Here is a 461,373-nt window from a genome sequence, read left to right on the forward strand (position 1 = left end):
ATTCAGCCTGTCGCGCATGACGGTCAACCGCGCCCTGCGCGAACTCACCGACAACCAGATGCTGGTGCGGATCCAGGGTTCGGGCACTTACGTCGCCCCTGGCAAATACCAGTCTACCCTGGTGGAGATACACAGTATCGACGATGAACTGGTGGCGCGCGGCCACCGCTACCGCAGCCAGGTGCTGACGCTGGAAGCCAGCAATGCGCCGGTCGCATTAAAAGCGCTGGGGCTGGAAAACGGGCCGGCCTTTCATTCCGTGATCGTGCATTTTGCCGACGACATCCCGATCCAGCTGGAAGACCGCTACACCAATCCGCAGCTGTTTCCCGATTACCTGCAGCAGGATTTCCACCGGATCACGCCAAATCACTACATGGTGCAGATCGCGCCCCTGGACAAAGCCGAATACGGTATCGAATCGAAGATGCCGGACGCCGCGGTGCGCAAGCTGCTGCAGATGGAAGCCGGCGAACCTTGCCTGCTGCTGTCGCGCCGCACCTGGGTGCGGCAGGCGCTGGCGACTTCGGTCACCTTGTGGCATCCCGGCTCGAGATATCAATTTACCGGCGGATTCTGATCGGCGGCCACAGTAAACTTTCAATCGCCGCGGTAAAATTTCAATCGGAACGCTGCAAACAGGACCATCCATGTCAGTCACCCCTACTGCGCCCGAAGCACCCTCCGCCAGCTGGGCGGACCTGCTGTCGGGGCGCAACGCCTTACGCTCCATCACGCTGGCCGGCGGCATCGGCATGCACGCCACCAACGTCTATATCGTCACTACTATCCTGCCGTCGGTAGTCAGGGATATCGGCGGCCTGGAATACTATGCCTGGGCCACCTCGCTGTTTGTGGTGGCCTCCATCATCGCCGCCGGCCTGGCTTCGCGGCTGGTCGAATGGATCGGCTATCGCCCCGCCTGCCTGCTGGCGTTGCTGGTGTTTTCGCTCGGTTCGGCCGGCTGCGCGCTGGCGCCGCACATGGTATGGCTGCTGCTGGCGCGCACCATCCAGGGTTTCGGCGGCGGCGTGCTGGTGGCGCTGTCCTACGCCATGATCCGGGTGGTGTTTGCGCCGCCTTTGTGGTCGCGCGCCATGGCCTTGATGTCGGGCATGTGGGGGATTTCAACGCTATCCGGCCCCGCCATCGGCGGCATGTTTGCACAGGCCGGCAGCTGGCGCGGTGCATTCTGGTCGCTGCTGCCGGCAGCCGTCATACTCGCGCTGCTGGTGCAGTTCACGTTGAAGGTTCCGGTAGAAACGCGTTCGGAAGAGAAAGCGAACAGCATTCCCATCACGAAAATACTGCTGCTGGCGGCGGCGGTGCTGTCGGTGTCGGCGGCCAGCCTGTTCAGCAGCGCCATCTTCAATATCGGCGGCATCCTGCTCGGCATCGCGCTGGTCGGCCTGATCGCCTGGCTGGAACAGCGTGGTGGCACGCGTTTGCTGCCGACCGGCGCGTTTTCCCTGCGCAGCCGCATCGGCGCCCTGTACGCCACCATGATCTTGATGATCCTGGGACTAACCACCGAAATCTATGTGCCGTATTTCCTGCAGGTGATCCAGGGCCACTCGCCGCTGCTGGCCGGCTACCTGACCGGCATCATGTCCTGCGGCTGGACTTTGGCGGCGCTGCTGTTCTCCAGTTATGGCGGGACCCGCGCGAAATTTGTCATGAAAGCCGGGCCGCTGGTGGTGATCGCGGCATTGCTGGCGCTGTCGTTCATGCTGCCTTCGGCAGCGGCGTTGAACGACTACGGCCTGCTGCCCTTGTGCATCGCGCTGATACTGGTCGGTTTCGGCATAGGCATGGGCATGCCGCACCTGATGGCGAAAATATTGAGCAGCGCGCCCCCGGATGAAGGCAATCTCGCCGCTTATTCGCTCACCACCGTACAATTGTTTGCCACCGCCATCGGCGCCGCCCTGGCCGGCATGGTGACCTCGCTGGCCGGGCTGGCTGACCCGGGCGGTTTGCCCGGCGCCGCAAATGCGGCACAATGGCTGTTCATCTGTTTCGCGGCGGCCCCGCTGCTGGCTTTCTTTACGGTGCGCCAAGCCTTGCGCCCGAACGCCCCGGCCGCCGGCACAGTCCGCGGCGAACAACTACAGGAACCCCTGTCATGAGCAGCTCGCCTCCAAAAACACCGGTTTCCCAGCTCAAGGCCAGTACGGAAACCGTCACTAGCGTGCATTACTGGACCGACAAGCTGCTGTCGTTCCGCACCACGCGGCCGGCCGGCTACCAGTTCACGCCAGGTCAGTTTGCCCGGCTGGGAGTAACGGCCGGCGAGGAAACCCTGTGGCGTGCCTATTCGGTCACCTCGGCGGCGACAGAAGACGAGTTGGAATATTTCCTGGTGCAGGTTCCCGGCGGCTTGTTCACTGAACAGTTGAAAGACCTGAAACCGGGTTACCCGATCCTGGTGGAAAAATTCAGCTACGGCTTCATGACCGTGGACCGGTTTGTAGATGGCGAGGATCTGTGGATGCTGGCCACCGGCACCGGTCTCGGCCCGTTCATCTCAATCCTGCAGGATCCGGCGGTATGGAAAAAATTCCGCAACCTGGTCCTGGTCCATTGTGTCAGGAACACCGAGGAGCTGGCGTACCAGGAGCTGCTGTCCGCGCTGCCGCTGCGCCCGGAACTGGCTGCCGGCGGCGCCAGGCTGCAATTGATACGCTCCACCACGCGCGATCGGCAGGCGGTCGCTCCCGGCAACCTGCAAGGCCGTATCACCACCCTGCTGAGCAGCGGAGAACTGGAAGCCGCGGCAGGCCTGGATATCACGGTGGAGAAATCACGCATCATGATGTGCGGCAATCCTGAAATGATTACCGCCACCCGCGATATCCTGTACCAGCGCGGCCTGCGCCCTTGCCGGCGCGCTGTGCCTGGACAGTTCGTGACGGAAGATTACTGGTAATCTAGATTTCCAGCCATTTCTGCCGTATCTCCGGATTGGCGCGCAATTCGGCCGGCGTCCCGGCAAACACGATCTGCCCGTGCCCCATCACCAGCAGGCGGTCGGAGATTTCCAGCGCGATGCCGAGTTTCTGCTCGACCAGCAATACACCCAGTCCTTGCACCCGCAATGCCAGCAAATGCCGCGCTACCGATTGCACCATATGCGGCGCCAGGCCTTCGGTCGGTTCGTCCACCATGATCAGCCGCGGCTTGCCCATCAGGCTGCGGCACAGGCTGAGCATCTGCTGTTCGCCGCCGGACAGCAAACCGGCAGCCACATGCTGGCGCGCCGCCAGCTGCGGCATCAGCTGCCACATCTCCTCGATCGCCACCCGTTCGCGCTGCTGGCCCAGGAGCAGATTCTGCTGCACCGTCAGCGTCGGAAATACTGCCCGCTCTTCCGGCACGTAAGCCAGGCCGCGCCGGGCAATCTGGAAAGTCTTCAAACCGTTCAGTTCGGCGCCGTTGAAACGCACCGAGCCGTGGCTGCGCAACATGCCCATGAGCGCTTTCAGGGTCGAGGAACGGCCGGCGCCGTTGCGCCCCAGCAGGCTGACGATTTCACCCGCCCTGACGTCAAGATCGACACCGTGCAAGACCTGGCTTTGGCCGTAGAAAGCGTGCAAACCACGCACTTCGAGCAAGGCCGTCATGCTGCCGGCTCCGCTTCGGCGCTGCCGAGATAAGCTGCTTGCACCGCGCGATTGCCGCGGATCGCCGCCGGCGTGTCGCAAGCGATAATCCGGCCCTCGACCAGCACCGCAATCCGGTCCACCAGCCCGAACACTACTTCCATATCGTGCTCGATCATCAGCAAGGTCTTGCCGATGCTGACGCTGCGGATCAGTTCTGCGGCCGCAGCCGATTCGTCCCGGCTCATGCCGGCGGTCGGTTCGTCCAGCAGGATCAGGCCGGCGTCGCCGGCGATCGTGATGCCGATTTCCAGCGCGCGCTGGGCAGCATAGCTGAGGTCTCCGCCCAGGATATCGCGCTGCGCATGCAAACCGCATGACTGCAATACTTCTTCGGTGCGCTGGCTGACGGTACGCAGGGTCGACAAACGGCGCCAGAAGACATTGCGGTAGCCATGCGACGCCAATACGGCGACGCGCAGGTTTTCCCGGACGCTCAATTGCGGGAATATATTGGTAATCTGGAAGCTGCGCGCCAGGCCGAGGCGGTTGACCTGGAATGGACTGAGGCCGCTGATATCGCGGCCATGCAGCAGGATCTCGCCGCGGCTGGCGGCGGTGCGGCCCGAGATGAGGTCGAACAAGGTCGATTTCCCGGCGCCGTTGGGGCCGATCAGAGCCAGCCGTTCACCTTGTTTCAATTGCAGGTCTGCGCCGCGGATGATAGCCGTGTCGCCGAACTGCTTGTGCAGCTTGCGCAGTTCCAGGATAACCAGATCGGTTGCGCTCATAGGCCCGCCGTCCGCCGGTACAGCATTTCAATCAAGAATACGGACCCGCCCGCCAACAGCAGCAGGCCGGCAGAACGCAGCAAAAACGGCAGCAGAAATGACAACGTCAGCCGTCGAACAGAGGCCAGCCGCACCAGAACGCCGGCGATGCCGCCGGGCGCAAACAGCACCACGATCACAAACAGCAAGCCAAGGTACAGCTGCCAGCCTCGCGTATAGGTCGAAAGCAAGGCAGAAAACAGCACGCCGACCAAGGCTCCTATCATCGGCCCGAAGAAATAGCCGGTGCCGCCGATAAAGGTAAACAGCAGGATTTGCGCCGAACGCAGCAAACCCAGGTTTTCGGCGCTGGCGATTTCAAAATTGATGGCGGTCAGCGCGCCGCCGATACCTGCGAAGAACGCCGACAGCATGAACATCAGGTAGCGTACGCGGCGCGGATCATGGCCAATGAAAGCCGCACGTTCCGGGTTGTCGCGCACGGCGTTGGCGATGCGGCCCAGCGGCGTGCGCGTCAGACCGTACATGACGGCGGCGCAGACGAACAGCCAGACGGCGATCAGGTAATACACCTGCAGCTGTGAAGCAAAGTCGATGCCGAACAACGGCGCACCAAGCACGCGATCGGTGCTGATCCCGCTCTCGCCGCCGAACCATGCCGGCAGCATCAAGGCGCCAGCCGCCGCCAGTTCAACCAGCGCCAGGCTGATCATGGACAAGGCAGTACCCGATTTGCGGGTAGTGATAAAACCGAGCACGGCGCCGCACAGCAAACCGGCGCAACCGCCGACCAGCGGCACCAGCGCCAGCGCGGCCGGACTGCCGCCGGCCCAGCGGTTCATCACGTGCACTGCCGCAAAGGCCGCCAGGCCCGCGCACACGGCGTGGCCGAAGGACAGCATGCCGGTCTGCCCGAGCAACATGTTGAAAGAAAGCGCCAGGATCATCATGCTGCCGCACTGCGACAGCAGCGACAGCGCCGCGCTTTGCGGAAACACCCAGGGCGCCGCCAGCAACGCCAGCCCGAACACCAGCCAGATCCACTTTCGCATCAAACGTTTCTCCATCAGCGTTTGCCCATCAGTCGCGCACCCCCGACAAACCGCGCGGACGCAGCAGCATGACTAGCACCAGCAGCAGGTAAGGCAGCACCGGCGCCAGTTGGGCCAGTGTCAGTTGCAGCAGCGGGTAGACCGCTGCATCTGGATCGAGGACTACCCCCCAATGCGCCAGGCCGCCGGCCAGAGATACATCCAGCGCCACCGCATAAGTCTGCAGGATAGCGATCAGCAGCGAGGCCAGGAATGCCCCGCGCAGCGAACCCAGGCCGCCGACCACCACCACCACAAAAATGATGCTGCCGACCCCTGCCGCCATGCCCGGTTCGGTGACAAAGGCATTGCCGCCCACCACTCCCGCCAATCCTGCCAGGCCGCAACCGGCCGCAAATACCAAGGTAAAAATGCGCGGCACGTTGTGCCCGAGCGCTTCGACCATCTGCGGATGGGTCAGAGCCGCCTGGATCAGCAAACCAGTGCGCGAACGCTTCAGCAGCCAGCTCGCGGCTAGCAGGACCAGCAAAGCCAGCAGCATCATGAAGCCGCGACAGATGGGAAATGTGGTCGAATAAAAGGTGAACAGCGGGCCGTCGAGCTGCTTTGGTATCGCATACGGCAGCGCCGATTTGCCCCAGGCCAGTTGCACCAGTTCGACGATGACGTAGGAAAGGCCAAAAGTGAACAACAGCTCCGCCACCTGCCCGTGGCGCCGCACATGGCGCAATCCGAAGCGCTCGACCAGCGCTCCCAGCAGAGCAACCAGCAACGGCGCCAGCAGCAGCGCCGGCCAGAAACCGAGCTTGACACTGATCGCATAGGCGAAATAAGCACCCAGCATGTAAAAACTCGCATGCGCAAAATTCAGCACACCCAGCATGCTGAAAATCAGCGTCAGTCCCGACGACAACAGGAACAGCAGCAAGCCGTAACTGAGGCCGTTCAGCAAAGTGATGAAAGTAAATTCCATTGCGTGGGATTATATGAAGCGGTAACGATAGGCGGTCCGGCATTCTACCGGTTTGCCGGCCACCGGTTTGCCGGCCACCGGTTCGCCGGCCGCCGACGAACCGGCAGGCTCGATATTTTTACCAAGGTAATATTGACATCAAAATTAAACCCGGGTAATATTTATCAATCTACACAATCCATGAGAAACAGATGAGCACAGTTACCCCACACCCGGTCATCGCTTTTGCCGGCGCCCAGCGCATCGCTTCCGGCCAGCTGGCGCTGGTGGCCTTGAAAGCAAAAGAACTGCTCGACAGGAACGACGCGGCAACCATCCTGATTTTCGACGACATCACCAGCGAACAGGTCGAGGTCGATTTCCGCGGCAGCGCCGAGCAGGTATTGCAGCGCCTGTCGGCGACCGAAGCCGTGGCTGCCGCGGCAGAACATCCCCCCTGCGCACCGGAAACGGCGCGCGGCCCGGGACGCCCTAAACTGGGCGTGGTCGGCCGCGAGGTCACCCTGCTGCCGCGTCATTGGGATTGGCTCAACCAGCAATCGGGTGGCGCTTCGGTAGCGCTGCGCAAATTGGTCGAGGAGGCAAAACGCCGCAGCGAAGAGCGCGACCAGGTACGCAAGGCGCAGGAATCGGCCTACCGCTTCATGTCGGCCATGGCCGGCAACCAGGTCAATTTTGAAGAAGCGACACGTGCCTTTTTTGCCGGGGACCAGCTGCGCTTCGAGGAATTGAGCGAGGCCTGGCAGATAGACATTCGCGACCATGCCAGGACCCTGGCCGCCCGGGCCTTCGTCTCGGCTGAATAAAACAGGCGTTGGGCAGCCGTGCGATACTTGAGCTTTCCCTTCTCGCCATCAGGATCAACGCTGTCATGAACAACCGCCTGGCTTTCCCCGAAGCGCCCGGAATCGAACATCTGCGCTTCGCCAACGCATTTGCCAACTCACTTGCCAGCGCATCTGCCGACTCGCCCGCCGCCTACACCAAGCTGGCGCCGACGCCGCTGCCTGCACCTTATCTGGTCGCCGCCAGCGAGCAGGCGGCGCAACTGATCGGGCTGGCGCCGGCGGCAAGCACCAGCGATGATTTCATCCAGATTTTTTCCGGCAACCGCGCCGCCGCCGATTCGCAGCCTTTAGCGGCAGTCTATTCCGGCCACCAGTTCGGCGTCTGGGCTGGACAACTGGGCGACGGCCGCGCCATCCTGCTGGGCGACGTTGCCGCCAGCGGCGGCGGACGGCTGGAATTGCAGCTCAAGGGTTCGGGGTCGACCCCTTATTCACGCATGGGCGACGGCCGCGCCGTGCTGCGCTCGTCGATCCGCGAATACCTGTGCTCGGAAGCCATGGCCGCGCTCGGCATTCCTACTTCGCGTGCGCTGTCGGTGATCGGTTCGGACCAGCTGGCGATGCGCGAGCGGCCGGAAACCACTGCGGTGGTGACGCGCATGGCGCCTAGCTTCGTGCGCTTCGGCTCGTTCGAGCACTGGTATTACAACAACCGCCCAGAACAACTGAAAACCCTGGCCGACTATGTAATCGCCACTTTTTACCCGGAATTGCAGGCGGCCGCCAATCCCTGCCAGGCGCTGCTAGCCGAAGTAACCCGCCGCACCGCCCATCTGATGGCGCAGTGGCAGGCGGTCGGTTTCATGCACGGCGTGATGAACACCGACAATATGTCGATCCTCGGCCTGACCCTGGATTACGGCCCGTTCGGTTTCATGGAAGCTTACGACCCGCGCCATATCTGCAACCATACCGACCAACAGGGCCGTTATGCTTACAACCAGCAGCCGCAGATCGGCCACTGGAACTGCTTCGCCCTAGGCCAGGCGCTGCTGCCGCTGATCGGCAGCGTCGAGGAAACCGAAGCTGCGCTGAGCAATTACCAGGCCTTGTACGGTGCAAAACTGGATGAATTGCTGCACGCCAAACTTGGCTTGTTGACCCGCCAGCCCGCCGACGACAAGCTGCTGGACGCCATGTTTGCCCTGATGCAGGGCAGCCACGTCGATTTCACCCTGTTTTTCCGCCGGCTCGGCAATCTGCGCCTGGACGGCAGCGGCAGCGAAGCCTTGCGTGATCTGTTCATCGACCGTGCAGCGTTCGACGCCTGGGCGTTACAATACCGGGCGCGCCTGAAACTGGAAAACAGCCAGGATCACAGCCGCAAGCTTGTCATGGATGCAAGCAACCCCAAATACGTATTGCGAAACTATTTGGCGCAGACAGCTATCGAACGAGCCCAGGAGAAAGACTTCTCGGAAGTCAGGAAACTGCAGCAGATTCTTGAAAAACCGTTTGACGAACAGCCGCAGCATGCACAGTACGCCGAATTGCCGCCGGACTGGGCACGCGGACTGGAAGTCAGTTGTTCGTCTTAGATTGGATCAAACGATATGAGCAGCAAAGTCATCAAAACCGACGCCGAATGGCGCAGCGAGCTGGAACCGATGGAATACGAGGTGACCCGCCACGCCGCCACCGAACGGGCGTTCACCGGCAAGTTCTGGGATCATCACGAACACGGCGTGTATACCTGCGTGTGCTGCAACACGCCCTTGTTCGAATCGGACGCCAAGTTCGATTCCGGCTGCGGCTGGCCGAGTTATTTCAAGGCCATCAATCCCGACAACGTCGAAGAGCGCGTTGACCGCAGCCATGGCATGATGCGCACTGAAATTTTATGCAAGGTGTGCGACGCCCATCTCGGCCATGTATTCCCGGACGGGCCGCCGCCCACCGGCCTGCGCTACTGCATCAATTCGGCATCGCTGCGTTTTGATCCGGCCGGCTGAAGCACCGGCCATCATTTATCCTGACTGAAAGCAAAAACACACATGAAGTTCCTGTTCGACCTGTTCCCGGTAATCCTTTTCTTCGGCATCTTCAAATGGAGCGAAGGCAACGCCGATGCCGCGCAAGCGCTGGCCAGCCAGTACCTGTCGGGTTTTGTCTCCGGCGGCGTGGTGACAGTGGCGCAAGCGCCGGTGCTGCTGGCGACCGCGGTGGCGATCGTCGCCACGGTGGCGCAAATCGGCTACCTGCTGCTGCGCCGGAAAAAAGTCGATGCGATGCTGTGGGTATCGCTGCTCATCATCTGCGTGTTCGGCGGCGCCACCATCTACTTCCATAACGATACCTTCATCAAATGGAAGCCGACCGTGCTCTACTGGGCGTTTGCGGTGGTGCTGCTGGTCAGCCAGCTGCTGCTCAAGAAAAACCTGATCCGCACCATGATGGAAAAGCAGCTGGCCCTGCCCGACCCGATCTGGCAACGCGTCGGTTTTGCCTGGATCGCCTTCTTCATCGCCATGGGCTGCCTGAACCTGTACATCGCCTTCAATTTCCCGACCGCGACCTGGGTCAACTTCAAGCTGTTCGGCGGCATGGGACTGATGTTCGCTTTCGTGATCGGCCAAAGCATCCTGCTCTCCAAATACATCAAGGACCCAGATGAACCCAAGGCTTGATACCATTCGTAACAAATTGACAGCAACACTTGCACCATTGGAATGTATAGTTGAGGACGAGTCGGCGCTGCATGTGGGACACGCCGGCGCGGCCTCAGGCGGCGGACACTATAAAGTACGGATAGTTTGCGCAGTTTTTGAAGGCCAAAACCGCTTAAATCGGCATAGGCTGGTGTATGATTGCTTGGCTGATATGATGCATACAGAAATCCATGCACTGGCTATCACTGCCTTGGCACCATCTGAAACTAAAGCTGCGGAACTTAAGCTGCATGTACATAGTGATCTTAAAGAATAATTGCCCTTCAAACATACTTCAGTTATTCTGCCTTTGCCTCGCATTGATTTATTAACAACCTCCCCCAAATTTAGGATTTGATAATGACATTTAAACCTTCACGTTTACTGGTGGTACTTTTTGCAGCTGCTACATTGCCTGTTATGGCACAAAACCTTGCAGTCGTGAATGGTAAGGCAATCCCTTCGTCGCGCGCCGACATGATGGTCAAGCAATTGTCCGCACAAGGCGGCCAGGCCGATACCCCGGAACTGCGCAACATGGTCAAGGACGAACTGATCAACCGTGAAGTGCTGATCCAGGAAGCCGACAAGCTGGGCCTGGGCAATAACGCCGACGTCAAGGCGCAAGCCGACATCGCCCGCCAGTCGATCCTGATCCGCGCCCTGGTTGCCGACTTCGTCAAGAAGAACCCGATCAAGGATGCCGACATCCAGGCTGAATACGACAAGTTCAAGGCACAGGCTGGCGACAAGGAATATCACGCACGCCACATCCTGGTCGAAAACGAAGCCGATGCAAAATCCATCATCACCAAGCTGAAAGCCGGCGGCAAGTTTGAAGACCTGGCCAAGCAATCGAAAGATCCAGGTTCGGCAGCCAACGGCGGCGACCTCGGCTGGGCGACTCCAGCTTCTTTCGTCAAGCCTTTCTCCGACGCGCTGGTGGCTTTGAAGCCAGGTCAACTGACCGAAACGCCGATCAAGACCCAGTTCGGCTACCACGTGATCAAGCTGGAAGAAGTACGCGCAGCCAAGATCCCTACCCTGGCTGAAGTCAAACCGCAAATCACCGAAGCGCTGCAACAGAAGAAGCTGCAAGCTTACCAGGCTGATCTGCGCGCCAAAGCCAAGGTGCAATAAGACCCCGGCAGCAGCAAAACCGCAGTCAATAAAAAAGCGCTCCTCGGAGCGCTTTTTTTATGTCATGTAGGGTGGGTACCTGTGCCCACGCAGAACGCCGATCGTCGAGGAGCGAATACAGCGTGGGCAAAAGAACCTGCCCACCCTGCTCCACCTGCTTCGACCAGGCAGGTTACAGAAAGATTACCCCACCCACTTGCGCGCATTGCGGAACATGCGCATCCATGGCGAATCCTCGCCCCACGACTCAGGGTGCCACGATTGCTGCACCGTGCGGAACACCCGTTCGGCGTGCGGCATGCAGACCGTGAAGCGGCCGTCCGGCGTGGTCACCGCAGTGATGCCTTGCGGCGAACCGTTCGGATTGTACGGATAAGCTTCGGTCACCTGCCCCTTGTTATCGGTAAAGCGCATGGCCACGAGCGCTTCCTGGATATCGCCGGTTTGCGAGAAATCGGCGAAACCTTCGCCATGGGCGATGGCGATGGCGCTTTGGGTGCCGGCCATGTCCTGGAAGAAGATCGATGGCGACGACTCGACCTGCACCATGGAGAAGCGCGCTTCGAATTTCTCCGACTTGTTGCGGGTGAACTTCGGCCACGCCTGGGCGCCTGGAATGATGGCTTTCAGGTTGCTCATCATCTGGCAACCGTTACAGACGCCGAGCGCAAAGGTGTCGCCGCGCTGGAAGAACAGCGAGAACTGCTCGGCCAGCTTGGTGTTGAACAGGATGGTCTTGGCCCAGCCCTCGCCAGCGCCCAGCACGTCGCCGTAGGAAAAACCGCCGACGGCGATGAAACCCTTGAAATCGTCCAGCCTGGCACGGCCGGCGATCAGGTCGCTCATGTGGACGTCGACCGCCGAGAAACCGGCCTGGTGCATCACGTAAGCAGTCTCGACATGCGAATTGACGCCCTGCTCGCGCAAGATCGCCACGCGCGGCTTGGCCGCCAGGTTGAGGAAAGGCGCGGCGATATTGTCTTGCTGGTCGAATGGTATCTTTGGCGTGATGCCAGGATCGGCCGCATCCAGGATGCGGTCGTATTCGGCATCGGCGCTGGCCGGATTGTCGCGCAGGCGGGCGATGCGCCAGCTGGTTTCGCTCCACAGGCGCTGCAGGGCGATGCGGGGCTGGCTGTAGATGGTCTTGGCGTCGCGGCTGAATTCGATGACGTCGCGCATGTTCGGTTTACCGATGATGTGGCTGCAGGCGCCCAGGTTGAAGCTGCGCAGCACGTTCATGACGTCGGACTTCTGCTCGGCGCGCACTTGCAGCACCGCACCCAGTTCTTCGCTGAACAATGCACGCAAGGTCAGTTCGTTGCGGCGCTCGGCTACCTGGCCGGTCCAGTTCTTGGAATCGCCCCAGTCGGCTGCATGCTCGCTTTCCATGGTCAGGATGTCGAGATTGATCGACAAGCCGCTGTGGCCGGCGAACGCCATCTCGCACAAGGAAGTAAACAAGCCGCCGTCGGAACGGTCATGGTAGGCCAGCAGTTTCTGTTCGCTGTTGAGTTGCTGGATGGCGGCGAAGAAAGCTTTCAGGTCTTGCGCGCTGTCGACATCCGGCGTTTCATTGCCGATCTGCTGCATCACCTGGGTCAGCGCCGAGGCGCCCATGCGGTTCTTGCCGCGGCCAAGGTCGACCAGGATGATGGCGGTGTCGCCGAGATCGGTGCGCAGCTGCGGCGTCAATGAGCGGCGCACATCGCTTACCGGCGCAAAGGCGGAAACGATCAGCGACACCGGTGAAGTCACGGCCTTGGCCTGGCCCTCATCTTTCCAGGTAGTGCGCATCGACAGCGAATCCTTGCCGACCGGGATGCTGATGCCCAGCGCCGGGCACAGCTCCATGCCGATCGCCTTGACGGTATCGAACAAGGCTGCGTCCTGGCCAGGCTGGCCGCAGGCGGCCATCCAGTTGGCGGACAGCTTGACGTCGGAAATATCGGCAATCGCTGCCGCGGCAATATTGGTCAAGGCTTCGCCCACCGCCATGCGACCCGATGCGGCGGCGTTGATGACCGCCAGCGGAGTGCGCTCGCCCATCGCCATTGCTTCGCCCAGGTAACCTTCGAAACTCATGCTGGTTACCGCGCAGTCGGCCACCGGGATCTGCCATGGGCCGACCATCTGGTCGCGCACCGAAGTCGCGCCCACGGTGCGGTCGCCGATGGTGATCAGGAAGGACTTGTCAGCCACTGCCGGCAGTTTCAGCACGCGCTGCGAAACTTCCAGCAGGTCCATGCCGGTCAGGTCGACCGCCGGCAGCACCGGATCGACGTGCTTGACGTCACGCAGCATTTTTGGCGGCTTGCCGAGCAAGACATCCATCGGCATGTCGACCGGGTTATTGTCGTGTTGTGGATCGATGACCTTCAACTGGCGCTCTTCGGTGGCGGTGCCGACCACGGCAAACAGGCAGCGCTCGCGCTGGCAGAAGTATTCGAACAGCGGCAGGCTTTCCGGTGCAATCGCCAGGACATAACGTTCCTGCGATTCATTGCTCCAGATTTCCTTGGGCGCCATGCCGCTTTCTTCCAGCGGCACCTTGCGCAAGTCGAAAATCGCACCGCGCTTGGCGTCGTTGGTGATTTCCGGGAAGGCGTTCGACAAGCCGCCGGCGCCGACATCGTGGATGGAGAGGATAGGATTCTTGTCATCCATGGCCCAGCAGGCATTGATGACTTCCTGCGCGCGCCGTTCCATTTCCGGATTGCCGCGCTGGACCGAATCGAAATCCAGGTCCGCCGTGTTGGAACCGGTCGCCATCGACGACGCCGCGCTGCCGCCCATGCCGATGCGCATGCCGGGACCGCCCAGCTGCACCAGCAGGCTGCCGACCGGCAGCTCGTTCTTCTTGGTGTGTTTGTCGGAAATGCTGCCGATGCCGCCGGCGATCATGATCGGCTTGTGGTAACCCTGCACATTGCCGCCAACATTCTGCTCATACGTGCGGAAATAACCGCCCAGGTTGGGACGGCCGAATTCGTTGTTGAAAGCGGCGCCGCCGAGCGGGCCGTCGATCATGATCTGCAAGGCCGAAGCGATGCGCTCCGGCTTGCTGTACGCTGCTGCGTCGCCTTGGCCGGCGACGGTGACGTCAGCCGAATTCTCCCAGGCTTGCTGCGCATCCGGCAACAACAGGTTGGATACGGTAAAGCCGGTCAGGCCAGCCTTCGGCTTGGCGCCGCGGCCGGTCGCGCCTTCGTCGCGGATCTCGCCGCCGGCGCCGGTGGAGGCGCCAGGAAACGGTGAAATCGCGGTCGGATGGTTGTGCGTCTCGACCTTCATCAAGATATGCGTCAGCTCATCCGAAGCACGGTACGTATTGCCTTCGGCGGCGCCGCGTGCATAGAAGCGCGACACAGTGGCGCCTTCGATGATGGACGAGTTGTCGCTATAGGCGACGATGGTGCCCTTGGGCGCCAGCTGGTGGGTGTTCTTGATCATCGCGAACAAGGACTTGTCCTGCGCTGCGCCGTCGATGATCCAGTCGGCGTTGAAAATCTTGTGGCGGCAATGTTCGCTGTTGGCTTGCGCGAACATCATCAGCTCGACGTCGGTCGGATTGCGCTTGGCGCTGGTGAAAGCGTTCAGCAGATAATCGATCTCGTCATCCGACAGCGCCAGGCCCAGTTCGCTGTTGGCGTGTTCCAGCGCTGCCTTGCCGCCTGCCAGCAGGTCGATGAAGGCCAGCGGCTTGGCGTCCAGCTCACGGAACAGACCGGCCGCCTGTTCGGCGCTGCGCAATACGGTTTCGGTCATGCGGTCGTGCAGCACGTCGGCGATGGCGCGCACGCTGTCGTCGTTGAGCTTCTTGGCGCCGCCCAGCAAACCGCTCTTCAGCTTGACCTGGTAGGCGATACCGCGTTCGATGCGCTTGATATGCGCCATGCCGCAGTTATGGGCGATGTCGGTGGCTTTGCTGGCCCACGGCGAAATGGTGCCGAAACGCGGGATCACTATGAACTCTTCGCCGCCGTCGCCCGCGGTGAACGGATCGCCGTAGGTCAGCAAGGCGTTCAGGCGGCCGATATCGTCCTCGCTGAGTGCAGTCGAAGCGTCGACAAAATGGTCGAAACGCCCTGTCACTTCGACGACATTGCTGTCGATCGCTTGTAACTGGGCTAGAAGACGTTGGGAACGGAAGGCAGGAAGGGCGTTGGAACCGGGCAAAATCAACATGGCGTGGGGGGAGTTGATGCAGCGTGGCTGCGGGTTAAATCAGAAGCCGTCATTATACAGTGCTGCCCCGCCTGCCGCCCCCTGAACTGATGACAAAATCACCTTGCCGCAACGCGTAAAAGGCGCAATGGGCCAAACACGCGCAAGCGTCCCCGGCTCATCGTTGCAATTAAGACAATTTTAGCCTTAGAAGTCCTTGAGGACGATCTTGCCAATCGCCCGCCCGCCTTCCAGCGTGGCGTGGGCTAACCGCAGGTTGGCGGCGTTAATCGGCGACAAGACCTGATTCACCGTGGTGACAATCACCTGCTTGTCGATCAGGCGCGCCACCTGGTCCAGCAGGTTGCCCTGCTGCTGCATGTCGGCAGTCTGGAACATCGAGCGGGTAAACATGAATTCCCAGATGAAGCCGGCGCTCTTGGCTTTCAGCAAGCTGACATCAAGCGGCGCATCGTTTTCGACGATGGTGCAGATCATGCCTTGCGGGGCTATTGCTGCGGCGGCGGCCGGGAAATGGCGGTCGGTGTCGTTCAGGATCAGCACATAGTCGACGTTGTCGAAGCCTTGCTGCTTGAGCTGCGCCGGCAGGTCGCCGAAATGGTTGATGACATGTTGCGCACCCAGTTCGCGCACCCATTTTTCCGACTCGGGCCGCGATGCCGTGGCGATCACCTTCAGGCCGGCGACCTTGACCGCCAGCTGGATCGCAATCGAGCCGACACCGCCGGCGCCGCCTATGATCAGGATGGATTTGGCCGACGCAGCCGCTGCGGGCGGCACATGCAGGCGCTCGAACAATGCTTCCCAGGCGGTGATCGTGGTCAGCGGCAAGGCGGCGGCCTGCTCGAAAGACAGCGATTGCGGCATGTTGCCGACGATGCGTTCGTCGACCAGCTGGAATTCGCTGTTGCTGCCGGGCCGGGTGATATCGCCCGCATAAAACACCCGGTCGCCGACCTTGAAACGGCTCACCTCAGGCCCGACCGCCTGCACTACGCCGGCGGCATCCCAGCCCAGCACGCGCGGCTTTTTTTCGATGGTGTCCTTGGGCGCCCGCACCTTGACGTCGACCGGATTGACGCCGATGGCCTTGATCTCGACCAGCAGGTCGCGGCCCTGCGGCGCCGGCTTGTCGAGCTGGACGTCGAGCAGCGATTCGGGGTTGTCGATAGGCAGGTATTGGGTTAAGGCGATGGCTTTCATTTACGGACTCCTGAGGATAACGACAGATTCACTATGAATCCGGTCTAATGACAATCATTATGATAATGTTGAATTATTTTATAAATAGCCTGATATTTGATTCACTTTCAATCAAAGTTTGATAATGTATTCAACCACCGACCTCCAGCTTTTCATTCACACCGCCGACCTCGGCAGCCTGTCGAATGCAGCGCGCCAGCTCGACCTGCTGCCGGCCACCGCCAGCGCCAGCCTGAAGCGGCTGGAGCAGCAGCTCAACGCCAGGCTGTTCGTGCGCTCGACCCGCAGCATGCGGCTGACGCCGGAGGGGACCTTGTTCCTGGAATACAGCCGGCAGGCGCTGGCCCTGCTGCAGGAAGGCCAGGCCCTGCTCACCGCCGGCGGCCCTGTGAGCGGCCACCTGCGGCTGTCGATGCCGTCCGATGTCGGCCGCAATGTGCTGCTGCCCTGGCTCGACGCCTTCCAGGAAAACCATCCGCAGGTCACCCTGTCGCTGCAGTTTTCCGACCGCGTGGTGGACCTGTTCCGCGATCCGGTCGATGTCGCTTTCCGCTACGGTCCGCTGGACGACTCGACCCTGGTCTCACAGATACTGGCCCCCAGCCGCCGGGTGGCGGTAGCGGCGCCCTCCTACCTGGCCCGGCACGGCAGGCCAGCCGTGCCAAAAGACCTGGCAAGCCATAACTGCCTGCTGTATTACCTGCAGCACGGCCTGTTCAACAACTGGCGCTTTTACTCCGGCAAGACTGCGGTCGACGTCAAGGTGCGCGGCGACCGCATGACCGACGACGCCGCCATTGCGCGCGCCTGGGCGATCGCCGGCATCGGCATCGCCTATAAATCGTGGCTGGATGTGCGGCAGGACGTGGCCGACGGCCGCCTGGAAATCATCCTGGAACAGTTCGTGGGCGAAGAAACCCCGCTCAGCATGGTGTATCCGCACCGCAGCAGCATGTCGCCCTCGCTGCGCGCCTTGCTGGCCTTCCTGCGCGCGCAGTTCGCCGCGCTAACGGGGCCTTAATCCGGCGCTTTGAATGATCCGGCGTCGCGGCCGAAATGCTCGACCACGAACTCGATGAACGATGTCAGCTTGGGCGTCATCTTGCGGTTGGAGGCCACCACGATGTGCATGGGGCGGTGCTCCAGTTCATAGCCACCCAGCAGGCGCCGCAGCCGTCCAGCCGCAATTTCGCCGCACAGCAGGGCTTCCGGCTGCATGATGATGCCGATGCCGTTGAGGGCGGCGGTGCGCAGGGCCAGGCCGTTGTTGGCGCGGAAGTTGCCGTGCACTTCTATCTCCTGTTCGACGCCGTCCCTGGAAAAGCGCCAGCGGTTGTAATGGTTGCCATGGACGAAACTCATGCAGTTGTGGCCGCGCAATTGCTGCGGCGTCTGCGGCGTACCGCAACGCGCCAGGTATTCCGGCGCCGCGCACACCAGCGCCCGGTATGGCTGCAAAGGCCGCGCCACCAGGGTCGAATCGGGCAGCGCGCCAATCCGGATCGCCACCTCGAAGCCCTCCTCCACCAGGTCGACCACGCGGTCATTCAGGGACAGGTCGAGTTCGACATCGGGATAACGCTCCAGGTAGGCGCGCACCACGGCAGCCAGCATCTGGCCACCGAAGGTGGCGGGCGCGGTCACCCGCAACACGCCACGCGGCAACAGCTGCATCTGCTTGACCGAAGCGTCAGCCGCCTCGATTTCCAGCAAGGCCTGCTTGCAGCGCTCAAAGTACAACTGGCCGATCTCGGTCAGGCTCTGGCGGCGCGTAGTACGGTTCAACAGCCGCACGCCGAGCTGTTCTTCCAGCTGGCGCACGTGCTTGCCCACCATGGTGGGTGAAATCCGGGCTTCTTCCGCCGCCGCGGAAAAACCGCCTTTTTCGACCACGCGGACGAAAATTTGCATGCTGGTCAGTCTGTCCATATGTCCAATTACGCACTATTGGTTTCAAGTAATAGGAATATTACGCTATTTATCCACCATAAAGAAGCAATCATAATGAAGGTCGGATCTATCTCCTTATTTACTCCTTACTTATCTTTTGCGGAGCACACCATGAAAATCGCAGTTATCGGCGCTACAGGCACTATCGGCAAGGCAGTCGTCAAACAATTGGCCGGCCGCCATGAAATCATCCAGGTCGGCAACAGCAGCGGCCAGTACCAGGTCGACATCACCGACATCCGCAGCGTCGAAGGCCTGTTTGCAAAAATCGGCAAGATCGACGCGATCGTCTCGACCGCCGGCAAGCTGCACTTCGGCCCGCTGCAGGAATTGACGCCGGAGAAATTCGAAATCGGCTTGCGCGACAAGCTGATGGGCCAGATCAACCTGGCGCTGGTGGCCCAGCATCACCTGAACGATGGCGGCTCGATCACGCTCACCAGCGGCATCCTCAGCGACGAACCTATCCTGCAAGGCGTCAACGCCAGCACCGTCAATGCGGCGCTGGACGGCTTTGTGCGCGCCGCCGCGATCGAACTCAAGCGCGGCATCCGCATCAATGTCGTCAATCCGACCGTGCTGGAAGAGTCGCTGGAGGTCTACGGCCCGTTCTTCTACGGTTTCGAGGCAGCACCCGCGAGCCGCGTCGCCCAGGCTTACAGCCGCAGCGTCGAAGGCGCACAGACCGGGCGTGTGTACCGGGTCTGGTAAACAAGGGCAGCCCCTGAGGAAGCCGCATCATCGTTGTCAGCATTTTGTCAAGATGATGCAGTAAGATTGGCACAGCTCCGAAGCAACCGATCCCATCCTCAAGAGGCGTGCCATGGTGAATGTAGTAAAGCGCATCCAGGAATACAATGCAGGCCGCGATCCGCAGCGGCTGCAGTTGAAATACAAGAATATCCGCAACGATCCCTTCACCTTCCTGCGCGGGACCTGCCACCTGTTCTATGAGCGCCTGCCGCAAAGCGGCGTGATGCGTTCTGCGCCGCTGGCCTGGATCTGCGGCGACCTGCACCTGGAAAATTTCGGCAGCTACAAGGGCGATAACCGCCTGGCTTATTTCGACCTCAACGATTTCGACGAGGCCGCGCTGGCGCCGGTCAGCTGGGAACTGGTGCGGCTGCTGACCAGCGTACTGATTGCGGCCGACGCTGCACCCGACGGACCCGCCGATAGCCGGCTCTTGTGCCGCAGCTTCATCGACGCCTACGGCGCCGCCTTGACGCTGGGTAAACCGCGCTGGGTCGAGCGCGATACTGCGCAAGGCATGGTCGGCGACTTGCTGAACAGCTTGCGCGGCCGGCAGCGCGCCGATTACCTGAATGCCCGCACGGTACGCAAAGGCAAGCTGCGCGTGCTGAACGCAGATGGCAAGAAAGCGCTGCCGGCTTCCGACAAGCAGCGCGCGAAAGTCACTGCATTCATGAAACGCTTCGCCGCCGAACAAGCTAATCCGGATTTCTACAAGGTGCTGGATGTGGCGCGCCGCATCGCCGGCACCGGCAGCCTGGGCGTCGACCGCTACACCATCCTGGTGCAGGGCAAGGGTTCGCCGGATGGCAATTACCTGCTTGACTTGAAGCAGACCTTGCCGTCGTCATTGGCGCCTTTTTTGAAGGTGCCCCAGCCCAAATGGTTGAACCAGGCGCAGCGCGTGGTGTCGCTGCAGCGGCGCTGCCAGGCGGTGTCGATGGCATTCCTGCAGCCGGTCATGCTGGGCAAGACCGCTTATGTGCTGCGCGGGCTGCAACCCAGCGAAGACCGGGTCGCGCTCAAGCAGCCGCGCCATACCCTGGCTGAAATCCAGCAAGTCATGACGGTCATGGGCAATATCGTCGCCTGGGCGCAATTGCGCAGCGCCGGCCGCCAGGGATCGGCGATTGCCGATGAACTGATCGCCTTCGGAGAAAGCAAGAAATGGAAAAAGCAATTGCTGGATGCGGCCCAGGATTGCGCGGCGCAAGTGCGCAAGGATTGGCAGACCTACAGCAAGGCATATGACGTCGGCGCATTTAAGTTGTAGCCGCCTTGGGCAGGCCCAGGCTCAAGTGCACATTCGCGCAGACACGAGGCGCGCATGCATGGCTCCGGCCTGCCTTGACTAAACCGCCGAGGACGAGGTAATTGTGCGTTCTGCTGTCCTCTTATCAAGTAATTCAAGGTATCATTCTGATCGCCTGCAACGCGTCGTGCCGCGCAGAACCCCTTGAGAACAATAGTGATACAGCAGCAGACACAGAAACAAATCGTGGTTATCGGCGGCGGCGTGATGGGAGTCTGCAGCGCTTATTTTCTGGCCGAAGCCGGGCATCAGGTTGCCGTAGTCGAACAACGCAGCAACGTCGCAGAGCAGTCTACGCTCGGCAATTCCGGCATCTTGTCGGCCGGCGCGGCGCTGCCGTGGGCCGTACCCGGCATGCGCCGCAAGATCCTGGCCGGCATGTTCAACCAGGAAGCGCCGAACGTGCTCAACGCGCGTTTCAATCCCGCGCTGTGGCGCTGGATGCGGCGCTGGATCGCCGAATCCGAGATCCAGCGGTTTCGCTCCCATACCCACCAGATGCAAAGGCTGGCCTCTTACAGCCAGGACCTGCTGGAGCGGATACAACAGCATTTCCAGCTCGACTTTGAACAGAGCCCCGGCTTGCTGCGCCTGTTTCGCAGCGAAGCGGAACTGGCGGCGCTGACTCCTACCCGTGAATTGCTGACCGAATGCGGCGTCGCGCACCAGCTGCTCGACGAGGCTGGCGCGCGGCTGCAGGAACCGGCCTTGGCCGGCGCCGGCAAACTGGCCGGCGGCTTGTATTTCCCCGACCTCGGTTCCGGCAATTGCACCCTGTTCACCAAACAGCTGAAAGCCATCCTGCAGGGACTGGGGGTGCAGTTTCATTTCGACAGCAAGGTCTCCGCCATCGTGCCGCAAGGTGCGCAAGTCGCCTTGCATATAGACGGCAACGTGCTGCTGGCCGACGCCGTGGTGTGCGCTACCGGCAGCGCCAGCGCCCAGCTGCTGAAACCGCTCGGCCTGCGCTTGCCGCTGCACGCGATCAAGACCTATACCGCCACCGCCGCCGTAAAAAATTACGAAGTCGCGCCGCAGACGGCGCTGCTGGATGGCAGTTACCAGGTCACCATGGCGCGTATCGGCGACCGCATCCGCCTGGCGGGAATTGCCGAGTTCGGCGCCCAGGACATGACGCTCGACGACAAGGCCATGCGTACGCTGCTGAAAGTGGCGCACGACTGGTTTCCCGACGCCGCCAATTTCAATAGCGCCAGTTTCTGGTGCGGCCACACGCCGATGCTGGCCGACGAAGTGCCGCTAGTCGGCCATACCGGCGCCAGCAACGTGTTTGTCAATATCGGCCACGGCGGTTCGGGCTGGAGCATGGCGCTGGGCGCCGCCAAAGTGCTGGCCGACCAAGTCTGCGGGCGGCTGCCCGAGATTGACCTGGACGGTTTGACAGTGGCGCGCTATCGCTGACACAGAAGTACACCGAGGCCGGCGTTTCTTTTGCGATATGCTGGAAGCTTCCGGGAGCCGTGGCTCCCGCTAACGGACAACACACCATGAGCGTGATCTATCCCGTTGCCGAAATCCGCAACATCGAACAGGCAGCCTTGCGCGCGCTGCCGCCTTACAGCCTGATGCAGCGCGCCGGCCAGGCGGCGGCGCAAGCTGCTTTACGCATACTCCCCGGCCCGCCCCACACCTCTGCCATCCTGGTGCTGGCAGGCCCCGGCAACAACGGCGGCGACGCCCTCGAAGCCGGCGCCGGCCTGGCCGAGGCCGGCGCCGAAGTGGTGGTGCTGCTCAAGGCCGTTCCCTCGCAACTGCCGGCTGACGCGGCCGTGGCGCTGGCCCGCGCCCAGCGCCACGGCGTGCACCTGATGCCGCCCGAGCAGTTTGCCGAGATCGACAGCAGCCAATGGTCCCTGGTGATAGACGGCTTGTTCGGCATCGGCCTGAGCCGGCCGCTGGACGGCGACTGGCGCAGCCTGGTGCAAGCCGTCAATGCGATGGCCTGCCCGGTGCTGGCGCTGGACCTGCCGAGCGGACTGAACGCCGACACCGGCACCGTAGTGGGCGGCGCTGCCGGCATTGCAGTCAAGGCCAGCCATACCATCACCTTCATCGCCGACAAGGCCGGCCTGCATACCGGCGACGGTCCCGATTACGCCGGCAAAGTTGAAGTCGCGACACTAGCCATCGCCGACAGCCATTTCCCCGCGCCGCACATGTGGCTAAGCCAGCCAGGACTGTTTAGCGAATACCTGCGGCCGCGCCGCCGCAATTCGCACAAAGGCAGTTTCGGCGACGTCGCCGTGATAGGCGGCGCTGCGGGAATGGCCGGGGCGCCGATCCTGGCGGCGCGCGCCGCCGCCAAGTGCGGCGCCGGACGGGTGTTTGTCGGTTTTCCGGAGAATCCGCCGGCCTACGACAGCGCACAGCCGGAACTCATGTGCCGCCACGCCGCCGACCTCGATTTTTCCTCGGCGGTGCTGGTGGTCGGCCCCGGCCTCGGCATGGCCGACGCCGCGCTGGCCTTGCTGACGCGCGCGCTGGATGCGCTCAGCTGGCTGGTGCTGGACGCCGATGCCCTGAACCTGCTGGCGCGTCAGCCGCAACTGCAAGCGCGAGCGGCGCAGCGCCAGCATGCCGTACTGATGACGCCGCATCCCCTGGAAGCCGCCCGCCTGCTAGGCGTCAGCACCAGCGATATCCAGGCCGACCGTGTCGCCGCCGCCCGCACCATGGCGCGCCGTTTCAATGCGGTAGTCGTGCTGAAAGGCGCCGGCACCATCATCGCCCGCGCCGATGGCTCAACGGTGGTCAATTCAACCGGCAACCCTGCCCTCGCCACCGCCGGCAGCGGCGACGTCTTGTCGGGCATTTGCGGCGCTTTGCTGGCGCAGGGCTGGCCGCAGTGGGAAGCGGCGCTGGCAGCGGCATGGCTGCACGGCCGCGCAGCCGACCAGCTGGTAGCGCAAGGGATCGGCCCGGTCGGCCTGACTGCCAGCGAACTGATCCCGGAAGTCAGGCTGGTGCTGAACCAGCTGCTGCAGGAACGTTGACAGGTCGGGCCGCGCACGCGTACCTGACTCGATGTCATGCGCCCCAGGGCACCACCGCCACCCCCATCAGCTGGCGATGGAATGTCATCACCAGCAAAGCCAGCAGCAGGCCCGAGACACACGCAATCACATCGAACTTCACAGCCGGGACAAATGGCTTGTAGCTCTTGCGCTGAATCACGGAAAACAAGTCGATCACGGCGAAAGCCAGGAAAGCGGCAAACAGCAGCGTCGCCTTGGCATGTCCGTTCGCCAGCAAATGCACCAGCGCCCAGATCGCCAGCCCCAGCAGCATCGGGTGTTTTACCCAGGCCCGGATATGGCTTTTCATATTGGCGGCGGCAAACAGGATGAAGCTGAGCACCATCGCCAGCGGCGCGGCATGGATGGCGCCCACCGAGGACGGGAACAAGCTGGCTCCGTGCGGCGCCCTGGCGTAGCCGGCCACGATCAGGATCAGCCCCAGCGCCGCCAGCAAGGCGAACAGCCCTTTGTACCGGTTTTCACCGAAGACGCGGACCAGCTGCGCTTTCAGGGGCGGTACAACGGGTATCAGATGGAGGCCGATAAAGAGCAGCAGCCCCAGGCTAAGCATTTCCAAAATCATTCTCCTTCCATGACAATCACTCGGCCGAAATCGCTGCCGGACAGATGCAATGAAAAATCCCTCCTGGCGGTAGCGCCAGGAGGGATTCATTATAGATACAAATTCACTGTCCCTGGCGCAGTTGCGCCAGGCCAGCGTGGTTTCAATGCGCCTGGATTTCCTTGACCAGGTCAGTGCCGCCATAGACCTTGCCCAGCGTTTCCAGGATAGCGCCGCTATGTACGGCGATCGAGCGGTTGTCACGCGGATCGAACCAGAATGCGCCGCCCAGCGAGTGGATGTTGCCATCGAAAATCAGGCCGACGATTTCACCGTTGCGATTGATCATCGGGCTGCCGGAATTACCGCCGATGATGTCGTTGGTGGTGGCAAGATTATAGCGCTGCGCCAGGTTCAGCTTGCTCTTGGCAGCGTGCCAGGAAGCAGGCAAGGCGAACGGATCGGCACCGGTGTCACGCTCGAAGGCGCCGCCGATCGTGGTGAACGGCGGGATCTTCTTGTCGCCTTCCTGCCATCCCTTGACTTCGCCATATGACAGGCGCAGGGTGAACGTAGCGTCCGGATAAGCGCTGGTGCCTTGCTGGGCAAAACGCGCCTGTGCGATCAGCTCGGAATTCTTCTGCTGCACGGAATCCACTTCTTTCTCGTAGCGTGCGCGGATGGCGCGCGCAGCCGGATCAAGCGCCAGTTCCTGTTTGATGAACGGATCGTCGGATTTCAGGATCGCTTCCTTGCCGCCCTGCCACAGCGCCTTGCGCACCGCCGGATCGCCCAGCTTGGTGTGATCGATCAAGGCCGCGCTGAGCTGGTCAGGCGACTGCTTGCCGAGCACCTGCTTGACAAATGGATCATCGGTGCCAAGCATCTCGCGCAGCTTGGTGAGTGAAAGCGACAGCATCACTTTTTCGTATTCCGGATATACCGGTGCGGTGGAAAACAACTCTTGTTCCAGTTCCGGCAGCTTGGCGTCGGCATATTCCGGCAAGCGTTCGCCGTTCGGCTTGGCGCGCTCTTCCGCACCGCGCACCAGGGCCCGTGCATAGCTGGAATACTTGCTGGAGAAACCGCGGCCGCCTTCGATCAGGCCGTAAGGCGCTTCGATCTGGCGATACGCTTGCTGCGCCGCCGCTATGGCGTCCCAGGCGCCGCCGACCTTGGCTTGCAGCGCCGGCTGCTTGGCCACGAACTGGCGCAAGGCAGTTTCCTCATCCTGCTTCTGTTTCATCAGCGCAGGATCCTGCAAGGCGCTCAGGCGTCCGCGAAACGCCTTGTAGGCATTCTCCACGCCGAACAAGGCGTGCTCGGCGTTACGCGCCGCTTCCGGACTGTTCTTGCTGTATTGCTCCAGCACGCCGCGCATTTCCGCCAGCCGGATCAGGTTGTTGACCAGCGTCAGGTCGCGCAAGGTAGTCAGCTGCGACACGGTCAGCTGGCGTTGCGTCGAACCCGGCTGGCCGGTCACGAATACCATTTCGCCCTCTTGCGCTCCGCTTTTGCTGAACGGGAAATAGTTTTCGATCTTGGCCGGCTTGCCGCCTTCATATGCGCGCAGCAAGGTAATGTCGAGGTCGTAGCGCGGGAAGTTGAAATTGTCCGGATCGCCGCCAAAGAAAGCCGCGGCTTTTTCCGGCGCCCACACCAGGCGCGTGTCCTGGAAGCGATGATATTTGTAAACCTGGTACTGGCCGCCGTGATACAGGTCGACGACGTCGCAGCGCACGGTTTCCTTGTCGTTGCCGACGCAGGCTGAAGTCAGCTTGGCCTTGACAGCGTTCTGCGCATTCTTGAATGCCGCACCGTCCAGGCCCGCGGTCGCATTCTTGACTTCGGTAGTGACGTCAGTGATCTGCTCCAGCCGGTTCAATTCGATTTCCGGACAGCTCAGTTCCTGTTCGCGGCCCTTGGCCAAATAGCCGTCCGTGATCAGGTTCTTTTTTGCGGTCGACAATTGGTCCAGGCACTCGGACGCGCAATGGTGATTGGTCATCACCAGCCCGTCTTTCGAAACAAACGATGCTGAGCAGCCGCCGGCAATCCGCGCCGAGCCCAGCATGGTGCGCTTGATCCAGCCTTCGCTCGGGGTGAACCCGTATTCGGCCTGCATCTTCGCCTTCGGCAAATTGTCCAAGGTCCACATCCCCTCCGCCGCCAGCGCCATGCCCGGCACCAGCAGTGCTGCAAAAAGCCAATGAATTCGCATCGTCTTCCCTATCAATAATAAATTTTTAGGAGTGAAACATTACCACATTGAAATGCGATGCGTCATCATCGGCCTGCGCTGCGCTATTGCAAGTGCTGCAGCAAGGACGGGCCGAACACTTCCTGCCGGATCTGATGCACGGCCACGCCGCGCGCCAGCAGGGTTTCGCGCTAAAACTGCATGCGCGCAATGACATCGGAGGTGGGTGGTGCGCCAAGCTCTGCCCGGCTGTGCCGGTTCATGCCGGCATAAAATTCCCGCTGGCCGAAATTGGTGAATTTGGTGAATGCATTTTCTGCTGGAGGCGGGCTGCGGATGCAACCATCTCATTATTAATGTATTTAAAAGACAACAATAAAATCCCGTCAAAAAATACATTTGTTGACAGCAATCTCAAGACACACAAGACCTCTACTTTTTTACAAAAAAACAAAATGTCTTGACGTGCCTTCCCTATGACGCCAATATGAACAAAAGAAAATATTTCCACAAGGAAAATATAATAGAGAGGATGCCGATCATTAACAAATGTCCAAGCGATCGCTTGGGTTTCCACAATACAAAAATGTCAATCGGGAGATTTGTCATGAAAAGGTTTGTTTGGAACAGCATTTTGCTTATCGCATCAGCAACAGTCTGTGGCGGCGCGGCGGCGGCCACCGCTACCGCCACCATGACCAACACGGTCACCATTTCCAATAATTGCAGTATTTCCACCCTTGGCTTCACGACGACCTACGATCCTATCGTCACCAATGCCACCACCAACCAGGACATCACCGCCAGCGTCACCACCACCTGCACCATCGGTGCTTCGCCGGTGATTACGCTGGGACAGGGAGCCAACGCCAATACCGGTTCGACCGATGCCGTGCCGCTGCGGCGCCTGAGCAGCGGCGGCGGCACTCCGGCCTTCCTCAACTATGGCCTGTTCTCCGACTCCGGCCGCACCGTCACCTGGGGCAATACGGTAGCCACTGCGCCTGTCGCCGTGACCGCCACCGGCAGCGCCACGCCAACCACGATTTATGCGCGGGTGCCATCCGGCCAGTCCGTCAAGGCAGCGACTTATATAGATACCGTAGTCGCTACCGTCACTTTTTAAGGCGGCCGACGATGCTCAAGCTGAAGCAATGGCCTGCTCTTTCTCTTGCTTTTGTCTTGTGCATGGTTTTTGCACAAGATGCAGACGCAGCCTCATTCAACGTCAATCCGATAGGTTTCGACCTGAGTGCTGAGCGCGCTTCCGGCGTGCTGCAGGTCAGGAACACCGGCGACGAACCGGTGCGCATACAGGTCGGCGCGGTCGACTGGAGCACCGATGGCCGCCAGGAAGTGCTGACGGATACCGACGCCCTGCTGCTGAATCCGCCGATCTTCTCGATAGAGCCGGGACAAACCCAGTTCCTGCGCTTCGGCGTGCGCCATCCGATGACGTCCACCACTGAAAAAAGCTACCGCCTGCTGATCGACGAAGTGCCGCCCAGCGGGCCGCAGGCGCCAGGCTTGAAGACCCTGCTGCGAATCAGCATCCCGGTCTTCATCGTGCCCAAGAACAAGCAGGAAAAGATTTCCTGGCAACTGAAGCGGGAAAGCGGCGGCCTGGTGCTGGTGGCAGCCAACGACGGCAACGTCCATAGCAAGATCATCCATATCCAGCTGAACAATACGCTGAGCAACGGCGACAGCGGAGACGGCCTGCAGATCAGCACGCCTGCCTACGTATTGCCTGGACAGCACAAGCAATGGTCCCTGGCGAATGGGAAGATCCGTGCCGGCGCGGTCCGGCTGCAAATTCAGACAGACAAGGGCGAGATTGAAGAACATCTCATGCTGGAGGCTGACCAAGTATCTAGCCGCTAGCCTGATCGCGTGTCACATCCCGGCTCTGGCAGCAGCTGACAAGTCAGTGACAGAACAGGAAATCATATTGGCGGTGACCGTCAACGACAGGAAATTGACGGATGCAGCGCTGATTGTGCGCACTGCAGCCGACGGCATTATCGTGCCGGCGCAGTTGTTAAACGAGGCGCGCTTGCGCTTGCCGGATGTCGCTGCCGTCAGCAGCCACCAGCAAAATTATTATCCGCTGGCGGCGCTACCTGGCGTGCGCGCCGAAATCGAGGCCAGCACGCAGACATTGAATATCCATGCGCCTCCAAGCGCTTTCACCGATTCGGCATTCAACCTTGGCTTGCATCAGCCTTTGCTGCTGCAAGCCGCGGAAACCGGCGCTTTCCTGAATTACGACATTAATTACGCCAAGGGCCAAGGCCAGGACCAGACCAATCTCTCCGGCCTGGCGGAACTGGGCGTGTTCAGCGGCGGCGGCATCTACACCAGCCGCTTCGTCGGCCAGGACCTGACCGGCCAGCGTTCGCTGTTCCGGCTCGACAGCCAGTACACGCGGGATTTTCCGCTACAGCAGGCGACCCTGGTGGTCGGCGACAGCATTACCGGCGGCAGCGCCCTGTCGCGCCAGGTATATTTCGGAGGCCTCCAGTGGCGCACCAAATTCTCGACCATCCCAGGCTACCAGGCGATCCCGCTGCCGGCGTTCAGCGGCACCGCGGCGGCGCCCTCCGTAGTCGACATCTACGTGGATAATATCCTGCGCCTCAAGCAGCCGGTCGATACCGGCCCGTTCACCATCAACAACCTGCCGGTGTATGCCGGCCAGGGCAATGTGCAGATGGTGGTGCACGATGTGCTCGGGCGCCAGCAGGTCTATACCCAGGGCTACATCACCAGCGCCCAGCTGCTGCGCCAAGGCAGCAAGGATGTCTCTTACGAAGTCGGCGCGCTGCGCGACAATTTCGGCAGCAAGGACAGCGACTACGGCCGGGTGTTCAGCTCCGGCACCGTACGTTACGGCGTCAGCAACAGCAGCACCGTCGAAGGCCATGGCGAAATCATGCGCGGCCGCGAGTCGCTGGCAGTCGGCGCGGCCGTCGCCGTCAGCGATATCGGCTTGCTGAGCGGCGGCCTGGCTGCCAGCAATTCGGAACGCGGCAACGACACCCAGCAATACCTGCAGTTCGACCGCCAGGGCAGCGTATATGCCTTGACCCTGCGCGCCCAGACTGCCGGCCCGCGCTTCTGGCAGCTGGGCCTGGCCGACGACATCCTGGCGCCGGCCCAGCAGATCCAGGCGCAGGCCAACGTCTCGCTGGGGGAGCGCACCAATGCGGCGATCGGCTACCTGAGCCAGGTCAACCGCGGCCAGGAAAACGTGCGCGCAATCAACGCCGGCCTGAATTTCAACTTGCGCCAGAACGGCAGCATCAGCATCGGCTTGCTGAAATCGCTGACACAGGATCGCCAGCTGTCCGCCAATCTGGTCTGGGTCATGCCGCTGGAGCATCAGAGTTTCCTGCAAGTGGTGGCCAGCGGCCAGCAAGGCAGCAAATACTTCAGCACCGAATACCAGCAAACCGCGCCGCAGGAAGGCGGCTGGGGCTACCGCGCACGCAAGGCCTTGTTTGACAACGGCGGCGAAGACATAGGCGCCAACTACATCGGCACCACCGGCGAATACATGCTCAACGCCAACCGCGTGGACGGGCAAAACAACCTGCAGCTGGAAGCGCGCGGCGGTATCGCCCTGCTCGGCGGCCATGTGCGCGCAACGCGCTGGCTGGACCAGAGTTTCGCCATGGTGGAGGTGCCGGTCGAGCAGCCTATCGATATCTATGCCAACAATATCAAGGTCGGCCAGACTGACAAATACGGTGTCGGCTTCGTGCCGCGCCTGGTTCCCTACGAATCCAACACGGTTGCGCTGGACGACGCCAGGCTGCCGCTGTCGATGACGCTCGACCTGGCACAGAAATCGGTGACGCCCGGCTATCGCACCGGCAGCCTGCTGAAATTCAGCGCGCAGCAGAACCGCAGCGCAACCCTGACCCTGGTCGACCAAAGCAACAAACCGCTGGCCACCGGCACCAGGGTGTATGTCAACCACGACACCACGGCGCAGGAAGTGGCTTTGCGCGGGCAGGTTTTCATACCCGAGATCGACTATCCGGCCGAAGTCGTGGTGCGCGACAACGGCTCCGGCATACGCTGCCGCTTCGAGATCGCAGCGCCGCCGCAGGCCGCCATCATGCCGGTGCTGGGACCCTATGTTTGCGCTCAGGAGATGAAATGAAACCTGCTCTGAAATGGCTGGCGGCTGCTGCTATCCTGGCGCTGCCGCCAAGCGCGCATGCGCTGCTTGCCACTTGCACGGTTGCCACCACCGGCATCGTGTTTCCCGCCTATGCATCGCCTGGCAGCACCAACTCGGACAGTACCGGCGACATTGCCGTCACCTGCTCCGCATTGGTGCTCGGACTCGGCAGCTATACCATTTCGGTCAGCACCGGAGCCGGCACCTATGCCAACCGCAAGCTGACTTCCGGCGCCAATTTCCTCAACTACAATATGTTCACCGACACGGCGCGGTCGATAGTCTGGGGCGACGGCACCGCAGGCACCCAGACGGTAAGCGACAGCTATGTGATCCTGGTGGCGCCGACCACCCGCCATTACACGTCCTATGGACGGGTGCCGGGGAGCCAGAACAAGCCGGCCGGAACCTATACCGATACAGTCACTGTCACGGTCACTTACTGAATACGCTGGCCGAAAAAAAACCGATCTCCCGATCGGCTTTTTTTCTCAGGCAGCGGCTCGGCGAACCGCGAACCTGGATTTAGATTTCTTCGTACAGCGGCAGTGTCAGGAATTCGGCAAACGAAGCCGAAGTCGACATTTCTTCGAAGATCCTGGCAGCGCGGTCATACGTTGCACCGTCGCCAACCAGCGCCTTGACCTTGACCAGCTCTTGCGGAATCATCGCCACCACCATCTCGGCGGTCACTTTCTTGCCGTCGTCGAGCACGCCCTTGGTCGAACGTATCCATTGCCACACCTGCGCACGGCTGATTTCTGCGGTGGCAGCATCTTCCATCAGGTTGTGGATAGGCACACAGCCGTTGCCGGCCAGCCAGGCGCCCAGGTAATGGATGCCGACGTTGATGTTGTAGCGCAGGCCGGCTTCGGTGATCGGCGCTTCCGGCTTGAAGTCGAGCAAGTCGGCGGCGCTGACGTTGACGTCTTCACGCTGCTTGCTGATCTGGTTCGGCTTGTCGCCCAATACCTTCTTGAACTCGGTCATGGCCAGCTCGACCAGTCCCGGATGGGCTACCCAGCCGCCGTCGTAGCCGTCGGTGGCGTCGCGCGCCTTGTCGACGCGCACGCCGCCCATGGCGATGTCGTTCTTCTCGGGATCGTTCTTGATCGGGATCAGCGCAGCCATGCCGCCGATCGCCGGTGCATTGCGCTTGTGGCAGGTTTTCAGCAGCAGCAAGGCATACGAACGCATGAACGGCGCCGTCATGGTGACCTTGGCGCGGTCAGCCAGGCAGAAGTCCTTGTCCAGCTTGAACTTCTTGATGCAGGAAAAAATGTAATCCCAGCGGCCGGCGTTCAGGCCGGAGCTGTGCTCGCGCAGTTCGTACAGGATCTCATCCATCTCAAAAGCGGCGAGGATGGTTTCGATCAGGACTGTGGCCTTGATCGTGCCTTGCGGCAGGCCGAGTTCATCCTGGGTCATCACGAAGATATCGTTCCACAGCCGCGCTTCCAGGTGCGATTCCAGCTTCGGCAGGTAAAAATACGGGCCGGCGCCGCGCGCCAGCTGTTCCTTGGCGTTGTGGAACATGAACAGGGCAAAATCGAAAATGCCGCCGGAAACGCGCTTGCCGTCGATCAGCACATGTTTTTCATCCAGGTGCCAGCCACGCGGACGGACCACCAGGGTCGCGACCTTGTCGTTGAGTTTGTAGGACTTGCCGTTCTGTTCCAGCGAAATCGTCTTGCGGATGGCGTCGCGCAGGTTGATCTGGCCGGTGATCTGGTTATCCCATACCGGCGAGTTCGAATCCTCGAAGTCGGTCATGTAGCTGTCGGCGCCGGAGTTGAAGGCGTTGATCACCATCTTGCGCTCGACCGGGCCGGTAATTTCGACGCGGCGGCATTCCAGCGCGGTCGGGATCGGCGCGATCTTCCAGTCGCCGCTGCGGATGTGCGCGGTTTCAGGCAGGAAGTCCGGACGCTCGCCGGCATCCAGGCGCTTGGCGCGCTCGACCCGTACTGCCAGCAATTCCTGACGGCGCGTTTCGAATGCGCGGCTCAGCTTGGCGACCAGCGCCAGCGCTTCGGGAGTCAGAATTTCTGCGTATCCGGCGCCGATTGCGCCGTTGATTTCCATACCGGCGGGCAGTGTCAGTTGAGTCATGCTTTACTCCTGTTGGTTCTATGAATTGATTGGTGTCTTGGGCCAGCTTGCCGCACGCACTAGCCATTGTGCAGCGCTACATTCCGTTTTTTACCATGCCGGATATGTTAAATCCTGAATGGCATTATCTAATTTTTACGCTATATAGTATATTTAAACCAAATCATCATAGGTGAAACGATTTATCATTTGATCTATGCGTTTTAGTCACAAGTGAGCGCGTATTATAGCTCCCGCTTCCCACAAACCCGGTTCGGCGACATGGATCAATTCAAGCAGATTTCCACTTTTGTCGAAGTAGCCGCCAAAGGCAGCCTGTCCGCTGCCGCACGCGCCGAAGGGATAGCCCCGGCCATGATCGGGCGGCGCCTGGATGCGTTAGAGGAACGCCTCGGTGTGAAGCTTTTGCAACGCACCACCCGCAAGATCGCCCTGACCAACGAAGGCGAAGCCTTCCTGGAAGACTGCCAGCGCATCCTGTCCGACCTGGAAAACGCCGAATCGGCAGTGTCCGAGCGCAGCGCCCATGCCAGCGGCCACCTGCTGATTTCAGCGCCGGCCGGTTTCGGCCGGCAGCACGTGGCGCCGCTGATGCCCTCCTTCCTCACCGAGCACCGCGACGTCACCCTTACGCTCAACCTGAACGACCGCGTGGTCGACCTGATCGGCGAAGGCATAGACGTCGCCATCCGCATCGCCTCGCTGTCGGATTCGTCGCTGGTCGGCGCCAAGCTGGCCGACAACAAACGTATCGTGGTGGCCTCCCCCGCCTATATCAAGCGCCACGGCAAGCCACAGACCGTCGACGACCTGCAAAAACACAATTGCCTGGCGATCAGCAGCGAAGGCAGCCAGCGCGGCTGGAGCTTCCGCCAGCACGGCAAGATCGTCACTGTCAGGGTCGCCGGCAACATGGTCTGCAACGACGGCCAGGTGCTGCACGACTGGGCGCTGGCCGGCAAAGGCCTGGCCTGGCGTTCGATGTGGGAAGTCGGCAGCGAGATCGAATCCGGCAAGCTGGTGACCGTGCTGGACGAGTTCGCCGCCCCCGGCAACGATATCTACGCCGTCTTCGCACAGCGGCGCCATTTGCCCCTGCGGATCCGGGTATTTGTGGATTTTTTGCGACGGGCCTACGCCCAGCCGGATTATTGGCGCCAGGGTTAACGCTAAATTCTCGCAGTTTGAAAATAGTGGTTTATAATTATCGCCAGCTGCACGATTTCTTTTGTGCAACACCCTCTCAAAGGGGAGTAGCTCCTGAATATTGTCCTGGCTGATGCGTATCTTTTACCTGTCGCCGCAATGTTCTGCAAGGTAGTCGTCATCACGGTACAGGCACAACGCCTGCGCCCGGTTACCTTGGCAGCAACGCTGTTGAGCAAGACCTTTGTCAGCATGGATTCCATGCAGGCATTGTGTCGCGTTTACTTCTCGTCACTCCTGCTGTTATCCATGTTTTGAGGTTATTCGTTAACCCTGTTGGAGACTTTATGGATTTTTCTGGTTTACTTTCAATGCTGGGCATGGCCGACTGGAATGCCGGCGCCTTCTTCACGGCGCTGGCGGCGATCATCGTGATCGACCTGGTGCTGGCCGGCGACAACGCCATCGTGATCGCCATGGCGGCGCGCAGCCTGCCCGACCACCTGCGCCGCAAGGCCATCCTGTGGGGCACCGCCGGCGCCGTGGTGATGCGCGTGCTGATGACCATCGGCGTGGTCTGGCTGCTCAAGATACCAGGCCTGCTGCTGGTCGGCGGCGTGGCGCTGCTGTGGATCGCCTACCGCCTGCTGACGCAGTCGGATAGCGGCGAAGCACACGGCATCAAGGCCACCACCATGGCCGCCGCATTGAAAACCATCATCATCGCCGATACCGTCATGGGCATCGACAACGTGCTGGGCGTGGCCGGCGCCGCCAAGGGCAGTATGGCGCTGGTGATCATCGGCTTGCTGATCTCGGTGCCGATCATGGTCTGGGGCTCGACCCTGGCGCTGAAACTGATCGAACGCTTCCCGCTGACGATCTTCATCGGCGCTGCGATCCTGGTCTACACCGCGATGCACATGATCGTTACCGAACCGGTGCTGCGGCCGTTCTGGGACAGCTTGCCAGGTCTTAACTATGCAGCTTACGTGCTAGGCTTTGTGGTAGTGCTGGGCGGCGGCTGGCTGGTGTCCAGGCGGCGCGATAGCGCCAAGGTCACTCAGTAAAATCGAAGTTTTGAGATGTACAATGTAAAAATCCCGCCTGGGCCCAGGCGGGATTTTTTGTTTCAGGAATTTGCCGACAATATCCGCTGGTGAAAAGCCAGATGATCCTCGATCAAGGTCGAGATGAAATAATAGCCGTGGTCATAGTCCGCATGGCGGCGCAGCGTCAGGCGCTGCCCTGCTTGCGCGCAGGCAGCTTCAAACTGCGCCGGCAGCAGCTGCTCGGCCAGGAATTTATCGCCCAGGCCCTGGTCGATCAGGATCTCCTGCGGGAACGGCTGCGGCAAGCCCAGCATCAGCTCCGTCGCATCGTAGTCGCGCCAGCCTGCTTGGTCCGCGCCCAGATAATTGCCGAACGCCTTTTGCCCCACGGACACTGGCTGGGCGCCGCAATCGGCGCAAACGCCGACACCGAACGGAACACATCCGGATTACGCAATGCCAGCACCAGCGCGCCATGGCCGCCCATCGAGTGGCCAAAGATGCCGATCTTGCCGGCTTGCGCCGGAAATTCCTGGATCACGGTCTGCCGCAACTCGTGCAAGATATAGGAATACATCTTGAAATGCTGCGCCCACGGCGCTTGCGTCGCATCCAGGTAGAAGCCGGCGCCGTTGCCGAAATCCCAGCTGTCGGCGGCGCCGGCAATGCCGGTATCGCGCGGGCTGGTGTCCGGCGCCACCAGCATGATGCCGTGCTGCGCCGCATAGCGCTGCGCGCCGGCCTTGATCATGAAGGTTTCTTCAGTACAGGTCAGCCCGGCCAGGAAAAACAGCACTGGCACCGGCCCCAGCCTGGCTTGCGGCGGCTGGAATACGGAAAAGCGCATCGGCAAGCCGATTTCCTTCGAAGCATGGCGGTAGAAGCCCTGCGTGCCGCCGAAACAGGCATGCTCGCTGATGACTTCCATCAGTAGATCACCACCGAACGAATCGACTCGCCGCTCTTCATCAGGTCGAAACCTTCATTGATGCGTTCCAGCGGCAGGCGATGGGTGATCAAGTCATCGATATTCAGCTTGCCTTCCATGTACCAGTCGACGATCTTGGGGACGTCGGTGCGGCCGCGCGCGCCACCGAACGCCGAACCCTTCCAGACACGGCCGGTCACCAGCTGGAACGGCCGGGTGCTGATTTCCTGGCCGGCGGCGGCGACGCCGATCACGATCGACTGGCCCCAGCCCTTGTGGCAGCACTCCAGCGCCTGGCGCATGGTGGTGGTGTTGCCTATGCATTCGAAGCTGTAATCGGCGCCGCCATCGGTCAGGCCGATGATGGCGTCGACCACGTTCTCGACTTCCTTGGCGTTGATGAAATGCGTCATGCCGAACTTGCGCGCCATCGCTTCGCGCGCCGGATTGATGTCGACGCCGATGATCTTGTCGGCGCCGACCATGCGCGCCGCCTGGATCACGTTCAGGCCGATGCCGCCGAGGCCGAACACCACCACATTGGCGCCGGCTTCCACCTTGGCGGTGAACAGCACCGCGCCGACGCCGGTAGTGACGCCGCAGCCGATATAACAAACCTTGTCGAACGGCGCATCTTCGCGGATCTTGGCCAGGGCAATTTCCGGCACCACGATGTAGTTGGAGAAAGTCGAGGTACCCATGTAATGGAAGATCGGCTTGCCGTCGATAGAAAAACGGCTGGTGGCGTCCGGCATCAGGCCGCGGCCCTGGGTCGAGCGGATCGACTGGCACAGGTTGGTTTTCTGCGACAGGCAGAATTTGCACTGGCGGCATTCCGGCGTGTAGAGCGGAATCACGTGGTCGTTCTTTTTAAGGCTCTTGACGTCCGGCCCGACATCGACCACCACGCCGGCGCCTTCATGGCCCAGGATGGACGGGAAAATACCTTCCGGATCGGCGCCCGACAGCGTGTAGTAGTCGGTATGGCAGATGCCGGTAGCCTTGATCTCGACCAGCACTTCGCCGGCGCGCGGACCGCCCAGTTCAACTTCTTCGATAGTCAGCGGCTGGCCGGCTTTCCATGCAATGGCTGCTTTGGTTTTCATGTGGGACCTTTTACCAGAATGTATTTGAGAAGACAGGATTATTAGATATTTGCAGCGATCCTGCCATTTACTCGGCGTCGCGTATCTTGCTCAAAGCGTCATCGATGCGCTCGACGCCAATCACTTTCAGACCTTCGATCTCTTGCTTCGGCATGTTCGCCTTGGGAATCATGGCAATCGAAAATCCCAGCTTGGCGGCTTCGCGCAAGCGCTCCTGGCCACGCGGCGCCGGCCGGATCTCGCCTGCCAGGCCAACCTCGCCGAACACCACCAGCCCGCGCGGCAGCGGCCGGTTGCGCATGGACGAATTGATCGCCAGCAGCACCGCCAGATCGGCCGCCGGTTCGGTGATCTTGACGCCGCCGACGGCGTTGATGAACACGTCCTGGTCGAAGGCGGCAATGCCGGCATGGCGATGCAGCACCGCCAGCAGCATCGCCAGGCGGTTCTGCTCCAGCCCGACCGACAGCCGGCGCGCATTCGGCACATGCGAAGCATCGACCAGGGCCTGGATCTCGACCAGCAGCGGCCGCGTGCCTTCCTGCGTCACCATCACGCAGGAACCGGGCACGTGGTTGTCGTGCTGCGACAGGAACAGCGCCGAAGGATTCGAGACGCCCTTCAATCCCTTTTCCGTCATGGCGAATACGCCCAGCTCGTTGACCGCACCGAAGCGGTTCTTGAATGCGCGCACCAGGCGGAAGCTGGAATGGGTATCTCCCTCGAAATACAAGACCGTATCGACGATGTGCTCCAGCACGCGCGGCCCTGCCAGCGCGCCTTCCTTGGTGACGTGGCCGACCATGATGATGGTGATGCCCGACTGCTTGGCGACTCGCGTCAGCTGCGCCGCGCATTCGCGCACCTGGGCCACCGAACCCGGCGCCGAACTGAGCGCATCCGAATAGACGGTCTGGATCGAGTCGATGACCGCCACTTCGGGTTTATGCTCAACCAGGGTGTTGAGGATTTTCTCCAGCTGGATTTCAGCCTGCAGCTTGAGATCCTTGGCGTCCACCGCCAGCCGTTTGGCGCGCAGGGCGATTTGCGCGCCGGATTCTTCACCGCTGACATACAGCACTTTTTTCAGCTTCGACAAGTTCGCCAACGCCTGCAGCAGCAAGGTCGATTTGCCGATGCCGGGATCGCCGCCGATAAGCACTACGCCGCCGGCCACCAGGCCGCCGCCCAGCACCCGGTCGAACTCCTCGATGCCGGTGCCGAAGCGCGGCACGTCGATTGCTTCGATATCGGCCAGGGTCATCACCGGCGCGGTCTGCGCCAGGCCCTGGTGCTGGTTTGAAAAACGGTTGCCGACCGCCTCCACGATGGTTTCCACCAGCGTGTTCCATTGCCCGCACGCCGGGCACTGGCCGGTCCATTTGTTGGCGACGCCGCCGCATTCGGTGCAGGTGTAATTGGTTTTAGCTTTGGCCATTCGGTTCTACCGCCATATGATTGATACTATCTAAAATCCTGACAAATCTTACTTTTCCATCGCTATCGTAGGGTCGGCACTCTGTGCCCACCCTACCGTCGATATCGGCGCACAGGCCACGGCGCCGTCACAACTCCACGACTTTAACCCGGGCAGCCAAAGCGCACATCAGTTCATATCCTATGGTGCCGGCCGCATGCGCTACCTCGTCGATAGGCAAGCCGTTGCCCCACAAAGTCACCGCGCTGCCTACCCCGGCGCCGGGCACATTCGTGAGGTCGACCGAGAACATGTCCATCGACACCCGGCCGACGGTGGCGGTGCGCACGCCGTCGACCAGCACCGGCGTGCCGTTCGGCGCATGGCGCGGATAACCGTCGGCATAACCGCAAGCGACCGCGCCTATGAGCATGGGTGCGGAAGCGACAAAACGGCTGCCGTAACCGATGGCGTCGCCGGCTCCTATGCGCTGCACGCCGATGATCTTGCTGCTGAGCGTCATCGCCGGCTTCAGGCCGAACTGTTCGGCGCTGGCGCCGCCGGGAGTTGCGCCATACAGCATGATGCCGGGCCGCACCCAGTCCGATTTCAGCTCCGGATGCATCAGGTCCGCGGCGGAGTTGGCGATGCTGCGTTCTCCGTTCAGTCCTGAGACGCCTTGTTCGAACTGCTGCACCTGCTGCTGCAGCGGCAAGCCCGGATTCAAGGGATCGTCGGCATTGGCGAAATGGGTCATGAGCGTGATATTGCGCACCGCGGGAATTGCCTGCAAGCGCTGGTAGGCGGCGCGATAGGCTTCCGGCTTGAAACCGAGCCGGTTCATGCCGCTGTTCATTTTCAGGTGAACATCCAGTGGCCCCTTCAGCGCGGCCTGCTCCAGCCAGGCGATCTGTTCGCTGCAATGCACGGCGAAGTCGAGCCTGGCACGCACCACGGTTTCCAGGTCCGCTGCATCAAAAATGCCTTCCAGCAGCAGGATCGGCTTGTGCCATCCCAGCTCGCGCAGGCGCAGCGCATTGTCCGGCTCGATCAGCGCCAGCCCGTCCGCCTCTGCAAAACCGCGTATGCCGCGCTCCAGGCCATGGCCATAGGCGTTGGCCTTGACCACCGCCCAGATTTTCGCGGCGGGCGCATGCGATTTGGCAATACGCAGGTTGTGATGCAGTGCGGAAATGTCTATGGTGGCGACTAGGGGTCTGGGCATGAATGTGCAGGGTTTGTGAAGATTCGTCGTGAAGATTCGTAGAGCTGCCTATTTTACCGGATGCACCGGCAAGGAAGGATTTGCAATCCCCGTAACTCAACTAAAATTCTGCTGAACGTTTTCTCTTTTGCATGTCTCATAATCACGAATCGGTCATATTTTCATGGTATAAAGCAGGCCGGGGACACATTGTTACATTCTGGGATGCGGATGAATCGCGGTTTTTACACCATCATGGCAGCGCAGTTTTTTTCTTCGCTGGCCGACAACGCCCTGCTCATAGCGGCAATCGCCTTACTGGCGGAAATGTCCTCGCCGGGCTGGATGACGCCGCTGCTGAAACTGTTTTTTGTCCTGTCTTACGTGCTGTTGGCAGCTTTTGTCGGCGCTTTCGCCGATTCTCTGCCCAAGGGCCGGGTCATGTTCATCACCAACATGATCAAGATCGCCGGCTGCCTGATGATGTTCGCCGACGTCCATCCGCTGATCGCCTATGGCGTGGTCGGCTTCGGCGCGGCGGCCTATTCGCCGGCCAAATACGGCATCCTCACCGAATTGTTGCCGGCGGAAAAACTGGTCGCCGCCAACGGCTGGATCGAAGGCCTGACCATGGCTTCCATCATCCTCGGCACAGTCCTCGGCGGCGCCCTGGTCAGTCCCCATGTCGTCTCCATCTTGCTGCAGTGGCACATACCCATTTTCGACTGGCACCTGAACACGCCCACCCATGCGGCGCTGATGGTAATCGGCTGTTTATACATCATTGCCACCATCTTCAACCTCAAGATCCCTGACACCGGCGTCCGCTATCCGCACCAGCAACGCAGGCCAAGCAAGCTGATCGTCGATTTCGCCAACTGCAACGCGATCCTGTGGAAAGACAAGCTGGGGCAGATTTCCCTGGCCGTCACCACCCTGTTCTGGGGCGCCGGCGCCACCTTGCAGTTCATCGTATTAAAATGGGCGGAAAAGTCGCTGGGCATGCCGCTCGACAAGGCCGCCATCCTGCAAGGCGTGGTGGCATTCGGCGTGGCCATCGGCGCCGGCGCCGCGGCGCGCATGATCCCGCTGAAAAAATCGCTGACGGTAATGCCCATGGGCATCGTGATGGGCCTGGTAGTGATGGCCATGACCGTGGTGCATTCGGTGTGGGTGGCCTACCCCTTGCTGATCATTATCGGCGCGCTGTCAGGTTATTTCGTGGTGCCGATGAACGCGCTGCTGCAGCATCGCGGTCACGTGCTGATGAGCGCCGGCCACTCGATCGCGGTGCAGAATTTCAATGAAAACCTGTCGGTGCTGACCATGCTGGTGCTGTATGCGCTGATGATCAAGATCAACCTGGACGTGAATATCGTTATCCTGCTGTTCGGCTCGTTTGTCGCCTGCATCATGTTTCTCATCATGCGCACACATGCGGCCAACCAGCGTGAGCATGATTCGCTGGCCTTGATTGGCGAAGCCAAGCATTAGCCGGATAACGCAAACCGAACAATAGAAAAGCGGGGAAACCCGCTTTTTTATTGTCCGGCCGGATTCGATCCAATGCCGGCAGGTTGCTTAAAACTCTTTTTGTACAGTCAACGAAGCGGCGATCGAATTCCAGGTACCGACATAGTTGCTGCGTTTGCCGAAATGGGTTCCGCTCAGGCCCGGAGTAATGTTCCAGCCTTTGATCGGCGTGTAGCGCAGCTGTGCCCCGCCGGCTATCGAGTTATAGCTGGAAAAACCCTGGTACTCCTCAAAACGGCTGGCGCGGACAAATGGAACGAACGTGATTTGCTGCGACGCCTGCCACATCAGGTAGGCGCCCAATCCGGCGCTGTCAGGGCCGCCCTGCACTTTTTCAACATCGAGTGAAAAAGCTGCCTTGATGGCCGGGGTGAATGCGTGCAGGTAGCTTGCTTCCGCATTGATAAATCCGGATGAACCGCTGTGATGCAGGACAGATGCCCGGAGCAGCACTTCATTGTTGCCGTCGACGCTTTTGAAAGCGCGATATTTCACGCCGAAAGTTGCATCGGTGAAGCCCTTGTCGCCGTCAAAGCCTTCGGAACCCTGCATGCCGCCATACGAATAATGCGATTCGGCATGGTCGCGCAGGACATATGGCAGGATCGTAAACAATTCGACACCGTAGCCCAGGCCGACATTTCCGGCAACGGCTGCGTGGCTTTCATAATTACGCTGTTCCCCCGAGAATCCCGGGGCATAGGGACTGCCATAGGACGAGTTGCTACGGCTCCCTGACAAGCTGCCATCCAGGGCAAACTGCCCTTGGTCCCGAACAGTGAAACGAGAGATGATGTCATCCGCCTGAACGGCAGGCGAAAAAAAAGCACCGATCAGTGCTGAGGTGATTACGGCTAATTTACGCATTTATTCCCTTGATATTGCTGTTATGTTTTTTAAATTACGCTATTACAAACATATTATGCGGGGAATAATATTGATTGAGAAGAAATTCTTAGCCGAAAGAAATTTACTCTTGGTGCATTGAATACGACAAATCCCCTAGCGGCTCAGGCCACGCCGGGCGGCGGCACGCTCTGGCCAGTCGTCAGGCACCACAAAGCCTCTATCGGTTTCCAGGCCGTAGCCGTTTTCTGGCCGCAGAGAGACCAGCAGCACCGGCGAAATATCGCCGGCAAAATGCTGCGACAACGCCAGGCGCATTTGCGCCGGGCTTAGCGCATCGGCAAGCGCCACCTTGGCCGGCGCCAGCCAGCGCTGGCGAGGCAAGAGATAGCATGCTGCCGTTTCATCCAGCGCCAAGTCGGACACGGCGCACCAGTAGCCGCGGCAAGCGTTTGCCGAAACGCCGGGCACGGAAGCCGGATGTTGCTGATCCTGATAAAACAGCCAGCCCTTCATCAGCACCTGCGCCGAAACCACCGCTTCGTTCAGGTGCGCCTGGGACGCCGGATGCCGCGACAAGGCCAGCTGATGCTGCAAAAGTTTTTGCATTTTCGAACCCAGAGAATCCGCCATGTCGCGGCCGATAAAATCATCCGCCTGCAAGCTGCCGCCGCTGGTTTCCAGCAAATAAAACTTGCTCGCGAATTCCCAGTGGACCAGGCCGCCGTTAAGCCGCAGCAGGAAATCGAATTCGCCTATCGTGTCGTTCTTGCTGGCCCGCACCTGCACACTGTGCGCCACCAGCATCTGGTGCTGTTCGAAATAGAACGCCAGCAGTTTCTCCGCATACAGGCCGAGGCGGGTCGACGGCAGGCTGTCGATATAGCGGTGCAAGGCTTGCAGTTTTTCCGGCGTCTGCGCCACTTCAGCCAGCCACGCCGCCAGGTCGGCATCGGCGTAGCTGGCAATCTTGCCCTGCCACTGCGCGGCCAGGGGATCGAGCAGGTCGGGCGCATCCAGCAGCCAGGCCAGGGCCCTGAGGTGGGGATCGGTCAGGTGATTCCAGCGCTGGTGAAACTGTTGCTGGCAGGTCTGCTCAGCAGCAGGGTCATTCGCCGGCGTTGGCATAGGTGCTCATGGCCAGGCACAGGTCGCTCCAGACCTTGCCTTTATCGCCCAGCTGGCGCAGCAGGTAAGCCGGATGATAGGTCACTACCAGCGGGCGGTCGGCGTAGCGATGCACGGTGCCGCGCAGCTTCGATACCGGCGCCGCCGGATCCAGCCCGAGCAGGGACAGGGCTGCGGTCTTGCCCAGCGCAACCAGGATGGTGGGCTGTATCAGCTCGATCTGGCGCTGCAGATACGGCAAACAAGCCGCCACTTCATCTGCCGCCGGCGGACGGTCGCGGCCGGTGCCGTCGGTGGGCCGGCATTTGACGATATTCGCGATGTAGGCGTTATCGCCGCGCTTCAAGCCCATCGCCAGCAGGATATTGTCGAGCAGCTTGCCGGCCGGGCCGACGAACGGTTCGCCCTGGATATCCTCGTTGCGTCCAGGGCCCTCGCCGATGAACAGCCATTTTGCCTTGCTGTCGCCGACGCCGAACACGGTATTCTTGCGGCCGTGGCAAAGCCCGCAAGCCGTGCAGCCGGCCACGGCCGCCTGCAATTGCGTCCAGTCCATGGCGGCGGGGGAATGCACTGCATGGATGGCTGCCAGCGGCGTGGATATGGGCTCGTCGCCGCCCCAGGCCGAGATCTCGACCTCGACCTCGACCTCGACCTCGACCTCGACCTCGACCTCGACCTCGACCTCGACCTCGACCTCGACCTCGACCTCGACCTCGTCCTGCACTGCATGCGCCGCCGGTTCGAGCTGTTGCCCGTGCAGCGCCGCTGCGGGAATTTCCGCTGCCGGCGCCATGTCGGCTTCGATCGGTTCTGCGCTGGCCAAGCCGCCATCGCGTCGCAGCCACAGCGGGCCGAGGCCAATCTCGTCGAGGAAAACGCTGCGCCTGGTGATCTCGCTCATAAAGGCAGCCTCATCACGATGGCTTCTTCGCGCTTGTCGCCTGCCGCCGGATAATAATCGCGGCGGCGGCCGATCTCGACGAAACCATAACGCTGGTAAATCGCAATCGCGCGCGTATTCGACGGCCGCACTTCCAGCAACACCGATTGCATCTGCAGCCGGCGCGCCAGGCTGCATACCTGATCGAGCAGCAGCTTGCCGATGCCTTGCCGCTGCACGTCGTCGCGCACGCTGATATTCAGCAGATGCGCTTCGTCCAGCGCCTGCATCATGAAAAAATAGCCGAGCAGGACCTGCTCGGCATCGCGCAATACCCAGCACTGATAACCACTCTGGATCGAATCGACAAAATTGCCATGGGTCCAGGGATGCGAGTACACGGCCTTTTCGATCGCCACCACTTCGTCCAGGTCTTCAATGCGCATGGCGGCAAACATAAACGGCCGCAGGCCGGGCCTCGATTGTGCGTTGGCGTTCATGGGTTCACCTTGGCGGCGCGTTCGGCGGTGGTGAGCGCCACCTTGTTACGCAAATACAAAGGCTGTGCTTCCACCGCGCTCAAGCCGCCGCCCTGGGCCAGCGCTATGCTGCCCAGTTGGGCGACCTGGCGCGCATTCGGCATCACCGCCGGCAAACCTTCGGCGGCGCACGGGGCCGCGGCAAACGCTTCTGGATATGCCGCCAGGCCATTGCCGCAGGCTTGCAGCACGCCGCTCTGCACCGGCAAAGGCGTCACCTGCGACGGCGCCGACAAGACCGGCTCGACCATCACCTGCCAGGCATTGCCGGCGAAGCGATATTGGGCCCAGTAGACCTCGCCCATGCGCGCGTCCAGCACCGCCAGCACTTCGCCGGCGCCGTTCAGGTCGCGGCAGGCCTGGGCCATGGCGGCCAGCGTCACCACCGGCAGCACCGGCAGGTCGGCGCCGAACGCCAGCCCCTGCACGATACCGCAGGCGGTACGCACGCCGGTGAAGGAGCCGGGGCCGACGCCGAAGGCCAGCGCGTCGCACTGGGCCAGGCTGATCCCGGCCTCGGCCAGCAAGTCTTGCACCATCGGCAGGATGGCAAGCGAATGGGTCTGGACGCCCGCCGATTCGCGGGTAATCACGCGGCCGTCGCGCAGCAATGCGGCGGAGGCCACTTCGGTAGATGTTTCAATGGCAAGAATGGTCTGCATGGGCAGTATTTTACCGCGCTCTGCGCGATTGAACGCGCCAATCCGACCGCAACCGCCCCGGGGAATTCCGAAACCACGGGTATTCAAGCGGAATCCGGCGCACTCACTGTAAAATATCGCGAATGCTGATCCTCACTCTCGATAACGACAACCACCAGGAACTTGCCGCCACCCTGTCCGACGACGGCTGGGTAGTTGCCTGCCTGTGCGCCGCCTGGTGCGGCAGCTGCCGGGAGTATTTCGCGAATTTCACGGCGCTGGCGCAACGTCATCCGCAGCTGCAATTCGTCTGGATCGACATCGAAGACCAGGCAGAGCTGATCGGCGACCTGGACGTCGACAATTTCCCCACCTTGCTGATACAGCGCGGCGACGTGGTGGCGTTCCTGGGCCCGGTTGAAATGGACTTGCGCCTGGCTGAAAGAATCCTGCTGGCGCAAATGGACAAGAGCCTGCCCGAACTGCAGGCCGAAGCCTTGAGCAGCGCGGAGCGCCGCCATTGGCAGCTGGAAGCCAATTTACTGCGGCGCCTGGCGGACACCTAATTGGCTCCGTTGCCTTTTTAATGTTTTTATCTGATCAGTTGGGGACAGAGTCGCACGGATAGTGTAATTCGCCGCGCTACGGCGGCTCCTAAACTCTGTCCCGCAATCATTAAGACGCCAGCCACGGGTCGCAATCCGGATGCGGAAACTGCGCCATCATGAAATCGACAAAACTGCGCACCTTGGCCGACAGCAGGCGCCGGCTCGGATAGACCAGGCGCACCGCCACCTTGTTGATCTGGTGGTCGGGCAGCACCCGCACTACACGCCCCGCGACCATGTCGTCGCCCAGTGTATACGAGGTGCGCATGGCGATGCCCATCCCCGCCAGCAAGCATTGGCGCAGCAAATCGGTATTGTTCGACATCACTTTGCTGGTGATCGGAATGATCGAGGCGCCCTCGGCCGACTGGAAAGTCCAGTGGTGGCGCAAATGCTCCATCGAAAAATTCAGGCAGGAATGCTGGGCCAGCTCCTCGGGCGTGCGCGGCACGCCATGCTCGGCGATATAGGCCGGCGAGGCGCACAGCAAAACTTCCGCGATGCCCAGCTGGCGCGCCACCATGCTGGCGTCGAATTTCTGGTTGACTGAAAAAATGCCGAGGTCGAAACCTTCTTCAATCAGGTCGACAGTGCGGTCCGACAGGGTCACGTCCAGCCGCACATCGGGATACTGTTTCGAATATAGCGGCAGCAGGCGCGCCAGCTGGGTCTGGCCGAAACCGATCTGCGAATAGATGTGCAAGGTGCCCGCAGGTTTGGTCGACAGTACAGAAGCCGCGGCTTCCGCCTCATCGATTTCATCCAGAATCTGGCGCACCCGCTCGAGGTAGGCCTGGCCCGGCTCGGTCAACGCCATGCGGCGCGTCGAACGATGCAGCAGGCGGATCCCAAGATGGTTTTCCAGGTCGGCCACCAGCCGCGTGACCACCGCATTCGACATGTCCAGCACCTGGGCCGCGGCGACAAAACTGCCCTGCTCCACTACCTTCGCAAATACCCGCATTGACTGCAAGCGATCCATATTATTCTTTCGTCCTATCTTATGCGCTGCCGCTTCACTGGCTTATTCATTTGTTCAACAAAGCCGCGAAAGCGATCACCAGGGCCAGCGCGCCGAGACCCAGCGCCAATCCGCACAACAGGCTGGCGCGCCGCAATCTTGCATCGGCTTGCTGGGCCGCCTGCCGCATCTCCTGTTCGAGCAAAGGCAGCGCCGCCTTGAGCTGCTCGGCGAGCGCCTTGATGTCGCCGAGATTCTGCAGCGACGCCGCCTGCAGCTCGCTCACCTGCTGCTGCAAGATCTGCAGCTGGCTCTCTTCCGTATTGCCTTTGCGCCGGGTGAACACCGGCGCCGCAACGGAAATGATATCGCTGATATACGGCAGCACTGCTTTTGTTACTGACAACCATGTCGACATGCACTACCCTCCGGATTCTTTTCTCGACTATTGAAATATCTGTGCATCCGCAGCCGTGGCATCGCCCGGGCGCAACAGGCGGCCGGCGGCGATCGTAATGGTCTGGCGGCACTGCATGGCGATCGAGGTATCGTGTGTCACCAGCACCAGGGTCGAGCCGCGCTCCTGGTTGAGGTCGAACATCAGCTGGATAACCGCATCGCCGGTAGCCGCATCGAGGCTGCCGGTAGGCTCGTCGGCGAACAATAGCGGCGGTTCGGTCACGAAAGCGCGCGCCAAGGCTACCCGCTGCTGCTCGCCGCCGGACAGGTATTTCGGATAATGCTGCAAACGCGTCGCCAGGCCGACCCGCTCCAGCTTGGCTTGCGCCTTCTCTTTCGCGTCTTTGTCGCCGCGCAGCTCGAGCGGCAGCATGACGTTTTCCAGTGCGCTCAAATGGCTCAGCAATTGGAAAGACTGGAATACGAAACCGAGCTTTTCCTTGCGCAAGCCGGCCCGGCCGTCTTCATCCAGGGCAAAGATATCGCTGCCGTCAATATGCACGGTGCCTGAAGACGGCGTGTCGAGGCCGGCCAGCAAGCCGAGCAAGGTCGACTTGCCGGAACCGGAAGCGCCGACAATCGCCAGCGTAGTGCCGCCCTGGACGTTAAAATTGATATCATCAAGAATTACCAGCTCGCCGCTGGCGTCGGCAACGCGCTTGGTCAAGCGCTGGACGTCTATGGCCGGGGCCGTTGCAGGATTAACAGAAGAGGACTGATGCATGCAGATTATCGACTCCGGGTTGGGGAATGGTTTTCAGAACGTGACCGAGGGCTGGCGCCGTAAAATCGCCCGCCTCTTGCGGCAGGCCATCCTGCTGCTTGGCCTGCTCGGCCTAGTATGGACGAACAATGCCTATTCTGCATCAAAATCGATACTGGTGTTAGGCGACAGCCTTTCCGCGGAATACGGGCTGGCGCGCGGCAGCGGCTGGGTTTCCTTGCTGCAGCAGCGCCTGAAGGCGGAAAACCTTGGCGGCAACGTCGTCAACGCCAGCATCAGCGGCGAAACCAGCAGCGGCGGCAAAACGCGCCTGCCGGCCTTGCTGCAGCAGCGGCCGGATATCGTCATCATCGAACTGGGCGCCAACGATGCCTTGCGCGGCCTGCAATTGAACGCCACCGAAAGCAACCTGCGGGCAATGATCAGCGCCGCCCAGCAAGCGAAAGCAAAGGTCCTGCTGGTGGGCATGCGGATCCCGCCCAACTATGGCCGCGATTACACCGAAAAATTCTTTGCCCTGTATGCGACGCTGGCCAAGCAGGCCAAGGTGCCGCTGGTTCCCTTCCTGCTGGAGGGCGTCGCCGACAAGCCGGAAATGTTCCAGGCGGACCGCATGCATCCAGTGGCGCAGGCGCATCCGATCATGCTGAACAATGTCTGGCCGGGATTGAAACCGCTGTTGGCCAAATAGCTTTTCCGGAAAAGCCGCCGCTTCACGCGGGATTTTTCCTACATATTTACGGGATGTCTTTTCTTAGAATGCGCTTGTCGCGATCCGGCCCGAACGCCGGCGCCAACTACTCTTTAGAGGCAGCCATGAAAAGACATCTTAAATCCGCACTGACCGGCGCCCTGCTGGCAAGCGCGGCAGCATCGGCATTTTCGTCGGAAACCACCGTGCACTGGTCTTACCAGGGAAAAACCGACCCTACCCATTGGGCCGAGGGCATGCCGGAAAATGCAGCTTGCCGCTCGGGCCGGCAGCAATCGCCGATCGCCCTGTCCGAAACCAGCGCCAAGCGCGTCGCCAGCAAGGACTTCACTATCGACTACGAGCCGGGAAGCGTGGCCCTGCTCAACAACGGCCATACCATCCAAGCCAACGTTGACGACGCCAACGATACCGTCAATTACAAAGGCGAGGCATACAAGCTCGACCAGTTTCATTTCCATACTCCCAGCGAACATACCCTCGATGGCAAGTCTTATCCGATGGAGCTGCATCTGGTGAACAAGGGCAGCAACGGAAAAATCACCGTGGTCGGCATTTTCATCAAGGAAGGCAAGGAAAATCCGGCACTGCAACCGGTTTTTGCCGACTTGCCTGCCACGCAGACTTCAAGCGGACGGCACGCGCAGGTCGACATCGCCGCGCTGCTTCCGAGCGACAAAAAAGCCCTGGTCTATTCCGGCTCCCTGACCACGCCGCCCTGTTCCGAGCTGGTCAACTGGATCGTGCTGGAACAGCCGGTTGAAATGTCCCGGCAACAAATCTCGGCATTCAAGGCGATCTTCCGCGACAATCACCGCCCCTTGCAGAAACTGAATCATCGCGAAGTCGGCGAGGAGTAGAAAAAAAGCCCACCCGGCTTGCGCTGGATGGGCTTTTTTTGAATCGACTAGCCTGGATCAGTTCTGCTTGCCGCCGTCGTCAACCGGCGCAGTCGTCACCGGCTTCAGGATCTTGACCTTGGCTTTCTCTTTCAGCACATCCACATAAGCCAGCATTTCCTGCTGTGCCAGGACACCGGTGATCTGCTGCTGTTCGGCAGTGCGCCGCGCCTGGTCCTGCGCCGCCGGCTGGCCGACCTTGGCGATCCGGTACAGGCCGTAGCCCTGCTGCGGCAACACCACGCCGACATAAGCAGGCAGCTTGTTGACATTGGCCTTCATCACCGCCTCGAACCCGGCAGGATTGATGCCCTGGTTCTTGACCCGCGACACGGTCTGGCTTGCGCCGAAACCGCTGGCGCTGTCTTGCGCGCGCAATGCCGCCAACTTTTCTTCGCCGGCTTTCTTGGCCAGCGCAGCTTCTTCCGTACGGGTGACCTTGTCGGTGATGATTGCCTTGACCTCTTCAAACGAACGCTTGGTCACCGGCTTGTATTCGGTGACATGGCCGGCGATAAACGTGTTCGGCGCGATCTCGACCGCTTCGGTGTTGTGCTTGTTCTTCAGCGATTCGTCCGAATACAGCGCGGCCAGGAATTTCTGGTTGTTGTATGGCGCGGCGGCTGCGGCAGGATTCGGCTGGCGGCCGAGGTTGGCGGCCGACTGGATCTGCAGGTGCATCTTGTCGGCAACCGGCTTCAGGCTGTCGGCCTGTTCATACACCGTGTTGCTGAAAGCTTCCGCCAGTTCCGTGAATTTGCGCGCTGCCAGCTGCTTCTTGATCTCGACGCCGATATCCGCCTTGACTTCGTCCAGCGGCTTGACCACCGCTGGCTTGATGCCGGTCAGTTCGATGATGTGATAACCGAAATCGGATTGCACCAGGTCGCTGATCTCGCCCTGTTTCAGCTTGTTGGCCGCATCTTCGAAAGGCTTGACCATGCTGCCTGCGCCGAAATAACCGAGATCCCCGCCCAGTTCACCGGAAGCGGTATCCTGCGAATTCGCCTTGGCGATTTTCGCAAAATCGGCCGGCGTCTTGCGCACTTGGGCCAGCAGGCCTTCCGCCTTGGCCTTGGCCGCAGCTTGCTCGGCAGCCGGCGCATCTTTTTTCACAGCGATCAGGATGTGGCTGGCGCGGCGTTCTTCCGGCACCGTATAGCGGGCGACATTCTGGTCGTAATAGGATTTGATGTCGGCGTCGCTGACCGTCACCTGGGCGGCAACCGCAGCGCTGTCGAGCAGCACATAGTCGGCCTTGATCTGTTCAGGGATTTCGAATTCCTTGGCGTTCTTGACGTAATATTCCTGCAGCATGGCGTCGGTGACCTTGACTTGCGCGGCATAGTCGGCAGTCTTGAACAGCAGTTCCTGCACGTCGCGTTCCTGGTCGTTGATGTCAGACAAGCGCATGGCCACTGTTTTAGGCGTAAACGCCGTGGTCTGCACCGCGCCGTTCAACTGCTGCATTGCCATATCCTGGCGCAGGCGCGCCTCGTACATGGTGGGCGTCATGCCCTGCGCCGCCAGCAAGGCCTTGTAGCGTTCGTTGTCGAACTTGCCGTCGGCGCCGTGCAATTCCGGCACGCCCATGATGGCTTGCTGCAAACTCTGGTCGGATACCGACAGATGTTCGGTGCCGACCGCGGCAACCAGCACGCGCTGCGCGATCAGGTTATCCAGCACGCCTTGCTTGGCTTGCGGCGTTTCGACCATCTTCGGGTCGAACCGGTCGCCGAACGCCTGGCGCATGCGGTCCATCTGCTGGCGCAAGGCGGCATCCCATTCCTGCTGGGTAATCGGCTGGCCGGCGACTTTCGCCACCGTGTTGGCGCCGTCGCCAAAGCTGCTATAGCTCTGCAGCCCGACCAGTGCAAACGAAGGGATGATCAAGAGCAGCAACAAGAACTGCATCAAGCGCTGATGGGTACGGACAAATTCAAACATGGTCGGCCAATCAAGATCAAAAAGGAAGGCTGCAAAAGAAGGCTGCACTACAACCGGACGTACATAAGAAAAAAGGCGAACTCTCGTTCGCCTTTTTTGTATTTTGGCGGAGTGGACGGGACTCGAACCCGCGACCCCCGGCGTGACAGGCCGGTATTCTAACCAGCTGAACTACCACTCCTAAAACTGCTTACAAATCTCAGTTGACCTCGAAAACCTACTGCGCGGCCCAATCTCGGTACTGCGATGCTCACCGTGCTTTCGCACGCCTCCGCTTCTCCTACCGACCTTGGGTCGCTCGCTACGGTTTTGCAAGGCCCACTTATTTGGCGTTTGTCACCACGCCAAAAGACGCTAGTTTACAGCATCTTTCAACGCTTTGCCAGGCTTAAATTTAGGAACTTTCGCTGCCTTGATCTTAATTGCCTCTCCGGTGCGCGGATTGCGGCCGGTGCGCGCTGCGCGTTTGCCTACCGAGAACGTGCCGAAGCCGACCAGGGTTACTGAGCCGTTCTTTTTCAAAGTGGTTTTAACTGCGGCAATCACTGCATCCAATGCGCGGGTCGACGCGGCTTTGGAAATGTCTGCTGACTTGGCGATGTGATCGATTAATTCGGTTTTGTTCACTGAAGCCCCCTCACATGAATTGAAATTCGAGATGATGCTTGTTCCGCATTTTGTGCGAAAAATCATCGCAGATGGACTGCAGAAAAAAATCTGCAGCTGGTATTAAACAAGCCACAAAGCCTTGTGTCAAGCGGTTTGCCGGGGATATGGGAAGGTTTAACCTGATTTTACAAACTTGATATATTCAACATTAAATATACCCGCGAATAAAAAAAAGCGCTCTTGCGAGCGCTTTTTTACGAACAGGAATCAGACCGGCGAATTCGATAGCTTATCCGAACCCGCCGCGGGCTTAGTGCTTGACCACGCTAGGATCAGTCTTCTCGCTGCTCTTGGCGACGCTTGCATCAAGCACTGCTTCCTCGTCGGTCAGAGGCACTGGCTGACGCTCCAGGGCAATCTCCAATACCTTGTCGATCCAGCGCACCGGCACGATTTCCAGCTTGTTCTTGACGTTGTCCGGAATCTCGGCCAGGTCCTTCACATTCTGCTCTGGAATCAACACCGTCTTGATGCCGCCGCGATGCGCCGCCAACAGTTTTTCCTTCAGGCCGCCGATAGGCAGGACTTCGCCGCGCAAGGTGATTTCACCCGTCATGGCGACATCTGCCCGCACCGGAATCCCGGTGAAGATCGAAACCAGGGCGGTCGTCATGCCGACGCCGGCCGACGGTCCGTCCTTCGGCGTTGCACCTTCCGGCACGTGGATATGGATATCGCTCTTTTCGAACGCCTCGCCCCGGATGCCCAGTTTCGCGGCGCGGCTGCGCATCACCGTACGCGCTGCCTCGATCGATTCCTTCATCACATCGCCCAAGGTGCCGGTACGGATGATCGCACCTTTGCCCGGCATCTTGACGGCTTCGATGGTCAGCAGTTCGCCGCCCACTTCAGTCCATGCCAGGCCGACCACCTGGCCGATCTGATTTTCTTTTTCGGCGACGCCGAAGTCGAAGCGCCGCACACCGAGGAATTTATCGATGTTCTTGGAGGTGACCGCGACCTTCTTCTCTTGCTTCTTCAACAGCAGCAGCTTCACTACCTTGCGGCAGATCTTGGAGATTTCCCGTTCCAACGAACGCACACCCGCTTCACGCGTGTAGTAACGGATGATGTCGCGGATCGCGCCTTCAGCCAGGCTGATTTCCTCGACCTTCAAACCATTGTTCTTGATTTGCTTAGGCAGCAGGTAACGCAGCGCGATGTTGGTCTTTTCGTCTTCGGTGTAGCCGGACAAACGGATTACTTCCATCCGGTCCAGCAGCGCCGGCGGGATGTTGAAGGAATTCGAAGTCGCCACGAACATCACGTCCGACAAATCGAAATCGACTTCGATGTAATGGTCCGAGAAGGTATGGTTCTGCTCGGGATCCAGCACCTCCAGCAGGGCCGAAGACGGATCGCCGCGGAAATCCATGCCGAGCTTGTCGATTTCGTCCAGCAGGAACAGCGGATTGCGCACCCCGACCTTGGCCAGGCTTTGCAATATCTTGCCTGGCATGGAGCCGATGTAGGTACGGCGATGGCCGCGGATCTCGGCTTCGTCGCGCACGCCGCCCAGGGCCATCCGCACGAATTTGCGGTTGGTGGCGCGGGCGATCGACTGCCCCAGCGAAGTTTTACCCACGCCCGGAGGACCGACGAAACACAGGATCGGCGCCTTCAGCTTGTCGACACGCTGTTGCACGGCAAGATATTCCAGGATGCGTTCTTTAACTTTATCAAGGCCGTAGTGGTCGCCTTCCAGCACTTTTTCAGCATTGCCCAGTTCGTTGTTGACCTTGGATTTTTTCTTCCAAGGCAAGCCGACCAGCGTATCGATGTAGTTGCGCACCACGGTCGCTTCGGCTGACATCGGCGACATCAGTTTCAGCTTCTTCAACTCGCTCTGCGCCTTTTCCAGCGCTTCCTTAGGCATCTTGGCAGACAGGATCTTCTTTTCCAGCTCTTCCAGGTCCGCGCCTTCTTCGCCTTCGCCCAACTCCTTCTGGATCGCCTTGACCTGCTCGTTCAAGTAGTATTCGCGCTGCGATTTTTCCATCTGGCGCTTGACGCGGCCGCGGATGCGTTTCTCGACTTGCAAGATATCCAGTTCGCCTTCGAGCTGGCCCAGCAGGTGCTCGTAACGCTTGGCGATATTGAAGATTTCCAGGATCACCTGCTTTTGCTCGAGCTTCAGCGGCAAGTGCGCGGCGATGGTGTCGGCCAGGCGGCCGGCGTCATCGATGCCGGACAGCGAAGTCAGGATCTCAGGCGGGATCTTCTTGTTCAGTTTGACGTACTGGTCGAATTGCTGAACGATGGCGCGACGCATCGCTTCCACCTCGGCTTCGTCGCCCAGTTCGGATTCGACCGGCGTCAGGTCCGCTACAAAATGCGTGTCGAGCTCGCTGATGTGATGGATGCGCGCACGTTGCGCCCCTTCCACCAGTACCTTGACGGTGCCGTCGGGCAGTTTCAGCATTTGCAAGATATTGGCGACGCAGCCGATTTCATAAATATCGTCCGGCGACGGTTCGTCCTTGGCGGCGGCCTTCTGGGCGGCAAGCATGATGCTCTTGCCCTGCTCCATGGCAGCTTCAAGCGCCTTGATCGACTTTGGGCGACCGACGAACAATGGAATCACCATATGCGGGAATACCACCACATCCCGTAAAGGCAACAGAGGCAACTGAGTTTGTTCAGTAAATGTAGAAGTCGTCATGGTGAGCCCTATCAAAAAATCTTATTAATGATGTTGGCACGAGTGGCCGAAACTCAAGCCCCGGTTTCAACAATAAATCACCACTTCTATTTGTAACTAGCAACTAGTTTGCGATGGCCAATAAAAAAGCCACACGCGAAGGTAACTTCGGGTGGCTTTGCGATTGAAGCCGAATCGTATGTTTTGGCAAATTGTACTACTTTTGGCCCAAAAACCTGCTTAAACCCCTGCTTTTTACATGGCTTTACAAATTTCAGGGGTTTATGCCGCCGCCGGCGGCCGGCCCTTTGCACGGCCGGCCCGGCCAGTCAAGCGCCACCGTCTTATTTGGCGCCCGACACCTTCGGCTGTTCATGGTAAATCAGCAACGGTTTGGCGCCGCTGTTGACAGTATTTTCATCCACCACGACCTTGGCGACATTCTGCTGGCTTGGCAAATCGTACATAACGTCCAGCAACACATGCTCCAGGATAGAACGCAGGCCGCGCGCACCGGTTTTGCGCGCCAGGGCGCGTTTGGCGATGGCTTGCAGCGCCGCCGGGCGGATTTCCAGCTCGGCGCCTTCCATCTGCAGCAGCTTGGAATACTGTTTGACCAGGGCGTTCTTGGGCGCGATCAGGATCTCGATCAGCGCTTCCTCGTTCAGCTCGGCCAGCGTGGCAATGACCGGCAGGCGGCCGACCAGTTCCGGGATCAGGCCGAAGCGCGTCAGATCTTCGGGTTCGGCGTCCAGCAGCACCTCGCTCGAAGTACGCTGGCTCTGGCTCTTCACATTTGCCGAAAAACCAATGCCGCTCTTTTCCGAGCGCTCGGAAATGATCTTGGCCAGGCCGTCGAAAGCGCCGCCGCAGATGAACAGGATGTTGGTGGTGTCGATCTGCACGAAGTCCTGGTTCGGATGCTTGCGTCCGCCTTGCGGCGGCACCGAAGCCATGGTGCCTTCGATCAGCTTCAGCAACGCTTGCTGCACGCCTTCGCCCGAGACATCGCGGGTAATCGAAGGGTTATCCGATTTGCGCGAAATCTTGTCGATTTCATCGATATAGACGATGCCCCGCTGCGCCTTCTCGACTTCGTAATTGCAGTTCTGCAGCAGCTTCTGGATGATGTTCTCGACGTCCTCGCCGACATAACCGGCTTCGGTCAGGGTAGTCGCATCGGCAATCACGAAAGGCACGTTCAGCATGCGCGCCAGGGTCTGCGCCAGCAAGGTCTTGCCGGAACCGGTCGGACCGACCAGCAGGATATTGCTCTTCGCCAGCTCGATATCGTCCTTCTTGCCGAGATGCTTGAGTCGCTTGTAATGGTTGTACACCGCCACCGACAAGATCCGTTTGGCAGGTTCCTGGCCGATCACGTACTGGTCGAGCAGTTCGCTGATTTCCTGCGGGATAGGCAGTTCCGATTTTTGACCATCCAGCGTTTCGACGTTCGATGCTTCATCGGTAATGATGTCATTACAGAGATCGATACATTCATCACAAATGAATACCGATGGCCCGGCGATGAGTTTTTTCACTTCATGCTGGCTTTTGCCGCAGAAGGAACAATAAAGCAGTTTTTCGCCGCTGGAAGATTTTTTATCAGACATAAAGGCAGAGTTTAAGTAAAACTATAGAGGGTGGACCACAGCATTGATTCGCGGTATTGATTTTATCTTACCCGCGAAATCCGGATTCGTCACGCCTGGGCGATTTTTGAAAAGCAAAACGCCCGTACCTTTGGGGCCGGCGTTTTATTCGTTACGCAGCAATCAAGCCCGTGTCGCCAGGACTTTATCAATCAAGCCATATTCCACAGCAGCATCCGCGGACATGAAATTGTCACGGTCCGTATCCTTGCTGATCTGGTCAATGCTTCTGCCCGTCTTGTCCGCCAGGATGCCGTTCAGGCGCTCGCGCAGGTACAGGATTTCACGCGCCTGGATTTCGATATCCGAGGCTTGGCCTTGGCGCCGCCCAGAGGCTGGTGAATCATGATGCGCGAGTTAGGCAGCGAGAAACGCTTGCCCTTGGCGCCTGCAGCCAGCAGGAAAGCGCCCATCGAGGCCGCCATGCCGGTGCACAAGGTGGAGACTTCCGGCTTGACGAACTGCATCGTATCGTAAATCGCCATGCCGGCAGACACCGAACCGCCAGGAGAATTGATATATAAAGAAATATCCTTATCAGGATTTTCGCTTTCCAGGAACAGCAGTTGCGCCACCACCAGGTTGGCAGTCTGGTCGTTGACCGGACCTACCAGGAAAATGATGCGCTCGCGCAGCAGGCGCGAATAGATGTCATAGGAACGCTCGCCGCGGCCACTCTGCTCAATCACGATAGGCACCATGCCAAGCATGTCAGTATCCAGTGCCGAATTACGATTAAAGCCTGTCATATTTTTCCTTATGGAGAGCGCTCAAAACTTAATCAAACCACCGAACCGGTCCAGGCTTGCGGCCTGGACCGTGGATATTGCCAGATTAAGCTTGTTGCCCGTTGTTGCTCATTAATTCATCGAATGCGACCGACTTTTCAGTCACTTTCGATTTGCCCATCACATAGTTAACGACGTTTTCTTCCAAAACAAGGGCTTCGACCTCTGCCAGGCGGCGGCGATCGCTGAAATAATATTTCAGGACTTGTTGCGGGTCTTCGTAGCTTTGCGCAAAGTCTTCGACTTGGGCTTTGACTTGCTCTGGCGTTGCCTGCAACTGGTTTTCCTTGACCACTTCGGCCAGGATCAGGCCCAGGCGTACGCGACGCTCGGCCTGGGCTGTGAACAGCTCCGGCGGGAACGGCATGTCGTTGACCTTCATGCCGCGCTGCGCCATGTCCTGGCGGGTCATTTCAACCAGGCGTTCGACGTCCTGGTCGACCAGCGCTTTCGGCACTTCCAGGTCGCTGACCTTGATCAGCGCATCCATCACGCTGTCTTTGTTCTTGGCCTTGACGCGGGAACCGACTTCACGCTCCAGGTTGAGCTTGATGTCAGCGCGCATCTTGGTCAGGTCGCCGTCTTCGATGCCCAGCGATTTTGCAAATTCGGCGTCGACTTCCGGCAGGTGCGCCCATTCCAGCTTCTTCAGCGTGATGGTGAATTCCGCAGTCTTGCCGGCCACGTCCTTGCCATGGTAATCGGCAGGGAAAGCCAGTTCAAAAGTCTTGGCTTCGCCGACTTTCAGGCCGACGGTCGCGGCTTCGAACTCAGGCAGCATGCGGCCTTCGCCCAGCACGTAAGCGTAGTCATCGGCTTTGCCGCCCTGGAATTCAACGCCGTCGATCTTGCCGACGAAATCGACCGTCACGCGGTCGCCGTTCTTGGCTGTGAGGTCGCTGCCGCCATCGCCGTGCGCGCCTTGCTCGCCCTTGACGTGGTAGTGCACGCGCTGCTTGCGCAGGATGTCGATGGTCTTGTCGATTTCGGCATCGCTGACTTCAGCCTTGGTCTTTTCGACTTCAACGCTGGTCAGGTCGCCGATCTTGACTTCAGGATAGATTTCGAAAGTGGCATCGAACGCCAGCGTGCCTTCAGCCACGCCTTCGCTGTTCTTTGGCTCGATCTTCGGGTAACCGGCAACGCGCAGGTTGTTTTCGTTGGCAGCGGTGTTGAAGGCATTGCCGACCTTGTCGTTCAGCACTTCGGTTTCGACCTGGTAGCCGTATTGTGCAGCGACCATCTTCATCGGCACTTTACCTGGGCGGAAGCCAGGCGCTTTTGCGGTGCGGGCGCGGACCTTCAGGCGCTTTTCGACTTCGGTTTGCACTTCGCTCACAGCGATTGTGAGGGTCAGGCGGCGTTCAAGTTTATCCAGAGTTTCGACTGCAGTTGCCATGTGGATCGTCCAAAAATTAAAAATTCCGTGGTGCGGCTAAGGTCAATGCGGGGTAAAACGATGAAATGTTGTCATTTCCACCCCAACCCTGCCGCGCTAAAGTCCGATATTCTATACGTAAAACAGGCCGTTGCGCCAAAACGCATCGCTCCGCACAGGCAATAAACCCGCTTATTTGAGCGGAATCGGGCTGCCGGGAGGCACCGGCACCGCGGTAACGCTGTTTTGCGGGCTGCCGTCGACCAGCTTATCCGAATAGGTCAGGTAAACCAGTGTATTCCGCTTCGGATCGACCAGCCGCACAATATGCAGGCGCTTGAACAGCACCGACATGCGCTCGGTAAATACGTCTTCCTGCAGCGGCAGCTTGGCGCTGAACTGCACTGCGCCGACCTGGCGGCAGGCGATCGAGGCTTCCGCCCTGTCCTCCGCCAGCCCGACCGTGCCTTTGACGCCGCCGGTGCGTGCGCGCGACACATAACAGGTCACGCCCTGCACCTTGGGATCGTCGTAAGCCTCGACCACCACCCGGTCATTGCGCCCGACCCAGCGGAACGCGGTGCTTACCTCGCCCACCTGTTCCGACGCCGCCTGCGCTTCAGATGCCGCACCGCCAACGATTGCCGCAAGACCAAGCAAGGCCAAGCTCTTCCATGCCAGGGATTTTGTACGCATATTTACTCCAGGAAAGAACACGATTGTATGTCGAACAACCCGCATGCCGCTTCAATGTAAACTTCGATGCAAATAAAACGGGCGTAAAAAAACCCTCGTCAGAGGGTTCTTAGATGCCCAGCCAGTCTTCAACATACCGACACAGCTGGTGCGACCGAGAGGACTCGAACCTCCACAAGATTGCTCTCGACAGGACCTAAACCTGTTGCGTCTACCAATTTCGCCACGGTCGCATTTCCAACAAATACAGTGCAACCCCGCTCGGCAGGATTGGACAGCCCGCTATTCTACTGCAAGCCATCCGATATGGCGAGGGGTTGCCTGGCTTACTTGTCAATTTTCTCGCCAAATTCCCGCAAGCTCAGCCGTGGTTATCCGCACCGCTCTCCGGCTGCGGTTTCTTGACCCTGAACCAGGCCGCATACAGCGCCGGCAGGAACAGCAGGGTCAAGCCGGTCGCCACGATCAGGCCGCCCATGATCGCCACCGCCATCGGCCCCCAGAATACCGAACGCGACAAGGGAATCATCGCCAGCACCGCCGCCGCCGCGGTCAGCATGATCGGCCGGCAGCGCCGCACCGCCGATTCGACAATTGCATTCCATGGCGCCACGCCGTTGGCGATATCGTGCTCGATCTGGTCGATCAGGATCACCGAATTGCGGATGATCATGCCGAACAGTGCGATCACTCCCAGCTGGGCGACAAAACCGAACGGCCGGTGCAGCAACAGTAGCGCCGCGGCCGCGCCCGCGACGCCGAGCGGCCCGGTCAGGAACACCAGCAAGGAGCGCGAAAAGCTATGCAGCTGCAGCATCAGCAAAGTGAAGATGATGAAAATCACCAGCGGCACATTGGCGGCGATCGAATCCTGCGCCTTGCCGCTGTCGTGGGCGGCGCCGGCGACGTCGATGATATAACCCGGCGGCAGCTGCGCCCTGATCTTGTCGAGCTGCGGATCGATCTGGGCCGTCACGGTCGGCCCTTGCACGCCGTCGATCACGTCCGCCTGCACCGTGATCGCCCAGTTGCGCCACTCGCGCCACACCACGCCCGGCTCCCACACCAGCTTGACGGTGGCGACCTGCGCCAGCGGCACCGACTTGCCGCTGGCGGTCGGCACATTGGCCTGGTTCAGGGCGTCGATGGTGGCCCGCTCATCCAGCGGCTGGCGCACCACGATATCGATCAGGCGATCGTGCTCGCGGTACTGGCCGATGGTGGTGCCGGTCAGCATGGTGTTGACCGTCTGCATCACGGTTTGCGAGCCGATGCCGAGGGTGCGCAACTTATCCTGGTCAAGGTCTATCCGCAGCACCTTGACCGATTCGTTCCAGTTATCGTTAAGGCCGATGATATTCGGATTGCCGTTCATGACGCTCTTGACCTGGTCGGCAATCGTCCTCACCTTGGCGGCATCGGTACCGCTGACCCGGAACTGCACCGCATACGGCACCGGCGGGCCGCTAGGCAACAGCTTGACGCGCCCGCGCACTTCCGGGAAACCATGCTTGAAGGCCTCGGTGATGCGCAGCCGCAATGCATCGCGCGACGCCAGGTCCTTGGTCAGCAGCACCAGCTGCGCCACATTGGTCTGCGGCAGGATCTGGTCGAGCGGCAGGTAAAAGCGCGGGCTGCCGCTGCCGACGTAAGTGGTCATGCTTTCCAGCTCGGGCGCGGCATGGATGTAGGCTTCGAATTTCTTGGCCTCGGCTTCGGTCGCGGCAAACGACGAACCCTCCGGCAGCCACAGCTCGATCATCAGCTCGGGCCGGCTGGAATCGGGGAAAAACTGCTCCTCGATAAACTTGAAGCCAAATACGCCTAGCGCAAACACCATCAAGGTCAAGGCGATGGTGGTCTTGCGCCACTCGACGCACCAGTTGACGGTGCGCCGCACGCGCGTATAGAACGGCGTATTGAACAATTCATGATGGCCGTCGGCGCCGGCCGCCGGCTTCACCTTCAGCAGCAGGAAGCCGATATAGGGTGTAAACAACACCGCCACCAGCCAGGAAATCAGCAAGGCCAGCGCATTCACCGAAAACATGGAAAAGGTGTATTCGCCGGCAGCCGACTTCGCCAGCCCAATGGGCAGGAAGCCGGCGGCAGTGATCAAGGTCCCGGTCAGCATCGGCATCGCGGTAGAGGTATAGGCAAAGGTTGCCGCCTCCAGCCGCGACAAGCCCTCTTCCATCTTGCGCACCATCATTTCCACCGCGATGATGGCGTCGTCCACCAGCAAACCCAGGGCAATGATCAGCGCCCCCAGCGAGATCTTGTGCAGGTCGATGCTGAAGATGCTCATGAACAGGAACGTCACCGCCAGCACCAGCGGAATCGTCAGGGCCACCACCAGGCCGGGCCGGACGTCGATGCGGAACGGCTTGGTGTGGAAACCGAGCGACAGGAAACTCACCGCCAGCACGATCAGCACCGCTTCCATCAAGGTCTTGAGGAATTCGTTGACCGATTCGGCGACGATTTTCGGCTGGTTCGAAACCCGCTCCAGGTCGATCCCGACCGGCAGCTTGGCCTTGATCTGGGCAGTCATCTTCTCCATGTCCTTGCCTAGCGAGATGATGTCGCCGCCCTTCGCCATCGAGACGCCGAGTCCGATCACTTCTTTGCCGTTGAAGCGCATCTTGGTCTGCGGCGGATCCTGGTATTCGCGTTTGACGACGGCGAAATCGCCTAGCCTGAAGGTGGTGTTGTTGGCCCGCAGCTGCAGGTTTTCCAGGTCCTTGGGCGACGCTAGCGCGCCGCTCACGCGGATCTGCAGGTTATCGGTAGCGGTCGCCAGCACGCCGGTCGACTGCAAGGCGTTTTGCGCACTCAGCTGGTTGACGATGTCTTGCACAGTAATGCCCAGCTGCGAGAATTTTTTCTGCGAAAACTCGATGAAAATCTTTTCATCCTGGACGCCGAACAGATCCACCTTGGCCACCGACGGCAAAGTCAGCAGCTGCTGGCGCACGAAATCGGCGTAGTCCTTGACGTCGGCATAATTGAAACCGTCGCCCGAGACCGCAAAAATCGAGCCGTAGGTTTCACCGAATTCATCGTTGAAGAACGGCCCCACCACGCCTTGCGGCAGGGTCAGCTTGATGTCGTTGATCTTTTTGCGCACCTGGTACCAGGCGTCCGCCGTTTCCTTGGGCGGGGCCGATTCCTGCAAGGTCAGGATGATCAGCGTTTCGCCAGGCTTGGAATAACTGCGGATAGTGTCGATATGCGGCGTTTCCTGCAGCTTCTTTTCCAGCTTGTCGGTGACCTGGTCAGCCATCTGCAGGGCGGTGGCGCCCGGCCACTGGGCCGACACCACCATCGCACGGAAGGTAAACGGCGGATCTTCATCCTGCCCCAGCCGGCCGTAGCTGAGGATGCCGCCGATCACCAGCACCACCATCAGGTAGCGTGTCAGCGGTATGTGTTCAAGCGCCCAACGCGAGAGATTAAAACCGCTCTTTTTGCCGTCGCTCATCGGGCCGCTCCGCCCGTCGTGGCTGCCAACGGCGGGCTTGCAGCCGCTTTACCGGCCGGCAGGCTGCCTTCCGGCCCATTCAGGATGGTGACTTTCTGTCCTGGCTTGAGCTGGTTGACGCCGGCGGTCACCACCTGCTGGCCAGCGCGCAAAGCGCCTTGTATCCATACTTCATTGCCGTGCTGGCCGTCGATCTGCACCGGCACCTGGCGCACCTGATGCACGGTGGCGCCCTCCACCACCCACACCGCGCTATGGTCCTGCACCCGCAGCAGCGCGGTAAGCGGCACCTTGATCGCATTGTCGCTGGTCTTGCTGGTGAAACTGGCGTAGGCGGTCATGCCCAGCTTGACGTTAGGCGTATCGTCCGGGATGGCGATCTTGATGGCGTAGGTGCGCGTCACCGGATCGGCGATCGGCGACACCTCGCGCACCGTGCCGTGGATCACCTGCCTGGGATCAGCCCACAGGCGTACTTGCACGTCACCGCTGCTGCGCAGCTTGTCGACCTGGTTCTCGGGTGCGCCGACCACCACTTCCTTGGCGCCCTGGCGGGCCACGCTGACCACCGGCGTGCCTGCCGCCACCACCTGGCCAGCTTCGGCATTGATGGCGGTAACCACGCCGTCCACATCCGACTCCAGGGTGGCGTAGGCAGTCTGGTTCAACTGCCCCTTGAATGCAGCCTCAGCCTGGTCGTATGTCGCCTGCGCGGACTTGTAGGCCGTATCTTTCGCATCCAGCACAGCCTGGCTGACAAAATTCTTGTCGCGCAGATCCTGGTAGCGTTTCAAGTCAGCCTTGGCGGTATCGCGATTGCTGGCGGCCGAACTGACGGCGGCCACCGCCTGCGCCTGAGCCAGCTGCAAATCCTTGGGATCGAGCCGCATCAGCACCTGGCCGCGCTTGACCACGCTGCCGACATCGACCTGGCGCGCGATGATCTTGCCCGCCACCCGGAAACCCAGCTGGGATTCATAGCGGGCCTGCACCGCGCCCGGCAATTCGGAGGTGACATCGGCATTGGCCGGATTCAGCACCACCACCCGCACCGGGCGGATATCTTCGACCTTTTCAGGGGGTTTGGAACAAGCTGCCAGCAGCAATGTGCAAACAAGCAACAAAGCGGGAGCGCGCATGTGCGCCGAAGCAGCAGCAGCCGGACGCGGATTTATCTGGGTCAACACGTTTTTTCCTTTACTATTCTGGGCTGTCGTTAGCTGTCGTTGCCGGTTTATGCGCCACCGTTCGGCGCGCCATAAAACAATCGATTGCCGAAGCTTCTCACAAATTAATAACTTTCAGGTCAGTTATTATAATTGCGCCGGATTAAGTTTGACCAAAGCTTTTTTCATGCCGGACAATCAGAGACAAATAATGCCTTTTTGATAAAAACATTCTGCCCGCCCTAATGCCCACCAACCATTACGAAAATTTCCCGGTCGCCTCCCTGCTGCTGCCAGCCCGGTTGCGTCCCGCAGTCAAGGCGATCTACGCCTTTGCTCGCAGCGCCGACGACCTCGCCGATGAAGGCGACGCCGCTCCCGAGCAGCGCTTGCGCGCTCTGCACGCCTATGAAACCGCCCTGGACAGGATAGAACATAAGCAGGCGGCGGAAAGCAGCCTGTTCCAGACGCTGGAACAGGTGATCGTGGAATACCGGCTGCCGCTGGCGCCGTTTCGCGACCTGCTGTCCGCCTTCAAGCAGGACGTGGTCACCACCCGCTACAGCCAGTTTCCGGACCTGCTCGACTATTGCCGGCGCTCCGCCAATCCGGTCGGCGCCTTGATGCTGCACCTATACGGCGCGGCGACCGAACAGAACCTGCGCGACTCGGACGCCATCTGCTCGGCATTGCAACTGATTAATTTCTGGCAAGATGTCGCCATCGACTGGGACAAGGCCCGGATCTATCTGCCGCTGGAAGACTTGCAGCGCTTCGGCGTGTCGCAGGCGCAACTGGCCGGCGGCGCGGTGGACCATGCCTGGCGCCGCCTGATGCAGTTCGAGGTACAGCGCGCGCGCAGCATGATGACCGGCTCCCAAGCGCTGGCGCTACGGCTGCCAGGCCGGGTCGGCTGGGAGCTGCGGCTAGTGGTGCAAGGCGGCCTGCGTATCCTGGAACTGCTGGAAGCGGCGGATTACGACATGTTCCGCCAGCGGCCGAAACTCGGCAAAACCGACTGGCTGTTGCTTGCCTGGCGGGCCTTGTGCATGAGATAAGCTAACAAAAATCAGCAAACCACAACGCCGCTCATTCGTATTCTTACGTATACTTCGGGCAAATCGTTTTTTAAGCCGCTTCCCACATTCATGTCCCCAGACGACTACTGCCAGCAAAAAGCCGCCCAGAGCGGCTCCAGTTTTTATTACAGCTTCCTGTTCCTGCCGGCGGAACGGCGGCGCGCCATCACTGCGCTGTACGCCTTCTGCCGCGAAGTGGACGATACGGTCGACGACTGCACCGATGAAAGCGTGGCGCGCACCAAGCTGATGTGGTGGCGCAAGGAAATCGCCGCCATGCTGGCCGGCAATCCATCCCATCCGGTGACCCAGGCGCTGCAGCCCCACTTGCAGACTTATGGACTGGACGGCAAGCACCTGCAAGCGATCATCGACGGCATGGAAATGGACCTTAACCAGACCCGTTACCTGGACTACCCCGGTTTGAAGCAATACTGCTGGCATGTGGCCGGCGTGGTCGGCATCCTGTCGGCCAGCATCTTCGGTGTCAGCCAGCCGCAGACCTTGCAGTTCGCCGAACAGCTCGGCCTTGCATTCCAGCTCACCAATATCATCCGCGATGTCGGCGAAGACGGCCGCAAGGGCCGCATCTACCTGCCGGTCAACGAACTGCAGCAGTTCAACGTCACCGCCGCCGATATCCTGAACGCGCGTTATAGCGAGAATTTTGTGAACCTGATGCGCTTCCAGGTAGCGCGCGCGCAACAGGCTTACGACGATGCGTTTGCCCTGCTGCCCAAAGAAGACCGGCGCGCCCAGCGTCCCGGCCTGATGATGGCTGCCATCTACCGCGCCCTGCTGGACGAGATCGAACGCGACGGCTTCCATGTGCTGAACCAGCGCATTTCGCTGACGCCGATCCGCAAGCTGTGGCTGGCATGGAAGACCTATGTGCGCGGCTGACTCCCTCGCTTCACGGCTCTTTGCCTCGCGCTGACATGGCTATGGAAGCGCAACAAGTCGCGGTAATCGGCGCCGGCTGGGCCGGCTGCAGCGCCGCCGTGGAACTGACCGAGGCCGGCCATCAGGTGACCTTGTTCGAAGCCAGCCGCCAGCTCGGCGGCCGGGCCCGGCGCGTCGACATCAACGAAACCATACTGGACAACGGCCAGCACATCCTGCTCGGCGCCTACAGCCAGACCTTGCAAATGATGCGCAAGGTCGGCATCGATCCGGCCAGCGCCATGCTGCGACTGCCTCTGCAGATGTGCTATCCGGCCGGCAGCGGCGGCATGACTTTTGTGGCGCCGCGCCTGCCGGCGCCTTTGCATCTGCTGGCGGCATTGCTGCGGACCGACGGCCTCGATCGCCAGGACAAGCTGGCGCTGGCGCGCTTTTCTTCGGCGGCGCGCTGGATGGGCTGGCAGCTGCATGACGATTGCAGCGTCAGCACGCTGCTGGAACGGTTCGACCAGACCGAGCGGCTGATCCGGCTGATGTGGCGTCCGCTCTGCATCGCTGCGCTGAATACGCCGCCGGCCCAGGCTTCGGCCCAGGTTTTCCTGGCGGTGCTGCGCGACAGCCTGGGCGCACGCAGGAGCGCCTCGGACATGCTGCTGCCGCGCACCGACCTCAGCAACCTGTTCCCGCAGCAGGCGGCTGCCTTCATTGAAGAACGCGGCGGCAACGTCGAGTCCGGCCACAGCGTCAGGCAATTGCAGCGCAGCAATGAACGAAACGGACGATGGCAGCTGCAAAGCGGCGAGGCCAGCATGGATTTCGACGCAGTCGTCATCGCTACGCCACCTGAAACCGCGGCTATGCTGCTGGACGGCAGCGCCGATGCTGCGCTGCTGACAACCTTGCGCAGCTTCGACTACGAACCGATCACCACCTGTTACCTGCAATACGCCGGCGATACGCGCCTGCCGCGGCCGTTCTTCGCCTTGCTGGACGACCCCGAAAATGCCGGCGGCAGCGCAGCCTGGGGCCAGTTCGTGTTCGACCGCGGCCAGCTCGATCCAGCCCAGGCCGGCCTGCTGGCGGTCGTCATCAGCACCTCCTCCGACGCCATACAAGCCGGCCATGAGGCGCTGGCGCAAGCGGTCGCCGCCCAGCTGGCCGCGGCCTTCAGGCAACCGCAGCTGGCGTCGCCGTCCTGGACCCAGGTCATTTCAGAGAAGCGCGCCACTTTCGCCTGCATCCCGGGGCTGGTGCGGCCGGCCAACGATACCGGCCTGGACAAGTTGCTGCTGGCAGGCGACTACACCGCCAGCGACTATCCGGCGACGCTGGAATCGGCAGTGCGCAGCGGCAGGCAGGCGGCGCGGGAATTGCTGGCGCAGGTACGACAGGCGCCGGCCAGGTGAAAAAGCTTCATGCCAGACGTCAATCGAATTGCACTGTGCATGCATTGTTTTCATCTAAGATAGTGGCAACAGCTACACATAAAAACATCTAGCGGAGAACCCCAATGTCTGTAATCACCTGCGTCGAAGACCTGCGCCTGCTGGCCAAGAAGCGCGTGCCAAAAGCGTTTTACGACTATGCCGACAGCGGTTCATACACCGAATCCACCTACCGCGCCAACAGCAGCGACCTGGCTGCCATCCACCTGCGCCAGCGGGTAGCCATCAATGTCGACCAGCGCTCCACCCGCAGCACCATGATCGGCCATGACGTGACAATGCCGGTGGCGATTGCCCCAACCGGCCTGACCGGCATGCAATGGGCCAACGGTGAAATGCTGGGCGCCATCGCCGCCGAAAAATTCGGCATCCCGTTTACCCTGTCGACCATGAGCATCTGTTCTATCGAAGATGTCGCCAGCGTCACCACCAAGCCGTTCTGGTTCCAGCTGTACGTCATGCGCGACCGCGGCTTCATCAAGTCGCTGATCGACCGCGCCAAGGCTGCCAGATGTTCGGCCCTGGTGCTGACGCTGGATCTGCAGATTCTCGGCCAGCGCCACAAGGACCTGAAAAACGGCATGTCGGTGCCGCCGAAAATGACCCTGGCCAACCTGCTTGATCTCGCCACCAAACCCGGCTGGGCCTTGCGCGCGCTAGGCGGCCGCAAGTCCTTCGGCAACCTTGCCGGCCACGTCTCCGGCGCCGACGGCATCATGACCCTGAGCAAATGGACCGCCAGCCAGTTCGACCCGACCCTGTGCTGGGACGACATTGCCTGGATCAAGGAACAATGGGGCGGCAAGCTGATCCTGAAAGGGATCCTGGATGTGGAAGACGCCAAGATCGCCGCCACCACCGGCGCCGACGCCATCGTCGTCAGCAACCATGGCGGCCGCCAGCTGGACGGCGCGGTATCGTCGATCTCGGCGCTGCCGGCGATTGTCGAGGCAGTGGGAGATCAGGTCGAAGTCTGGTTCGACGGCGGCATCCGCAGCGGCCAGGACGTGCTGAAAGCGGTGGCCCTGGGCGCCAAGGGCACCATGATCGGCCGCGCTTTCCTGTACAGCCTGGGTGCGATGGGAGAAGCCGGCGTCACCAGGATGCTGCAGATCCTGCAGCAGGAACTGGATGTCAACATGGCGCTGACCGGCACCAAAGATATCAAGGATGCGGGACCCCACATCCTGACTTGAAGACAGATACTTGAAGACTACAGTTTGCCGGCCTTCTTGAGGCGGCTGGTCAAGCCGTCGGCGATGTCGTTGTGATCGAATTTTTTGGCCAGGTCGATGGCCGTCATGCCGACATCGTTTTTCAGGGTGACATCGGCGCCGCTATCGAGCAGCAGCTTGACGGTCTCGATCTTGCCGCCGCGCGCGGCCATCATGATCGGCGTCGTATTGTTGGGCGAGCCGGCATCGATATAAGCCGACGCATCCAGCAGCATCTGCACGATTTCATTATTGCCGATCGCCGCCGCGTAATGCAGCGCAGTCCAGCCGGTATTGTTGGGCTCGGCTTCCTTGTCCAGCAAGGCCTTCACCGCCGCTACATCGCCCTTGTAGGAGGCGACCATCAAAGCAGTGTCGCCGTTGCGCGCACGCAGGTTGAGATCAGTGCCTTTGGCATTGAGCAAAACATTAAAGACCTTCTTGGAATCTTCGTGCAAGGCCAGGATCAGGCCGGTGTCGCCGCGCTGTTTCTCCTCCAGGTTCGGACTGACGCCGGCGGCCAGCAATTTTTTCATGCCGCGCTCGTCGTCCAGCTTGACTGCCTTGACATAGTCGTCGAGGTTGCTGGCCTGGCTCAACGACGGCAGGCATGCCAGCGCCAACAGCAACAGCATTGCCGAAAACCGCGAACGGCTGTCGCGGCGACCAGTTAAGTTGTTGAAAATGCGGTTGAAAACGCGGTTAAACATGCGCCTGATCCTTTGCCAGTTTAAACAGATTGAAAAAATTGTCGGTGGTCTGCTGCGCTACCTCGGCCGCCGGCACACCCTTGAGGTTGGCCAGGAATTCGCCGACATGCATGACCCAGCCCGGCTCGTTCATCTTGCCACGGTGCGGCACCGGCGCCAGATACGGCGAATCGGTTTCGATCAAGGTGCTGCTCAAGGGCACCGCCAGCGCCACCGCCTGCAATTCCTTGGCGCTCTTGAAAGTGACGATGCCGGAAAACGAAATATAAAAACCCATCGCCATGGCCGCTTCGGCCACTTCCAGCGATTCGGTAAAACAGTGCATCACGCCGCCGGCGCCGCCGGCATCGGTGCCGGCGCCCTCTTCTTGCATGATGCGGATGGTGTCGGCGGAAGCGGCGCGGGTGTGGATGATCAACGGCTTGCCGGTCGCGCGCGAAGCCCGGATGTGGCGGCGGAAACGCTCGCGCTGCCACTCCAGGTCGCCCTGCAGGCGGTAATAGTCGAGGCCGGTTTCGCCGATGGCTATGATTTTCGGATGGTCGGACAGGCGGACCAGGTCGTCGACACTGGGTTCCGGCGTGTCTTCATAATCAGGATGCACGCCCACCGAAGCGTAGATATGCGGATAGGTCTCGGCCAGTTCCAGCACTTGCGGGAAATCGGGCAAATCCACCGATACGCACAAGGCATGGGTCACCTGGTTTTGCGCCATCTTGGCGAGTACTTCCGGCATCCTGGCGGACAGCTCCGGAAAATTGATATGGCAGTGGGAATCGATATACATGGACAGGATTATATCGCTTGCGGACGCACATCATTGACGATGTGCGTCCGCAGCGGATATTCAATCTCTGGATTTTGCCGGCGGCGGGATGTCAGTCAGCCAGGCCCAAAGCCTGTTTCTGCAGCTGGATCAGTTCGCCGATCCCGCTTTGCGCCAGATCCAGCAAGCTGTTCAGCGTCGGACGATCGAAGGCGACGCCTTCCGCGGTGCCCTGCACTTCGATGAAATGGCCGGTATCGGTCATCACCACATTCATGTCGGTGTCGCAGCCGGAATCTTCGACATAATCCAGGTCCAGAACTGGCGTGCCCTGGTAGACGCCGACCGAAATCGCCGCGACAAAATGCTTGAGGGGAATCGCCGCAATCGCCTTGCTTTCCAGCAGCCGTGCAAACGCATCGTAAGCGGCGACCATGGCGCCGGTGATGGACGCCGTGCGGGTGCCGCCGTCGGCCTGGATCACGTCGCAGTCAAGGTGCAAGGTACGTTCGCCGAAAGCCTGCAGGTCGAACGCCGCGCGCAGCGAGCGGCCGATCAGGCGCTGGATTTCCTGGGTGCGGCCGGATTGTTTGCCGCGCGCCGCTTCGCGGTCCATGCGGGTATTGGTGGAACGCGGCAGCATGCCGTATTCGGCGGTCAGCCAGCCTTGCCCTTTGCCCTTCAGGAAACCGGGGACTTTTTCTTCCAGGCTGGCGGTACAGATGACTTTGGTATCGCCGAACTCAACCAGCACCGAACCTTCGGCGTGCTTGGTGTAGTTGCGGGTCAGGCGCACGGTGCGCAAGGCATCGGCGGCGCGTCCGCTAGGACGGGTAATGGTTGACATGTAGTTCCTTAAATATTCTTCTCTATAGCGCCGCGGATTTCCGCAATCGCCTGTTCAATGTCGGCGTCGCTGAAACCGTCTGGCGTGTCTGTCGCGCCAAGGCGCGGCGCCTGGATGGTGGTGGTCAGGCTGCCGATCGGCAAGGTATGGGTGACGATCGAGCTGGAAGGATCGTCGAGGTTCGGGTCGGCGCCCCAGGCCATTGCCAAAGCGGTAACATTATCGCTGGTTTTGCCGGCAATCCCAAGCGCATTGTTGACCAGCTCCGGCACCGCCCGCACGATCGTGCTGGTTTGCAGCCGTTGCGCCAGCACATGGTCGGGCAGCATCGACCACAGGCCGTCCGAGCACAGCAGCATGACGTCGCCCGCCTGCAGGCTGACGCGGCGCGACAGCTCGACGATCGGCATGTTGGTCGCGCCGAGACAGTTGAACAGCTTGTTGCGGTCGGGATGGGTGGCGCGTTCGGAGGGATCGGCCTTGCCTTGCGCAATCAGGCTTTCGATGCGCGAGTGGTCGCGGGTGCGCGCCAGGATCTGGCCATTGCGCATCCAGTACAGGCGCGAATCGCCGCAGTGCGCCCAGAATGCGCTGTTGTGCTGGATCAGGCAGGCTACCACCGTGGTGCGCGGAGTTTCCGACAGCTTGTGCACTTCCCGGTAACGGTGGATCTCCATGTGCGCGGCATAAAAAGCATCTTCCAGAAAACGCTCCGGCTTCTTGATGTAGGGCTGGGCATTCTTCTGGAACAGCGAGCCGATGGTCTGCATCGCGATGTTGGCGGCGATCTCGCCGTGCAGGTGGCCGCCCATGCCGTCGGTCAGCAACAGCAGCAAGGCGTCACGCGTGAAACTGTAACCCATCCGGTCCTGGTTGACTTTGCGGCCGCCGATATGGCTTTCTTGATAAACTGAAAATCGCATGACTATGTCTGATTCTTGCTAAAAGTACAGCTAAAGCTGGGGCGGTGAAGCGGCGCGTTTTTTTACTTGTTGGTTACCTGGTCACTGCGTATTTTCCTGGATGGTCGTATCCGGGTTGCTCTCGACCTTGCGGCGGAACTGGATATGCGTGAAAAAGACGTTGCGTATCTTGCGCGTGACCATGTCACGCACGCTGACCTCTTCCTCCTGCACCGGCTCCATCAGGGCGCGCTGCACCGCGAACACGCTTTGCGGCCGCTGCAGCGGATCGATCATCAGGCACCAGCGCACCACCTGGATCAGTTCCGGCGAATACAGGCCTTCCAGCTTGCGGAAATGCCCTTCCATCTTGTCGTTGACCTTGCGCTGGTCGACCGGCTGCGGCGGCGCGCCGACCATGCAGGCGAAGATCGAAGCGCCGATGCTGTAGATGTCGGTCCATGGCCCCAGGTTGCCATTACGCTCATACAATTCGGCCGGGGCGAAACCTGGCGTGTACATCGGGTACAGCTTGGGCGAGTCGGAGCGCAGGGTCTGGCGTGCGGCGCCGAAGTCCAGCAGGATCGGCGTGCCGTCGGCGCGCAGGTAGATATTGGCCGGCTTCAGGTCGAGGTGCAGCAATTTATGGGTATGCACTTCGCGCAAGCCGTTCATCACGTGGCGGAACATCTTGCGGATGAATTTTTCCGACACCAATGGCTTTTCGCCTTTATCGCGGCGGCGCAGGATATGCTCCTGCAGCGAGCGCCCCGATTCGTAGGCCATCACCATGTACACGGTTTCATTGGCGCGGAAGAAGTTGATCACGCTCACCACGTTCGGATGGGCGATACGCGCCAGAGCGCGGCCTTCTTCGAAAAAGCATTTGAGGCCGATACGGAAGGTCGGCAGGTTTTCCGGCGAAATGGCCGGCGCCAGTTCTCCCCATTGGCGTAAAGCCAACGAACTCGGCAGATACTCCTTGATGGCGACTGCGTTGCCATCCTCGTCGTATGCCAGATAGACAATACTGAACCCGCCAGAAGCAATCTTCTTTACAATGCGGTATCCAGCAATTTTTAGCCCGTCAGGCAATGGTGCATTGTTTTGCGCGGCCATGCGATCCTACCTTAGTCAATGCTTAGTCAATGGTGTAAGGATTGTCTTGATAAATCGCTGAATTGTAAAGAAAAACCCTTGCAAACCAGAAACAAAGGACAGCATCTTGACTATCTGCAGCATGACAGGCTACGCCGTCAACAACCGCGAGACGGCCGCAGGCACGATTACCATCGAAATCAAGAGCGTCAATTCGCGCTTTCTCGACCTGCAGTTCCGCATCAATGACGACTTGCGTTCGCTCGAACCGGCGCTGCGCGAAGCCATCATCGGCCGCGTTGCGCGCGGCAAGGTCGAATGCCGGCTGAGTTTCGGCCGCAAGACCGCTTCCGGCGCATCGCAAGCGCTGAACACCACGCTGCTGGCCTCCCTGGCCGATCTGCAGAGCGCGGTGCGCCAGCAATTCATCGAAGCGGCGCCGCTCACGGTCAATGAACTGCTGCGCTGGCCAGGCGTGATCGAGGAAGCGGTGATCAGCCAGGATACGCTGCAAGCCGACATCCAGTCCACCATGAGCGCCACGCTGGAAGCATTTGTCGATTCGCGCGCGCGCGAAGGCGCCGCGCTGCAAGCCACCTTGATTTCCCGTATCGACGCCATGGACGCCATCGTGCAAAGGATCACGCCGCTGGTGCCGCAAGTGGTGGCGCAATTCCAGCAAAAAGCCATAGAGCGCATGCAGGAAGCGCTCGGCCTGGCGCAGCAGGATAGCGGCAACTCCAGCCTGTCGCGCGAAGAAGCGCTGGACCGGATCCGCCAGGAAGTCACGCTGTACGGCATCCGCATCGATATTGCCGAAGAGCTGTCGCGCCTCGCTGCCCATCTCAATGAAACCCGCCACATCCTGAAAAAGGGCGGCCAGGTCGGCAAGCGCCTGGATTTCATGATGCAGGAACTCAATCGCGAAGCGAACACGGTGGGCTCGAAAGCAGCGATCAAGGAATTGGCCGATGCTTCCATGGAGCTCAAGCTGCTGATCGACCAGATGCGCGAACAGGTGCAAAACCTGGAATAAAGCAGCACCACTCCCCGCCTTGCCGCTGCAGAAACAGGGTTTCTGCAGCCTTCCATCCTTCCCGGAAAAAACTCCCCTCTTTCCAGCCTAATCCTACGCACAAAGTTAATTGCCAATATTGCAATAACAAATGCCCTTACGTAGCATCGGCGGCTCGAACCCATGATAAATACATAATTCCGCCGCGCGCACTTGCAACAGCCAGGGCGGGAGGAGCCAGCTTGAATATCCTTGCCGTAGTGCGCTATCTGGCGCCGCTGACAGCCGCTGCAACCATCAGCGCCCATGCAGCGAGTGCCGATGCAGCCAAACCCGCTGCCCACGCCAGCCCGTACAGCAAAGCAGAAGAACACGGCGAACACGGCATCATCGACGGCGACGCTATCGAGCAGGGCCATGCGGCAGCCACGCAACCCGCCACCCGCTCGCAACAGGCCGACAGCAAGGGCCTGATCGCCGATAGCCATCTCAACTGGCTGCTGCGCAGTTACACCGACCACCTGGAAACCCAGGGCGCCAATACCCGCAACGCTTCGGTACTGGGCAGCCAGCTGAATTTTGAATCGGGCTTTAGCACCGGCGCCATCGGACTGGGCGCGGATGCCGGCCTGTTCAGCGCACTGAAACTGAATGGCGGCAACGGCGCCGGCAACATGGTGCACGTGGATCCCGCCGGCGGCGGCAGCAATCGGCAGGCATGGACCTACTTCGGCTTGTACGACCTGAAGGCCCGGGTCTCGAACACGGTAGTGAAATACGGCGCGCAAATCGTCCATAACGCTTTTCTGGAACCGCATGACAACCGTGCCCTGCCGCCGACCTTCCTCGGCACCTCCGTGATCAGCAGCGAAATTGCCGGCCTCAGCTTGGCTGCCGGCAGCTTTACCAGGAGCCAGCCACGCGGACAAACCCGCTTGCAGCCCTTGCGCACGGCCTATGGCGGCATCCAGCTAGGTCGCTTCAGCTATCTCGGCGGCGACTATGCCTACAGCCCGGACACCAAGGTCTCGCTGTACGCCAGCCGCGCCGAAAACGTCTGGGACCAGTACTACTCCGCCTTCTCGCACAGCATCGGCGACGCCAATACACTGCGCTGGACCGGCCAGCTGAATTACTACGCCACGCGCAACCAGGGCAGCAGCCGGCAAGGAAACATCAACAGTAATGCCTACAGCGTCGCCCTAAGCGCCCAGCACAAGGCGCATACGGTGCTGCTGGCCTACCAGAAAATCCAGGGCAAGCAGTTCTTCGACTACGTCGGCGAAGGCGCCGGCGACTTTCTCAGCAATTCGATGAACGTCGATTACAACGCTCCCGGCGAACAATCGCTGCAGCTGCGGCACACGGTCGACCTCGGCAGCTATGGCCTGCCCGGTTTGAAAATCATGAGCTGGGGTGTACGGGGCTGGGGCGCGGATGCCTCGGCCAGCGCGGCCGCCAATGCCGATCCGGCCGGCGGCCTGTATGGGCTGTACTGGAAGAACGGCGCGCCGGTGCGCGGCAAGCATTGGGAGATCGGCATGATTCCGACCTATGTGATCCAGGCTGGCAAGCTGAAAGGCAGCAGCATCAACCTGACCTTGATGCACCATCGGGCCGATACGCAATACTCGGACGCCGGCAACACCATCTACCGGCTGGTCCTGAACATGCCGATGAACATTTTTTGATGCATTTCTATGGGTGAAAAACATTCTTGCGATGGCAGGGTGGGCACAAAAGCATGCCCACCCTACGCCCGCCGATGAGATGCAGGACGGATAAAAAAGCCGCGGCAGAGTGCGATCTGCCGCGGCTTTTTTGCATCGCATTGCCCCGATCGACAATTCGAGGTGAGCGGATTATTTTTCGACGATGAAATTCTTGAGTTCCTTGGTGCGCTGTTCGGTATGGGCGCGCATGCAGCCGAGGAATTCGATATCGCGGATGGTCCCGCTCTCATTGTAGGTATACACGGCGTCGCAATCCTTCTTGCGGAAACTGACCCAGGCGCGCTGCGCTTCGATCAGCTTCTTCTTCACTTCGCCGTAGCGCACGCCATCCTGGTCCGGCTTGGTGATCTGCTTGACCAGCTGCTGATAGGTTTCGTTCAAGGTCTTTTCGTCCTTGTCGAAAGCGGTCTTGGCGCAGGTATTCATTTCGACGGTATTGCTCTGCGACAGACATGGATCAACCTGAGCAAACGCTGCAGCAGGTACTAGCAGGCACAGGGCCATCAGCATCTTACGCATACACTCTCCTTGGAAACGCTTCGCCATCGGCCAGCCTGGCCGACAGGCGAAGCGGCACTTCGATTAACCCAGTTCTTCCAGCCGGATCTTGGTGACGCTGCCGACCACGGTTTCCAGCGACTCGATCTTGACTATCGCCGCTTCCACATTCTTTTCCTGGGTCTGGTGCGTCAGCATGATGATGTCGGTGCGGGTCTCGCCCGCGGCCGGTTCTTTTTGCAGCATGGCGTCTATCGAAATCGACGAATCGGCGAGGATCCGCGTGACATCCGCCAGCACGCCCGGCTGGTCGGCCACGTGCATGCGCAGGTAATAGCTGGTGGTGATTTCTGCCATCGGCAGGATCGGCGTATCGGCCATGGCGTTCGGCTGGAACGCCAGGTGCGGCACCCGATGCTCGGGATCGGCGGTGGCCAGGCGCGTGATGTCGACCAGGTCGGCGATCACAGCCGAGGCAGTCGGCTCGGCGCCGGCGCCCTTGCCGTAATACAGCGTATCGCCGACCGCGTCGCCGCGCACCAGCACGGCATTCATGGCGCCTTCGACATTGGCGATCAGGCGTTTGCTCGGGATCAGGGTCGGATGCACGCGCAGCTCGATGCCGCCGGCGGTGCGCTTGGTGATGCCGAGCAGCTTGATGCGGTAGCCGAGCTGTTCGGCGTAGCGGATATCGGTCGCCTGCAGCTTGGTGATGCCTTCCACATGCGCCTTGCTGAACTGCACCGGGATGCCGAACGCGATCGAGGCCATGATGGTCAGCTTGTGGGCAGCGTCCACGCCTTCGATATCGAAGGTCGGATCGGCTTCAGCGTAACCCAGGCGCTGCGCTTCTTTCAGCACGACGTCGAAGTCCAGGCCCTTGTCGCGCATTTCGGACAGGATGAAGTTGGTGGTGCCGTTGATGATGCCGGCGATCCACTGGATGCTGTTGGCGGTCAGGCCTTCGCGCAAGGCTTTGATGATAGGAATGCCGCCGGCCACCGCCGCTTCGAATGCAACGATCACGCCCTTCTCTTGCGCCGCCTTGAAAATCTCGTTGCCATGGGTGGCGATCAGCGCCTTGTTGGCGGTGACCACATGCTTGCCGTTGGCGATCGCCTGCAGCACCAGGTCCTTGGCGATGCCATAGCCGCCGATCAGCTCGATGACGATATCGATATCGGGATTGTTGACCACCAGCTTGGCGTCGTTGACCACGGTCACTTCGCCATTGGTCAGCAGCCTGGCGCGCTCGACATCGAGATCGGCCACCATGGTAATTTCAATAGCTCTCCCTGCGCGCGCTGCAATCTCTTGCTGATTGCGCTTCAATACGTTGAACGTGCCGGAACCGACCGTACCTATGCCAAGCAAACCTACCTTGATGGATTTCATGATCTCTGCTGTCTGTAAAAAAATCTGCTGATACCGGGCTGGCTGCCAAGCCGGCCCGGCGGGTTTAATAAAAAACTTCCGCTTCAGGCCGGGTCAAACCTTACCGTGGCGCCGGCGGTACCCTTCGAGGAAACTGGCGATGCGTCCCATCGAATCCGCCAGGTCGTCGGTGTTCGGCAGGAACACCACGCGGAAATGGTCCGGCGTCGGGCAGTTGAAGCCGGTGCCCTGGACGATCAGCACGCGCTGCTCCGCCAGCAATTCGTAGGCGAAGTCCTGGTCGTCGGTAATCGGGTACATCTTCGGGTCCAGCCGCGGAAACATGTACAGCGCCGCCTTCGGCTTGACGCAGGTGACGCCCGGGATGTCGGTCAGCAGCTTGTGCGCCATGTCGCGCTGGCGCGCCAGGCGACCGCCCGGCGCGACCAGGTCGTTGATGCTCTGGTAGCCGCCGAGCGCGGTCTGGATCGCATACTGGCCCGGCGCATTGGCGCACAGGCGCATCGACGCCAGCATGTTCAAGCCCTCGATATATCCCTTGGCGTGTTTTTTCTCGCCCGACACCACCATCCAGCCGGCGCGGTAGCCGCAGGAACGATAGTTTTTCGACAAGCCGTTGAAGGTGATGAACAGCACGTCGTCGGCCAGCGCCGCCAGCGAAGTATGGGTCTCGCCGTCGTACAGCACCTTGTCGTAGATTTCGTCGGCGAAGATGATCAGCTGGTGCTGGCGCGCCAGGTCGACCAGCTGCTGCAGCAGTTCCACCGGGTACAGGGCGCCGGTCGGATTGTTGGGGTTGATGACGACGATCGCCCGGGTATTGCTGTTGATTTTCTTCTTGATGTCTTCGATATCGGGGAACCAGCCGGCCTGCTCGTCGCAGACGTAATGGCGCGGCGTGCCGCCGGACAGGCTGACCGCGGCGGTCCACAGCGGATAGTCGGGCGCCGGCACCAGTACTTCATCGCCGGTGTTGAGCAAGGCGTTCATGCTCATCACTATCAGCTCGGAAGCGCCGTTGCCCAGGTAGATATCGTCGATCGTGACGCCCTGAATCTTTTTTTGCTGGCAATAATGCATCACCGACTTGCGCGGCGCGAACATGCCCTTGGAATCGGTATAACCGGAGGCGTTGCCCATGTTGAGGATCATGTCCTGCACGATTTCATCGGGCGGCTCGAAACCGAACACCGCCAGGTTGCCGATGTTCAGCTTGATGATTTTGTGACCTTCCTCTTCCATTTGCCGCGCTTTTTCCAGCACGGGGCCGCGGATGTCGTAACAGACATCATCCAGTTTTTTCGATTTTTGAATCGGTCGCACAGCACAATCCCTTGTATTTTACGCAACATTATCCAGCGTTAAAAAGCTGTCTGGAAAATTGGGTTATCGTCACACGGGGGTCAGTGCGCCGCAACAAATGCCTGCAACAACCCCTTGTAAGGGCGCTCCACGCTATTCCACGACTTTTCAGACAGCTTTTTGGCGGTGCACAATTCACCGCCCGAACCACCCATTCTGCCGAAAGCGTGAGGTTTTATCAATCAATACCGCAAGTTCCTGGGCGGAAAACGCTACAATGCAGCACTTTATTTTCCATTTTCCGGGAATTTGCACATCGTCTGCGGTCTATCCTTTGGTTTAGCTAAGTATTGGTGGATAGGATCAACCCCTCAACGTGTAAAGATAATGCAATGAAGCTACATACCACCCCGACCCAACAGTATCAGACAGTCACGGCCTACGACGACAAGGGCGTGGAAATCAACGCCGTGCGCTACGAGCATAGCCTGCTGGTGCTGCCGGAAGCAGCGCCGGTGCCATGGCCGGTGCGCGACTTCGACGCCCTCCATGCGGAACATTTCGCTCATATAGACAGCACCCGGCCCGACGTTGTCATCCTCGGCACCGGCGCGCGCCAGCGTTTTGTCCATCCGAAGCTGACCAGCGTGCTGACCGCGCGCCGCATCGGCGTCGAATGCATGGACAACAAGGCCGCCTGCCGCACCTACAACATCCTGATGGCCGAGGGGCGCAAAGTCGCCCTGGCCCTGATTTTCAATACCGACAAGGAAACCGCCCAAGATGCGTGAACTGCATAAATCAAAAACTTTCGTCTGGCTGTTGTTCCTGCTGTTCTGCATCGTCTGGTTTTACATGCTCGGGGCCCGCACGCTGGTGCCTACCGATGAAGGCCGCTACGCCGAAATGGCGCGCGAAATGGTCGCCACCGGCGACTGGATCACCTTGCGCCTGAACGGCCTCAAATACTTCGAAAAGCCGCCGCTGCAAACCTGGATGAACGCCCTCACCTTCGAGCTGTTCGGCCTCGGCGAATGGCAGGCGCGTCTATGGACCGGCTTGTGCGGCTTGCTCGGCGTGGTTTTGGTCGCATTCACCGGCGCCCGCCTGTTCTCGCCGCGCATCGGCTTCTACGCAGCGCTGGTGCTCGGCTCCAGCTTCCTGTGGGCCGGCCTCGGCCACATCAATACGCTGGACATGGGCTTGTCCGGCATGATGACGATTTCCCTGTGCGCCCTGCTGCTGGCGCAGCGCAGCGACATCAGCCACGCCGAACAGCGCAACTGGATGCTGCTGTGCTGGGCCGGCATGGCGCTGGCGGTATTGTCAAAAGGCCTGATCGGCCTGGTCCTGCCGGGCGCGGTACTGATCCTGTACACCCTGTTTTCGCGCGACTGGTCGATCTGGAAACGTTTGCACCTAGTGCTCGGCCTGATCCTCTTCTTCCTGATCACCACGCCCTGGTTCGTGCTGATCTCGCTGAAGAATCCGGAATTCCCGCAATTTTTCTTCATCCACGAACAATTCCAGCGCTTCACCAGCAAGATCCATAACCGCTATGGCCCGCCTTATTATTTCATTCCAATCCTGGTATTGGGGATCGTGCCTTGGCTCGGCGTCCTGTTGCAAAGCTTGTGGAACGGCGCGCGCGAACACAGCGCGGCGTCAGGCTTCCAGCCGAAAAAGATGCTGCTGATCTGGAGCGTGTTCATTTTCGTGTTCTTCAGCATTTCCGATTCCAAGCTGCCGTCGTACATCCTGCCGATCTTCCCGGCGCTGGCGCTGCTGATTGCCTGCCACCTGGATAACGCCAGCAACAAGTCGGTGCAGGCTTCGGCGCTGTTGCTGCTGGTGCCGGCCGTGATCGGCCTGGTCCTGTCGCACAAGATCCCGAACCTGGCCAAGGATGCTTACAGCCTGCCATTGATGCAAGCCCATGTGGCTTGGGTGTTCGCCGCTTCGGCGGTGGCTTTCATCGGCGCCGTCGCCGCCTTGCTGCTGGTGCGCCGGCAGCGCGAATGGGCCATTGTCGCGCTCGCCGCCAGCGGTTTCATCGGCGGCCAGCTGCTGATGTACGGCCACGATCCGCAAGGACGCTATTCGGCAGGGATCGACCTGGTGCCGGCCATCAATGCCGAAATCACGCCGGAAACCACGCTGTACGTGGTCGGCAAATATGAGCAGGCGCTGCCGTTCTACCTGCGCCGCACGATGACCATGGTGCAGCATATGGATGAGCTGGAATTCGGCATCGGCCAGCAGCCGCAGCTATGGATTCCGACCATCGATGCGTTTGTCGTCAAATGGACCGCCGACCACGCTGCCGGCAAGAAGGATATCGCCATCATCCGTCCGGAAAACTACCGTGAGCTGGAGCAGCGCGGCGTGCCGATGCGGGTCATCGGCCAGGATCCGCGCCGCGTGGTGGTGACCAACCAGGGCATTGCCGCCGCAGCGCCAGCCGCCGCGGCAAGTGAAGCGGCCCCGGCTGCTTCGGCTGCAGCATCCACAACAACTGCACCGTAACCCGCCACATATATGAATATCACCACTTTTGCCTTCATCCTCGGCGGCGTCTGCCTTAACGCCGTCGCGCAGCTGCTGCTGAAGGCCGGCACCAATGCGGTCGGCGTGATCCACCTGACGCCGCAGAACTGGTTTGCCACCGGCATCAAGCTGGCGACCCAGTTGCCGATCCTGGGCGGCCTGGCTTGTTATGTCATCTCGGTAGGGGTCTGGATCATCGGCTTGTCGCGGGTCGACGTCACGATCGCCTATCCGATGCTGTCGATGGGCTATATCATCAGCGCCGTCGGCGCCTGGTACTTCCTGGGAGAAGCGGTTTCGATGCAGCGCCTGCTGGCAATCGGCATCATCATCGTCGGCGTAGTATTACTGACGCGCAGCTAGATCCTTGTCCATACGCTATCGTTCAGTGCTTCACGACTTTCCGTCAAACTTATATCGGATTTCAAAACCAACATGAGCCAACAACCTTTCCTGCCGTTTGCCAAACCCACCATCGACGAAGCCACGATCGCAGCGGTTGGCGACGTCTTGCGCTCCGGCTGGATCACCAGCGGCCCCAAGGTGCAGGCATTCGAAGCGCAATTGTCCGAGTATTTCGGCGGCCGTCCGGTGCGCACCTTCAATTCCGGCACCTGCACCATGGAGATCGCCCTGCGCATCGCCGGCATCGGCGCCGGCGATGAAGTCATCACCACGCCGATTTCCTGGGTCGCCACCGCCAATGTGATCATTGAAACCGGCGCCACGCCGGTGTTCGCCGACATCGATCCGGTCACCCGCAATATCGACCTGGCCCAGGTCGAAGCCGCCATCACGCCGCGCACCAAGGCCATCATCCCGGTCTACCTGTCGGGCCTGCCGGTCGACATGGATCGCCTGTATGCGCTGGCCAAGAAACATAACCTGCGCGTGGTGGAAGATGCGGCGCAAGCCCTGGGATCGAGCTGGAAAGGCCAGCGCATCGGCGCCTTCGGCGACTTTGCCTCGTTCAGCTTCCAGGCCAACAAGAACATCACTTCATCCGAGGGCGGCTGCCTGGTGCTGAACAATGCCGAAGAAGCGCGCCTGGCGGAAAAATACCGCCTGCAAGGCGTCACCCGCAGCGGCTTCGACGGCCTCGATGTCGACGTCCTCGGCGGCAAATTCAACATGACCGACGTCGCCGCCGCCATCGGCCTCGGCCAGTTTGCCCATATTGAGGCGATTACCGCCCATCGGCGCGAGCTGGCGCAGTATTATTTCACCTGCTTCGGCAGCGATTTCGAAGCGAAACATGGCGCCCAGCTGCCGGTCGCCGACTTCGCCAACAGCAACTGGCACATGTTCCAGCTGGTGCTGCCGGAGCGCCAGGACGGCAAGCCGGCGCGCGCCACTTTCATGGAGCAGATGCAGGAACGCGGCATCGGCATCGGCTATCACTACCCGGCCATCCACCTGCTCAGCATGTATCGCGCGCGCGGCTTCAAGGAAGGCATGTTTCCGGTCGCCGAAAAGGTCGGCCGCCTGATCGTCTCGCTGCCGATGTTCAACGTCATGACGAAGAACGATGTCGAACGTGCAGTGTCCGCGGTAAAATCCGTGCTTCAATAAATTGAACGATCGCTTGATGAAACCAGAACTTTCCGTCGTCATCCCGGTATACAACGAGGAATCGGGCCTTGCCAAACTGTTCGACCGCCTCTACCCGGCGCTCGACGCACTTGGCATCAGCTATGAAATCCTGTACGTCAACGACGGCAGCCGCGACAAGTCGGCCGCGATACTGGCGGAACAGTTCCGGCTGCGTCCAGACGTCACCCGCGTGGTCCTGTTCAACGGCAATTTCGGCCAGCACATGGCGATACTGGCCGGTTTTGAAGCCACCCGCGGCGACATCGTCGTGACGCTCGACGCCGACCTGCAGAACCCGCCGGAAGAAATCGGCAACCTGGTGGCCAAGATGCGCGAAGGCTACGACTACGTCGGCTCGATCCGCCGCAAGCGCCAGGATTCGGCCTGGCGCACCGTCGCCTCCAAGGCCATGAACCTGCTGCGCGAGAAAATCACCGGCATCAGGATGACCGATCAGGGCAACATGCTGCGCGCCTATGGTCGCAACGTGGTCGACCTGATCAACCAGTGCCAGGAGGTCAACACCTTCGTACCGGCGCTGGCGTACACCTTTGCCCGCAAAGAGACTGAAATCGTGGTCGAGCACGAAGAACGCTCGGCCGGCGAATCAAAGTACTCGCTGTATAGCCTGATCCGCCTGAATTTCGACCTGGTCACCGGCTTTTCCATCATGCCCTTGCAGCTGTTCTCGCTGATAGGCATCGTGCTGTCCTTCGCTTCGGCCGCGCTGTTTTTCATCCTGGTGGCGCGCCGTTTCCTGTTCGGCGCCGAGGTGCAAGGTGTGTTCACCCTGTTCGCGTTCGCCTTCTTCCTGATGGGCATGATCCTGTTCGGCATCGGCCTGGTCGGCGAATATGTCGGCCGCATCTATCAGCAGGTGCGGGCGCGGCCGCGCTATGTGGTGCAAGCCATGCTGGAACAGTCGTCGGCGGACGATAAGCAGGCGTCATGAAAGCCGTCGTTTTTGCCTATCACAACGTTGGCGTGCGCTGCCTGAAAGTGCTGCTGGCGCGCGGCGTCGATATCGCGCTGGTGGTTACCCACGAAGACAATCCGCAGGAAACCATCTGGTTCGAATCGGTGTCGGCGCTATGCAAGCAGCATGGTATTGCCAGCATCGCTCCCACCGATCCAGCTGCGCCCGAGCTGCGGGCCCAGGTCGCCGCCCTGCAGCCGGATTTCATCTTCAGTTTCTATTACCGCCACATGCTGCCGGTTGCCCTGCTGGCGCTGGCAAAGCACGGCGCTTACAACATGCACGGTTCGCTGCTGCCGAAATACCGCGGCCGGGTGCCGATCAACTGGGCGGTGCTGCACGGTGAAACAGAGACCGGCGCCACCCTGCACGAAATGGCGGCCAAGCCGGACGCCGGCGCCATCGTGGCGCAGACTTCGGTGCCGATCCTGCCCGACGATACCGCCTACGAAGTATTCGGCAAGGTGGTGGTCGCCGCCGAACAGACGCTGTGGAATGCACTGCCGGCCATGCTGACAGGCAACATTCCCCGCTTGCCGAACGATCTGTCGCAAGGCAGTTATTTCGGCGGACGCAAGCCCGAAGACGGCAAAATCGACTGGAACCGGCCGGCGCACGAGGTCTATAACCTGTACCGCGCAGTGGCGCCGCCCTATCCCGGCGCCTGGACTATTGTCAAAGAGCGCACTTTTATCGTCGGAAAAGCTTATTTATCGGCCAAACTGGTGGAAAACCTGCCGGCAAATTTGCCTCGGGGCTTGGCGGTAGTGGATAATCGCATTGTTGGCGTCTGCGGCGATGGCCGCGCGCTGTTGATCAACGAGTTGCTGGCGGACGGCCAAACCGTCACGCCAGAAGCATTAAACAACATCCTTTTATAAAACCGGCTGCTTTCGCAGGCGGGGCGGTTTCAGTTTGTTTACCGCGCCCTGCCCGGCAAGAACTGCAGCGCTTGAAATTCCGTTTTGCGGAATGCCAATCCAACAACAATAGATCACTATGAAAAAAGTCCTCATCCTCGGCGTCAACGGTTTCATCGGCCACCACCTGTCCAAGCGGATCCTGGAAACCACCGACTGGCACGTCTACGGCATGGACATGATGACCGACCGCATCCGCGACCTGCTGGACAACGAAGAATACAAGTCGCGCATGCACTTCTTCGAAGGCGACATCACCATCAACAAGGAATGGGTCGAGTACCACGTCAAGAAATGCGACGTGATCCTGCCGCTGGTGGCGATCGCCACGCCGTCGACCTACGTCAAGCAGCCGCTGCGCGTATTCGAACTGGACTTCGAAGCCAACCTGCCTATCGTGCGTTCCGCCGCCAAATACGGCAAGCACCTGGTGTTCCCGTCGACCTCGGAAGTGTATGGCATGTGCCATGACGAAGAATTCGACCCGGAGCAATCCGAACTGATCTGCGGCCCGATCAACAAGCCGCGCTGGATCTACTCCTGCGCCAAGCAGCTGATGGATCGCGTGATCTGGGGCTACGGCATGGAAGAAGGCTTGAACTTCACCCTGTTCCGTCCGTTCAACTGGATCGGCGCCGGCCTCGATTCGATCCATACGCCGAAGGAAGGCAGCTCGCGCGTGGTGACCCAGTTCTTCGGCCATATCGTGCGCGGCGAGAATATCTCGCTGGTCGACGGCGGCCAGCAAAAACGTGCCTTCACTTATATCGACGACGGCATCGACGCCTTGATCAAGATCATCGCCAACAAGGACGGCATCGCCAGCGGCAAGATCTACAACATCGGCAACCCGGTCAACAACTACTCGATCCGCGACCTGGCAGACATGATGCTGAAACTGGCTGCGGAATATCCTGAGTACGCCGACTCGGCGAAGAAGGTCAAGCTGGTCGAGACCACTTCCGCAGCCTACTACGGCAAGGGTTACCAGGACGTGCAGAACCGCGTGCCGAAGATCACCAATACCTGCGACGAGCTGAACTGGAAGCCGACCACCACCATGGCCGACACCCTGCGCAATATTTTTGATGCGTACCGCGGCCAGGTGGCCGAAGCACGCGCTTTGATGGATTAATAGACGGACTAAGATCGACGCTGCTGCCCGCGCAAGCTACGACGCTGTTTCGTGTGTTGCGCGGACTCTGTTTTTCCTACTACTGCCAGACCAGACAACTTGCCCCTCCTCACCTTAAAAATCGACGCCGACACTTATCGCGGCACCCGTGAAGGAGTACCGAACCTGGTGCGCCTGCTGAGCAAATACCAGGCGCGCGCCACGTTCCTGTTTTCGCTCGGTCACGATCATACCGGCTGGGCCCTGAAGCAGGTGTTTCGCCCCGGCTTCTTCCAGAAAGTATCGCGCACCTCGGTAGTCGAACATTACGGCCTCAAGACCCTGATGTACGGCGTGCTGCTGCCGGCGCCGGATATCGGCAAGACCTGCGCGAGCTACATGCAGGCGGTGCGCGACGCCGGATTCGAATGCGGCGTCCACACCTGGGATCATCGCGTCTGGCAAGACCATGTACGGCAGCGCGGCGCCGACTGGACCAGCCAGCAGATGCAGCGTTCCTTCGACCGCTTCACCCGGATTTTCGGCCAGGCGCCGCAAACCCACGGCGCCGCCGGCTGGCAAATGAATCCTTACGCTTTCGAGCAGCTGGAGAAATTCGGCATCGCCTATGCCTCGGACGGCCGCGCCATGCTGGCGGACGACGGCGCGCTGGCCGACCAGGCCGCCGGCCCGCATCGCCTGCAGGTCAACGGCAAGACGCTGGCATGCATACAGTTGCCGACCACCCTGCCGACGCTGGATGAACTGCTGGGCCGGAGTTTCGGCGGCGTTGAGCTGACGCCTGCGAATATCGCCGCCCATATCCTGGCGTTGACGGCAACGCCGCGCGATCATGTATTTACTCTGCACGCAGAGCTTGAAGGTCAAAAACTCGCCCCCATATTCGAGCAGTTGCTGCAGGGCTGGAAAGCGCAGGGCTATGATCTGGTCGCGATGGAAGACTATTACCGACAGGTCAAAGACCGGCAATTACCCACCGTCCCTCTCGCATGGGCGGAGTTGCCGGGACGGTCGGGCGAGATGATCATGCAGGCAGGCAGCAGCTGATCAGCGTATATAGCAGAACCCTGATTGGCGACCGATTCATCATTATTCAATGAACAGGACAATACAGTGGCCGATAATTCCTATCCTTCCATCCTCAACATGACGGTGCCCGACTTCTCTGCAGCCATGACCGGCGGGCAGGCATTCAAGTTGTCGGACTATCATGGAAAAAACATAGTGTTGTATTTTTACCCCAAGGACAACACGCCTGGCTGCACCACGGAAGCCATGCAGTTCCGCGACCTGCACCAGGAATTCCAGCAGAAAAACACCTTGATATTCGGCATCAGCCGCGACAGCATCCGCTCCCACGAAGGTTTCAAGGCTAAACTGGGGCTGCCCTTCGAGCTGATCGCCGATCCCGACGAAACGCTGTGCGCCATGTTCAATGTCATGAAAATGAAAAATATGTACGGCAAGCAAGTACGCGGCATCGAGCGCAGCACGTTTGTGATTGACGGCGCCGGCACATTGGTGAAAGAATGGCGTGGAGTGAAGGTGCCAGTGCACGTTGAAGAAGTATTGGAGTTTGTAAGTCATTGAATTCAAAAAAAATCATTCTGGAAGCCGTTTGCGGAAAAGGCCTGAGGGCCTTCCCAAACGGCTTTTTTACTTTTTAATTTGTGTTTTGTTCGCCAGGCCGCTTCATTCGTGATGTTTTTTAAATATATTTAAGTCGTACCTGCCGTAGCTTCACCCGTTTGGTCCGGTTCGTGTTATCACCAAAGCGAACACTTTTTTCATCTTTAAAGCGAGGTTCTGATGCCCTTACCAAAATTACCGACCAAACCCGCTGCTTTACTCTCCGTTCAAGATTATCCGAAAGCGGAAGCCGGCAAAGCCGTCAAACCACGTATTGCCGTCGTTGAACCGATTACCCGTAACAAGGAAGTTGCTCCACAAGCTCGCAACAAACCTGTAGAAAGCCGTAAGACCGACAAGGCCCCGCGGAAAATTCGCGTGCCGTTGCCGACAAACCTGCAAAACCGGCGGACACCCGGCCGAAATCAAGCACCAGCCGCGCCGCCGACAAATCCGGCACGACCAAGCTGTTCGTGCTGGACACCAATGTGCTGATGCACGACCCGACCTCCCTGTTCCGTTTCGAGGAACACGACATCTACCTGCCGATGGTGACGCTGGAGGAACTCGACAACCACAAGAAGGGCATGTCGGAAGTCGCACGCAATGCACGCCAGGTATCGCGTTCGCTGGATGCATTGGTGGGCGATATCGTCGACGACCAGATCGACCACGGCATTCCATTGTCGAAGCTCGGCAACAAGGACGCCAAGGGCCGCCTGTTCTTCCAGACCAAGCTGCAGAACGCCGACCTGCCTGAAGGCCTGCCGGTAGGCAAGGCCGACAACCAGATCCTCGGCGTGGTGCGCGGCCTGGAAGCCGAAACCCCGGGCCGCCCGGTAGTGCTGGTGTCGAAAGACATCAACATGCGCATCAAGGCGCGCGCCATGGGCCTGCCGGCCGAAGACTACTTCAACGACCATGTGCTGGAAGACACCGACCTGCTGTATTCCGGCATCCAGCAATTGCCGGACGATTTCTGGATCAAGCACGGCAAGGGCATCGAATCCTGGCAAGAGAACAAGCACGGCACCGGCTATACCTACTATCGCCTGAGCGGACCGCTGGTGCCGACGCTGCTGGTCAACCAGTTCGTTTTCATCGAACCGAAAAACGGCGAACCGGCGTTCTACGGACAAGTCACGCAGATCAACGGCAAGACCGCGGTGCTGCAAACCTTGCGCGACTATGGCCACGCCAAGAACAGCGTGTGGGGCATCACTGCGCGCAACCGCGAGCAGAACTTTGCCCTCAACCTGCTGATGAATCCGGATTGCGACTTCGTCACCCTGCTGGGCCAGGCCGGTACCGGCAAAACCCTGCTGGCGCTGGCGGCCGGCCTGGCGCAAGTGCTGGAAACCAAGACCTACAACGAAATCATCGTGACCCGCGTCACGGTGCCGGTCGGTGAAGATATCGGTTTCCTGCCGGGTACCGAGGAAGAGAAGATGGGGCCGTGGATGGGCGCCTTCGACGACAACCTGGAAGTGCTCAACAAGTCCGATTCGGATGCCGGCGAATGGGGTCGCGCCGCCACCCAGGACCTGATTCGTTCACGCATCAAGATCAAGTCGCTCAACTTCATGCGGGGCCGTACTTTCGTCAACAAGTTCCTGATCATCGACGAAGCGCAAAACCTGACGCCGAAGCAAATGAAAACCCTGGTCACCCGCGCCGGTCCGGGCACCAAGATCATCTGCCTCGGCAATATCGCCCAGATCGATACGCCGTACCTGACCGAGGGCTCGAGCGGCCTGACGTATGTAGTCGATCGTTTCAAGGGCTGGTCGCACAGCGGCCATGTGACGCTGGCGCGCGGCGAACGCTCGCGCCTGGCAGACCATGCCAGCGATGTGCTGTAATAAGATGACCTGAAGGACGGCGCAGCGATGCGCTTGCCGGATGGCAGAACGGGTGCAATTCAATTTCGGTTGAATTGCACCCGTTTTATTTAAAAATGCGATTTAATGATGTGATATCCCGCCATCTTCCGTGAAGAAAGCCGCCAATGAAACTCGCCATCCTCTCCGACATCCACGCCAACATCTGGGCGCTGGAAGCCGTCCTGGCGGACATCAGGAAACAGGGAGCCGACCTGGTGGTCAACGCCGGCGACATCCTGTCCGGCCCGCTGGAGCCTTCGGCCACTGCGGACCTGCTGATGTCGCTGCAGCTGCCCACCATCCGCGGCAACCACGAACGCCACCTGCTGGACTGCGAACGGCGCCCGGGACATCCGACCGACCAGTTTGCATTCGAGCATACGACACCGGCGCAACGCGACTGGATCAGGGGCTTACCTACGACCCTGGCTGTTTCGGATCAGATTTTCATGTGCCACGGCACGCCGGCCGACGACCTGGTGTATTTCCTGGAACAGGTCGGCCAGCAAGGCTGCCGCATGGCAGCGGCGGCCGACATCGAGGCCCGCGCGGCGGGCATCGGCCACAGCCTGATCATCTGCGGCCATACGCACAAGCCGCGCGCCTATGCGATCTCCGGCGAACGCCTGGTGGTCAATCCCGGCAGCGTCGGCCTGCAGGCTTATGACGACGACCAGCCCTGCTTCCACGCCATCGAAAACGGCAGTCCGCACGCCCGCTACGCCATCTGCGAAAAAACCGCCCATGGCTGGGATGTCAGCCATCTCAACATCAGCTACGACCATCACAAGGCGGCTGCTACGGCGTTGAAAAACGGCCGGGCCGACTGGGCGACATGGCTGTCGACGGGAAGAATTTAGGACATAAAAAAACGGCGCATTAAAACAATGCGCCGCAACCTTAAGTCACTAAACTTCAGCTAGAAACTAGAATGCCACAGGACGCCATTTAAGCAAACGTTTTTCCAGTGTCGTCAGCAAATAATCCGCTGCCAGGGCCACCACTGCCAACACGATCATCGCCGCAAACACGCCGCTGGCGTTGAAAGCGCCTTGGGCGGTGGAAATCAGCAAGCCGATGCCTTGCTTGGAACCGAGGAATTCACCTACCACGGCGCCCACCAGGGCAAAACCGAAACTGACGTGCAGGCTGGCCAGGATCCAGCTCAGCGCCGAAGGAATCACCACCGACATCGTCACCTGGCGCGGCGAGGCGCCGAGGATCTGGGCGTTGGCAATCATGTAACGGTCAGCTTCGCGCACGCCCTGGAAAGCATTGCCGAACACGACAAAGAACACCATCACCACCGCCAGAGCAACCTTGGAAGCCATGCCCAGGCCCAGCGCGATCACGAAAATCGAGCCCAGCACTACCCGTGGAATCGAATTGGCGACCTGGATGTAAATGCTGAAGACATCCGATAGCAATTTATTACGACCCAGCAGGATGCCGCAGATGACACCGGCGACCGAGCCGATCAGGAAGCCGAGCACCGTTTCCTCCAAGGTCACCAGCACCTGTGTCCACAACGGTCCTTGCGACGTGCCTTCCACGATCCAGTCATAGATCTGCACCACGATCAGCGACGGCTGCGAAAAGAAGAACGGGTCTATCCATTGCAGCCTGGCCGCCAGTTCCCAGCCGCCCAGGGTCAGGATAAGGATGGCGACGCGCAGGGATATCACCAGCCAGTAGCGTTGCTTGATTTTGCGTTGTGCTTCTTGTTCGACAGTGGCCAGGCTGGCCGCGCTGAGTTTGTCGATTGTTTGTGCTTGATTCGGTACTTGACTCATATATTGCCTTTTTCCTTTCGCTTATGTGATATCCATATCTTCATAGGCGAGGGTATGTAAATGGATGTCTGCCTGTAATTAGCTGATGTGCACTTCTTCGCGCAGGTCGGCCCAGATCTTGCGCGAGATGTCGATGAAACGCTGTTCATAACGCACCTCGGACATTACGCGCGGCCGCGGCAGGTCGATCTCGTACACGCTCTTCAAGGTGGCCGGGCGCGCAGTCAGCACATAGACTTTGTCGGCCAGTGCAATCGCTTCTTCCAGGTCATGGGTGACGAATACCACCGAACCGGCTTGCGACGACCACAGCTGCAGCAGCTCATCCTGCATCAGGGTGCGGGTCTGCATGTCGAGCGCGCTGAACGGCTCGTCCATCAGCAGGATTTCAGGGCTGTTGATGAATGTCTGCGCCAGCGCGACGCGCTTGCGCATGCCGCCGGACAGTTGATGCGGGTAATGGCTGGCGAATTTATCGAGGCCGACCCGGCGTATCCATTCCTCCGCCAGCGCATACGCAGCGTCTTTCGGCTTGCCGCGGAACAGCGGCCCCGCCGCTACGTTGTCGATCACGCTGCGCCAAGGGAATACTGCATCGTTCTGGAATACAAAGCCGATGCGCGGATCGATGCCGCTGACCGGCTCGCCCATGATGCGCACCTCGCCCACGGTCGGCTTGAGCAGGCCGGTGATCATGCTCAGCGTGGTCGATTTGCCGCAGCCGGTCGGTCCCACAACGGCCACGAATTCGCCGCGCGCCACGCTCATGCTGAAATCGCGCAAGGCCACGGTGGCCTTGCCGTCGGGGGAGATGAAGCGGCAAGAAACATTGCGCAGTTCGATGGCGGGCGTGTCGCGTAACACCTGGGGCGCCGGCGTGGCTGCCGAGGGCATTACCGAGGGCGAGACATATGCTGCTTGAGTCATTTTGAATTCCTTTGCTGTGCGGGTCGGAGCGGTTCGCTGGACGCGAGTCTCCCCACTCGGAAGCTGCGCTTCCGACCTGCATGATGGTTAAGCTTCGGCCTTACTTGGCTTGGCTGACAAACTCGTTGGTATAGGTCTTGGCAAGGTCGATGTGCTTGCCCTTGACGTTAGGATTGAAACCCGACAGCACCTGCAGCACGGTTTCCGGGCCGCCTGGCGGCATTTTCCCATCCGCCGAAAACATCGGCAGTGAATTCTGCAAAGCCTGCACGTACATCGGCTTGTTATTGCCGTAGTAATCCTTCGGCATCTTGTCGGCGATTTCGGCAGCGCTATGGGTATTGATGAATTTCAGCGTCTTGACAAAAGCATGCGCCAGCTTGGCGGCTTCGGCCTTGTGCGCCTTCAGCCACGGGCCTTGGACATACAGGCTTGACGCCGGGTACAGACCGCCCAGCGCCTTGACCGTGCCTTCGACAGTACGCATGTCGACCAGCACTGAAGCTTCGCCGGTTTTCAGCAGCTGCGACACGGTCGGTTCGGTGGTCATGCCGGCGTCGATGCGGCCTTGCTTGATGGCGACGATGAATGTATTGTCGGCGCCCACCGGCAGCACCGAGTACTGGCTGGAAGTGATGCCGGCCTTGGCCGCCAGGTATTGCGTCAGGAAATTGGTCGATGAGCCGAGGCCGGTCACGCCCAGCGTCTTGCCTTTGACGTCAGCCATGCTCTTGATGGTGGCGGCAGCTTTGGTCGACACCATTTCGACTTCGCCCGGGACCTGGCCGAAAACCGTGATCGCCGTGACTTCCTTGCCCTTGCTTTGCAAATCGATGGAGTGGTCGTAGAAGCCGACTACCGCCTGCACCGCGCCAGCCAGCAGTTCATTTTCCGCATCCACGCCAGCCGGCTGCGACTGCAGTTCGACATCCAGGCCCTCTTCCTTGAAATAACCCAGCTGCTCGGTCAGCTTGGCCGGCAGGTAGATCATCTTGGTGATGCCGCCGACCATGATGGTGATTTTTCCCGAATCGGCTGCCATGGCCTGGCTCGCGCCAAGCACGCCGCTGCCAAGCAGCACGGCGGAAAGCAGGGAACCGCGGATGAGGGTATGCATTGAGTTGTCTCCGTTTGTTTTTTTGGGATAATGACCGGATCCGCAGGACAGCATGCCATTGTTCCAGTCTTGGGCGTATTCTAGGATGCGCTAACTTTCATCCAGCTTTCCAAATCCGCCTTATTTAACTTGCAGTGCAACATGAAGTGTCATATAAGCAGCCACATCCATGAAACTACTCCTGATCGAAGACAATCCGCCGCTGGCGCTATGGCTCAGCAAGATTCTGAAGGAAGACAAATTCACCATCGATCTCGCCAGCGACGGCGAAGCCGCCGACCGCCTGCTGCAAAGCGAAAGCTACGATGTGGTCCTGCTGGATCTGCAGCTGCCGAAGATGAACGGCAAGGCGGTTTTGCGCCGGCTGCGCGAGCGGCACAACAACGTGCCAGTCATGATCCTCACCGCCAGCGGCTCGGTTGACGAAAAAGTCGACTGCCTCGGCGCCGGCGCCGACGACTACCTGGTCAAGCCGTTCGAAGTGCGTGAACTGGTCGCGCGGATCAAGGCCCTGATCCGCCGCCAGACGCCGGACAAGGCGGCGGAAATGCATTGCGCCGACCTGCGCTACGACAGCAACACCCGGCAGTTCTCTATCGCCGGCCAGCTGCTGGCGCTGCCCGGGCGCGAACACGATGTGCTCGAAATCCTGATGCTGAAACAAGGCAAGACCGTCTCCAAGACCGCCTTGATGGACGGCGTGTTCGGCCTCGACGACGAACCCAGCGCCGACGCCATTGAAATCTACATCCACCGGCTGCGCAAGAAACTGGAGCACTGCCAGGCCGCCATCATGACCTTGCGCGGACTCGGTTACCTGCTCAAGCAGAAAGACGCTAATTGATCATCAGCCTACGCCTGCGCTTGCTGCTGTGGCTACTGATTCCGCTGGCGGTGTTTGTCGCCATCAGCGCTACGCTGTCGTACCGCAGCGCGCGCCAGACGGCGGACCTGATCCAGGACCATGCGCTGCTGGCGTCGGCGCAAGTGATCGCCGGCGAGATCCATTGGCTGGACGGCGTGCCGCATGCCAGCATTCCGCCGGCAGCGCTGGAACTGCTGGTCTCGCCCATGCAGGACCAGGTGTACTACCAGGTGATTACCGACAACGACAGCCTGCTGGCCGGCCGTCCTGATTTCCCGCAAGCGCTGCGTTTTCCCTTGAGCACACCAGCGTTCAGCACCATCGATTACCACGGCCAGATACTGCGCGTGGTGAGCCAGGTGCGCACCTTGTACAACGCCGGCCAGCTGCGCAAGATCGCCGTGCTGGTGGGCCAGACCACCGGCGCCCGCGACCAGATGCTGGCCGACCTGTGGCGCCCTGCCCTGCACCGCCAGATCGCCATGCTGCTGCTGGCTGCCGCTTTGGTAGTGATCGGCTTGAGCATGGAACTGCGGCCGCTGATGCATTTGAAAAACCAGCTGGCTGCGCGCGATGCAACCTCGCTGTCGCCGATCAAGGCCGGCCAGCTGCAGCTGGAGCTGCGGCCCATCGTCGAAGCCATCAACCAGACCATCCAACGCCTGAACACGCAGGTGTCGGCGCAAAAGCGCTTTATCGCCGACGCCGCCCACCAGTTGCGTACGCCGCTCACCCTGCTCGATTCGCAAATCCAGTTTGCGCGCCGCCTGGGCGATGAAAACAGGCGCACCGAAGTGCTGCAGGTGCTGCAGGCGATGCACGAAAGCAGCAATAACATGAACGAGCTGACCAACAAGCTCTTGCTGCTGTCGCAGGCGGAAGCCTCCAACACCACCGCCTTCCTGCGGCAGCCGGTAGACCTGCTGGCGGTGTCGGCCGCGGTGCTGGAAGAAATCGTCGACCTGGCGCAGCGCAAGAACATCGACCTCGGGCTCGAGACAACCTTGCAGCATGCATGGGTGATGGGAAACGAAGCCTTGTTCAGCGCCATGATGATGAACCTGGTCGACAACGCCATCCGCTATACCCCCGTGGACGGCACAGTGACCGTGGCCATCGGCGCCGGCCATGGGCAAGTCGAGATCAGTGTCAGCGACAACGGTCCGGGCATTCCGGCCGAAGTGCGCGACCGCGTGTTCGAACGTTTTTTCCGCAACGCCGCTCCGGGACAGGATGGCACTGGCCTCGGCCTGGCGATCGTCAAGGAAATCGTGATGGCAGCGCAAGGCAGCGTGACGCTCGGCGCCGGCGAACAGCAGCGCGGCCTTGCAGTGTTGCTGCAGTTGCCCTCCTGTGCCGCGCCGGGACCTGAGCAACAATTCTAAAGTGCCGCCAGCAAGAAACTTTATTTTGCAGTATATTCTTGCCTAGGCAATGAATATTCAAGTAGCAATTAAGCAGCAATCAAGCAGCAATTAAGCAGACAAGTTGAGAAAACCGTGAGTAACCGACCCCCATTATTCACTCTGGACACTTACCAGATTGAAGAAAGCATAGGCTATCTGTTGGCGCGCTCGCGTGCCATGATGATCAGAAGCTCAGACGAAGCTTTGATGCCGCACGGAATTACCCACGCGCAAGGCGCCATTCTCTTGATGTTGTCAACAGGAAAATATTCGACGGCCGCTGACCTGGCCCGCGAGACGTATACCGATGCGGCATCCACCAAGCGCATGATCGATCGCCTGGTGGCGCGTGACCTGATCAAGCGCGAGCCATGTGCAAATGACCGGCGTTTGATGAAACTGCACCTGACTGCGAGCGGCATAGAGTTGTCGAAAGTGGTGCCGCAAGCGTTTTGCGGCGTGCTGAACAAGCATTTTTCAGAGTTCAGCGCAGAAGAGATCGGCTTTTTGAAATCGATGCTCAGGCGGTTGCTGGAAAGCAATGCAGCACCGGAGAAAACACATTGACTATGCAAGATTAATTTATTCAATATTACTTTTAAACAAGCAGCTGTTCCCGGTAGTCTTCCTATCTGTGGCCGCTAAACCAATCCGTCAAATCAACACCGACATGAACTCTCATCCATCTCCAGCCCGACGCAGCCTGCCGAAACTTGGCACCCAGCGCCTTGTGATCAGCGCCGCCGTACTATTGCTGGCGGCGTGCGCCAATTTCAGCGGCATCCACAGCACCGCCAACACCAACAATCCGGACGACTACGCCTCTGCCTCTTCCCTGCCGGGACAAGGCGGTTTATGGCCGGCCGGTTCCTGGGTCAGCACCATCGGCGGCAGCCAGCTGCAGCAGCTGGTGGATGAAGCGCTGGCGGGCAATCCTAACCTGCAAGCCGCCGCCGCCCGCATCGGCGCCGCGCGCGCCATGGTGGAGGCGGCTGGCGCCACCAGCAAGCCGCAAGTCGGCGCCAGCCTGTCGGCCACCCGCGAACGGTTTTCCGAGAACAGCATTTATCCGCCCCCGTTCGGCGGCATGTATGTGACGGATTATGAAACCGCGCTGAATTTTTCCTACGACCTGGATTTCTGGGGCAAGCACAGCGCGCAGCTGCGCTCGGCCATTTCGCAAAGCAAGGCGGCGGAAGCCGAACACTATGCGGCGCGCCTGGCGCTGACCGCCGGCATCTCGAAAGCCTGGCTGCAGCTGGGACGGCAATACTCCCAGCTGGACCTGACCAACCAGCAGCTGGTGCTGCGCGACAAGCTGGACAAGCTGACCCAGCAGCGCTTCGCCGCCGGCCTCGACACCCAGAGCGACAACCAGCAGAGCCGGCAACAAGTGGCCGGCCTGCGCGCCGAACAGGCGCAATGGCAGGAAGCGATCGCGCTGACCCGCAACCAGATCGCGGCACTGATGGGCCAGGGCCCTGACCGCGGCTTGAAAATCGCACCGCCGGCATTGCCGGCCGACGCCACCATCGCCTTGCCCGACCAGCTGCCGCTCGGCCTGCTCGGACGACGGCCGGATGTGGTCGCCGCACGCTGGCAGGTGGAAGCCGCGCAAAGCGACATCAAGGTCGCCAAGACCGAGTTCTATCCGGATATCAACCTGACGGCCATGGCTGGTTTTTCCAGCCTCAGCTTTTCGCAGTTCCTGAACCACAGCAGCAAGGTGGTCGGCATCGGCCCGGCAATCCACTTGCCGATCTTTGAAGGCGGCGCCCTGCGCGCCCAGCTCAAGGGCCGGGTCGCTGCCTATGACGGCGCCGTGGCGACCTATAACCAGGCGCTGAATGACGCTTTCCATGAAGTGGCGGACAGTGTGCAGTCGCTGCAGGCTGCCGAAACCCAGGACAAGAACCAGCAGGCGGCGGTAGAGGCCGCCGAACGCGGTATGAAACTGGCCGAACAGCGGCAACAGGTCGGCACCGCCAACATGCTGCAGGTAGTGAGCACGCAGATTTCCTGGCTGGCGCAGCGCAAGCTTGAACTCGACACGCGTGCGCGCCGGGCCGACCTGCGCGTCAACCTGATCAAGTCGCTGGGCGGCGGCTTTGACGCTTCGGCCGAGGGACTCAATCCGGCCGAAGCAAGTGCAAGCACCGCCAGCCCGCAAGCAAACGCCGCTAACTGATTCCCCAGATAAACCGTTCACTTATTGCGAAACCCGCATCATGACCACACCAAATCAAACTCCAGAAAATCAGTCTCCAGCTGCCGCCGCTCCGGCGCCAGCGGCCGCCAATGGCAACGGCAAGCGTCGCAGCCTGCTGATCGGCGTCACTATCGCCCTTATCATCGTCCTGATCGCCTATGGCATCTGGTGGTTCATCTATGCCCGCCATTACGAAAACACCGACGACGCCTATGTCGGCGGCAACGTGGTGCAAGTAACGCCGCAGGTCGGCGGCACGGTATTGGCGATCAACACCGACGATACCGAACTGGTGCAGGCCGGCAAGCCGCTGGTCGAACTCGACAAGGCCGACGCCAAGGTTGCACTGGACCAGGCGGAAGCCCAGCTGGCGCAAACCGTACGCCAGGTGCGCACGCTGTTCGTCAACAACAATGCCCTGGTTTCCAACGTCACCGCGCGCACCTCTGAGCTGGAACGCGCCCGCGCCGACCTGGCGCGCCGCCAGCAGCTGATCAGCACCGGCGCCGTATCCAAGGAAGAACTGGATCACGCCAAGGTCGCGGTACAGGGAGCGGAAGCTGCGCTGCAAGCCGCACGCGAACAACTGGCGTCGAACCGGGTATTGACTGACCACACCACGGTCGAACAGCATCCGAATGTGCAGAATGCCGCGGCCCAGGTGCGCAATGCTTACATCAACCTGGCCCGCACCACCCTGCTCGCGCCAACCACCGGCTACGTTGCCAAGCGTTCGGTGCAGGTCGGCCAGCGCGTCGCCGCCGGCACGCCGCTGCTGTCGATCGTGCCGCTGAACGCCTTGTGGGTTGACGCCAACTTCAAGGAAGTGCAGATCAAGAACATGCGCATCGGCCAGCCGGTAACTTTGGATTCCGACGTATATGGCTCCAAGATTGAATACCACGGCACAGTGGTCGGCCTGTCAGCCGGCTCCGGCTCGGCCTTCGCTTTGCTGCCGGCGCAAAACGCCAGCGGCAACTGGATCAAGATCGTGCAGCGAATTCCGGTGCGTATTTCGCTGGATCCGAAAGATCTGGAAACCCATCCGCTGCGGATCGGCGTCTCGATGAACGTCACGGTCGACGTCGCCCAGACCGAAGGCACCTCGCTGACCGCGGGCACTGCGCGCACCGCGCCGGCTTACACTACCGATGTCTTCGACAAGAGCGGCCAGGAAGCAGATGCGCGCATCGCCAGCATCATCGCCGCCAATAACAATGCAGCTGCGGCACACTAAGCTGCTGCCTGCCCTGCAGGATGCCGCCATCGTAACGGTGGCGGCATCCGCCATGCGAACCTTTACCGGAATGCCTTCATGAGTTCCCCAAAACCAGCGATGCCTGCGCGGCCGCCATCGCAACCACTGCCGCCGCTGACCGGCGGCAAACTCGTCATGGGCACGGTAGCGCTGTCGCTAGCCGTGTTCATGAACGTGCTCGACTCTTCGATCGCCAACGTTTCCATCCCGGCCATCTCGGGCGACCTTGGCGTATCGCCGCAGCAAGGCACCTGGGTCATCACCTCGTTTGCCGTCGCCAACGCCATCTCGGTGCCGCTGACCGGCTGGCTGACCCAGCGCTTCGGCCAGGTGCGCCTGTTTGTCACATCGATCATCCTGTTCGTGCTGTCGTCCATCCTGTGCGGCCTGGCTCCCAGCATGGAAGTACTGATTGCAGCGCGGGTGCTGCAGGGCGCAGTCGCGGGGCCTATGATCCCGCTGTCGCAATCCTTGCTGCTGTCCAGCTATACTCCCGCCAAGAGCGGCATGGCCCTGGCGTTCTGGGGCATGACCACGCTGGTGGCGCCGGTCATGGGGCCGCTGCTGGGGGGCTGGATCTCGGATAACTACACCTGGCCCTGGATTTTCTACATCAATATCCCGGTTGGCGCATTTGCCGCCTGGGCCACCTGGTCGATCTATCACAAGCGCGAGTCGGCGGTATACAAGCTGCCGATCGATAAAATCGGCCTCGGCCTGCTGGTGATCTGGGTCGGTTCGCTGCAGATCATGCTCGACAAGGGCAAGGAACTCGACTGGTTCAATTCCTCGACCATCGTGCTGCTGGGCGCGATCGCGCTGGTTGCCTTCATTTACTTCGTGATCTGGGAACTGGGAGACGATCACCCGGTGGTCGACCTGACCCTGTTCAAGGGCCGCAACTTCAGCGGCGGCGTGATCGCGATTTCGGTCGGCTACGGCCTGATGTTCGGCGGCCTGGTGATCCTGCCGCTGTGGCTGCAGACCACGCTGGGTTATACCGCAACGCTGGCGGGTGAAGTGATGGCGCCGGTGGGGATCTTTGCCATCCTGCTGTCGCCGTTCATCGGGAAAATATTACCCAAGATCGACGCCCGCTGGGTTGCCAGCACAGCGTTCCTGATCTTTGCCGTGGTGTTTTTCCTGCGTGCGCAGTTCACCGAAAACGTCGACACTTTCACGCTGATGATTCCTACCATCATCCAGGGTGCGGCAATGGCCATGTTCTTCATCCCGCTGACCTCGATCATCCTGTCAGGCCAGCCGCCTGAAAAAATTCCGTCGGCAGCCGGCTTGTCCAACTTTGTACGGATCATGTTCGGCGGCATGGGCACCTCGATCACCAGCACCTTCTGGGATCGCCGCACGTCGCTGCATCATTCGCAGCTGACCGAGTTCACAGGCCCGCACAGCCCGGCATTCAACGAGGCAGTGCATAACCTCACCGCCCAAGGCATGTCGGAACCGGCGGCCTGGGCCACTATCGAACGCCTGATTACGGTGAAAGCCGCGACCCAGGGCGCCACCGATATCTTCTGGATCTCGGCGGTGCTGTTCCTGATGCTGATTGCACTGGTGTGGCTGACCAAACCTTCGCGCTCCAGCGTGCCGGCCGATGCAGGCGGCGCCCACTAAAGGGCGAGATGCGGTTCTGAAAAAAAAGCGATGCTACCGTTCAGGTGGCATCGCTTTTTTTATATGACGGACTCTTGCTTTTCTTGTCGCTGCCCGATCTTGGAAATAGCCGCTCTTACCAGAGATAGCGCAAACCAAGCGTGACCCGGTTCACCCGGTTATGCGACTCCGCCTGGTAATCGTAGTCGGCAAACAGGTTCAGGCTGGCCGAGGCGGCATACGAGAGATTCACGCCTGCCAGCACCGCATCCCGCCCCAGGTCCACGCCTTTCACCGTGAAATCGCTGCCAGGGGCGCCAATCAATGTCGCCTGGTATTGCGCCTGCGCGTCCATGAATTCGTGCATCCAGCGCAGTTGCGCACCAAACGTGATGGAACCTGTAGACAGCGGCAGGTCCTGGCTGATCTTGACGCCGAGGCTGCTGCGCAAGCTGTTCAAGGTATTGCTCTGGGTGGACAGCCCAAGGTTCTCGGCATCGGTTTCGGTGAAGCCGTCCTGGCGCAGGCGGGTGTAATGCAGTGCCGTGAACGGCTGCAAGACAAAACGTTCGTTCAGTTTGGCACGATAACCCAGTTCGCCGTAGGCGCTTGCCTGCTGGCCGTCGTAGCCACTCTTGGCGCGCAAGGTGGAGCCGGTTCCGGTCAGCACGTCGCGTTGCATGTCGGTGCGCTGTATTGCGTAACTGGCGATGGCATCGACATACAGCGGGCCCGGAGCGTAACTGGCATAGGCGCCGATCTTGTAGCTGTCGAGCTTGCCGTTGCCGTTGTAGTCATCGAAGTCGGCACTCAAATGGGCATAGTCAAGGCCGGCGCCGACGATCCAGTCATTGCCTACGGCGCGGTCGGCGCCGGCGCTGATGCCGCCTATCCGGTAACTCGCGCCCGAAGTATCCGCAGTCGCGCTCAATTTACCGAAAGAACCGTAAGGACGCACCCATACGCCGTTATCGCCAGCCTTGCGGCTGCCGTCGCGCTGGGTATCCAAACGCATCGACAACGCACGGCCGAACAGGTCGTTTTCCCGCAATGCGAGTTGCGAGAAGGTTGCGTGGACGCCGCCAGTGAGACTGCCTACCGTTGCCTGCAGCTCCACCTTATCCAGCAGGTTGAGGGTATTGACCGTCTCCGCCAGCGCCCCGGTGGCTACCGGTACGCCGGCTGGCGTGACGGCAGGCGGCACAGGTTCTTCCGGCGTGGCCTGCGGCCGGCTGGTGTCGATCGCTTGTCCGATCGCGGCATTGTTGCCGCTGGTGACCACCGTTGCGATCGGCGCGCGGGTAATCACCAGGTAGGCATGGCCGTTGTCGTAGGCCAGCGTCGGCGTCAGCAACGCCGTTGCGTTGGCCTGCAGCTGGCCGAAGGTGCCGCTGACGCCGCCTGCCGCGGTGACAATCGGCAGGCGTATCTGGTCCGGATAGGAACCCGGCAGCATGGTGGCGTTGACGGTGCCGCCCAGCAGGCTGGCAGTGCCGCCCACGGTCAGCAAGCCGGCGGAAACCGGCGATGCCTCGGTCTGGAATATGCCATTTGCCGCGTGGGTGAAATTTCCCGTCACGGTCAGGCCGCCGCTGCCGTCGCCGACGCCAGGATGCAGCGTGCCCTGGTTCAGCAGGTCGCCGGCAATCGTGCCGCCATTGCCGGCCAAGGTCGCCCCCGAGGCGACGGTGGTTGCCCCGCCCAGGCTGCCTGTGAGGTTAAACAGTCCGCTCTGGATTTGCGCGGTGGTGAAAACGCCGTTGCCGCTCCAGGTCCAGTTGTCGCCCTGCGCCTGCAAAGTCGCAAAATTCGAAAATGCATTCGACGCCGTGCCTGATCCCTGCAGCACTACCTTGCTGCCGGCGTTGCCGCCGCCATTGGCGGCGCCGTTGATCACCGAGCCGGTTTGCAGGATCAGCGTATTGACGCCGGTGCCCATCGAGACCGCGGTGCCGGAACCGCTCTGCAACAGGCCGGCATTGATGACGGTGCTGCTGCCGTTGAGGGTGCGCACCGCCGCGCCCTGTTGGCTGATGATCTGGCCGCCGGCCTGGTTCTCGATGCTGGCGACAAAACTGGAACCCACGGTATTCGAAAACACCGCATCGGAACCGGTGCCGGAGGCGTTGATGGTGCCGCTGTTGGTGAGCTTGTCGTTATTGCCCTGCATGTACACGGTAGGACTGTTGGCGCCGGTGCTCGACAAACTGCCGCTGTTGCTCACCGTACCGCTGCCGCCGAGGATGGAAATGGCGCGGGCGTTGCTGCCGGCGGTGGTAATCGTTCCCGAATTGACGATGGTGTTGTTGAGCTGGCCAAGGTTGGTCTGGCCCCAGGCTGCCGATATGCCGAACGCGTTGGGGCCGACGGTGCTTATGCTGCCCTGGTTGATCAGCGTATTGCCGCTGCCGTTGGCGGCCATGCCGTCGTTGAAAGCGCCGGTAGTGCTGATGCTGGCCTGGGCGCTGTTGGTCAGCTGGTTGTTATTGTTCAGGCCCAGCAGCGCCGCGCCGCGGTTGCCGCCGGTGCCGCCGCCGCCGGTCAGGGTGACGCTGCCGTTGTTGATGATGCTGCTCGATGTATCCACCTGAAAGGGCACCGGACTGGTGCTGCGCGGAATGCTGGCCGCTACGCTGGAATCCAGCGTGACCGCAACGCCGGTGCTGCCGGCCTGTGCTGCGACGGGTGTAACGTTGGTGCCGGAACAAGTTACGGAAACGCCGCTGGCCGGCGCATTGTTGCTGCAGGTTGCGTGGGCCTGCGTGATCAAAGCCCCCGCAAACGTGATAATGACGCCATTCATGCCTTTCTTGAGTGCACGTTGCATGGTTCGGTCCTCAGTAGGTGCACAATGAATGTGCTTATGTATAGCTTATATTTTCCCCGCGGAAATTATTGTATTTGTAATAGCAAGCTATGGCAACAGGACAAAATTCGCGTCATGCTTCCAAATCCGGTGCAAAAAAAAAGAGGGCGATGCATTGTTACATTGCATCGCCCTCTTTGTTTTATTGCTATATTGATTATAAGATGTGCTTGCCGATCCACCATGCAATCGCAGCCATGAAAGCCGACGCCGGGATCGTCAGTACCCAGGCCCAGACGATATTGCCGGCCACGCCCCAGCGCACCGCGGAGACCCGCCGTGCCGCGCCGACGCCGACGATGGCGCCGGTGATGGTGTGGGTAGTGGAGACCGGAACGCCCAGCATGGTCGCCAGGAACAAGGTGATGGCGCCGCCGGTTTCCGCGCAAAAGCCGCCCACCGGCTTCAGCTTGGTGATTTTCTGGCCCATGGTCTTGACGATGCGCCAGCCGCCGAACAAAGTGCCCAGGCTGATTGCGCTATAGCAGGAAATGATCACCCACCACGGCGGCAGCGTATCGGTCGACTGCGAAAAGCCGGTAGCAATCAGCAGCATCCAGATGATGCCGATGGTCTTTTGCGCATCGTTGCCGCCGTGGCCCAGGCTGTACATCGAGGCCGACACCAGCTGCAGGCGGCGGAACCACTTGTCGACCTTGCGCGGCGTGGAGCGCACGAAAATCCACGACACCAGCACCATCATGATGGAGCCGAACACGAAACCCAGCAGCGGCGACAAGACGATGAACGCGATCGTCTTGATCAGGCCCGCGGAGATCAGCGAGCCGGTGCCGGCCTTGGCCACCGCGGCGCCGACCAGGCCGCCGATCAAGGCGTGCGACGACGACGACGGAATGCCGTAATACCAGGTCAGGATGTTCCAGCAGATGGCGCCGACCAGCGCGCCGAACACCACATAATGATCGACCACATTGGGATCGATGGTGCCCTTGCCCACCGTAGCGGCGACATGCAGCTGGAATACCGCAATCGCAATGAAGTTGAACAGCGCCGCCATGGCGACTGCCTGCTGCGGCTTGAGGACGCCGGTGGAAACCACGGTAGCGATAGCATTGGCGGCATCATGAAAGCCGTTCATGAAATCGAATACCAGCGCCAGTGCAATGAGGAAAACGAGAACGTAAATACTGATTTGAAGAGTGTGCATGGATCAGGCGTTTTCTACGATGATGCCTTCGATGATGTTGGCGACATCTTCGCAACGGTCCGTCACCGTTTCCAGCAACTCGTAAATGGCTTTCAGCTTGATCAGGGTGCGTACATCCGGCTCATCGCGGAACAGCTTCGACATGGCGGCGCGCATCACGTGGTCGGCATCCGATTCCAGGCGGTCGATTTCGACGCAGATGGCCAGGATTTCCCGCGAGTTGTCCATGTTGTGCAGCAAGCCTACCGCTGCCTTGACCTTTTCCGCACAACCCAGGCACAGCTCGGCCAGCCGCTTGGCTTCCGGCGTGATGGCCTTGATGTCGTACAGGGAAATGGTCTGCGCCGCATCTTCCAGCAAGTCCAGGATGTCGTCCATGCGCGTGATCAGCTGATGGATGTCGTCGCGGTCGATAGGCGTGATGAAGGTCTTGTGCAGCATGTCGATCGCATGGTGGGTAACCTGGTCGGCCTGCTTCTCAATGCCTTCGATCGCGTGCACGCGGATTTCCAGATCGTCGAAATTAGTCATCAACGCCACCATTTCCTTGGCGCCCTTGACGCATAACTCTGCGTGCTGGTTAAAGAGCTCAAAGAATTTGCCCTCGGTGGGCATCAATCGTCCAAACATGTTTATTCTCTCTTCTGAGGGTTAAGCTGAATCTAAAACTACAACTACGTTTGCATTTAAATCAAGGATATTAATTTAAAGCAAACAATGTCACGAAACTGAAATATATCAGGCTCGCTCGGCCAGCGCTTAGCTGGATTTTGTAAATTTTTCGTTAATGCAACAAAATCGACGGCAGTAATCAATCGCCGCCGTACGGCGCGTCCAGATTACCGACATAGTTGTCGAATTTCGTGTATTGCCCGAGGAAGCTGAGACGCACGCTGCCGATCGGACCGTTACGCTGTTTGCCAATAATGATTTCGGCGGTGCCCTTTTCCTGGGAATCAGGGTTGTACACCTCGTCACGGTAAATGAACAGGATGACGTCGGCATCCTGTTCGATAGCGCCGGATTCGCGCAAGTCGGACATCACCGGGCGCTTGTTGGGACGCTGCTCCAGCGAGCGGTTCAGCTGCGACAATGCAATCACCGGGCACTGCAGCTCTTTGGCCAGGCCCTTCAGGTTACGCGAGATTTCGGAAATTTCGGTAGCGCGGTTTTCACCGGCATTATTGGCCGACATCAGCTGCAAATAGTCGATGATGATCAGGCCCAGCGTGCCGCACTGGCGCGACAGCCGGCGCGCGCGGGCGCGCAGTTCGATCGAGCTGAGCGCCGGCGTTTCGTCGATGAACAGCTGGGCGTCGTTCATCTTCTGGATCGCATGGGTCAGGCGCGGCCAGTCCTCATCATTGAGGCGGCCGGTACGCAAACGGTGCTGGTCCAGCTTGCCGACCGAACCCAGCATACGCATGGCGAGCTGGGTGCCGCCCATTTCCATCGAAAAGATCGCCACCGGCAAGCCGCTTTCGATCGCCACGTTCTCGCCGATGTTGACCGAGAATGCGGTCTTACCCATGGATGGGCGTCCCGCCACGATGACCAGGTCGCCTTTTTGCAAGCCGGAGGTCATCTTGTCGAGGTCGATGAAGCCGGTTGAAACGCCAGTGATATCGCTCTGGTTATCGCGGTTGTAAAGTTCGTCGATGCGCTCCACTACCTGGGTCAGCAGCGGCTGGATTTCCTGGAAGCCCTGGGCGCCGCGGGCGCCCTCTTCGGCAATCGCGAAAATCTTCGATTCCGCCTCGTCCAGCATCTGCTTGACTTCCTTGCCTTGCGGGCTGAAAGCCTGGCCGGAAATTTCATCGGCGACGGTAATCAGCTTACGCAAGACGCCGCGATCGCGCACGATCTCGGCATAGCGGCGAATGTTGGCCGCCGATGGCGTATTTTGCGCCAGCGCGTTGAGGTAGCTCAGGCCGCCGACCTCTTCCGCCTTGCCGGTGCCGCTCAGCGATTCATAGACCGTGATCACGTCAGCCGGCTTGCTGCCGTTGATCAGCTTGACCATATGCTGGAAGATGATGCGATGATCGTAGCGGTAGAAATCGTCGGCGCTGACGAAGTCCGCGATCTTGTCCCACGCCGCATTATCCAGCAGCAATCCGCCTAAAACGGACTGTTCTGCTTCGATAGAATGGGGTGGTACGCGGAGGGAGTCTAACTGCGGATCGGACGGTGCTTTAGAAGGTGCTTTCATGGCGCGAATTATACCTGCTTCTTATAAGCGTCTTGCTGCACTGCCAGAAAAAGGGCGTAAAAAAAGCCGGGAAAACCCGGCTTTTTTACTGCAATGATTTTTTTGCCAACAACGTATTAAACGTGTTCGCCGATCACTGCGATGACGATGTCAACTACGACGTCAGTGTGCAAAGCAACTGCAACAGGATGTTCGCCGGTTGTCTTCAGCGGGCCGTTCGGCAAGCGAACTTGTGCTTTTTCAACTGCGAAACCTTGCTTGGTCAGCGCTTCAGCGATATCGAAGTTGGTCACGGAACCGAACAGACGGCCGTCAACGCCCGATTTCTGCGAGATCTGAACGGTCAGGCCGCTCAGTTTTTCGCCCTGGCCTTGGGCCACAGCCAGCTTGGCTGCTGCGGCTGTTTCCAGATCAGCGCGCTTCGCTTCGAATTCAGCGATAGCCGTAGTTGTAGCACGACGTGCCATACGTTGTGGAATCAGGAAGTTACGTGCGTAACCGTCCTTGACGCGAACAACTTCACCCAGATTGCCGAGATTAACGACTTTTTCCAACAGAATGACTTGCATATTTTTCTCCTATTTTAAGTCGTCAATTAAGCGTTGTGCAGATCGGTGTATGGCAGCAGCGCCAGGAAACGTGCGCGCTTGATCGCAGTGTCCACTTGACGTTGATAGATTGCCTTGGTGCCGGTCAGACGTGCTGGCATGATCTTGCCGTTTTCCTGAACAAAATCCTTGAGCGTGTCGACATCCTTGTAGTCAACGCTGGCAACGTGTGCAGCGGTGAAACGGCAGAATTTCTTGCGCTTGAACAGCGGGTTTTGTTGTTGACGCTTGTTTTTCAGTTTGCTTTTATCGAACTTTTTACCGAATGCCATTTTTGGCTCCTGTATCTAAATTTTGACTTATTAATTCATCTGCAATCTCGATTGCAGCGAAATCCGTAATGTGAAATACCAGACTTCTACCGTTGCGGCTCTTGCGTGCCATGAATCCTGTGAACCAGAAGCTGCCGCCCAATGCCGCCTGACTGAATCTTCCCGAAATCTCGCCTACGGCCAGCGCGGAGATTTCGAATTCGATCAAACGTTTGATCCCTGCTTCAATCGGTTCCGAGCGGTGCTGCAATATTGCAGATGCGATCGGAATGCCTGCCGGTGTATAACGTATGACTTCACGTTCGGCAATGACGGCGACCAGTTGAAACACGTTATTGGCTTGGCTCACTCCTGATGGACTCGATAGCTATGCAAACTGCTGGCAGTTGCTTGGCAAATCAGGCTGCCGGCGCTTCAGTGCGATGGCTCTTGGCAGCATCTTCCTTCTGCACGGCCTTCATCATTGGCGAAGGACCGGTTTCGGCCTTCTTCAGCTTGACGGTCAGATGACGCAGCACTGCATCATTGAACTTGAAGCCGGTTTCGATTTCAGCCAGAGTTTCGCTGTCGCACTCGATGTTGAGGCAGACGTAATGTGCTTTAGCCAATTTCTGGATCAGGTATGCCAGTTGGCGGCGGCCCCAGTCTTCCACGCGATGCACGGTGCCGCCACGTGTAGTGACGATGCCTTTGTAGCGCTCGATCATTGCAGGCACTTGCTCGCTTTGATCTGGATGGACGATAAATACGATTTCATAATGACGCATGTAAGCTCCTTTTGGACGGATTGAAAAATCGCCCACCTCGGCGTCAAGACGAGTGTGGGAAGAGGAAAACCAGCAATAATACTAGCAATTGCAACAAAACTCAATGCTTTCAGCCTCCGGGTCAAGGCCAGGCGTAAGTAAATAGCTAAAGAGTGGTCGAATTGCATCAAATTGTCTTGCATTTGCACAAATACTGTACAAAAATACAGACTGTTGTTATGCACAGCATCGGCTAGTGTAGTGCTTTGCAAATGGGGGAGCACTGCACGAAGCGCCCCCTAGCGCCGCCTTTGCTGTTTTTTCGAGCACTTCTACACCACTTTTTACGCCCAAACTACGCCATGATCAAATTGACCGCCCGTCAGCAGCAAATCCTCGATCTGATCAAGGACGCCATCGAAAACACCGGCTTCCCGCCAACACGCGCCGAAATAGCGACCGAGCTCGGCTTCCGTTCGGCCAATGCGGCGGAGGAGCATCTGCAGGCGCTGGCGCGCAAGGGCGCCATCGTGATATCGGCCGGCACCTCGCGCGGCATCCGGCTTACCGAAAGCGCCAGCCGCAGCCAGGGCACGCAACTGGCCCTGCCGCACCCGGCGCTGATGCAGCTCAGCCTGCCGCTGATCGGACGGGTCGCCGCAGGTTCGCCGATCCTGGCGCAGGAGCATATCCAGGCCAGCTATAACGTCGACCCTGCCCTGTTCAGCGCCAAACCGGATTACCTGCTGAAGGTGCGCGGCATGTCGATGCGCGACGCCGGCATCCTGGACGGCGACCTGCTGGCGGTCAAAAAGACCGACAGCGCCAGGAATGGCCAGATCGTGGTGGCCCGGCTGGGCGACGACGTCACGGTCAAGCGTTATCAAAAAACCGGCTCCACCATCCAGCTGCTGCCGGAAAACCCGGATTTCGAGCCTATCATCGTGACTGAGGATTTCGCCCTCGAAGGCCTTGCGGTCGGCCTGCTGCGCAGCTGGAACTAGTGTCCAGAATTACAAATTCGTTGAAGAATTAAATGTGGCGAAATCGTCCCGAGACAAGGAACAAAGCACACAAGACTGGAGCCTTGCGCACATTTGTGACGCTGCATCGGGGCGGTTTCGCCACATGTTTCGCCACATTTAACGGTCGAGGCGGCGTCGCTTGCTCAGTATCTGGCTAGAGATGCCACGCAGGATGTTGACCTCTTCGATTTCCAGCTGGGCACGCGAAAACAGCCGCTTCAGGCGCGGCATCAGCTTTTTCGGGCTGGCCGGATCGAGGAATTCAATCTCCACCAAGGCCTGTTCAAGATGGGCAAACATGCCGTCGATATCGGCCAGGCTGGCGGCATTGCCCTGAAATCCCACCTCGCCGCCCGTAGCTGGCGACAAATCCTCGCTGGCTGCAACCCGGCATTCATAAGCCAGCACCTGCACCGCCTGCGCCAGGTTCAGCGATGAATACTCCGGATTGGCAGGAATATTCAGCAGCACATTGCATTTTTCGACAATCTCGTTAGGTAAACCATAACGCTCGCTGCCGAATATGACCGCCGCGTTCAGGCTGACATCGGCCGCCAGTTGGGCCGCCAAGGCGCGCGGCGCGGTCAGGGGCGGGGAAAATTCGCGCAAGCGGGCGCTCAGGGCCGCGGCGAAGTTGCAGCCCTCCAGGGCCTGCTCCACGCTGTCGACAATCCGCGCCGCCGCCAGGATATCCTGCGCGCCGCTGGCAAATGCAACGGCTTCGTCACGCTGCAATACATCGGGGAAACGCGGATTGACCAGGATCAGCTCGGAAAATCCCATGGTTTTGATAGCGCGGGCAGCCGCGCCGACATTGCCGGGACTGCTGGTTTCAACCAGCACAAAGCGCAGCCGATTGAAAAGAGACGTGTTGGTTTTTGCCTGGTTCATTTAAAATAGCGCCATTACGCGGATTTCTTCGACTAAAAGTTGCTTATTTTTCGAAACTTGTTTTCGAAATATGACAGGAACATCCGCATCGTTCATTATTATCAATCATATAGGTGGTTCTGTTCCCGGTTGGCACAGTGCCGCCATTTTAACGGAACACTATCATGCATCCAATGCTCAATACGGCCATCAAGGCCGCCCGCAACGGCGCCAAGGTCATCTCGCGCGCCTCTTTCGACCTCGACCTGCTGAAAGTCACCAAAAAACAGCATAACGACTTTGTCACCGAAGTCGACCAGGCTGCAGAAGCGGCGATCATTGACGTATTGAAGAATGCCTACCCGGACCATGCCATCCTGGCCGAAGAATCCGGCGCTTCCGCCAACCTGCATGACGATAACGAAAACGTCTGGATCATCGATCCGCTCGACGGCACCACCAATTTCATCCACGGCTTCCCCCAATACTGCGTCTCGATCGCGCTGCAGCACCGCGGCCAGATCACCCAGGCCGTCGTGTACGACCCGACGCGCAACGACTTGTTCACCGCCACCAAGGGTTCCGGCGCCTACCTGAACGACAAGCGGATCCGCGTCGGCAAGCGCGACAAGATCGCCGATGCGCTGATCGGCACCGGTTTTCCATTCCGCGAAACCGAAGGCCCGGCCATGGACGAGTACATGAAAATGTTCCGCGTCATGACGCAAAGCTGCGCCGGCCTGCGCCGCCCTGGCGCCGCCGCCCTCGACCTGGCGTATGTCGCCGCCGGCCGCCTTGACGGTTTCTTTGAAAAAGGCCTGAAACCTTGGGACATCGCCGCAGGCTCCTTGCTGATCAGCGAATCGGGCGGCATCGTCGGCGATTTCAGCGGCGATTCCGACTATTTGTACAAGGGCGATGTGCTGGCCGGCAGCCCGAAGGTATTTGCGCAGATGGTTGGCCTGCTGTCTCCGTACGCCACAAAATAAAACCCTGATTTTGATGCAACCTGCGGTTTTTAATAAATCTCCCGATTTTCCGGAGCAAGCCGCCGCTTGCTCCGGAAAATCCGGGAAACACTGCTTTGCCATTTCAACTGCGCGGGCTAGCGACTACAATGCATGCGCAACAGCGCAATTGGCTAGTCCTAACGACCATTTCTCAACTCGCAGGAGAACCATATGGCAGTCAAACCAATTCCGGACGGCTATTCTTCCGTCACTCCCTATCTGATTATCGACGGCGCCGTCGACGCCATCGCGTTTTACAAAAAAGCCTTCGATGCAGTAGAAATACTGCGCATGGATGGACCGGATAACAGAATCGGCCATGCAGAAATCAAGATCGGCGATTCTCACGTCATGCTGGCGGACGAATTCCCGGAGATGGACATCATCAGTCCGAAAAAACTGGGCGGTGCCGGCGTCAGCATCATGCTCTACGTGGAAAATGTGGATGTGGTTTTCCCGCGCGCAATCGCCGCCGGCGGCACACAAGTGCGGCCGCTGCAAGACCAGTTCTATGGCGACCGCTCCGGCACCTTGAAAGATCCGTTCGGCCATGTCTGGACCGTAGGCACGCATATCGCCGACTATTCGGAAGAAGAAATACGCGAGCGCGCAGCAGCCTCCATGAAGAACGCCGGCTGAACGACAATCGCCGGCGCGATCCGCTTTGTTTCCAGGCGGATCGGCGGCCGGCATTTTATGCTGCATCGCCCCATGAGATGCCGGAATTGCTTGCCTGTAGCGCGCCGTTGTTATACTCTGCGGCGACACAGCAAATTCTCCAGTCAAATACTGCTGTCAAGGACGTTATCGGGCCGAAGAGCAATTTCAAGCCCAGCTGACTCCAATCTCCTCTAATCCGTTTGCCTGCGACTGGCGCCTTGTAGAAGGCGACAGGCCGATATTATTCTATTGAGTTGTCATGTCTTTTTCTGAACTCGGCTTGTCCGAAGCCATCGTTCGTGCCGTAACCGAACACGGATACACTACCCCTACCCCGATCCAGACCCAGGCCATTCCTGCAGTGCTGGCAGGCGGCGATTTGCTGGCCGGCGCCCAAACCGGCACCGGCAAGACCGCCGGCTTTACCCTGCCTGTACTGCATCGCCTGTCGACTTCGGCCACCAATCCGACCGGCAGCCAGCGCCCGATCCGCGCGCTGGTGCTGACGCCGACGCGCGAACTGGCGGCGCAAGTCGAGGAAAGCGTGCGCCTGTACGGTAAATACCTGAAACTGACTTCGGCCGTGATTTTCGGCGGTGTCGGCATCAACCCGCAAATCAAGCTGCTCAAGCACGGCGTCGATATCCTGGTGTGCACCCCGGGCCGCCTGCTGGACCATATGCAGCAAGGCACCGTCAACCTGAACCACGTGGAAATCCTGATCCTGGATGAAGCCGACCGCATGCTGGACATGGGCTTCATCCGCGACATCAAGAAGATTCTCGCAGTGCTGCCGAAGAAACGCCAGAACCTGCTGTTCTCCGCCACTTTCTCGGACGAAATCAAGATCCTCGCCGACAACCTGCTGAACTCGCCGGCCATGATCGAAGTGGCGCGCCGCAACTCGACCGTCGAAGTGATCCAGCAAAAGATCCATCCGGTAGACCGCGACCGCAAGCACCCGCTGCTGGCGCATCTGATCAAGACTCACCAATGGTCGCAGGTGCTGGTGTTTACCCGCACCAAGCACGGCGCCAACAAGCTGGTCGAGCAGTTGGAAAAAGACGGCATCAGCGGCATGGCGATCCACGGCAACAAGAGCCAGTCGGCACGCACCCGCGCGCTGGCCGAGTTCAAGGATGGCAGCCTGCAGGTGCTGGTCGCAACCGACATCGCGGCGCGCGGCATCGACATCGACCAGCTGCCGCACGTAGTCAACTATGACTTGCCTAACGTGCCCGAAGACTACGTCCACCGCATCGGCCGCACCGGCCGCGCAGGCGCTACCGGCGAAGCAGTATCGCTGGTATGCGTGGACGAACACCAGATGCTGAAAGACATCGAGAAGCTGATCAAGCGCGAATTACCGAAGGAAGTGGTTGCCGGTTTTGAACCCGATCCGAACGCACGCGCCCAGCCGATACAGCTGCGCAGCGGCGGTGGCGGCGGCAATCGTAGTGGCGGCGGTGGCGGCGGGCGTGGACGCCAGGGCGCAGCGCCTGGCGTCAAGCCAAGCCAGGGACCATCGCGCGGCCACGGCGGCGGCAATGGCGCGGCACCGCGTCCTGCGGCTCCGCGCCGCTCCGGCGGACGCGGCCGCTAAGCTGTAGCGGCACTCATGCGATGCCGGCCCGGCCGGCATCGCAAATCCAGCTCCCTTCTCTCTGCCTCAGTTCAGGCAATCAAACAAACCGTCAAAGATCGTCATGCTTGTGCCCGGCAACGGCGCGCGCAGCGGCCGGTCGCCTGCCAGAGCGCTGTAAAACGATGCGACCGGCGTCTGCGCCGCCAGCGGCGTGCGACAGGCCCAGGTGCGCGCATCGGTCACGACCTTGCCGTTGGCAGCATCGATTTCAGCATTGCTGCCCGCAAATACCCACACGCACTCTCCCATCGTGCCGTCGGACTGCCGCACCGAGCAGCGGTAGCGCAAGGCCTGCATATTGCTGAATTCACCTTCGCAGATGGTATCGCCGCAGATATCGTCGAAATCCCGCTGCAACCGCCGCTCCAGGTCGTAGAAGACATCCCAGCCCTGCTCATGTCCGGGATAATTCACGGCATCGACATATTCGGCCGCGCTCGCCGCCGGCGCGCCAAACGCCAGGACTCCAGCAGCGCACAGCAGTGTCGCCAACCGGGCCGGCGGCTCGCCAGGCCGGCCGGACACGCATTGCGCGAAAAACCATGAAATGCGGGATAAACTGGCCAGTGCAGGCATGCAATTCTCCTTCGGTTCAAGACCTCGGTGGCGACATCAAATAGATGCCAATAATGCATCATAATTTGCTTGCGCCGCTCAGCCAATAAGCGCGGGCCTAACTTGACCGAAAGGAAATTTGACGGGAATGAAACAGGCAGGAAAAATCCGCGGACATGTGTCGCGGACGAAATATTGCAGATATGAATGTTGACAACGGGATGCTGTACTGAAAGTCAGGCTAAAACTGGTCCGGCCGGAGGGAATCGAACCCCCAACATTTCGGGTAGAAGCCGAATGCTCTATCCAGTTGAGCTACGGCCGGATTCATACGCCTGTCGCCTTGATTCCGATCGTGAGATCGCTTCACTGCTGAGCTTGCTTTTCTTCAAGCACAAATGAAAAATGGGGCTGTCCGAAGACAGCCCCATTTTATTTTTTGGTCGGAGTACAAGGATTCGAACCTTGGACCCCCTGGTCCCAAACCAGGTGCGCTACCGGGCTGCGCTACACTCCGAGAAGCAAGATAATAAACAGTATTCCGATTTTTGTCAAATTTTTATACAGGAGAATTTTGAAATCCTGCTGCAAAAACCAACCCAATAACGGTACCGCCAAAAGCTTATCTGCTGAAAAACTTGAGAGACGGATTAGACCAGAATTTGGAAAAATATGCGAGAGAAAAACGCATATTCCGGCAAAAATCTTACCCTGTTTTTCATTCTGCTTAAAACATCAGCAAATCAATAAAAAGAACCGGCGACGCCACGCAAAAATCGCCATGCCGAAATCATTTATAAAAAAAATCAGTCCTGTCGCAATGTCAGTTGCGCGCGCTGGAAACTTACTTTAAAACGGCTGCCCTTGCCATACTCGGAAGTGATTTCGAGGCGGCCGCGGTGGCGCAGCAGGACATGCTTCACGATCGCCAGGCCGAGGCCGGTTCCCTGCGTGGCGCGCGACCGGGTTTTGTCGACGCGGTAGAAACGTTCGGTAAGCCGGCTCAGATGTTCGGCTGCGATGCCGATGCCATCGTCGGCCACGGTCAGGCTGGCGCATTCGCCTTCCATGCCCCAGCTGACATCGATGCGGCCACCGTCCGGGGTATACCGGACCGCGTTCGAAAGCAGGTTGGCAAATGCACTTTCCAGCTCATCGTGATTGCCTTTCAGGTCGACCTCCTGCACCTGCAAAGTAATGTTGTGCTTGCCGCCGGACAGCGCCCTGGCCTCTTCCACCAGACGATTCAGCAGAGGCTTGATGCGCACCGCGTCGCTGGACGGCGGCTGCACCAGCGACTCGAGCCGGGTCAGGGTCAGCATGTCGGCCACCAGCCTTTGCATGCGCTGCCCTTGCTCCGCCATCAGGTGCAGCTGGCGCTGCCGGGTTTCCTCGCTCATCTCGCTGCTCAGCGCATGTTCGAGGAAGCCGTTGATGACTGTCAGCGGCGTGCGCAGCTCGTGCGATGCATTGGCGATGAAGTCGCGCCGCATGGTATCCATTTTTTCGTTTTGCGTGACATCGTGGGTGACCAGGATCTGGCGCCGGCTTTCGAATGAAATCAGTTGCACCAGGATCTTGCGGTCGTGATGCATGAACGGCAGGGGCTGCTCGAAACGCCCCGACAACATGTAATCGACAAAATCGGGAGAGCGTATCAGGTTGGTCAGCAAACGTCCTTCGTCGCGCGTCAGGTCCAGCCCCAGGTGGGCTTGCGCTGCGGGATTGCACCACTCCAGGTGCATCACGCCGTCGACAATCACCACGCCGTCCGGCAGCAGGCTCATGGCTTGCCGGAAGCGCGCCAGCCATTCCGCCATATCGGCGCGCGAACGCTCGTCCTCCAGGCGGATGTCTTCCAGCGCCGCAAACGCGTGCGCCCACAAGCCCCAGGTCTTGGGCCGGCGGCCGCCGACCGGGGTATCCATCCAGCGTTCGATCTGGTACAGCGACCACATCTGCAGGAACAGCAAACCCGTCAGCGACAAGCTGAAGAACAACAGGCCGGCGATGGCGCCGCCAACCGCAGCCACCGCTACCGCAACCAGTGACAGCAGGCCAAACCAGAGCAGCGCCGGCACCCAGAATTTGCGTGCGCTGCGGCTGCTGGCGACGGCTCCGGGTTTGGGTCCGGGTTTGGCTCTTGTCACGCCGTCGGCTCGGCGTTGAGCTTATAGCCGACGCCGCGCACGGTCTTGACATAATCGGCTGCGAGGCCAAGCGATTTGCGCAGGCGCATGATATGCACGTCGACAGTGCGCTCCTCGATGAAAGTATGGTCGCCCCAGACTTTATCGAGCAGCTGCGCGCGCGAAAAAATCCGGTCCGGGTGCGCCACCAGAAAACGCAGCAACTTGAACTCGGCCTGGTCCAGCTCGATTTCCTGGCTGTCGACCGTGACCTGGTAGCGATCGGTATCGATCTGGATCAAGCCATGGCTAAGCAGGCTTTGCCCAAGTTCCGGCACCTTGCGCCGTAACAGCGCCTGGATACGGGCAATCAGTTCCTTGGGCGAAAACGGCTTGGTGACATAATCGTCGGCGCCGGCATTGAGGCCGCGCACCTTGTCCTCATCCATCCCCTTGGCCGTCAGCATGATCACCGGCAGAGTGGCGCTGCGCGGCTGGCTACGCCATTCCTGCAGCAACGCCAGGCCGGAAGTATCCGGCAGCATCCAGTCCAGCAGCACGGCCTTGGGCAAGACACCGACGATCGCCTGCCGCGCTTCGCTGGCGCTATAGGCAATCTCGCAGGAAAAACCGGCGTCATCGAGCGTGAACCGCAACAGCTCGGCGATGCCGGGTTCGTCTTCGACGATCAAGATGTGGGTTTGATATTTCGACATCGGCAGTTAACTCTATTCAGTAGAAGTCGATAATCAGGAATTCACTTTAGCTGCAATCCGGCGCGCCATCGCTTGCGCCAGGTCGGCATCCTTGGCCTCGACCATGACACGGATCAGCGGTTCGGTGCCCGAGGCCCGGATCAGCACGCGGCCGTTGTCGCCGAGCTCTCGCTCGACCGCTTCGGTCTCCGCCACCATCGCCGGATTCTTCTGCCAGTCGAAACCTGCGCTCACCTTGACGTTGACCAGGGTTTGCGGATAGAGCGTGATATCGGCAGTCAGCTGCGCCAGCGTCTCACCGTCGCGCTTCAATGCCGACAGCACCTGCAAGGCCGACACGATGCCGTCGCCGGTCGTATGCTTGTCCAGGCACAGCAGATGGCCCGAACCCTCGCCGCCCAGGATCCAGCCGCGCTCTTTCATCACTTCCAGCACGTAACGGTCGCCCACCTTGGCGCGCGCAAACTCGACGCCCATCTGGCGGAACGCCACTTCCAGCGCCATGTTGGTCATCAGGGTGCCGACCGCGCCTTTGACAGGCCCGATCTTCATGCGGTCCTTGACCATCACATACAGCAGCTCATCGCCATTATAGATGCGGCCGCGGGCATCCACCATCAGCAGGCGGTCGGCGTCGCCGTCCAGCGCGATGCCGATGTCCGCCCGGTTGGAGCGCACCGCCAGCGCCAGCGCATCCGGCGCGGTGGCGCCGTAGCCGGCGTTGATGTTGAAGCCGTTAGGCTGGTTGCCGATGGAAATGACTTCCGCCCCCAGCTCGTGGAATACGTGCGGCGCGATGTGGTAGGCCGCGCCGTGGGCGCTGTCGACCACGATGGTCAGTCCGCGCAAATCGAGCTCGTTGGGGAAAGTGCTTTTACAGAATTCGATGTAGCGCCCGGCTGCGTCATCCAGGCGCCGCGCCTTGCCCAGCTTGTCGGAGGCGACACAAGCCATCGGCAACTCCAGGGCATCTTCGATCGCGGTTTCCACCGCATCCGGCAGCTTGTTGCCCTGCGCCGAGAAAAATTTGATGCCGTTGTCTTCATACGGGTTATGCGAGGCCGAAATCACCACCCCCGCCGACAAGCGCAACGCTCGCGTCAGGTAGGCGATCGCCGGCGTCGGCATAGGACCGGCCAGCATCACGTCGACGCCGGCGGCGGCAAAACCCGCCTCTAGCGCGGCTTCCAGCATATAGCCGGAGACTCGGGTATCTTTGCCTATCAGTACGGTCGGTTTGCCCCCGCCCGATTTGGCCTGGGCCAGCACTTTACCGGCAGCGTAACCCAGCTTCATTACAAAATCCGGCGTAATCGGCGCTACGCCGACACGGCCGCGCACACCATCGGTACCAAAATATTTTCTTGTCATCTCAACCTTCAGTCACATGCATTTCAATCGTTATAATTTTTTTCGCTGCGCCGCCTGCCATACCTTGAGCGCGTCCACCGTCTCGGCCACATCATGCACCCGGACTATCTTAGCACCCTGGGAAACCGCCGCCAAAGCCGCCGCCAGGCTGCCGGCAAGGCGCCGCTCGAGCGCTTTGCCGGTCAGCTCGCCGAGCATGGTTTTACGCGACATTCCTGCCAGCAAAGGCAGGTCCAGGGTGCGTTGAATATCTCCCATGCTTTGCAACAATGCAACATTATGCGCCAAGGTCTTGCCAAAACCAAAGCCTGGATCGATGCTGATGCGATTCCTGCCTATCCCGGCCTGTTCCAGCGCGGTTACCCGCTCCTGCAGGAAGGCGCTGACTTCGGCCACCACGTCCTGGTATTCGGGCTTGACCTGCATGGTTTGCGGGTCGGCCTGCATGTGCATGACGCACAAGCCGCAATCGCTGTCGCTCACTGCTTCGAGGGCGCCTGCTGCACGAAAACCGTTGATATCGTTGATCAGGTCGGCGCCGGCGGCGAGCGCTTCGCGCATCACGGCTGGTTTGTAGGTGTCGATGGAAAGCGGCTTGCCGCAATCGCGCAGGGCGTAGATGGCCGGCATGACGCGATCCAGCTCTTCTTCCAGCGACAGCGCGGGGCTGCCGGGACGGCTCGATTCGCCGCCGATGTCGATGATGTCGACGCCGTCGGCGATCATCTGCTCCGCGTGCGACAAGGCGAATTCGAGGGAATGGAACTGTCCGCCGTCGGAAAACGAATCAGGGGTGATGTTGAGTATGCCCATCACCAACGGCCGCGCCTGCGGCGTGTTGACCGGCAGCCGGTAGCGGCCGCATTGAAAATATTGTTGCATATGGGAAGTTAAATTGAGGGCGCGAAAGGCACGAAAGAAAGGCAAGAAAATAAGCAAAAAGGGCGAGGATTGCTCCTCACCCTTGCTGACAGTTATTTCACAAGCTGCGACGCCAGAGGCGCTCCGGGCCGGATCAGGCCGGCGCGGTGGCGTTCGGCGAAACACCGCCGGACGGATTGTCGCCGGGCGCTTTGCGCACCGAGCTGCCGGCTTTCGGCAGGCGCGGCTCCAGGCCTTCCATGATGTCGTTGATCTGGTCGGCGTCGATGGTTTCCCAGTCCAGCAGGGCCTTGGTCATCGCTTCGACCTTGTCCTTGTTTTCTTCCAGCAGGCGGCGCGACAAGGCGTATTGCTGGTCGAGGATGCTGCGGATCTCGGCGTCGACTTTCTGCTGGGTGGCTTCCGACACGGTCTTGGCCGACATGCGGCCGAAATACGCATCCTGCTCGGTATCTTCGTAGACCATGGTGCCCAGGGTCTCGGACATGCCGTAACGGGTCACCATAGCCCGCGCCAGCTTGGTCGCGCGCTCGAAGTCATTGGAAGCGCCGGTCGACATCTGGTGCATGAAGATCTCTTCCGAGATCCGGCCACCGAACAAGATGGCGATTTCTTCCAGCATCTTGTCCTTGTACATGTTGACGCGGTCATGCTCCGGCAATTGCCAGGTCAGGCCCAGCGCGAAACCGCGCGGCATGATGGTGACCTTGTGCACCGGATCGGCCTTCGGCAGCAGCTTGGCTACCACCGCATGGCCCGATTCGTGATACGCCGTATTGCGGCGCTCTTCCTCGCGCATCACGGCAGACTTGCGCTCAGGACCCATGACGATCTTGTCCTTGGCATCTTCGAAATCCTGCATCTCGACCAGGCGCTTGGCGCGGCGGGCGGCAAACAAGGCGGCTTCATTGACCAGGTTGGCCAAGTCGGCGCCCGAGAAACCAGGCGTTCCACGGGCCAGGATATCGGCCTTGACGTCGGTCGAAATCGGCACCTTGCGCATATGAACGTTCAAGATCTGTTCGCGGCCGCGGATATCCGGCAGGCCGACCACCACCTGGCGGTCGAAACGGCCCGGACGCAGCAAGGCTTTGTCCAGCACGTCGGAACGGTTGGTGGCGGCGATCACGATGACCCCGGAATTGGCTTCGAAGCCGTCCATCTCGACCAGCATCTGGTTCAGCGTCTGCTCGCGCTCATCATTGCCGCCGCCCATGCCGGCGCCGCGATGGCGACCGACTGCATCGATTTCATCGATGAAGATAATGCACGGAGCATGCTTCTTGGCGTTTTCGAACATGTCGCGCACACGCGATGCGCCGACGCCGACAAACATTTCAACGAAATCGGAACCGGAAATGGTGAAAAACGGCACTTTGGCTTCGCCGGCAATCGCCCGCGCCAGCAAGGTCTTGCCGGTACCCGGAGGACCGACCATCAGCACGCCATGCGGAATGCGGCCGCCGAGTTTCTGGAATTTGGTAGGATCGCGCAGGAAATCGACCAGTTCGGAGACTTCCTCCTTGGCTTCATCGCAGCCGGCGACGTCGGCAAAGGTGACCGAATTGCTGTTTTCGTCCAGCATGCGCGCCTTCGACTTGCCGAACGAGAACGCCCCGCCCTTGCCGCCGCCCTGCATCTGTCGCATGAAGAAGATCCAGACCCCGAGCAACAGGATCATCGGGAACCAGGAAATGAATATCTGCTGCAGGAACGATGGTTCTTCCGGCTGCTTCACTTCGAATTTGACGTTGTTGTTGACCAAGTCGCCGATCAGGCCGCGATCCAGCGCCGTAATGGCGGTTTTCACTTTCTTGCCGTCCGAAGTGCTGGCGACAATGTTGCCGCCTTCAATCGTCGCATCGGTGATATGCCCGGCCCGGATTTCAGTGATGAGATCGGAATAGGCTATCGGTCCCGCGCCGCTGGCCAGTCCGCGGCCGTCGAACTGCTTGAATACGGTGAAAAGCACCAGGGCGATGACCACCCAGATGGCGGCTTTGGAAAACATGTTGTTCACTAGAACTCCTTGGACGCGCTGCGCGCCTATTTTTAGGTACAGCTTCGAGGTACAACTTCGAGGTATTCCTTAGATTTTACTCGGAATAGATACGGCTTGCTAGGCAGGATATGTGGCCGTACCCACGATAAATCAAGGAAAATTTGCTATTTAGCGCGGATTTTTCAATATTTTGCCAAGCAAGAAGATTTCCGAGGACTTGTCGCGGCTGGCTTTGGGCTTCCGGGAAGCCACGGTTTTGAATTCCTGGCGGAATTTCATCAACACCTCATTGTAGCCGGTGCCGTTGAAACATTTCGCCAGCAAGGCGCCGCCGGGTTTCATGTGCTGCTGCGCAAATTCAATTGCCAAATCGATAATTTCCTCGACCCGCGCCGCATCGGAGATGGCGATGCCGGACAGGTTGGGCGCCATGTCCGACAACACCAGGTCCACCTTGCGCCCCTCCAGCAGGCGCTCCAGCTGGCGCAGGCTGTCTGCCTCGCGGAAGTCGCCCTGGATGAAATGGACGTCGGCAATCGGCTCCATCGGCAGGATGTCGAGGCCGATGATCATGCCATGGATGCCGCCGCCGTCCTGGCCGGACAGCTTGTTGCGGGCGTATTGCGACCAGCTGCCCGGAGTCGACCCGAGGTCGACGATGATCTGGCCAGGCTTGATCAGCTTGTCCAGCTCATCGATTTCTTTCAGCTTGTAAGCGGCCCGTGCACGATAGCCTTCTTTCTGCGCCAGCTTCACGTAAGGATCGTTAATGTGGTCGTGCAGCCAGTTTTTGTTTAATTTCTTCTTTGCCATTCGCGTAGAATACCGTTTTTAAGGAATTTTTATGTTGAAACTTACATCCGCCGAGCGTAGCGAGCTCCGTTCCCAGGCCCACGGTCTGGATCCTGTGGTCCTGATCAGCGAAGATGGCTTGAAGCCGTCCCTGATGAAAGAGATCGATTTAAGCCTGAATGCGCACGGCCTGATTAAAGTGCGTGTATTCGGTGATGATCGCGAGGCACGGATTGCCATCTACGAAACTATTTGCGAAAAACTCGGCGCCGCGCCGGTGCAGCATATCGGCAAGCTGCTGGTCCTGTACCGTCCGCAAAAAGACGCAGCCAAGGAACGCAGCGAAACCCGCGGCAAGGGCATGCGCGAAGTCACCATCGTCAAGCCGAGCCCGAGCGGCACCAAGCGGCCATCGGTGACCAAGGTCATGGTAAAAGGCAATGAGCGCGTGACCCAGGGCGGCAACATCAAGCGCGCCAAACCGCGCCAGAAAAGCAGCAAGAAATCAGCCTTGGGCCGTTAATGTCCGCCGCTTCGGCAGGTACTGCAGTTTGCGTGGGGCGGCCATCCTGCCTAGCGCAAACTGCGCAAACGTAAAATAAGCCCCACTCCCAGCAAGCTCTGGATCAGGTAGATGCCGCTGGCGACACCATGCAAGATGCCAAAGCGAGTCTTTGCATCGGCGCTCATGACACCGCCGACGGCCGCTTCCCGCAAATCAGCCATGAACGGCTGGATGCCGAAATAACCGACCAGAGTACACACCAGCATGGCCAGCGCCAGCCGCAGCAAGGTCTTGCGCAGCGGCGCCGCATCGTCGTGGGTGCGGTAGCTGAATAACATGATCAAGGCTATTCCGCAGGCCACGGACAGCCACGCCTCGATCCTGAACACGCTGCCGGCGATGGTGCCGGCCAGCATGCGGTCGGCCAAGGTGGCGAACAGGGTCGGCGCAACCAGGTAACCCACCGTCCACAAGCTGCCCACCCACAAAGTGGCGATCAACAGTCTGAGTCTTACTACAAGCATTGCCACTCCCGGTTTTCCATTCAAACGGCAAGCGCCGTACGCCTGCCCTGCCAGACTGCCGTGTAGTGTTTCGTACGTAATGGAGCTTCAGAAATGGTGTATTTTTGTGTCAGGCTAGGCGCACACCGGAGCGATAGTGGTGCTATCGCGAGGATTTGCAACAACGCCTGGCGCGAGAAGACACCGTTTATGAAGTTTCATTATGTGCGAAACACTGCACTTATATGTAACGGACTTCCAGTATCTCGTATTCACGGATGCCGGATGGCGCCTGCACGCCGACCACGTCGCCGGCGGTCTTGCCGATCAGCGCGCGGGCAATCGGCGAAGTGACGGAAACCTTGGACAGTTTGAGGTCGGCTTCGTCGGTGCCGACGATTTGATAAGTGACCTTGTCGCCCGACTCCAGGTCTTCCAGATCGACCGTGGAAGCAAACACCACGCGCCCGTCCGCATCCAGGGTTGCCGGGTCGATAACCTGCGCGGCGCCCAGTTTCCCTTCCAGGTCGGCAATCCGGCCCTCGACAAAAGCTTGCCGCTCTTTCGCCGCATCATAATCCGCGTTTTCCGAAAGATCGCCATGTGCGCGCGCTTCCGCGATGGCGCTGATGACGGCCTGGCGCTCTTTGGTTTTCAAACGATGCAACTCATCTTTCAACAATTGTGCGCCATGCTTGGTAAGAGGTACTGAGCTCATAGGATGGTATTCAACAAATATAAATAGGGTTTATCACGCACACAACAAAAGGTCACGGAGGTCAAAAACGTACCGAAAAAAGGGTGCGCTTATGACCTCCGCAGGAACTTCTGTAGCTGAATTGTACGTTTCGGCGGCTGCCAGGCATGCGATTGCAGCCCGGAAGCGATTCAGGATGCGCCTAGACGCATCCTGATCTGACCTTAGTGTAAGGTTTTATGCAGCCCTTGTAAATCATAGACGTGCAACTCGTCCAAATGGCGCATGCCTTCGACCGCGGCCTCTGCGCCGGCAATCGTGGTGTAGGTGGTGGCGTGGGCCGCCAGCGCCGACGTACGGATCGCCCGCGAATCGACGATAGCGCTGCGTTTTTCTTCGACGGTATTGATCACCAATGAAATTTCATTGTTCTTGATCATGTCGACCACGTGCGGACGCCCCTCCACTACCTTGTTGACGGTTTCCACCGGGATGCCGGCAGCGCTGATGGCCGCTGCCGTGCCCTTGGTCGCCACCACCGAGAAGCCGATCGCCACCAGGTCCTTGGCGACTTGCACCGCGCGCGGCTTGTCGCTGCCCTTGACGCTGAGGAACACCTTGCCCGACTTCGGCAGCTTGATGCCGGCGCCCAGTTGCGACTTGACGAACGCTTCGCCGAAGGTCTTGCCGACGCCCATCACTTCGCCGGTGGATTTCATTTCCGGTCCGAGGATGGTATCGACGCCCGGGAATTTGACGAACGGGAATACCGCTTCCTTGACGCTGAAATACTTCGGCACCACTTCATTCTTGATGCCCTGGCTGTCGAGCGACTGGCCGACCATGCAGCGGGCCGCGATCTTGGCCAGCTGCAGGCCGGTTGCCTTGGAAACGAACGGCACGGTGCGCGAAGCGCGCGGATTGACTTCCAGCACGAACACTACATCCTGGCCGTCGATCTGCTGAATCGCAAACTGCACGTTCATCAGGCCGACTACATTCAAGCCCTTGGCCATCAGCGAGGTCTGGCGCTTGATCTCTTCGATAGTTGCCTGCGACAGCGAATAAGGCGGCAGCGAACAAGCAGAATCGCCGGAGTGCACGCCGGCCTGCTCGATATGCTCCATGACGCCGCCGATGAAGGTGCGATCGCCGTCGGACAGGCAGTCGACGTCGACTTCGATAGCGTCGTTCAGGAAGCGGTCCAGCAGCACCGGCGAATCGTGCGATACCTTGACCGCTTCGCGCATGTAGCGCTCGAGGTCACGCTGCTCGTGGACGATTTCCATCGCGCGGCCACCCAATACGTAGGAAGGACGCACTACCAGCGGATAGCCGATTTCCTGCGCCAGGCGCAATGCATCTTCTTCGGTGCGCGCGGTGCGATTCGGCGGCTGGCGCAGGTTCAGGTCGTGCAGCAGTTTCTGGAAACGCTCGCGGTCTTCGGCGGCGTCGATCATGTCCGGCGAGGTGCCGACGATAGGCACGCCGTTGGCTTCCAGGTCGAGCGCCAGCTTCAGCGGAGTCTGGCCGCCGTACTGCACGATCACGCCGTACGGCTTTTCCTTGTCGACGATTTCCAGCACGTCTTCCAGCGTCACCGGCTCGAAATACAGGCGGTCCGAGGTGTCGTAGTCGGTCGATACGGTTTCCGGATTGCAGTTGACCATGATGGTCTCGTAGCCGTCTTCGCGCATCGCCAGCGCCGCGTGGACGCAGCAATAATCGAATTCGATGCCCTGGCCGATACGGTTAGGACCGCCGCCCAGCACCATGATCTTCTTCTTGTTGGTCGGGTTCGATTCGCACTCTTCCTCGTAGGTCGAGTACATGTAAGCGGTGTTGGTCGAGAATTCGCCGGCGCAGGTGTCGACCCGCTTGTAGACCGGACGGATGTTCAAGGCCAGGCGTTTCTTGCGCACGTCGGTATCGGTAGTCTTCAGCAGCTTAGCCAGGCGGCGGTCGCCAAAGCCCTTTTGCTTGAGGCGGAACAGCGTGTCGCGGTCCAGCGCTTCCAGCGTCTGGCTGTTTTCCAGCCACAGTTCGATATCGACGATTTCCTTGATCTGCGACAGGAACCACGGATCGATATGGGTCAGCTGATGCACTTCTTCCAGCGTGAAGCCCTGAGCGAAGGCGTCACCCACGTACCAGATGCGGTCCGGGCCCGGCTCGCCGAGTTCTTCTTCGATGACTTCGCGGTCCTGGGTCTTTTCGTTCATGCCGTCGACGCCGACTTCGAGGCCGCGCAAGGCTTTCTGGAACGATTCCTGGAAGGTGCGGCCGATCGCCATCACTTCGCCCACCGATTTCATCTGGGTGGTCAGGTGGTTATCGGCGGTCGGGAATTTTTCAAACGCAAAACGCGGAATCTTGGTGACCACGTAATCGATCGAAGGCTCGAACGATGCAGGGGTGGCGCCGCCGGTGATTTCGTTGCGCAGTTCGTCCAGCGTGAAACCCACGGCCAGCTTGGCCGCGATCTTGGCTATCGGGAAACCGGTCGCCTTCGACGCCAGCGCCGAAGAACGCGATACGCGCGGATTCATTTCAATCACGATCATGCGGCCGTCGGCCGGGTTGACCGAGAACTGCACGTTGGAACCGCCGGTGTCGACGCCGATTTCACGCAGCACCGCCAGCGAGGCGTTACGCATGATCTGGTATTCCTTGTCGGTCAGGGTCTGCGCCGGCGCTACCGTGATCGAGTCGCCGGTATGCACGCCCATCGGATCCAGGTTTTCGATCGAGCAGACGATGATGCAGTTGTCCGCCTTGTCGCGCACCACTTCCATCTCGTACTCTTTCCAGCCGATCAGCGATTCTTCGATCAGCAGTTCCTTGGTCGGCGAGGCTTCCAGGCCGCGCTTGCAGATGGTTTCGAATTCTTCCGCGTTGTAGGCGATGCCGCCGCCGGTGCCGCCCATGGTGAACGAAGGACGGATGATGACCGGGAAGCCGAGCTCTTTCTGCACGCCCCACGATTCTTCCATGGTGTGGGCAACGCCGGAACGGGCCGAACCAAGGCCGATCTTGGTCATCGCTGCCTTGAACTTGGAACGGTCTTCCGCCTTGTCGATGGCTTCCGGCGAAGCGCCGATCAGCTCGACCTGGTATTTTTCCAGGATGCCGTGGCGATGCAGGTCCAGCGCGCAGTTCAGCGCGGTCTGGCCGCCCATGGTCGGCAGGATCGCGTCCGGCTTTTCCTTGGCGATGATGCGCTCCACTGCTTGCCAGGTGATCGGCTCGATGTAGGTCACATCGGCCATTTCCGGATCGGTCATGATGGTCGCAGGATTGCTGTTGACCAGGATTACCTTGTAACCCTCTTCGCGCAGCGCCTTGCAAGCCTGCGCGCCGGAATAGTCGAACTCGCAAGCCTGGCCGATGATGATCGGGCCGGCGCCGATGATCAGGATACTTTTTAAATCACTACGCTTAGGCATTTTTATTTTTCTCCAACATCGTTTGATTCATCAATTGAATGAAACGATCGAACAAGGGGGCGATGTCATGCGGGCCGGGCGACGCTTCCGGGTGGCCCTGGAAGCAGAACGCCGGCTTGTCGGTGCGGGCAAAACCCTGCAGCGAACCGTCGAACAAGGAAACGTGTGTGACGCGGCAGTTGGCCGGCAGGGTCGCGCCATCGACGGCAAAACCGTGGTTTTGCGAAGTGATCAGCACTTGCTTGCTGTCCAGGTCCTGCACCGGATGATTGGCGCCGTGGTGGCCGAACTTCATCTTCAGCGTCTTGGCGCCGGAAGCCAGCGCCATGATCTGGTGGCCGAGGCAGATGCCGAAAGTCGGCACGCCGCGCTCGATCAGCTCCTTGGTGGCGGCAATCGCGTAGTCGCAAGGTTCAGGGTCGCCAGGGCCATTGGACAGGAAAATCCCGTCCGGATTGAGCGCCAGCGCGTCGGCGGCCGAGGCTTGCGCCGGCAGCACCGTGATCTTGCAGCCGCGCTGCGCCAGCATGCGCAGGATGTTGAACTTGACGCCGTAGTCAAACGCCACCACGTGATATTTTGGGGTGATCTGCTGGTCGTAGCCGCGGCCCAGGCGCCATTCGGTCTCGCTCCAGCTGTAGGCCTTGGTAGTCGACACCACCTTGGCCAGGTCCATGCCGGCCAGGCCGGGAAAACCACGCGCCAGTTCCAGCGCCTTGGCGGTAGCGGCAGCGATGTCCTGCTCGCCGGCGACGATGGCGCCGCCCTGCGCGCCCTTTTCACGCAAGATGCGCGTCAGCTTGCGGGTATCGATGCCGGCGATGGCGACGATGTTCGACTCTTGCAGGTAAGCATCCAGGGTTTTGGTGGAGCGGAAATTCGACACCAGGCGCGGCAGGTCGCGGATGATGAGGCCGGCGGCGTGGATTTGCGAAGACTCGATATCCTCTTCATTGACGCCGGTATTGCCGATATGCGAATAAGTAAGGGTGACGATCTGGCGGCTGTAGCTTGGATCGGTAAGGATTTCCTGGTAGCCGGTCATGGCGGTATTGAATACGACCTCGCCAGTCGTATGACCGGCAGCGCCAATTGAAATACCTTGGAAAATCGTCCCATCTGCTAGCGCGAGGATGGCCGGTACGGTGAGGCCAGAAAAAAATGGCTGCAAGGGGTAACTCCTGATGTTGTTACCGCCGCTGCGCTGCGCCAAACGACCGCTATGAATCCCCAAACAGCGCTCAAACAGCGTTGAATTGACGGCTTATCAGTCTTTTTGGGACGAGATGGAAGGTGGTATGCGCTACGGCGGAGTAAATTGGGCTAAACCCTGCAATTATAGCCGACAACGACCTGTCCGGCAATCCGATCAGGCGCCAAGCCGAGGGTTTTTGTATAAATAATTAGTAAAGATTGACGGCGATGATGCAATTGACAACTTTGCTGACAATCGGCGCAAGAAAATCGGATGCCACTGCCAATATTGGTCAGCTTGCGAGTCCGGCATTCCGGACCCGCAAAGATTCGGCTTAAATACGACTTAAGCGCGGTTTAAACGCCTAAAGCCGCAATACCGGCCTTGGCGATCTGCACGTCTTCGCTCGACTTCACGCCGGAAACGCCGACTGCACCAAGATATTCGCCGCTGACCACGATAGGCACGCCGCCTTCCAGCAGACCTTCCAGGTTTGGTGCGGTAATGAACGAGAAACGACCATTATTGATCATGTCTTCGTAAATTTTCGATTCGCGCTGGCCTAAAGCCGCCGTCTTGGCCTTGGCCGGCGAAATATGGGCCGAAATCGGCGCGCAGCCGTCCATGCGCTGCAGCCACAGCAGGTGACCGCCTTCGTCAACGATGGAAATTGTCACTGCCCAGCGGTTCTTCGCTGCCTCGGCCTCTGCAGCTGCAGCGATTTTCTTGACATCGTCGAGTGTCAGCACTTGTTTCGATTTCATTTTTGCTCCTTGTGAAATAACTGAATATTGTACTTTAGTGCCCTGCAATAGGCACCTGCGCCGCCGGCATTCCCGCCAGATTATTTCTGGCGCGATACTTGCTTGACGGGAAATCGAAATGCAGGAATTTTCCTGATGCAGTTCGGATTTATCCGACTTTGATTATTTAAATGACATGATATAGTTCTGCCCCTTCGCCTGCCAAGTTTGACAGGCACCTCTTATTCACTTACATTCGTGCGATCGTAATGTCCCAAAGCCCACTCATAACGATGACGATCAAAGAAGCCTTCCCGCTATTCCAGACCTTCGCACTCGCTTGCGCGCTGCTTGCCGGCTTATGGTTATGCAGCCCCGCCCGCGCTTCCGATATCACCGATATCGACCTGCGTCCGCAGCCGAGCAGCACCCGCAGCAAACTCCAGCAATTTACCGATCGGGCGTCGGAACTGGCTGTGAGCGCGATGGGCATGATCGGCATTCATTACAAATACGGTGGCAACAACCCTGAAAACGGCCTCGATTGCAGCGGCCTGGTACGTTATGTGTTCAAGGATGCATGGGGCGTCAATGTTCCCCGCACTGCCGCGGAACTTAGCCGCAGCGGCGAAAAAATCGACAAGCAGGACCTGAAGCCTGGCGACCTGGTGTTCTATAACACCCTGCGCCGCAGCTTCTCCCACGTCGGCATTTACCTGGGCGACAACAAATTCATCCACGCCCCGTCCACCGGCGGCAAAGTCCGCATCGAAAGCATGGACCTGGCTTACTGGAAATCGCGCTTCAACGGTGCGCGCCGCATCAACGATCCGGATCCGGACAGCGACAACCACCAATAACAGCATCGGCGGCAAAAGGCCCCTGGCAGTCAAAGACTGCCAGGGGCCTTTTCTTTATCCGAACGATCTACTTTCAGTCAACTCCCTAAAACCGTTCACTATCGAAATCATGGCGCTCACGCTGCGATAAAATGAGGCATCCAACACAGGAATGTGTGCGCTGCTGTAATGTATTTGTCGATAAAGGATGCTCTTCAAATGATCAATCCCGCCGTCTCGCAACTTGATAAGCCGCAAGCGCGTGTTGACAAAAATAGAAGATCACAAGATCATACGGATATGGATCGCCTGACCACACTGGAAGCAAGATTTGATGCGCTGTTGCCTACCCTGGCGACACGAGCAGACATGCTTTCGGTAAAAAGCGAAATCCTCAGAATCGTCGGTGAAACCCACAAATGGATGCTAGCGACCGTTATCGGCTTGTTTCTGGGATTCGGCGGCCTGTTTCTGGCTGTTACCAACAGCCTCAAGCCGGAACTCCGGCAATCCGTACAACCCGTAGTAATACAGCTGCCGGCAGGCCAGCCGCAAATTCCCAGCAAGAGCTAAGAACCTGCTTTATTCCTCGCGCTTTTCCTTCAATTTCTTCTTGATGGCAGCCATCTGCGCCATCGCCGCCTGCTCGCCGGCCAGGATCGCGGTATTGCGCGCAGCGAAATCGTTGCCCTTCATCGCACCCAGGTCCGGACGGATGACAATGTCCGCATCTTTCAATTCATAGCTGTTGATGCTTTGCCCCATGATGGCGAAAGTCTGCAGCAATACATCGACGGAACTGGAGGCGGCCTGCACCTCCGGTGAAGCCGAAATATTCACCGCAATCACGAAATCCGCTCCCATTTCGTGGGCAAAACGCACCGGCACCGGCGACACCAGGCCGCCATCGACATACAGGTGGCCGCCGATACTTACCGACTGGAACACGCCCGGCACCGCGGAAGAAGCCCGCACCGCAAGGCCGGTGTTACCGCGACGGAACAGGATAGGCGCGCCGCTGTTCAGATCAGTGGCAACCGCGCCAAACGGGATTTTCAGCTTTTCGATAGGGACATTGCGGATGGTCTTGTTGACGTAATTCTGGATCGCCTCGCCCTTCAGCACGCCGCTGACCTTGGCAAAAAACGGCACGGACCAGTCGGAGATGGCAGCTTCGTCCATCTGCAAGGCGATCTTCTGCAGCGCAAAGCCGTTGTTGCCGGCCGCGTACAGTGCGCCGACCACGCTGCCAGCGCTGGTGCCGACCACGATGTCGGGCACTATCCCCTGCGCTTCCAGCGCCTTGATCACGCCGATATGGGCAAACCCGCGGGCAGCGCCGCCGCCCAGCGCCAGCCCGATCTTGACTGGCCTGGGGATTTTCGGCTGGGCCACCGGGACAACGGCTACCGGCGGCATCTGCGGAGCGACCGGGTTGCTGCCGCAAGCGGCCAGCAAAATACATAAGAAAAGACTCAGGGGCGGCAGCAAACGTGGCAAGGACATGAGAGCGGCGGAAAACCCGGCAAGATGGAGGAGAAGCGCAAACACTGTCAATCATCGACAGCGAAGGCGGCCGGCGACGAGGTGTCGCCGCAGAATTGTAGCCGATGTTGAAGACTTCGAACCGCCAGGATAAGCTGAATTGCGGCTGAATTGCGCTCAGTCTTTCACCACAGCAACAACCGACGTCGCCGGCAATTTGACCGTAAACACGCTGCCCTCGCCAGGTCGCGATTCAACCCCCAGGCTGCCGTGATGGCGCAGCAATACATGCTTGACGATCGCCAGGCCGAGGCCGGTGCCTTGAGTTTCCCGCGAGCGGCTTTTGTCGACACGGTAAAAACGCTCGGTGAGCCGCGAGATGTGCTCGGCGCTGATGCCGATGCCGGAATCCTTGACCACCAGCTGCGGCCCGGCCTTGCCGTTTTGCCAGAGGATCTGGATTTTGCCGCCGGCCGGCGTATAACGCACCGCATTGGAAATCAGGTTGCTGAAAGCGCTGCGCAGCTCATCGTTGCTGCCGGTGATGTCGGGACCGTCCACCGCCAGCGAAAAACTGTGCTTGCCGGCCGACAGGACCTCGGCTTCCTGCAGCAGGCTGCGCAGCATGGCTTGCATATCCACCGGTTCGGGACGCATGGGATAGTCGATCGATTCCAGGCGCGTCAGGGTCAGCATGTCGCCGATCAGGTTTTGCATGCGATGGCCCTGCTCCGTCATCAGCTGCAGATGGGCGGCGCGGGTTTTCTGGTCGAGGCCGGGCTGGGCCTGGGCAATCTCCAGGAAACCGTTGATCACTGTCAGCGGCGTACGCAATTCGTGCGAGGCGTTGGCGATGAAATCGCGCCGCATCATGTCGATTCTTTCGGATTCGGTGGCGTCGTGGGTCACCAGGATCTGGCGCCGGTTCTCGAACGGGATGATCTGCACGATGAGCTTGCGTTCGCGCAGGCTCAGGGTCAGCGGCTGGTCGTAGCGGCCGAGGACGATGTAGTCGATGAAATCCGGGGTGCGGATCAGGTTGGTGACCCGCATGCCTTTGTCGCGCCCATGCTGCAATCCCAGATGACGCTCCGCAGCCGGATTGCACCACTCCAGGAACAAGACATCGTCCATGATGACGACGCCGTCGGGCAGCAGATGCATGGCCTGGCGGAAGCGCGCCAGCCATTCGCTCAGTTCGGTCTGATGTTTTTCATCGTCACGCCGCAAGCGATACAGGCGCGAAAAAATGTCGGTCCAGGCACCCCAGCCGTCCGGCAGCTTTTCGCTGCGCGGGTTGTCCAGCCAGCCGCTCAGGCGGAACAGGTAATGCAGCTGCACCACCACGGCAACCGACATCAGGACCAGGCCCAACAGCAAACCGGGCAACACGCCAAACAGGGCCCAGACCACGCCCGAGATGACAAAGATCAGCAGGATCCGCAGCAAGGCCGGGATCCAGAACAACATCTGTGGATTCATAAATCACTATTATGCGAGGGAAGCATCGTTCATCGCGCCGGGCCGCAGTTCATGGCTCGCGCTTGAAATCCTGCTATTTATTACGCTCTATTATTGCGCTCTATTATTGCGCTATTTGGCCGAAAGCATGTAACCGACGCTGCGCACCGTGCGAATCAGGTGTTCAGACTCGCGCAGCGCCTTGCGCAAGCGCAGCACGTGGACATCCACGGTGCGTTCCTCGATCACGACGTGGTCGCCCCATACCTTGTCGAGCAGCTGGCTGCGCGAGAACACCCGGTCCGGATTGGCCATGAAGAATTTCAGCAAGCGGTATTCGGCGTGGCCGATATCGATTTTCTGGTTTTCCAGGCAGACTGAACAGCTGGCCGGATCGAGCGACACCGCACCGGCCGACATCATGCCAGGGACTTCGTCAGCCCCTTTGCGCCGCAACAGCGCCTTGACCCTGGAGGTCAGTTCACGCGGCGAAAACGGCTTGGTCATGTAGTCGTCGGCGCCGTTGTCGAGGCCGGAGATCTTGTCCTCTTCCATGCTTTTTGCGGTCAGCATCATGATCAGCATGGACTGCAGCTGGCGATCCGCACGCATTTGCGACAGCAGGCGCAAGCCGCTCTGGTCCGGCAGCATCCAGTCCAGCAGCACCAGGTGCGGCGTGCGGCGCTGGACGAACTCCCAGCCGTCGGCGGCGGTATGCACGATGGAGGGAGTCCAGCCGGCTTCCTTGATGGTAAAACCGATCAGTTCGGCGATCGCCGGCTCATCCTCGATGATCAGGATGGATGTTTTATCAGCGGCCATTTTTTAACATGTAGTGAATGCCACGCTTCGATCAAGCCTCTTCGTCATCGCGCTGGCTGGTGGCGTAATCGGTGTGGCGGATGTCCTTGCCCTCGACGATGTAGATCACATATTCGGCAATGTTCTTGGCGTGATCGCCGATGCGTTCGACCGCCTTGGCGACCCACAAGGTATCCATCGAGGCTGAAATCGTGCGCGGATCTTCCATCATGAAGGTGATCAGGTTGCGCATGATGGAGCGGAAGTCGCGGTCGATCACCTCGTCTTGCGCAATCAGCCGCATGGCCTGTTTCTCGTCCAGGCGCGCCAGCGCATCCAGCGCATCGTGCAGCAGGTCAGCCGCGCCGACGGCGATGACGCGTACCGTTTCGGTATGGTCGATGGTGCCCGCGCCGCGTTTGTGCAGATGGATCGCGGTACGCGCGATTTTTGCCGCTTCGTCGCCGATCCGTTCCAGGTCGGTGATCACCTTGATGGTCGCCATCACGGTGCGCAGATCGTTGGCGGTTGGCTGGCGGCGCACGATCAGGTGGCTGCAGGCGTCATCCAGTTCGATTTCCAGGCGGTTGACCTGGTCATCGTCCTTGATCACCCGTTCCGCCGAATCCAGGTTGCCGTTGCGGAAAACGTTGATCGCTTCCTGGAACTGGCGCTCGACCAGTCCGCCCATGAGCAACACCTTGGAACGTATGGTTTCCAAATCCGTGTCGTACTGCTTTGAAGAGTGTTCGCCGCTCATCTGATTTCCTTCTGTTCTTTACGCGTCAAGGTTGAGGCTGCCGCCGGCATTAACCGAAGCGGCCTGTGATGTAGTCCTGAGTCTCTTTACGTGCCGGATTCATGAAGATCTGGTCGGTCTCGCCGAACTCCACCAGCTCGCCCAGGTACATATAGGCGGTGTAATCGGAGCAGCGCGCGGCCTGCTGCATGTTGTGCGTCACGATGGCGATGGTGTAATCCTGTTTCAGTTCGCTGATCAGTTCTTCCACCTTGGCAGTCGAGATCGGATCCAGCGCCGAGGTCGGCTCGTCCAGCAGCAAGACGTCCGGACGCACCGCCACGCTGCGGGCGATGCACAAGCGCTGCTGCTGCCCGCCCGACAGGCTCAGGCCGCTCTTGTTCAGCTTGTCCTTGACCTCGCCCCACAGGGCCGCCTTCGACAGCGCCCATTCAACGCGCTCGTCCATCTCGCCTTTGGGCAGGTTTTCATACAGGCGGATGCCGAACGCGATGTTGTCGTAGATCGACATCGGAAACGGCGTCGGCTTCTGGAACACCATGCCAACCTTGGCGCGCAGCATGTTCAGGTCTTGCCCGGCTTCCAGGATGTTGCGGCCGGCGTACATGATCTTGCCTTCCGCGCGCTGGCCCGGGTACAGGTCGTACATCCGGTTCAGGGTGCGCAGCAGGGTGGATTTGCCGCAGCCCGAAGGACCGATGAATGCAGTCACTTTCTTTTCGTTGACATGCAGGTTGATGTTCTTCAAGCCCTGGAACGCGCCGTAGTAGAAATTCAGCTGCGAAATCTCTATGGTCGGCTGTTTGTCGAGAGCATTCGGTTTGATTGAGGTTTGCATAATATTGACCAGTAAGGATGGCAATCTAAGTGAGTTCGTTAGCCTGGAATCTTCTGGCTGAAAAGCGAACGCGATACGATGTTCAAGGCCAGCACGCTGAACGTGATCAGCAATGCCCCGCCCCAAGCCAGCGGCACCCAGTTATCGAACGGGCTCATCGCAAACTGGCTGATCACCACCGGCAGGTTGGCAATCGGCTTGTTCATGTTGGTGCTGAAGAACTGGTTGTTCAGGGCAGTGAACAGCAAAGGCGCCGTTTCTCCGGCAATCCGTGCCACTGCCAGCAAGACGCCGGTGACGACGCCAGCCTTGACCGCGCGCAGGCGCACCAGCAAGGCCACTTTCCAGCGCGGCGCGCCCAGCGAAAACGCCGCTTCGCGCAGGTTGCCCGGCACCAGCTTGAGCATGTTGTCGGTAGTCCGCACCACCACCGGCACCGCAATCAGCGACAAGGCGAACGTGCCGGCCCAGCCGGAAAAATGGCCGACCTTGGCAACGTAGATCGCGTAGACAAACAAGCCGATCACGATCGACGGCGCCGACAGCATGATGTCGGTGACAAAGCGCGTTACCTGCGCCAGCTTGCTCTCCTCGCCATATTCAGCCAGGTAGATGCCGGCCAGGATACCGATCGGGGTGCTGATGACAGTCGCCAGTCCCACCAGCATCAGGCTGCCGATGATCGGGTTCAGCAAACCGCCGGCGCCGGAACCCGGGGCAGGCGTGTTTTGCGTCAGGATGCCGAGGTTCAGCGCGCCAAAGCCCTTGACCACCAGCGTCGCCAGGATCCAGGCCAGCACCGCTATGCCCAGCGCCATCGCCAGGAACGACAGCACCATGCCGAAACGATGCATCAGCAGCCGCTTGCGGTAGACCTGGTTGACCGGCGGAGTTGCCTGGATATCGGCATCCGCTTGCGAAGAATTACTCATTTGGCACCTTCTTTACGGGACATGCCCATCAACATGATTTTGGCGATCGACAAGACAATAAAGGTAATCACGAACAGGATCAGGCCCAGCGCAAACAAGGCCGATACGTGCAGCGTGCTGGAGGCCTCGGCGATTTCGTTGGCCAGCGTCGAGGCGATGCTGTTACCGGAGGCAAACAGCGACCACGACAGCCGCTGCGCATTGCCGATCACGAAGGTCACCGCCATGGTCTCGCCCAAGGCGCGCCCGAGGCCGAGCATGACGCCGCCGACCACACCGGTCTTGGCGTACGGCAGCACCACCTTGCGCACCACTTCCCAGCGCGTGCAGCCGAGGCCGTAGGCGGATTCTTTCAACACCGCGGGAACAACTTCGAATACGTCCCGCATGACAGAGGAAATGAACGGGATGATCATCACCGCCAGGATCAGGCCCGCGGTGAGCAAGCCTATGCCCATTTTAGGACCGTTGAACAAAGCGCCGATCAGCGGCAGATGGCCAAGCGTGGCGGACAGGAAAGGCTGGCCGTATTGCGCAAACAGCGGCGCGAAGACAAACAGCCCCCACATGCCGTAGATGATGCTCGGCACGCCGGCCAGCAGCTCTACCGCGGTGCCCAGCGGGCGGCGCAGTTTTGCCGGGCAGATTTCAGTCAGGAACAAGGCGATCCCGAAACTCACCGGGAACGCGATCGCCAGCGCGATGAACGAAGTCACCAGGGTGCCGACGATGGCGATCATCGCACCGTAATGGTCGTTGACCGGATCCCACTCGACAGTGGTGATGAAAGATGGCCCGAACTCGCGGAACACCGGCCAGGCGCCGATCGCCAGGCAAACGATGATGCCGAGCAGGACCAGCAGCACGATCAGCGAAAACAGCAGCGTGACCTTGTGGAAAAGGAAATCCTGGATGCGTTGCTTACGCATTGTGGCAAGCAGGCTCTGATGCGATAAACCCGCTTCTTCAGCGCTGATTGCCTGGGGTGAGATCGATTGTGCCATGACAGGAATATTTGCACTCATGAGTAGCGATATCCGATGAAGAATAAGAAGCGGCGGCGGGAATTGCAAAGCCAGACCGCGCTCGACCTGGAGATATTTCGCGTGGGGACTGGTGATTCAACAATATTAACGGCGCAGGCAGCCTATTCCCCGAACAACTGCCCCGCCCGCAACAACTGAAACTTGCGATCCGGACTTGAGTTACCTCAAATCCGGATCAGGTACGACTATTACCAGACAGCCTTGCCAGCGTTATCCTTGATCTGGGCTTTCCACGATTCTTCCACCAGTTTCACCACCGATGCAGGAATCGCGACATAGTCCAGCTCGGTAGCCGAAGCGCCGCCGTTCTTGTATGCCCATTCAAAGAATTTCAAGACTTCCTTGCCCTTGGCGGCATCGGCCTGGTTCTTGTGGATCAGGATGAAAGAAGCGCTGGTGATAGGCCAGCTGGTCTTGCCGGCCGCGTCGGTGAAATCCACCGCGAAACCTGGGGTCTTGGCCCAGTCGGCGCCGGCAGCAGCAGCCTTGAAGGTTTCATCGTCAGGCTGCACGAAGCTGCCGTCGCGATTCTTCAGCTGGGTATGCTGCAGCTTGTTTTTCTTGGCATAAGCGTACTCAACATAACCGATCGCGCCCTTGATCTTTTGCACGTTGGCGGCGACGCCTTCGTTACCCTTGCCGCCGACGCCGACCGGCCATTTGACCGCAGTGCCAGCGCCAACGCCGGTCTTGAATGCCGGGCTGGTCTTCGACAGGTAGCTGGTGAACACGAATGAAGTGCCGGAACCGTCAGCGCGATACACCACGGTGATGTCGTCAGCCGGCAGTTTCACGCCTGGGTTGAGGGCCGTGATTTCAGGCGCATTCCACTTGGTGATCTTGCCCAGGTAGATGTCTGCCAGCACAGGGCCGGTCAGCTTGACCTGGCCTGGAGTCACGCCGTCCAGGTTCACGACCGGCACCACGCCGCCCATGATCGCAGGGAACTGCGCCAGGTTGTCGGTGTTCAGGTCTTCCACCTTCAATGGCATGTCGGAAGCGCCGAAATCCACGGTTTTCGCCTTGATCTGCTTGATGCCGCCGCCGGAGCCGATGGATTGATAGTTCAGGCTGTTGCCGGTTGCGGTTTTATAGGCTTCAGCCCATTTGGAGTAGATCGGGTAAGGAAAAGAAGCGCCGGCGCCGGTGATTTCCGCTGCCATGACCGAAGAAACCGCCAGTGTCGAACCCATTGCCAGGATCGCGGCTTTAACGAAGTGATTCAATCGCATTTGTTACTCCCTTGTTGACTATAGATGTGGTGTGCCCAAGTCGAGACTGTTGTGAAATTCATCTCCTTGCAAGGAAGCCAATTTCACAACAGCCCCTAAGACAGGGCGAACTCTAACCAACATTTATGACAGCTTTATGACGAGGTAAAAATCAATGCAAATAACATTAAATTGTCAAAAAAATCACAAAAAAAACAACCAAAAAAACCTGTCGGGTTCTAATATTCATATCATCCAGGCGTCGAACGATGCGGCTTCGCAATGCCAAACGTATTGCCGCGCTTCCATTTTCTTCATCAAGCTGTCATATTCAATGCATACACTGCGCCGTAACCATCAGACCAGCTGCCTGATTCATGAATAAAAAAACCAAGCCGGACGAGGATTCGAAACATCCCGGCGCCAGATTAGGCGCCAACCCAAGCTATCTGAATCGCGAATTGTCGCAACTGGCCTTCAACCGGCGCGTCATGGCCCAGGCCGAGGACCGCCATGTGCCGTTGCTGGAACGATTGCGGTATCTGTGCATCGTCAGCAATAACCTCGACGAATTCTTTGAAGTCCGCATCGCCAGCTTGCTGGCAAACAGCCAGGTTGAGGGAGGCGGCGCCGAGTCGCCGGCCTTGGCTGCGGCGCTTGAGCGCACCAGCGTAGAGTGTCACCAGATCGTCGACCGCCAGTACGCCATCCTCAACCAGACCATCCTGCCGCAACTGTCGGCCAACCGCATCCACCTGCTGCGGCACGGCGACCGCAACGAAGAGCAGCGAGCGTGGGTAAAAACTTTCTTTGAACAGGAAATCCGCCCCCTGCTGACTCCCATTGGGCTGGATCCGGCCCATCCGTTTCCCCAGGTATTAAACAAAAGCCTCAATTTCATTGTCGAAATGGCAGGCAAGGATGCGTTCGGGCGCAGCACCTCGATTGCCATCATCAAAGCGCCGCGCGTATTGCCGCGTGTGATCAAGCTGCCGGATGTGCTGTCGCCCGGCGGCGCCTCGTTTTGCCTGCTGTCATCCATCATCCATGCCCACATTGGCGACCTGTTTGCCGGTCGCCAGATATTGGCATACTCACAATTCCGGGTGACTCGCAACAGCGACCTGTGGGTCGACGAAGAAGAGGTCAAGAACCTGCGCCAGGCGCTGCAAAGCGAGCTGCAGAGCCGCCAGTTCGGAGTTGCCGTCAGGCTGGAGGTGGCGCGCAGCTGCCCACCGCAACTGTCCCAGTTCCTGCTCGACCAGTTCGGCATTGCTGCCAACCGCTTGTACGCGGTCGACGGCCCGGTCAACATGGTGCGCCTGTCAGAGATGATCGACCAGATCAGCGACGCCAGCTTGCGTTTCCCGCCGTTCGCGCCGGGCTTGCCGCTGCACCTGGAGAACGCTAGCGATATTTTCGAACAATTGCGGCAAAAGGACGTGCTGCTGCACCATCCGTTCCAGTCGTTCCAGCCGGTAGTCGATTTTGTCCGCTCCGCGGCGTTCGACAGCAATGTGGTGGCGATCAAGCAGACCATTTACCGCACCGGCATGAATTCCGACCTGATGGAAGCGCTGATCGTCGCCGCGCAACGCGGCAAAGAAGTGATGGTGATCGTTGAGCTGATGGCGCGCTTCGACGAGGAAGCCAACATCAACTGGGCCGACAAGCTGGAACGCGCTGGCGCCCAAGTGGTATATGGCGTGGTCGGCCTCAAGACCCATGCCAAGCTGTCGCTGGTGATCCGGCGCGAAGCCGACAAGAGCGGCAACGGCGAACTGCGTTATTACGCCCACCTCGGCACCGGCAACTACCATCCGACCACCACCAAGCTTTACACCGATTTCGGCCTGCTCACCTCGAACCAGAAGCTGGCCACCGAAGTCAACGAAGTCTTCATACACCTGGCCAGCCTGACCAAGCCGAAGAAAATGGATTATCTGTGGATGGCGCCGTTCCTGCTGCAGAAGGAAATCATCCGCGCCATCCACAATGAAGCAGAGATCGCCCGCAAGGGCCGGCCGGCGCGCATCGTCGCCAAGATGAATGCGCTGCTGGACGAATCCGTGATCCGCGCCCTCTACGAAGCCTCTGCCGACGGCGTCAAGATCGAACTGATCGTGCGCGGCGCCTGCGCGCTCAGGCCAGGCGTTCCGGGGCTGTCGGAGAATATCCACGTACGCTCGATCATCGGCCGCTTCCTGGAACATAGCCGTATTTATTATTTCCGCAACAACCTGCAGCACGATGTCTACCTGGCCAGCGCCGACTGGATGAACCGCAACCTGTTCCGGCGGGTCGAGGTGGCCTTCCCGGTGCTCGACAAATCGCTCAAGAGAAGAGTCATCAACGAAGGCCTCACGCCTTACCTTAAAGACAACACCAATGCCTGGAGCCTCGGCTCCGATGGCAATTGGCATAAAAACAAGCCTCATCGGAGACAAAAACCATACGGCGCGCAACGACACTTGATGCTGGCTTTAGGTGCGCTTTCCCCTACGCATTACACAAGTAAGTGAGCAAACAAGTGAGCAAGGGCAAATCATGGATTTGATTCTATGGCGGCACGCGGAAGCAGAAATCGGCGAACCGGACGAGGGCCGCGCCCTCACCGGCAAGGGCCATAAACAAGCCTGGAAAATGGCCGACTGGCTGGACCACAACCTGCCGCACAGTTGCAAGATCATCAGCAGTCCGGCCACCCGTACGGTGCAAACGGCGGAAGCGCTGGGCCGCAAATTCAAGACCCATCCGGACCTCGCCCCCGACTGCAGCGCCGAACAGTTGCTGGCGGTGGCCAACTGGCCCAACAATCGCGAACCGGTGCTGATCATCGGCCACCAGCCGACGCTGGGCCAGGCCGCCGCCTTGCTGGTGGCCGGCCAGATGCAGGAATGGTCTATCAGGAAAGGCAGCGTCTGGTGGATTGCCCAGCGCGAACGCGGCGACATCACTACTAACTATCTGAAAGCCGTCATGTCGCCGGATCTGATCGCCAAGTAGAAATCAGGCTGAAAACCTCGGTACCTCGGAGCGGTAAGTGGTATATTTGCGACCAAATCGTTTATCCTATTTTTCTACCGTTGTTGTCAAACTACAGGAATTTTGCGGCATTTCCTTGCATAAGATAAAATGGCAATTAAGTTGCATTATAAGCAACCCCTGTTGTAGTGGACCACCCGAGAGGTAACGCATGCTCTATCAATTTCACGAATTCAACCGCTCCCTGCTCCATCCCCTGGTGCAATGGGCCGATGCCGGCAGCAGACTCTTCACCGACCCGATATCGCCGCTGTCCCACACGCCATTTGCACAACGCATCGCCGCCGGCTACGAATTGATGTACCGCCTCGGCAAACAATATGAAAAGCCAGAGTTCGAAATCGACAGCACGCTGGTCAACGACAAAACGGTCGCGATCATCGAAGAAGTAGCGACTACCAAGCCGTTCTGCCGCCTGCTGCATTTCAGGAAAGACCTGAGCGCCAAGGAACTGGGCGCGCTCAAGCAACCCACCGTGCTGCTGGTCGCTCCCCTGTCGGGCCATCATTCGACCCTGCTGCGCGATACCGTGCGCGGCCTGCTGCCCGAACACGACGTCTACATCACCGACTGGACCGACGCCCGCATGGTGCCCGCCAGCGACGGCGCCTTCCATTTGCACGACTATATCTATTACGTACAGGATTTCATCCGCCAGCTGGGACCGGACCTGCACGTGATCTCGGTCTGCCAGCCGACCGTTCCTGTACTGGCAGCAATTTCACTGATGGCCAGCGCCAAGGACAGGCACCTGCCGAAGAGCATGACCATGATGGGCGGCCCGATCGATCCGCGCGAATCGCCGACCGACGTCAACAACCTGGCCACCGAAAAGCCGTTCAGCTGGTTCGAGAACACCGTGATCTATAGCGTGCCTTCCAACTACCCCGGTTTCGGCCGCAAGGTATATCCTGGCTTCCTGCAACATGCCGGTTTCGTCGCCATGAATCCGAGCCGCCATGCCCAGAGTCACTGGGATTTCTACATGCACCTGCGCGAAGGCGACAACGAGTCGGCCGACAGCCACCGCAAGTTCTATAACGAGTACAACGCGGTGCTGGACATGCCGGCCGAGTACTACCTGGAAACCATCAAGACCGTGTTCCAGGATTTCTCCCTGCCGCACGGCACCTGGGAAGTCGAAGGCAAGCTGGTGCGGCCGCAGGATATCAAGAGCGTTGCACTGTTTACCATCGAAGGCGAACTCGACGACATTTCCGGCCCGGGACAAACCCAGGCCGCGCATGGCCTGTGCAGCTCCATCCCGAAAAGCAAAAAACAGCATTTCACCGCCGAGAAATGCGGCCATTACGGGATTTTCTCAGGCCGCCGCTGGCGCGAGCTGATTTGCCCGAAGATAACCGCCTTTATCAAGGACAACGCTTAATTAAGTAAATAAGTAAATAAGTAAGCAACGTCAGCCCGGCAAATCCGCTGCCAGAGCCGTTCCCTCGCCGGGAACGGCTTTTTTCATTTGGCGCGGCCCCGGTATAATATGCTGTTGTCATCACCAAGCTCCCTGCCGCCCGTGTCCTCACCTTCCCTTGCCGACCATATCGAAGCGCTGCTGCCGCAGACGCAATGCACCAAGTGTGGCTACCCGGCTTGCCGCCCTTATGCCGAAGCCATCGCCGACGGCAGCGCCAGCTACAACCAGTGTCCGCCGGGCGGGCAGCAAGGGGTGGCGCGGCTGGCGCTGTTACTGCAGCAGCCGGTCATCCCGCTCAATCCTGCCAACGGCGCCGAACGGCCGCGGCCGCTGGCGGTCATCGATGAAGCGGCCTGCATCGGCTGCACGTTGTGCATCCAGGCTTGTCCAGTCGACGCCATCACCGGCGCCGCCAAGCAGATGCACACGGTGATCAACGACCTGTGCACCGGCTGCGACCTGTGCGTAGCGCCTTGCCCGGTCGATTGCATCACCATGGTCGACGTCAGCGGCACGGACACCGGCTGGGATGCATGGCCCCAGCAGCAGGCCGATGCAGCACGTGCCCGCCACGATTTTCGTGCGTTCAGGCTGGCGCGCGAAAAAAGTGAAAACGACGAACGCCTGGCCGCCAAGGCCGCGGAAAAACTCAAGGCGGTTGCGGCCGAATCGGCGGCGACGCCTGAACAGCAAGCAGAACAGCAGCGCAAGAAAGCCATCATCCAGGCCGCCATCGAACGGGCCCGGCTGAAGAAAGAACAACAAGCCGAACAGGCTGCCAAGGACTCGCCATGAATGCCGAAAAACGCAGGGAAATATTCACCCGCCTGCGCGCCGCCCTGCCGCACCCGACCACCGAACTGGAATACACCACGCCGTTTGAATTGCTGATCTCGGTGATCCTGTCGGCGCAAGCCACGGATGTCTCGGTCAACAAGGCTACGCGCAAACTGTATCCGGTCGCCAATACGCCGGCGCAGATCCATGCGCTCGGCGTCGACGGCCTGATTCCGTATATCCAGACCATAGGCTTGTATCGCACCAAGGCCAAGAATGTGATCGAAACCTGCCGCATGCTGGTGGCCTTGCATGACGGCCAGGTGCCGCGCACCCGCGAACAGCTGGAGGCGCTGCCCGGGGTCGGCCGCAAGACTGCCAACGTGGTGCTGAATACCGCTTTCGGGGTGCCGACGATTGCGGTCGACACCCATATCTTCCGGGTCTCCAACCGCACCGGCATCGCCCCAGGCAAGGACGTCGAGGCGGTCGAGCACAAGCTGATGAAGCTGGTGCCCGCCGAGTTCCTGCTGGACGCCCATCACTGGCTGATCCTGCATGGCCGCTATACCTGCATTGCCCGCAAGCCGCTATGCTGGAACTGCAGCATCGCCGACCTCTGCGATTTCAAGGCGAAAACGCCGTTGCCGGAAAAAGGGGTATAAATCCATGCAGCACTCCCATCCGCATACCGAACACCATTTCGAAGCCAGCGACACCGTGCGCGATATCGTCATCGGCATGGCCGACGGCCTGACGGTGCCGTTTGCGCTGGCGGCCGGCATCAGCGGCGCGGCAGTCGGCATCGATATCGTGGTCACCGCCGGCGTCGCGGAAATCGCCGCCGGTTCGATCGCCATGGGCCTGGGCGGCTACCTGGCCGGCCGCACCCAGCGCCAGCACTATTACGCCGAGCGCGAACGCGAAGAACAGGAAATCCTCAACGTGCCGCATCGCGAGCGCAAGGAAGTGATCGACATCATGGCGCAATACGGGGTGACGAAACAGGAGTGCGAACCGATGCTGGCCGGGCTGGAACGCAATCCGGTCGCCTGGCGCGACTTCATGATGCGCTTTGAACTCGGCCTGGAAGAACCGCGGCCGGCCGCGGCCAGGAAAAGCGCGGTCACCATCGCCTTGTCTTACCTGGTCGGCGGCCTGATCCCGCTCGCCCCCTACATGCTGATGACATCCATCCCGCGCGCCCTGGCAGCCTCCACCGTGGTCACGCTGCTGGCGCTGTTTGTCTTCGGCTACCTGAAAGGCAGCGTCACCGGCACCGGCGCCTTCAAATCGGCATTGCAAACCCTGATGGTCGGCGGCCTCGCCGCGGCCGTCGCTTTCGGCATCGCCAGACTGATCAGTTAACCATCATGTTCAATCCATCCCAAGACGACGTGCGGCGTTTTTTTTGCGAAACCTACCGCAAGCATCGCGCCGGCGAAATCCTCACGCCGCTGGAAGCCATTGCCAGCGACTGGCTGGCTCAGCATCCCGAGTATGACAACGACCTGAAAGACGTCGAGGCTGCGCTGGCGGCGGATTACTCGGTCGAGAACGGCCAGACCAATCCTTTCCTGCACTTGTCCATGCACCTGTCGATCGCCGAACAGATCTCGATCGACCAGCCGCCCGGCATACGCGCCGCCGCCAACGCCCTGACGCAACGCCTGCAATCGGAGCATGAAGCCCATCATCACATCATGGAATGCCTGGGCGAGATGATCTGGAATTCGCAACGCAGCGGCTTGCCGCCGGATGGCGCCGCCTATATCGACTGCGTCAGAAAGCGCGTTTAACGCTGCCCAGGCTGTAAAAAAAACGCCTGGATTTTATCCAGGCGCAAACCCAAGGAGACGTTGGGCAGGGAACTTCAGTGCAGCAAACTCAATGCTGGACGGCAGCTTCTTCGCCGGCCTTTCCTTCTTCATCTTCGTCACGGCGATGGAACAGCTGATACAGGATCGGCAGCACCAGCAAGGTCAGGATGGTTGAGGACAGGATTCCTCCGATCACCACCGTCGCCAGCGGCCGCTGCACTTCCGCCCCGGTGCCGGTAGCAATCGCCATCGGCACAAACCCCAGGGAAGCCACCAGCGCCGTCATCAGCACCGGCCGCAAGCGGGTCAAGGCACCTTCGCGGATCGCCGCCTCCAGCCCGCGTCCTTCTTCACGCAGGCTACGGATAAAGGCGATCATCACCAGCCCGTTCAGCACTGCCACCCCGCACAAGGCAATGAAACCGACAGCCGCCGAAATCGACAAGGGAATCCCGCGCAGCCACAAGGCGACGATGCCGCCGGTCAAGGCAAACGGGATGCCGCTGAACACCAGCAAGCCATCCTTGATATTGCCAAACATCGCAAACAGCAGCGTGAAGACCAGCAGCAAGGCTACCGGGATCACGATCTGCAGGCGCTGGCTGGCCGATTGCAGCTGTTCGAACTGGCCGCCCCAGCTGGTCCAGTAACCAGACGGGATCTTGACCTGCTGCTGCAGCTTGGCCTCTGCCTCGGCCACAAACGAACCGATGTCCCGGCCGCGCACATTGGCGCTCACAACGATCCGCCGCTTGCCGTTTTCGCGGCTGATCTGGTTCGGCCCCGGCGCCAGTTCCAGGCTGGCTACCTCGCTCAACGGAATATAGTTGGTGCGCCCTTCTGCACCGGCGCCGGCATTGCGCGGCAGGGAAATCGGCAGCCGCCGGAACGCCTCAAGGTCGCTGCGCAGCTCCTCCGGCAGACGCACCACGATATCGAAACGGCGGTCGCCCTGGAACAAGGTGCCGGCTTCCTTGCCGCCTATCGCGGTAGCCACCACATCCTGCACATCGGCTACATTGAGGCCGTAGCGTGCGGTCTTGTCGCGATCGATATTCACCGTCAGCATGGGCAGGCCCGAGGTCTGTTCGACCTTCACTTCGGCGGCGCCGGTGATCTTGCCCAGCACGGTCGAAACCTTGTCGGCGGTATCGTTCAGGACCGCCATGTCGTCGCCGAATATCTTGACGGCGATGTCGCTGCGCACTCCGGAAATCAGCTCATTGAAACGCAACTGTATCGGTTGCGAAAACTCGTAGTTGTTGCCAGGGATCTTGTTGGCGGTATCCTGGATAGCCGCCAGCAGCTCAGGCCGCGATTTCTTCGGCTTGGGCCAGTCGGCTTCCGGCTTGAGCATGATGTAGCCGTCGGAGATATTCGGCGGCATCGGATCGGAGGCGATTTCCGCGGTTCCGGTACGGGCGAACACGCGCTCTATCTCGGGAAACTGCCGCTTCAATGTGCTCTCGATCTGTTTTTGCATCTCCAGCGATTGCGTCAGGCTGGTGCCGGGGATGCGCAGCGCCTGGATTGCCATGTCGCCCTCGTTCAGGCTCGGCACGAACTCGCTGCCAAGCCGGGTCGCCAGCAGGCCGGACAACAGCAGCACAAGCAGAGCGCCGCCCAGCACCGCAGCTTTACGCTGCATCACCCATTCCAGCACCGGTGCGTAGAAGCGCTTGGCGCCGCGCATCAGGAAATTCTCGGTTTCCGCTACCCGCTTGCCGATGAACAGCGCCACCGCCGCCGGGATAAAGGTAATCGACAGGATCATCGCACCGACCAGGGCAATCACCACCGTCAGGGCCATCGGGTTGAACATTTTTCCTTCGACGCCGGTCAGCGCGAAGATCGGCAGGTAAACCACCATGATGATGACCTGGCCGAACAGCAAGGGGCGGCGTGCCTCCTTGGAAGCGGCGAATACTTCATGGAAGCGTTCGCTGCGTGTCAGCGGCCGGCCGTGGTGCGCCTGCGCATGGGCCAGGCGCCGCACACAGTTTTCGACAATCACCACCGCGCCATCGATGATGATGCCGAAATCGAGCGCGCCCAGGCTGAGCAGGTTGGCGCTCACCTTGTACTGGACCATGCCGGTGAAGGTAAACAGCATGGATAGCGGGATCACCATCGCGGTAATGATCGCGGCCCGTATGTTCCCAAGGAACATGAACAGGATGGCGATCACCAGGATGGCGCCCTCCAGCAGGTTCTTCTTGACGGTATTGATCGCCTTATCCACCAGCACGGTACGATCGTAGACCGTGACCGCCTCGACCCCGGGCGGCAAGCTGCGGTTGATTTCCACCATCTTGCGGTCGACCGCCTGCGATACGGCGCGGCTGTTTTCGCCGATCAGCATGAATACCGTGCCCAGCACCACCTCGCGGCCGTTTTCGGTAGCCGCGCCGGTGCGCAATTCGCGGCCGATGCCGACTTCGCCGATATCGCGGATACTGATCGGCACGCCCTGCACATTGCCCAGGATGATGTTGCGCATGTCTTCTATCGACTGCACCTGGCCCGGCGCCCGGATCAGCAGCTGCTCGCCGCGTTTTTCGATATAACCGGCGCCGACATTGCTGTTGTTGCGGTCAAGCGCTGTGACGATATCCTGCAGGGTCAGGCCGTAGGACGCCAACTTCTCCGGCACCGGCGCCACCTGGTATTCCTTGGCGAAACCGCCGATCGAATTGATTTCCGTGACGCCGCTCACATTGCGCAGCTGCGGCTTGATGATCCAGTCCTGGATTTCCCGCAGGTCGGTGGCTGTGTAGGCGCTGCCATTCGCTTTTTTGGCGCCGTCCCTGGCCTCCACGGTCCACAGGTAAATCTCGCCCAGGCCGCTGGAAATCGGCCCCATCGCCGGCGTTACGCCGGCCGGAAGCTTGCCCCTCGCCTCCTGGATCCGTTCGTTCACCATCTGCCGCGCAAAATAGATATCGGTGCCATCCTTGAATATCACCGTCACCTGCGACAAGCCGTAGCGCGACAGCGAACGCGTCTGCTGCAGGTGCGGCAAACCGGACATCACCGTTTCTATCGGAAAAGTCACGCGCTGTTCGGTCTCCAGCGGCGAATAGCCGGGTGCGGAGGTATTGATCTGGACCTGGACATTGGTAATATCCGGCACTGCGTCGATCGGCAGCTTCTGATAGTTGTAAATGCCGAGCGCGGCCATCGCAAACACGGCCAGCATGACCAGCCAGCGCTGCTCGATGGCGAAACGTATGATACGTTCAAACATGGGATCGGATCCTTTGCTGCATCAGTGGGCGTGCTCGGCGCTGCTCTTGCCGAGTTCCGATTTGAGAATGAAACTGCCGTCAGCCGCATAGCGCGCGCCCGGCTTGAGTCCCTTGACGATCTCCACGTGCTGGCTGTCAGCGCGGCCGATGCTCACCGGCTGCACCATGAAACCGTCGGCGATGCGGACAAACACTACCTGCTTGTCGTCCACGCTCTGTATCGCCTGCGGCTGCACCGCCACCGCTACTTCGGCATCGCTGGAAACCACCTCGACATTAACAAACAAGCCCGGCCGCCAGGCCATGTCCGGATTAGCCAAGGTGACACGCGCCTTGGCGGTGCGGGTCTGTTCGCCAAGCAAGGCGCCGACATAGGAAATGCTGCCGCTGGCCTTCGACTCGAAGGCGGTGGCGCTGATCTTGACCTTTTCGCCCAGCCGCACCAGGTTCAGGTCCTTGGCCGGCACGATGATCTCGGCCCACACGGTCGACAGGTCGGAGATCGTGAAAATGCTGGCGTTGGCCGCCACCGCCTCGCCCAGCGCGATGTGTTTCTCCGTCACCAGGCCATTGAACGGGGCCCGGATTTCATAACGGTTCAAGGCCCCAGGATTGCCGGCGCCGACGCCGGTGCCCAGCACATTGAGTTTCTGGCGCGCATTCTGCAGGGCGATTTCAGCCTCGCTCATGACTTGCCGTGCTTGCTGGTAATCCTGTTCCGCGGATATCTTTTCTTCCCACAGCTTTTTTTCGCGCTCATAGGTAGTGCGCGCAAACGTGAAGCGCTTCTGCGCCGCCAGCAATTCGCTACGCTGCTCCGCCAGGCCGGTGCTGGCAATCACCGCCAGCAGCTGCCCCTTCTTCACCTGCTGGCCGAGGCTGACCGCGACCTGCTCTACCACCCCTTCCAGGCGCGGCACCACGTGGGCGGTCTTGTCTTCGTTAAAGCGAATTTCTCCCGGCAAGGTGACTGAAGTCTTCACCTTGGCGGGACCGGCGTTTTCAAGTTTGACGCCGCTGGCGGCGACCTGGGCCTGGTCCAGTTCGATCTTGCCTTCTTCCTGAGCAAATCCGGCTTGCATGGACTGGTTGCCATATTGCAGCTGTAGCTTGGCGTCGAATACGTGCGGTTCAGCTATCGGCAGAGCGCTTTTGAGGAAATCCTTTTCCGGCGCGAAGCCGATTTTCTGGACTTCGCCATCCGGCCTGGTCAGCACCAGCCCCAGCCTGGCTGCATCCGGCGCCAGCGGTTTACCGTCATTGAACAGCCAGACCTGCAGGCGCGCTTCACCCGCTGCTTCGAGCATCTTCACTTCCAGCGCCAGCTTGTCCTTGGCGTACATTTTTCCGCCGTGCGGACCAGTGCTTGCCACCGGGTGGTGTTCGCCGTCCGCATGCTGGCTGTCGTGGCCGTGTTTCTCGGATGACTTTTCACCATGGTGTTCGGTATCGGCGTGCGCGGCGGCTTCCCGGTGCGTGCGCTCTTCCGGCTTATCGCCACCATTGCTGCCCGCACTCAAGTACATGCCCGCGGCGACCAGCGCGACAATCGTCGCTATGCCGGCCGCGATAGCTTTGCTTTTGCTTAAATTGATTTTCATGTTGGCTGCTTCATAAGCTGATTGATAGGCTGGTTAATAAGCTAACCGCGAAGCTGACTGCGAGGAGTCGGCCGAGGGTAGGCTCCCCGCCACGCGTTCGATTTCGGTGGCGGCGCGATGGGTATCCGCGAGTGCACGCAGAGTCTGTGACTTCGCCTGGAACAGCACACGCTGCGCATCCAGCACTTCCAGGAAACTGAATTTTCCGAGCTCGAATCCCTTAGTGGTGATGTCGTAGGTTTTCTGTGCGGCCGGCAGGATTTCGTCCTGCAGCGCCGCCACTTGCTGACGCCCCAGCTTCAATCGCTCATAGGCATCCGCCAGTTCGCCATCGAGGCGCAGCTCGGCGCTTTTCTGTTCGTCGCGCGCCTTGTCGGCGCGGCGCAGCGCTTCCAGCAGGTTGCCCTGGTTGGCATCAAACACCGGGATGGGAATCGACAGGCCGAAAATCATCTGATTGCGCCCGACTTCCTCCGCCCGTTTGCTGCCGATGCTGACGGTAACATCGGGAATCCGGCGACTGCGCTCCAGCTCTGCCAGGGCCTGGCGACGTTCCACTTCCAGCCGCGCCCTGGCATACGCCGGGGAATTCCGCAGGCGCGCCTGCAATGAATCGAATGCGGGTAGCGCCGGCAGCTTGTTTATTTCGCCGTCGACAGCCGAAAAAGCGAGGCTGCTGTCGCCCCAGGTGGCTGCCAGGCGCCGGCGCGCGATATTCAGCGTACTGTCGGCCTGCTGCAGATCGACCTCGACACCAGCCTCGGCGACGCGCGCCTTGGTCTCTTCGATCGGCGCCACCTTGCCGGCGATAACCCGTTTCGCGGTGAGCGCGGTAGCCCGTTGCGCCAGCTGCTGCGAGCTGCGCAGCAGCTGCAGATTCTCCTGTGCTTCCAGCACCGCAAAATATGCCGCAACTACTGCAGCTTGTATGTCGGCGCGTTTGGCAAGCAGGTCAGCATTGGCCGTATCCCGTCCCTTTTCCGCAGCGGCGATCCGCGCGCCGCGTTTACCACCCAGCTCCAGCGCCTGGTTCAGTTGTATGGTGGTAGTCCGGGTCGCCTTGCGGGTGTCTTCCAGCAAGGTCGAGAGTTCTGGATTGGGCCTGGCGCCGGCTTGTAAAACGGAAGCGTCGACTGCGGCAACCTCAAGCACCGCCGCGGCCAGTTCCGGATTGCTCTTGAATGCCTGCGCCAGCGCTTGCTCCAGCGTCAGTTTGCTGCCGGCATCGCTGCTCTTGAGCGGCGGCAGCCTGTAATTGATGGCCGGCGGCGCGGCCGCCGGTTTTGCTTCCTGCGCCAAGGATAGCTGGGGCTGGCAGGCCAGTACCGCCAGGCCGAGCGGCAAGAAAAGCTTATACATGACTACTCCCCTTCAAAACAACTGACAGCTGTGTCAACCCGCATGGCAGGCGGGTCGCCAGACCCGCGCCATGAAACCTGCCGCATGAATCAATGACCGGCATAAACCGGGGCGATCTTCTGGTGCGATTCGTCTGTCACCGGCTTCGAAGGAGCCGCCATGCCGCCCTTGCTGCCGCCGTCGGGCGTCTTCGGGTACTGGGCATTTCCCACCGACATCTGGCCCGCGGCCCGCGCCTGCTCGAGTTCGCGCACGACTTCGGCGCGGGTCTTGCCTGCTGCTGGTGCCGAAGACTGCGCCGAGGACTGCGCCATGACGCTGCCGGCAGCAGCCAACAGAACAACAACGACGGACATTTGCTTGATATTCATCTGCATCTCCTATTCATCTGGGAACACCCCAGCGGCCAGCCGGCTGTATCAGCGCGGCAGCTGCGTCGGAGTAATGGGCGAGAAGGCCTACGTTCAGGCGCCGGAGTAAATCGATTTTTTCGGACCATCCTGCTTATGGTCGTGCTTGCCGGACTTGCTCTTGCCCGCCTCCTTTGTTGCTTCGGCTTTGGCCGGCGCTGCCGGCTTGTCTGCAGCAGGCGCCTGCGCCAGTGCGACACCGCTGGCCGTGATCAGAGTCAGTACGGTAAATAATTGTTTAGCGTTCATTTCAACCTCCAGGAAATTAAGAAAGGATTCAACGATGCCGCCATTTGCAGAACCGCCTGGGCTGCATCGTTGAACCAAGTGTAGAAAGGGGACGGAAACCGGAAGGTGACGGCTGGATTACGCTTTTGTAATCCACCGCTGCCGGGTTCTGTAAGATAATCGCCAGTAATCAGCTGTAACTCGCAGCAACAACACACGCAAGCAGAAGGGTGATATATGCGCATCCTGTTGGTGGAAGACGAGCCCAAGGCGGGCGAATACCTGCGCAAGGGATTGAGCGAATCAGGTTATGTGGTCGACTGGGTCCGCACCGGCACCGATGGCCTGCACTGCGCCACCACGGAAGACTATGACCTGATCGTGCTGGACGTCATGCTGCCCGGCATGGACGGCTGGCTGGTGATCAGCGAGCTGCGCAAGACCCATTCGACGCCGGTGCTGTTCCTGACCGCGCGCGACGAAGTCGACGACCGCATCAAGGGCCTGGAGCTGGGCGCCGACGACTACCTGGTGAAGCCTTTCGCATTTGCCGAACTGGTGGCAAGGATCCGCACCCTGCTGCGGCGCGGGCCGATCCGCGAATCCGACCTGCTGCACATCGCCGACATGGAAATCGACGTCATGAAACGGCGCGTCACGCGTAACGGCGAACGCATCGACCTCACCACCAAGGAATTTTCCCTGCTGCACCTGATGGCCAAACGCCAGTCGGAAGTATTGTCGCGCTCGCTGATTGCGTCGCAGGTGTGGGACATGAATTTCGACAGCGACACCAACGTCGTCGACGTCGCCATACGGCGCCTGCGCATCAAGATCGACGAACCGTATGCCCCGCCGCTGATCCATACCGTGCGCGGCATGGGCTACGTGCTGGAGGACCGGACTTGAGGCTGCAGGCGCCGCGCTCGCTGACCGTCCGCCTGGCGCTGCTGTTTGCGCTGGCGACCCTGCTCACGTTTACCATGGTCGGCAGCTATCTGTATTATTCGCTGGCGCGCCAGCTGGAACACCATGACGACCAGGAGCTGATGGGAAAAATCACCCTGATGCGCCACCTCGCAGCCAAAGCCAGGTCAGTGCAGGCGATACGCGACGATCCGCACTCATTCATGGACGCCACGCTCGGCCACGACGACCTGCTGCTGATACTGCGCAGCGCCGACGGCGCGCCGCTGCTCGACACCCGGCCCGAAGCCGGCAGCCTGCCTGCGCTGCCGATGACTGCCGCCGGCCAGGTGCCCGATGAAAAATCCCGGCAGAACCTGCGCACCTCGGCCGGCCTGCCGGTAAGGGCGACAGCGCTCTGGGCCAGCATCGACAACAGCGGCGAAAAAATGCAGATCATCGTCGCCCACAATACCAGCGACAGTATCGCCATGCTGGCCAGCTACCGCCAGCAGATACTCGGCGCGGCGCTGTCTGGCGCAATCCTGGCAGCCTTGCTGGGTTATGTGCTGGTGCGGCGCGGCTTGCGCCCTGCCCGCCTGATTGCGCAGCAGGCGCATTCCATCACCGCGCAGCGCCTGGACCGCGGACTGGACGTCGCCAGTGCGCCATATGAATTGCAGCAGCTGGTGGTCGCCTTCAACGGCATGCTGGACCGGCTGCACGACAGCTTCCAGCGCCTGTCGCAGTTTTCTGCCGACCTCGCGCACGACCTGCGCACGCCGATCAACAACCTGATGGTGCAGACCCAGGTGGCGCTGGCGCAACCGCGTTTGCCCGAAGAATACCAAGGGCTGCTGGTATCCAACGTGGAAGAGTACGAACGGCTGGCGCGCATGCTCGACAATATGCTGTTCCTGGCGCGCGCCGACCATGCGCATGTCGCGGTCGCCTTCGGCCAGCTCGACTGCCAACTGGAGCTGGAACGCATCGCCGACTACTTTGAAGGAGTAGCGGAGGACAGCGGCGTCCGCCTGGAAATCGCCGCCTCCGGCAGCATACGGGCAGACGCCATGCTGTTGCGGCGCGCGATCAGCAACCTGGTCGCCAATGCGATCCGCTATACCGCGGCAGGACAAACGATTGTGCTGGGAGCGGCGCAGGCCGGACAGGAAACCGTGATCAGCGTCAGCAATCCCGGTCCGCAGATAGCGGATTCGGCCGTCCCGAGACTGTTTGACCGTTTCTACCGGGCCGATCCGGCGCGCAGCGATTCGGCCTCCTCGGCCGGGCTTGGGCTGGCCATCGTGCAGTCGATCATGAAACTGCATGGCGGCCGGGTCGAACTGAGCCGCAGCGCGGACCAGATGACTGTATTCAAGCTGCACTTTCCTGCGGACAGGTGAAAAAAAACCACGCAACAATCATTGCGTGGTTTTTGTCCGCTGTTTTGTCCGTAACGGATGAATCTTATTTGCGCAGCACCAAGGTCGTCGGCAAGCTGTGCAGGTAGGCCGCGATATCCTGTATTTCCTGATGCGACAGCGTTTTCGCCACCCCGCCCATGACCGCATTGTTACGGCCGTTCGGACCATCGCCGCCGCGCTGGTAGGCAATCAGGGCGTGCTGCAGGTAATCCTGATGCTGACCGGCCAGGCGCGGAATATCCGGAGTGGTCGGGCTGTGAAAATCGGCGCCGTGGCAGGAAGCGCAAGCATATTTTTTCGCAGCTGCAGCACCTGCTGCGATATTCCCCGCTGCGTGGGCATTCAGGAATGTGGCGGAAAGCAGAAACACCACGCCAGAAAAAATCTTTTTCATTATGTGGGTCCCTTATTTCTGCTGCGAATAATATGCCGCAATATCGGCCATGTCCTGATCGGACAGGCTGGCTGCGATACCGCGCATGGTTGGCATCTTGCGATCGCCCTTTTTATAAGCTGCCAGCGCATTCTGAATATATTGCGCAGACTGGCCGCCAAGCATGGGCACTTGATAGACTTCCGGGAAGGTAGCTTTATAGCCGGGAATACCGTGGCAGCCGATACACATCGATACCTTGTTTTCAGCTGCCTTGGCGTTGCCTACCACGTCCGCGGCTGCGGCCAGGTTGGCAAGACTCGCGAGCGCGAGAAGTGCAATTAGTTTTTTCATATTAGCTGGGTAATTTGTAGCGAAACCGGTTTAAGGAACCATGAAAAACCTGCCGCGTGTCCAGGCTGCGTGTCTCCCGCCGCCCCTGCGCCGCTTAATACGGTTTTCCTGTCCCTTTTACTGCGAACTTGCCGCGAATATTGCCTCAAATACTGCAGGAAATACAGCGCGGGCAACAGATATACTCCATACGCCTTGCTGCATATACTGCGGCATTCATTGGGCACTTACTGCCAAGGTAGCCCTGCCCGACGCCAACTGCCGTCGCTACCCTACACCAAAACCGGCTAATTTTACCCCAAGAAACAGGCACAGTCCACGCCCGCCAATGCCAAAATCGCGGCATTTGCGGGGCTCGGGCTATCAATTTCCACTGGTTTGACCCGCTTTTGCCGGCGCTGCCGCCGCCAGGCGGGTGCAGCGGCCGTTTCAGCCGTGGCGGCTGCCGGGCTGGCGTTGCCGCAAGGGGACGCCTCCGACGGCGAAACGGGCTCGGCGGGATCGCCGCCGATGCTGTGGGCCGCGGCCGTATCGGCCTGCGGGACAACCGCTGCCGCAGCAACCGCCGGCCGCTCGGGGAACAGGAAAGAACGCGGCGAGGCGCTGAAACGGCGCAGCACCGCCCGGAACACCAGACGCCGGATGCGCGCCGGCACATCGCGCGCGCGCAAAGCCAGGGTCAGCGCGCAGGCAAACGAGACGCCGACATTCAATACAGCGATGCTGGCTATCCCGGCTACCGCCAGCCAGAATTGCGGCGCCGCCAGCACTTCCCAGCCCAGGCTGCTGGCGGCGGCGGTCAGCGAGCCGGTGGCCAGCGTCACATGGCGCACATCCAGCGGCAAGCCGAAGAACTGCGCCAGCACCGGCGTCATCCCCAGCAGCAGGCCGAGCGAGACATTACCGGCAATCTGCGCCACGTTGCGGTCCAGCCAGGCAGCCCAGCGTTCGGCCCGCATCGCTCCCAGCACGAACACCAGGCGTCGCTGGTGGGTCAGCGCTTCGCGCAGGCGGCGCAGGGCAAACCAGTTGTCGGCAAAACCCGAGACCAGGCTCGACAGCCACAGCAAGATCCCGGTGAAGGCGGCAAACAAGGGCGTCGGCCCGATCACCGACAGGCTGTGCAGGCTGGCGCTGGCATGCTCGGCCGTCATCATCGGCGCGTCGGTGGCCAGCATGATGGCGCCGGAAATCAGCAGCATCACGGGTACCACTCCCATCAGGTTGCCGAACACCGCCGCCGCTTGCGAACGCAGCAGCAAGGCGATTTCGCCCAGCAAGGCGCGCAGGCCCTCTACCGTATCCAGCTGTCCCATCTTGGAGGCCAGCACCGGCGCCGTCACCGCCGGCTGCTTGGTGGCCAGCACGCCGCCGACGGCGGAAATCGCCATGAAGCTGACGGCATAATTGAGGGAAGCGAAGATCCCCTCGAAGAATCGCGCCGCGCCGACCGCCGATACCAGAGACTTGCCGAGCACGGTAAACGCCGTGATGACGCCGCCGCGCCCGGCAGCTTTCAGCATGGCGCGGTATTCCTTGCTGTCGCGGGCGATGTAATGTTCGCCATGATCGGCGTTGCGCTCAACCATCTTGCGCGCCAGCAAAGAGAAACTGCGCTGTATCAGTCCACGCACCGATGAGCGCTGATGATGCGCCGCGATCAGGTCGCCCAGCAGAGCCTGGATCTGCCCGGCACCCGGTTGCCCGGCGCCCGTCTCGGCATCCTGGCTTGCTGCACCGTTGCTGTAAATCACGGAGCGCAGGTCGGTCAGCAGCGCCATCCGCGTCAGCTGCGCGCGCATGCGTTCGACCCGGTAGACCAGGCTGACCGACACGCCATGCTCGTCAAGATGGGCATAGATCCTGTCGGTCTGCGCCTGGCATACGGCAATCAGCATGCGCACGCTGCGCAAGGCCGCCTCATCGCGCGGGCTGACATACAAATAGGTTTCCAGTTCGCGCCGCAAAACCATGAACGGGGTTGCCTGCAAAGGCATCTTCGGATCAAGCTTCTGGCGGAACGCCTTGCTGATGCCGTCCGCCAGCACCGTCGCCGCCAGGTAGATCAGCGCCTCGTCGATCTGCTGCTGGTAGCTATGGGCGATGCCGTCGTCGGCAATCAGTTTCCAGATTTGCGCCACGCTTTGCTTGTCCAGGGCCAGCAGCCAGTCGGCGTCTTCCGGGGTTGGAAACAGGGCAGTAAACAAAGCGGACAAATCGGCCTCGAACGGCGGTTTCGGCAGCACCAGCTTCACCGCGTGTTCGGTCAGCTCACTGAAGAACGCCGGTTCATGCGGCAGCCCGGTGGCGCAAAACAGCTCGGGCCGGCCGCCTCGCGCAAGGTTTTCTGCAATGTGGCTTGCACTACCCGGCGGACGTCGCGGTTGCTGTCCAGCCATTCCAGCAGGAAACGCAGGCGCTGCTGCTTGACCCGCAACCTGGCGTCGTCGTCGAGCATGGAAACTTTAGGGACGTGGCGCAGCCACTGGACAATATCGATGATCCAGTTGGCGCGTTCCTGCCAGGAATAAAATGGATTGGCACGGCGCATCAAAGCGTCGACCTGGGTGGCGTGGTGCCGGCTATCTGCCTCCAGGTGCCGCTCGCCGTGTCGAAACCGGCGCCACATTACCCGCAGGCGGAGAAACAGAATTTTCATTGGCTATTTTTACAACAATGCGATAACAGTGAGGATGAGCTTGTCTTGTCAGGACAGCGCGTTTTTGAGCCTGGGCCAGCCAATCGGCCATCTCGTTTATACTCGGCCTTGTTTACTCCCTTATTGCTTCCTCATCACGACAATGCGACCTGAGACACGTTTTGAAAGTTCCCCCAGTTACGTCGCTACCGACGACCTGAAACTGGCAGTCAACGCGGCCCTGACGCTGCAACGGCCATTGCTGATCAAGGGCGAGCCGGGCACCGGCAAAACCATGCTGGCCGAAGAAGTGGCCGCCGCCCTCAACATGCCCTTGCTGCAATGGCATATCAAGTCGACCACAAAAGCCCAGCAAGGCTTGTACGAATACGACGCCGTATCACGCCTGCGCGATTCGCAGCTGGGAGACGCCAGGGTCAAGGACATCCACAACTACATCGTCAAAGGTGTCCTGTGGCAAGCGTTTGATGCAGACGAACAAGTGGTATTGCTGATCGATGAGATCGACAAAGCAGACATTGAGTTCCCCAACGACTTGCTGCGCGAGCTGGACCGCATGGAATTTTACGTTTATGAAACACGTGAAATGGTGCGCGCCAAGCACCGGCCGCTGGTCATCATTACCTCGAACAATGAAAAGGAATTGCCGGACGCCTTCCTGCGCCGCTGTTTCTTCCATTACATCAAGTTCCCGGACAAGGCGACCATGCAGGACATCGTCAATGTGCACTTCCCCAACCTGAAAAAAGACTTGCTGGCGCAGGCGCTGGAAACCTTCTACCAGGTGCGCGACGTCGCCGGGCTGAAGAAGAAACCGTCGACCTCGGAACTGCTGGACTGGCTCAAGCTGCTGCTGGCTGAAGACATCCCGCCGGAAGCCCTGCACAGCAGCGACGCCAAGGCGCTGGTGCCGCCGCTGCACGGCGCCCTGCTGAAGAACGAACAGGATGTGCATCTGTTTGAGCGCCTGGTGTTCATGGCCAGGAAAAACCGGTAAATCCCGTGCTGATCGATTTTTTCTTCACCCTGAAAGACGCCAAGATTCCGGTGTCGATCAAGGAATTCCTGCTCCTGCTGGAAGCGCTGCAGCGCAAAGTCATTTCGCCCACGCTCGATAATTTCTACTATCTGGCGCGCACCACGCTGGTCAAGGACGAAGCCCATTTCGACAAGTTCGACCAGGCTTTCGGCCGCTATTTCAAGGGCATCCAGAGCGTCTTCGAGAAAAACGCCGAGATCCCGCTGGAGTGGCTGATCCAGCGCATGAAGCGTGAATTGTCGCCGGAACAGCAGGCGCAGCTGGAGAAATTCGGCTACGACAAGCTGATGGACCGCCTGCAGGAATTGCTGGAAGAACAGAAAGAACGGCACGAAGGCGGCAACAAATGGATAGGCACCGGCGGCACGTCGCCGTTCGGCCACGGCGGCAGCAATCCGGAGGGCATCCGCATCGGCGGCAGCGGCGGCAACCGCACTGCGGTCAAGGTGTGGGATGCGCGCGCCTACCGCGACTACGACGACGAGCGCGAACTGGGCACGCGCAATATCAAGGTCGCCCTGCGCCGCCTGCGCAAGTTCGCGCGCGAAGGCGTCGCCGAAGAACTGGCGCTGGACGACACCATACGCGCCACGGCTAACAATGCCGGCTACCTCGACATCAAGATGCGGCCTGAGCGCAAGAACAATATCAAGGTATTGATGCTGCTGGATGTCGGCGGCACCATGGACGACCACATCGCCCGCACCGAAGAGCTGTTCAGCGCCGCCAAGACAGAATTCAAGAACATGGAATTTTTTTATTTCCACAACTGCGTCTACGACTACCTGTGGAAAAACAACCAGCGCCGCCATGCCGAACGGTTCCCGACCTGGGATATCCTGCGCAAGTACACGCCGGACACCAAGCTGATCTTTGTCGGCGACGCCACCATGAGCCCCTATGAAATCCTGCAGCCGGGCGGTTCGGTCGAATACAACAATGAAGAAGCTGGCGCCGAATGGCTGCAGCGCTTCACCAAGGCCTTTCCCAAGTTCGTCTGGCTCAATCCCGAACCCGAAGGTTTGTGGCAGTACCGGCAGTCGGTCGAAGTAATACGGCAGCTGATGAGCAACCGCATGTTTCCGGTGACCATGGACGGCCTCGAGCGCGGCATGCGCTTGCTCAGCAAGTAACTCAGTAGTAACTCAGCAAACGAACAGCGCCGGCCTTAGCGCCGCAAAGACAGGAATTTCCCCAAGGCCAGCAAGATCTGCGGCTGCTCCAGGTGACGGCTGAGAAAACCGTCGCACTCCACCTGCCGCGCCCGCACATGGTCATAGGCAAAATTCTTGTCGATCAGGAAGATCACCGCAATCCTTGTATCTTTATGCTGATGCTTGATGATGGTGCACAGATCGTAGGGATCGAAGCTGGCCAGCTGCGGATTGATCAGCACGACCGAAATGGTTTGGCGCGCATAAACTTCAGCTGCCGCATCCGGATTGCCGGCCCACTCTACCGGCACCACATGGTGCGCCATGGCCACCGCCAGGTCGTCGCGGAACGTCGACTGGTTGTCGATCACCAGGATGCGGTCGCTTTGCGGCGGCTTGCTGCGCATGCGTTCGTATTCTTGCGGATCGGTCAGGTCGAGGTCGAGCCGCTCGCGCCGGCGCCGTTCCGGCACGTTGTTGGCCAAGGCAGTATCGGCTGGATTTTGCTTGGCCAACATGATCTGGCGCCGCTCCATCAAGGTATCCAGCGCATCAAACAGCTTCAGCCAGCGGATCGGCCGCTCGACGGTGGCAAACGGCAGTTCCACGTTAGACGTGCCGACCAGCAAGGCCGGCCGCAGATTGTTGGGTTCCATGTCGGCCAGGGTCGCCAGCGCTTTCAGGTCGTCAGCGTTGACCAGGTACAGGTCCGGCTCCTGCAGGCTGTCGGCAGGCAAGCGGAAATATTGCTTCTCGCGATTTTGCTCGACCGAAAAAGTAGCGTCGAAAATATTGATTTCGCGGGCGGAAAAGCCGATGAAGCGAATCGCGAATGATACGTTATGATTTTTCATTTTTTTGTATGCCCCCTGCTGCACGAACATCGGCGAAACCATGATAGCAGCGCCTTATTTAACTTTCATTTTTATTACCGGACTGTGCAAAACAACAACATTCGCTTGCTGGCAGCCAACAAAACCAGCCCTTGAATCCGCGCATTAGCCCACTGTCCTCAAGCGATATTTCTTTTACCGCATCTTGCCTGCGCAACCGGACGGCTTTTTCATTAGAATGCGCAAGGGATAATAACGAGTAATCTCTGCCGTAATGGCAAACCAGTTCCAAATTAACAATAATTTACATTTAAAACTACACATCTGAATGGCAACCAAAAAATCACCGCAATCTGACTACAGCGAATCGTCGATCCGTGTACTGAAAGGCCTGGAGCCGGTCAAGCAACGCCCTGGCATGTACACCCGCACCGAAAATCCGCTGCATATCATTCAGGAAGTGATTGACAATGCCTCGGACGAAGCGCTTGGCGGATTCTGCAAGAATATCCTGGTGACCCTGAATACCGACGGCAGCGTCAGCGTCGAGGACGACGGCCGTGGCATCCCGGTCGGCATGCACCCGGAAGAAAAAGTCCCGACGGTGGAAATCGTCTTCACCCGCCTGCACGCCGGCGGCAAGTTCGACAAGGGCAGCGGCGGCGCCTACTCTTTTTCCGGCGGCTTGCACGGGGTCGGCGTCTCGGTCACCAACGCCCTCTCCTCGCGCCTGGAAATCACGGTGTGGCGTGAAGGCGGCGAACATCATATGGTGTTCGCCGACGGCGACGTGATTGAAAAACTCAAGTCGCGCCCGCTCGGCCGCGAAGACGGCAAGAAATCCGGAACTCGCGTCACTGCCTGGCCGAATCCGAAATACTTCGACTCGCCGGCCATCTCGCAACCGGAACTGCAGCGCCTGCTGCGCTCCAAGGCGGTGTTGCTGCCGGGCGTCAAAGTCACGCTGCTCAACGCCAAGAACGGCGACAGCCAGACCTGGCAATACGACCAGGGCTTGCGCGGCTACCTGATGGAATCGCTGGCGCAGTCGTCGAACGCCGAACCGCTGATCCCGCTGTTCGAAGGCGAGCAGTACGCCAATGCCGATGCCGAGGGTTTCGCCGAAGGCGAAGGCGCGGCCTGGGTGGTGGCCTGGACCGAAGACGGCGCCATCGTGCGCGAATCCTATGTCAACCTGATTCCGACTTCGGCCGGCGGCACCCATGAATCGGGCCTGCGCGAAGGCTTGTTCGGCGCCGTCAAGAGTTTCGTCGAAATGCATTCGCTGCTGCCCAAGGGCGTCAAGCTGCTGCCGGAAGACGTGTTTGCGCGCGTTTCCTTCGTCTTGTCGGCCAAGGTGCTGGATCCGCAGTTCCAGGGCCAGATCAAGGAACGCCTGAATTCGCGCGACGCCGTGCGGCTGGTGTCGACCTATACCCGGCCGGCGCTGGAGCTGTGGCTGAACCAGCATGTCGAATACGGCAAGAAACTGGCCGACCTGGTGATCAAGCAAGCCCAGAACCGTTTGCGCTCGGCGCAAAAAGTCGAAAAGAAAAAATCTTCCGGGGTAGCCGTCTTGCCGGGCAAGCTGACCGATTGCGAATCCAGCGATATCAGCCGCAACGAACTGTTTCTGGTCGAAGGCGATTCCGCCGGCGGTTCCGCCAAAATGGGCCGCGACAAGGAGTTCCAGGCGATCCTGCCGCTGCGCGGCAAGGTGCTGAACTCCTGGGAAACCGAGCGCGACCGCCTGTTCGCCAACAATGAAATCCACGATATTGCGGTCGCCATCGGCGTCGACCCTCATGGCAAAACCGACACCATCGATTTCAGCGGCCTGCGTTACGGCAAGATCTGCATCTTGTCGGATGCGGATGTCGACGGTTCGCATATCCAGGTTCTGCTGCTGACGCTGTTTTTCCGCCATTTCCCGCAACTGATAGACCGCGGCAACATCTGCATCGCGCGGCCGCCGCTGTACCGGGTCGATGCGCCGGCGCGCGGCAAGAAGCCGGCGCAGAAAATCTATGCGCTGGACGATGGCGAGCTGGAAGCGATTGAAGATAAATTGCGCAAGGACGGCGTCAAGGACGGTGCATGGTCCATCTCCCGCTTCAAAGGCCTGGGCGAAATGAATGCCGAGCAGCTGTGGGAAACCACGATGAATCCGGATACTCGCAGGCTGCTGCCGGTTTCACTCGGCAACTTCGACCTGGAAGCGTCGGAAAACCGCTTCAACATGTTGATGGGCAAGGGAGAAGCCGCGGCGCGCCGGGCCTGGATTGAAGAACACGGCAATGAAGCAGAGGCCGACATCTAAACCAGGCGCAGCACGAGGTATAGCGACATATGGCGATATGACAACATTTTTGCCGTCCGCCATGCGCGGTGGCGAAACGTATTATCATGGTTGCAGTTTCCAGGCTTCCCGGCGCCACTGTCATGTTTCCCGGACAGCTGGCAGCCAGTCGACCATCCCCGTCGTCCGCCGCAACAATAGCGCAACCGCCCTGCTGCCCAGGGTTTTACCGCAGCTCATCGCCGAGCTTGCAAAGGATAGTGTTTTTAATGAAATACCGTAACAGATTAAGCTTGGCCTCCGATAGCAGATGAACCAGCTTCGCCGTCATCTGGGCCAACTCCTCACCGCCACTCTTCTGACGTTTGCACTTCTGACCACGGTCGGTAGCGCACGCGCGGATATTTTCGGCTATATCGACGCCGATGGCATGGGGCATTTCTCGACCGAGAAGCTGGACAACCGTTATCAGCTTTTCATGCGCGGCGACGGCTTTTTCGATTCTTCCCAGCTGGCGGCAGGCGGCGCCAAGCCGCTCGACCAGAAGCTGCGCGACAGCCCGCTGTTCCGCTACCTGTCGCAACATCCGAACCTGAAAAAATACGAAGCGCTGGTAGACCAGGCGGCGCAGGAATTCGCGCTGGAGCCGGCCCTGCTGAAGGCCGTGATGGCGGCTGAGTCAGGCTTCAATCCCGCTGCCGTATCGCCCAAGGGTGCGATCGGCCTGATGCAGATCATGCCGGCCACAGCCGAGCGTTACGGCCTGACCGGCGACAGCAAGAAACCGGTCGAGAAAAAACTGACCGACCCGCGCACCAATATCCGCCTGGGCGCGCGCTATCTGCGCGACTTGCTGAAACTCTATCCGGCGCAGCAGGAACTGGTGATCGCTTCTTACAACGCCGGCGAAGGCGCCGTACAGAAATACAATAACAAGGTGCCGCCGTATGCGGAAACACGCAACTACGTGCAGCTGGTGCGCCAGTTTTACCAGCTGTACCAGCCGGCATTCGCGCAATCCGCCGCTAGCACTAACGCCGGCGGCAAACCCGGCCTGAACCGCATCCGCCTGGTGATTCCGGGCCGCAGCAACATGCCGGCGGCCATCGCGCCCAATCTAAATCCGGCTCCGGCTCCAATTCCGCCAGCTGCGGCGATATCCGCAACGGCAACGCCTCTTATCGAATAATTTCCCGACTCCTCATGACCGACCAAAACGATCTGTTTGCTACGCCAGATGCACCAACCCCGGACGCTGAATCCTTAACCCTCGCCACCTTCGCTGAACGCGCCTACCTCGACTACGCCATTTCGGTCGTCAAGGGCCGCGCCTTGCCCGACGTCTCCGACGGCCAGAAGCCGGTGCAGCGCCGCATCCTGTACGCGATGAGCGAGCTGGGCCTGAACGCCGCCGCCAAACCGCGCAAATCGGCGCTGGTGGTGGGCGATGTGCTGGGCAAGCTGCACCCGCACGGCGACCAGTCGGTGTACGACGCCCTGGTACGCATGACCCAGGATTTCTCGCTACGCTATCCGCTGGTCGACGGCCAGGGCAACTTCGGTTCGCGCGACGGCGACGGCGCCGCTGCGATGCGTTACACCGAGGCGCGTCTGACGCCGATCGCCCGTTTGCTGCTGGAAGAAATCGCCATGGGCACGGTCGATTTCCAGCCCAACTACGACGGCTCCACCGAAGAACCGAAACTGCTGCCGGCGCGGCTGCCTTTCGTGCTGCTGAACGGAGCTTCGGGGATTGCGGTCGGCCTGGCCACTGAAATTCCATCGCACAACTTGCAGGAAGTGGCGAAAGCTGCTGTCGCCCTGATCCGCAATCCCAACCTGAGCCATGCCGAGCTGATGCAGATCATTCCCGGCCCGGATTTCCCGGGCGGCGGCCAGATCATCACCTCGGCCGGCGCGATCTCGGAGATGTACGAGAGCGGCCGCGGCAGCCTGAAAGTACGCGCCACCTGGAAGATCGAAGACCTGGCGCGCGGCCAATGGCAAGCCGTGGTCACGGAACTGCCGCCTGGCGCATCGTCACAGAAGATCCTGGAAGAAATCGAAGAGCTGACCAATCCGAAAATCAAGCTCGGCAAGAAAACCCTGACGCCGGAACAGCTGGCGCTCAAGACGTCGATCCTGTCGGTGCTCGACACGGTGCGCGACGAATCGGGGCGCGACGCGCCGGTGCGCCTGGTGTTCGAACCGAAATCGAAGAACCTGGACCAGACCGAATTCACCAACATGCTGCTGGCCCATACTTCGCTGGAAAGCAGCGCTTCGATCAACCTGGTGATGATAGGCGGCGATGGCCGTCCGCGCCAGAAGGGCCTGGGCATGATCTTGCGCGAGTGGATCACTTTCCGCTTCGCCACCATCACCCGCCGCACGCAGTTCAAGCTGCAGAAAATCGATGACCGCATCCATATCCTGGAAGGCCGCGAAGCGATCCTGCTGAATATCGACAAGGTGATCAAGATCATCCGCGAATCGGATGAACCGAAACCGGCGCTGATCGAGGCATTCAAGCTGTCCGACCGCCAGGCCGAAGATATCCTGGAAATCCGCCTGCGCCAGCTGGCGCGCCTGGAGACCATCAAGATCCAGCAGGAACTGGCCGAGCTGCGCAATGAAAAAGCCACGCTGCAAGACCTGCTCGACAATCCGGCCTCGATGAAACGCCTGGTGATCAAGGAAATCGAAGCCGACCAGAAGCAATTCGGCGACGCCCGCCGCACCCTGATCGAAGCCGCGGAAAAAGCCGTGGTGGAAACCCGCATCGTCGATGAGCCGGTAACCGTCATCATTTCGCAAAAAGGCTGGGTGCGCGCACGCACCGGCCACGGCCATGACGCCAGCCAGTTCGGCTTCAAGGCGGGCGATGCCTTGTACGGCGCATTCGAGTGCCGCACCGTCGACAACCTGCTGACCTTCGGCTCCAACGGCCGCATCTATTCGGTATCGGTAGCGACCTTGCCGAACGCGCGCGGCGACGGCGTGCCGATCACGACCCTGATCGACCTGGCCAACGGCAGCAGCGTCATGCATTATTTCGCCGGCCCGTCCGACCTGGTACTGCTGCTGGCAAGCTCCGGCGGCTACGGCTTCACCGCCAAGATCGGCGACATGCTGAGCCGGGTCAAGGCCGGCAAGTCCTATGTCACGCTGGATGAGGGCGACCTGCCCTTGCCGCCGCAGGCGCTGAGCGCCAATGTCAGCGCCATCGCCTGCCTGTCGGAAAAAGGCCGCCTGCTGGTGTTCGGCCTGGACGAATGCAAGTCGCTCAGCAACGGCGGCCGCGGCGTGATCCTGATGGAATTGGAAGACAAGGAAAAACTGCTGGCGGCGCAACCGATCAGCCAGCGCGGCGTGCTGGTATCCGGCATCGGCCGCGGCGGCAAGGCGCAACAGGTAACTCTGTCTGCATCAGGACTGGCGCCGCATATCGGCAAACGCGCCCGCAAAGGGAAGATGCTGGAATCGAAACTCAAGCCGGCGACATTAACACCCGTGACACCATAGCCCTGCAGCCATAAAGCAGCCCGTTCCGCGCCGCTTTATTAAATTAGGGTCAGAGTCGAATTAAAATAATTCGACTCTGACCCTAATTTTTCCCCGGACCTGAAAATAAAAAAGCCAACTTCATTCAAGTCGGCTTTTTTTGTTTGCATCAAATTACTGCAGCGCAAGCTGCGCGAAGACTATTGCATGGAAATCAAAGCTTCGAAGCAATCAGCTTGCCCAGCCTCTCTATCCCTTCACGTATTTTTGCCGGCGGCACGGTCACGAAACTCAGGCGCAAGGTATGTTGTTCCGGCGTATTGCCGTAGAACGGGCCGCCCGGCACGAACGCCACGTGCTGCTCCACCGCTTCCGCCAGCAGCTTGACGCTGTCGATATGCTTGGGCAAGGTGACCCAGATGAACATGCCGCCTTCCGGCTTGGTCCAGCTGGTGCCGGCTGGGAAATAGGTCTTCAGCGCATCCAGCATGGCGTCGCACTGGTCCGAATACAGTTTGCGGATGGTCGGGATATGCTGGTCGAGGAAACCGTCCTTGATGGTTTCGTACACCACCATTTGCGTCAGCTGCGCGGTATGCAGGTCGGTCGCCTGCTTGGCCTGTTCCAGCTTTTCGATCAGGGGCCGCGGCGCTACCACATAGCCCAGGCGGATTCCCGGCGTCAGGATCTTGGAAAAGGACCCCATGTAGATCACCCCGCCCGGGTTCATGCTCAGCATCTTCGGCAGCGGTTCGGCGCGATAGCTGAGGGCGCCGTAAGGATCATCCTCGATCAGCGGCAAGCCGAGCCGTGCGCAGATATCGACCAGCGCGTGGCGGCGTTCCACCGACAAGGTGCGGCCCGTAGGATTCTGGAAATTCGGCAGCGCATACAGCATGCGCGCGCCCTGCCCCAGGGTCGCCACGGTTTCCGGGATCAGACCGCCTTCGTCGCTAGGGACCGAGACGAACTCGGGGCCATACAGGGAAAACGCCTGCAGGGCGCCCAGGTAGCTTGGCGTTTCCACCAGCACCTTGCTGTCTTCATCGATCAGCACCTTGCCCAGCAAATCCAGGCCTTGCTGCGAACCGGAAGTCATCATGACCTGGTTCGCCATGATCTTGGCGCCGTCGGTCGACAGCGAATTGGCTACCCATTCGCGCAGCGGGCCATAACCGTCGGTCGGGCCGTATTGCAAGGCAACCTTGCCTTGCTCCGACAATATTTTGTCGAACGCCACTTTCAACTGCTCGACCGGGAAAGTCGCAGGCGAAGGCAGGCCGCCGGCGAAGGAAATGATTTCCGGACGCATGGTGATCTTCAGGATTTCGCGGATGGCCGAGCTTTGCAGTTTCTGCGCGCGCTGCGAAAAATGCCATTGCAGCGGGGTGGGATTTTCGATTTTCATACTATTCTCTTCAAGTGATCTATTTTAAGAGGCCGCCGTCAAGCGCCCAGCCAAGGCCGGACGCGGATTGCAGCAGCCTGCGGTTTTTATGATCTGCCGTCTCCTGGGCTGGCAGCGGATGGCGCTGCCAGGACTACGCCGCGGACTACTCTATTTCAGCAATCATTTCAATTTCCACGCAGGCGCCCAACGGCAGCTGTGCTACGCCGAATGCGGAACGGGCATGTTTGCCCTGCTCGCCGAATACTTCGCCGATCAGTTCGGAGGCGCCGTTGGTAACCAGGTGCTGCTCCGTGAAATCAGGCGTCGAATTGACCAGGCTCATCAACTTGACGACGCGCTTGACGCGCTTCAGGTCGCCGCCGCATGCTGCTTGCAGGGTGGCGATCAGGTCGATGGCGATGCCGCGCGCGGCCAGCTTGGCTTCTTCGGTAGTGGCGTCCTTGCCCAGTTGGCCGACCCAGATCTTGCCGTCTTTCTTGGACAAGTGACCGGACAGGTAAACCGTGTTGCCGCTTTGGGCGTACATCACATAAGCGGCAGCAGGTGCGGCAACCGCAGGCAATGTGATATTCAGGGCTTGCAACTTTTCATATACAGACATCTGACACTCCGAAAAAAATCATTTGCCCGCGCTTTTGGCGCCAGCAGCAATGACGGGATAAATGGGATACAGCCGGCTGGCGCCCCGCCAAATTCCGGCCAATACGGGATTATCTCACTCCAGCGCCCAAATTGCGAAATGTGGCTTGGTATTTTGACAGCTGCGTTTGCTTCCTGCGTTTGTCACCTACCTGGCTTGCCGCCGCACCGCTGTCTTGCGGCCGAACGCCACCACCACCAGCACCGCCAGCGCAAACAGCAGGTTGCCGGCTTCCAGGGTCTCGCCCAGAAGCAGTGTCGCCCCCAGCATGGTCAGGAAAGGCTGTAGTAGTTGCACCTGACCAACTCGCGCTATGCCGCCCAAGGCCAGGCCCTTGTACCAAAACAAGAAGCCGATGAACATCGAAAACACCGACACGTAGGCAAATCCCAGCCAGGCCTTGGGCGAAGCGCTGACGCCGTAACGCCATCCCAGCCAGACGGTGACCGGCAGTAGGAGCGGCAGGGAAAGCAGCAGCGCCCAGGCGATCACCTGTTGTCCGCCCATGGTTTGCGACAGGCGTCCGCCTTCCGCATAACCCATGGCCGCGGCCAGCACCGCCGCCAGCAGGGCCAGGTCGGCAGGCTGCAAACCGCCGCCGCCTTGGTTCAATGCAAAAACGACAACGATAGCGCTGCCGATCACCGCGGCGATCCAGAACCCGGTCGAGGGCCGCTCGCCAAAGCGCAACGCGCCGAACAAGGCTGTCGCCAGCGGCAGGATGCCGAGCACGATGGCGCCATGCGCAGCCGGCACATAACGCATCGCCACCGATGAAAACACAGGAAATCCAACCACCACGCCCAGCGCCGTCAGCGCCAGGGGTTTCCACTGCGCGGCGGTCGGCAGCTTGGCTTTCAGCTTCCACAACAGCAGCATGGAACACAGCGCAGCAACCACTGCCCGGCCGAGCGCCACGAACACCGGATTCAGTTCCGCCACCGCCATGCGGGTAAACGGCAGGGTCAGGCTGAACAGCGCTACCCCGGCCAGCCCCAGCCACATGCCTTTGGATTCATCCGTCATGGCGCCGGTCCTTGCGATCAAAGCCAAATCGAGACTGCCGAATAAATTGTCAGCAGCACCATCACCGTACAAAACACACGCTGCCACAAGGGCTGCGCCAGGTAGCGCCGCAACACCGAACCGGCGCCGGCCCAGGCGCTTACGCATGGCAGGTTGATGACGCAGAACACCAGGCAGTAGATGGCGATCGATAGCCAGATAGGCTCCAGCGGCGGCAGGAACGCCGAGGCGCTGGTGATGGCCATGATCCAGGCTTTCGGGTTGGCTGCCTGGAATGCCGACGCGCCGAGGAAGGTCATCGGCTTGTGGTTGCCGCCGGCTTCCGATTTGAACGACATGTTGCGCAGCTTCCAGGCCAGGTACAGCAGATAGGCCGAACCCAGTGTCTTCAGGATCACATGGCTGGCCGGCAAGGCCAGCACCAGGCTGCCGATGCCGGCCGCGCACAGCACCAGCATGACGCCGAAGCCGAAGGTCACCCCGAGCATGTGCGGGATGGTGCGGTTGAAGCCGAACATGATGCCGGACGAAGTCAGCATGATGTTGTTCGGGCCTGGCGTGATCGACGACACGAAGGCGAACACCGCGAGCGGCAGCAAGGAAGCCAGCATCATGACACGCTGGTGGCCGGATGGAAGCCAGGGCCGCGCAAGCGCGCCAGCAGCGCCCGCAGGATGCCCGGCCTGCCATGGTGGCGCTGCGGCAAGCCGCTAAGGCTGATGCGGCTGTTGCCCGGATCGGCTTCCACCACCACCATCCGCCCCGGCAGCAAGGCCAGCGAACGGCCGGCGCGCAGCCAGTGATCTTCCGGCTGGCCTTCAAAAGTCACCCAGACGCGGCCGCTGACCACTTTCAGGATCAACTGCTGTTCGGTCACGCCGGACAGCACGGCGCCGCCCGACAAGGTATGAGACTGTTGCTTGAATAGTGTTTGCATGACGGACTCGCTTCCGGATTTGCAGCATTGAAGATTTAGGTCTATGCTAAGCCAATAAACCAATACAGTACCAATACAGTTAACCAAGTAATTTCTGACATTGTCCCGGCCGAATCACCAATACAGTAACCAGCACAGTGACCAACACAGTCCCTCCCCGCAAGCTGAGCAATGGCCAGTTGCCCCAGCCACCATCCGCCCCGCAGCCGCTGTCGCGCGACAGCGATACCTCGCTGGTCGAGCAGATCGTGCGCAGCATCGAGTCCCGCATCAGCGACCGCCTGCTGCGCAGCGGCGCGCGCATGCCATCGATCCGCCAGTTTGCCGACAGCCACAGCGTCTCGCGCTTCACGGTGGTGGAAGCCTACGACCGGCTGGTGGCCAAGGGTTGCCTGGAGTCGCGCCGCGGCTCAGGCTTTTATGTGCGCGAGCGTTCGCCGCTGCTGGCCGAACGCGGCAGCAATGCCGCCAGCGCTACAGGAAACCATCAACAGCCGCAACTGATCGATGTGGTCTGGCTGGTGCGCAATATGCACCAGCAGGCGCCGAACAAGAAAATGCCCGGCTCCGGCATGTTTCCCAGCGAATGGCTGGACGCCGACCTGATCGCCAACGCCCTGCGCAGCATCAGCCGGCAGAATCCGGCGCAATTGCTCTCCTACGGCATCCCGCAAGGTTTCTTGCCGCTGCGCCAGCAATTGCAGCTGAAGATGGCGGAACTGGAAATCGCCGCCACGCCGGAACAGTTTGTCACAACGACAGGCGTGACCCAGGGACTGGATCTGGTGGCGCGTCACTTTACTCAGCCCGGCGACGTCATCCTGGTCGACGACCCGTCCTGGTTCCTGATGTTTGCTTCGTTCGCCGCGCTGGGCGCCAAGGTGGTCGGCGTGCCGCGCCTGGCCGACGGCCCCGACATGGTCAAGCTGGCAGAACTGGTGGCGCTGCACAAGCCCAAGCTGTACGTACTGGTGTCGGTATTGCACAACCCGACCTCGACCTCGCTGTCGGCAGCCAAGGCATTCCAGATCCTCAAGCTGGCCGAAGAGCATGATTTCATGATCGTCGAGGACGATATCTATTGCGACATGCATCCCGGCTCGGCGGTGCAGCCGGCCACCCGCATTGCCTCGCTCGACCAGCTCAATCGCGTGATCTACATGGGCGGCTTTTCGAAGACGCTCTCGCCCAACCTGCGCTCCGGTTTCATCGCCACCTCGCTTGAACTGGCCCAGCACTTTGCCGACCGCAAGATGATGACCAACCTGACCAGCGCCGAAGTCGGCGAGCGGGTGGTCTATAAAATCCTCTCTGAAGGCCATTACCGCAAGCACCTGGACCGCTTGCGCAGCAAGCTCGACAGCGTGCGCGACCGCACCATCCGGCAGATGGAAAGGATAGGCATGACGGTCGACATCAGCACCCCGGCCGGCATCTTTGTCTGGGCCGATACCGGCCACGACACCAACGTGATGGCGGAAAAAGCCCTGGCCGAGGGCTTCCTGCTGGCGCCCGGCGCCCTGTTCTCGCCCAGCCAGCTGCCCTCCTCGCGCATGCGGATCAACGTGGCGGCGATGTCGGATCCGGCCATCTGGCGCTTCCTGGAAAAGGAATGTGGCAAGTGAGCGTGACAAATAAGTGTGACAAATAAGCAAGCCCGGCAGCCGCCAGGCAATCAGCTCTTGTAAAATCCGGATTGCTCCCCATTTTTTGACCAATGCACAGGATGAAAGCGGAGCCAGTCCGGCCACCTTGCCTTTTTATCGCTGATTTTTATCGTTTTGACATCACCTTTTCTACGTTTATATAGAGGAAACAATGGCCGTATCCGAAAAGCAAACCCTTGGTTTTCAGGCAGAAGTAAAGCAGCTGCTGCAATTGATGATCCACTCGCTGTATTCGAACAAGGAAATTTTCCTGCGCGAGCTGGTTTCCAATGCATCCGATGCCGCCGACAAGCTGCGCTTTGAGGCGATCAACAACGGCGCCTTGTTCGAGAATGACCCTGAACTGAAGATCAAGGTCGCTTTCGACAAGGCCGCGCGTACCATCACCATCTCGGACAACGGCATCGGCATGAGCCGCGATGAAGCCATCTCGCACCTGGGCACCATCGCCAAATCCGGCACCAAGGAATTCTTCTCGAAACTGTCGGGCGACCAGCAAAAAGATGCGGCGCTGATCGGCCAGTTCGGCGTCGGCTTCTACTCTGCCTTCATCATCGCCGACAAGATCACGGTCGACACCCGCCGCGCAGGCGCCGGCGCCACCGAAGGCGTGCGCTGGGAATCCGCCGGCGCCGGCGATTTCAGCATCGAAGCGATCGACAAGCCATCACGCGGCACCGACATCACCCTGCACCTGCGCGAAGGCGAAGACGAATACCTGTCGGCCTGGAAGCTGAAATCCATCATCCGCAAATACTCCGACCATATCTCGCTGCCGATCGTGATGCAGAAAGAAGAATGGGACGAAGAAAAGAAAGAAACCGTCGTCAAGGACGAGTTCGAGACTGTCAACCAGGCCAGCGCGCTGTGGGCCCGCAGCAAATCCGACATCACTGAAGAACAGTACGTCGAGTTCTACAAGCACGTCTCGCACGATTTCGAAGCGCCGCTGACCTACACCCACAACCGGGTCGAAGGCCGCAGCGAATACACCCAGCTGCTGTACGTGCCAAGCCGCGCCCCGTTCGATCTGTGGGACCGCAACAAGCGCGGCGGCATCAAGCTGTATATCAAGCGCGTCTTCATCATGGACGACGCCGAGCAGCTGATGCCGGTCTACCTGCGCTTCGTCAAGGGCGTGATCGATTCCAGCGACCTGCCGCTCAACGTCTCGCGTGAAATCCTGCAGGAATCGCGCGATGTGCGCGTGATCCGCGAAGGCTCGACCAAGCGCGTGCTGGGCTTGCTGGAAGAACTGGCCAACAGCGACGACCAGGCGCAAAAGGACAAGTACGCCAGCTTCTGGAAGGAATTCGGCCAGGTCCTGAAAGAAGGCATAGGCGAAGACGCCGGCAACAAGGAAAGAATCGCCAAGCTGCTGCGTTTTGCTTCGACCAGCAATGACGGCGAGGCCCAGACCGTTTCTTTCGCCGACTATATCGGCCGCATGAAAGAAGGTCAGGACAAGATTTATTACGCTACCGGCGAAACCTTTGCCGCCGCCAAGAACAGCCCGCACCTGGAAATCTTCCGCAAGAAAGGTGTTGAAGTCCTGCTGCTGACCGACCGCGTCGACGAATGGATGCTGTCCTTCCTGCAGGATTTCGAAGGCAAGGAACTGGCGTCGGTCGCCAAGGGCGGCCTCGATCTCGGCACACTGGAAGATGAAGCCGAGAAGAAGCAGCACGAAGAAACCGAAACCCAGTTCAAGGAGCTGGTTGAAAAGATGAAGGGCGCGCTGGCCGACAAAGCCAAGGATGTGCGCGTCACCTTCCGCCTGACCGATTCGCCGGCCTGTCTGGTGGCGGACGAGAACGAGTTGTCGGGCAATCTGCTGCGCATGCTCAAGGCCGCCGGCCAGGAAGCGCCGGACTCCAAGCCTATCCTGGAAATCAACCCGGACCATCCGCTGGTGCAGCGCCTGAAGTACGAAGAAGCCAAGTTCGGCGACTGGTCGCACATCCTGTTCGACCAGGCCCTGCTGGCGGAAGGCGGCGCCCTGGCGGATCCGGCCGGTTTCGTCAAGCGTTTGAATGAAATGCTGCTGGGCATGACCGGCAAGTAATTCCAGGCCGGTTTGCCGCCTGCTCCGCAGGACATGCATCAAGGCTGCCAGGCAGATTGTCTGGCAGCCCTTTTCTTTACGGCCGGCGGGTCTTACGGCGCGACGTCGAACTCACCGACAAAGACCGTATCCTGCCGATCCTTCAGGCGCAGCGTCACCATTTGTTCCTTCTGCCGGGGTGTGCCGAACGCGGTAGTCAGCTTGACCTGCAGAGTGGTGTCGCCGGCAATCAGCTGCTGGCTGTTGCCGTAGTAATTGGTTTCTATCTTGTACTTGCCCGGTTTTGCCTTGCGCAGCGAAAATTCCTCCGGCCCGTAGCCCTGCGTGAAATCGCGCGACATCCGGCCGCCCTGATGCGTCAACGGATAACCGTAGAAGCATTTTTCACCGTTCGGATCCGTCACCCACAGATCCATGTCGGAATTATCGGCATCCCAGGTCATCGCTACCCGCAAATCGAGCGGCATGTTTTTCAGAAAACGTGGATCGATCCGGCTGGTGTCGAGCGCAACGCCGGCAGTCGCCACGATCTGGTTCAGCTCTGCCAGGGCAATCGTTTCGATTTCCGGAAAGCGTGCATCCCACGGCCGCTGCACTACTTCGTACAACTGGTCGATCGCTTGCTGGTACTGCTTGTCGGCTGCATATGCCAGCCCAAGATCGCGGAACGATTGCGGCTCTTCCTCGGCCAGCTGCCTGACCTTTTCAAACACCGGGATAGCCAGCTGCGGGGCGCCGGCCTGCAGCAGGCGGTAGCCGAGTATGCGCAGCACGGCGCGGTTTTCCAGGTCCATCTCCGCCAGGTTGGACAAGACACGCAGCGCCAGGTCACGCTGCCCCTTCTCCAGCAAGATATCGGCGGCATCGAGGAAGAAGGCGCTGCTGTTGGCGTAGCCCGGCTTTTCGTCGAGATAGATGGCATACACGGTATCCGCCGTCGCCGCCTTCAGACGATCGATATAAGGCGCATTGGCGCTCCATTTCTGCAGCGCTACGCTGATTTGCGGCGCTGCGGTCGCAGTCCCGTTGCCAGCAACCGATTTTGACGAATAGTTTTCCCTTGCTTCAAATGCCCGCTGCAGCCCGGCAACTGGAGCCGGCGCTGGCGGCGGCATCGGTGCAGCCGCCACCGGCGCCGCCAGTTCTGGTGCCGATGCACTCTGCAACGGCACCCCGGCACCTGGCCGACGATCGCTGCGGACAGCTTCCGGCGTTACTTTCTTGGGCTTAGGCATGTCGTCTTTAGAAAAATCCCTCTCCCACCAGGCAGTCTTGCGCTGAAACTGCTGCAGCACGTTTTCCATATGCCGGCTACGCGTCTGCCTGAGGTCGCCGTCACGCAGTTTCTTCAACTGATTGAACGCTGCCTGATATTCTTGCGGCGGGACGACGTCATAGCGTACGTAATCGTCAAGGCGTTCAAGCACGATCAATGAAGTTTCGCGGGTCGCCAAGCCAAATTGCTGCCCGATGCGGCGGATCTCGGCACGATGCAAGTCACGATTGGCTTCCAGTTCGCGCAAGCGGTATCCGGCCCACAGGTAGGCTGCCAGCGGATGCGCAGGCGCCGTTGCCGAGAGCGGGATGAGCGTGGTTGTCAGCCGGCCGTTTTGCCGCGTAGTGAGCGTAAGCTGGGCTTCCGGATTACGTAAACGCCCGGCGACGCGGAGAATGCCGTTTTTGGCATCATGCGATTCGATTTGCAAATCGCCGGCGCCGGCCGCTGTCAGCGTTTCCACGTGCGCCGATTCGCTCAGCAAGGCTTGCGTCGCCGCAGCTACGGATTGCGCCGAAACCTGTACCAAGCGGCCGCCGGTATTTTCCGCCCAGGCAGACAGCAGGCTGGCGTCGGCCGCCAGCGCCGAGTTCAAGGCGTACAGGCGCTGACCTGCAGCAAGCTTGGGGAAAACCGCATTACCGTAATTGCTCAAACCATCGCTCACCAGCAGGTATTCGCCGACATCCGCCTCCTGTTTCCAGTCGCCCAAAGCACTGGCGCCATCGTAGGCGGTATTCTGCAAGGCCTGGCGCAAGGCGCTCCAGTTGCCGTTGGCGATATGGAAGGACTGCTCCGGCTCCGGCCTGTCGCGCAAGCGGGTCAAACGCACTTCTGCATTGCCGGCTGCCTTGAAATAACGATCGAGAACGGCAAATTCCGCATCATGATCGCGCCCCGCACCGGAGCCCGAACTATCCCACAACAAGCCGATCACTTTGGGCAAGCTACGCGCCGTGTGCGTCTCGGCCACCGGTATTTCAGTGACAAACCACATACCGTCATCGCGCAGCTGGGTGTAAGTCTGCGGCTTTTCGCTGGCAGGTATCAGCAGATTGAGCATGCCGCTGGCGGCAAATCCGCTTTTATTGACATGCATCTGGTACTGTTCGCCGGTGCGCACCAGGCCAATCGCGCCCAGGCTGCCGCTGGCCTGCGGCGCGGCCATGGCGCCGTGCACGTTCAGCGTCAGATCGAAATCGCGCATGCGGTCGCCGTAAGCCAGCGGCAAGCGGTACTGCCAGTTCTTGCCCTGGCGCGCCAGCGGCTCCACGTATTTGATCTCAACCGTGCGCGTACCGTTGGCTGGAATCGGATAGATCCGCAATTTGAAATTATTGCCCTGGGTAGCTTCCAGCAAGCCCGGATCGACCCGGCGTCGTTCGATTGCTTCGAATATCTGACGTCCCTTGGCTTTTTCAACCGGCACGGCAGGCCGCTGCCGCCCTTCGACATCTAGCGAAAAACCGACGATCTGCTGGCCTTCGAGCAAAGGAAATTGCAGCTGCCCCTCAAGCAAGCGCCGGTTCGGATTGAAGAACACCATCTGCACCGTAGTCTGCGCCATGCCGCCGCTGATCTCGCCGCTGACCTGCAGGCTTTGCAGCACAATCGGTTGTTCCGCTCCGTTAGCGACGATCAGCCGCGGCGGCACCACCGTCCGCGCCTGCGCCATGGGAAGTAGAAACAGCAGCGCGCATAGTGCGGCCAACAAGCCTCGTAACATATTATTCTCCGTTTATGCCGATACGCCGGCTTGTGATATGAAACGAAGCAGTTTCTAAAACGGGGTTAAATCCGCAAAAAAATTCTGGTTCAGGAAAAAATGGCTGACAGGCAAGCATTCATAGGCTTATTGCTTTCTTGCACGGCACAAGTCACAATCGGCGCTACCGCCCTGCCGGGCAGAGAAACTGCCGCCTATCCGCCATGCCCGCCGAACCCTCCGATGAATCGCTGATGCTCAATTACCGCGACGGTGATCTGGCTGCGTTCAGGGAGCTGTACCGGCGCCATAGCCAGGGCTTGTACAGATTCATTGCCTGGCGTTCGCCGCGCCGCGACTGGGTCGACGAGATCGCGCAAGACAGCTGGGCCGGCCTGCACCATGCACGCGCCGGCTATCAGCCGGAATCGCTGTTCCGGACTTACCTGTTCCAGATCGCACGCAATCGCCTGATTGATCTGCTGCGCCAACAGCAAACCTTGCTGGCCAGCGAAATGGGGCAGGACGGCGATGAACAGACGGCGTTCGATTACCTGGCCGAAACAGCGCAGGAAACGCTTTCACCCGAAGCCCTGCTGGAAAACCGGGAGCGCATCGCCAGGCTGCACACGGCGATACGGCTGCTGCCAGGAGAACAGAAAGAGGTTTTGATCTTGCAGCAATTTAACGGCATGAGCCTGGCAGAGATCGCACTGATTGTCGCCGCGCCGGAAGAGACCATCAAGAGCCGGTTACGCTATGCCATGCGCAAATTGCGGCAACAACTGACACCAGACCTGGATTCCAGCGAGGAGGCGGCATGACATCTGAAGACAGGCGGCTGGACGACGCCGAATTCGAGGCCTTCCTGCAAGGCCATGGCGAACTGGCGCGCCAGTTGCAGGGACTGCCGCAGCCTGCGCCTTCCGCTGCGCTGGACGCCGCCATCCTGGCGCAGGCCGAAACCATGCTCAAAACGGAAACGCCGCTGCAGCAGGCGGCCAATGACGCCTTGTCCGGCAAACCCGGCAAGGCGGCCAAACCGCGCTTCTTGATGCGCTGGTCAACCCAACTAGGCATGGCTGCTTGCATGGTGCTGGCGGTGCTGGTCACTTTGCGCTGGCAGACAGAGCCGGCGACGCAGTCTTACGATACGGCCCCCCAAGCCGAACCGGCGCCACCGCCTGCCGCGCCAGCAGCGGCGCCAGCGCCGTCAGTAAAGTCAGTGGAGCCGGTTGAAAAGAAAGCCCAGGCAAAGCCGGACCTGGCGCGCCCCAAAGCCGCTGCCCGCAGCGCGCCGCCGGCAGCAAAAGCTGCGCCGGAAGCGAAGTCACCAACCCAGGCCCAGGATACGCAAGCCGCACCTGCTCCGACGCCAGCGCCCATTGCAGGTAGAGAAAACTACGCCGTTTCGCCATCGCAGTTGGCAAATCCGGAAAACCTGCCGTCGAAAGCCCGGGCAATCATTGTGCCGCGGGCGGCGGTCACGGCCAGTCAGCCATCAGCGATTGCAGATCCCGCAGCGGCGTACTCGCCTGCTCCGGCGCCGATAGTTGCGCCACCGGCTCCAACATACTCGTCGGCTCCTGCCCCGGCGATAGCGTCTGGCGCCACTGCTGCTGCAGCGCCAACGGAATCGGAATCGGCGTCCGTCGCCACCCAACCGGGAAAACCGGAATCGCCCGCACGAGCCGAGGCGTGGCTGTCAGTGATTGATCAAATGCTGAAGGCAGGCTTGCGCCAGGATGCGCTGGAAGAATGGGAGAAATTCAGGCATGCCTATCCCGGCTATCCGGTACCGGAAAAATTGCGCGCGCAGATCAGGCTGCAGCAGAAATAGAGACGACGCAGAACATGCATGCCGAGCTAGCCGGCTTTCATAAAATGAATATCGCATCAGGATCGACCGAACGCCAGAACTCTTGCATTCCACGGTTGGCCTTTGCCCCTTTGCGGGACTCGCTGATCACATTGCTATTCAACAGAGGCACGCTTTACTCCTGAATTTATTCTCGGAGTTTGCGCGCGTCGAAGTCCTTGTCTTCCCCGACATTCGGCATGCTCAATAAAAATTCCACCAGCGAGCGCCGCTGCGGGCGCTGCAGCGCTGCCCGCAGGATTTCCCTGTGTTCGGATTCGGCACTGCGGCCATGCGCAGCAGCCTGTTGTTTGAGTGCCAGAGTGAGTTCTTCTTCCAGGTTTCTAACCACCAGGTTTGTAGCCATAGCAGCTCCTTGAAATTGATTGCAACGCTATCAATTTGGCGAATTTCTGCAATCAATGCAGGCATCCTGCCGACCATTAGTTGGTTTTTAACAAATAATATGCGCCTATCGGACGGCGCAGTCGTGGACAAGAAGAAAATTACTTGAATGCTTATGAAAAAAGCCGGGAGACAAATTGTCTCCCGGCTTTTACCAAAAGGCCTCAACCGATACCTCAGGCGACTTGCTTTTCCTGGCTTACCTGCTTACGACCGACAAGATGCGCCAGCATGTCGTCAACCATCTCGCTCAGGCTATACGCCGGACGCCATGCCCAGTCTTGACGTGCACTGGCATCGTCAATCGAACGCGGCCACGCATCGGCGATTGCCTGGCGGAAGTCCGGCTTGTAAGCGGCCTGGAAAGTTGGCACACGCTGCTGGATGATGGCCACCAGCTCGCGCGGCGAAAAACTCCACGCCGCCAGATTGTATGAGCCGGCCGTCTTGAGATTCTCTTTCGGCGCACTCATCAGTTCAATGGTGGCGCGCACAGCGTCAGGCATGTACATCATCGGCAATGTGCTTTCTTCACCCAGGAAACTGGTGAAGCCGCTGCCTTCAGCCGCGGAAAACAATGCCTGGATGGCGTAGTCGGTTGTACCGCCGCCGGGTTCCGCCGAATAGCTGATCAGGCCCGGATAACGCAAGCTGCGGATATCCATGCCGTATTTTTCCGCATACCAGGTGCACCAATGTTCGCCGGCCAGCTTCGAGATGCCGTAGACAGTCTTCGGATCCATAGGGCCGACCTGCGGCGCATTGTCGCGCGGGGTCGAAGGGCCGAATGCCGCGATCGAACTGGGCCAGAACACTTTCGACAATTTGGCCTGGCGCGCCACTTCCAGCACGTTCAGCAAGCCCGTCATGTTCAGGTTCCAGGCCCACTCCGGATGCTCTTCGCCTTTGGCGGACAAGGCCGCCGCCAGGTGATAGATTTCACCGATGTCGTGTTGCTGCACCACCTCCGCCAAATGCTTGGCGTCGGTCACATCCAGTTTTTCGTAAGCCAGTTCCTGATGCCGGCCAAGCGCCTGTATATCGCTCGCGACAACCTGTTTTGCGCCATGCAGCTTGACCAGTGCGGTCGTCAATTCGGTGCCGATCTGGCCGTTGGCGCCGATTACCAATATTTTTTTCATCTCTTGTCTCTTCAGTTCTGCTCTTCAGTTCTTCACCAGGCCCAGCTCTTCGCCGGCCTGCCGGAATATGCGCACGGCGCGTTGCAGCGTTGCTTCGTCATGGACCGCCGACATCTGCACCCGGATCCGCGCCTGTCCTTGCGGCACCACCGGATAAAAGAAACCGACCGCGTACACGCCCAGCTCGTAGAGGCGGCGCGACAGGTTCTGCGCGACCACGGCGTCGTACACCATCAGCGGCACGATCGGGTGGGTCCCAGGTTTGATCTCGAAACCGGCTTCAGTGATGGCTTTGCGGAAATAGACGGTGTTGCGCTCCAGGCGGTCGCGCAGCTCGGTAGACGCTTCCAGCAGGTTGAGCGCCTCGATAGAAGCGCCGACGATCGCCGGCATCAGGGTGTTCGAAAACAGGTAGGGCCGGGAGCGTTGCCGCAGCAGGTCGATCACCTCGCGCCGGCCCGCAGTGAAGCCACCGCTGGCCCCGCCCAGGGCTTTGCCAAGGGTGCCGGTAATGACGTCGACCTTGCCGAAGATGCCGCGCGCTTCATGCGTACCGCGTCCGCGTGCACCCATGAAGCCGGTGGCGTGGCAGTCGTCGACGCCGAGCAAGGCGCCGTATTGGTCGCACAGCTGGCGGATCACATCAAGCTGCGCCACGGTGCCGTCCATCGAAAACACGCCGTCGGTAAACACCATGGAAAAACGGGCGTTGTCGGCCTTGGCCTGTTTCAGGCAGCGCTCCAGGTCTTCCATGTCGTTGTGGGCGTAACGATAGCGTTTCGCCTTGCACAGGCGGACGCCGTCGATGATAGAAGCGTGGTTGAGCGCATCGCTGATGATCGCGTCCTGCTCGCCCAGCAAGGGCTCGAACAAGCCGCCGTTGGCGTCGAACGCCGCGGCGTACAGGATGCAGTCCTCGGTGCCCAGGAACGTCGCCAGGCGCTGTTCCAGTTCGCGATGGATATCTTGCGTGCCGCAGATGAAACGTACCGAGCTCAGGCCGAAACCATGGCTGTCCAGGGCCGCGTGGGCGGCCTTGATCAAGGCCGGGTGCGAAGACAATCCGAGGTAATTGTTGGCGCACAGGTTGATCAATTCACCGCTGGCGGTATTGATCTTGCCGCCCTGCGGGCCAAGGATCAGGCGCTCGCTTTTCAGCAGGCCGGCGGCCTCGATCCCGGCCAGCTCGTCGCGCAAGTGGCCATAGAAGCCGGCAGCGCCTGCCTGGGTAGTGATGTCTTGTGTCATTGTCTGCCTCGATCTTATATAATATATTGCTTCAATTCGATATATCGAACAAGAATTCCACGATAATGCACAAAAACGAGGTTGTCAACCAGATGAGCAGCAATTCAGGAAAAAATTTGGAGGATGCACCGCCCAAGGTCGGCGATACCTTGGTCAAGCTGCGCCAGGCCGACGGGCTGTCGCTGGATGCCTTATCGAAACGCGCCGGCGTCTCCAAGTCCATGCTATCGCAAATCGAGCGTAACCAGGCCAATCCCACGGTTGCCGTGGTGTGGCGCCTGGCCAACGCCCTCGGCGTGCCGATCTCGCTGCTGGTGGACGGCAACCAGCCGGTCGCGGCCTCGATTGAAACCTTGCCCAGCCACGCCACGCCTTCGCTGCGCTCGCGCGACGGCCATTGCGTGCTGCGCATCCTGGGGCCGATCGAACTGGCCGGTCAGTTCGAATGGTACGAACTGTCGGTCGAACCCGGCGGCTGCCTCGACTCGGAGGCGCACGAACCGGCTTCGCGCGAACACCTGACGGTCTTGTCCGGCATGCTGGAAGTCCAGAGCGGCAGCAACATCACCAAGATCAAGGTCGGCGAAACGGCGCGCTATGCGGCGGACCGCCCGCACTACATCAAGAATGTCGGCAAGAATGCTGCCAGCGCGCTGCTGGTGGTGATCCATAACGGCGGCCAGTAGCAGGCAAATAAGCAGTCCCGCCCGCACAATAAAAAAGGCTGGAAGACATGATTGTCTTCCAGCCTTTTTGACTTTACAGCCGCTTGCTCCGGCTGTTAGTGGGTTACCCGGGTAACGCCGCCTGAAGACAGCAAACGCACGCGGTCGCCAACGTTGAAACGCTCGTCGGCATCCTGGGTAATAGCACGCAATTCGCCGTTGCTCAGGCGCACGGTGATTTCCAGGCCTGGACGCTGATTCAGGTTGTTTTCCACCTGGTTGCCGGCAATCCCGCCGAGCACCGCGCCGACCACGCCGGCTGCAATCGATCCGTTGCCTTTGCCGATCAGCGAACCGGCGCCTACCGCGCCAAGCGCGCCGCCAGCCAAGGTGCCGGCGCCGCCGCCGGTGTTCTTGTCGATAGTGACCGGACGCACCGAATCAACCACCGCCATGCGCACCGATTGCTCGCCCTGGGCTTGGTGGCTGGTATATACATTTGCCGAATTCGGCGTTACAGCGCAACCGCTCAAGGCCACCAGGGCCGCGACTACGATCAGGTTCTTCATTCTTGATAACTCCATCATAAATTGCTCTTACACAAAAATTGCCGCATGACCCGCGAAGCGCACCGACAGAGGGGTTGCCCGGGTACGGCGCCGTTACTTGCAGCGTTGGACAGTGAATCAGTGGATCAGGTTTTCGCCAATTCTGCTCATTTTATCAATTTTTCACAGGCAACTGGGATTTTGCAAAAAAACCATGGTTTTCCGCCCTCGCCGCCAGCCTATCGGCAACCTCAGCGGCCGCCGGCGACATCGATGAATGCGCCGGTCGAATAAGACGCCTCGTCGGACACCAGCCACATGATCGCGCGCGCCACTTCGTCGGCGCTGCCGCCGCGCCGCATCGGCACCGTATCCTTGACCCGGTCGACCCGGCCCGGTTCGCCGCCGCTGGCGTGAATGTCGGTGTAGATCACGCCCGGCCGCACCGCGTTGACGCGGATGCCCTGGCCGGCGACTTCCTTCGCCAGGCCGACCGTCATGGCGTCGATCGCTCCCTTGGAGGCGGCGTAATCGACATATTCGCCCGGACCGCCGAGCTTGGCCGCCATCGACGACAGGTTGACGATGGAGCCGCCTTGGCCGCCGAGGCTGGTAGACATGCGCCGCACCGCTTCGCGGGCGCACAGGAAGCTGCCGACGATGTTGGTGCTGAACACGCGCTGCAAACGCGCCACGTCCATCTCTTCCACCCGCATCTGCCGCTCCAGGATTCCGGCGTTGTTGACCAGGGCGGTCAGCTTGCCGAGTTGCGCATCGACGGTCTGGAACAGGTTCAAGACATCGGCCTCGACGGCAACATCCCCGGCAACCGCCAAGGCTTCGCCGCCGGCTTTGCGGATGGTTTCGACCACCTGCTCGGCGGCGCTGCGGTTATGCACATAATTGACGCATACGGCGTAGCCGCGGGCGGCCGCCAGGTGCGCCGTGGCGGCGCCGATGCCGCGGCTGGCGCCGGTAATCACGATCACTTGTTTCGACATGCTGCCCTCATTCGTATTTGCGGGCATCCTCGATGACTTTGCCGTCATTCGGCAGGCTGCCCGGCGCGACAAATAAAACTTCGCCGCGCAGTTTGGTTATCTCGCGCAGGCTGTCCGCAATCTGTTCCGCGGCCGAGACCGGCGCATCCTGCACCTCGCAATGCAGCGTCATGACATCGTTTGCCATGGCGCCGCTGACCACCAGGCGCGCTTTCAGGACCTGCGGATGGCGCTTCAGCAGCTCGGCCAGCTGCGACGGATGGACGAACATGCCGCGCACCTTGGTCACCTGGTCGGCGCGTCCCATCCAGCCCTTGATGCGGGTATTGGTGCGGCCGCATGGCGAGACGCCTTCCAGCACCGCGGACAAGTCCCCGGTGGCGAACCGTATCAGAGGATAATCGGGGTTGAAAGAAGTCAGCACCACCTCGCCCACTTCGCCGGCGGCAACCGGGTCGCCGCTGCCGGGCCGCACGATTTCCAGGATCAGGTCCTCATCCAGGATCATACCCGGATTGAGGCGGCCGTTGCTGAGCGACTCGTAAGCGATATTGCCGACGTCGGCCGAGGCATACAATTGCAGCACATGCGGCACGCCGTTATCGTGGAACCACTGGCGCAACGATGGCGGCAAGGCTTCGGCGCTGAGCAGCGCCCGTTGCACGGTGCCGATGTCGGCGCCCATCTCGCGCGCCTTTTCGATGATGATCTTGAGGAAAGACGGCGTACCGACGTAGGCATCCGGCCGCAAGGCCGACATCGCCTGGACCTGCAGCTCGGTCTGGCCGATGCCGGCCGGGATCACGGCGCAGCCCAGCTTGCTGGCCGCGCCTTCAACCATGAAGGCGGCCGGCGTGAAATGGTAGGCAAAACAATTCTGTATCAGGTCGCCGGCGCGCAGCCCCAGGGCGCGCATCGGCCGCGCAAAACGCCACCAGTCCTGGCCGTATCCCTCGGGATCGAAAATCGCTCCGGGCGAAACATATAAACGGCGCAACTGACGGTGCGGCGTGGTGTTCAGGCCGCCGAACGGCGGCTGCTGCGCCTGCAGTTCATGCAAATCGGATTTGCGCGTAAGCGGCAATTGCGCCAGCGCGGCACGGTCGCGGATATCGCCGGCGGCTACGCCGTGCAGGATACGGGCCCAGCCGGTTGCAGCCTGCGCCCGCGCGATCAATTGCGGCAAACCGCTCATCAGATCCGCTTCGCGCTGCAATGGATGGCGTTGTTCAAGAAAATCGAGAGTGTCAGACATGGCGGACCTGTGTGCGTTGACGGAAAAACGGCGTAGCGATCAAGTCAGGCCAGCCAGCGCTTGCGGCGTCGATAGAACTTCATGTCGCGGAAATTCTTGCGTCCAGCGCCCGATACTCCCAGGTAGAACTCTTTCACATCCTCGTTGCTGGCCAGCTCGCTGGCGGCGCCTTCCATCACTACCCGGCCGTTTTCCAGGATGTAGCCGAAATCGGCGTAGCGCAGCGCCACCATGGTGTTTTGTTCTGCCAGCAGGAAAGACACGTTTTCCCTGCGGTTCAGGTCCTTGACGATCTCGAAGATCTCCTCCACCACCTGCGGCGCCAGCCCCATCGACGGCTCATCCAGCAGGATCATCGACGGCTTGGCCATCATCGCCCGGCCGATCGCCGTCATCTGCTGCTCGCCGCCGGAGGTATAACCTGACTGCGATTTACGCCGTTCTTTCAGGCGCGGGAAATAATCGTAGATCCGTTCCAGGTCGCGTTTGACCTGGATATTGCTGACCTGGCGCGTATAAGCGCCGGTCAGGAGATTCTCTTCCACCGTCAGATGGCCGAAACAATGGCGCCCTTCCATCACCTGGATCACACCGCGCCTGACCAGGTCGTTCGGCGTCAGGCGGTCGACCCGCTCGCCCTTGTATTCGATGCTGCCTTTGGTGACGTCGCCGCGCTCCGCCGACAGCAGGTTGGAGATCGCTTTCAGCGTCGTGCTTTTGCCGGCGCCGTTGGCTCCAAGCAAAGCAACGATCTTCCCTTCCGGCACCGCCAGCGACACCCCTTTCAGCACCAGGATGACGTGGTCGTAGATCACTTCGATATTGTTGATGTTGAGTGCGGTACCCATGCGTTCCTCGGCTATGCAGTAAAAAACGCCGGCGTCCGTACGGGCGCCGGCGCCGGGACTACTTCATGCAGGCGGGCGTGATGCCTTTTTCTTTTGCGTACTTCGCAGCGGAAGCCTTGAACAGCGGATGGATCAGGTTCTTGTTGCCTTCGATCCAGTCGGATACCAGGACCCACTTGCCGCCGTCCCATTGCTGGATCTTGATCTTGCCCGAACCCTCATGGTTGTCGCAGGACGTCTTGATTTCGGGCAGCAAGCCGGAAGCACCCAGCTGCTGCAGGCGCGCGTTGGTGATGTTGAGGTTTTCCAGCCCCCAGCGTACATCCTCGCCGCTCATCAACTTGCCCTTGCCGTACTTGGCCTGGGCGGTGCGTATCGCTTCCACCGTCGCCAGCGCAGCCGACACACCGCGGTTGTACAGGATCGAACCGATCTTGGCCTTGTCCTGCATGTTGCCCTTGCCGGCGCCGTACACCACCTTCTCGATATCGGCGATCAGCGGCACGCTCTTGCCGGAAACGTTCCAGGTGGCGCTCAGGTAACCCTTGGCGGCATCGCCTGCCGGCACCGTGTCTTCTTCAGAGCCGGCCCACCAGGAGCCGATGATCTTGTCGCGGGCGAATCCGACTTTCTGCGCCGCCTTCAAGGCGGTCTGGTTCATCACGCCCCAACCCCAGAAAATGACGTAGTCCGGGTTTTCCTGGCGGATTTTCAGCCACTGCGCACCCTGCTCGTTGCCGGGATGGGCCACCGGAATCTGCACCAGCTTGAACTTGCCCAATGTCGCCTCGGCTTCCAGCGCTACTATCGGTTCCTTGCCGTAGGCCGAATCGTGGTACAGGAACACGATCTTCTTGCCGGCCAGCGAACCGTTATTCTTGCTCGCCAGGTATTTGACGATTGCCGACACCTGCATCTGGTAGGTCGTCACCAGCGGAAAGGCATACGGGAACACCGAGCCGTCCACCGCATCGGTACGGCCGTAGCCGACCATCAGCAGCGGCACCTTGTCTTCCGCCGTCTTGTCGATCAGCGCATAGGCGATGCCGGTCGCCATGGCGTTGATGGCGGTGCCCTTGGTGACCGGGTTCTTGCCTTTCAGGCGTTCATAACACTCGACACCCTTGGCGTTGTTGTATTCGGTTTCGCATTCTTCCCAGGACAGCTTGACGCCGTTGATGCCGCCTTCCTTCAGGTTGACGTAGCTCAGGTAGTCGATGTAGCCGCCGTAATACGACTGGCCATTGGTGCCATAAGGACCGACCCGATAGCTGGGAATCGCGATGAATTGGTCGCTCGCCTGCGCCATTGCCGGCAAGGCCGGCGCCAGCAGGCTGGCCGCGGCCGCCATGGCAAGCATGATCCGTTTGAGGTTTTTCATTATCTTGTCTCCTTTATTGTGCTAATTACCGTGCTAATCATTGGGACTGAGTGACTGCAAAAAACTGCCGCATCGGTCAATGCGGGAATGGCCACAGGCGCAGTTTTTCCTTGGTGATCTGCCACAGGCGCGCCAGCCCGTGCGGTTCTACAATCAGGAAGAAAATGATCAGGGCGCCGAACAGCATCATCTGGATATGCGACACCGTGGCGTTGGTGAACGGCAGGTGCAGCCAGGTCGCCAGCGGCGGCAAGACGTTGTCCAGGAAAATCGGCAGCAGCAGGATGAAGGCCGAACCGAGGAAAGCGCCAAGGATGCTGCCGACGCCGCCGACGATGATCATGAACAGGATGCGGAACGACAAATCCAGCGAAAAGCCGTCCGGCTCCACCGATCCCAGGTAACAGAAAGCGTACAAGGCGCCGGCGACGCCGCAGAAAAACGAGCTGACGGCAAACGCCAGCAGCTTGGTCTGCATCAGGCGGATGCCGATCACTTCGGCCGCCACGTCCATGTCGCGCACCGCCATCCATGCGCGGCCGGTGGAAGAGCGCACCAGGTTTTTCGCCAGCAGCGCCATGACGCAGACAATCGCCAGCACAAACAGGTATTTCCTGACCGGGCTGTTGATGGCGATGCCGAACAGGTCGATCTTTTGCGCACTGATCACGCCGGAAGAACTGTCGTTGGAAAACCAGGGAAATTTGGTCAGCACCCAGATCACGAAAAATTGCGCGGCCAGCGTCGCCACTGCCAGGTAAAAACCCTTGATCCGCAACGAAGGCAGGCCGAACAGGACGCCGACCGCAGCCGCGCAGCAGCCGGCCAGGATGAAGGACAGCAGGATCGGGATGCCCTCCACCCGCAGCTGGAAATTGTAGGCAGCGTAGGCGCCCACCGCCATGAAGGCAGCCGAACCCAGGGACAGCTGGCCGGCGTAACCGGTCAGTATGTTCAGGCCCAGCGCCGCCAGCGCGAACACCAGGAAAGGAATCAGGATCGCGGAAAACCAGTACTCGCTGCCGATCAGCGGAATGCCGACAAAGGCAACCGCCAGCAGGATGGCCATGCCGATGCGGTCCTGCCGGATCGGAAATATCTGGCTATCCGCGATGTACGAGGTTTTAAACTGTCCGGCCTCACGATAAAACATGGCATTTCTCCGTTCGAATCATCTTGCAGGTTGGCAGGCCGTCACACACGATCAATATGCCGTTCGCCGAACAGCCCCTCCGGCCGCACCAGCAGGAACAGCAGCGCAAACACATACGGGAACCATCCTTCTATGCCGCCGAAATTACCGCCGAACATGTCTTGCATGACCGGCGGTATATAGATCTCGGCCAGTTTTTCGGAGACGCCGATAATCAGGCCACCGGCAATCGCTCCAGGGATCGAGGTAAAACCGCCGAGTATCAATACCGGCAAAGCCTTCAAGGCCGTCATCGTCAACGCAAACTGGACGCCGTTGCGCGAGCCCCACAGCAAACCGGCAACCAGCGCCACAAAACCGGCCACGCCCCAGACAATGACCCAGATATGGCGCAAAGGAATGCCCAGCGACAGCGCCGCCTGGTGGTCGTCCGCCACAGCCCGCAAGGCCCGCCCAACCTTTGTTTTCTGGAAGAACAGCGCCAGCAGCAGCACCAGCCCGATCACCATGCCCGAAGCAAACAGGTCGAATTTGGAGATGCCTATGCCGAAGCTGTCCATGATCGAGGCGATAGGCTCGTCGACGATGCCGAGGTTGATCGCCCGCACTTCGCTGCCGAACAGCATCGGCCCCAGTCCTTCCAGGAAAAAAGCCAGCCCTATGGTAGCCATGAACAAGGTGATCGGCGGCTGGTTGACCAGCTTGCGCAGCACCAGGCGCTCGGTCGCTACCGCCACCACCACCATTACCGCAAAGGCGCCGATGATCGCCGCCCACATCGGCCAGCCCTTGTCCATCAGGCCGACCACCGCCAGCGCCGCAAAATAGACCATGGCGCCCTGGGCGAAATTGAATACGCCGGAAGCCTTGTAGATCAGCACGAAGCCCAGCGCCACCAGCGAATACATCAGGCCCGAAAGCAAGCCGCTCAATGTCACTTCAAGGAAAAATTGCATTTGTCGTCTCCGTTCAGTGCGAGCTGCCGAGGTAGGCTTTGATGACTTCGGGATTGTTCATGACTTCGTCCGGCGTGCCGTCGCCAATCTTCTTGCCGTAGTCGAGCACCACCACCCGGTCCGAGATATCCATCACCACTCCCATGTCATGCTCGATCAGCACGATGGTGCTGCCGAACTGGTCGTTGACATCCAGGATGAAGCGGCACATGTCCTGCTTCTCCTCGACGTTCATGCGGCCATCGGTTCGTCCAGCAGCAGCATGCTTGGCTCCGCGGCCAGGGCGCGCGCCAGCTCCACGCGTTTTTGCAAACCGTAAGGCAGGCGCCCGACCGGCGTCTTGCGGATGTGCTGGATTTCCAGGAAATCGATCACCTCCTCCACCTTGCGCCGGTGCTGCATTTCCTCGTTGCGCGCCCGCCCCACCAGATGGCGTTCGCCAGCAGGCCGGAATGCATCTTTGTATTGCGGCCGGTCATGATGTTGTCGAGCACTGTCATGCCCTTGAACAAGGCGATGTTCTGGAAGGTGCGCGCAATTCCCTGCCGCGCCACTTTGCTGGGATGCATGCTGTGGCGCGGTACGCCGTGGAACACGATGCTGCCTTTTTGCGGATGGTAAACGCCGTTGATGACATTGATCATCGAACTCTTGCCGGCGCCGTTGGGACCGATAATGGCGCGGATTTCATGCTCTTTCACATTGAACGAGATATCGGTAAGCGCCTTGACGCCGCCGAACGACAGCGAAATATTCTGCAAGTCCAGCACCACTTCGCCGATGTTGCGCTCCCTGCCCATCACCTGCTGTTCCGGTTTGTGCAAGGCCGCGGCCGGCGGCGCCGGTTCTGCCGGAATGACTTCTGCCGTGGCATGTCTTTTCATGATCGCACTCATCTCAGTCAAGCCGCTTTATCGAAAGAGTTAAAAGTCCTGGCGTCGGCGATCTGCAGGTCGGCAGCGATCATTCCCTGCCGGCCGTCTTCGAACTTGACCTGGGTTTCTATGTACTGCGACCGCTTGCCGCCATACAGGGCGTCGATCAGCAAAGCGTACTTGCTTGCGATGAAATCGCGCCGCACCTTGCGGGTGCGCGTCAGCTCGTCGTCATCGGCATCCAGCTCCTTGTGCAGGATCAGGAAACGGTGGATCTGCGATGCCGCCAGCAAAGGATCTTGCACCAGGTCGGCGTTGACCTTTTCCACGCAGCCGGCGATCAGCGCGTACACCGCCTGCTGCGCGGCGAGGTCGGCATAGCTGCTGTAGGCCAGGTTGCGGCGTTCAGCCCAGTTGCCGACCGCATCCATGTCGATATTGATGAAGGCAGTGCATTGCTGGCGCTGGTTACCGAACACCACCGCTTCCTTGACGAAGGGGAAGAATTTCAGCTTGTTTTCTATGTACTTCGGCGCAAACAGGGTGCCGCCGGCCATCTTGCCCACATCCTTGGCGCGGTCGATGATTTTCAGGTGGCCGTCGCTATCGAAAAAACCGGCGTCGCCGGTGTGGAAATAGCCGTCAGCGTCGATCGCCTCCGCGGTGGCGTCAGGCCGCTTGAAATAGGATTTCATCAAGCCGGGCGAGCGCACCAGCACCTCGCCCTTGGCGTCGATATGCACCTCCACTCCCTTCATCGGCCGCCCTACCGTGTCCAGCTTGACGTCGCCGGAAGGCTGCATGCAGACGGTGACGCAGGTTTCCGTCATGCCATACAGCTGCTTCAGGTTGATCCCCAGCGAGCGGTAGAAGTCGAACAGGTCGGGGCCGATCGCTTCGCCGCCGGTATAGGCGACACGAATCCGCGACATGCCTAGCACGTTCTTCAGCGGACCATAGATCAGCAGGTTGCCGACTCCGTACAGGAGACGGTCGGCCAGCGATACGTCCGGTTTCTTGTCGAGTATGCGTATGCCGACACGCCGGGCGATGCCCATGAACCCATGGAACAGCTTGCGCTTGATCCAGCCGGCGTCTTCGATCCTGATCATCACCTGCGTCAGGATGTTTTCGTAGATGCGTGGCGGCGCGAAATAATAGGTCGGCCCGATCTCGCGCAGGTCGGTCATCACGGTATGCGGCGATTCCGGGCAGTTCAGGCAGAAGCCGGCGACATGCGCCTGCGCAAACGAATACAGGAAATCGCCGACCCAGGCCAGCGGCAGGTAACACAGCAGGTCGTCGTCCTGGTCCAGCCGGTCGAACTCGACTAGCGTCCGCGCGGTGGCGATCATCGCTGCATGCGAATGGCAGACGCCTTTCGGTTTGCCGGTGGTGCCGGAGGTATACAGGATGATGGCGATGTCGTCGGCTCGCCCGGCATCGACTTCGTTCATGAAAAAACCGGGATGCGCCAGGTCGTAGGCGCGCCCTATCTCCGCCACCTTGGCAAAGGAAGACAATTCGGGCTGGTGGTAATTGCGCAGGCCGCGTTCGTCATCGACGATGATGCGGCTGATGCGCAACAGCGCCTGCTTGATCTCGAACACCTTGTCGACCTGCTCCTGGTCTTCCACCACCACAAAATCGATTTCGGCGTCGTCCAGCACATAAGCCATGTCGGCTGCAGGGGCGTCCTGGTAGAGCGGCACCGGCATGCCGCCCAGGCACTGCGCAGCCGACATCGCCCAATACAGCCGCGGGCAGTTATTGCCGACAATCGCCAGGCTCATGCCGCGCCGGAAACCAAGCGCCGCCAGGCCGCAGGCAAAAGCCCGCACTTCGCCGGCCACGTCGGCCCAGCTGGTCGCCTGCCAGATGCCAAGGTCTTTTTCCCGGAACGCCGGCTGCTGCGGGCGTTCCTGCGCATGTTTCAGGAGCAGGTCTGGAAATGTCTGCACTCCTGGACGTCGTGTTGTCTCCACCATCGCCCCCACCTTTTTTATTTGGTCCCGCGGCATCGAAATCGAAGCCGTGCGCCTGTCAGTGTCAAGTCAGTCTGGGCCGGCATGCTTACGTCGCACTTACTATAGTGGACTGTAACAGCCGGTTATCTGCTGCTTTCGTGCGATGATAGTAGTGTGAGTCGGGAGATGGGGTTGTCATCTCGCAGACAATTGCCAAATTTTCGATATTGCAACGCATCATAATGATCAAAGAGACCTCCATCCAAGACATGCTGGCCAAGACCATGTGGGCGCGTTCGCTTACCGATGCGCAACTGGCGCGGGTGGAAGCCGAGATGTTCAGCCGCAAGATTGCCGGCGGCGCCTTTGTCTGCCACAAAGGCGATCCGGTCACCCACTGGATAGGCGTCCACGAGGGATTGCTGAAGATGAGCAGCGTTTCCCCCGAAGGTAAAACGGTGTCCTTTGCCGGCATGGCGAATGGCGGCTGGCTGGGCGAAGGCTCTTTGCTCAAGAGCGAGCCGCGCAAATACGATGTGGTGGCGCTGCGCGACAGCGAACTGCTGTACATGCCGAAAGCCACTTACCTATGGCTGCTCGACAACAGCATCCAGTTCAACCGCTTCCTGGTCACCCAGCTCAACGAACGGCTGGCGCTGTTCATCTCGCTGGTGGAGTATGACCGCATGCTGGAGCCGGACGCGCGCGTGGCGCGCTGCCTGGCGGCGCTGTTCAATCCCTACCTGAATCCCGGCATAGGCCGCGAACTGCAGATTTCCCAGGAAGAAGTCGGCAATCTTTCCGGCGCCTCGCGCCAGCGCGCCAACCAGGCGCTGCAGGTGCTGGAAAAAGCCGGGCTGCTGAAAGTCGATTACGGCAGCATCACCATCCTCGACCTGGACGGCCTGCGCCAGTTCCATTCCTGACCCTGATGACCCGCAAGCGCAGCTTTCCGCCGGTAGTCGATGAGCAGGTCCGCCTGTTGATACTGGGCAGCCTGCCGGGCAACGTATCGCTGGCGCACAGCCAGTATTATGCCCATCCGCAAAACCGCTTCTGGAAACTGCTGGCGGAAGTGGCCGGCGTCGACCTGCCGGCGCTGCCCTATGCCGACCGCTTGCAAGCCCTGCTGGCCAGGCACATAGGCTTGTGGGATGTGGTCGCCGAAGCGCAGCGCGACGGCAGCCTGGACAGTAATATCCGCGACCACGTGCATAACGACCTGCCCACCCTTGCCGCGTCGCTGCCGCAACTAACGACGATCGCCTTCAACGGCGGCACCGCCGCCAGGCTAGGACTCAAGGCGCTGGGGCCGCGGGCCGCGGACTACCGCATAATCCTGCTCCCCTCCAGCAGTCCGGCCTATACCCGGCCGTATGCGGAAAAACTGGACGCCTGGCTGGCGCTGCGGGACTGCCTGGCCTGAACGGCGACAAATTGACCGCGTCCGGTCAGACAATATTTAGCGCAAGTTGCTGCCGGGGCACGGTATCATTGCCCTACATTTTTACCCGACGCTATTTATTCCGCTAATGCTGATCAAACGCAAATCCATAGAAGCCGACGCCAACCGCATGGACGGCCCGCGCAAACGCCCTGAAGTTGCAAAAAAAGACACGCCAAAACCGCCGCGCAAACCCAAGTTTGCTCCGGTGACGCTGTCCGAACAGGACGGCGTGCGTTTCCTGCATTTCGGCACCGAGTGGGTGCAAGGCGCCATGCGGCTGCGCAAGCCGGACTGGCCGGAACTCGAATACGCGCAGCAGATGATGGCCTGGATGCTGTTCAACCCGGAACCGCAGCATATCGTGCAGCTGGGCCTGGGCACCGCGGCGCTGACCAAGTTCAGCTACCGCCAGTTTCCCGCCGCGCGCGTCACCGCGGTTGAACTGAACCCCTCGGTGCTGGCGATTTGCTCCTCCATGTTCAAGCTGCCGCCCGACGACGAGCGGCTGTCGGTGCTCGAGATGGACGCCATGGATTTTGTCATGGATCCGCTCAACCACGGCAGCATCGACGCCCTGCAGGTCGACCTGTACGACGCCACCGCGCGCGGTCCGGTGCTCGACACGCCCGAGTTCTACAGCGCATGCGCCGCCTGCCTGAAAGACGACGGTATCATGACGGTCAACCTGTTCGGCGACCATCCCAGCTATGCCAAGAACCTGAAAGCCATGATGTTTGCCTTCGACGACGTCTGGTGCCTGCCGGAAGTCCACGAAGGCAATGTGATCGCTATCGCTTTCAAGAAGGCGCCGCCGGTCGATTTCAGCGCCCTTTATGACCGCGCCGCCGAAATCACCGCCGCCACCAAGCTGCCGGCCAAGTCCTGGGTCAACGGCCTGAAGACCTGGCATTCGCCGCAGTAACGGACTAGGCTTGAAGCCATGGCATACCAGACAAACGCAGCCCAACCCGCAGTTCAACCCACCGATACTCCTGTCGCAATGAACACTGCATCGCCAAAAATACTAGACCTGCAGCAGATCTTCACCTGGCTGCTGAACGACGGCACGGTTGACAAGAACGAGGTGAAAGCCTTTTATACCCAGGCGCAGGGGATTTTCCGCAACGCCCCGATCGCGATCCACCCGCTCAATGCGGTAGCCCAGTGCAAGCGCCAATCGGCGCTGCCGCCGCATCGCGCCATCACCCTGGAATGGCTGACCGAATGGCTGGCGCGCCAGGTGCAGATGCCGTTCTACCGCATCGATCCGCTGAAGATCGATTTCGCCAAGGTGGCCGATGTGATGTCCGCCAGCTATGCCACCCGCTTTAACATCCTGCCGGTCGAACTGAGCCTGACCGACCTGGTGATCGCCACCGCCGAGCCGTTCCGCACCGAATGGCAGGCCGAAATCGCCAAGATTTCACGCCGCAATATCCGCCTGGTGATCGCCAATCCGCTCGACATCACGCAATACATCACGCAGTTCTTTACGCTGGCGAAATCGATCAAGAGCGCCCACAAATCGGGCGGCCAGGAACTGGCGCTGCGCAACAACTTCGAGCAGCTGGTCGAATTGGGCAAATCGAACAAGCAGGTCGACGCCAACGACCAGCACATCGTCAACATCGTCGACTGGCTGTGGCAGTACGCGTTCGAACAGCGCGCCTCCGACATCCACATGGAACCCAAGCGCGACTTCAGCGCCATCCGTTTCCGCATCGACGGCGTCTTGCACCAGGTGTACCAGGTGCCGGCAGTGGTCATGATCGCCATGACCGCGCGCATCAAGCTGCTGGGGCGGATGGACGTCATCGAAAAGCGCCGGCCGCAGGATGGCCGCATCAAGACCCGCACCGCCGGCGGCCAGGAAATCGAGCTGCGCTTGTCTACGCTGCCGACCGCCTTCGGCGAAAAACTGGTGATGCGGATTTTCGATCCGGAGGTGGTGGTCAAGACCTTGCCGGAACTAGGCTTTCCGGCCGACGACGCCCTGCGCTGGGACGCGCTGACCAAGCGCCCGCACGGCATCATCCTGGTGACCGGCCCGACCGGCTCCGGCAAGACCACCACCCTGTACACCACGCTCAAGGCGCTGGCTACCTCGGAAGTCAACGTCTGCTCGGTGGAAGACCCGATCGAAATGGTGGAAGCCTCGTTCAACCAGATGCAGGTCAACCATGGCATCGACCTCACCTTCGCCGATGGCGTGCGGGCCCTGATGCGGCAGGATCCGGACATCATCATGGTGGGCGAAATCCGCGACCTGGAAACCGCCGAAATGGCGATCCAGGCCGCCCTCACCGGCCATCTGGTGCTGTCGACCCTGCATACCAACGACGCGCCGTCGGCGGTGATGCGCCTGCTGGAACTGGGCGTGCCGTACTACCTGCTGGAAACCACCTTGATCGGCATCATGGCGCAACGCCTGGTGCGCACCCTGTGCACCCACTGCAAGAGCGCCGACGGCCAGGTCGCCGACGATGTCTGGGCCACGCTGGTGGAAAACTGGAACGTGCCCAAGCCGGCCAACCTCTACCATCCGGTCGGCTGCCCGGAATGCCGTCAGACCGGCTACCGCGGCCGCACCGGCTTGTACGAACTGCTGACCGTGACCCAGCCGTTCTCGAAACTGATCCAGACCGAGACCGACATCCATGCGCTGAAACAGCAAAGCATCCGCGACGGCATGAAACCGCTGCGCCTGGCCGGCGCGCTGAAGGTGCTGGAAGGCGTGACCACGGTGGAAGAAGTCTTGAAAGTGACCTCGGCGCTGACCTGAAACGGCAATCCGCCGGCATCGCTGCAATCGATAAAGGGCTGCCCGTCTGCGCGACGGGCAGCCCTTTTGTCCGTTTGCCATCGTTCCGGCTGTGCTGCTGCCGAAATTATTAAATCCGGAACTGATTTCCAATAGACAATGATTTAACCTTTGCGTAAGCTAAGGCACGCTGTTGCCGGCGTCGCTTTCCGGGCTAGTCAATTTGCTTGAAAGCGGCGTCAGCACTGGCTCAGGGAGATGTGTGTATTTTGCAATACAGGGAGTAGTCTGCAACGAATAGTTTGCAATAAAAAAGACAGGCGGGAAATCCGCTCCGACCATACGCAGTCAAATCCGGATAAAAATAATGAAATTGACACAATTTAATTTCGTCACGGTAGCACTTGTCTTCAGCCTTATCAGTTCCGCCTTCGCACAGGAAGATCCAACCCTGTTCCTGAACCGCGCCAACGCCAGGATCGCCAAGGCGATGGCCTTCAAAACCAGCTGGGACGGTCCCACCAGCGGCCCCCGAATCGCAGCGCAAAAAAAATCGATTGTACTGATCGCCTCGAACCTGAAGAACAACAGCGTCCTGCGCGTCACCAACGGCGTCAAGGAAGCTGCGGCGGTAGCGGGCTGGGACGTGTTCGTGATCGATTGCTGGGGCGTCAACAGCAAACACGCGGAAGCGTTCAGCCGGGCGCTGGCGCTGAAACCGAACGGCATCGTCCTGGCCGGCATCGACGCCAACGAACAGCCCAAGGAAATGAATGCCGCCAATACCCAGGGCGTGCCGGTGGTCGGCTGGCACGCCTCTACCAGGATAGGTCCGAGCGACGGCCTGTTTACCAATGTCACCGCCGATCCCAAGGAAGAGGCGACAATCGCGACCCTGCTGGGCGTAGTCAACTCCAACGGCAAGGCCGGGGTGGTCGTCTTCACCGACCCCAACAGCCTGTACGCCCAGTCTAAATCGAATGAAGTGGCGGCGGTGGTCAAGCAGTGCCGCAGCTGCACCCTGCTCAGCGTGGAAGCATTGCCGGCCACTACCACGGCCGACAAGATGCCGGCCCTGCTGACTGCGCTGGCGCAGCGCTTCGGCAAGAAATGGACGCACATCATCGGCGTCAACGACAACTACCTTGACCTGCTGGCGACGCCGGCCGCGGCGGCGATCATCGCCAGCAACAAGATCGAGGCGCTGTCCGCCGGCGAAGGTTCCGAATCGGCCTACCAGCGCATCCGCAGCAAGACGGTCCAGCTCTCCACCGTGCCCGAACCGTTCAGCCTGCAGGGCTGGCAAATCGTCGACGAACTGAACCGTTCGTTCTCCGGCGAGAAAGCCAGTTCCTACGCCACGCCGGCCTACCTGGTCACGGAGCAGAACATTGCATTCCATGGCGGCCAGCAAAATACCTTCGAACCGAATAACGGCTACCGCAACGAATACAAGAAAATCTGGGGGAAATAAAGCGATTGGCTGGCGCCCGCGCGATGGAGGTAGAATCGCCAGCGTAGTGCTTCGCAAATGATGAAACCACATAAGCACCGCTTTTTTGCGCCATGCGTCGTTGCAAATCCTCGCGATAGCACCACTATCGCTCCGGTTTGCGCCTAGCCTGGCACAAAAAATCGGCACTTCTGTGGCTCCCCCATTTACGAAGCACTACACTGACAGCTCCGTTCAACGATGGCTCAAGGAGGAATCCCATGCACCCCCGAAGAATCCTTATCGCGCAAGGCGGCGGCCCGACCGCCGTCATCAACCAGTCCCTGGCGGGAGTAGTGCTGGCGGCGCGCGGCGTGTCCGATGTCGACCTGGTGTACGGCGCCCGCAATGGCGTGCGCGGCATCGTCAACGAAGACTTCCTCGACCTGGGCCAGGAAACCGGCGCCAACCTGGAGCTGGTGGCGAACACCCCGTCTTCCGCGCTGGGATCGACGCGCGACAAACCCGACCTCAAGTATTGCCAGGAAATCATCCAGGTGCTGCAGGCGCACCAGATCAATCACTTCTTCTACATAGGCGGCAACGACTCCTCCGATACCCTGCGCATCCTCAGCCTGGAAGCGGAAAAACTGGCCTTTCCCCTGCGCTGCATCCATATACCGAAGACCATCGACAACGACCTGGTCAGCAACGATCACACGCCGGGTTTCCCGTCGGCCGCGCGCTTCGTGGCGCAGGCCTTCGCCGGCGCCAACCTGGATAACGCCGCCCTGCCCGGCGTCTATGTCGGTGTAGTGATGGGCCGGCATGCAGGTTTCCTGACAGCGGCGTCAGCGCTGGGCCGGAAATTTGCCGATGACGGGCCGCACCTGATCTACCTGCCGGAACGGGTCTTTGTGCTGGAAAATTTCCTGGCCGATGTGAAGCAGGCTTACCAGCGTTTCGGCCGCTGCGTGATCGCCGTCTCGGAAGGCATACACGACGCATCCGGCACGCCTATCGCCAGCCTGCTGGCGAAGACGGTGGAGCGCGACGACCATGGCAACGTGCAGCTGTCCGGCAACGGCGCCCTGGCTGACCTGCTGTGCGAAGAGATCAAGTCGAAGCTGAACATCAAGCGCGTGCGCGGCGACACCTTCGGTTACCTGCAGCGCTCCTTCATGGGTTGCGTCTCGGACGTGGACCAGCGCGAAGCGCGCGAAGTCGGCGAAAAAGCGCTGGAATTTGCAATCCACGACAAGCGCAACGGCACAGTCGCCATCAAGCGCAGCGGTGCTTATTCGATCAACTACGCGGTCAACTATGAATTGCTGGACCTGGATGTGGTGGCAGGCAAGACCCGGGTCATGGAAGACGAGCTGATCGCCGCCAGCGGCACCGACGTCACCGATGCCTTCCGGCTTTACCTGCAGCCGCTGCTGGGCTCGGGCATGCCGGACGGTTTCCGGCTGCGCTCGCCTGCCGTCGCAAAAATACGGAACGCCGGCTGATCCGCATCCCGCGATGACGCGGGATGCCTATCTTATGCAGGCGCTTTTTCCATCGCACTATCGTACTGCCCGGCATGCGCCAGGCCGTTCAGCCGGCAGCGATTGAAGAAGGTTTTTTGCGCTTCGGCGACATTCTGTTCCTGCCCCTTCCATGTCGTCAGCACCGGCGCCTGCAGCGCCCGGCCGTACGAGAAGCTGACCGGCCAAGGATGCGCGCCCAGCTTGTTCATTGCATCCAGATGCGCGGTCGCGTCTTGCGCGCTTTGGCCGCCGGACAGGAACACGATGCCGGGAACCGATGCCGGCACATAACGCGTCAGGCAACGCATGGTGGCTTCGGCAACTTGTTGCACGCCGGCTTGCTGCGGGCACTTCATGCCGGCAATTACCATGTTCGGCTTGAGCAGCATGCCCTCGAACACGACGCGCTGGTTATCCAGCTCGGCAAACACGATTTCCAGCACCTTTGACGTCACCGCTTCGCAGCGCGCGATGTCGTGCGAGCCGTCCATCAGCACTTCCGGCTCGACGATAGGCACGATCCCGGCCTCCTGGCACAGCGCGGCATAACGCGCCAGGGCGTGGGCGTTTGCCTGGATCGCGGAGCTTGTCGGAATGCCCTGCTCGCTGATCTCGATCACGCCGCGCCACTTGGCGAACCTGGCTCCCAGCTGCTGGTACTCCTGCAGCCGCTCGCGCAAGCCGTCCAGCCCCTCGGTGATTTTCTCGCCCGCATGCAGGGCCAGCGGCTTGGCGCCGCTATCGACCTTGATGCCGGGGATGATGCCGCGCCGCGTCAGCAGCTCGGCAAAAGGCGTGCCGTCCGTTGCATTCTGGCGCAGTGTTTCGTCGTACAGGATGACGCCGCCGAGATAAGGTTCGACACCTTCGGTGGAAAACAGGATTTCACGATAACGGCGGCGGTTTTCTTCGCTGCACTCGAGTTTGATGACATCAAACCGTTTCTTGATGGTCGGCCCGCTTTCATCCGCCGCCAATATGCCCTTCTGCCCTGCCACGATGGCGCCGGCCACCGACTTCAGCTCGTCGATATTCATTGCTGGTTGCTCCCAGTGATGACTGCAGACTGCAAAAAGCCCTGCTGGACATGCTGCCACGAATGCATCGGCGAGGCAACCGCTTGCCGTACCGTGCGTGCCTCCTATGTTGGCTATCGAACTGACTGCGGCCAGTGCAGCGTGGGATTGTGTCCAGCAGCCTTCAACACATGACAAATCTTTTTTACCTAGGAGACACGGTTATGAAACGTACAGCATCGGCAATCTGGAACGGCGGCCTCAAGGATGGCAAAGGCAATATCTCGACCCAAAGCGGAGTACTGGCCAAGGCCCAATATGGCTTCAACACACGTTTCGAGGACGGCCCCGGCACCAATCCGGAAGAATTGATCGCAGCCGCGCATGCCGGCTGTTTCAGCATGGCCCTTGCGGCCCAGCTGGGCGAAGCCGGCATGACCGCGGAAAGCATCAAGACCAGCGCCGCGGTAACGCTGGAGAAAATTGACGGCGGCTTCTCGATTACCGCGGTGCACCTGGACCTGGTCGCCAGGATTCCCGGCGCAACCCAGGCCAGTTTCGAGGCGGTGGCGGACAAGGCCAAGACAGGCTGCCCGGTGTCGAAGCTGCTCAACGCCAAGATTACCCTGGATGCAAAACTGGAAACCTGAATATAGGTCTAGGTGCGCCACCGTACCGACCATGGCCGGTTTTACAGCTACTGTTGACTTCAAGGCTAGGGCATTTCCCTACGCCTGAGTATTGATAAAGAGGTGTCCTTATGAAAACCATGCAAAAACTTACTGCCACAGCAATCACTGTTGTCATGTTGCTTGGCCTCGGCGCATGCGACGGCATGTCGCGTCGCGGACAGAATACGGCGATCGGCGCAGGTGTAGGCGCAGTCGGCGGTGCGGTATTGACCAACGGCAGCGCACTCGGCACAGTGGGCGGCGCCGCAGTCGGCGGCGTCATCGGCCACGAAGTCGGGAAATAAGGAATTGGGGCCAGCAGGCAGTCATGCTGGCCTTCAGCATAACCACGCTGCATAAGCTTGCTGTTCGGCGGCATAGCAGCCGCATGCCGCGGCTTCCAGTCCAGGCCTGTCGAGTACCTTGAGGTTGCCGCGCCGGTATTCTATCAAGCCGCTGCGTTGCAAGGCGCTGGCGGCGGCGGTGATGCCTTCGCGGCGCACGCCGAGCATGGCGGCCAGGAATTCGTGGGTGACGCGGAAACTGTCGGAATGCGCCCGGTCCTGGCTCATCAGGAGCCAGCGCGCCAGGCGCGGACCAATCAGGTGAAAACGCAGGCAGGCAGCCGAAGTCGCCATTTGCGCCATACGCACATACAGATAGTGGTGCATGGCGCGCAGCAAAGCCGGGCTATGCGCCAGCTCGCCGCGAAAATCATTGACGCCGACACGTCGTGCGGCGCCCGGGCTCTGTACCACGGCATGCACGGGCGCTGTCGCCACACCCAGCGCCATCTGCACCCCCAGCATGCCCTCCCGCCCTACCATGCCAACTTCCACTCCCGGGCTGCCCTCAATCCGGGCTACCAGCGAAATCGACGCTTCGGTAGGGAAATACACATGGCGGATAGCGTTGCCAGGCTCGCACAACACCTCACCCAGTTCCAGCTCGACCGGCTCACTGACAGACAGCAGGTGCAGGCGATCCTTGCGCGGAAGCAGCTCGATCAGATGGTTCTCGACGATGCCCAAACTGGTTCTCCGGTATATTGCCGGCCCGTCAGCTGAACGAGCCGAGATGAAGATCGCGTTATTGGCGAATACGATGTCGGGGTAGTAACAGCAGTTTGCGGCAAGCAGTTGCGGCTGACCGTCTGCTACCGCACATAAGGAAGATTGAATTGAGGCGCCGGGCCGGCGCGGCAAGCTGAGTTACATCAGATCGCCAGTTTGTCAGGAAGCAAACGGTCGCATTCTTTCTTGACCACCGCATAACATTCGCAAGTGCGCTTCTCCAGGCCCGGCCGGTCCAGCACCGTGATGTGCCCGCGCACATAGCGAATCAGCCCCGCCGCCTGCAGACTGCCGGCCGCTTCCGTGACGCCTTCGCGCCGCACGCCAAGCATGTTGGCGATCAGTTCCTGCGTCATCACCAGGTCGTTGCCCTGCAGCCGGTCCAGGCTCAGCAGCAGCCAGCGGCACAGCTGCTGGTCCAGCGTATGGTGGCGGTTGCATACCGCCGTCTGCGACATCTGGGTGATCAGCGCCTGGGTGTACCGCAACAGCAGGTGCAGCACCGGGCCGGCGCGGTTGAACTCGTCTTTCATCGAGCGCGCCCTTAAGCGGTAACCTTGGCCGGCGCTTTGCACCACCGCCCTGCTGGGTGTGGATTCGCCGCCCATGAACAGGGAAACGCCGACGATGCCCTCGTTGCCAACTACCGCGATCTCGGCTGAGGCGCCGTTTTCCAGCAGGTACAACAGCGAAACAATGGAAGTGGTGGGGAAATATACATAGTTCAGCGTGCTGCCCGATTCATACAGCACCTGGCCGAGCGGCATCTCGATCGCTTCCAGTTGCGGCAGCCAGCGCTGCCATTCGGCGTCCGGAAGCGCGGCCAGCAGGTGATTCTTCTTGGGGTCTGGAGGCTTGTCCATAATAAAACTCCAAAAGCGGATTTGACGTCTGGAAACGCTGCCGGAAACGCTTTTTTCCGGGCTTTGAGTATAGTCGCCAAATTTATCCGTGTGTTCGCTAGTGTACAGAGCGGGCGTGCCGCCGACACCTGAAACAACGCCAATTACCATGGGAACCTGGATTTTTATCCAAAAAACAAGCTCTCATGTTAAATTTCCGTACCGCAATTCGCGGCAGCTCAAAATCTTCGGAAACAGGGAAATACATGCATAAAAATAAAGCCGGCAGCTGCGGCCGCGCACTAGCGGCGACTGCGATATGTATGCTTTTCTCGGGATTCCTGACCGCCTGCGCCGCCGCATCCGGCCCGGACGCAGTTACCCCCGACGGCGGCCGATATTACGGCCAGCTGGCGGACGGAAAATTGCAGGGCCAGGGCAAAATAGAATGGGAAAACGGCGCGACCTACGAGGGCGGCTTTGAAAAAGGGCTGTTTTCCGGCAAAGGAAAATACCAGATAGATCTTGGCTATCAGTACGAAGGCGAGTTCAAGGACGGCATGAGATCCGGCCAGGGCCGCGCCGTCAATCCCGGCGGCACGGTGTACGTCGGACAGTTCGCCAATAACGAATTCGACGGCCTCGGAAAGCTGACTTCCAGGAACGAGGAATACACGGGCCAGTTCAAGCAAGGATCATACGCCGGCAAAGGTGAAATAAAGTATCCGAACGGACGCACTTACAAAGGTGAGTTCGCCGATGGTCAATACCAGGGTAAAGGGCGCTACGAAGTAAAGGGCGAAGAATTCTACGAGGGGGAATTCGACAAGGGAGAGTTCGCCGGACATGGCGTCTACCAAAGGAAAAACGGCTCCCGCTATGTCGGCGCTTTCAAGAAATGGCTGCCTGACGGCGGCGGCCGGCTTACCGATGCAGGGGGCAATGTCTACGAAGGCATTTTTTCCGGCGGACGCCTGGTCGGCCAGGGACACTACACCGGCAAGGACGGCAGCAGCTACCAGGGCGGATTCAAGAACTGGAAATACCACGGACAAGGGATTTACCGGAGTGCCAAAGGCGACCGCTACACAGGAAATTTTGCGTACGGCTTCTATGAAGGCGAAGGCACCCTGGTTTACGCTACACCGCAAAAAGACGGCCGCACCAAGGACAGCGGCAACTGGAGCGAAGGTATCCTGGAAAATGCGGCGGCTGAAGCGCAAGCCAAGCTGAACATAGAAACCGCGCTGTACCAGCAGCGTGCCCTGCTCGACAAGGCCCTGGCGGCAGTCGCCCCGCGTGAACCGGGCAAGATCAACCTGTACCTGCTGGCTGTCGCCGGCGACGGTTCGCAAGAAGTATTTCACCGCGAAACGGATTTTGTGCGGGCGCAGTTCGACCGCGATTTTGGCACCCAGGGGCGTTCGATAGTACTGGTCAACAGCCGCAATACAGTGTCGCAGCAGCCGATGGCGACAGTCACCAGCATCCGCGAAAGCCTGAACGCCATCGCCGGCAAGATGGACAAGGAAAAGGACATCCTGTTCCTGTACCTGACCAGCCACGGCTCGCGCGATCATGAGCTGATGCTGGCCCAGAATGGCATGGAGCTGCGTTATCTCAAGGCCACGGAACTGGGAAAAATGCTGGCTGAGTCCGGCATACGCTGGAAGGTGGTGGTGGTTTCGGCCTGCTATGCCGGCGGCTTCATCAATCCGTTAAAAAACGAACACACCATGGTGATTGCCGCCGCACGCCCTGACCGCACTTCCTTCGGCTGTTCCGACGACAATGACTTCACCTATTTCGGGCGGGCCTTTTTCCAGAAATCCCTGCCTGGCAGCGCATCCTTCAGCGCGGCTTTCGACAAAGCCAAATCCCTGGTCGCTACCTGGGAGAACGACGATATCAAATCCGCCGGTAAAGACGGCGAAGTACTGCATTCGGAACCGCAGATACATCACACCGCCCTGATCGACCAGTACCTGAAGACATGGCAGGCGCAGCTGAAAATCGCCGCGCCTGCGGCGAATGCAAAACAGGCGGCGGCGCCAGGCCCGGCGCCCAACTGAAGCAGCGCACCGCTTTAACGGAGGAAGCCGCCTCTGCTCAAAGACAACGGCTCGTCTGCAAGCTACTCGCCGTCTGCCGGCACCATATACGCGAATTCCCACGCGTGGCCGTCCAGGTCGCGGAAACCATGGCTGTACATGAAACCGTAGTCTTGCGGCTCTTCCGTGGTGCGCCCTCCGGCAGCGCAGCCGCCGGCAACCAGCTTGTCGACCTGGGCGCGGCTGTCGCATGAAACACAGATCAGCACCTCGCTCTGCTTGGTGGCGTCGCACACCGGCTGTTTGGCAAACCCCTGGAAAAAATCTTCTACCAACAGCATGGCGTACAGGTTCTCGCCAAGGATCATGCATGCCCCTTGGTCGTTGGTGAATTTCGGGTTGAAGTCATAACCGAGGCTCTTGAAGAAATCCTTCGATTTCGGCAAGTCCTTGACCGGCAGGTTGACGAAGATTTGCTTGTGCATGATCGTTCCTTTCAGATAATTCAGACGGTTGCCTGCGTTGCAGCGATATCGCTGACGTCGAGTTCGCGCACCGGGCGCACTTCGATGCTGCCGTAGCGCGCAGGCGGGATCTTCGAAGCCCAGTGGATCGCCTCGTTGAGGTCCTTGGCTTCTATCATGTAGAAACCCGCCAGCTGTTCCTTGGTTTCGGCGAACGGGCCGTCGGTCAGGGACATCTGGCCGTTGCGCACCCGGATGGTGGTGGCCGTGTCGGTCGGCTGCAGCGCCTGCCCGGCAACAAAGTGGCCGCTATCGCGCAGTTCCTCGACAAAGGCGAAACAGGTGCTGTCCGGACAGGCATGCAGCTTGTCCTGGGCAAGGTAGACAAGGCACAGATAGTTCATGATGGTCTCCAATAATGGCGAGGGTAATGGGTGACTACTGGCGGCGCAGCGCGCCGCCGGGGTCGCTTCATTTGCACTTACACTGATTAGTCGAACCGCAGGCAGCGGAATCGACAGCACTCCAAATATTTTTATTGTTCAGCCAGGCCGGCCAGCCGCCGGTGCAGGAAACGCCGCTCCGGCTCTTGCTGGGTCAAGGCCAGGGCCCGCCCGTAAGCGGCGCGTGCTTCCGCAACGTGACCCAGGCGCCGGTGCAGGTCGGCCTGCGCGGCGTGCGCCAGATGATAATTTTGCAACTGGCCGCCGGCAATCAGGTTATCCACCAAAACCAGCCCGGCATCCGGCCCTGGTGCATGGCGACCGCCACCGCCCGGTTCAATTCAATCACCGGCGTGGGTTCCAGCCGCAGCAAGGCGTCATACAGGCCGACGATCTGCTCCCAGTCGGTGGCGTCGGCCTGGCGGGCATCGGCATGGACGGCGGAAATGGCGGCCTGCAGGGCGTATGTGCCGAAACGCCCGGATGACAAGGCGCGCTCCACCAGCGCCGAACCTTCGGCGATATATTCTGCGTTCCACAAAGTGCGGTCCTGCTCGTCCAGCGGCACCAGGTCGCCGGCGGTCGTACTACGCGCAATGCGGCGCGATTCATGCAGCAGCATCAGCGCCAGCAGGCTCATGACCTCCGGCTCCGGCAGCAGTTCCAGCAAGAGGCGCGTGAGGCGGATCGCTTCCTGCGACAGGTCATGGCGCGTCAGCGTCTCGCCCGAGGAGGCGGAATAACCTTCGTTGAACACCAGGTAAATGACACGCAGCACCGTATGCAGGCGCGCCGGCAATTCGTCGCGGCCGGGAACCTGGTACGGAATGCGGGCATCGCGGATTTTCGCCTTGGCGCGCACGATGCGCTGCGCCAGCGTCGGCGCCGGGGTCAGGAAAGCATGGGCGATCTCTTCCGTGCTGAGGCCGCAGACTTCGCGCAAGGTCAGCGCAATCTGCGCATCCGGCGCCAGCGAAGGATGGCAGCAGGTGAATATCAGGCGCAGGCGATCGTCCTCGACATGCTCACGGTCATCGTCCGGGGCCTGGCTGTCGTCGGCGATTGCCTCGATCGATTCCGCCACGTCGTCGTAAGCGGTGAACCTGGCGCGGCGGCGTATGCCGTCGATGGCCTTGAAGCGCCCGGCCGACACCAGCCACGGCACCGGCTTGTCGGGGATGCCGTCGCGCGGCCATTGCTCCATCGCCGCCTTGAACGCGTCTTGCAAGGCTTCTTCGGCCAGGTCGAAGTCGCCCAGCAGGCGGATCAGCGTGGCGAACACGCGGCGCGATTCGCTACGGTAAATACCTTCGATCGTGGCGCTAATTGACATCATGCGGGCATCGTGTCGGCATCGTATTGGAGTCGTCTCTTGATAGTTTTTTGCGCGGTGCAGCACACCGCTTGGCGATAGCTGCTTATTCGGACAGCGCCGTCGCTCCCTGTCCCACGAGAATAATACATTGAATCGCTGCCCTGCCAAGCTCGCCGGTCCGGCGGCGCTACAGATTCTGGGCTTGACTTCACCATCCAATATAATAGAAAATAATTCCATTATTATAGAAACCGAGGAATCGCCTCCCATGGACATCAACGCCCGCATCGCCGCCCGCGTCAGCTTCCTGCGCCAGGAACGCGGCCTGTCGCTGGATGCGCTGGCTACCCGGTGCAGCGTCAGCCGTTCCATGATTTCCCTGATCGAGCGGGGTCAAAGCAACGCCACCGCGGTGGTCCTGGAAAAACTGGCGACCGGGCTCGGCGTGATGCTGCCCGCCCTGTTCGAAGATCCGCAGCCGCAAACCTCCCCCCTCATCCGCCATGCCGACCAGCCGCAATGGCGCGATCCGCAATCGGGTTATTTACGCCGCAATATCTCGCCGCCGGACCCGCTATCGCCGCTGCGGATCGTGGAAGTGCTGTTTCCGGCCGGCGCCCGGGTGACTTACGAAACCGCCGCGCGCGAAGCCCTGGTCTACCAGCAGGTATGGATCCTGGAAGGCAAGATGGATATCGCCGTCGGCGCTGCGCAGTATTCGCTCGAAGCCGGCGACTGCCTGGCGTTCCAGCTGGACAGCCCGGTCGCCTACCACAACCCCCATCGCAAACCTGCGCGTTACGCCGTCGCCAGCAGCACGGACAACGCGCGCCAATAAGGAACCGGCATGCAAGACAACATACAGATCCGTCGCCTGGACTCACTTGATGCGGCGGCGATTACCGCCCTGAGCGAGATCCTGATCGATTGCGTCGACGGCGGCGCCTCGGTCAGCTTCATGCATCCCCTGACGCGTACCCGTGCGGACAATTTCTGGAATGGCGTCACTCCCGGCGTAGCCGCCGGCGAACGTTTGCTGCTGGTGGCCCAGGATCAGGATGGTACGATTCTCGGCACGGTGCAGGTGGTGCTGAGCCAGCCGGAAAACCAGCCGCATCGCGCCGACGTGGCGAAACTGCTGGTTCATCGCAAGGCGCGGCGCGCCGGTTTGGGAGCGGCGCTGGTGACGGCGGCGGAACATGCCGCGGCGCTCGCCGGCAAGCGTTTGCTGGTGCTGGATACGGTCACCGGCAGCCCGGCGGAGCAGCTATACAAACGACTGGGATGGCAGGTGTCCGGCGTGATTCCCGACTACGCGCTATGGCCGGATGGCCGCTTGTGCGCCACGACCATCTTCTACAAGCATATAGGAAACGGCACGGCAGCCTGAGCCGGCTACTTCGTGTAAGCGGGGAGCTCTGTTTGCGGCGGCGCGGTGCCGGCGCCAAAATTGCTGGGGAAACGCGCATCGCGCAGCTTCATGAAAGGCGTTTCGATCAATCGATACAGCAAGTATCCGCCCACGATGCTGATCAAGGCGATCAGGACAACTTCGATCGCCGGGTCAATGCCGGCGCGCTTCAGGATCGGGTGGGCGATCATCGCGAGCGGCTTGTGCATCAGGTAGATGGCGTAAGACCATGCGGCCAGCTGGGCTGCGCCCGGTATCCGCCAGCGGTACAGATAGCTGCACGGACTGAGCGCGGCGACCACCAGCAGCGCGAAGGCGACGGCAATCAGCGAATAGCCGAATCCGCTCATGAAGAACCCGTAGCCATAGCCCTCGATATAGTAATAATTAACGGCCAGGTAGAAAAGCAGCGCCACCGCCAGGCCGCCGAAAAACAAGGACAAGTGGCCGCGGCGCAGGATCTTTTGCCAGAGATCGCGGTGAAAATTCTTCAGGATGGCGACAGCGATACCCGGCAGGAACTCATCAAAGCGGCAAAAGCTCGAGTAGTAGACATTCGGGTAATAGCCACCGACCGCACCGCCGGCTTCCCGTCCATACTGCAGCCACAATAGGCTGCGCAGCGCGATCCCGGCCAGCATCAGCAGGCCGAGGGCGGCCCAGGCCAGCCGGATCGACTTGCCATACCTGGCGGCGAGGATAACGGCGGCCGGCAACAACAGATAAAACTGTTCCTCTATGCACAACGACCAGGCATGGGAAAAAGCGGTTCCCGGCTGCAGCCACAGGTTCTGCGTGAAAGTGAGGAAGCGCCACAACGGCGGCGGCGCATTTCCTCCCATTACCACGGGAAACAGAAAATAAAGCGCCAGCACAAAGTAGAAATTGGGCAGCGTCCGAAGGAATCTCCTGGCGTAGAAATGCCTGAGCGAAAGCCGCTGCCCGCGGGCGACGCCGGCAAAGATCTGGTTGCTGATAAGGTATCCGCTCAGCACAAAGAACAGGTCGACTCCGGTCCAGCCCACCTTGCTGGCCCAGCCGAATGTGGCTGAGCCGCTGACAAACGCCATGTAGTGGTACATGAATACCAGCGTGATCGCCGCGGCGCGCAGCGTGTCCAGGCCGTGGTTGCGATGCGGCGCGTTTACAGGATGGCGCGTGGTGGGTGGCATGGCAGGAATGGTGGGATTTATCGGGAGTCGGCTGCAGGCCGCGGGCATTTTTCCGAACATGGCGTACACCTGCCCTGCTTCGCACATCACACAAAAAAAGCCCGCCGAAGCGAGCTTTGCAATGACCGATACTTGAGGAGATTCGCGTAATCCCGTGCTATCTGCAAAGTGACTACGCCGCGAATGAATCTACTCAAGTATCTACCATCAAACATTTTCTGGACACGCACGACAGCCTGTGCGTGAAACCCAGTATGCAACATGACTTATCCGGATGCAAGTTTTTTTTGATGCTTTTCTGTCCAAGCGCAAATCGCTTTCAGGATGATGGCTGGTAGACTCCAATTTCCACGCTCCTCACCTGCCCGATGGAAGAAAAATGCACAGCGCGACCAGAGCCGAAACGATTTCCGCCAACCCGCCTATGGACGACCAAACGCGCCGCGGGCATCGACCCTTGAGCGCCCGCTGGCTGGCGCCGTTCGTGTTGCTGGCATCCAGCTTTTGCACAACCGTCCGCGCGGCCGAAGCCTCGCCCTGCCCGCCCGACTGGGAAGCGCAGATCTGCGAACTCAAGTCGGTAGTGGACGTGCTCAAGAAAGAACACCTGACGGAGATCGATGTCCCGGCCTTCCTCGACGAAACCATCCGCCTCGGCGTCAAGACCCTGCCCTACGCCCGCTTCCTCAATGCGCAGGAACAGCAGGAACAGGTAAAAAAAGACCAGCGCACGCGCAATGGCGCGCCCGGCATCGGCATCATTTTCGAGACTTTGCCGGACGGCTTGCATATTATCGATGTGGTGCCCGACGCGCCTGCAGCACTGGCCGGGGTGCGTACCGGCGACCTGGTGGTGGCGATGGACGGCAACAGCATGGTAGGCATCGACAATACCGAAATCGCCAAGTACGCCAATGGCGAAGCCGGTGCGCCACTCAAGCTGACGCTGTTGCGCGGCGCTTCGCAGCAACGGCTCGAATTCTCTCCGCTGCGCGCAATCATCAAGCCGCGGCCGGCAAGCGCCAGGCGGCTCGACGGTAATGTGCTGTACACCCGGCTGGCCAGCTTTCCTGAACCCACCATCGGCGATTACATAGACGTGGTGCAAGCGGAGCGTAAAAAAGGACCGCCGGCCGCAGCAGTGGTCCTCGACCTGCGCATCAACGGCGGCGGCGCGCTCAATGCGGCGATCGGCATTACAGCGCTGTTCGCCGGCCGCGACAAGACAGCAATGGTCACGCTGCAGCGCGACGACAAGATCCAGCATCGCATCAGCACCAACTGGCCGGACTATGACCTGCCGGTCATGCAGGGCCAGGATCCGCTGGCGCCGCTGCAAAGCGACGACTGGTGGCGCAGCGTGCCGCTCATCGTGCTGATCGACGGCCAAAGCGCTTCCGCCGCGGAAGCCACCGCCGCCGCCCTGAAAGACCTCGGCCGCGCCAGGCTGCTGGGCACCCCGACCTACGGCAAGGGCATGGCGCAAACCGGCGTCGGCACACGCGACGGTACTTACGTCGTCTGGAGCAATGCGCGCAACTTGCGGCCGAACGGTTGTCCGATGGAAGGTTATGGCGTGGTGCCTGACTGGATCGTGCCGCCGCGCAAAGACGCCGACATGGATGGCGTCCTGCTCGGTTATCGCGAAGTCGATATCCCGCGCGCCGCCTACGCCAACAAACCGGCGCCCGATCCCTTCGCCGATGTGCGCAAGGAGCGCCAGCGCCTGCGCGACCGCCGCGCGCTGGCCAAGCTGGACCCGGCCAACAGCGCGGCGTTGCCGCAAAAGGAATTCGGAACCGCCAAGGATTGGCAGCTGGAACAGGCGCTCAACGCGCTGGCCGGCAAGCCGGTGCAGACGGTGAGCGTGAATCCGAGGTTCATGCCTGCGCAACCGGCGTGCATGAAACTCGAGGGACAGGTAACGGAACAGAAAACCGGGCCAAAAACGCAGTGATCGTCGATTGCACGCAGAACCAGGGATTTTGACTCTTGCGGCGTTTCACGCGCCAAGGAAATTTTCTGATGCGTTTCCTTGATGCGATAACATGCCACCCCAATTCTGGACCGGCTTTTCCACCATGCTGGCCCGCCAGTCGCCCACATAGCCAAACGTGGGAGCGGGTATGGGATCAGTGAACCAGAAGCTGGTCTGCATGACGACATCGGGCTCGCCAAACCAGTGCGCCCGGCCGTCGCCGTCCATGACCCACCACCTGGCGCCCTGCGGCGCCTGGCTCCAATCGATATTCCATTCCATAGCAGGACCCTCAGTGCTGTTCTCATCCACCGCGCATGCGCGATTCATTTCTTGATAACGATGTGATTGACCACGCTGGTTACCCTGTCGACTGCCTTGGCCACCACGATGCTGGTATCGACCTGAGCCCGGTTGTCGGCGAAACCGCTCAATGTCACTTCGTGGTTCTGGGTCTGGACTTGCAGGTCAAGGTTTTTGAGATCGCCGCTATGCAGCAATCCAGCTTTCACCTTGGCGGTGATGATCGAATCGTCAACCGCAGTGCTGACAGCAGCAGAAGGGGGATTTCCGGCCATGTCTTTTGTCTTGTTGCAGCCGGACAAAAAGACAAGCAGGAAACACGCAGCGACAAGGCTTGGACGGACGGAACGCTTCAGAAACGTAACCATGGTTTTTCCAATCATCTTTCCGGCTCACACGGCTCTTCTCGCATCGGCTGGTTCTTCTTGCAATATCTGATGCAGTACAAGAGGACGCTGCGGCGGGACCAGCTGTGGCGGCCTTTGCCTGTCGGCGACGCTTTCCACACCGTCAATGGCGATGGCCTCAAGGAAACCCAGGACGCTGCGATGGTAGTCGACGCGCATTCCAGCTTCCAGCAACAGCCTTTCCGCCTGGAATAGTGAAAGACGCGCATCGCGCAATTCGCCTGCAGCCAGTTTTTCCGGCGTCACAGCGTATTTTCTCGCCCATCCATTCAACCATTCGATTCCCATGCCGATTCCCTTTTATCAAAAGACGATTTGGCGCTTATCCAGGCAATCGGCTAATGCACAAAAAAATAGAGCGCTAGCAACAGCGCCATCGGCGCACCCAAAATCCATCCCAGAATATATTTGTCCATAGCCATCTTCCCTTTTGCGAACATTGAACCAGCACGGCATAGCGCACGCAACGGGCCAGCTTCCGTGCCGCCTGCCCGATGACATATCTTATAAAACTTATTTTCGCCCCGATCCGTTCGCCATCCCACATTGCATAAAATTCCTGTCCGGGGTATCCGCAAGCTTGCCATATCTGCCAAATCATCCGGATTGCAGAATTATTGTCGCCTGCGTACGCTAACGAACAGAGAGGGAAAGGGTAAAGAAGGCAAAGTCCAGTGCATATATTGGAATTCCCCTACTTTTGGATTGGCATGCCATGAGCGCGCTCGTAAATCGCTTCCTGGGCACAATGGCCATTTGCGCCCTGCCGGCTTCCCTGTGCGGCTGCAATAACGCGCAAAGCATGCCTGTTGCCGCGCCGCTTTCCGCGATCCAGTCCGCACCTGCCGGCAGCGGACTCACGGCCAAAATCAAAACCGCCTTGATGGCAAGTGATGGCATCGACAATCTTGATATAAGAATCCGGACGCAACAAGACGAAGTCATGTTGAGCGGTTTCGCCGACAGCCGCGCCCAGGTCGATCGCAGCATAGAGGTAGTGAAACGGGTAGCGGGGGTCGGCAGGGTAATCAACCGTATCCGCATCAGGAAATTTACCTAGGCGCTGAAAGGAAAACCCGCCATGTGCGCCGACCTGATCGAATTCAAGATGGCCTGGTGGTTCAAGCTCTACATCCTGGGCGTCACGGCCATGTATTTGCTGACCGGTTGCGAACCGCGGCAGGAAAGATCGCTGTACTGGTGCAGCAAGGCGATCAGGGCCAGCTGCAATGGCAAACGCATCAAGGTCTCCTGACCTCGAATCTTCCGCACGGTCTCGTCATGTAAACACAGGCAGATAAATTCTGTCCACTCCGAATACTCATTCCTTTTTAGCGAACCCCTGCGTATCGGCAAGGATTCGCCGTTGGCTGTTTTAACGAGCCGGGATGACTACAACGGTGCCAGCTTCAGTGCTTCCTTTGGCTCCGGTACTTCCTCTTGCACCGGTGCTGCCGGTTGCGCCCGTATATCCGGTAGCCCCGGTATCGCCTGTTGCGCCGGTGCCGCCGGTCGCTCCGGTGTCCCCGGTCGCACCTGTACCGCCGGTAGCTCCGGCGCGGCCGGGCGCCCCTGTATAGCCGGTGCTACCGGTGGCTCCGGTGTATCCGGTGGCGCCTTGCGGCCCGGCCGGACCTGTAGGTAAGGTAAAACAACCGGCCAGTGTAAGCGTCGCCAATGCTGCGGCAAACTGTGTCATGTATTTCATGATGATTTCCTTTGTTTGACTAACCAGAACTACGCACATGATTGTGAGCAGCCATCCAGATTTGATCAGTCTCTGGCGACAATGATGTGCACCGGCAGATCAGGCCATCGCTACTGCACGATCGCGGCGGCAGCCGAACTGTCGACATGGCCAAGGGGGCCGCATCCAGTCGGCGCGCTACGATTGCAGACCAGCTTATTCAGGAAATCCAGTGGGGTCTGTGCGTTGGCGTACCAAGATCATATACGGCAGGTGCGCAGGATAAAGAAAATCACGGTTGTATTGCAATCCGCTGCGGCAAAAAAGCGCAGGCTGGAAGTTCGCCTCGTTGCAGTCGGCTTATATGGGTTTTGATTCTGACTGCTTTGCCACTATGTACTTTTTCATGATGGCTACGAACTTGAGTCTATTTGCCGGGTTTTCCGCAAATGCCTTTTCGCGGCCGGCTACATTTTCAACGTAATGCATGAACTCCGCATCTTGCTCATCGGTCAAGGCGAGAGCCAGGTCGTCATTGCTCATTGGACCGTCTTTGAGGCCAGCATTTTTGTCGTCTTTCACGCCTTTTACTATCTCGTAAGGAGCGGACTGCTTGGCCATCCAGCCGCTCTCGGCAGACTGGCTCTGAGTCAGGTATTTTTTTTGAATCCTCACATAAATCCTGTACGCGACATTGCCTTCATTTGCGAAACCGTTGACTTTATCGAGATCGGTGGTGAACTCTATTAGTTCTTTCACTTTTGCAGAATCTTTAATTTGAGAGACGTAGTCCGCAACATCCGCAGCCTCTGGCCTGGTCACCACCGCGCTGGAAGCAGATTGCCCAGCGCCATCCAGCATCTTTGTGAGACTCACGAATAACCCGGTTTTGATATCGCTCGACTTCGGCGTGCGCTGGGTCGGCGTGACGACCCTTGCAACCACCACAAATGCATCGTCTGCCGCCTGCTCTACTTGTCCCTGTGTCGACAATGCCACACTATCGGGATCCGTAATGTTTGGTCGCCCGTAGGCCTGGATTGGTCCGGGCCACGCCGGCAACGCCTTGGGCGCCAGCGCGTGCGCTGAGCTTTCCGGGCCGGCCGGCGGCGCCATGGCCTGATGGACAGCTGCCCGCGCGCCCATTGCATCGGCCTCCTGCTCCAGGCCCGCATCGTCACTCACCCCCATCCCCGCCATCTGCGTCGTCGCCCGCACCCGTCCTTGCCTTTGCTGCACCACATGCCACGCTTCGTGCGGCAGATGGCGCTCCTGCCCAGGCGCCAGGTGTATCTCGCTGCCTTGCGCATACGCTTGCGCCTGGACCCGCGCCGGCCTGGCCGAGTTGTAATGCACCTTGACGTTATCCAGCGCCACGCCAGACAGGTTTTCGATACCGTTTCTCAGCTTGGCTGGAAGGCCGCCGTCGATGCCAGGCGACGCCTTGATTGGTCCGGGGTGCAGAGAAAAGGGAGCATGTCCATTGCTGGCGGCGCGTCTCTGGATCGCGCTGCCGGCATAACGATAGCTGCCCATTGCAACTAGATCGCTGCCGCGCTCGGGGATCGCCCGAGATTGTGCGGCCAAACTGCTTTGCGCGCTAAGCTGCGGCGCCTGCGTCGGTGCTTGCGACCTGATTTTTTGCATGCCGGGCGCCTTTCGTCTGGCAAGTTCGATTAGTTCCCATAGGGAAACGTACGAGTTTTTTGCTCGAAAAGCAATCGGAAAGTGCGCGTCTATTGATCTTGACTGTCAAATTTGACAGGCGGGATTACCGGACTGGACCAATATGGGCAGGAAAAAAGCCCCTCCTATTTCGCTGTCTTGGCGCCACCCCCGGTCAGGTAGATTGATGCCGCAGTTCGCAGAAGGAAAACAGAAAAAACGGAAAGTGAAAATGAAAAAGCCCTCCGATTGCTCGGAGGGCTTTGAATCTGTTGGTGGGGCGTGTGTGATTCGAACACACGACCTACGGATTAAGAGTCCGCTGCTCTACCAGCTGAGCTAACGCCCCAACAGGGGACGAATTATAGCGGCTGTTTATTATTTTTGCTAGTTCTTCGTAGGAATTTCTATCGAATTAAATCTTCACCGTTGTTTCTGTCCTCTTCCAACCCTGGGCGGCAGCATCATGCCGTGACCAGCCCCACCCAGTGCAAGGTTGATTCGTCCGCTGCAATCTGGGTGCGCCGGGCCGGACGAACTGCCTTGGTGGCCGCTATCGCAGACCTGTAGAAGGTCTTGTGGGCTTTTCTCAGCAAGCGTTGCTCAATGCGCAGGGTATACAAATCACCGTACTCGACAATTTTCCCCAGCACCTGCGCCAACTCCTTGTCATCAGCTTGGCTTTGCGCCAGCTGGCGCCAGAAATCGCATTCGGTCCAGCGCCGGAAACGCATGTAGATCGTACTTGAACTGCCGAACCGCTCGGGCAGGCGGCACCACGAGCCTTTGTTGTGAACTATCCACAGCACGGCCTCGATAAACAGGCGGTTGTTTTTTGCATTGGCGCCGGGATCGCCCTGTTTCCCGGTCAGGAGCGGCTCAAGCTTTTGCCATTGCCCGTTCCGAAGTTTGATTTCCTGCTTATCTACCAGGCTCATGGCGGCCGCCTCCAGAAAGAATGTCGTTGCGCTGCCTGCCTCGGCCGCTCATGGCGATGAACCGAGGCACAAGCTTGATATTCTAGCGATGGGGTAGGTCAAGAAATATAAGAGATGTCTGAAATCGAAGGGCCATGCCCCGGCCGTCTTAAAGCGGATCAGGCCAGGCGCGCATCGCTTGCGCGCCGATTGCCAGCAGCTTCTCGCGCCCGGCGTTGTCGCGCGCCTGGGTCGACATGCCGTGGATGACCGTCACGAAAAAACTCGCCATCGCGGCGGTATCGGTATCGGCAGCCAGTTCGCCCTCGCGCACGCCGCGGTCCAGCCGGTCCTTGATGCCGGCCTCCATCTGCCCGCGGTAGTCCGCCAGCACTTCCTGCACATGCGAAGAGGCGGCGGTGCAATTGGTGGCTGAAGTCACGACCATGCAGCCGGGCGGCTGGTTGGGGTCGGTTTGCGAGATGGCGATCACTTCCATGTAACTGCGGATGCTTTCCTTTGCCGTCAGCGGCTCGGCCACGATCGACTCGAAAAAACATGGCTTTTTTGCAAGGTAATATTCCACTGCTTCCAGGAACAGGCGTTCCTTGTCGCCGAATGCCGTGTACAGGCTGGGCGGCGTGATTCCCATGGCGCTGGTGAGGTCGTTGAGCGAAGTCGCCTCATATCCGTAACGCCAAAAAACCAGCATCGCGCGTTCCAGCGCAAGTTCCCTATCGAACGATAAAGGACGGCCGGCCTTCTTGCGCGGCTTGTCTTGTGTCATTTCCATAGTGATCGATATTAAACTACTTGACAGCGTAAAACAACCCCGCTAGAGTCACACTCTAATTCGTAGTGATCGCTATTGAATAGAAATTCTGCAGATGCCGGATGTGGCCAAACGGAAACAACAGTGTCTCACAGAATTAAATTTGATGTTTTCCGAGCGCGTTTTTTTGCTTTCAGGTAAGGGAAAAACCGGCACATTTGGAGGATCAGACAAGAAGCGTCCAGTAAGCGGCTATCGGCTGACAGCCAGTCAGCCATATATTGCTAATCATGATTTGAAGCAATCCAAGCCAGTCAAGAACGCCGATGTCGGTCTCCAGGCCAAGCTGCAATCCCTTTCATAGGCCCAGCGCTCCCGCGATTGTTTCCGATTACGCAGTTATCCATTTCCGTTTCCACACATATATCCAGGGGTCTCACATGCAAACTTCGACACCATTATTTTCTCGCAAAGCCATTGCGATTGCGGTTGGCATCCTTATCCTCGCCGCCGCCGGCACTTTCACCCTGACCAGCCGCCAGGCCAAGGCGGTCGCCGCGCCGCCTCCTGCCGCATCGGTCTCGGTGGCCGCCGCCCTGGAAAAATCGGTTACCGAATGGGATGATTTTTCAGGCCGGGTGGAAGCCATCGAACGGGTTGAAATCCGTCCGCGCGTATCCGGCACCATCGACGCCGTGCATTTCCAGGAAGGCCAGCTGGTCAAGAAAGGCGACCTGCTGTTCACCATCGACCCGCGCCCTTATCAAGCGGAACTGGCACGTGCGGTCGCCACCCAGGCCGGCGCCCGGGCCGGCTTGTCGCTGGCCAAGACCGAACTGGCGCGCACCGGCCGCCTGATTGAAGAGCACGCGGTCGCACAGCGTGAACTGGACCAGCGCAACAATGCCTTGCTGGAAGCCGACGCCAGCCTCAAGGCGGCGGACGCAGCGGTGCAGACTGCGCGCCTGAACCTGCAATACACCGCGATTGCGGCGCCGGTCAGCGGCCGCGTCTCGCGTGCCGAGATCACGGTCGGCAACCTGGTCGGCGCCGGCGTCGCTTCGCCGGCCTTGACTACCGTGGTGTCGGTATCGCCGGTGTACATCAATTTTGAAGTGGATGAGCAAACCTATATCCGCTACGCCGCCAACGGCGCGGTCGGCAATTCCGGCGTCAAGAACCTGCCGGTGTCGATTGGCCTGGCCAGTGAAGAAGGTTATCCGCACCAAGGCCAGATCAAGGCTTTCGACAACCGTCTCGATACTGCCTCCGGCACGATGCGGGTGCGCGCGGTATTCGACAATTCGAACGGCACCCTGACTCCCGGCATGTACGCCCGCGTGCGCACCGGCGGCGCGGCGGCAGAGACTGCCGTGCTGATCGACGACAAGGCGGTCGGCACCGACCAGGACAAGAAATACGTCATGGTGCTGGGCGCGGACAACAAGGTCACCTATCGCACGGTCAAGCTGGGCCCGATCGTCGACGGCCTGCGGATCGTGCGCTCCGGCCTCAAGAAAGATGAGCGGATCGTCGTCAACGGCCTGCAGCGGATCCGGCCGAACGACCTGGTCACGCCAGTGACGGTGGCCATGGACGGTGAACAGCTCGCGCCAGCGAAGAATGCACTGGCCGTGGCTGCAGCTAAATAACAAGGACGCCGACGATTACCAGAGCGATACAAGAACAATCGCAGAACAATCACATATCGCATCGACGCCAAAACACAGCAGAGCCCAACACCATGAATATTTCTAAATTCTTTATCGACCGCCCGATTTTTGCGGGCGTGCTATCTGCGATCATCCTGATCGGCGGCCTGATTTCCATGCTCAGCCTGCCGATCTCCGAGTACCCGGAAGTGATTCCGCCCTCCGTCATCGTCAAGGCGCAGTATCCGGGCGCCAATCCGCAAACCATCGCGGAAACCGTCGCCACGCCGATCGAAGAACAGATCAACGGCGTCGAAGGCATGCTCTACATGTCTTCACAAGCGACTTCCGACGGCCTGATGACGCTGACCATCACCTTCAAGCTCGGCACCTCGCCTGACCTGGCGCAGCAGCTGGTGCAGAACCGCGTCAACCAGGCTTTGCCGCGCTTGCCGGACGTTGTGCAGCGGCTGGGCGTGACCACCGTCAAAAGCTCGCCCAACCTGACCATGGTGGTGCACTTGCTGTCGCCTAACGACCGCTATGACATGGCCTACCTGCGCAACTACGCGGTGCTGAACGTCAAGGACCGGCTGGCGCGCCTGCCCGGCATCGGTTCGGTGCAGCTGTTCGGTTCCGGCGACTATTCGATGCGGGTCTGGCTCGATCCGCGCAAGGTGGCTGAGCGTGGCCTGGCCGCCACCGATGTGGTGAACGCCATCCGCGAACAGAACGTCAATGTCGCCGCCGGCGTGATCGGCGCTTCGCCTGCGGTTCCCGGCGTCAATTACCAGATCTCGGTGAACGCCCGCGGCCGCCTGGCCAACGAGGAAGAGTTCGGCAACATCGTGATCCGCACCTCGTCCGACGGCGTGGTGACCTACTTGAAAGATGTGGCGCGCATCGAACTTGGCGCCAGCGAATACGCCTTGCGCTCGCTGCTCGACAATAAACAAGCGGTAGCGATTCCGATCTTCCAGGCGCCCGGCTCCAACGCCCTGGAAATCTCCGACAACGTGCGCGCCACCATGGCCGAGCTGAAGAAAGACATGCCGGAAGGTGTCGACTACAAGATCGTCTACGATCCGACCCAGTTCGTCCGTTCTTCGATCGAAGCCGTGGTGCATACCCTGCTGGAAGCGATCCTGCTGGTGGTGATCGTGGTGATCATCTTCCTGCAAACCTGGCGCGCTTCGATCATCCCGTTGCTGGCGGTGCCGGTCTCGGTCATCGGTACTTTTGCGGTGATGATGGGCCTGGGTTTTTCGATCAACGCACTGAGCCTGTTCGGGCTGGTGCTGGCGATCGGGATCGTGGTCGATGACGCCATCGTGGTGGTGGAAAACGTCGAGCGCAATATCGAAAACGGCTTGTCCGCCAAGGAAGCTACCTATAAAGCGATGCGCGAAGTATCGGGACCGATCGTGGCGATTGCGCTGACCCTGTGCGCGGTGTTCGTGCCTTTGGCTTTCGTCAGCGGCCTGACCGGCGAATTCTTCAAACAGTTCGCCCTGACCATCGCTATCTCGACCGTGATTTCGGCCTTCAACTCGCTGACCCTGTCGCCAGCGTTGGCCGCCCTGCTGCTGAAAGGCCATGGCGCCAAGAAGGACGGCTTCCAGCGTGTCATCGACCGTATCTTTGGCGGCTTCTTCTCGGTGTTCAACAAGGTCTTCCATCGCGGCTCGACTTCGTACGGCGACGGCGTCACTGGCATCCTGAAACGCAAGACCGCGGCGCTCGGCGTGTATGCCGTTCTGATCGGCCTGACCATGCTGCTGTTCCACACTGTGCCGAACGGCTTCATCCCGGCACAGGACAAGCAGTACCTGGTCGGTTTTGCCCAGCTGCCTGACGCTGCTTCGCTCGACCGTACCGAGGACGTGATGCGCAAGATGTCCGAGATCGCGCTGAAACAGCCTGGCGTGGAATCGGCCGTGGCCTTCCCTGGCCTGTCGATCAACGGCTTCGTCAACAGCCCGAACTCCGGCATCGTGTTCACCACGCTGAAGCCGTTCGACGAACGCCGCAGCGCCGACCAGAGCGGCATCGCGATTGCGCAGCAGCTGAACCAGAAATTCTCGGCCATCCAGGGCGCTTTCATCGCCGTGTTCCCGCCGCCGCCAGTACAGGGGCTGGGCACCATCGGCGGTTTCAAACTGCAGATCGAAGACCGTGGCGCGCTGGGCAACCAGGCCTTGAACGACGCCTTGCAAGCGTTCATGGCGAAAGCGCACCAGGCGCCTGAGCTGGCTGGCATGTTCTCCAGCTTCCAGATCAACGTACCGCAGCTGTACGCCGACGTCGACCGTGTCCGTGCCCAGCAGCTGGGGGTGTCCATCCCGTCGGTGTTCGACACCTTGCAGATCTACCTGGGTTCCTTGTACGTGAACGACTTCAACAAGTTCGGCCGCACCTTCCAGGTACGGGTCCAGGCGGATGCGCCGTTCCGCGCCCATGCCGAAGATATCGGCTTGCTGAAAGCGCGCAACGACAAGGGCGAAATGGTGCCGCTGTCCTCGCTGCTGAAGATGACGCAAAGCTACGGCCCCGACCAGGCTGTGCGCTACAACGCCTTCCCCTCGGCCGATGTCAACGGTGGCCCGGCGCCAGGCTACAGCACCGGCCAGGCCCAGGCAGTGGTGGAACGCATCGCGGCCGAGACCCTGCCGCGCGGCATCAGCTACGAATGGACTGAAATCACGTATCAGGACAAAATCGCCGGCAACACTCTGTTCATCATCTTGCCGCTGTCGATCCTGCTGGTGTTCTTCGTGCTCGCTGCCCAATATGAAAGCCTGACCTTGCCGCTGGCGGTATTGCTGATCGTGCCGATGGGGATCCTGTCGGCGATTGCCGGCGTCTGGCTGACACGTGGCGACAACAACATCTTCACCCAGATCAGTCTGATCGTGCTGGTGGGGCTGGCCTGTAAGAACGCCATCCTGATTGTCGAGTTCGCCCACGAGCTGGAGCTGCAAGGCCGCTCCATCTACGCTGCGGCGATTGAAGCTGCTCGCCTGCGTCTGCGGCCTATCCTGATGACCTCGATCGCCTTTATCGCCGGTGTCGTGCCGCTGATCCTGTCGAGCGGCGCGGGCGCCGAAATGCGCCATGCGATGGGCGTGGCGGTGTTCTCGGGAATGATCGGGGTGACGGCTTTCGGCCTGTTCCTGACGCCGATCTTTTATGTACTGCTGCGCACCCTGGCATCGCGCTGGACAACCGGCAGCAAGCATGAAGCCGAGGCCTATACCGGTCCGGGTCATGCGCCGCACGGCAGCGTCACGCCTGCGATTGCCAGCAGCGCGCAAATTGAAGGAATCTGAACATGAAAAGCTTTAACTTGAAACTGACTGCAATGATGGCCGCGCTGGTGCTGGCCGGCTGCTCCACTACCAAACCGCCGGAACAGGTCGCAGTCGACACGCCGGCCCAGTACCGCGAAGCGGCAGCGTTGGACGGCAGCTGGAAAGTAGCCCGGCCTGCCGACGCTGCCGACCGTGGCGCCTGGTGGTCGGTGTTTGACGACGCCGAGCTCAGCAAGCTGATCAGCGACGCCACCGAGTCCAGCCCGACCCTGGTGATGGCCTTGGCGCGCGTCAAGGAAGCGCGCGCCACCGCCGGCCTGGCCGATGCCGACCGCGCCTTCCAGCTGGGCGCCGCCTTTGGCCCAACCCGCCAGGGCACAGCCAGCGCCACCTCTACCCAGTGGCAGGCGCAATTAGGCGCCTCTTATGAGGTCGATCTGTTCGGCCGCCTGTCGGACAGCAGCCGTGCCGCGCGCCTCGACGCCGAAGGCCAGGAAGCGGCCTATCGTTCGGTGCTGCTGGCGCTGCAGGCCGATGTCGCCCAGCAGTATTTTGCGATCCGCTCGCTCGATTCGGAACTCGACGTGCTGCAGCAGACCATCAAGCTGCGTCAGGAAAACCTGCGCCTGGTGCAGCATCGCTACGATGCCGGCGACACCAGCGAACTGGATGTGGCGCAAGCCCAGACCGAGCTGTCGGTGACCCAGGCTGAACAGGAAGGCGTCAGCCGCAACCGCGCCCAGCGCGACCATGCGCTGGCGATCCTGCTAGGCAAAGCGCCGGCTCAGTTCACCCTGGCCAGCGCACCGCTGCAGCCGGTGACGGTCAACGTGCCGCCAGGCCTGCCATCCGACCTGCTGGAACGGCGCCCGGACATCGCCCAGGCGCAGCGCCAGCTGGCCGCCGCCAGCGCCCGCATCGGCGTCGCCAAGGCCGGCTTCTTCCCGAGCCTGGTGCTGACCGCTTCCGGCGGCTTCGCCTCGGACGCGCTGCACAATCTGTTCCAGTGGTCCAGCCGCAGCTGGATGCTGGGACCGCTGGTCGGCAGCGTGCTGAACCTGCCCTTGCTCGATGGCGGCCGCAACAAGGCTAACCTGGCCAAGGCCGACGCCAACTATGAATCGGTGGTGGCCAACTACCGCCAGCAAGTGCTGGTCGGCTTCCAGGATGTGGAAGACAACCTGAGCGCGATGCGTACGCTGGATAACCAGATCCGCTTCCAGGAAGACGCCGTGAAATCGGCGCAACTGGCCGCGCGCCTGGCCGATTCGCGCTACAAGAACGGCTCGACCAGCTATTTTGAAGTGATCGACGCCCAGCGTTCGAGTCTTTCCGCGCAACGTGCGAAAAGCCAGAGCGTCGGTCAGCGGGCTGTGGCCTCGGTTGGCCTGATCAGGGCGCTGGGCGGCGGCTGGGATCAGCCTGCGGCAAACGCTGCCCCTCTGGCGCTGGCCAGGTAACAAGCAATAAAGTTTCTCTCCAGCCTGCATCAGGCGAAGTCGAAGCAGACTCGCCGGTGCAGGTTTTTTTTCGTTCTTAATCCCGGATATCGCGCAAAGGCGAGGTTTTCAACAAGCCGAAAGTCAGCAGGCTGCCGCCCACCGCAATGGCAATCAATCCGCTGCGCACGCCCAGGTGTTCGGCGATCCAGCCGGCCGACAAGGCGCCCAGCGGCGCCGCTGCTACGGTCATGAAACGCATGGTCGACACCATGCGGCCGTGATAAGCATCGGGCGTCAGTTTCAGGCGCAGCGCCAGGTAAGGCATGAAATACAGCATGGCGCTGCAATCGAAGATGAACACCACCACGCCGTAAGCCAGCGCGCTCAGCAGCGGCAAACCGAACAGGTTGGCCGGAATCATCGCCAGCAGCAGCCAGGCCGCGCCGGTGCCGCCGAGGCCGATCAGGATCGTGCGGCCGCTGCCGAAGCGCCGCGACAAAGGCTTGAGCAGCATCGAGCTGACCAGCACTCCCAGTCCGCCCAGCGTCTGCGCAGCGCCCAGCACGCCTGGCGACATGCCCAGCTGGTGGGTGGCGAACAGGATCTGCAAGGCCAGGTAGCCGTTGAACAGCAGCTGCCACAAGGCGGTGCCCCAGGCCAGCGGCCACAGCACTTCGTGATTCCACACCATCTTGATGCCATCCACCATCTCGCGGAACGGATGGCGATCGGACGGCGCAGGATAAGAGTCGCGCTTGCGCAGGTAACGCAGGTTCCACGACGACGCCATGAAAGCGAGGGCATCGACCAGCACCGCTACCGGCGCCGTCAGCAGTTGCACCAGCATGCCGGCGATGCCGGGGCCGACCAGGCGCGCCATCGAATCAGTCGCGGCGAACTTGCTCTGCGCATCCAGCAAATGCTCGCGCCCCACCAGCTGCGCCAGGAATACCTGGGAAGCGCTGCCGCCGATCACGAAGCCGATCCCCATCAGGAAGCCGACCGCGTACAGCACATGCATGTTCAGCAAACCCAGCCAGTAACTTATCGGAATCACCGCCAGCACGACGCCGAACAGGAATTCGGACCATAGCAATACCGGATACTTGCTGCGCCGGTCCAGCCAGACCCGACCGGCAGCGAGAACAAGGCGAACGGCAGCGTCTGCAAGGCGATCAGGATGCCCATCTGCGCCGGAGTGGCTTGCAGCAGCAGCACCGCGGTCAGTGGAATCGCCAGGCTGCTGATCTGTTCGCCGAAGCTGGCCAGGACCGTGGACAGCCAGAAGCGGCGGAAGTCGTGGTGGCGCAGCATCGGATCGGCCGACAGCTTGCGGATGAAAAATTGACGGAATGCGTTAAAAATGATGCAACTCTCTGAAAGCGGCAACACTGGATAAGTAAGCGCGGCACGGGCAGTTCCGGATAGGAACATTGACCAAATGATAGCAGTAATGCGGCCGGCTTTTACCTGCTGCTGCAAATTAAATATGTTGATATTTCATAGACGAAACCGGCTGTAGCGAGGCTTCGTTTCGACGCTTTTCGAGCAAATTTCCAGATATGGGAAAAATATCAATAAATCATGATTTTTTCGGCGCCAAGCAATTTAAGACGACTGGTCATATAATAGCGGAATGAATAAAGCCACAGTCCTCAACAACACCCGCGCAACCCTGCTCGAAACCGGCCTCAGGCTGTTCGCGGGGCAAGGCTACAACGGCACCGGCATCAAGGAAATCGTCGATGCCGCGGGCGTGCCGAAGGGTTCGTTCTATAACTATTTCAAGAGCAAGGAAGACTTCGGCGCCGAGGTCATCTCGTTCTACGCCGACGGCTTCGCCGACAAATGGTCGGGCTATTTTGCCGAGGGACCGGAACAGCCGCTGGCCGCGCTGCGCTACACCTACGAACGCATCATCGGCTACCACGAACAATGCGCAGTGAAAGCCGGTTGCCTGTTGGGTAATTTTGCCGCCGAAATGTCGGAATCCAGCGAGCTCTGCCGCCTTACCCTGCAGGAAGTGGTGGCCGGCTGGCGCAAGCGCTTCGCCAGTTACTTGCGCAAGGCCCAGGCCGACGGTTCGGTACGCACCGACCTGAGCGCCGAGCAACTCACCGATTTTTTCTGGAACGCCTGGGAAGGCGCCATGCTGCGCATGAAAATCGAGCGCTCGACGGCGCCGGTGCGCGCCTGCGTCAACCTGATGTTCGACCATTTTTTCCTGCCGTAAAACTACAGAAGGCATGAAAGCTATTTTTTATAACAAATTCGAGACGACCGGTCACTTATCAACCTGCATTGCAGTTTTTTTTCAGCAGAAAATCAAACCACCAATCGCCTGACAGCGATTTATTCACGAAGGAATGTATATGAGCCGCACCCCAGAAATCCGCACCGAAGACAGCCTGTTCCAGCCAGCCCGCATCGGCGACATCGAAGTATCCAACCGCATCGTGATGGCGCCGCTGACGCGCAACCGCGCCGGCGAAGGCAACGTGCCGAACGAACTGAACCTGAAGTACTACGCCCAGCGCGCAGGCGCCGGCCTGATCGTCACCGAAGCGACCCAGGTGTCGGCCCAGGCCCAGGGTTATGCCAACACGCCTGGCCTGCATACGCCGGAACAGGTCGCCGCCTGGAAAAAAATCACCGACGCGGTACATGAAAAAGGCGGCCGCATCGTGGTCCAGATCTGGCACACCGGCCGCATGTCGCATACCTCCTTCCAGCCGGACGGCAAGGCGCCGCTGGCGCCTTCGGCAATCCGCGCCGACGCCAAGACTTATGTACCGGGCGAAGGCTTCATCGACACTTCCGTGCCACGCGAAATCACGCAGACAGAAATCGCAGTAGTCGTAGACGACTTCCGCCAGACCGCGAGACGCGCCCTGGAAGCCGGCTTCGACGGCATTGAAATCCACGGTGCCCACGGCTATTTGCTGGACAGCTTCCTGCGCGACGGCTCCAACCACCGCACCGACAACTACGGCGGCAGCATCGAAAATCGCGCCCGCCTGCTGCTGGAAGTGGTTGCCGCCACCACCGCCGAAATCGGCAGCGGCCGCGTCGGCGTCAGGTTGTCGCCGGTGTCGCCGGTCAACGATTCCAGCGAAAGCGCCCCGCAGCCGCTATTCAACTATGTCGTAGAGCAGTTGAACAAATTCGACCTGGCCTACCTGCACGTAGTAGAAGGCCACACCGGCGGCCCACGCGACAACGCCCCGTTCGATTACGAAGCGCTGCACCAGCGCTTCGACGGCGCCTGGCTGGTCAACAACGGTTACGACCGCATGATGGCGCGCCAGGCAATCGCCAGCGGCCACGGCGACCTGGTCGCCTTCGGCCGCGCCTTCATCACCAATCCGGACCTGGTGCATCGCCTGCAGCACAACCTGCCTTTGAACGTGCCGTTTGAAGATGCCCCGCTGTATGGCGGCGTGGGCGAGCATGGCTATACCGACTACCCGGCCCTGACCGAAGCGTAAACAGTTGGCTGATGCAGCTTAGGCATCGGGAAAGTCGGGCGCGGCTTTCCCTGCCTTACCACCAGGTCTCCAGCTGCATGCCGATGCTGGAACCATGGGTTGCGCCGCCAAACGGGCCGTCGCGGGCCATGGCGCTGCCACCGGCAGCTGCGTCTTGCGCCGCCTGGTTCCATTTGGCATAGGTATAGAACAGGCGGAGTTCAGGACGGCTGAAGAAAGATTTTCCCATCGTCACTGCCGGGCCGATCGTGAACTTGGTAAGGCTGCGGCTTGCGCCGTTGCCGGGGCTGACGACGTCGCGCCCCAGGTCGGCCTGTATCTTGAAATGGTCGCTGACCGCATATACCGGGCGAACACCCAGCGAAATCCAGTTCTGCCTGTAACCAGGGCTGCTTTCATGCTGGTATACGGCCGCCAGCATGCCGCTGAATTTGCGTGTGAATTGCCATAGCAGGCTTTCACTGAGCCGCCAGCGCCGCCAACCGTGGCCGGGGAATGCCTGGTTCACCGTATTGATAGTGTCCCCCGCCCCCTGTCCATACTGGATGGCAACCTTGTTATAGCCGCCGAACAGCTGGTCCTGCTTGTGCTGCGCGGTGAAGGAAAAACCGCCATGCCCATCCACCCCGGCGGGTTTCTGCATCAGCGACAAACCCAGCTGCAATTCGCCATTCCGATTGGTGCGGATGCCGGCCACCTGGAAGTCGTGGCGATTCGCCAGCCGGGCCTGGAACTGCGCGTCTTGCCTGAACAAAGCATAGCTGTACTGCAAGCCGTTGATGGCGACGTTGTCGATGCCGGCGCCGAAGCCGCTTGGATTCCAGTAATAATAATCTATCGTGTGAATATCGTGCCGATGGTAGTAGATACGGCCGGCCCATATACGCACCTGCGGATTCATGCCGGGCAGGTTGGTCGCCTGCAAGTAGGCCTGAGGCAGCCGGATGGCGCCATTGGTGCTGGAATTAAAATGCGGAAACACATTGCCGGGGTTGTACAAGCTGGCCATCACATCGGCGCTGACGACCATGCCGTTGGCCAGGCCAAACAGTTTTTGCCGCGCTTCCAGTTCGCCGTAATTCTCACACTCGTTGCCGAGCCGGTACTTGCTGGCGGCTCCCGCCAGCTGGAAACAAGGCTGCGCACCGCCGTTGCCGCCGATTGCAGCGCCGCCACCGGCACGCAGGTAACCATGGAATTCGAAACCGTCAAGTCCGGCGGAACTGTCGACGCCGGCACAGGCGATGCCGGAAAATGCCGTTGATAGAATGGTGCAACATAACTGTTTCCTCACTCATGCCTCCTGGTTCAGGTTTATCAGACGATGATGCTGCCCGGCCTATGCAGCGTATTGATTCGGGGATTCGGAGATGCGGGAATGCGCGTCTGCGAACACGCGCGGCATGCATGCCCAAGGTTACAATGGGCACAAGGATGCAACTATAAGTAAAAGCCGTAATATGGCGAAAGCCTGCGCCGCTTTCGAGCTCCACGGCGAGATGTAAATCAATCCCCTCTGCCGGATAAGCAGATTGCAATAGCAAACGATCTTGGAGAAAACGTATGCCTTCATCACACGCCAGTTTCCATTGGGACGACCCGCTCTTGCTGGAGCAGCAGCTCAGCGGCGAGGAGCGCCTGGTGCGCGACAGCGCGGCCGCCTATGCGCGCGACAAGTTGGCGCCGCGGGTGCTGATGTCGTTCCGCAATGAACAGACCGACGCCGGGATTTTTCGTGAAATGGGCGCGCTCGGCCTGCTCGGCGCGACCATTCCGGAACAGTATGGCGGCGCTGGCCTGAGCTACGTCAGCTACGGCCTGATCGCGCGCGAAATCGAACGCATCGATTCCGGCTACCGCTCCATGATGAGCGTGCAAAGCTCGCTGGTGATGCTGCCGATTTTCGAATTCGGCAGCGAAGCCACGCGGCAAAAGTACTTGCCGCAGCTGGCCAGCGGCGAACTGATCGGCTGCTTCGGCCTGACCGAACCGGACCATGGCTCCGATCCCGGCAGCATGGTCACGCGCGCGCGCAAGGTCGATGGCGGCTACCAGCTCTCCGGCAGCAAGATGTGGATCACCAACAGCCCGATCGCCGACGTGTTCGTGGTCTGGGCCAAGGACGATGAAGGCGCGATCTGCGGCTTCGTCCTTGAAAAAGGCTGGAAGGGATTATCGACCCCAGTCATCCACGGCAAGGTCGGCTTGCGCACTTCGATCACCGGCGAGATCGTGATGGACCAGGTGTTCTGCCCGGAAGAAAACGCCTTCCCCGAGGTGCGCGGCCTGAAAGGCCCGTTCACCTGCCTCAACTCGGCGCGCTACGGCATCGCCTGGGGCGCGCTTGGCGCTGCCGAATTCTGCTGGCATGCTGCGCGCCAATACACCATGGAGCGCAAGCAGTTCGGCCGGCCGCTGGCGGCCAACCAGCTGGTGCAGGTGAAGCTGGTGAACATGCAAACCGAAATCACCATGGCGCTGCAGGGTTGCCTGCGGCTGGGCCGCATGAAAGACGACGGCAGCGCCTCGGTGGAAATCACTTCCATCATGAAACGCAACTCCTGCGGCAAGGCGCTCGACATCGCCCGCGTTGCGCGCGACATGTTGGGCGGCAACGGCATTTCCGACGAGTTTGGCGTGATCCGCCACCTGGTCAACCTGGAGGTGGTGAATACCTACGAAGGAACGCATGACGTGCACGCGCTGATCCTGGGACGGGCGCAGACCGGCATCCCGGCGTTCGCCAGCTAGCCGACGCCGAACACCTGCAGCACCAGCCAGATATTCGCCGCCGAAATCAGCACGAACAACAGCCAGGACACCGCCGCCGTCAGCCACGAATTAGCGAACACGCCCATCACGTCGCGCCGGCTGGTGAGGCGGATCAGCGGATACATGGCGAATGGCAGCTGCAGGCTCAGCACCACCTGGCTGAGCACCAGCAGGCGCCCCACCGAATGCTCGCCCCAGGTCAGCACGCCGATCAGCGCCGGCACCAGGGCCAGGCCGCGCGTCAGCAGGCGCCGCTGCCAGCACGGGATCCTGAGGTTGAGAAAACCTTCCATGATGACCTGGCCGGCGATGGTACCGGTGAAAGTCGAGCTCTGTCCCGAGGCCAGCAGCGCCAGGCCGAACAGGATGCCGGCGGCGGCGCTGCCGGTAATCGGATCTAGCAGGTGATACGCCTGGTCGATATCGACCACCGAAGTATTTCCGGTAGCATGAAACGCGCTCGCCGCCAGCACCAGGATGGCGCCGTTGATCAGCAGCGCCAGCAGCAGCGAAACGATGGTGTCGAGCCGCGACAGCTGTATCGCCTGGCGCCGGCTGCTGTCGTTCTTTTCCACCACCCGCGTTTGCACTATCGATGAATGCAGGTAGAGGTTGTGCGGCATCACGGTGGCGCCGAGGATGCCGATCGCCAGGTACAGCGGCTCCCGGCTCGACAGCGCGCTCAAGGATGGCAGCATGCCGGCGGCCACCGCGTGCCAGTCCGGCTTCAGGAACACCAGCTCGGCGAACAGGCAGACCGCGATCGTGATCACCAGGCCAAGGATGATGGCTTCGATCTGGCGGAAGCCCTTGCCTTTCAAACCCAGCACCAGCACCGTATCGAACGCGGTCAGGAGCACGCCGGCCGGCAGCGAGACGCCAAGCAGCAGCTTGAACGCCAGCGCGCACCCCAATACCTCCGCCAGGTCGCAGGCGATGATGGAAATCTCCGCGAAAAACCACATGCCCATGCTGACGCGCGGGCTGTAGTTCTCGCGCGAATGCACCGCCAGGTCCTTGTTGGTAGCGATGCCCAGGCGCATGCTAAGGCATTGCAAGACGATTGCCGCCAGGCTGGACGCCAGCACCACGAACAGCAGCTGGTAACCGAACTGCGAGCCGGCCTGGATCGAGGTGGCCCAGTTGCCGGGATCCATGTAGCCGACCGAGACCAGCAAGCCGGGGCCGACGAACCTGAGGATTTTTTTCCAGAACGGACCGCTGCTCGGCACTGAGACGGTGCCGGCAACTTCGGAAGGGCAAAACGGTGCAGTGGCAGTGGTCGGCAAACGATACATGTAGGCTTCCTGATAGAGTTGCCCCAATTCTATATTGTCACGGGCATTGCGTATGTCCGCTGCAACCCCTATGATTTGAGCGTACTTTCCAATATGGCAGCAGTTCATCCGGGGGCTAGGAAAATGAAAACCATACTGACGCTGGTCACCGTCGCATTGCTGGCCGCTGCCACGCCCTCCTTCGCTGCAGACCCGCAAGCCGAGCTCATCCAGCAAGCCGAAACCGCAGCCAAAACCTGGATGATGCTGACCGACGCCGGCAAATACGGTGAAAGCTGGGAACGCGCAGGTACATTCTTCAAGACCGGCATCGCAAAAAACACATGGGAAACCGGGATCCGTTCATTACGGGCGCCGCTCGGCCTGGTAAAAATGCGTGAGCTGAAAAGCACAGAGTATGCAACCACCCTGCCCGGCGCACCCGATGGCGAATATGTGGTGATCCAGTACGAGACGCAATTCGAAAACAAAAAATCGGCGACGGAAACCATCACGCCCATGCGTGAAAAAGACGGCAGCTGGAAAGTCTCGGGTTATTTCATTCGCTGACGGCAGCAAAAAGAAACACGGTGCGGGATGCGGCGGGAAGGAAGCAGGGAATGCTGATCGGCAGAGTTGCGGCCATGGCGGCCTAGCTTGACCCCAGGATCCGAAAGCCACCTTGTGAGGGCCTCGAAATCTCTTAAAACAGGGCGCCTTGTGGGCAAATCTGGAGCATAACCAGAAAACGTTTTGCGCAGCGGCAGAACAGGTCTGTCGCTGCGCTCATTGAAACATCGTTCAATGTAAAATCGGTGTGGCTATCGTTGGCAATTGTTGGCTATGCCGATAACAATATATCCAGTGCAGACAGTGTCACAAGAATGGAATATCATGTCCACTCACAAATTTGTATGCGCCATAGCAGTTTGTTATAGAGCGTTACAACCACCCCCTGCATTGACATAAAATCATGATCCGTTTCAGACAAATCGAGGCTTTCCGCTCACTGATGATTTCCGGCACCAGCGTCTCTGCGGCCCGCCGCATGCATGTGACCCAGCCGGCAATCAGCCGCCTGATCGCCGATCTAGAGGCCGACCTCGGTTTCCGCCTGTTCAACCGCGCCAAAGGTCGCCTCGAGCCGACCAATGCCGGCGTGCGTTTTTACAAGGCAGTCGAAGAAAATTTCCTGGGGCTGGAGCGGCTGATGCAAGTGGCGGGCAATATCCGCCATGAAGCCCCCGAAGGCTTGACTGTCGCCTGCCTGCCGGTGCTGTCCACCACCTTGCTGCCGGAAGTGCTGCAACGCTTCTTCAAGCAGCATCCCGATGTCTCGGTCAAGATCGACAGCTGCACCGTACCGGAAATTCTGGTCAGCCTGCAAGACCTCAAGGTCGACATGGCGCTGAGCCTGGCGTTTCCGCCGTTCGCCGGCATCGAAGTCGAGCCGATCATGGAAGCCACCGTGCTGTGCGCGATGCTGGCGACCCATCCGCTGGCGCAGAAGGAAATCATCCTGCCGGAAGACCTGGACGGCGAAAACGTGATCGGCTGGATGCCCAACAGCGCGCAATCCTATGACCGCGAATTGTCGACGCTGAACTCGGCTGCGATCCGCCCCAACTACACCATCCAGACGCATACCTCGCATACTCGCTACGCCATGGTCGCCAACGGTTTCGGCGTCGCCATCGTGGAGCCGTTTGCAGCCAAGATCTGGCGTCCGCACGGCGTCGTCACGCGGCCATTCAAGGCCGACATCAACTATAAATACGTGCTGGCCTACCCCAGCGGCGGCATCCGCTCCGAACTCGCCCACGACCTGCGCGAAGCCGCTCTCCACGTTGCGAAAAACTATAACTTCGGCCTGTAAAAAGGAACAAGAATGTATTCACCTGAAAGACTGATTGAAAATTTAAGCGGCTACCTTGGCGAATTGGAAGAGCTCATTTCAGCGGCCGCGCAAACCGGCTCGGCTGAAAAAAGCAGATTGCTTATAGAAAAATCGAATATAGAAACATACGTCGGAAAACTCCAGGCGCTGCCTGGAAACCATCGCCTGGATGCAAAACATATCGAGTCCGGACTTGCGCTGGAACCCCACCCGGAAGGCGGCTTCTATCGCGAATTCATACGGACCGGCGCTTGCACCGTCATTTTTTACCTGCTGCCCGAGCAAGCCATCTCCAGCTGGCACAGCCTGAAAGACACGCAAGAGAGATTCAGGCTGATCTCAGGGGATTCTTTATTGATCCCGAAAATAGATGCCGACGGACTGTGGAAGTCCGAAGAAGCAGTGACTTATGAAAATGACGTCGTCATAGAAAAAAACCAGGATTTCGGCGACTGGTTCGGCGCCTATCCGAGCGGAGAGTACGGACTCGTCACTTGCGAATGCAGAGGGCCGTTCGAGTTTGCGAAATTCAAGATCATCGACCAGGAAAACCTGGCCGCATTTCACGGCAAGAATCCTGGGCACAAAAAAATCATCGATAGGCTTTCACCGAAGGCCGCTTAAAGCCGCCCTGGCCAGTTCTAATCGGCAGGTAAAACGATCGTGGCCACCAGGCCGCCTTCGGCGTGATTGCGCAAATGCAGCTCGCCGCCATGCGCCTGCACGATATTGCGCGCAATGCCCAGTCCGAGTCCCATGCCGCCGGCATTCTGGTCGCGACCATGCTCCAGCCGGGTATACGGCTCGAACAGGCTGTGCAAAGCTTCTTCCGGCACTCCAGGGCCATGATCGCGGATCTGGATCTGGATATTGCTGCCGGCCTCATTGATCAGGCCGGCGACCGAGATTTCCACCTTCTGGCCATAGTGCAGCGCATTGTCGAACAGGTTGCCGATGGCGCGCTTGAGCGCCAGCGGCTTGGCCATCACCGTCAGGCCCGATTCGGCAAACGCCACTTCGTGCCCCGCCATGCGGGCGTCGCGGATCATGCGCAGGATCAGGGCATCGAGTTTTACCTCGGTGCGGTTTTCATGGATATCGCTGTCCTTGACCGACTGCAAGGCGCCCTTCACCATCATGTCGAGTTCGTCCAGGTCCTCGTGGAATTCGCTGCGCAGATGCTCGTCGTCCAGCAGTTCGGTGCGCAGCTTGAGGCGCGTGATCGGCGTGCGCAAATCGTGCGAGATCGAGACGAACAGGCGCTCGCGGTCATCCAGGTAACGCTTGATGCGTTCGCGCATGGCGCGGAACGCGCGCGCGGTCTTGATGAATTCGCGGCTGCCGGTTTCCGGCAATTCGGGCGCGGCCTCGCCTTTGCCGAACGCCTCGGCGGCATCCGACAGCGCCGCCAGCGGCCGCGTGGTCCAGCGCACCACCAGGATCGACAGCAGCAACACGGTGGCCAGCGACAGCCCCTGCAGCAACAAGCGCTCGGGCGACAACGGGTTATCGCTGTCGAGGAAATAAGGATTCGGCATAAGCGCCGCCAGGTAGAGCCAGTTGCCGGGCTCGAGTTCGGTCTGGATCACCAGCACCGGCGCCGGGTTGGGCTTGATCAGCAGCGTATGCTGGACCCAGCTGTCCGGCAGGTCGGCAACCTGCAAACCTTGCGGCGACACCATCAGGTCGTCGGGCCAGGCAAACGCCAGGCGGAAACCGGGCAGGAACGGCAGGTCGGTTTTCAGTGTGGCGCCGATATCGGCCAGCGCCATGTTGGCCAGGGCATTGTTGGCAATCTTGTGGATGGTCACCGGGCCGTCGTTGGTATTCACAAAAAACCGGGTGCCGCCCATCTCGCGCAGCTGCTGGATCAGGATAGGCCGGTAATTCGCCGGCAAGCTCATGAAAAAACGGACTGCGCTGGCTGCGCTGTGCGCCAGGTGCTGCGCCGCTGTCTTGGTTTCGACCTCGGCCTTGCTGCGCAATTGCGCGGACCAGATCAGGCCGCCGGCCAGCTGGGTCACCAGCACGCCGAATACCATCACCACCGACAGGCGGCCCAGCAGCGTATGCGGCAACAGCCAGGACAGCAGCCGGCTATACCATGCCGACCAGCTACGCTCGGGCACGGCTTCAGACTTGCGCAGCGGCCACATCGGCAGAAAATACGTAACCGGCGCCGCGCACCGTCTTGATCAGGTGCGGGTCCTTGCCGCCGTCGTTCAGGCGCAGGCGCAGTTTGCTGATCTGCACATCCAGCGAACGGTCCAGCGGCCCGACATCGCGGCCGCGGGTTTCCTCGCACAGGACGCCGCGGTCGAGCACATCGCCCGGGTGTTCGACAAAATATTTCAGCAACTGGTAATCGAGACCGGTGAGCGCCACCGGCTGGCCATCCGGATCGCTCAGGGTGCGCTCCACCGTGTCCAGCGTGAAGCCGACAAAGCGGTAGTAGCGCGGCGCCACCGCGCTGTCGATGCCGGTACGGCGATGGATGGCCTTGATGCGCGCCAGCAGCTCACGCGGACTGTAAGGCTTGGCGATATAGTCGTCGGCGCCCAGCTCGAGGCCGACCACGCGGTCGGTTTCGTCGGAACTGGCGGTGAGCATGATGATCGGTACGTTGGATTTGCGCCGGACCGTCTTGCACAAGGCGAAGCCGTCGGTATCCGGCAGCATCACGTCCAGGATCACCAGCGACAGTTCCTCGGCGTAGCGCTGGAACTCAGCCAGGAACGCCTCGCCGTTATGCGCCAGGCGCACTTCGTACTGGTTCTTTTCCAGGTAGGCTTTCAGCAGCGTCCTGGTTTTCTGGTCGTCGTCGACGATCAATATCTTACGCATCAACTATTCCTGCTTTCCTGTCTTCGACAGAGATCGTGCAATGCTCGCCAGCTTGCGCTGGACATCGCTCTCGCCCATCTTGTCATCCACAAAATAACGGTGTACTTCAGCCACGATGGCGTCTTTCGCGGTTTCGTCGGCGGCCATGCGGTGCACCAGGCTCGGCGCCTGGAACGCGCTGCCCTTGCTGAACGCGCTCCATGAGGCGCGTGCGCAGCTATCCATTTTCGACAAATCCGGCGAACGCCATACCGAGATTGCACCCTTGACCTGATTGTAAGCGCTTTGCACCGGCTGCGACATGATCAGCTGGGCCAGCTTTTCCTGCGCCGGCTGGTGCGAATAGTCGCCGGCGAACATGGCCAGGGTATCGACACTATATAGATGGTAGTCTGCCGTGCCCGGCACCGCCGCACAAGAAAAATCCTGGTCGGTGTTCAAGCCCCAGGCCAGCAACTCCCCCTTGGCCCAATCGCCCATGACGAACATGGCGGCATCGCCGTCAGCCAGCTGGCGGGTCATGTCCGGCCACGGCCGTTCCCTGAGCGGCTGCGGCATCCACTCCTTGAGCGCCCGCAAGCGCTTCAAGGCATGGGTCATGCGGGCGTCGCCAAAGGCGGCGGGATTCAGGTCGACAAACAGGGAGCGGTAATAAGTCGGCCCGCTTTCAGCCAGCACCAGGGTTTCAAACAAGGTTGCGACCTGCCAGGCTTCGCTGCTTTGCGCCAGCGGCGTGACGCCGGCCTGCCTGAGCTTTTCCGCCACCCGTTCGAACTCCGGCCAGGTCTTGGGCGCAGCCAGGCCGAGCCGGTCGAAAACCTTCTTGTTGTAGAACAGGTTGTTGATGCGGTGGATGCCAAGCGGCGCCGCTACCACATGACCGCGGTTGTGCACCAGCGACCATACGGTCGGAAACAGCAGTTTTTGCCAGTTGCTCGGCGCGGCGACATCGTCCAGTTCCAGCAGCAGGCCAAGATCGGCCCACTCGCCGAACACGATGCCGTTGAGCTGGGTTGCCTCGGGCGCTTTGCCGGCCAGCACCATGCTCTTGAGCACCTTGCTGGCGCCAAGGCCGGCGCCGCCGGGAATGGCCATGTCGCGCCACTGGATGTTATCTTCGGCGAGCCTGCCTGCCAGCACGTCGACTGACTTGCGTTCCCCGGCCGAAGTCCACCAGTGCACCACTTGCAGCGACGTTGCCGGCTGGCCGGCGGCGGAAACCGGCGGCGCCGCATTGGCCATGCCGGTGGTCAGATTAATCAGGCAACCAAACAGGCAGCCTGACGCCAGTAGTGCAATCCATCTGCGCGATCCTGCAATCCAGGATTTCACGCCTCCCCTGTCTCTCTTGTCAATCACTCGCTTGTCAATCATTGAGCGCCTTGTTGATTTTTTTATAAACACTTGTTACGTCTCCCACATCGCGTGTGACTATAGCGCAAGTCCGGTATACGACGTTAACAGTCTTCTTGTTTTGTAAAGAAGCGTAAGTTTTCGTAATTTTATCTATACTCATCAAAGCAGAATATCACCGGCAATCGCCACTGCCGCCCTATGACGGGACGGCAAGTTGTCCACGCCACTGTAAAGATATGTAATCGCCGCAAACTGCTGGATTTGGTTTTTTTCAATAAAATCAAAAACTTATGTAATTTGTATAGATAGTTTCCAACTAAGATGGCGACACATTTTTTATGGTGCTAATGTCTGTGCGCGGCGGTTTGACAGGCTTCAGGCTCTAAAGACAGCCGCACTAATAAAACCCAAGCGATAAAAATCCAAGCGGCAAAACCCAAGAGGAGACTTTGATGCAAACCATCAACCGAATTCGTACCATCCGCAACGCCGTGCTGATCGCCCTGGCGACGGTCGGCACAGCGCAAGCCGGCACCCTGACTATCGAAAGCTGGCGCGTCGACGACAAGACCCTGTGGGAAACCGTGCTGATCCCGGCTTTCCAGAAAAAGAATCCAGGCATCGAAGTCAAGTTCGCGCCTACCGCTCCTACCGAATATGACTCCAGCCTGACCGCGCGCCTGGCCGGCGGCACTGCGGGCGACCTGATCGCCTGCCGTCCTTTCGACGTTTCGCTGTCTCTGTACAAGAAGGGCAACCTGGAAAAACTGGACGGCAAACCAGGCATGGAACACTTCCCTGCTTCCGCCAAGACCGCATGGCAGACCGATGACGGCAAGGACACTTTCTGCATGCCGGTGGCGTCGGTGATGCACGGTTTCCTGTACAACCAGAAAATCTTCAAAGAACTGAACCTGCAACCGCCAAAAACCGAAGCGGAATTCTTCAAGGTGCTCGACACCATCAAGAGCAACGGCAAATACACGCCGCTGGCGCTGGGCACCGCGGACCAGTGGGAATCCAGCCAGGTGATCTTCACCGGCGTCGGCCCCAACTACTGGAAGGGTGAAGAAGGCCGCAAGGCGCTGATCGCCGGCAAGGAAAAATTCACCGATCCTAATTTCGTCAACGCCTTTGAATACGAAGCGAAGCTGGGCAAATACCTGTCCAAGGGCGCCAGCTCGCAGACCTACGGCGACAGCCAGAACCTGTTTGCACTCGGCAAGGCCGCGATCTATCCGACCGGCTCCTGGGATATCGCCTACTTCAACACCAACGCCAAGTTCGAAATGGGCGCCTTCCCGCCGCCGGTGCCTAAAGCCGGCGACAAATGCTATATCTCGGATCACAACGATATCGGCATGGGCGTCAACAAGAAATCCAAGAACAAGGAAGATGCCTACAAGTTCCTGACCTGGCTCGGCTCGCAGGAATTTGCCGACATCTACACCAATAAAGTCACCGGCTTCTTCTCGCTGTCGGACCACCTGATTTCGGTCAAGGATCCGGTCGCCAAGCAGATGATCGACTGGCGCAAATCCTGCTCGTCGACCATCCGCCTCAACGCGCAGATCCTCAACCGCGGCGAGCCGAGCATGGAAAACCAGCTGTGGAACGTGAATGCCCAGGTGCTCAACGGCAAGCTGGCGCCTAAGGAAGCTGCGGCCCAGATCCAGACCGGCTTTGCAAAATGGTATAAACCGCAACAATAAGCACTGCTGTTCGCCGGCCGGGGAAGAGTTTAAGATTGACTCTGCCCCGGCCGGCAAGCCACACAGCAGCCAAGGTTTGCCGTCGGGTAAGCCCCGGGGTAAGCCCGTGATCCACGGCACGGAAGTCAAAACATAAGCCGTCGTCACGACTGTATTCCATGGTCGGCCAAGCGGGGCTCGGATGGAACACGATCTCCTCCGTGTTTCATCCGAACCTGCGGCGACCTACGCATTTTTTTGCCATCACCGAAAACCCGAATGAATCTTCAAAACAAGAAATTCCCTTGGCACATCGTGGTCTTCCTGGCGCCAGCGGTCGTCATCTATTCCATGTTCAGCGCGCTGCCTTTACTGGATACCCTGCGCCTGGGCTTTTATACCAGCAACGACGCCGGCGTCCACAGCTTCGTCGGCCTCGCCAACTACCATACCATCCTGTTCGATTCCGACTGGTCCAAGGCGTTCTGGAACGCCATGCTGAACAACGTCAAATTCTTCGCGATCCACATGCTGCTGCAGAATCCGATCGGCCTGCTGCTGGCCACCCTGTTCAGCCTCAAGGGCCTGCGCGGCGCCCGCACCTACCGCACCCTGATTTTCCTGCCGACCCTGCTATCGGTAGTGATCATCGGCTTCATCTGGCAGCTGATCCTGTCGCCGCTGTGGGGCGTCGGCGAAGGCTTGATGACGCATGTCGGCCTGGGTGACTATTTTGCACCGTGGCTGGGACAGGAAAGCACCGCCTTGCTGACGCTCGGCCTGGTCTCGGTCTGGCAATACGTCGGCATCCCGATGATGCTGATCTACGCCGCCCTGCTCGCCGTGCCGGAAGAAGTACTGGAGGCGGCATATGCCGAAGGCGCCAGTTCGTTCCGCATCTTCTGGCAGATCAAGCTGCCGCTGATCCTGCCGACGCTGGGCCTGGTGACCATCCTCACCTTCGTCGCCAACTTCAATGCCTTCGACCTGATTTATTCGGTCAAGGGCGCGCTGGCCGGTCCTAACTACACCACCGACATCCTGGGCACCTTCTTCTACCGCACCTTCTTCGGCTACCAGGCGCAGATCGGCAGCCCGACCATGGGCGCGGCGGTAGCCACCCTGATGTTCCTGGTGATCCTGCTCGGCGTCGCCAGCTATTTCTACTTCGTGCAGCGCAAGCTGACACGCTACGAACTGTAACGAGGACAGCATATGACATCGATTTCCTCGCTCTCTTCAGCCGCCGCCACCTCAGCGCCGGTGGTGCGCCAAAGCCGTTTCGCCAATCTGGGCCGCATCTGGGTCCATGTGGTGCTGTGCGCCTACGCCGTGATCGCACTGTTTCCGATTGCGCTGATCATGATCAATTCGATCAAGTCGCGCGACGCCATCTTCGACAACCCGCTGGCGTTCCCGACGCCGGAGACGTTTTCCCTGATCGGCTTTGAAAAGGTGCTGCACAACACCAACTTCATGCTGTATTTCGGCAACAGCCTGGTGGTCACGCTCGGCTCGCTGGTCCTCATCGTGCTGTTCGGCGCCATGGCCGGCTGGGCGCTGTCGGAATACAAGTTCCGCGGCAACCGCCTGATGGCGCTGTACCTGGCGCTGGGCATCATGATCCCGATCCGGCTCGGCACCGTCTCCATCCTGCAGCTGGTGGTCAGCCTCGACCTGATCAATACCCGCACCGCGCTGATCCTGGTGTACACCGCGCAGGGCCTGCCGCTGGCGGTGATGATCCTGTCCGAATTCATCCGCCAGATTCCCAAGGAACTGAAAGACGCGGCGCGCTGCGACGGCGTCGGCGAATTCAAGATCTTCTTCCAGATCATCCTGCCGCTGATCCGCCCGGCGATCGCCACGGTAGCGGTGTTCACCATGATCCCGGCCTGGAACGACCTGTGGTTCCCGCTGATCCTGGCGCCCTCGGATGAGACCAAGACCGTCACCCTCGGCGTGCAGCAGTTCATCGGCCAGTACGTGACTGACTGGAATTCGGTATTGGCGGCGTTGTCGCTGGCCGTGATCCCGATCCTGGTCATGTACGTCATCTTCTCCCGGCAATTGATCCGCGGCCTGACTTCCGGCGCCGTCAAGTAATACAGAAAACGAGACATTCCATGGCAAACGTAAGCGTTAAACAAATCACCAAATCGTATGACGGCAAGCAGAACGTGCTGGCCGACCTCAACCTGGAAATCAAGGATGGCGAATTCGTGGTCCTGGTCGGCCCTTCCGGCTGCGGCAAATCCACCCTGCTGCGCATGCTGTGCGGGCTGGAATCGATCACCAGCGGCGAGCTTTCCATCGGCGACCAGGTAGTCAACCACCTGCCGCCGGCCGAACGCGGCATCGCCATGGTGTTCCAGAGCTATGCCCTGTATCCGCACATGAGCGTGTACAAGAACATGGCGTTCGGCCTGAAGATCGCCGGCGCCGACAAGGCCGCCATCGACCAGCGCATCCGCCACGCCGCCGGTATCCTCAAGATCGACCACCTGCTGGACCGCCTGCCGCGCGAACTGTCCGGCGGCCAGCGCCAGCGTGTGGCGATCGGCCGCGCCATCGTGCGCAAGCCGAAGCTGTTCCTGTTCGACGAGCCGCTGTCCAACCTGGATGCCGCGCTGCGGGTCCAGACCCGGCTCGAAATCGCCAAGCTGCACAAGCAGCTGGAAGCCACCATCGTCTACGTCACCCATGACCAGGTCGAAGCCATGACCCTGGGCGACAAGATCGTGGTGATGAACGACGGTTATATCCAGCAGGCGGGTTCGCCGCTGGAGCTGTACCAGCGTCCGCAGAACCTGTTTGTCGCGACCTTCATCGGCTCGCCGAAGATGAACCTGTTCAACGGCACGATCGCGGCGGTCGAAGCCGACCACCTGAGGATCAAGCTCAGCAGCGGCCAGGAAATCCGCGCCGACGTCGCCGCCGGTACGGCCAAGGCGGGCGATGCCGTCACGGTTGGACTGCGCCCTGAACATATCCTGGAAAACGCGCATAGTGGTGAAGTATTCAGCGGCAAGGTCAGCATCGTTGAACACCTGGGCGAAGCCAATTTCATCTATGTGACGCTGCAGGACGGCCAGGACCTACTGGTGCGCGGCGACGGCAACAATCCGGTGCATATCGGCGATACCGTCACGCTGTCGGCGCCAAGCAGCGCTTTCCACGTGTTCAATGCCCAAGACCTGGCGTTGGCAAGGTTGAAACCTGGAAACATGATTTCGTCCAAACAATAATGGATACAATATGCGCCTTCAAAAAGGCGTGGGGGTTGAGTTGAAAACAGCGTACGAATATCTGATCGGCGTCGACGGCGGCGGCACCAAGACCACTCTCCGGGTCGAGCGCCCTGACGGCAGCCATGTCGCCGACGGCAGCAGCGGACCGTCGGCGCTGATGCATGGCACCAGCAAGGCCTGGTGCGCCATCGTCACCGCGCTCGATAACGCATTCCAGAGCGCCGGCATCAGCCGCCCGCCGTACCAGGCGATCGCCGCCGGCTGCGGCTTGTCCGGCATTAACAATCCGCAATGGGCGGCGCAATTCAGCGCCCAGAACCCGGCTTCGGCGCCCTCGCCACCGGCACCGATGCTTTCACCACCTTGCTCGGCGCGCACCTGGGGCAAGCTGGCGTTGTAGTGGCCATCGGCACCGGCAGCGTCGGCGAAGTCTTGCTGGCGGACGGCAGCCGCCGCGAAGTCGGCGGCTGGGGTTTCCAGACCGGCGACGAAGCCAGCGGCGGCTGGATCGGCCTGCGCGCCGCCAACCATGTCGAGCGGGCGCTGGACGGCCGGGTTGTCCCGGGTTCGCTGGCGCGCGCCATCGTGCGCTTTTGCGGCGGCGACGACGCCGGTGCCGATTTCAGCAGCAGCCAGAACCGCGAGCGCGTGATTGCCTGGGTCAACAGCGCCAACCAAAGCATCTTTGCGCAGCTGGCGCCGCTGGTGGTGGCCCATGCCGCACAGGATGAGGCGGCGTTCACCATCTTGCACAAGGCGGGCCAGGAAATCGCCCAGATCGCCAACGCGCTCGATCCGTCCCAGCAATTGCCGATCGCCCTGTGCGGCGGCCTGGCCGCGCCGTTGCAAGCCTATCTGCCGGAACCGTTGAAATCGCGCGCGATCACGCCGCGCGCCGACGCCGCAACCGGCGCGCTGCTGCTGCTGCGCCAGCAGCTGGCAACAGAGTCAGTGGGAGAAACGATATGAACGACAATACAATACAACTGCAGGGCAACATCCTGACCAGCGACGGCTGGGTCGCCGGCAGCATCGGTTTCAGCGACATGATCACCGAAATCAAAGGTGAAGCTCAGCAACAGACGCCAGCCAGCGGCGATTACATTTTGCCAGGTTTTATCGACCTGCACGTGCACGGCGGCGGCGGCAAGGACATCATGGAAGCCGGCGACGCCGTGCACGTGGTGTCGCGCCTGCACGCCCAGCATGGCACCACCAGCATGCTGGCCACTACCATGACCGCGCCGGCGGAAGAACTGGAAGCCGCGCTGGGCGCAATCGGCCGCGCCTGCCGCGGCCGCCGTCCAGGCAGCGCCAGGGTGCTGGGCGCGCATCTGGAAGGGCCTTACATCAATCCCGGGAAACTCGGCGCGCAGCCGGATTTCGCGATTGCCGCAAGCCTGGAACAGATCGACTGGTTGCGCAGCTTTGCACCGTTGAAACTGATCACCATCGCGCCCGAAATCAACGGTCACATGACGCTGGTGAAAACCCTGTCCCAGCTCGGCATGCGGGTGCAGATCGGCCATACCCTGGGCACTTATGAAGACGGCGTTGCGGCCCTGAAAAACGGCGCCGCCGGGTTTACCCACCTGTTCAACGCCATGAGCTCCTTCCATCACCGCCAGCCCGGTATGGCCGGCGCCGCCCTGGCCCATGCCGAATATGCTGAGCTGATCCCGGACCTGCTGCATGTCCATCCAGGCGCCATCAAGACCGCGCTGCGGGCGATTCCGCGCCTGTACTGCGTCACCGACTCCACCGCCGCCTCCGGCATGCCGGACGGCGAATACATGCTGGGCCGCCAGGTAGTCCATAAATGCCTGGGCGGCGTACGCCTGGGCGACGGCACCCTGGCCGGCAGCACCCTGACCATGGACCAGGCCTTGCGCAACCTGGTTTCGCTCGGCCTCGACCTGGCCGAGGCGTCGCTGCGCGTCTCCACCTACCCTGCCGACTATCTCGGCATGCAGGAACGCGGCCGCCTCAAGGAAGGCTGCTTCGCCGATATCCTGGTGCTGGATCGCCAGCTCAAACTCAAAGCCGTTTATGTAGAAGGAGAAAGAATTGACCTCGTTGATGCTTAAGGAAGCCGGCTCGGCGGCAGAACATGTCGCCTTGCAGCTCAGCCGGGACCGCGACCGCTATGCAGAACTGGGACAACGCCTGCGGGCTGAGCCGCCCTCGACCATCCTGACGGTGGCGCGCGGCAGCTCCGACCATGCCGCCAATTACTGCGCTTACCTGATCATGGCGCGCCTGGGCCGTATCGTCGCCTCGCTGCCGCTGTCGCTGGTGACCCTGAACAAGGCGCCACTGATCGCACGCGACGCACTCGCCATCGCCATCTCACAGTCCGGCCAGAGCCCTGACGTGATCGAACCTATCCGCTATTTCCGCGACAGCGGCGCCACTACCGTAGCGCTGGTGAACGACGCCGCATCGCCGTTGGCGAACAGCGCCGAATGGGCGCTGCCTCTGCATGCCGGCGCTGAACTCAGCGTGGCCGCTACCAAAAGCTTTATCGCCAGCCTGGTGGCCGCCGCCAGGCTCACCGCGCACTGGCAGGACGATGCGGCCTTCCTGGCCGCCATCGACGCCCTGCCGCAAGCGCTGACCGCGGCCACCCAGCTTGACTGGACGCCGGCCATCGACGTGCTGGCGCCTTCCTCGCGCATCATGGTGGTCGGGCGCGGCATCAGCTTGCCGCTGGCATTGGAATCGGCCTTGAAGTTCAAGGAAACCTCGGCGATCCAGGCCGAAGCCTTCAGCGGCGCCGAAATCAAGCATGGCCCGATGGCCTTGATTGACGAAGGTTATCCTTTGCTGATATTCGCCACGCGCGGGCCGACCCAGGCCGGCCTGCTCAAGCTGGCCGAGGAAATGCGCGGCCGCGGCGCCAAGGTATTGCTGGCAGCGCCGGACGATGTAGCAGCACGCGACCTGACCTTGCCAATAGCAGCAACGCCGGATCTCGACCCGATCGTGGCGATCCAGGCGTTCTACGTGATGGCGGCGCAGCTGGCAGTTGCGCGCGGCATGGATCCGGACCAGCCGCGGCATCTGAGCAAAGTCACCAAGACCGAGTAAGCGGAGCCCATGCAACAACTCGTTCGCTGGGGCATTCTCGGCACCGGAAAAATCGCCCGGGCTTTTGCCGCCGGTCTGCACGACGTTCCGGACGCCGTCCTGCTGGCGGTGGCGTCGCGCAGCAGCGGCAGCGCCGATGCCTTCGGCCGTGAATTCGATATACAGCACCGCCACGCCTCATACCAGGCGCTGGCCGACGATCCGCAAGTCGATGTGATCTACATCGCCACGCCGCACTCTATGCATGCCGAAAATGCCATCATGTGCCTGGCAGCCGGCAAGCATGTGCTGTGCGAAAAACCGTTCACCATGAACCGGCGCGAAGCGGAACAGGTGATCGCGCTTGCACGCCGCAACAAGCTTTTCCTGCTGGAGGCGATGTGGTCGCGTTTCCTGCCCGGCATAACCGAAGCCAGGCGCATCGTCGCTAGCGGCGAAATCGGCAAGGTGCGCCAGGTGCAGTCGGATTTCAGTTTCGTCGGCGATTTCGGTCCCGAACACCGCTTGTACAATCCCGAACTCGGTGGCGGCGCGCTGCTCGACATCGGCATTTATCCTTTATCGATCTCGACTTTTTTCCTCGGCCCGGTCGACGCCGTGCAATCGATTGCCGAAATCGGCGCCACCGGCGTCGACGAGCAAACCGCATTTTCCATGCGCCACCGCGGCGGCGGACTGTCTTCCTGCATCTGCAGCACCCGCGTCGCCGGCCCGGTCGAAATGACCATCTCCGGCGAGCTGGGCTACCTGCGCCTGCATACGAATTTCCACCTGGGCGCCAGTCTGACCATAACGCTGGCCGACGGCAGCACACGCAGCCAGCAATGCCCGTTCATCGGCAACGGTTATGCACACGAAGCGATCGAGGTAATGCGCTGCCTGCGCGCCGGCCTGGTTGAAAGCCCGTTCACGACGCACGACGAGACGCTGGCGCAGATGGCTGTGCTTGATACGATACGCGCACAAATCGGCGTAACCTATCCTGCCGACCAGGCTTGACGATTCAAATCCGGATAGCGAATCCGGATAAAATAAGCAGCTACGGCAGCAGCCTTATCGGGATCATCATGCAGAATATTCAAGCAGTAGAACTAGCCAAAGCCTATCGCCTGCTCAACCACGGCCCCACCACGATCGTCACCAGCGCCCACGGCGGCGTCAGCAACGTGATGGCGGCGGCATGGGCGATGCCGCTCGATTTCGATCCGCCCAAGGTGTTGCTGGTGATCGACAGCAGCACCCTGACCCGCGAACTGGTGGAAGCCTCGGGCGAATTCGCCCTGAACATCCCGACCCGGGCGCTGGCCGAGACCACGCTCGCAGTAGGGTCGAGCTCGGGACGCGACGGCGACAAATTCGCCGCGCTCGATATCGCCACATTTCCGTCGGAGAAAATTGCCGCGCCGCTGATGTCGGGCTGCCTGGCCTGGCTGGAATGCAAGGTGATTCCGGAATTGCACAACCAGCAGCGCTATGACCTGTTCATCGCCGAGGTGGTGGCGGCCTGGGCCGATGCTGCAGCGTTTTCGGCAGGCCGCTGGCATTTCCCGGCCGACGACCAGCGCTCGCTGCACTACCTGTCCGGCGGCGCCTTTTTTGCCACCGGCGAGGCATTCAATGTCGAACTGAAGCCGTAACGAAGATTCAGTTTCCCGTCAAACCGAGGGCAATCAGCCGCGTCCGATGAACGGCATGTTGGTCGCCATCACTGTCATGAATTGAACGTTCGCATCCAGCGGCAGGCTCGCCATGTACAGCACCGCATTGGCGACGTTTTCCACCGACATGGTCGGCTCCACTGCAACCTGGCCGTTGGCTTGCAAAATGCCTCGCTCCATCTTTTCGGTCATGTCGGTAGCGGCGTTGCCGATATCGATCTGGCCGCAGGCGATATTGTATTTGCGGCCGTCCAGCGAAGTCGACTTGGTGAGGCCGGTGATGGCATGCTTGGTCGCCGTATAGGCGACCGAATTCGGCCGCGGCACATGGGCCGAGATCGAACCGTTGTTGATGATGCGGCCGCCGCCCGGAGTTTGCGCCTTCATGATGCGGAACGCTTCCTGCGTGCACAGGAAAGCGCCGCTCAGGTTGACATCGACCGACGCCTTCCATTGCGCAAAATCGACATCTTCCAGCGACGCCGATTTGGTAAAGATGCCGGCATTGTTGAACAGCAGGTCAAGCCGGCCGAACCGATCCCTGGTTTTTTCGAACAAGGCCTTGACCGATGCCGGATCGCTGACGTCGGCAGATACCGCCAAGGCGTCCACCCCCGAGGCCCCGGCAGCGGCAACCGTCTCCTCCAGAGCAGCCATGCGCCGGCCCGCCAGCACCACGCTGTAATCGTTGCGCAGCAACGCCAAAGCGATATGCTTGCCGATGCCGGAACCTGCGCCTGTAACCAGCGCGACTTTTTTCGTTGTTGCCATTGCCTGTGCTCCTTGCCTGTTGTTTCCTGCATTTTAACGGTGTTTCAGCATCGGGCCTGGGCACACGCCGGCAAACTTGTAATATTCAAATGCAACTTTGATCGTTCACTGCGTGATCTTGTTTTGTTAATCTGCCCTGCATGGCGGTCGCTTTTTGCGATCGGCCGCACCGAAACATCAACCAGGGACGACAACAACAATGAAATCATTCGCCATCTTATTCACCGGCCTGACGCTGTTGTCAGGGCTGGCCCATGCCGACAAGCTGGACGATATCAAGAAAGCCGGCGTATTGCGCGTCGCCACCTTCGACGGCAATCCGCCGTTCGGTTTTGTCGACCAGAAAACCAACAAGCTCATCGGCCTCGATGTCGACTACGCCAATGAAGTCGCCAAAAAGCTCGGCGTCAAGGTCGAACTGGTGCCGACCAACCCGGCCAACCGCATCCCTTTACTGACGTCCGGCAAGGTCGACGTCGTGTTCGCCAATTTCACCATCAATGCCGAGCGCGCCCAGGTGATCGATTTCAGCATTCCTTACTTTGCATCGGGCCAGCAATTCCTGGCGAAAAAAGGCGTGCTGAAGAGCGCCACGCAGATTCCCGAGCTGCGCATAGGGACCGACAAAGGCACCACCATGGAAACCACCTTGCGCGAAAAATACCCGGCGGCCAAGGTCGTCCTGTACGACGACACCCCGTTTGCCCTGGCCGCCCTGCGCAACGGCAACGTCCAGGCGATTACCCAGGACGGCTCGAAACTGATCGCGCTGCTGGCGAATATCCCGGACAAGGAAAAATATGAAATCCCGGCGTTTGCCATTTCCGAGGAATATGAAGGCGTCGGCGTACCCAAGGGCGAAACGCGCCTGGTCAATACGCTCAACGATACCTTGCGCGAATTCGAGAAGAACGGCACCGCTCTCAAGATCTACGACAAGTGGTTCGGCCCCAACAGCAAATCGCCGCTGCCGCGTCTGTTCAGGATCGGCGACACCAAGCTGAGCCAGAACTGACCAACTACTAATTCTCCGTGTATCTGTCTTGCACCGGCAATCTCCATGTTGCCGGTGTTTTTTTGTTTAGTGGCTGCAAAGTAAAAAATGACTGAGTTTCAAACTATCCTGGGGCAAATGCTTGCCCCCAAATACCTCGGCTGGCTGCTCGACGGCCTGTGGATGACGCTGCTGCTGTCCGCCGTGGTCGCCGTTTTTTCCACCTTGCTGGGCATTGTCATCGCCGCCGCACGCTCCAGCCGGCAGCCCTGGCTGGTCCTGCCGGCCCGCGGCTTCCTCTCCATCTTTCGCAATACCCCGTTGCTGGTGCAACTGTTTTTCTGGTATTTCGGCGTCTCCGGCCTGCTGCCGGAAAGTTCGGTGGAATGGCTCAATACGGTGCACAGCGTGGTGCTGGGCCCTTACCTGAAATTGACATGGCCATCGTTCGAGCTGCTCTGTGCAATCTTCGGCCTGAGCCTGTATTCTGCAGCTTACGTCAGCGAAGAAATCCGCGCCGGCATGCGCGGTGTTGCCGAAGCACAGCGGCTGGCTGCTGCTGCCCTCGGCCTGAACCGCTGGCAGGGATTGCGCTACGTGATTCTGCCGCAAGCGGTGCGCATCGCGCTGCCGCCCTTGCTCGGCCAGTACATGAATATCGTCAAGAACACTTCACTGACCATGGCCATCGGCCTGGCGGAACTGTCTTACACTTCGCGCCAGGTGGAGGCGCAAACCTTCAAGACTTTCCAGGCTTTCGGCGTGGCGACCTTGTTCTACATCGCCGCCATCGCGCTGATTGAAACCTTGGGCCAGCTGATCCAGCGCCGGCAACGGCTGGCCGGCGCCGCGCAGCGATGAGCATGCAACTCAGCGTATTGACGGACAACCTGCCATATCTGCTCTGGGGTGCGTATCCCGACGGCCCGCTGGGCGGAGCGGCCCTGACCGTGCTGCTCAGCGTCGGTTCGGCGCTGGCCTCGGCTTTGCTGGGACTGGTGCTGGGGATCGCCCTGTCGCTGGCGCGCGGCTGGCCGCAGCTGCTGCTGACCATGGTGCTCGGCTTCTTCCGCGCAATCCCGGTGCTGATGCTGATTTTCTGGACCTACTTCCTGCTGCCCATCGTTTTCCATATCGACGTGCCGGGCGTGCTGTCCGTGATGTGCGCCCTGGCGCTGATCGGCGGCGCCTACCTGGCGCATTCGGTGCATGCCGGCATCAGCGGCATCAAGGCCGGGCAATGGGACGCCGGCCTGTCGCTGGGCATGCCGCGTGTGGCGGTGCTGCGCCACATCGTGCTGCCGCAGGCGCTGCAGATGATGCTGCCCTCCTTCGTCAACCAATGGGTGACCTTGATCAAGGACAGCTCGCTGGCCTACATCGTCGGCGTCGGCGAATTGTCGTTCGTGGCGGCGCAGGTCAATAGCCGGGTGATGATTTATCCGGCCGAGATCTTCATGTTCATCGGCTTGATCTATTTTGTGCTGTGCTCAGGGCTGGGCTTGTTTGCGGATCGCGTTGCTGCGTATTTTCAGGCCAGCACTACCTGAGTGTGGCCTGGGGCCGAGCGGCTGGTCTTCTTCACGACGATGTCCACGTCACGCCCGAGGCGGTTCAGGCACTCGATCATCTTGGCCTGGCTGATGCCCCTGAATTTTCCGCGCAACATTTCTGACAGTTTAGGCTGGGGCATGCCCAGCAGATCGGCAGCAACTTGCTGAGTCAAATGCCGGCTCCTGATGATCTGGGAGATCTCATGCGCCAGCTTGGCCTTGACCAGCATTTCGTCGGCATCGGGGAAACCGAGATCGGCATAGGGGTTATCGCTACCTATTTCAATATCGATACCGTTGATAGTTACTTTCTGATTCACTCTCTACTCCTTTGCATTGCGATTGCAGTTTTCAATCTGGTTCGAATCAAATCCATATCCGGCTTGGGTGTGGCGCTACCGCTAACAGACTTTTTCTGAAAGCAATGCAGCACATAAAGTGCCTCGGCATAGCGCACCGTATAGATGGCTCGATACGTATCCCCTTGGCAATCTTCCACAATTTCCAGTACACCCGCGCCGCCAAAACCCTTCATCGGTTTGGCCTGATAATGCTTGCCGCCGGCCTGGGCCAAATGCAACGCGTAACCAAAAGCGGCTTGAACTTCTGACGGCATCGCTGCAAGGTCTTTTTTCGCCGAACCTACCCAGTGCAGGGGTCTCGTAAAAGCAGATATCATAATTATACCCAAATATAGATAAGCGCGGCATAGTCCCATCACAGCATAGATAGATGAATGGACTGATCAATTGACTAACCGCGAATCGGATTTATACTGTACATACATACAGTATAATATTTCTCCGCTTACGTTTTTACCTAAATGTCATTTAGTCATGTCCATGCCCGCCAGCGCCCCATCCAGCATTTCCGCCGCCGCCCAATCGGTCGTGGCGACCTTGCCGCATGCCTTGTGGCGCGCAGACCAGATGGGTTCTTACCAGGGTGTGGTCACGGCCTCCGGCCATCCCTCGCTGGACCGCGAGTTGCCGAACGGCGGCTGGCCGCATTCGGCATTGATAGAGTTGCTGCTGCAACAGGCCGGCAGCGGCGAAATACGCCTGTTGCAGCCGGCGCTGGCGCGCATCGCCAGTCAGCGCCGGATCGTCTTGCTGCAGCCGCCGCATCTGCCGCAGATCGCAGCCTGGGATGGCGCCGGCCTGGCCAGTGGACAACTGCTGTGGATCAAGGCGGCGCGCAGCGCCGATGCGCTGTGGTCGGCGGAACAGGTATTGCGCAACGGCAGCTGCGGCGCGCTGCTGCTGTGGCAATCGCATATCCGCGGCGAAGCTTTGCGCCGCTTGCACCTGGCGGCCCAGGCCAGCGACACCATGCTGTGGCTGCTGCGGCCGCTGAGCGCCGCCCACGAATCCTCGCCCTCGCCTTTGCGCCTGGCACTGCGGCCGGCGCGCAACGGCGTCGAAATCCAGCTGCTCAAGCGCAAGGGACCGCAGCACGAACAAGCGTTTTACCTGCCGCTGACGGCAACCGTGGCCGAAACCGATGCGGCCACGGTCCAGGCCGTTCCGCCACATTCTTTTGCCGCACCCGACCATGACACTCTGGATAGGCATACACCTGCCGTCGCTGGCGCTGGAAACATTGCGCCCGCGCTGGTCTGAACCCTGCATGCTGGCCGTGCTGGAGCATGACCAGGTGCTGGCCATGACCGCCAGTGCGGAAGCCAGCGGCGTGCGGCCTGGCATGCGCCGCGGCGGCGTGCTGGCGCTGGCGCCGCAGGCGCAGTTGTGCGAGCGTGATGCGGTACGCGAACAAGGCGCGCGCAACGATATCGCGCTGACCCTGCTGCAATACACGCCGGAGGTGGCGCATGCCGAGGAGGATTCGCTGCTGCTCGACGTCAGCGCCAGCCTGAGCGCTTTCGGCGGCCGCCTGGCGCTGTGCCGCCGCATCCGCGACAGCATCCAGGCGCTGGGCTTCACCCCGCACGTCAGCATGGCGCCAACTGCCCAGGGCGCGTGGCTGCTGGCGCGCTATCGCTGCCAGGCCAACACGCCGGCCTGGCCCGGCAGCGCCGCTGCTTGCGGCTGGCCAGCCTGCAGCGGCGGCTGGATAAATTGCCGTTCGCGATCCTGCTGGCGGCGCGCCCCTACCAGGATTGGCTGGCCGGCATCGGCTGCCAGACCCTGGCCGATTTGCGCAAGCTGCCGCGCGCCGGCTTGCAGCGGCGCAGCGACAAGCACATCCTGGAAACCCTGGATCGCGCCTATGGCACGGCGCCGGAGGTATTTGAATGGGTGCAGCCGCCGCAGGCATTCAGCGCCTGGCTGGAACTGCCGGACCGCATAGAACATGCCGAGGCCGTGCTGTTTGCGGCACGCCGCCTGATCCTGCAAATGATAGGCTGGCTGGTGGCGCAACAGCTGGCGGTATCGCGCTTTCTGCTATCGATGGAACATGAGCGCGGACGCCAGGCAATCACCCCACGCCGCTGGAAATCGCACTGGGCGAACCAGCCTGGCATGAAGAACACCTGCTGCGCCTGCTGAAAGAAAGGCTGGGCCGGCTGCAACTCGATGCGCCCGTGATCGCCTTGCGTTTACAGGCAACCCAGGTGGCGCCGATGCTGCCGCCGACCGCTTCGCTATTTCCCGAACCAGGCGGCACGCCCGGCGCCTACGCTCGTCTGCTGGAGCTGCTGAGCGCGCGGCTCGGCAGCGAAAATGTCTTGCAGCCGGCCGCCCTGGCCGACCACCGGCCGGAAATCGCCAACGCCTGGCAAGCCGCTGCCGACAGTCAACGCCTGCTAGCGCCAGACGATGCATTGCGCCGCATCCGGCCGCAACGGCCATTCTGGCTCCTGCAACAACCGTTGGCCTTGATGTTCCGCAAGGACCGACCGTTTTACGGTTCGCCCTTGCGCCTGCTGTCAGGGCCAGAGCGCATCGAATGCGGCTGGTGGGATGGCCCGCCGACCGTGCGCGATTACTTCGTGGCGGAAGGTGCAGAAGCCGCTTGTTACTGGATATATCGCGAGCGCGATGGCGATGACATCCACTGGTTCCTGCACGGCTTGTTTGCCTGATTAGTGTAGTGTTTCGTACGTAATGGCATTTAAGAAATGGCGTATTTTCGTGCCAGGCTAGGCGGATGGCCGCCCCGCGCGAACCGGAGCGATAGTGGACTATCGCGAGGATTTGCAACAACGCATGGCGCGAAAAGACGCGGTCGGCTAGACGCCGTTTATTAAGGGTCATTATGTGCGAAACACTACACTAGATATGAAAGAAAATCCTTCGCTGGCACCGCCGTCGATCGTGCTGCCGGAATACGCCGAACTGCAGTGCGTCTCGAATTTCAGCTTCCTGCGCGGCGCTTCGCATCCCGAGGAACTGGTGGAGCGCGCTGTCCAGCTCGGCTACGCGGCGCTGGCGATTACCGACGAATGCTCGCTGGCCGGCGTGGTGCGCGCCCATGTCGAGGCCAAGCAACATGGACTGCCGTTGCTGATCGGCAGCCAGTTCCAGCTGCATGAGGCCGACGGCAGCCCGGCGTTTTCCCTGATCGCGCTGGCGCAGAACCGCGAGGGTTACGGCAACCTGTCGGAACTGATCACGCTGGCGCGCAGCCGCGCCGACAAAGGCCACTACCTGCTCAGGCCGCAAGACCTCGACGCTCCCGACAGCGCCAACGCCCACCTGCGCCAGCTGCCCGATTGCCTGCTGATCCTGCTGCCCGTGCATGGTATCGACACCGAGACCCTGGCACGCCAGGCGACATGGCTGAACAGCACCTTTCCCGGCCGCGCCTGGATCGGCATGACCATACTGCACCAGGTCGGCGACGAGCAGCAACGCGCCGTGATTGAACAGGTCGCGCGGCAGCTCGGCTTGCCGGTGGTCGCTACCGGCGATGTCTGCATGCACCGCCGCTCGCGCAAGCCGCTGCAGGATACACTGACCGCGATCCGGCTCGGCAAGCCTGTCGCCGCCTGCGGTTACGCATTGGCGCCGAATGCCGAACAGCATCTGCGCGCCCGGCTGCGGCTGGCCAACCTGTATCCGGCGGCGGCCCTGGCCGAAACAGTCAGGATCGCCGGCAAATGCAGCTTCTCGCTGGATGAACTGAAGTATGAATATCCGGATGAAATCGTGCCGCCAGGACATACTCCGGCCAGCTATCTACGCCAGCAAACCTATATCGGCGCACGCAGCCGCTTCTCCGACGAAATCCCGGCCATGGTGCAGCGGCAGCTGGAAGATGAACTGGACCTGATCCAGGAGCTGAAATACGAAGCTTATTTCCTGACCGTCTACGACATTGTCCAGTTTGCCCGCAGCCAGGGCATCTTGTGCCAGGGCCGCGGCTCGGCCGCCAACTCGGCGGTCTGTTATTGCCTCGGCATCACCGAGGTCGATCCGGCCCAGAGCACCTTGCTGTTCGGCCGCTTCATCAGCCGCGAGCGCAATGAACCGCCCGACATCGATGTCGATTTCGAACATCAGCGGCGCGAGGAAGTGATCCAGTACATTTACGAAAAATACGGCCGGCGGCGGGCGGCGCTGACCGCGGTGGTCATCAGCTATCGGCCGCGCAGCGTATTGCGCGATGTCGGCAAGGCGCTCGGCGTCGATCCCGGCCTGGTCGACCAGGTCGCCAAATCGCAGCGCTGGTGGGACGACAAGCAGCAGCTGCAGCAGAATTTCGGCGAACTCGGCATGGCTGCCGATACCGCGATTGCAGAACAATGGGCCGATCTGTCGCATACCCTGATGGGATTTCCGCGCCACCTGTCGCAGCATCCTGGCGGTTTCGTGATTTCGCGCGGCAAGCTGTCGCGGCTGGTGCCTATCGAAAACGCGGCGATGAAGGACCGCAGCGTGGTGCAATGGGACAAGGATGACCTGGATGCGGTCGGCCTGCTCAAGGTAGACATCCTGGCGCTCGGCATGCTGTCGATGCTGCAGCGGGCGCTGGCGATGGTGGCGATGCAGCGCGGTGAGACATTTGAAATGAAAGACATCCCGCGCGAAGATCCAGTGACTTACGACATGATTTGCAAGGCCGACACCATAGGCGTGTTCCAGATCGAAAGCCGGGCCCAGATGAGCATGCTGCCGCGCCTGAAACCGCGTAAATTCTACGACCTGGTGATCCAGGTCGCGATCGTCAGGCCAGGGCCAATCCAGGGCGGCATGGTCCATCCTTATTTGCAAAACAGGAAAAAGAAACCTGAAGAAATCATCTACCAAAAAAATTTGCAGCAAGCATTGGAACGCACCCTGGGCATACCTATCTTCCAGGAACAGGTGATGCAGATCGCCGTGATTGCAGCGGGTTTTACCGAGGGCGAGGCCGATAGCCTGCGCCGTTCGATGGCGGCCTGGAAGCGTAAAGGCGGCCTCGAAAAATTCGAACGCAAGCTGATCGACGGCATGACAGACAGGGACTACGACAAGAGTTTCGCCGAAGCCATCTACAGCCAGATCCAGGGCTTCGGCAAATACGGTTTCCCGGAAAGCCACGCCGCCAGCTTCGCCCAGCTGGCCTATGCCAGCTCCTGGCTCAAATGCCATGAGCCGGAAGCGTTCCTGGCGGGGCTGCTGAACAGCCAGCCGATGGGGTTCTATTCGCCGTCGCAGCTGGTGCAGGATGCGCGCCGGCATGGCGTGGAAGTGCTGCCGGTCGACATCAACATCAGCAACTGGGAAGCCGCGCTGGAACCGACATCGTCCGGCAGGCCCGCAGTCAGGCTGGGTTTCAACCTGGTGCGCGGACTGAACTCCGGGAATGTCGACGAGATTGAAGCGGCGCGCGCGGTGCGGCCGTTCACCGACCTCAAGGACATGGCTTTGCGCAGCGGCCTGAAACGCGACCAGCTGCAGGCGCTGGCCGCCGCCAATTCGCTCGCGCCGCTGGTCGGCAACCGCCGCCAGGCGTTGTGGCAGGCGCTGGTCAGCGCGCCGGATAAAGGCTTGCTCAAGCAGGCCCAGGTGGAGGAACAGGAGCTGCTGCTGGCCGAGCCGGCGGAGGAGGAGAACCTGCTCAACGATTACGATGCGCTGGGCCTGACCCTGGGCCGCCATCCGCTGGCGCTGCTGCGCCCGCAACTGAACGCACAGCGCTTCCGCTCGGCCGAAGTGCTGAATACTTTTCGCAGCGGCCAGCTGGCGCGGGCTTGCGGCATCGTCACGGTGCGTCAGCGCCCCGGTACTGCCAAGGGTGTGGTGTTCGTCACGCTGGAAGATGAAACCGGCACTGTCAACGTCATCGTCTGGCCCGACCTGGCGGACAGCCAGCGCAAGGAACTGCGTGGAGCGAAGCTGATGGGCGTCAATGGCACCTGGCAATCCCATGAGGGCGTCAGGCACCTGGTGGCCCAGCACCTGATCGACATGTCGCCCCTGCTAGGCAAGCTGTATACCAGCAGCCGCGACTTTCACTGAGGCTTAATCGGTCTTTGGATGAGGCATGTGCAAATGATCAGGATGCCGGTCGAGCAGCTGGTCGATGCCGGCGCCCGGATCTTCGGTGCCGTCTTCCTGGATCGCCACCTGGCGCTCGCGCGCGCTTTCATCATCCAGATCGCGCCTGCGCTGCCAGTTCACCGCCGCCAGCCCGCCCACGCCCAGCACCGCCAGGCAAGCCGCGGGCACCAGCATCGGCGTGACATTGCTATGCGTGAGCTTGCCCACGTACGGCATCAGGTTCTGTCCGAAAAATCCGCCCAGGTTGCCGATCGAATTGATCGCCGCGATGCTGGCCGCGGCCCGGGCGCCCTGGAAGAATTTCGGCGGCAAGGACCAGAAACAGGGATACAGCAAGGTGATGCAGGCCCCGCCTATGACCAGGGCGCCGAAACGCAGGGTGTTCGAATCGAGCAGCGCACTGGAAGTGAAGCATAGCAAACCCAGCAGGCCAATGACGGCGATCGCCTTGAACACCACCCGGTCATGGCGCAGCTTGCCCGGCAGCCACAGCAACAGCAGCACCGCCAGCCCCCATGGCATCATGTTCAGCAAACCGTTGATGGTGGAGCTGACGCCGAAGCCTTTCACCAAAGTCGGCAGCCAGTAGGTGACGCCGTACAGGGAAGTCGACATCAGCATATAGGTCGCGGCAAACAGCAGCACACGCAGGTCCCACAAGGCCGCCAGCGGATTGCCGCGGGTGACGTTGGCCGGCGTATCGCGTTGCATCATGTCGTTCAGCTTGGCTTTCTGCGCGGCTGACAGGAATTTGGCTTCGTCTATCGAACCGGGCAGGTACACCATCACCACCAGCGTCAACAGCACCGCCGGTGCGCCGGTTGCGATGAATACCCATTGCCAGCCTGCCAGGCCCAGCGTGCCGTTCAGGTTCAGCAGCAAACCGCCGACCAGGGCTCCCAGCATGTTCGCCAGGGCGCTGCCCAAGGTAAAGATGCCCAGCACGCGGGTGCGGTAAATCTGCGGAAACCACAGCGTCAGGTAATAAATCACGCCCGGATAAAACCCTGCTTCCGCCACGCCCAGCATGAAGCGCAGCACATAAAACATCGGCAGCGAACTGGTAAAGCCAAGCAGTATGGTCACCGCACCCCAGGTAAACATGATGCGCGCCAGCCAGACCCGTGCGCCGTATTTGTGCAAGGCCAGAGTGCTGGGGATTTCAAACAGCAGGTAGCCGATGAAAAACAGCGAAGCGCCGAGGCCGTAAGCCGCCTCGCTCATGCTTAAGGCATGCACCATTTCCAGCTTGGCGAAACCGACGTTCTGGCGGTCGATGAAGGACACCAGGAACATCACGATCAGCAATGGCATCAGGCGCCATGCCACTTTTTTCATCAACTGGTCTTCAGACAGCTCGGTTTGTGACTGCACGTTTAGTCTCCGTATATTGTTGGATTTTGCAAATCATGAAAGCATCGGCAGCGCATCAGCAGGAGAAGAATCAGCTATCCCAATGGCGGCGCCATACCGGCGCCACTTTGGGGTGTTTTTCCACCCTCTCGATCAGTTCGAAGAAAGCAGGCCGCACCTGCGCCAAATGAGGCCGTGCTCCCGACCATTTGGAAACGACGGCGGCCATCAGGTCCAGCGCGCCGAGCGAGGCGCCGTTCAGGAATGGCGAGGCAGGATAAGTATCGGCAAAAATTTCCCAATAACTGTGCAGGCGCGCACGCGTGCCCTCCCGGATCTGCTGTTTGACGGCATCGTCCGCATTGACGCACCAGCGCTCGGGAAAATCGATCACGCCGATCGCGGCGTAGCAGTTGGCGGCGATATATACCAGGCCCCTGATCGCCTGCGCGCGCTGTGCCGGATCGGCAGGCAGCAGCCCGGCCGCGGGATGGGCCAGGCCGAGATGGAGCAGGATGGCAGCGCTCTCGGTCAGGATGCCGCCTTCCGGCAGTTGCAGGGTGGGAATCTGCCCAAGGGGATTCAGCCGTTGCAGCTCAGCGAGCTCCGGACCGGGCTCCCAGGAAGCAGCGTCGACCTGGCGGTAAGGCAGCCCGGCCAGTTCCAGCGCCAGTTCGACCGCGGCCGAACCGGAACCCTTGAAGCCATACAATGTGTACATATGCCCTGTCCAATCCATCTTCTGGAAGACAAATTTTAACAGGGAGTGGCCTCACATAGGGTCCGTTAGTGCGGCGCCGTCAGACCGGATCGTTTAAACCCATGGCGTGCCGCACGCGTCCGCACAACTCCTCAGGCGAACGGGAAATGATTTCTTCCGGCACCAGGAATTTCTTGATCAGCCGCTTGTAGCTCTCGAAACCGTAGGAAACCATGAACGGATGCATGCCGGAGCCGATCGCGGCCAGGTAATCCTTGTGCTCGTCGCCGCAGATGCAGGCGCGCGCCGGGTTGATGTCCAAGCGCTCGCGGATAGCGCGGAACTCTTGCATCTTTTCCAGGTGCAGCGGAATGTGGGCGAAAAAATCGAGCGCATCGAGATCGATGTCATGGCGCCGGAACAACAGCCTCAGCGTCTGCTCCGGCTCGTTGGTCATGTTACGCGTGACCAGGCCGACCGCAATGTCCGGCGCGGCGATCAGGCTGCGCACCAGGTCCGCAATGCCGGGATACAGCTTCGCCTCTTCCCGGTAGACCTCGGTCAAGGTGACGATCAGCTGCTTGCGGCTCTGCTTGCCTATCTGTTTTTTCAGGTTGGAGGGGAATTCTTTCAATCCGCCCAGGTATTTGAACAGGCGGCGGCGTTTCTGGAACCTTTCTTCATCGCCGATCACCATGCCGTGCCGGGAAAACGTCTTGTCGATCGCGCTGTAGGCATCGATGGTGGTGCCGTCCGCATCGAGGATAATTAATCGTTTGCTATTGTTGTACATGGTTTATCCGTCAAGGAAAGCGATCGCAGCCGATGCAGCTGTAGCGGCCCCTCTGAACGCCGGTTGCAAGGCATCAACTTATAGCAGTCTTATGACAGGACGATGACTTTGACAGGGTAACCTTCCGGCCTGGCCTTGGGCTGCGCGTCGTCCGGATTGTTGCAGTCAACTAAAGACAACGATAAATTCCGCTCCGGGACGCTGGTCGCGCATGACGACCAGGCGCCAGCCGTGAACCAGCGAAATTTCCTTGCAAATCGACAGCCCCAGGCCGGCGCCTTCGTCGCGCCGGTTTGCCCCGCGCCAGAAACGCTTGAACAGCAACGGCACATTGTCGGCGGCGACGCCTTCGCCATGATCGCGAACAGCGATGTGGCCCGCGGTCACCGTGACGATTGCGCTGCTTCCGGCCGGAGAATGATGAATGGCGTTCTCCAGCAGGTTCTTGACCAGTACAAACAGTGCGCCGCTGTCGGCCATCAGCGGAATTTTCTGGACCGGCGAATTCAGTACAACGGAAACATTCAATCGATCCGCAAGCCGCCCCAGGTGCTCGACTGCGCTGACCACGACTTCTCCGGCATCCACTTTTTCAAACGTGAAATTCTTGCGGTCGCTAACTTCAGCCAGATGCAGCAGCTGGTGCACCTGGCGCGCCATGCGGTCGACGTCCTTCAGCAGCAGCTGGCGGTCAGCCGTGCCGTCGAGCTCGATTTGCCCGCGAATCAGGGCCAGCGGCGTCTTCAGTTCATGCGCAACCGTGGCAAGGAATTCCTGCTGCAGCCGATAGCCCAGTTCCAGGCGGTCCAGCGCCTTATTGAATGCGTCTATCAGCGGCACCAGTTCTTTCGGCACATCCATCGTCGACAAGCGGGAATCCAGGCTGTTGAATTCGATCCTGCTGGCCGCATCCGAGGCCACGCGCAACGGTCGCAGCGCGCGGTTGAATGTACCCCACACGACGCAGGTAAACACCAGGATGGCGATAATCACCGCGACGCCGGAGGCCATCATGAAAGTGGCGCTGTCGCTGCCTATGATGGCCTGGTGCATGCGCTCGCTGCGCGCAACCTGGATATAGTAGGTTTTATCGTTGAAGGAAACGGCTTGTGTAAATACATACAACGTTAATCCGGAGCGTCGCAGGACCAGGCTGCTATCGGCCGCGGTTTTAGGGTCGAAACGCGTGCCCTTGGCAAACAGGGGGATGGTTGCGCCATCGGAGGCGGTCAGCACGGCGCCCTTATCGTCGAGGATGCGGTAGATCGAGTCCTCTTTCAATGCTTCGTAAAGCAGCTGCATTTTCGAATTCAGGTCTACCCCGGACAGCTTGCCCGAGGCGTCAAAACGCATCCGCTCCTGGATCTTGTCGACATGCCTGAGCATCTCCCGCTTCAGCAATAACTCCGGCCCCCATTGGAATACCGCAGCCAGGCCAGCAGACACCACCAGGGCAATCACCACCAGCGTAGCCGCGGCGGAAATAATCAGTTTTTTCGACAAGCTATACGGCATCGGGCAGTTCCTGCAATGCAAAACCATACGCCCTGACGTTGGCGATCTCGACCGCGGAGTCTATCGCCAGCAGTTTTCGCCGCAGCCGGTGCAAGGCGACGTCCAGCGCGTTAGGGGTGACCGCATCGCCTACGCCCCAGGCCGCCATTTCCAAGGCGGTCCGGCGCACCGGCTGTCCACCCGCGCGCACCAGGCTCAGCATCAGCTGCAATTCCGAAGGCGCCAGCGACACCGAATCGTCGCGGTTGCGCATGCAGCTCGATTCCGGCAACACCTGCAAGCCCAGGTAAACCGAAACCGGGTTTTGCAATTGCGGCGGACGCCGCATCAAGGCGCGCACCCTGGCCACCAGCTCTTCCATCGAAAATGGCTTGGGCAGGTAATCGTCGGCGCCAGCCTCGAGGCCGGCCACCCGGTCATGCAAGGCGTCGAGCGCGGTCAGCATCAGGCATGGCGCCAGCACGCCCTTGGTCCGCAACTTGCGCACCAGGTCAAGCCCGTCGCCGTCCGGCAAGCCGCGGTCGATCACCAGCGCCGCATACGGAATCCGGGCAAAACCGTCGGCCGCATGGTCGATGCGGCCGTAGACGTCAACCTCGATGCCGACTGCCGCCATGGCCTGGCGAATCAGCTGCGCCATTCGCTCGTGATCTTCCAACAGGCCGATTCGGTTCATGGTTCGTATTTAGCGTAATACTAGAATTTATAAAGGTAGCCGACCCGAACGCTCGCCGCCGACGACTTGTCGACCAGCGGGCTGTCCTTGATGCCGGTACCGCGCTGCAGGTCGCCGACGTCGAGGATGATCATTTGATTGCGCGTCAGCGGATAATCCGCGCGCACGCCGAACTCGATGTTGGTGGTCGACTTGCCAGTATAAGCTGCGCGCTCGGCAGTGACTTCGTTTGCCTTGACGCCGTAGTAATAATTGACATATTTGCTGTCCATCCAGGTCGTGCTCAGGTGCGGCGTCAGCTGGAATCCTGCCATCGCAAACGAATGTTCGACGCCGAGTTTCACCGTATTGCCCTTGGTGCTGCCCGCGGTCAGCCATTCCAGCGACAACTTCGCATAAGGATTGTCCCAGGTGCCGGCCACCCCGCCCCATGCACTGCCCTTGCGTTCGTCCATGCCGTGCAATGCGTCCGAATCGCTGCCCTTGTAGCCGTCGTTCAATGCATATTTGGCGCGCAATGTGAAACTGAACTGGTCAACCGTCCCCAGTTTGAAGTCCAGCGTATTGCCGAAAAAATGGATCCAGCGGTTTTCATACAATACCAGCGGCAGGACAGAGATGTGATTGCTGACGCCGCGGTAAGGCCGGCTTTCAGAACCTAGGCCTATGCCCAGCCCCCATTGGGAAGCATCGGCAGAATGCGGCTCCTCCGCCAGGATCGGATCGGCATGGCTCAAACTCGCGGCGGCGCCAAGGACAGCGCCAATGATCGCTGCGAAGGCTAACCGGCTGGAAAACTTAAAATGATGCATGTTGACTCCACAAAGTGATTGAACGAATGGTCTGACGCTGACAAGCATGTTCAGCCATAAGCTCTTACCACTTACTTACTGGAGTCTTTAAAACCGGGAATATTTAACGGGGCGTTCCTTGCTTGCGCAACAGGCGCACACTATGCAGCGCCGTCAGCAGCACTGCGCACCAGATCGGAATATAGGTCGCCAGCTGTCCCGGCGCCATGGATTCGCCGAGGAAGACGATGGCGACGCCGACCAGCAATACCGGCTCGACGTAACCGAGGATGCCGAACAAGGCCATCGGCAGCAGTCGGCTGGCGCCCAGGTAGGCGCCGAGCGCCACCGTGCTCAGCAAACCCAGCCCCGGCAACAGGAACAGCCACATGTCCGGCCGCTGCGCCACCACCTGCCAGGAACCGCGCACATACAGCATGGCGACAGCAACCGGCAGCAGCAGCGCCATCTCCAGCGCGAACGCCACTACCGGATCGGCGTTGATCTTGCGGCGCAGGACAAAATAAGGCGGATAACCGAGCGCCACCACCAGGGTCGGCCAGGCAAAGCTGCGCGTGAGCCACAGTTCGTGCAGCACGCCGACCACGGCGCAGGCGACCGCCAGCCACTGGAATACATCCAGCCGTTCGTGATAGTAGAAACGGCCGACCAGCACCATCGTCAAGGGCAGCAGGAAATAACCCAGCGAGACTTCCAGCGCGCGGCCATGCAAGGGCGCCCACAGGAAAATCCAGAGCTGGACGCCAAGCAGCGCTACTACCACCAACAGTGCGGCGCAGGTCAAGGGTTCACGCGCCAGGCGGCGCAGCAAGGCGCGCGCCTGCGGCAGGCGCTGGCGCAGAAGCAGCAGCGCCAGTGCGCCGGGCAAGGTCCACACCACGCGCCAGGCGAAGATGTCGAGGCCGTCGAGCGGCGCCAGCAACCTGGTATAGCCGGACAACAAGGCGAACAGCATCGATGCGCCCACCGACAGACTGATGCCGCGCCCTATTTCATGTTGATTCATGGTGCTGGCCGCACCTCTGCAAACATCACGCCAATGCTTCTTTGGCAGCTTGTTCCGGCGTCAGGCCGTCGTAGAACTGGTCGGTAAACCATTCCACCTGCTCTTCGATATGTTCTTGCGCCTGTTCCAGGGTCGCGCCGCCGGCCACCAGGAAACCTTCGACTTCAATGCACCAGTTGATCAGCGCCAGTGTTTCCGGGTCCAGCTCTTCATTCTTCTTTGCCATCATTTTTTCCTGTATCAACGTCATTTCATGGCAGTCTGGCAATATACCCGAGGCATGCGCCCGGGCGGCCAGCCTGCGCCGCCGGTATTCTACCTGCCTCCGCACCAATCGGGACAAGAGTGCCGAACGGGCGCTCATGAGACGGCATGGCTCCACGTGCCCTGGATCCGGATCTCGCTCTTCACCGAGCGCGCCAGGAAACACTCTTCGTGCGCCTTGTGGTGTAGCTGCCGAAGCGCGTCGTCGTCGGGGATCCTGGCGCCGGAAAAGGCCACGGCCGGCGCCAGCTCGACCAGTGCTATCCAGCTTTTGCCATCCTCCGCACGCTGCATGTGGCCGGTGGCGTGGTCAACATAATGGTCGACCAGGTAACCGGCGCCGCGCGCAATATCGAGGAACCACAGCATGTGGCAGCTGGACAAGGAAGCTACAAAAGCTTCTTCCGGATCGACATTGGCGGGGTTCGACAAAGGCACCCGGACCACATGCGGCGAACTGGATGCCGGCACGACCGCGCCGCCGTCGAATTGCCACTGGTGGGCGCGGCTGTAACGGTTATCGGCGAATGCCGCATCCTCTCGTTTCCACTCAATAGTGGCGACATGGCTAGACATGGAATTTCCTTATTGATGCGTTCTTGAATCATGACAAATCTTGTTAATCCATCGCTCTCGTAGGAAGGGCACGCCTTTGTGCCCACCCTATCCAGTCTCAATCGTCGTCGCGCTTCCTGAACGCCAGCCAGCCGGCAACCGCGGTGAAGGTGGCGACGATGCCGGCGATGATCCAGAATCCTTGCGGGTCCTGTCCCAGCGGGATGCCGCCCACATTCATGCCCAGCAGGCCGGCGATGATATTGATCGGCAACGCCAGCACCGTGACGATGGTCAGCACGAACAGGCTGCGGTTATTGCCCTCATTGACGCGCGCGGCGATTTCTTCCTGCAGCAGTTTGATGCGTTCCTGCAGCGTGGCGATCTCGTGCAGCACCATCGAAAATTCTTCCGTGGCATGGCGCAATTCTTGCGAATCGATCTCGGCCACCCAGTTCGGCGGCCGCTGCAGCAAGCGGAACAAGGCCGCCGGTTCCGGCGCCAGCAGGCGCTGCAGGCGCACCAGCACGCGCCTCAGCTCACCCAGGTTGGCGCGTTTCTGGTTCTGCTTGCCGGCCAGCAGGTTGTCCTCTATGCCGTCGACCCTGTGGATAGCGTCGCGCACGATCTTCGACAGCACGTCGGCCTGGTCGCGCAGCAAATGGGTCAGCAGCTCGACTGAAGATCGGATCGGTTCGCCGCTCTTGACCGCGTTGCGCAAGCGGTCGACCGCTTTCAGCGGCTTGAGCCGCGCGCTGATCACGACCTGCCGGTCGACGTTCAGGAAAAGCGTGGAAATATCCGCCGGATCGAATGAAAAATCGTGCAGCACGTCGTTAACCACCGCGATCAGCATATTGTCGACCAGTTCGATACGGGTCGAGCGCTGCCCTTCGTGCAAGGTCTCGTAGAATTCATCGCCGAGCTCGGCATGTTTTCTCAGCCACTTCTCGCTGGCGGTATTGGCCAGGTTGAAGTGCAGCCAGATGAACTGGTCCGGATGTTGGCCGCGCGCAACCAGCCACTCCTCCGCCTGCTTCGATTCAATGGCCTGCCCTTGCGTGTCCTTGTCGAATAAATAACCGCATACCAGGCCGGTCTGATCCGAGCCGTAAGGCAGTGTCACCGTCTGCATCGCTTCCCCCGTCAACCCAAACGCACAGTTTAGCGCAGGCTATCGTCGGCTCGCAGGCATTCTAATAAATTCCGGGAATCAGCCGCGATGTACGGGAGCGGTATGCTTCATAGCCGGCGCCGAACTGGCTGTGCAGCAGCGCCTCTTCGGCGCGCATGCGGGCCAGCAGCGGCGGGATCAGCAGCAGCGTGAGCAGCACGCCGAGTCCGGAACGGAAAACCAGGGACCAGCCCAGTGCATTCACCAGCAGGCCCAGGTAACTCGGATGGCGGATGACGCCATAGATGCCGTCGGTGACCAGCTCATGCCCCGGCTGGATCGCCACCAGGCCGCTGAAACGGCGACCGAGGATGAAGACCGGCCCCAGCCTCAGCGCGCCGCCGGCGATGAACAGCACCACGCCGGCCCAGCGCAAGGCATCGCCGCCGAAGGTCCAGAAGCCGATGCGATCGGAATAGGCTGGCAGGTAGGCTTGCAGCAGCCCTATCAGTCCGACCGCCGGGATGATCCAGCGGTTGCCGCGGTCCTCGCGCTCGCCGGAACTCAGGTTGGCGCTGGTGAAAAGCGCCGCACCGGCCAAGACGATGAAGGCGGCGGCAGTGACGGACAGCGCCGGCCGGGAGAAAAAGGCGATAAATCCGCCCTCGCCTAGAATGGCGAGCCAAAGGTAGGCAAGGCTCGCCGCTATGGTGAAGAACGCCAGCCTGGGTGTGAGCTGCATGAGCGCCTCCCTGATATGAACCTTCTTTATTATAGCCAGCTGCAGCCTTGCCCGAGGACGTCCAGCCTAGTTGTAAATCGGCAGCGCCAGGAACAGCTTGATGACGATCGCATTGGCAATATCGATGAAAAATGCGCTGACCATCGGCACCACCAGGAACGCCAGGTGCGACGGGCCGAAGCGGTCGGTCACCGCCTGCATGTTGGCGATCGCAGTCGGCGTCGCGCCCAGGCCGAAACCGCAATGGCCGGCCGCCAGCACCGCCGCATCGTAGTTCTTGCCCATCAGGCGGAAGGTCACGAAAATCGCATAGGCAGCCATCGCTACTGCCTGCACCGTCAGGATCAGCAGCACCGGCAGCGCCAGCGAAGCCAGGTCCCACAAGCGCAAGCTCATCAGCGCCATCGCCAGGAACAGCGACAAGCTGACGTTGCCCAGGACCTGGATGGCGCGCTCGAAAATCTTGTAGCCGACCAGCAGAGACAAACCGTTGCTCAATATGACGCCGACAAACAGCACGCAGACAAAAGTCGGCAATTCAAACGCGCTGCCATTGAGCTGGTTGGCAATCATGGTGCCGGCGGAAAGGCTGACAGCGATCAGGGCCAGCGCCTCGATGAATGCCTGCGGCGTGATCAGTTGCACCGCTTTCGGTTGTTCGAAACCCAGCGGCGCGCTGTCATCGCTGGTTTTGCCGGTCTCGGCAGACGGCAACTTGACGCGCTTGACCAGGAACTTGGCCACCGGACCGCCGATCAGGCCGCCCAGGACCAGGCCGAATGTTGCGCAGGCTATGGCAATCTCGGTGGCCGCCGCCAGGCCGTGGCGCTCGGAAAATACGCGCCCCAGGCGGCGCCGGTGCCGTGGCCGCCCGACAAAGAAATCGAAGCGCCCAGCAAGCCGATCAAGGGATCGAGGCCCATCAGTTTCGCCATGCCGATGCCGATGGCGTCCTGCAGCACCAGCAGCCCCAGCACCACGCCCAGGAACAAGACCAGGGTGCGGCCGCCGGCTTTCAGGCTGGCGAGGTTGGCGTTCAAGCCGATGGTGGCGAAAAACGCCAGCATCAGCGGTCCCTGCAGGCTGCTGTCGAACTGCACCTGGACACTGGAAAAACTGCGCAGCCCGAACATCAGCAAGGCGACCAGCAAGCCGCCCACCACCGGCTCGGGAATGCTGTAGGCCTTCAGCAGCGAGGAAGACGACACCAGCTTGCGTCCAAGCAGCAGCACCAGCGATGCCGCCACCAGGGTTTCCAAGGTATCCAGGCTAATCATCTATTTCCTTTCATCGTTTGATCAAATGCCAACACAAACCCGGCGCGCGGGAATTGTTGTCGTACGTAATTGTGCACGAAATAGTTACCTGAACGTTACCTGAATAATGACAATTTTGAATGTTTTTATTGTAGGAAAAAACCCACAAATATCACCACACTCAGGATTTTTATCTAACAATTTTTAACAAACTATTGTTTTTTTTGAAAACCAAATTAACATATGGACAATTGGTAAAAAATTAATCAAATCGATGGTCTAGAACCCGGAACATGCACCCGGTCGCGGCAGTGTTGCGACGCGCAATATTGGAAGGCAAGTACAGTGAGAACCAAGGATCTTAGTACATTACAGACGATTTTCTGTTTCATCGCTCTCGCCCCCGGCATCTGGTATTTCTTCTGCGACGGCATCGAGGTACTGGCAAGGCAGAATACACGCGCCATCGACAGGAACGTGGCGTTCCAGACCGTTGCCCAATATCACATAGCCAAACGCAGCGGACTGGCAAGGGTCGCCTGTGCCCAGGCGGCTGCGGCATCGACTTCGTTTCTGCGGGCGAACGATGAAAAAGACTACGAACAGTGGAAAGACACCGAGAGGTCGGACTGCAAGATCGCCGGTATAGAAATGGCGTCCAATTAGCATGAAAGCCAGGATGTGCAGTTTCGGCTATAACCGCTTGTTAATGTGAAACATCGGCTTCGATGCCGCCCCCCAGATTAACGTCGTCGCCGTCGTTAAGTGATACATCCTTGCCCTCCTCCCAAGTCGCGCCGTTGGCCAGCGGTCCTGCGGTTCTGGCTCATGCGGTCAAAGTCAGCCTGTGTATGCGGCAGGCACGGATGAGCGAATGCAGCGCTGGTCGGGGTTGTAGTGGGTTCCGGTGAGGTTTCCGGTGTGATGAGCGTTTCGGGCGTTGTGATTGTAACCGGCACCGCGCCGGGGCATGCAGGTGCGGCTGGCATCACTGCCGGCGCGGGTGCGGCGGGCGTAGCGCTTGTACCGCCCACGCTTGTCACCGGCGGCAGGTCGCCGCCGTTGCCGCACCTCGCCAGCAGCAGGGCTCCCAGGCTGGAAATAAAATGCTGGCGCGATATGCCTTCGATATCTTGTTCGAGACCGGCTTCTTTATCCGCTTCTGGTTTATTTACAGGTTTACTTTTCAACGACATATCCTTCTTGCACCATGAATCACTTGAGAAAGTGCCGTCGGGTTATTTGACGCAGAAGGTACGAGAAGTTGACCGGGCACTCGTCAAGAGTGCATGAATCCGCTCTTTGGCCGATCCCGGCGACTTCCCGCGGAGATCAGATAGTTGCAAAGCCATTCATAATGCACCTGAACTTCGGCAAGCATGCCGGCATATTGGGTTTCAATCTCGCGAAGCAGCTGGCAAGCCCTTTCGCGCATGGAATTTTCCATGTCGCCATGCTTTTCCAGCGCGTCGACAATGGCGTCGGCAACCCTGTCGTAGAACTGCAATTGATGCTGATCGCCGCAAATGCTCTCCCACTCTTCGCGAAATATCGTATCAAAAGTCAGGCTCTCGATAAATCGCGCGGCACTGGTAGTTTCGTCCAGGTTGAAAGAACGCAGTATTTGCGCTATCAACAGGGCATCGTCATCTGAAATTTTCTCCGCCATGTCAGCTCTCCTTTATTTAATATCGACTCCACCGATAGATTCCCGGTACTTATAGTGAGCAATGCAAAAAGCGATTCCAATCAGGGAATCCTGAAATTTGGGTAAGCATTTCCTTCAGATCAGGGGCCGCGCACCAACTCCCCATTCTCAAAAAACAACAACATAAGCGACAATTGCCCCCCATCAACTCTCACGGTCGGCGGCGTCACAGCTCGCGTAGGGAATTCCTGACAAGGCGCTTCCTGGATCCCACGCAAATATCAAGATCCCCTGATACCGCGGTTCCCGTGTATTGCCTACTCTTGTCGCAAGTCGCCGATAAAAAAGAGATGCCTCGCAAGGCTCCATTCATGCAGCAAACCAGGGTCCAATGATCCGGCGCATCTTCAAGAGGAAACACCATGCCGCATTCGCCATTAAGAAATATTCCGGGATTCGCGTTGATTTGCAACAATCGGCTCGGTGTCCATGATGCGTAAGACAACCTTCATTTCTGTCAAATATCTGGCTCAAAAAGAACTTCTGCGTTACGAACTCTTGATGCAGATAGCCGATGAAAAGACAGTGTTTCGCTGGATTTCGTCCGATCTCAAATTTGCCTCGGTAGTGCTGCTGGATCCCGCCATCTTCAAATCCCGTGAGGCGCTGCCGGCAAGCTGCATCTGCATCTGGATTTCCGACTCTGCCGTTCCCGCGGCCAAAAAAAACGACATGATCTTGCCGCTCAGCTTTCGCCTGCCGGACCTGGTCAGCGTGCTGGACCGGGCGGCCTTGCGCATACTGGACATGAAGACTGAGCAGATCTGTCCCGGCGACGTAACCGATCCTTTTTATCACAGAACTTACCGGATCTCGAAATGGACCCAACTGGAGCACGATCTTTCAGCTATCCGGTTTCAGAAAATCCTTGCAATCATGACCAAGCAATCCATCAACTGGCATTGGCTGCTTGTATACGGCGGGCTGACAGAGCGTGATGCTTATCTGTTTCTTGATGAACTAAGAAAGAGGAATGTGCTTATCGAAAGAATGAAATTGCCGGTCGCCCATGAAACCTCGCGCGTGACGTATGCAGACCAAAAGGAAAGCGGCGTCGGAATGTTTGTAAAGAAAATCAATCAATGGCTGGGCCGGAGCCGTTTGCAAGAATTGGAGAGAACGCCATAGTGTGCATACTTAGAATCGTCCTGCTGGGACCGATGGGCATAGGAAAAACGACGGCAATCCGCTCCTTGTGCGGCGACCTGATGGTCGATTGCGACGTTCCCAACATGGATCCTGCTTCGTCAGAAAAAACAAGTACGACCGTGGGGGCAGACTTCGGGGTGGTCGATCTGGATGGCGGCGAGCAGTTGCATATCTACGGCAGCCCGGGACAGGACCGTTTCGATTTCATGCGCGGCTGGCTGCTCTCCATGGCAATCGGCGTGGTCGTCATGATCGACGCCAACCAAGCGGATGCCGTGCGGACGGCGGAACGCTATCTGCAGACCGTCTTTGAAATTTCCGAAACCATGCCATGCATGCTGCTGCTGGCGCGCCCGATAAGCCCCGAGGCAAGCAACCGCTTCGCGTCGGAGTTGACCGCTGCGCTCGGTATCGCTGTCCCCATGATCACCGTGGACGTACGCGAAAAATCGCAGATGCTGGACGCCCTGGATATATTTTCTTCGCTGCTGATAACAATATGACTTCAAATAAAGCAAATTTCGCCCCTGCATCGATGGCAGCCCATCATGTATTCAATCAGATCGGTTTATCCCAGCACGGCATATCCACAGTGGTCATGACCACGCTTGACGGCCAGGAAATCGCTATCTACGATCCGGGACAGAAATTCAACGCCATCCGCCTCTCGGCAATGACCAGTTCGCTGGTTGCCATCGCACGTTCAGTTGGCAAGGAAGTGAACTTCGACGGCTGCGATCGCCTGATGCTTGAAACCCCGGCGGGAAAAATCATTTTCCGGCCGATCGGCAATCAATATCCCTATCTGCTGTGCGTGGTGGTCAACCGCGACGCCATCCTGGGCCACACGATATGGACGGTCGACAAGATCGTCAGCAATTTCATCCAGCGGATAAGCATGGATCAATAATTCAGTTTCACCATCACCGAAGTTGGTCGGCCGGCGGTGATGTTTCTGTTCCACCCAACGCCGCTATCCATATAAACAGGGAAAAAAACATGAGCAACATCAATGTCATCGTTGACACATTACTGAAAATCGACGGCGCGCTGGCAGCCGCAGTCGTCGATAGCAACAGCGGGATGGTTCTGGGGTCCGGCGGTACCGGCGTCGATCTCGAGCTGGCGGCAGCCGGCAATACAGAGGTAGTTCGCGCCAAGATGAAAACCATAAAAAGCCTTGGCCTGAATGACGTTATCGAAGATATCCTGATTACCCTCGGCAAGCAGTACCACATCTTGCGCCCGATAGAGAAGTACGAAGGCCTGTTCATTTATGTGGTGCTCGACAAAAACAAATCCAACCTGGCGCTGGCGCGCCGTAAAGTACTGGAAGTAGAACAAGCGCTGGAGATATAACTACGTCGGCAAGCGGACAATGATCCCAAGGTCAGGACGTAACAAAAACGTCCTCGCCTCGGGTGAAATTCCTCAGTCGTTGATTTTATCGGTAGGGTAAAGAATCGCATCCCGCAGCAGGTATCCCATCGGCATATTCATGCTCTTGCCGCGCGGCGGAATCGGACTCATGAACCATTTGCTATAGATCTTCCGAAAATCGCCGTCATTCTGCATATTCGCCATTTGCCGGTCAACCGATGCCTTGAACTCTGCATCGTCTTTGGTCAGCATGATAGCGTAGGGTTCCACCGACAACGGATCGCCGACGATCGCGAATTCTTCGGGATGCCTCATATTCGCGCGAAGGCCGTACAGGATAACGTCGTCCATCACGAACGCAGCGACCTGTCCCTTTTCCAGCATGCTGAACGATTCGGCGTGATCGGTTCCGTCAACCAGGTTCAGGGCCAACGCTCTCACCTTGTTTCTGTCGTTTAACAACTTGACAGTAGTGGTTCCCTTGGTTGTCACGACTTCTTTTCCGCGCAAATTTATCCAGTTCTTGATACCCGAATCTGTGCGCACCGCCATCCGCACGCCGGCAAAAAAATGCGGAACGGTAAACGCTACCTGCTTGCGACGCTCGGCGTTATTGGTGGTGGTACCGCATTCCAGGTCAGCCTGGCCGCTTGTAATGGCGTTTATGCGGGTGGAAGGCGTCACAGCCATGTATGTCACTTTCAACTGCGGCAGTTTCAATTCCTGCCGTATGCCTTCGATGATTTTCGAGCACAGGTCGATTGTAAAGCCGATCGGTTTCTTGTCCGCATCAAGGTATGAGAACGGCGCCGTGGTTTCCCGATAGGCGACCGTGACAGTCTGGGTATCCCGGATCTTGGCCATGGTGGCGCCGGCGATCGCCTCCGGGGAAAACAGCAAGGAACTTAGCAACATCGTTCCAAAAAGAGAATATCCCGCCCGCAGAAAACCGTCAGTGTGCATCGAATCGCCTCGTTGTGAGAAAAGAAGAATGCGAAATCCTGGAAAACGCATTTGGCAGCCATTGCGCCGCCATCAGGATAATCAGAGCTTGGCTGGAGGTATATCGGGAGATCCTGATCTTGATGTAGGGATAAAAGCCCTGGAATCCAGCGCCTAGGCTATCTCGCAGCGCTGTCAGTTTGTCGCGAAGAAAATTCCCGGCCCCTGTCGATGGCCAGGGCGCCGTAAATAAAAAAAGCAACTAGCCCGATGCCGCATAAACCACTCAATAAAGTCAGGTCAGGGCTCCACGTTTCTCGGTCCAAACGAAACACGATAAGAGCCGCCAGTGTCGCTCCCATCAATATGCCCAGGACGCTCCCCACCGCCAAATCGCTCATTCTCAGATGACTGTTTTGCGACCGTATGAATTGCCAAATATCGTTGAACCTGAACGTTTCCATATCATCCCCATCTGTCGATTTTCATTTTCTTCCTGCACCGTCCTTGGCCTCCTCTTGCCCCTTACTCGGGCGCGCCATTCAGTTCCGAACCGATATGAAATTCCAGGTCCTGGTACGAATTCACATCCGCCCCCGCCAGCCTGGCCGGCATGAAAGACGTATGGCGCAACATCGTTTCGATTCGCTCCAGCGCTTGCTGGTCATCGTCAAGAGCTTGCAATGTGTCGATAGCGGTCACCATGCCGCGTGCATCGATATACAGACGCACGCGGATCGGCACCCCCGAGACCGCAACGCCTGCCAGCAAATCCGGATCGGGCGCACTGTATGGCAAAGCGCCCTTGTCCACTTCCTGCGGTCCGTAATATATCGGCGGCTGGAATGCCGCTTTTTCGAGCGTTACGCCGCCCTGCAGCTGCTCATCGAATTGCTGTTGGATTGCGCTATCTGTACGCGCCCTTGCAACTAGCGGCGCGCTTCCGGCGGCGGCAGACGCCGCGGCAATGATGCGCACATCGATACTTTTTTCCGATCCGGCATCCGCCGCCGCGGCTCCGGCGACCACCGTCTGGTGGCGCCACAACGTCAGCACCAGGATGTGCACGGCCAGCGTGAGCCCGACAGCGGACAGCCGGCGCATATCGCGTTTCACGCCCCATGGCCGTTTTACATGCATATGCTGCTTCGGCAGTACATTGCGCGGTCAGTCAATTCAATTGGCAACCGGAATCTGCCGCCAGTTCAAGCGATTGAACGGATTATTCAATGAAGGCGCTGGTTCATACGTACCGCTCTTGCCGTCGCTGGTGGTGGTAACCAGCTTCACTTTGCCGTTGATGTTGGCAAAATAGATGCCGTTATTCAGCCCCGGCGCCGTCACCAACGCCAGGTCGGAAAACTGAGACTTGCCAGTGCTGTAGCTGACTGCATAGACATCGTTGCTCCCGGAAGGAGTACAAACGTCGCCATCCGGCAGGTTGGCGGCGAATGCCACTATGCCGCCGTTGGCGGCAGTTTGCGATGTAACGCGCCGCGCTATATTGTTGCCGCTCAGTCCCAGGTCGATATACCAGCCTGACGGCCTCTCGGGCGTGGCGCCGATACCGGTTGTCACGTCCGTGTTGTTGTTCAGGTTGGCACGGGTAATCGGGTACTTGCCGACGGCGGCGGGCAAGGTGGAGACGGTATCGAACCTGGTCCCGGTGCCATCGTTGATGGCGTAGAAAGTCTGGACCTGGCTGCTCTTGATATCGCTGTCCGCCAGCAGTTTGCCGGTGCCGATCAGTACATAGCGTTTCAGCGAGTTTTTATCGACCTCGATCAACGGCCGGGTGGTGACAGGCTGTACCGCAGCTGCGCTGGACGGATCCGTCAGCAAGGCGATCTGCGTCGGCGCATCGTAGCTGCTGCCGGTGGTCTTGGTCAGGTCCAGGCGCCATACATTGCCCAGCAGGTCGCCGGCATACACGGCGTCCGCCGTGTAATCGGTAAAGTCGCCGACATAGGCCGCTGCCTGGGCCAGGCCGGCCGGCGCGTTTGCGCTGCCGGCGCCGGTCGGAATCGGCGGTTCCAGCAATTTGCCGTTGCTAGGATTGACGATATAAAAATACCCCATGCCATCGGCATTGTTGTAACCCGAAGTCAGGATCGCCACCCAGCCGTACTTGGCGGTCTTCACCACGACCGGGGGACCATAGCTGTAGCCCATCGTTGCATCGGTGAACTCCCACAAGACCGCTTTGGCGAGATTGGCTTCATTGCTCAGCATGCCGGGATTGGTCACATCGAGCGCGTAATAACCCTTGCCGCCCTTGCCCAACCCGCCGATCAGCAGCGAACGCCAGTCGGCAGAACTGTTGGCAGCGCCAGCCCTGCCGAAATCGACATCGGTCACCAGCGGCGTTGCATCGACAAAAAAGTGATGGATATAGTTGGCGCTGGTCAGCGACGCCAGGCCGTTTACCGCGGGAGTGGCGGTCGGTCCCTGATACAGGAAGCTGGGCACATAGGCGAACAATTCCTTACCGCCGCTCAAGCCGCCGTCAAACGCATGCAGCATGCCGTCATTGGCGCCAACGTACACCACCGTGCCGCGGTCTTTCTGGGCATTGACGAAACTGCTATAGCCTGGATTGCTGGAATCGGCGTAAGTTGCCGCCGGCGCACCCACCGGATCAGCCTTTGAGGTAACGATATCGCCCAGCAGATATGCGCGCTGACGGAATGGATTGCCTTCCTTGCTGCGGTCGCCGCGCAGGAAATTGACGACGTCTTTAGTGGTCACGCCGGCTATCGCCAGGGCTGCAGCATTGCCCGCGTTGCCGATATTGACGGCACGGAACGGCACCCCTTTGCCGCCGTCGCTGGTGGCGATGAAACGTTGCTTATCCCAGCCATCGACTTGGCGGCTGTCCGTGGCTGCCTGTGTCTCCAGCAGCAGGCGCGCATTCCACGCGGCTGCCGTGGTGACTGCCTGGCCGGTGCTGGCGTCGAACTGCAAGGCGCTGGCAATCACGTCGCCCGACCAGTTCGCCGAGAAATATTGGGTGCTATAGCTGACGGTGCCGTCGGTGACGGCCACCGGTGAAGCTACCGCCAGCGAAGAAGAAAACTGCGAGGCCGAATTGATATTTTTAAAGGCGTCGGTTAATGACGACACCATCAGGCCTGCTTTGCCAGCGTCATAATAATTGTCCGGCCTCAGATTGCCGTTGCGGTCTGTGTCGCCAGCCTTGTTCCAGCTCGATTGCGCCAGCGCCGTGGTATTTCCATACGTACTATAGCCATCAGGAACTGCAAAACCTCCGTATTTGGCTGCCAGCCAGTATGGATTGTTTTTACGCTCAATATTTGTTTCCATCACGTCCAGCCAGTAGGTAGCCGCAGTAGTCTTGAATAACTTGGTTTTTGTACCCGAATTGAGAAAATCGTTGGGACGCAAATCGCTGGTATGCGCTGCGTAGGCAAGGCCGGCAATAAAGTAGCTATTCTGATCGCAACACCAGCCTGGATGCACCTTCCCCAGGTTCCCCAGCCCTTCCAGCGCACCAACCGCGTTGGTTGCATCGGTGACATTGATCGGACCGCCGCTGACATAATTTGACGGCACCGGATTCGGCAACGCTGCCGGCACATCCTTTGCTACTGCGGCGGGCATGGCTGGTTCAACGCTAGCATTGGCAATGGTGCTCCCGGGAAGATTGGAGTCGGCGTGGGTATTTTCATCGCCGATGCCGATAATGAAATTCTTTTGGCATGCATACTGGATCGGATCGTCCCAGTTGGTGATTACCGGGAAGCCGTCAGCCATATTGGCATTCACGCCATTGGTGTATTCGGGAACATTGCCGGCATTCCGGAGATAACGAATTCCCGCGTAATACAGCTCGCTAACCGGATCCGCACTCTTGTATATCTGGCTGGCAAGACCGAATTTATTCAAATAATTGATGACGCCGCTGTTGGCGATGGTGCTGCCGGTGATTTTGCCGGTGGCGGCGGCATCGCTGCTATCGGGATTATTCACGAAAATGCCTGTAGCAGGATCCCATTCCTTTTGCGGGTTATCCAGACTGGTCGATCCCGGCACCGGCGTCTTGGGGCCGACTGATTTCATCCTGACACGCAATACGCCGCCATCGCGAAAGACATTCGAATCATTCAAATAAGAAATCGCAGCAAACCGCAATTTGTCGGCATTGTTTTGAATCAAACCGGTTGGCTTGTATATATTGTTGCCATATTGGGTGCAGTTGGTTTCCAGCGACACCGCACTCGAATCGCACACCTTGACCAATACCGGGATGTCGAAAGTGCCGTCGGCAGTCGTGCTCGATGCCGGGATGTTCTTGCTGCCGGAGGTATATGCCGTGTTTGCGAAAGTCCCGAAGGTGCCGGGAGTATCGTCGACGCTAATGGTGGTGGCGTCATTGCTGTTCGATACCCGCATCGAAGTCCCGAAGCCGTACACTCGCACATAGATGTTCTTCCAGTTTTTGCCGCTGAATGGCGTAGCCCCGCTTATCGTCGCCGCATCCTTGGTAATTGCCTGGACAGGAAAATTTCTCACGCCTCCCTGGCTTGACGGCATATAGCCCTTTTGCAATACCGTGGCAGTCGTGGTGTCTATCGCGCGATAACCGCCGGTCAACACCCAACGGAAAGGGTCGATGGTCGAGGTAGTCGCCCAGTTCAGGAAATTGCCGCTCCATTGCCCGGAACAGACGTGATTCGTGGCGGCCTTGCTTGCCGCAAAGTAGCCAGCGGCATTATCGTAGTCATAGCATTTGCCCGGATCGAAATAGCCGATGAACGTCGAGTTTGAGGAGTACGGGTCGGTATGCGCACGGCTTGTCGCCGTGGGATATTCAACCGACAAGGTCAACAGTACATTCGAGGGCACAATGATGTTGCTAAACATGGGCGTGTCGTTCAGCGCGATTTGCGCATGCGCCGCGCCAACAGTACCAAGCACCAGTATACCGAGCAACAAATGCAAAAAACGGTTCAGCCAGTGCCGCGTCTGGAGCGTATTGGGGGATCGATTCATGTAGTGATGCTCCTGTTTATGCCTGACAGACAGCCGTCAGCCATCTGCACTTAGTGAGTGAACGTAATCTGGGTAAAGGTCTGGGTATTGCGCGGCCCGAGCGCCATGACCGTCAGCCGGTAGACAGGCCCTAGCCCCGCACTCACCTTGGTGACGCCGGCCGTGCCTTTCTTGTCGTCGACGAACGACCCCATCGTGCAGGTCGACTTATCGGGCACCGTGCCCGATATGCACATCCTGTCGATCACATAACGCAGCCGGACGCCTGTCGCAGCGTCGGTGATATCGTCTTTTTTTGCCGACGCGATCAATACATCCGGGATGCCCGGCAATTTTGTCGACGGCAGCACGTGAGCCCAGTAATTTTGAGCCGCCTGGTCGCTGTACAAAACGGTTTCCGACACCAGCGCACCGCTGACGAACTGGGTCCGCACCTGCGCCACGGCGCGTTCAGACTGATTCGCCAGGTCACGCTTGAAGGCCAGGTTGCCTGCCGTCAGCAAAGATGTGTCGGTCGAACTGATCAGCGCAACGCTGGCTAGCATCAGTATCAGCAGCGAAATCAGGGCCATGATCAGGACTGATCCGCGCTGCCTTGTGTTTTTCTTCAATTGCAAGCCTGATTTACGCACCGGCGGAAAGCCGCCGGACCGCGGTTGAGAGTATGGAAGTATGTTCACGGCATGCCCTATCAGTCGCTCAGCACAAGCGCATTGCGCAACGGAATGACAGCATCCAGTACCCGGTACCGGAATTTCTGTTCTGCGGCCGTCAAGGTCTTGGCATACGAAAATGCCGTATCCCCGAACATAGCCGGCAAGGTCGCTATCGGTAAAACCGCGTTCTTGTCCTCAACCGCGGAACGCATGATCAAGCCGATGCGGATTGCCTTGATCGAGGCAATCAGCTTGCCGGCGTTCACGCTGCCGTCCAGCAGCGCGCCGGCGGCATAGCTGCCCGAAGGCGCGGTCCAGGTGATATTGCCGTTGTTGGCTTTGTCGACGCCATACAGCGCCTGCATTTCGATCACGCCGTCGGCGATCTGGTCAGTATCCGTGGCGGTTCCGTTCAATAGATCGAAACCAACCAGCGTGTTGTTGGCGCCGACTCCAAACAGTTTGAACGAAGGCGAGTTGCCAAGATTGAGTGCGACTGAATCTGAAGAGTAGCTGCTCAGGGCTTTATCGGTGCCCGCGGTATAAAAGACGCCGCCCAGTGGCAGCACCCCAGTGCTGGCCGGGCCGGCATAGGAGCCATCCACGGTTTCAACCAGACACGGAAACAGTGAAGCTAGGCCGGGACGGTCCGCCACCAGCAATTGCTGTCCGGCGGAGAATGACAGCGTATTCAGCAAATGCAACTGGGAGTTCGGGCTGATAGTGGGGACGCTGGTTGATTCGATCGGCATTTCGCTGTAGCCGGCGGAACCTGCCATCACGATCAGGGTATCGGACAACACGCCTTTCGGATCTTTCCAGATGATCACTGGCGCCATGCGGAAAGCGCCGCCGATACCTGCGGTCAATCCATCAAACGGACTCGGCAAAGCGGCAGGCGGGATGACCGCCTTGCCGTTGCGCATGGCATTGATCGCGCAGCCGAAGGTCAAGGTGTACTGCTGGGAAAATCCGGTGCCGGCGCTCCTGATGGCCTGGTCCAGCTGGTACAGCGCGAAGGCGCCGTTCTGGTTCATGTCGTTAGCGCCGGTGGTGTTTCTTTTACGCGCTTCGCTGACCGAAATCACGCTGAAAATCGCCAGCGACACCACCAGGCCGATGGCCATCGCCACCATCAGCTCGATCAGGCTCAGACCGCGCTGGAATAACGCACACATCCGCGGCGCCGTGCTTTCTGATTGCTTCTTCATTGCACCACTACCTCGGTCGTATAAGTATGGCTGGCCGCCGCCGTATTGTTCTTCGTGGCCGCGGTCCAGCTGATGGTGATGACGACCAGGCTGGCATTGCTCGGATCAAGCTTGGCGACGCCGCTGCCGCCATGGAACGCTGCCTTCACCTTGGCCTGCCAGTTGGTGTAGTCCTTGGCATTGCCGCCGTCGGCGGCGCATAGCAGATCGCAACTGCCGTTGGCCAATTTGCTTTTGCTCCACAATGTGGCGACCAGGTTGTCGGCGAGCAGCGCAGCTTGGCTGCGATCTTCGGCGCTGATGGAATTATTGATGGTTGCGGCCTGCAATCCGACCAGCCCCAGCATGCCGAACGAAAAAATCAGGATCGCCGCCAGGACCTCGATCAGCATGAAGCCACCTTGCCGTTTCAGAGAGTGATTCGTCATTTAGCATCCCGTCGGCGTGGTGTTGGACAAAGTGAGTTTCGGGTCGCACATGCGTATCTGCCCGCTTTGCGTAACGACCACCAAAAGCCGACGGTCGCCAGAATTCTTGATTTCGAATTTATAGGACGCCGCACTTGCATTGTTGAGCCGCCCGAGGCTGGTAAAAGTCAGGGTATCGACGTCGCCAGTGACAATGACATTGGCATTTGCGCCGCCCAGCGAAGAACCTTGCACGTAGAGATCGGAGTCGGCCGCTAGCAACGAGCCGGTTTGCTGCACGTACCAGTTGTTGCCGGTCTTCGAGGTTGCCGCATCCTTGGCCGGCGTGACTGCTGTGAGCCGGAAATCAACCAGCCGGCTGCGCCGTACAGCTTCGGTTTTTGCCAGCCGAATGCCGTTTTGCAGCGCCTCGGCGGTGGACCTGACCTTGGTATTCTGAATCCACATGGTGAACGACGGCAAAGCCACCGTCATCAGGATCGCCGTCACGGCAATAGTGACCATCAATTCGATCAGGCTGAAACCGCGGCCGCCGGACGGGGACTGCGTCACGCGCATGGCTGCCCTTTTTTAACGATCCAGGCGCGGTCGCATGTGCTGCCCCAGCCGTCTTTCAGCCCCGTGGTGGCTTTAATTAAACCCTTGGCAACCGTGTAAGTGTAGGTATAAGAAAAAGCGCTGACAGGTCCCTGTCCGGCGGCCGTGATGGCATATTCCTGATCTGTCAGGGCGCAGGTAAACGTAAAATTCTTGGTGTTGCCGCCGCAAGGCCCTGCGGTATATTTCCGGTTATCCTGATAAAACTGCTCCAGCTGCGCTTGCGCGGAAGACATGCCGTTGGTGGCGTCCACCAGATAACCGCGCAACACATAATCGGCATAGTTTGGGTAAGCAATCGCCGACAGGATCGCAATAATGGCGATCGTGATCATCAATTCGATCAAGGTAAAACCTTTGCTTGCCATAGCCATGCTAGCCTTCTTTTCAAATGGAAACTTTTTCCAACAAACGATAGCGAATGCCAGCTGGCATAGCGTTTTTCCGCATCGGCAAACAAGGAGCTTGATGGTGCAGCCACGCCGCAATGCCGGACAGACGCGAGAATAACAATTCTTTCATAGAGGAAATATCGTCATATCCTGAACTTGATGTAAGGATTTCCCTGCTCTCCATAGACTGGAGCTTGCCGCTGTATCAAGTAAAATCCAGGACAGCGGCAGAAGTTAAATCTGTTGCAGGAATGACACGAGGAAAAGAAAACGACTGCTTGCCGGAAGGTGCGCGATAATGGCGAAAAAAACGATGGTTCCGCGAATGGCAGCTCATGACGCAAAAGTGCGGCTGGCATTTCCATCCATAATGAATTGAGGGATTCATGATACGAGTACTGATTGCCGACGATCACGCGATCATGCGTGAAGGACTGAAACAATTGTTTGCGCTTGGTAAAGAAGTGGCGGTAGTCGAGGAAGCCGTCAACGGCGGACAAGTGCTCGATGCCTTGCAGGCGGGCGGCATCGACCTGGTATTGCTGGACATGACCATGCCGGGTGTCAGCGGCGTCAACCTTATCCAGCGTATCCGCGCCCACGAATCCAATCCGCCGATCCTGGTGCTCAGCATGCACAATGAGCTGCCGATTGCGCGCCGGGCCCTGGCCGCCGGCGCCGCCGGCTACCTGACCAAGGATAACAAACCGGAAATACTGATGGCCGCCATCCGCAAAGTAGTGGCGGGAGGACGCTTCATCGATCCTGAACTGGCAGAACAGATGGTGTTCGAATCGAGCAGCTCCGACCAGCGCCCGCCGCATGAACTCCTATCCGACCGGGAGTTCCACATCCTGCGCCTGCTGGTGCGCGGCAAAAGCGTCAACGAAGTTGCCGAAGAACTGGCGATCAGCAACAAGACTGTCAGCACCCATAAAGCGCGGCTGATGCAGAAAATGAACTTTCAGAACAATGCCGAGCTGGTGCGCTACGCGATTACCTACAACCTTATCGAGTGATAGCCGGCCCCGCCCTCATTGATTCTCTGTCGCATCGGCGATGGGAATCGACACTCTGATCGTGGCGCCGGCGCCGGGCTCGCTGAAAATACTCACCTCGCCGCCGAGCATGTGGGCCCGTTCGCGGATCCCGACCAGGCCGAATGATTTCTTTTTTTGTATGCTGGCATCAAAACCCCTGCCGTTATCGCGTACCTCCAGCAAGTAATGTTTTTCCTTTCTCTCCAGGCTGATTTCTGTCCGGCTCGCTTGCGCATGGCGGCTGATATTGGTCAATGATTCCTGCGCGATACGGAAAATGGTCGTCGTCCGCTTGTCATCCAGGACAATGTTTTCCTCGCGCACATCGAGGCGGCACGGAATGCCGGTATTGGCGGTAAATTCTTCGGTCAGCCACTCCAGCGCCGACACTATTCCCATGTCCAGCGCCGACGGCCGCAGCGACGACACGACATTGCGCACGACCTTGATGGTAGCGTCGACCAGTGTCACCATGCGTTCGATTTTTCCTTGCAGCGACGGATTTTTCCCTCCGAACTCCAGGCCCACCACCGACACGCCCATGCGCAGCGCTGACAAGTGCTGCCCCAGCTCATCATGGATTTCGCGCGTCAGGTGCTTGCGCTCTTCCTCCCGCGACGCTTCCAGTTCATAAGCGCGCTCCTGCGCCTGCTGTTCCTTGAGCCGTTGGCGGGCCTCCAGCCTGCGCACGCGGTAGCGATGCATCAGGTACAGAAGCAGCAGCGACAGCAAGCCGCAAGAGACGTAGAAAGTCCAGGTAGACCACCACGGCGGCAGGATCACGACCTCGACTTCCGCCGTCGACGAATAAGCCTGCATAGGGGGATTGTCGGCCGCCACCTGGAAACGATAATGGCCTGGAGGTAAAGCCGCGTAGCGCACTTCGGGGACGCTGGTCTTCGACCAGTCAGATTCCAGCCCTTGCATGCGGTAACGAAAATTCAGGGTCTCGCGGTTCTGGTAAGACAATGCAGCGAGCTTGAAATTGAGCGGACCGGAGCTCCACGGCAAGCGCACAGGCTGGCCGCGGGCAAGGGTTTCGCCGTCGCGCCCGATGCTTTCCACCAGCACATCCAGCTGCAACGGCGCAAACAGCGATTCCGGCCGCAGGATATGGGAGGCGCCGCCGCTGGTCGCTACCCACATCGAGCCGTCGCTGTCTTCGTAAAAGGAGCGCATGTCCGTGTCGTTCCACACCAGCCCGCTATCCTGGTTGAAAAACCGCCATTGCTTGTGATTCCATACGCCGATTCCGGCGTCCGTGGATACCCACAACCAGCCCCGGCTGTCTTCGAACAACGCCATCACCGACTGATCCTGCAGCAGCGGCGGCGTCACCTCGCTTATCTCCACTGCCTCGTCCTGTTCGACGCCGCGCCAGACATTCCCCTCTTCAGCGCCCAGCCACAATGTTTCATTATGGGTGCAAGCGATGGTGCTAGGCTGGAAAACCTGCGCCGCCGGCCTGGTTCGCGGCTTGCGCCAATGCACACCGTCAAAACGCAGCAGTCCCTTGTCGGTAACAAACCAGAGCACTCCGCCCCGGCCCTGGCATCCTTGGTAGGCGTTGATATCCTCAATCGAAAGAAACTCCGTTACTTTTACCGGAACCGGATTGGATTGCGGCTGCCTGATGCTGTAAATGCCGATCTCGGTAGCAATCCAGAGTTGTCCCGAGCGGTCGAAAAACAGGCTGTTGATCGATGGCAGCTGAGCGACCTTGACGTCCGCTTCGGCGCCGCGCCCGCGGCGAACCAGGAGCCCTGAAAGCGAGCCGGCCCAGATATTGCCTTGGGCATCTTCAGCCATATTGGCCCATTGATGGGAGGTGCCGCCATAGGTTCCTGCAGTAACGGAAAAATATCCATTCTTCTGCAATGTGGCGGAACCGGAACGGGTACCTACATGCAGCAAATTTTGCCGGTCGCGCAAGAACGACAGCACGACATTGCTGGGCAGGCCTTGCCTGGAAGTCCAGTTCTCCCAGTTCGGATAACCTATCCAATGCACCAGCCCATGGCCCGCCGATCCGAGCCAGACGCCGCCGTCGCGATCAAACACGATGGAATTGATGCCGCCGCCTACTGTCAGTCCGCTGGACTCGTTAAAGGATTCCCAGCGCTTGCCGTTCCAGCGCAGGATGCCTTCGTCTTGCCGGCTGAACACCCTGCCGGTGGCGTCCATCGCCAGGAACGGAATTCCGTGCGCCTTCTGCTGCTGGTTCGGGTCTGGCGAACGGTCCTGGAAGACATGGCCACCTGGCGGCAGCACAAATACCTTGTGCTTGCCGCGCGCCCAGAGCATGCCTTGACGGTCATGAAGAATGGCGTCCCAATTTTCGCCGACGGGCAAACCGCTTTCCTTTCCCAGCACCAGCAACTTCCCCTGGTCGTAATGGCACAGCATGTGCCCGCAACCCATCCACAAATCTCCATGCTGGCCGACATGAATGGTGACAAGGCTTTTCATCTCAGGATGAGGCGACAGTTGCCCTGCATCGAAAAACTCATGCGCCTGCCAGGAATGGCCTTGATCCGCGGACAGCACCAGCCACAAGCGGTCTTGGCTTATTACCAGCAGGCGGTCCGGCCCCAGTGTGGCGAAGGTCTGTCCTTGATAGAAAGCGAACTGTACATTTTGAAACTGCATGGGCACGAAACGCTGCCCCTGCCACAGGTACAAACCTTCGCTGGTGCCGACCCACAGGCGGCCGCTGCCGTCGACATGCAATGTGGTGATAAACGGCGTGGGCAAGCCTTGGCGCAATTCAAAACGCTGGAAGCGCGCGCCGTCGTAGCGGAACAAACCGTTCTGGGTGCCAATCCACAGATAGCCGCCAGGCTCTTGCGCCAGGGCGTTGACAACCATGTTTGTCAAACCATCCGACTGGCTGTAGTAACGCAGCGGCAGCTGCTGGCAAATTGCCGCCGGCAGCAGGAAAGCCAGCCACAGCATTACGATCAGTCGACGACACCAGCGCAAACTCATCATTCAGATTCCTATTGCCATTTGAGGACAAGGCTTTCCCAAGGATGCCTTATGCAGCATGATATGGTAAAAATCCTTATGTAGGCATCCAATTGATACCTACCGTTCACAGGGTCCCCATGGCAATCGGAACTAAAATGCCGGTCCGACCTGGAACATGCCGCTGCGCCTAAAAAAAACTCTTCAGTTCAGCAATTGAAAGATTGCTGGTTTCATGAAGGCTGATCAGGATGGATGCGCCGACCCGCAGCCGGCCATGGCGGATTTTACTGATGACAGGCGGAGCCACTTCGAGGCGGCGCGAAAGTGCGGCGTCGTTTTTCAGTTCCAGCTTGGCGATGACGGCGTCCAGCATCTTGTTGGCATTTTTAATGTACTCAGCCGTGTCGTCTGCATTCTTCATTACTTGCCTTCGGTTGTTAAGATGAAATCAGATGAATTTACAAAAATGCTATTTTATTTTTATATTCCATTAGCAGATATGCTAATGGATCCGAGGAACGGAGGGCATCAGGAAATCATGATTTTCGGGTGGGCGGGTGAGAAATCGGCGTCGGGAATTCCTTACGCCGCGTCAATTAGCCGATAACGGAACGACGTACCATCCGGCATGGGAGCCTTGCATCCGTAGTTCAACCCGGAGACCCAAGCTGTAACGCTTGAGCAACCAGGTTGTCGCCGATGGCGCACTGCCATCGCTATCGCAGAGCGGCCCCGCCTTGCGTGAGATACTGACTCAGGAGACGGGCAAATTGCCCACCGTCAGTGTTGATCGTCGTTTGGAAGCTCCCCCCTGCGCTGAAGACGATTGCGAAGGTATGGATATCGCCGTATTCTTGTGTGTTGCGCAGCATGTAGTCGACACGATTATCGCGATAGTGTTGGTTAGTGCCGCCAGGCGTAGCGGACGGCACACCCATCGGCGTCTGCCACCACAGGATCGGGAGTCCATTGCTCAGCGCGGTGCGATAGTCCGAGATCGCGCTCTGCGATTGGTGGAAGTTCGGTGTGGCGATATTGTTTGCGTCCCAATAGAAAGTCCCGGTTCGCCCCGCGCATTCGGCTGGAGGCGATGCAACTTCCAGGCAGCCGGCGTCTCGATCGCTGGTTTGGGCAACGATGAAATCCGCCTGATGTGCCCCAACCGCTTTCATTTCGGCGCCGATCTCAGCCGGGGAGCCAGACCAGAACGAGGGCGGGAATCCGAGCAACGCATTAGGTGCGATCTTCCTGCCCATCTGCACCAGGCACTGGCCGATGCCGGCGGCGCTATTCGGCAATCCGCTGCATTCGGCCTGGCTGCTGACGACGGCAGGTATCTGGGCCGGATCATGCCCCGGCGCCTGCGCCCATACGAAACCCCAGAAATCCGGCTCCAGATTGATCAGAACGGGCGCATTGAGCGCGGCAATGCGTTGATACATCAGCCGGGCCTGCGCCCAGTAGTTGTTCATGAACGTCGCATCGTTGATTCCGCTCAAGTTGCTGCCGCCGTTCTGCGCCATCTGATAAAAGGTGAACATCGGGGTTGCGCCGTAGGCCTGGATGGCCTGCGCAGTGTACGTGATGTACGCGCCATCGGGACTGTTCCAGGTAGGCCACGCGCCTGCGCCGACCCCCACCAGGTAAGTATCAACGATATCCGGGTGAATACTCTGGCTTTGCATTTGCGCCAATGAATTGCCGCGCCGAGTCCGACCAGCACTCGGGAGGGTTTGCCGAGCTTGGTCACCAAAGCGGAAGTAGCTGCGGCACCTGTAGTGCCGCCGCCTGAAGTACCGCCGCCTGTTGTACCGCCGCCTGTTGTACCGCCACCTGTTGTACCGCCACCTGTTGTACTGCCACCTGTTGTACTGCCACCTGTTGTACTGCCGCCTGTTGTACTGTCGCCTGAAGTACTGCCACCTGAAGTACTACCGCCCTGGGTGCTATCGCCTCCGCCGCCGCAACCGAAAAGGAAGAGCGCAAGCAGTAGTGCAGCAGTGTGTCGCAGGGTAAATATAGTCATCCAAAACTCCGTGAAATTGAAGGAATACCAGCGACGCTGGTTCCGGATATCGATCGGCGATCCGGACCAAGCTTCAATTTGAAGCGCATTCCGTGCCGCAGCCGATGTAAATGTTTGCCAAGAGGTTCGCCGCCGGCATTTGTGTCTAAAGACGCGCCGTTGCTTGGCATGATCCTCATCGCCCTCAACGCAATGCATGAACCATGCCTGCTTTTGCAATAAAGTCAGACCTCTCGCTTCGTCACAAAAAGTGACGCAAAGCGTTGATCCGGCTTCGCCGCATGCTGCCTGGTAAGTCTACGGACTCACTGACTGCGGCGACCTGAGGTTCCCTGCGTAGAAAATTCAACCGGTAACGTCGGCGCGGAAATCAGATTATTTAATCCGGCCTGTTCTATCGCGGTAATCATTGCTTGATAACCTTCTTTGTTGTCACGGTACAGCAATACAACAGAAAATTCCTTATCCGCTGGATCGTTCGACGCAAGAACGATGGCTTCGGCTCCAGCCGCACGGAGCTGCGAAGCAATTGCCTGCGCGCGCTGTTCGAACGCAAATATAGCGCCTACATGTCGACGCTTGGCGACTGCTTCTGGTTGGCTGTAGGTGAGTTTTGCAGATGGAGGAAGTGTCTTCGCCGGTTCTGCCGTGACAATTTCTGGGGCACGTAGAGCAACTGCCTGGTCACTTACCGTATTTGAATTTGCCGCCTCTATCTGATACTCATTGCCATCAACAAGCACCAATGTCAGTCCTCGTTCCCCAAGTGATTTTTGGAACTTGATAAAAATCTCATCCGATGAAAGCGGCTCGCTTGAGGCAAGGTTAATTGTTCCCCCTACTTCTCGAGCTAAATGAATCGAGCGGCCTGAATATTGACTGACTAGGCGTGTTGCATCCGGCAATCCGATATCTCGCCAAATGACATAAAACCGGTCTTCACAAAAGGCCGCTGTCGTGTATGAAAACGATAGAAGCGTCAATAAATACGTCGCGATCTTTTTTAATATTGATATCTGAAACATAACTCCCAACAATTATCGCGGCATCCCGCAGACGTATTCCGCAGGCAAATTTCTCATGCGATCTTGACTGCCGACATGTGCTTGCGAGATACATGACAGCAGTCCGAATGTCACATCAATGCGGCGGTTTCGGCTCTGCTCAAAGCTCCCCGATAGATGTGGACTCGATTGAAGTACGGATCAGTGCCGTACTGCGACCATTAGGCAACAGCAGCAGCACGATCCGTGCCAAATCGAATGTTTAACATGCAGTCAAACGAATTCAGATGAAACATCAGAAAGCGATTCGCACTTGCACTACCAGGACATGGACAAAAATTTGACCAAAAAATAAAAAACTGACAAATTTTGTTAGCGCTATCATCAACTGCCGCAGTTTTGTGTAACTTGGAGTCTGTGAAATTTTCTGCGCGAACGAGATCACAAAATGATGTCGAAAGAGAAATATCATGAGCGGCATAATAATCACAAAAATCGAAGAAGCAGAAAACCTTTAACCTCATCCATGTCGCGCTGATAGACCGGTTGTAGGCCCGACTGCAGAACAAGGATACCGAGTTGGTCCTTGGTGAATCTGCTCTGACTGGACCGCTACAAGAAGATGTAGGCCGAGCATATGTTGGCGTCGGAGTTGAGCCGTCACCTGCGTGCGATACCGCCCCAGCACATGACCCTACATCTTGCGCACGCTCATGCCATGGGTGTACATGCTGATGCCTCTTTCAGCATTTCATAGAGATTTTGCGCAGCTGGCGAGAACACGCGGCCGGATCGGCGAATAATGCCCAATGTACGCGTGATAGCCGGCTCCTTGAGCGGGATTGCGCGTAGGACGCTCAGGTGATCCGACGGCATCGCAAGTTGCGGCACCACGGCAATGCCGAGCCCGGCCTTCACCATCTCAAGCAACGTTGAAACATGGCGCACTTCAATGAACGAGGCGGGCTGTTTTTCCGACGGCGCCATCGCCATATCCAGCATCATCCGGTTACCGCTCGATTTGGCTACCGTCATGTAGGGATATTTTCCGATATCTTGCCAGCTGACGGCGCGCCGGCGCGCCAATGGATGGTCGGGCAAGCAGGCCATCACAAAACTCTCCTGCATGATCGGTTCGAAGTCGATGCCCTGTTCCTGCGTGCCGAGAAAATTGATGCCGAAATCGGAATCTCCGCGGGCAACGTTGTTCAGCACTTCATGTGCGCCTTCGTCCACAATGCGGATGCGAATCGAGGGAAATTGCGCATTGAAGCGCTGCAGGATCGGCGCCAGAAAATTGTGTGCTATCGAAGGCACGCAGGCCACCGTGATCTGCCCAAAATGCGTATAGGAAATGTCGCTGATGTTGTGCAGAGACGTTTCGACGCCATCGAGGATCTCGACTGCCTTGGCGAAAAATTCACGCCCTACCAGGGTTAGCGCCACGCGCCGGGTGGTGCGTTCAAACAGTTTGACGTTGAGTGCGTCTTCCAGCTTGCCGATGCGGCGTGACAACGCCGGCTGCGAGATATTCAGCGCCAGCGCCGCCGCCCGGAAACCGCCCTGCTCCACCACCGCCACCATGGCTTGCAGATCGCTTAAATCAAAACGTAGTTGATACATTTTTATTGATACCTTTAGCGCATCAAAAGTAAATATTTATGCATTTTACTTTATCAATCAGGTTCGTGATAATTGTTCGAGAAAACCTCAATTGCAGCACCGTCGCATAAAAAAACAGGAGACAAAGAAAGTGCGCATCAAAAAAACAATTTACCGACTGTTCGCTCTCGGCGCAGTCAGCCTAACCCTATTTTCCAGCACGACTCAGGCTGAAGAGATCAACGTGATGATTTCGGGCGGCTTCACCGCGGCCTACAAAGCATTGGCGCCCAAATTCGAGGCGGCTACCGGCAACACCTTGTCTACCGCCTTCGGACCCTCAATGGGCAAGGCGCCGGAGGCGATTCCCAACCGCCTCGAACGTGGTGAATCGGCCGATGTCGTGATCATGGTCGGTTATGCACTGAGCGACCTGATCAAGCAGGGCAAAGTCGATGCCGACAGTCGCGTCGACCTGGCCGATTCCCGCATCGGCATGGCAGTAAAAGCGGGTGCTGCGAAGCCAGACATCAGCACGGTGGAGGGTTTGAAATCAGCCATGCTCAACGCTAAATCGATCGCCTATTCTGACAGCGCGAGCGGCGTCTATATCGAGCGCGAACTGTTCAAAAAGCTGGGTATTGAAGAACAAGTCAAGCCAAAAGCGCGCATGATCCAGAAAACTCCCGTCGGATCGCTGGTGGCTAGCGGCGAATTCGAACTAGGCTTCCAGCAGGTAAGCGAAATTCTACCAGTGCAAGGGGTCGACTTTGTCGCCAGGATTCCGGAGCAGGTCCAAAGCATTACCACGTTCTCCGTCGGAATACCGGTCGGCGCCAAACATCCGGATGCCGCTCGCGCATTGATCCGTTACCTTGCCTCGCCCGAGGCGCGCGACGAAGTGATCAAAAGCGGACTGGATCCGAAGCATTAACTTCGCCTGCGCGATCAGCAACGGTATTTGTAGAAGTCTGCGCCATGTCCTTGCGTGAGGCGCAGGGCTCCAATCGCTTATGAGATAAAAATGACAGTCATCGCAGCAGCAACTCCGTCGAAATTCGGCACGGTCCTCCGTGTCACCAGCGGTAATTTCATGGAAATGTTCGACTTTTTCCTGTTCGGATTTTACGCCACTTACATTTCCAAAACCTTCTTCCCCTCGGGGGACGAATTCGCCTCATTGATGCTGACTTTCATGACCTTCGGCGCCGGCTTTTTGATGCGTCCGCTCGGCGCCATCCTGCTCGGCGCCTACGTCGACCGCGTCGGCCGCCGCCAGGGTTTGATCGTGACCCTGGCCCTGATGGCGCTTGGCACGGTTCTGATTGCTTTCGTGCCGGGCTTTACGGCCATCGGCTATCTGGCGCCATTCCTGGTGCTGATCGGCCGTTTGCTACAAGGTTTTTCCGCCGGCGTCGAACTGGGCGGCGTCTCGGTCTACCTGGCTGAGATGGCAACGCCGGGCAACAAGGGCTTCTACGTCAGCTGGCAATCGGCCAGCCAGCAGGTGGCGATCATCGTCGCGGCAGCATTGGGCTACGCACTTAACATATGGTTGACCCCGCTGCAAATCGGTTCCTGGGGCTGGCGTGTTCCGTTCTTCATCGGTTGCATGATCGTGCCGGTACTGTTCATGATCCGCCGCTCCTTGCAGGAAACGGAGGAGTTCATGAAACGCAAGCAGCGTCCCGATACGCGCGCCATTTTCCGCTCGATGCTCGATAACTGGGGCCTGGTGATCACCGGGATGATGCTGGTGGCGATGACCACCGTCTCGTTCTACCTGATCACAATTTACACCCCAACTTTCGGCAAGAACGTACTCAAGCTCAGTACTGCCGACAGCCTGATCGTGACCCTGTGCGTTGGTATTTCCAACTTTATCTGGCTGCCGATCATGGGCGCGCTGTCGGACCGGATCGGTCGTCGTCCTATCCTGGTTTTCTTCACCGTGCTGACCGTTCTGACCGCCTATCCAGCCATGACATGGCTAACCAGCGCACCCAGTTTCGAGAAGATGCAGGTGGTCGAACTGTGGTTGTCGTTCCTGTATGCCAGCTACAACGGGGCTATGGTCGTCGCGCTGACCGAGGTAATGCCGGTCGAGGTGCGCACCGCTGGCTTTTCCCTGGCCTACAGCCTGGCGACAGCGATTTTTGGCGGCTTCACGCCGGCTATCGCCACCGCGTTGATCGAAGCGACGGGCGATAAGGCCGCGCCGGGCTTATGGATGACATTTGCTGCCGTGTGCGGACTGATCGCGACGCTGGTGCTGTACCGCAAACGCAGCGTTAAATATCGGCCAGACTCTGAGGAACAATACCCCATCCAAAACGCGCCTTAAAAAAGGATGGAGGCCGATTGCTGCAAGCGTGAAGCTACCCTCGAAACCAGTAAAAAACGGACCAGCTACTAGCTTTAGTAGCTGGTCCGTCTTTATTTCGACCCGGACTTCATCGTCCTCCAGTTCGATTTGAGTTTTCCCTAAGATGCCAGAGTCATCGCCGTGTAATCGGTTTGATTATATTGCCAGGCCCGTTTATTGCTTTTGCACTCTACAACTTTCTTTAAGGAATGGCCTCAAGAAAATACTATTGTGGAGAGTTTTGTTCTCGGTTGGGGTGGTGGCTATGTGCTTGTCGGCTTGGTTATCCGCTTCATTCTTCTTCAAGTGTCGGAGAAATGATATCGATAGTCCGCTCGCAACGCGGCCTGCCACCAATCGTCTCGGCGCCGATCTCTCTATCCATCTCGCTTATTTTTATTTCTCATGCCTACTCCACATTCTTTGACCCGGAACTACCTTGCTGCACTGATCGTTTCTCTTGCAGCTGCCGGCTGCGGTGGTGGCGGTGGCGATGGCGGTACAACGGGCGGCACAACCAACAGTAACGCCAGCACTACAACGACGGTTGTCGATATTACCGCGGCTATCCTCGCCAATCAGAACATCGCGCTCAGCACCGACTCCGTTATCAATCTACCGGCCGGCGTCACTACTTATACTGGAGTGATCTCGGGCCAAGGAACGCTGCTCTTAAATCCTGCGGCTGGCAGTAGCCATCCGAGCACTTTTGTCCTCACTCAGGCCAGCACATTCATGCTACCCGACAGTCGCCAGGTTGAGACAGTGACAAAATCCGTCTATCCTGGCATGGGATATGCTCTCAGCATTACCGGAAGTAATCCTCCTGTGCTGACTATCAACCCTGGCGTAACGCTGCAAATCGGCAGCAATACCAGCGCGGATAACTCGCCGAATATTATCGCCACCTCAGACAGCAAAAACCTGGCTAGCGTGGTCAACAGAGAGATCAATCTCAACAACATTCTCAACAACGGCGCCATCGTTCTGAACAGTGCCCAGTTCATTCTGCTTGGGCAAGTCAGCGGTACCGGCTCCATCTCGCAGCTGCCGAACGTTTGGGGCGGCAATTCGATGGGCGGCGTCAGTCCATTCACCGGCGTCCTGGCGCTGAGCGCCGGACAGGATTTCGGGACGAATCACGTCAGCCCATCGATACCCAATGCCAAGGCAGTGGTCAATGAAGGGTCGTGGCTGGTCTGGAGTGCGCCCAACAGTGTGGTGACTGTCACGCAGAATATCTACGAGGCGAGTTTTGGCGGAGATATCAATTTCCATCCCATCGGCAATTCAAGAATCATCATGCGCGGCGTTTATAGCCACACGGATAACAGCCCGCACGGCAGCGCTAATCTGGTCAATCCCGGCTTGAGCGACGCCAGCCTGAATCTGGCGAAAGTGATTTACCGCGGCGGCCCGAATGACGTCAATGGCAACGACGGCAGCTATAGAGGCATCAATATCGAAAGCGGCGGCACGGTCCAGTGGGGAGACGGCACGACGCATGACTTTTTCCTGCCCTCCGCGCCGTCGCCGTTCGCGGTGAGCCCGGCGCTGGGAGCAAAGAATGCCTATATCAACCTGCATCGAGGCGGCACCCTGGCCTTGAACTACAATGGCCCGGTCGCGCTGAACGTAGGAATTACCGGCGGTGGCGGCGGTCCTGACCGGGACGGCAGTGCAGGAACGGGCAATGTCACCATCATGTCGACCGCCGGCAACGACGTCACCTTCAGCCAGCCACAGAATTACAACGGCGTCACCACCATCGGCGCGAAGGCCATTTTACGGCTGGGAACCGGTTCGCCGCAGCCTTTGAACTACGATAAGCTGGTCTATAACAGCTCGACCCAACAATACGTCAAGAGCACGACGTTGCAGGCAACTTACAGCGGCGACAGCAGTTTGCTGACGGCAGAGTCGGCCGGTGGCGCATCGACCGACAGCATTGTCAACGACGGCAGCCTGATTGTTCAAAACACGACCGACGCCATCACGCTTTCCAATATCAGCGGCAGCGGGACTTTCCTGCAGAACGGTACAGCCAGCACTACCTTGCGCAACAACAGCTTCAGCGGGACTGCCGTCATCAACAGCGGTAGCGTACTGGCGGCCAGCGCTAATGCTTTCGGCAGCGGCAACCTGATCAACAATGCCGGCCTCGGACTGGGAAACACCCAGTTTGAGCTGACGTTGGGCGGCAGTTATCAACAAAACGCAAGCGGTTCTTTGACATTGCCAATCAACGGCACCAGCAAGGGCGTCGACTACGGCCATCTGACGGTGCCCGGCCCGGTTGTTTTGGGTGGTGTCCTGGCATTAAAATTCAACGGCACTTTCACAAGCGGCCAGAAATTTGCATTGATCGACGCCGGTGGCGGCATCAGCGGTTCTTTCAGCAGTGTCACGAGTTCCGGGCCTGCCGTCGACATCACGTTGAATGGCGGGGTTTTGTATGCAACAGTGAGGTAAAGCAGCAACTAGCACATCGTTAGCCGGTACCAAGGCAAGTTGTTGCTCGGGCCGGCCAGCGATGGAAGCTACCTATGAAACCGGGAGCGGATGACCAAGGCTATTTTCTTAACGTCTCGGCGATTCTCAATGGAAGTAGCTCAATACTGCTCGGCCGGAAGAATTATCCCCAGTTCCATTAGCCGAGGCCCACCATGTGTTCGGCATCTAGTACCGCAACACGTCGGACATCGCGCCAACCGCGATCATCGGGGCATGCACCGCTTGAACAAAGTGAATTTCGCGATCCTGCACCGGTTCGGGCCATGCTATGTGCCACGCCTCACCGATCTCAATGAGCAACTTAGCGAAATTTACTGCGCAGCCGATCCGGCTGGATGAGCATTGCCTCATCCAGCCGTCAGGGCGAATCGACCTGGCGACGATCCTCGATGGAACATGGAACATCGACTGCGTCGTCGCCACGCTGGGGTTAAAGGAGATAACTCAGGGCATACCGATCCGCTAGCCAAGCAGCTACACCGATGCGAACCCGGCGCGCCGGGCGATCTTTGAATACGACCGGCTGGCGCGCAGCATTACGCGCTGATCAAGTCGATTTCTCCGGCCACATGGCGGCATGTGCACTTGAATCGGCGCCATGGCCTCACTACGGCTTGGACGCGAACAGCCCAAATTCGGCGAGATCTGTAAAGGTGCTATCGCCATTATTGGCTGTGATGTTGAGCCGGTAGTAGCGATAGGAGGCCGGATTCGCGATCGTGTAGGTCTTCAGCTTTAAGCGTGTGGCAAACACCTGGTTGCTTTGGGTGTCGAGCGTGGTCCAGGTAGAGCCGTCGGTGGAGCCCTGGAACTGCCAGTCCTTCGGATCGCGCGGGTCCCTGTCGTTGGCGCTGGTGACCGTATAGCGCTGGACGCGCTCCGTGTGGCCGAGGTCGTACTGCAGCCAGCCGCTCACGCCCGTGTGGAACCATTCCGTCCCCGAGTTTTGGTCGAAGGCGCTTCTGGCGTTGGTCGGGTTGTTCGCACTGTCATTGGCGGCGCCACCGGTGGCGACGTTCACCATCGGATGCTCCGGCGTAGCGCTGTCCGCGGGAGAATTATCGCTCGTGCCGGCGGCGTTGGTCGCCGTGACGGTGTAGTAGTAGGTCGTGCCGTTGATCACCGACTTGTCCGTGTAGCTGCTGCCGGTGACACCCGACGCGATGGTTGAGGATGGGCCGCCGCTGAAGGCGGCGCGCTTGACCGTGTAGCTGGTAGCGCCGAAGGACGCCTGCCAGCGCAGCGGGACCGCGCCATCGCCCGGCGAGGCCAACAGCATAGCGGGCGCCGCGGGAACGACGCTGGGCGCACCACCGTCGCCACCGGTGATTTGCACGTTGCTGAAGGTGGAACTGTTCTGGGTACCCCAGGAGGCCGAGGCGACCACCAGACCAACATAGATCGTTTCGGGAACAGGGGCGACGATACGGCCGACATCGGTGGCAGCCCAATTGGTGCCGTCGGGAGAAACGTAGCCGGTAATGATATTCCCGATGCGCTCGAGCTTCACCCAGTACGAGGGCGTGGAACTGGCGATGTTGAAGGCCTTGGTCCCATAGTTCGTGCCGCCATACACGGCGAGCTTCGGCATGCTCTGTTTGGCCAGGCCGTTGTTCGCAACGGCCATCCAGGCACGGGGAGCGCCTGTTTCCAGGCTTGTTCGCATCATCACGCCCGCCACTGCGGCCGGATTGGTGTTCTGGACGGACTCGACTTTCGCGATGATGGCGGCATTGCCGGTGATGGCCTTGTAGGTGAAGTGGCAAGCGTCTTGTGCGCCCCAGAATATGTCGTTGCCTGCTCCCTGAACCGTCCATTTGCCATTGGCGTATGTGGCCATGCTGGCTGGGGTGGCGCCCCCGAAGTCAACATCGTTGAACCCTGAGGTGATCGAGGCGGCCGAAGGAATGGGCAGCGCCGGCGGCGGCGTAGCCTTCGAAGTGTCGGACTCCTTGAGGAACATGAAGCTGGTGCCGTCCACCGGCATCCAGAGGCGTCTCTGGGCGATGAAGGGGGCCTGGAGCCCCTTGCGGAGGACGTAGGCGTCATAGATCTGGTTGAGCGCTATGTTCCCGCCATTGGCGCCGTTCCAGCCGCGATTGGTGACGTCGGTGAGGTAGTAGCGATCGGTGGTGCCGAAAGGAAGGGCGGTCGTCGGGACGAGTTCGTTCACCCGCGCGAAATACTCACCCGCCGCCAGCAGGCGGTTGTCAAAGTCGGAATAGATGTCGATGCCTTGACTCCAGAGCGCCTCGGCGAGCATGGTCAGCGACTTGAGCTGCCCATAGGAATGTCCTTGGTCGCGAAGGTAGTCGCCGAGCATGCCGATGTCGTTGGAATTGCGCAGTCCGATATGGGCTAGCGTGCGAGCCTGATAGACCACCTTGTCCAATGCCTCGATGTCGTCGTTGTAGATCGCCATCAGTCCAAGAGCGGTGAGGGCCAGTGCACCCTTGTTGGCAGCGCCGAACTGGCTTTCGCCATAGGGGTTCGATGCCGGCATCAGGACGTCCTTGAAGTACTTCTTGACGATCGCCGTGTCGGCTTCCGTCCAGCCCGGCCATGTGCTGCGCAGGATGTCCGCGCCGCCCACGACCTGGAGAGCGTAATCGCCCAGATCGAGCATCGACTCGCGACCCGAGAATTCAGTCTGGGTGCTGGCCCAAGCAAGCAGGACCTCGCGCGCCCTCTTCGCGTATCGGTCGTCCTGAGTGAAATACCACATCCGCGAAAGATTCCAAATCGCGCCCATGTCCTTACGCCAGGGCCAAAGATGCTCGTCGGGGCGCGGCTCACTTTCGCGAACGGGCCTGACATGAGGTAGGTGAAATGGGCTGTGCCGTCATTCGCCAACATGTTGTAGGCGGACTTCCACGGCTCCTTGCCCTGATCGACGTAGGCCTTGAGAGTCTGGAGATCCGAGAGGGTGAGCGGAGCGCCTGGATGCTTGATAACGCGGACCGCTGGAGTACCTCCCACTGGAGTACCTCCCACTGGAGTACTTCCCACTGGAGTATTTCCCACTGGAGTACTTCCCACTGGAGTACTTCCCACTGGAGTATTTCCCACTGGAGTACTTCCCACTGGAGTACTTCCCACTGGAGTACTTCCCACTGGAGTATTTCCCACTGGAGTATTTCCCACTGGAGTACTTCCCACTGGAGTACTTCCCACTGGAGCCCCGTCCACCTGAGTATTTCCCACTGGAGCACCTCCCGCTGGGGCGCCTTCCGCAAAGGAATTTCCCATCGGTTCGCCACCGCAAGCGCCAAGTATCAGACAGGCAGAGATTGTTATAAAAATTTGTTTTTTCACAAAAAAAGTCATTTTATTCAAAAGAAAAAGATGTTCGTAAGAATAATTTTTCCATCCTGTCAAAGGGGAAAAGTTATTTTTCCAGAAGGAATTTCGAATGGTAATAAGGTGCGGGGTGGACACGTGCGCAGCCATCTTGGAGGAACACCGTCAGCACAATCCGTGCCATATGAAATTTCCAACATGAAGCCGGATGAATCAGAAGAGCATGCCGAAACCGCGAAGTAACCTTGATTGAAGGACGAAAAAGCCGACAAATTTTGGGTATGGCAAGCGGGTCAAACTGACGGGGCAATGCAGCAAGCAAAAGAACAAACTGGTTTTTCGTTGTATCGAATTTTGAGTGCAGTTATTTGGGCCTGTTCAAGTTAAACGAGACTGCCCAGTCGGTGTTAGCGCTAACAAAATTTGTCAGTTTTTTTGTTTTTCGGTCAAATTTCGTCCATATCCTGGTGGCACAACTGCGGATCGCATTCGGCCTTTTCGCCTGAATTCGTTCTACTGCGTGTTCGGTATTCGATGTGGCACGGATAGTGCTATGAAGTTTCCATATGGAAACTATCGCATACGCAAAATATGACATTTCTTTTTAAAAAACAATTCTTTATCACGATCTCTGCCTGCCTGATACTCAGCGCGTGTGGTGGCGGCACGAGTGATGCCGGAACAGGTTCTTCCTCAACCGGCACGGGGGCTGCTCCATCCGGGACGGGCTCCACGCCAACCGGCACAGGGTCTACGCCAACCGGCACGGGCTCTACGCCAAATGTCACTTTCATGGGCAAGAGCACGGTGTTGATCGGAAGAACGTCGATTGATGCTCTTTCGGTTGCCGCACCATTCGACGCTCAGTACCAATACGTCGTCAGTCCGCCGGCACCGTCGAGCAACCTGTACACGGCGACGTCCTGCCCGGCTGGGACGAACTGGTGGGGATGCGCGGGCGGTAGCATCGGGGGGCTCATCCCCAGCGTCCAAGCCCGCGCTGCGCAGGCCACCTACTTAGGTAAATCGTATCCGCAGACAGTGATGTGGACATGGTTTGAACTCGGCCTCCTGGCACCCGTGAACAAGTGGCAGGACGAGGTGACGGCGGTCAACCAGGTCGACCTCCTCACCAGATACCTGAACGACTACCGTTTCTTCCTCCAGAAGATCGGCACCTCGCACGACATGATCGATCTCGAACCCGATTTTTTTGGTTTCGCGCGAGGGTACGGCCCTCTGGACCAGGTCCCGGCGCAGGTGACGGCTGCGAATCCGACCGACTGCGCAGACCAGGCGAACACTGTGGCGGGGCTGGCTCACTGCCTGATCGCAATGGCCCGCAAGTACGCTCCCAACACGGCCGTCGGCCTGCACCTCACCTGCTGGGACTGGCCGGGCAACGTGGATAAATGTGCCAAAGATTACGTGACCCTCGGGGGAAAGGGTGCAGACTTCCTCGTCGGGGAGGTTGAATCCACGGACGCCGGACTCAACGCCAAGCTGGGGAATGGCAACTCATTCTGGAGCGACCAGAAGTGGGCCACGCAACTCGCCTATTGGAAACAGATGGCCGAGGCGGTCGGCCACCCGATCGTCGTCTGGCAGATCCCGATCGGTAACATGGCACAGAACAACACCGACTACCACTACCAGGACGACAAGGTGGACTGGCTGTTCTCGCACATGGACCAGGTCGCGAGCGCCCATGTCGCGGCTCTGATGTTCGGCCAAGGATCGGACCTGTCGACCACGGCTGAAACCGACGGCGGCAACCTGTTCGCGAAGACGGCCGCCTATCGCAATGCAGGGGGCACGCCGCTCAAATAGCGTGTCCCTGCGTGCTGTCGCATAGCCACCCTGGTGCAGCAATTATTGCCAGAACGTGAAACCTGTCGACAGCAAAGGGGGCACTGTGGCTAATTTCCTTGATCACCTTGCGCAGTGCGTCGCACGTAACAAATGACATTTCCACACGACAACTATCGCATGCTAAAAATATGACATCTCTTTTTAAAAAACAATTCTTTATCACGATCTCTGCCTGCCTGATACTCAGCGCGTGTGGTGGCGGCACGAGTGATGCCGGAACAGGCCCTTCTTCAACCGGCACGGAGGCCACTCCAGCTGGCACGGGCTCTACGCCAACCGGCACAGGTTCCACTCCAACCGGCACTGGCTCCACTCCAACCGGCACTGGCTCCACTCCAACCGGCACTGGCTCCACGCCAGCCGGCACGGGGTTTACGCCAAATAATGGATCCGGTGGCACCTCGACCGGCAGCGTGGCGGCCACCTGGACCAGCGTCAAGTGGGGCGGCGGCGGCTATGTCAGCGGCCTGATCTATCATCCGACGTCGCCTAACGTCTTGTACGCCCGGACGGACGTTGGCGGCGCCTACCGCTGGAACCAGGCCACGTCGCAATGGATGCCCATCACCGACGGCCTGGGTTTCAGCCACGCCGAGTCCGCCTTCCACGACGTCGAAAGCATCGCCGTCGATCCCACCAACGATCAGCTCGTCTACTTGGTCGGGGGCAATGGCGGCAACGGTCGGCTGTATGCTTCCAGCGACCGGGGCGCCAACTGGACGTGGTTCAGCCTGCCGTTCACGGTGAACGGCAACGGTGAGGGCCGGGCGATCGGCGAGCGCTTGATGCTCGATCCGACCAATCCGTCGACGATGTTCTACGGTTCGCGCAATGCCGGCCTGTGGAAGAGCGCGGACTCGGGCCACACCTGGGCGCAAGTCACGGGCTTGTCTTCCTATACGATGAATTCCGCCGCAATCGGCGTCGAGCAGATCATCTTCGACAATAGGAACGTGGGCGGCGGCCAGACGACCTGGAACATGTGGGCCGCGGTCGCCCCCGACTACGCCAACGCGGCGGGACTGACCTCGACCTTCTACAAGTCCAGCAACGGCGGCTCTTCATGGACGCCGGTCGCGGTGCCGACCGCGGTCGCCGGATATTACATTCCGCACTTCGCGCGCGCCGCCGATGGCATGTACTACGTGGTGTTCAACAAGAACGCAGGCCCGGGCGGCGATGGTCCCGGCTACCTCTACAAGTATAGCGGTCTTAGCGGCGTCTGGACCTTGCTTAGCACCACCACCACGGGCGGCTACGGCGGCGTGTCCGTCTACGGCAGCGGCCCGACCACCCGCGTCGCGCTGGCCGTGACCGATACCTGGACCGATTTCCCCGGCCAGAAGATCACCCAGTTGTCCGACGACGCCGGCAGCACCTGGCGCGAAATCGAGTCCCAGATGCCTCACACGCAGACCACCTCCGGGTACTGGGGCTGGAATGATGACGTCGAGATCGATCCGAACAACCGCGACCACATCATGCACCTTGACGGCCCCGGCGTCTGGGAGACGATGAACGCCTCGTCGGCGACACCGAGCTGGACCCTGAAAGTGAACGGCATCGAAGAGACTGTCATCCTGGCCGTCACCACCCCGCCCGCCGGTGCGACGTACAAGCTCATCAACAGCGCGGGCGACATCGGCACCTGGGTCCAGACGGACCTCGCGACGATGCCGACCAAAGGCCCCACCACGGCCTGGACCAATGGCAATTCGGCCGACATGAGCTGGTCCGATCCGCAATACATTGCCGCTGTCGGCGCCGCGAACGGGTCCGGTGGCGCAGGATACGGGTACTGGTCGGGCGACGGCGGCGCCACGTGGGCGAACTTCGCCACCCTGCCTGCCGGCGCCGCGGCCGATGGGCGCGAAGCGTCCAACATCGTGGTCACCGCACGCAACAAGGCGATCTGGGCGCCGTCCAATGCGGTACCGTCCTACACCACCGACAACGGCGCCAGCTGGACGGCGACGAATCTCCCCGCGCTGACGGTGTTCGGCGGCTGGACGCGCGCCTACCGGCTCGCGGCGGACCGCAAGAACCCGAACAAGGTCTATGCCTACGATTCGGGCGGTGTATGGTGGTCGGGAACGCCAGGCAGGGTCTATGTCTCGACGGATGGCGGCCATACTTTCACGCTGAGCCAGGGCTCGGTGTCGGCAGGGCTGCGCGCCAATCCGTGGCACGCCACCTCGATGGCCGTCAATCCGAACGTCGAGGGTGATGTCTGGCTGGCTGACGGCGATACCGTGTACCACTCGGTCGACTCGGGCGCCACCTGGACCAAGCTCAACAACTTCGCGTCTATCTTCAGCAACGGCAACGGGTGGCCCGACGCGCAGGGTGCCAGCGCTGTGGCCCTGGGCAAGGCAGCCGTTGGCGCGCCGTACTCGGCCGCAATCTACGTGGTGGGTGTGATCAACGGCCAGTGGGGCGTGTGGGCTTCCGACAATGCAGGCAGCACCTGGACCCGCTTTAACGACGATGCCCACCAGTTCGGCGGCATCGGCGCGATGACGGCTGACTGGAACATCTACGGCCGGATCTACGTCAACGGCGCGGGCCGCGGCTTGCTGTATTCCAATTAAGATCGCCTGATCGCGGGTGGACAAGGGCGGCTGCGGTCGCCCTTGTTATTTTGGGTCGCTGGATAGCGACGCTGGCACGGTTGACGCCCTGGCGCAATCCGCCCGGCAGCTTGGCCCAGATGGCGTACTACGGCAAGACGGTCAAAAGCTGTTGGAACCGTGAGAAAACCGGGATTCTGAAATTTCCGCCGGTTTGGGCGTAGAGCCCCAGTTAATGAGACAAATCTACCTATTCGAAGCGCGGTCTTGAGATGGAAAACTACGCTCGCTTAAAACTGCCGACGAGGACCTTAGCGCTGCCGATGTTCTTCAGACAATCGGCGTATTGTTGCATCATCACCTGCCGCTCTTCTTTGAATTCAGCGCGGTCATAGGCTTCATCGTAAGTGTCGCCGGATTGGTGTGCCAATTGACGGTCCACTACTTCATGACGGAAGCCCAGGCGCCCTTTAATAATGCCCACTGCCAGCAATCTGAAACCATGACCAGCCATCTTGTTTTGGTAGCCCATGCGTTTCAATGCTGCCAGGGAATTCTCCATACTTCATTGTCTAAATCGATTTCAGTCCACGGAGTTTCAATCAACTCACTGGCGCGGACGAACACCATCAGCATAATTCGCACAGCACCTGGGTTGGCATGAACATACGCGCTTCGCGACCGCTCAAGGCCGATTACAGTCCTTCCAACGCAGCTTAATCTAGAGAGTGGTTGCGGACTAAAACCTCCTGGGAGAATCCTGCATATCCTGACGAACATGTGTTTCACCTTCAAAACCTGTCTTTTGAATCTTCAATAGCTTTCCGTCCGCCTCCTCGGAAATTGGCGAAGTTGCCGGGTTAGTCGCCTCAATTAATGCCGTCACCACCTCGGTGGTTACAAGCGCGTCTTCTTTACCTGGTAAGCTGGCAACCAAAGCCGCAACTATCTTCAAGCTGGGAAAAACATAGATTCGCTGGCCTTTGAATCCGCTGGCAAAAAAGAACTGTACTCCAAGTACTCGACCAATCCACCAGTGAAGACCATAGCGACTGCTGACCCCTGGCGCCCACGCCAGATCGGGATAAGTTGCGGAGAAAATGCGAACGCCATTCCATTCTCCGTTTTGCAAATAAAGTTGGCCGAGTTTCAGCATATCCATCGGACGCAGTCGCAGCCCCCACCCTCCCGGCAAACGTCCTCCTTGGTCAGGAAACCACCAAGCGTAATTGGTCATATGCAACGGTTTGAACAATGTTTTTCCTGCAAAATCGAGCAGATTATCGCCAGAAATCCCGGCAATCACAGTTCCAGTCATTACGGCATCCGCATCTGAATAGTTAAAGCGGGTGCCTGGAGTCGCAATAATGTTTTGACTCACGACAGCACCGATCCGATCTTGCCTGGCATCGTAAATGGGATTGCTGCTAGGGTCATGCTTGTAGTCAAACCCCGAACTCATTTGCATGACATTTTTAAGGGTAATGTTTTCTAGTTTATTCCAGCCATCCCCTCGCAGGCCTGATGGTCGTTCAATCAATCCAGTTATTGGCGTGTCGAGATTTTTTAATTTTTCTTGGTACAACAGTGCGCCAACTAATGTCGAAGAGATTGATTTCGTCACCGAATACATGGCATGGTTGTAATTTCTTCCTATTCCAACTTTATATCTTTCCATCACGATTTGGCAATCACGCATGACTACCAAACTACGCACGTCATATTTACCTTCGTCTAGCTGCTGCAACAAAGCAATCAGGCGCTCTGATGAAACGCCTTCTGCGGAGGGGGCCGCGCTGCCAATATCTTCACCGATACCCGGGGCACAGTGTCCATCTGTAGCGTTCGCATGGTGACTAAAAAAGACAATTAGACATAGCGCAAGTGCCGTCCATAAGGCGCTTCTTATTTTCCATGTACCCATATTTTTTTATCGTCCTGTGGATGCTGTCATGATTGTTCATTTGCGCGCTGAATCGGCCTGCTCCTCTCTGCATTGCTTGGTGAACGCAGCGACCCGGTCGCAAAACCCTCTGAATCCAAAATCGATGAGCTCTTCATGGAGCGGCCTAAGACTACGCCGCCGCTTGCGGGATTATGCCACCTCGGTCCTTGAGCCTGCCTAAAAGCTGGAAGGCGTATCGGTCGATGGCGCTCTAGCCGATTGACGTTCAGCATAGGCCGACTCGGTCATTTCCGAACGTAAGCAACGCCGGACAGTATGTGCGAGATGCCCTGTCGCTTGGCGATCTCGCTGTAGAACCTGGTCCCGAAGGTTCCGGCGTTTGATTATTTCTAGTAATGCCACGTCGATCACTCCGATCCACTACTCATTCTGACAAGTAGGATTGTGTGCTAAACGTGGGCATTTTTCTAGCTGAGGGCATAAAGGAAAATACCAATCTGCTTGGCTTTTAGGCACCGATACGCAATTGCAACCCAGTATTGCTATAAAGCGGAGTCGCGGAGAAACCGTCTACGGAAATCGTATCGAATTTCCCTTTAAAACTGGTCGCGGCAATGATGTTGATCGTGTCGCCGACTGCCGGTTTATAGCCTCCCTGGAATTTGACATGAAGAATGCCGCCGGCAACGGTCATGTTTCCGGCGACGGCAAGCGTCCCTTGCTGAGCGCTCCCTACATTCAGTTCCAATGTGCTGTTCGCCAATTGCGTATATTTCCCGCGGATTGCCAGTGCGCCAGGCGCATTGCTTGCCAGCGTGCCGCCGCTGACGTACACATCGCTCGCACCAAACGCCGACACGGAATCCGCTTCCAGCGTCCCCGCCTCCAATTGCGCGCCGCCGCTCCAGGTATTGTTGCCGCTCAATTTCAGAACGCCGCCGCCTTGCTTCGTCAGCTTGCCCGCGCCTGATATATCGTTCCGCCAGTTATCGACGGCGTAAAAACCTCCCTTACTGGCATCCATCGATACCACAACATTGCCATTGAAGACCGCATATCCGTCCGCTGCGGCAAAAAGATTGAGGCGTCCCCAGCCCTCGGCGTCGTCCAGAACCGGATATCCGGATGCAATCGCAGTCGTTTTCAACACGACGCGGCGCTGAACATCGCTGAGGTAAGGCAAGCGTGTCTCCAACAGCACCTCGGCGCCTTTGGGTACGATGGCGGGCGTTGTCGCTGCGCCTGTTTGTGCAAAACCATAGGTCGTGCGGCGCAAATAATTTGCCTTGTTGCTGGCGTAATCTGCAAACCGGTCCGTGGTAGCGCTAGCAGAGTGAGCAAAAGCATTAAAGGTGTCGGCAGTCGTATTGGTTTGCGCCATAAGCGCCGTCCGGGCCAGTGCCACAACAGCCGCTTTTGCAGCCGCATTAGCTGGATCGTTCAGATTGGCGGCAACCACGGCTTGACCAAGTACGCGTCCGCTCATCACGTCCAATGGCGAGTGCATGCCAGCCAGAATCCGGTTCTCTCCCAATTCCAGGCCGCGGCTGATGATCTCTTGGAACCGTTCAGGTACTGCATAAGCCATCGCCACCGCGTCGCGGGTAGCCTCCGCCGAATGACCGCTGGTAAAACCGCCATCGGTTGCGGGTGTCGGACTCTTCGCAGGCACCAGAGCAGGTACGACAACCACGCTGCTGCTCCAGCGAAATGGCCGAGCATACTTGTAAAAACGTTTGGCGGGTTCCGTTGATCCGTTGTTGCCCATGGCGTTGATAAAATCGACAACCCCGCCAAATGCCGGATTGGCGCTGCCGCCGACACCGGTATTATTACCGCTGTCGTTGTACAAAACAGTGGTGGCGTCGGCCGGGACCGTCGTAATGCTTGTAGTCTGTTGCGCTGCCTGGCGCCATGCTGTCGTCAGCGGGCCCATGCCATCCGTGACGCTATATCCTTTGCCGCGACGATCGTCCAGATAAGCGGCCGTTGCTTGATCTGAAGTGCGATTGGAGGTCGCCGCGACTACATACTGGATGTTCGCGTTGTGCACGGCTGTGTTGAGTATCGTGCCGCCCGGGGTTCCATCGTTTGGAATACCTGTCCAGGCCGACGAAGCGACGGCAGGAAAATTGCCGACGGCGGGTGCAGTGACGCCAGCATCGACAATATCGGTGAGTGGCTGCCATATCTGCTTGAAACCCGCCAAAACACGCACGCCGGCATTCGTTTCCAGAGTTGCATAACGCGCATCCCCACGCTGGTTGCTCGCCACATTATCCACAAAAGCGAGGATCGATGCGGCAACTGGCGCGGTATCGACATAACCAGGGTCCGCCGGCGGCGGAGGAATGAGCAATGCCGTGGATTGCGGATCCAGTTGATCCGATCCTCCGCCGCAAGCTGTTAATGCCAACGCTGCGCTGAGGGCGAGCGCCAGCGGCCGATGCAGGGAGGATTGTCGTAGTCGCATTTTCTATGCCTTCATTTATAAGAAACAAAACGAAGGGATGATAGTGACCAAATGCTACAACAGCATGACGTCATAGCCAGCAATGGCGTGACCTTGGTAGGCGGGCAAGACGCTACGGGTTGCTACGTGACAGTGCAATGACAGCACAACGAAGGAAAACCTGGACTGCGGTTGGCGCGGTTCGCATCATAGGGAAATTCCTACGATGAAGTGCCTGAATGCTGCATAAAAATCAAGGCTTCCTGATACCTCGCATCCGTTCCACCAACTAATCTTGGAACACCCCGACTTCATAAATTAAAACAATCATGTCCCATCCCGTCTGCTATCGCTTTGTGCTTTCCGCCGCTTCATCCATTTTGCTGATACCCATGCTGAGTGTAAAACCCGGGACTGCCTACGCAGCCTGCAACACCTCAGGACAATCCACAATCTGCGATACCGGCACGCCCAATCCCTGGACAACTACGATAGGCGCAGGCAACCTGGCGGCCGAAGATGGCAGGACAATCACAGTCGGTGCAGGCAGCCGGATCGCAGTCGGCGATGCCAACGCCATCAGCCTGCGCGACGGTGCAAACATAAGGGTCCAGAACGGCGGCACGGTAAGCGCCAACGGGATCAGCAGTTCCGGACTCTATAAGAGCGGCGCCAATACGGTCGAGTTTCGCAATAACGGCACTCTGACTATCGATCAAGGTGGCCAGGTCCTGGCGACCGGCGCCGAAGCCAACGCCGAAGCAATCAATCCGCAAGGCAGCGGCAATCTCATCGTCAACAACAGCACGATCAAGGCAGATCATGCCGCCGCCATCTGGTTTCAGAATACGAGCGGGTTAAACACCATCATCAACAATGAAACAGGCGTCATCCAGGCGCCTGACAACGTAATCGGCGCATCCGGCAACGGCGCGGTCGACTTTACCAATAAGGGGCGGATCATCGGCAACCTTGTTTTTTCCGGCGGCGATGACAGGTTGCGGCTTTATACCGGGTCGGTAATTACCGGTAATTTCGATGGCGGCGGAGGTAACAACACTCTTTTCCTGAGCGGGACCGGCAGCGCGTCCCTGCCCGGCAGTATTGTGCATTTCTCGTCGCTTATCAAAAACGATACGGGAACCTGGACCCTGACCGCTCCCATTGCCGGAATCGGGATTGTCGAAGTTCAGCAAGGAACGTTAGCATTGACGGCTAACAACAGCGCGTATAAGGGCCAGATGAGAGTCGACGCGGCAGGCGTGCTTGAAGCTCGCGCACAAAACCTGCCGCTTGCCGTTGTGGACAATGGCCTGGTGCGCTTTGCGCAACCCGACAACGGCACTTATGCCGGTCTCATTTCAGGCACCGGCGCGGTCGAAAAGACGCAGGGCGGCACCTTGGTGCTGGCGCCGACGGCTTCTGGCGGCAATACATATTCCGGCGGCACGACGATTTCTGCCGGAACGCTGGCAGTGGGCGACGCGACGCACGCAGCGGCGGCATTGTCCGGCGGCGGCAATACGACCGTCGCCTCAGGCGCCACGCTCGGCGGCTACGGCAGCGTCACAGGATCGGTAACCAACAACGGCACCATTGCGGTGGCCAATGCTTTGCCTCAATTTGCCGGCTCGGGCAACGGCAGCTTTACGATCAACGGGCCATTGACCAACGCCGGCCTGCTGCAAATCGGCGGCCAAGGGATTGGCAACCGGCTCAATGTTGTCGGCAACTATGTCGGCCAAAAGGGCAGCATTGCCCTCAACACCTTCCTCGCAGGCGATGGCGCGGCATCTGACCGGTTGGTGATCAACGGTGGCGCCGCCAGCGGATCGTCCAGCTTGCGCATCACGAATGTCGGTGGTCCTGGCGCGGCCATCGTCGCCGATGGCATTGAGGTGGTGCAGACCGTGAATGGCGCGACGACCACGGCAGACGCATTTGCACTTGCGGCGCCGGTCAAGGCTGGCGCCTATTCTTACTATCTTGCCAAGGGCGGCGTGTCCAGCGGCACCTCGGAAAACTGGTATCTGCGCAATACCGTAGTGCAAACGCCTACTCCGCCCGTAGTTTTGCCTCCAAGCACGCCCACAGGCACGCCTCCGACTGTGCCGCCGACCACGCCACCGGTTACTCCAGCAGACCCGGCGCCAACGGCCGGCTCCGGAGCAATTCCGCTGTATCGTCCCGAAGTCCCCATCTATACGGAAGTTGCCAGCGTCGCCCGGCAAGTCAATATCCAGCAGCTCGATAATTTCCATGACAGGCAAGGAGAGCAATCGCTGTTGACCGAGAACGGCGATCTGCCTGCGGCCTGGGGCCGTATCTGGGGCAGCCGCACCAAGCAACGCCAGGATGGTACGGTCTCGCCGCAATTCGACGGTTCGATGACGGGAATACAGGTCGGCCACGACATCTATGCCGATACCGGCGCCAGTGGCCAACGCAATCATTACGGTCTGTTTGCAGGCTTTGCGCATGCCACCGGCAAGGTCAACGGTTTTGCGATGGCGGTGCAGAATCTGGATGTCGGCAATCTGGCTATCGATGCATACAGCCTGGGCGGCTACTGGACCCACGTCGGCCCGAGCGGCTGGTACACGGATGCCGTGCTGATGGGAAGTTCACTGTCGGCGGATCCGCGCTCGCACGATGGCGTGGGCGCGCACACGCACGGCAGCGCACTCGTCGGATCCATCGAGGGTGGCCTGCCAATGTCACTTGGGGCGGACGTGACCATCGAGCCTCAGGCGCAAGTGATCTGGCAAAACCTGTCGCTGAATGACTTGAATGACGGTGTGTCGGCGGTGGGTTTCAACAACGGCAATGCCTTCCTCGCCCGCCTCGGCGTGCGGTTGAAAAGCCGTTTTGAAACATCGGCAGCGATTTGGCAGCCATATCTGCGCCTGAACCTGCTGCGCAGTTTCGGTTCTCATGACAGCACCACCTTTGACGGCACTACAGTGATTGCGAACGGGTCGAATCAGACGGCGGGCCAGCTCAACGCCGGCTTGGTTGCCACAATCAACAAGTCGACCAGTGCGTTTGTGACTGCAACTTACACCACCAACCTCGGTGGAGCGCAACAGCGCACGGTGATGGCGGATGCCGGCATGCGCTGGAGTTGGTAAACGTGGCGGCAATTGATCGACAGGACGTTAGGGATGGCGTCCAATTGCTTTCTCCAAATCGCAGTTCGCTGCACGGTTGACGCACTCCAAGTCTGGGGGCGTTTGTCATTTTTTTGTAACAACTCAGTCATTAAGCTGTCGGTAGGCGGAAACCATACTGCGGGAACGCTGTACCCGTAGTAGTCCAACCCCTATCTCCAAGGAATAATGATGAGCATCTCTTTCACCCCAACCCGTGTCGCAGGCGCAATCGCTTCTGCTTTGCTGCTAGCTTTTGCCGCAGCGCCGGCATCCGCCGCTCCGGTCAAGACTCAGGTCAAAAATATCGTGCTGGTGCATGGCCAGTTTGCCGACGCCTCCGGCTGGAAACCTGTGTACGACATCCTGACCAGGGACGGCTACAACGTCAACATGGTGCAGGAACCGCTGACCTCGCTGGACGAGGACGTTGCCGCCACGGTACGGGTGCTGGCCCGCCAGCCCGGGCCGAGCATCCTGGTCGGACATAGTTACGGTGGCGCCGTCATCACCCAGGCCGGCACCGATCCGCATGTCGCCGGACTGGTATATATTGCCGCGCATGCGCCGGATGCAGGCGAATCGACCGCCTCCAACAAGAACAAGATTCCCGGACAAATCCGCACCGTGACCACGCCGGACGGCTTCGTTTTTGTCGACCCGGCCCATTTCCATGAAGACTTTGCCGGCGACCTGCCGGCAGACCAGGCCGAATTCATGGCGCGCTCGCAAATACCGGCGGCAGCGCGCGTCAACACTACACTGATCACCAATCCTGCCTGGCGCGTCAAGCCGAGCTGGTATATGGTGGCGAAGCAAGACCGCGCCATCAACCCTGACCTGGAGCGTATGTATGCGGCGCGCGCCCACAGCCACACGGTGGAAGTGGACGGCGCCCATACCATCTATATCTCGCGCGCCAAGGAAGTGGCGGCGATGATAGAGGAAGCGGCGCAGTCGGCCGGCAATTAATCGCCCCCGCAGATGTGTGCCGCAGCAGGCGCTTACCGGACCTGCCGGGGTAGAATCAGGCTTTGGCGGCATGCCAAGTTCAGAACACAGGGGCCACAGCGTGAGAATTCTTGTCATCGAAGACGAACTCAAGGCAGGCGAATACCTGCGCAATGGCCTGACGGAATCCGGCTATGTGGTCGACGTGGCCGTCAACGGCAACGACGGCCTGCACATGGCGCAGGAGCTGCGTTACGACCTGATCGTGCTGGACGTGATGATGCCAGGCATGGACGGCTGGGAAGTGATGCGGCGGCTGCAGCTGGATAAAAAGCAGGCAGATACACCGGTACTGTTCCTGACCGCGCGCGGCACGCTGGAGGATCGCCTCAAGGGACTGGAACTGGGGGCGGACGATTACCTGGTGAAGCCGTTTTCATTTGCCGAGCTGCTGGCGCGCGTGAAGGTAGTACTGCGCCGCGGCAGCCAGGTACGGCAGGAGGACCTGCTGGAGATCGCCGACCTGCAGATCGACGTGCCCAAGCGCCGGGTGGTCCGTGCCGGCGCCCGCATCGCGCTGACCAACAAGGAATTCGCATTGCTGCAATTTTTCATGCTGAACCAGGGCCAGGTGCTGTCCCGTTCGCTGATCGCATCCCGCGTGTGGGACATGAATTTCGATAGCGACACCAACGTGGTGGACGTGGCGGTACGGCGCCTGCGCAAGAAAATAGACGAACCCTTTGCCATCCGCCTGATCCACACCGTGCATGGCGTCGGCTACCGTTGCGAAGTGGAAGCATGAACCCTCCGCGCCACTCTCTTGTTTCGCGCCTGGCCATGCTGTTTGCGCTGCTGTCGTTTGCCGTGCTGGCGACAGTAGGCTATGCGCTGTACAGCGCGCTGGTAGCGCAGCTGGTAAAACGCGACGACGCCGCACTGGTGACCCGCGTAGAGCAGATACGCACCCTGCTGCGCGATGTCGACCTGCTGGACCTGATCAAGCAGAAACCGGAGTTGTTTTCCAATATGCTGGGCAACCGCGAAGCCTTGCTGGTGCTGAAATTTCCGGGCCAGGCGCCGCTGATCGAAGTCAATCCCGGCCGCATCGCGGTGCCCGAGATGAAGCCGATGGCTGCCGGCGCCGCGCTGGACCTGTCGGCGGTGCGCCATTCGGTAGAAAACGGCACGCCTTTCATCGTCGTTTCCGCGACGGCCCTGGTCACCGATCCACAACATGCGGAACACGAATTGCAGATCACCACCGGACGCCTGCTCACCGAGCGCACCAGTATGCTGGCGGCATACCGCGTCCAGATATTCGGCGTGGCGCTGGCGGCCGCGCTGCTGGCAGCCATGCTGGCCTGGTGGATCGCGCGCCGCGGCCTGCTGCCGCTACGGCTGCTGGCTGCGCAAACCGGCGCGATCGGCATCCGCAACCTGTCCACACGTATCGACAGCAGCCATGCGCCGCGCGAGCTGCTGCCGCTGATCGACGGTTTCAACGCGATGCTGGACCGCCTGCAAACCAGCTTCGCCCAACTGAGCCAGGTCTCCGCCGACATGGCGCACGACCTGCGCACCCCCATCGGCAATATGCTGGGCCAGACCGAAGTGGCGCTGGGCCAGAAGCGCAGCACCGAATATTACGAGAAACTGCTGGGTTCCAACTTCGAGGAATTGCAGCGCCTGTCCAAAATGACCGACAACATGCTGTTCCTGGCCCGCGCGGAACATGCCGACCACGCCATAGAACGCAAGCAGCTTGAGGTGGCTGCAGAACTGGAACGCATCGCCGATTATTTCGAAGGGCTGGCCGAGGAACGTGAAATTACTTTGGCATGGCGCGGCGACGGCACGGTCTGGGCCGATCCCGACCTGCTGCGACGGGCGCTGGCGAACCTGCTTTCCAACGCGGTGCGCTATGCCGACGCCGGCACGCAAATCACCCTGCTGTCGCAACAGGAAGCCGCCGGCACTGCCATCAGCGTAGAAAACCGCGGTCCGGTCATAGAGAAACAGCATCTGGCTCGCCTGTTTGACCGCTTCTACCGCGCCGACGCCTCGCGCCGCGGATCGTCCGACGCCAGCGGCCTGGGCCTGTCGATCGTGCGCAGCATCATGCTGCTGCACCAGGGAAGCTGGGATGCCGCCAGCAGCGAGGGGACAACGCGCTTTACGCTGCTGTTCCCCAGGCAGAGCGGCGTTGATTAATTAAAACTGATCCCATTCGCTGCCGGCGGCAGCGGAGGCGTTCGCCACGCGTTTGAATGTTTTCACGTTCGCCGACGGCAGCCTGGCGTTGCGGGCCGCGACATATACAGGCACGGCAGCAACCGGCGCCGCACGGCTCGCCGCCTTCAAAGACGCGCCGGCATGGGCTTGCGTACCCTCGGTCATGAACACGCTGACCACTTGCACCAGATTGCCGGCCTGGTCCTGCAGCGATGCGGCAGCGGCCGCGGCCTGCTCCACCAGGGCGGCATTCTGCTGCGTGACCTGGTCCATCTGCATGATCGCCTGGTTAACCTGTTCGATGCCCGCAGTCTGTTCCTGGCTGGCCGCCGTGATTTCGCTCATGATGTCGGTGACGCGCTTGACGCTGTCGACGATCTCGCCCATGGTGGCGCCGGCCTGGCCGACCAGCTTGACGCCGACATCGACTTTTTCCACCGAGTCGTCGATCAGGTGCTTGATCTCTTTGGCCGCAACCGCCGAACGTTGCGCGAGGTTGCGCACCTCGCTGGCCACCACCGCAAACCCACGTCCCTGCTCGCCGGCCCGTGCCGCTTCCACCGCCGCATTCAGCGCCAGGATATTGGTCTGGAACGCAATGTTGTCAATCACGCTGATGATATCCACAATCTTCTTGGCCGATGTATTGATCAGGTCCATCGTTTCGACCACTTGCGACACCACGCCGCCGCCCCTGACCGCGACGCCGGATGCGGACACCGCCAGCTGATTGGCTTGCCGCGCATTGTCGGCATTCTGTTTCACGGTGCTGGTCAACTGCTCCATCGATGCCGCGGTTTCTTCAAGCGAACTGGCCTGCTGTTCGGTGCGCGACGATAAGTCAAGATTGCCAGAGGCGATCTGGTTTGATGCCGTGGCGATGGTATCGGTGCCGCTGCGCACTTCGCTGACGACCTTCAACAAGCTGTCATTCATGTCTTTCAGCGCCTGCATCAGCTGGCCGGTTTCATCGGAGGTTTTGACTTCTATGCGGCTGCTCAGGTCGCCGGAGGCCACGGTCTGTGCAACTTTGATTGCCTCGCCCAGCGGACGAGTGATGGAGCGGGAGATCAGGAAGGCGCAAACCGCACCCAAAACAATCACCAATACGCCCAGCAATACCATGAGGTTGAAGCTGCGGCTGTATAGCTGGGCAATCTGCTGTCCTGTCTGGTCGATGTTTTTCCTTTGCAAAGAAAGAAACGCAAACAGCTCGCCTTGGTAACTTTTCGCGGTCGGCATGAATTCGCTATTGTAGATTTTCGATGCCTCCTCAGCCTTTCCGCCCTGCTTGGCTTTCATCGCCGCGACCTTGGACTGCTGGTATTTTTCGCGCAGCGTCTTGATCAGCGCATATTTCTCTTTCTCCAAGGACGAGGTCAATAGTGGTTCAAGCGAATTCTGGATTTCTGTGCCTTTCTTGGCGCTGGCATCGATGTCTTCTGCGAACGTCGTCGCCAAAGTCTCATCCGTGCTTTTAACAATGAACGAGGTGCGAGCGATGGCAGCGTTGGTGAGGACGGACCAGTCGGACACTATCCGTTCTTTTGCCAGAGGGCTTTCCATCATTCGCTGGGTCTCCGTCGCCACCTGGCGCAGATTCCATATACCGATGGCGATCGAAATGACGGAAAGAGAAAGGACAATGGCAAACCCGATTCCCATCCGCGTACCGACTTTGAGATTAACAATTTTCATTTTTATTTTCTTCTGTAAAGAGTGCGGTTAATAAGCGTCAAAGAAGTCGCTTTTCTCAGCCGCGAGTTTTCCCATCGTCCCCGCTTCGGTGCGGGACGCCAGCATGTCGATATTGAGCAGGATCCGCGAAATCTGATGACATTCGCTTAACAACATCGTCCACAACTTAGATAACGGCAAAAATCGCGATTTTTTTAGGGGGGCATGGCGCCGCCTGATTTCATATCAGATTGTTCGGTTATAAATAAATGTGATCATCTTCAAAGAAATTTAATCTTCCCAATATGCTCCAGAGTCTTTATATTCTGTTGAGCGTTTCAAGCGGGAACTGCGGCAGCAACAGGCTTTCCCACGATCGAAATTCAGCCTGCCATCCGAAATTTCAACGGGAGAAGACAATAATGTTTGACTTTGCACGATCCGCATTCATATCAAGCCTGAGTTTAGGCATCGCTCTTGGTGTAGCCGCGCCCTCCTCTTTTGCCGAACCCGACAAGCAGGTTTATGAAAAAGCCGAGCAATACAAGGGCGAAGCCTTGAAATTGCTGGAACGCTTGGTGAATATAGATACCGGCACCGGTGACGAACAGGGCTTGAGCCAGGTCAGCGGGATAGTGATTGAAGAATTGAAAAAAATCGGGGCGCGGGTTGAAACCTATCCAGCAACGGCGCCCGCAAATGGCAATAACGTGGTGGCGACCTTCACCGGAACCGGCAAAGGGAAAATTTTTCTGATGGCGCACATGGACACCGTTTTCAAACACGGAACCGCCACAGCCAAACCGTTTTATGTCAAAGGCAGCCGGGCTTATGGCCCCGGCGTCATGGATGACAAGGGCGGCGTCGTCGCTGGCTTGTATGCGTTGAAAATCCTGCAACAGCTGGGTTTTAAAGATTATGCCCAGATTACTTTATTGCTCAACTCCAATGAAGAGACAGGTTCATCCGGCTCGCGCGCGCTGATCGAAAAAGTCGCCAAACAGCACGATGTGGTACTGAATCTTGAACCGGGCCGCGCGGCCGACGGCCTGGTGGTATGGCGCAAAGGCAGCGGCACGGCGCAGGTCGATGTCGTCGGCAAGGCCGCGCACGCCGGCGTGGCGCCTGACAGCGGCCGCAATGCAGCGATGGAAGTCGCGCACCAGGTACTGCAGCTCGGCCAGCTTGGCGATCGCGAAAAACAAACCACGGTCAACTTTACCGTGATAAATGCGGGGGGCGCGACTAACGTCATCCCGGATCATGCGACAGCCTTCGGCGACGTACGCGTCGCGGTTCCGGAAGAGTTCGACCGCGTCGAAAAAGACCTGGCCAAGGTATCGGAGAAAAAACTGATCCCCGATACCCAGGTAACGACACGCTTGACCCGCGGTTTCCCACCGATGCCGGCAAACCCGCAATCGGAAGCACTCGCTGCCAAGGCGCAGGCCATCTATGGCGAGCTAGGGAAAAAGCTGACGCTAGAAGGCAGCGGTGGCGCGGCCGATTCGAGCCTCTCGGCTGGCGTCGGCATCCCAACGCTGGATGGCTTCGGCATTGTTGGCGGCGGCATCCATACGCCCGAGGAGTACGCCGAAGTCGACAGCATCGTGCCGCGCTTTTATTTGCTGACCCGGATGCTTATGGACCTGGGCAATCGGAAATAGGCCCCGATCGGCCAATATTCGGTTGAAAACCTTATTCGCAGCCTTAGGGTGGGCACATCGTGCCCACGCGTATTCAAATAGGCAAGTGCGTCATGTGAATTCACGCGTGGGCACGATGTGCCCACCCTACTTTGCAGTCCCTGTCTAGGCAACCCCATCTCGGCGATCCCGGCTAGGCACCCCCATCTCGGCGCCCCCAGCTAGGCGCCCCCAGCTAGGCGCCCCCAGCTAGGCGCCCCCGGCTAGGCGCCCCCATCTCGGCGATCCCATCAAAACAGCTTTTGCCATTGATCCTGCTTCTGCATATCTGCACGGGTATTGACTTCGAGCAGGACGCCGCCGGGCGTGCGGCAAAAGAAGCGCGATCCGCGCGAATTGTTGAAGATCTCCGTCTCCATGCTAACCCCACCTTCCAGAAATTCTTTATAGAGGGCATGGACCTCATCCAGGCTGTCGACCTCCACGCCGAAGTGGAAGTTTTTTGGCCAGGCCGGCACTTCCTCGGCGACGTGATCCAGGACAATGTCAAAATCATTCCGCTTGAGCAGGCAGCTCTCGCCAACGGCAACGATCTCGCAGCCCAGGTATTTTTCGAAAAACGCAGCTGTCTCGGCGACGTTGGTGGTGGGAAAGCTCAAGTGATTCAGCTTTGCTTGTTTATGAGTATTCATGAAAAGATCTCGCAAAAAGGTTGAAATGGCAATGGAGGGAGCTGTCAGCGGCCTGGCTCTATGCGGCTGTGCGCGCCTCCATGACATCCATTTTGCGAGCAATTACTCAATTTTCAAACTCGTATTGGGCCTGTACTTCCTATAGCGCGCGACGCAGCAATGGCGGGGATTTCCCGCGTCAGGCGCGGCAACGGCCTGACGATTGCTCGCTTTTTCGGGATTGGTAAGTTCAAGCAGGACAACGGCCAGGCCGCGACATGATCACTTCAAGGGATCTTGCATAGGATTGCCTGCTGGAGCAACCTCAGCGCCATCTATTCCGCGCCGCTCCAATGCTGCGGCGACAAATCCACTGGCTTTCATGTCTTCGACGAACTGAGCAAGATAGGCTGAAGCTTCGGCTCCCCTGTTCTTGGGCACCCCCATCGCCTGGCGAATGACCATGAAGCGCTGATCCAGCAGTCTCAGTCCGCCGATGCGCCGCGAGTCGACCTCAAGTTGCTGCTTCACCCCGGCAGCCACCTCTGCGCGCGTTTCAATAAAGGTATCGACTACCTTGGGAGAAGAGGGAGAACGCAGGATCTCTGCGTGCTTCAATTCGCGCGTCAGGTACAGGTCGTAGGCGCTGCCGGCGCCCACCACCACGCGAGTGCCTGGCGCATCAACTTCAGCATTGCGGCGGATAGGCGAATCATCCTTGACCAGATAGAAACCTTCAATCAGGACATAAGGAGGCGTGAAGGCGATCTGGGCGCCGCGTTTAGGGTCGATTGCAAAGAACCCGATGTCTGCATTTCCGGCAGCGACGGCATCTACCGATTTTCCGGCGGTATCAACGACCAGCAACTCAAGCTCCAGTCCCAGCCGAGATGCTAGCTCTCGCGCCAGATCCACCGACACGCCACGCGGCGCGCCGGATGCGTCTTTGCCGGCCAGAATCGGATTGCCCAGGTTGATGGAGGCGCGCAGCTTGCCGGTAGGAGCAAAGGCAGCGATCAGCTTGTTTGCACCGCCTGGAACTGCAGCGCTGGCGCCCGCCGCCGATGGCGGCATGGCCATCGCTGTTGCCGACAATGCGCTTGCAATCAGCAGGTCGCGCCGGGATATTTTGATATCGCTGAATTCGTCCATGCTGCTCGCATCCTTTTGGCTGGTGTATTGGCGGCTGGAAGGCCGGCCTCTAGGGATGAAATTCTCTGGAGAACGGTGGCCAACCACCGCCATAAGTCACCTCCACATAATAACTGAGTTGCCGGCAACGATTAATCTTCCCCGAGCCCATAGGCTTATATGCCGCGGCCGGCATACCGCCGAATCAAACCTTCGGTTTCACCTTGCGTGCGGGATCGATGGCCTTCATAGTGATAGATTGAGATGAACCCTCAACTAGGTGTTGTTGATGGCGCTAGCAAGGGATCATAGTCTGCTTCAGCCTTTGCGACACCTTGACTGCTGCTCTGTGTGGAAAATTGGGAAGAAAAGCAGGTGATGGCCAATATTTCTCCACCACAAAAGAAAAAAGCCACCGGTTAAGGTGGCTTTGATTTCTTGTCCATGCTTAGAAAGCCGCATGGATACTATGTGTACTGGCGGAGAGGGTGGGATTCGAACCCACGGTACGATTTAACGTACGCTTGATTTCGAGTCAAGTACATTCGACCACTCTGCCACCTCTCCGGTTTTCGGTCGACTTGCTGCGTTTAATGCAGCAAAGCGCAAGATTATAGCAGACTCTTTTTGACTATGGAATGTCTTTTTATTCAAGCCATTCCACAATCGGAGCCGGCCCCAATCTCGTGCCAAATACCCCAGTCAAATCAATTACTTAGCACTCAACTTGGTGATGCCGCCCATGTATGGATGCAGCACCGCCGGAATCTCCACGCTGCCGTCTTCCTGCTGGAAATTCTCCAGTATCGCCACCAGCGTCCGCCCGACCGCCAGGCCGGAACCGTTCAGGGTGTGCACCAGTTCGGTCTTGCCCTGGGCATTGCGGAAACGGGCTTGCATGCGGCGCGCCTGAAAGGCTTCGCAATTGGAGATCGAGGAAATTTCGCGGTAGGTGTTCTGCGCCGGCAGCCAGACTTCCAGATCGTAGGTCTTGGCAGCGCCGAAGCCCATGTCGCCAGTGCACAGCGATACCACGCGGTACGGCAGGCCGAGTTTCTTCAGGATGTTTTCGGCGTGGCCAACCATCTCTTCCAGTGCTTCATAGGATTTTTCCGGATGGACGATCTGCACCATTTCGACCTTGTCGAACTGGTGCTGGCGGATCATGCCGCGAGTGTCGCGGCCGTAGCTGCCGGCTTCGGAACGGAAGCATGGCGAATGGGCGGCCATCTTCAACGGCAGCGTTTCGCCGGCCAGGATTTCGTCGCGCACGAGGTTGGTCAGCGGCACTTCCGCCGTCGGGATCAGGTATAGGGCAGCGGCGTCGGCGGCTTGCTCGCCTTCCTGGCCGCCCTTCTTGACTGCGAACAGGTCTTCTTCAAACTTCGGCAGCTGGCCGGTGCCGCGCAGCGAATCGGCGTTGACGATGTAGGGCGTATAGCATTCGGTGTAGCCGTGGTCGGCGGTCTGGGTGTCCAGCATGAACTGGCCGAGCGCGCGGTGCAGGCGGGCGATGCCGCCCTTCATGACCGAGAAGCGCGAGCCGGTGAGCTTGGCGGCGACGTCGAAATCGAGGCCGAGGGCGGCGCCGACGTCGACGTGGTCGCGCACTTCGAAACCGAAGCTGCGCGGCGTGCCGACCTTGCGCACTTCGACATTGGCGGCTTCATCGGCGCCGACCGGCACCGACTCGTGCGGCAGGTTGGGTACGGCCAGCAGGAAGGTGCTGACCTGTTCCTGCACCTGGTCCAGGCGGGTAGCCGATGTCTTCAGTTCGTCGGCGATACCGGCGACTTGCGCCATTACGGCCGATGCGTCTTCGCCCTTGCCTTTGAGCATGCCGATCTGCTTGGACAGCGAGTTGCGCTGGCCCTGCAATTCTTCGGTACGGGTCTGGATTTGCTTGCGTTCGGCTTCCAAGGCATTGAAGCTAGTGACGTCGAGCTTGTATTTGCGCGTGGCCAGGCGGTCGGCGGCGCTGGCGATGTCTTTGCGAAGAAGTTGGATGTCGATCATGGACTTGGTATGGATAGGGGAAGGAATAAGCTGCCATTGTACCAAGCCCGGCCCGTCCCCGGCCATCCAATCTCCATGAACGACCATTAATCAAATGACAATATCACTTGTTTAAGTCAACTCTATAGAAGTCGTGCAGTGCAAAAGCTGACATCTTGAAACCGGTGACGGACTTGCGTATCGGCGTGTGGGTCAGCGAATGGGCAATGTCTATCCACGGCGCTTCTTCATGCGCGATCACCTGCGCCTGTTCATATAGCTTGCTGCGTTCCGCCTGGTTCGTGCTGAGCTTGGCTTTCTGGATCAATGCTTCAAAATCCTTGTTGCACCAGCGTGCAGTATTGCCGCCGCTGCGAACGGAATCGCAGCCCAGCAAGGTGGCGAAGAAATTGTCCGGATCGCCGTTGTCTCCCGACCAGCCGAACATCATAGCGTGCTGGTCGCCCTGTTTGCTGCGCTTCAGGTATTCGGTCCACTCGTAAGTGGCCAGCTTGGTCTTGACGCCGATTTTTGCCCAATCGGCTTGCACCAGCTCTGCCATGCGCTTGCCGTCCGGGTTATACGGACGCGTGACCGGCAGGTACGACAGCTCGACCTCGATACCGTTGGGGAAACCCGCCTTGGCCAGCAGTGCCTTGGCCTTGACCGGATCGTAGCTGTAGTCCTTGATCTTGTCGTTGTAAGACCAGAGCGTCGGCGGAATCGGATTCTTGGCGATCTGGCCGGCGCCCTGGTAGACCGTTTTCAGGATCGTCTGCTTGTCGGTCGCCAGGTTCAGCGCTTGCCGCACCAGTTTGTTGTCGAACGGCTTTTTCTCGACATTGAACGAGATATAACCGATGTTCAAGCCTTCCTTGCTCAGCAAGGTGATCGCCGGGTCGGTTTTCATCAGCTCGATGTCGGCCGGCTTGGGAAACGCCATCACCTGGCATTCGTTGGCCTTGAGCTTGGCATAACGCACCGATGCATCGGGGGTAATCGCGAAAATCAGGTTATCCAGCTTGGAGCGGCCATCCCAATATGCATCGAAGGCCTTGTAGCGGATCACGGCATCCTTCTGGTAGGACACGAATTGGAACGGGCCAGTGCCTATCGGGTCGCGGTCGATGATTTCCGGCGTGCCCGCCTTCTTCATCTTGTCGGCATATTCGGCCGAAAGGATAGAGGCGAAATCCATGCCCAGGTTGGCGACGAACGGCGCTTCCGGGTGTTTTAGCCTGAAGACGACGGTGTAGTCATCGGTCTTTTCTATCTTGGAGATGATTTTTTCCATGCCCATGTCGAGGAAAAAACTGAAACTCTGTCCGGCCGAAAGCTGATGGAACGGATGATGCGGGTCCAGCATGCGGTTGAAGGAAAACAGCACATCATCGGCGTTGAAATCGCGGCTGGGCTTGAACCTGGCGTTGCCGTGGAATTTGACGCCCTTGCGCAATTTGAAGGTATAGGTCAAGCCGTCGTCCGATACCGTCCAGGATTCCGCCAGCGCTGGAACGATCCTGGTGCTGCCCAGTTCAAACGCCACCAGCCGGTTATAGATAGGCACCGACGAGGCATCGAAGGTGGTGCCGGTGGTGAACAGCTGCGGATTGAAACCTTCCGGGCTCCCTTCCGAGCAAAACACCAGCGTTTTGGCCGGTGCTGCATGGACGGTCGCGCAAGACAGCGCGGCTGCGGCGATTGCCGCAATCAGTTTGAATTTCTTGTTCATCAATTATTGTCTCCCTCTGGTTTTATGCATGAAACCGGTAAATAATCTTCTACCAAACGTACCCAGAACGACGCTCCCAACGGGATCAGGGCATCGTTGAAATCGTAATGCGGATTGTGCAAGGCACATGGCCCAAGCGCGGCTTGCCTGTCACGATGTTCGTCATTGCCGTTGCCGATCAATACGTAGCAACCGGGCCGCCGCTCCAGCATGAATGAAAAATCTTCCGATGTCATCAGCGGCGGCAAAGTGATCAGCGCCTGTTCGCCCAGCCAGTCTTTGATGACCCGGCGGCATCTGGCGGTTGCGGCAGGATCGTTGATCAGCGCCGGCATCTCGCGGGTAAAGACAAAATCCATGCTGCATTCATAGGAAAGCGCCACATGTTCCGCGATATGCCGCAAGCGCTCTTCTATGCGCTGCAATACGTGTTCGTCGTAAGTACGCACCGAACCGCCCAGCCAGGCGGTGTCCGGAATCACATTGAATGCAGTCCCGGCCTCCAGCCGGGTGACCGATACCACGGCCGGATCGGTCGGCGACAAACTACGCGCGACGATGTTCTGGATCTGGGTGGCGATCTGCGCCGCCGCCAGCAAGGCTTCGGTGGTGACATGCGGCGTGCCGACATGCCCGCCCTTGCCGCGCACCGTGATGGTGAATACGCTGCAGCTCGCCTCACGGCCGCCTGGCTCGGCGACAAAAGTGCCGACCGCCAGGCCCGGCCAGTTATGCATGCCGAATATGGCGTCGCAAGGGAAACGTTCGAACAGGCGATCTTCCACCATCGCCAGCGCGCCGGCGCCGTCTTCTTCGGCCGGCTGGAAAATCAGGTTGACCGTGCCGGCGAACCGGCGCGCGGTGTGCAAGTGATACGCGGCGGCCAGCAGCATCACGGTATGGCCGTCGTGGCCGCAGGCGTGCATGCGGCCGTCATGCCGCGAGCGGTGCGGCATCGTGTTCTCTTCCTGCATCGGCAAGGCATCCATGTCGGCGCGCAGGCTGATCGCACGCTGGCTGTTGCCGTTGCTCAGGGTCGCCACCACGCCGGTTTTTCCGACTCCCCGCGTGACCGCAATCCCCCAGCCTTCCAAGGTGGTCGCGACTTGCTCCGCGGTGCGGTGTTCCTCATATGCCAGTTCCGGATGGGCATGGATGTCGTGCCGCAAGGCCACCAGCTGGTCGAGATTGGGGAAATCAATAAGCTGCATGGCAGGTCCTTGTGCGATTTCGTTCATTAGATAATGAGCGCTGATTATTGCAGCTCTTGCCGGAGGATGGGAAGTTCGCGCTTGAAACCGCCCAATTTATCTGCAGCGACGCCAAGCTCGCGCGCAAAGCGATGGCCTTGATAGACGGCGGCGGCAATGGTGCCGGGGCCGAAAGCGTCGCCGATGGTGCGCAAGCTGCGGTTCCCCGCCGTCGCCAGCTCCTGCTGCCTGCCGGCGAGTTCCTGGGCGAGGTCGTCGGCAGGCAGGCGGGCGGTCACGCTGATCAGTGTGGAGCACGCTATGTCTCGCAGCTTTCCGGTAAGCTGGCATTCGACCGTCGCCGCTTCCTCGCTTAACTGCCTGATGTTGCTGTAGGTATGGACCTCGACGCCATGGTTCAGCAAGCGGCGCAATATCGCCAGGGCTTCCAGTGTGTCGCTGGTCCAGGCCGACACCTGTGCCGCCGGCGTGACCAGAACCACCTGGTTGCCGGCCAGCGCGCACTGCTCGGCCAGCAAGCCGCCCATGTAGTAGTGATCATCGTCAAACACCACCACCGCGCCTTGCGGCCGATGGCCGCGCATCAATTCATCCGGCGTCCTGACATCGTGCCGCTCGAAGCCTGGAACCGGCGTCCCGTTGGCACGTCCGATGCCGTCGCGGCGCCAGAAAGAGCCGGTAGCCAGCGCGATATGCGCCGCGCCGAATTCAAGCACATCGGCGGCGGCCAGTTTGCTGCCCCGGAAAATGTCGACGTTGCTCATGCGCTGCAACTGCGTCACCCGCCAGTCCCTGACCCGTGCCCATTCGCGCAAGCCCGGCAGGCCGGATTCCAGCACCACGCGCCCGCCGAGTTCGCTGCCGGCCTCGACCAGCGTCACTTCGTAGCCGCGCCTGGCGGCAGCCAGCGCTGCTTCCAGGCCGCAGGGACCGGCGCCAACGACCAGCACCGAACCTTCGTCCGCCTTCTCCGGCATGGTTTCCGGATGCCAGCCGCGCCGCCACTCTTCGCCCATGGTGGGATTCTGCGTGCAACGCAGGTTGGAGTTGCTGTGGTCCGACGATACGCAGATATTGCAGCCTATGCATTCGCGGATTTCATCGATGCGCCCTTCCTCGATCTTGCGCGGCAAGAACGGATCGGCGATTGACGGCCGGGCGGCGCCGATGAAATCGAGAATCCCCCGCCTTACTTGGCTCACCATGGCGTCCGGCGAAGTGAAACGGCCGACGCCCACCACCGGCTTGGTAGTCAGCTCTTTGACGAACGATACGTATTCCTCCTGGTAGCCTTCCTTCTTGAAACGCGAAGTGGCGCTGTCGTTGGCCCAGGAACTCACATTGACGTCCCACAGGTCCGGCAGCTCGGCCAGCAGGCCGACCACATCGCGCCCTTCGGCTTCGCAGGAGACACCGTCCGGCCCCAGCAACTCATCGACGCCCAGCCGTACCGCCACTGCGCAGCTGTCGCCCACCGCGTCGCGTGTATCTTCGATCAGTTCGCGCAACAGCCGCACCCGGTTCTCGAGCGAGCCGCCGTATTCGTCGATCCTGTCGTTCTTGCGCCTTTGCAGGAAATGAAAAGGCAGCGACAGGTCGTGCGATGCGTACACGTAGATGACATCGAAACCGGCGCGCCTGGCGCGCAGCGCCGCGTCCCGGTGCCAACGCCGCAATTCACGGATATCGGCCTTGGTCATGGCGCGCGCCTGCATAGGAGCAGTGCTGGTAACAGGCCGGTGCGAAGGGCCTAGCGGGATTTCGCGCGTGGTGAAATTGGCGCTCGACATGCCCTTGTGCAGCAGTTCGATGCCGGCCAGCGAGCCATGCTCATGGACTGCATCGGCCATCAGCTGCAGTGCCGGAATATCCTCGTCTCCCCATAATCGGCCCTCGTTGAACGGCGAGCAGTCGCTGCTGGGATGGATTTCCACTTCCTCGGTGCAAACCACGGCCCAGCCGCCTTCCGCCTTGACCTTGCGCAGCTCGGCCAGGGCCCGCGGCTGGGTCCAGCCCATGCCGTTGCAGTGCGGCACCTGGAAGAAACGGTTCCTGGCCGTGACCGGACCGATCTGCACCGGCTCAAACAAAATATCAAAACGGGAATCGCGCATGCAAGCTGCCCTCAATGAGATTCGATGCCACCGATTGGCAGCAACAACATCGTTCTTTCTATTGCAGCTTTTGTGCCAAACAAAAACCCAAGGTAAGCGCCTGATTTATTGGAAGAATATTTTTGGCAGCGGATGCCGGTTATTCGTCGGCCTGACGGAAAATTGACGAATTGATAAAATTTCGCCATCCTCTGGTCCATGACCCGATCATGGAGCAACTCCCTTGGATACAGAACTAGCCAGCGCGCTGGCGATTTTTTCCCAGCTGTTCGACGCGATGCCGCAGCCGGTCGCCGTCATCGACAACCAGGGCAACTATGTCTATTACAACCAGGAGAGCGCAAAGATAGACGCTTATCCTGCCGAACGCGCAGTCGGCCATCCATTGCTGGATATTTATCCTGCCATGGATGCGGAAAGCAGCACCTTGCTGCAAGCCCTGCATCACGGCAAGCGCTACACCGGCGCCTTCCAGGCCTTCGTCAATGCGCAAGGCCGGCTGGTGCAGCAGATCCATACCACATTGCCGTTGCTGAACCGGCGCGGCGCGGTTGTCGGCGCCGTGGAAATCGCGCGCGATCTGGCCGCTGCCGGCACCGACAGCGGCACCTCAGCCATCGCGACAGGCAAACAGGAAGCAAACCAGCATGGCATCGTCAGCCAGGATCCCGCCATGCAGGTCTTGATACGCCAGGCTGAAGCGCTTGGCAAGGCCGGCGTCAACGTGCTGCTATGCGGCGAAACCGGGACCGGCAAGGAGCTCTTCGCGCGCCTGTTGCACCAGTCCAGCCAGAGAGCGGGCGCGCCGTCGCCATCGCCATTTGTAGTGCTGAATTGCGCGGCGATTCCGGAAACCCTGTTTGAAAGCACCCTGTTCGGCACGGCCCGCGGCGCCTTCACCGGCGCCCAGGAACGACAGGGCCTGATCGAAACGGCAAATTCAGGAACCCTGTTCCTCGATGAATTGAATTCCCTGCCCTGGTCGGTGCAAGGCAAACTGCTGCGGGTCCTGCAGGATGGCATGTTCAGCCGGGTCGGCAGCAACAAGGAAATCCGGGCCGACCTGCGTGTCATCGCCGCGGCCAACGAAACGCAACAGGAAATGGTCGAAGGCAGGAAGCTGCGTCCCGACCTGCTGTACCGGCTGAACATCGGACAGTTGTCGATTCCGCCGCTCAGGGAACGGCGCGGCGACATTCCGCTGTTGGCAGAGGCGTTCCTGCACAAGCATCGCGGCGTCGCCGGCGGCCGGGTCAAGCGGATCGCCCCTGCCGCAATGCGGCAGCTGCAGGCGTGCCGCTGGCCAGGCAATGTCCGCATGCTGGAAAACGTCATGCAGCGCAGCCTGATTTTCTGCGAAACCGGCGACGAGCTCCAGGCTATCTGGATAGGAGAGGATGCGGCCGATACCCGGCCTGGGCACGGCGCGCCGGCGGAACCGGCGCCGGACGCGCAAAGCCAAGGCAGCGTCCTGTCGCTGGAAGAGCAGATTTCATCTTACGAAAAGACGCTGCTGATAGGTTTGCTCAAGGAGCACGCCAGCCTGTCCGAAGTCGCACGACGTTGCGCCATCCCGCGTGCGACCCTGCAGTACAAACTCAAGAAACACAACATCACGCTGCATCGCAGCGCCTCCTGAATGCCGGTCAGCTGATTTCTTCCAGCCGATGGCAAGCCGCCAGCCGGTCATCGAACGGACGCAGCACAGGCACTTCCTGCCGGCAGCGTTCGACCGCATGCGGGCAGCGGTTGTTGAAGCTGCAACCGGGCGGCGGCGCCAGCGGCGACGGCAGTTCGCCCGGCAGCATCATCTTTTGCTGGCGCTGCGCCGGATCGATGCGCGGCGTACTGGCCAGCAGCGCCTTGGTATACGGATGCAGCGGCCGGCTGAACACCTGCTGCTTGCTGCCATGCTCCACGGTTTTGCCGAGATACATCACCAGCACATCGTCGGCGATATGCTCCACCACCGACAGGTTATGCGAGATGAACAGGTAGGCGACGCCGCTGGCTTGCTGCAGGTCCATCAGCAGGTTCAGCACCTGCGCCTGGATCGAGACGTCGAGTGCGGAAACCGGCTCATCGGCCACGATCACTTTCGGATCCAGCATCAGCGCACGCGCGATCGCCACCCGCTGGCGCTGGCCGCCGGAAAACATGTGCGGATAACGGCCATAGTGTTCCGGCCGCAAGCCGACCTTGGCCATCATCGCCTGCGCCTTGTCGGCACGCTCCTTGCCGCTGAGCCGGGTATTGATGATCAGCGGCTCTTCCAGCATCTGCCCGACTTTCTTGCGCGGATTCAGGCTGGCGTAGGGATTCTGGAACACCATCTGCACCAGCGGCCGCACCCGTTTCAAGGTGGCGTGGTCGGCGTCGGCGATATTGGCGCCGTCCATCCACAGCTCGCCGCCGGTAGGCGGTTCGATCATCGTGATCTGGCGCGCCAGGGTCGATTTTCCGCAGCCGGACTCGCCCACCACCGCCAGTGTCCTGCCCGGCTGCAAGGTGAACGAGATGCCGTCCAGGGCGCGCGCCGTTGCCTTTGGCTTGAACAGGCCCTGCGATACGCTGTAATGCTTGACCAGGTTTTTTGCTTCGAGCAAAACCACCGGATTGGCGATTGTTTCCATATTCGAATTCATCATCATGCAGTCCCACTGCTCAGCATTAAGTCGGCTGTCTTGGCGTCTGTCTTGCGGGAGATTTCCGACCAGCCGTTAGTCGGCTGGCCCGCAAGGTCCAGCGGAAAATGACAGCGCACCTGTTCCTGCGCCGCTCCCAGCAACTCCGGCCGTTCCTGGCGGCAGCGGTCTTGCGCGTACGCGCAGCGCGGGCTGAGCAGGCAGCCCGTGGGCCGGTCGTACTGGCCGGGCACCACGCCGGGGATGGTTTGCAGGCGTGCGCGGCCGATATTATGCTCGGGCAGCGCCGCCAGCAGCGCCTGGGTATAAGGATGCCGTGGTCCGTTGAAGATATCCGGCACGCGGCCGGTCTCCACCACCTGGCCGGCGTACATCACCACCACCCGCTGCGCGGTCTGGGCCACCACGCTCAGGTCATGGGTGATCAGCATCAGGGCCATGCCGCGGTCGCGCTGCAGCTGCAGCAGCAGTTCCAGCATCTGCGCCTGCACTGTGACGTCCAGCGCCGTGGTCGGCTCGTCCGCAATCAGCAGTCGCGGATTGCAGGCGATCGCAATCGCCACCATCACGCGCTGGCTCATGCCGCCCGACAATTGATGCGGATAGGCGTCCAGGCGCCGTTCCGGATCGGGGATATCGACCTGCTTGAGCAGGGCCAGCGCCTTGGTGCGCAATTCTTTCTTGGAACCACCCTGGTGCACGCGCAGGGTTTCGATCAGCTGGTACGCGACGGTGAAGGACGGGTTGAGGCTGGTCATCGGATCCTGGAAGATCATCGCGATGTCCTTGCCCAGCATGCTGCGCCTTTCCTTTTCCGACATCTTCAGCAGGTCGCGGCCATCGAACGCCATGCGTTCGCCTTTGACGCGGCCCGGGTAGTCGATCAGTCCCATCAGCGCCAGCGAAGTGACGCTCTTGCCGGAGCCGGACTCGCCGACGATGCCGACCACTTCACCGGCTTCGACGCTCAGGTCGAGGCCGTCGACGGCGGTGAACGGCGCTGCCGTCGAGCCGAACTCGACCCGCAGCTGTTTAATGTCTAGCAATGCCATAGTCCTGCCTTATCGTTTCAGTTTCGGGTCGAGCGCATCGCGCAAGCCGTCACCCATCAAATTGAACGCCAATACCGAGATCAGGATCGCCAGGCCGGGGAAAGCCACGACCCACCAGGCGCTCTGGATGAATTCCATGGCGCTGGCCAGCATCGAGCCCCACTCCGGCGTCGGCGGCTGTGCGCCCATGCCGAGGAAACCGAGCGCGGCGGCGTCCAGGATGGCGGAAGAGAAACCGAGCGTGGCTTGCACGATCAAGGGCGCCAGGCAGTTGGGCAGGACGCAGTTGAACATGATGCGCAAGGTGCCGGCGCCGGCGATGCGCGAGGCGCTGACATAATCGCGCGACATCTCGCCGATCACCGCGGCGCGCGTCTGCCGCGCATAGTGCGGCAGCATCACCACGGCAATCGCATACATCGCGTTCATCAGCCCTGGCCCGAGGATGGCGACCACGGCGATCGCCAGCAGCAGGCTTGGCAAGGCCAGCATGATATCCATCAGGCGCATGATGGCGACCTCCACCAGGCCGCGGAAATAACCGGCCAGCAGGCCGAGCAGCACGCCGGTGGTGAGCGACAGCGAAATCGACACCAGGCCGATCAGCAGCGACAGGCGCACGCCGTGGATCAGGCGCGACAGCATGTCGCGGCCGACCGGATCGGTGCCGAGCAGGAACTGGCTGCTGCCGCCTGCCTGCCATACCGGCGGCACCAGGGTCGACTGGCGGAACTGTTCGATTGGCGAATGCGGCGCGATCACATCGGCGAACAAGGCTGCCAGCACCATGGCGATGATGATAGCGAGGCCGATGACGGCGCCGCGGTTCTGGCTGAAATAACCCCAGAATTCGCGTAGCGGATGCGGCGGTGCGGCCTGCTTGGACAGTGTTTGCAAGGCAGGTGCGGCTTCAGACGTAACTTCGGGCGTAACGGTAGCGTTGTTCATGAGCGATGGCGAATACGTGGATTGATCACGCCGTACAGCAGGTCGACGGCCAGGTTGACGAGGATGATGGTGATCGCCGACAGCAGGATGCCGCCTTGCACCACCGGATAATCGCGCCGCTGGATCGCTGCCACCAGCCACTTGCCGATGCCGGGCCAGGAAAAGATGGTTTCCGTCAGGATCGCGCCGGCCAGCAAGGTGCCGACCTGCAGCCCGACCACTGTCACCACCGGAATCAGGGCGTTGCGCAGGGCATGCACAGCCACCACCCGGGTCCGCGAAAGGCCTTTGGCACGCGCGGTGCGCACATAATCTTCACGCAAGACTTCCAGCATGGCCGAGCGCGTCATGCGCGCGATCACGGCCAGCGGGATGGTGCCGAGGGCGATGGTAGGAAGGATCAGGTGCGACAGTGCGGACTTGAACGCGCCGCTATCGTCCGACAGCAGGCTGTCGATCAGCATGAAGCCGGTCACCGGCGGCACGTCGAACAGGATATCGATGCGGCCCGAAACCGGGGTCCAGCCCAGGGTCACGGAAAACAGCAGGATCAGCAGCAGCGCCCACCAGAACACCGGCATCGAATAGCCGGTGAGCGAGGCGCCCATCACGGAATAATCCAGCACGGTATTGCGTTTCAGGGCGGCCAGTATGCCGGCCGGCAAACCGACGATCAGCGCAAACAGGATCGCGCAGAAAGACAGCTCCAGCGTCGCCGGGAACAGCGTCTTGAATTCGCTCAGCACGGAGGTGTGGGTCATGATCGACATGCCGAGGTCGCCCTTGAACAGGTTGCCCAGGTAGTTGAAGTACTGCATGTAGATCGGCTGGTCGAGACCCAGGTCGTGCGCCATTTGCGCATAACGGGCCGGGTCCATGCCGCGCTCGCCGGTCATGGCTTCGACGGCGTTGCCTGGTATGAGATGTATCAGCAAAAACACCAGCAGCGTGATGCCGAGAAAGGTCGGAATGACCAGACCGACACGACGCAGGAGAAATCCAAACATTGGCGTTACCTGTTCGATGAAAGAAAACATTGTAGGGTGGGCACCTGTGCCCACCCTACGCGATGGAACAAAATCAGGCCGTGGCTTACTTCGCCAGGTCAACCTTCTCGAAGTGGTGATGAGCGAACACCGCCATCTTGAAGCCGATAACTTCCTTGCGCACCGGCGTGAAACGGACCGAGTGGGCCAGGTCTATCCATGGCGCTTCTTCGTGCAAGATCACCTGAGCCTGCTCGTACAGCTTGGCGCGTTCATCCTGCTTTGGCGTCAGCTTGGCTTTCTGGATCAGCGCTTCGTAGTCCTTGTTGCACCAGCGTGCGGTATTGCCGCCGCCCTTGACGCCTTCACAGCCCAGCAGCGGCGCGAAGAAATTGTCCGGATCGCCGTTGTCGCCCGACCAGCCGAACATCATCGAGTGCTGGTCGCCCTGCTTGCTGCGCTTCAGGTACTCGGTCCATTCGTAGGTGGTGAGCTTGGTCTTGACGCCGATTTTCGCCCAGTCGGCCTGGATCAGCTCGGCCATGCGCTTGCCGTCCGGATTGTAGGGACGGGTTACCGGCAGGTACCACATCTCGACTTCGACGCCGTTCGGGTAGCCGGCCTTGGCCAGCAATTCCTTGGCCTTGACCGGATCGTAGGTGTAGTCCTTGATCTTGTCGTTATAGCCCCACAGCGTCGGCGGGATCGGGTTCTTGGCTGGAACGCCGGCGCCCTGGTAAACGGTCTTGAGGATGGTCTGCTTGTCGACCGCCATGTTCAGCGCCTGGCGCACCAGCTTGTTGTCGAACGGTTTTTTCTCGACATTGAACGAGATGTAGCCGATGTTCAAACCCGGCTTGGTCATCATGGTGACGGCCGGATCGGCTTTCATCAATTCGATGTCGGCCGGTTTCGGGTACGCCATTACCTGGCACTCGTTGGCCTTGAGCTTGGCGTAGCGTACCGAAGCGTCAGGCGTGATGGCGTAGATCAGGTTGTCCAGTTTCGGCCGGCCGCCCCAGAACGCATCGTTGGCCTTGTAGCGGATCACCGCGTCTTTTTGATAGGACACGAACTGGAACGGCCCGGTGCCGATAGGTTCGCGGTCGATCACTTCAGGCGTACCGGCCTTCTTCATGTTGTCGGCATACTCGGCCGACAGGATGGACGCGAAATCCATGCCGAGGTCGGCGATGAACGGCGCTTCCGGATGTTTCAGCTTGAACACGACCGTGTTGTCGTCGACTTTTTCCACCTTGTCGATGATCTTGTCCATGCCCATGTCCAGGTAGTAACCAAAGCTCTGCCCCGCGGCCAGCTTGTGGAACGGATGGCTGGCGTCGCCCATGCGGTTGAACGAGAACAGCACGTCGTCAGCGTTGAAATCGCGGGTCGGCTTGAACTTGGCGCTGCTATGGAACTTGACGCCCTTGCGCAGCTTGAACGTGTAAGTCAGGCCGTCATCCGACACGGTCCAGGATTCCGCCAGGCCCGGGATCGGCTTGGTGGTGCCCAGTTCGAATTCGACCAGGCGGTTGTACATCGGCACCGACGACGCATCGAAGGTGGTGCCGGTAGTGAACAGTTGCGGATTGAAGCCCTCCGGGCTGCCTTCCGAGCAGAACACCAGGGTCTTGGCCGCAGCCGCATAACCGGCAGTGGCGCACAGGACGGCTAGCAGCGCCGCCTTGGCGATCAATTTTCTTTTCATCATAGGTCTCTTTCCTTAGGTTATGGTGAAACTGATGCATTTAACAACGATTCACAAGGGGAACACAAGTTTGAATGTAAAACGCTTGCCGCAACTTTGATTCAGGCCTCCACCTAGGCCGCCATAAAGGCTTCGATCTCGGCGCAGGTCTTGGGAATGGCCGGGCCCAGCACTCTTGCGCCCGATGCAGTTACCAGCACGTCGTCTTCAATCCGGATGCCGCCGAAATCCATGTATTCGACAAATTTCTCGTAGTTGATCAGCGTGCTGTGGCGCGCTTCCGCCTGCCAGCGCTGGATCAGGGCCGGGATGAAATAGATGCCCGGCTCCACCGTCACCACCATGCCTGCCTGCAGCGGCTTGGCCAGGCGCAGGTTGCGCAGGCCGAACAGCTCGCTGCGGCTGACGCTGGCGTCGTAGCCGACCCGGGTCTCGCCCAGGCCTTCCATATCGTGCACGTCCAGGCCCATCTGATGGCCCAAGCCATGCGGGAAACAAATGGCGTAAGCGCCGGACTCCACCACCTGTTCCGGCGTGCCGTTAAAAAACCCGAGTCCGGACATGGCCGCAACCATGTGGCTGGCAGCCTGCTTGTGGACGTCAAGATAAGAGACGCCCGGCCGCATGGCGCCGATGGCGAGCTGCTGCGCGGCCAGCACGATTTCATACAAGCTGCGCTGGCGTTCGCTGAAACGGCCGCCGACCGGAAAAGTGCGCGTGATGTCGCTGGCATAACCCAGCAGGCTGGAGGCGCCGGAATCGTTCACCACCAGGTCGCCTGCCTGCAAGCGGTTCTTGTGGTCGCGGTTGTGCAGGATCTCGCCGCTGCGGGAAAAAATCATCGGATAAGCATTTTGCAGGTCATGGCTGCGCATGATGCCTTCCATCGCCGCCACCACCTGATATTCATAGGTATCCGCCTTGGCTTGCCGCATGGCGGCGACGTGCATGTCGCGCGTCACGCTCAGGGCGTTTTCTATTTCCGCAATTTCCTCGTCGCCCTTGATTTCGCGCAAGGCGATCACGGCGGCCATCAGGCTTTCGGAAGCGCCAGCCTTGCATTGCGCAGGCGTGCAATCGAGCAGGCCGGCCAGTTCAAGTATGGTTTCGCCGCGATAAGGCGGCAGGTAGTGGATCGTGCGGCCCTGGCGGCGCGCCTGCGCCAGCACTTCGGCCAGCTGCTTGTATGGCTGCACCGCGGCGATGCCTGCCGCTTCGGCGCGCTGCGCAAAAGAACTTTGCGGTCCGACCCAGATCACGTCGTCCAGGCTGGGATCGTCGCCGAACAGGATTTCGCTGTCGGCCTCGATATCGATCAGCCCCGCCAGGTCAGGCTGGTTCAAGCCGAAGAAATACGAAAACGAAGAATCCTGGCGAAACCAGTAATGGTTATGCAGGTAGTTCATGGAGACATCGGTATTGCCCGGAAACAGCAGCAGGCCGGAAGAAAAGCGCTGTTTCAGCTGCTGCCGGCGCTGGCTGTAGACGGCCGGCTTAAACATCGCGGCCTCGCGCCTGGTCCGCATCGAACATCTGCCTGATTGATTCTTGGTGCATCGTCACTCCATTCCGCTGTCATTGCCAAGGTCTTTGTCGACCTCGTGTCTGGCGCCTGCAGCCGGGGCAATATATATGTTTTCACAATTTACAAAACAACAGCAAAAACCATGCCACGGACCTGTCCTGCGTCTCAAAAAAATTCGGTGCCCCGTAATAACTGTTCCTGCTCCCGGCACGCAGTCGATTGCGGGCCGTCGAACAGCGCCACGGTGCCGACCCAGATCACTTCAGCCACCTGGTTTTCGTGCGGCAGCGATTCGATGCTGTGCGGGATATTGGCGTCGAAATGCAGGCTGTCGCCGACACTCAGCACATAGCTGTCTTTACCTACCGTGTAGCCGACCTGCCCGCTCAGCACGAAGATCATTTCATCGCCTTCGTGCGACACCAATTCCGATTTGTAGCCGGCCGGCATGGTGAACTTCACCGAATGCACCTGGCTGCCGGGGAATACCGTCGAGAGTCGTTCGTATTTGACGCGGCCGCTGGCCACCGAGTAGGGCTGCCGCTGGCTGCGGTAGGTATCCGGCCGCAATTGCGCCGGTTGTTTGATCAGGTCGCCGATCGTCACGCCGAGCGCCTTGGCGATCACCACCAGCGAGGTGATGGAAGGACTGGTCTGGCTGCGCTCAAGCTGCGAAATGAAGCCCGCGGTCAACCCGGTTTCGGCCGCGACCTGCACCAGTGTCTTCTTGACAGCATGACGCCGCGCGCGGATCGAGCTCCCCAGCTGTGGCATTTCCATTGTTCCTGTCTCCGGCCCGTACCTTGTCGTATCTGGTACTTGTTTGTTACTTGTTTATTACTTCCGCATCGAACCGCGCCAGGCGTTAATTCAACAGTAACTTTTTAATATTCAGCACCAGCGCCGCAGCGTCCATTGCAGCTACAGTTGTAACGGAAACAGCGGCGGTCAGGCGTCGGAAATTATAGTCACACTAAAATTTGAGTCAAGAACCTTTTTCAAATTATCTTAGTACACAGGCCTTGATCTTGCTTGGGGATGAGGGGCAGCGGGCGCATTTTCGGATGACTTTCAACTTCAAAGCGGGTATTTTCAACTATACCTTTTCCAGCCAACCCTGATTCAAGAAGGCAGACATGCATATCAATCGACGCAATTTCATCGCCCAGGCCATTGCCGTTGGCTCGCTAGCCGCGGCCAGCCCGGTATTTTCCCAGGAACCGGAATCGACCGCCGCCAGGATCAAGCGCACCGGCAAGCTGCGCATGGGAGCCATCAACGGCGCCTCGCCGTATTTCACCAAGGACCTGGCAAGCGGCGAATGGAAGGGTTTCATGGTGGACCTGGGGCGTGACTTGGCGAAATACCTGAAAGCCGAAGTCGAATGGGTGGAAACCACCTGGGGCAACGCCGTGCTCGACGTGCAGACCAACAAGATCGATTGCCAGCTCGGCATGGCGCCCTCGCCGGCGCGGCGCGAAGTGGTCGATTTTTCCGCGCCGATTTTCCAGAACTACAACACGGTGGTGGCCAGGAAGGGTTTTAACTTTGAGCGCTGGGAGCAGCTCAATTCACCTGCCGTCAAGGTCGCAGTCGATGTCGGCTCCAGCCACGACCAGCTGGTCACCAGGATATTGCCGAAGGCGAGCATATTGCGCTTCGAAACCTCGGCCGCCGCCACCATGGCGCTGCAATCCGGCCGCGTCGACTGCCAGGTGCTGGTCATCCTGCTTTCAACCGCCCTGCTGACCAAGCTGCCGAACGTCGGCCATATCGTATTCCCGTCCCCCGACGAAACCAACCCGACCAATGTCGGCATCCGCAAGCAGTCCGACCAGGCATTCACCAAATCGGTGAATGCCTGGCTGGAAGAAGCCAGGGCCTCAGGCAAAGTGAAAAGCACCATCATTTCCAATATGCAAACGCTGGTCGGCGTACCGCCGACGGCATTTCCACCCCAGGTTCACTTTTAAGCTGTGAGGCAGGCATGTATCAGTGGGATTTCCATACGCTTTGGCAATACAGGAACATCATATTCACAGGTTTTGGCTACACGGTAGGCTACACCGTCATCGTCGTCATACTGGGGCTGCTGGTCGGACTGATCACCGGGCTGTGCCGGCTGTCGCCGAAGGTATATATATCCGGGCCATTCCGGGCTTATGTGGAACTGTTCAGGTGCACGCCGGTACTGGTGCAGCTGATCTGGTTTTATTATGCGCTGCCCATCTTGACCGGCATCGAACTGACGCCGGGCATGGCGGCAGTGCTGTCGCTGACCTTGTACGGCGGCGCCTTCTACTCTGAAATCATCCGCGGCGGCGTGATTTCCATCGATCCCGGGCAATCGGAAGCCGGCATGGCGCTGGGCATGACCCAGTTCCAGCTGATGCGGCGCGTGGTGCTGCCGCAAGCGTTCAAACGCATGACGCCGCCGCTGGTCAGCCAATCCATCATGCAGCTGAAGAATACTTCGCTGCTGTCGGTGCTGGCGGTGCCCGACCTGCTCTACCAGGGGCAGATCATTGCCCACGACACCTACCGCCCGCTGGAAATCTATTCGCTGATCGCCATCCTGTATTTCGCGATCTTGCTGCCGGCGACAATCCTGGCCAAGCGGCTCGAAGTCAAGGTGTCCGACGGCCGGGGAGCATGACCATGGACAACCCAATGATTTCAATCAGCAACCTTAAAAAATGTTTTGGCGATAACACTGTCCTGAAAGATATCTCCCTGCAGATCGGCAAAGGCTCGGTAGTGGCGATGATCGGGCCTTCCGGTTCCGGCAAGTCAACCCTGCTTCGCTGCATCAACCTGCTGACGATTCCCGACGCTGGCGTCGTAAATGTCGGCGGCCAGTCGATCATATTTGACGGCAAGCAGACAACGCTGCCGAAAGCGCGCGACCTGGCGAAATTCCGTTCCAAGACCGGCATGGTGTTCCAGCACTTCAACCTGTTTCCGCACATGACGGTGCAGCAGAACGTCATGGAAGGCATGGTCACTGTGCTGAAGATACCGAAGCAGGAAGCGCGCGCCGCGGCCGACGCCCTGCTGCAGCGGGTTGGACTGAGCGACCGCGCAGACGCCTATCCAAGCATGCTGTCGGGAGGACAAAAGCAGCGGGTGGCGATTGCCAGGGCTCTGGCCATGAAACCCGACGTCATGCTGTTCGACGAAGCCACTTCCGCGCTGGACCCTGAACTGGTGGGCGAAGTGCTGAACGTCATCCGCGCGCTGGCGGCGGACGGCATGACCATGATCCTGGTGACGCATGAAATCGCGTTTGCAAAAGAGGTGGCCGACCAGGTCATTTTCATGCGCGACGGCGTCGTGGTCGAATCCGGGCCGCCAGCCATCGTCATCGACGATCCTGTGCAGGAAGCCACGCGCAGTTTCCTGTCGCGCTTCAAGAACAGCGGCCACTGAGCGTGGCGCCGCCTTTGAAGGAAGCACCTTGAATCCAATCGACAACCAGCCCGCGAAGCTGCCCACCCCCTTGCGCGTGGTGGTCATCGGCGCCGGCATTGTCGGCGCCGCCTGCGCCATCGAATTGCTGCGCGACGGCCACCAGGTCACCCTGGTCGATCCGGGCGAACCCGGCGGCGCGCAGGCCGCCAGCTACGGCAATGCGGCATGGCTGAGCCCGGCTTCGGTGGTGCCGATGTCGATGCCTGGCCTGTGGAAAAAATTGCCGGGATATCTGTTCGATAAAAACAGCCCCTTGACCATCCGCTGGAGCGCCCTGCCGTCGCTGCTGCCATGGCTGGCCAGGTTCATCTGGGCCGGCGCCAGCGTGGCTCGGGTCGAAGCCACCGCCCGGGCGTTGTCCGCCCTGCTGCGCGATGCGCCGGCACGGCATCGCGCGCTGGCGCAGGAAGCCGGCGTGCCCGACCTGATAATCAGCCGCGGGCTGCTGTATGCCTATCCCGACCGCGCCGCCTTCGAAGCGGAAGCGCTGGCCTGGCGCTTGCGGCGCGACAATGCGGTGAGCTGGAAGGAACTTGATGCGCAGGCAATACGCGAGCTGGTTCCCGAACTGGACCACAGGTATCAATTCGCCATCCTGCTGGAACAAGGCGCCAACTGCGCCGACCCGGGCGCCTATGTGGCAGCGCTGGTGCGCCATGCGCTGGGCCTGGGAGCTTCCCTGCATCAGGCCAGGGCGACCGGGCTCGACCTGCAGGACGGCCGCTTGCGCGCCGTCCTTACCGACCGCGGTCAACTCCCCTGCGAGCGTGCCGTGATTGCCGCCGGCATCCACTCCAAGGCGCTGGCCAGGTTGGCGGGCGACAAGGTCGTCATGGAAAGCGAACGCGGCTATCACGTTGTCATAGAAAATCCGCCCTTCAAGCTGGCGTTGCCGGTGATGCCGGCGGACGCCAAGACCGGCAATACCTCGACGCTGGCCGGCTTGCGCATTGCCGGCCAGGTGGAGCTGACCAGCTTGCAGGCGAAGCCGGACTGGAGCCGCACCGACACCCTCCTGCGCCACGCGGCGGCGACCTATCCGGCGCTGGCAGCGTCGATCGGGACAGCATCCATCCAGCGCTGGATAGGACATCGGCCGTCCACCACCGATGGCCTGCCGGTGCTGGGGCCGGCGTCCGGTTGCCAGGACGTGATCCACGCTTTCGGGCACGGCCATGTCGGCCTGGCGTCGGGGCCGGTTTCCGGGAGGCTGGTGGCCGACCTGATATCCGGCCGCGCACCTGTTGTCGATCCGGCGCCCTACTCGGTAAAACGGTTTTAGAAACATCGAATTCTCAGCTGCCGCAGATTCGGCTTAAACTTGCATCAAACTCGGGAGAAAACATGATTGTTCGCGGCGGACGCGCCACATATGGGGAGAGTGTCGGCATTCTTGTGCTGGATACGAAATTTCCGCGCATCCCGGGCGATATCGGCAACGCCACCACATTCGACTTCCCGGTGCGTTACAAGGTCGTGGCGGGGGCAAAAGCAGAGCAGATCGTTGCTGCGCCCGACCGGGCGCGCGCGCTGCTGCCGGCATTTATCGAAGCCGCCAGGGAGCTCGAGAACGACGGCGTGCGCGCCATCACCACCACCTGCGGTTTCCTGACCGTAGTCCAGGATGAAATTGCCGAGGCTGTCAGCGTACCGGTCATTACTTCCAGCCTGTTCCTCGTCCCGCTGCTGAGGCGCATGCTAGGCCCCAGGCGCAGCATCGGCGTGGTCACCGCCGACGCCAACAGCCTGTCCGCCGGCCATCTGCGCGCGGCCGGCATCGACCCCGGCTGGCAACTGATTATCAAAGGAATGGAATCGCGCCCGTCGTTCGGAACCATCCTGGGTACAGGCAGCGATCCTGACCATGCGCTTGACATCGACCAGGTCAGGCGCGAAGTGATGGAAACATGCCTGGCCATGCAGGCCGAAGCGCCTGACCTCGGTGCGTTCCTGTTCGAATGCACCAACCTGCAGCCGTACGCTGCGGCAGTGCAAGCCGCCACCGGACTTCCCATCTTCGGCATCTATCATGTCGTCAACCTGCTTCACTCCGCCGCGGTGGCGCCTGGTTTTGCGCAAGGCTACCTGTAATCTCAAGCCTGGCCGCCGGCAGAGATGCCGTGGTGCATGATCCTTACTCGCGTACCAGACGCAGCCAATGCAAGGTCGAATCATCCTCCGCCGGCAGCGCCGACCTGAGGCCGCCGAGCTGCTTCATGGCAGCGTCATAGCTTGCCTGGCTGTCTGTCTTGTGTGACCTGTGCTCGATTCTCTTGCACCATTCATCACCAAAGACAGCGATGCGTTCAAGCATCATGCGCAACTCCTGGTCATCTTGCATCTGCGCCGCCAGGCGACGCCATACTGCATTTTTATTCCAGCGCAGAAAACGCATGTAGGTGGTATTCCACTTGCCGAATCGCAGCGGCAAATCGTGCCAGAGGCGGTGTCCGGCCGAAATCCACAGGACGGCATCGATAAACAGGCGATTATTGTGCGCCTTGGCGCCACTGTCCCCTGCCCTCCCGGTCATCAGAGGTTCCAGCTTTTCCCATTGGGCATTTCGCAGTTTCATAATGAAAATGGCCTCGCGCCGGCCCTATTTATCCCGCTTTGCCGCGGCTTCGCGCTGGAGCCGGCGGTTTTCCTGGCAGCGATAACAAATCCAGCGCCGGGTCTTGTTGCACTCGACGAAATCGCCGTCGGCTGCGGGTACCTCGCCTTGATGGTGCGCACAGAACCGCCTGCCGGTGGCGTTTGCGGCGGCCTGGGTCACCAGCACCAGCCGGTCCGACCGCTGTGAATATGTGCTCATTGTTGGTCTCCTTTCCCAAAAACGACTTCAGACAAATCTTTCGCTGCTGCGCCGCTCGCGACAGTTCCACGGCGCCGGCAGTTAGAGACGTCCACTAGAGATGCCCGTCCAAAACAAAAAAAGGGCCACATTGTGGCCCGACGAGTCATGAACGCTTTTCCGATGCGGCTTGCCGCATCCGGCGCCGCAACGCAGGGAAGCACCGGCCACGCAACAAGGGAGACGCCGTAAGGCTGGATTGCTGCCGGTTGTCGGGGTTTTTCATGTGCAGGCACTCGCCGACTGATCCTGCGGGCACTCACCGCTTGCGCGGAGCCGTGCCCTGGCTGTCATCAAATCTTTCCTTTCGCATACATTGTTACCAGGTGTACCGTGCTCCCACGGCAAGCCCCTGATCCTGGCCATGTGCCGCGATATCTCCGGTGTAGTCGACCAGGACTGCCCAGGCCCCGGCCTGGCGGGCCACCACCCCAAAATTGAGCTGGAGATGATTGGGACCGACCTGCGGCCCGCGCACTTCGAATGTCCCGGCCTCGGGAGCGTTGGTGAAGCGGTTTGTAAAATATCCATCGCGGTTGCCGAATGCGCGCTGCACCAGGATGCGGGCATGCGGAGTCCAGCTGGTGGGATTCACGGATTCTTTCGAAACCAGGGTAAACGTCTTGGCCAGCTGCAGCCCGGCGCCGACCCGGGTATCGGTCACCTGGTCGGCATGCACTGACAGTGCGATAGCCGGATCCGTGGCCTGGTCGCGGAAATCGACGCCTGACAGGCGCACTACATCAATGGCCGGCAGGATCGGCTGCCACACCCATCCTCGCTGGTCTTGCAGGGTCCAGCCGTGCTCCACATGCAGCGACAAGGCGTTGCCGCTGTTGCGCGCCTGGGCTTGTGCGGAAAAAGGCAGTTGCGAGGCGCTCAAGTCAACCGAGCGCGTGGCGGTGCTGGACAGATGCGTCGCTCCGGCAGAGGCGTCCAGGTAATGGCGGTCGGTTGCGTAGCGCAGGTAAAGGCGGCCGTCGATGGCGTTGGTTTGCCCGCGGTAGCCGTTGCCGACGCCGTTCACCGAAAGCGTGCCGTAACCGAGCGAGCCGCCCCAGGTCAGGCGCTCGCCGGCCCGCCGGTCCAGGCCCAGCACCAGTCCTGAGCTGTCTTGCCGCCAGGCCGACATCTGGTCCTGTCCGCTCAGGTGTCCGTAGTGACCGAACACACGGCCCCAAAGATTGGTGTCGCTCGCCGGAGCATCAGGTTTCGCAACGGGGTCGTCGCTGCCGCCCAGATAGCTGAGCATGCTGGAGGCGTCGACGGCATGGCCAGGTCCGCCGGAATTGAGCGGCATCGCTGCTGCAATGGCAGCCGTACCCTGCCGCTCGGCGGCGCGGTCGGTCGAACGCAAGTGCTGGGTCAGGGCCGCGCCGAAGTCGTTGATCAGATATAGCGAGGCGGTCCGCTGGGCGGCATAACCGGCGCCTTCGATCTGTTGCCGGGCCTGCGCCGCCTGGGCATTGGTGGAAAACTGCAATCCGCCCAGCAGCGGCGCCAGCGCCGAGCCGCTTTGCTGGGAAGCGGAGCTGAGGGCGTTGCCCAGGCCGCAGCCTGCGCGGTTGCAGAACGCGGACTTGCCGAGAAACGCTTCGTCGGCGCTGAGTGAAATGCCGTCATCCTTCTGGGACACGTGGAAACTGATCACGGAATCGTCGAAAGGATGAAAGGCATCCGTGGCGGGGTTGACATCGTAGCCGGCCACGGGCTGGCCTTGCGCATCGGCGCGGACCAGGTGCGCGAAGCGGTTAACCACGATGTTTACATTGGCGGGAGCCAGGCCATTCTTTTGCGCCTGCTGCAGCTGCGCCCGGAAGCCGGAAGAATAGCCGACCAAAGCGTACGATTGAGCGGTGCGATAAAAGCCGGGAGTCATATGCAGGGCAAGTTGCGCCGTACTGGAACGGATACTCAGCGCACTCATGGAAGTATAGCTGCCGCCATCGTAGAGGCCGAATCGTAACAAGGCAGGCTGCCCGGCCTGGCCAGGCGCAATATCGAAGGCCAGCGCCGAATAGTCATTCAATCGGGGATTGCCGCTCCAGTCGATCCCTTTTCCGGTCGGATGCAGGACGGCGCGATCCATGAAATTCATGCGCGCCCACAGCTGGGACTCACCGAGCTGGCCTTCACCTTCAAGGGCGCTGCGCCCGTAAAATGTGTTGACCGGGATGTCAAGGATGCCGCCTCGCAGATGCAGGGCGCTGTCCTGCATTACCAGCGCATCCATCGCGGTATGTATTCCCTTGGGCAGGGTCCATTGGGAGTTTACCAAGGTCATGAAGCCAAATGAATCGCCGGTCGATATGCCCGACGTGTCGATCAGCGGCGTCGCGCTATATTTTACGAAGGCCCGGATTGCCTTGTTGTAGTCTGAATTCGGATCGGCGCGCTGGCTCTTGGCTTCATCAGGATCATATTGGCTGGGGTCGTTGTAGACGGCATTCAGGCCCTGCGTGAGCGCCTTGACCCGGTCGGCCGGGCTCATTGCGTTGTATATGCTCCGTTCCTGGTCAACCAGGTCGATCAGGTAGGGCACGCCGCTCAGGGCCGGAGCGGATCCCTTGGGTAAATAAGCTCCCAGGAGATTCCAGTTGGCCAGCCAGCCGACCAGCGTCGTATCTATCTTTTTAGCGGCAGGGTCATACTTGTTGGCGTAGTTCGGATTGATGTTGCCAGACAATGCCTGCCCCGTTATGGTTACAGAGTCTACGGTCGTTTCAGGCGTATGCTGGGTGACGAATCCGGTGTTGTAGACATCGTCCTTGGGATAGGCCTTGTACTGTTTCGGATTGGCACAGTCCGGGTGGCACCAGAACACAGACGGACTTTTGCCGGCGGCCGGATCGAATAACCTGGCATATGCGTTGCCATGGTCGCTGAAGGCATCGTCCAGCAACTGAGCGTCCGTGGCGGCAAGGTTGCCGTTGGCGATCGCTTTCAGAAAATACTGGTAGAAAGAAGTGTTCCGGCTGGAATCCAGATAGCTATCATGAGCGCCGGTCATGCCGTGGATGCCAAGAAAGTGACCGCTGTTGATATCGCCAGGATTAGGCTGGTCGAGGTTCGAAAAGGCGCGCACCGCGCCGCCCGCAAACATCATGGTGCAGGCCGAGATGCAGTAGCCGGAGAAGACTGTCTTCAGGCCCTGGCGCCGCGCCAGGTCGCCAACGTCGTAACCGCCGGTTACGGAGCCGCCGTTCGAATTGCGCATCACCAGCGTATCGATGACCCGTCCCTGGACGCGCAGCCGGGCCAGGTAGTCCGCCAGCACGTAGCCATCCGAAAACACCACGTCGCCCGACAGGAACACCTGGTTCCCGTGCACATGCATGTCCATCGCATAGGCATGGTGTAGGCCCGCCTCCATGCCCAGCGCCCCCAAAATGGCCAGCAACAGCTTGTATTTCATACCCTCTATCCCCTCACGTGTATACCAGTGTCCTAACGTCCCCACTAGAGATGCCCGTCCAGAATAAAAAAAGGGCCACGCTGCGGCCTCATGATCCCGAAACAGCCTCACAAAAAAACCTGCGCAGGCCTGGCCCCTTTTTTTATCTCGCGGGGCAGGTTAACAAGGCCTGCCGGGACCATCCTCCACAAGAGGGATTTCGCGGCGACTGATTGCTCGCTTCTCAACTATCAATAAGGAGTCATGCATATGTGCGGAAACAGAAAAATGCCAGGTTCGGCAAGAGACGTCTTTGATGCCGGCGGTACGACAGAACCGGCGCCGGCAGTTGAAATGAATGTTTCTTTCAACTATCAAGGATAGACATGACAGAACACATCGAACTGAAAGGCAGCCTGGCAGCCGCCACGCTCGCTACCCTGTTTCTTGTCGCCGGCTGCGGCGACGGCAGCAATACAGGCGCCGACGCCCTGGCAAAACAAAACCAGAATGTGGATGCGATCAAGCCGCCGGCCCAGAGTTCGGCGACCGCCGCCGCTGTCTCCGGAAAGATCACCTATGACTTTGTGCCCGCGGTCGCCAGCAAGGACCAGCAAGGGCGTTGGCAAGCCAAGCTCGACTATGCAAAAACCGTACAAAAACCGGCCCGCAATGTCGTGGTCGAACTGATCGACGACAAGACCGGCAAGGTATTGCTGTCGGCCGAAACCGACGTCCAGGGCAGCTATGCGTTCCAGGCGCCGCTCAATACCGCCGTCCGCGTGCGCGCAAAAGCGCAGATGCTGCGCACAGGCGGCGCCGGGCCAAGCTGGAATTTCGCGGTTCGCGACCACTCGTCGGCAGGTTATGGTGTATCGACCAACGGCGCCTCTCTGTTTGCCATGGAAAGCGCCTCCTTCAATAGCGGCAAGCAAGCCAGCATCCATGACCTGAACGCTGCTTCTGGATGGGATGCCACGAAATCGACCTATGCGACATCCCGCTCCGCCGGACCGTTCGCAATTCTCGACACGATCTACAACGCCAGCCATAAAGTACTGGAGGCCGATAAAAATCTCGCTTTCCCGCCTCTTAACGTCTTCTGGAGTCCGGGCGACACGGATGGCACTTATTTCGGCAGCGAGAGCGGCAAATCCAATTCCAGAGGCTTGCATATACTCGGCCAGGCAGACGTCGATACCGACGAATACGACGCCGGCGTGATCGCCCATGAATGGGGACACTATTTCCAGGCCAGCTTCTCTCGCGACGACAGCACTGGCGGCAGCCATGGACAGGGCGACTTGCTCGACATGCGCCTGGCGTTCAGCGAAGGCTGGGGAAATTCGTTTTCCAGCATGGCGCGCAATGATCCGATGTACGTCGACACCAATGGCAAGAGCCAAGGCAAACGCGCGGTAGTTTTCAAGGTCGACGATATTCCGGCCGACGATCCGAAAGCCTGGTTTAGCGAAACGGCGGTACAGTCTGTGCTGTATCGCCTGCACCAGTCGCCGGACATCGGTTTCGGCCCTATCTACCAGGCCATGGCGGCGCAGAAGACATCGCCGGCTTTCACCAGCCTGTTTTCATTCGCAGCCTCGCTGCGCGGAAAAATCAATGCGGCCGGCCAAGCCACGCTGGATAGCCTGCTGACTGAGGTCAATACCATAAACAAGGACAATCTGGACATGTTCGGTTCCAAACAAGCGAACCTTCCAGCGTCTATTATTGCTGCCAACAAGGATTTTGTGCTGCCGGTCTACACGCCTCTTGATGTCGGTTTGCAAATCGCGGCCCAGACAGTCGGCAAGGAAAGCACCGCTTGCAACACGACTGCATACGACCCGGGCAACAATTACAATAAACTAGGCGTATATCGCTATTTGCGTTTCAGCGTCGCGGAAAAAGGCAAATATCGGCTACGCATCGTTCCCGACCAGGGCCTGGCGCCTTACCTCCAGCTTTATAGCAAGGGAACGGAACTGGCTGGCGATACCGTCAAAAATCAGCTCAGCGAAGACCCGAATCATCCCGGCACTTATTATGCGAACTATGATTTGCCGGTGCAAAATGACTACGTAGCCACACTGACCACCGTGGGCGATGCTCCAGGATGCTTTAAGCTCCTGCTCACCCAAGTCAAATGAAAGGGAGAACAATCATGAACATCAAAAACATCCTGGGCAATAGCATGTTGGTCCTTGCAACCGTTGCCTGCCATGCGCAAAGCACTGTCGCCAAACCGCTGCAGCCCGTTGTTCCTGGCAAGGCAGCTGCGAAAAGCCAGCAGCCCGACAGTAAAATCGGCGCGCCGGTCAGCGTTGAACTGGTATCCAGCGGCGCCACCAGCAAGAACGTCACGTTGCCGGTGCAGCTGCAATTCAAGACCGACCAGCCCAACACCCCGCTGCAGGTGGAATACCGCGGCAATGACGGCTTGTCGCTTGTCACTCTCGGCACCGCTACGCTGATCAGCAACCAGCAAGGAATCGTCACCGATACGCCGAACGTGCGGGCAGCGGCTGACGGCGTGTACGACCTGAACGTGTTCGTCACGGTCGGCGAACGCACACGGGCAGTATCGATTCCGGTCACCGTGGGCAATGCCAAACCTGTGAAGAAAGCTGCGGGCAAGGCCATGCGCACGCCGCAAGGCGAAGACCTGACGATCATGCCGGCACAAGAGAAGTCGCACTGAACGGCGACGAACCGTGCCGGGGATTGATGCACCGCCGATCAATCCCCGGCGAAATTCATCAGCGCCTACTCAGGCGGCCGGATGGCAGCAGGCGCGGTTTCATGGGTGTATGGTGAGACCGACGCAGGCCTTGGCTCTCTCCCTCGCAACAGGTATCCCCGCTCCGCCTTCTCCACGCTTTCCAGGCCGGTACCCTGCAATAATCTGGCAAATGCTTCCGTAAGCGGGAAATTTCCTTCCAGGCCCGGGCTGCATTTGTTCCGCACCGACTCTGGCGCATAAGCAATCGAAATGCCTGCCGTCGCGGCAAACAGGGCCAGCTTCTGGCTCAAGGGCCCGGCTGCGATGGCGTAGCTGCGCCCGGCTTCAAAACCGGCGGCAGGCAGCACGCTGGTCACGCGCATCGATAGAGCCGCCGCCAGCAGCAAACCCCACACCTTGATAGTCGCATGTCGTGCGCGTTGGAAGGTCATGCCATGTATTCTCTTGTTTGCTCATCGCTAAAGCACCCTTACTTGATTGCCCCGCGAAACAGGAAAAAAGGCCAGGATTTTCCGAAGTCAGAAATTGTAGCGGCCGGTCAGCACGACGGTGCGTCCCTGTTCAAAACCGCTGCCTTCCGGAATGCTGGCGAAGCTGCCATACAGCTTGCGATCGAAGATGTTCCTCATGCCGAGCGTGAGCGACCATAACCTGGATTTGTAGCGCAAGTTGGCGTCGGTGCTGAACTGGCCTCCCATGTAGTCGTCGTTGATGTTGCGGTAACCGCCGCGGCTGCTCATTCCCAGGCCGTAGCCCCAGCCTCTCCAGCCGGGGCTCTGCAGATCGTAGCTGCTCCAGAAACTGGCCTGGTGGCGCGCCACGCGATCCACCGCAAAAGAAAAATCGGACGGCTGCCCGGCCTTGAATCCGGTGTAGCTATAGGATGCAATCAGATTCCAGCCCGGCGCCGGGCTCCCAGCCACGTCCAGCTCCGTGCCGTAGCTGACAGTGGGCGGCAGCGATCCCAGCAACCGTGTGACGCCGGCATCGTCTACCTCGCCATACAGGACCTTGGAATGGGTCGCGCGGAACGCCGACGCGGTAAGCAGCAATCGCTCGCCGAACAGGTTGAGCTTCAATCCCGCTTCGATCGATTTGCCTTCGGTCGCCGGAAAATTATAGATTCCCGCCGGGCCGCCGTTGGGACCGGGCCCTGAAGCCTGCGCCTGCAGCACAAAACTCTTTTGCTGGTTAACGTACACCATCATGCTGTCGGTCAGCTGATATGCCAGGCCGATGTTGTAGACCGGCTTGCTGCGCGGATGCAACGCGGTGTCGTCGCCGCTCTGCGCATCGATGCTGTGCGACCAGGCCTTGGTATAACCGAGATTGGCCAGCAAATGCCAGCGCCGCCAGCTCAGCTGGTCTTGCAAGAACCAGTTGCTGGTGTTGTAGCTCTGCGAGGATGAATCCGGCCACGGGGCCAGGCTGGACTGGGAAACTTCCGGCAGGCTGTCCGCCGACAAGGAGGCCATGACAGAATCGCCGATTTCGATCTGCGGCGCCGCACGCCAGCTATGGTGAAACGCCACGCCGGCCAGCACGACGTGTTTTACGGGCCCGGTAAAAAAACTGCCACGCACGCTATTCTCGACATTCCAGCCATAAGACGTCGCCTCTCCCGCCTGCGGCTGGCAGCCGCGCATTGCCGCACCGCTGCTGTCAGCCTTGCTTTGCGCGCAATAGTAAGACTCGAAGGAGACCTGCGTCTTCATGTAGTTGCCCTTGCTCTGCCAGCTCCAGCCGCCACCCAGTTTCTGCTGCAAGTCGTAGCTGGCGCCGAGGCTGGTGCTGCGGGTGCCGTCGTCAACCGCACCCAAGGGGCCGAAGCCGCCGCTCGCATGCTGGTTACGCTGGTAACTCAGGCCGACCACCGCAGTGGTATCGCCGTGACTAAAACCAAGCGACGGCGCGGCATACACCTCGCGCTCGCTGTCATAACGGCCGGTTGCGTTCGGGTCGCGGTTACCGGACAGGATCAGCCGGTGCGTCCATGCTTGATCTTCCGACAAGGCTCCCGCGAGGTCGAGCGTCATCCGCTGATGGCCATAGCTGCCGGCTTCCAGCGTCAGCTCGCGCACCGCTTCGGCTTGCGGCCGCTTGGTGATGATATTGGCCAGGCCGCCCGGCTGCATCTGGCCGTTGGCGATGATCGAATCGGCGCCCTTGAGTACGTCGATCCGCTCGATAGCCGCCAGCGGCGTATGCAGCGGCGAGCTGGCGTTGTCGATGGGAGAAGGCCCCTGCTCCAGGCCGTTGATGCGGGACGGCGCGGCAAACCCGCGGATATAGATGGCTGAATCGACGCCGCGGTTGTAGATATTGACACCGCTGACGTCATGCAAGGCATCCAGCAGCGATTGCGCCTGCTGGCTGGCCATGACGTCCTTGGTCACCACCTGCACCGATTGCGCGATCTCGGACAGCGGCGTATCGCCGCGCGTAGCGCTGCTGCTGCTGGCAGCGGCAAATCCTTGGGCCGGCTCAGGCGCTTCCGTGGTCCCGGTGACCGTCATTGCCATCAGGAGCGTATCCTCTCTTGCAGCGGCTTTCTCGGCCACCGCAGCAGCAGAAGCAACAGGCGGCGCCGGCGGCGTGACCCGCAGCAGGTATCCGCCCTCCGCCTTGGCCGCTGCTTCCAGTCCGGTACCGTTCAGCAGGCGAGCCAGCGCTTCAGCGACCGGATAACGGCCGGCCAGCCCCGGGCTGTATTTGTCTTGCAGCAGGGCCGCATCGTAGGCAAGCGAAATGCCAGCCTTGACGGCAAACACCGCCAATGCCTGGTTCAGCTTGCCGCCGGCGATCGAATAGTCTTTTGCCGGCTGCCCCGCTTGCGCCCATGCTTGCTGAGGAACGATCGAACCTGCGGAAACCAGGAAGCAGCACGCGACGTGCATGCGGATTGCCGTCGATAACGGCAAGGTCGTTCCGGAAATCCGCCGCCGAGAATTTTGTAGAACCATGCCAATTGCTTTCTCGGTTGACTAGACCTGCGCCCGGCCAATGGCCGGATCCAACTGAAACTCTTGTGTGTGCACCCTAGGCTGCCCTTACGGTGACCCAGTACTGGGTGACTCTCTCTATCCGCACCGGCAGCACCTTGCTGAGCAGGGCCAGCACCTGGTCGGTGTCCTTCAGCTGATAGGTGCCCGAGACGCGTTGCTCCGCCACCGCCGGATCGCAGCTGAGACGGCCGTGGCGATAGCGAGAGAGTTCCTGGACAAAATCGGCCAGCCGCATCTTGTCCGCAAACAGCACGCCTTGCGACCAGAGCGCCTGGGCCTCGTCCACCGCCAGCACCGGCCCGGCCTGGCTCGCGCTAAAGCTGCACTGCTGGCCGGCTTGCACCACCACGGCTGCCGCTTTCAGCGGCGTCAACTCGATCGCTCCCTCGAACACCGCCACATGGCTGCGCATGCCCTCTTGCCTGACGTCGAAGCGGGTGCCGAGCGCACGCAGCATGCCATGCCGCGTCTGCACCCTGAACGGACGCGCCGGCAGCATCTTGTCGGCTGCCGTGGTCACCAGCACTTCGCCGGTGTAAAGCTGGACCAGGCGCTGGCGGCCGTCGAATTTGACATCGACCGAACTGGCGGTATTCAGGATCAGCTGGGTACCGTCCGCCAGCGCAATCGTGCTGCGCTCGCCGGTTGCGGTCTGGTATTCGGCAGTCCAGTCCTCCCACGGCAGCTTGGCGGCCAGCCAGGCCACCGGCGCTGTGCTTAGCAGCACAGCCAGGGCCTTGAGCGCCGCCCGACGCTGCTGCGGATAGGCCGGACGGTCAAGCACCGGCATGCCCAGCTCGGGAGGAATGTCGCTGAACGAGTCGGTGAGCCGTTGCGCGCATTGCCATGCGCGCTGGTGTTCGGGGCTGCGCGAACGCCAGTGCTGCCAGGCTTGCTGGTCGGCTTCGGTAGCATCGTCGCCATGCAGCTTCATCAGCCAGGTGGCGGCTTCGCGAATGATCGCCGGATTGATCGATGTCTCTGTCATGGCAAGGAAAACGTCAGGCACTGCTCGAAACCCAGCACCATATGGCGCTTCACGGTCCTGACCGAAATGTTCAGCTGCTCGGCGATCTCGGCGTAAGTCAGGCCTTCCAGCTGCGACAGCAGGAAAGTGCTGCGTGCCTTGGGCGGCAGGCGGTCCAGCATGGCGTCGACTTCGAACAGGGTCTCCAGCAGGATGGCGCGATATTCCAGCGACGGCGCCTGCGCTTCGGGCAGCAAGGCCAGCGTCTCCAGGTAAGCACGCTCCAGCGCTTCGCGCCGATAAGCATTCGCCACCAGGCCTTTGGCGATGACCGTCAGGTAGGCGCGCGGCTCTTCGATCACCTCGATTGCAGGTTTCAGCAAGACCCGTACAAAAGTGTCTTGCGCGATATCCGCAGCGTGGTCGATATTGCCGAGGCGCCTGCGCAACCAGCCCACCAGCCAGTTGTGATGGTCAATGTACAACGACTGCATCGGCGTAGCGTCCACCTTGGGCATGAGCGGCTCTCCTAACAATGTGCTTCTTTCAAAGCCAAGACAAAATCAAAGATGCTGGCAGTTGCATGAAAGCGGCCGGTCTTTGTGCTGCGCCGCGTTTCCAGGCAAAAGGAAAACATCGCAAAGGCGATTGCGTTCTTCCTCTACTCAATCCAAGACCAAAATGTATGACCAATCTGCGTCGATCGTCAACAAGACGACAGGGGCAAAACAACACAATCGCCACTAAACATTTAATTATTTGAACATTTCCTTTTTGCGCTCAGCGATTCTAACCAGCAAAGTCCGATTGTTACCCGATATTTTATTGGACCTTCGCATGGCGCCGAATCGCGCATCTTTACGAAAATGCTCCGCATGGATTGCGAGAGACACAATCATTGTGCGAATGAAGCAATATCGAGGCCAAGATGCAGCAGATTGCGCCTGTTTTGGGATCGACAAACAAATATGGAAATTTAAAAAAAGAATGGCACTTTTTTTTGTCTCAAGTGGCAAGACTAGTGAGCAGGTCTTAATGTGTGCAGGGAGATTTTGAGCGAATGTTGACAGTATCCGTTAAACAATCGTTGCGATAGTCCAGCGGCAAGCGCGTATTTGGTGCATGGCGCACCGCTATTGCTTTGTCGGCAAGTGCACAGCCGAAGCCGGGGATGAGCTGGATGCGCCGATTGTTACCTTTCCGGCCAGGCGCCTATGGCCGGCCAGGCGCGCGATCCCAGGAAAATTTTTCCAGCGGACCGGTATAGGGTTTAGCCAGGGGAAACGCTAGGTCGCCGCGCTTGCCTGTCTTCAAGCCCAGTTGCACCAGGCTTTCCGCCAGTTTCAGCGCCACCGTCACGCCGTCGATCACGGCGATGCCGAGCTCTTCTGCAATCGCCTTGCAGAGATCGCTCATGCCGGCGCAACCGAGCACGATGCTGTCAACCCTGTCCTGCTCCATCGCCTGCCGGCATTCAGCCAGGATGATGCGATACGCGTCCGAGCCCGGCCGCTCCAGGTCCAGTACATTCAGTTCGCAAGCGCGCACCTTGCGGCAAAAGCGCTGCATGCCGTATCGCTCGGCCAGGTGCCAGGCGATGCCGCAGGTCCGCTCCAGCGTGGTGACCACGCTGAAACTGCCGCCGATCAGGCTGGCGGCGTGCATCGCCGCTTCGGCGATGCCGATCACCGGGCCGCGCGCGGCTTCGCGTGCGGCATACAGGCCGGGATCGCCGAAACAGGCGATTACATAGGCATCGATGCCGGCCGCCTCGCCCTTCCTGATTTCATCGAGGATGCCTGGCACGCTCAGCGCCTCGTCGTAGTGGCTTTCAATCGACGCCGGCCCCATCTCCGGGCTGACCGCGATCACCTCGGTGCCGATGGCGGCGACCCGGCGCGCGCACTGGCCGATTTTCTCGGTCATGCTCCAGGTCGTATTAGGATTGATGATTTTGATTTTCAAGATCAGGCGCTCGCTGCTCCTGCCGCCTTCGGCACGGCCTGTTTATCGCTGATGGTCCAGTAAATCGCCAGGCCGCATGCCATGCCGATGAACCAGGTGAAATTGGCCAGGCTGCCAAGCGACGGCAGCAATACGCACAGCACCGGAATCACTGCCGACGGGATCAGCGCGATGATGGCCTTGGGGTTATAGCCATTGCTGTACCAGTAAGCGCCCTTCGGATCCATGGTGTAGAGGTCGTCGACGATCACCTGCTGTTTTTTCACCAGGTAGAAATCGGCAATCAGGATGCCGAACAAGGGGCCGATGAAGGAACCCAGGATATCCAGCGTGTAATGGATCACATGCGGATTGTTGAACAGGTTCCAGGGCGTGATGAAAATCGAGGCGACCGCGGCGATCATGCCGCCCATGCGCCAGCTGACCAGCTTCGGCGCCACGTTGGAAAAATCGAAAGCCGGCGACACGAAGTTGGCGACGATATTGATGCCGACCGTGGCGATCATGAAAGTCAGGCCACCCAGCACCACCGCAAAAGTGTTGTCGATATGGCTCACCATCTCCACCGGATCGGTAATCAGCTTACCGTACAGCGGCAAGGTGGCAGCGATGCAGACTACGGTCAGCAATGAAAAGCCGAGGAAATTGACCGGCAGGCCCCAGAAATTTCCCCGTTTTACCGATTGGTAATCCTTGCCGTAGCGCGAAAAATCGCCGAAGTTGAGCATCGGCCCCGAGAAATAAGACACCACCAGCGCGGTAGCATTGATCATGATCGGGATCGCCGCCGCGCCGCTGTATTTGATGCCGCCCAGGTTCAGGTCGATATTGCTCCAGCCGGCCTTGCTGATCAGCCAGGCGGCCAGCAGGAACATCACCACGTACACCGCCGGCCCGGCCCAGTCGATGAACCTGCGGATGGCGTCCATGCCAGTCCAGAACACGATCGCCTGCAACACCCACATCACCATGAAACCCAGCCAGCCGAAATAAGACAGGCCGGCAAAACCGTATTGCTTGAGGTCGGCGTAAATCGCCAGCTGCGGGAAAAACTTGAGCAAGATCAGCAAGAAGGCGCCGGACGCCAGGTAAGTCTGGATGCCGTACCAGGCTACCGCAATCAGTCCGCGGATAATCGCCGGGATGTTCGCTCCCAGCACGCCGAAGGTAGTGCGGCAAATGACCGGATAAGGGGCGCTGGTGACCTGGCTGGGCTTGGCCACCAGGTTGGCGAAGAACTGCACGATCATGATGCCGGCCAGCAGCGCCACCAGCACCTGCCAGCTGCTCAACCCGAGCGCAAACAGGCTGCCGGCGGTCACGTAGCCGCCTACGCTGTGCACATCGGACATCCAGAACGCAAAAATATTGTAGCTGCCCCAGGTCTGTTTTTTCAGCGGCGCCAGGTCGTCGTTGGTCAGCCGGTCGTGATACGAGGGCTTGATAATCGCATTGTGCTGTTCCATCGTGACTCCTAATCCAGAGTGTTAACAAATCAGGCCGGGCGGGACATCGCCGGGAACTGGTTTTGATTGGCAAAGCTGGTTGACAATGAAACCGCATAAATCATCGACAATCAAATACACAATTGCGCACAATCATTCCTGACCTATAAGCCAGAATCGTGCCAAGCATTGTAGAAGCCAGGGTGAGCAAGAATGGGATGGCTGTATAAAAGGGGATTTTTCCGACTGCGAGACGGGTGATGACAGGGACTTGGAAAGCGGCACAAACTGGTGCAAACCCAGCCATAATTGTGCACCTGCCTCGCAATGATGCAATTTCAAGGCGCTGGACACGCGAAAGCCAAGCTAGCCGTGCAAGCTGCCGGCTTCGGACTTATACTGTTGCCACGTCAATGGGAAAATGCTGCGATCCATGTATAAATTGTGCACAATACCGATATTGAATACGCCTGGAACCGAACCGGAGGCCATGGCATGAGCGCAGTCCCCAGAGGCGAGCAGGCCGAGTTGAGCAACGATGAAATCGATGCCCGCATCCACCTCGCCATCATCGACGCCATCCTCGACCACCAGCTGCCGCCGGGAACGCGCCTGGTCGAAGCGCCGCTATGCGAAGCATTCGGCGTGACGCGCGGCACCTTGAGGCGGGTTTTTGTGAAACTGGCGCATGAACGCGTGATCGACCTGCAGCCGAACCGCGGCGCGGTGATCGCCATGCATGACGTCAAGGAAGCGCGCGAAGTGTTCGAGGCGCGCGTCATCCTCGAAGGCGGCTCGGTCAGGAGCCTGGCCGGCAAGCGCAAGGTGTTACCGGAATTGCGCACACTGGTGAAACGGGAACACGCGTTGCGCGAGCAAGGCAACTGGGGGGAATGGATACGCCTGTCGGGTGAATTCCATATCAAGCTCAGCGAAGCCAACCAGAACAATATCGTCAGCGCCTACCTGCGCACCCTGATTGCGCGCACTTCCCTGCTGATAGGCTTGTATGAAACGCCGAAACGCAACAGCTGCTCGGCCGACGAACACGGCGGCATCCTGGATGCGATCGAACAAGGGGATGCGGAACGCGCCGCCAGGCTGATGGAACATCACCTGGGCGAATATGCCTCCGAGCTGCTGACCGAAACCGGCCAGCCCAAGGAAGTCGATTTCGCCAGGCTGTTTTCGCCGGTGCGCGCGGCCTGATTTTTATTTCGGATTCATCTGATTTTTCTAAGGGTGCAAAAAATGCTTTCGTGTGTAGGGTGGGCACGCTTTTGTGTCCACGCGGAAGCGCCACAGCGTGGGCACAAAAGCGTGCCCACCCTACTTCTTGGCATGCCATGCGCGATAACCTCTCCTTTACCCACAGAGAAGTCTGAACTGAAGTACTTTTTTCGCGCCTAGCCTTTATCGGCGTTGGCCTGGTCGTCCAGGCCTTTCAGGAACTGCATTTTCTCGGCGATCTTGGACTCGACGCCGCGCGGTACCGGCCGGTACCAGCCGGGATCGCCTATGCCATCGGGCAGGTAGGTCTCGCCGGCCGCATAGGCATGCGGCTCGTCATGCGCATAACGATACTCATGGCCATAGCCGAGTTCCTTCATCAGCTTGGTCGGCGCATTTCTCAGGTGTACCGGCACTTCCCGCGACTTGTCCTTGCGGACAAACGCCATGGCCTGGTTGAAGGCGTTGTAGCCGGCATTGCTCTTGGCCGCGATGGCCAGGTAGATGACTGCCTGCCCCAGCGCCAGCTCGCCTTCCGGCGAACCTAGCCGTTCATAGGTCGCTGCGGCGTCGTTGGCAATCTGCATCGCGCGCGGGTCGGCCAGGCCGATATCTTCCCAGGCCATGCGCACAATCCGGCGCGACAGGTATCTGGGGTCGGCGCCGCCGTCCAGCATGCGGCACAGCCAGTACAGCGCACCGTCCGGGCTGGAGCCGCGCACCGATTTGTGCAAGGCCGAAATCTGGTCGTAGAAATTGTCGCCGCCCTTGTCGAAGCGGCGCGCATTCAGGGTCAGCGCATTTTGCAGGAACTCGCTGGTGACCTGGGTCACGCCGGAAGCCTTGATGGCGCTGCCGCTCTGCTCCAGCAGGTTGAGCAGCCGGCGCGCATCGCCGTCGGCATAACCGATCAGGGTATCGACCGCGGCCTCGTCGAACTGCAGGTGCGACAAGACCCGCTCCTGCGCGCGCGCCAGCAGTAGCTTCAGTTCATCCTCGGTCAGGGCCTGCAGCACATACACCTGCGCCCGCGACAGCAAAGCGGAATTGACTTCAAACGAGGGATTTTCGGTAGTCGCGCCAATGAAGGTCACCAGGCCCGATTCGGCATACGGCAGCAAGGCGTCTTGCTGAGATTTGTTGAAACGGTGGATTTCGTCGACGAACAAGATCGTATGCTTGCCTTGCGCCAGGTTCTGCTGCGCCTGTTCCATCGCCGCCCGGATATCCTTGACGCCCGAAAACACCGCCGACAGCGGGATGAATTCACAGTCGAAGGCATTCGCGGTCAGGCGCGCCAGCGTGGTCTTGCCGACACCCGGCGGCCCCCACAGGATCATGGAATGCGGCTTGCCGGATTCAAACGCCAGCCGCAGCGGCTTGCCCGGCCCCAGCAGGTGGCTCTGCCCGATCACCTCGTCCAGGGTCGCCGGACGCAGGGCTTCAGCCAGTGGCGGTATGGGTTCAACTTTGAAGAGATCGGACATGGTTCGGTGAAAAAATGGTCTTTGTTTGAAAAATCAAATGTAATGCAGCAGGCCAGCCCGGAAACCTGCCGGCTACACCCTCTGCGCACGAAGATGGCGATTGTGAGAGAATCCCTGTCGATTTTGACCAGCTTTCTGCCTGCCATGCCCTTTGTCGTCACCGATTCCTGCATCCGCTGCAAATACACCGACTGCGTCGAGGTCTGCCCTATGGACTGCTTCCGGCAAGGGCCGAATTTCCTGGTGATCGTCCCCGAGGACTGCATAGACTGCTCGATGTGCGTGCCGGAATGTCCGGTCGGCGCCATCTACAACCAGGCCGACCTGCCCGACGAACAGCGCCATTTCGCCGAAATCAACGCCCGCCTTGCCGCCCATCCGGACTGGAAACCGATCACCCGCTCGCAACCACCGTTGCCTGACCACGAAGCCTGGCGCGAGGTCGCCAACAAGCTGGAATTCCTGGAACAGGCGTAGGGTGGGCAGGTTTTTTTGCCCACGCGCTGCTCAAATCCGCGTGGGCACCCATGCCCACCCTACTGATTCAATACATCCGCCCCTTGGGCACGACAAACTGGAACTGCCCGGTCGACAGCGGCGGATTCTTGACGAAATTCTTGAAGGTCAGCAGCGATACCTGGCCAAACGAATCACGCAGCTCCATCGCCTGCGGCACACCGTCCTTGAGACCGATGCCGATATGGTCGAAGGTGGTGTCCTTGGCTTTCGGCGTCGCTTCCAGCCACTCCATGCCATCCTTGGCTTGGCCTTCTTTCAGGACGAAATTCTTTTCCAGGTCGTTGCTGCCGAACAGGATCGCCGCCGGTGAGGAGCCGAGCGCATTGCCCAGGCTCTTGGTGGTGACCTGGTTCAGGTCCTTGTCGTAGATGTACAGCTTGTCGCCGTCGGCCTGCAGCACCTGTTCGTACGGCTTCTGGTAAGTCCAGATGAACTTGCCGGGCCGGGCGAAGATGAAAACGCCGCTGGAAGTGCTGGTGACCTTGGGCGCCTTGCCGGCGTCGATTTTCACCAGCTGCTGCGAGAATTCACCCTTGGCCGACTGCGTGCTGCTGACGAACGACTTGAACTGCTCCAGCGCACTGGCATGGGCCAGCGACGGCAGCAGCGCCATGCTCAGCGACAGGCCGACGATCAGGCGGCCCGATTTGAACTTGGCGAACATGTTGCCCTTGCCGGCCAGGCTGGCGATGATTTTCTTTTGCATATCTTATTGCTCCGTGTTGCTATTCCCCGCCGGCACCAGGATTTCCCGGTTGCCGTTGGATTGCATGGTTGAGACCAGTCCGCTTGTTTCCATCTGCTCCAGCAAGCGCGCCGCGCGGTTGTAGCCGATGCGCAGATGGCGCTGCACCAGCGAAATCGAGGCGCGCCGGTTCTTCAGCACCACCGCCACCGCCTGGTCGTACAATTCGTCGCCTTCGCTGCCGCCGGTCGCCGCGCCGCCGCCGAGCGGGCCGTCGGCGCCGTCTTCCAGCACGCCGCCTTCCAGTATTCCTTCGATGTAGTTCGGCTCGCCCTGTTCCTTCAGGTAGTCGACCACCCGATGCACTTCTTCATCCGAGACGAACGCGCCATGGACCCGGATCGGCAAGCCGGTGCCGGGCGGCATGTACAGCATGTCGCCCATGCCGAGCAGCGCTTCCGCTCCCATCTGGTCAAGGATCGTGCGCGAATCGATCTTGCTGCTGACCTGGAACGCGATCCGGGTCGGCACATTGGCCTTGATCAGGCCGGTGATCACGTCTACAGATGGGCGCTGCGTCGCCAGAATCAAGTGGATGCCGGCGGCGCGCGCCTTTTGTGCAATACGCGCGATCAGCTCTTCCACCTTCTTGCCGACCACCATCATCAGGTCGGCCAGCTCGTCGATGATGATAACGATGGTCGTCAGCTTGTCCAGTGGTTCCGGCGCATCCGGCGTCAGGCTGAACGGGTTCGGGATTTTTTCTTCGCGCTTGTCGGCTTCTGTGATCTTCTGGTTGTAGCCGGCTAGGTTGCGTACACCCAGTTTCGACATCAGCTTGTAGCGGCGCTCCATTTCGTTGACCGCCCAGTTCAGCGCATGGCCGGCCTGACGCATGTCGGTCACCACTGGTGCCAGCAGGTGCGGGATACCCTCGTAGATCGACAGTTCCAGCATTTTCGGATCGATCAGGATCAGTCGCACCTGTTTTGGATCAGATTTGTAGAGCAGGGACAGGATGGTGGCGTTGATCCCCACCGATTTGCCCGAACCAGTCGTACCCGCCACCAGCAAGTGCGGCATCTTGGCTAGGTCAGCCACCACCGGATGGCCGGCGATATCCTTACCGAGTGCAATGGTAAGACTGGAAACGCTGTCGTTATAGACCTTGGAACTGAGGATTTCGGTCAGACGCACAATTTGACGTTTAGGGTTGGGTAGCTCCAGGCCCATATACATCTTGCCCGGGATAACTTCGACCACGCGGATCGAAGTCAGAGATAATGAACGCGCCAGGTCGCGCGCCAGACCAACGATCTGGCTGCCCTTGACGCCGGTCGCCGGTTCGATTTCATAGCGCGTGATCACCGGTCCCGGATGCACTGCCACAACCGTTACCTGGACACCGAAATCGGAAAGCTTCTTCTCAATCAGACGACGGGTGAATTCTAACGTTTCTTCGCTCACGGTCTGCTGCGCGGGTGGCGCCTCATCCAACAGCGACAAAGGCGGCAAATTCGTATCAGGCAAATCCTCGAACAAAGCGCTTTGTTTTTCCTTCTGCACCCTCTCGGATTTCGGCACAGCCACGATTTGTGGCTCAATGCGGATCGGTGGCGCTACCACGATCTTGGCGCGCTCCTGCACTACCACTTCTTCGCGCTTGACCGCAGCGACCTGGCCGACCTTGCGGTCCTGGCGCGCCACGTAGAAATTCTTCAACCACTGCACGCCATTTTCGATGCCGGCGCCGATGCGCTCCGCCAGCGTCAGCCAGGACATATGAAAAAACAGGCTGATGCCGATGGCAAACAGCAGCAGTAAGAACAAGGTGCCACCGGTGAAGCCGAGCGCATTTCGCGAGCCACTGCCGATCAGTTGCCCCAGAACACCACCTGGCGTACGAGGTAATTGCACATGCGCCGCTAGCCAATGCATGCAGTTAAATTCAAGGCCCAGACTGCCGGCCATGATCAGGGTAAAACCGACGGCGCGAATCAAGCCTTCGTGGTGATGCTCTGGTTCGACGTCTTTCTCCGCCACATAACGTTGCGAAATACGGCGATAACTTTGCCACAGGGTACGCAACAGCAGCACGCACCACCACCAGGCGGAGGCTCCGAAGACGAACAACATTAGGTCGGATATCCAGGCGCCGACACGGCCACCCCAATTGTGGATACCCGACACTCGAGCACCATGCGACCAGCCTGGATCCTGCTGCGAATAACTGGCGAAAATGATGATCAGGTAGGCTGTGATGACCGCATAGACGATCCAGCGCGCTTCATACAGCAGCCGGACCAGACGGCTCGGCAAAGGCTGCGCCTCTTGCGGCTTGGTGTTGCGGGTATAGGCTTGGCTTGTTCTAGTCATAAATCCGGTTGGTGTTACTTCGTTATCACTTTACAGGTGCGCGGAATGCATTCGCAAGTTGAAATTATGCACCTAATACCTATATATATAACCAGTGTTTGATGTTTCCATTTGAAACATGAGCAAAAAACCAAGCTTGGGGAGCAAGGATTTTTGATGCGCCGCCACTTGAAAGCGTCGGCTCGACTATAATCTTACCGAGTTTTTGAGCGCAATTTGATGATCTTGACAATATTTATCCGCCGCCAGCGGCCATAAATCCGCATTCATCATCTGATCAGCTGGGGACAGCATCATTCGCCGCAAGTCTGTGCTGGCGGCAACCCTGTCCGACAACTGTTTTTGATATCTGTTACCTGAGGCACACGATGACCACTACCAAACCCGCCAAGCACGCCCATGTCCTGATCCTCGGTTCCGGGCCCGCCGGCTACAGCGCCGCTGTCTACGCCGCCCGCGCCAACCTGAAGCCGGTCCTGATCACCGGCGTCGAGCAAGGCGGCCAGCTGATGACTACCACCGACGTCGAGAACTGGCCCGGCGACCCGCACGGCGTGCAAGGTCCGGAACTGATGCAGCGCCTGCTCAAACACGCAGAAGAATTCAACACAGAGATCATTTTCGATCATATCCACACCACCAAGTTGTCGGAAAAACCATTTCGCCTGATCGGCGACAATGGCGAATACACCTGCGACGCCTTGATCATCGCCACCGGCGCCTCGGCCCAGTACCTCGGCCTGCCGTCGGAAGAAGCGTTCATGGGCAAAGGCGTCTCGGCCTGCGCCACTTGCGACGGTTTCTTCTACCGCGGCCAGGAAGTCGCCGTGGTCGGCGGCGGCAATACCGCTGTCGAAGAAGCACTGTACCTGTCCAATATCGCCAGCAAGGTAACGCTGATCCACCGCCGCGACAAGTTCCGCGCCGAGCCGATCCTGGTGGACCGCCTCAACGCCAAGGTGGCGGAAGGCAAGATCGTCATCAAGTACAACCACACGCTGGATGAAGTCACCGGCGACGCCAGCGGCGTGACCGGCATCAACATCAAGTCGACCGCCGACGGCAGCGTCACGCCGATCACGCTGCACGGCATCTTCATCGCCATCGGCCACAAGCCGAACACCGGCATTTTCGACGGCCAGCTGGAAATGCACAACGGCTACATCAAGACCAAAACCGGCCTCGAGGGCATGGCCACCGCCACCAGCGTGCCGGGCGTGTTCGCCGCCGGCGACGTCCAGGACCACATCTACCGCCAAGCCATCACCAGCGCCGGCACCGGCTGCATGGCGGCGCTCGATGCGCAGCGTTTCCTGGAAGACTAGATTTCCAGGAAGAGTAATGTTCACGCGTGGGCATGATGTGCCCACCTTACTTCGCTGCAACGGACGCATACATCATGGCCGGCCCGATCAAAGACTTCAGCGCCCTCAAATCGCTGCGCAAGGAAATCAAGGCGCAGGATGAAGCACGCCAGGCTGCCGCGGCCGAAGCCAAGCGCCGCGAGCAGGAAGCGCGGCGTGACGCCGACATCTTCCGCAGCAGCATCGGCAACGTCAAGCCGCTGGCGGTTCCGGCCAAATTCACGCCTGACATCCCGCGCCCGCTGCCGATCGCGCGCCAGCACCTGGCCGACGAACAAGCCGCGCTGGAAGCATCGCTGTCGGACGATTTCAACATCGAAACCTTGCTCGATACCGATGAAACGCTCAGCTTCGCCCGCAACGGCATCGGCCCCGACGTCATGCGCAAGCTGCGGCGCGGCCACTGGACTATCCAGCAGCAGCTCGACCTGCACGGCCTGCGGCGCGAAGAAGCGCGCGAAGCCCTGGCCGAATTCCTGCGCCTGGCAGCGAAACGCGGCTGGCGCTGCGTGCGCATCATCCATGGCAAGGGACTGGGTTCCATCAACAAGGAACCGGTGCTGAAATCCAAGGTCCGCAACTGGCTGGTGCAGAAGGAAGAAGTGCTGGCCTTCTGCCAGGCCACCGCCGCCGAAGGCGGTTCCGGCGCCCTGCTGGTGCTGCTGAAGGGCCAGACCGCTTGATTCGATTCATGCTTGATTCTCGCTCGATTCTCGCTCGATTAGTAGGGTGGGCACAGGTGCCCACCCTACTAAAACAAACCCATCTGGCCTGACAAGCGGTCTTTTTCCGGCTGCACGTACGGCCGCCGGAAACGGCTCGTATCGAGCGTGCCGAACGAACCGCCCCGGCCCAGGCCGAACCTGAGCACGGCCTTCTCAAAACGCTGCCGCAACAGATCGGCCCACACGCCCTCGCCGCGCATGCGGGTGGCGAAATCGGCGTCATAGTCGGCGCCGCCGCGCATTTCGCGGATGCGGTTCATCACACGGTTGGCGCGTTCCGGAAAATGCGCCTGCAGCCAGTTCTTGAACAATGGATTCACCTCCCACGGCAGACGCAATACGGTATAACCGGCTCGCACCGCGCCAGCCTCGGCGGCCGCCTCTATCACACGCTCCAGGTCCGGTTCGGTGATGAACGGAATCATGGGCGCCACGCTGACGCTGACCGGGATGCCCGCCTCCGCCAGCGTGCGGATGGTGCGCAGGCGCCGCGCCGGCGTCGCCGCGCGCGGCTCCAGTGTGCGGGCGATGCTCGCGTCCAGCGTAGCGATGGTGACCGCCGCCACCGCCTGCCGCTTGGCCGCCATCCCCGCCAGCAAATCGATATCGCGCTCGATCAAGGACGACTTGGTGATCAGGGCCAGCGGATGTTCGCAATCGTGCAGCACTTGCAAGATACGCCGCGTCAGCATCAATCCGCGCTCGCAAGGCTGGTAGGCGTCGGTGTTGATGCCCAGCGCGATCGACTCGGCGACATAAGACGGCCTGGCCAGTTCCCGCAGCAGCAATTCCGGCGCGTTCACCTTGGCAAAAATCCGGCTCTCGAAATCCAGTCCAGGCGACAGGCCCAGGTAGCTATGGGTCGGCCGCGCGAAACAGTAGATGCAACCGTGCTCGCAGCCGCGATAGGGATTCAGCGAGACATTGAACGGCAGGTCCGGCGAGGCGTTGCGGCTGAGGATGCTCTTTGCCTGTTCTTCGGTAACGATGGTGCGTATCGGGGCCGGCGCCAGTTGCTCATCCTGCTGTTCATCTTCCGCCGCCCAGCCGTCGTCGAATTCCTCGCGCTGTGCAACTTCAAAGCGGCCCTGCATGTTGCTGGTCGCGCCGCGCCCCTTGCGCGCCACGCCGGGGGGCTGGAACTGGATTACCTGGGGAAAAGGCTTTTTTTGATAATCTGTCATCATGGCACCAATATACTGTATATACATACAGTATGTTAGCGTAAATCCTGCCTTTTGCAACGGTAGTTCCCCGCGCCATGCTATTTCGGCAAACGACGCCAGACATAAACCACGGGAATACAAAGCAGGATGGCCAGAGCGCTGCAGACCATGCACCAGCCAATCCCGTAGCGGTAGTTGTTATCGATGATGTGCAGGGAAAGAGCAGCGCCGCGCACCAGGCCGAGGAAAACGAAATGCGCCGGGAAAATCACCAGCGTATTTTCTGAAAGCCAGCCGGCTATCCTTGACGCCGGCAACAGCTTGGAAACGCATACAACGGCGACGATGCCGAACAGGGAAACCGGCAGGTAAAGCAAGGGCTGGGTACCGAAATACATGGTGGCCAGATCTACCCTGTCGTTCAATTGCCCGGCGCCGACCAGCAGCGCCGCCGCTGCCAAGGCTGCCAGCAACAGCGGTCCGATGCGCATGGCGTCAAACCAGGCACGTTCGCGTACATGCTGCCCGATCGCATAAAACGACAGCGCCACCCACATCGTATCCAGACCAAGCAGCAGCCTGTAAGGCGGACGGCTGACGGCTAGCGTGACGGCAAATCCGAGAATTACAAACCAGCAGGTGGCGGCAGTCAGGTTCAACAGCTTGCGCGCCGCCTGGTACATGATCACCGTCGCCACCAGGCAGGGAAAGAACCAGAGCGGCGGATTGATATACAGGTCTGGCTCCAGGCCTGTCAGCAAGCCGGCGATGGGGTCGTACCACTGGCGTCCGGCAGACAATGCGGCCTTCGCGCCGATGTTGCGGGTCGCAAGCCAATACAGGTAAGCGAAGCAGAAAAACAGGAAATACGGCCAGGCCAGGGTGCGCAATATTTTTTTTGCATTGCCGTACACGGATTCATTCAATTTATCCGGCTTGAGCAGGAATCCGGAAATGAAGAAAAACAGCGGCACGTGGAAACTGAACAGCAAGCGCACCATATAGTCAGACAAGCCTTTGCTGTGGCCGACGACGATCAGGACAATGCCGATAGCCTTGGCATTGTCGATGAACACATAACGAGCGGCTGCGCCCGGGCTGAGCGATGAACGCTGGAGCGACGGAAAAAAACTCATCTGGAAAATTACGGGAAGGGCAACGCCGCATCCGGCTTCGCAGCCAGGATCACACGCTTGAATTCGGACTGGATCCGGAGCAGCGCCTGTTCCGATTCGGCCTCGAAACGCATCACGACCACCGGCGTGGTGTTGGATGAACGCGCCAGGCCGAAACCATCCGGATATTCGACGCGCAAGCCATCGATCTTGATGATGTCGTCGGCTCCCGGGAATTTCGCCTCGCTCTGCAATTTCTCGATCAGGGCGAAATTCTCACCCTCCTCCAGCTTCAATTGCAGCTCAGGCGTGCTGGACGATTGCGGCAGCGCATTCAGCACTGCCGACGGGTCGCGTTCGCGGCTCAGCAATTCCAGCAGCCGCACGCCGGCGTACAGGCCGTCGTCGAAACCGTACCAGCGGTCCTTGAAGAACACATGGCCGCTCATCTCGCCGCCCAGCGGCGCGCCGGTTTCACGCATCTTGGCCTTGACCAGCGAGTGACCAGTCTTCCACATCAGCGGCTTGCCGCCATGCGCGGTGATCCACGGCGCCAGGTGGCGCGTGCATTTGACGTCGTACAGGATCTCGCGGCCCGGGTGGCGCGTCAGCACATCCGCCGCAAACAGCATCAGCTGCCGGTCCGGATAGATGATCTGGCCATCCTTGGTCACCACGCCGAGGCGGTCGCCGTCGCCATCGAACGCCAGGCCGATTTCGGCATCGGAATTCTGCAGGGCGCGGATCACGTCCTGCAGGTTTTCCGGATGCGCCGGATCGGGATGGTGGTTGGGGAAAGTGCCGTCCACTTCGCAGAACAGTTCCTGCACCTCGCAGCCGAGCGCACGGTACAGCTCGCCGGCAAAGGCGCCGGCGACGCCGTTGCCGCAATCGACCACGATCTTCATTGGCCGCGCCAGCTTGGTGTCGCTGACAACGCGCTGCAGATAAGCCTTCCTGATGTCGTGCTGGCGGTAGCTGCCGCTTGGCACCGAGATCGTTGCCTCGACGCTGCCGCTATCGATGGCCTGGTACAGCTGCTGGATGGTCTCGCCGTATATCGCCTCGCCTGCCAGCACCATCTTGAAGCCGTTATAGTCAGGCGGATTATGGCTGCCGGTGACCATGATGCCGGACTGTGCGCCCAGCACGTGGGTGGCGAAATACACCATCGGCGTCACTACCACGCCCAGGTCGATCACATCCACACCGGCGTCGCGCAAACCGGCCGCCAGGGCGGTCGCAAGCTCGGGGCCGGACAAACGGCCGTCGCGGCCGACAATGACTGTTTTTTCACCCCTGGCGCGGGCAGTGGCGCCGAAGGCATGGCCAATCTGGCGCGCGATGCCGATGTCCAGAGTTTTACCGACGATGCCGCGAATGTCGTAAGCCTTGAATATGGATTTTTGAATCGGGAGCATGGTTGTATTCCAGGTTAACTAGCAACGTTTATAGATGTCTTCAAAACGCACGATGTCATCTTCTCCCAGGTAACTGCCCGACTGCACCTCGATCAGATGCAGCGGCAGTTTCCCCGGATTCTCCAGCCGGTGCCGCACGCCGATGGGAATGTAGGTCGATTCATTCTCAGTCAGGAATTTCTCCTCGTCGCCGCAGACAATGCGCGCCGTGCCGCTGACCACTACCCAGTGTTCAGCGCGGTGGTGATGCATCTGCAGCGAGAGTTTTCCGCCCGGATTGACGGTAATCCGTTTCACCTGGAAACGGTCGCCGCCATCGATGCCTTCATAACAGCCCCACGGCCGGTACACACGTATATGGTTCATGTGTTCCGTGCGGCTGTTTTTCTTCAGGGCTTCGACGATCTTCTTGACGCCTTGCACCTGGTCCTTGTGCACCACCAGCACCGCATCCTTGGTTTCCACCACCACCGTGTCCTGCATGCCGATCACCGCCACGAAGCGGCTCTCGGCACGAATCATGGAATCGCGGACGCCGTCTGTATACACGTCGCCGCGCAGCACATTGCCGTCGGCGTCGCCGTCCAGTATCTGCCATAAGGCTGACCAGGAACCGATATCGCTCCAGCCGATGTCCGCCGGCACCACCACTGCGTGCCGGGTATTCTCCATGACTGCATAGTCGATGGATTCCGCCTGGCAGCTGGCGAACGCTGCCTCATCCAGGCGGCAAAAATCGAGGTCATGGTAGGAAGCCTGGAAAGCCTGCTTGCAGCTCTCGGCGATCGCCGGCCGGTATTCGCGCAACTCCTCCAGATAACGCGCCGGCCGGAACAGAAACATGCCGCTATTCCAGCTATAGGCGGCATCGGCGGCAAATGTTTCGGCGCGCGCCTTGTCCGGCTTCTCGACGAATTTCTCGACCGCGTAGCAGCCGTCGATGCCCTTGAATGCGGCCTTGGCGCGGCGAATGTAGCCATAACCGGTTTCGGCAGCGCTAGGCACGATGCCGAAAGTTGCCAGCGCGCCTTGTTCGACCGCCTGCGCTGCACGCTGGACGGCCTTGTGAAAGGCTTGCGCATCGCCGATCACATGGTCGGCCGGCAGCACCAGCATGATGGCGTCCTTGTCATGCTGAAGCAAAAAATGCGCCGCCACCGCGACCGTCGGCGCGGTATTCTTGCTTTCCGGCTCCAGCAGGATGGCCAGCGGTGCGATGCTGATGCCGCGCAGCTGCTCCGCCACCATGAACCGGTGTTCATTGCCGCAGGTAAGCAGCGGCGGCATCAGTTCCGGCCAGTCCGCCAGCCGCAGCAGCGTTTCCTGCAACATCGAATGCTGCGAGCGCAACGGCAGCAGCTGCTTGGGCATGGCTTCGCGCGAGAGCGGCCACAGGCGCGTGCCGGAGCCTCCGGCCAGGATCACTGGATATATTTTCATGATCAGCTCACCGCGCTTTCATTTTCCGACAGCCGGTCGCGGGCGTCGCCCCAGTCGGGTACGCCGGCTTCGGGCAAACGGCGCATCTGGCCGGCGCGGTCTACACTGTATTGCTTGAATACGATTGCCTCGTCCAGCTGGGCGCCGCCCAGGATCCGGGTGTATTCAAACAATACGCTGCGCACCACTTCCGCACCGGAGCATATATGGCTGCCATGCCCGATCCAGGTCGGGCCGACGATCTTGCTGCCGGCATCGATGCGGCAACCCGAACCGATATAAACCGGCCCCTTGATCGTCGTGCCATCCCAGTCTATGCTGGTGTTGAGGCCGGCCCAGACGCCCTCCGCGATCTGCTTGCCCGGCATTTCCAGCTGCGCTACCTGGCCCTGCATCACATTCTGCAAGACGCTCCAGAAATCGGTCACGCTGCCGATGTCTATCCAGTTGAAGAACCGCTGCTGCGCATAGAATGGCAAGCCCTTTTCCGCCATCAGCGGAAACAGCTCGGAACCGATATCGAACATCGTATCGGCCGGAATCAGGTCTATCACTTCCGGCTCGAAAATGTAAATGCCGGTGCTGGCGAAATTGGACAGGGCCTGGTCCTGCTTCGGTTTTTCCTGGAACGACTCGATCCGGCCCTCCTGGTCCATCACCACGACGCCGTAATTATCGACCTTGTCCCACGGCACCTCCTTGGTAATGACGCTGGCCAAGGCGCCCTTCTGCTTGTGCTCGAACAGCGCCGAACTGAGATCGAGGTCGATCAAGGCATCGCCGCAGATCACGATCACGGTATCGTCGAAGAATTGGCCGAACTGCTGGATCTTCTTGATGCCGCCGGCCGACCCCAAGGGTTCTGCCGTCACCTCGCCGAAGTCGTTGATATAACCCTCGAAGGAGTAACCTATCTGCACCCCGTACTGGCTGCCGTCGCCGAAGAACTCTTCGACCTTGTGGTGCAGATGGCTGACGTTGACCATGATCTCGCGCACGCCGTAACTGGCAAGATATTCGACCAGGTAAGCCATCACCGGCTTGCCCAGGATCGGGATCATGGGTTTCGGCAGGTCGTAGGTCAGCGGGCGCACGCGGGTGCCCTTGCCGGCCGCTAGAATCATTGCTTTCATGTTTCACCTCGCACAAGTTGAATCAAAAACAGGTTGGATCAAACAGTCGTAGGGTGGGCACCTGCGCCCACGCGGACCGTCGGTCATGCGGGGGCTGCCTGCAGCGTGGGCAGAAGATCCGCCCACCCTAGGTCCAATTGCGTTTTCTAGTTGCCGCTTTTCTTGCGGCACAACAGCAGGAACATCAGGATGTCGAAGGTATAGCGGCGCAACAGCCGTCGCGGTTCCAGGCACAGGCGGTATAGCCATTCCAGCCGCAGCCTTTGCACCAGCTGCGGTGCGCGCGGCTTGTAACCTCCCCAGAAATCGAACAGGGCGCCGACGCCGACCACGACTTTGGCGTTGAGCGCCTGGCGGTTAACCAGGATCCACTCTTCCTGCATCGGATTGCCCAGCGCCACCAGCACCACTTCCGCCTCCGAGCGATTGATCAAGGCCACCAGGCCGGCGCGCTGCTCTTGCAAGCCGCGATAGCCGTCGCAGCTGCCGACCACGATCTGCTTCAACGGGCCGCCCACATGCGCCACCGCCTTGTCCAGGATTTCCGGCCGGCCGCCCAGCATGAACACACGCTTGGGCGCACCCGTTCCGCACAGCAGCTGCGGGACGAAATCGGTGCCGTTCAGGTTTTCCTTGAACGCTCCGCGGCCGAACAGGAAAGCCGCGATATCCATGCCGACGCCGTCATTGACGATCGTCACCGAGGCATTCCGCATTTTTTCCAGCAGATGGTTGCAGCGGACGATGAAATTCGTATTGGCGAAAAACAGCGTTATTTTTTTGTTGACCCACATCGCATGCTGCAAGTACCTGGCCAGCACGGAGGCGGTAGTCTTGACCACCGGGAAACCGGCGATCGGGATTGTCTTCTTTGTGTTCATGAAAAAACTCTCCTAAACGGCGTCTCCCGAAAAACAAGACACCTGAACCCATCACGCTGCCGTCGCACTTTCCATCTATCGTGCGCGGCCCAGCCGCATGGCCGACAGCAATAATCCATGCCACGAAGCGTTGACCGACCTGATATGCCAGCCGATGACAACCACCATGAATGGATACAACAAGCAGGCGATAAGGACACCGCCCGCGACCAAGGTCACATTGCTGATTCCCGGCGGCACCAGCAACAGGTATGCCGCCAGTCCAAGGACCAGGAAGGTGCTTCCCACCAGCGGCGGCGCCAGCGCGTACCACACCTGGCGCGCGTTGAGGCCGAGCTCGCGGTTGAGCCGGATTTGAGACAGGGGAAAAACCAGCAGGTAGGCGCCGCAGAACGACAAGCTCATGCCGAACAGGCCGAAGCGGTAGCAGCTTACGGCCAGCACGGTCGCCAGCGTCAATTGGGTGATGCCGAACAGTACCGGCAGGCGGTTCTTTCCTATGGCGAAAAACAGGTAGTCGTTCAGGTGCACGATGGATGACAGCAGGTACAGCAGCGCCAATACGCTGACCACGGGCGCGGCAGGCAGCCATTTGGCGCCGAACACCGCCGCCACCAGCGGCTCAGCCAGCACGGCCTGGAAACACAACAAGGGAGCGACGCAGAACAGCGTGATGCCGAAGATCTTCAGGTACCCGCGCCCCAATGCCGCCATATCCGCGCCGGCGTCGGAAAATACCGGCAGCGCCACTTTCTGCATGGAGCTGGCGATCACGAGGTACACCGCCGAAGTCACGCGTTTCCCCAGGTTATACAAGCCGGTGGCGTATGGCCCGAGGAAGATGCTTACCAGCAGCGAATCGCCATTGGTATTGGCAAACTGCAGGATGCCGGTCAGTCCGACCTGGCGGATGTCGTTCCAGTATTTCACGTTCAATGCGCGGTCAAACACGATGCGTGGCAGCCAGCGGCTTTGCGCCACCACCAGCACCAGCGCCAGCCCGGATGCGGCAACCTGCTGCACCACCAGCGACATGGCGCCCCGGCCGCTGGCGGCAAGCGTTATGCCGACCACGCCGCCGGTCAGCACCGAGCCGATCGAACGGATCGCCAGCTGGCGGAACATCATGTTGCGCACCAGCCTGGCCTCGTAGGCGCGCATCAAGCCAAAGAACAGCACCGAAAGGCTCATGCCCTGCAATACCGCTTTCAGCTCCGGCGCCCGGTACAGGGAGGAAACCAGGCCTGCAGAAAAAAACATCAGGGCGGCGAGCAACAGGCCCGCCAGGGTGCAGCATGTAAATACCCAGGAGTAGAACCTGTCGTCGGGCAGGCCGGCACCGCTGGCACGAATCACCGGCATCGCAATCGCGTCAAACACCACCAGCCGGGTGAACAGGATAAACAAATGGGCGACGGTCAGCAAACCGAATGCGTCCGGCGCCAGGAAGCGCGCCAGCACTGCAAAAATCACGAATGAAATGACTTGCTGGGCGAGATTGTCCACGATCGACCAGATCGATCCGGACGCCAGGCCGCCGCCTGCGCTTTTCTGCTTCATCACATTCCTAATCTCAGATCGGGCATGGTGCTCTCCATTGCTTGCTAGCCGCGCCAGCCGCGCACGCGCGCCAGCACGCTCAGGTACTTGAAACGCGCCTTGAGGAAATCGCCGCTGGCCAGCGCCAGCAAGATGCCGCCGCAAGTCCTCAGGCAGGTAGTCGGGAAATACCAGAACGGATACTCGTTGATCCGCATCACGCGGCCGATTCCGGTTTCATACTTTTTCTGGCGGCGGCAGGCGCTGGCGTCGAAATCCGTGGTCTTCACCGGATGATGCAAGGTCATGTCGACCAGGAATTTCAACTTGAATCCATGGCGCAGGCTGCGCAACAGATAGTCGGTGCCTTCCGCGGCGCCCCACACCGTGCCGGCGCCGACCCCCAGCGATTCGTCGAAACCGCCGACCGTGTTGACCACGCGCCGGCGCAGGAAAATGCTGAATTCGATCGCACCGCGCCAAACGTTATAGCGATTCAACAGCATGCTGCTCTCCAGCCAGCGCCCCTCGACATTGCCGTCGCCGTCGGTGAAACGGCCGGTAATTCCATCCAGTTCCGGATGGCTGGCCAGCACCGTGACCACCTGTTCCAGCAAACCGTCCGGATACCAGCAATCGTCGTCGGGGAAAGCGATTACGTCGCCGTCGGCCAGGGCCAGGCCGGCATTGCGCGCGCGCGAGGCGCCAAGCGCGGCCGAACGCACATGCCGCAGCGGAAATTTCCGGCGATAGCGGTCCAGCAGCGACACCAGCCTGTCGTCGCCGTTCTGGTCGACCACGATCAGCTCAAAATTGCGGTAGTCTTGCGCGTCCAGCGATTCCAGGAAGCGGATAACTTCGTCAACCCGCCCTACCGTAGCCAGCACCAGCGAAAATTTCATTTGCATTCCTTTTCAATCGAGTCCCGATTACTACTACATGCCCTTTTTCAGGATGGTCATTTGCGGCCGTTCGCCGTTGTCATCGGGCTGCAAGCTGAACGGATAAGTCCCCAGCCACTGCCCGGCTGCCCAATAAGTCCAGCCGCCCCAAGCCGGATTGCCCTTGATGGAGTCCATCATTGCCGTCAAGGCGGCCAGGCACTGCGGGTTGGCCGGCACGCCGAATTCACCAAGAAACAGGCGGCGCCTGGTCGAAGTGGCCCACAGGGCGACGTTGGACATGATTGCGCTCAAACGGGCCGGCTCCACGCAATCGTTGCCGGTGCCGGAAAAATTGGCGTCGGCGTACTGATGCACTTCGATCATGTAGTTGTCGGCAGGATCATGGAAGAAACGAAAAGCGTCGGCATTCGAAACCGCGCCGTCTTTTGCGTACCAGGAATGGGCGCCGCTCCAGCCGCCGCCGGGAACCAGGATCAGGTGCCGCGAGCCCTTCCTGCGCAAGGCATTCAATGTCTCTTGCGCGGTTGCCGCCCACTCCGCAGTCGGCAGCTTGGCCGGTTCGTTCATCAAGCCGAAGGCGACGTTCGCCGGATCCTTGAAATTGGCCAGCAGACGCTGCCAGAGGTCAGTCAGAGCCGCGCGCGGCACCCCGGACGAACCGATCGGCTGGCCGCGGTATTGGCCATAATTGTGCACATCGAGGATCATGCACATGCCGATCGAACTGGCGGCCGCAACGCTATCCTTGATACGCTGCAGTTCGGCCTGGTCCAGTTCGCCGAACAGCTTCGGCTGCACTCTTTCCCATAGAAACGGCAGGCGGAAGGTGTTCATGCCCATGGATTGGAACAGGCGCATTTCATCCAGGTCCGGATACACATAGTCGGTAAATACCTTGCCGGGCAGTTTTTCCGCAGCGAATTCGGCGCCGCTCAGGTTGACGCCGGCCATCGGCTTGCCGTCCAGGCAAGCGGCGAACGACGCCTGGCCAAACAAGGCGCATGCCAGGGTCAATGCGGAGAGCAGAAATTTGATCATCAGGTATCACCTCCTAAGGGCATAGACCGGGAGCCAGCCGTCATCGGAAACGCGGCAAGGAATTTCCGCTTGAACACGCCGCCAGCGGATTTGATCAGGCGGGCTCCGGGTTTCTCGACCAGTTGGTAGTTGAGCCATGAAAACAGGAGGACAAGAACGGCAACAGGCAGCAGGATGAACATCGGGAATGGCTCGGGATGGATTTTCCGTAACAGATAAATAATCGGCATATGCAGCAGATAGATGGAGAAACTCCATTCACCGCATAAAACCATGCCCTTGTTTGCGAAAAAAACATTGCCGACGGCAGATGGAAAGGACAGGCCAAATACCAGGAAGGCGCCGAAAACAGCGGTGAGGATGCTGCTGTAGAACTCCTGGTTGCCGGCGAATGGCAGCACCAGCCAGCCAGCGGCAATCGATACCAGCGCGGCGACCGAAACCGTGTGCAGGACGGCGAACCATTTCCGGTTCTGGTCCTGGCTGTCGACATGTGAGCGTATGACGCCGGCGATCATGCCGAACAGGAAATAATGCAATTTCGAGCCGATGAAGGTGCCCGGGAAAATATCGCGGTAGGACAGCAGAATCAGGCTGGCGAGCGCCAGAAACAACAGCCCGGCGACATCGGAACGACCCAGGAAGCGGCCGCCGGCAGCCCAGGCCAGCAGGAACAGGAAGTAGAATTCGACTTCAGGCGTGATGCTCCAGAATACCGACACATTGCCCGAGAAAAAAACATGGCGCAGGATATTTTTCCCCGATATCCCATAGACAAAATTCGGATCGAGATTGACGTAGATGAAATAGGACAACAGGAGAATCACGAGATAGGCAGGTGCGATCCTGGAAAAACGGGAAAACGCATAGTCGGCCACGTTGATTGTCGTAAACCGCTTCCCGAGATACAGATAAGCCATCAGAAAGCCGCTCAAGGAAAAGAAGATCGCCACGCCGACTTCACCGAAAAGATGGTTTTTCCAAGGCAGGGCAAACCAGTCCAGCGCGTGGCCGTACACCACCAGCAGCGCCGCCAGCCCGCGCAAGCCCGTGATTGCATCAATTTTTTCTCTATCCATGGAAACCACCAGATGCCTTGGGCCGCCGCCTCAACGCACCAGCTCCTTGTATACGTCGATATATTTTTCCGCGATGCGCCGCCAGTCGTAACGCTCCACGAATTGCTGCATCTGGATTCGCCGTTGCGCGTAATCCGCTTCCATCTCCTGATGCAGCAACAGCAGGCTTGCCACGTTTTGTTCCGGCGTCGGCGCAGACAGCAGCAGCCCTGCCCCCGATTGTTCAAGCAGGTTGCGGAATGGCGGGATATCGCTCAATACCGGCGTCAGGCCGGCGCTCATCGCTTCAATCGGCGCGATGCCGAATCCCTCATGCCTTGACAGGCAAATGAAGTAACTGGACTGAGCGATCAGCGCCGCCAGTTCATGGTCGGCGGGATTCGCTACGATCTGTACCGCATCCGCAAGGTCGTTCTGCCTGGCCCAGGCGCGCAGCTCTTCCGCGCTGTGGTCATATTCACGGCCGGCAATGATCAGCTTCCAGCCCAGCTGGCGCTGCGCAAGCTGCCGGAACAAGGCGAGTGTTTCGAGCAAGCCTTTGTTGATCGACCAGCGGCCGAAATAGATCAAGGCCCGGGTCAGCTCCGGCGCCGACTGGTCGCTGTATTTCTCCACATTGACGCCGTTTTCAATCACGGCCAGTTTTGGCTGCTTGACGATGCCGGCAAACATGTCGCCATCGTTGTCGCTGGTGGCGATGATCTTGTCGTACGCCATGGACGAAGCGCGCGTGATTGTGTTGAAGTAGATTTTCTTGAGCCCGGAAGCGAAGCTGGTATGGAAAAACCCGCCATGGGTCGACGCCACCAGCGGCCGCCGGTGCAGGACACGAGTAAGCGCCATGTAATCGAAAAAGAAATCGATGCCATGCACATGGATCACGTCGGCATCCGCCACATGCTCCAGCACGCTGGGGCACAGCGGATATCTGCTGCTGCCATGGAACGGCAGGCGCACCACGGCGACGCCGTTGACCAGGGCCTCGGAACTGAGAAATTCGGCGGAATTCCTGAACAGGCGGTTGAGCGTGACCACCTTCGGCAGCTGGCCGTGGTGCTCGCGCTGCTGCCGGGCGATATTCTGCACCACGTCTTCCATGCCGCCGATGGAGGGAGAATACTGGCGCACAATGTGCGTGACTTTAATAGGCATGTTCTTGCTCCTTTGTTTTTTTCTGCGAGCGTGCCGTTGCGCCGGCAGGCGCCGCATCCGCCGCTTTCCCCACGGTGCATCCGACCAGGAACCAGAGGATGCCGGCGGTTTTCAGGGCGAACAGCGAGGTGCCGCTGACGCACAAGATCAGGGAGATGTACAGCGTGGTATAGACGCGGAAGCGGTTGCCCCGCTCGTCCTCCATCCTCAGCATCCAGAACGGCAGCCACAACAGGAAACACAACGGCAGGCCGAGCCGCGTCAGCAGAGAGGGGTAACCCATGTCGCCGAAATTGGTGTTGTAGCCGTCCAGGCCCAGCAACATGCCGATATCCAGGTCCAGCAGCGTACGGCCGCTGACGTACAGCCGGCCCAGGAAGCTGTCGCTGTACCTGCCATCAAAGAAGGCTCCGATCAGCAGCAACATCAGAGCGCTCAGCAACGGCAGCACGATCAGCCAGGCGTTGCTGCTCTTGGCCAGCGGCGAACAGCGCAGCACAATCAGCACGGCGACCGTGATCATGCCGTAGCGCGAGTCGCTCATGATGATCATGAGGGCGGCGGCCAGCAGGAAAAAAAGCATGTCCTTGATCTCTTCACGCCGTTTCGACAAGCCCCAGGCAGCGATGATTACCGCAAAATTCCCAAGCGAAACCGGCTCCAGGAAAACCGAGGATATGCGATGGCTGCCCAGCAGGGACGGCAGGATGGTGCGGCCGATTCCCTCCGGCCTTATGCCGTTCAAGCCCAGCACGCTGTCTTTGGCCCAGTTGGAGCCGGCGGCAAGGCCGCCCTGGTTGACGTAATAGGAAAAAATATTGAAGACGCGCGAATAAAAATCAAGGAAAAACCATTCGGCAAAACCGAAAGCCAGCACCAGCAGCACCGCCAGCTTGAGCAGGCGGTCGGCATACCGTATATCGCCGATCTGCCGGCCGATGCCGTAGAACAGGATAGGAATCATCACGTCCCGGAATCCTTTCGGGTCCAGCTGGTTGCGCATGATCGCCAGCAGGAACAGGTAGGCGGCGGCCAGGGCGGCGATGGCGACCAGTTCCAGCCTGATGTGCTTGCTCAGCACCACCATGCACAGCAGGTAGATGACAAATTCCGAAAACACCACGCCGGCGGTGGCGATCGCATGGACGTTGGTATGGATGGCACACAGGGCCGCCTGGTACAGCAGCGCGGCCATGAGTATCCAGAACGTCAGCCGTTCGGTCGGCACCGACAGGCCGGCCGAGCGCGGGAAAATGAAATCCCTGATGTTGGCGAAATTCTGCATGTGCTTGATCCCCTTTCTCAAAAACTCACCAGCACCGAACCCACCACTTCCGTGCCGCTGCGGCGCAGCTGGTCGCTGAAGGCTGTGAGATCGGCAACCCGGGTATGGTCTTTGCGCACCACCAGCAGCACCCCGCCGGCGCGGGCGGCGATCGTCAGGACGTCAGCCGCGCTGGAACACGCAGGGGTGTCATACAGGATGACGTCGAAACGGCTGCGCAAAGTCTGGTTCAGGGCATTGAAGCTGGAGCGGTTGATCAGTTCCTGCGGATTGGGCACCGACGATCCGGCCGGCAGCAGCGACAGGTCGGCGAACGACTCGGCGACGGCGAGCGGTTCCAGGCCGGCGCGCCCGGCCAGCACATCGGCCAGCCCGTGTCCCGCCGCCAGGTTGAATATCCGCTGCTGGCGCGGCTTGCGCAGATTGGCGTCCACCAGCAAGGTCTGCAGGCCCAGCTGCGAGAACACGATGGCCAGGTTGGCGGCCATCAGGCTGGTGCCGTCGCCGGCGTTGACGCTGGCGATGGCCAGCGTCTTGCGGCTGGCGGTAAACCAGCGCAGCATCAATTGGCTGCGTACCGAACGCAGCATTTCCACTTCAGCGCTGAAAGGCTGGTAGGCGGCGACCAGGGCGGCCGGATAATTTCCCGCGCTTTCCTGATAGGGATAGTCAAACTGGCGCGACAGCACTTGCTGGATATCCAGTTCGCTGACCAGCCCCAGCCGCTGCGCCGCTTCACCGAAACGCAGCCCCTGTTCCTGCTGCAGCCGCCGCACGCGTTCTGCCTGGTCGGGCGTGAGTTTGCCTTGCTCTACCAGCATGCGGCCCATGTTGGCGTCCTTGCGGGGCGCCATTGCGCTGTCAAAAAGAGGACTGACCGGTTTATTCATTTTGTTTCACCTTTCCGGTTGGCGCGCGATCATCGCGATAAAAACAGCTGGGGGAACGCGATCCTGCGCGCCGGCTTGTGCCACACGATGGTGCCCAGCACCGGTGCATCCAGCACGTTGAGCAGGTCGTTGCCAGTTCTGATGCGCCGGTTCGCCATTTCCGCCAGCACCGCCAGCGCCAGCCCCAGCATGCTGCCGAACAGCAGCGACAGCACCATGTTGAGCGGGATATTCGGGCTGGCGGGACGGGTCGGCACCATGGCCGGGCTCAGCACCGAGACATCGGACTGGTTCGACTGCCCTTCCAGTTCGGTCTGGCTCAAGCGCTGGGCGGCGGCGTCGTAGGCATGCTGTGCGCTCTCGACATCCTCGGCCAGCACCGACAGTTCGTCGCGGGCGCGGTTAAGCTGCAGCACCTTGGCGGTCTGCGCCGTCAGCGCGGCGCGGATTTCACCCTCGCGCTGGCGCTGGATGCGGGCATTGTTGGCGGCGCCGGCATTGGTGGCGCTGATGCTGCTGTTGAGTTGGGAGCGCAACTGGTCGACCTCGGCCTTGGCGGCCTGGTATTGCGGGTGATTGGGGGCCAGGTTCTGCGACAGCAAGGCAAACTTCCCTTCCGCCGCCGCCAGCGACGCTTTCAGGTTCTGCACCAGTACGTTTGAAATCACGTCCGGCGAATCGCGGCCGCCGCTGCCCATCGCCTGGCTGCCGCGCGACGAGGCTTCTGCTCCCTGCCCTTGCGCCAGCACCAGCTGGCTCGATAAATCATTGAGGCGCGTGGTCTCGACGTCAAGGTGGCCATCGGCGCTGACCAAGCCATGCTCTTGCTGATAGCGCGACATTTTTTCTTCGGCCTGCTCCAGCTCGGCGCGCAAGGCCGTGGTCTGCTGCGTGAAATAGGTGGCCGCCTGCCGCAATGGTTCGACCTTGATCTGCAGGTTCATCTGCTGATACGCTGCCGCAATGCCGTTTGCCGCCTGCGCCGTGAATGCCGGGTCACTGCCTTTGGCAGTGATTTCTATCATGCTGCTTTCACGCGAAGGCGCCACATCCACCATCTTTTGCAAGGAATCGGCCAGCCATTCGCGGATCGAACCCTTGCCGTTCGCCACCTGCCGGAAGCGTTGCTGAGTGACCGGATTGTCGGCCAGACCCAGCATGTCGACCGCCTTCAGCGCCACGCCCCTGCTGCCGACGATATCGACCTGGGTAGCGACATAACCCGACACCAGTTGCGCCGGCAGCACCCGGCCCGACACCGGATCCGTACCCTTGTAGTTAAGCAGCAGCGTGGTCGAAGTCCGGTAGATCCTGGGCAAGGCGAAACTGACTGCGGCGGTGGCCGCGACGGCAATCAGCAAAGTCAGCAGGATGACCTTGTAGCGTGCGCGCAGGATGCTTAGAAGCTGTGGGAAAGTCATGAAAGCTCCTCTCTGGTGGCAGCGTGGAAATGACAATGAATCAAGATCAAAACAGGCTCTCTTTCACATACACGACATCGTCCGTCTGCAATATTTCGTCGCGCTTGGCGTCTATCATCACGGAATTGCCGTTGCTGTCGCGGCGCTTGATCCGCACTCCGCGCTCGGTGCCGCGCGGCGTCAGGCCGCCCCCTATCGACAAAGCCTGGGCGATGGTCATGTTGCGTTCCAGCCGGTAGCCGCCGGGATGCTGCACTTCGCCGTAGATATAGAACTTCGGTGCGCGGTCGACATAGATCATGTCGCCGTTGACCAGGTCCAGGTTCGATTTCATGTCGACGGCCTGAATCATCTCCTGCAGGTTGACCACCTGCTTGCTGCTCTTGCCGTTGCGGGTGCGGATCACCACAGCGGTATCTCCGCCTTCAGGCCCGACGCCGCCAGCCATTGCCAGCATGTCGGTCACGCTGCGCTTGCCGGCGATCGGGTAGCGGCCCGGATGCAGAACCTGGCCGAGTACCGATACCTGCTGGCTCTGCAGCTCGGTGACCGTGACGTTGACTTCCGCCTTGCGCAGGAAACCGCCGCCGGTCAGCATGTCGGAGATTTTTTTCTCGGCTTCCGCAGTCGACAATCCGCCGATGCTGACCGCGCCTATCAGCGGAAAGGTGATGTTGCCGGCATCGCTGACCTTGGTTTCCAGGCTCAGGTCGGGATTCCCGAACACAGCGATCTTCAGGCCGTCGCCGGCGCCGATCGGCGTATCGGCGGCGCTGGCGGAATTGCTGGAAAACGCCAGCAGCAACGTCAGCAACAGCGCCAGCAAGCACAGGTAAATTCGTCTCATCATGATGACCACCCCATTCATTTATTGTTCCTTCCGACGGGAAGCGCCAGGCTGCTCATTTGAGTCCCGCCACACCGGATACCTCGATGCTCCTGCGCACCACGGCCTGCTGCTTTCCCGGCGACGTTGCCGTGACCGGCAAGGCATTGCCATCGATATCGCCAGCCGGTTTCTCTCCGGGTTTCTCTATATATTCAAGCTTGGCGGCCGCGCGCAGGCGGGTGATTTCCGCAATCGCCGTTTCCTGCATTTTCTTGTTCACCAGGTAGCGTTCTATCTGTGGCTCGGCGGCGTCCGGCGCGACTGGGCTATCCCTGAGTTCGGTCAGGGCGCACAATAAATCGCGCTGCCCGTCTTTCATGACAAACAGGCGGTTCCTGCCCAGCGCCTGCAACCTGCTGCCGACCTCTGGCGGCAATTCGGCGCTGCTGTAGGAATACTGCCTTTGCGCATGTGCGATCTTGCGCTGCCGGAGCCAGGCAGCTACCTGGTTCAGCGACTTCGAGGAGTCCATTACGGCTTTCAGCGCCGCGCTGAAATCCTGGTCGGCGATGATCAGCTGTTCAACCTCAAATACCTTGCGGCGCGCAAACATCTCCGGATGCGCATGAAAATAGCTTTCGATTTCTGCCTTGCCGGGCTGCTCCTGGTTTCCAGCCTTGGATTCGAGGTAAGCCTGGACGATGGCCTGGGTCTTGAAACGTTCGATAATCTGTATCAATGCCGGATCGCGGTCGATCTTGTTGCGCAAGGCTTCGTCCAGCAGCAGCTGGCGGTCGATCAGCGCCTCCATGGCCTGTTCGCGCATGGTCTGCCGCGGCGCGCTGCCATTCTGCTGCAGCCGCTTTGCATACTGCAGTTCGGCCTCCAGCTGCGGCGCGCTGATCTCTTCGCCGTTGATCCTGGCTACTACCTGGCCGGTTTTCTTTTTCTGGTCGTCGCAGGCCGATAAATTCATGACTGTAAGCAGCATCAAGATGCCTATTCCTTTCACGCCTAGCATGTTGTCGATAAGAGACCTGCGGCCGATACGTTCAGAGCACATCAAGATCCGACTCCTCCGATTCCTGTTATCAAGACAATTCCCATCGGCGCCATTGCGGCTGGCGCGCCGATATGGCCGCCGTATGCGATCAGGCCGCATGTTGTGCGGCCAGCCGCGACGCCGAACCGAAACCGATGGAGGCGCGCATCGGGCGACGCCGAATCTGGTACAGCAGCAAGCTGAGCGCGATCAGGAGCATCGCCCAGCGCGCGGGTTTTTGCGGCGGTTTGGCCCTGAAATCCTTCAGGAAATAAAACAGCAGGTCGTCCGGCGCGTTCATGCCGACCGCGATTTTCCTGGGAGCCTGGAGCAGCCTGGGTCCGGTCGAAAATGCCGCGGGAACAATACCGGCTGCAGACCAGGCGCGGCTGGTCCGCGCGGCAAAGATGTCCGGTGATGCCGCGGCGTCGGGCTGCGCCGCCTCCATCTCTGCGATTGCCGAAGCGGAAGCAGAAGCAGCAGCTTCGCTTGCGGGGTGATAGCCATACACCGCCGACGCGCTCGCAGGTTCCGACTTTCCGTCCAGCTGGAAAACCGGCGTCGCCGCCAGGTTCGGGCTGCAATGGGCAGCCAGCAGCAAACTCATCGAAAGTACAATTCCTCGCATGATTCTCTCCAGGTAAAATCCATCACATTTCCTGAACTGCCTGACACACAAAACAAAAAACAGTCTCCGCCATCGCGCAGTTCCGCCTCGCGGTTACTCCTAATAAGCGTTATCTTTCTTCAGCACCTCTTTAACGGTGCGCACGATGATCCACAGGTCCAGCGCCAGCGACCAGTTGCGCAAATATTCCAGGTCGAACTCGATCCGCGAGCGCATTTTGTCCAAGGTATCGGTCTCTCCACGGTAGCCGTTCACCTGCGCCCAGCCGGTGATGCCAGGCTTCACCTTGTGCCGCAACATGTAACCTTTGATCAGCTTGCGATACATCTCGTTGTGGGCCACTGCGTGAGGACGCGGTCCGACAATGCTCATGCGGCCTTGCAGCACATTGAAGAACTGCGGCAATTCATCCAGCGAAGTGCGCCGCAGGAAACCGCCAAAGCGCGTCACGCGGACATCGTTCTTCTTTGCCTGGTCAACCACCGCGCCATCTTCGGCGACCGTCATCGAACGGAATTTGTAGACGATGATTTCTTCTCCGTTCAAGCCGTAGCGGCGCTGCGCAAAAATGATGCGTCCGGGCGAAGAAAGCTTTACGCCGATCGCGATGGCCAGCATGACCGGCAACAGCATGATCTGGATCAGCAGCGCCAGGATGATGTCGCTGCCGCGTTTGAGGACGCCGCGCAAGCCGATAAAAGGCGTCTCGCAAATGCCGATCACCGGAATCCCTGAGATGTGGTCGAGCCGCGCCTGTATCAGGCCGAAGGTATAGATATCGGGCACGAAATAGACGGATGCAGTGGTGTCGCGCAATTCCTCCATCAGCGCAAGCACCCGCGGCTGCGCCGACATCGGCAGGCAGATGAAGATGGTGCGTATCTTGTGGGCGCGCACATAGGGACCGACGTCCGCGATTGCACCAAGATGCTGGCAATTTCGCCCTGCCGGACGGGCATCCTGGTCGCCGTCGTCGAAAAAACCGCGCATGTCGATACCGGCATTACTGCCGGAAGACAGGGACTTGAGGACGTCGTCGATCGGATCATTGGAACCGACGATGATTGCCGAGCGCAGTCTCAGCTCGCGGCCGAAATGGAAGGCCAGCATATACGCCGTGAGGCGGCTCGCCAGCAGTGCGAAAGGCGCCAGCGCAAACCAGGCCAGGATGACGCGATCCGAAAACTCGTAGCGCAGCCCGGTCCCTTGCCCTATCAGGATAAGGATGATGACGGTGATTGCCCAGCCCATGAAAATGTCGCCGGCATAAGCCAGCTGCTTGCCGATATGCAGGGTACGGTAAAGATCGATCTGTTCGTAGACATAGGAGGAAATGAAGAAGGCGATAATCATCAGCACCAGGTAGTCGCCGGTGAATATTTCATCCTGAGTCAGGACGATCAGGTACAGGGAACCGAGGATAATGAGCGGGTCAAGCAGGCGCTTGAAAAATGAAACCAGCGGAATGTCGTTCTCAGTCATTTCCCACTCCTAGAATGCATAGCGCGTGTTGAGCGTCACGCCGTTGCTGACAAAACCACCAGGCCCGCTTTTCAGGGTCTGCGTGCTGCGGATGCCGGAAAGCTGGACGCGCCAGCGCTGCGTCGGGTTGTACACCACGCTCAGTGCGGTATCGCGCAATACGTCGTTTTGGTTGATATTGCCCAGGTTGCCGGTTCCGGACGATGGGCCGAAATCCCGTTTCTGATATTTGACCTGCGCCACCAGCTGGATTTTTTCCGAATACTGCCAGGCCGAGGCGAGACTGGCGCCGCGATTCAGGGAATAGACCGTGGACAGGTCATCCACCGCGCCTATCTCGCGCCAGCCGGACACGGTAACGCCGATTTTCCCGGTCGGCGACCAGTCCGCGGAGAGGCGGGAATTGATGCCGCTGAAATTCCTGACCGACGCCGCATCCTGTTTCCGGCTGACCCAGCCGCCCAGGAAGTGCAGCTGCGTTTTACCGCTGAGCAGCCAGTCGATCTTGGCTTTGACTTCATCCTGGTTATAGCCGTTAAACACCAGCAAGCCGTTGTCCAGTTCCGGAGTCGGGAAATCGGCATGCGTATGGCGCAGCTGCAGGCCGATGGTGCTGCCGCTGGCAGCGAGATAATCCAGTCCCAGCTCGGTCTGGTTGCGGTCGTTGTCGAGCGGCTGCTGCGATGCCAGGTCGTATTTCAGTTTTGTGTAGGTCAGTCCGCCGCGCACGCGCCAGCTTGGATGGAACAGCCAGGAACCGTCGGCATAGGCGTTTTCCTCGGTCCGTATATTGCGCTCCAGCAGATGGAAATCAATGAAAGGCGTCAGCCCCCGCGAATAACTGGCGCCGATGTTTCCTTCGAAATGGTCGCCCGCATGCCAGTTCCAGTTCGCCGCCAGGTTCTTGTCGTAATGATCGAGTTCCCCGAAACGGTCGTAGTCCACCTTGGTCACATTCAGGTTCGCCGTCAGGTGCTGCCGGCTGAGTGTCTTGTCGATAGCCAGGCCGAACAGGTAGCGCTGCGTGGTGTCGGACAGGTCGCTGCCTATCCCCAGCGCTTGCGCGGCCGCGGAATTCTGCAGCCTCAGCAGGTTGCTGTCGTAGCCGACGCTGTAGCCGGCATAGGGAGTAATCGCATCCGCCGGCGGCTGCACGATGTCGGCGGGCGGCATGATGTCGGTCGGCACCAGGTCGGTGGCGCCAGCTTGCGTGGCGACACAAGAGCATATCGGCAGCAGGATAAACATCTTCCACCGCGCGATCTTCCATGGCGCTCGGTAAAACTGGGCGCTGGATTTTAAACACCTGTTCATTACACACCTCTCTGACGCAGCAGCAGCGTCGACAATGCATCGAACCAAACCGGATATTTGTATTTTTTTGCCGAGAGGGGAATGACACAGTGGAAATTCCCGCCTATGGATCGATTCGCTTTTTGGAGAACCAGCCAGCGATCAAATATTGAGTCTTTCGGAAGAGCCGGGTCTTGCGCCCTCATCGCGGACGGATTGCCGTCCCTGCGATCAGTTACAGAAAACTAAAACTGCGCAGCAGGCAACAATGCCTGCCTGTTATTCAAGCTGCCAGAGACAGCTGCGGCGCCGAATGGAATATGAGCGGGTGGAAAGAAAAACAGGAAACGCCAGGCGTCGGCGCGATGCCCGGCATGCGGATACCGGTTTGCAAGGAGCGGTTTTTATCCTGTGCATCTGTGGCAAAGGACGCTCCAAAGTAATCTGGATTCTCACAGAGAGATTGAGCGGTTTTCAGCATGACATTTCCCTTAACAAGATGTTCAGTGAGCCCACTGCGGCTCATACTGCAATCTGAATAAAGTTGAAACTGTTGGTCGGTTTCTGGCAATTCGAGAACGTCAGAATTCGGTCGGCATTTCTGGAAAAATCGCACTGCGAACGCATGTTGCAGGACAACATAATGACACCAGCATGAGAAACTTAGTTCGGAATTGAAACGATTTGTTACATGTTTCCGTTAGTCAGTTCTCACGTTGACAACTACTTCGTTGACTGTTTGAAAATACAGACAAACACTAAATTTCCAATTCAACAAATTTCTCTTAATATCCCTTGTAAGTCAATAAACATAAGGCTTTCACAAGAAAATAAATTAATTTACGAAAATTTCTCAATGCTCCGATTGCAGTGATTCTGAAAAAAATCCGGACACCTCATCACATGCTTCGAGGATTTTCGACAGTCATCCGCCGATGCTAGTTTCATTCAAAAACATCTCATTGTGCGAAGCACAAAATTTATCGTAAAAAACCTCTTTACATCAACGACGGCTGCGGATTAAATCAGATCACTTCCAGAAATTTTATAAATCGTATGTCCATTAAAACGAAATTCTTTTTCCGAAATATCGCGAAAGGAAAATTAAAATGTGGAACAACTATATGGATCTCGCGGTAATGCATTGGCTATCCCAATTCACCGCAATGTCAGCCCCCTTCAACCAGATCGTTCACTACATTTCCGGCTCGAACCTGTTCAAGGGCCTGCCTGTCATCGGCATACTCTGGTATTTCTGGTTCAGGGATGCCGATCCGAAATCGGACAGCAGGCGCATCATCGTCGCCACCATGATCGGCTGCGTGCTTGCAGTATTGATCGCCAGGACCGCGAACAATCTCGGCCCATACCAGCCGCGTCCTTTCGCCAACACGGCGCTTGCCTACCATGAACACATCGGCCTGTCGGTGCCTGAGAGCCAGGCCTTGTATATATGGAGTTCTTTTCCCAGCGACCACGCAGCCTTGTTCTTCAGCCTGGCGACGGGAGTTTTCCTGATTTCAAGGAAAGCTGGTTCCTTGCTCTATCTGTATGTGCTGGTTTTCATCGCGCTGCCCAGGGTGTACCTCGGCTTGCACTATCCCAGCGATATTGCGGCAGGAGCGATCCTGGGAATAGCGTGTGTCGTTTTGTCGACGCGCAGCGGGGTGAGCAAGTTATACGGCGCGCGCAGTGCAACGCTGCTGGAGCGATATCCCGCAGCCTGCCAGACAGCGCTGTTCATCGTCAGCACTGAAATAGGCATGATGTTCGGAGACGTGCGGCTGCTTCTGGAAGGGATAGTGAAATACTTTCCCAGGTAGGACGCCATCTGTCTTGCCAATATTTCTTGCGGCGTTGAACAAGCTGGTTTCCGCTCCTGCGCAAAAAACCAACTGACTTGAGCAATTTTTGTGGCCGGAGAAGTCATCAGGCTGTTCATTTCCCAACTTGATAAAGTTGCGTTACGCAAGTATATTGGTTGCATTGCGCAACTTTATTGAGGGTGCCATGAGCTACTTCAACTTTCCTGCCAAACCCAGGGAACATACTATCCTGGAATTACGCGAGTTTTCCCGGAAACTGGTGCGTGAGCTAGGTTTCATGCGGCCGTCACTGGCGGAGAGCGATCTTGCGCCGTCGGCAGTGCACGCCATCATCGAAATCGGCCTGGTGCCCGGCATCCAGGCGCGCAACCTGGCTGGCGTGCTGCGGCTGGACAAGTCGAACACCAGCAGGCAGGTGGCGAAACTTGAAGCGCTGGGACTGATAAGGCGCGAGAACGCGGACGACGACGGCCGCTCTTTCATGCTGTATCTGACCAATGAGGGCCAGAAACTGCGCAAGAAAATCGACCGTTTTGCCACCGACCAGGTATCCAGCGCATTGCGGCAGCTGACTCGCGCCGACCAGCAGGCGCTGGTGCGCTCCCTTGCGCTTTACACCGATGCGCTGACGCAGAACAACGCCGGCAAGGCACTGCCGCCGGGCGCATCGATAGACCAGCAGATCCTGCAAGGCTACCAGCCCGGATGCATAGGCGATATCGCCAGCTTGCATGGGCGCTACTATGCACAGACATCCGGCTTTGGTGTTTTCTTCGAAAGGAGGGTGGCGACTGAGCTGGCGGCATTTGCCCAGGCCCTGCCTTGCAATGGCAAGGCGCTCTGGCTCTATGTCGAAAACGGCAAGACGCTGGGCTCGATTGCAATAGACGGCGACCCCGGCAGCGGCATCGCCCACCTGCGCTGGTTCATCGTCGATGACGCATTGCGCGGATCAGGCGTCGGCCGCCGCCTGCTCTCGCTTGCCATGGATTTTGTCGATCTCGGCTTCGAGCAGACATATCTGTGGACCTTCAAGGGCCTCGACACCGCGCGCCACCTGTACGAGTCGTCAGGTTTCAAGCTGACCGACGAAGCCGAAGGATCACAGTGGGGAAGCGTGGTTGTCGAACAAAAATTCAGCCGCCGCTCCGCAAAAAAACGACGCTGACATGCCAGGCGGGCCGAGGCGGCAACATCTTCAGAACGCCCACACCGGCTGGCGCTTTCCCAGGAAGGCGTCGATCCCCTCGCTTGCATCTTGCTCCATCATGTTGCGCGCCATGACCTCGCTGGCGTATTCGTAGGCGTCGTCCAAGGCCATCTGCCGCTGGCGGTAGAACATCGATTTACCGCAGCGCACCGCCGCCGGGCTTTTTGCCACGATTTCCCCCACCTTGCGGTCTATCGCAGCGTCCAGTTCGTCTTCAGCTACGGCTTCATTGATCAGCCCCCATTCAGCCGCCGTGGCGGCGTCGATGAAGCGTCCGGTGACCAGCATGTCGAATGCGCGCTTTGGTGAAATATTGCGCGACAGGGCGACCGCCGGCGTCGAACAGAACAAGCCGACATTGATGCCGGAGACGGCAAACCGTGCAGTTTCCGAGGCGATCGCCAGGTCGCAGCTGGCGACCAGCTGGCAGCCGGCGGCAGTGGCGACGCCATGCACCCGCGCGATCACCGGCACCGGCAAGGCCTGGATGCTTTGCATCAGCCGGCTGCAGCGAAGAAACAGCTGCCGGTAGTAATCCAGCTGCGGATGACTGCGCATTTCCCGCAAATCGTGCCCGGCACAAAAGGCTTTGCCGGCGCCGGCCAGGATTACGCAGCGGATGGCGGGATCGGCGGCGATGACATCGATCTCGTGTTGCAAGGCGTCGAGCAGCGCCTCGGACAAGGCATTGAATTGCAGCGGCCGCTGCATCCGCAGCGTCGCCACGCCGTTGCTGTTTTCCCTCAGCAGCATGGGTTCCGCCAAAAGGTTAACTTGATCCATCATATGCTCCCGAGCCGAATGGTTGATCCGATCTGTCATGCGCCGGATCATTTTACCGCGCCAATCGATTGCCTCTATTGAATTGACGCCTGATCTCGCTGTTCGATTTGTTTGACGTGGTGCGACGTCTGCGGCTTGATGAACAAGGCAACCACCGATGGATGTTTTTCCAGCACGCGCTTTTCCAGTTCAATCACACAAGCTTCTATGTCCGGCGAGCGGAATTCATCCGTGAATTCCAGGCTGAGCGCAGCCAATATCTGCTGCGGCGCCAGATGCACTGTGACGAGGTGATGGGCGTGCACCACGCCATCGACATCTCCGGCTATGCGCAAGATCGAATCAAGCGTACTTTGATGTGCGCTTTCGCCGATCAGCAGGCCTTTGGTTTCACGCGCCAGTATCAGTGCAGTTGCCGCCAGCACAAGGCCGATCAGTATCGACGCGATGCCGTCCAGCACCGGCAGTTTTAGCGTGACCGAACAATACACGCCGGCAAAAGCGATCAGCAAGCCGACCAGGGCGGCGCTATCCTCCAGCAGCACGATGAAAGAAGGCGGATCCTTGCTGCGCCGGACCGCCGGCAACAAGCCTATGCCGGGCCTGCCTTGTTTAAATTTGCGCAGCGTGAACCACCATGAACTGCCTTCGAACAGGGCCGATAACGCTAGCACTGCATAATTGACATGTACGTCCTGGATCGCTTGCGGTTGCGGCACATGCGTGACGCCTTCGTAGATGGATACCCCGGCCCCCAGGGTGAAAATCAGAAGTGCGACCACGAAGCTCCAGAAATATATCTCGCGGCCATGGCCAAGCGGATGATCGCGGTCAGGCCCGCCGGCGCTGCGGCGCATGCCATACAGCAGCAGGATTTCATTGCCTGTGTCGACCAGCGAATGAATGCCTTCGCTCAGCATGGCGGAACTGCCGGTCCAGGCAGCGGCCACGAATTTGGTGACGGCGACCAGCAAGTTGCCGGCAAGCGCAACATAGATGATCGTGCGCGATGAATTTCCTGAGGGAACAGCCATGATATTTCAAGAAAATGCGTTCAATAAAATGCGTCCAAAAAAATGCGAGCGCTGGACCGGATGATATTCAAGCAACAAAACCTGGCTCCAATGCTGTTTCCACCGGAAGATGAAAATACGATATCGGACGATCTCGCCGCGGTCTGTACGCTGAGTAACAAAAAGACCGGGCAAAGACACGCGGCCATTTTCCAGATAAAGTAGTTCGGGCGTTTCCCCACTTTTACCTAACGGAGATCGTCATGAGTCAATACAAGATCGCAGTAGTCGTCGGCAGCCTTCGCCGCGATTCATTCAACCGCAAGCTGGCCAGCGCCATCGCCAGGCTGGCGCCGTCGGACTTCGTATTCGAGCAGTTGCAGATCGATGACCTGCCCCACTACAACCAGGATGACGACGGCAACCAGGCGGCGCCGGTCAAGCGGCTCAAGGCCGCCGTCAGCGGCGCCCAGGGGCTGCTGTTCGTGACGGCCGAATATAACCGCTCGATTCCCGGCGTATTGAAGAATGCGATCGACCAGGCCTCCCGCCCCTATGGCCAGAGCGCCTGGAAAGGCAAACCCGCCGGCATCTTGGGAGTATCGGTCGGCGCCGTCGGCACAGCGCTGGCGCAACAGCATTTGCGCAACGTCCTGGCCTACCTGGATGCGCCGACGCTGGGTCAGCCAGAGGCCTTCATCCAGGCCAAGGATGGCTTGTTCGATGACGCTGGCAATATCGGCGAGGACAGCAAGAAATTCCTCCAGGCCTGGATGGACAGTTATGTCGCCTGGGTAAAAAAACACAACGCCTGAGGAACCGCTGCCGCTCAACCCTGGCTTGCGCGGCGGGCGCCCAGCGCATGCTCCAGCTGCGCCTTGTTCATCTTGGAACGTCCCTTCACGCCGCGCTGCCTGGCCTCGTTATAAAGTTGCGCGAAAGTGCGGCCGCCGGCGCCGCGGTGCGAGCGCAGGCCACCGCGCCGGCCGGCCGAGATATCTTTCAGCGACGAACTGCTGGCCTGTTCCGCCTCGCCATGCTGCGCCCTTTCCTTGTTGACGGTGCGGGCGGCGATTTCTTCCGCGAGCTGTTTGCGTTTGCCGTGCTTGACCAGGCTTTCCTTGATATGCGCGTACTGGCGTTCGCGCTTCTTGCTCCATGCATTTACCGGCATGACAATTCCTTTCAAAAAAACAAATTGAATGATTTGCCCCGGCGGCGATGGCGACACGCTGCCAGGATCCGATGCCCGATAAGTCAAGTTATAAAACGTATCGGGCCGCGGATCGGTGCGTTATTCAACATTGCATCGAATCTTTTCTGCAGTGATGGCAAAACAAAGGAGCTTGCTTCCCCTGCCCGCTTTGTTGGCCAGCGTACAGATCATGCCGCGCAGGTTCCCCATACTGGCAGCTCCGGCGTGGCTGCCGGCCTGCGCAGTCATTCAGAATCAACAACGTTTTGCCGTAGCGCGAGGAGGTATTGCCATCGATCAATCAATCATCTGGTACCTGATCGTCGGCGCCTTGCTGTTGTCCATGGGCTTGATGGCTTCCTTGCTGGATCGCCTGCCCATCAGCCCGGCCATGTTTTACCTGCCTGTCGGTTACATCCTCGGGCCTGCGGTGAGCGGCCTGATCAATGTCGCGCCGGCCCAGCACGCCGAATTGCTGACGACGCTAGCCAAGCTGGCGCTGTTGCTGTCGCTGTTTACTGTCGGCTTGAAACTGCGCCTGCCGTTTCGCGACCACATCTGGCACCTGCCGCTGCGGCTGGGTGTGCTGGCGATGCTGGTCACGATTCCCTTGGTGACGCTGGCCGGCCTGTTCATCTTCAATTTGCCGCTGGGCGCGGCAATCCTGCTGGGCGGCATCCTGGCGCCGACCGACCCGGTGCTGGCCTCCGACGTCCAGATCAAGCACGTCAGCGACCGCGACCGCATCCGCTACAGCCTGACCGGAGAAGGCGGCCTGAACGACGGCACCGCCTTTCCCTTCGTCATGCTTGGCTTGTCCCTGCTCGGCGTGCCCGCGGCTGCCGCTTACACCAACGATTACGCGCTGCTGCATATCGCCTGGGGCGTGGCCGCGGGACTGGTCGGCGGCTGGTTTCTCGGCTGGCTGCTGGGACGCCTGGTAGTCGGCTTGCGGCGGCAGTTCCGGCTGGCGCTGGGAATGGAGGAATTCCTTGGCATCGGCCTGATCGCGCTGGCCTATGGCGCAACTGAGTTAGTACATGGCATCGGCTTCCTGGCAGTGTTCGCCGCCGGCCTGGCGATGCGGCGCATCGAGTCGACCAATAGCGGCCAGCAAGGAGTGGATCCCGATCAGTCCCCGACCGTGGCGCATATCCCCCAGGCGAGCGATAAAGAAGAAGTGGCGACCCATCCGGCCAAGGCCTCTGCCTACATGACGGAAACGGTGCTCGGCTTTAACATGCAACTGGAGCAGTTTGCCGAATTCCTGATGGTGACCCTGACCGGCATCCTGCTGTCGCATATCGGCTTTTCCGCGGCTGGTGCGCTGCTTGCCTTGCTATTGTTTTTTGTGATCCGGCCGCTTTCGGTTGCACTGGCCCTGACAGGCGCCGACGTCACGCCTTTGCAGCGGCGCCTGATGGCGTGGTTTGGCATCAAGGGCATAGGCTCCCTGTATTACCTGGTGTTCGCGCTGCAATACCGCTGGACCGCGCCCGACGGCTACCGCTCTGCTGCGCTGGCGCCGCACATCAGCTCGATGGTGCTGACAGTGGTGGCGATGTCGATCGTCATGCACGGCATTTCGTCGACACCGCTGATGGACATGTACCAGCGCCGCCGCCGGCGCTGAATCAGGCCCGACCGGCCTGGCGGTAGCTTGCCGCAGGATGCCTGGCGGGCAAGGTGGGTTGGCCGGCCTCGAACAGTTTCTCGCGCAGCGTGCCGTCTTCATACTCCAGCTTGTAAGAACCGCGCGCCTGCAACTCGGGGATCACCAGGTTGACGAAATCTTCAAAACTCTCCGGCGCCACCGTGCGCGTCAGGTTGAAACCGTCGATATCCGTGTCCCTTACCCACGCCTCCAACTGGTCCGCCACCTGCTGCGGCGAACCGACGATGGTCACATAACGGCCGCCCAACGCCAGCTGGTCGAGCAGCTTGCGTACTGTCCAGCCGGCGTCCGCCGCCGTCACCGCCTTGGCGGAAGACTGGATCGCGTTGCTGCTGGCCGGCTTGATGGCTTCGTCGATGCCATAAGCCGAAAAATCAAAACCGGTGCCGCTGGCAAAATGCGCCAGGCCCGCCTCCGGGTTGGCATGGCGGCAGTATTCGGCATATTTCTCGCGCGCCTCGGCCGCGGTCGGCGCCACGATCACGGAGATGCCCATGAAGATTTTCAGGTCTTCCCGCCGGCGGCCCGCCAGCTGCGCCTGGTCGCGCAAATCGCTGACCAGCTTGCGCGCGGCTTCCGGCTTCTGGCTGGAGATGAATACGCATTCGGCATGGGCCGCCGCGAACTGCTGGCCGCGGTCGGAAGCGCCGGCCTGGTATAGCACCGGCGTACGCTGCGGCGACGGCTCGCTCAGGTGATAGCCGTCCACCTGGTAGTATTCTCCGCGATGACTGATGCGGTGCACCTTGGCAGGATCGGCATATACCCTGCGCTGGCGGTCGCGCAATACGGCGCCGTCTTCCCAGCTGCCTTCCCACAATTTGTACAGCACCTGCATGAATTCTTCGGCGCGCTCGTAACGCGCATCGTGTTCCGGCTGTTGGCTCAGGCCCATGGCGCGCGCTGCGCTGTCCAGGTAGCCAGTGACGATATTCCAGCCTATCCTGCCGCGCGTCAGGTGATCCAGGGTCGACATGCGGCGCGCGAACAGGTACGGCGCTTCGTAGGTCAGGTTGACGGTGACGCCGAAACCAAGATTCTTGGTCACCGCGGCCATCGCCGATACCAGCAGCAGCGGATCGTTGACCGGCAGCTGTATCGATTCGCGCAAGGTGAGGTCGGCCGAGCCTTGATAGACATCGTAGACGCCGACGATGTCGGCCAGGAACAGGCCGTCGAACTTGCCGCGCTCCAGCAGCCTGGCTTGTTCAGTCCAGTATTCGATGCTGGTGTAGTCGCTGGAGCGGTCGCGCGGGTGGGTCCACAGGCCATGGTTGATATGCCCTACGCAGTTCATGTTGAACGCATTAAGGCGGATTTGTTTCTTCGGCATGTTCAGATGGCGCCGTGGCGCGGCGGATTTTTATTGTTCAGGTAATAGTTGCCGACAGCATGATATTTCCAGCGCACCGGATCGTGCAGCGTGTGGGTGCGTGCGTTGCGCCAGTGACGGTCAAGGTTGTGCTCGGACAAGGTGGCCTGGGTGCCGGCCAGCTCGAACAGCTTGCTGCCGGCCGCCAGCGATATTTCAGTCGTCAGCACGCGCGCCTCGGCCACCGCGATTGAAGCGGCGGCAACGCTGTCAACGTCCGGCTCCGCTGCAGCACGGTCCACCGCTTCGCCGGCCAGTTCAAGCAACGCTTCGGCGCCGGCCAGGCGCACCGCCAGGTCACCAAATTCACGCACGGTCAACGGATCGTCTATCGCACGCTCGACCTTGCTGTCGATCCAGGCGCGTGAGCGGCTACGCACGAATACCGCCGCATCGTGCAGCGCAGCGCGGGCGATGCCGACATCGATTGCCGCATGCAGCAATTGCGCCACCGGCCCCAGCGACGTCGGACGCTCGAAAGCGCTCTGGAACGGCAGCACCTCGTCCGCCTCGACCCGCACATTGTCCAGCACCACCGAACCGCTGCCGGTAGTGCGCTGGCCGAAACCGGACCAATCGTCGATCACGTTGACGCCGGCCGCATCGCGTTTGACGATCGCCAGCTGCTGCACGCCATCGTCGCCGATCACCGACACCGGGATCCGATGCGCATACAGCGCGCCGGTCGCATAAAATTTGCGGCCGTTGATGCGGAAACCATCGCCCTCCTTGCTCAGGCGAGTGCGCCGTTCCTGCGAAGTGCGGGTGCCGAGTTCCGCCAGCGCATTGCCGAAACGTTCGCCGGCCAGGATCCGTTCGAAATAAAAACGCTTTTGCGTTTCACTGCCGTTGACGCGCAGGATCTCGACTGCATAAAAATGATTCTGCGGAATCTGCCCCAGCGAACCGTCGGCTGCGGCAATGGTGGCGATCACTTCAGCCAGCGTGGCAAACGAGACCCCGGCCCCGCCATAAGCGCGCGGCACGGAAATCCCCCACAGGCCCGAACGGGAAAACTGTTCCAGCTCATTCAGCGGCAGCTGCCGTTCGCGATCGCGCAGGCTGGCTTCCTTGCTGAACGAAGCTGCCAGCGCGCGTGCCGCGGCCAACGCCTGGATATCGTCGAGGATGCGCACCACCGGACCTTCGGCGGCCTTGATAGGGCTAGTAGTCATGATTTCAATTCCAGGAGTGGCGTGCCGGCGCAATGCCGTTCAATACATAGTTGCCGATGGCGTGCAGCTTCCAGCGCACCGGATCGTGCAAGGTATGGGTGCGCGCATTGCGCCAATGGCGGTCCAGGTTGTGTTCAGCCAGGGTCGCGGCGGAGCCGGCCAGTTCGAACAGTTTTTCGCTGGCGTGCAAGGCAATCTCGGTGGTCAGCACCTTGGCCTTGGCAACAGCAATCGAGGCGCGCGCCGAGGCTTCGGCGTCGATCGTCACCGCGGCGATCTGGTCGAGTACGCCGGCGGCTTTGGCCAGCAATGCATTGGCCGCATGCAGGCGGATCTTCAGGTCGCCGATATCGCGGATGATGTAAGGATCGTCGCTGGCGCGCTCCACCCCGCTGTCGGCCCAGGGACGAGACCGGGCGCGCACAAAACTGATGGCGTCGTCGACCGCGGCTTCGGCAATGCCGGCGTCGATCGCCGCCTGGATCAGCTGCGATACCGGGCCCTGGATGCTGGCCTGCTCGGCCAGCTTGTGCAGCGATATGACATTTTCCACCGCCACCGGCAAGTTATCCAGCAGCACCGTGCCGCTGGCGGTGGTGCGCTGGCCGAAGCCTGACCAGTCGTCGACGATGGTCAGGCCTTGGGTGCCGCGCTTGACGAACACCAGCACCACGCGCCCCTGCTCATCGAGCGCCTTGACCGGGACCCAATGCGCAAACAAGGCGCCGGTGGAATAGAATTTCTTGCCGTTCAGGCGATAGCCGCTGGGCGTTTCCAGCAAGCGCGCTTTCATCTCCAGGATGTTCTTGGTGCCGCGTTCCGGGCCGGCGTTGCCAATTCGCTGGCCGGCCAGCACATCAGCGTAGATGCGTGCCTTCTGCGCGGCGTCGGCGTTCTGGGCGACCACACCGAGGATGCCGAAATGGTTTTGCGGAATCTGTCCCAGCGCCGGATCGGCCGAGCACAGCACGCGGAATACTTCGGCCAGCGTGCGGTAAGAAACCTCGGCGCCGCCGAATGCGCGCGGCACGCTGATGCCGCCCAGGCCGCTGGCCGAGAATTTCTCGATCTCCGCCCACGGCAAGCGCCGTTCGCGGTCGCGCTCGCTGGCGCCGGTGCGGAATTCGGCGGCCAGCGCTTGGGCTATGTCCAATGCCTCTTGGTCACTGCCGATGCGGTGCGCGGGCACGACCCGGGGTAACAGGTCGGCCTGGTTTTCTTCAATTGCGATTGTCGCGGTAGACGACATGAATCACCTCTTCTGTGACGCGTGTAGTGCTTCGTAAATGGGGGAGCCACAGAAGTGCCGATTTTTTGTGCCAGGCTAGGCGCAAACCGGAGCGATAGTGGTGCTATCGCGAGGATTTGCAACGACGCATGGCGCAAAAAAGCGGTGCTTATGTGGTTTCATCATTTGCGAAGCACTACACTAGAGTGCAACTCGTGATTGCGCTCTGTTGCGGAAGAGGAAACGATAGCTTGTGGGCGCGATCTGCGTCCAATAAGAAAAACGCTGGAGAGTATGCGAAAAACGTTTTACCGGTTTTTCACGCGACGCAGTTCAGGTCAGATAGATACAACGAGGAATACAGCAAGGCAGGCCTGGAGCCGCGGTCAGTCATCCATTACATCGAAAGACCGCGGCCGAGATAGAGAATAGCAGGAGGGGAAGGCAGTAACGATCAGTGTACTAAAGAATCAGACTGCGTCCGGGCCGGTTTCGCCAGTGCGGATGCGGATCACCTGCTCGATATTGCGCACGAAGATCTTGCCGTCGCCGATCTTGCCGGTGCGCGCCGCCTTGATGATGGCGTCCACTGCGCGCTCGGTCAGCGCATCGTCGATCACCAGTTCAACCTTCACCTTGGGCAGGAAATCGACCACGTATTCGGCGCCGCGGTACAGCTCGGTATGGCCTTTCTGGCGGCCGAAGCCTTTTACTTCAGTCACGGTCAGGCCGGTGACGCCAACTTCGGCGAGGGCTTCGCGCACCTCGTCCAGCTTGAAGGGTTTGATAACGGCGGTAATTTGCTTCATGACAACTCCTTTAGGCATTAAAACATAAATCTTTGCAGCGAGCGCTATCCCGGCCGGGGCAGCACTCAATTGAAGCGCAAGCTAGAAGAGTATATGAAAAACCCGGTTTGTCTATACGCCCAAATCAATAAGTGTATTTAAAAGACAGTCCATCGGGCCTTCACCGTTCCCGGCAAACCTGCCGTCAGCCGGGAATATTGTTCAGGTCGTCCAGCCAGACGGTCGCTTCCGAATCGCTCGGCGCGCGCCAATCGCCGCGCGGCGACAGCGAACCGCCGCTGCCCACTTTAGGTGCATTCGGCACGCAGGAGCGCTTGAATTGGCTGGTCCGGAAAAAGCGGTCGAGGAAAATCGCCAGGTTGCGCTTGATCGCAGCCAGGTCGTACTGGTTGCGCACCACCTTGGCGTCGTTCGGCCAGTTGCCGGCAGTCTTGTCTTGCCAGGCCGAGAGCGCCAGGAACGCAACTTTCGACGGCGCGAAGCCATAACGCAGGATGTAATACAGGTTGAAATCCTGCAATTCATACGGCCCAATGACGTTTTCCGTGATCTGTTCCGGCTTGCCGCTGGCCTTGCCAGGCACCAGTTCCGGGCTGATTTCTGTATCCAGGACATTGAGCAGCACGTCCGAACCCTGGCCGCCGATGGCGCCGGTCTCGGCCACCCAACGCACCAGGTGGCTGATCAGGGTCTTCGGCACGCTGGCGTTGACGTTGTAATGCGACATGTGGTCGCCCACGCCATAGGTGCACCAGCCCAGCGCCAGTTCGCTCAGGTCGCCGGTGCCGATAACGATGGCGTTGTTGAAATTGGCCAGCCGGAACAGATGGTTGGTGCGTTCGCCAGCCTGGACGTTCTCGAAAGTGATGTCGAACTGGTCCTGCCCCGCGGCGTAAGGATGGCCCAGGTCTTTCAGCATTTGCAGGCAGCTCGGGCGAATGTCGATTTCCGCCGCAGTAGCACCGACCACCTGCATCAGTTGCCGCGCCTGCAGCAGGGTGCGGTCGCTGGTGGCGAAACCCGGCATGGTGTAGGCCAGGATATTCGCGCGCGGCAGGTTCAGGCGGTCCATCGCCTTGGCGCAGACCAGCAAGGCGTGGGTCGAATCGAGCCCGCCGGAAACGCCGATCACCACCTTGGATATCTTGCTGGCGGACAGACGCTGCACCAGCGCTTGCACCTGGATGTTGTAGACCTCGGTGCAGCGTTCGTCGCGGCGTTTCGGATCGGCCGGCACATAGGGAAAACGCTCGACGCTGCGCGCCAGCGGCAAGGCCTGGTCCAAAGGCAGCGCCAGCTCGAAGCGGATCACCTCGAACCTGGCGACTTCGCCGGCATGGCGCCGCACCGACTGGCCGAAAGTAGTCTGGCGCATGCGCTCACGCGACAAGCGTTCGAGGTCGACATCGGCAAAGATGGTGTGCGAATCGTCCAGGAAACGCTCGGACTCGGCCAGCAGTTCACCGTTCTCGTAAATCAGGCCCTGGCCGTCCCAGGCCAGATCGGTAGACGATTCACCCTTGCCGGCCGAGGTATACAGATACGCCGACAGGCAGCGCGCAGACTGCTGCGCGACCAGCTGGTGGCGATAGCCCGCCTTGCCCACCACCACGTTGGAAGCCGACAGGTTGACCAGCACACTGGCGCCGGCCAGCGCCGCGAACGACGACGGCGGAATCGGCACCCACACGTCTTCGCAAATCTCGACATGGAATTTCAGCAGCGGCAGGTTGCTGACCTCGAACAGCAGCCCGGTGCCAAATGGGATGCTGGGAATGCTGGCGCCGAACAATGCAACCTGGCTGGCCGCGGCGTTTTCAGCGGGGCTGAACTGGCGCATTTCGTAGAACTCGCCGTAGTTCGGCAGGTAGCTTTTCGGGACGATGCCCTGGATCCGGCCGCCGGCGACCACTACCGCGCAATTGAACAGCTGGTGGCCGACGCGCAGAGGCAGGCCGACGATCATGGCCAGCGACAGCGTGGCTGAAGCTTCCACCACCGTCGCCAAAGCCGCTTCGCAGGCATCCAGCAAAGCGCGCTGGTGGAACAGGTCGTCGCAGGTGTAGGCGGACAAACCCAGTTCCGGGAACGCCACCAGCACAGCGCCCTGCTGCTCGGCCTGCCGGGCCAGCGCGATGGTTTCGGCGGCGTTGAACGCCGGGTCGGCTATCCGGCACTTCGGGATGGCGACGGCGACGCGCGCGAAATCATGGGAGTAAAGGTTCAGAAATTTGTTGGTTGTCATCATTCTTCCTGCGCTCTGCTTGATTGGCCAATTATCGCATGCTAATGGCCTGCCCTTGGCAGCAGGCGGCAGAACCTCGGCGGCGGTGCTAAACTCAGCGCTTTCGCCACCCACATTCACAGCTCGCCAAGTCCTTGATTAACAAGACAACAACCAAGACCTCCACGCGCATTGTTTCATCCCTGAGCGAAGTCGGCCAGGCTGCATGGGACGGACTGCTGGCCCTGCAGGCCGACGCCAATCCTTTTCTCTCGTTCACCTTCCTGCACGCCTTGCACGAAAGCGGCAGCGCCTCGGAAAAATCCGGCTGGCAGCCGCAATACCTGACCCTGTGGGAAGAAAGCTGCGACCCGAGCTGCACCCCGCCGCAGCTGATCGCGGCCCTGCCCCTGTACGTCAAATTCCATTCCTATGGCGAATACGTGTTCGACTGGGCCTGGGCCGACGCCTACCAGCGCAACGGCCTGGAATACTATCCGAAACTGCTGTCGGCGATCCCGTTCACGCCGGTCACCGGCGGCCGCCTGCTGGCGCGCGACGACCAGGCGCGGGCGGCGCTGATCGAAGTGCTGCGATCATTGCGCAAAGATACGCAGACCTCGTCCACCCACATCCTTTACCCGCCTGTCGCACAAGCCGAAGCCCTGCAACAGGCCGGCTTCATGCTGCGCAGCGGCGTCCAGTTCCATTGGCTGAACCCGGGCTACCGCGATTTCACGGCGTTTCTCGATACGCTGGAACGCAAGAAGCGCAAGAATATCCTGGCCGAACGGCGCAAGGTGGCCGATGCCGGCGTGCGCCTGCGCCGGGTGCGCGGGACAGATGCGACCGAGGCCGACTGGATCTTCTTCCACCGCTGTTATGCGCAAACCTATGCCGAACACCATTCCACGCCTTACCTGAACCTGGATTTTTTCCTTCGGATAGGGAGCAGCATGCCGCAGAATATCCTGCTGATCGTCGCCGAGCGTGACGGCCGGCCGATTGCCTCGTCGCTGCTGATCCATACCGACCAGACCTTGTACGGCCGCTACTGGGGCGCGCTCGAATTCGTGCCTTGCCTGCATTTCGAAACCGCGTATTACCAGCCGCTGGAATTCTGCATCGAGCAAAAGATCGCCTGCTTTGAAGGAGGCGCCCAGGGCGAACACAAGATGGCGCGCGGTTTCCTGCCGCAAAAAACCTGGTCGGCGCACTGGCTGGCCCATCCCGCTTTCGCCGATGCGGTGGCGAATTTCCTGGAACGCGAAGCGGACGGCATCGACAGCTATATGGATGAGCTGAACGACCGCAATCCGTTTCGATCGGCGTCGTCCTAGCAAAACAGCCGGCAGTTTACCGCCGCCGTTTTTTTGTCAGGAACACCAACGCTGCCGCAACTACCGATGCCGCGGCCAGGCCATACAGCCCGCCCTGGATCGATCCGGTCTTTTGCTCCAGATAACCAAAGGTTGCCGGCGCAACGAAACCGCCTAGATTCCCCAATGAATTGATCAGTGCGATAACGCCAGCCGCGATCCGGGCGTCCAGGTAACCTTGGGGAATAGGCCAAAAAAGCGAAGAAGCCGCCTTGAATCCTATCGCTGCGAAGCAGATCGCCACAAACGCAAATACGGGCCCGCTCGTGGTTGACATGAACATCCCGCAGGCCGCGACAACCAGCGCTATCGCCACCCACATCTGCTGATGCTTGAAGCGTGCCGCCAGAGAGGCGAAAATGTACATTGCGACGATGGAGATCAGCCAGGGTATGGAGTTGAACAAGCCGATCTGAAAATCGCTGAAATGCCCCATCTTCTTGATGATGCTTGGAAGCCAGAACGTCGCTCCATAGATAGTCAGCTGGATCGCAAAATAGACAAAACAGAAAAGTGCGATGCGGCCATCTTTCAGCAATGAAAGTGAACTCACATGTTTTGGCCTGTTGGCTTCACGCTCTTTTTGTTCGGCGTCGATGACGTCCGCCAAGGCCTTGCGCTCGGAATCGGTCAGCCATTTTGCGTCGCGCGGATGGGAGTCGAGCCTGAACCAGACTACCAGGCACAGGACAATCGATGCGACGCCTTCGATAATGAACATCCATTGCCACCCGTGGAATCCGCCGCCTTCGATCTGCAGCAGTGCACCGGACAAAGGGCCGGAAATCACGGAAGCCAAAGCCGACCCGCTGAGGAAAATCGCCATGGCTTTCCCGCGTTCGCTGTTCGGCAGCCACTGGGTAAAGTAATACACCACGCCTGGAAAGAAGCCGGCTTCCGCAACGCCTAACAGCAGCCGCATTACATAGAACGAAGTTTCACCGGTAATGAATGCCATTCCGGTAGCCACGACTCCCCATGTGAACATGATGCGAGTCAGCCAGGCCTTGGCCCCGAAACGCTGCTGCAGGATGTTCGAAGGCACCTCAAAAACCGCATAGGCCACAAAAAACAGGCCGGCTCCAAACCCGAATGCCGCCGCGCCTATGCCAAGGTCAGTCTGCAAATGGGAACGGACAAAGCCGATATTGACGCGATCAATGTAGTTTGCGATAAACATGACGACGAACAAGGGCAATATCCGCCATTTCACTTTACTGACCGCAACGTCCAGTTCGCTTCGGACATTGCCGTCAGTTGCATCGCCGCCCTTGGCGCCCGCAGATAGAAGTGCATTCACCTTACTGTCTCCTCGAATTCGATTTGCCGGACCTGTTATATTTTTAGCGGACCAAGCAAGGGATTTTGCTATTGAAATAGATGTCTGTCATCGTACAAGTAAAAATATTAATCGACAAGATTCTTTTGAAAGCATTATCCAAAAAACAGAGCGACTCCGAGTCAAAATACTAACATTTATATCAATTCGGAGCACCGATATCCGGTTTTCGGCTCCACCTAGCTATCTCGAGAATCATTCACCATGTTGTCTGTTGTCATACAATATAGTGGTTTAACCGCATATTGATCACGGTGAAACTGCCGCTTGCTGTATCAGCCCCATCCAAATACCATTGTCGGCCACGACACCCCGGCCATGCGCAAACATCCGTTCCGATCAGCTTTCAGCGGCCCGGCTTCACACAAAGAACCGCCATGCAACCCACTCATATCCTGTTAGCTCTGTTGACCGTCACGATCTGGGGCATGAATTTTGTTGTGATCAAGATCGGCCTGGCAGGCTTGCCGCCACTGCTGTTTTCGGCGCTGCGCTTCGTGTTTGCCGCGCTGCCGCTGGTATTTTTCATCAAGCGGCCGGCGATTCCCTGGCGCTTCCTGATCGGCTTCGGCCTGTTCCAGTTCGCGCTGCAATTTTCCTTGCTGTTCTCCGGCATGCAGCTGGGCATAGGCGCCGGCCTGGCGTCGCTGGTGATCCAGCTTCAGGCGTTTTTCACGATCGGCCTGGCAGTGCTGCTGCTAGGCGAACGGCCGCTGCTGATGCAATTGCTGGGAGCGCTGGTGGCGCTGGCAGGCATAGCCCTGGTCGCTACGCACCTGGAAGCGAAGGCTACCGTGATCGGTTTCCTGCTGGTGATCGGCGCAGGCCTGAGCTGGGCCAGCGCCAATATCGTCACCAAGAAAATCGGCAAGGTCAATCCGCTGGCGCTGATGGCCTGGGGTTCGCTGATGGCGGCGCCGCCGTTGCTGCTGGCGTCAGCCCTGCTTGAAGGGCCCGCCGCCTGGCACAGCGCCTTTGCCCACTTCGGCTGGGCTTCGGTGGCTGCGGTGTTCTACCAGTCCTATCCGAACACCATCGTCGGCTACGGCATCTGGACCATCCTCATGCGCAAATACCCGGCCGCCACGGTAGCGCCGTTCTCGCTGCTGGTGCCGCTGGTGGGCATGCTGAGCGCCGCCGTCCTGCTGGGCGAATCGCTGCAGTGGTGGAAAATCGTCGCCGGCGTGCTGGTGCTGGGCGGCCTTGCCTTGAACCAGTTCGGCGGGCGCCTGATGCTGCTGGTGAAAGCGGCGCGGCAATAAAAAAAGCGCACCGCGGTGCGCTCTTTTCACAAACCCGGGGCAAATTACACCGCGACGGATTTTTTGTAAGACTCGACGCCAGACAGGATTTCCTTGCGCGCTTCGTCCGGACCGAACCAGCCGTCGATCTTGACCCATTTGCCCTTTTCCAGGTCTTTGTAGTGCTCGAAGAAATGCTGGATCTGCTTCAGGCGCAGTTCATTCATGTCTTCCGGCTTTTGCCAGTGAGTGTAGATGCTCAGCACCTTGTCGACCGGCACCGCCAGCAGCTTGGCGTCCTGGCCGGCTTCGTCCGACATCTTCAGGACGCCGATCGGGCGGCAGCGCACCACCACGCCAGGGAACAGCGGGAACGGGGTGATCACCAGCACGTCGACCGGATCGCCGTCGTCCGACAAGGTTTGCGGGATATAGCCGTAGTTGCAAGGGTAATGCATGGCAGTACCCATGAAGCGGTCGACAAAAATCGCGCCGGATTCCTTGTCGACTTCGTATTTGATCGGATCGGCATTCATCGGGATCTCGATGATGACGTTGAAATCGTTTGGCAAATCGCGCCCGGCCGATACTTGATTCAGACTCATGGTGTGCTCTCGTCAATAATTAAAAATGCGCTACAAAACCTTCTCAGCCCGAAATTATAACGGCTCAAAGCCCTATCGTGCGATGCAACATCGACTTAGTTGCGGCGAAGGCAGTGATTCGCCCGGATGAATAACCATAAGACAACGATCTTGCCCGCATCAATCTTGCAGTTATTCCTGTTTTGATTTATATTTCAGTAATTACTGAAAATTCAAAACATCATGACACCTCCCAACGCCACCCCGCCCGCAAGCAGCCCGCCTACGCCCCTGACGCCGCTGACCCAGCGCTTCATCTCGCATTTTGGCGAAATGGGCAGCCGCTGGGGCATCAACCGCACCGTCGGCCAGATCTATGCGCTGCTGTACGTGCTGGGCCAGCCGCTGAACGCCGACCAGATCGCCGACTACCTGACTTTTTCGCGCTCCAATGTCAGCATGGGCCTGAAGGAACTGCAGTCCTGGCGCCTGGTCAAGCTGCTGCACCAGCCGGGCGACCGCCGCGAATACTTCGAGCCGCCCAAGGATATCTGGGACATTTTCAAGACCCTGCTGGAAGAGCGGCGCCGGCGCGAGATCGAACCGACCCTGTCGATGCTGCGCGACGCCTTGCTGGAAAACCCCGCCAACGATACCGACAAACAGGCGCAACAGCGGATGCGCGAGATGTACAATCTGATCGAACTGTCCAGTTCCTGGTTCGACGATGTGCAACGCCTGTCGCCGGAAACCCTGGCGTCGCTGATGAAGATGGGTTCCAAAGTCAAGAAACTGCTGGATGTGCGCGACAAGTTCCGCGTCGGCTCCGGCGGCAGCAAGAGCCACCACGATCACCCCGATGTGCAGCTGACGGTTCAGCCAAAGGAATAGACGCATGCAGTCTTTCTCCACAAAAAAAAGATTCACCCGGCTGCCGCTGGCAGTCGAAATCACCCTGATCCTGATCGTCAAGATCGCCCTGCTGACGCTGCTCTGGAAAGCCTTCTTCTCTGAGCCGCAAACCAAGAAAATGCGCATGCCGACCGGCCTGGTCGAGCAGCATTTCCTGAGCCAGCCGCCTGCAGCACCTTCCTCACCGTCCCACCCTTCCCCTCCGGAGACCCGCCAATGATCCCTATTGATGAAGTCGTCGCCTTGTCCCGCCTGCAGTTCGCAGCGACCGCGATGTTCCATTTCCTGTTCGTGCCTCTCACCTTGGGGCTGGCCTGGATCCTGGTCATCATGGAATCGGTCTATGTAATGACCGGCAGTCCGATCTATAAAGACATGACGCGTTTCTGGGGCAAGCTGTTCGGCATCAACTTCGCCATGGGGATCGCCACCGGCATCACGCTGGAATTCCAGTTCGGCACCAACTGGTCCTACTACTCGCATTATGTCGGCGACATCTTCGGCACGCCGCTGGCGATCGAGGGCATGATGGCCTTCTTCCTCGAATCGACCTTCGTCGGCCTGTTCTTCTTCGGCTGGGACCGCCTGTCGCGAGTCCAGCATCTGCTGATCACTTTCCTGGTGGCGCTAGGCTCCAGCCTGTCGGCGCTGTGGATCCTGATCGCCAACGGCTGGATGAACAACCCGGTCGGCGCCGAATTCAACTACGAAACCATGCGCATGGAGCTGACCAGCATCGTCGACGTCATCTTCAATCCGGTGGCCCAGGTCAAGTTCGTCCATACGCTGTCGGCCGGTTATGTCGCCGCGTCGATGTTCGTGCTTGGCATCTCCGCCTTCTACCTGTTGAAGGGGCGCGACACCGCGTTTGCACTGCGTTCGTTTGCGATTGCCGCCGGTTTCGGCTTGGCCTCGACCTTGTCGGTGATCGTGCTCGGCGACGAATCCGGTTATACCGCCGGCGAAGTCAACAAGGTCAAGATGGCGGCGATGGAAGCCGAATGGCATACCGAACCGGCGCCGGCCGGCATCACCGTGTTCGGCTGGCCCAACGAGAAGGAGCAGCGCACCGATTTCGCGTTCAAGATTCCTTATGTGCTGGGCCTGATCGGCACCCGTTCGGTGGACAAGCAGATCACCGGCATCCACGATCTGAAAAAAGAGCACGAAGTGCGCATCCGCAACGGCATGCTGGCGTATTCTGCCCTGACCCGCCTCAAGGGCGGCGACAAATCGCCAGAAGCGATTGCCGATTTCGACAAGCTGAAACACGATCTCGGTTACGGCCTGCTGCTGAAGAAATACACGCCGAAGGTGGTCGACGCCACGCCTGAGCAGATCGCCATGGCGGTCAACGACACCTTTCCCAAGATCGCGCCGATGTTCTGGTCGTTCCGGCTGATGGTCGGCCTCGGCATCCTGTTCCTGTTCATCTTCTCCTGCTCGTTCTACTTCCTGATCCGCAAGAAACTGGCGAAACAGCGCTGGCTGCTGCGCCTGGCGGTGTACAGCATTCCGCTGCCATGGGTGGCGATCGAACTGGGCTGGCTGCTGGCCGAATACGGCCGCCAGCCGTGGACCATCTCCGGCGTGCTGCCGACCCACCTGTCGGCCTCGACCCTGCAGCCCGGCAGCCTCTACTTCAGCCTGGCAGGTTTCCTCGGTTTCTATGGTTTCCTGTTCGTCATTGAAATGATACTGATGGTGAAATACGCCCGCCGCGGCCCGAGCAGCCTGCATACCGGCAAGTACCACTGGGAACGCCTGGAAGCATCAACCACCGGCTCGACTGCCAAGGCATAAGGAGAAACCGCCATGTTCGATTATGAAACCTTAAAGGTCATCTGGTGGGGCTTTGTCGGCGTGCTGCTGATCGGCTTCGCCCTCACCGACGGCTTCGACTTCGGGGTCGGCATGATGCTGCCCTTCATCGGCAAGACCGACGGCGAACGCCGGGTCGTCATCAATTCCATAGGCAGCACCTGGGAAGGCAACCAGACCTGGTTCATCACTGCCGGCGGCGCCATTTTCGCGGCCTGGCCGCTGGTGTACGGCGCGGCGTTCTCAGGCTTTTATGTGGCCCTGATGCTGCTGCTGTTCTCGCTGTTCTTCCGTCCGGTCGGTTTCGACTACCGCAGCAAGGTGGCCGATACGCGCTGGCGCAATGCCTGGGACTGGGGCCTGTTCGCCGGCGGATTCGTGCCGCCGCTGATCTTCGGCGTAGCCTTTGGCAACCTGTTCCTCGGCGTGCCCTTCCATTATGACGACACCATGCGGGTTGAATATACCGGCAACTTCTTCCAGCTGCTCAATCCGTTCGGCCTGCTAGCCGGATTGCTGAGCGTAGCCATGCTGCTGATGCACGGCGCGGCCTACCTGCAAGTGAAGACCGACGATGTGATCGCACAGCGCGCCCGCGGCGTCGCCAAAATCGCCGGCCTGGTCACCGCCGCGCTGTTCATCGCCGGCGGCTTCTGGGTCGCCTATGGCATCCATGGCTATCGCATCAGCGCCATGCCGGACATGAACACCGCCTTCATGCCGACCGCCAAAACCGTGACCACGGTTGCCGGCGCCTGGTTCGACAACTATGCGCACTGGCCGGCAATCTGGGCCCTGCCGGTGGTGGCGGTGGCGGCGGCGTTGCTGTGCACGGCATTCAGCAGCGCCAACAAGGCCATGGCGGCATTCCTTTCCAGCGGAGTCAGCGTCGCCGCGGTGATCCTCACTGCCGGCGCATCGCTGTTCCCATTCATCATGCCGTCCTCGCTCGACCCCAACAGCAGCCTCACCATCTGGGATGCGGTATCGAGCCACAAGACGCTGGGCATCATGTTCTGGGTGGTGGTCATCATGCTGCCGATCATCATGCTCTACACCACCTGGGTGTACCGGGTCATGCGCGGCAAGGTCACCCTCAAGCATATCGAAGACAACGAACACACCGCTTACTGACAGGACAAGGGAGAAAATTATGTGGTATTTCGCATGGATATTAGGAGTCGGCCTGGCGCTGGCGTTCGGCATCATCAACGTCATGTGGCTGGAAGCCAACTACGCCTTCGGCAGCCGCGACGAAGAAACCACGCGCGAGCGCTTTGAAAGCGCGGCGGCCGAGCATGAACAAGCACGGGCGCGCAAGAAATGAGCGCCGCCCACGCCGCAGCAACTCTGGTAACGCCCAGCGTCGAGTGCGAGGCGCTCTTGCCCGGCCATGATTTCGTCGATGCCTACCAGGTGCGGGCCGAGATGACGGGCCTGAACGCCAGGCAGGCCGCCGATGCCATCGTCAAGCATCCGCCCGGCTGGATCAGCCAGCTGGTGGCGACCCGCAACCGCGTGGTGAGATTGTTCGGCCTGCGCACGGTGGAAATCGGCGTCGACGATCCGCATGCGTCGCAGCAAACGGTAGGCGGCTTTCCGCTGGTGGCGCAGTCGGAGCGTGAAGTGGTGCTGGGCTTCGACGACAGCCATCTGGATTTCCGCGTCAGCATCAGAGTTGCGCCAGACGGCCCGAGGCGACCCAAGTAACGGTCTCGACCATAGTCAAGACCAACAACCTGCTGGGACGCAGCTATCTGGCGGCGATCATGCCCTTCCACCGCCTGATCGTGCGCCATTTGCTGGAACAAGCCAGGTTCGGCCAGGTCAGTTAGCGACCTCGGCCTCACATCCGGTTTCAGCTGCCGTCGCAAGCTCCTCCACGCCGTCATCTGCGCTAATGGCCAGCGCCACCTGCTCCAGCTTGGTCACCGCCACATTCAGCGAATCGTTGATCTGCGCCTTGGCGTGTTCGGGCATGGTTTCAGCTATCTGCGCCAAAGCCCCTGCCAGGTCGATTACCGCCAGCGTCAGGTCGGCAATCAGGTCGCGTTCGTTTGTCATCGCTCAAGGTCCAGTATCATGCGGGGACGGCATTATTACATTACACGGCCGAATGCAAAACCGCCGTGGAATAAAAACGTCATAAAAAAACTCCATTCCTGCTGGAAGCTGAATCTTGAATCATCGAACAACACAGACATCGCTGGCCCTGTTTTGCAAAGTCGTCGACAACTACGGCGACATCGGCATCTGCTGGCGCCTGGCGCGGCAGCTGGAGCAGGAGCACGGCATCGCCGTCACCTTATGGGTGGACAACCTCGCCAGCTTCCGCCGGATCTGCCCGCAAGTCGCCATCGATCGCGAACTGCAGCAGATTGGCGCCGTAACGGTACGCCACTGGTCTGGCCAGGATGGCGCGTTTACGGCCGCCGACGTGGCCGACATCGTGATCGAATTTTTCGCCTGCGACATACCGCCCGCCTATATTGCGGCGATGGCGGAGCGCGCACCGCATCCGGTGTGGCTGAACCTGGAAGGGCTTAGCGCCGAAGCCTGGGTAGAAGGCTGCCACGCGCTGCCCTCGCCCCAATCGCGATCCTTGACCAAATATTTCTTCTTCCCCGGCTTCACCAGCAAGACCGGCGGCCTGCTGCTCGAATCCGGCCTGCTGCTGCAACGCCAGGCATTTCAACAGGATCCGGCCGCGATCGCGGCCTTTCTCAGTCAGTTTGGCGTGACGCCGGCAGAGATGGCATCCCTGAAAATTTCCCTGTTCTGTTATCCGCAAGCGCCGGCCCCGGCTTTATTCGAGGCCTGGCAAAACAGCGGCGTAGCGATGACCTGCCTGGTGCCTGAAGGCGTCGCCGTCGACGCCGTCGAAGCATTTCTTGGAAAACAGGCGCAAGCCGGGGCCAGCGCGACTCGCGGCGCATTGACCGTGCGGGTGCTGCCCTTCATGCCGCAGCCGGACTACGACAAGCTGCTGTGGTCCTGTGACCTCAATTTCGTGCGAGGCGAGGATTCCTTCGTGCGCGCCCAGTGGGCCGGCAAGCCGTTTGTCTGGCATATCTATCCGCAAGACGAGGATTTGCATCACGTTAAATTGAACGCCTTCCTGCAGTCCTATGCGGGCACAACGGAAAAGCTGGCCGAATTCTCCCTATGCTGGAATGAAGCCAAGAAAGAGGCGGTGGACTGGGCAACGCTATGGCCGTCATTTGCAGCCGACATGCCAAAAATTGCCATCATGGCCATGGATTGGCAGCAGCAAATGTTGGCAAATGGCGACTTGGCCGGCAATTTACTGAAGTTTGCCGAAACAGTTAGGTAAGAGGCATGGAAAAATAGGTTAAAATATAGGGCTAATTTTTGACGCAATTAAAAATTCAATCATACGTTGGCTTGCGGCGCTTTTTGCCAGTAGGCTACAAATGATTCTTAAGTAACCTACTTTTTACGTATATTCGCTATGAAACCTGCAAAAGAAATTCGTGTCGGCAACATCATCATGGTCGACAGCAAGCCTATGATCGTCTTGCGCTCTGACGTCAACGGTTCGAGCCGCACGGGCTTCACCTACAAGTGGAAACTGAAGAACCTGCTGACCAACGCTCCGATGGAAAACGTTTTCCGCGGCGACGACAAGTTCGACGTGGTCGTACTCGACAAGAAACCTGTGACTTATTCGTATTTCGCCGATCCGCTGTTCGTGTTCATGGACACCGACTACGAACAGTATGAAATCGAAGCAGAAAACCTGGGCGACGCCCTGCACTACCTGAAAGACGGCATGGAATGCGAAGCCGTGTTTTACGACGGCAAGGCAATCTCGGTCGAACTGCCGACCACGATCCAGCGCCAGGTTGTCTACTCGGAGCCGGCAGTCAAGGGCAACACTTCGGGCAACGTGCTGAAAGAAGCCAAGATCGAAAACGCCATCGAAGCCAACCAGCACATCGTCATGGTGCCGCTGTTCGTCAGCTCCGACGACATGATCGAAATCGACACACGCACCAACGAGTTCAAGAAGCGCGCTTAATACTCCCGCCTTCAAAAAAAAACGCTGCGGATTCTTCCGCAGCGTTTTTTTTCGCCCGCCCCATGCCAGGCGGACCGCCATTTATTGGCTCAGGGTCTCAGCCAGTTTCTTGTTGTTGAACCCGAAGCTGGCGATCACCGCCAGGCTGGCCAGCGCCAGTGCGCCGCCCAGCCACAGGGTAGACGGGATGCCGAGCGAATCGACCACCACGCCGCCGGTGGACGAACCCACCGCAATCGCTACCTGCACAATGCTGACGAACAACGCCGAGCCGGCTTCCGGCAAATCAGGCGACGACAGTTGCAGCCAGATGCTGGCGCACAGCGGGATGGCGCCGAACGCCACGCCCCAGGCCAATACCATCGTCACCACGCCTGCTTGCGATGCATGCAGCAGCGGCAACGCCAGCAAAGCCACCATCAGGATCGCCACCATGGAAAACAGCGACAGCTGCAGATTGCGGGAGACGGTAGTCGAGATCGCAAAATTCGAAACAAACCCGACAAAACCGAAGCCCAGCAGCACCGAAGTAATCGCCGGCAGGCTGAATCCAGCGCTTTGCACCAGGAACGGCGTGACGTAGGTGTAGGCGGAAAAGTGCGCACCGAACACCAGCGCCACCATCAGCAGGCTTTTACGGATGGTGGCCCGGCCCAGCAACGCGCCCAGGTCGCTAAAGCGTATCGCCGCCTTTGACGGCAGCGAAGGCAGCAGCAGCGCCTGCGCGGCCAGCGCCACGGCAGCCAGCACGCCGGTGGCGATGAACGAAGCGCGCCAGGAAGCCAGGGTGCTGATGAAGGTTCCGAGCGGCACCCCGATCACCGTGGCAAAGGTGACGCCGGTCAGTATCATGGCCGTTGCCTTGGCGGCGTGCTCTTCCCGCACCAGCCGCGCCGAAGTCGCCAGCGCCAGTGTCCAGAATCCGCCCAGCGCCGCGCCCAGCAGGGCGCGCCCCAACAGCATCGTGCCAAAACCGGGAGCCATGGCCGAGATCAGGTTGGACGCCAGCAGCAGCACCGACAGCATCAGCAAGATCAGGCGGCGGTTGATGCGCCCTGCTCCCAGCATCAGCCCCGGCGCCGAGATGGCAGCAATCACTCCCGGCGTGGTCACCATCAGACCGGCGGTGCCGGGCGAAACGCCAAGGTCGCGCGCAATTTGCGGCAGCAGCCCGACCGGCAGGAATTCGGTGGTGACAAAAGCAAATGCGCCTATCGCCACCGCTACCACCGACAGCCAGGAACGCAAAGGCGATGCTGCACTGCTGACATGAACCGGCAGGTCGAGAAGACTGTCGTTTTGTGCGCTGATCGCCGCCATATTTTTTTCCATGTGAAACTCCTGTTCTTTACGCTGATAGAACTAACCAAAATCGATAAAAATGCAGCCGGCACTGACCAACCGCGCCGGCTGCCTTGCATCAGGTTTGCGGCAATCCGCTTCGCCGCCATTAAACTGTAGTATTTTTTAATACAGTTTAGAATATAAAAATAGGATCAAAATCGATCCCTGCCAATTAACTGTATATGATTTTTATACAGTTAATTATAAAAAAAACCACTATGCTTCAGTCTTGTCGGCGATCTTGTTGACCAGCTCGGACAATTTTCTTTCCCGCAAAATATCCAGCAAAGCGCCTTCAACTTCCGACACCACCGGGTCCAGCACCATATCCATGCCGCAGCTGACCGGACAGCAAAGGTCTTTCGAGCGCGTATTGTGCTTCAGCACCGGCCCTTCTTCCACCGCCTGGTAGATCTCCGCCAGGTTGATGTCCGACGCCGGCCGCGCCAGCTGCACGCCGCCACCCTTGCCTTCCTTGGTCAGCACCAGCCTGGCCTTGCTCAGCTTGCGCAGCAGTTCACGCACAAAAACGGGATTGGTGTTGACACTGGCGGCAATAGCGGTAGAAGGCCAAAACACTTCCCCGCCCCTGGTAGCGTACTCGACGCTGACTAAAATGTGTGCCGCCACGGCAAATCGACTCGACTTCATACTGTAATCTTATTCGATACAGATACTACCGGTCAAGTAATTTTGTTGCATAAGCTTATGCAGGGCAGGAATGACCGCCGAGGCAATGCCACAATGAGCGAACTGCCACAAAACACATAATGGAGAGCAAATGCCCAAATATCTCGACAGAGCCGCCGTAGTACAGCTGGAGGATTTGCCGAATATCGGCAAGGCTGGCGCTGCCGACCTGCGCCGCATCGGCATTCAGAGCCCAGGTCAATTGGTTGGCCAATCGCCACTGCAGATGTACGACGCCCTGTGCGCCAAGACCGGCGCCCGGCATGACCCCTGCGTGATCGACGTATTCATGTCGGCAGTGCGCTATATGGAAGGCGCCGAGCCGCTGCCGTGGTGGTCGTACACGGCAGAGCGCAAGCGCCTGCTCAAGTCAGGATAACTAAGCTCCTTCGGTTTTGGCCAGCATATTAAAAATGCTGGAAAAATCCAGCCCGCCGGCGCCGCTCTTGCTGTGGATGTCGTACAGGTTGCGCGCCAGCGCGCCGAGCGGCACGCTGCTGCCGGTGGACAGCGAATTTTCCACCGCCAGCCCCAGGTCCTTGAGCATCAGGTCGACGCCGAAGCCGCCGGCGTAGCCCTTGGATGCCGGCGCATTTTCCATCACGCCGGGGCACGGGTTGTACACTTCCAGCGCCCAGTTGCGGCCCGAACTTTTTGCCATGATTTCCGACAGCACCTTGGGATCCATGCCGTTCGCCATGCCCAGCCGGATCGCTTCGCAGCTGCCTATCATCAGGATCCCCAGCAGCATGTTGTTGCACACCTTGACGGTCTGGCCGCTGCCGTTATCGCCGGCGTGGAAGATTGCCTTGCCCATTTTTTCCAGGTAAGGCTTGGCAAGGGCAAAGCCATCCGCGGAACCGCCGACCATGAAGGTCAGCGTGCCGGCAGCGGCGCCGCCGGTGCCGCCCGAGACCGGAGCATCAAGCATGGTGAAACCCTTGTCGCGCGCCACCGCAGCTACCTTGCGGGCAGCCTCGGGGGCGATGGTCGAGCAGTCGATCAGCAATGTGCCCGGCGCAACCTGCGCCAGGATACCGTTGGGACCAAGGTAGGCGGCCTCGACGTGACGGCTGGCCGGCAACATCGTGATGACGATCCTGGCCGCCGCCACCGCAGCCGGCAAATCGCTGCCGGTGCTGCCGCCGCCGGCGACAAACTTGTCGACGCTGGCTGCCACCAGGTCATGGCCGCTGACTTTGCAGCCGGCTTTCACCAGGTTCAGCGCCATCGGCAAACCCATATTGCCGAGGCCGATAAAAACGATGTCGCTACTCATGTCAAACTCTCCTGTGACTTGTTAGGTGGTGCGCGATCACTTCATGGAAATCGTCGTATTGATCTCGCCGCCGTCCGCATCCGGCGCAAACCAGCGAGCGGTCACGGTCTTGGTCTGGGTCCAGAACTGCACCGCCTGTTTGCCGTTAGGGCCGAGATCACCCAGCTTGGAAGCGCGCGAACCGGTAAAGCTGAAATAAGCCACCGGCACCGGGATCGGCACGTTGATGCCGACCTGGCCGACATCGATCTCGTTCTGGAACTTGCGCGCGGACCAGCCCGAGGAGGTAAAGATCGAGGTGCCGTTGCCGTTCGGGTTGGCGTTGATGAAGGCAATCGCCTCGTCCAGCGTTTCCAGTTCGACCACGCACATGGCCGGGCCGAAAATCTCTTGCGTATAGATATCCATCTCGGCAGTCACGCCGGAAAAAATGGTCGGGCCGACAAAATTGCCGTCAGGGTAGCCCGCCACCTGGCAGTTGCGGCCATCCAGCAGCAGTTGCGCGCCCTGCTCCACGCCCGATCCGATCAGGCGTTCGGTGCGTGCCTTGGCGGCTTTCGACACCATCGGCCCGAGGTCGGCCTTGCGGTCGCTGCCCGGCCCGATCTTCAGGCCGCGCGAACGCTCGACGATTTCCGGCAGCCAGGAACGCGCCTTGCCCACCAGCAGCACCATCGAATTCGCCATGCAGCGCTGGCCGGCGGCGCCGAACGCCGCGCCCAGCAGGTTGTTGATGGCCTGGTCCTTGTTGGCGTCGGGCAGCACGATGCAGTGGTTCTTCGCGCCCATCATGCATTGCGCGCGCTTGCCGGCCTCGCTGGAACGGCGATAGATATGGGTGCCGACGCTGGTTGAACCGATGAAGGAAATCGCCTTGATGTCAGGATGGTCGCACAGCATGTTGGCCACGTCCGGTCCGCCGTGGACCACGTTCAGCACGCCCGGCGGCAAGCCGGCTTGCTGCGCCAGTTCGACCAGGAACAGCGAAGACGAAGGATCTTGCTCGGACGGTTTCAGGATGAAGGTATTACCGCAGGCGACCGCTACCGGGAACATGAAACAAGGCAGCATCACCGGGAAGTTGAACGCCGTAATGCCGGCGCCGACGCCCAGCGGCTGGTTGATGGTGTAGACATCGACGCCGGTGGCGGCATTCTCGGCCAGCTCGCCCAGCTGCAGCGAGGTGATGGAACAGGCATGCTCGACCACTTCCAGGCCGCGCATCACTTCGCCTTCGGCATCCGGCAGGGTCTTGCCGTGCTCGCGCGTAATCAGCTCGGCCAGCGGCGCAATGTTTTCGCGCAGCAGCTGCTGGAACTTGAGCATGATGCGCATGCGCTGCGCCAGCGAGGTGTTGCGCCAGCTGGCGAAGGCCTGTTTGGCGTTGGCTACCGCGTGGTCGACTTCGGCCTTGGTGGCGAACGGCACGCGCGCCACCACTTCCTGGGTCGCCGGGTTGAGGACATCGCGCCACTCGGTGCTGGCCGACTGCACGGTCTTGCCGCCGATATATAGAGGGATGTTAGGGATATTGGTAGACATGATGACTTCCTCGAACAATTAAGAAAAACAATTAGGAAATGAATGGCGCCGGCGCCGCAACGCCGAGCACCCTGTGTGTATTACTTGACCAAAGGACAGGAAGCATCCATCGGCTTGAAAGCCTGCTGCGCCGGAATGGTCGACAGCAGCTTGAGGTAATCCCAAGGTGCTTTCGATTCGGCCGGTGTTTTCACCTGGTACAGATACATGTCATGGATCACGCGGCCATCGGGACGGATGGAGGCATTGCGCATGACAGCGTCATGGATAGGGATCTCGCGCATTTTCTGGGTCACGATTTTCCAGTCGTGCGACTTGGTTGCGGCGACCGCCTTCAGGTAGTGATAGACGCTGGAATAGACGCCGGCGTGCACCATGGTCGGTTTGTTGCCTTTATAAAGCGTTTCGAAACGCTTGGAGAAAGCACGCGTATCGTTATCGAAATCCCAGTAGAAACCATCGGTGTAGACCAGCCCCTGGGCATCGTTCAGCCCCAGCGCATGCACATCCGACAAGAACACCAGCAAAGCCGCCAGGCGCTGGTTCTTGGTGCCGATGCCGAACGAGCGCGCCTGCTTGATCGCATTCACCGTATCCTGGCCGCCGTTGGCCAGGCCGATCACCTGCGCCTTCGAGCTTTGCGCCTGCAACAGGAACGACGACAGGTCGCTGGCGTTGAGCGGATGGCGGATCGATCCGACCACGGTGCCGCCGAGGCGCTTGACGACATCGCCGGCATCTTTTTCCAGCGACTGGCCAAAGGCGTAGTCGACGGTCACGAAGTACCAGGATTTCTGTCCCATCTTGGTCAATGCCGCGGCGGCCCCGGCTGCCTGCGAATAGGTATCGAACATCCAGTGGAAACCGTTAGGCGCGCATTCGGCGTTGGTCAGCACGCCGGTCGCCGGGCCGCTGTACATGGCGATGCCGCCCTTGTCGCGAATCAGGCGCTGCACTGCCAGCGCCACCGAGGAATTGGTGAGGTCGGCGATGGCGTCGACCTTGTCGCGGTCTATCCATTCGCGCGCCTTGGAAGCGCCGATATCGGCCTTGTTCTGGTGATCCGCGGTCAGCAGCTCGATTTTCATGCCCTTGCACTCGGCCTTCAGGCAATCCTCGATCGCCATCTTGGCCGCCACCACCGAGCCCGGCCCGCCCATCGCCGAATACGGGCCCGACATGTCGGTCAGGATGCCGACCTTGTAGGTCTCGCCTTCCTGGGCCAGGGCCTGGCTCCCGGCCAGCATGCCCATCAACGAAAAAATCACGGCCGAACCACGTACCAGCAGCTTGTTGCGCATGAGGTCTCCTGTTTTTTATGAATTTCTATATAGACATTCTGCATGTGCATTATTATTGGAACAATAGACAATAATTCACAATGGCTTTGCATTTATGCAAAGCAAGGAGCTACGGATGAAATCGACGAATGCCATGCTGGACTGGGATAACCTGCGCGTCTTCCTGGAGCTGACGCGCAGCCAGGGCCTGGTGGAAGCGGCAAAAAAACTCGGCGTCGACCACTCGACCGTGTCCCGCCGCATGCGCCGCTTCGAGGAACAGGTCGGCAGCCAGCTGTTCGAGCGCAACAACCAGGGTTACACGCTGACCGCGGAAGGCCATCGGCTGATCGAATATGCGGAACGGGTCGAAAGTACGGTGTATGCCGCCGCGGAAGAACTCAGCGGCCACAATCGCCTGTTGTCGGGCCAGGTCCGGCTCGGTGCCACCGAAGGTTTCGGCACCTTCGTGCTGGCGCCGCACCTGGCGCATTTTTGCGCGCGGCATCCGCACATCACGGTCGACCTGCTGCCGGTGCCGCGCTTCGTCAACCTGTCCAAGCGCGAAGCCGATATCGGCGTCACCATCGAACGTCCGCAAAGCGGCAATTACGTGGTCACCAAGCTGACCGACTACCTGCTCAAGCTGTACGCTACCCGCTCTTACCTGGAAACACATGCGCCGATCAAGACTTTGCAGGATTTAAATCATCACGCTTTCATCGGCTACGTCGACGACCTGGTGTTCAGCGAAGAGCTGCGCTACAAGGACAACGTGGCGCCGGCCGCCTTCCGCGCCTTCCGCAGCACCAGCGTGATTGCCCAGTACACGGCGGCGCGCAGCGGCCAGGGGCTGGCGATCCTGCCCTGCTTTCTGGCGCAGCAAAGTGAAGACCTGGTGCCGGTGCTGGACGGCCAGGCCGATATCCAGCGCGCGTTCTGGCTGGTGGCCGCCACCGAAACCCGCAATGTGGCGCGGGTAGCCGCGCTGTGGCGTTACCTGCGGGAAGTGATCGAACCCAACCGGGCGTTCCTGATGGGAGAGTCGCGGCAGATGGTCTACTCGGATGCGATTGTGCCGGCCTGAGTTTAGGCCTGATTGTTCAGGACTCGTTGATTTCCACCGCGATGCCGTCCTGCTGCACCGTGATCGCGCCGGGCTCGAAGGTCTTGCCGTTCAGGCGCAATTCCTCGCTGCGGAAGGTATAGATAGGATAATTATTCAGCACCTGCTGCGCCACGACTGCGCCGATCTGGCTCAGCTGCGGCTTGTATTGGGCGGGCACGTTGCTGAAGTCGATATTGTCGACTGTTGGATTGTCGAGCTGGACGGCGCGCGTCGCCCGGTCATACTTCAAGCCGCTGCTCAGGGTGATCGCGCCATTCAGCGTTCCTGCCAGCAGCAGCGGACTGACGACGCTGACATTCACCTGCGTCAGCACGCGGTTTTGCGCCGGGTTGAGCGTCAGGTGCGGATTCTTCAGGCCGACATTGAACACTTCCGCATAACGCAGCTGCTGCGGAAACTTGCTTTCGATGGCGGTCTGCAGCTGCTGTTGCGAAAACGTGTATTCGTTGGACCAGATGTTGTAGCCGGCCCAAGCGCCGGCCGCAGCCGCAGCCGCGCTTAGGGCCAGCATGGTCTTCACCAGTGTGCGTCGTATTGTATGCATTGTTTCCCGTGGCTTGCGGCCTGCCGCGGCTACACTATAGTTGCCGCAGACCATCAGATTTTGTATGGTTCAAGCTCACAGTATAGATGGATATCTTCAGGTTCAAGCCGATACAGCTCAGGATCTGGTTTATCCAGCAGCTTGCAGCCAAGCCGCACATAGAAATCGACGGTGTTGCGCGAGTTCGTGGCGGAGATATGGATTTCTTCCGCGCCCATTTCCCTGGCGCGCTTGCAGGCTGTGCGAAACAATCCGCTGGCAAGCCCGCGGCCGCGGTAATCATGGCTGACATGCAGGAACTTGAGCTGCAGGGCCGGCCGCTCGGCTTCAAGGAAAACGCTGTCCACCACGGCCACGGCAACCAGCAGGCCAGCGTCGAAGATGCCGTGGAACCAGCCGCCACGCTCGAAACATTTGGCAAGCACCTGGGCATTGTGTTCCGCCTCGCCCGGCGGCCAGCCGGCCATGTCAAAACGTTCCTCATACAGCTTCAGCCTGCCGTTTTCCAGCACGTACAGTTGTTCGACGAGTTCCTTGCGGTCGATCAGGCCGAGCAAGGATAATTCTTCCGCCTTTATATTGCGTTCGTGGAGCATGTTGTTTTCTCTGGAAACGATTAAGCTGCCCTTTGTCGTTCGTATGCCGTCAGGGCGAAACCGTATTCATCCGGGCAGGTTCAATCCGAGGGGCCTTTGGTTACCGCTTCAATCCTGTGCCCATCCGGGTCGATCAAAAAAGCGGCATAGTAATTTTCCTCGTATTCAAGACGCAGGCCGGGCGCGCCGTTATCGCTGCCACCCACACGCAATGCAGCGCGATGGAAGGCATCGACGACAGCGCGGGACGGCGCCGCAAACGCCAGGTGGAAGCCTGGCCCGGGCGGCGTTGCGTCTGGGCGCAGTTTCAGGCAAAGCAAATCCTCGCCATCCGCCACGCCATACCCGACCGCGGTTGCATCTTCGAATACCCGGCGCAGGCCCAACGCGCCAAGCGCTGCGTCGTAAAACGTGCCTGACAGGGAAAGGTCGCGGACGCCGAGCGAGATATGGTGGATCACGATTGCCTCATCAGGAATAATAAAGATTGTTGGGACCAGGCTGCAGGGATGCCGTCATTAGCCCGGCAATGCCCACAGCAAGCCGCGCGTGATCAAGGAGGGAAATACCGTGAGATGGTCTTCATCCTGGATTACCTCGGAACGCACTTTCAAGCCAGGATAACGATGTGAATTCAATTGTTTCTCAAAATCCTTCATGTCCTGCACCATATCGCTTTCCTTGTTATAACGCGGATTGTGATCCTTCGGCTTCACCGTTTCGAACGACCCGATCAGCATCAGGACCTTGGCCGGCATGTCTTTGTGCGCTGCCGCATAAAGACGCTCCTGGCTGAACATGACCTTCTTGTCGTACCACAACGAGGGGCTGCCTAAAATGTACTGGTCGAACATCTGCGGCTCCGTCAGCAGGACGTGCAAGCCGAGCAACGATCCATAGGAATGGCCGGCATAGATTTTACGGCTCATGTCGGCCCGGTAGTTTGCAGCGACAAACGGAAACACTTCCCGTTCGATGAACAGCCGGTACTGCTCGGCCTGTCCCGACAATTCCCTGCCTTTGCCGCTGGTGGTGTCGGTCGGCGTGTAATCCCGGTTGCGGCTGACGACCGGGTCATCGCCTTTTGAATAGGACAGCCCGACCAGAATGAATTCCTGGATTTTCTTGCCATGGACGACTAGCCGGTTGCCAATGCTGCGCACCAGCGGAAAACCATAGTTGGCATCGGTGATGAACAGCACCGGATAACGCTTCTGCGATGTCGCGTAGGATGCCGGCAGGCTGACGAACAGCTCGTAGTCACGGTGCAGGATCTTCGATGAAATGCTCTGCACTTCGGTTCCGTCCAGTTCATATGGACGGGGCGCGGCATTTGCCTGGGCCGGCGCGGCTGAAAAAACCAGGGTAAACAACAAGGCAGGAAGTAGCTTGCGAAGTTTTTGCGGCATGTTTATACTTTCTCGTTCGTTTGCGATGGGAGCGATGCTTCTGCCAGGCGATAATGTGTGCCGCAACGCCGGTTTCGTCAACCCTGCTTCGGGTGCAAAAGACGAACGGCGATAACCTTAGCCGATGGTGATATCGTGCGTAAAATCATTTCCTGAAATCTCCCGCAACCTGCGGATCCGGTTCGAATACAAACCCGGCCATCGCTGTTTCTCCTTCGCGATGGCGATAACTGCTGACGCATCAGCGATATCCATGCGCCTTACCCCGTTATAGTTTTTGCAGCACAGGCACCTCAAGCGCCTGGATTTGAGCAGCCGAGTTATTCAACCGACAATCCGGCCGGGCAATCTTTGCCCGCCTGTCGATTTCGACGATTTCCGTTCGACTAGGTATCGAGACCCTTTAAATCTCGCGGCTCGATTGCTTCCTCGTACAAAGTCCTTCATCCTTGGAAAGACCGACATGACTGAAAATCCTACCCATACCGCAACCCGCGACCGCCGCGGCCTGGCCCTGATCGTGCTGTGCCTGGGCGTGCTGATGATCGTGCTCGACACCACCATCGTCAACGTGGCGCTGCCGTCCATCAAGACCGACCTGAAGTTTTCCGACACCTCGCTGGCCTGGGTGGTGAACGCCTACATGCTGACTTTCGGCGGCTTCCTGCTGCTCGGCGGCCGGCTCGGCGACCTGTACGGCCACCGGCGGCTGTTCCTGATCGGCATCGCGCTGTTTACTTTAGCCTCGCTTGCCTGCGGCTTGTCCGGCACGCAAGGTTTCCTGCTGGCGGCGCGCGCCGTGCAAGGGCTGGCCGGCGCCGTGGTGACATCGGTGGCGCTGTCGCTGATCATGGACCTGTTCACCGAGCCGGCCGAGCGGGCCAAGGCGATGGGAGTCTACGGTTTCGTCTGCGCCGGCGGCGGCAGCCTCGGCGCCATGCTGGGCGGGCTGCTGACCGATACACTGAGCTGGCACTGGATTTTCCTGGTCAACCTGCCGATCGGCATCGCCGTCATCGCCCTGTCATTGCGGCTGTTGCCGGCCGTGCACAACCAGGCGCAATCGAAGCACCTGGACGTATTCGGCGCCGTCACTGTCACCGCCGCGCTGATGCTCGCCGTGTATGCCATCGTCAACGGCAACGAAGCCGGCTGGGTTTCGCCGCGCACGCTGGGCCAGCTCGCCGTTGCAGTGATCCTGCTGGCGGCGTTCCTGGTGATCGAAACGCGGGTGCGGGTGCCGCTGATGCCGCTGCGGCTGTTCCAGCTGCGTAACGTGGCGGTCGCCAATGTCGTCGGCGTGCTGTGGGCGGCGGCGATGTTCGCCTGGTTCTTCCTGTCCGCGCTTTACTTGCAGCTGGTGCTGGGCTACAAGCCGCTTCAGGTCGGCCTGGCGTTCCTGCCTGCCAACCTGATCATGGCCGTCTTTTCGCTGGGCATATCAGCCAAGCTGGTGATGCGCTTCGGCATCCGGCGGCCACTGGCGGTGGGCTTGCTGCTGGCGGCCTGCGGCCTGCTGCTGTTTGCACGCGCCCCGGTCGACGGCCACTTCATCGCCGATGTATTGCCTGGCATGCTCCTGCTCGGCCTGGGCGCCGGGATTGCCTTCAATCCAGTGCTGCTGGCAGCCATGAGCGATGTCGCGCCGTCCGAATCCGGACTGGCCTCGGGCGTGGTCAACACCTCGTTCATGATGGGCGGCGCGCTCGGCCTGGCGGTGCTGGCCAGCCTGGCAGCCTTGCATACCGAGAACCTGCTGGCGGCCGGCAACGAGCCGCTGGGCGCGCTCAACAGCGGCTACCAGGCTGCGTTCCTGGTGGGCGCCTGTTTCGCCGGCCTGGGCGCCGGACTGGGCGCCCTGCTCTTGCGCACCAAAACCATGGAGAGCGCCGTGCCTGCATAAGTTACCAGAGCTCCGCCGCACCAATCTGCGAAACACCGTGGCCCGGTGTTTCCTATTTGCCGGGATAAACCTATGTTTGAGAAAGAAACAGACGCAGCACTTGTCAACGAAACCGAATACCGCCAGCTGGTGGCGGAATTCGACCTGCTATGGAACCGCGCGACGACGCCACAGGAGCAATCGCGCATGGAGAGCCTGATCAAATTGATCGACGCCTTCGAGAACGGCCTCCGCCAGAATTAATTTCCCATTCAGGATTAGAATGCACGGCAAGGCACATCCGCCGCCTCCATTCATTACGATCGAACGGCTCATGCAAAATATCATTTCTGTAGCAAACGTCTCAAAAACCTACGCTTCCGGCCACCGCGCCCTCAACAACGTCAACCTGGAGATCCGCCGCGGCGAGATCCTGGCGCTGCTGGGCCCGAACGGCGCCGGCAAGACCACCCTGATCAGCTGCATCTGCGGCATCCTCAACATCTCCGAGGGTTCGGTGCGGGTCGACGGCCACGACATCGGCGCCGATTTCCGCGCGGCCCGCTCCATGATCGGCCTGGTGCCGCAGGAACTGACCACCGACGCCTTCGAGACGGTGTGGGCGACGGTATCCTTCAGCCGCGGCCTGTTCGGCAAGCCGGCCAACCCTGCCCATATCGAAAAGGTGCTCAAGGATCTGTCCTTGTGGGACAAGAAGGACAACAAGATCATGACCCTGTCCGGCGGCATGAAGCGCCGGGTGCTGATCGCCAAGGCGCTGTCGCACGAGCCGCAGATCCTGTTCCTCGACGAACCGACCGCCGGCGTCGACGTCAACCTGCGCCACGACATGTGGCAGCTGGTCCGTTCGCTGCGGGAAAGCGGCGTCACCATCATCCTGACTACCCACTACATCGAGGAAGCCGAAGACATGGCCGACCGCATCGGGGTGATCAACAAGGGTGAGATCATCCTGATCGAAGACAAGAAGGAACTGATGCACAAGCTCGGCAAGAAACTGCTGACGCTGCAGCTGGAGCAGCCGCTGCAGCAGGTTCCGCCCGAACTTGCGGCCTACCAGCTGAGCTTGTCCAGCGATGGCAGCCAGCTGGTCTATACCTATGAGAGCGACGGCGAACGGGTGACCATCATTTCGCTGCTCAACGCCCTCAGCGCACAAGGCATCCAGTTCAAGGATATCCAGACCACGCAAAGTTCCCTCGAAAATATTTTCGTCAACCTGATCAAGGACGGACAATGAATTTCCATGCAATCCGCGCCATCTACAATTTCGAAATGGCGCGCACCTGGCGTACCCTGCTGCAAAGCATCATCGCCCCGGTGATTTCGACTTCGCTGTATTTTGTCGTGTTCGGCGCCGCCATCGGCTCGCGCATCGCCCAGGTCGACGGCGTCAGCTACGGCGCCTTCATCGTGCCGGGGCTGGTGATGCTGTCGCTGCTTACGCAAAGCATCTCGAATGCCTCGTTCGGCATCTACTTCCCCAAATTCACCGGCACCATCTACGAGCTGCTGTCGGCGCCGGTGTCATACCGCGAAATCGTGATCAGCTACGTCGGCGCCGCCGCCAGCAAATCGATACTGCTCGGCCTGATCATCCTGGCCACGGCCGGACTGTTCGTGCCGCTGCACATCGAACATCCGCTCTGGATGATCCTGTTCCTGGTGCTGACCGCAGTCACCTTCAGCCTGTTCGGCTTCATCATCGGCATCTGGGCCGACAATTTCGAGAAGCTGCAGCTGGTGCCGCTGCTGATCATCACGCCGCTGACTTTCCTCGGCGGCAGCTTTTACTCGATCAAGATGCTGCCGCCGGTATGGCACACGATCAGCCTGTTCAATCCCGTGGTCTACCTGATCAGCGGTTTCCGCTGGAGCTTCTACGGCACGGCCGATGTCCACATCACGATCAGCCTGGCGATGACGCTGGCATTCCTGGCGGTCTTCCTGGGGATCGTGGCCTGGATCTTCAAGACCGGCTACCGCCTCAAATCCTAGGGACTGGGGACAGCCATGCAGCCTGAGGCTCCTGCCGCATCTCACCGCGAACCGGCTTTCAGCCTGCGTCCGGCGCAGATGGCTGACGTGCCGGTGCTGGAAGCGCTGATTGCCCGTTCCGGCGTCGGCCTGAGCACCGGTTTCTATTCGGACCAGCAGGCTGCGGCGGTCACCCGCTACGTGTTTGGCGTGGACACCCAGCTGATCGCCGACCAGACCTATTTTATTATCGAAGACGGCGCCAAGGCCGTGGCTTGCGGCGGCTGGAGCAAGCGCCGCACGCTGTTCGGCGGCGACCGCGCGAAGAGCGGCCCCGATCCCCTGCTCGATCCGTCGCAGGAAGCCGCCCGCATACGCGCATTCTTCGTCGATCCAGGCATGGAACGGCGCGGCCTCGGCAGCCAGCTGATGCGGCATTGCACTCGCCAAGCAGCCCTTAACGGCTTCGGCACGCTGGAGCTGGTCGCCACGCTTCCCGGCGAGCCGCTGTACCTGGCTTTCGGCTTTGCCGTCATCGAAAGGTTCGAGCTCGACCTGGCGGGCGGCATCCAGGTGCCGGTGACGCGGATGAGAAAAAACATCGGGTCGGCATAAATGAACGGCAAGCACTCACATCTCCAGCTATCCCTGTACCTGATCGCCGCGGCGGTCTTGCTGGTGGGATTATTGTCCGCCGGCCTGATTTACCGCACCGCCGCCGAACGGGAAAGCGCTGCCCTCAGCTACCAGGTGGTGGGCGGCAGCGTCTATGCAGTCGACCCGGGCGATTCGAAGGCCTATTGCCGCGACGTCGAACTGTATGGCGGCACCTCGGGCCGGCTGATCGCCGACTTCAATCGCTGGCTGTCCAGCCTGTGGCATGGTAAACGGCTGGCGTACGTGCTCGCCATCTTTTCGGCCGGAATAGCCTATATCTGCTTCTCCGTCGCCCGTGGGCAGGAGCCGTAAGGTAGGCACCTGTGCCCACGCGAAATATCCTGGCCAACGGCATTAGCAGGCTGCGCCGGGTTATGATGCGATGTTATTTCCTACAGGGTGAATCTTCCATGCACAGTCTATCTTCCCCATCCAGCGCCAGGGGCTGGTCGTTCTGGTGGAAACCGGCGCTGTTCGTACTGGTAGCCGTGGTTGGCCTGTACTACGTCAAATGGTCGCCCTATTACCTCAAATCCTTCCTGGCCGCCGACAAGCACAGCATTGGCGCATCCATTCTCGACGACCAGCAAGGCACACCCATCGCCGCCGCGCTGGCCTACGCCAAGGTATATTTCCTGGCGATCTGGAAAGCCGCGGTGCTGGCAGTGATCCTGGGGTCGCTGCTGCAGGTGCTGATCCCGCGCGACTGGCTGCTGCGCCTGTTCGGCCGCGCCGGCTTTGGCTCGGTGCTGCGCGGCGGCCTGTTCGCCCTGCCCGGCATGATGTGTTCCTGCTGCGCCGCCCCGGTGGTGGCCGGCATGCGCCGCCAAAAAGTTTCGGTGGGCGCGGCGCTGGCGTTCTGGATCGCCAATCCGGTGCTGAACCCGGCGACGCTGGTGTTCATGGGTTTTGTGCTGGGCTGGGGGTTTACCGCCCTGCGCCTGGCGGCGGGCCTGGTGCTGGTGCTGGGCGTATCGATGATCGCGCAGCGCATTTCCCGTCCCGAGGAAATCCCGGCGGCAGCGGCAGAAGCAGTGGTCGAAGCCAGCGCGCCTGCCCGCACCGATTTCCTGGGGCGCTGGGCGCGCACCATATGGCAGCTGTTCTGGAGCACAATCCCTGTGTATGTGCTGGCAGTGCTGGTGCTGGGCGCGGCCCGGGTCTGGCTGTTCCCGCATGTCGACGGCGCCATGGGCAACAGCCTGCTGTGGCTGGTTCCGCTGGCCATCGCCGGCACCCTGTTCGTGATTCCGACCGCGGCCGAAATCCCTATCGTGCAGACCATGATGGCGCTGGGCCTCGGCACTGCGCCGGCAGTGGCGCTGCTGATGACCTTGCCGAGCATCAGCCTGCCGTCGCTGCTGATGCTGCGCAAGGATTTCGACGCCCGGGTGCTGGTAGCGGTAGCCTTGCTGACCATGCTGGTCGGCGTGATCAGCGGGCTGGTTGGAGCTGCGCTGCTGTAACCTAACGGTCCCTTAGCGCCGCGGCGCCGGCCACGGCGACTTGCGCATCCTGGTCGGACTGCATGCCGGATACGCCTATGCCGCCGATGACGGCGCCGTTGCGCAGCAAAGGCAGCCCGCCTTCGAGCGGCATCAGGTTATCCATCGCCAACAGCCGCAGATGGCTGCCGCCCTGCCCGAGCGCGTCCTGGAACACCACCGTAGGCCGGCGGAAAGCCACCGCGGTTTCGGCCTTCTGCCGGCTGACCCTGATACTTCCCAGCTGGGCCTGATCCATCCGCTGCAAAAGCTGCAGGTGGCAGGCGCTGTCCACCACGGCGATTACCATCGGCCAGCCACGCTCCAGGGCAAATTCCTCCGCCGCCTGCACCACCGCCCTGGCGTCCGCCAGTGACAGCGGCGGGCCATACGGCACAACAGAACTGGCGCGATCAATTGTCATTTCCATCTCCTCTAAAAACGATGGAACAAGTATAGGTTCTCTCGATTTGCTTGATAATGACCATAATCAACCAATCACTTTCACGTTTCCAATGAAAATCACCTCGATCCAGGATTACGCTGCTTTCGTCGCCGTGGTTGACGAAGGCAGCCTGACAGCCGCCGCCCGCCGGCTCGGGCGCTCGGTGCAAGCGGTCAGCATCTCCCTCAAGAACCTGGAAGACGAACTGGAACTGACGCTGGTGACGCGCAGCACGCGCCGCTGCAACCCGACACCAGCCGGCCTGAAATTTGCGTCCCGCCTGCGCACCGTGCTTGCCGACATCAGCGATGCCCATGCCGAAGTGCTGGACGATGCTGCGCAATTGAGCGGTCCGGTCAGGATCGGGGCATCCACCCTGTTCGGCCTCGATTTCCTGATGCCGATACTGGCAGGTTTTATCGAGCGGCAGCCCGACATCGCCATCGAACTGGCGTTGTCGGATCGCCATGTCGATCTCGCAAAGGAAGGCCTGGACCTGGCGATCCGCATCGGCCACCTGAAGCAGCCGGACCTCAAGGCCAGGAAACTCGGCGTGCTGCGCCGTGTGGTGGTCGGTGCGCCCGGTTATCTGGCGCGCCGCGGTCGCCCAGGTAACCCCGGCGACCTGCTGCAGCACGACTGCATCTTGCGGCGCAATGCCAGGCAGCAGGAAAGCTGGAGTTTCAGCTCCGGCAATATCGTGGTGTCCGGCCGCTTCAGTTCCGACAGCGCCCTGGCCCGGCAGCGTGCGGCCACTCTCGGCCTAGGCTTGTGCATGGCCCCGCTGTGGCAAGTCAGCAGCCTGGTTGATGGCGGCCAGCTGGAAGTAGTACTCGATGATTTTGCATTGCCCGGCTTGCCGATCCATATCGTGTGGCCGGAAGGCCGTACGCCGCGCCGGGTGCGCGCGGTGATCGACCTGCTCGCCGCGCGTCTGTCCGTAACCGGGCTTTGATCTTTATTTTTTTGCCGACTCTTTCAGCAGGTCGGCCAGATAGGATTGCCATACCGCTGCGCGCGTGTGCGTGCCGTGGCCATAGGTTTGGTCGCTGATCGGGATCAACACGTAACGGCCATTCTTGATTTTTTTCACCTGGACTTCGGCGATGCCGGTTTCCGGCGGATTGATGAAATCGTCGGCAGAGTTGACCCACATGAGCGGCGCGGTGATCTTACCCAGGCTGGCGGACGGGTCGTAATTGCGCGACGCACTGACCTGGTACAGCAAATCGTTGGCGTCGAGCGTGGCCAGGTCCTTTGTCACATGCTCCGTGACGTAGGCATCCGCGGCGTCGCGCGTCGGATAATCTTTTTGCTGCTGGTGCGGCGCGCTGCCGGCGATCAGCAGCAGATCTGCCGCAGTGCGCAAGCCTTGTTGCGGCTGGGTCTTGTAATCGCCGCGCTGCCATGCCGGATCGCTGGTGATGCCGTCGATCAGCATCTTGCGCCAGGCGCGGTTACGGCCGGCAATCGGCACCGGCTGGCAGGCCAGCGGCATCAGCGCATCCATGAACGAGGGATAGGTTTCGCCCCAGACAAAAGAATGCATGCAACCCATCGAGGTTCCCATCACCAGGCGCAAATGATCTACGCCCAGGCCCTGGGTGACCAAAGCGTACTGCGCGGCGACCATGTCGTCATAGTCGTATTTCGGAAAACGCGCATGCAGGCCGTCGCTGGGTTTTGAGGATTTGCCGTGGCCGATGCCGTCGGGCAGGATGACGTACATCTTGGCCGGATCGAGCAAGCCGCCAGGCGCAAACAGGATATTGGCAAATTGCGGCCGCAAGAATTGATGGCCGTCGCCGCCGGTGCCGTGCATGACAATCACCGCATTGTTCACATGTCCGTCCGCATCGCGTTTTGGCGTGCCCAAGGTGGTGTAGTGCAGCTTCAGCGCGGGCAGCGTTTCACCGGAACGGAACTTGAAATCATGTACGACAAATTCCCCTTCCTTGGTGGTCAGCGCCGGCGCCGATTGCGCCAGTGCTGCGCAGCCGGTAGCTCCGATGACGGCGGTAAAAGCAGCAACGGCAACATATCTAGGGAGGAAACGGGTCATTGCCGGTCTCGATGTTCTGGTTGTTGGATTGCTGTTACGTTAATCAAGCTCCACCGATATGTCAAACGGCGGGTTGGACAGAATTAGGCAAATGGGTAAGAATCGTCGATACAATTCAACCCAGGACAACAATTGCCGCCATGGACAGACTTGAAGCACTGCGCCTCTTCACCCATATCGTCGACCTGGGCAGCTTTACCAAGGCCGCAGGATTGCTGGAAATTCCGCGCGCCACCGCCACCCACGCCATGAAGGAACTGGAACGGCGGCTGGGAACACGGCTGCTGGAACGGACCACGCGTAACGTCAAGCCGACCCTGGACGGCCGCGCCTTCTATGAACGCTGCTGCCGGATCCTGGCCGATGTCGAAGACGCGGAAGCCTCGCTCGACACCAGCGCCGCCAATCCCGGCGGCGTGCTGCGCCTGGGTTTGCACGGCACCCATGCTACCCAGATCATCCTGCCGCGGCTGGCCGAATTCCGCGAACGTTATCCGCGCCTGAACATCGCGATCAGCAGCGGCGACCGGCTGGTCGACCTGGTCGGCGAAGGGATAGACTGCGTGGTGCGGGTCGGCGTGCCCAAGGATTCATCACTAATCGCCAGGCGGCTGGCGGCGCTGCCGGAGGTCATCTGCGCCAGCCCGGAATACCTGGAACGCTGGGGCGTTCCTCAGGCGCCGGAGGACCTGGCGGCGCACCAGGCGGTCGGCTTTTTCACGCGCAGCCACAATATCCAATACCCGTTCACTTTGCTGCGCAATGGCCAGGCAGAAGAATACAAGGCCGGCAGCTGGATAGCAGTCGACAGCGCCGACAGCTATACACAATGCGCGCTGCTCGGATTCGGCCTGATCCAGGTGCCGCGCTTCCGGGTCGAACAATACCTGCAGAGCGGCCGGCTGGTGGCGGTGCTGGGCGACTGGGCTTGCCCCGAGCTGCCGGTGCTGGCGCTGTACCCATCCCATCATCAGCTGTCGCCCAGGGTCAAGGTGTTTGTCGACTGGGTGGTGCAGGTGTATGCCGAATATTTTGCTGGCCAGGCTTAGGGCCGCATAACGGTATACTGTCTCACTTTTGCAATTCTGCCTTACCTGAAAGACAACGCCATGAGCACCTTGCCCGCATGCCCGAAATGCAGTTCCGAATTCACCTACGAGGACGGCGGCCTCTACATCTGCCCGGAATGCGCCCATGAATGGTCGGCGCAGGCTGCCGCCGAATCGGGCGCGGACGGCGCCAAGGTTTACCGCGACGCGGTCGGCAATGTCTTGCAGGACGGCGACACGGTGACCGTGATCAAGGATCTGAAACTGAAGGGTTCGGGCGGCGTGGTCAAGGTCGGCACCAAGGTGAAGAATATCCGCCTGGTCGACAGCGACCACGACATCGACTGCAAGATCGACGGTTTCGGCGCCATGAGCCTGAAATCGGAATTCGTCAAGAAGGTGTAATGTGTGCGGGAGCGCAGACTCCTGTCAGAATGCGGTTTCCGAGTTGCCCGACCAAGTGCGTCCCATATAGACACCATGCCGAGACATAATCCAGCACTGCACCGCATACAAAAAGCGCCGATGACCACACAACGCCTGCGGCTCCTGATCACCGGAGCGGTGGTGGCGATCGCCGTGGTGGGCTGGGCCCTGGTGACCATCCTCAAGCCGGCCACTCAGCGCACCATCGTCATCACTGCCGGCGCCGACAAAGGCATCTACAACAGTTTCGCCGAGCGCTATGCGCCTCTGCTGAAGCGCGAAGGCATCACCCTCGATATCCGCAGCTCTTCCGGTTCGGTGGAAAACTACCAGCGGCTGAAGGATCCCGAGAGCGAATACGAAGTCGGCTTCATCCAGTCCGGCACCACCACTCCGTCCGAAAACGACCAGCTGCAGACCATCGCCGCCATCTCCTACGAGCCGATCTGGGTGTTCTACCGCGGCGACACCGTCATCAACCGGCTGGCGCAACTGAAAGGCAAGCGGATTTCCATCGGCGTTCCCGGCAGCGGCCTGCTGAAAGTTTCGCGCACCCTGCTCGGCCACAGCGGCATCAACGCCGACAACGCCAAGCTGCTGGAAATGGATGCCTACAAGGCTTACCAGAACCTGGAGAACGGCCAGCTGGACGCCGCCTTCTTTATCGGCCGGCCGGACGCGGCGATGCAGCAGATGCTGCTCAACAGCGACCTCAAGCTGATGAGCTTTGCCCAGGCCGACGCCCTGGTGCTGAAATTCCCTTCACTCTCCAAGATCATCTTCCCGCGCGCCTCGACCAGCGTCGCCAACGACCTGCCGCAAGCCGACGTCACCTTGCTGGCCGCCACTGCGCTGCTGGTGTCCAAGGACACCCTGCATCCGGCGCTGGTCTACCTGCTGCTGGAAGCCGCCAATACCGCCCACGCCCGCGAAGACTATTTCACCCCGCGCGGCACCTTCCCCAACCTGAACACGGACGACTTCCCGATCTCCGACGAAAGCACGCGCTACTTCAAATCCGGCCGCCCCTTCCTGCAGCGCTACCTGCCGTTCTGGCTGGCCAGCTTCATCGAACGCCGCCTGCTGATCCTGCTGCCGTTCATGGCGCTGCTGTTCGGCCTGCTGCAGGCATTGCCGCGCATGGTGGAATCGCGCATGAAAAACCGGCTGGTGGTTTGGTACCGCGAGATCAAGTCGCTGGAGGATGAAATATGGGGCACCAAGCAACCCAGCAAGGAACAGGTCGCTCAATGGCGCGACGACATCGAGAACATCGACGCCAACGCCAGCCAGATACGCATTCCGCAGCGTTATTTCCAGGATGTGTATGCGCTCAAGCAGGCTATCCGGGTGGTGCGGGAACGGATTGTCCAGGTTGCCCAAAAAGTTGAGCAATAAATTTAACCATTAGAATTCTTAAATGACAATTTACCCGCTAAATTGTCGCGGAGCGAACGCTGCGTACCTGTGCAACAGGCTCTGGAGCGGCGATAGACCTATTTTTCAGCCGGCAAGGAAATACTAGCCGCGTCAGTTTTTTCAGGCGGTCGGTGGCTTGCCAGTGAAAACCGCCAATTGAGCGTCGAACGCACGCTTGTAGGCGGGCCGCGCTTCACCCCGGGCGACATACGCAGAGAGGTTCGGATATTCGCCCAGCATGCCCGATGCTTTCAACCTAAGCAGTACCGTCACCATCATCAGGTCGCCCGCGCTGAATGCACCATCTAGCCAGTCGGCGTCGCCAAGGCAATCGGAAAGTTCGCCCAGCCGATCACGGATGCGATTCTTGACGAGAGGCAGGCGCTGCTCGTACCAGGTCTTGTCGCCCTCCAGGAACTTGGCGATTTGGAGATCAAGAATCGGCGCCTCAACGGTATTGAGTGCGGCAAACAACCATGTGATTGCGCGCGCGCGGGCATTCGCATCGGCAGGCAGCAGGCCTGCATGGCGCTCTGCGATATGGAATACGATCGCCCCCGATTCGAACAGGGCAAGGTCGCCTTCTTCATAGGTCGGAATCTGCCCGAAAGGATGAAGCGCTCGATGCGCGGGTTCCTTCATCGCAGCGAACGAAACAAGACGAACTTCGTAAGGTTGGCCCACTTCTTCCAGCGCCCAGCGAACGCGCATGTCACGCGCAAGTCCCTTGCCGCCATCGGGCGACCGTTCAAAGGCGGTAATAGTGGGGATCATTGGAAGGGCCATGGTGGTTTCTCCTTTGCCGGATGTCTCGTTGAGTGCCGGATACGCATTTTTGCCGCTCACTTACTAGACGGTCGAGATAGGGCTAAATCGACATCCCTGGACTATTTTTTTGCCGGTCCTCAAAGATCGGGTAAATCGATGTCCCAAACGAAACCATTCAAGCAAAAGAACAGCCTCCACTCAAATCGGGTGTAATACATATAGCATGCGTCAGAGTCATCAACCCTTGGCCTGCAATAATCCAGCGGCAAGATGACGAAAAGCCTCGACCGCTTTGACAAAGACGGCTGGCGGATCATCCGCGGCGGCAATCCAGAGCGAGGCATTGAGCGCCGCGCCATTGACCAGCCGGCCGGTAGCTTCCGCATCCACCGGCTTGACCGTGCCCTCATCGATGAGCTCCTGGATCATTTGCGTTGTCCTGCGAAGACAGACATTCTGGTTGGGCCATTGCGACGGATCGCCGAGCACAGCCGGTCCGTCGCGCAGCATGATCCTCTGGATCTCAGGCTCCAGAGCCATCTGGATGTATGCGATACATTCCGCAAGAAATCCAAGCCATGCGGTTTCCGCGCCGTCCTGGGCGGCACGCGCCCGTGCCCCCATTTCCGCGTCTATCTGGTCGACCACCGCCTGCAACAACCCCTTCTTGTCGCCGAAGTTGTGGTACAGCGCACCTCGCGTCAGGCCCGCTTCGGCGGTCAGGTCGTCCATGGAGGCCGCCGCGTAACCTTTCGCGGCAAAAGCCTTTCGGGCCGCCTGAATCAGCTTGGCCCTGGTCTCTTCCACCATTTGCGCACGTCGTTTTGTCACTGGCTATCCTAAAAAATAACATACGCTCCGTATGTTATTTTACATACGAAGCGTATTTTTGCTTATACTAACATACGAGAGGTATATCAACGACCGCCGTGGTGGTTGAAGCGCCCGCCATCCGAAACAGCCGTGCCAAGGTGCCTCGCCATGTCGATGAAACCACATTGCGCCGGGAGTTCGGACTATCTTAATAGGAGTTACACAATGTCAAAACGCGATGCAATCTTCCCTGCCGGTCGTCAGGCGCTCTACGAGATCAACCGTTATTCGGCAGCAATCCGCTCGGGCGACTTGCTGTTCGTCTCGGGCCAGGTCGGCAGCCGCGAGGACGGGTCGCCCGAGCCGGTCTTCCAAAAGCAGGTCCAGCTTGCCTTCGACAATCTCGCCGCGGTGCTGAAGGCCGCCGGCTGCACATTCGACGATGTTGTCGACGTCACCACCTTTCACACTGATCCGGCAGCGCAATGGGAGGCGATTAACGCCGTGCGACTACAGGCAATCGGTGAACAGCCTTATCCGAACTGGACTGCGGTCGGCGTCAATTGGCTCGCCGGCTTCGATTTTGAAATCAAGGTCATTGCGCGTATCCCTCACTCGGCCTGACCAACATCATCGGAGCGGATCGGTGGCGGCGCCTTGCTTCCGGGCGCCGCCCTTTCATTAACCAGGGCTTCGCGGGATGAATCAATTTAATGTTGACTAAGCAATTTTTCCATGCCACTTTACGTTAGCCGTTTTTCCAGTTTTGTTAAAGGCTTGATTACGTAATGCCATACAAATGACGATGAGCATATCCACGCAAACAGAAGCGCAGCGTCGTGCCGACGAAATCAACGTATTCCGGCAAGAACTGGGACGGCTGCAACAGGGCGGCGTCCTGACGCTGTCGGAGGAGCAGCAGCAAGCAGTATCGTCGCACCACCAGGCCTTGCTCGCCGAACTTTCCCGCACATTCGACATTGACCGCAACATCCCGTCTCGGCAACTCTCGATAGGCATGCGCATCGCTTCCTTTTTAGGAGCATTGGCGTTAGCCGCAAGTATTTTCTTTCTGTTCTATCAGTTCTGGGGAACGCTATCGACTCCGGTGCAGGTAGCAATTCTGATCTTGGCTCCGCTTGCTACTTTTCTCGGCACGATGTGGGCACAAAAGCGCGACTCGACCGGCTATTTCGCCAAACTCGTGGCCATGGTTTCCTTCGCCTGTTTTGTGCTCGACATAACCATGCTCGGGCAGATATTCAATATCACGCCGTCCGACAATGCCTTGATTGTGTGGGCCGCGTTCGCCCTGCTCTTGGCGTACACATGCGAATTACGCCTGCTGCTGGCAGCAGGGCTCATTTGCCTGGTCGGATTTATCGCCGCTCGCACCGGAACATGGTCGGGCATGTATTGGCTCGATTTTGGCGAACGTCCGGAAAACTTCTTCCCGGCTGCAATTGTGCTATTCCTCATCCCGCAGTTTGCGCCACATCTGCGGTTCGCCGGTTTTGCGATGCTATATCGCGTGTTCGCCCTTCTGAGCCTGTTCCTGCCGATACTGGTATTGGCAAACTGGGGCGGAGGCAGCTATCTTGATATTGACGCCGACTTCATCAGGAACGGTTACCAAGTCGCGGGATTCCTGTTCAGCGCGGTGGCGATCTGGCTGGGTATACGCCGCCACTGGCCTGAAATGGTCAACACCGGCGTGGCTTTTTTCGTCATTTTCCTGTACACCAAATTTTATGACTGGTGGTGGGAGACTATGCCCAAATACCTGTTCTTTTTAGTACTTGGCCTGACTGCCGTTCTGATTCTGGTCATCCTCAAGCGTTTGAGGACGATGCAATCCGGGGAAGCGAAATGACCAACTGGACCCGCCGATATTCCATGATCACAGGAGTGGCGCTGATACTCCTGACGAACCTGGTCGTGCTGCTGGGCGTCAGATTCAACCATAGCGGATTGGCAGACAGCACCCTCCAGCTGTCCCAGCGAGAATTGCGAATCCCCTACCACTGGAGACAGGACAACGACAATAACGGGATCTCGCTCAAGCTGCAGTGGCGACTTCCCGGCTCCTTGAATGAATACCAGCAGTACAGCGCCAATGGTCCTGGCTGGCTAGATAAAACAAAGCTTGCGTCATTGGGTTTCAATGTCTCCATGCCGATTGATACTGACCGCGGTCGGACGGCTTATCAAAAACAGCTTTCCAAGCCGGTATTCCTGGCCATGGAATTCGATGGCCCCGCATATCGACAGTCCATCGAACTTGCAAAACAAGAGGACGCGGATAGCTCAAAGAAAAAAGCAGTGGATGACAAAAAGAAGGATCAGCCGACAGCCTTGTCACAAGAACTGAATTTGACCAGCCGGCTATTCATCATCGATGCCAGCCTGGATCGCGAGACGCTTCGTGCGAAATACCCAGATACGCGTCACTACGGCATCGTGCGCGGCCAGATTCAGCCGCGGGTGGTTTACAACAAGGAAAAGCAGCCGCTGATGGCCGGATACGTAAAAGATGTCAGCGCGCAAAACATCAACGTGCCTTTTGAATTCCGCAGCGTATTCGAACCGATGCAGAAGATGAACCAGACATACGGTTACGCCGACAATGACAAACGGCCTTCCTTTGAAGCGACGGTGGCATTCGGCAGGCGGCTTGAGCCTTGGATCGTGGCGGCATCAACGAAGTAACGACGGATACAACATGAAGGCTGGCCGATTAAAGGTAAGAGTATCAACCGGCCAAAAGCCGACTCTGGAACACTCGGCGAAACCGGGCGGTGTTTAAGGGGCCCATCAATATCGAGCAATACCAGATTCATGTGCATATCGAAATTGACGCTTGATTTAATCGCGTTCAGATTCAGCGGATCGCAATCAATTATTGAGCACGCCGAATGGCAACGTCCATCCGGAGAGGCTAGCCCCTCCCTTCCATTGATTGTTCACCGCAATGCCGCCTGGAAGCAAAACCGGGCCGGAGCGATTCTCTACCGTTTCCTTCGGCGTATGCCCAAACTCCGCCTTGAAAAGGCGATAGAAATATTTTTCATCCGGAAAACCATGGGCCCAGGCTATCTCCGCGATGCGGATGTGCTGCCGTTGCGGGTCGCCGAGCACGTGATATGCATGACGCAATCTTCTGCGCCTGATCTGCCGCATTATTCCGCCCTCTTCCTCAAAAAGCTGATAGAGCTTGGCTCGCGATAGTCCGATGTCCCGGCAGATCCGGTCGGGCGTGAGATCGCGCTCCAGCAAGTGCACATCAATGTAATGTTGAATCCGTTCAAGCAATGCGCTACGGATCGGTTCGCTCGCCTCACGCATTGCCTCGATTGTCGGCGAAACTGCGGCCGCCATCAGCAACAGCGTTGACTGCACGATATGGGGTATTTCTTGCTGCCGCAGTGTGGAGAGATTCCGGAACAGCGACAGTAGATGATCCCCTAGAAGACGGCCAGCGCCACTTGTCAACGTTCGGCCATGCAATAGTGCAGCGTGGCTCGGCAGCAGAAATCTGGGCACGACTATGCTGATCACGTCACCAGCTTCGACCGTGCAATCGTTGATCCGGGCCACATCGTAGAAGAATAGATCGCCAGTCGTCTTGACGGCATCAGGCCCCATGGAACGACCGATGATTCGCCCGCCCAGCAGCAGCGTAAAGCGAAACGAATCCTGACTATCCAGTCGAATCCGCCGTTCGTTGCGGTAGACCGAATAGGTGAACGGTCGTGGCCGTTCCCGCCAGCGTCGTCCAGAGATGATGAGCGGGCCGAGCGCGGCGCCACTCGCTTCTGCGTCGAGTGCACCATAACCATCGTCCTCGAATCCACAGTCGCACAGGTTGTCTTTCACCCAAACGTGAAACCGATCCCGTTCGGGGTAGTCGGCCGTACAAAATTTAAAAATTGGGACAGCATCAAATTGATCCATGGCGATTTTTTATCACTCCAGCTTCGGATGACCGACCGGTGCGCTTCTCGCCTCGCTCATTGACGTCATTCGTGGAACACGTGGATGGAAATGCACTTTTCCGTACATCGTGAATCTTCGCCGATAAATTGATTTTCGACAACAGCCATGCGAGTTTTCCGCCCATATCGGACGCTGGTAATGACAATCTCGTCAGAGGAAACCAATCCCAATGTCCGCGCGGTGAACGCCTGAACAAACAGAACGAGAGCCGGCGCGATCGCCGCGTCGCGCCGAATCGCTTCGTTGCTCCATGTTCAGGCCAGCGCAATCTCAGTCCTTGCACTTGCAATGGACGTACCGCAAGCAGGCCATTGCGCTGAAAGATTTATTGAGGAGCCGAGCGCTTGGCCGTTTTCTTCTTGGAGGGGCCTGGCGTGCCGTTGTCGCCATCGCCCTGGACCGCCAGCTGGCCGCCAGTGCCGAGGCCGCCGGCTACGCTTTGCGCATGGTAGTTCTTCACGGCGCGCACGATGTTGTTATAGGAATCGGTAAAGGCCGCCACAATCACCTTGCCTTCCGCCGTGTTCGAATAACCACCCGCGCTGCCGCCCGCGCTGTTGCCGAGCAGCTTGCCCAGAGCGCCAAAATCCGTGCTCTTGGCGCTGCCTTCGGCAGCAGCTACCTGAACACCAGAGCGATTGTCGATCAAATTCAGAAGAGTGCTTGCTTCCTTGCTGTTGATATTCCCCGCGAGCCCCGCAACCACGCCGCCAAGGCCGCCAAACAGGCCGGCCACGCTGGCGCCTGCGCCACCGGCGTTATTGTTGCTGAAAGTGATCGAAGGATTGAGGCCATAGTCGGCCGAGACCATCTTGCCCTTGCCGAAATTGGAATTGTTGCGCAGCTCGCCGGATTGCTGCAAAGCTCGCTCGCCCATCATGGCGGTCATGCCGCGGCCGCGCTCGACCACCACGAAACAGTTGGACTGCTGCACCAGCAGCTTGAGCACCGGTACGGTGGAGCCGAGTTTGTACTGGCCGGTCAGCACGCCATACCAGGGCGCAGTGGTATCTTCGATGATCGCGATGGTGCCGAGCGAACGGTCGCAGTGCTCGAGCGTAGCGTTGGCATTGACTGCAGTGGCGCCCCCTGCCGATCCGGTTGCCGCGGTTTTTGCGCCCGTGTTGCCGACGTCCATGGTGGAACATGCGCTCAGCAGGACCGCGCCGGTCAGGCATGCCGGCAAGATGCGAAGCAGACGATGATTAGACATTCTTGTTTCTCCCCTTTTTAATTCAACTTACTGCACTTCTTCCCATTTTTTGACCTTTGAATTATCAGATAGCGCCATACGCCGTCAACCTGAGGCAGGCGGCTAAGGCAATCCATGCAATGGATTTCAAAGAGTCTTTTTTTTCAATCGTCCCAGTATCGTGTCCATCTTAATTCACCCCTTCCGGATTCAAGGTGTCGTTTCGTCTATTTCAAGTGGAGGTTTGTTTTAACGGACACAAAATATCCGCTGCGTGGCGATTTTTTCGGTACGCGATTAATCCTCAAATCTGGCGTTCTGACTGCAAGGGAGCGGCCATGCCGATCGCATCGCCCAAGGTAAACAATAGAACAATTGATTTTCCAATCACAGCGGGACAAATTCCTCCCCCAAAGAGTCATTTTTTCGGCCAAAAAATCCTTTGGGAAGCCGCAATGTGGGAGCTGTGCGCAAAGCTGGCACTACAAATCGAGCGTTGTTCGTAGTGGGTACCTTGAAATGCAAATGAAGGGATGTTTTGCGATGCGAATCGAGGGCTACTTTGAGATGCGAAATGGTGGATATGCAATATGTACTGGGACGCGCAAAAGCTAGTCTACGCCCCATCAGAATGAGCCTGCAAGTATTGGACCGCAATCAAAAGCTGTCCGTTGGCGCCATCTCAGAGTTCACAGAGTGTAGCTACTATTTCATGAATACCAATGAACGAAAGTTGTTGTAGGTCAACAAAATGCAAAGGCATAATGATCCCAAACACTTGTTAGAGGAACGTGTGAATTAAAAAATGGCGGATGTTCGTGCGAACATCCGCCATTTTATTTTGGACCCAAGAATTCTTCTCGACAGCTAATCAGCAGCCTCCTGTCTCAGGCGTCCAGTGAGTCGTTGTCATGTGCCGAAGACATCTTCATGTCAGACCTGCGCCATGCCCCCATCGACGGCGAGATCCACCCCGGTGATATATGAACTTTCATCGGAAGCAAGGAATACGACGACGGCAGCGATTTCCTCGGGCTTGCCTCTGCGGCCGAGCGGAACTTGCGAGGCGAACTGAGCTGCCGCCTGTTCTGCCTGTTCAGCTGTGAGGCCTGCCTTCTCCAAAGCCTGGGTTTCGATTGGGCCAGGACTCATCGAATTCACACGAATCTTGCGATCCTTTAGCTCCATCGTCCAGCCGCGCGCGAAGCTGCGCACGGCTGCCTTGCTGGCGGCGTAGGCAGTAAAGGCTGGCACACCCAGTACGTTTGCGTTTGAAGAGGTTAGGATGATCGAGCCGCCATCTTTGAAAAGGGGAAGCGCTTTTTGCACGGTAAAGAATAATCCCTTTACGTTGACATCGAAGATCTTGTCGAAATGAGATTCGGTCGCCGTTGCAAGCGGCGCGACCGTCCCTCCGCCTGCGTTCGCAAAAAGAATATCGATGTGACCATGCTTCTCTTTCACAACGGCATAGAGACGGTCGAGATCTTCCAGGTTCGAGACGTCGCCCGCGACCGTCGTCACGTTTCTCCCGATGAAAGCTGCAGCTTCAGCCAGCTCTTTCTCTCTTCGCCCGGTGATCACGACATGCGCACCTTCTTCGACAAAGCGCTTGGCTGTGGCCAAGCCCATGCCACTATTGCCGCCGGTGATGACCGCGATTTTTCCTGCTAATTTATTTGCACTGCTGTTCATTGTCTTATCCTTTAAACGTTAGTCGTTTTGCGTTGGATTCAAGAATTCATTCGTTTGACCAGATTCATATGAAGTCCGCTTAAGGGGGCGCCGAATTCCTGGAGTCTTCCAGACTCAATCAGGCCCCCAAGATCCACCGGGGCAAAGCCGGCTTCGTCGAGAACGCGCGCTAGTTTCTGCTTCGCGGCTTTATCGTCGCCCGACATAAACAGAACCAATTTGCGGTCGTTCTCTGAGGAGTCTGGCATCCAATTCATGACGAGCGTATTGAGCGCCTTGATGACTCCAGCCCCAGGGGCATAACTTGCGATGATCTCGCTCGAAGTCTTGCCCTCGGCGTCTTCATTGGCAGGTCGATTTGTTGCGTCGACAAGAATTCGCCCACCCCAATCCGAAACCTCGGCGAGCGCCTGCTTTGCCTGCTCCCACCGGACACACAAGATCACGATATCTTGCATCGCTGCTTCCTGGACAGTGGCTGCTTTGGCATTCGAGCCGATACTACTCACGAGTTCGTTTAACGAATCCGGCCCTCTGCTGTTGCTAAGCACAACCTCATGTCCATACCGTACAAAGTATTTAGCGTATTTTTGGGCTACGCTTCCCGCTCCGATAAATCCGATTTTCATAAAATTCGCTGCCTTTCGCTTATGTTATAGATACTATTAACGTATCTATTTAGATCAAAAAAAACGCTAACGAGATTTGCTCCTGATTTTTGAAACAACATCTGCCAGCGTGGTCTGCTTCAAATCATTTTCAACAGCTTTCTGCGTACCTGCCAAAACCTCGCCCATTACCTCTTTAATATTATTGCTCACTACGCACCACTCCTTTTTCTCATAGGTGTGGATGGCAAAAACATCGGGAGGATTTATTGCATGCGAGATGTTTAATAGCGAAATGTCTTTTGGATTTTTAGACAGCGTGTAGCCCCCTGCTTTACCAACAGTGGCTTTGACCAACTTCGCTTTTGAGAGCTTCGCCAAGATTCTCTTAACAAAAATCGGATTCGCATTCACGCTGCCGGCTAAAACTTCAGACGTGAAAGAGGTTTCATAGTGGGCGATCGCCGCCAACACATGAACCGCAATTGAAAACTGAGTATTTACAGATGCCATAACGGATATTATTATCGTATCCATTTGAAATGTCAAGCATGGAAAAATATGAGGAGGCTATAAGCAATTGGTAGCCGCCTTCAATTTAGATTAATACAATCTGTCAAACGTCTGCAACCAGCCAAAACCGGCCGTTCAGTATTGTCTTCAAATGGAAAATTACCTGCAACTGGCGCAGTGAACTTGGTGCTATGCCAATTCACGTTTGATCAACTTGCGTAACGCCATACTGTTCTGAGCCCTCCGTGCGCTTCGAATCAATAACTGGCGGGCAGCTTCAGATTCGCATAATATACTGTATATAAAAACAGTGTAATTATGAGAGACCTACGCTCCGCTCACGTTCGGTGAAGTAAGTTATAAGCCTTCGCGTCGCTCTCCATCTCCCAATAAAATTGATTGTGATCCCCGATGCTATTTATTCCTGATGACTACTCGCCGCCTCAAACTTATCAATCAAGTTTATTTCGCCTAGAGGTATTGTCTCCAAAATTTGCAACAGAGGACTTTGCCAGCGTGACAGCTAGTGCCAATGATATTCGTCATGTTTTTGGACCAACGAATGGATGGCCTGCTCGAGAGATGAGTTATGCTGATAATCTCGCCGATCTTGAGCGGCATGAACGTGAATTCGTTGAGCGCCAGGCTTTCGCCTATTCGATCCTTAGTCACAACGGGGGAACATATCTGGGCTGCCTTTACATTAAACCGATCAAGTCAAAAATTGATAATGATTTTCGCAAGTCTATGTACAGTGCACAAGCCTTCTTCTGGCTGGGCACCCAGGAACACTCTGGCAATTTAGCGGAGCAGGTTCTTGCAGACCTTCAGATTTGGTTGAAAGAGGCCTGGCCGTTCAGAGCGGTAGCTTTTCCTGGGCGAACAATAGGATGGTCAGCGTGGGAGAAAATGGCGAAAAGCAGTCATTAGTGTTCGCTATTGGTATGTTTGCCGTTCCGCTTTGGGTCAAAGCCTACCTTCGTGTATGGCTCAGTTCGGCCAAATGCGGTCGGTCGTCTTTTTGCAAATGGAGAACAATATTGGAAAATAGTCAGTGCGCGTTTAACCAGATGGCCACTGCAGAAGCGTGGGCGCGAGGATGGACCCTTACGAGGGGGAAACCTCGTCCCATAAATCAAACGTATGGATACAAAATTGACTTAGGCGCACCCGACCACCTCGAGCGTCATGTAGTAACCAATTTCGACACACAAGCTTTGCGCGAGCTATCCGGCAGTTTAACGGTTCCGGGGACATGGCTTAAAGTCTGCGCTAGCCCAGAAATGGTAACGCCTTTTCTTCGTGATATCTGGACGGTTCAACCGCCTGAGTATTTGATGGCTGCGGCATTGCGCAAAGACGCCATCATTGCACGCGATTGCTACCAGCTATCAATTCGCACAAGTAGTGCGGTCACCGATGCGGAACTCAGGAGCAAAGACGGACAATTAGCCGCGAGGGGCGTGTAGCTCAAAGCAATGGCTTTGCAATCTTTGACCAAATAGTGACTGAGCCTGAGCATCAAAGGAAGGGACTGGGGCGCATTGTCATGGGCGCACTGAGCAATGTTTCAATTGCCAGCGAATCAAAAATAGGCGTACTTGTTGCCACTGAAGATGGCTGTGCACTGTATAAGGCGATTGGCTGGACGATTGTTTCCCCGGTCACTGCAGCGGTCATTGGGTAAATTCTACTGGCTGTCGTCGGATGAAATTCGCCGCTATTGGCCGGTTACAGAGGGGCACGAACCGGCCACAAGCGGACAGTCGTAGACAATACATAAACGATATGACCTTAACAATTTCCATGACGTCCAGCAATGTGCCTTTACACGAAGGAACCAATTACAAATGAAATGTGAAGCGTGTGAATACAAGGATGCAAACGTAATTGAGCCTTGCGATAATCGAATTGAGCCATACCGAGTTTGTAATTTTTGTCACAGAAGGCTTCTTGCGCGCGCACTGCGGCCACTTGAATGGTACAACTTGGCGAAACGCCACGGATGGCATCAATATCTGCTTCATGATGATTTTTATGGTGAGAACGGAGAAGCCGATCAGCCAGATGAGGATGTAGAACATCCAGAGCAATATCCTGCACCTGCGTTGGAATCAATATCTCACGACCCTGAGCTACTGCTGGATTTTTCAATCACTCGATGGAATTATTCGATTGAATTAGAAACCGCCTGGAATATGCTGCCAAAATCAGCAGTGCTGGCTGCGATTCAAAGTCGATTTGAAACATCTCGCAATATGGGAGTTCGAGATCGAATTTTGGAAATATGCGCATCGAATCTCAAAGATCATGGAGCAGAATTCGTCCGTGCCGCGTGGGAGTTTTATCCGCATGATCTCGCGTTACCTTGTCTTGCGGAAGCAACTGCGTCATGCCTGCCATTTCGAGAAGGCTATGACCGTGTGGTTAGTGAGTTAGCTCGTCTTGAGGGAAACGCGAGACGTAATGTTATTTTTGTGATGGGTTATTTTCGCTCTATCGAAACGCTAGACTGGATAGAAACCAATATCTGCGAGCCTACGACGGACTCTTGGGGTTATCTTGCCGCAGTTTCTGGAATTGACTGGATTCGCCTGCAGACTTGGTTAGATGCCGGTCGGCCATTAAGTCTCGTTGCAATTGATGCGTTGGGGGCATTCCAACGCCGACAGACCCACATGCTAAAGAAATTCCGATCTCATCTCGTCTCGCTTCCATCGAAAGAAGAACTTAAAAGTGTTTTGGATGCATACGCCAGGCGTGATAATGTGCCGCGCGTTTTACAAAGAATCGATTCCGTTTTGGAAAAATATGAATTACTAAGCTGGAAATGACTTCATGAATGACCAGTTAAGCGGATATCGACTGGCTGTTGTGGGCCGTTATTCATCAGCAAGAATGGCGAAGTCGAAATGTGGCGTCCGTAGACTGCTAGCGGCCAGAAGCAGCCGGATAAGCGCTCTCCCTATAGCGGCCATTGATTCGCGATGGGCACTATTTTGTGTATTGATATCATTGAGTACGGTAATCAACCAGCGGCTGTAAAGAGGCTTCCAACCCCATGTAGCTCCATCAGGAGGATGTGATGAGTCAATTGAAGGACGTCAAAAAAGTGTTGTTCGTCGGCCAGCAGCCGGAAACTGTCGACTTCTCGGACCCAGCGTTACCGCCAGGTTTCAATGCAGAGAGGATTCATGCCGGCATTGCCATTGGTATGCAGCAGATGGCGGATCGTGGGTGGCATGCCGATCTATGCTTGGTGCGGCCGGATGAATCCGCCGCTGTGGCGCTCGAGCGTCAACTCGCCAGCACGACCTATGATTGCATTGTAATCGGTGGCGGCATCCGCATCCCTCCCAAGAGCTTGTTGCTTTTTGAAAGACTCCTGAATAGCGTTCACAAATCGGCTCCTAATGCATCTATCGCTTTCAACACAGTGCCTCAGGACACTGCGGACGCGGCTAGTCGATGGTTCAAAGCTGAATAACGAGTGCACGCCACTTAGATACTTCCTAGCTGCATGGATCTTGGATACCTTTCGCGAAGGCAGCTTTGAGAGGAAATCAGGCAGTCGCGGCCGGCTCAAAACGGCCAGAAGCCGTCGTTGTCAATTCAAAGGCCAGCGAAAAATACGCGATTGCCAACTATCGATAATGGTACGTTTTCGATAGCTGACGTTGGCTGGACTGCTAACGAAAAAGCCCGCCGGTGCTGGCTTTTCTCATATACGGCCACCCCTCTTTACAAGTCTGCTCAGAAAACGCTGGGAACCAAGTTTTCACCACCGGACACCTCAATGACAGTTCCGGTTACGTAAGGGTTCGTCATCAGGAACAATGCGGCATGCCCAATATCATCTCCCGTACCCGCGTGCCGCGCTGGAAAGCTGTTGCGCACTTTTTCTTTCAGCGCCTCTCGTTCTTCTGCGGAAAAATTCTTCCACAGTTCCGTATCGACGAAACCGGGACGTATCGTGTTGACGCGGGTAGGAGCCAGTTCCAGCGCGAGTGAACCAGATAAGGATTCCACCGCACTAAACGCAGCCAGGACAGCACTGAAGCCGATTTTTGGCCGCACCGCCAAACCACCCGTAAGAAGAGTGATCGAGCCACCCTGCCTGAGGTGGGGGGCGGCATAACGCGCGCAGGCCCAGCTACCGAAGAACTTGCCTTCGAGATAGCTGCGAACACCGCGCATATCACCGTCCATGAAATTCCCCCAGGATCCGAATTCAGGTCCCGCCGTGACGGCGAGGTGGTCAAATGATCCAATGGTGTCGAAGGCCTCTCGCACCGCACCTTCATCGCGGACATCCAGGATCATCTGTTCGTAGTTCACCAAATCAGGCCGCTCCTCCACCGAGGTAATGCGCCGACTGGCGACCGTCACGGACGCGCCTGCTGCGTAGGCCGCGCGCGCAATTCCAAGTCCAATTCCAGTTTTTCCACCAACCACTACTACTTTTTTTCCTGAGAGGCTCAGTACGGCCGGCGACGATTGCCCTCGATCATTCAATGTTGTGCTCATAGATTTAGTCCTATAATCATTCGTTTCGATATTGCCGCAGGAATTGCCGCTACAGAGCGGTCAAACTCCGATTGGTGGGGTATGTTCTTGACCTGCTCCCCTAAATTAGCAACATAGCTCAGTAGAGTCGGTGGTTGCAAATTGATGTTTGGCCGCAAATTCGATTGGCGTGGCGTAGCCAAGCGAACTATGCGGTCGGGTTGAATTGTAATCCTGTCGCCATATTTCAATGAGAATGCGTGCCTCATACAGCGTCGAGAACCATTGATCATTGAGGCATTCATCACGAAACCGACCATTAAAACTTTCGATATACGCGTTCTGGGTCGGCTTTCCGGGCTGCGTGAATGCGAGCCTGACACCGCGTGCGTTGGCCCAGGCATCCAACGCCAGACTGGTAAACTCAGGGCCATGATCGACGCGAATCATGTTTGGCAAAGGTCGATGTTCAGCGATGCGGTCCAACACCCGCGTCACTCGCAGCCCCGAGATTGAAGTGTCGACTTCGATGACAACGCTCTCCTTGGTGAAGTCGTCAACAACGTTCAAACAACGTATACGCCGACCATCTGCCAAGGCGTCATGGACGAAATCCATAGACCAGGCATGATTCGGTCGGTCGGGAAGTAGCAAAGGCAATCGGTCGGTCAGAGCAATCCGTTTGCGGCGACGCTTTCTCACCGCTAAGCCAGCTTTGCAATAGAGCCTGTAAACACGTTTGACATTGATGACCCAGCCTTCTCGTTGGAGCAAGATATGAATCCGTCGGTAACCGAAACGCCGTCTCTCCCCGGCAAGCGTACTAATACGCACACTCAGGGCACCATTGGCGTCGGCTCTCGCTTGATAGCGCAGCACCGAAGTCGATATATTCATCAGCCCGCAGGCACGGCGCTCAGAGAGCTGCCATTCCATCTTCAGAACGGCAACCGCTTCGCGACGTGCTTGCGGGCTTACCACTTTCGAGAAACGACATCCTTCAAGGCCGCATTGTCGAGCAGAGAATCGGCTAGCAAGCGCTTGAGCTTACTGTTCTCTTCTTCGAGCGCCTTGAGGCGTTTGGCATCGGAGACTTCCATGCCGCCAAATTTGGCCTTCCACTTGTAATACGATGCCTCCGAGAAGCCGTGCTTGCGGCACAGCTCCTTTACCGGAAGACCGGCATCGGCTTCCTTCAAAAATCCAATGATCTGTTCTTCACTAAATCGTTTCTTCATCGTCCGTTCCTTTGAGAATCGGACTCTACTACGTTATGAAGCTAATGTCGGGGGCAGGTCATTCTCGCCGCGGTTCAAGCTGCGCGCTGGCTCTGAAGAAATAGCAAGTAACGATGCTTTTTCGCCCTCGCTGTTGCTAACACCTGATCTGCTACTCGGGAACGCACCAATAGTAAGTCGGCTAAATAGAATTGATAATGAGCAGATATTTCATAGGTATTATTCTTTAAAAGAATCTGTCGATTTGCCCACGAGGAGCTTGCGCTTTTGATTTATGACAAAATCCGTACAGGCTGCACTGAGGGAGAATGAATCATCGTCAAAGGATCGCAATGGATCGATTTTATGAATTAACTGCTTTCATCACGATCGTAGAAGCAGGCGGTTTTTCTGCTGCTGCGCGCCGCCTTGGCGATTCGCAATCGGGGATTAGTAAATCCATCGGTGCATTGGAAACGCGGCTCGGCGTGCTGCTATTCAACAGGAGCACTCGCAGTGTCACGCTGACGGATCAAGGACAAAAATACTATGACCGTACCAAGCCGCTTCTTGAAGAGATAGACAAAGCGGATGGAGAGCTGACCAGTAGTACTCTTGATATATCCGGTCTGATCAGAGTCGCAACATCCTCTACATTTGGCCGATTGCACGTCCTTCCGCTCCTCCCCCAATTGTTGTCGCTTTATCCGAAGATCAAGTTGGATCTTCGCCTGTCCGATAGCATTGAAGATTTGCTTGCAGACGGGATTGATTTAGCGATCAGAGTCAGCTCGGCACATGATCCTGATGCAGTGGTAAAGCGGGTAGCGGGCACCTCGTTGGTATGTGTCGGATCTCGCAGTTATTTTGATCGGCATGGGATACCGACTGTCCCGGAAGATCTTGTCAGTCACAATTGTCTTATCTATGGGGGGATGACGAATTGGACTTTTCTTGGGCCGAAAGGAAAATTTGGCGTGCCAGTGAACGGCAATCTTTCGTCCAATGCCATGGACACGATACTTTCCGGTGTACTTGGGGGCGTAGGCATCGGCATGTTTTCCAGAGCGTCATTGATGGGTGAGCTCCAGCATCCAGACATCATTACTGTCCTCGACCAATTTATGAGCGAACCCAGAGACGTCAGCCTCATCTGGCCAAAGCGCAAATTTGTATCTACTCGGGTACGGCGAGTAACTGATTTTTTCGCGACGATGCTTGCCCAACGTGTTTGAAAACGATGGCGCTAAATCATCCATCGTTCAGGGGCGGACACCGTGATTGACGAGATCGTCACCCATCAGCATCCTTTTAAACAAGAGTTTTTATATCCTGCATGATCAAATGACAGATGGCATGCTCTCATATGGCCGCCAACAGAAATGCTGATGCATGTCTGCAACCGGCCAGAAGTGGCCATAGCTCTTGCAGTTCCACCTTTAAATTCAATCGGTTACCAGGACTGCGACATGCTCGAACCTCATATCATCGCTGAAGCACGGGAATTCGCAGCATCCGGTCGCTGGCTAAATCCGGACTATCCTGGCTCAGCGCACGTACAAGAGCTTTCGCAAAGATTGGGTTCACCGTCCGATTACGCCCAATTTCGGCAGTCACCTTCTGGCGCATATCTAGTAGATATTATTGAGGCATACGAGATGGCGCTCAATGACGACTGGCTTCCGGACCAAGTTGTCGGATTATCGTTAGAAAAGGCCAGCGAATTTATCCAAGCAGTAGCTGATGAGCTAGCTCAGAACTCGACGGTCGAAGCTGTTGTGAAGTTGAGAAAGCATTACTTACTACTGCGCGCTGACGTCATCTAATCAGTTTGACTTTAAAGACGACTGAGAACTTTGGCTCTGTTTTTTCGCTTACAACGGGCTGCTGCCGGCCAATTGCGGCCGGTCCCTGAATTTTTCATAACGGCCGTTCGCGCTCCGTTCCATGACAGGGTAGTATTGAATGCCAGATGCAATTTTACCGAGGAGAGCATTACCACCGATGGTTTACCTCCAAGCATCAATTTCGACACAATTTACAGTCCAGTAGGAATAAATCGAGGAGCATATGGTTAGATTGCTTTGTGCATTATTTTTTCTTACATGGGGATGCTGTTACGGCGGTGATTTAAATTCAAGAAATACTTGGATACCCACATCAAATCCTCCCATGGGAGTCCTCTCTGTTGGATGGGGAATGGTCACACTGGACGATGGTTCAATACTTGGTGTTGGCAACACACTACTGCCGACCCCACATTCGGTTGCATTCAGGTATCAGCAGAAGACGAATGAGTGGCAGGCAACGCAGGCGCTTCCAGACGATGTAGTAGGCCTTGGCGCAACATTAACAAAGCTGCCGAATGGCTCGGTGCTCACTCTTGGAACGGCTCATAAGAAGGTAGTCGCCTTTGTTTTTAACCTCGATAGCATGTCGTGGAGTGCAACGGGAGCCCTGCCGTCTGATTTCATTAGTCTCGACAGGACGGCTGTAGCACTGTCCTCCGGTGAAGTTCTAATAATGGGCTCGGAAGGAAAGCAGAACGTTGGATGGCTCTACAAGTACAAAACAAATAGCTGGTCCCGTACCCAGCCACCTCCACTGAAAACAACCGGAACTGACTACGCAACGGAAATCGGAAACGGAAGCGTTCTGGTGATTTCCAGGGACGACTCACCAACCCAAAACTGGGTCGGGTTACTGTACAAACCTGCTACCGACAGTTGGACTTTAACTGGGGAGATTCCAACGACCATGCGAAGTCAGCCCAATAGCACTGTGAAATTGTCCGATGGAACAGTTCTTTTGATTGGATTTCAACAGTATCCAACTGCGGAGACGGTTTCAATACTGTACAACCCGACGGACAATAAATGGACAAAAGTGGGTGTATTACCGCAGCCATCGGAAATTCATGGAGCATCCCTATTAAGTAAAGAAGGCGTTGTGCTTGTTACTGCCAAGAACCTGCTCACCAACGCGATTTCAACTCTCTTATACAACCCCACAAAAAGGGAATGGCACTTTGCATCCAGCCCACCGGTAGGTTATACATACATTCGTCTCATGTGGACCTTCCCTGATGGAACGTTATTTGCGCTTGGCATTAAAAATCATTCGCAATCGGATGAGTTGAGCTATTCCCCAAAACTTGATGTATGGACAAAAATCGGTAGCTTGCCAGATGGTGCCGGTCACTCTCAGGTTTTGAGTGGGAATGATAGCGCGGTGCTATTTGTAACCAGTCCAAATGTAGATTTTCGCAGCGCAATTAGCGGTGCGCTGGTTTATATTCCATAGTATTTTTGACGTTTCCGATATTTTGGTCGGGGTTGATTGGGAGAAAAACGTATCTCAACCACCTCGTCAATCAAAAAAGACGCGTGAAATAGAGCCCCCGCAGCGTCGACGAATTTAAACCTTGAACGGCTGTTTTCTCTAACGCGACAGGCAGCAAAGGGTCGTGAACTGTCGTTCACCCATATCTGTTTCGGCCAATTGCCGCCGTTAATCCGTGCGCTCGCGAGGATGTTAGAACACCGGCTCCCCCTATGAGTTGGCCGGACACAGGCGCAGTCCGTCGCCGAATTCAGGCAGGTGATATACTTTTTTCCCAGTGCATTTCTACATGCGCATCCTGTGTGAAACATTCTCTGCCAATCGTCAAGGAACCTAAGCAGTAACTCTTCCCTGCATGGCGCGGCACAGTACTCACAGTACTATCAAGCCAGCTTCAGGCGAAGACGAACAGATAGGATAAACCATGAACGACAAACCAGATGCAGCGCCAGACAGCACGGCAGCGCGCGTCGCCTTGTGGCGCGCCTTGCATGTCGAGGCCGACCCTCCGCCGCATGTGCTCGAAGACAAAATCGGCCTCAAGCTGCTGGCTCCTGACCAGGACTGGCGCAACCGCGGAGACATGGATCCGCAGTTCACTCGTCCTTTCCGCGCCTCAATCGTAGCGCGTGCCCGCTTCATCGAGGACCTGGTCGTGGAACAGGCCGGCCGCGGGACTACCCAGTATGTCATCCTCGGCGCCGGCCTTGACAGTTTCGCCCAGCGGCGGCCGGAGATCGCATCCCGCCTCAAGGTGTTCGAGATCGACCAGCCGGGTCCGCAGGCGTGGAAGCGCCGGCGCCTGATCGAGCTCGGCTTCGGCGTCCCGGACTGGCTGCGCTTCGTGCCGGTCGATTTCGAGGCGGGCGGATCCTGGCGCGATGGACTCACGGCTGCCGGTTTCGATGACAGCAAGCCGGCAATCGTGGTGTCCACCGGCGTCAGCATGTATCTGACCAGAGACGCTAACGCGGCCACGCTGCGACAAGTCGCTGCCCTCGCCCCAGGCTCGACGCTCGCCATGACGTTCCTGCTGCCGCTGGAGCTGGCGGACCCCGAAGTACGCCCCGGGCTTGAGATGGCGGAGAAAGGGGCGCGCGCAAGCGGGACACCTTTCCTCAGCTTCTTTACCCCGCCGGAGATCCTGGCGCTGGCCCGGGAATCGGGCTTTGGAGAAGCACGGCACGTATCGGCTGCCGATCTTACCCGGCGCTACTTCGCAGGCAGGACAGATGGCCTGCGCCCGCCAAACAATGCGGAAGAACTGTTAGTGGCAAATACCTAACTGCCCGTCATGGCTGGAGCCAGGGAGCGGCCGATGTGCTCACTCCAGCTTCCAGACATACTGCATGCGCGTAGCCGACTGCACCGGCTGGCCATCCGCCATGGCCGGCGTGAAATGGCAGAGGCTCCAGGCTTTCAGGGTGGCGCGATCCAGGTCTTTGTAGCCGCTGCTCTTTTCAATCGCGGCATCCACCACGTTGCCATCGGTGCCGATGATCAGCTTCACATTCACCGTACCCTGCTCTTCGTTGCGCAAGGAAGTCCTGGGATATTCCGGCTTTTCGCAATTGCCCGCGACCTTGGCACTGGTATGCGCCGGCGGGCCGGCTATCTGTGCCGAGGCTGCCGGCGACGGTTGCGCGACTGAAGTAGGCAGCTCGTTGCTCGGCGGCTTGACATTGGTGACCGCGGCAATCGTGTTTTCCTGCGGCTGCGGCTGTACCTTGACTTCTGGCGGCGGTACATAAGGAGGTGGCGGAGCGGCCGATTTTGGCGGCGGCGGCACCGGCTTGTCGGGCGGCGGCGGGGCGGCGGCGGCTTGATTTCTTCGATGAGCTTGGTGATCACCGGCTCCTGGATGACGTCGACGACTTTACGCGCCAAACCTGTCACCAATGCATATACGATCGTTATATGCAACACCACGACTACAATGAAACCAACCAGTTTCCTGGTGGGTTTACTCCCATCCAGTGCGAAATCCATTGAAGGACTCCTGTCTGCAGCCCGACGGCAATCCTACGACGATTTACTTGGCGGATTGCCTACTTTCATACTAGCAGCTTGGCGGCAACAGTAAAGGAAGCTGGTCAAAATTTCCCGGCCGATGCGGTGTTCAGTCCACTATGAACAGCTTCGCCCCAACCGCGGTAAACGACTTGTGCGGCTCCGCGCCGTCGGCAACCTGGTAGCTCATGCCGGCTTTCAGCAAGAACCTGCGGCCGTCTTCGAGTTCGGTGTGCAGTTCGCCCTCCAGGCAAAACAGGATATGGCCTTTGCTGCACCAGTGGTCGGCCAGGTAACCCGGCGTGTACTCGACCATTCGCACGCGAATGGCGCCGAACTGGCGGGTGCGCCAATAGGCAATGCCGACCTCGCCCTTGTGCTCGGTACGCTCGACGGTTTGCCAGTCGGTCGTGCCAAACGGAATATCCGTCATCTTCATGTGTTTACCTTTAAGCGTTTCACGGCCGCTCGACCATCCGCAGATCGTCCGTATTGACGGCACAACTGGATGGCGATACCGCCACCCTGCCGCGGTTGCGCAGCATCACCAGCTCGGCCAGCACCGATACCGCGATCTCAGCCGGCGAACGACTCAAGATGGACAAGCCGATCGGCGCATGCAAATCGCCGACCTGCTGCGGGCTCAGGTCCAGCATCAGCAATCTTTCCTTGCGCGCCTCGGTGCTCGCCATCGAGCCGATGGCGCCGACGTAGAAAGCATCGGTCTTGAGCGCTTCCATCAGCGCCATGTCGTCGATTTTCGGGTCGTGGCTGAGGGTGACGATTACGGTGCGGCGGTCCGGCTTGAAGGCCAGTACGGCGTCGTCCGGCATGCCGTCCAGCCAGACTACGTCATCGACCTGCCAGTTGCGGCGCTGCTCTTCGCGCGGGTCGTTCAGGTATACCGAAAAATCCAGCGCCGGCGCCATCTGCGCCAGGTATTCCGAGACCTGGCCGCAGCCGATGATCAGCAGGCGCCAGCGCGGGCCGAACACCTGCAGCAGTTCCTGTTCGTCGAAATGCAAGGCGAAATCGGCGTCGCTGGCTTCAATGCTGGCCTTGCCGCTGCGCATGTCCAGGCGACGCTGCACCAGCTTGCGTCCGGCGACGGCGTCGAGCAAAGGCGTCAGCGAAGCAGCGTCGGACAAGGGTTCGATCACCAGTTCCAGGGTGCCGCCGCAAGGCAGGCCGAAACGCTGCATCTGCTCGGCGCTGATGCCGTAGCGCACCAGTTCTATGCGTTCCGGAAACGCCGTGGCAAAGCGCTGCATCAGGTCGTCCTCGATACAGCCGCCCGAGACCGAACCGGTGAAATCGCCGTCGTCGGTGATCGCAAACAACGAACCCAGCGGACGCGGCGCCGAACCCCAGTTGCGCACCACCGTGACCATCGCCACCCGCTTGCCCTGCTGGAGCCAGCTGACGGCGCTTTTTAATACTTGATAATCGACTGCATTCATGGCTTGCCTGATCTTTTCTTAGGTTTTTACCAGTGTAATGAAAAACAGGACCGGCCGCTTGCACGGACGATCCTGCTATAGGGCGGGCACCTGTGCCCACCCTGCAACGCTTCAGTGCGCCGTCGTCAGCCGCATGCTCTTGATGCGCTCCGGGGTAACGTCGGCGGCCTGGCCGCCCCAGGTGACGCGCAGGAAGTTGGACAATTGCGCCAGTTCCTTGTCGTTCAGCTGGCCGGCGAAACCGGGCATGTCCTGCAGGCTTTCGGTGCCAGGGAATTTCTGCGCTTCGATCCCGTCCAGCATCGCCACGATCAGGTTATGCGGATCGGCGTTGCGCACCGTCGAATTGCCCTTCATCGCCACCGCCACATGCGGCTTGCCGTCGCCCTGGAAGCCATGGCAACCGGCGCACACTGCCGTGTACAAACGCTTGCCGGCATCCAGTTCGACCGCATCGGCGCTGATGGCCTTGACCGGTTCCGGCGGCAACGGCTTGTCGCCCAGCAGATAGGTGGTGACGGCGTTCAGGTCGTCCTTGCTCAGGTATTGCGTGCTCAGGTGCACCACCGGGAACATCTCGCCGTAGGCCGAACCTTGCGGGGCGATGCCAGTAGCGAAGAAGGTCTGCAGGTCCGTTGCCGTCCAGCCCACCGCAGCCAGGCCGGCGGGTGTGATGTTGGGTGCGGCGACACGTCCCAGTGCAGCGCCGGCCAGCGGTTTCGACAAATCAAGCTGGCCGAACACGCCGCGCGGCGAATGGCATTCCGCGCAGTGGCCGAGCGCATTGCTCAGATACTGGCCGCGCAGCCAAGCAGGAGACTGGCCGACCGAAGCGTCGCTCAGCGAATTCTTCAGGAACGGCACATTCCAGAACATCATGCCGAAGCGCATGTTGTAGGGGAATTTCAGGTCCGCTTCCTTGCTCGCCACGGCGACCGGTTTCTGCTGCATCAGGTAGGCGTAGATAGCGTCGCTGTCGGCGCGCGTCATCGAGCGGTACGAGGTGTACGGCATGGCCGGGTACAAGTGCCGATCCGGCGTTACGCCGTCATGCAGGGCCTTGTAGAACTGGTCCGCGTTCCATTTGCCGATGCCGTGCTGTTTGTCCGGTGTGATATTGGAGCCGTAGAACTTGCCAAACGGCGAAGCCAGTTCGACGCCGCCGGCAAACGGCGCGCCGGTGGCGGTGGTGTGGCAGGCGGCGCAGTCGGCGGCCTTGGTCAGGTAGCGGCCGAGGGCCAGCTGGTCGGCGCTGCCCGGCTTGACCGTGCTGCCGGCGGCTGGGGCCGACGGGCTGCTACTGCTGTCGCACGCAGCCAGCAAGGTTGCCGCCAGCAGCGGCGCAGCAGCCATGCGCAACGCCTTGCCGAGGTATCGGAGCTTAGTCATCACTTGCCATCCTTTACCAGTCCCGGCGTCGCCAGCGCCACTTCCTTGACCGCTTCGAAGTAGCGCACATAACCGGTGCAGCGGCAGATGTGATCGTTCAGTCCGTCGGTAATGGCCTGATCGAGCTGGTCCTTGGCGACCGGCTGGCGCTTCAGCTTTTCCAGCAATACCGTCGCCGCGTTGACGAAACCCGGGGTGCAGTAGCCGCACTGGAAGCTGTAATGCTCGAGGAACTTCTGCTGGATAGGCGACAACGCCACTACTTCGCCCTTTTCGTTAAGCTGGGCGTGGCCTTCCACGGTGCGTACTTTCTTGCCTTCGAAAAAATGGGCGCCGGTGATGCAGGAACGCACTTCTTCGCTAGTGCCGTCCGGCTTGTCGAGAATCACCACGCAGGCCCGGCAGACACCCTGGCCGCAGCCCAGGCGCGAGCCGGTCAGATCCAGGTATTCGTGCAGGAAATCGATCATCATGATGCCTTCCGGCACCGGCACCGGGCCTACCGGCTTGCCGTTGATATGCATGGTGATGGGGTGGATAGTCATGCTCATGCCAGAACCTCCTGGATATTTTGTTGGGTTACCGGCAGGTCGGTGAAACGGTGGCCGATGGCGTGGGCGATGCCGTTGACGATGGCGCCGACCACCGGGATCATCACCACTTCGGCGATGCCCTTGGGCGGATCGGTCTCGGTCAGCGGCGGCAGCACTTCGCTGGTCTGGCTCCAGACCGCGACATCCTTGGCGCGCGGCAGCTGGTAGCGGTTGAAGTTCCAGCTGCCGTTGCCGGGGCCGTCTTCGTATAGCGGCAGGTATTCGTGCAAGGCGTGGCCGATGCCCATCGCCAGGCCGCCCTGCAGCTGGCCGGAAACCAGCTGCGGCGAGATCTGGTTGCCGCATTCCATGATCGAGTGATGGGTCAGCAGCTCGACCTTGCCGCTGGCTTCGTGCACCGCCAGTTCGACCAATGTGCCGACCGCGCTGTAGTAAGTCACGGCAGCGTTGTTGCGCTGGGTTGGCGGGATGAAGACTTTCTTGCGATTGAGTACGTCGTAACCGCCGCCCGTGCTCATCCTGGCCTTGCGCGCCTTGTCGGCGCCGTCGCCATAACGCAGCGACAGGCCGTCGAGCGGAATCCTGGTGAGATTGCCGAGAATCTCGAACTCGGCTTCGGTCCATTGCCAGCGGTTGAAGACGTGGACGGTGGCGCCGGTGACCAGGCCCAGTTCGTGGGCTTTCGTCACCAGCTGTTGGTAGGGCAGCGCTTCCAGGCCGGCGGCGGACAGCTTGCCGTCGACCCAGCGCGCATCCTCGACCCGCACCACCAGCGGCGCCGCCTGGCCGCCGCCTATGCCCTGGCTCCAGATCGCCATCGCCGCCGGCCACAGGCCGTGCATGAAGATCACGCGTGCAGCTTCGCGTGTGCTGTGGGTAAAGTAGAAAGCAGAGTTGGTGGCGCTGGATGGCGAGGAATAGCCCGGCGACCAGCGCGGATTGGCCGCCAGCTTGTCTTGCTCGGCCTGGCTCATGATGTAGGGATCGCCGCTGGTGACTACCGGCAGGTCACTCCAGTCGGTGACCGAGGTGCGCACTTCATGCGCCGGCTTGCCCAGCCACTTGGCGCAGGCGATCGCCTGCGAAGTCGACATGCCGGTGCCGATTTCGGCGGCGCTGTGCGACAGGTGGATCTGGCCGTCGGCGCTGATTTCGACCTTGGCGAACGAGGTCTCGGCGCCGGTGCCGAAATCCTTCTGCACGCAGGCAAAACCGACACCGTAGCGATAGCCCGGATGACCGGCTTCGTACTCGGTTTTTTTCTTGGTCCGGTTGATCCACAGTGGATGGTTCTTGGCCTTCTGCAGCACTTCGTCGACGCGGATCGCGCCGGCCGGAATCGCGCCCTGGGTGTTTTTCATGCCGGAGCGCAGCGCATTCTTCAGGCGGAAATCGATGGCGTCGAGGCCGAGCTTCTCCGCCATCTCGTCGATCATCATCTCAGTCGCCGCCATGCTCTGCAGCGTGCCGTAGCCGCGCGCCGAACCGGCGTCGATCGCACGGCTGGCGATGGCCACCGCAGCCAGGTCGTTTTTGGGGAAATAATAAATCGATTGCGCGGCGGTGGCGCCCACCATCGCTACCGACGGCGAGAAATTGGCGCGGCCGCCGCCGTTGGCTTCGAACTCGCCCTTGAACGATTGCAGCAGGCCGCTCTTGCGGTCGACCGCGATGCGGTAATGCATCTTGAAGGCGTGGCGCTTGATCGAGGTCTGGAACTGTTCGTAGCGGTCGTTGGCCAGGCGCACCGGCTTGCCGTCCGCATACAGCGAGGTCAGCAGGCCGTAGAAAGGGAAATTGTAGTGATCCTTGGAGCCGTAGCCGACCGTGTAGCAAGGATGGAGGAACAGCTGCTTGAGCGGGAATTTTCCCTTCTTCATCATTTCGATGGCGCTGTCCACCACTTCGCCCGGCGACTGCGTCGGCACCACCATGTGCAAGGCCTGGCTGGCGCTGTCGTACCAACAGTTGGCGTTGTCCGGCTCCAGCGCCGCGGTATCCACCGACTGCGTATTGTAGTTGCGCTCCATCACCAGCCAGTCGGCCGGCGGGTGGTCCAGCTGATCCTGGATCTGGGCGGCGTAGAACATGCCCTGCTCGCCCAGCTTGCCGTGCTCCTGGCCGTCCGGCCAGACCGGCTGGTGCTTGCGCATCATGCTCGGGAATACCGGCGCATTCTTCAGGCTGGAGAAGACATCGTCGTCGAACGATGTCGCGCCGCCCACCCGCACGAAACGGAAAGTGCCCCAGGGATCGCGCTCCAGCGGGCCGGTGACCGGGCCGTACTGGATCACTTCATCCTTGAACTGCAATTTATCCTTGGCAAAGCGGAAGCGTGCGAAATCGTTGTAGATCAGGATTGCCACCGCGTGGCCAAGATAGGCAGCGGTCTTGCCGGGCGGGAGCAGCATGTCTTCACCGTAGAACGCCGGGAAAGCCAGGCCGTCGCGCGCCAGGTCGGCGGCGGTGACTATGCGGTCAGGTTTGAGATCGTCGCCCAGCAGGCCGAGGTCGAAGCCAAGGAAGTTGCGGTCGGCCTTGGTAGCGCGCAGGATGAAGGCATGCGCTTGCTGGTCCGGCCAGTGCGGCATGTCGCGGGCGCGCACATCGCGCGCGAACACCTTGGCGCCGGTGACTTTGGCCATGCCGTCGATACGAAACTTGACGCGACCGCCGGACTGGCCGTTGCTGCTGTCCCACTGGATGGGCGTCAGGATTTTTTCTTCAAACAGGGCGGCGAACGCTTTGCCGCCCATGGGCGCGACGTAAACCGACACCCCGGCCACCACGCTGGCCTTCAAAAAACTGCGACGCGAAAGGTCGAGTTTTGTCATGTATTTCTCCTCAAAAGCCAAGGAGCACCCCAACCGTCGTTCGCTAGCGGTTGTTGCAGATGCTCATCGGATCCATCAAAAGCCCCTGCCGGGCATTCATCTGGGGGTCGGCATTTTATTACATTGGAGAACTGGCAACATAAGCACTATGACATGATGAGAATAGATGATTTGACAGCATACGCAATCGATTTTGTAGGTAATTGCCGCATGCCTGCAAGAATAACCGGTGATTTACTTGAGAAAATGTCATGTCTGTGTAACAAGTTACCCATACAATAAAACACTCTTCTCCACTCCAACTATCCGATCATGATACGAATCCGCACCCTTGGCCTGGCGCTGGCCGGCCTGTTTTCCCTGTCCGCCTGCGGCGGCGACGGCGGCGACCTGGCAAACAACGGCAATATCCTGGTCATCGGCCATCGCGGCGCCAGCGCATTGCGGCCGGAACATACCCTGGCTTCCTATACCAAGGCGATCGAAGACGGCGCCGACGTGATCGAACCGGACCTGGTGGCAACCAAGGATGGTTTCCTGGTGGCGCGCCACGAGAATGAAATCTCCGGGACCACCAACGTCGCGACGGTGGCCAAGTTTGCCGGCCGAAAGACCAAAAAGGTTATCGACGGCAATACGCTGGAGGGATGGTTCACCGAGGATTTCACGCTGGCGGAAATCAAGGAATTGCGCGCCAAGGAAAGAATCCCCCAGATCAGGCCGGACAATACCCAGTACGACGGCCAGTTCGAGATCCCTACCCTGCCCGAGATCATCGCCTTGGCCAAGAACATGTCGGCCAAGACCGGCCGCACCATCCACCTCTATCCTGAAACCAAGCATCCAAGTTACTTCCAGTCGATCGGCCTGCCGCTGGAAGACCGCCTGCTGACAGCATTGGCGCAAGACGATTACAGCGCCAAGCGCGCCGTGATTTTCATCCAGTCGTTTGAAACCGCCAACCTGAAAACCCTGCGCGGCAAGATCGGCAAGAATCATCCGACCTACCGGCTGGTCCAGCTGATGGACGACGGCAAGGCACAGCCGCCCGATTTTGTGCTGGCCGGCAGCAAACGGACTTACGGTGATCTGATGACTGTTGAGGGAATGAAGGAAGTGGCGGCTTACGCCGATGGCGTCGGCCCTAACAAGCTGAGCATCATCCCGCAGGACAGCAGCGGCAACCTGGGCCAGCCCACCGCACTGGTCAGCAACGCCCACGCCGCCGGCTTACGGGTGCATCCCTACACCTTCCGGCCGGAAAACAACTTCCTGCCGGCCAGCCTGAAAAGCAATGCGTCAGCCGCCACCCGCAATCCGGATGGCCTGGCGGCGGAAATCCAGGCTTACCTGAAAGCGGGCATCGATGGTTTCTTTACCGACGACCCGGCCGTTGGCCGGCGTGCGGTGGATACATTTAAACGCAGCTGATACCCGGCCACGCTTATTCTTTTCCAAGTGACGGGGAGTTGCGGTCGCTTTAGGGACGGGTAAGAGATGAGCGACCGTCACGTCCTTCCTGACGACGTGATGCTAGAGATCAGCGCCGCCCCGCAGGATGTCTTGTGGCCGTCGAAAGCCACGTTCTTGCCGTCGATTTGCACAGCCGGGTCGCCTTCCACGATCACGCAGTCATGATGGCCCGGCATCGGACAGGTGCAACGATCGCCGACGCAGGCCACAGGCCGCTCCATCACCAGCGATTTTTCCTGCCCGGTCACCACTTTGCCACCGTGACTGGTGGAATCCCCCAGACGAATCACCCCGCGCATCGCATCGCTCTCATTTGAACGGGCTCACGCTGCCGTGATTCTGCGCCCATGCGGCCTTGGTCGCCTCATCCGGCGGACTGACCATCACAATGCTGGCCATACCATTCGGGCGCCGGTTCACCGTCGCGCTCGCCCCGCCCTGCTGATAACTGGCGATCAGTCCCAGCCCGATCTGTACCATGGGGGAACTTGTGCCGGTATTGCCGATGCGGGCGCCGATGTCGTAACCCTCTTTTACCTCGTCTGGATGGGGGGCGGAAGTACCCACTTGCGCCAGTGCCTGGTTCAGCGGAATCACCCATTGCTTGCTACCTGTGGTGTCGTAGAAAAGGCGCTTGGGTTCTTTATTGTCTGGGAGCACAGCGACGGCCTGTTCCCAGCCGGCCTTCAAGGCTTCGGCCTGCAGAGCGGTCTTCAGTGGCTGGCCGTGATCGTCGGTCAGCTTGACATCCACCGGGCGGTGTAAATAGCCCAACAAGGGCGCGCTGTCGAATTGCTTGAGCTGCCAGTCAGTCCAGCG

The 461,373-nt window shown here is 59.5% G+C and carries 417 protein-coding genes, 6 tRNA genes and 8 pseudogenes (2 of these 431 cut by a window edge); 184 read left to right on the plus strand and 247 right to left on the minus strand.

The genetic code is table 11. The annotated features are described in order from the left end of the window. The 3 genes from hutC to CFter6_RS14145 form a co-directional block, all read left to right on the plus strand. A protein-coding gene (gene hutC, locus CFter6_RS14135; protein ID WP_061540476.1) for a histidine utilization repressor crosses the window boundary here: on the plus strand, positions 1–580 show its 3' portion. 131 nt of this gene lie to the left of the window's left edge; 580 of the gene's 711 nt are visible here — the last part of the coding sequence; its start codon lies off the left edge, out of view; the stop codon is at positions 578–580. Between the two features lie 70 nt (positions 581–650). Then, the gene (locus tag CFter6_RS14140; RefSeq protein WP_061540477.1) at positions 651–2,129 is read left to right on the plus strand and encodes an MFS transporter; all 1,479 of its coding nucleotides are present in this window, start codon (positions 651–653) and stop codon (positions 2,127–2,129) included. Further along, positions 2,126–2,929, plus strand: coding sequence for a ferredoxin--NADP reductase (locus tag CFter6_RS14145; RefSeq protein WP_061540478.1), 804 nt, complete (start codon positions 2,126–2,128; stop codon positions 2,927–2,929). Before CFter6_RS14140 ends, CFter6_RS14145 begins: the two co-directional genes overlap by 4 nt. Position 2,930: 1 nt before the next feature. On the opposite strand, the gene CFter6_RS14150 is transcribed toward CFter6_RS14145, so the two are convergent. From CFter6_RS14150 to CFter6_RS14165, 4 genes are read right to left on the minus strand one after another with little or no spacing between them, the layout of a single operon-like run. Continuing rightward, positions 2,931–3,623 (minus strand): ABC transporter ATP-binding protein, encoded by a 693-nt coding sequence (locus tag CFter6_RS14150; RefSeq protein ID WP_205631397.1) that lies wholly within the window; start codon positions 3,621–3,623, stop codon positions 2,931–2,933. Next, positions 3,620–4,393 (minus strand): ABC transporter ATP-binding protein, encoded by a 774-nt coding sequence (locus tag CFter6_RS14155; protein WP_061540479.1) that lies wholly within the window; start codon positions 4,391–4,393, stop codon positions 3,620–3,622. The genes CFter6_RS14150 and CFter6_RS14155 overlap by 4 nt, the downstream gene beginning before the upstream one ends. Beyond that, positions 4,390–5,445 (minus strand): branched-chain amino acid ABC transporter permease, encoded by a 1,056-nt coding sequence (locus tag CFter6_RS14160; protein WP_236904273.1) that lies wholly within the window; start codon positions 5,443–5,445, stop codon positions 4,390–4,392. Before CFter6_RS14160 ends, CFter6_RS14155 begins: the two co-directional genes overlap by 4 nt. A gap of 28 nt (positions 5,446–5,473) precedes the next feature. Then, on the minus strand, positions 5,474–6,418 hold the full coding sequence (locus tag CFter6_RS14165) for a branched-chain amino acid ABC transporter permease (RefSeq protein WP_061540481.1): 945 nt from the start codon (positions 6,416–6,418) through the stop codon (positions 5,474–5,476). A 191-nt stretch (positions 6,419–6,609) separates the two neighbouring features. Here CFter6_RS14165 and CFter6_RS14170 point away from each other — a divergent pair, with 191 nt between their 5' ends. The 6 genes from CFter6_RS14170 (at position 6,610) to CFter6_RS14190 (ending at position 11,054) form a co-directional block, all read left to right on the plus strand. After that, positions 6,610–7,224, plus strand: a complete 615-nt coding sequence (locus tag CFter6_RS14170) for a DUF2239 family protein (RefSeq protein WP_061540482.1) — start codon at positions 6,610–6,612, stop codon at positions 7,222–7,224. 65 nt (positions 7,225–7,289) lie between these two features. After that, positions 7,290–8,804, plus strand: a complete 1,515-nt coding sequence (locus CFter6_RS14175; protein WP_150118770.1) for a protein adenylyltransferase SelO — start codon at positions 7,290–7,292, stop codon at positions 8,802–8,804. 15 nt (positions 8,805–8,819) lie between these two features. Beyond that, complete coding sequence (gene msrB / locus CFter6_RS14180; protein WP_014006380.1) at positions 8,820–9,218, plus strand: peptide-methionine (R)-S-oxide reductase MsrB; 399 nt, start codon at positions 8,820–8,822, stop codon at positions 9,216–9,218. A gap of 42 nt (positions 9,219–9,260) precedes the next feature. Continuing rightward, a complete protein-coding gene (locus tag CFter6_RS14185; RefSeq protein WP_061540483.1) occupies positions 9,261–9,893 on the plus strand; it encodes a septation protein A in 633 nt (210 codons plus the stop codon). Beyond that, entirely contained in the window at positions 9,877–10,191 is a 315-nt protein-coding gene (locus tag CFter6_RS25135; RefSeq protein WP_082814788.1) for a BolA family protein, read from the plus strand. Before CFter6_RS14185 ends, CFter6_RS25135 begins: the two co-directional genes overlap by 17 nt. 83 nt (positions 10,192–10,274) lie before the next feature. Continuing rightward, complete coding sequence (locus CFter6_RS14190) at positions 10,275–11,054, plus strand: peptidylprolyl isomerase (RefSeq protein WP_041741900.1); 780 nt, start codon at positions 10,275–10,277, stop codon at positions 11,052–11,054. Between the two features lie 183 nt (positions 11,055–11,237). Here CFter6_RS14190 and purL read toward each other — a convergent pair whose 3' ends face one another. Both purL and CFter6_RS14200 read right to left on the minus strand, forming a co-directional pair. After that, positions 11,238–15,242 carry a phosphoribosylformylglycinamidine synthase gene (gene purL / locus CFter6_RS14195; protein WP_061540484.1) on the minus strand — a complete coding sequence of 1,335 codons (4,005 nt, stop codon included), beginning with the start codon at positions 15,240–15,242 and terminating at the stop codon, positions 11,238–11,240. Positions 15,243–15,428: 186 nt separating this feature from the next. Beyond that, positions 15,429–16,445 (minus strand): zinc-binding alcohol dehydrogenase family protein, encoded by a 1,017-nt coding sequence (locus tag CFter6_RS14200; RefSeq protein ID WP_061540485.1) that lies wholly within the window; start codon positions 16,443–16,445, stop codon positions 15,429–15,431. A gap of 124 nt (positions 16,446–16,569) precedes the next feature. Here CFter6_RS14200 and CFter6_RS14205 point away from each other — a divergent pair, with 124 nt between their 5' ends. Next, positions 16,570–17,466, plus strand: coding sequence for a LysR family transcriptional regulator (locus tag CFter6_RS14205; protein ID WP_061540486.1), 897 nt, complete (start codon positions 16,570–16,572; stop codon positions 17,464–17,466). Here the strand turns inward: CFter6_RS14205 and CFter6_RS14210 are convergent. Further along, entirely contained in the window at positions 17,463–18,374 is a 912-nt protein-coding gene (locus CFter6_RS14210; RefSeq protein ID WP_061540487.1) for a LysR family transcriptional regulator, read from the minus strand. The two genes, CFter6_RS14205 and CFter6_RS14210, sit on opposite strands and share 4 nt — an antisense overlap. Positions 18,375–18,506: 132 nt before the next feature. Between CFter6_RS14210 and CFter6_RS14215 the strand changes: the two genes are divergently transcribed. The 4 genes from CFter6_RS14215 (at position 18,507) to CFter6_RS14230 (ending at position 23,474) form a co-directional block, all read left to right on the plus strand. Beyond that, entirely contained in the window at positions 18,507–19,106 is a 600-nt protein-coding gene (locus CFter6_RS14215) for a short chain dehydrogenase (protein ID WP_061540488.1), read from the plus strand. A gap of 112 nt (positions 19,107–19,218) precedes the next feature. Then, on the plus strand, positions 19,219–20,421 hold the full coding sequence (locus tag CFter6_RS14220) for a DUF2252 domain-containing protein (RefSeq protein ID WP_061540489.1): 1,203 nt from the start codon (positions 19,219–19,221) through the stop codon (positions 20,419–20,421). A gap of 183 nt (positions 20,422–20,604) precedes the next feature. Further along, positions 20,605–21,882: a D-amino acid dehydrogenase gene (locus CFter6_RS14225; RefSeq protein ID WP_061540490.1), complete on the plus strand. Its 1,278-nt coding sequence runs from the start codon at positions 20,605–20,607 to the stop codon at positions 21,880–21,882. Positions 21,883–21,968: 86 nt separating this feature from the next. After that, a complete protein-coding gene (locus CFter6_RS14230; protein ID WP_061540491.1) occupies positions 21,969–23,474 on the plus strand; it encodes a bifunctional ADP-dependent NAD(P)H-hydrate dehydratase/NAD(P)H-hydrate epimerase in 1,506 nt (501 codons plus the stop codon). Between the two features lie 34 nt (positions 23,475–23,508). On the opposite strand, the gene CFter6_RS14235 is transcribed toward CFter6_RS14230, so the two are convergent. Then, positions 23,509–24,069 (minus strand): NnrU family protein, encoded by a 561-nt coding sequence (locus CFter6_RS14235; RefSeq protein ID WP_236904676.1) that lies wholly within the window; start codon positions 24,067–24,069, stop codon positions 23,509–23,511. Between the two features lie 154 nt (positions 24,070–24,223). After that, positions 24,224–26,281, minus strand: coding sequence for a S46 family peptidase (locus tag CFter6_RS14240; RefSeq protein WP_061540493.1), 2,058 nt, complete (start codon positions 26,279–26,281; stop codon positions 24,224–24,226). 47 nt (positions 26,282–26,328) lie between these two features. Here CFter6_RS14240 and CFter6_RS14245 point away from each other — a divergent pair, with 47 nt between their 5' ends. The 5 genes from CFter6_RS14245 to CFter6_RS14270 all read left to right on the plus strand — a co-directional run bounded on the left by CFter6_RS14245 (position 26,329) and on the right by CFter6_RS14270 (position 30,898). Then, positions 26,329–26,724: a hypothetical protein gene (locus CFter6_RS14245; protein WP_150118771.1), complete on the plus strand. Its 396-nt coding sequence runs from the start codon at positions 26,329–26,331 to the stop codon at positions 26,722–26,724. Between the two features lie 170 nt (positions 26,725–26,894). Next, positions 26,895–27,386 (plus strand): spore coat protein U domain-containing protein, encoded by a 492-nt coding sequence (locus CFter6_RS25140; RefSeq protein ID WP_236904274.1) that lies wholly within the window; start codon positions 26,895–26,897, stop codon positions 27,384–27,386. 62 nt (positions 27,387–27,448) lie between these two features. Further along, positions 27,449–28,144, plus strand: a complete 696-nt coding sequence (locus tag CFter6_RS14260; RefSeq protein WP_061540497.1) for a fimbrial biogenesis chaperone — start codon at positions 27,449–27,451, stop codon at positions 28,142–28,144. A 46-nt stretch (positions 28,145–28,190) separates the two neighbouring features. Continuing rightward, a complete protein-coding gene (locus CFter6_RS14265; RefSeq protein WP_167351396.1) occupies positions 28,191–30,431 on the plus strand; it encodes a fimbria/pilus outer membrane usher protein in 2,241 nt (746 codons plus the stop codon). After that, positions 30,428–30,898 carry a spore coat protein U domain-containing protein gene (locus CFter6_RS14270; RefSeq protein WP_061540499.1) on the plus strand — a complete coding sequence of 157 codons (471 nt, stop codon included), beginning with the start codon at positions 30,428–30,430 and terminating at the stop codon, positions 30,896–30,898. Before CFter6_RS14265 ends, CFter6_RS14270 begins: the two co-directional genes overlap by 4 nt. 79 nt (positions 30,899–30,977) lie before the next feature. On the opposite strand, the gene aceB is transcribed toward CFter6_RS14270, so the two are convergent. Next, positions 30,978–32,564: a malate synthase A gene (gene aceB / locus CFter6_RS14275; protein ID WP_061540500.1), complete on the minus strand. Its 1,587-nt coding sequence runs from the start codon at positions 32,562–32,564 to the stop codon at positions 30,978–30,980. Positions 32,565–32,825: 261 nt separating this feature from the next. On the opposite strand from aceB, the gene CFter6_RS14280 reads away from it, so the two are divergent. Together CFter6_RS14280 and CFter6_RS14290 are read left to right on the plus strand one after the other, a co-directional pair. Beyond that, entirely contained in the window at positions 32,826–33,731 is a 906-nt protein-coding gene (locus CFter6_RS14280) for a LysR family transcriptional regulator (RefSeq protein ID WP_061540501.1), read from the plus strand. Between the two features lie 326 nt (positions 33,732–34,057). Continuing rightward, entirely contained in the window at positions 34,058–34,780 is a 723-nt protein-coding gene (locus tag CFter6_RS14290; RefSeq protein ID WP_417924770.1) for a TerC family protein, read from the plus strand. Positions 34,781–34,842: 62 nt separating this feature from the next. Here the strand turns inward: CFter6_RS14290 and fghA are convergent. The 4 genes and pseudogenes from fghA to alr form a co-directional block, all read right to left on the minus strand. After that, positions 34,843–35,693: pseudogene (gene fghA / locus CFter6_RS14295) on the minus strand (S-formylglutathione hydrolase). Then, the gene (locus tag CFter6_RS14300) at positions 35,690–36,796 is read right to left on the minus strand and encodes an S-(hydroxymethyl)glutathione dehydrogenase/class III alcohol dehydrogenase (RefSeq protein WP_061540504.1); all 1,107 of its coding nucleotides are present in this window, start codon (positions 36,794–36,796) and stop codon (positions 35,690–35,692) included. The pseudogene fghA and the gene CFter6_RS14300 overlap by 4 nt, the downstream one beginning before the upstream one ends. Before the next feature lie 67 nt (positions 36,797–36,863). Further along, complete coding sequence (gene radA / locus CFter6_RS14305; protein ID WP_061540505.1) at positions 36,864–38,234, minus strand: DNA repair protein RadA; 1,371 nt, start codon at positions 38,232–38,234, stop codon at positions 36,864–36,866. A gap of 127 nt (positions 38,235–38,361) precedes the next feature. Beyond that, the gene (alr, locus tag CFter6_RS14310) at positions 38,362–39,438 is read right to left on the minus strand and encodes an alanine racemase (protein ID WP_061540506.1); all 1,077 of its coding nucleotides are present in this window, start codon (positions 39,436–39,438) and stop codon (positions 38,362–38,364) included. Positions 39,439–39,648: 210 nt separating this feature from the next. On the opposite strand from alr, the gene lplT reads away from it, so the two are divergent. After that, positions 39,649–40,911 (plus strand): lysophospholipid transporter LplT, encoded by a 1,263-nt coding sequence (gene lplT, locus CFter6_RS14315; RefSeq protein WP_061540507.1) that lies wholly within the window; start codon positions 39,649–39,651, stop codon positions 40,909–40,911. Between the two features lie 87 nt (positions 40,912–40,998). Here the strand turns inward: lplT and CFter6_RS14320 are convergent, their stop codons facing one another. The 5 genes from CFter6_RS14320 to tsaB form a co-directional block, all read right to left on the minus strand. Further along, positions 40,999–41,691, minus strand: coding sequence for a hypothetical protein (locus tag CFter6_RS14320; RefSeq protein ID WP_150118773.1), 693 nt, complete (start codon positions 41,689–41,691; stop codon positions 40,999–41,001). A 261-nt stretch (positions 41,692–41,952) separates the two neighbouring features. After that, a complete protein-coding gene (locus CFter6_RS14325; protein WP_061540509.1) occupies positions 41,953–42,924 on the minus strand; it encodes a DUF1853 family protein in 972 nt (323 codons plus the stop codon). Continuing rightward, positions 42,905–43,828 carry a uracil-DNA glycosylase gene (locus tag CFter6_RS14330; protein WP_061540510.1) on the minus strand — a complete coding sequence of 308 codons (924 nt, stop codon included), beginning with the start codon at positions 43,826–43,828 and terminating at the stop codon, positions 42,905–42,907. Before CFter6_RS14330 ends, CFter6_RS14325 begins: the two co-directional genes overlap by 20 nt. Further along, a complete protein-coding gene (gene rimI / locus CFter6_RS14335) occupies positions 43,825–44,307 on the minus strand; it encodes a ribosomal protein S18-alanine N-acetyltransferase (RefSeq protein WP_061540511.1) in 483 nt (160 codons plus the stop codon). The genes CFter6_RS14330 and rimI overlap by 4 nt, the downstream gene beginning before the upstream one ends. Continuing rightward, positions 44,304–45,008, minus strand: a complete 705-nt coding sequence (gene tsaB / locus CFter6_RS14340) for a tRNA (adenosine(37)-N6)-threonylcarbamoyltransferase complex dimerization subunit type 1 TsaB (RefSeq protein ID WP_061540512.1) — start codon at positions 45,006–45,008, stop codon at positions 44,304–44,306. The genes rimI and tsaB overlap by 4 nt, the downstream gene beginning before the upstream one ends. Before the next feature lie 122 nt (positions 45,009–45,130). Between tsaB and CFter6_RS14345 the strand changes: the two genes are divergently transcribed. Continuing rightward, positions 45,131–45,553 carry a thioredoxin family protein gene (locus tag CFter6_RS14345; protein ID WP_061540513.1) on the plus strand — a complete coding sequence of 141 codons (423 nt, stop codon included), beginning with the start codon at positions 45,131–45,133 and terminating at the stop codon, positions 45,551–45,553. A gap of 109 nt (positions 45,554–45,662) precedes the next feature. Here CFter6_RS14345 and CFter6_RS14350 read toward each other — a convergent pair whose 3' ends face one another. Genes CFter6_RS14350 through CFter6_RS14360 form a run of 3 tightly spaced genes read right to left on the minus strand, consistent with a single transcriptional unit; the run spans position 45,663 to position 47,739 of the window. Beyond that, the gene (locus CFter6_RS14350) at positions 45,663–46,577 is read right to left on the minus strand and encodes a LysR family transcriptional regulator (RefSeq protein WP_061540514.1); all 915 of its coding nucleotides are present in this window, start codon (positions 46,575–46,577) and stop codon (positions 45,663–45,665) included. Between the two features lie 46 nt (positions 46,578–46,623). Then, complete coding sequence (locus CFter6_RS14355) at positions 46,624–46,974, minus strand: hypothetical protein (RefSeq protein WP_061540515.1); 351 nt, start codon at positions 46,972–46,974, stop codon at positions 46,624–46,626. A 27-nt stretch (positions 46,975–47,001) separates the two neighbouring features. Further along, positions 47,002–47,739 (minus strand): ABC transporter ATP-binding protein, encoded by a 738-nt coding sequence (locus tag CFter6_RS14360; protein WP_061540516.1) that lies wholly within the window; start codon positions 47,737–47,739, stop codon positions 47,002–47,004. Between CFter6_RS14360 and CFter6_RS14365 the strand changes: the two genes are divergently transcribed. Continuing rightward, positions 47,738–48,430 (plus strand): arylesterase, encoded by a 693-nt coding sequence (locus CFter6_RS14365; RefSeq protein ID WP_061540517.1) that lies wholly within the window; start codon positions 47,738–47,740, stop codon positions 48,428–48,430. The genes CFter6_RS14360 and CFter6_RS14365 overlap by 2 nt on opposite strands. A 125-nt stretch (positions 48,431–48,555) precedes the next feature. Then, complete coding sequence (locus CFter6_RS14370) at positions 48,556–49,311, plus strand: carbonic anhydrase (protein WP_061540518.1); 756 nt, start codon at positions 48,556–48,558, stop codon at positions 49,309–49,311. Between the two features lie 57 nt (positions 49,312–49,368). Here CFter6_RS14370 and CFter6_RS14375 read toward each other — a convergent pair whose 3' ends face one another. The 11 genes and pseudogenes from CFter6_RS14375 to CFter6_RS14425 form a co-directional block, all read right to left on the minus strand. Then, the gene (locus CFter6_RS14375) at positions 49,369–51,297 is read right to left on the minus strand and encodes a SurA N-terminal domain-containing protein (protein ID WP_061540519.1); all 1,929 of its coding nucleotides are present in this window, start codon (positions 51,295–51,297) and stop codon (positions 49,369–49,371) included. A 104-nt stretch (positions 51,298–51,401) separates the two neighbouring features. After that, a tRNA-Asp gene (locus tag CFter6_RS14380) sits at positions 51,402–51,478 on the minus strand. Between the two features lie 173 nt (positions 51,479–51,651). Next, positions 51,652–51,924, minus strand: coding sequence for an HU family DNA-binding protein (locus tag CFter6_RS14385; RefSeq protein ID WP_014006418.1), 273 nt, complete (start codon positions 51,922–51,924; stop codon positions 51,652–51,654). Between the two features lie 292 nt (positions 51,925–52,216). Beyond that, entirely contained in the window at positions 52,217–54,628 is a 2,412-nt protein-coding gene (lon, locus tag CFter6_RS14390) for an endopeptidase La (RefSeq protein ID WP_061540520.1), read from the minus strand. 323 nt (positions 54,629–54,951) lie between these two features. Further along, a complete protein-coding gene (gene clpX / locus CFter6_RS14395; protein WP_014006420.1) occupies positions 54,952–56,220 on the minus strand; it encodes an ATP-dependent Clp protease ATP-binding subunit ClpX in 1,269 nt (422 codons plus the stop codon). Positions 56,221–56,382: 162 nt separating this feature from the next. Continuing rightward, positions 56,383–57,008, minus strand: a pseudogene (gene clpP / locus CFter6_RS14400) (ATP-dependent Clp endopeptidase proteolytic subunit ClpP). A gap of 85 nt (positions 57,009–57,093) precedes the next feature. Further along, positions 57,094–58,446, minus strand: a complete 1,353-nt coding sequence (gene tig, locus CFter6_RS14405; protein ID WP_061540521.1) for a trigger factor — start codon at positions 58,444–58,446, stop codon at positions 57,094–57,096. Between the two features lie 171 nt (positions 58,447–58,617). Beyond that, positions 58,618–59,121, minus strand: coding sequence for a CreA family protein (locus CFter6_RS14410; protein WP_061540522.1), 504 nt, complete (start codon positions 59,119–59,121; stop codon positions 58,618–58,620). Positions 59,122–59,267: 146 nt separating this feature from the next. Further along, positions 59,268–59,354 (minus strand) — tRNA-Leu (locus CFter6_RS14415). A 128-nt stretch (positions 59,355–59,482) separates the two neighbouring features. Further along, positions 59,483–62,605, minus strand: a complete 3,123-nt coding sequence (locus CFter6_RS14420; protein WP_061540523.1) for an efflux RND transporter permease subunit — start codon at positions 62,603–62,605, stop codon at positions 59,483–59,485. Continuing rightward, positions 62,602–63,792, minus strand: coding sequence for an efflux RND transporter periplasmic adaptor subunit (locus tag CFter6_RS14425; RefSeq protein WP_061540524.1), 1,191 nt, complete (start codon positions 63,790–63,792; stop codon positions 62,602–62,604). The genes CFter6_RS14420 and CFter6_RS14425 overlap by 4 nt, the downstream gene beginning before the upstream one ends. A gap of 224 nt (positions 63,793–64,016) precedes the next feature. Between CFter6_RS14425 and hpnC the strand changes: the two genes are divergently transcribed. The 4 genes from hpnC (at position 64,017) to CFter6_RS14445 (ending at position 68,394) form a co-directional block, all read left to right on the plus strand. Beyond that, a complete protein-coding gene (hpnC, locus tag CFter6_RS14430; protein WP_061540525.1) occupies positions 64,017–64,829 on the plus strand; it encodes a squalene synthase HpnC in 813 nt (270 codons plus the stop codon). A 90-nt stretch (positions 64,830–64,919) separates the two neighbouring features. Continuing rightward, entirely contained in the window at positions 64,920–65,753 is an 834-nt protein-coding gene (hpnD, locus tag CFter6_RS14435; protein ID WP_061540526.1) for a presqualene diphosphate synthase HpnD, read from the plus strand. Positions 65,754–65,794: 41 nt separating this feature from the next. Continuing rightward, positions 65,795–67,159, plus strand: a complete 1,365-nt coding sequence (gene hpnE, locus CFter6_RS14440; protein ID WP_236904275.1) for a hydroxysqualene dehydroxylase HpnE — start codon at positions 65,795–65,797, stop codon at positions 67,157–67,159. Between the two features lie 104 nt (positions 67,160–67,263). Next, on the plus strand, positions 67,264–68,394 hold the full coding sequence (locus CFter6_RS14445) for an alpha-hydroxy acid oxidase (RefSeq protein WP_061540528.1): 1,131 nt from the start codon (positions 67,264–67,266) through the stop codon (positions 68,392–68,394). Between the two features lie 17 nt (positions 68,395–68,411). Here CFter6_RS14445 and CFter6_RS14450 read toward each other — a convergent pair whose 3' ends face one another. The 5 genes from CFter6_RS14450 to CFter6_RS14470 all read right to left on the minus strand — a co-directional run bounded on the left by CFter6_RS14450 (position 68,412) and on the right by CFter6_RS14470 (position 72,756). Beyond that, positions 68,412–69,122, minus strand: coding sequence for an ankyrin repeat domain-containing protein (locus CFter6_RS14450; protein ID WP_061540529.1), 711 nt, complete (start codon positions 69,120–69,122; stop codon positions 68,412–68,414). After that, positions 69,115–69,909, minus strand: coding sequence for a TatD family hydrolase (locus CFter6_RS14455; RefSeq protein WP_061540530.1), 795 nt, complete (start codon positions 69,907–69,909; stop codon positions 69,115–69,117). Before CFter6_RS14455 ends, CFter6_RS14450 begins: the two co-directional genes overlap by 8 nt. A 91-nt stretch (positions 69,910–70,000) precedes the next feature. After that, positions 70,001–70,735 carry a ribonuclease PH gene (gene rph, locus CFter6_RS14460; protein ID WP_061540531.1) on the minus strand — a complete coding sequence of 245 codons (735 nt, stop codon included), beginning with the start codon at positions 70,733–70,735 and terminating at the stop codon, positions 70,001–70,003. An 8-nt stretch (positions 70,736–70,743) separates the two neighbouring features. Continuing rightward, the gene (locus tag CFter6_RS14465; RefSeq protein WP_014006433.1) at positions 70,744–71,658 is read right to left on the minus strand and encodes a PP2C family protein-serine/threonine phosphatase; all 915 of its coding nucleotides are present in this window, start codon (positions 71,656–71,658) and stop codon (positions 70,744–70,746) included. Positions 71,659–71,739: 81 nt separating this feature from the next. After that, complete coding sequence (locus CFter6_RS14470) at positions 71,740–72,756, minus strand: serine/threonine protein kinase (protein WP_061540532.1); 1,017 nt, start codon at positions 72,754–72,756, stop codon at positions 71,740–71,742. A gap of 106 nt (positions 72,757–72,862) precedes the next feature. Here CFter6_RS14470 and CFter6_RS14475 point away from each other — a divergent pair, with 106 nt between their 5' ends. Then, positions 72,863–73,771: a YicC/YloC family endoribonuclease gene (locus CFter6_RS14475; RefSeq protein ID WP_236904276.1), complete on the plus strand. Its 909-nt coding sequence runs from the start codon at positions 72,863–72,865 to the stop codon at positions 73,769–73,771. Between the two features lie 221 nt (positions 73,772–73,992). Then, entirely contained in the window at positions 73,993–75,441 is a 1,449-nt protein-coding gene (locus tag CFter6_RS14480) for an OprD family outer membrane porin (protein WP_061540534.1), read from the plus strand. Between the two features lie 171 nt (positions 75,442–75,612). Here CFter6_RS14480 and CFter6_RS14485 read toward each other — a convergent pair whose 3' ends face one another. From CFter6_RS14485 to CFter6_RS14495, 3 genes are all read right to left on the minus strand, one after another. After that, positions 75,613–76,002, minus strand: a complete 390-nt coding sequence (locus CFter6_RS14485) for a lysozyme inhibitor LprI family protein (RefSeq protein ID WP_061540535.1) — start codon at positions 76,000–76,002, stop codon at positions 75,613–75,615. Positions 76,003–76,065: 63 nt separating this feature from the next. Continuing rightward, positions 76,066–77,376 (minus strand): homoserine dehydrogenase, encoded by a 1,311-nt coding sequence (locus CFter6_RS14490; protein WP_061540536.1) that lies wholly within the window; start codon positions 77,374–77,376, stop codon positions 76,066–76,068. Positions 77,377–77,469: 93 nt separating this feature from the next. Next, the gene (locus tag CFter6_RS14495) at positions 77,470–78,699 is read right to left on the minus strand and encodes a pyridoxal phosphate-dependent aminotransferase (RefSeq protein ID WP_061540537.1); all 1,230 of its coding nucleotides are present in this window, start codon (positions 78,697–78,699) and stop codon (positions 77,470–77,472) included. 371 nt (positions 78,700–79,070) lie between these two features. Between CFter6_RS14495 and CFter6_RS14500 the strand changes: the two genes are divergently transcribed. The 11 genes and pseudogenes from CFter6_RS14500 (at position 79,071) to CFter6_RS14550 (ending at position 90,221) form a co-directional block, all read left to right on the plus strand. Continuing rightward, on the plus strand, positions 79,071–79,469 hold the full coding sequence (locus CFter6_RS14500) for an Mth938-like domain-containing protein (protein WP_061540538.1): 399 nt from the start codon (positions 79,071–79,073) through the stop codon (positions 79,467–79,469). Further along, complete coding sequence (locus CFter6_RS14505) at positions 79,462–81,204, plus strand: ArnT family glycosyltransferase (protein ID WP_061540539.1); 1,743 nt, start codon at positions 79,462–79,464, stop codon at positions 81,202–81,204. Before CFter6_RS14500 ends, CFter6_RS14505 begins: the two co-directional genes overlap by 8 nt. A 12-nt stretch (positions 81,205–81,216) precedes the next feature. Beyond that, complete coding sequence (locus CFter6_RS14510) at positions 81,217–81,588, plus strand: EamA family transporter (RefSeq protein ID WP_061540540.1); 372 nt, start codon at positions 81,217–81,219, stop codon at positions 81,586–81,588. A 72-nt stretch (positions 81,589–81,660) separates the two neighbouring features. Beyond that, complete coding sequence (locus tag CFter6_RS14515) at positions 81,661–82,797, plus strand: DegT/DnrJ/EryC1/StrS family aminotransferase (protein WP_061540541.1); 1,137 nt, start codon at positions 81,661–81,663, stop codon at positions 82,795–82,797. A gap of 16 nt (positions 82,798–82,813) precedes the next feature. Continuing rightward, positions 82,814–83,770 (plus strand): glycosyltransferase, encoded by a 957-nt coding sequence (locus tag CFter6_RS14520; protein ID WP_061542377.1) that lies wholly within the window; start codon positions 82,814–82,816, stop codon positions 83,768–83,770. Further along, positions 83,767–84,675 carry a formyltransferase gene (locus tag CFter6_RS14525; RefSeq protein WP_061540542.1) on the plus strand — a complete coding sequence of 303 codons (909 nt, stop codon included), beginning with the start codon at positions 83,767–83,769 and terminating at the stop codon, positions 84,673–84,675. Before CFter6_RS14520 ends, CFter6_RS14525 begins: the two co-directional genes overlap by 4 nt. Positions 84,676–84,793: 118 nt before the next feature. Then, entirely contained in the window at positions 84,794–85,849 is a 1,056-nt protein-coding gene (locus CFter6_RS14530) for a bifunctional UDP-4-keto-pentose/UDP-xylose synthase (protein WP_061540543.1), read from the plus strand. Between the two features lie 99 nt (positions 85,850–85,948). Next, entirely contained in the window at positions 85,949–86,896 is a 948-nt protein-coding gene (locus CFter6_RS14535; RefSeq protein WP_061540544.1) for a polysaccharide deacetylase family protein, read from the plus strand. A 99-nt stretch (positions 86,897–86,995) separates the two neighbouring features. Further along, a complete protein-coding gene (locus CFter6_RS14540) occupies positions 86,996–87,439 on the plus strand; it encodes a peroxiredoxin (protein WP_061542378.1) in 444 nt (147 codons plus the stop codon). A gap of 219 nt (positions 87,440–87,658) precedes the next feature. Next, positions 87,659–89,340: pseudogene (locus CFter6_RS14545) on the plus strand (PhoH family protein). A gap of 146 nt (positions 89,341–89,486) precedes the next feature. Then, positions 89,487–90,221, plus strand: coding sequence for a metallophosphoesterase family protein (locus tag CFter6_RS14550; RefSeq protein ID WP_061540545.1), 735 nt, complete (start codon positions 89,487–89,489; stop codon positions 90,219–90,221). 66 nt (positions 90,222–90,287) lie between these two features. Here CFter6_RS14550 and CFter6_RS14555 read toward each other — a convergent pair whose 3' ends face one another. From CFter6_RS14555 to CFter6_RS14565, 3 genes are all read right to left on the minus strand, one after another. Next, positions 90,288–91,154, minus strand: a complete 867-nt coding sequence (locus tag CFter6_RS14555; RefSeq protein WP_061540546.1) for an ABC transporter permease — start codon at positions 91,152–91,154, stop codon at positions 90,288–90,290. A gap of 78 nt (positions 91,155–91,232) precedes the next feature. Continuing rightward, positions 91,233–92,048 (minus strand): ABC transporter ATP-binding protein, encoded by an 816-nt coding sequence (locus CFter6_RS14560; protein WP_061540547.1) that lies wholly within the window; start codon positions 92,046–92,048, stop codon positions 91,233–91,235. A 133-nt stretch (positions 92,049–92,181) separates the two neighbouring features. Next, positions 92,182–93,198, minus strand: coding sequence for an ABC transporter substrate-binding protein (locus CFter6_RS14565; RefSeq protein WP_061540548.1), 1,017 nt, complete (start codon positions 93,196–93,198; stop codon positions 92,182–92,184). Between the two features lie 169 nt (positions 93,199–93,367). Here CFter6_RS14565 and CFter6_RS14570 point away from each other — a divergent pair, with 169 nt between their 5' ends. The 6 genes from CFter6_RS14570 (at position 93,368) to CFter6_RS14595 (ending at position 100,571) form a co-directional block, all read left to right on the plus strand. Beyond that, entirely contained in the window at positions 93,368–94,042 is a 675-nt protein-coding gene (locus CFter6_RS14570) for a response regulator (protein ID WP_061540549.1), read from the plus strand. Beyond that, positions 94,039–95,448 carry a sensor histidine kinase gene (locus tag CFter6_RS14575; RefSeq protein ID WP_061540550.1) on the plus strand — a complete coding sequence of 470 codons (1,410 nt, stop codon included), beginning with the start codon at positions 94,039–94,041 and terminating at the stop codon, positions 95,446–95,448. Before CFter6_RS14570 ends, CFter6_RS14575 begins: the two co-directional genes overlap by 4 nt. A gap of 114 nt (positions 95,449–95,562) precedes the next feature. Then, complete coding sequence (locus tag CFter6_RS14580; RefSeq protein WP_061540551.1) at positions 95,563–96,036, plus strand: MarR family winged helix-turn-helix transcriptional regulator; 474 nt, start codon at positions 95,563–95,565, stop codon at positions 96,034–96,036. 103 nt (positions 96,037–96,139) lie between these two features. Next, entirely contained in the window at positions 96,140–97,657 is a 1,518-nt protein-coding gene (locus CFter6_RS14585) for an efflux transporter outer membrane subunit (protein ID WP_236904277.1), read from the plus strand. A 40-nt stretch (positions 97,658–97,697) separates the two neighbouring features. Then, the gene (locus CFter6_RS14590; protein WP_061540553.1) at positions 97,698–98,915 is read left to right on the plus strand and encodes an HlyD/EmrA/EmrK family protein; all 1,218 of its coding nucleotides are present in this window, start codon (positions 97,698–97,700) and stop codon (positions 98,913–98,915) included. Positions 98,916–98,993: 78 nt separating this feature from the next. Next, positions 98,994–100,571 (plus strand): DHA2 family efflux MFS transporter permease subunit, encoded by a 1,578-nt coding sequence (locus CFter6_RS14595; RefSeq protein ID WP_269465631.1) that lies wholly within the window; start codon positions 98,994–98,996, stop codon positions 100,569–100,571. Between the two features lie 115 nt (positions 100,572–100,686). On the opposite strand, the gene CFter6_RS14600 is transcribed toward CFter6_RS14595, so the two are convergent. From CFter6_RS14600 to rpsF, 8 genes are all read right to left on the minus strand, one after another. Further along, the gene (locus tag CFter6_RS14600) at positions 100,687–103,377 is read right to left on the minus strand and encodes an autotransporter family protein (protein WP_082814797.1); all 2,691 of its coding nucleotides are present in this window, start codon (positions 103,375–103,377) and stop codon (positions 100,687–100,689) included. Positions 103,378–103,573: 196 nt separating this feature from the next. Continuing rightward, positions 103,574–104,584, minus strand: coding sequence for an inorganic phosphate transporter (locus CFter6_RS14605; RefSeq protein WP_014006460.1), 1,011 nt, complete (start codon positions 104,582–104,584; stop codon positions 103,574–103,576). A gap of 3 nt (positions 104,585–104,587) precedes the next feature. Then, on the minus strand, positions 104,588–105,214 hold the full coding sequence (locus tag CFter6_RS14610; RefSeq protein WP_014006461.1) for a DUF47 domain-containing protein: 627 nt from the start codon (positions 105,212–105,214) through the stop codon (positions 104,588–104,590). A gap of 181 nt (positions 105,215–105,395) precedes the next feature. Then, complete coding sequence (locus CFter6_RS14615) at positions 105,396–106,796, minus strand: replicative DNA helicase (protein ID WP_061540556.1); 1,401 nt, start codon at positions 106,794–106,796, stop codon at positions 105,396–105,398. Positions 106,797–106,912: 116 nt separating this feature from the next. Further along, positions 106,913–107,365, minus strand: a complete 453-nt coding sequence (gene rplI / locus CFter6_RS14620; RefSeq protein WP_014006463.1) for a 50S ribosomal protein L9 — start codon at positions 107,363–107,365, stop codon at positions 106,913–106,915. A 26-nt stretch (positions 107,366–107,391) separates the two neighbouring features. Continuing rightward, entirely contained in the window at positions 107,392–107,676 is a 285-nt protein-coding gene (gene rpsR, locus CFter6_RS14625; RefSeq protein ID WP_038488337.1) for a 30S ribosomal protein S18, read from the minus strand. Further along, entirely contained in the window at positions 107,663–108,025 is a 363-nt protein-coding gene (gene priB / locus CFter6_RS14630) for a primosomal replication protein N (RefSeq protein WP_061540557.1), read from the minus strand. Before priB ends, rpsR begins: the two co-directional genes overlap by 14 nt. Before the next feature lie 49 nt (positions 108,026–108,074). Continuing rightward, positions 108,075–108,443 carry a 30S ribosomal protein S6 gene (gene rpsF / locus CFter6_RS14635; RefSeq protein ID WP_038488331.1) on the minus strand — a complete coding sequence of 123 codons (369 nt, stop codon included), beginning with the start codon at positions 108,441–108,443 and terminating at the stop codon, positions 108,075–108,077. A gap of 341 nt (positions 108,444–108,784) precedes the next feature. Here rpsF and lexA point away from each other — a divergent pair, with 341 nt between their 5' ends. After that, positions 108,785–109,426: a transcriptional repressor LexA gene (gene lexA, locus CFter6_RS14640; protein WP_061540558.1), complete on the plus strand. Its 642-nt coding sequence runs from the start codon at positions 108,785–108,787 to the stop codon at positions 109,424–109,426. A gap of 138 nt (positions 109,427–109,564) precedes the next feature. Here lexA and CFter6_RS14645 read toward each other — a convergent pair whose 3' ends face one another. Beyond that, complete coding sequence (locus tag CFter6_RS14645) at positions 109,565–110,338, minus strand: RNA methyltransferase (RefSeq protein ID WP_061540559.1); 774 nt, start codon at positions 110,336–110,338, stop codon at positions 109,565–109,567. Between the two features lie 164 nt (positions 110,339–110,502). On the opposite strand from CFter6_RS14645, the gene CFter6_RS14650 reads away from it, so the two are divergent. The 3 genes from CFter6_RS14650 (at position 110,503) to CFter6_RS14660 (ending at position 113,590) form a co-directional block, all read left to right on the plus strand. Next, positions 110,503–111,306 (plus strand): inositol monophosphatase family protein, encoded by an 804-nt coding sequence (locus CFter6_RS14650; protein WP_061540560.1) that lies wholly within the window; start codon positions 110,503–110,505, stop codon positions 111,304–111,306. 192 nt (positions 111,307–111,498) lie between these two features. Continuing rightward, positions 111,499–111,966, plus strand: coding sequence for a VOC family protein (locus CFter6_RS14655; protein ID WP_061540561.1), 468 nt, complete (start codon positions 111,499–111,501; stop codon positions 111,964–111,966). Positions 111,967–112,246: 280 nt separating this feature from the next. Further along, a complete protein-coding gene (locus CFter6_RS14660; protein ID WP_061540562.1) occupies positions 112,247–113,590 on the plus strand; it encodes a DEAD/DEAH box helicase in 1,344 nt (447 codons plus the stop codon). Between the two features lie 66 nt (positions 113,591–113,656). On the opposite strand, the gene CFter6_RS14665 is transcribed toward CFter6_RS14660, so the two are convergent. From CFter6_RS14665 to CFter6_RS14705, 9 genes are all read right to left on the minus strand, one after another. Next, entirely contained in the window at positions 113,657–114,208 is a 552-nt protein-coding gene (locus CFter6_RS14665; RefSeq protein ID WP_205631398.1) for a hypothetical protein, read from the minus strand. Positions 114,209–114,435: 227 nt separating this feature from the next. Then, positions 114,436–114,512, minus strand: a tRNA-Arg gene (locus tag CFter6_RS14670). A gap of 115 nt (positions 114,513–114,627) precedes the next feature. Next, positions 114,628–114,704 (minus strand) — tRNA-Pro (locus CFter6_RS14675). A 289-nt stretch (positions 114,705–114,993) separates the two neighbouring features. Next, a complete protein-coding gene (gene phoR / locus CFter6_RS14680) occupies positions 114,994–116,337 on the minus strand; it encodes a phosphate regulon sensor histidine kinase PhoR (protein ID WP_082814798.1) in 1,344 nt (447 codons plus the stop codon). Then, positions 116,334–117,032 (minus strand): winged helix-turn-helix domain-containing protein, encoded by a 699-nt coding sequence (locus CFter6_RS14685; protein ID WP_061540564.1) that lies wholly within the window; start codon positions 117,030–117,032, stop codon positions 116,334–116,336. Before CFter6_RS14685 ends, phoR (CFter6_RS14680) begins: the two co-directional genes overlap by 4 nt. Positions 117,033–117,065: 33 nt before the next feature. After that, complete coding sequence (gene glmM, locus CFter6_RS14690; RefSeq protein ID WP_061540565.1) at positions 117,066–118,403, minus strand: phosphoglucosamine mutase; 1,338 nt, start codon at positions 118,401–118,403, stop codon at positions 117,066–117,068. Between the two features lie 30 nt (positions 118,404–118,433). Beyond that, positions 118,434–119,285 (minus strand): dihydropteroate synthase, encoded by an 852-nt coding sequence (folP, locus tag CFter6_RS14695; RefSeq protein WP_061540566.1) that lies wholly within the window; start codon positions 119,283–119,285, stop codon positions 118,434–118,436. Between the two features lie 133 nt (positions 119,286–119,418). Then, complete coding sequence (ftsH, locus tag CFter6_RS14700) at positions 119,419–121,305, minus strand: ATP-dependent zinc metalloprotease FtsH (protein ID WP_061540567.1); 1,887 nt, start codon at positions 121,303–121,305, stop codon at positions 119,419–119,421. A gap of 150 nt (positions 121,306–121,455) precedes the next feature. Beyond that, positions 121,456–122,100, minus strand: coding sequence for an RlmE family RNA methyltransferase (locus CFter6_RS14705; RefSeq protein WP_061540568.1), 645 nt, complete (start codon positions 122,098–122,100; stop codon positions 121,456–121,458). 31 nt (positions 122,101–122,131) lie between these two features. Here CFter6_RS14705 and CFter6_RS14710 point away from each other — a divergent pair, with 31 nt between their 5' ends. Further along, on the plus strand, positions 122,132–122,602 hold the full coding sequence (locus tag CFter6_RS14710; RefSeq protein WP_061540569.1) for a YhbY family RNA-binding protein: 471 nt from the start codon (positions 122,132–122,134) through the stop codon (positions 122,600–122,602). Between the two features lie 50 nt (positions 122,603–122,652). On the opposite strand, the gene CFter6_RS14715 is transcribed toward CFter6_RS14710, so the two are convergent. The 5 genes from CFter6_RS14715 to CFter6_RS14735 form a co-directional block, all read right to left on the minus strand. Then, positions 122,653–123,108: a DUF4149 domain-containing protein gene (locus CFter6_RS14715; RefSeq protein WP_061540570.1), complete on the minus strand. Its 456-nt coding sequence runs from the start codon at positions 123,106–123,108 to the stop codon at positions 122,653–122,655. Positions 123,109–123,328: 220 nt separating this feature from the next. Then, positions 123,329–123,805 (minus strand): transcription elongation factor GreA, encoded by a 477-nt coding sequence (gene greA / locus CFter6_RS14720; RefSeq protein ID WP_061540571.1) that lies wholly within the window; start codon positions 123,803–123,805, stop codon positions 123,329–123,331. Between the two features lie 203 nt (positions 123,806–124,008). Continuing rightward, complete coding sequence (gene carB / locus CFter6_RS14725) at positions 124,009–127,230, minus strand: carbamoyl-phosphate synthase large subunit (RefSeq protein ID WP_061540572.1); 3,222 nt, start codon at positions 127,228–127,230, stop codon at positions 124,009–124,011. After that, positions 127,223–128,401, minus strand: coding sequence for a glutamine-hydrolyzing carbamoyl-phosphate synthase small subunit (gene carA, locus CFter6_RS14730; RefSeq protein WP_061540573.1), 1,179 nt, complete (start codon positions 128,399–128,401; stop codon positions 127,223–127,225). Before carA ends, carB begins: the two co-directional genes overlap by 8 nt. A gap of 380 nt (positions 128,402–128,781) precedes the next feature. Then, on the minus strand, positions 128,782–129,189 hold the full coding sequence (locus tag CFter6_RS14735) for a GlcG/HbpS family heme-binding protein (RefSeq protein WP_061540574.1): 408 nt from the start codon (positions 129,187–129,189) through the stop codon (positions 128,782–128,784). A gap of 272 nt (positions 129,190–129,461) precedes the next feature. Here CFter6_RS14735 and CFter6_RS14740 point away from each other — a divergent pair, with 272 nt between their 5' ends. Continuing rightward, the gene (locus CFter6_RS14740; protein WP_061540575.1) at positions 129,462–130,028 is read left to right on the plus strand and encodes a C40 family peptidase; all 567 of its coding nucleotides are present in this window, start codon (positions 129,462–129,464) and stop codon (positions 130,026–130,028) included. Between the two features lie 198 nt (positions 130,029–130,226). Continuing rightward, a complete protein-coding gene (locus CFter6_RS14745) occupies positions 130,227–130,580 on the plus strand; it encodes a hypothetical protein (RefSeq protein ID WP_150118774.1) in 354 nt (117 codons plus the stop codon). A 9-nt stretch (positions 130,581–130,589) separates the two neighbouring features. Here CFter6_RS14745 and CFter6_RS14750 read toward each other — a convergent pair whose 3' ends face one another. The 8 genes from CFter6_RS14750 to pstS form a co-directional block, all read right to left on the minus strand. Further along, the gene (locus CFter6_RS14750) at positions 130,590–131,426 is read right to left on the minus strand and encodes a patatin-like phospholipase family protein (protein ID WP_236904678.1); all 837 of its coding nucleotides are present in this window, start codon (positions 131,424–131,426) and stop codon (positions 130,590–130,592) included. Between the two features lie 243 nt (positions 131,427–131,669). Next, on the minus strand, positions 131,670–132,974 hold the full coding sequence (phoR, locus tag CFter6_RS14755; protein ID WP_061540578.1) for a phosphate regulon sensor histidine kinase PhoR: 1,305 nt from the start codon (positions 132,972–132,974) through the stop codon (positions 131,670–131,672). 111 nt (positions 132,975–133,085) lie between these two features. Continuing rightward, positions 133,086–133,775, minus strand: coding sequence for a winged helix-turn-helix domain-containing protein (locus CFter6_RS14760; RefSeq protein WP_014006488.1), 690 nt, complete (start codon positions 133,773–133,775; stop codon positions 133,086–133,088). 31 nt (positions 133,776–133,806) lie between these two features. Beyond that, positions 133,807–134,514: a phosphate signaling complex protein PhoU gene (phoU, locus tag CFter6_RS14765; protein WP_061540579.1), complete on the minus strand. Its 708-nt coding sequence runs from the start codon at positions 134,512–134,514 to the stop codon at positions 133,807–133,809. A gap of 49 nt (positions 134,515–134,563) precedes the next feature. Next, entirely contained in the window at positions 134,564–135,352 is a 789-nt protein-coding gene (pstB, locus tag CFter6_RS14770) for a phosphate ABC transporter ATP-binding protein PstB (RefSeq protein ID WP_014006490.1), read from the minus strand. 38 nt (positions 135,353–135,390) lie between these two features. Beyond that, entirely contained in the window at positions 135,391–136,284 is an 894-nt protein-coding gene (gene pstA, locus CFter6_RS14775) for a phosphate ABC transporter permease PstA (RefSeq protein WP_014006491.1), read from the minus strand. Next, the gene (gene pstC / locus CFter6_RS14780; protein WP_014006492.1) at positions 136,281–137,309 is read right to left on the minus strand and encodes a phosphate ABC transporter permease subunit PstC; all 1,029 of its coding nucleotides are present in this window, start codon (positions 137,307–137,309) and stop codon (positions 136,281–136,283) included. Before pstC ends, pstA begins: the two co-directional genes overlap by 4 nt. Positions 137,310–137,518: 209 nt before the next feature. Then, the gene (pstS, locus tag CFter6_RS14785; RefSeq protein WP_061540580.1) at positions 137,519–138,562 is read right to left on the minus strand and encodes a phosphate ABC transporter substrate-binding protein PstS; all 1,044 of its coding nucleotides are present in this window, start codon (positions 138,560–138,562) and stop codon (positions 137,519–137,521) included. A gap of 356 nt (positions 138,563–138,918) precedes the next feature. On the opposite strand from pstS, the gene ppk1 reads away from it, so the two are divergent. The 7 genes from ppk1 to CFter6_RS14820 all read left to right on the plus strand — a co-directional run bounded on the left by ppk1 (position 138,919) and on the right by CFter6_RS14820 (position 145,591). Continuing rightward, a complete protein-coding gene (gene ppk1 / locus CFter6_RS14790; protein ID WP_061540581.1) occupies positions 138,919–141,063 on the plus strand; it encodes a polyphosphate kinase 1 in 2,145 nt (714 codons plus the stop codon). A 25-nt stretch (positions 141,064–141,088) separates the two neighbouring features. Then, positions 141,089–141,547, plus strand: coding sequence for a SixA phosphatase family protein (locus CFter6_RS14795; RefSeq protein ID WP_014006496.1), 459 nt, complete (start codon positions 141,089–141,091; stop codon positions 141,545–141,547). A gap of 190 nt (positions 141,548–141,737) precedes the next feature. After that, positions 141,738–142,973 (plus strand): polyhydroxyalkanoate depolymerase, encoded by a 1,236-nt coding sequence (locus CFter6_RS14800; protein WP_061540582.1) that lies wholly within the window; start codon positions 141,738–141,740, stop codon positions 142,971–142,973. Positions 142,974–143,081: 108 nt separating this feature from the next. After that, complete coding sequence (gene rsxB, locus CFter6_RS14805; protein ID WP_061540583.1) at positions 143,082–143,810, plus strand: electron transport complex subunit RsxB; 729 nt, start codon at positions 143,082–143,084, stop codon at positions 143,808–143,810. Beyond that, the gene (nth, locus tag CFter6_RS14810; RefSeq protein ID WP_061540584.1) at positions 143,807–144,457 is read left to right on the plus strand and encodes an endonuclease III; all 651 of its coding nucleotides are present in this window, start codon (positions 143,807–143,809) and stop codon (positions 144,455–144,457) included. The genes rsxB and nth overlap by 4 nt, the downstream gene beginning before the upstream one ends. 4 nt (positions 144,458–144,461) lie before the next feature. Further along, a complete protein-coding gene (locus tag CFter6_RS14815) occupies positions 144,462–145,160 on the plus strand; it encodes a VIT1/CCC1 transporter family protein (protein ID WP_061540585.1) in 699 nt (232 codons plus the stop codon). A gap of 5 nt (positions 145,161–145,165) precedes the next feature. Then, positions 145,166–145,591, plus strand: a complete 426-nt coding sequence (locus CFter6_RS14820) for a DUF1841 family protein (protein ID WP_061540586.1) — start codon at positions 145,166–145,168, stop codon at positions 145,589–145,591. A gap of 88 nt (positions 145,592–145,679) precedes the next feature. Here the strand turns inward: CFter6_RS14820 and CFter6_RS14825 are convergent, their stop codons facing one another. The 5 genes from CFter6_RS14825 to CFter6_RS14845 all read right to left on the minus strand — a co-directional run bounded on the left by CFter6_RS14825 (position 145,680) and on the right by CFter6_RS14845 (position 152,479). Then, the gene (locus CFter6_RS14825) at positions 145,680–148,859 is read right to left on the minus strand and encodes a CusA/CzcA family heavy metal efflux RND transporter (RefSeq protein ID WP_061540587.1); all 3,180 of its coding nucleotides are present in this window, start codon (positions 148,857–148,859) and stop codon (positions 145,680–145,682) included. Positions 148,860–148,880: 21 nt separating this feature from the next. Further along, positions 148,881–150,461 (minus strand): efflux RND transporter periplasmic adaptor subunit, encoded by a 1,581-nt coding sequence (locus tag CFter6_RS14830; protein ID WP_061540588.1) that lies wholly within the window; start codon positions 150,459–150,461, stop codon positions 148,881–148,883. A gap of 33 nt (positions 150,462–150,494) precedes the next feature. After that, positions 150,495–151,820 carry a TolC family protein gene (locus CFter6_RS14835; protein WP_061540589.1) on the minus strand — a complete coding sequence of 442 codons (1,326 nt, stop codon included), beginning with the start codon at positions 151,818–151,820 and terminating at the stop codon, positions 150,495–150,497. 89 nt (positions 151,821–151,909) lie between these two features. Then, a complete protein-coding gene (locus tag CFter6_RS14840) occupies positions 151,910–152,191 on the minus strand; it encodes a DUF4148 domain-containing protein (RefSeq protein ID WP_061540590.1) in 282 nt (93 codons plus the stop codon). Between the two features lie 93 nt (positions 152,192–152,284). Continuing rightward, positions 152,285–152,479 (minus strand): hypothetical protein, encoded by a 195-nt coding sequence (locus tag CFter6_RS14845; protein ID WP_061540591.1) that lies wholly within the window; start codon positions 152,477–152,479, stop codon positions 152,285–152,287. Between the two features lie 216 nt (positions 152,480–152,695). Between CFter6_RS14845 and CFter6_RS14850 the strand changes: the two genes are divergently transcribed. Together CFter6_RS14850 and CFter6_RS14855 are read left to right on the plus strand one after the other, a co-directional pair. Further along, positions 152,696–153,367, plus strand: a complete 672-nt coding sequence (locus CFter6_RS14850; RefSeq protein ID WP_061540592.1) for a heavy metal response regulator transcription factor — start codon at positions 152,696–152,698, stop codon at positions 153,365–153,367. Next, positions 153,364–154,770 carry a heavy metal sensor histidine kinase gene (locus tag CFter6_RS14855; RefSeq protein ID WP_061540593.1) on the plus strand — a complete coding sequence of 469 codons (1,407 nt, stop codon included), beginning with the start codon at positions 153,364–153,366 and terminating at the stop codon, positions 154,768–154,770. Before CFter6_RS14850 ends, CFter6_RS14855 begins: the two co-directional genes overlap by 4 nt. A gap of 64 nt (positions 154,771–154,834) precedes the next feature. Here CFter6_RS14855 and CFter6_RS14860 read toward each other — a convergent pair whose 3' ends face one another. From CFter6_RS14860 to CFter6_RS14870, 3 genes and pseudogenes are all read right to left on the minus strand, one after another. After that, on the minus strand, positions 154,835–155,185 hold the full coding sequence (locus CFter6_RS14860) for a c-type cytochrome (RefSeq protein WP_061540594.1): 351 nt from the start codon (positions 155,183–155,185) through the stop codon (positions 154,835–154,837). A gap of 12 nt (positions 155,186–155,197) precedes the next feature. Beyond that, positions 155,198–155,518 (minus strand): c-type cytochrome, encoded by a 321-nt coding sequence (locus tag CFter6_RS14865; RefSeq protein WP_014006510.1) that lies wholly within the window; start codon positions 155,516–155,518, stop codon positions 155,198–155,200. A 293-nt stretch (positions 155,519–155,811) separates the two neighbouring features. Further along, positions 155,812–158,177 (minus strand): annotated as a pseudogene (locus tag CFter6_RS14870) (site-specific recombinase). 142 nt (positions 158,178–158,319) lie between these two features. Here CFter6_RS14870 and CFter6_RS14875 point away from each other — a divergent pair. Both CFter6_RS14875 and CFter6_RS14880 read left to right on the plus strand, forming a co-directional pair. After that, positions 158,320–159,174: an AAA family ATPase gene (locus CFter6_RS14875; protein ID WP_061540595.1), complete on the plus strand. Its 855-nt coding sequence runs from the start codon at positions 158,320–158,322 to the stop codon at positions 159,172–159,174. Between the two features lie 5 nt (positions 159,175–159,179). Next, the gene (locus tag CFter6_RS14880) at positions 159,180–160,349 is read left to right on the plus strand and encodes a vWA domain-containing protein (protein ID WP_061540596.1); all 1,170 of its coding nucleotides are present in this window, start codon (positions 159,180–159,182) and stop codon (positions 160,347–160,349) included. Between the two features lie 35 nt (positions 160,350–160,384). Here CFter6_RS14880 and CFter6_RS14885 read toward each other — a convergent pair whose 3' ends face one another. Further along, positions 160,385–161,224: a response regulator gene (locus tag CFter6_RS14885; protein WP_167351397.1), complete on the minus strand. Its 840-nt coding sequence runs from the start codon at positions 161,222–161,224 to the stop codon at positions 160,385–160,387. A 307-nt stretch (positions 161,225–161,531) separates the two neighbouring features. On the opposite strand from CFter6_RS14885, the gene CFter6_RS14890 reads away from it, so the two are divergent. From CFter6_RS14890 to parC, 3 genes are all read left to right on the plus strand, one after another. Continuing rightward, complete coding sequence (locus CFter6_RS14890) at positions 161,532–163,523, plus strand: DNA topoisomerase IV subunit B (protein ID WP_061540598.1); 1,992 nt, start codon at positions 161,532–161,534, stop codon at positions 163,521–163,523. A gap of 289 nt (positions 163,524–163,812) precedes the next feature. Then, complete coding sequence (locus tag CFter6_RS14895) at positions 163,813–164,691, plus strand: lytic transglycosylase domain-containing protein (protein WP_061540599.1); 879 nt, start codon at positions 163,813–163,815, stop codon at positions 164,689–164,691. A 14-nt stretch (positions 164,692–164,705) separates the two neighbouring features. Further along, positions 164,706–167,027, plus strand: coding sequence for a DNA topoisomerase IV subunit A (gene parC / locus CFter6_RS14900; RefSeq protein WP_061540600.1), 2,322 nt, complete (start codon positions 164,706–164,708; stop codon positions 167,025–167,027). A 193-nt stretch (positions 167,028–167,220) separates the two neighbouring features. Here parC and CFter6_RS14905 read toward each other — a convergent pair whose 3' ends face one another. The 5 genes from CFter6_RS14905 to CFter6_RS14925 form a co-directional block, all read right to left on the minus strand. Further along, the gene (locus CFter6_RS14905; RefSeq protein WP_061540601.1) at positions 167,221–168,414 is read right to left on the minus strand and encodes an aminotransferase-like domain-containing protein; all 1,194 of its coding nucleotides are present in this window, start codon (positions 168,412–168,414) and stop codon (positions 167,221–167,223) included. 145 nt (positions 168,415–168,559) lie between these two features. After that, positions 168,560–169,018: a RidA family protein gene (locus CFter6_RS14910; RefSeq protein ID WP_061540602.1), complete on the minus strand. Its 459-nt coding sequence runs from the start codon at positions 169,016–169,018 to the stop codon at positions 168,560–168,562. A gap of 186 nt (positions 169,019–169,204) precedes the next feature. After that, positions 169,205–170,083: a DMT family transporter gene (locus tag CFter6_RS14915; protein ID WP_061542380.1), complete on the minus strand. Its 879-nt coding sequence runs from the start codon at positions 170,081–170,083 to the stop codon at positions 169,205–169,207. 17 nt (positions 170,084–170,100) lie between these two features. Next, positions 170,101–170,694, minus strand: a complete 594-nt coding sequence (locus CFter6_RS14920) for a LysE family translocator (RefSeq protein ID WP_061542381.1) — start codon at positions 170,692–170,694, stop codon at positions 170,101–170,103. After that, the gene (locus tag CFter6_RS14925; RefSeq protein WP_082814800.1) at positions 170,694–171,020 is read right to left on the minus strand and encodes a DUF2917 domain-containing protein; all 327 of its coding nucleotides are present in this window, start codon (positions 171,018–171,020) and stop codon (positions 170,694–170,696) included. The genes CFter6_RS14920 and CFter6_RS14925 overlap by 1 nt, the downstream gene beginning before the upstream one ends. Positions 171,021–171,157: 137 nt before the next feature. On the opposite strand from CFter6_RS14925, the gene CFter6_RS14930 reads away from it, so the two are divergent. Beyond that, the gene (locus tag CFter6_RS14930) at positions 171,158–172,645 is read left to right on the plus strand and encodes an aminotransferase-like domain-containing protein (RefSeq protein ID WP_150118775.1); all 1,488 of its coding nucleotides are present in this window, start codon (positions 171,158–171,160) and stop codon (positions 172,643–172,645) included. 193 nt (positions 172,646–172,838) lie between these two features. Beyond that, positions 172,839–174,752 (plus strand): molecular chaperone HtpG, encoded by a 1,914-nt coding sequence (htpG, locus tag CFter6_RS14935; protein ID WP_061540605.1) that lies wholly within the window; start codon positions 172,839–172,841, stop codon positions 174,750–174,752. Positions 174,753–174,844: 92 nt separating this feature from the next. Here the strand turns inward: htpG and CFter6_RS14940 are convergent, their stop codons facing one another. Then, positions 174,845–177,754, minus strand: coding sequence for a VIT domain-containing protein (locus tag CFter6_RS14940; protein WP_061540606.1), 2,910 nt, complete (start codon positions 177,752–177,754; stop codon positions 174,845–174,847). 203 nt (positions 177,755–177,957) lie between these two features. Between CFter6_RS14940 and CFter6_RS14945 the strand changes: the two genes are divergently transcribed. Next, positions 177,958–178,557: a sigma-70 family RNA polymerase sigma factor gene (locus CFter6_RS14945; RefSeq protein ID WP_061540607.1), complete on the plus strand. Its 600-nt coding sequence runs from the start codon at positions 177,958–177,960 to the stop codon at positions 178,555–178,557. Further along, the gene (locus CFter6_RS14950) at positions 178,554–179,573 is read left to right on the plus strand and encodes a hypothetical protein (RefSeq protein ID WP_061540608.1); all 1,020 of its coding nucleotides are present in this window, start codon (positions 178,554–178,556) and stop codon (positions 179,571–179,573) included. The genes CFter6_RS14945 and CFter6_RS14950 overlap by 4 nt, the downstream gene beginning before the upstream one ends. Positions 179,574–179,739: 166 nt before the next feature. Here CFter6_RS14950 and CFter6_RS14955 read toward each other — a convergent pair whose 3' ends face one another. The 3 genes from CFter6_RS14955 to kbl all read right to left on the minus strand — a co-directional run bounded on the left by CFter6_RS14955 (position 179,740) and on the right by kbl (position 182,386). Next, positions 179,740–179,958, minus strand: a complete 219-nt coding sequence (locus tag CFter6_RS14955) for a FitA-like ribbon-helix-helix domain-containing protein (protein ID WP_061540609.1) — start codon at positions 179,956–179,958, stop codon at positions 179,740–179,742. Between the two features lie 214 nt (positions 179,959–180,172). Then, positions 180,173–181,138 (minus strand): NAD-dependent epimerase/dehydratase family protein, encoded by a 966-nt coding sequence (locus CFter6_RS14960; protein WP_061540610.1) that lies wholly within the window; start codon positions 181,136–181,138, stop codon positions 180,173–180,175. A gap of 24 nt (positions 181,139–181,162) precedes the next feature. Beyond that, on the minus strand, positions 181,163–182,386 hold the full coding sequence (kbl, locus tag CFter6_RS14965; protein ID WP_061540611.1) for a glycine C-acetyltransferase: 1,224 nt from the start codon (positions 182,384–182,386) through the stop codon (positions 181,163–181,165). 92 nt (positions 182,387–182,478) lie between these two features. On the opposite strand from kbl, the gene CFter6_RS14970 reads away from it, so the two are divergent. Then, the gene (locus tag CFter6_RS14970; protein ID WP_061542382.1) at positions 182,479–183,072 is read left to right on the plus strand and encodes a helix-turn-helix domain-containing protein; all 594 of its coding nucleotides are present in this window, start codon (positions 182,479–182,481) and stop codon (positions 183,070–183,072) included. Between the two features lie 95 nt (positions 183,073–183,167). Here the strand turns inward: CFter6_RS14970 and CFter6_RS14975 are convergent, their stop codons facing one another. The 9 genes and pseudogenes from CFter6_RS14975 to CFter6_RS15015 form a co-directional block, all read right to left on the minus strand. Beyond that, positions 183,168–183,620, minus strand: coding sequence for an outer membrane lipoprotein (locus CFter6_RS14975; RefSeq protein WP_061540612.1), 453 nt, complete (start codon positions 183,618–183,620; stop codon positions 183,168–183,170). Positions 183,621–183,850: 230 nt separating this feature from the next. Further along, the gene (locus CFter6_RS14980; RefSeq protein ID WP_061540613.1) at positions 183,851–184,600 is read right to left on the minus strand and encodes an SDR family oxidoreductase; all 750 of its coding nucleotides are present in this window, start codon (positions 184,598–184,600) and stop codon (positions 183,851–183,853) included. 7 nt (positions 184,601–184,607) lie between these two features. Continuing rightward, on the minus strand, positions 184,608–185,855 hold the full coding sequence (locus CFter6_RS14985; RefSeq protein WP_061540614.1) for a phenylacetate--CoA ligase family protein: 1,248 nt from the start codon (positions 185,853–185,855) through the stop codon (positions 184,608–184,610). Between the two features lie 44 nt (positions 185,856–185,899). Then, positions 185,900–186,703 carry an ABC transporter ATP-binding protein gene (locus CFter6_RS14990; RefSeq protein WP_061540615.1) on the minus strand — a complete coding sequence of 268 codons (804 nt, stop codon included), beginning with the start codon at positions 186,701–186,703 and terminating at the stop codon, positions 185,900–185,902. A gap of 58 nt (positions 186,704–186,761) precedes the next feature. Beyond that, a complete protein-coding gene (locus tag CFter6_RS14995; protein WP_061540616.1) occupies positions 186,762–188,084 on the minus strand; it encodes an ABC transporter substrate-binding protein in 1,323 nt (440 codons plus the stop codon). A 76-nt stretch (positions 188,085–188,160) separates the two neighbouring features. Next, the gene (locus CFter6_RS15000; RefSeq protein ID WP_061540617.1) at positions 188,161–189,237 is read right to left on the minus strand and encodes a branched-chain amino acid ABC transporter permease; all 1,077 of its coding nucleotides are present in this window, start codon (positions 189,235–189,237) and stop codon (positions 188,161–188,163) included. 41 nt (positions 189,238–189,278) lie between these two features. Then, positions 189,279–190,193, minus strand: a complete 915-nt coding sequence (locus CFter6_RS15005; protein ID WP_061540618.1) for a branched-chain amino acid ABC transporter permease — start codon at positions 190,191–190,193, stop codon at positions 189,279–189,281. Positions 190,194–190,206: 13 nt separating this feature from the next. After that, positions 190,207–191,089: pseudogene (locus CFter6_RS26835) on the minus strand (ABC transporter ATP-binding protein). A gap of 5 nt (positions 191,090–191,094) precedes the next feature. Continuing rightward, entirely contained in the window at positions 191,095–193,056 is a 1,962-nt protein-coding gene (locus CFter6_RS15015) for an AMP-dependent synthetase/ligase (protein WP_061540619.1), read from the minus strand. Between the two features lie 248 nt (positions 193,057–193,304). Between CFter6_RS15015 and CFter6_RS15020 the strand changes: the two genes are divergently transcribed. The 6 genes from CFter6_RS15020 to CFter6_RS15045 all read left to right on the plus strand — a co-directional run bounded on the left by CFter6_RS15020 (position 193,305) and on the right by CFter6_RS15045 (position 200,186). Then, complete coding sequence (locus CFter6_RS15020) at positions 193,305–193,961, plus strand: Crp/Fnr family transcriptional regulator (RefSeq protein ID WP_190275255.1); 657 nt, start codon at positions 193,305–193,307, stop codon at positions 193,959–193,961. Between the two features lie 5 nt (positions 193,962–193,966). Then, entirely contained in the window at positions 193,967–194,461 is a 495-nt protein-coding gene (locus CFter6_RS15025; protein ID WP_061540620.1) for a DNA-deoxyinosine glycosylase, read from the plus strand. Between the two features lie 106 nt (positions 194,462–194,567). After that, complete coding sequence (locus CFter6_RS15030) at positions 194,568–195,404, plus strand: spermine/spermidine synthase domain-containing protein (protein WP_061540621.1); 837 nt, start codon at positions 194,568–194,570, stop codon at positions 195,402–195,404. A gap of 78 nt (positions 195,405–195,482) precedes the next feature. Beyond that, the gene (tfpB, locus tag CFter6_RS15035; protein ID WP_061540622.1) at positions 195,483–197,264 is read left to right on the plus strand and encodes a type IV pilus assembly ATPase TfpB; all 1,782 of its coding nucleotides are present in this window, start codon (positions 195,483–195,485) and stop codon (positions 197,262–197,264) included. 346 nt (positions 197,265–197,610) lie between these two features. Next, positions 197,611–198,717 carry a substrate-binding domain-containing protein gene (locus CFter6_RS15040; protein ID WP_061540623.1) on the plus strand — a complete coding sequence of 369 codons (1,107 nt, stop codon included), beginning with the start codon at positions 197,611–197,613 and terminating at the stop codon, positions 198,715–198,717. Between the two features lie 239 nt (positions 198,718–198,956). Then, a complete protein-coding gene (locus tag CFter6_RS15045; protein WP_061540624.1) occupies positions 198,957–200,186 on the plus strand; it encodes a 6-phosphofructokinase in 1,230 nt (409 codons plus the stop codon). Between the two features lie 32 nt (positions 200,187–200,218). Here CFter6_RS15045 and CFter6_RS15050 read toward each other — a convergent pair whose 3' ends face one another. Then, entirely contained in the window at positions 200,219–201,244 is a 1,026-nt protein-coding gene (locus tag CFter6_RS15050; protein WP_061540625.1) for a class I fructose-bisphosphate aldolase, read from the minus strand. 203 nt (positions 201,245–201,447) lie between these two features. Here CFter6_RS15050 and CFter6_RS15055 point away from each other — a divergent pair, with 203 nt between their 5' ends. Together CFter6_RS15055 and CFter6_RS15060 are read left to right on the plus strand one after the other, a co-directional pair. Beyond that, positions 201,448–201,873 carry an OsmC family protein gene (locus CFter6_RS15055; protein ID WP_061540626.1) on the plus strand — a complete coding sequence of 142 codons (426 nt, stop codon included), beginning with the start codon at positions 201,448–201,450 and terminating at the stop codon, positions 201,871–201,873. A gap of 110 nt (positions 201,874–201,983) precedes the next feature. Further along, positions 201,984–202,199, plus strand: coding sequence for a glycine zipper 2TM domain-containing protein (locus CFter6_RS15060; protein ID WP_061540627.1), 216 nt, complete (start codon positions 201,984–201,986; stop codon positions 202,197–202,199). A gap of 33 nt (positions 202,200–202,232) precedes the next feature. Here CFter6_RS15060 and CFter6_RS15065 read toward each other — a convergent pair whose 3' ends face one another. Then, positions 202,233–202,925, minus strand: coding sequence for a Crp/Fnr family transcriptional regulator (locus CFter6_RS15065; RefSeq protein ID WP_061540628.1), 693 nt, complete (start codon positions 202,923–202,925; stop codon positions 202,233–202,235). Between the two features lie 185 nt (positions 202,926–203,110). Further along, positions 203,111–203,830, minus strand: coding sequence for a Crp/Fnr family transcriptional regulator (locus tag CFter6_RS15070; RefSeq protein WP_061540629.1), 720 nt, complete (start codon positions 203,828–203,830; stop codon positions 203,111–203,113). A 302-nt stretch (positions 203,831–204,132) separates the two neighbouring features. On the opposite strand from CFter6_RS15070, the gene CFter6_RS15075 reads away from it, so the two are divergent. After that, entirely contained in the window at positions 204,133–205,881 is a 1,749-nt protein-coding gene (locus tag CFter6_RS15075; protein ID WP_061540630.1) for a C13 family peptidase, read from the plus strand. 62 nt (positions 205,882–205,943) lie between these two features. Here CFter6_RS15075 and CFter6_RS15080 read toward each other — a convergent pair whose 3' ends face one another. The 4 genes from CFter6_RS15080 to CFter6_RS15090 all read right to left on the minus strand — a co-directional run bounded on the left by CFter6_RS15080 (position 205,944) and on the right by CFter6_RS15090 (position 208,103). Continuing rightward, positions 205,944–206,345: a VOC family protein gene (locus CFter6_RS15080; protein WP_061540631.1), complete on the minus strand. Its 402-nt coding sequence runs from the start codon at positions 206,343–206,345 to the stop codon at positions 205,944–205,946. Positions 206,346–206,365: 20 nt separating this feature from the next. Beyond that, positions 206,366–206,728: a YciI family protein gene (locus tag CFter6_RS15085; protein WP_061540632.1), complete on the minus strand. Its 363-nt coding sequence runs from the start codon at positions 206,726–206,728 to the stop codon at positions 206,366–206,368. A gap of 131 nt (positions 206,729–206,859) precedes the next feature. Further along, positions 206,860–207,051: a hypothetical protein gene (locus CFter6_RS26840; RefSeq protein WP_335340284.1), complete on the minus strand. Its 192-nt coding sequence runs from the start codon at positions 207,049–207,051 to the stop codon at positions 206,860–206,862. After that, the gene (locus CFter6_RS15090; protein WP_335340285.1) at positions 207,039–208,103 is read right to left on the minus strand and encodes an RNA polymerase sigma factor; all 1,065 of its coding nucleotides are present in this window, start codon (positions 208,101–208,103) and stop codon (positions 207,039–207,041) included. The genes CFter6_RS26840 and CFter6_RS15090 overlap by 13 nt, the downstream gene beginning before the upstream one ends. A 247-nt stretch (positions 208,104–208,350) precedes the next feature. On the opposite strand from CFter6_RS15090, the gene CFter6_RS15095 reads away from it, so the two are divergent. Then, the gene (locus CFter6_RS15095) at positions 208,351–208,920 is read left to right on the plus strand and encodes a helix-turn-helix domain-containing protein (RefSeq protein ID WP_061540633.1); all 570 of its coding nucleotides are present in this window, start codon (positions 208,351–208,353) and stop codon (positions 208,918–208,920) included. A gap of 9 nt (positions 208,921–208,929) precedes the next feature. Then, the gene (locus tag CFter6_RS15100) at positions 208,930–209,472 is read left to right on the plus strand and encodes a GNAT family N-acetyltransferase (RefSeq protein WP_061540634.1); all 543 of its coding nucleotides are present in this window, start codon (positions 208,930–208,932) and stop codon (positions 209,470–209,472) included. Between the two features lie 5 nt (positions 209,473–209,477). Here the strand turns inward: CFter6_RS15100 and CFter6_RS15105 are convergent, their stop codons facing one another. Beyond that, the gene (locus CFter6_RS15105; RefSeq protein WP_061540635.1) at positions 209,478–210,665 is read right to left on the minus strand and encodes an acyltransferase family protein; all 1,188 of its coding nucleotides are present in this window, start codon (positions 210,663–210,665) and stop codon (positions 209,478–209,480) included. Between the two features lie 424 nt (positions 210,666–211,089). Between CFter6_RS15105 and CFter6_RS15110 the strand changes: the two genes are divergently transcribed. Then, positions 211,090–212,622, plus strand: a complete 1,533-nt coding sequence (locus CFter6_RS15110) for a S41 family peptidase (protein ID WP_417924804.1) — start codon at positions 211,090–211,092, stop codon at positions 212,620–212,622. Between the two features lie 45 nt (positions 212,623–212,667). Here the strand turns inward: CFter6_RS15110 and CFter6_RS15115 are convergent, their stop codons facing one another. The 3 genes from CFter6_RS15115 to CFter6_RS25145 form a co-directional block, all read right to left on the minus strand. Continuing rightward, positions 212,668–212,925, minus strand: a complete 258-nt coding sequence (locus CFter6_RS15115) for a hypothetical protein (protein ID WP_061542384.1) — start codon at positions 212,923–212,925, stop codon at positions 212,668–212,670. A 44-nt stretch (positions 212,926–212,969) separates the two neighbouring features. Further along, positions 212,970–213,221: a BON domain-containing protein gene (locus CFter6_RS15120; RefSeq protein ID WP_167351398.1), complete on the minus strand. Its 252-nt coding sequence runs from the start codon at positions 213,219–213,221 to the stop codon at positions 212,970–212,972. A 117-nt stretch (positions 213,222–213,338) separates the two neighbouring features. After that, complete coding sequence (locus CFter6_RS25145) at positions 213,339–213,641, minus strand: hypothetical protein (protein WP_150118776.1); 303 nt, start codon at positions 213,639–213,641, stop codon at positions 213,339–213,341. A gap of 427 nt (positions 213,642–214,068) precedes the next feature. Here CFter6_RS25145 and CFter6_RS15125 point away from each other — a divergent pair, with 427 nt between their 5' ends. Then, positions 214,069–214,413, plus strand: coding sequence for a BON domain-containing protein (locus CFter6_RS15125; protein WP_061540637.1), 345 nt, complete (start codon positions 214,069–214,071; stop codon positions 214,411–214,413). A gap of 21 nt (positions 214,414–214,434) precedes the next feature. Beyond that, on the plus strand, positions 214,435–214,608 hold the full coding sequence (locus tag CFter6_RS26035; RefSeq protein WP_167351399.1) for a hypothetical protein: 174 nt from the start codon (positions 214,435–214,437) through the stop codon (positions 214,606–214,608). Between the two features lie 120 nt (positions 214,609–214,728). Here CFter6_RS26035 and CFter6_RS25150 read toward each other — a convergent pair whose 3' ends face one another. The 5 genes from CFter6_RS25150 to CFter6_RS15145 form a co-directional block, all read right to left on the minus strand. Beyond that, positions 214,729–215,061 (minus strand): hypothetical protein, encoded by a 333-nt coding sequence (locus CFter6_RS25150; protein WP_082814804.1) that lies wholly within the window; start codon positions 215,059–215,061, stop codon positions 214,729–214,731. 339 nt (positions 215,062–215,400) lie between these two features. Next, complete coding sequence (locus CFter6_RS25155; protein WP_082814805.1) at positions 215,401–216,687, minus strand: eCIS core domain-containing protein; 1,287 nt, start codon at positions 216,685–216,687, stop codon at positions 215,401–215,403. Positions 216,688–216,978: 291 nt separating this feature from the next. Then, a tRNA-Lys gene (locus CFter6_RS15135) sits at positions 216,979–217,054 on the minus strand. A gap of 115 nt (positions 217,055–217,169) precedes the next feature. Continuing rightward, positions 217,170–217,643, minus strand: coding sequence for a transposase (locus CFter6_RS15140; protein WP_061540638.1), 474 nt, complete (start codon positions 217,641–217,643; stop codon positions 217,170–217,172). A 148-nt stretch (positions 217,644–217,791) separates the two neighbouring features. Further along, positions 217,792–218,415 (minus strand): TetR/AcrR family transcriptional regulator, encoded by a 624-nt coding sequence (locus CFter6_RS15145; protein WP_061540639.1) that lies wholly within the window; start codon positions 218,413–218,415, stop codon positions 217,792–217,794. Between the two features lie 94 nt (positions 218,416–218,509). Here CFter6_RS15145 and CFter6_RS25690 point away from each other — a divergent pair, with 94 nt between their 5' ends. The 4 genes from CFter6_RS25690 to CFter6_RS15160 all read left to right on the plus strand — a co-directional run bounded on the left by CFter6_RS25690 (position 218,510) and on the right by CFter6_RS15160 (position 224,817). Then, on the plus strand, positions 218,510–218,758 hold the full coding sequence (locus CFter6_RS25690; RefSeq protein ID WP_150118778.1) for a hypothetical protein: 249 nt from the start codon (positions 218,510–218,512) through the stop codon (positions 218,756–218,758). Positions 218,759–218,834: 76 nt separating this feature from the next. Then, the gene (locus tag CFter6_RS15150) at positions 218,835–220,046 is read left to right on the plus strand and encodes an efflux RND transporter periplasmic adaptor subunit (RefSeq protein WP_061540640.1); all 1,212 of its coding nucleotides are present in this window, start codon (positions 218,835–218,837) and stop codon (positions 220,044–220,046) included. 92 nt (positions 220,047–220,138) lie between these two features. After that, positions 220,139–223,375, plus strand: coding sequence for an efflux RND transporter permease subunit (locus tag CFter6_RS15155; RefSeq protein WP_061540641.1), 3,237 nt, complete (start codon positions 220,139–220,141; stop codon positions 223,373–223,375). 2 nt (positions 223,376–223,377) lie between these two features. Further along, positions 223,378–224,817, plus strand: coding sequence for an efflux transporter outer membrane subunit (locus CFter6_RS15160; protein WP_061540642.1), 1,440 nt, complete (start codon positions 223,378–223,380; stop codon positions 224,815–224,817). A 76-nt stretch (positions 224,818–224,893) separates the two neighbouring features. Here CFter6_RS15160 and CFter6_RS15165 read toward each other — a convergent pair whose 3' ends face one another. Together CFter6_RS15165 and CFter6_RS26470 are read right to left on the minus strand one after the other, a co-directional pair. Further along, entirely contained in the window at positions 224,894–225,895 is a 1,002-nt protein-coding gene (locus CFter6_RS15165; RefSeq protein ID WP_236904281.1) for an MFS transporter, read from the minus strand. Continuing rightward, positions 225,853–226,233 carry a hypothetical protein gene (locus tag CFter6_RS26470; protein ID WP_236904282.1) on the minus strand — a complete coding sequence of 127 codons (381 nt, stop codon included), beginning with the start codon at positions 226,231–226,233 and terminating at the stop codon, positions 225,853–225,855. Before CFter6_RS26470 ends, CFter6_RS15165 begins: the two co-directional genes overlap by 43 nt. A 202-nt stretch (positions 226,234–226,435) precedes the next feature. Between CFter6_RS26470 and CFter6_RS15170 the strand changes: the two genes are divergently transcribed. After that, positions 226,436–227,032: a TetR/AcrR family transcriptional regulator gene (locus CFter6_RS15170; protein ID WP_061540643.1), complete on the plus strand. Its 597-nt coding sequence runs from the start codon at positions 226,436–226,438 to the stop codon at positions 227,030–227,032. Between the two features lie 139 nt (positions 227,033–227,171). After that, positions 227,172–228,287, plus strand: a complete 1,116-nt coding sequence (locus tag CFter6_RS15175; protein ID WP_061540644.1) for an alkene reductase — start codon at positions 227,172–227,174, stop codon at positions 228,285–228,287. A 55-nt stretch (positions 228,288–228,342) separates the two neighbouring features. Here the strand turns inward: CFter6_RS15175 and CFter6_RS15180 are convergent, their stop codons facing one another. Next, positions 228,343–229,581, minus strand: coding sequence for a maltoporin (locus CFter6_RS15180; RefSeq protein WP_061540645.1), 1,239 nt, complete (start codon positions 229,579–229,581; stop codon positions 228,343–228,345). Positions 229,582–229,850: 269 nt separating this feature from the next. Here CFter6_RS15180 and CFter6_RS15185 point away from each other — a divergent pair, with 269 nt between their 5' ends. Next, a complete protein-coding gene (locus CFter6_RS15185) occupies positions 229,851–231,038 on the plus strand; it encodes an acyl-CoA dehydrogenase (RefSeq protein ID WP_061540646.1) in 1,188 nt (395 codons plus the stop codon). Here the strand turns inward: CFter6_RS15185 and CFter6_RS15190 are convergent. Next, on the minus strand, positions 231,035–232,357 hold the full coding sequence (locus tag CFter6_RS15190) for an Nramp family divalent metal transporter (RefSeq protein ID WP_061540647.1): 1,323 nt from the start codon (positions 232,355–232,357) through the stop codon (positions 231,035–231,037). The two genes, CFter6_RS15185 and CFter6_RS15190, sit on opposite strands and share 4 nt — an antisense overlap. 123 nt (positions 232,358–232,480) lie before the next feature. Here CFter6_RS15190 and CFter6_RS15195 point away from each other — a divergent pair, with 123 nt between their 5' ends. The 3 genes from CFter6_RS15195 (at position 232,481) to CFter6_RS15205 (ending at position 234,857) form a co-directional block, all read left to right on the plus strand. Then, positions 232,481–232,906 carry a DUF4019 domain-containing protein gene (locus CFter6_RS15195; RefSeq protein ID WP_236904283.1) on the plus strand — a complete coding sequence of 142 codons (426 nt, stop codon included), beginning with the start codon at positions 232,481–232,483 and terminating at the stop codon, positions 232,904–232,906. Between the two features lie 403 nt (positions 232,907–233,309). Further along, positions 233,310–234,212, plus strand: a complete 903-nt coding sequence (locus tag CFter6_RS15200) for a LysR substrate-binding domain-containing protein (protein WP_061540649.1) — start codon at positions 233,310–233,312, stop codon at positions 234,210–234,212. Positions 234,213–234,224: 12 nt separating this feature from the next. After that, the gene (locus CFter6_RS15205; RefSeq protein ID WP_061540650.1) at positions 234,225–234,857 is read left to right on the plus strand and encodes a cupin domain-containing protein; all 633 of its coding nucleotides are present in this window, start codon (positions 234,225–234,227) and stop codon (positions 234,855–234,857) included. 17 nt (positions 234,858–234,874) lie between these two features. Here CFter6_RS15205 and CFter6_RS15210 read toward each other — a convergent pair whose 3' ends face one another. Genes CFter6_RS15210 through CFter6_RS15220 form a run of 3 tightly spaced genes read right to left on the minus strand, consistent with a single transcriptional unit; the run spans position 234,875 to position 238,481 of the window. Then, positions 234,875–236,389: an ATP-binding protein gene (locus CFter6_RS15210; RefSeq protein WP_061540651.1), complete on the minus strand. Its 1,515-nt coding sequence runs from the start codon at positions 236,387–236,389 to the stop codon at positions 234,875–234,877. After that, positions 236,367–237,080, minus strand: coding sequence for a response regulator (locus CFter6_RS15215; protein ID WP_269465632.1), 714 nt, complete (start codon positions 237,078–237,080; stop codon positions 236,367–236,369). Before CFter6_RS15215 ends, CFter6_RS15210 begins: the two co-directional genes overlap by 23 nt. Next, entirely contained in the window at positions 237,081–238,481 is a 1,401-nt protein-coding gene (locus tag CFter6_RS15220) for an ABC transporter substrate-binding protein (protein WP_061540652.1), read from the minus strand. It lies immediately after the preceding gene. Between the two features lie 404 nt (positions 238,482–238,885). Here CFter6_RS15220 and CFter6_RS15225 point away from each other — a divergent pair, with 404 nt between their 5' ends. The 10 genes from CFter6_RS15225 to CFter6_RS15265 all read left to right on the plus strand — a co-directional run bounded on the left by CFter6_RS15225 (position 238,886) and on the right by CFter6_RS15265 (position 248,102). Further along, entirely contained in the window at positions 238,886–240,145 is a 1,260-nt protein-coding gene (locus CFter6_RS15225; protein WP_041742034.1) for an ABC transporter substrate-binding protein, read from the plus strand. A 258-nt stretch (positions 240,146–240,403) separates the two neighbouring features. Continuing rightward, a complete protein-coding gene (locus tag CFter6_RS15230; protein ID WP_061540653.1) occupies positions 240,404–241,327 on the plus strand; it encodes a carbohydrate ABC transporter permease in 924 nt (307 codons plus the stop codon). A gap of 12 nt (positions 241,328–241,339) precedes the next feature. Next, on the plus strand, positions 241,340–242,230 hold the full coding sequence (locus tag CFter6_RS15235; RefSeq protein WP_061540654.1) for a carbohydrate ABC transporter permease: 891 nt from the start codon (positions 241,340–241,342) through the stop codon (positions 242,228–242,230). 20 nt (positions 242,231–242,250) lie between these two features. Continuing rightward, complete coding sequence (locus CFter6_RS15240; protein WP_061540655.1) at positions 242,251–243,372, plus strand: ABC transporter ATP-binding protein; 1,122 nt, start codon at positions 242,251–242,253, stop codon at positions 243,370–243,372. A gap of 10 nt (positions 243,373–243,382) precedes the next feature. Further along, positions 243,383–243,775, plus strand: a complete 393-nt coding sequence (locus CFter6_RS26845; protein ID WP_335340286.1) for a hypothetical protein — start codon at positions 243,383–243,385, stop codon at positions 243,773–243,775. Next, positions 243,667–244,344, plus strand: a complete 678-nt coding sequence (locus CFter6_RS15245; protein WP_335340287.1) for a glucosamine kinase nucleotide-binding domain-containing protein — start codon at positions 243,667–243,669, stop codon at positions 244,342–244,344. The genes CFter6_RS26845 and CFter6_RS15245 overlap by 109 nt, the downstream gene beginning before the upstream one ends. Continuing rightward, a complete protein-coding gene (gene nagA, locus CFter6_RS15250; RefSeq protein WP_061540656.1) occupies positions 244,341–245,462 on the plus strand; it encodes an N-acetylglucosamine-6-phosphate deacetylase in 1,122 nt (373 codons plus the stop codon). Before CFter6_RS15245 ends, nagA begins: the two co-directional genes overlap by 4 nt. After that, on the plus strand, positions 245,455–246,465 hold the full coding sequence (locus CFter6_RS15255; protein WP_205631496.1) for an SIS domain-containing protein: 1,011 nt from the start codon (positions 245,455–245,457) through the stop codon (positions 246,463–246,465). The genes nagA and CFter6_RS15255 overlap by 8 nt, the downstream gene beginning before the upstream one ends. A 9-nt stretch (positions 246,466–246,474) precedes the next feature. Further along, a complete protein-coding gene (locus CFter6_RS15260) occupies positions 246,475–247,464 on the plus strand; it encodes a Gfo/Idh/MocA family protein (protein ID WP_061540657.1) in 990 nt (329 codons plus the stop codon). Between the two features lie 68 nt (positions 247,465–247,532). Then, positions 247,533–248,102 (plus strand): flavin reductase family protein, encoded by a 570-nt coding sequence (locus CFter6_RS15265; protein WP_061542386.1) that lies wholly within the window; start codon positions 247,533–247,535, stop codon positions 248,100–248,102. A 33-nt stretch (positions 248,103–248,135) separates the two neighbouring features. On the opposite strand, the gene CFter6_RS15270 is transcribed toward CFter6_RS15265, so the two are convergent. Beyond that, the gene (locus CFter6_RS15270; RefSeq protein WP_061540658.1) at positions 248,136–248,894 is read right to left on the minus strand and encodes an SDR family oxidoreductase; all 759 of its coding nucleotides are present in this window, start codon (positions 248,892–248,894) and stop codon (positions 248,136–248,138) included. Between the two features lie 199 nt (positions 248,895–249,093). Here CFter6_RS15270 and CFter6_RS15275 point away from each other — a divergent pair, with 199 nt between their 5' ends. From CFter6_RS15275 to CFter6_RS15285, 3 genes are all read left to right on the plus strand, one after another. Next, entirely contained in the window at positions 249,094–249,909 is an 816-nt protein-coding gene (locus tag CFter6_RS15275) for an ABC transporter substrate-binding protein (RefSeq protein ID WP_061540659.1), read from the plus strand. Between the two features lie 87 nt (positions 249,910–249,996). Continuing rightward, entirely contained in the window at positions 249,997–250,749 is a 753-nt protein-coding gene (locus tag CFter6_RS15280) for an amino acid ABC transporter permease (protein ID WP_061540660.1), read from the plus strand. Between the two features lie 2 nt (positions 250,750–250,751). Beyond that, positions 250,752–251,438, plus strand: coding sequence for an amino acid ABC transporter permease (locus tag CFter6_RS15285; RefSeq protein ID WP_061542388.1), 687 nt, complete (start codon positions 250,752–250,754; stop codon positions 251,436–251,438). Here CFter6_RS15285 and CFter6_RS15290 read toward each other — a convergent pair. Both CFter6_RS15290 and CFter6_RS15295 read right to left on the minus strand, forming a co-directional pair. After that, positions 251,420–251,761, minus strand: coding sequence for a helix-turn-helix domain-containing protein (locus tag CFter6_RS15290; protein ID WP_082814808.1), 342 nt, complete (start codon positions 251,759–251,761; stop codon positions 251,420–251,422). The genes CFter6_RS15285 and CFter6_RS15290 overlap by 19 nt on opposite strands. After that, positions 251,758–252,120, minus strand: a complete 363-nt coding sequence (locus tag CFter6_RS15295; protein WP_082814809.1) for a type II toxin-antitoxin system RelE/ParE family toxin — start codon at positions 252,118–252,120, stop codon at positions 251,758–251,760. The genes CFter6_RS15290 and CFter6_RS15295 overlap by 4 nt, the downstream gene beginning before the upstream one ends. Before the next feature lie 157 nt (positions 252,121–252,277). Here CFter6_RS15295 and imuA point away from each other — a divergent pair, with 157 nt between their 5' ends. The 3 genes and pseudogenes from imuA (at position 252,278) to CFter6_RS15310 (ending at position 257,848) form a co-directional block, all read left to right on the plus strand. After that, a complete protein-coding gene (gene imuA, locus CFter6_RS15300; RefSeq protein WP_082814810.1) occupies positions 252,278–253,063 on the plus strand; it encodes a translesion DNA synthesis-associated protein ImuA in 786 nt (261 codons plus the stop codon). Beyond that, a pseudogene (locus tag CFter6_RS15305) lies at positions 252,996–254,487 on the plus strand (Y-family DNA polymerase). Before imuA ends, CFter6_RS15305 begins: the two are co-directional and overlap by 68 nt. A gap of 196 nt (positions 254,488–254,683) precedes the next feature. Further along, positions 254,684–257,848 carry an error-prone DNA polymerase gene (locus CFter6_RS15310; RefSeq protein ID WP_061540661.1) on the plus strand — a complete coding sequence of 1,055 codons (3,165 nt, stop codon included), beginning with the start codon at positions 254,684–254,686 and terminating at the stop codon, positions 257,846–257,848. Between the two features lie 3 nt (positions 257,849–257,851). Here CFter6_RS15310 and CFter6_RS15315 read toward each other — a convergent pair whose 3' ends face one another. The 12 genes and pseudogenes from CFter6_RS15315 to gltS all read right to left on the minus strand — a co-directional run bounded on the left by CFter6_RS15315 (position 257,852) and on the right by gltS (position 268,697). Next, entirely contained in the window at positions 257,852–259,228 is a 1,377-nt protein-coding gene (locus CFter6_RS15315) for an MFS transporter (RefSeq protein ID WP_061542391.1), read from the minus strand. Between the two features lie 106 nt (positions 259,229–259,334). After that, a complete protein-coding gene (locus CFter6_RS15320) occupies positions 259,335–259,964 on the minus strand; it encodes a glutathione S-transferase family protein (protein ID WP_061540662.1) in 630 nt (209 codons plus the stop codon). 79 nt (positions 259,965–260,043) lie between these two features. Next, positions 260,044–260,736: an HAD family hydrolase gene (locus CFter6_RS15325; protein ID WP_061540663.1), complete on the minus strand. Its 693-nt coding sequence runs from the start codon at positions 260,734–260,736 to the stop codon at positions 260,044–260,046. Positions 260,737–260,901: 165 nt separating this feature from the next. After that, on the minus strand, positions 260,902–262,251 hold the full coding sequence (locus CFter6_RS15330; protein WP_061540664.1) for a sensor histidine kinase: 1,350 nt from the start codon (positions 262,249–262,251) through the stop codon (positions 260,902–260,904). Next, positions 262,241–262,927 (minus strand): response regulator transcription factor, encoded by a 687-nt coding sequence (locus tag CFter6_RS15335; RefSeq protein WP_061540665.1) that lies wholly within the window; start codon positions 262,925–262,927, stop codon positions 262,241–262,243. Before CFter6_RS15335 ends, CFter6_RS15330 begins: the two co-directional genes overlap by 11 nt. A gap of 20 nt (positions 262,928–262,947) precedes the next feature. Beyond that, the gene (locus CFter6_RS15340) at positions 262,948–263,739 is read right to left on the minus strand and encodes a MipA/OmpV family protein (protein ID WP_061540666.1); all 792 of its coding nucleotides are present in this window, start codon (positions 263,737–263,739) and stop codon (positions 262,948–262,950) included. 103 nt (positions 263,740–263,842) lie between these two features. Beyond that, positions 263,843–264,745, minus strand: a complete 903-nt coding sequence (gene rarD, locus CFter6_RS15345; RefSeq protein ID WP_061540667.1) for an EamA family transporter RarD — start codon at positions 264,743–264,745, stop codon at positions 263,843–263,845. 25 nt (positions 264,746–264,770) lie between these two features. Beyond that, positions 264,771–264,971 (minus strand): hypothetical protein, encoded by a 201-nt coding sequence (locus tag CFter6_RS15350; protein WP_041742042.1) that lies wholly within the window; start codon positions 264,969–264,971, stop codon positions 264,771–264,773. 134 nt (positions 264,972–265,105) lie between these two features. Continuing rightward, positions 265,106–265,585 (minus strand): OsmC family protein, encoded by a 480-nt coding sequence (locus CFter6_RS15355; protein WP_061540668.1) that lies wholly within the window; start codon positions 265,583–265,585, stop codon positions 265,106–265,108. Positions 265,586–265,682: 97 nt separating this feature from the next. Then, the gene (locus CFter6_RS15360; protein WP_061540669.1) at positions 265,683–266,699 is read right to left on the minus strand and encodes a transporter; all 1,017 of its coding nucleotides are present in this window, start codon (positions 266,697–266,699) and stop codon (positions 265,683–265,685) included. A gap of 61 nt (positions 266,700–266,760) precedes the next feature. Continuing rightward, positions 266,761–267,420, minus strand: coding sequence for a methyltransferase family protein (locus CFter6_RS15365; RefSeq protein ID WP_061540670.1), 660 nt, complete (start codon positions 267,418–267,420; stop codon positions 266,761–266,763). Positions 267,421–267,486: 66 nt separating this feature from the next. Then, positions 267,487–268,697, minus strand: a pseudogene (gltS, locus tag CFter6_RS15370) (sodium/glutamate symporter). Positions 268,698–269,021: 324 nt separating this feature from the next. Here gltS and CFter6_RS15375 point away from each other — a divergent pair. Then, a complete protein-coding gene (locus CFter6_RS15375; RefSeq protein ID WP_061540671.1) occupies positions 269,022–269,342 on the plus strand; it encodes a hypothetical protein in 321 nt (106 codons plus the stop codon). Between the two features lie 95 nt (positions 269,343–269,437). Here CFter6_RS15375 and CFter6_RS25695 read toward each other — a convergent pair whose 3' ends face one another. Further along, positions 269,438–269,866, minus strand: coding sequence for a hypothetical protein (locus tag CFter6_RS25695; RefSeq protein ID WP_150118780.1), 429 nt, complete (start codon positions 269,864–269,866; stop codon positions 269,438–269,440). Positions 269,867–269,955: 89 nt separating this feature from the next. Next, complete coding sequence (locus tag CFter6_RS15380) at positions 269,956–270,345, minus strand: hypothetical protein (protein ID WP_061540672.1); 390 nt, start codon at positions 270,343–270,345, stop codon at positions 269,956–269,958. A gap of 468 nt (positions 270,346–270,813) precedes the next feature. Between CFter6_RS15380 and CFter6_RS15385 the strand changes: the two genes are divergently transcribed. The 4 genes from CFter6_RS15385 (at position 270,814) to CFter6_RS15400 (ending at position 272,892) form a co-directional block, all read left to right on the plus strand. Further along, positions 270,814–271,512, plus strand: coding sequence for a hypothetical protein (locus CFter6_RS15385; protein WP_061540673.1), 699 nt, complete (start codon positions 270,814–270,816; stop codon positions 271,510–271,512). Then, positions 271,512–272,036, plus strand: coding sequence for a GTP-binding protein (locus CFter6_RS15390; protein ID WP_236904285.1), 525 nt, complete (start codon positions 271,512–271,514; stop codon positions 272,034–272,036). Before CFter6_RS15385 ends, CFter6_RS15390 begins: the two co-directional genes overlap by 1 nt. After that, entirely contained in the window at positions 272,033–272,443 is a 411-nt protein-coding gene (locus tag CFter6_RS15395) for a roadblock/LC7 domain-containing protein (RefSeq protein ID WP_150118781.1), read from the plus strand. Before CFter6_RS15390 ends, CFter6_RS15395 begins: the two co-directional genes overlap by 4 nt. Before the next feature lie 89 nt (positions 272,444–272,532). Then, entirely contained in the window at positions 272,533–272,892 is a 360-nt protein-coding gene (locus tag CFter6_RS15400; protein ID WP_061540676.1) for a hypothetical protein, read from the plus strand. Positions 272,893–272,964: 72 nt separating this feature from the next. Here the strand turns inward: CFter6_RS15400 and CFter6_RS15405 are convergent, their stop codons facing one another. The 9 genes from CFter6_RS15405 to CFter6_RS26695 all read right to left on the minus strand — a co-directional run bounded on the left by CFter6_RS15405 (position 272,965) and on the right by CFter6_RS26695 (position 282,282). Next, positions 272,965–273,876, minus strand: coding sequence for an amino acid ABC transporter substrate-binding protein (locus CFter6_RS15405; RefSeq protein WP_082814812.1), 912 nt, complete (start codon positions 273,874–273,876; stop codon positions 272,965–272,967). A 504-nt stretch (positions 273,877–274,380) separates the two neighbouring features. Beyond that, the gene (locus tag CFter6_RS15415; protein WP_150118782.1) at positions 274,381–274,971 is read right to left on the minus strand and encodes a hypothetical protein; all 591 of its coding nucleotides are present in this window, start codon (positions 274,969–274,971) and stop codon (positions 274,381–274,383) included. A gap of 60 nt (positions 274,972–275,031) precedes the next feature. Continuing rightward, positions 275,032–278,868, minus strand: a complete 3,837-nt coding sequence (locus CFter6_RS15420) for a pilus assembly protein (protein ID WP_061540680.1) — start codon at positions 278,866–278,868, stop codon at positions 275,032–275,034. Between the two features lie 50 nt (positions 278,869–278,918). After that, entirely contained in the window at positions 278,919–279,440 is a 522-nt protein-coding gene (locus tag CFter6_RS15425; protein WP_061540681.1) for a hypothetical protein, read from the minus strand. 119 nt (positions 279,441–279,559) lie between these two features. Then, positions 279,560–280,735: a PilW family protein gene (locus tag CFter6_RS15430; protein WP_061540682.1), complete on the minus strand. Its 1,176-nt coding sequence runs from the start codon at positions 280,733–280,735 to the stop codon at positions 279,560–279,562. Then, positions 280,732–281,163: a PilV family protein gene (locus CFter6_RS15435; RefSeq protein ID WP_150118783.1), complete on the minus strand. Its 432-nt coding sequence runs from the start codon at positions 281,161–281,163 to the stop codon at positions 280,732–280,734. Before CFter6_RS15435 ends, CFter6_RS15430 begins: the two co-directional genes overlap by 4 nt. Continuing rightward, the gene (locus CFter6_RS15440; protein ID WP_167351400.1) at positions 281,164–281,715 is read right to left on the minus strand and encodes a GspH/FimT family pseudopilin; all 552 of its coding nucleotides are present in this window, start codon (positions 281,713–281,715) and stop codon (positions 281,164–281,166) included. Next, positions 281,712–282,134 (minus strand): type IV pilin protein, encoded by a 423-nt coding sequence (locus CFter6_RS15445; RefSeq protein WP_082814813.1) that lies wholly within the window; start codon positions 282,132–282,134, stop codon positions 281,712–281,714. The genes CFter6_RS15440 and CFter6_RS15445 overlap by 4 nt, the downstream gene beginning before the upstream one ends. A gap of 13 nt (positions 282,135–282,147) precedes the next feature. Then, positions 282,148–282,282, minus strand: a complete 135-nt coding sequence (locus tag CFter6_RS26695) for a hypothetical protein (RefSeq protein ID WP_257722406.1) — start codon at positions 282,280–282,282, stop codon at positions 282,148–282,150. A 256-nt stretch (positions 282,283–282,538) separates the two neighbouring features. On the opposite strand from CFter6_RS26695, the gene CFter6_RS15450 reads away from it, so the two are divergent. Then, positions 282,539–283,171 (plus strand): response regulator, encoded by a 633-nt coding sequence (locus tag CFter6_RS15450; RefSeq protein ID WP_061540686.1) that lies wholly within the window; start codon positions 282,539–282,541, stop codon positions 283,169–283,171. A 15-nt stretch (positions 283,172–283,186) separates the two neighbouring features. Here CFter6_RS15450 and CFter6_RS15455 read toward each other — a convergent pair whose 3' ends face one another. From CFter6_RS15455 to CFter6_RS15480, 5 genes are all read right to left on the minus strand, one after another. Then, the gene (locus tag CFter6_RS15455) at positions 283,187–286,183 is read right to left on the minus strand and encodes a sensor histidine kinase (RefSeq protein WP_082814814.1); all 2,997 of its coding nucleotides are present in this window, start codon (positions 286,181–286,183) and stop codon (positions 283,187–283,189) included. A gap of 166 nt (positions 286,184–286,349) precedes the next feature. Then, complete coding sequence (locus CFter6_RS15460) at positions 286,350–286,583, minus strand: hypothetical protein (protein ID WP_061540688.1); 234 nt, start codon at positions 286,581–286,583, stop codon at positions 286,350–286,352. A 295-nt stretch (positions 286,584–286,878) separates the two neighbouring features. Further along, positions 286,879–287,847 carry a hypothetical protein gene (locus CFter6_RS15465; protein ID WP_236904286.1) on the minus strand — a complete coding sequence of 323 codons (969 nt, stop codon included), beginning with the start codon at positions 287,845–287,847 and terminating at the stop codon, positions 286,879–286,881. 646 nt (positions 287,848–288,493) lie between these two features. Next, positions 288,494–289,213 (minus strand): hypothetical protein, encoded by a 720-nt coding sequence (locus CFter6_RS15470; RefSeq protein ID WP_061540689.1) that lies wholly within the window; start codon positions 289,211–289,213, stop codon positions 288,494–288,496. A gap of 690 nt (positions 289,214–289,903) precedes the next feature. Then, positions 289,904–290,815 carry a LysR family transcriptional regulator gene (locus CFter6_RS15480; RefSeq protein WP_061540691.1) on the minus strand — a complete coding sequence of 304 codons (912 nt, stop codon included), beginning with the start codon at positions 290,813–290,815 and terminating at the stop codon, positions 289,904–289,906. A 136-nt stretch (positions 290,816–290,951) separates the two neighbouring features. Between CFter6_RS15480 and CFter6_RS15485 the strand changes: the two genes are divergently transcribed. The 4 genes and pseudogenes from CFter6_RS15485 to CFter6_RS26480 all read left to right on the plus strand — a co-directional run. After that, complete coding sequence (locus CFter6_RS15485) at positions 290,952–291,728, plus strand: substrate-binding domain-containing protein (protein ID WP_417924805.1); 777 nt, start codon at positions 290,952–290,954, stop codon at positions 291,726–291,728. Between the two features lie 90 nt (positions 291,729–291,818). After that, positions 291,819–293,138 (plus strand): MFS transporter, encoded by a 1,320-nt coding sequence (gene tcuC, locus CFter6_RS15490; protein ID WP_061540692.1) that lies wholly within the window; start codon positions 291,819–291,821, stop codon positions 293,136–293,138. A gap of 849 nt (positions 293,139–293,987) precedes the next feature. Next, on the plus strand, positions 293,988–295,631 hold the full coding sequence (locus CFter6_RS15495) for an autotransporter outer membrane beta-barrel domain-containing protein (RefSeq protein WP_236904287.1): 1,644 nt from the start codon (positions 293,988–293,990) through the stop codon (positions 295,629–295,631). Between the two features lie 184 nt (positions 295,632–295,815). Further along, positions 295,816–296,211 (plus strand): annotated as a pseudogene (locus CFter6_RS26480) (Tn3 family transposase); the annotation flags it as partial. 69 nt (positions 296,212–296,280) lie between these two features. On the opposite strand, the gene CFter6_RS15505 reads toward CFter6_RS26480, so the two are convergent. After that, on the minus strand, positions 296,281–298,425 hold the full coding sequence (locus CFter6_RS15505) for a discoidin domain-containing protein (protein WP_236904288.1): 2,145 nt from the start codon (positions 298,423–298,425) through the stop codon (positions 296,281–296,283). A 1,340-nt stretch (positions 298,426–299,765) separates the two neighbouring features. Between CFter6_RS15505 and CFter6_RS15510 the strand changes: the two genes are divergently transcribed. Then, positions 299,766–300,803 carry a hypothetical protein gene (locus CFter6_RS15510; protein WP_236904289.1) on the plus strand — a complete coding sequence of 346 codons (1,038 nt, stop codon included), beginning with the start codon at positions 299,766–299,768 and terminating at the stop codon, positions 300,801–300,803. A gap of 455 nt (positions 300,804–301,258) precedes the next feature. Then, entirely contained in the window at positions 301,259–303,436 is a 2,178-nt protein-coding gene (locus CFter6_RS15515) for a dockerin (RefSeq protein WP_236904290.1), read from the plus strand. A 259-nt stretch (positions 303,437–303,695) separates the two neighbouring features. On the opposite strand, the gene CFter6_RS15520 is transcribed toward CFter6_RS15515, so the two are convergent. The 3 genes from CFter6_RS15520 to CFter6_RS15530 all read right to left on the minus strand — a co-directional run bounded on the left by CFter6_RS15520 (position 303,696) and on the right by CFter6_RS15530 (position 307,794). Beyond that, complete coding sequence (locus CFter6_RS15520; RefSeq protein WP_061540697.1) at positions 303,696–303,977, minus strand: site-specific integrase; 282 nt, start codon at positions 303,975–303,977, stop codon at positions 303,696–303,698. 177 nt (positions 303,978–304,154) lie between these two features. Continuing rightward, entirely contained in the window at positions 304,155–305,339 is a 1,185-nt protein-coding gene (locus tag CFter6_RS15525) for a serine hydrolase domain-containing protein (protein WP_061540698.1), read from the minus strand. Positions 305,340–305,829: 490 nt separating this feature from the next. After that, positions 305,830–307,794, minus strand: a complete 1,965-nt coding sequence (locus tag CFter6_RS15530) for an acid phosphatase (RefSeq protein WP_061540699.1) — start codon at positions 307,792–307,794, stop codon at positions 305,830–305,832. Between the two features lie 371 nt (positions 307,795–308,165). Here CFter6_RS15530 and CFter6_RS15535 point away from each other — a divergent pair, with 371 nt between their 5' ends. The 4 genes from CFter6_RS15535 (at position 308,166) to CFter6_RS15550 (ending at position 314,087) form a co-directional block, all read left to right on the plus strand. Further along, the gene (locus CFter6_RS15535; RefSeq protein ID WP_236904291.1) at positions 308,166–310,904 is read left to right on the plus strand and encodes an autotransporter family protein; all 2,739 of its coding nucleotides are present in this window, start codon (positions 308,166–308,168) and stop codon (positions 310,902–310,904) included. Between the two features lie 210 nt (positions 310,905–311,114). Next, the gene (locus tag CFter6_RS15540; protein WP_061540701.1) at positions 311,115–311,894 is read left to right on the plus strand and encodes an alpha/beta hydrolase; all 780 of its coding nucleotides are present in this window, start codon (positions 311,115–311,117) and stop codon (positions 311,892–311,894) included. Between the two features lie 100 nt (positions 311,895–311,994). Next, positions 311,995–312,678 carry a heavy metal response regulator transcription factor gene (locus tag CFter6_RS15545; RefSeq protein ID WP_061540702.1) on the plus strand — a complete coding sequence of 228 codons (684 nt, stop codon included), beginning with the start codon at positions 311,995–311,997 and terminating at the stop codon, positions 312,676–312,678. Further along, a complete protein-coding gene (locus tag CFter6_RS15550) occupies positions 312,675–314,087 on the plus strand; it encodes a heavy metal sensor histidine kinase (protein WP_061540703.1) in 1,413 nt (470 codons plus the stop codon). Before CFter6_RS15545 ends, CFter6_RS15550 begins: the two co-directional genes overlap by 4 nt. Here the strand turns inward: CFter6_RS15550 and CFter6_RS15555 are convergent, their stop codons facing one another. Next, positions 314,088–315,806, minus strand: coding sequence for a methyl-accepting chemotaxis protein (locus CFter6_RS15555; RefSeq protein ID WP_061540704.1), 1,719 nt, complete (start codon positions 315,804–315,806; stop codon positions 314,088–314,090). A 401-nt stretch (positions 315,807–316,207) separates the two neighbouring features. Here CFter6_RS15555 and CFter6_RS15560 point away from each other — a divergent pair, with 401 nt between their 5' ends. Continuing rightward, positions 316,208–317,452: a M20/M25/M40 family metallo-hydrolase gene (locus CFter6_RS15560; RefSeq protein ID WP_061540705.1), complete on the plus strand. Its 1,245-nt coding sequence runs from the start codon at positions 316,208–316,210 to the stop codon at positions 317,450–317,452. 269 nt (positions 317,453–317,721) lie between these two features. Here CFter6_RS15560 and CFter6_RS15565 read toward each other — a convergent pair whose 3' ends face one another. From CFter6_RS15565 to CFter6_RS15595, 7 genes are all read right to left on the minus strand, one after another. After that, complete coding sequence (locus CFter6_RS15565) at positions 317,722–318,123, minus strand: VOC family protein (RefSeq protein ID WP_061540706.1); 402 nt, start codon at positions 318,121–318,123, stop codon at positions 317,722–317,724. A gap of 261 nt (positions 318,124–318,384) precedes the next feature. Next, on the minus strand, positions 318,385–319,176 hold the full coding sequence (locus tag CFter6_RS15570) for an ABC transporter substrate-binding protein (protein ID WP_061542393.1): 792 nt from the start codon (positions 319,174–319,176) through the stop codon (positions 318,385–318,387). A gap of 534 nt (positions 319,177–319,710) precedes the next feature. Beyond that, positions 319,711–319,800 (minus strand) — tRNA-Ser (locus tag CFter6_RS15575). Positions 319,801–319,944: 144 nt separating this feature from the next. After that, a complete protein-coding gene (serS, locus tag CFter6_RS15580) occupies positions 319,945–321,249 on the minus strand; it encodes a serine--tRNA ligase (RefSeq protein WP_061540707.1) in 1,305 nt (434 codons plus the stop codon). 103 nt (positions 321,250–321,352) lie between these two features. Continuing rightward, positions 321,353–322,960, minus strand: a complete 1,608-nt coding sequence (locus tag CFter6_RS15585; protein ID WP_061540708.1) for an ABC transporter substrate-binding protein — start codon at positions 322,958–322,960, stop codon at positions 321,353–321,355. Further along, positions 322,960–324,171: a M20 aminoacylase family protein gene (locus tag CFter6_RS15590; RefSeq protein ID WP_061542394.1), complete on the minus strand. Its 1,212-nt coding sequence runs from the start codon at positions 324,169–324,171 to the stop codon at positions 322,960–322,962. Before CFter6_RS15590 ends, CFter6_RS15585 begins: the two co-directional genes overlap by 1 nt. Before the next feature lie 44 nt (positions 324,172–324,215). Continuing rightward, positions 324,216–326,285, minus strand: coding sequence for an oxidoreductase (locus tag CFter6_RS15595; protein WP_061540709.1), 2,070 nt, complete (start codon positions 326,283–326,285; stop codon positions 324,216–324,218). On the opposite strand from CFter6_RS15595, the gene CFter6_RS26485 reads away from it, so the two are divergent. Beyond that, positions 326,284–326,451, plus strand: coding sequence for a hypothetical protein (locus CFter6_RS26485; protein ID WP_167351402.1), 168 nt, complete (start codon positions 326,284–326,286; stop codon positions 326,449–326,451). The genes CFter6_RS15595 and CFter6_RS26485 overlap by 2 nt on opposite strands. Before the next feature lie 57 nt (positions 326,452–326,508). Next, entirely contained in the window at positions 326,509–327,924 is a 1,416-nt protein-coding gene (locus tag CFter6_RS15600; protein WP_061540710.1) for a sigma-54 interaction domain-containing protein, read from the plus strand. A gap of 7 nt (positions 327,925–327,931) precedes the next feature. On the opposite strand, the gene CFter6_RS15605 is transcribed toward CFter6_RS15600, so the two are convergent. From CFter6_RS15605 to CFter6_RS15635, 7 genes are all read right to left on the minus strand, one after another. Next, positions 327,932–328,936, minus strand: a complete 1,005-nt coding sequence (locus tag CFter6_RS15605; protein ID WP_082814817.1) for a peptide ABC transporter ATP-binding protein — start codon at positions 328,934–328,936, stop codon at positions 327,932–327,934. Continuing rightward, positions 328,933–329,982: a dipeptide ABC transporter ATP-binding protein gene (gene dppD / locus CFter6_RS15610; RefSeq protein ID WP_061540711.1), complete on the minus strand. Its 1,050-nt coding sequence runs from the start codon at positions 329,980–329,982 to the stop codon at positions 328,933–328,935. Before dppD ends, CFter6_RS15605 begins: the two co-directional genes overlap by 4 nt. A 9-nt stretch (positions 329,983–329,991) precedes the next feature. Next, positions 329,992–330,930: an ABC transporter permease subunit gene (locus CFter6_RS15615; RefSeq protein WP_061540712.1), complete on the minus strand. Its 939-nt coding sequence runs from the start codon at positions 330,928–330,930 to the stop codon at positions 329,992–329,994. Continuing rightward, on the minus strand, positions 330,927–331,937 hold the full coding sequence (locus CFter6_RS15620; RefSeq protein ID WP_061542395.1) for an ABC transporter permease subunit: 1,011 nt from the start codon (positions 331,935–331,937) through the stop codon (positions 330,927–330,929). Before CFter6_RS15620 ends, CFter6_RS15615 begins: the two co-directional genes overlap by 4 nt. A gap of 85 nt (positions 331,938–332,022) precedes the next feature. Then, a complete protein-coding gene (locus tag CFter6_RS15625; protein WP_061540713.1) occupies positions 332,023–333,630 on the minus strand; it encodes an ABC transporter substrate-binding protein in 1,608 nt (535 codons plus the stop codon). 110 nt (positions 333,631–333,740) lie between these two features. Then, the gene (locus tag CFter6_RS15630) at positions 333,741–335,129 is read right to left on the minus strand and encodes an aminopeptidase P family protein (protein ID WP_061542397.1); all 1,389 of its coding nucleotides are present in this window, start codon (positions 335,127–335,129) and stop codon (positions 333,741–333,743) included. A gap of 188 nt (positions 335,130–335,317) precedes the next feature. After that, the gene (locus CFter6_RS15635) at positions 335,318–335,932 is read right to left on the minus strand and encodes a helix-turn-helix domain-containing protein (RefSeq protein WP_014006674.1); all 615 of its coding nucleotides are present in this window, start codon (positions 335,930–335,932) and stop codon (positions 335,318–335,320) included. Positions 335,933–336,288: 356 nt separating this feature from the next. Here CFter6_RS15635 and CFter6_RS15640 point away from each other — a divergent pair, with 356 nt between their 5' ends. The 5 genes from CFter6_RS15640 to CFter6_RS15660 all read left to right on the plus strand — a co-directional run bounded on the left by CFter6_RS15640 (position 336,289) and on the right by CFter6_RS15660 (position 340,714). Further along, positions 336,289–337,125 (plus strand): transporter substrate-binding domain-containing protein, encoded by an 837-nt coding sequence (locus tag CFter6_RS15640; protein WP_061540714.1) that lies wholly within the window; start codon positions 336,289–336,291, stop codon positions 337,123–337,125. A gap of 14 nt (positions 337,126–337,139) precedes the next feature. Continuing rightward, positions 337,140–337,808, plus strand: coding sequence for an amino acid ABC transporter permease (locus CFter6_RS15645; RefSeq protein WP_061540715.1), 669 nt, complete (start codon positions 337,140–337,142; stop codon positions 337,806–337,808). A gap of 14 nt (positions 337,809–337,822) precedes the next feature. Then, positions 337,823–338,581, plus strand: a complete 759-nt coding sequence (locus CFter6_RS15650) for an amino acid ABC transporter ATP-binding protein (RefSeq protein WP_167351403.1) — start codon at positions 337,823–337,825, stop codon at positions 338,579–338,581. Between the two features lie 28 nt (positions 338,582–338,609). Further along, positions 338,610–339,905 (plus strand): NAD(P)/FAD-dependent oxidoreductase, encoded by a 1,296-nt coding sequence (locus CFter6_RS15655; protein WP_082814818.1) that lies wholly within the window; start codon positions 338,610–338,612, stop codon positions 339,903–339,905. Between the two features lie 62 nt (positions 339,906–339,967). Beyond that, positions 339,968–340,714 (plus strand): aspartate/glutamate racemase family protein, encoded by a 747-nt coding sequence (locus CFter6_RS15660; protein ID WP_082814819.1) that lies wholly within the window; start codon positions 339,968–339,970, stop codon positions 340,712–340,714. A 43-nt stretch (positions 340,715–340,757) separates the two neighbouring features. Here the strand turns inward: CFter6_RS15660 and CFter6_RS15665 are convergent, their stop codons facing one another. From CFter6_RS15665 to CFter6_RS15675, 3 genes are all read right to left on the minus strand, one after another. Then, positions 340,758–341,198, minus strand: coding sequence for a transposase (locus CFter6_RS15665; RefSeq protein WP_082814820.1), 441 nt, complete (start codon positions 341,196–341,198; stop codon positions 340,758–340,760). 24 nt (positions 341,199–341,222) lie between these two features. Beyond that, on the minus strand, positions 341,223–341,438 hold the full coding sequence (locus tag CFter6_RS15670) for a hypothetical protein (RefSeq protein ID WP_061540718.1): 216 nt from the start codon (positions 341,436–341,438) through the stop codon (positions 341,223–341,225). A gap of 358 nt (positions 341,439–341,796) precedes the next feature. Next, on the minus strand, positions 341,797–344,892 hold the full coding sequence (locus CFter6_RS15675) for an autotransporter domain-containing protein (protein WP_061540719.1): 3,096 nt from the start codon (positions 344,890–344,892) through the stop codon (positions 341,797–341,799). A gap of 365 nt (positions 344,893–345,257) precedes the next feature. Here CFter6_RS15675 and CFter6_RS15680 point away from each other — a divergent pair, with 365 nt between their 5' ends. Then, a complete protein-coding gene (locus tag CFter6_RS15680) occupies positions 345,258–347,021 on the plus strand; it encodes a hypothetical protein (protein ID WP_061540720.1) in 1,764 nt (587 codons plus the stop codon). Between the two features lie 14 nt (positions 347,022–347,035). Further along, positions 347,036–347,572 (plus strand): hypothetical protein, encoded by a 537-nt coding sequence (locus CFter6_RS15685; protein WP_061540721.1) that lies wholly within the window; start codon positions 347,036–347,038, stop codon positions 347,570–347,572. 65 nt (positions 347,573–347,637) lie between these two features. Here the strand turns inward: CFter6_RS15685 and CFter6_RS15690 are convergent, their stop codons facing one another. The 6 genes from CFter6_RS15690 to CFter6_RS15715 form a co-directional block, all read right to left on the minus strand. Beyond that, positions 347,638–348,045 carry an STN domain-containing protein gene (locus CFter6_RS15690; protein WP_061540722.1) on the minus strand — a complete coding sequence of 136 codons (408 nt, stop codon included), beginning with the start codon at positions 348,043–348,045 and terminating at the stop codon, positions 347,638–347,640. An 87-nt stretch (positions 348,046–348,132) separates the two neighbouring features. Beyond that, positions 348,133–350,511, minus strand: a complete 2,379-nt coding sequence (locus CFter6_RS15695) for a TonB-dependent siderophore receptor (protein ID WP_061540723.1) — start codon at positions 350,509–350,511, stop codon at positions 348,133–348,135. Between the two features lie 142 nt (positions 350,512–350,653). Further along, positions 350,654–351,607 (minus strand): FecR domain-containing protein, encoded by a 954-nt coding sequence (locus CFter6_RS15700; RefSeq protein ID WP_061540724.1) that lies wholly within the window; start codon positions 351,605–351,607, stop codon positions 350,654–350,656. Beyond that, positions 351,604–352,104: a sigma-70 family RNA polymerase sigma factor gene (locus CFter6_RS15705; protein ID WP_061540725.1), complete on the minus strand. Its 501-nt coding sequence runs from the start codon at positions 352,102–352,104 to the stop codon at positions 351,604–351,606. Before CFter6_RS15705 ends, CFter6_RS15700 begins: the two co-directional genes overlap by 4 nt. Before the next feature lie 694 nt (positions 352,105–352,798). Beyond that, positions 352,799–353,551: an aspartate/glutamate racemase family protein gene (locus tag CFter6_RS15710; RefSeq protein ID WP_061540726.1), complete on the minus strand. Its 753-nt coding sequence runs from the start codon at positions 353,549–353,551 to the stop codon at positions 352,799–352,801. Positions 353,552–353,553: 2 nt separating this feature from the next. Then, positions 353,554–355,017, minus strand: a complete 1,464-nt coding sequence (locus CFter6_RS15715) for an NCS1 family nucleobase:cation symporter-1 (protein ID WP_061540727.1) — start codon at positions 355,015–355,017, stop codon at positions 353,554–353,556. Between the two features lie 474 nt (positions 355,018–355,491). Here CFter6_RS15715 and CFter6_RS15720 point away from each other — a divergent pair, with 474 nt between their 5' ends. Continuing rightward, positions 355,492–356,205 carry a GntR family transcriptional regulator gene (locus CFter6_RS15720; RefSeq protein WP_061540728.1) on the plus strand — a complete coding sequence of 238 codons (714 nt, stop codon included), beginning with the start codon at positions 355,492–355,494 and terminating at the stop codon, positions 356,203–356,205. Between the two features lie 197 nt (positions 356,206–356,402). Here CFter6_RS15720 and CFter6_RS15725 read toward each other — a convergent pair whose 3' ends face one another. Continuing rightward, complete coding sequence (locus CFter6_RS15725; protein ID WP_061540729.1) at positions 356,403–357,713, minus strand: replication-associated recombination protein A; 1,311 nt, start codon at positions 357,711–357,713, stop codon at positions 356,403–356,405. 144 nt (positions 357,714–357,857) lie between these two features. Here CFter6_RS15725 and fdxA point away from each other — a divergent pair, with 144 nt between their 5' ends. Further along, a complete protein-coding gene (gene fdxA / locus CFter6_RS15730) occupies positions 357,858–358,190 on the plus strand; it encodes a ferredoxin FdxA (protein WP_014006695.1) in 333 nt (110 codons plus the stop codon). Positions 358,191–358,257: 67 nt separating this feature from the next. On the opposite strand, the gene lolA is transcribed toward fdxA, so the two are convergent. Together lolA and CFter6_RS15740 are read right to left on the minus strand one after the other, a co-directional pair. Continuing rightward, on the minus strand, positions 358,258–358,938 hold the full coding sequence (lolA, locus tag CFter6_RS15735; RefSeq protein WP_082814822.1) for an outer membrane lipoprotein chaperone LolA: 681 nt from the start codon (positions 358,936–358,938) through the stop codon (positions 358,258–358,260). A 3-nt stretch (positions 358,939–358,941) separates the two neighbouring features. Further along, positions 358,942–361,293 carry a DNA translocase FtsK gene (locus CFter6_RS15740; protein ID WP_061540730.1) on the minus strand — a complete coding sequence of 784 codons (2,352 nt, stop codon included), beginning with the start codon at positions 361,291–361,293 and terminating at the stop codon, positions 358,942–358,944. Positions 361,294–361,661: 368 nt separating this feature from the next. Between CFter6_RS15740 and trxB the strand changes: the two genes are divergently transcribed. Continuing rightward, complete coding sequence (trxB, locus tag CFter6_RS15745; RefSeq protein ID WP_061540731.1) at positions 361,662–362,618, plus strand: thioredoxin-disulfide reductase; 957 nt, start codon at positions 361,662–361,664, stop codon at positions 362,616–362,618. Between the two features lie 74 nt (positions 362,619–362,692). After that, entirely contained in the window at positions 362,693–363,340 is a 648-nt protein-coding gene (locus CFter6_RS15750) for a Smr/MutS family protein (protein ID WP_061540732.1), read from the plus strand. A 68-nt stretch (positions 363,341–363,408) separates the two neighbouring features. On the opposite strand, the gene CFter6_RS15755 is transcribed toward CFter6_RS15750, so the two are convergent. The 20 genes from CFter6_RS15755 to CFter6_RS25700 all read right to left on the minus strand — a co-directional run bounded on the left by CFter6_RS15755 (position 363,409) and on the right by CFter6_RS25700 (position 385,602). Further along, entirely contained in the window at positions 363,409–364,566 is a 1,158-nt protein-coding gene (locus CFter6_RS15755; protein WP_061542401.1) for a PA0069 family radical SAM protein, read from the minus strand. An 80-nt stretch (positions 364,567–364,646) separates the two neighbouring features. Beyond that, positions 364,647–365,684: an acyltransferase family protein gene (locus CFter6_RS15760; protein WP_061540733.1), complete on the minus strand. Its 1,038-nt coding sequence runs from the start codon at positions 365,682–365,684 to the stop codon at positions 364,647–364,649. 8 nt (positions 365,685–365,692) lie between these two features. Beyond that, positions 365,693–367,084 carry a phosphomannomutase/phosphoglucomutase gene (locus CFter6_RS15765; protein WP_061540734.1) on the minus strand — a complete coding sequence of 464 codons (1,392 nt, stop codon included), beginning with the start codon at positions 367,082–367,084 and terminating at the stop codon, positions 365,693–365,695. An 18-nt stretch (positions 367,085–367,102) separates the two neighbouring features. Beyond that, a complete protein-coding gene (locus tag CFter6_RS15770) occupies positions 367,103–368,524 on the minus strand; it encodes a mannose-1-phosphate guanylyltransferase/mannose-6-phosphate isomerase (RefSeq protein WP_061540735.1) in 1,422 nt (473 codons plus the stop codon). Positions 368,525–368,526: 2 nt separating this feature from the next. Further along, complete coding sequence (locus tag CFter6_RS15775; RefSeq protein WP_061540736.1) at positions 368,527–369,657, minus strand: nucleotidyltransferase family protein; 1,131 nt, start codon at positions 369,655–369,657, stop codon at positions 368,527–368,529. A gap of 146 nt (positions 369,658–369,803) precedes the next feature. Further along, positions 369,804–370,538, minus strand: coding sequence for a WecB/TagA/CpsF family glycosyltransferase (locus CFter6_RS15780; RefSeq protein WP_061540737.1), 735 nt, complete (start codon positions 370,536–370,538; stop codon positions 369,804–369,806). A gap of 75 nt (positions 370,539–370,613) precedes the next feature. Continuing rightward, positions 370,614–372,098 carry a lipopolysaccharide biosynthesis protein gene (locus tag CFter6_RS15785; protein ID WP_061540738.1) on the minus strand — a complete coding sequence of 495 codons (1,485 nt, stop codon included), beginning with the start codon at positions 372,096–372,098 and terminating at the stop codon, positions 370,614–370,616. Between the two features lie 44 nt (positions 372,099–372,142). Beyond that, on the minus strand, positions 372,143–372,979 hold the full coding sequence (locus tag CFter6_RS15790; RefSeq protein ID WP_236904293.1) for a glycosyltransferase family 2 protein: 837 nt from the start codon (positions 372,977–372,979) through the stop codon (positions 372,143–372,145). Between the two features lie 33 nt (positions 372,980–373,012). After that, complete coding sequence (locus CFter6_RS15795) at positions 373,013–374,020, minus strand: glycoside hydrolase family 5 protein (protein ID WP_061540740.1); 1,008 nt, start codon at positions 374,018–374,020, stop codon at positions 373,013–373,015. Beyond that, entirely contained in the window at positions 374,020–375,099 is a 1,080-nt protein-coding gene (locus tag CFter6_RS15800; protein ID WP_061540741.1) for an acyltransferase family protein, read from the minus strand. The genes CFter6_RS15795 and CFter6_RS15800 overlap by 1 nt, the downstream gene beginning before the upstream one ends. Positions 375,100–375,129: 30 nt before the next feature. After that, on the minus strand, positions 375,130–376,251 hold the full coding sequence (locus CFter6_RS15805) for a glycosyltransferase family 4 protein (protein WP_061540742.1): 1,122 nt from the start codon (positions 376,249–376,251) through the stop codon (positions 375,130–375,132). Beyond that, entirely contained in the window at positions 376,241–377,536 is a 1,296-nt protein-coding gene (locus CFter6_RS15810) for a hypothetical protein (protein WP_061540743.1), read from the minus strand. Before CFter6_RS15810 ends, CFter6_RS15805 begins: the two co-directional genes overlap by 11 nt. A 17-nt stretch (positions 377,537–377,553) precedes the next feature. Beyond that, a complete protein-coding gene (epsG, locus tag CFter6_RS15815) occupies positions 377,554–378,426 on the minus strand; it encodes a chain length determinant protein tyrosine kinase EpsG (protein ID WP_061540744.1) in 873 nt (290 codons plus the stop codon). A gap of 29 nt (positions 378,427–378,455) precedes the next feature. Next, positions 378,456–379,847, minus strand: a complete 1,392-nt coding sequence (epsF, locus tag CFter6_RS15820; RefSeq protein WP_061540745.1) for a chain length determinant protein EpsF — start codon at positions 379,845–379,847, stop codon at positions 378,456–378,458. Between the two features lie 46 nt (positions 379,848–379,893). After that, positions 379,894–380,715: a polysaccharide export protein EpsE gene (gene epsE / locus CFter6_RS15825; protein ID WP_082814823.1), complete on the minus strand. Its 822-nt coding sequence runs from the start codon at positions 380,713–380,715 to the stop codon at positions 379,894–379,896. A 34-nt stretch (positions 380,716–380,749) separates the two neighbouring features. Further along, positions 380,750–381,667, minus strand: coding sequence for an EpsD family peptidyl-prolyl cis-trans isomerase (locus tag CFter6_RS15830; RefSeq protein ID WP_061540746.1), 918 nt, complete (start codon positions 381,665–381,667; stop codon positions 380,750–380,752). Between the two features lie 160 nt (positions 381,668–381,827). After that, positions 381,828–382,346 (minus strand): hypothetical protein, encoded by a 519-nt coding sequence (locus CFter6_RS15835; protein ID WP_150118784.1) that lies wholly within the window; start codon positions 382,344–382,346, stop codon positions 381,828–381,830. A 99-nt stretch (positions 382,347–382,445) separates the two neighbouring features. Further along, complete coding sequence (locus CFter6_RS15840; RefSeq protein ID WP_061540748.1) at positions 382,446–383,828, minus strand: undecaprenyl-phosphate glucose phosphotransferase; 1,383 nt, start codon at positions 383,826–383,828, stop codon at positions 382,446–382,448. 9 nt (positions 383,829–383,837) lie between these two features. Next, on the minus strand, positions 383,838–385,076 hold the full coding sequence (epsL, locus tag CFter6_RS15845; RefSeq protein ID WP_236904294.1) for an XrtB/PEP-CTERM-associated polysaccharide biosynthesis outer membrane protein EpsL: 1,239 nt from the start codon (positions 385,074–385,076) through the stop codon (positions 383,838–383,840). 328 nt (positions 385,077–385,404) lie between these two features. Beyond that, positions 385,405–385,602 carry a hypothetical protein gene (locus CFter6_RS25700; RefSeq protein WP_150118785.1) on the minus strand — a complete coding sequence of 66 codons (198 nt, stop codon included), beginning with the start codon at positions 385,600–385,602 and terminating at the stop codon, positions 385,405–385,407. Positions 385,603–386,245: 643 nt separating this feature from the next. Here CFter6_RS25700 and CFter6_RS15850 point away from each other — a divergent pair. Together CFter6_RS15850 and CFter6_RS15855 are read left to right on the plus strand one after the other, a co-directional pair. After that, on the plus strand, positions 386,246–386,944 hold the full coding sequence (locus CFter6_RS15850; protein WP_470294993.1) for a phosphatase PAP2 family protein: 699 nt from the start codon (positions 386,246–386,248) through the stop codon (positions 386,942–386,944). A 187-nt stretch (positions 386,945–387,131) separates the two neighbouring features. Then, positions 387,132–388,115, plus strand: coding sequence for a bifunctional helix-turn-helix transcriptional regulator/GNAT family N-acetyltransferase (locus tag CFter6_RS15855; RefSeq protein WP_061540750.1), 984 nt, complete (start codon positions 387,132–387,134; stop codon positions 388,113–388,115). Positions 388,116–388,145: 30 nt separating this feature from the next. On the opposite strand, the gene CFter6_RS15860 is transcribed toward CFter6_RS15855, so the two are convergent. Together CFter6_RS15860 and CFter6_RS15865 are read right to left on the minus strand one after the other, a co-directional pair. Then, on the minus strand, positions 388,146–388,940 hold the full coding sequence (locus tag CFter6_RS15860) for an enoyl-CoA hydratase (RefSeq protein WP_061542404.1): 795 nt from the start codon (positions 388,938–388,940) through the stop codon (positions 388,146–388,148). Positions 388,941–389,014: 74 nt separating this feature from the next. Next, positions 389,015–389,974, minus strand: a complete 960-nt coding sequence (locus CFter6_RS15865) for a cation diffusion facilitator family transporter (RefSeq protein WP_061540751.1) — start codon at positions 389,972–389,974, stop codon at positions 389,015–389,017. Between the two features lie 242 nt (positions 389,975–390,216). On the opposite strand from CFter6_RS15865, the gene CFter6_RS15870 reads away from it, so the two are divergent. Beyond that, positions 390,217–390,768 carry an NADPH-dependent FMN reductase gene (locus CFter6_RS15870; RefSeq protein WP_061540752.1) on the plus strand — a complete coding sequence of 184 codons (552 nt, stop codon included), beginning with the start codon at positions 390,217–390,219 and terminating at the stop codon, positions 390,766–390,768. A 14-nt stretch (positions 390,769–390,782) separates the two neighbouring features. Here the strand turns inward: CFter6_RS15870 and CFter6_RS15875 are convergent, their stop codons facing one another. Continuing rightward, complete coding sequence (locus CFter6_RS15875; RefSeq protein ID WP_061540753.1) at positions 390,783–391,127, minus strand: hypothetical protein; 345 nt, start codon at positions 391,125–391,127, stop codon at positions 390,783–390,785. A gap of 172 nt (positions 391,128–391,299) precedes the next feature. On the opposite strand from CFter6_RS15875, the gene CFter6_RS15880 reads away from it, so the two are divergent. Beyond that, positions 391,300–392,781: a cation:proton antiporter gene (locus CFter6_RS15880; protein ID WP_335340288.1), complete on the plus strand. Its 1,482-nt coding sequence runs from the start codon at positions 391,300–391,302 to the stop codon at positions 392,779–392,781. Position 392,782: 1 nt separating this feature from the next. Here the strand turns inward: CFter6_RS15880 and CFter6_RS15885 are convergent, their stop codons facing one another. The 5 genes from CFter6_RS15885 to CFter6_RS15905 form a co-directional block, all read right to left on the minus strand. Continuing rightward, the gene (locus tag CFter6_RS15885) at positions 392,783–394,156 is read right to left on the minus strand and encodes an LLM class flavin-dependent oxidoreductase (RefSeq protein WP_061540754.1); all 1,374 of its coding nucleotides are present in this window, start codon (positions 394,154–394,156) and stop codon (positions 392,783–392,785) included. A 2-nt stretch (positions 394,157–394,158) separates the two neighbouring features. After that, complete coding sequence (locus CFter6_RS15890; protein WP_061540755.1) at positions 394,159–395,370, minus strand: SfnB family sulfur acquisition oxidoreductase; 1,212 nt, start codon at positions 395,368–395,370, stop codon at positions 394,159–394,161. A 4-nt stretch (positions 395,371–395,374) separates the two neighbouring features. Further along, positions 395,375–396,619, minus strand: a complete 1,245-nt coding sequence (locus CFter6_RS15895; RefSeq protein ID WP_061540756.1) for an SfnB family sulfur acquisition oxidoreductase — start codon at positions 396,617–396,619, stop codon at positions 395,375–395,377. Positions 396,620–397,068: 449 nt separating this feature from the next. Next, complete coding sequence (locus CFter6_RS15900; protein ID WP_038487829.1) at positions 397,069–397,407, minus strand: P-II family nitrogen regulator; 339 nt, start codon at positions 397,405–397,407, stop codon at positions 397,069–397,071. Positions 397,408–397,591: 184 nt separating this feature from the next. Further along, positions 397,592–399,655, minus strand: coding sequence for an NAD(+) synthase (locus CFter6_RS15905; RefSeq protein ID WP_061540757.1), 2,064 nt, complete (start codon positions 399,653–399,655; stop codon positions 397,592–397,594). A 131-nt stretch (positions 399,656–399,786) separates the two neighbouring features. On the opposite strand from CFter6_RS15905, the gene CFter6_RS15910 reads away from it, so the two are divergent. Then, positions 399,787–400,971: a GNAT family N-acetyltransferase gene (locus CFter6_RS15910; RefSeq protein ID WP_236904296.1), complete on the plus strand. Its 1,185-nt coding sequence runs from the start codon at positions 399,787–399,789 to the stop codon at positions 400,969–400,971. 16 nt (positions 400,972–400,987) lie between these two features. Here the strand turns inward: CFter6_RS15910 and CFter6_RS15915 are convergent, their stop codons facing one another. After that, on the minus strand, positions 400,988–402,244 hold the full coding sequence (locus CFter6_RS15915) for an MFS transporter (RefSeq protein WP_061542407.1): 1,257 nt from the start codon (positions 402,242–402,244) through the stop codon (positions 400,988–400,990). Positions 402,245–402,726: 482 nt separating this feature from the next. Here CFter6_RS15915 and CFter6_RS15920 point away from each other — a divergent pair, with 482 nt between their 5' ends. Further along, positions 402,727–403,611 carry an EamA family transporter gene (locus tag CFter6_RS15920; protein WP_061540758.1) on the plus strand — a complete coding sequence of 295 codons (885 nt, stop codon included), beginning with the start codon at positions 402,727–402,729 and terminating at the stop codon, positions 403,609–403,611. Between the two features lie 44 nt (positions 403,612–403,655). Here the strand turns inward: CFter6_RS15920 and ppa are convergent, their stop codons facing one another. Further along, complete coding sequence (gene ppa / locus CFter6_RS15925; RefSeq protein WP_061540759.1) at positions 403,656–404,195, minus strand: inorganic diphosphatase; 540 nt, start codon at positions 404,193–404,195, stop codon at positions 403,656–403,658. A gap of 222 nt (positions 404,196–404,417) precedes the next feature. Between ppa and CFter6_RS15930 the strand changes: the two genes are divergently transcribed. The 7 genes from CFter6_RS15930 to CFter6_RS26970 are packed head-to-tail and all read left to right on the plus strand — an operon-like array spanning position 404,418 to position 408,742. Beyond that, positions 404,418–405,065 carry a GbsR/MarR family transcriptional regulator gene (locus tag CFter6_RS15930; RefSeq protein ID WP_061540760.1) on the plus strand — a complete coding sequence of 216 codons (648 nt, stop codon included), beginning with the start codon at positions 404,418–404,420 and terminating at the stop codon, positions 405,063–405,065. 4 nt (positions 405,066–405,069) lie between these two features. Next, positions 405,070–405,306 carry a cytochrome oxidase putative small subunit CydP gene (gene cydP, locus CFter6_RS15935; protein WP_061540761.1) on the plus strand — a complete coding sequence of 79 codons (237 nt, stop codon included), beginning with the start codon at positions 405,070–405,072 and terminating at the stop codon, positions 405,304–405,306. Then, complete coding sequence (locus tag CFter6_RS15940; RefSeq protein WP_061540762.1) at positions 405,303–406,889, plus strand: cytochrome ubiquinol oxidase subunit I; 1,587 nt, start codon at positions 405,303–405,305, stop codon at positions 406,887–406,889. The genes cydP and CFter6_RS15940 overlap by 4 nt, the downstream gene beginning before the upstream one ends. A gap of 12 nt (positions 406,890–406,901) precedes the next feature. After that, the gene (gene cydB, locus CFter6_RS15945; RefSeq protein ID WP_061540763.1) at positions 406,902–408,041 is read left to right on the plus strand and encodes a cytochrome d ubiquinol oxidase subunit II; all 1,140 of its coding nucleotides are present in this window, start codon (positions 406,902–406,904) and stop codon (positions 408,039–408,041) included. Positions 408,042–408,060: 19 nt separating this feature from the next. Next, positions 408,061–408,234 carry a cytochrome bd-I oxidase subunit CydX gene (gene cydX / locus CFter6_RS15950; RefSeq protein ID WP_061540764.1) on the plus strand — a complete coding sequence of 58 codons (174 nt, stop codon included), beginning with the start codon at positions 408,061–408,063 and terminating at the stop codon, positions 408,232–408,234. Then, the gene (locus tag CFter6_RS15955) at positions 408,231–408,617 is read left to right on the plus strand and encodes a DUF2867 domain-containing protein (protein WP_061540765.1); all 387 of its coding nucleotides are present in this window, start codon (positions 408,231–408,233) and stop codon (positions 408,615–408,617) included. The genes cydX and CFter6_RS15955 overlap by 4 nt, the downstream gene beginning before the upstream one ends. A 29-nt stretch (positions 408,618–408,646) precedes the next feature. Then, positions 408,647–408,742: a hypothetical protein gene (locus CFter6_RS26970; RefSeq protein ID WP_417924806.1), complete on the plus strand. Its 96-nt coding sequence runs from the start codon at positions 408,647–408,649 to the stop codon at positions 408,740–408,742. Here CFter6_RS26970 and CFter6_RS15960 read toward each other — a convergent pair. Further along, positions 408,735–408,971 (minus strand): hypothetical protein, encoded by a 237-nt coding sequence (locus CFter6_RS15960; protein WP_061540766.1) that lies wholly within the window; start codon positions 408,969–408,971, stop codon positions 408,735–408,737. The genes CFter6_RS26970 and CFter6_RS15960 overlap by 8 nt on opposite strands. 115 nt (positions 408,972–409,086) lie before the next feature. Between CFter6_RS15960 and earP the strand changes: the two genes are divergently transcribed. Both earP and CFter6_RS15970 read left to right on the plus strand, forming a co-directional pair. Then, positions 409,087–410,241, plus strand: a complete 1,155-nt coding sequence (earP, locus tag CFter6_RS15965) for an elongation factor P maturation arginine rhamnosyltransferase EarP (RefSeq protein ID WP_082814826.1) — start codon at positions 409,087–409,089, stop codon at positions 410,239–410,241. Positions 410,242–410,379: 138 nt separating this feature from the next. Continuing rightward, positions 410,380–410,949, plus strand: coding sequence for an elongation factor P (locus CFter6_RS15970; RefSeq protein ID WP_061540768.1), 570 nt, complete (start codon positions 410,380–410,382; stop codon positions 410,947–410,949). Positions 410,950–411,030: 81 nt separating this feature from the next. On the opposite strand, the gene CFter6_RS15975 is transcribed toward CFter6_RS15970, so the two are convergent. Both CFter6_RS15975 and CFter6_RS15980 read right to left on the minus strand, forming a co-directional pair. Then, positions 411,031–412,281, minus strand: a complete 1,251-nt coding sequence (locus tag CFter6_RS15975; protein WP_082814827.1) for an MFS transporter — start codon at positions 412,279–412,281, stop codon at positions 411,031–411,033. A gap of 228 nt (positions 412,282–412,509) precedes the next feature. Next, positions 412,510–412,944 (minus strand): Rrf2 family transcriptional regulator, encoded by a 435-nt coding sequence (locus CFter6_RS15980; RefSeq protein ID WP_061540769.1) that lies wholly within the window; start codon positions 412,942–412,944, stop codon positions 412,510–412,512. 130 nt (positions 412,945–413,074) lie between these two features. Here CFter6_RS15980 and CFter6_RS15985 point away from each other — a divergent pair, with 130 nt between their 5' ends. Continuing rightward, positions 413,075–413,362 (plus strand): helix-hairpin-helix domain-containing protein, encoded by a 288-nt coding sequence (locus CFter6_RS15985; RefSeq protein ID WP_061540770.1) that lies wholly within the window; start codon positions 413,075–413,077, stop codon positions 413,360–413,362. Here the strand turns inward: CFter6_RS15985 and mmsB are convergent, their stop codons facing one another. From mmsB to CFter6_RS16000, 3 genes are all read right to left on the minus strand, one after another. After that, complete coding sequence (mmsB, locus tag CFter6_RS15990) at positions 413,363–414,262, minus strand: 3-hydroxyisobutyrate dehydrogenase (protein WP_061540771.1); 900 nt, start codon at positions 414,260–414,262, stop codon at positions 413,363–413,365. It lies immediately after the preceding gene. A 36-nt stretch (positions 414,263–414,298) separates the two neighbouring features. Further along, on the minus strand, positions 414,299–415,804 hold the full coding sequence (locus CFter6_RS15995) for a CoA-acylating methylmalonate-semialdehyde dehydrogenase (RefSeq protein ID WP_061542409.1): 1,506 nt from the start codon (positions 415,802–415,804) through the stop codon (positions 414,299–414,301). 80 nt (positions 415,805–415,884) lie between these two features. Next, a complete protein-coding gene (locus CFter6_RS16000) occupies positions 415,885–417,057 on the minus strand; it encodes an ABC transporter substrate-binding protein (protein WP_061542410.1) in 1,173 nt (390 codons plus the stop codon). A 181-nt stretch (positions 417,058–417,238) separates the two neighbouring features. On the opposite strand from CFter6_RS16000, the gene CFter6_RS16005 reads away from it, so the two are divergent. Next, positions 417,239–418,171, plus strand: a complete 933-nt coding sequence (locus tag CFter6_RS16005; protein ID WP_061542411.1) for a LysR family transcriptional regulator — start codon at positions 417,239–417,241, stop codon at positions 418,169–418,171. A gap of 16 nt (positions 418,172–418,187) precedes the next feature. On the opposite strand, the gene CFter6_RS16010 is transcribed toward CFter6_RS16005, so the two are convergent. The 5 genes from CFter6_RS16010 to CFter6_RS26050 all read right to left on the minus strand — a co-directional run bounded on the left by CFter6_RS16010 (position 418,188) and on the right by CFter6_RS26050 (position 421,017). Next, a complete protein-coding gene (locus tag CFter6_RS16010) occupies positions 418,188–418,724 on the minus strand; it encodes a DUF1439 domain-containing protein (protein ID WP_236904297.1) in 537 nt (178 codons plus the stop codon). Between the two features lie 86 nt (positions 418,725–418,810). After that, positions 418,811–419,314, minus strand: coding sequence for a GNAT family N-acetyltransferase (locus CFter6_RS16015; RefSeq protein ID WP_236904298.1), 504 nt, complete (start codon positions 419,312–419,314; stop codon positions 418,811–418,813). Between the two features lie 119 nt (positions 419,315–419,433). Continuing rightward, entirely contained in the window at positions 419,434–419,814 is a 381-nt protein-coding gene (locus tag CFter6_RS16020; RefSeq protein WP_061540773.1) for a VOC family protein, read from the minus strand. Between the two features lie 57 nt (positions 419,815–419,871). Then, the gene (locus CFter6_RS16025) at positions 419,872–420,762 is read right to left on the minus strand and encodes an alpha/beta hydrolase (protein WP_082814829.1); all 891 of its coding nucleotides are present in this window, start codon (positions 420,760–420,762) and stop codon (positions 419,872–419,874) included. 117 nt (positions 420,763–420,879) lie between these two features. Then, positions 420,880–421,017: a hypothetical protein gene (locus CFter6_RS26050; protein ID WP_167351405.1), complete on the minus strand. Its 138-nt coding sequence runs from the start codon at positions 421,015–421,017 to the stop codon at positions 420,880–420,882. A 208-nt stretch (positions 421,018–421,225) separates the two neighbouring features. Between CFter6_RS26050 and CFter6_RS16030 the strand changes: the two genes are divergently transcribed. The 7 genes from CFter6_RS16030 (at position 421,226) to CFter6_RS16055 (ending at position 426,765) form a co-directional block, all read left to right on the plus strand. Next, complete coding sequence (locus CFter6_RS16030) at positions 421,226–422,665, plus strand: DHA2 family efflux MFS transporter permease subunit (protein ID WP_061540774.1); 1,440 nt, start codon at positions 421,226–421,228, stop codon at positions 422,663–422,665. Positions 422,666–422,737: 72 nt separating this feature from the next. Further along, entirely contained in the window at positions 422,738–422,908 is a 171-nt protein-coding gene (locus CFter6_RS25165; RefSeq protein WP_236904299.1) for a hypothetical protein, read from the plus strand. Positions 422,909–422,978: 70 nt separating this feature from the next. Next, positions 422,979–423,905, plus strand: a complete 927-nt coding sequence (locus CFter6_RS16035; protein ID WP_061542414.1) for an ABC transporter ATP-binding protein — start codon at positions 422,979–422,981, stop codon at positions 423,903–423,905. After that, the gene (locus CFter6_RS16040) at positions 423,902–424,663 is read left to right on the plus strand and encodes an ABC transporter permease (RefSeq protein WP_061540775.1); all 762 of its coding nucleotides are present in this window, start codon (positions 423,902–423,904) and stop codon (positions 424,661–424,663) included. The genes CFter6_RS16035 and CFter6_RS16040 overlap by 4 nt, the downstream gene beginning before the upstream one ends. A gap of 15 nt (positions 424,664–424,678) precedes the next feature. Next, positions 424,679–425,257: a GNAT family N-acetyltransferase gene (locus CFter6_RS16045; RefSeq protein WP_061540776.1), complete on the plus strand. Its 579-nt coding sequence runs from the start codon at positions 424,679–424,681 to the stop codon at positions 425,255–425,257. Next, positions 425,258–425,611, plus strand: a complete 354-nt coding sequence (locus tag CFter6_RS16050) for a hypothetical protein (protein ID WP_061540777.1) — start codon at positions 425,258–425,260, stop codon at positions 425,609–425,611. It abuts the gene before it with no gap. 98 nt (positions 425,612–425,709) lie between these two features. Beyond that, entirely contained in the window at positions 425,710–426,765 is a 1,056-nt protein-coding gene (locus CFter6_RS16055) for a permease (protein WP_061540778.1), read from the plus strand. Between the two features lies 1 nt (position 426,766). On the opposite strand, the gene CFter6_RS16060 is transcribed toward CFter6_RS16055, so the two are convergent. Then, positions 426,767–427,207 carry a GlcG/HbpS family heme-binding protein gene (locus CFter6_RS16060; RefSeq protein WP_236904300.1) on the minus strand — a complete coding sequence of 147 codons (441 nt, stop codon included), beginning with the start codon at positions 427,205–427,207 and terminating at the stop codon, positions 426,767–426,769. Between the two features lie 91 nt (positions 427,208–427,298). Between CFter6_RS16060 and CFter6_RS16065 the strand changes: the two genes are divergently transcribed. Continuing rightward, positions 427,299–428,183 (plus strand): LysR family transcriptional regulator, encoded by an 885-nt coding sequence (locus CFter6_RS16065; protein WP_236904301.1) that lies wholly within the window; start codon positions 427,299–427,301, stop codon positions 428,181–428,183. A gap of 3 nt (positions 428,184–428,186) precedes the next feature. Here the strand turns inward: CFter6_RS16065 and CFter6_RS16070 are convergent, their stop codons facing one another. Next, complete coding sequence (locus tag CFter6_RS16070) at positions 428,187–429,290, minus strand: alpha/beta fold hydrolase (RefSeq protein ID WP_061540781.1); 1,104 nt, start codon at positions 429,288–429,290, stop codon at positions 428,187–428,189. Positions 429,291–429,430: 140 nt separating this feature from the next. Here CFter6_RS16070 and CFter6_RS16075 point away from each other — a divergent pair, with 140 nt between their 5' ends. From CFter6_RS16075 to CFter6_RS16085, 3 genes are all read left to right on the plus strand, one after another. Beyond that, positions 429,431–430,339, plus strand: coding sequence for a LysR family transcriptional regulator (locus tag CFter6_RS16075; RefSeq protein ID WP_061540782.1), 909 nt, complete (start codon positions 429,431–429,433; stop codon positions 430,337–430,339). Between the two features lie 60 nt (positions 430,340–430,399). Continuing rightward, positions 430,400–430,744 carry a zinc ribbon domain-containing protein YjdM gene (locus CFter6_RS16080; RefSeq protein WP_061540783.1) on the plus strand — a complete coding sequence of 115 codons (345 nt, stop codon included), beginning with the start codon at positions 430,400–430,402 and terminating at the stop codon, positions 430,742–430,744. Positions 430,745–430,864: 120 nt separating this feature from the next. Next, positions 430,865–432,163 (plus strand): TAXI family TRAP transporter solute-binding subunit, encoded by a 1,299-nt coding sequence (locus tag CFter6_RS16085; RefSeq protein WP_061540784.1) that lies wholly within the window; start codon positions 430,865–430,867, stop codon positions 432,161–432,163. A 141-nt stretch (positions 432,164–432,304) separates the two neighbouring features. Here CFter6_RS16085 and CFter6_RS16090 read toward each other — a convergent pair whose 3' ends face one another. After that, the gene (locus CFter6_RS16090; protein WP_236904302.1) at positions 432,305–432,970 is read right to left on the minus strand and encodes a glutathione S-transferase family protein; all 666 of its coding nucleotides are present in this window, start codon (positions 432,968–432,970) and stop codon (positions 432,305–432,307) included. A gap of 219 nt (positions 432,971–433,189) precedes the next feature. Next, positions 433,190–433,783, minus strand: coding sequence for a TetR/AcrR family transcriptional regulator (locus CFter6_RS16095; RefSeq protein WP_205631403.1), 594 nt, complete (start codon positions 433,781–433,783; stop codon positions 433,190–433,192). Positions 433,784–433,990: 207 nt separating this feature from the next. Here CFter6_RS16095 and CFter6_RS16100 point away from each other — a divergent pair, with 207 nt between their 5' ends. The 3 genes from CFter6_RS16100 (at position 433,991) to CFter6_RS16110 (ending at position 436,474) form a co-directional block, all read left to right on the plus strand. After that, positions 433,991–434,389 (plus strand): RidA family protein, encoded by a 399-nt coding sequence (locus tag CFter6_RS16100; RefSeq protein ID WP_061540786.1) that lies wholly within the window; start codon positions 433,991–433,993, stop codon positions 434,387–434,389. A gap of 181 nt (positions 434,390–434,570) precedes the next feature. Beyond that, complete coding sequence (locus CFter6_RS16105) at positions 434,571–435,638, plus strand: DUF2157 domain-containing protein (protein WP_061542416.1); 1,068 nt, start codon at positions 434,571–434,573, stop codon at positions 435,636–435,638. After that, positions 435,635–436,474 carry a DUF4824 family protein gene (locus CFter6_RS16110; RefSeq protein ID WP_061540787.1) on the plus strand — a complete coding sequence of 280 codons (840 nt, stop codon included), beginning with the start codon at positions 435,635–435,637 and terminating at the stop codon, positions 436,472–436,474. The genes CFter6_RS16105 and CFter6_RS16110 overlap by 4 nt, the downstream gene beginning before the upstream one ends. A 186-nt stretch (positions 436,475–436,660) precedes the next feature. Here the strand turns inward: CFter6_RS16110 and CFter6_RS16115 are convergent, their stop codons facing one another. The 5 genes from CFter6_RS16115 to CFter6_RS16135 form a co-directional block, all read right to left on the minus strand. Beyond that, a complete protein-coding gene (locus CFter6_RS16115; protein ID WP_061540788.1) occupies positions 436,661–437,719 on the minus strand; it encodes a helix-turn-helix domain-containing protein in 1,059 nt (352 codons plus the stop codon). A 367-nt stretch (positions 437,720–438,086) separates the two neighbouring features. Beyond that, the gene (locus CFter6_RS16120; protein ID WP_061540789.1) at positions 438,087–438,974 is read right to left on the minus strand and encodes a CsgG/HfaB family protein; all 888 of its coding nucleotides are present in this window, start codon (positions 438,972–438,974) and stop codon (positions 438,087–438,089) included. 912 nt (positions 438,975–439,886) lie between these two features. Beyond that, positions 439,887–440,648 (minus strand): SDR family NAD(P)-dependent oxidoreductase, encoded by a 762-nt coding sequence (locus tag CFter6_RS16125; protein ID WP_061540790.1) that lies wholly within the window; start codon positions 440,646–440,648, stop codon positions 439,887–439,889. Between the two features lie 38 nt (positions 440,649–440,686). Continuing rightward, positions 440,687–441,277: an NADPH-dependent F420 reductase gene (locus tag CFter6_RS16130; protein ID WP_061540791.1), complete on the minus strand. Its 591-nt coding sequence runs from the start codon at positions 441,275–441,277 to the stop codon at positions 440,687–440,689. A gap of 66 nt (positions 441,278–441,343) precedes the next feature. Continuing rightward, on the minus strand, positions 441,344–441,769 hold the full coding sequence (locus tag CFter6_RS16135; RefSeq protein WP_061540792.1) for an Rrf2 family transcriptional regulator: 426 nt from the start codon (positions 441,767–441,769) through the stop codon (positions 441,344–441,346). Positions 441,770–442,180: 411 nt separating this feature from the next. Between CFter6_RS16135 and CFter6_RS16140 the strand changes: the two genes are divergently transcribed. From CFter6_RS16140 to CFter6_RS16155, 4 genes are all read left to right on the plus strand, one after another. Next, on the plus strand, positions 442,181–442,699 hold the full coding sequence (locus tag CFter6_RS16140; protein ID WP_150118787.1) for a hypothetical protein: 519 nt from the start codon (positions 442,181–442,183) through the stop codon (positions 442,697–442,699). Between the two features lie 559 nt (positions 442,700–443,258). Beyond that, entirely contained in the window at positions 443,259–443,456 is a 198-nt protein-coding gene (locus CFter6_RS25170) for a GNAT family N-acetyltransferase (RefSeq protein WP_335340331.1), read from the plus strand. Positions 443,457–443,757: 301 nt separating this feature from the next. Beyond that, positions 443,758–444,603: a hypothetical protein gene (locus CFter6_RS25705; RefSeq protein ID WP_150118788.1), complete on the plus strand. Its 846-nt coding sequence runs from the start codon at positions 443,758–443,760 to the stop codon at positions 444,601–444,603. A 251-nt stretch (positions 444,604–444,854) separates the two neighbouring features. Continuing rightward, the gene (locus CFter6_RS16155) at positions 444,855–445,256 is read left to right on the plus strand and encodes a hypothetical protein (protein WP_061540796.1); all 402 of its coding nucleotides are present in this window, start codon (positions 444,855–444,857) and stop codon (positions 445,254–445,256) included. 266 nt (positions 445,257–445,522) lie between these two features. Here the strand turns inward: CFter6_RS16155 and CFter6_RS16160 are convergent, their stop codons facing one another. Further along, positions 445,523–446,296 (minus strand): SDR family oxidoreductase, encoded by a 774-nt coding sequence (locus CFter6_RS16160; RefSeq protein ID WP_061540797.1) that lies wholly within the window; start codon positions 446,294–446,296, stop codon positions 445,523–445,525. Positions 446,297–446,401: 105 nt separating this feature from the next. After that, positions 446,402–447,513, minus strand: a protein-coding gene (locus CFter6_RS16165; RefSeq protein WP_417924771.1) for an IS3 family transposase whose coding sequence is annotated in 2 segments (ribosomal slippage) — positions 446,402–447,255 and positions 447,255–447,513 — 1,113 coding nt in all. Because the reading frame shifts where the segments join, the coding sequence is not laid out codon by codon here. Between the two features lie 308 nt (positions 447,514–447,821). Here CFter6_RS16165 and CFter6_RS16175 point away from each other — a divergent pair. The 4 genes from CFter6_RS16175 (at position 447,822) to CFter6_RS16185 (ending at position 452,119) form a co-directional block, all read left to right on the plus strand. After that, on the plus strand, positions 447,822–448,727 hold the full coding sequence (locus CFter6_RS16175; RefSeq protein ID WP_236904303.1) for a LysR family transcriptional regulator: 906 nt from the start codon (positions 447,822–447,824) through the stop codon (positions 448,725–448,727). Between the two features lie 234 nt (positions 448,728–448,961). Continuing rightward, on the plus strand, positions 448,962–449,318 hold the full coding sequence (locus CFter6_RS16180; RefSeq protein WP_150118790.1) for a hypothetical protein: 357 nt from the start codon (positions 448,962–448,964) through the stop codon (positions 449,316–449,318). Between the two features lie 373 nt (positions 449,319–449,691). Next, positions 449,692–450,795: a Kelch repeat-containing protein gene (locus tag CFter6_RS25710; protein ID WP_150118791.1), complete on the plus strand. Its 1,104-nt coding sequence runs from the start codon at positions 449,692–449,694 to the stop codon at positions 450,793–450,795. Between the two features lie 463 nt (positions 450,796–451,258). Further along, positions 451,259–452,119 (plus strand): class I SAM-dependent methyltransferase, encoded by an 861-nt coding sequence (locus CFter6_RS16185; protein ID WP_061540802.1) that lies wholly within the window; start codon positions 451,259–451,261, stop codon positions 452,117–452,119. A gap of 39 nt (positions 452,120–452,158) precedes the next feature. Here the strand turns inward: CFter6_RS16185 and CFter6_RS16190 are convergent, their stop codons facing one another. The 6 genes from CFter6_RS16190 to CFter6_RS16215 form a co-directional block, all read right to left on the minus strand. Continuing rightward, the gene (locus tag CFter6_RS16190) at positions 452,159–452,623 is read right to left on the minus strand and encodes an energy transducer TonB (protein ID WP_335340289.1); all 465 of its coding nucleotides are present in this window, start codon (positions 452,621–452,623) and stop codon (positions 452,159–452,161) included. A gap of 330 nt (positions 452,624–452,953) precedes the next feature. Continuing rightward, positions 452,954–453,283, minus strand: a complete 330-nt coding sequence (locus CFter6_RS16195) for a DHCW motif cupin fold protein (protein ID WP_061540803.1) — start codon at positions 453,281–453,283, stop codon at positions 452,954–452,956. 19 nt (positions 453,284–453,302) lie between these two features. Further along, on the minus strand, positions 453,303–454,304 hold the full coding sequence (locus tag CFter6_RS16200; RefSeq protein WP_061540804.1) for an XdhC family protein: 1,002 nt from the start codon (positions 454,302–454,304) through the stop codon (positions 453,303–453,305). 111 nt (positions 454,305–454,415) lie between these two features. Continuing rightward, a complete protein-coding gene (locus tag CFter6_RS16205; protein WP_061540805.1) occupies positions 454,416–455,693 on the minus strand; it encodes a c-type cytochrome in 1,278 nt (425 codons plus the stop codon). Further along, positions 455,693–456,244: a (2Fe-2S)-binding protein gene (locus CFter6_RS16210; RefSeq protein ID WP_061540806.1), complete on the minus strand. Its 552-nt coding sequence runs from the start codon at positions 456,242–456,244 to the stop codon at positions 455,693–455,695. Before CFter6_RS16210 ends, CFter6_RS16205 begins: the two co-directional genes overlap by 1 nt. Continuing rightward, a complete protein-coding gene (locus tag CFter6_RS16215) occupies positions 456,241–459,081 on the minus strand; it encodes a xanthine dehydrogenase family protein molybdopterin-binding subunit (RefSeq protein ID WP_061540807.1) in 2,841 nt (946 codons plus the stop codon). Before CFter6_RS16215 ends, CFter6_RS16210 begins: the two co-directional genes overlap by 4 nt. 312 nt (positions 459,082–459,393) lie before the next feature. Here CFter6_RS16215 and CFter6_RS16220 point away from each other — a divergent pair, with 312 nt between their 5' ends. After that, entirely contained in the window at positions 459,394–460,512 is a 1,119-nt protein-coding gene (locus CFter6_RS16220; RefSeq protein WP_061540808.1) for a glycerophosphodiester phosphodiesterase, read from the plus strand. Positions 460,513–460,589: 77 nt separating this feature from the next. Here the strand turns inward: CFter6_RS16220 and CFter6_RS16225 are convergent, their stop codons facing one another. Together CFter6_RS16225 and CFter6_RS16230 are read right to left on the minus strand one after the other, a co-directional pair. Further along, positions 460,590–460,853 carry a PAAR domain-containing protein gene (locus tag CFter6_RS16225; RefSeq protein WP_061540809.1) on the minus strand — a complete coding sequence of 88 codons (264 nt, stop codon included), beginning with the start codon at positions 460,851–460,853 and terminating at the stop codon, positions 460,590–460,592. Between the two features lie 10 nt (positions 460,854–460,863). Then, on the minus strand, positions 460,864–461,373 hold the final stretch of the coding sequence (locus CFter6_RS16230) for a type VI lipase adapter Tla3 domain-containing protein (RefSeq protein ID WP_061540810.1). 1,161 nt of this gene lie beyond the right edge of the window; the window shows 510 of its 1,671 coding nt (coding positions 1,162–1,671); its start codon lies off the right edge, out of view; its stop codon occupies positions 460,864–460,866.

Source organism: Collimonas fungivorans, from assembly GCF_001584145.1.
In the GTDB taxonomy this organism is placed as follows: Bacteria; Pseudomonadota; Gammaproteobacteria; order Burkholderiales; family Burkholderiaceae_D; genus Collimonas; species Collimonas fungivorans.

Coding starts and splice junctions, on each gene's coding strand:
- tsaB (WP_061540512.1), bottom strand. CDS start 45,008: ATGCAGACCATTCTTGCCATTGAAACATCTACCGAAGTGGCCTCCGCC.
- CFter6_RS15355 (WP_061540668.1), bottom strand. CDS start 265,585: ATGTCTAGCCATGTCGCCACTATTGAGTGGAAACGAGAGGATGCGGCA.
- CFter6_RS14875 (WP_061540595.1), top strand. CDS start 158,320: ATGCGACCTGAGACACGTTTTGAAAGTTCCCCCAGTTACGTCGCTACC.
- CFter6_RS16070 (WP_061540781.1), bottom strand. CDS start 429,290: ATGACCCGTTTCCTCCCTAGATATGTTGCCGTTGCTGCTTTTACCGCC.
- CFter6_RS14895 (WP_061540599.1), top strand. CDS start 163,813: ATGAACCAGCTTCGCCGTCATCTGGGCCAACTCCTCACCGCCACTCTT.
- CFter6_RS15425 (WP_061540681.1), bottom strand. CDS start 279,440: ATGGCCCTGATTTCGCTGCTGATACTGATGCTAGCCAGCGTTGCGCTG.
- CFter6_RS15005 (WP_061540618.1), bottom strand. CDS start 190,193: ATGCAATTTTTCCTTGAAGTGACATTGAGCGGCTTGCTTTCGGGCCTG.
- CFter6_RS15855 (WP_061540750.1), top strand. CDS start 387,132: ATGAGCTACTTCAACTTTCCTGCCAAACCCAGGGAACATACTATCCTG.
- rarD (WP_061540667.1), bottom strand. CDS start 264,745: ATGAATCAACATGAAATAGGGCGCGGCATCAGTCTGTCGGTGGGCGCA.
- cydB (WP_061540763.1), top strand. CDS start 406,902: ATGTTCGATTATGAAACCTTAAAGGTCATCTGGTGGGGCTTTGTCGGC.
- CFter6_RS15780 (WP_061540737.1), bottom strand. CDS start 370,538: ATGAACACAAAGAAGACAATCCCGATCGCCGGTTTCCCGGTGGTCAAG.
- CFter6_RS15830 (WP_061540746.1), bottom strand. CDS start 381,667: ATGCTGCTTACAGTCATGAATTTATCGGCCTGCGACGACCAGAAAAAG.
- CFter6_RS15555 (WP_061540704.1), bottom strand. CDS start 315,806: ATGAAAATTGTTAATCTCAAAGTCGGTACGCGGATGGGAATCGGGTTT.
- CFter6_RS26485 (WP_167351402.1), top strand. CDS start 326,284: ATGCAAGCTGCCCTCAATGAGATTCGATGCCACCGATTGGCAGCAACA.
- CFter6_RS14605 (WP_014006460.1), bottom strand. CDS start 104,584: ATGCACACTCTTCAAATCAGTATTTACGTTCTCGTTTTCCTCATTGCA.
- CFter6_RS15685 (WP_061540721.1), top strand. CDS start 347,036: ATGAACATCAAAAACATCCTGGGCAATAGCATGTTGGTCCTTGCAACC.
- CFter6_RS15030 (WP_061540621.1), top strand. CDS start 194,568: ATGCTGATCAAACGCAAATCCATAGAAGCCGACGCCAACCGCATGGAC.
- CFter6_RS14155 (WP_061540479.1), bottom strand. CDS start 4,393: ATGAGCGCAACCGATCTGGTTATCCTGGAACTGCGCAAGCTGCACAAG.
- CFter6_RS14745 (WP_150118774.1), top strand. CDS start 130,227: ATGATCAATCCCGCCGTCTCGCAACTTGATAAGCCGCAAGCGCGTGTT.
- CFter6_RS16080 (WP_061540783.1), top strand. CDS start 430,400: ATGAGCACCTTGCCCGCATGCCCGAAATGCAGTTCCGAATTCACCTAC.
- CFter6_RS15080 (WP_061540631.1), bottom strand. CDS start 206,345: ATGCACAAGCAAATCTTCGTCAACCTGCCGGTCAAGGACTTGCCGAAA.
- CFter6_RS14905 (WP_061540601.1), bottom strand. CDS start 168,414: ATGAAAATCGAAAATCCCACCCCGCTGCAATGGCATTTTTCGCAGCGC.
- CFter6_RS14410 (WP_061540522.1), bottom strand. CDS start 59,121: ATGCGTACAAAATCCCTGGCATGGAAGAGCTTGGCCTTGCTTGGTCTT.
- lolA (WP_082814822.1), bottom strand. CDS start 358,938: ATGCAAAAGAAAATCATCGCCAGCCTGGCCGGCAAGGGCAACATGTTC.
- CFter6_RS15590 (WP_061542394.1), bottom strand. CDS start 324,171: ATGCAGCTTATTGATTTCCCCAATCTCGACCAGCTGGTGGCCTTGCGG.
- CFter6_RS15075 (WP_061540630.1), top strand. CDS start 204,133: ATGCTTTTCTCGGGATTCCTGACCGCCTGCGCCGCCGCATCCGGCCCG.
- CFter6_RS15520 (WP_061540697.1), bottom strand. CDS start 303,977: ATGGAGAATTCCCTGGCAGCATTGAAACGCATGGGCTACCAAAACAAG.
- CFter6_RS16000 (WP_061542410.1), bottom strand. CDS start 417,057: ATGGGCATGCTGGCCGGGAGCCAGGCCCTGGCCCAGGAAGGCGAGACC.
- CFter6_RS14365 (WP_061540517.1), top strand. CDS start 47,738: ATGCAGATTATCGACTCCGGGTTGGGGAATGGTTTTCAGAACGTGACC.
- dppD (WP_061540711.1), bottom strand. CDS start 329,982: ATGGCATTGCTAGACATTAAACAGCTGCGGGTCGAGTTCGGCTCGACG.
- CFter6_RS15000 (WP_061540617.1), bottom strand. CDS start 189,237: ATGTTTTATCGTGAGGCCGGACAGTTTAAAACCTCGTACATCGCGGAT.
- CFter6_RS14445 (WP_061540528.1), top strand. CDS start 67,264: ATGTCTGTAATCACCTGCGTCGAAGACCTGCGCCTGCTGGCCAAGAAG.
- CFter6_RS15285 (WP_061542388.1), top strand. CDS start 250,752: ATGCAACTCAGCGTATTGACGGACAACCTGCCATATCTGCTCTGGGGT.
- pstA (WP_014006491.1), bottom strand. CDS start 136,284: ATGAGTAATTCTTCGCAAGCGGATGCCGATATCCAGGCAACTCCGCCG.
- phoU (WP_061540579.1), bottom strand. CDS start 134,514: ATGAGCGGCGAACACTCTTCAAAGCAGTACGACACGGATTTGGAAACC.
- rpsF (WP_038488331.1), bottom strand. CDS start 108,443: ATGCGTCATTATGAAATCGTATTTATCGTCCATCCAGATCAAAGCGAG.
- CFter6_RS15795 (WP_061540740.1), bottom strand. CDS start 374,020: ATGATCAAATTTCTGCTCTCCGCATTGACCCTGGCATGCGCCTTGTTT.
- hpnD (WP_061540526.1), top strand. CDS start 64,920: ATGTCCCCAGACGACTACTGCCAGCAAAAAGCCGCCCAGAGCGGCTCC.
- CFter6_RS16030 (WP_061540774.1), top strand. CDS start 421,226: ATGACTGAAAATCCTACCCATACCGCAACCCGCGACCGCCGCGGCCTG.
- CFter6_RS14845 (WP_061540591.1), bottom strand. CDS start 152,479: ATGAACGCTAAACAATTATTTACCGTACTGACTCTGATCACGGCCAGC.
- CFter6_RS15315 (WP_061542391.1), bottom strand. CDS start 259,228: ATGAAAAAAGTGGCATGGCGCCTGATGCCATTGCTGATCGTGATGTTC.
- CFter6_RS16075 (WP_061540782.1), top strand. CDS start 429,431: ATGGACAGACTTGAAGCACTGCGCCTCTTCACCCATATCGTCGACCTG.
- epsE (WP_082814823.1), bottom strand. CDS start 380,715: ATGAATGGGGTGGTCATCATGATGAGACGAATTTACCTGTGCTTGCTG.
- CFter6_RS14685 (WP_061540564.1), bottom strand. CDS start 117,032: ATGTCGAAATATCAAACCCACATCTTGATCGTCGAAGACGAACCCGGC.
- CFter6_RS15505 (WP_236904288.1), bottom strand. CDS start 298,425: ATGGGCGCGATTTGGAATCTTTCGCGGATGTGGTATTTCACTCAGGAC.
- CFter6_RS15045 (WP_061540624.1), top strand. CDS start 198,957: ATGCACCCCCGAAGAATCCTTATCGCGCAAGGCGGCGGCCCGACCGCC.
- CFter6_RS26470 (WP_236904282.1), bottom strand. CDS start 226,233: ATGTTCCTATCCGGAACTGCCCGTGCCGCGCTTACTTATCCAGTGTTG.
- CFter6_RS14325 (WP_061540509.1), bottom strand. CDS start 42,924: ATGCCAACGCCGGCGAATGACCCTGCTGCTGAGCAGACCTGCCAGCAA.
- CFter6_RS16215 (WP_061540807.1), bottom strand. CDS start 459,081: ATGACAAAACTCGACCTTTCGCGTCGCAGTTTTTTGAAGGCCAGCGTG.
- CFter6_RS15150 (WP_061540640.1), top strand. CDS start 218,835: ATGCAAACTTCGACACCATTATTTTCTCGCAAAGCCATTGCGATTGCG.
- CFter6_RS15210 (WP_061540651.1), bottom strand. CDS start 236,389: ATGTGGCCGCTGCGCAAGTCTGAAGCCGTGCCCGAGCGTAGCTGGTCG.
- CFter6_RS15050 (WP_061540625.1), bottom strand. CDS start 201,244: ATGAATATCGACGAGCTGAAGTCGGTGGCCGGCGCCATCGTGGCAGGG.
- alr (WP_061540506.1), bottom strand. CDS start 39,438: ATGCCCAGACCCCTAGTCGCCACCATAGACATTTCCGCACTGCATCAC.
- CFter6_RS14830 (WP_061540588.1), bottom strand. CDS start 150,461: ATGAAAATCAATTTAAGCAAAAGCAAAGCTATCGCGGCCGGCATAGCG.
- CFter6_RS15510 (WP_236904289.1), top strand. CDS start 299,766: ATGGGCAAGAGCACGGTGTTGATCGGAAGAACGTCGATTGATGCTCTT.
- CFter6_RS15725 (WP_061540729.1), bottom strand. CDS start 357,713: ATGTCCGATCTCTTCAAAGTTGAACCCATACCGCCACTGGCTGAAGCC.
- CFter6_RS16155 (WP_061540796.1), top strand. CDS start 444,855: ATGAGTCAATTGAAGGACGTCAAAAAAGTGTTGTTCGTCGGCCAGCAG.
- CFter6_RS15995 (WP_061542409.1), bottom strand. CDS start 415,804: ATGTCTACCAATATCCCTAACATCCCTCTATATATCGGCGGCAAGACC.
- CFter6_RS14985 (WP_061540614.1), bottom strand. CDS start 185,855: ATGTCTGACACTCTCGATTTTCTTGAACAACGCCATCCATTGCAGCGC.
- radA (WP_061540505.1), bottom strand. CDS start 38,234: ATGGCCAAAGCTAAAACCAATTACACCTGCACCGAATGCGGCGGCGTC.
- CFter6_RS16115 (WP_061540788.1), bottom strand. CDS start 437,719: ATGGATCAATTTGATGCTGTCCCAATTTTTAAATTTTGTACGGCCGAC.
- CFter6_RS15765 (WP_061540734.1), bottom strand. CDS start 367,084: ATGCTCCCGATTCAAAAATCCATATTCAAGGCTTACGACATTCGCGGC.
- CFter6_RS14235 (WP_236904676.1), bottom strand. CDS start 24,069: ATGCTTAGCCTGGGGCTGCTGCTCTTTATCGGCCTCCATCTGATACCC.
- CFter6_RS14800 (WP_061540582.1), top strand. CDS start 141,738: ATGCTCTATCAATTTCACGAATTCAACCGCTCCCTGCTCCATCCCCTG.
- CFter6_RS14160 (WP_236904273.1), bottom strand. CDS start 5,445: ATGCGAAAGTGGATCTGGCTGGTGTTCGGGCTGGCGTTGCTGGCGGCG.
- CFter6_RS15565 (WP_061540706.1), bottom strand. CDS start 318,123: ATGAATACTCATAAACAAGCAAAGCTGAATCACTTGAGCTTTCCCACC.
- CFter6_RS15430 (WP_061540682.1), bottom strand. CDS start 280,735: ATGAAGAAGCAATCAGAAAGCACGGCGCCGCGGATGTGTGCGTTATTC.
- CFter6_RS16200 (WP_061540804.1), bottom strand. CDS start 454,304: ATGAATGCAGTCGATTATCAAGTATTAAAAAGCGCCGTCAGCTGGCTC.
- CFter6_RS15790 (WP_236904293.1), bottom strand. CDS start 372,979: ATGAAATTTTCGCTGGTGCTGGCTACGGTAGGGCGGGTTGACGAAGTT.
- CFter6_RS14505 (WP_061540539.1), top strand. CDS start 79,462: ATGCGTGAACTGCATAAATCAAAAACTTTCGTCTGGCTGTTGTTCCTG.
- CFter6_RS15105 (WP_061540635.1), bottom strand. CDS start 210,665: ATGCCACCCACCACGCGCCATCCTGTAAACGCGCCGCATCGCAACCAC.
- CFter6_RS14165 (WP_061540481.1), bottom strand. CDS start 6,418: ATGGAATTTACTTTCATCACTTTGCTGAACGGCCTCAGTTACGGCTTG.
- pstB (WP_014006490.1), bottom strand. CDS start 135,352: ATGCAAACCTCAATCAAACCGAATGCTCTCGACAAACAGCCGACCATA.
- lexA (WP_061540558.1), top strand. CDS start 108,785: ATGATCAAATTGACCGCCCGTCAGCAGCAAATCCTCGATCTGATCAAG.
- CFter6_RS15395 (WP_150118781.1), top strand. CDS start 272,033: ATGACTTCAAATAAAGCAAATTTCGCCCCTGCATCGATGGCAGCCCAT.
- CFter6_RS15975 (WP_082814827.1), bottom strand. CDS start 412,281: ATGGAAAAAAATATGGCGGCGATCAGCGCACAAAACGACAGTCTTCTC.
- CFter6_RS15755 (WP_061542401.1), bottom strand. CDS start 364,566: ATGACAGATTATCAAAAAAAGCCTTTTCCCCAGGTAATCCAGTTCCAG.
- CFter6_RS15740 (WP_061540730.1), bottom strand. CDS start 361,293: ATGACTAGAACAAGCCAAGCCTATACCCGCAACACCAAGCCGCAAGAG.
- CFter6_RS15280 (WP_061540660.1), top strand. CDS start 249,997: ATGACTGAGTTTCAAACTATCCTGGGGCAAATGCTTGCCCCCAAATAC.
- CFter6_RS14260 (WP_061540497.1), top strand. CDS start 27,449: ATGGTTTTTGCACAAGATGCAGACGCAGCCTCATTCAACGTCAATCCG.
- ppa (WP_061540759.1), bottom strand. CDS start 404,195: ATGAGTCTGAATCAAGTATCGGCCGGGCGCGATTTGCCAAACGATTTC.
- CFter6_RS15960 (WP_061540766.1), bottom strand. CDS start 408,971: ATGACAAACGAACGCGACCTGATTGCCGACCTGACGCTGGCGGTAATC.
- CFter6_RS14860 (WP_061540594.1), bottom strand. CDS start 155,185: ATGAAAAAGATTTTTTCTGGCGTGGTGTTTCTGCTTTCCGCCACATTC.
- CFter6_RS15120 (WP_167351398.1), bottom strand. CDS start 213,221: ATGGCCGGAAATCCCCCTTCTGCTGCTGTCAGCACTGCGGTTGACGAT.
- CFter6_RS16105 (WP_061542416.1), top strand. CDS start 434,571: ATGAGCATATCCACGCAAACAGAAGCGCAGCGTCGTGCCGACGAAATC.
- CFter6_RS14750 (WP_236904678.1), bottom strand. CDS start 131,426: ATGCCGCCGGTAGCCGTTGTCCCGGTGGCCCAGCCGAAAATCCCCAGG.
- CFter6_RS15875 (WP_061540753.1), bottom strand. CDS start 391,127: ATGCCGGTAAATGCATGGAGCAAGAAGCGCGAACGCCAGTACGCGCAT.
- CFter6_RS16085 (WP_061540784.1), top strand. CDS start 430,865: ATGACCACACAACGCCTGCGGCTCCTGATCACCGGAGCGGTGGTGGCG.
- CFter6_RS15325 (WP_061540663.1), bottom strand. CDS start 260,736: ATGTACAACAATAGCAAACGATTAATTATCCTCGATGCGGACGGCACC.
- CFter6_RS14970 (WP_061542382.1), top strand. CDS start 182,479: ATGAGCAGCAATTCAGGAAAAAATTTGGAGGATGCACCGCCCAAGGTC.
- CFter6_RS15360 (WP_061540669.1), bottom strand. CDS start 266,699: ATGCAGACGGTGACACTGCCTTACGGCTCGGATCAGACCGGCCTGGTA.
- CFter6_RS15980 (WP_061540769.1), bottom strand. CDS start 412,944: ATGAAGTCGAGTCGATTTGCCGTGGCGGCACACATTTTAGTCAGCGTC.
- pstS (WP_061540580.1), bottom strand. CDS start 138,562: ATGCGATTGAATCACTTCGTTAAAGCCGCGATCCTGGCAATGGGTTCG.
- CFter6_RS15585 (WP_061540708.1), bottom strand. CDS start 322,960: ATGAACAAGAAATTCAAACTGATTGCGGCAATCGCCGCAGCCGCGCTG.
- CFter6_RS16045 (WP_061540776.1), top strand. CDS start 424,679: ATGCAGCCTGAGGCTCCTGCCGCATCTCACCGCGAACCGGCTTTCAGC.
- rph (WP_061540531.1), bottom strand. CDS start 70,735: ATGTCAACCATTACCCGTCCTAGCGGACGCGCCGCCGATGCCTTGCGC.
- trxB (WP_061540731.1), top strand. CDS start 361,662: ATGACCACTACCAAACCCGCCAAGCACGCCCATGTCCTGATCCTCGGT.
- CFter6_RS15350 (WP_041742042.1), bottom strand. CDS start 264,971: ATGGCAAAGAAGAATGAAGAGCTGGACCCGGAAACACTGGCGCTGATC.
- CFter6_RS14455 (WP_061540530.1), bottom strand. CDS start 69,909: ATGTATATCGATTCCCACTGCCATATCAATTTTCCGGAGCTGTCCGCC.
- CFter6_RS15700 (WP_061540724.1), bottom strand. CDS start 351,607: ATGACAGAGACATCGATCAATCCGGCGATCATTCGCGAAGCCGCCACC.
- tfpB (WP_061540622.1), top strand. CDS start 195,483: ATGAACACTGCATCGCCAAAAATACTAGACCTGCAGCAGATCTTCACC.
- CFter6_RS15890 (WP_061540755.1), bottom strand. CDS start 395,370: ATGACTACTAGCCCTATCAAGGCCGCCGAAGGTCCGGTGGTGCGCATC.
- epsL (WP_236904294.1), bottom strand. CDS start 385,076: ATGTTTATCCTGCTGCCGATATGCTCTTGTGTCGCCACGCAAGCTGGC.
- lon (WP_061540520.1), bottom strand. CDS start 54,628: ATGACGACTTCTACATTTACTGAACAAACTCAGTTGCCTCTGTTGCCT.
- CFter6_RS25135 (WP_082814788.1), top strand. CDS start 9,877: ATGAACCCAAGGCTTGATACCATTCGTAACAAATTGACAGCAACACTT.
- CFter6_RS14655 (WP_061540561.1), top strand. CDS start 111,499: ATGGCAGTCAAACCAATTCCGGACGGCTATTCTTCCGTCACTCCCTAT.
- CFter6_RS15245 (WP_335340287.1), top strand. CDS start 243,667: ATGGGCGGCGCAATTCAGCGCCCAGAACCCGGCTTCGGCGCCCTCGCC.
- CFter6_RS14525 (WP_061540542.1), top strand. CDS start 83,767: ATGAAAGCCGTCGTTTTTGCCTATCACAACGTTGGCGTGCGCTGCCTG.
- CFter6_RS15690 (WP_061540722.1), bottom strand. CDS start 348,045: ATGACCTTCCAACGCGCACGACATGCGACTATCAAGGTGTGGGGTTTG.
- CFter6_RS14955 (WP_061540609.1), bottom strand. CDS start 179,958: ATGGCTACAAACCTGGTGGTTAGAAACCTGGAAGAAGAACTCACTCTG.
- CFter6_RS15235 (WP_061540654.1), top strand. CDS start 241,340: ATGACATCGATTTCCTCGCTCTCTTCAGCCGCCGCCACCTCAGCGCCG.
- CFter6_RS14300 (WP_061540504.1), bottom strand. CDS start 36,796: ATGAAAACCAAAGCAGCCATTGCATGGAAAGCCGGCCAGCCGCTGACT.
- CFter6_RS25710 (WP_150118791.1), top strand. CDS start 449,692: ATGGTCACACTGGACGATGGTTCAATACTTGGTGTTGGCAACACACTA.
- CFter6_RS14570 (WP_061540549.1), top strand. CDS start 93,368: ATGAAACTACTCCTGATCGAAGACAATCCGCCGCTGGCGCTATGGCTC.
- CFter6_RS15785 (WP_061540738.1), bottom strand. CDS start 372,098: ATGAAGCAGAAAAGCGCAGGCGGCGGCCTGGCGTCCGGATCGATCTGG.
- CFter6_RS14185 (WP_061540483.1), top strand. CDS start 9,261: ATGAAGTTCCTGTTCGACCTGTTCCCGGTAATCCTTTTCTTCGGCATC.
- serS (WP_061540707.1), bottom strand. CDS start 321,249: ATGATCGACATCCAACTTCTTCGCAAAGACATCGCCAGCGCCGCCGAC.
- CFter6_RS15905 (WP_061540757.1), bottom strand. CDS start 399,655: ATGATGACAACCAACAAATTTCTGAACCTTTACTCCCATGATTTCGCG.
- CFter6_RS15460 (WP_061540688.1), bottom strand. CDS start 286,583: ATGAAGAATGCAGACGACACGGCTGAGTACATTAAAAATGCCAACAAG.
- CFter6_RS15840 (WP_061540748.1), bottom strand. CDS start 383,828: ATGACTGAGAACGACATTCCGCTGGTTTCATTTTTCAAGCGCCTGCTT.
- cydX (WP_061540764.1), top strand. CDS start 408,061: ATGTGGTATTTCGCATGGATATTAGGAGTCGGCCTGGCGCTGGCGTTC.
- CFter6_RS15115 (WP_061542384.1), bottom strand. CDS start 212,925: ATGGAATGGAATATCGATTGGAGCCAGGCGCCGCAGGGCGCCAGGTGG.
- CFter6_RS26035 (WP_167351399.1), top strand. CDS start 214,435: ATGTGCGCCGACCTGATCGAATTCAAGATGGCCTGGTGGTTCAAGCTC.
- CFter6_RS14920 (WP_061542381.1), bottom strand. CDS start 170,694: ATGCTGGCTTCCTTGCTGCCGCTCGCGGTGTTCGCCTTCGTGTCGTCG.
- CFter6_RS16135 (WP_061540792.1), bottom strand. CDS start 441,769: ATGGCATCTGTAAATACTCAGTTTTCAATTGCGGTTCATGTGTTGGCG.
- CFter6_RS15620 (WP_061542395.1), bottom strand. CDS start 331,937: ATGTTTGGATTTCTCCTGCGTCGTGTCGGTCTGGTCATTCCGACCTTT.
- CFter6_RS14510 (WP_061540540.1), top strand. CDS start 81,217: ATGAATATCACCACTTTTGCCTTCATCCTCGGCGGCGTCTGCCTTAAC.
- CFter6_RS15095 (WP_061540633.1), top strand. CDS start 208,351: ATGGACATCAACGCCCGCATCGCCGCCCGCGTCAGCTTCCTGCGCCAG.
- CFter6_RS14450 (WP_061540529.1), bottom strand. CDS start 69,122: ATGTTTAACCGCGTTTTCAACCGCATTTTCAACAACTTAACTGGTCGC.
- CFter6_RS14280 (WP_061540501.1), top strand. CDS start 32,826: ATGGATCAATTCAAGCAGATTTCCACTTTTGTCGAAGTAGCCGCCAAA.
- CFter6_RS14150 (WP_205631397.1), bottom strand. CDS start 3,623: ATGACGGCCTTGCTCGAAGTGCGTGGTTTGCACGCTTTCTACGGCCAA.
- CFter6_RS16210 (WP_061540806.1), bottom strand. CDS start 456,244: ATGAGCATGACTATCCACCCCATCACCATGCATATCAACGGCAAGCCG.
- CFter6_RS25165 (WP_236904299.1), top strand. CDS start 422,738: ATGTTTGAGAAAGAAACAGACGCAGCACTTGTCAACGAAACCGAATAC.
- CFter6_RS15930 (WP_061540760.1), top strand. CDS start 404,418: ATGACACCTCCCAACGCCACCCCGCCCGCAAGCAGCCCGCCTACGCCC.
- CFter6_RS14330 (WP_061540510.1), bottom strand. CDS start 43,828: ATGAGCGAGATCACCAGGCGCAGCGTTTTCCTCGACGAGATTGGCCTC.
- CFter6_RS15160 (WP_061540642.1), top strand. CDS start 223,378: ATGAAAAGCTTTAACTTGAAACTGACTGCAATGATGGCCGCGCTGGTG.
- htpG (WP_061540605.1), top strand. CDS start 172,839: ATGGCCGTATCCGAAAAGCAAACCCTTGGTTTTCAGGCAGAAGTAAAG.
- CFter6_RS14375 (WP_061540519.1), bottom strand. CDS start 51,297: ATGTTTGAATTTGTCCGTACCCATCAGCGCTTGATGCAGTTCTTGTTG.
- CFter6_RS15330 (WP_061540664.1), bottom strand. CDS start 262,251: ATGCCGTATAGCTTGTCGAAAAAACTGATTATTTCCGCCGCGGCTACG.
- CFter6_RS15260 (WP_061540657.1), top strand. CDS start 246,475: ATGCAACAACTCGTTCGCTGGGGCATTCTCGGCACCGGAAAAATCGCC.
- CFter6_RS15055 (WP_061540626.1), top strand. CDS start 201,448: ATGAAACGTACAGCATCGGCAATCTGGAACGGCGGCCTCAAGGATGGC.
- CFter6_RS14590 (WP_061540553.1), top strand. CDS start 97,698: ATGACCACACCAAATCAAACTCCAGAAAATCAGTCTCCAGCTGCCGCC.
- CFter6_RS15650 (WP_167351403.1), top strand. CDS start 337,823: ATGATTTCAATCAGCAACCTTAAAAAATGTTTTGGCGATAACACTGTC.
- nagA (WP_061540656.1), top strand. CDS start 244,341: ATGAACGACAATACAATACAACTGCAGGGCAACATCCTGACCAGCGAC.
- CFter6_RS14140 (WP_061540477.1), top strand. CDS start 651: ATGTCAGTCACCCCTACTGCGCCCGAAGCACCCTCCGCCAGCTGGGCG.
- CFter6_RS14795 (WP_014006496.1), top strand. CDS start 141,089: ATGGATTTGATTCTATGGCGGCACGCGGAAGCAGAAATCGGCGAACCG.
- CFter6_RS14950 (WP_061540608.1), top strand. CDS start 178,554: ATGACATCTGAAGACAGGCGGCTGGACGACGCCGAATTCGAGGCCTTC.
- CFter6_RS14345 (WP_061540513.1), top strand. CDS start 45,131: ATGCTGATCCTCACTCTCGATAACGACAACCACCAGGAACTTGCCGCC.
- CFter6_RS14665 (WP_205631398.1), bottom strand. CDS start 114,208: ATGCCTGCACTGGCCAGTTTATCCCGCATTTCATGGTTTTTCGCGCAA.
- CFter6_RS15985 (WP_061540770.1), top strand. CDS start 413,075: ATGCCCAAATATCTCGACAGAGCCGCCGTAGTACAGCTGGAGGATTTG.
- cydP (WP_061540761.1), top strand. CDS start 405,070: ATGCAGTCTTTCTCCACAAAAAAAAGATTCACCCGGCTGCCGCTGGCA.
- aceB (WP_061540500.1), bottom strand. CDS start 32,564: ATGACTCAACTGACACTGCCCGCCGGTATGGAAATCAACGGCGCAATC.
- CFter6_RS14890 (WP_061540598.1), top strand. CDS start 161,532: ATGGCAACCAAAAAATCACCGCAATCTGACTACAGCGAATCGTCGATC.
- CFter6_RS25150 (WP_082814804.1), bottom strand. CDS start 215,061: ATGAAATACATGACACAGTTTGCCGCAGCATTGGCGACGCTTACACTG.
- CFter6_RS14945 (WP_061540607.1), top strand. CDS start 177,958: ATGCCCGCCGAACCCTCCGATGAATCGCTGATGCTCAATTACCGCGAC.
- CFter6_RS14500 (WP_061540538.1), top strand. CDS start 79,071: ATGAAGCTACATACCACCCCGACCCAACAGTATCAGACAGTCACGGCC.
- CFter6_RS15680 (WP_061540720.1), top strand. CDS start 345,258: ATGACAGAACACATCGAACTGAAAGGCAGCCTGGCAGCCGCCACGCTC.
- CFter6_RS16025 (WP_082814829.1), bottom strand. CDS start 420,762: ATGCCGCAAAAACTTCGCAAGCTACTTCCTGCCTTGTTGTTTACCCTG.
- CFter6_RS15340 (WP_061540666.1), bottom strand. CDS start 263,739: ATGCATCATTTTAAGTTTTCCAGCCGGTTAGCCTTCGCAGCGATCATT.
- greA (WP_061540571.1), bottom strand. CDS start 123,805: ATGAGCTCAGTACCTCTTACCAAGCATGGCGCACAATTGTTGAAAGAT.
- CFter6_RS15465 (WP_236904286.1), bottom strand. CDS start 287,847: ATGCAAAGCCAGAGTATTCACCCGGATATCGTTGATACTTACCTGGTG.
- carB (WP_061540572.1), bottom strand. CDS start 127,230: ATGCCTAAGCGTAGTGATTTAAAAAGTATCCTGATCATCGGCGCCGGC.
- CFter6_RS15255 (WP_205631496.1), top strand. CDS start 245,455: ATGCTTAAGGAAGCCGGCTCGGCGGCAGAACATGTCGCCTTGCAGCTC.
- CFter6_RS16065 (WP_236904301.1), top strand. CDS start 427,299: ATGAAAATCACCTCGATCCAGGATTACGCTGCTTTCGTCGCCGTGGTT.
- CFter6_RS15630 (WP_061542397.1), bottom strand. CDS start 335,129: ATGTTTAAGCCGGCCGTCTACAGCCAGCGCCGGCAGCAGCTGAAACAG.
- CFter6_RS15955 (WP_061540765.1), top strand. CDS start 408,231: ATGAGCGCCGCCCACGCCGCAGCAACTCTGGTAACGCCCAGCGTCGAG.
- CFter6_RS14555 (WP_061540546.1), bottom strand. CDS start 91,154: ATGAGTCAAGTACCGAATCAAGCACAAACAATCGACAAACTCAGCGCG.
- rpsR (WP_038488337.1), bottom strand. CDS start 107,676: ATGGCATTCGGTAAAAAGTTCGATAAAAGCAAACTGAAAAACAAGCGT.
- CFter6_RS15805 (WP_061540742.1), bottom strand. CDS start 376,251: ATGCCTATTAAAGTCACGCACATTGTGCGCCAGTATTCTCCCTCCATC.
- CFter6_RS14175 (WP_150118770.1), top strand. CDS start 7,290: ATGAACAACCGCCTGGCTTTCCCCGAAGCGCCCGGAATCGAACATCTG.
- CFter6_RS14645 (WP_061540559.1), bottom strand. CDS start 110,338: ATGAACCAGGCAAAAACCAACACGTCTCTTTTCAATCGGCTGCGCTTT.
- CFter6_RS16220 (WP_061540808.1), top strand. CDS start 459,394: ATGATACGAATCCGCACCCTTGGCCTGGCGCTGGCCGGCCTGTTTTCC.
- CFter6_RS15800 (WP_061540741.1), bottom strand. CDS start 375,099: ATGGATAGAGAAAAAATTGATGCAATCACGGGCTTGCGCGGGCTGGCG.
- CFter6_RS15070 (WP_061540629.1), bottom strand. CDS start 203,830: ATGGACAAGCCTCCAGACCCCAAGAAGAATCACCTGCTGGCCGCGCTT.
- CFter6_RS26845 (WP_335340286.1), top strand. CDS start 243,383: ATGCGCCTTCAAAAAGGCGTGGGGGTTGAGTTGAAAACAGCGTACGAA.
- CFter6_RS14705 (WP_061540568.1), bottom strand. CDS start 122,100: ATGGCAAAGAAGAAATTAAACAAAAACTGGCTGCACGACCACATTAAC.
- CFter6_RS15025 (WP_061540620.1), top strand. CDS start 193,967: ATGACCCGCAAGCGCAGCTTTCCGCCGGTAGTCGATGAGCAGGTCCGC.
- CFter6_RS14815 (WP_061540585.1), top strand. CDS start 144,462: ATGCAGCACTCCCATCCGCATACCGAACACCATTTCGAAGCCAGCGAC.
- CFter6_RS14940 (WP_061540606.1), bottom strand. CDS start 177,754: ATGTTACGAGGCTTGTTGGCCGCACTATGCGCGCTGCTGTTTCTACTT.
- CFter6_RS15100 (WP_061540634.1), top strand. CDS start 208,930: ATGCAAGACAACATACAGATCCGTCGCCTGGACTCACTTGATGCGGCG.
- CFter6_RS15535 (WP_236904291.1), top strand. CDS start 308,166: ATGCTGAGTGTAAAACCCGGGACTGCCTACGCAGCCTGCAACACCTCA.
- imuA (WP_082814810.1), top strand. CDS start 252,278: ATGTCCATGCCCGCCAGCGCCCCATCCAGCATTTCCGCCGCCGCCCAA.
- CFter6_RS16050 (WP_061540777.1), top strand. CDS start 425,258: ATGAACGGCAAGCACTCACATCTCCAGCTATCCCTGTACCTGATCGCC.
- CFter6_RS15275 (WP_061540659.1), top strand. CDS start 249,094: ATGAAATCATTCGCCATCTTATTCACCGGCCTGACGCTGTTGTCAGGG.
- CFter6_RS16005 (WP_061542411.1), top strand. CDS start 417,239: ATGCTGGACTGGGATAACCTGCGCGTCTTCCTGGAGCTGACGCGCAGC.
- CFter6_RS14220 (WP_061540489.1), top strand. CDS start 19,219: ATGGTGAATGTAGTAAAGCGCATCCAGGAATACAATGCAGGCCGCGAT.
- CFter6_RS14910 (WP_061540602.1), bottom strand. CDS start 169,018: ATGTCTGTATATGAAAAGTTGCAAGCCCTGAATATCACATTGCCTGCG.
- CFter6_RS26695 (WP_257722406.1), bottom strand. CDS start 282,282: ATGAAAGAATTGTTATTCTCGCGTCTGTCCGGCATTGCGGCGTGGCTG.
- CFter6_RS15195 (WP_236904283.1), top strand. CDS start 232,481: ATGAAAACCATACTGACGCTGGTCACCGTCGCATTGCTGGCCGCTGCC.
- CFter6_RS15810 (WP_061540743.1), bottom strand. CDS start 377,536: ATGCAGAATTTCGCCAACATCAGGGATTTCATTTTCCCGCGCTCGGCC.
- CFter6_RS16180 (WP_150118790.1), top strand. CDS start 448,962: ATGCTCGAACCTCATATCATCGCTGAAGCACGGGAATTCGCAGCATCC.
- CFter6_RS14915 (WP_061542380.1), bottom strand. CDS start 170,083: ATGACGGATGAATCCAAAGGCATGTGGCTGGGGCTGGCCGGGGTAGCG.
- phoR (WP_061540578.1), bottom strand. CDS start 132,974: ATGAATCCACAGATGTTGTTCTGGATCCCGGCCTTGCTGCGGATCCTG.
- CFter6_RS15400 (WP_061540676.1), top strand. CDS start 272,533: ATGAGCAACATCAATGTCATCGTTGACACATTACTGAAAATCGACGGC.
- CFter6_RS15645 (WP_061540715.1), top strand. CDS start 337,140: ATGTATCAGTGGGATTTCCATACGCTTTGGCAATACAGGAACATCATA.
- CFter6_RS14350 (WP_061540514.1), bottom strand. CDS start 46,577: ATGGATCGCTTGCAGTCAATGCGGGTATTTGCGAAGGTAGTGGAGCAG.
- CFter6_RS15695 (WP_061540723.1), bottom strand. CDS start 350,511: ATGCACGTCGCGTGCTGCTTCCTGGTTTCCGCAGGTTCGATCGTTCCT.
- CFter6_RS15185 (WP_061540646.1), top strand. CDS start 229,851: ATGCCTTCATCACACGCCAGTTTCCATTGGGACGACCCGCTCTTGCTG.
- CFter6_RS15140 (WP_061540638.1), bottom strand. CDS start 217,643: ATGAGCCTGGTAGATAAGCAGGAAATCAAACTTCGGAACGGGCAATGG.
- CFter6_RS14650 (WP_061540560.1), top strand. CDS start 110,503: ATGCATCCAATGCTCAATACGGCCATCAAGGCCGCCCGCAACGGCGCC.
- CFter6_RS15265 (WP_061542386.1), top strand. CDS start 247,533: ATGCAGAATATTCAAGCAGTAGAACTAGCCAAAGCCTATCGCCTGCTC.
- CFter6_RS14990 (WP_061540615.1), bottom strand. CDS start 186,703: ATGGGTACCGCACTCAACATCAACAATATCGAAGTGATCTACGACCAC.
- CFter6_RS14470 (WP_061540532.1), bottom strand. CDS start 72,756: ATGGCCGCGCAAAACAATGCACCATTGCCTGACGGGCTAAAAATTGCT.
- CFter6_RS15970 (WP_061540768.1), top strand. CDS start 410,380: ATGAAACCTGCAAAAGAAATTCGTGTCGGCAACATCATCATGGTCGAC.
- CFter6_RS14230 (WP_061540491.1), top strand. CDS start 21,969: ATGAGCGTGATCTATCCCGTTGCCGAAATCCGCAACATCGAACAGGCA.
- CFter6_RS25690 (WP_150118778.1), top strand. CDS start 218,510: ATGCCGGATGTGGCCAAACGGAAACAACAGTGTCTCACAGAATTAAAT.
- tig (WP_061540521.1), bottom strand. CDS start 58,446: ATGGCAACTGCAGTCGAAACTCTGGATAAACTTGAACGCCGCCTGACC.
- CFter6_RS14975 (WP_061540612.1), bottom strand. CDS start 183,620: ATGAAGAACCTGATCGTAGTCGCGGCCCTGGTGGCCTTGAGCGGTTGC.
- CFter6_RS16205 (WP_061540805.1), bottom strand. CDS start 455,693: ATGACTAAGCTCCGATACCTCGGCAAGGCGTTGCGCATGGCTGCTGCG.
- CFter6_RS14995 (WP_061540616.1), bottom strand. CDS start 188,084: ATGAAAAACCTCAAACGGATCATGCTTGCCATGGCGGCCGCGGCCAGC.
- CFter6_RS16225 (WP_061540809.1), bottom strand. CDS start 460,853: ATGCGCGGGGTGATTCGTCTGGGGGATTCCACCAGTCACGGTGGCAAA.
- CFter6_RS15480 (WP_061540691.1), bottom strand. CDS start 290,815: ATGTATCAACTACGTTTTGATTTAAGCGATCTGCAAGCCATGGTGGCG.
- nth (WP_061540584.1), top strand. CDS start 143,807: ATGAATGCCGAAAAACGCAGGGAAATATTCACCCGCCTGCGCGCCGCC.
- CFter6_RS15455 (WP_082814814.1), bottom strand. CDS start 286,183: ATGATGAGTTTGCGCTGGTGTCGTCGACTGATCGTAATGCTGTGGCTG.
- CFter6_RS14885 (WP_167351397.1), bottom strand. CDS start 161,224: ATGAAAAATCATAACGTATCATTCGCGATTCGCTTCATCGGCTTTTCC.
- CFter6_RS15770 (WP_061540735.1), bottom strand. CDS start 368,524: ATGAAAATATATCCAGTGATCCTGGCCGGAGGCTCCGGCACGCGCCTG.
- CFter6_RS16185 (WP_061540802.1), top strand. CDS start 451,259: ATGAACGACAAACCAGATGCAGCGCCAGACAGCACGGCAGCGCGCGTC.
- CFter6_RS14960 (WP_061540610.1), bottom strand. CDS start 181,138: ATGAAAAAAATATTGGTAATCGGCGCCAACGGCCAGATCGGCACCGAA.
- CFter6_RS15335 (WP_061540665.1), bottom strand. CDS start 262,927: ATGAACCGAATCGGCCTGTTGGAAGATCACGAGCGAATGGCGCAGCTG.
- CFter6_RS14355 (WP_061540515.1), bottom strand. CDS start 46,974: ATGTCGACATGGTTGTCAGTAACAAAAGCAGTGCTGCCGTATATCAGC.
- CFter6_RS15420 (WP_061540680.1), bottom strand. CDS start 278,868: ATGAATCGATCCCCCAATACGCTCCAGACGCGGCACTGGCTGAACCGT.
- CFter6_RS14145 (WP_061540478.1), top strand. CDS start 2,126: ATGAGCAGCTCGCCTCCAAAAACACCGGTTTCCCAGCTCAAGGCCAGT.
- rsxB (WP_061540583.1), top strand. CDS start 143,082: ATGCTGTTGTCATCACCAAGCTCCCTGCCGCCCGTGTCCTCACCTTCC.
- CFter6_RS14835 (WP_061540589.1), bottom strand. CDS start 151,820: ATGTATAAGCTTTTCTTGCCGCTCGGCCTGGCGGTACTGGCCTGCCAG.
- CFter6_RS15125 (WP_061540637.1), top strand. CDS start 214,069: ATGAGCGCGCTCGTAAATCGCTTCCTGGGCACAATGGCCATTTGCGCC.
- CFter6_RS15310 (WP_061540661.1), top strand. CDS start 254,684: ATGAAAGAAAATCCTTCGCTGGCACCGCCGTCGATCGTGCTGCCGGAA.
- CFter6_RS14925 (WP_082814800.1), bottom strand. CDS start 171,020: ATGCAAACACTATTCAAGCAACAGTCTCATACCTTGTCGGGCGGCGCC.
- CFter6_RS14565 (WP_061540548.1), bottom strand. CDS start 93,198: ATGCATACCCTCATCCGCGGTTCCCTGCTTTCCGCCGTGCTGCTTGGC.
- CFter6_RS15015 (WP_061540619.1), bottom strand. CDS start 193,056: ATGGTGGAGACAACACGACGTCCAGGAGTGCAGACATTTCCAGACCTG.
- CFter6_RS16195 (WP_061540803.1), bottom strand. CDS start 453,283: ATGAAGATGACGGATATTCCGTTTGGCACGACCGACTGGCAAACCGTC.
- CFter6_RS15145 (WP_061540639.1), bottom strand. CDS start 218,415: ATGGAAATGACACAAGACAAGCCGCGCAAGAAGGCCGGCCGTCCTTTA.
- CFter6_RS15615 (WP_061540712.1), bottom strand. CDS start 330,930: ATGAACAACGCTACCGTTACGCCCGAAGTTACGTCTGAAGCCGCACCT.
- CFter6_RS14840 (WP_061540590.1), bottom strand. CDS start 152,191: ATGAATATCAAGCAAATGTCCGTCGTTGTTGTTCTGTTGGCTGCTGCC.
- CFter6_RS15155 (WP_061540641.1), top strand. CDS start 220,139: ATGAATATTTCTAAATTCTTTATCGACCGCCCGATTTTTGCGGGCGTG.
- CFter6_RS15270 (WP_061540658.1), bottom strand. CDS start 248,894: ATGGCAACAACGAAAAAAGTCGCGCTGGTTACAGGCGCAGGTTCCGGC.
- CFter6_RS14530 (WP_061540543.1), top strand. CDS start 84,794: ATGAAAAAAGTCCTCATCCTCGGCGTCAACGGTTTCATCGGCCACCAC.
- CFter6_RS15720 (WP_061540728.1), top strand. CDS start 355,492: ATGAGCGCAGTCCCCAGAGGCGAGCAGGCCGAGTTGAGCAACGATGAA.
- CFter6_RS14825 (WP_061540587.1), bottom strand. CDS start 148,859: ATGTTTGAACGTATCATACGTTTCGCCATCGAGCAGCGCTGGCTGGTC.
- CFter6_RS14420 (WP_061540523.1), bottom strand. CDS start 62,605: ATGAGCGACGGCAAAAAGAGCGGTTTTAATCTCTCGCGTTGGGCGCTT.
- glmM (WP_061540565.1), bottom strand. CDS start 118,403: ATGACAAGAAAATATTTTGGTACCGATGGTGTGCGCGGCCGTGTCGGC.
- epsF (WP_061540745.1), bottom strand. CDS start 379,847: ATGACTTTCCCACAGCTTCTAAGCATCCTGCGCGCACGCTACAAGGTC.
- CFter6_RS16175 (WP_236904303.1), top strand. CDS start 447,822: ATGAATCATCGTCAAAGGATCGCAATGGATCGATTTTATGAATTAACT.
- CFter6_RS15200 (WP_061540649.1), top strand. CDS start 233,310: ATGATCCGTTTCAGACAAATCGAGGCTTTCCGCTCACTGATGATTTCC.
- lplT (WP_061540507.1), top strand. CDS start 39,649: ATGAATCGCGGTTTTTACACCATCATGGCAGCGCAGTTTTTTTCTTCG.
- rimI (WP_061540511.1), bottom strand. CDS start 44,307: ATGAACGCCAACGCACAATCGAGGCCCGGCCTGCGGCCGTTTATGTTT.
- CFter6_RS15635 (WP_014006674.1), bottom strand. CDS start 335,932: ATGGAAATGCCACAGCTGGGGAGCTCGATCCGCGCGCGGCGTCATGCT.
- CFter6_RS15560 (WP_061540705.1), top strand. CDS start 316,208: ATGTTTGACTTTGCACGATCCGCATTCATATCAAGCCTGAGTTTAGGC.
- CFter6_RS16160 (WP_061540797.1), bottom strand. CDS start 446,296: ATGAGCACAACATTGAATGATCGAGGGCAATCGTCGCCGGCCGTACTG.
- CFter6_RS14820 (WP_061540586.1), top strand. CDS start 145,166: ATGTTCAATCCATCCCAAGACGACGTGCGGCGTTTTTTTTGCGAAACC.
- CFter6_RS14600 (WP_082814797.1), bottom strand. CDS start 103,377: ATGCAACGTGCACTCAAGAAAGGCATGAATGGCGTCATTATCACGTTT.
- msrB (WP_014006380.1), top strand. CDS start 8,820: ATGAGCAGCAAAGTCATCAAAACCGACGCCGAATGGCGCAGCGAGCTG.
- CFter6_RS14190 (WP_041741900.1), top strand. CDS start 10,275: ATGACATTTAAACCTTCACGTTTACTGGTGGTACTTTTTGCAGCTGCT.
- CFter6_RS15870 (WP_061540752.1), top strand. CDS start 390,217: ATGAGTCAATACAAGATCGCAGTAGTCGTCGGCAGCCTTCGCCGCGAT.
- CFter6_RS16060 (WP_236904300.1), bottom strand. CDS start 427,207: ATGACAATTGATCGCGCCAGTTCTGTTGTGCCGTATGGCCCGCCGCTG.
- CFter6_RS16110 (WP_061540787.1), top strand. CDS start 435,635: ATGACCAACTGGACCCGCCGATATTCCATGATCACAGGAGTGGCGCTG.
- CFter6_RS15040 (WP_061540623.1), top strand. CDS start 197,611: ATGAAATTGACACAATTTAATTTCGTCACGGTAGCACTTGTCTTCAGC.
- CFter6_RS15205 (WP_061540650.1), top strand. CDS start 234,225: ATGTATTCACCTGAAAGACTGATTGAAAATTTAAGCGGCTACCTTGGC.
- CFter6_RS15525 (WP_061540698.1), bottom strand. CDS start 305,339: ATGGGTACATGGAAAATAAGAAGCGCCTTATGGACGGCACTTGCGCTA.
- CFter6_RS16090 (WP_236904302.1), bottom strand. CDS start 432,970: ATGGCCCTTCCAATGATCCCCACTATTACCGCCTTTGAACGGTCGCCC.
- CFter6_RS16140 (WP_150118787.1), top strand. CDS start 442,181: ATGCTATTTATTCCTGATGACTACTCGCCGCCTCAAACTTATCAATCA.
- CFter6_RS14360 (WP_061540516.1), bottom strand. CDS start 47,739: ATGCATCAGTCCTCTTCTGTTAATCCTGCAACGGCCCCGGCCATAGAC.
- CFter6_RS15835 (WP_150118784.1), bottom strand. CDS start 382,346: ATGCGAGGAATTGTACTTTCGATGAGTTTGCTGCTGGCTGCCCATTGC.
- purL (WP_061540484.1), bottom strand. CDS start 15,242: ATGTTGATTTTGCCCGGTTCCAACGCCCTTCCTGCCTTCCGTTCCCAA.
- CFter6_RS16055 (WP_061540778.1), top strand. CDS start 425,710: ATGCACAGTCTATCTTCCCCATCCAGCGCCAGGGGCTGGTCGTTCTGG.
- CFter6_RS14215 (WP_061540488.1), top strand. CDS start 18,507: ATGAAAATCGCAGTTATCGGCGCTACAGGCACTATCGGCAAGGCAGTC.
- hpnC (WP_061540525.1), top strand. CDS start 64,017: ATGCCCACCAACCATTACGAAAATTTCCCGGTCGCCTCCCTGCTGCTG.
- CFter6_RS15595 (WP_061540709.1), bottom strand. CDS start 326,285: ATGCGCGATTCCCGTTTTGATATTTTGTTTGAGCCGGTGCAGATCGGT.
- fdxA (WP_014006695.1), top strand. CDS start 357,858: ATGCCCTTTGTCGTCACCGATTCCTGCATCCGCTGCAAATACACCGAC.
- mmsB (WP_061540771.1), bottom strand. CDS start 414,262: ATGAGTAGCGACATCGTTTTTATCGGCCTCGGCAATATGGGTTTGCCG.
- CFter6_RS14290 (WP_417924770.1), top strand. CDS start 34,058: ATGGATTTTTCTGGTTTACTTTCAATGCTGGGCATGGCCGACTGGAAT.
- CFter6_RS15605 (WP_082814817.1), bottom strand. CDS start 328,936: ATGATGATGAATTCGAATATGGAAACAATCGCCAATCCGGTGGTTTTG.
- CFter6_RS14170 (WP_061540482.1), top strand. CDS start 6,610: ATGAGCACAGTTACCCCACACCCGGTCATCGCTTTTGCCGGCGCCCAG.
- kbl (WP_061540611.1), bottom strand. CDS start 182,386: ATGACACAAGACATCACTACCCAGGCAGGCGCTGCCGGCTTCTATGGC.
- CFter6_RS14200 (WP_061540485.1), bottom strand. CDS start 16,445: ATGAAAGCCATCGCCTTAACCCAATACCTGCCTATCGACAACCCCGAA.
- CFter6_RS15405 (WP_082814812.1), bottom strand. CDS start 273,876: ATGCACACTGACGGTTTTCTGCGGGCGGGATATTCTCTTTTTGGAACG.
- ppk1 (WP_061540581.1), top strand. CDS start 138,919: ATGAATAAAAAAACCAAGCCGGACGAGGATTCGAAACATCCCGGCGCC.
- CFter6_RS15640 (WP_061540714.1), top strand. CDS start 336,289: ATGCATATCAATCGACGCAATTTCATCGCCCAGGCCATTGCCGTTGGC.
- CFter6_RS15450 (WP_061540686.1), top strand. CDS start 282,539: ATGATACGAGTACTGATTGCCGACGATCACGCGATCATGCGTGAAGGA.
- CFter6_RS15850 (WP_470294993.1), top strand. CDS start 386,246: ATGGATCTCGCGGTAATGCATTGGCTATCCCAATTCACCGCAATGTCA.
- CFter6_RS14515 (WP_061540541.1), top strand. CDS start 81,661: ATGAGCCAACAACCTTTCCTGCCGTTTGCCAAACCCACCATCGACGAA.
- CFter6_RS15920 (WP_061540758.1), top strand. CDS start 402,727: ATGCAACCCACTCATATCCTGTTAGCTCTGTTGACCGTCACGATCTGG.
- CFter6_RS14540 (WP_061542378.1), top strand. CDS start 86,996: ATGACGGTGCCCGACTTCTCTGCAGCCATGACCGGCGGGCAGGCATTC.
- CFter6_RS14370 (WP_061540518.1), top strand. CDS start 48,556: ATGAAAAGACATCTTAAATCCGCACTGACCGGCGCCCTGCTGGCAAGC.
- CFter6_RS15895 (WP_061540756.1), bottom strand. CDS start 396,619: ATGTCGTCTACCGCGACAATCGCAATTGAAGAAAACCAGGCCGACCTG.
- CFter6_RS15660 (WP_082814819.1), top strand. CDS start 339,968: ATGATTGTTCGCGGCGGACGCGCCACATATGGGGAGAGTGTCGGCATT.
- CFter6_RS15240 (WP_061540655.1), top strand. CDS start 242,251: ATGGCAAACGTAAGCGTTAAACAAATCACCAAATCGTATGACGGCAAG.
- CFter6_RS14980 (WP_061540613.1), bottom strand. CDS start 184,600: ATGTCGAAACAAGTGATCGTGATTACCGGCGCCAGCCGCGGCATCGGC.
- CFter6_RS14210 (WP_061540487.1), bottom strand. CDS start 18,374: ATGGACAGACTGACCAGCATGCAAATTTTCGTCCGCGTGGTCGAAAAA.
- CFter6_RS15940 (WP_061540762.1), top strand. CDS start 405,303: ATGATCCCTATTGATGAAGTCGTCGCCTTGTCCCGCCTGCAGTTCGCA.
- CFter6_RS15190 (WP_061540647.1), bottom strand. CDS start 232,357: ATGTATCGTTTGCCGACCACTGCCACTGCACCGTTTTGCCCTTCCGAA.
- CFter6_RS15060 (WP_061540627.1), top strand. CDS start 201,984: ATGAAAACCATGCAAAAACTTACTGCCACAGCAATCACTGTTGTCATG.
- CFter6_RS25155 (WP_082814805.1), bottom strand. CDS start 216,687: ATGCAAAAAATCAGGTCGCAAGCACCGACGCAGGCGCCGCAGCTTAGC.
- CFter6_RS15540 (WP_061540701.1), top strand. CDS start 311,115: ATGAGCATCTCTTTCACCCCAACCCGTGTCGCAGGCGCAATCGCTTCT.
- CFter6_RS14865 (WP_014006510.1), bottom strand. CDS start 155,518: ATGAAAAAACTAATTGCACTTCTCGCGCTCGCGAGTCTTGCCAACCTG.
- CFter6_RS16120 (WP_061540789.1), bottom strand. CDS start 438,974: ATGTCTAATCATCGTCTGCTTCGCATCTTGCCGGCATGCCTGACCGGC.
- CFter6_RS14710 (WP_061540569.1), top strand. CDS start 122,132: ATGTTGAAACTTACATCCGCCGAGCGTAGCGAGCTCCGTTCCCAGGCC.
- CFter6_RS15885 (WP_061540754.1), bottom strand. CDS start 394,156: ATGCCGAAGAAACAAATCCGCCTTAATGCGTTCAACATGAACTGCGTA.
- CFter6_RS15675 (WP_061540719.1), bottom strand. CDS start 344,892: ATGAAATACAAGCTGTTGCTGGCCATTTTGGGGGCGCTGGGCATGGAG.
- rplI (WP_014006463.1), bottom strand. CDS start 107,365: ATGCAAGTCATTCTGTTGGAAAAAGTCGTTAATCTCGGCAATCTGGGT.
- CFter6_RS14485 (WP_061540535.1), bottom strand. CDS start 76,002: ATGCGTAAGATGCTGATGGCCCTGTGCCTGCTAGTACCTGCTGCAGCG.
- hpnE (WP_236904275.1), top strand. CDS start 65,795: ATGGAAGCGCAACAAGTCGCGGTAATCGGCGCCGGCTGGGCCGGCTGC.
- CFter6_RS14560 (WP_061540547.1), bottom strand. CDS start 92,048: ATGCCCTCGGCAGCCACGCCGGCGCCCCAGGTGTTACGCGACACGCCC.
- CFter6_RS14240 (WP_061540493.1), bottom strand. CDS start 26,281: ATGCGAATTCATTGGCTTTTTGCAGCACTGCTGGTGCCGGGCATGGCG.
- CFter6_RS15020 (WP_190275255.1), top strand. CDS start 193,305: ATGCTGGCCAAGACCATGTGGGCGCGTTCGCTTACCGATGCGCAACTG.
- CFter6_RS15715 (WP_061540727.1), bottom strand. CDS start 355,017: ATGGAACAGCACAATGCGATTATCAAGCCCTCGTATCACGACCGGCTG.
- CFter6_RS15760 (WP_061540733.1), bottom strand. CDS start 365,684: ATGAGTTTTTTTCCGTCGCTCCAGCGTTCATCGCTCAGCCCGGGCGCA.
- CFter6_RS15900 (WP_038487829.1), bottom strand. CDS start 397,407: ATGAAGCAAATTACCGCCGTTATCAAACCCTTCAAGCTGGACGAGGTG.
- tcuC (WP_061540692.1), top strand. CDS start 291,819: ATGACAGTCATCGCAGCAGCAACTCCGTCGAAATTCGGCACGGTCCTC.
- CFter6_RS14585 (WP_236904277.1), top strand. CDS start 96,140: ATGAACTCTCATCCATCTCCAGCCCGACGCAGCCTGCCGAAACTTGGC.
- CFter6_RS14490 (WP_061540536.1), bottom strand. CDS start 77,376: ATGAAATCCATCAAGGTAGGTTTGCTTGGCATAGGTACGGTCGGTTCC.
- CFter6_RS15705 (WP_061540725.1), bottom strand. CDS start 352,104: ATGCCCAAGGTGGACGCTACGCCGATGCAGTCGTTGTACATTGACCAT.
- CFter6_RS15860 (WP_061542404.1), bottom strand. CDS start 388,940: ATGGATCAAGTTAACCTTTTGGCGGAACCCATGCTGCTGAGGGAAAAC.
- CFter6_RS14595 (WP_269465631.1), top strand. CDS start 98,994: ATGAGTTCCCCAAAACCAGCGATGCCTGCGCGGCCGCCATCGCAACCA.
- CFter6_RS15170 (WP_061540643.1), top strand. CDS start 226,436: ATGAATAAAGCCACAGTCCTCAACAACACCCGCGCAACCCTGCTCGAA.
- CFter6_RS25700 (WP_150118785.1), bottom strand. CDS start 385,602: ATGCTGAAAACCGCTCAATCTCTCTGTGAGAATCCAGATTACTTTGGA.
- CFter6_RS16100 (WP_061540786.1), top strand. CDS start 433,991: ATGTCAAAACGCGATGCAATCTTCCCTGCCGGTCGTCAGGCGCTCTAC.
- CFter6_RS15570 (WP_061542393.1), bottom strand. CDS start 319,176: ATGCCGCCATCGGCGGCGGGCGCCAGCGCTGCAGTTCCAGGCGGTGCA.
- CFter6_RS15365 (WP_061540670.1), bottom strand. CDS start 267,420: ATGCAGCTCACACCCAGGCTGGCGTTCTTCACCATAGCGGCGAGCCTT.
- CFter6_RS15320 (WP_061540662.1), bottom strand. CDS start 259,964: ATGTACACATTGTATGGCTTCAAGGGTTCCGGTTCGGCCGCGGTCGAA.
- epsG (WP_061540744.1), bottom strand. CDS start 378,426: ATGAATAAACCGGTCAGTCCTCTTTTTGACAGCGCAATGGCGCCCCGC.
- CFter6_RS15670 (WP_061540718.1), bottom strand. CDS start 341,438: ATGAGCACATATTCACAGCGGTCGGACCGGCTGGTGCTGGTGACCCAG.
- CFter6_RS15175 (WP_061540644.1), top strand. CDS start 227,172: ATGAGCCGCACCCCAGAAATCCGCACCGAAGACAGCCTGTTCCAGCCA.
- CFter6_RS14735 (WP_061540574.1), bottom strand. CDS start 129,189: ATGAAATCGAAACAAGTGCTGACACTCGACGATGTCAAGAAAATCGCT.
- CFter6_RS15665 (WP_082814820.1), bottom strand. CDS start 341,198: ATGAAACTGCGAAATGCCCAATGGGAAAAGCTGGAACCTCTGATGACC.
- CFter6_RS15865 (WP_061540751.1), bottom strand. CDS start 389,974: ATGGCTGTTCCCTCAGGAAATTCATCGCGCACGATCATCTATGTTGCG.
- CFter6_RS15775 (WP_061540736.1), bottom strand. CDS start 369,657: ATGAAAGCAATGATTCTAGCGGCCGGCAAGGGCACCCGCGTGCGCCCG.
- CFter6_RS16010 (WP_236904297.1), bottom strand. CDS start 418,724: ATGCTGGCCCTAAGCGCGGCTGCGGCTGCGGCCGGCGCTTGGGCCGGC.
- CFter6_RS14550 (WP_061540545.1), top strand. CDS start 89,487: ATGAAACTCGCCATCCTCTCCGACATCCACGCCAACATCTGGGCGCTG.
- CFter6_RS16130 (WP_061540791.1), bottom strand. CDS start 441,277: ATGAAAATCGGATTTATCGGAGCGGGAAGCGTAGCCCAAAAATACGCT.
- CFter6_RS15445 (WP_082814813.1), bottom strand. CDS start 282,134: ATGGCTATGGCAAGCAAAGGTTTTACCTTGATCGAATTGATGATCACG.
- CFter6_RS15385 (WP_061540673.1), top strand. CDS start 270,814: ATGATGCGTAAGACAACCTTCATTTCTGTCAAATATCTGGCTCAAAAA.
- CFter6_RS15625 (WP_061540713.1), bottom strand. CDS start 333,630: ATGATGAAAAGAAAATTGATCGCCAAGGCGGCGCTGCTAGCCGTCCTG.
- CFter6_RS15435 (WP_150118783.1), bottom strand. CDS start 281,163: ATGACGAATCACTCTCTGAAACGGCAAGGTGGCTTCATGCTGATCGAG.
- CFter6_RS15110 (WP_417924804.1), top strand. CDS start 211,090: ATGGACGACCAAACGCGCCGCGGGCATCGACCCTTGAGCGCCCGCTGG.
- pstC (WP_014006492.1), bottom strand. CDS start 137,309: ATGAGTGCAAATATTCCTGTCATGGCACAATCGATCTCACCCCAGGCA.
- CFter6_RS14850 (WP_061540592.1), top strand. CDS start 152,696: ATGCGCATCCTGTTGGTGGAAGACGAGCCCAAGGCGGGCGAATACCTG.
- CFter6_RS14660 (WP_061540562.1), top strand. CDS start 112,247: ATGTCTTTTTCTGAACTCGGCTTGTCCGAAGCCATCGTTCGTGCCGTA.
- CFter6_RS26050 (WP_167351405.1), bottom strand. CDS start 421,017: ATGGATATCGCTGATGCGTCAGCAGTTATCGCCATCGCGAAGGAGAAA.
- CFter6_RS14715 (WP_061540570.1), bottom strand. CDS start 123,108: ATGCTTGTAGTAAGACTCAGACTGTTGATCGCCACTTTGTGGGTGGGC.
- CFter6_RS16125 (WP_061540790.1), bottom strand. CDS start 440,648: ATGAACAGCAGTGCAAATAAATTAGCAGGAAAAATCGCGGTCATCACC.
- CFter6_RS15295 (WP_082814809.1), bottom strand. CDS start 252,120: ATGATATCTGCTTTTACGAGACCCCTGCACTGGGTAGGTTCGGCGAAA.
- CFter6_RS15470 (WP_061540689.1), bottom strand. CDS start 289,213: ATGTTTCAGATATCAATATTAAAAAAGATCGCGACGTATTTATTGACG.
- CFter6_RS15230 (WP_061540653.1), top strand. CDS start 240,404: ATGAATCTTCAAAACAAGAAATTCCCTTGGCACATCGTGGTCTTCCTG.
- CFter6_RS15085 (WP_061540632.1), bottom strand. CDS start 206,728: ATGAACTATCTGTGCCTTGTCTACCTTGCCCAGGACAAGCTGCATGCC.
- CFter6_RS15380 (WP_061540672.1), bottom strand. CDS start 270,345: ATGGCGGAGAAAATTTCAGATGACGATGCCCTGTTGATAGCGCAAATA.
- CFter6_RS15750 (WP_061540732.1), top strand. CDS start 362,693: ATGGCCGGCCCGATCAAAGACTTCAGCGCCCTCAAATCGCTGCGCAAG.
- CFter6_RS15090 (WP_335340285.1), bottom strand. CDS start 208,103: ATGATGTCAATTAGCGCCACGATCGAAGGTATTTACCGTAGCGAATCG.
- CFter6_RS14610 (WP_014006461.1), bottom strand. CDS start 105,214: ATGTTTGGACGATTGATGCCCACCGAGGGCAAATTCTTTGAGCTCTTT.
- CFter6_RS16035 (WP_061542414.1), top strand. CDS start 422,979: ATGCAAAATATCATTTCTGTAGCAAACGTCTCAAAAACCTACGCTTCC.
- clpX (WP_014006420.1), bottom strand. CDS start 56,220: ATGTCTGATAAAAAATCTTCCAGCGGCGAAAAACTGCTTTATTGTTCC.
- CFter6_RS14520 (WP_061542377.1), top strand. CDS start 82,814: ATGAAACCAGAACTTTCCGTCGTCATCCCGGTATACAACGAGGAATCG.
- CFter6_RS15530 (WP_061540699.1), bottom strand. CDS start 307,794: ATGCGACTACGACAATCCTCCCTGCATCGGCCGCTGGCGCTCGCCCTC.
- parC (WP_061540600.1), top strand. CDS start 164,706: ATGACCGACCAAAACGATCTGTTTGCTACGCCAGATGCACCAACCCCG.
- CFter6_RS15550 (WP_061540703.1), top strand. CDS start 312,675: ATGAACCCTCCGCGCCACTCTCTTGTTTCGCGCCTGGCCATGCTGTTT.
- CFter6_RS14615 (WP_061540556.1), bottom strand. CDS start 106,796: ATGAAAGCACCTTCTAAAGCACCGTCCGATCCGCAGTTAGACTCCCTC.
- CFter6_RS25145 (WP_150118776.1), bottom strand. CDS start 213,641: ATGGGAATCGAATGGTTGAATGGATGGGCGAGAAAATACGCTGTGACG.
- CFter6_RS16040 (WP_061540775.1), top strand. CDS start 423,902: ATGAATTTCCATGCAATCCGCGCCATCTACAATTTCGAAATGGCGCGC.
- CFter6_RS14740 (WP_061540575.1), top strand. CDS start 129,462: ATGACGATCAAAGAAGCCTTCCCGCTATTCCAGACCTTCGCACTCGCT.
- CFter6_RS14205 (WP_061540486.1), top strand. CDS start 16,570: ATGTATTCAACCACCGACCTCCAGCTTTTCATTCACACCGCCGACCTC.
- CFter6_RS14270 (WP_061540499.1), top strand. CDS start 30,428: ATGAAACCTGCTCTGAAATGGCTGGCGGCTGCTGCTATCCTGGCGCTG.
- CFter6_RS15225 (WP_041742034.1), top strand. CDS start 238,886: ATGCAAACCATCAACCGAATTCGTACCATCCGCAACGCCGTGCTGATC.
- CFter6_RS14760 (WP_014006488.1), bottom strand. CDS start 133,775: ATGGCCGCTGATAAAACATCCATCCTGATCATCGAGGATGAGCCGGCG.
- folP (WP_061540566.1), bottom strand. CDS start 119,285: ATGCAACAATATTTTCAATGCGGCCGCTACCGGCTGCCGGTCAACACG.
- CFter6_RS14465 (WP_014006433.1), bottom strand. CDS start 71,658: ATGCGATTTTCAGTTTATCAAGAAAGCCATATCGGCGGCCGCAAAGTC.